The organism is Streptomyces cadmiisoli, assembly GCF_003261055.1.
Classification (GTDB): Bacteria; Actinomycetota; Actinomycetes; order Streptomycetales; family Streptomycetaceae; genus Streptomyces; species Streptomyces cadmiisoli.
Window position 1 is genome coordinate 6,073,741 of the sequence record NZ_CP030073.1, and the last position, 458,187, is coordinate 6,531,927.

Sequence of the window (458,187 nt, forward strand, 5' to 3'; positions counted from 1 at the left end):
CAGCTCCGCGAGGAGTTCCGCCTTCTTCGCGGAGAACTCGTCGTCGGTGACCAGCCCGGCCCGGTGCAGTTCGCCGAGATGCCGGATGCGCTCCGCGATGTCGGCCGGGTCGCGCCGCGGCGCGGCGGCCGGCACCGGCGCGGCGGCCGGCCCCGCGGCGCGCACCGCGGCCAGCACCGCCGCGGCGAACGGCAGCGACTCGTGCACCGGCCCGTACCCCAGTCCGAACACCACGGCCGCCGGGTCCTGGTCGGCCTGCGCGGGCTGGTCGTGCGCGTCCCGCCGCAGCAGCCGCAGATGTCCCTCGAAGACCTCCGGTGACCGCCACTCGACCCCGCTGAGGTCGGCGACGGCGAACTTCTGGTCGCCGGCCTTCCACTTCGCCGTCGAGGCGCCGGTCCAGAACCAGCGGAAGGCCACGGACGTCCCGTCGAAGGACGCCTTCGCGTCGTACGCCTTGAAGTGCAGCGGTGTCTCGGGCGCGGGCACGAGGTGGCGCTCGGCGGGGCCCGACTCGGTGAGCAGGGCGCGCAGTTCGTCGGCGTAGTACTCGGCCAGCGTCTCGCGTTCGGCCGGGAGCACCAGCCGGTAGGGGTCGCTGCTCTCCTTGAGCTGGCCCGCGCCCGCCTCGATCAGCGGATCCGCTCCCGGCCGCGGCTCGGCGCGCAGTACGACGGTGCCGCGCCGGCCGGGGGCGAGCGTGACTCCCTGCAGGGCCGCCAGCGGCACACGGCGCTCACCGAGCGCCTGGAACAGCTTGGGTGTTCGAATCCCCCGTTCGTAGCGGATGAGCACGGAGTCGGACTCGAACTCCCAGGCAGCATGAAATCCGGCCAGCACGTCACCCATGCGGCTCATCGTATGCGGCACGAGCTCTTTCGTCCCCTCCCTGCGCGGACCGCGGTTTCTTGCGTCTCTACGCGCGTCCGACGGCAGTGGTGTCGGACAAACCCGCCCGGCACGTGCCGGCTTTGTCGGCGCAGTGCACCGCGGAGTACGAGCCAACTCCGATCTCGGCGAAGTTGGCCAGGCTCTGCGTTCCCGGTTCGAAGTAGCCGGCGTGGCCGTGGGCGCCCCGGGTCGACAGCACCCGCGCGCCGAACGCCGTCGACACCGGGTCGGCGCCGTGGCCGAGGCCGCCGAACTCCAGGTTCGGCACGTCCTCGATCCAGTCGTCGGCGTCCCGCATCGCCCACACCCGGGCCGAGGTGCGCAGGTGCGCGGCCTTCGCCACCCGCATCCCGGGGCTTCCCGCCACCGCTATGTCGGCCACCCGGCCGGGCAGCCGCTGCGCGGCCACCCCGCACACCACGGAGCCGTAGCTGTGGCAGAACAGCGAGACCGGCGCCCGGCCCGGCAGCGCGCGCACCAGCTCGTTCAGCCGGACCGCGCCGTTCTCGGCCCGCATCACGGTGGCGGCGTCCATGCCGATACCGCTCGGCGCGGTGTAGTCGGCCCAGGCGATCACGGCCGTCCGCGTGGCCGGGCCGGCCGCGCGCTCGGCCGCGTACAGGGATTTCGCCATGCCGACCGGCGCGGCGTATCTGCGGTTGGTGCGCTGGAAGGTGAGCAGGTCGGTGTCGACGCCGGGGACGACGACGGAGATCCGCTCGGCCTTCGTGAGATTGCCGAACACCTCGGCGATCCGGCCCGAACCCTCGGGGTCGAAGGCGAGGATGTGCCGGCCGGGGCGCATCAGGGTGCCGAGGCGGTGCATACGACGGCCCGCCTCCTGCTGTCCGGTGACACTCAGTCGGCTGTCGTGCATGCGTTCGCGTTCGATGTCGCGGGCCTGGCCGAGCGCGATCCGGTTGGCCTGGTAACGCAGCCGTACGGGCGCGCCGTTCATGTTGCCGACCGCCAGCGGGTAGCGGTGCGCGAGGTGTTCGCGCTGCTGGTCGGTGAGCGAGGCGAAGAAGCGGGCCAGCCGGGCGGGGGCGGTGTCCGGGTCGGGCAGCCGGTGCCCGTCCAGACGTCCGTGCTGCCAGTCGGAGAGGGAGGCCTGGAGCGCCGATTCGGAACGGTGGCTGCGCAGCGCCGTCCAGCCGGTGGTCGCCAGCATCACGAACACGACGGCCAGCGCGAGCAGTGCGCGCCAGACGCTGAGCGAGGGGGAGGTGTCGAAGGAAGTCACTGGGAGGACACACTAGGAGAACGGGAGGGTCTCGCGTGAAACGAGTGACGCGGATCACGTTTGGGTAAAGAGGCTTGATCAGCGCTCCGGCCAGTTCCCCGCCAGCGCGGGTCCCACCTGGTCGAGGTAGGTCGCCATCAGCGCGCGCATCGCGTCCAGGCTGTGGTCCGGTCCGGCGCTCCATCGCCGCTCGGTGACCCGGATCACCCCGCCGAATATCGCCACGATCAGACGCGGGCGTGGATCGGTGTCGACGTCCAGGCCCTCGCGCTCGGCCAGCAGCCGCGCGATCTCCTCCTCCGTGTCCACCGAACGGCGCAGATGGGCCGCGAGCAGGACGGGCGTCGACTCGATCACCCGGTACATCCGCAGATACAGCTCGATCGGGATGACGTCCTCGATGGCCTCGTTCATCCGGTCCCAGTTGTCCAGCACGGCGCGCCGCATGGCCTCCATCGGCGGCTCGTGCGGCGGGCGGGCGGCGAGCGCCTCGGCGAAGTGCGCCACCGACAGCTTCTGGAGGGCGAGGGCGGCGTCCTCCTTGCCGGAGAAGTAGCGGAAGAAGGTGCGTTGCGAGACGTCGACGGCCGCGGCGATCTCGTCGACCGTCGTCCGGTCGTATCCCTGGGTGGTGAACAGCTCGACCGCGGCGCGCAGCAGCGCGTCCCGGGTCCGCTGCTTCTTCCGCTCGCGCAGTCCGGGCCGTGCCGTGTCCGCTGTGTCCCTCAAGGTCTCTCCTCCGAACTGTTTGGCCAGTTCAGGCTATATGGGAGTGACGTGACAGTTACCGACTTGTGAATTGGTTTGTCAACTGTCAGAGACTGACACTAGTCTCGAACACATGACTAGTCAGACCACCATCGACGCGACGGGGTCGGGGGACAAGGCACCGTCGGCCCCGTCGGATCGGGCGCCGGCCAAGGGCCTGCGCGGCCACCCCTGGTTCACCCTGATAACCGTCGCCGTGGGCGTCATGATGGTGGCCCTGGACGGCACCATCGTGGCCATCGCCAACCCGGCCATCGCCACGGACCTCAAGGCCAGCTGGGCCGAGGTGCAATGGATCACCAACGCCTACTTCCTCGCCCTCGCGGTCTCCCTGATCACCGCGGGCAAGCTCGGTGACCGCTTCGGGCACCGGCAGACCTTCCTCGTCGGCGTCGTCGGCTTCGCCGCCGCCTCCGGGGCCATCGGCCTGTCCGACAGCATCGCCGCGGTGATCACCTTCCGCGTGGGACAGGGCCTGTTCGGCGCCCTGCTGATGCCGGCCGCGCTCGGTCTGCTGCGCGCCACCTTCCCGGCCGAGAAGCTCAACATGGCGATCGGCATCTGGGGCATGGTCATCGGTGCCTCGACGGCGGGCGGCCCGATCCTCGGCGGTGTGCTGGTCGAGCACGTCAGCTGGCAGTCGGTCTTCTACATCAACGTGCCGGTCGGCGTCCTCGCCCTGGTCATGGGTCTGCTGATCCTCAACGACCACCGCGCGAAGAACGCGCCGCGCTCCTTCGACCTGCTCGGCATCGGCCTGCTGTCCGGCGCGATGTTCTGCCTGGTCTGGGCGCTCATCAAGGCTCCCGAGTGGGGCTGGGGCGCCGGCCGGACCTGGGCGTTCCTCACCGTGTCGGTGCTGGCCTTCACCGTCTGGGCCCTGTGGGAGAAGAAGGTGCGCGAGCCCCTGATCCCGCTCGGCCTGTTCCGCTCGGTGGCGCTGTCGGCGGGTGTGGTGCTGATGGTCCTGATGGCCATCGCGTTCATGGGTGGTCTGTTCTTCGTGACGTTCTACCTCCAGAACGTGCACGGGATGAAGCCCGTCGACGCCGGTCTGCACCTGCTGCCGCTGACCGGCATGATGATCGTCGGCTCCCCGCTCGCCGGCGCGATGATCACCAAGTTCGGCCCGCGCGTGCCGCTGGCGGGCGGTATGGCGGTCACCGCGATCGCCATGTTCGGCATGTCCACGCTGGAGACGGACACCGGCAGCGGCGTCATGTCGGTCTGGTTCGCCCTGCTCGGCCTCGGCCTCGCGCCGGTCATGGTCGGCGCCACCGAGGTCATCGTGGGCAACGCGCCGATGGAGCTGTCCGGCGTGGCCGGTGGCCTCCAGCAGGCCGCGATGCAGATCGGCGGCAGCCTCGGCACGGCCGTACTGGGCGCCGTCATGGCCTCCAAGGTCGACGGCGACCTCCCCGGGAACTGGGCCGACGCGGGCCTTCCGGGGCTGACCCCGGCCCAGGAGGCGCAGGCCGCGGAGGCCGTCCAGCAGGGCGTGCCCCCGATCGCGCCGGGCACCCCGGACGCCGTCGCCGCGAAGATCACGGACATCGCGCACCAGACGTTCATCTCCGGCATGAGCCTGGCGTGTCTGGTGGCCGCCGCGGTCGCCGCGGTGGCGGTCCTCGTCGCCTTCCTCACCAAGCGGGGCGAGAACGCCGACGCGGCCGCGGGCGCGGCCCACATCTGACGCAGGGACAACAGGGGCCTCCTCGGCCCCTGTTTCCCCCATCAGAGTGACATCGGCGAAGATTCCTCCCGCCCGGCAGGCACCCCGGTTCAGAGTGGCTGGGGCCCTCGGTACGGCATGTTCCCACGGCACGTTTCGTACGGCGGCGAGGGCGGACCGGGGCTGCGGCGCGCCGCTGGAGGGGGGTGGCGCGCGGCAGACCGGAGCCTTGGACGACACTCCCGGAGCCTTCGCGGACACCGCCCGCGGCACACCGGCGGCCCGCCGCTCAGTGCCGCTGCTCGTCCACCGGCTGCGGCAGGACCGGCACCGGCCGCGCCAGCGGCGGACGCGCCACTCCCGCGGCGGACAGCGCGGCGACCTCGGCCCGCAGGGCACGGACCTCCTCGGTCAGCGACGCGATCGCCTCGGTCTGCCGCCGTTCCTCCTCGTCGTCCATCTGGAACCGGGCGATGAACCACGCGGCGATGTTCGCGGTGACCACACCGAGCAGGGCGATCCCCGACAGCATCAGCCCCACCGCGAGCAGCCGCCCCACGCCCGTGGTCGGGGCGTGATCGCCGTACCCCACGGTCGTCATCGTGGTGAACGACCACCACACCGCGTCCCCCAGGGTGCGGATGTTCCCGTCCGGCGCCTCCCGTTCCACGGACAGCACGGCCAGGGATCCGAACATCAGCAGCCCGACGACGGTCCCGGCGACATAGGTCGTCAGCCGGACCTGCGAGGCCATCCGCGCCCGCCGTCCCACCAGCAGCAGCGTCGAGACCAGTCGCAGCAGCCGCAACGGCTGGATCAGCGGCAGGACCACCGCGCACAGGTCGAGCCAGTTCCGCCGGACGAACGTCCGGCGGTCGGGCGCCAGCGCCAGCCGGACCAGGTAGTCCACCGCGAACGCGCCCCACACCACCCACTCGGTGACCAGGCAGGCGAGCGTCACCGGCCGGCTCGCCGACGCGTCCACGATCGGCACGGCGAAGGCCACGGCGAACAGCACGGCCAGCGCCAGCAGTGGTCGTTGGGCGCGCCGTTCCCACCGGGCCTGCGCGGATTGCACCTTCATGCCCGCATCGTAAGGAACGTACCGGCCGGCCGGACGCGGCAGGGCGGCGGAGCCGTGCGGCCCCACCGCCCGGGAACCGGTTCGCCGGTGGCCTACGCGTCGCCGCCCGCGGGCCCCGGATCGGCCGCCGCGACCTCGAGCAGCTGGTAGCGGTCGATCGCCTGCTTGAGCACCGACCGGTCGACTTTGCCCTCCTTCGCGAGTTCGGCGAGGACCGCCAGCACGATCGACTGCGCGTCGATGTGGAAGAAGCGACGGGCCGCGCCGCGGGTGTCGGCGAAGCCGAAACCGTCCGCGCCCAGCGACTGGTACGTCCCCGGCACCCATCGTGCGATCTGGTCCGGGACCGACCGCATCCAGTCGGACACGGCCACGAACGGCCCTTCGGCGTCGGCCAGCTTCCGTGTCACGTACGGCACCCGCTGCTCCTCCTCGGGATGCAGCAGGTTGTGCTCCTCGCAGGCCACCGCCTCGCGCCGCAGCTCGTTCCAGGAGGTCGCGGACCAGACGTCGGCCTTCACGTTCCACTCGTCGGCGAGGATCCGCTGCGCCTGGAGCGCCCACGGCACCGCGACACCCGACGCCATGATCTGCGCCGGGACGGCCCCCGACGTTCCCTGGCTGTAGCGGTGGATGCCCTGGAGGATGCCCTCGACGTCGACGTTCGGCGGCTCGGCCGGGTGCTGGATCGGCTCGTTGTAGACGGTGAGGTAGTAGAAGACGTCCTCGCCGTGCGGATGCTCCGCGTCACCGCCGTACATCCGGCGCAGGCCGTCCTTGACGATGTGCGCGATCTCGAAGCCGAAGGCCGGGTCGTAGGCGACGCACCCCGGGTTCGTCGAGGCGAGCAGCTGGGAGTGGCCGTCCGCGTGCTGAAGACCCTCACCGGTCAACGTCGTGCGTCCGGCGGTCGCACCCAGGACGAATCCGCGCGCCAGCTGGTCGGCCATCTGCCAGAACTGGTCGCCGGTGCGCTGGAAACCGAACATCGAGTAGAAGACGTAGACCGGGATGAGCGGCTCGCCGTGTGTGGCGTAGGCCGAACCCGCCGCGATCAGCGACGCCGTGCATCCGGCCTCGGAGATGCCGTCGTGCAGCATCTGCCCGGTCGGCGACTCCTTGTAGGCGAGCAGCAGATCACGGTCCACGGACTCGTACTGCTGTCCCAGCGGGTTGTAGATCTTCGCGCTCGGGAAGAACGAATCCATGCCGAAGGTGCGGTACTCGTCCGGCGCGATCAGCACAAAACGCTTGCCGATCTCCTTGTCCCGCATGAGGTCCTTCAGGAGCCGGACAAAGGCCATGGTCGTCGCGATGGACTGCTGGCCGCTGCCCTTCTTCACGGTCGCGTACGCCTTGTCGTCCGGCAGGGCGAGCGGCCGGGACCGCACCACGCGCGTCGGGACGTACCCGCCGAGCCCCTTGCGCCGGTCGTGCATGTACTGGATCTCCTCCGAGTCGCGACCCGGGTGGTAGTACGGCGGCAGGCCGGACTCCAGCTCCCGGTCGGCGATCGGCAGGTGCAGGCGGTCCCGGAAGTGCTTGAGGTCGTCGACCGTCAGCTTCTTCATCTGGTGCGTGGCGTTGCGGCCCTCGAAGTTCGGGCCGAGCGTCCAGCCCTTGATCGTCTTGGCCAGGATGACCGTCGGCTGGCCCTTGTGCGCCTTGGCCGCCGAGAACGCCGCGAAGATCTTCCGGTGGTCGTGACCGCCCCGGCCGAGGTGCAGGATCTGGTCGTCGGTCATGTTCTCGACCATCGCCCGCAGCCGCTGGTCGTCACCGAAGAAGTGCTCGCGGATGTACGCGCCGGACTCGGTCGCGTACGTCTGGAACTGCCCGTCCGGCGTCGTGTTCATCCTGTTGACCAGCAGACCGTCCCGGTCCTGGGCGAGCAGTGGGTCCCAGGTCCGGTCCCAGATGAGCTTGATCACGTTCCAGCCGGCGCCGCGGAAGACCGATTCCAGCTCCTGGATCACCTTGCCGTTGCCGCGCACCGGCCCGTCCAGGCGCTGGAGGTTGCAGTTGACGACGAAGGTGAGGTTGTCCAGGCCCTCCCGCGCGGCGAGGCTCAGCTGGCCGAGCGACTCCGGCTCGTCCATCTCGCCGTCGCCGAGGAACGCCCACACGTGCGACCCGGAGGTGTCCGCGATGCCGCGCGCGTGCATGTACCGGTTCATCCGCGCCTGGTAGATCGCGCCGATCGGGCCGAGGCCCATCGACACGGTCGGGAACTCCCAGAACTCCGGCATCAGCCGGGGGTGCGGATAGCTGGACAGGCCGTACGGGGCCTTGGACTTCTCCTGCCGGAACCCGTCCAGGTGCCGCTCGCCGAGCCGGTCGAGGAGGAAGGCGCGGGCGTAGATGCCGGGGGAGGCGTGCCCCTGGAAGAAGACCTGGTCGCCGCCGTCGCCCTCGTCCTTGCCCCGGAAGAAGTGGTTGAAGCCGACGTCGTAGAGGGACGCCGACGAGGCGAATGTGGCGATGTGCCCTCCGACGCCGATCCCGGGCCGCTGGGCGCGTGAGACCATGACCGCGGCGTTCCAGCGTGTCGCGTTGAGGATCTTGCGCTCGATCTCCTCGTTGCCGGGGAAGAACGGCTCGTCCTTGGTGGCGATCGTGTTCACGTAGTCCGTGCTGCGCATTTCGGGCACGGCCACGCGCTTCTCGCGGGCCCGCTCGATCAGCCGGAGCATCAGGTAGCGGGCTCGTTCGCGGCCGCGCTCGTCGATGGCGGCGTCGAGCGAGTCCAGCCACTCCTGCGTCTCTTCGGGGTCGAAGTCAGGAACCTGACTCGGAAGGCCGCCAATGATGATCGGATTGCGATCGGATCCGGAAGCCACGCTGTTCCTTACCTGTCAGAGGGGATGAAGAGGGTTCGAGAGGGTTCGAGAGGGACCTGCAGAGTTCGAGAGGGATCCGGCGGGACCCGCCGGGGACCGGACGGATCGAGGAAGATCGGGAGGGGGTCGAGAGGTGATGAAGCGGGGATCACGAGAGGATCTGTCCGAGGGGCTGTGCGAAGGCCGGTTCTGCTGTGTGCCTGCACCGTTCCCCATCGTGTACCTCGGGACCGCAAACGTCATCTCTACTGTGAGGTAACCGAGACCTTCGGTCGCACTCCGGTGCAACTCCATTCGACACTGGTACCCATGGACGGTTCCCAAACGCGCAAACAGGGCAGAAAGGTGTGGTGTGTGTCACCTTCGATCTCGGCGGCATGCCTGGAGTTGCGGCGACACGGCCGGGATCGTCACCGTTTCGGCGGTCTGAACCGCCGGGTACTTGCGCGATCCGTCCCGCCCGTGTGGACTACGGCCAATGCTTCGCGCACGCGCGTGGCTGAGACATTCACCAATTCATGATCAGGAGGCAACCCGTGAGCGCGACCGCGGACCACGCGGAGGAGCGGACGAACCCTGCCGCCAGGCTGGGGTTCCAGCCCGGGCAGGTGGTCCAGGAGATCGGCTACGACGACGACGTCGACCAGGAGCTCCGCGAGGCCATCGAGGAAGCCATCGAGGGCGACCTGATGGACGAGGACTACGAGGACGTGGCCGACGCCGTCGTGCTGTGGTTCCGTGACGACGACGGCGACCTGACGGATGCGCTGGTGGATGCCACCACGTACATCGAGGAAGGCGGCGCGATCCTGCTCCTGACGCCGAAGACCGGCCGGACGGGATACGTGGAGCCGAGCGACATCTCGGAAGCCGCGACCACGGCCGGGCTGACGGCGTCCAAGAGCGTCAGCGTCGGCAAGGACTGGAGCGGCAGCCGGCTGGCGACCCCCAAGGCCGCCAAGTCCAAGCGCTGACCGCTCGCCGGTCACAGGACGGGCCGACCGCCGTCGGCCCGTCCGCCCCGGGTGGCCGCTGCGTAGGGTGAACTCGACCCGAACAGCCCCACCGGAGGGAAGCACCATGGCGATCCAGGTCGGCGACAAGGCGCCCGGCTTCGAGCTCAGGGACAACCACGGCCGGGACGTCAGGCTCTCGGACCTGCGTGGCGAGAAGAACGTCGTCCTGGTCTTCTACCCGTTCGCCTTCACCGGCGTGTGCACCGGCGAACTGTGCGAGATCCGCGACAACCTCCCCAGGTTCAGCGACCGCGACACCGAGGTGCTCGCCGTCTCCAACGACTCCATCCACACCCTGCGCGTGTTCGCCGAGCAGGAGGAGCTGGAGTACCCGCTGCTGTCGGACTTCTGGCCGCACGGCGCCGTCTCGCGCGCCTACGGCGTCTTCGACGAGGACAAGGGCTGCGCGGTGCGCGGCACCTTCGTCATCGACAAGGAGGGCGTCGTCCGCTGGACCGTCGTCAACGGCCTGCCGGACGCCCGTGACCTGAACGAGTACGTCACGGCTCTGGACGCCCTGTGATTGTTAGGTCCCAAGGCCTGCGACGAGCGGGAACCCGTCACTAGGATCGACTCGTTTGATCCGATACCGACGCACGACGGGGCACCCGCCCCTGGACACCAATGGAGGAGTCGTGGGAGTCAGCCTCAGCAAGGGCGGCAACGTTTCGCTGACCAAGGAGGCGCCGGGCCTGACCGCGGTCATCATCGGTCTGGGGTGGGACGTGCGTACCACGACCGGCACCGACTTCGACCTCGACGCGAGCGCGCTGCTGCTGAACAACTCGGGCAAGGTCGGCAGCGACCAGCACTTCATCTTCTTCAACAACCTCAAGAGCCCCGACGGCTCGGTGGAGCACACCGGTGACAACACCACCGGTGAGGGTGAGGGAGACGACGAGCAGATCAAGGTCGACCTCGCCGGCGTCCCCGCCGACATCGAGAAGATCGTCTTCCCGGTGTCGATCTACGACGCCGAGAACCGCCAGCAGTCCTTCGGTCAGGTCCGCAACGCGTTCATCCGCGTCGTGAACCAGGCCGGCGGCGCCGAGATCGCACGGTACGACCTCAGTGAGGACGCCTCGACCGAGACCGCCATGGTCTTCGGCGAGCTGTACCGGCACGGCGCGGAGTGGAAGTTCCGTGCCATCGGCCAGGGGTACGCCTCGGGCCTGCGCGGCATCGCGCAGGACTTCGGCGTGAACGTCTGAGCCCCGCCGTCCGATCGCTCCGCCGTCCGGCGCCGCACGTTTGCGTGCGGCGCCGGACGCGCAGGACAACCACATCAGTCAGCACCAGGGGAGGACAGCATCATGGGCGTCACGCTCGCCAAGGGGGGCAACGTCTCCCTGTCCAAGGCCGCGCCGAACCTCACACAGGTGATGGTCGGGCTCGGCTGGGACGCTCGTTCCACCACCGGAGCCCCGTTCGACCTCGACGCCAGTGCCCTGGTGTGCAGCAGCGGCCGGGTCCTGGGCGACGAGTGGTTCATCTTCTACAACCAGCTCAAGAGCCCGGACGGCTCGGTGGAGCACACCGGCGACAACCTCACCGGTGAGGGCGACGGCGACGACGAGTCGATCCTGCTCGACCTCTCCAAGGTGCCGGCCCACTGCGACAAGATCGTCTTCCCGGTCTCGATCCACATGGCCGACGAGCGCGGACAGACGTTCGGCCAGGTCAGCAACGCCTTCATCCGGGTCGCCAACCAGGCCGACGGCCAGGAACTCGCCCGCTACGACCTCAGTGAGGACGCCTCCACGGAGACCGCCATGATCTTCGGAGAGGTCTACCGCTACCAGGGAGAATGGAAGTTCCGGGCGGTAGGACAGGGGTACGCGTCAGGGCTGCGGGGCATCGCTCTAGACTTTGGGGTCAACGTTTCGTAAAGCCGGGTACGGCGCGGGGGAGACCCGTACACCCGTAAACAAGGGATTGGGTAGCCAGTGGTTCTGAAAACCTTCGGCTGGTCGTTCGCGGTCACCGCGCTCGGCCTGGTCGCGGCGGTCTTCTACGGGGGGTGGACCGCCTTCGGTGTAGTGGCGATCCTCTCCGTCCTCGAGATCTCGCTGTCCTTCGACAACGCAGTGGTCAACGCCGGAATCCTGAAGAAGATGAATGCCTTCTGGCAGCGGATCTTCCTCACGATCGGCATCCTGATCGCCGTCTTCGGCATGCGGCTGATCTTCCCCGTCGTCATCGTCGCGGTCAGCGCCCAGCTCGGTCCGATCGAAGCCGTGGACCTCGCGCTGACCGACAAGGACCGTTACCAGGAGCTCGTCACCGACGCGCACCCGGCGATCGCGGCCTTCGGTGGCATGTTCCTGCTGATGATCTTCCTCGACTTCATCTTCGAGGACAGGGAGATCAAGTGGCTGAGCTGGCTGGAGCGCCCGCTGGCCAAGCTCGGCAAGGTCGACATGCTCTCGGTCTGCATCGCGCTGATCGTCCTGCTGATCACCTCGATGACCTTCGCCACCCACGCCCACCTGCACGCCGGTCCGGCGAACAAGGCGGAGACGGTCCTTCTCTCAGGTGTCGCGGGACTGATCACATACATGATCGTCGGTGGTCTCTCCGGCTTCTTCGAGGACAAGCTCGAAGAGGAGGAGGAGCGCGAACACGAGCAGGAGGAAGCCGCCAAGCGCAGCGGCAAGCCCGTCATGCTGCTGGCCGGCAAGGCCGCGTTCTTCATGTTCCTCTACCTGGAGGTCCTGGACGCGTCCTTCTCCTTCGACGGTGTGATCGGCGCGTTCGCCATCACCAACGACATCGTGCTGATGGCCCTCGGCCTCGGTATCGGCGCCATGTACGTCCGGTCGCTCACCGTCTACCTGGTCCGCCAGGGCACCCTGGACGACTACGTCTACCTGGAGCACGGCGCGCACTACGCGATCGGCGCGCTCGCCGTGATCCTCCTCATCACCATCCAGTACGAGATCAGCGAGATCATCACGGGTCTGATCGGTGTCGTCCTGATCGGCTGGTCCTTCTGGTCCTCGGTGCGCCGCAACCGCGCGCTGGCGGCGGCCGAGGGAAAGGCCGGCTCGGACAAGACTGAGGTCTCGTCCGGGGTGTGACACCCCTGCGGGTGAGGAACGCTCTGAGCGGGGCGGTCATTGAGGACGGCTGGATGTCCTCGACGGCCGCCCCGTCGGTCTGTCAGCCGCAAGTGCGGCAAGCGAATGTGGGGGCGGAAATGGGCTTGTTCGACGGGCTCTGGCGCGGACGCACGGCCGACTTCGACTCGGGCAACGCGGCCACCAACGCGATCGAACTGACCAAGCGGCACAGCCAGGTGTCGCTCACCAAGCAGGGAGCGGCGACCGGGCATCTGCGCGTCAACCTGGCGTGGCGGATGCGCAGCTCCGACATCGGCGGGCCGCAGCGGGAGAGCCTGCTGCGGCACCCGTTCAAGGCCCTGAAGCCGCCGGAGGTCATGGGCCACAGCCAGAGCATGGTCAACGTCGACCTCGACCTGGGCTGCCTGTACGAGCTCCAGGACGGCACCAAGGGCGTCGTCCAGCCGCTCGGCGGCTACTTCGGCGACGTCAACGCCCCGCCGTACGTCAAGCTCAGCGGCGACGACCGGTTCGGCTCGGCGTCCGGCGAGACGATCTACATCAACCTCGACCAGCGCGAGGCCATCAAGCGCCTGCTGCTGTTCGTCTACATCTACGACCAGACCCCGGCCTTCGACCGCACCCACGCGATCGTGACGCTCTACCCGAGCAACGGACCCCGAATCGAGATCGGCCTCGACGAACGCCACCCGCAGGCCCGCTCCTGCGCCGTCGTGATGATCGAGAACGTCAAGAACGAGATATGGGTCCGCCGCGAGGTGAAGTTCGTCTACGGCTTCCAGGCGGAGCTGGACCGGCTCTACGGCTGGGGCCTGCAGTGGGGCCGCGGCCACAAGATGAAGTCCCAACGCTGAGGCGCCCAGGGGCCCGGCCGGCTGCGGAGCCCCCGGGGCCGGGCGTCACCGCCCGATGAACTGCGGCCCCTGCGGCGGCAGCCGGAAATCGGGATCCGGCGCGCCGGACGAGGTCGGCGCCGGCGGGGGATACCCGTACCCGGACTGCGCGGTCGCGGGCGGCGCCTGCGGATACCCGTAGGCGGGCTGGCTGCTGGGCTGCGGATAGCCGTACGCGGGCTGACTCGCCGCCGCGGGCTGCGTCTGCGGCAGGCGCACCGTCTGCGGCGGCGCCTGCGGTACGGGCATCGTCTGCGGCGGCGCCTGCGGATACCCGTACGAGGGCTGCCCGCTCTGCTGCGGCACCCCCGCGGCCGGCTGCTCCGGCGGCAGCGGACGCGACAGCTCCGGCGCGGACGGTGACGACTGCGCCGCGGCGGCCGCCGCGGTACCGTGCGCGGCTGCCTCCGACTCGTCGACCGAGATCCCGAAGTCCGTCGCGAGGCCCTTGAGCCCGTTCGAATACCCCTCCCCGAGCGCCCGGAACTTCCAGCCGTCGCCGCGCCGGTACAGCTCGCCGCAGATCAACGCGGTCTCCTCGCCGGTCTCCGGCTTCACGTCGAAATACGCGAGCGCCTCACCGTCGGGTGCGGCGGCGTCGTACAGCAGGATGCGCAGGGTCCGTACGCAGTCGAACGCCACGCCGTCCGCCGAAGCGACCAGAAGAATCTGGCTGACGTCGGACTCGACACCGGACAGATCTGTCTGGATCGTGTCGGTCAGGCCCTCGGTGCCGCGCTTTTTGCCGAGGCGCCAGACCTTTCCGGAGGGGTGCCGGGGCTGGTTGTAGAAGACAAAATCCTCGTCGGAGCGCACACGGCCGTCGGGGCCGAGGAGCAGCGCCGACGCGTCGATGTCCGGGACCCCCTGCCCGGGGGTCCAGCGCAGCACCGCACGTACCGTTGTGGCTTCGAGCGGGACGTTCGACCCCTTCAGCATCGCGTGCGTCATGCGGTCATCCTGCCCTCTCGGTCCTGCTCACGACAACGCGGGGGTCGACGGTGCTGATCGCCCCGCACATCCCGCGACATGACACTGCTTTTCCTGCGTTACCTGAAATTCATGCCCAGCGGGAACCCCTGACATGGACTCCTACGTACTATTACCGGCCACCTTTACCCGTCACATTGGCCACTCAGTCACCCCGGGGGAGCTTTATGCGACATTTCGGGCACATCGCCCCTGAGGTGCGGCAGCGCCTCTTCCATCAAGAGCCGTGCGAATTCACCGCCGGCTCCCCGGCCCGGCTGCTCTCCGCCGCGCTGGGTGCCACGCTGTACAGCCCGGCGACCAGACCCCGGCTCGCCGACGACGTCCTCAAGCAGACCGGACGCGGCGTGGCCTCGATGGTGCTGTGCCTGGAGGACTCCATCGACGACGCGGAGGTCGACGCGGGCGAGAAGAACCTCGTCCGCCAGTTCACCGACCTGGCCGCGCGCACCGACGGCGTCGAGCCCTCGCTGCTGTTCATCCGGGTCCGTACGCCCGAGCAGATCCCCGACCTGGTCCACCGCCTCGGCCCGGCCGCGCGTCTGCTGTCCGGATTCGTACTGCCGAAGTTCACCCAGGAACGCGGCATCCCCTTCCTGGAGGCCGTGGCCGCCGCCGAGGCGAGGAGCGGACACCGCCTCTTCGCGATGCCGGTCCTGGAATCCCCGGAGCTGCTGTACCGGGAGTCGCGGGTCGAGACCCTGGAGGGCATCTCCCGGGCCGTCGAGAAGTACCGCGACCGGGTGCTCGCCCTGCGCCTGGGCGTGACGGACTTCTGCTCCTCGTACGGGCTGCGCAGAGCGCCCGACATGACCGCCTACGACGTCCAGATCGTCGCCAACGTGATCGGCGACGTCGTCAACATGCTGGGACGCGCCGACGGCACCGGGTTCACGGTGACCGGCCCGGTGTGGGAGTACTTCCGGGTGCAGGAACGTATGTTCAAGCCCCAGCTGCGCCGCAGCCCCTTCCTCGAGGGGCAGGCCGAGGAACTGCGCGAGGCCCTGATCGAGCACGCCATGGACGGGCTGCTGCGGGAGATTACGCTTGACCAGGCCAACGGACTGCTCGGCAAGACCTGCATCCACCCCTCGCACGTGCTGCCCGTGCACGCACTGTCGGTGGTCAGCCACGAGGAGTACAGCGACGCGCAGGACATCCTGCGGCCGGAGCGGCTGGGCGGCGGCGTGCTGCGATCGGCATACACGAACAAAATGAACGAGGTGAAGCCGCACCGGGCCTGGGCCGAGCGGACCCTGCTGCGCGCCGAGGTGTTCGGCGTGGCCAACGAGGACATCGGATTCGTGGAACTGCTGGCCGCCGGAATCCCCGGCTGAGTGCCGTCCGGGAACGGCGCACCGCCACCGCCGCCGAACACAAGGAACCCATGGACAAGGCAGTGAACAACGGGGTCGACCGGGCCGACGGGACATGGTCCGGTACCTGGGTCGCCGAGCGGCTCGGGGTCGAGCTCACCGGCGACGACACGCTGACCGACCTGCTCGGACTCGCCCTGCGGCGCAACCCCAAGCGGGCGCATCTGCTCGTGTCGAACGTCCTCGGCAAGCACGTACCGCAGTCCCCGTCGGTCGTGTACGGCTCCGGCTTCGCCCTCGGGCGCAGGGTGCGGGAACTGCTCGGCGCCGACGCCGCGCACGTCGCGGTCGTCCTCGGCTACGCCGAGACCGCCACCGGGCTCGGCCACGCCGTCGCCGACGGCCTCGGCTCCGCGCCCTACCTGCACTCCACCCGGCGCCCCGTGCGCGGCGTCGTCCGGGCCGGCGGCTTCGAGGAGTCCCATTCGCACGCCACCTCGCATCTGCTGCTGCCCGAGGAGCCGGACCTGCTCGCCGGTGACGGGCCGCTGGTCCTGGTCGACGACGAGTTCTCCACCGGCAACACCGTCCTGAACACCCTGCGGGACCTGCACGAGCGCCACCCGCGCGACCGCTACGTCGTCGTCGCGCTGATCGACATGCGCTCGCCCGCCGACCAGGGCCGCCTCGCGGAGCTGGCCGACGAGCTGGGCGCCCGCGTGGACCTCGTCGCGACGGCCCGGGGGACCGTGCTGCTGCCCGACGACGTCCTGGAGAAGGGCCAGGCCCTGGTCGCCGAGCACCACCCGGCCGCACCCGCCGCCGCGGAGCGCATATCCCCGCAGCCCGACGGCGCCGGCGTCGCGTCCGCACCCGCCGGGGGCGACCCCGCCGCGCCACCGGAGACCTCCGGCCCCTCGGCCGGGTCCGCACCCGTCCGGGCCGGAGCCGTCGCCCGCGTCGACCTGCGGTGGCCCGCCGGTGTGCCCGACGGCGGCCGGCACGGCTTCACCACCACCCACCGCAGACGCCTGGAAGCGGCCCTCCCGGCCATGGGCGCCCGTCTCGCCGAAGCCCTTCCGTCCGGCGCCCGGCGCGTCCTGGTGCTCGGTTTCGAGGAGCTGATGTACGCGCCGCTCCGCCTCGCCCGAGAGCTGGAACAACTCGTACCGGCGGCCGAAACACGCTTCTCGACCACCACCCGCTCACCCGTCCTCGCGGTCGACGACCCCGGCTACGCCATCCGCACCCGCCTGGTCTTCCCGGCCCACGACGACCCGGCCGACGGCCCCGGCGAGCGGTACGCCTACAACGTCGCGGGCGCCGGCTTCGACGCCGTGGTCGCCGTCGTCGACTCGGCCGCCGACACCGCCCCGCTGCACGCGCCCGACGGGCTCCTCGCCCAGCTCGCCGCCCACATCCCGCACGTCCTGCTCGCCGTCGTACCGTCGTACGTCCCCGAAGCGGCGTACGCCTCCGAAAGGCCCTCCGTGCTGCCCGAGCCCCTCCGCGGCCCCGCCTTCTCCTCGTACGCGCCCGAAGAGGTCGGCTGGCTGCTCCAGGACCTGTCGGACGTGACCCTGGAGGCGCCGACGGAGGAGCGCGAGGAAGCCATCCAGAGCGGCGGCGCGCACTACGCGGAGTCCCTGCCGGTGGAGTACCAGCCCAGCGAGCAGTACCAGAACCTCTTCCACGCGGCACTGGAGACCTCCGCGACGCGCATCGCCCACGCCGTCGGCGTGGTCACCGAGACCGTCCTGGCCGAACGCTCCCCCCGCCCCGTCCTCGTCTCACTGGCCCGCGCGGGCACCCCGGTCGGAGTCCTGATGCGCCGCTGGGCCCAGCACCGGCACGGCCTCGACCTGGCCCACTACGCCGTGTCCATCGTGCGCGGCCGCGGCATCGACGCCAACGCGCTGCGCTGGCTGGCCGACCGGCACGACCCGCGCGACGTCGTCTTCGTCGACGGCTGGACGGGCAAGGGCGCCATCACCCGCGAACTGGCCGCCGCGCTGCGCGAGTTCGAGGAGGCGGAAGGCGTCACCGGCTTCGACCCGGAGATCGCCGTGCTCGCCGACCCCGGTTCCTGCGTCCGCACCTACGGCACCCGCGAGGACTACCTGATCCCCTCGGCCTGCCTCAACTCCACCGTGTCGGGCCTCATATCGCGCACCGTCCTGCGCGCCGACCTGGTCGGCCCGAACGACTACCACGGCGCCAAGTTCTACCGCGAACTCGCCGGCGCGGACGTCTCCACCGCCTTCCTCGACGCCGTCTCCGCCCGCTTCGACGACGTCCTCGACTCCGCGCAGGCCGCCGTCAAGGAACTGCTGGCCGCCGACCGCACCCCCACCTGGGAGGGCTGGGCCGCCGTCGAGCGGATCAGCGAGGAGTACGGCATCCACGACGTCAACCTCGTCAAACCCGGCGTCGGCGAGACCACCCGCGTCCTGCTGCGCCGCGTGCCGTGGAAGATCCTGGCCCGCGCCGGAGCGGGCGCCGACCTCGACCACGTCCGGCTGCTCGCCGAGCAGCGCGGCGTACCCGTCGAGGAGGTCACCGAACTGCCCTACACCTGCGTGGGGTTGATCCATCCCAAGTACACACGTGGCGCCACGGGCGCCGACGGAAAGGCGGTGGCGGTCTGATGCCGGTGCTGGTGGCCAGCGACCTGGACCGTACGCTCATCTACTCGTCCGCGGCACTGGCGCTGACCATGCCGGACGCCCGTGCGCCGCGGCTGCTGTGCGTCGAGGTGCACGAGAGCAGGCCGCTGTCGTACATGACCGAGACCTCGGCGGGACTGCTCACGGACCTCGCCGACTCCGCGGTCTTCGTGCCGACCACGACCCGCACCCGCAAGCAGTACCAGCGGATCAACCTCCCGGGCCCCATGCCGAAGTACGCGATCTGCGCGAACGGCGGCCACCTGCTGGTGGACGGTGTGTCCGACCCGGACTGGCACGCGCGCGTGACCGCCCGGCTGGCCGACGAGTGCGCCTCCCTCGCCGAGGTGCAGGAACACCTGCTGACCAGCGCGGACCCGGTCTGGGTGCGCAAGCAGCGGGTCGCCGACGACCTGTTCGCCTACCTCGTCGTCGAGCGGGAACTGCTGCCCGAGGACTGGGTGAAGGAACTCGGCGTATGGGCCGAGAACCGCGGCTGGACCGTGTCCTTGCAGGGCCGCAAGATCTACGCCGTGCCGAAGCCGCTCACCAAGAGCGCCGCAGTGCACGAGGTCGCCCGGCGCACCGGCGCCGACCTCGTCCTCGCGGCGGGCGACTCCCTCCTCGACGCCGACCTGCTGCTCGCCGCGGACCGGGGCTGGCGTCCGGGACACGGCGAGCTGGCCGACAGCGGCTGGGGCGCGCCGGAGATCACCGCTCTCCCCGAGCGGGGTGTGCTGGCCGGGGAGCGGATCCTGCGGGAGTTCCTCCGGGCGTCGCGCGAGCTGCCGTAGGGGCCGGAGCGGGCGCGCCGGGCGCGCGGCGCGGTGGGTCGGCGGGTGCCGGGGCGGGCGTACGGCGGGTGGCGCCGGCCGGTGCCGGGGCGGAACCGGTCTCCGTCGTGTCGCCGTCCCCGCGCCCGCGGCGCCTGGCTCCGCCGCCGGGACGCAGCAGCCGTACGACGACGAAGGCGAGGACCGCGAGCCCGGCGGCGGCGAGCACCACCTTCGAATAGGTCGAGACGAGAGCCGTGACCTCGGTCCACTTCTCGCCCAGCGCGTACCCGGCGAGCACGAACACGGTGTTCCAGATCGCGCTGCCCAGCGCGGTGAGCCCGAGGAACACGGGCAGGCGCATCCGCTCGACGCCCGCGGGCACGGAGATCAGGCTGCGGAAGATCGGGACCATGCGCCCGAAGAACACGGCCTTGGTGCCGTGCCGGACGAACCAGGCCTCCGTCCGCTCGATGTCCGCCACCTTCACCAGCGGCAGCCGGGCGGCTGTCGCGAGGGTGCGGTCGCGGCCGAGCAGCGCCCCGACGCCGTAGAGCGCGAGCGCGCCGATCACCGAGCCGGCCGTCGTCCACAGCAGCGCGGCGTACAGATTCATCTGTCCCGTGCTGGCGGCGAACCCCGCCAGCGGCAGGATCACCTCGCTGGGCAGGGGAGGGAAGAGGTTTTCCAGCGCGACCGCGAGGCCGGCGCCCGGCGCGCCCAGCGTCTCCATGAGATCGCTGATCCACTGGGGAGCGCCGGCAGCGGCGCCGTCCGCGGCGAGCGCCGGCGTCGGTGTCGTCATGGCCGTCTGCGCTGCGATGGCTGTCATGCGATCACGCTAGGGAACCGAAGCTGAAGAGAACCTGAGGAAGACGGGGCGCCGAGGGCGCCGGGGGACGGGGATCGGGCGGGTCGACGGGTGTGGGCCGACGGGTGGGCCCACGGCCGTCGACCCACGGTTGCGGGTCAACGGTTGCCGGCGGACCGCCGTAGGCACCCGGTCGGCGAGGACGCCGCCGGCCCGTCAGCCGCAGCAGCCCCCGCCGCAGCAGCCGCCTCCGCCCCCGCCGGCTCGCGGCGCCGCCGCCGGGGCGGCGGCGGAACCGCCCACCGCCACCGTCGACAGCAGCTTCACGGTGTCGTCGTGGCCCGTGGGGCAGGTCGCCGGGGCGGACGACTCGGCCATCGGGCGGCTCAGTTCGAACGTGTCGCCGCAGGTCCGGCAGCGGTACTCGTAGCGAGGCATGTACACAGGTTAACGGCCGCTCTCCGGTGGCCGTGGTGATTCGTCGCGTGCCAGGGCCTTCTGCCCGGCCGCAGGCCCGACCGGCTGCCGCGGCTCCTGTTCGACCAGGTCGGGGTGGCGGGCCCGCCAGTACGGGTTGTCGTGCGGTAGCGCCGAGCCCACCCTCCCGTACATCCCGAAGAACATCAGCACCACCCCGAAGATGAAGCTGAACAGCACGTTCTGGATGCGGAAGGCGAGGAAGTTGTACTCCGTGTCCAGGAGTCCCAGGTTCACGAAGCCACTGAGGATGAAGGCGATCCCGACCACCATGTTGAGGGTCGAGGCGAAGTTGCCGCCGATCACCATGCCCACGAAAAGCAGCAGCCCGATGCAGATCGACAGGACGCTGAGGGTGCCGTTGGTGTTCAGGCCGGCGACCTGGTCCCCGCGGGTGTCGAAGAAGCCGATCTTGTTGATCAGGCCGAGAATGCCGAACGCGACGAGTACGAGTCCCATCAGACCCGCGCCGAAGCGGTAGACCTGGTTCAGGTGGTGGTCGACCGGAAGGTGCTTGTCGAGTTGGATGCGCTGCCGCGTGCTCTCGTGCACTGCGTGTGTGGCCATGTCCGTCTCCCTCGGGCGTGAGCGGAGGCCGTGCTTCCCATTCTCCTCAATATCCGCCCGTCCGGCCCGCGCGGGCAACACGACCGGCAGCCGCGCGGGCCGGACGGCCGGCAGTCGCCCCGGCAACACGACCGGCAGTCGCCCGGGGCGATCGCCCAGGCGGGCGGCCCCGCGGTCGTCCCGTGTGGTCGCCCCGGCCGCTACTGGCCGGTGGCGCCCCCGCGCTCCTCGCGGATCTGCGACACAACCCGGGCCACCGCCCGCCGGACCGCCTCGGTCTCGGTGAGGAAATGCCAGTAGTCGGGGTGCCGGCCGTCCAGGGTCGCGATCGCCCGCTCCAGTCGCCCTACCGAGTCGTCCAGGGGACGGGCGTGGCGCGGGTCGGGGGTGTTCCGGCCGGCCATGGCCAGCCGCTGGGCGTCCCGGATCGCGAACCGGGTCCGCTCGATCTCCTGCTGCGGGTCCTTCTGCACGGCGTTCAGCCGCTGGAGCCGGTCGCCGGCGGCCGACACCGCCTCGTCGGTGGAGTTCAGCAGCGCCCGGACCGTCGACAGCAGCGCGGTCGCGTCCGGCCACCGCTGGGCGTCGCGCGCGGCCCGGGCCTCGGTGAGCTTCAGCTCCGCCTGCCGGACCGCCTCGGCGGCCTGCCGGGGCACGGGCTGGAGGTCCTGCCAGCAGGCCACGGCGAACCGCCGCCGCAGCTCGCTCAGCACCGGCTCCACCTGGCCGGCCCGTGTGGTCAGGGCCTGGGCACGCGTACGCAGGGAGACCAGCCGGTGATCGATCTCGGCGGCCCGCTCCGGCAGCCGTTCGGCCTCCGCGCGGATCGTCTCCGCCTCGCGGGCGACGCGCTCGGCCCGCTCCAGGGTCTGGGGGACGCCGTGCTGCCCGGCGCCCTGGTTCAACCTGGTCAGCTCCGGGGCGAGAGCGGCGAGACGCGCGGCGAGGTCGTCCGCCCGCAGGCCCGATCCCCGCGCGGTGTCAAGGGCGTTGGAGGCGGCCAGCAGCGACTGCCGTGCGCGCTCCACGGCGGGGGCCAGCCGGGCGAGCTGGGTCTCGGCCTTGCCGAGCAGCGGACCGAGGCCTTCCGCGAACCGGTCCAGATCCTTCTTGACGCGGCCGAGCTCGTCCTTGGCCTTGGTCAGTTCGGTGCGGGCGCGGACGGCGGCCGAGGCCTCCAGATCGTCACGGTCGAGGTCGTGGGCGTCGACCGCGTCGATGTAGTGGTGGCTGGCCTCGTCGATACGGCGGCCCAGCGCCTCGAAGTCCGTGGCGGCGCGGCGCGCGGCCGGCGAGTCGTCGACGGCGGCGATCGTCTCGATCGAGATCCGCAGGTCGCGCTGGGCGGTGTCGAGTTCGTAGAACGCGGCCGCCGCGGCGTCCTTGGCCGCCTGCGCCTCGGCGCGCTGGCTCTCGCCGCGCCCGCCGAACCAGCGCCGGGTGCCGCCGCCGGCGAACGCGGCCGGCAGCACCAGCGCGGCGACCAGCGGAAGAGTCATCAGGGCAACGGTGTCACGGAGCGCCGCGGCCACCCGGAAGGGGCCGCTGCGGGCGTGCGGCATCGACGGCGAGTCCGGCTGAGGTGGTGTCGCCGTCACATCCCTCTCCCGTGCTGTCATCCGCCCTGCCCGGTGTCATTCTCCCACCGGTTAAGGACGAACACACGGGCCCGTTAGTTCGCTGTTCGGATGGTGACTTTGCCGTCGCCGGTGCGGGCGGACACCACATGCGTGCTGGAGTCGTCCCGGGGCACGGACACGTCGACCGCCCCGTCGCCGGTCTGCGTCGTCACCCGGTACGTGGCGCGGGGCAGCGCCACGGTGACGGATCCGTCGCCGCTGCTGGAGTCCACCAGGTCGGGTACGACGCCCAGTTCGAGGCGGACCGATCCGTCGCCGGTGCGGGTGCGGACCTCGCGGGAGCGGACGTCGGCGCGCACCGAACCGTCGGCCGTGCGCAGCTCCACCGGCCCGGTCGCGTCGTCCACGTCGACGGAACCGTCGCCGGTGCGGACCTTCAGCGGCGCGGTGGTGCCCTCGACCCGGACCGAGCCGTCGCCGGTACGGATGTCCAGCGCGTCCTCGAAGCCGCGGGCCCGCACACCGCCGTCCCCGTTCTCCACCCTGACGTCGACGCCGCGCGGCACCTCGACCCGGTGCCGGGCGGAGCAGTCGGCGATGAAACCGGAGCATTTCAGCCGCAGGACGAGACGGTCGTCCGCCATGGACCAGGTCACCTCGGGATCGCCGCCCGCGACGACCGAGCCCTGGAACCACCGGGTGACCTCGATGCGGCCCTCCCGGTTCGTGTCCGCGGCGACGATCTCCAGTGCGGAGTCGTCGGAGTCGACGGTCAGGGTCGACCCCTCCAGGGCGAACGACCTCCGCTCGGGATCCTTGTCGTCCCCGGCGGACGCACCGCAGCCGGTCACCCCCGCGACGACGACCACCACGGCACCGGCGACGGCGGCCGCACGAACGGGAACGGATACGGTTCGGGCCATCACGATCTCCCCCTGAGACAGGCTTCGAGCGCCGCCCCCGGGCCGGGCCTGTCCTGGCCGGTGAGGCGACTCCTCGACGGTACGGACGGCGCCCCGGCCGCGGGATCCGGAGCGCTCCCGGATCCGCGGTGGGGTTAACCCCCGCCCCGAGTCCGGCCAGGGAATACGGGTTTGCAGGACAGTGCCTCGGGCAAGGTAGGCTGTCGACTCGTCCTGGGCGCGTAGCTCAGCGGTAGAGCGCCGCCCTTACAAGGCGGATGTCGGCGGTTCGAAACCGTCCGCGCCCACCAGTTTCAGGACACGTCGTAGGCCCAGGTCGGCGGGTGGGTACCCGGAGATCTGGGCCTCGGTCTTTCTCGGCCGTAGATCGTGGCACGGACGTCGCCGAGGTCGGTCGAGTCGAGGGCGTGCAGCCAGATCCGTCGGGAGTCGTTGCGGCGGAGGACGCCACCGCCGCGGGCGCCGACGGAGACGAGCCGGTTCGGTCGGGGCCGTGTCCGTGAACTCCGGAAGCTGTCTGCTGCCGGTACGGTGCCTCACTGTTCCCGGCTCGGCGTGTCCCTCGTCTAGGCGGACATCGGCGCTGTTTGAATCGTCATATGACTGAGCGTGACGATTTGGCGCTGTTCGGTAACCGATTCCTGACCGTGCCCGCTCCCTGCGAGAACTTCCCTGAGGAAGGCATGCCCGCGACGGACGCGATGAGGCTGCTGGCGGTGGATCTCGCCATGGAGGGGGACCCGCAGCGCAACCTCGCCACGTTTGTCACCACTTGGATGGAGCCGGAGGCGCAACGGATCATCGCCGAGAATCTCCACCGCAATTTCATCGACCATGCGGAGTACCCGATTTCCGCCGAGATCGAGCAGCGTTGCGTGCGCATGCTCGCCGACCTCTTCCACGCGCCGGGCAGGACGACCGGATGCCGGACCCAGGGCTCGTCCGAGGCGATCATGCTCGGGGCGCTGTCGCTGAAGTGGAAGTGGCGGAAGCGCCGCCAAGCGGCCGGTCTGTCGGTCGACCGACCCAACTTGGTCTTCGGCGGGGACGTCCACGTCGTGTGGGAGAAGTTCTGCCGCTACTTCGACGTCGAGCCGCGGATCGTGCCGCTCGCCGAGAACAAGTACACGATCGGTCCGGAGGACGTGGAGCCCCACCTCGACGGGAACACGATCGGCGTCGTCGCCGTCCTCGGCACCACGTTCACCGGCCACAAGGACGACATCGTCGGGATCGACAAGCTGCTGCGGGACGTGCGCAAAGAGCGGGACCTCGACATCCCGATCCACGTCGACGGAGCCAGCGGCGCGTTCGTGTGGCCGTTCCTCTACCCGGACTCGAAATGGGACTTCCGGCTCGAACAGGTCCGTTCGATCAACGTCTCGGGACACAAGTACGGCCTGGTCTACCCCGGTATCGGCTGGCTGGTCTTCCGCGAAGAGTCCGATCTGCCCGAGGAGCTCGTGTTCCACGAGAACTACTTGGGCAAGACCGACGCGACGTTCACGCTGAACTTCTCCACCGGCGCGTCGATGGTGCTCGCGCAGTACTACAACTTCGTCCGGCTCGGTCGTCAGGGATACACCTACGTCATGAAGATGCTGCAGCAGAACGCCCATGCCTTGGCGGACAACCTGCGCAGCACCGGCCGCTTCGAAGTGATCGGGAGCGACCTCGAGCAACTGCCGCTGGTCGCTTTCCGTCTCGCCGGCAAGCACGATTACGACGAGTCCGACGTCGCCTGGCAACTCTCCGCCGAGCGCGGCTGGATGGTGCCGGCGTACACGCTCCCGCCCGACGCGGAGCGGGTGAAGATCATGCGTGCCCTGGTCAAGGAGACCCTGAGCCGCGAGCAGATCGATCGCCTGAGCCAGGACATCGTCGACGCGTGTCGCACTTTGGACGACAAGGGTACGACCCATGCGGTCGAGCGGGCCCAGGTCAAGCGCGGCACCGGCTACTGACGTACCGCCGTCCCCGGTTGCCGTGCGACAGCAGCCGGAGTGACCTGTGTGCTTCTGCTCTTGACCGCGTCCGCCCTCACCAGGCGGTTGTCGGCGGTGCGAGACCGTCCGCGTCCAGCGGTCGCAGGACATGACGAAGGCTCAGGTCTCCGGGTGGCCACCCGGAGACCTGAGCCTGGATCTTTTTCGGCCGTTCAGGGCCGCCGGCCGCTCACGTGACGGAACGGCGGCGTGGAGACGGCCGTACCGCGACGGCCGTCCATGTCGCGGCCACCGCGTCGGTGCGCGTCACATGCGGGCGAGGATCTCCGCCTTCTTGGCCGCGAACTCCTCCTCCGAGAGGATGCCCGCGTCCCGCAGTTCCGCCAGCTGCCGCAACTGCTCGACCGGTGTGCTCGTCTGCGGCGCGGGGGCCGCGGCCGGAGCGGGGGAAGCAGCGGGAGGGGCGGCCTGGTCGGGGGCGGGGACCTTGCCGAGCACCAGGTCGGTGAGCAGTGACTTGATGCCGGGAGCCGCGTCGTGCGGCACCCGGAACTCGATCGTGTTGCCCGAGGCCACCACCACGACCTTGGTGAACATCAGGCCGTCCCGCTTGGTCACCACGCTGGAGATGCTCCTGACCGGGATCATCTCGGTGCCCGCGTCGGAGCTGCGCACCCCCGTGGCCAGGAGCGACGCGCCGCCGGTGAGCAGGCCCGCGGTGAGCTTCTTGGCGCTCATCCCGCGGGCCCGGGCCCACTCCACCCGGTCGTGATGGATGGCCACGTCGGCGTTCTTGCCCCCGATGTGGCTCTTGAAGGTCATCAGCGCGTTGCTGGACATGAGGTGCTCCTGACTTGAAATGCGGCGTGGTACGTGCCGCCCGCACCTAGACACACATCGAGAAGCGAAGGTTGTGTGAAGGTCGGGACAAGATCCACGGCCGCTCAGGAGCAGGTCAGGTCTCCTCGCTGTCGGGCTGCGGGGTTTCGTGGGCGTGCTTGAGGGTCGCGCGGGCGTCGACGTGGTGCGGCCCCGTGAGCTGCGACCAGTAGCGGTGGGTGCTGACGAAGATCGCGAGTTCGTGTTCGCGTCGGCGGAGCTTTTCGACCTCGGCCTGTTCGTCGGCGGTCCAGCCGGGGGAGGCGGGGCGTTCGATCTTGCGCCAGCCACCGGCGTCACTGAAGCCGTCCAGGGGCTCGACCGACCAGGGGAGCCGCTTCAGCAGGGCCGACAGCTCGGCCCGGACCTGATGCAGCTCCTCCTGACCGGCGCGCAGGTCGCTGGGAAAGTCATAGGTCGTAGCCACGGCCGCAATGGTACGCCTGTTCGATTTTGGGTGGCGAGTTTCTTCTGGGGGTTCATGCGAACGAGTGGTCGAGCGGGTCCCGGTACGCTCGGCGCATGGTGCAGAGCAAGGCCGAGAACGTGGACGCATACCTCGCCGAGGTGCAGGAGGACCGCAGGGCGGCGCTGAGCCGGCTGCGGGACCTGTGCCGTGCGGAGCTGTCCGGGTTCCGCGAGGTGATGGCGTACGGCATGCCCGCGTACGAGCGGGAGGGCGGCGCGGCGGAGATCGCGTTCGCGTCGCAGAAGCAGTACGTCTCCTTCTATCTGATGCGCGGCGACGTCCGCGACGCCTTCGAGGAGCGGCTCGCCGGACAGGACATGGGCAAGGGGTGCCTGCGTTTCCGGAAGGCCGAGCGGATCGACTTCGATCTGGTGCGCGATCTGCTGCGGGCGACGGCCGCCGAGCCCGGCACGGTCTGCTGAGGCCGGCCCGGGACGCCGGCCACCGGGCGGGCCCGCAGGTCACGGGGCGATGTCAGACCCTCGGTCTAACGTGGTCGGCATGGACAACGTGGCGGGTGAACAGGTGCGGCTGGTGCCCTGGGCGGAGGGTGATCTCTGGCTGCTGCGCAGGGTCAACAGCCCTGAGATGACGGAGCACTTGGGCGGCCCCGAGAGCGAGGAGCGCCTGGTCGCGCGGCACCGCCGGTACGTCGAGTTGTCGGCGGGCGGGATGTACCGGGTGGTGCTGGCGGACGGCGGCGAGACCGTGGGGTCGATCGGGTTCTGGGAGCGCGAGTGGCGGGGCGGACCGGTCTGGGAGACCGGCTGGGGAGTGCTGCCCGAGTTCCAGGGACGGGGGCTGGCCGTGCAGGCGGCCCGCGCGGTGGTGACCGCCGCACGGGCCGAGGGAGCGCACCGGTATCTCCACGCCTTCCCCAGAGTGGATCACCCCGCGTCGAACGCGGTGTGCCGGAGAGCCGGGTTCACCCTGATCGGCACGGAGGACTTCGAGTACCCGAAGGGGCACTGGAAGCCGTCCAACGACTGGCGGTACGACCTGGGCGTGGGGCTGAGAGCGGCCCGGCCGATCACGTCGGAGACGTGACGTAGCTCAGCTCGCGCACCAGCTTCGCCGCCACCGGGGTGGGTACGCCGTGCCGCTCGGCGGCGCGCAGCAACGCGCCGCCGATGGCGTCCAGTTCCAGAGGACGGCCCGCCTCCGCGTCACGCTGCATGGAGGACTTGGTGTGGGGCGGGAAGGCGTCGTAGCGGGCGAGCGCCTGGGCGGGGTCGGCCGGACCGCCACAGGCTCGGCTCACCGCGGCCGTCTCCCCCACGAGGGCCGCCAGCTCGTCGCGGTGCCGGGAGCGCACGTCGCCCAGGGGGAGGGCGTAGCGCGTGGTGAGCAGTGCGAAGGGGGCGAGGAAGGACATCTTCGCCCACAGGGCCGCCGCCTCGTCGTCCAGGACGCGGGTGGTGGGCCCGGCGGCCGAGATGGCCGCCGCCAGCGCGTCGAGACGCTCACGCGGCACGGGGTCGCCGGTGAGGTCGATCTCGGCGAAGGGACTGGCGTGTTCGATCTCGCCGGGGGCGACCCGGGTCGACTCGACCCGGATGACGGCCGGGGCCACCTGGTCGGGGCGGTAGCGGGAGCGCAGGAGGGAGGGGTGTTCGATGCCGTTCAGGAAGGGGACGAGCAGGGCGTCGCCCAGCGTGTGGGCGGGGACGCGGGAGAGCGCGGCATCGAGGGCCGTGTGCTTGACGGCGATCAGACAGACGTCGACGGGTTCGCGCAGCTCTTCGGCCGCTTCGACGTCGGCGGTGAAGTCGCCGAACAGAGTGCTGCGGACGTGGACACCGGTGGTGCGCAGGGTCTCGGCGGTGGTCTCGCCGGCCAGGCAGATCACCCGGTGGCCGGCCCGGGCGAGGAGGCCGGCGAGCAGGCCTCCCACCCCTCCGGGGCCCAGTACCGCCACGGTGAGTTCGTCGTGCGCCATGGTCCATGGCTCCTCTCGTCGGTCGGCCCCGGGAAGGTGGCCGCCTCAAGCGGATCATCGCAGGCGGGGGTCGGACGGCGATAGGGCGGAGCGGGGTTTCCACTTGACCGGTCCTCGGCGGTCCCGCCTCGGCCGCGCAGGCCCCCGCCCGTCCCGCCTCGGCCGCTCCGGCCCGTGGCCCCGGGCCGTCCGACGGCCGCACACCCCGACGAACCGCCCCGTGCCCCTGCCGAACACTCACTGAAGAAGGAGACTGGAGTCATGTGCCGCAGTATCAAGACGCTTCGTCCGCCGGTATTGCCCGAGGAGGCCACCGAGGCCGATATCCGGGCCGCCGCCTTGCAGTACGTGCGGAAGGTCTCCGGGTTCCGGGCACCCGCCGCGCACAACCAGGAGGTCTTCGACCGCGCCGTCGACGTGATCGCCGAGGCGACGGCCGAGCTGCTCGCGGGACTGGAGGTGCGGGGACGGGCCGCCCGGCAGGCGGGATAGCCACGCCGCTCCGGCGCAGGTCGGACGGCTTACTCCTGACTGCTTTCACCTGACGGTTTACGCCTGACGGTTTACGCCTGACGGCCGCGGGCCGACGATCGTCACCTGCCGCCCGGGGTTCTCACCTGCCGTGTCGCTTGCCGTCTGCCGTCTGTTGTCCGCCGCACCATGTCGCCGCACGATGTCTGTCGCAGGGTGTCTGCCGTTCGCCGCTCGTGGGCCTCACTGTCCGTGTCGCCCGGCGTGCGTTCCCCGACGGTCGTCGCTTGCCGTGGGTCAGCAGCCCCCGGTCGGCAGCGGGCAACCATCGGTCACCGCGCCTCCCGCGTGCCCGCTGAACCCCGTCGGCTGCGCCGGCTCGGCTAGGCCGGCTCCGCTTCCTGTTCGCGCCGCATCAGGTACGTCGCCGCCGCGCCGGCCCCGATCAGTGCCAGGACGGAAACCCCCGTGGCGAGCCAGGTCGCGCCCAGCCAGTGGGCGCCGAAGTAGCCGAGGGCGACGCTGTACGTGGCCCAGGCGAGGCCCGCCAGGGCGGACCAGGGGACGAAGTCGCGGGCGCGGCGGTGCGCGGCGCCCGCGGTGAGGGAGACGACCGAGCGTCCGGCGGGGGCGAACCGGGCGAGGACGACAAGGGCGCCGCCGCCCCGGGCCAGGGCCGCGCCAAGACGTTCCTGCGCGGTGATCAGGCGGGGTGACCGGGCGAGGGCACGGTCCAGACGGGGGCCGCCGCGCCAGGCCAGGCGGTACGCCACCAGGTCGCCGAGCACGGAGGCGGTGGTCGCGCACAGCGTGAGGGCCAGGATGTCGGGGACGCTGTCCGGGACCTGGCCGGTCGCCGCGCCGGAGCCGGCGGCCGCGGCCGTGGCGGCCATGATGACCAGCACACCGCTCGGCAGCACCGGAACGAACACGTCGAGGAGGACCGACGCGGCGACCATGGCGTAGATCCATGGACTGCCTGTCAGTGACCCCAGACTCTCCAGCACCGCGACTCCCCGTTGCTCCCCCGTGAGCACACAGAGTACGCCCGAGGTGTGACAGACGGTTCATGGGGGGCTCGTGTGTTCGGAAACGGACGTTCACCGCACCGCCATCGGTGTGTGAACGGGAGGAGAGGAAGGGACGGCGGGTCTAGTCGATGCCGGCGAGTTCGGCCTGCGGCTGCGGCTGAGGCCGCGGCCGCGGGTTCGCCCGGTCGGCCTCCTCCGCCGCCGTGCGCAGTGCCGCTCTCGCCACCGCGTCCGCGTCCGACAGGGTGACCGAATCGACGCCCGGCCTGGCGCCGGCGGCGGTCACCCAATGCACCCCTTCGGTCGGCACGCCGAAGGCGAACCGGCGCGGGTGGGGACGCCCCTGACGGTTGATCACGTGGTACGGGCGGGGTGTCACGTCCAGGCCGCCCGTCTCGTAGCCGCCGACGGTGTGCGGCCGGCACCGGCCCGTCTCCAGGAGCCGGGAGAGCAGGTCGTCGGCGGTGCGGCGCAGGTCGGGCTCCGGGAGGCGGGCCTCTATCAGGGTTCTCACGCGGATCGCCGAGCCGGGGACGTCGGGGGAGTGCGCGAGCCACGCGCCGTCCGCGCGGCGCACCTCCAGGCGCGGCCCGAGCACCTCCAGCACGCCCGCCGCCACGAGGGCGGCCAGTTCCTCGATGCGGCGCCGGGGCGGGCCGATGGAGAGGAAGGCGTTGAGCGGGGTGTACCAGCGGTCGAGGTGGTCGCGGCGGGAGGTGCCGGAGACTCCGCCGTGGTCGACGACCAGGCGGATCTCGTTGCGCAGATCGCGCAGCACGTCGAGGGCGGCCTTGAGCGGGCCGTCCACATTGCCCCGGGCGGCCTGCGCGGCGTCCTCGCGCAGATGGGCCAGGAGCCAGTCGCGCCACTGGCCGGGGTGGTCGAAGGAGCGGTCCGCGTACGGGCGGGAGATCCGCTCCCAGGACCAGCGGTCGGCGGCCGGGACGCCGAACTCGTCGAGCAGCCGCAGCTCTTCGGGGTCGCGGTGCGGCAGGGCGAGGTAGCGGTCGGTGAACTCGGGGCGGCGCAGCAGCGCGGTGTAGTAGACCGTCTCGACCTCCTTCGCCACCAGCGGCCATATCTCCGCGAGGAAGTCGGGCGCCTCACCGGAGTCCGCGCGTTTGCGGAAGCCCGCGATCGCCTCCGGGGTGAGGACGAGCGGGAGGTGGCGGCCGTACGGGCCCTTCGCGTTGTCGCCGCGTGCCTGGTGGGGGATGCCGCGCCGGGAGCCGGCGTACAGGCGGGGCTCGCGGCCGGAGGGGAGGTAGCGCAGTCCTTCGCCGGTGGTGACGAAGCGGCCGCCGCGGCCGGTGGTCAACAGGGCCATGTGGTCGAAGAAGTTGAGACCGAGACCGCGCAGCAGTACCGGTTCGCCGGCGGTGACGGCGGTCAGGTCGACGTCGGCCGGGTTGGCGGGCGGGATGTGGCGAAGCCCGTGGTGGTCGGCGTGGGCCGCGTGGTGGCGCAGGTCCGCGTCCGGTGCGGTCGGCAGGTGCCCCTGGGCGAGCACGACGGCCGCGAGGCCGGTCAGCGTACGGCCGTTGTCCAGGGCGAGCGCCTGCCGGCCGTCCGCGCCGTCGTCGAGGCGGACGGCGCGGGCCGTGTGGGTCTCGACGCGCACCCCGGGCGGGGCCTGCCGGACCACTTCGGCGAACACCCACTCCAGATAGCGGCCGTAGTGGGCGCGGGTCGGATACTCGTCGGGTCCGAGGGTGCCGTCCGCCCACTCGTGCAGGCTCGGGCCCGGCCGGATCGGGCCCGAGCAGTCCACGCTCTCGTCGGTGAACAGGGTCACCTGCGAGGCCACGGTGTTCATCAGCAGCTCGGCCGACTGCGCGGTGCGCCAGACGCGGCCGGGGCCGGGCGGCGCCGGGTCGATCACATGCACCGTCAGCAGGGTGCCGGGCGGCAGGAGTTCACGGGCGGAGGCGCAGAGGCGTTCCAGGACGCTCGTACCGCGCGGCCCGGCACCGACGAGGGCGACGGACACCGGCTCGGGTGCGGGCCCGGACGGGGACCCCGGTATGGCGGACTCCGGTGCGGATTCCGCGGTCGGTGCAGACAATGCGGTGACTCCCGTGCGTGTGGGGCGCAGAGCGGCGAACCGTCCGATGGGAAGCGGACGGTCCGCCTCATCATGCCGTCGGGAACCACAGAAGCCAACGCGCGCCCCAGACGTCCCAGTTGTGCCCGCCGCACGGCCCGGATGTGCCCCCACACTTCCCAGATGTGCTTCATGCGGTGGTCAGAACCGACTCCTCCACGGTCGTCAGCCGTGCGCCGCCCTGTCCGTCCGCCCGTGCCTGCTCCAGCCGCAGCCGCGACTCGCGCCCCTTCATCGTCAGCGTCATGAGCTGGTTGCCGAACCAGGGGCCGCCGGTGCGGCGCCAGTCGATCGCCGGGCGCGGGACGCGTCCGTGTCCGGCGACCCGGCGGCCGAGGAAGCGGGCGGCGTTGCTCCAGCCGAAGCGGAAGCCGAGGCGTATCGACCGGGGCACGGAGTTGTGGACGGGGGAGCAGGTGAGCTGGAGCACGCGCGCGTCGGGGCCGCCGGAGCCGGGCCAGGTCGGCTCGGCCACGTAGGCGTGGTGGACGTCGCCCGACAGGACGCACACCGTCGCCGGTGCCCCCTCGCCCGAACCGGCCTCGGCGATGAGCGCGGCCAGCGCGTCGAAGGAGTCCGGGAACGCCGCCCAGTGCTCCAGGTCGGCCGCCCGCCGCAGCTTCTCCCCGAACCGGGCCCAGCGCGCGCCCTTCTCGCCCCGGCACAGGGCCGCGTCCCACCCCTCCGCGTCGTGCACCAGATGCGGCAGCAGCCAGGGCAGGGAGGAGCCGATGAGGAGATGGTCGTAGCTGCCCGGCGCCTCCAGTGCCTGGGTGCGCAGCCACTGGGCCTCGCCCGCATCGAGCATCGAGCGGTTGCCCTCCTCCAGGACGCGGGCCATCCGGGTGTCGACCATCAGCAGGCGTACGCGGCCGAAGTCGCGCCGGTAGCTCCAGCGGACGGACGCGGGATCGGCGTCGGCCTCGGCGGCGAAGGCGCGCAGCACGTCGGTGGCGTCGGGTGTCTCGCGCACGGCCGCGTAGACCGGGTCGGCGGCCAGCTCGGTGGGCGACAGGTTGCCCAGATGCTGGTGCACCCAGTAGGAGGCCAGCCCGCTCAGCAGGCGCTCGCGCCACCAGGGGGTGTCCCGCATGTCGGCGAGCCAGGCGGCGGAGGTGTTCCAGTCGTCTATGACGTCGTGGTCGTCGAAGATCATGCAGCTGGGCACGGTGGACAGCAGCCAGCGCACCTCGGGGTCGAGCCAGGATTCGTAGTAGAGCCGGGTGTACTCCTCGTAGTCCGCCACGCCCTGTCCCGGCGGTTCGCTCAGGTCGCGGCGGGCGGACAGCCAGCGCTGGGTGGCCCCGGAGGTCTCGTCGGCGTACACCTGGTCGCCCAGGAGCAGCAGGACGTCGGGGCGTTCGGCCGCGGGGTCGGCGGCGAGGCGGGCGGCCAGGGTGTCCAGGGCGTCCGGTCCGGCCGGGTCGTCATCGGCGGCCGGGGGCGCGGCCCAGCGGCACGAGCCGAAGGCGACGCGGACGGGGTCCTGCGTGGTGCCCGTGCGGATCTCCGAGGGCGGGAACGGGGAGTCCTCCAGGGGCCACACGCGGGTGTCGCCGAGGTACACCTCGTACGCCGTGGCCGTGCCCGCGGTCAGGCCGGTCACCGGCACGAGCGCGTAGTGATGGCCCGCGATCTGGAAGGTGCGGGCCGTGCCGCGGGAGCCGTCGGCGCAGCGCACCTCGACGGTGCACGGACGGCCGGTCTCGACCCAGACGGTCGCGGACGAGCCGTCGGCGTATCTCAGCAGTGGTCCAAGGCGCAGTGCCGTCACGTGATCGCCCTCCTCCGTCGCCCCGTACGGTACGGAACGACGGAGGCCGGCGGGGAGGTTCCGCGCCAGAAAAGAGGGGCGGATCAGCAGGACGCCAGGTAGTTCGTCAGGGCGTTCTTCTCGGTGGAGTCGACGGAGAGGCCGTAGTAGTACTTCACCTGGACCCAGGCGCGGACGTAGGTGCAGCGGTAGGCGGTGCGGGACGGCATCCAGGTGGCCGGGTCCTGGTCGCCCTTGGCCTGGTTGACGTTGTCGGTGACCGCGAGGAGCTGCGGGCGGGTCAGGTCGTTGGCGAAGGACTGGCGGCGCGAGGTGGTCCAGCTGCCGGCGCCGGAGTCCCAGGCCTCGGCGAGCGGTACGAGGTGGTCGATGTCGACGTCGGCGGCGGCGCTCCAGGTGGCGCCGTCGTACGGGGAGTACCAGCTGCCGCTGGTGGCGGCGCAGGCGGAGTCGGTGACGACGTTGGAGCCGTCGCGCTTGAGGACGGTCTCGCGGGTGTTGCAGGAGCCGCTGACGGTGATCCAGTGCGGGAAGAGGTCGCGGTTGTAGCCGGTGCGGTTCTCGGTCGCCACGGTGAGCTGGGCGAGGTAGCTGCGGGCGGTGGCCGCGCTGACCGGGGTGGGGAGGGCGGCGGAGGCGGTGGGGGCGCTGAAGAGGGCCGCGGAGGCGATGAGGGCACTGAACGCCGCGGTGATGCCGAGCCGTCGACGCGCGTAGAACCTGGACATGCGAACTCCCTGGGAATGTGGGGGTGTTGGCGGGCGAGCGTGGGAATGCTCGCGGTGCCGTATTGCGAACGGGTGTGCGTTCGGTGAGAAGTTAGTGACGCGGGCATGACACGACAAGGTTCAAGGCGGAACTTTTCGCTCCAGAGGCGTCGCGTACCATGGGGAGCGCAGAAGGGGAGTAGCTCTTCGCCGGACCGTCGACATACTGCTCAGCTCGTCTGAGCCGGCGCCCGGAGGCAGGCCTCGTCCACGAGGCCCGCCAGCGAGACCTTCGGCAAGCAGTGCACGCCCGTGCCTCTCGGCACGGGTGCCGTGTGGGCTGCCGTGCCGAGGTCTTGTACGCAAGGTGCAGCGCTCTCGGTGGGGCAGCCCCGACCGATTGAGGAACCTTGATCAGCCTTTCCGTCACGGCGCTCGTCTTCGGCGTCGTCTTCCTCGCCGAACTGCCGGACAAGACCGCGCTCGCCGGCCTCGTGCTCGGCACCCGGTACCGCGCGTCGTACGTCTTCGCCGGCGTCGCCGCGGCGTTCACGCTGCACGTCGCGCTCGCCGTCGCGGCGGGCAGTGTGCTCACCCTGCTGCCGCAGCAGCTCGTGCACGCGCTGACGGGCGTGCTCTTCCTGGGCGGTGCCGCGATGCTGCTGCTGAAGGGGCACGGCGAGGAGGAGGACATCCGCAAGCCGGAGGACCAGTCCTTCTGGAAGGTCTCCGGCGCCGGATTCATGCTCATCCTGGTCGCCGAGTTCGGTGACCTGACGCAGATCATGACGGCGAACCTCGCCGCGCGCTACGACGACCCGCTCTCCGTCGGCCTGGGCGCGGTGCTGGCCCTGTGGGCGGTCGCCGGGCTGGGCATCGTCGGCGGGAAGGCGCTGATGAAGCGGGTGCCGCTGGGGCTGATCACCAGGATCGCGGCGCTGCTGATGGCCGGGCTCGGGGTGTGGAGCCTGTGGGAGGCCGTGACCGGCTGAGCTGAACGGCCGGTGAACGTTCCCGGGTGTGGTGGCGTAAGACGGGGATTGTTTTGTACCGTAGGGAAACAAAGTGGTTCCCGCCCGTTTCCCCTGACCGGCGGGCGGGGCCACCTTGTCCCTTCGGGGGCCGGCCCGCGTTGTCGGGTGCGCAGCCCCGGGGCGGGACCGCGGGCGGCCCGTCCGCCGGCCTTTCCGGCCCCCTGCCCCCTGCCCCCTCGGGGGGTGTCTTGTCCGTACGAGGGCCGTGCCGGCCCTCGGCCCGCTTCCTGGAGTTGCCGATGACGGCCACCACCGTGCTCACCGCCCGCGCCCTCCTGCTCGACATGGACGGCACCCTGGTCAATTCCGACGCCGTGGTGGAGCGCATCTGGCGGCGCTGGGCCGAGCGGCACGGGCTCGACGGGGACGAGGTCATGAAGGTCGTGCACGGGCGCCAGGGATACGCCTCCATGGCGGTGCTGCTGCCGAACCGGCCGATCGAGCAGAACCACGCCGACAACGCGCGGATGCTCGCGGAGGAGACCGCCGACATGGACGGCGTCGTGCCGGTGCCTGGGGCGGCGGAGTTCCTCGCGTCGCTGCGCGGGGTGCCGCACGCGTTGGTGACGTCCGCCGACGTCGCGCTGTCCACGGCGCGGATGGCGGCGGCGGGGCTCGATCTGCCGGACGTGCGGGTGACCGCGGAGTCGGTGGGCGCGAGCAAGCCCGATCCGGAAGGCTTCCTGAAGGGGGCCGCGGAGCTGGGAGTGGCGCCCGCGGACTGCCTGGTGTTCGAGGACTCCGGGGCGGGGATCGCGGCGGGGCGGGCCGCGGGGATGCGGGTGGTGGGAGTGGGGCCGCGGGCCGGGTTCCATCGGCCCGATGTGCAGGTCGCGGACCTGACGCGGGTGCGGGTCGAGGCGGCTGCCGGGGTGGTCCGGGTTCACGTGGGGTAGCGGTGGGGGCGGCTGCCGTCGGGGGGCGGCTGCACTGCCCCGCGTTTGCGGGGTGCCGCCCGTGGTCCGGTGGGGTGTGCTGTCCGGCGTTGCGGGGTGCCGCCCGCGGCCACCCGTCATCCGTGCCGCCCTCGCCCACCCGTGCCGTCCTCTGCGGCACGTATGCCCGCGGTGGGGCGGGTGAGGTGCGCTGCCCGATGTTGTGGGGTGTCGCCCGTGGTCGGGGCGGCTGCTCTGCCCCGCGTTTGCGGGGTGCCGCCCGTGGTCGGGTGGGGTGTGCTGTCCGGCGTTGCGGGGTGCCGCCCGCGCCCATCCGTACCGTCCGCGCCCACCCGTGCCGTCCTCTGCGGCACGTAGGCCCGCGGTGGGGCGGGCCCGTGCGTCTGTGGGCGGGGCGGTCGGCGGTTTACGGCTCTCTGGTCTCTGATTCCAGGCGTTGGCGGGTGGCCGCGTCGTAGACGCCGCGGTCGTCGGGGTCGATGCCGCGGGTCCACTGGTAGGTGCGTACGGCGTCTTCCACACGGTGGTTGTAGTGGCCGTGGGGCTCGTCGTTGTACAGGAACAGCTGGCGCAGGCGGAGCTGGAGTTCGACGACCTCGGGGCCGTCGTCGCCGCGGCGCAGGACGACGGCGTTGTCACCGCCCCCGTCGTCGGGAGCGTCCGCGGGGTCGCTGGCCTTGGCGGTGGTGGCCGTCCGGGTCGGGGTGGCCGACTCGGTGGGGGTGGCGGAGGCGGTCGACTCCGACGCGGACGGCGAGGGGGACGAGGACGCGCTGGTCGACGGTGACGCGGAGGCGGACGTCGGCGGTGCGGACGTCGCGGACGCGGACGGGACCCCGGTCGACTCGCCGGTGGACGCGTCCGGCACGGCCTCCCGTGCGTTGCGCGGTGCCGCGCCGTCCCGGGAGGGCGTCTCGTAGGAGAACAGCCCGGCGGCGGCGCCGGCGGCCGCCACCACGGCGAGCACCGCACCCGCCGCGCCGAGCACGGCCGTACGGCGACGGCCGCGCGAGCGCCCCCCGCCGCCGACGGCGGGGTCGGCGATCCGGCCGATCTCGGTGGTGGGCGCGGCCGGCGACGACGTCGTGTCGAACATGCGCAGGTCGGTCGCGTTGGGGGTGTTGTCCGAGGGCGTCAGCGGGGTGGGCAGCGCAGGAGGCGTCACCGCCTGCAGCTGCATCGTGGCGTCGGCGCCCGCGCCCGCGCCCGCGCCCGCATCGGCACCGGCACCCGCGCCCGTACCGGCGCCCGTGCCCGCACCGGCGCCCGTGCCCGTACCGGCACCCGTGCCCGCGCCCACCGCGCCCGCGTCCACCGCGTGCAGCTGCATCGTGGCGTCCGCGCTCGCGCTCCCGCCCGCGCCCGGCTCGGACGGCTGCGCCGGGTCCGGCCCGGCGGCCGGGTTCTCGGCCTCCAGGTCGACGTACGGCCGGATGCGCAGCGGGTCGAAGTCCTCGGCCGCCGCCTGTTCCGCCGTGCGCGCGTCGCGCAGCGCGTCGGACGCACGTCGGCCGCAGGCGCAGGCCGGTGTGTTGTCCACCGTTCTGGGCGCCCCGCACTCCGGGCACTGATGCCCCATCGGCTCCACCACGCGTCCGTCCCTCCCCTCGCGACCCCCGCGACCCCAGAGATTATGCAGATCTCGTGGAGGTCCTGTTGACGAAGCCCCCTCAGTCGGCGCGGACCCGCTGCGGAACGGCCGCTTCCAAAGGGACTCGACAGGCCATAACCGGGCATACCGCCCAGGATGGGGGATGTAAATGACGGCCTGGTCCAGCGCTCGGGAGGTCCCTATGGCGGCGGACGCGCGCGGCAGTACGACGGCGGCGCGGGGCGCCGACACCCGGGAAGGTGTGTCCGGCAATGTCCTCGTGTCGATCGGCGCACTGCTCCTCGGACTGCTGCTCGCCGCCCTGGACCAGACGATCGTCTCGACCGCGCTGCCGACCATCGTGAGCGACCTCGGCGGTCTGGAGCACCTGTCCTGGGTGGTCACCGCGTACCTGCTGGCGTCGACCGCGGCGACTCCGCTGTGGGGCAAACTCGGAGACCAGTACGGGCGCAAGCGGCTGTTCCAGATCGCGATCGTGATCTTCCTGGTGGGCTCCGCGCTGTGCGGGCTCGCGCAGGACATGTCGCAGCTCATCGCCTTCCGCGGCCTCCAGGGCCTGGGCGGCGGCGGACTGCTGGTGCTGTCGATGGCGATGGTCGGCGACCTCGTGCCGCCCCGTGACCGAGGGCGCTACCAGGGGCTGTTCGGCACGGTCTTCGGCAGCGCGAGCGTTCTCGGTCCGCTGCTCGGCGGGCTGTTCACCGAGCATCTGAGCTGGCGCTGGGTCTTCTACATCAACCTGCCGGTCGGTATCGCCGCGCTCGTCGTGATCGCCACCGTGCTGCACCTGCCGCGCACCTCCACCCGGCACGTCATCGACTACCTGGGCACCTTCCTGATCGCCGCCGTGGCCACCTGCCTCGTGCTGGTCGCCTCGCTCGGGGGCACCACCTGGGGCTGGGGGTCGCCGCAGATCATCGGGCTCATCGTGCTCGCGGTGGTGCTCGTCGTGGCGTTCGTGCTGGTCGAGCGGCGGGCCGCGGAACCCGTTCTGCCGCTGAAGCTGTTCAGGATCCGCACCTTCACCCTGTCCGCCGCGATCAGCTTCATCGTCGGTTTCGCGATGTTCGGCGCGCTGACCTATCTGCCGACCTTCCTCCAGGTGGTCCGGGGTGTGACGCCGACCTGGTCGGGCGTGCACATGCTGCCGATGGTGTTCGGCATGCTGCTGGCCTCCACCGGTTCCGGCCAGATCGTCAGCCGGACCGGCCGCTGGAAGGTCTTCCCGGTCGCCGGCACCGGTGTCACGACGATCGGCCTTCTCCTGCTCAGGGCCCTGCACGAGAACAGCTCCAACGTCGTGATCAGCGCCTCCCTCTTCGTCTTCGGACTGGGCCTCGGCATGGTCATGCAGGTGCTGGTGCTGATCGTGCAGAACGCCGTCTCGTACCAGGACCTGGGTGTCGCCACCTCCGGCGCGACGTTCTTCCGCTCCATCGGCGCCGCGTTCGGTGTCGCCGTCTTCGGCACGATCTTCGCGAGCCGCCTCACCGACGCGCTGACGGCCGCCTATCGCGACGTGCGGCTCCCGCCGGGCACCTCGGTGGACGCCCTGAAGGCCGACCCGCGCGGCATCTCCGAGCTGCCGGCCCAGTTGCGCCCGCCGGCCCTGCACGCGTACGCGACCTCCATCACGGACGTCTTCCTGTACGCCGCGCCCGTGGCCCTCGTCGGCTTCCTGCTCGCGTGGTTCCTGAAGGAGGACCGGCTGCGCGGCTCCGTCACGGCGCCCGACGTCACCGAGACCCTGGCCAGCAACCCGGTGCAGCGGTCGTCGTACGACGAGGTGTGCCGCGCGCTGTCGGTGCTCGGCACCCGTGAGGGCCGCCGCACGGTGTACGAGAGGATCACGGCCCGGGCCGGCTACGACCTGATGCCCGCGGCGAGCTGGCTGCTGCTGCGGATGAGGAAGTACGGCTCCGTGGAGCCGGCCGTGCTCGCCGAGCGGGGCGTGGTCCCGCTGGAGGCGGTCCTGGACGCGGCCCGGCAGGTCGAGGTGCGACGGCTCGGGGAGCGGGAGGGCCTGGACCTCTACCTGACCCCACAGGGCCGGGTGGTGGCCGACCGCCTCTCGAAGGCGCGTGAGGAGTCCCTGTCCGAACTGCTCGGCGACTGGTGGGGGCCGGACCGGCCGACCGATCTGATCCAACTGGTCGAGCAGTTGAATCACGAGCTGTGCGGCTCGGTGCGTGAGCAGCCGCACGCCGACCGTCCGCTCAGCGGCCCGGCCTGAGCCCCCTCGCGCCGAGCGCCCGCGACGCACCCGCACCCGCACCCCCAGCAGTCGCCCCCGCGCGCCTGGTGGGACCCCGGTTGTGCGTGAGTGGTGCCGTGGTTCCCGCCGCCTCCCCGGGTGCCAAGCAGGTGACGAGGCGTCAGGGTCCTGTATGCGCGGGCCGGTTGTGGACGGCCGGGGTCGGATGCCGTTTACGGCGGAGCGGGCGGGCAACCCGTTTCGGCGGGCCGGTCCCGCGGAGGGCCGGCCGGGTCGAGAACCCGGAAGGCACACATGTCCACTGGCTGGATCATTGCTCTGATCGTGATCGTGGTGGCGGTCGGCCTGGCGGCGGCCGCCCTGACCCTGCGCAGCCGGGGTGCGCCCGGCGGACGTGGCCTGCGGAGGCGCTTCGGACCCGAGTACGACCGGGCCGTGGCCCGGCACGACGGCGACAGCAGGGCCGCCGAGCGGGAGCTCGCCGAACGCGTCGAGCGGCACGGCGACTTGCCCGAACGCCCCCTCGAACCGGCGCGGCGCGAGGAGTTCGAGGCCCGCTGGACGGCCGCGCAGGAGCGCTTCGTCGACTCGCCGCAGGAGGCGATGGCCGAGGCGGACCGGCTGCTCGCCGAACTGGCCGCGGAGCGCGGCTTCCCGGACGGCGGGCGGTACGAGGAGCAGTTCGCCGCGCTGTCCGTGCACCACGCGGACCACGTGCACGGGTACCGGCGCGTCCACCGCATCGCCCACGTGCGGGTGAACGGCGCCTACGACGGGCGGGCGGAGGCCGCGCAGGACGGTCCCGTCGGCACCGAGGAGATGCGCGCGGCCATGGTCGAGGCGCGCGCCCTGTTCGAGGACCTGATGGGCTCGGGGCGCGGCGACGGCGAACGCCGCGCGGCGCGGGAGCGGGCCGGGAACCCGGCCGCTCCGGGCAGCGGCCACCGGCATCTGCCGTGGGCCTTCACCCGGCACGCCAAGGGGAGTTGAGACACATGACCGACGCGAAACGCCCCACGGGCGGCGACCCGGCCGACGAGCCCGGCCGCCCGGGACGGCGCGAGGACCTGACGGGCCGTGAGACCGCGCGGACCGAGGGCGCGGCGGACGGTCGGCGCGGCGCGGCGCCGGGAGGTACGGAGTCGGGGGCCGGTGGGAAATCGGTGACCGCCGCGGGCGGCGAGGCACGAGGGACCGCGCAGGCCCCTGAGAGCGCGGCCGCCCCGGTGGGCCGCGAGACCTCCGCCGCCCCGGTGAGCCCCAAGTCCTCCGGTGCCCCCGTGGCCCCGGAGAGCCCCCCGGCCTCGGCGGCGCCCGCGACCCCCGAGAGCCCGGCCCCCGCGGCCCCCGAGAGCCCCGCCGCCCCCGCGACCGCCGCAGGGCCTGGTGCCCGGTCGGCCCCGGCGCGTCCCGCCGCGTCCTCGGCCCGTACGGCGCCGCTCCTGCCGCACGACGAGACCGACAAGCTCGCGCAGCGGTTGCAGCACGCGGTCGCCGGATTCGTGGACGCCCCCCGGGCCGCCGTCGAGGAGGCCGACCAGGTGCTGGAGGAGATCGCCGGCCGCTTCACCGAAGCCGTGGCCCGACGGCGCCGCACCCTGCGCGGGTCCTGGCAGGCCGCGGAGGAGGGCGCGACCGCGACCACCGACACCGAACAGCTCCGGCTGGCGCTGCGGGACTACCGCGAACTCGCCGACCGGCTGCTGCGCCACTGACAGGCGCAGGGCGCTACCCGTCCGCCGTCCGGCTCTCCCGCCAACTGCGTACGACGTCCTCGACGTCGTACGGCTTCAGACCCAGCGGGGGGCCGGGCGGCGGCTTGTACATCATGTCGCGGATCTTGACGTTGATGTCTTCGACGATCTTGCGTACCACGCGTTCGGAGGGTGCCTGGGCCGCGGCCACGAGCGCGTCCTCCGCCTCCTTGCGCAGGGCGAGCGTGGGCGGCAGGACGGACACGCCCTCCAGAACCAGCTTCCGCTTGATCCACCACTGGTCGTCGTAGGCCGACTCGAGGTCCTTCGGCAGCGGCTTGCCCGCGCCCGGCAGGTGCGCGAAGTCGCCGCGTGCCTCGGCGTCGCGGATCTGCCTGTCCGTCCAGGACTCGAAGCTCACGCCTGGTGGCTTTCGCTCGGTCATGAGGCCATTGTGCCGGACGCCATGCCGCCGGGCGATTTATCATGCGGCGGCGGCGGGCCAACCAGTCCGCCGGGCAAGGGCGTTGAGCTCAGCGCAGAACGTGACAAAAGGAGCCGCACGTGCTCGAACTGACCATGGCCACCGTGTCCGGGGCGGAGGCGGGTGCCACGGCCGGCATGCTCATGGCCGACGCGCCCAGTGAGCCGGGTGCGGTGCTGCGAGTGGGCCGGGACAGGTCCGTGTGCCGGCTCGGGACGCCCGACGACTGGCTGTTCGTGTCGCGGGTCCACCTGGAGTTCCTGTGCGGGCCGGACGGGAACTGGCAGGTGACCTGGTTGCAGGGGTCGCAACCGGATCCGTCCTCCGAGGTCCGGCTGGTGGCGGGCGAGTACGCGCAGCCGCTCGTCTACGGCGGCACCCTGCCGCTGCCCCGGGGCGGCAACGGCGAGATAGTCATCCAGGACCGCACCGCACCGCGCAGTGTGAACGTGGGCTTCTACCACGAGGTGTGAGCGCCGGGGCGGGGCCGGGACGAGGTGCGTCGCTCACGCCAGGACGCGGGCCAGGGCGAAGCCGTCGTAGCCCTTGCTGCCCACGGTCTGGATCGCCGTGCCGGTGAGCCTCGGGTGGGAGGCGATCAGTTCGATGGCGGCGCGGGTGCCCTGGACGTCGGGCTCGGTGCTGCCGGTGTCGACGACGCGACCCCCGCGGACGACGTTGTCGACGACGATCAGGCTGCCGACCCGCGTCAGGCGCAGGGCCCACTCCACGTAGTGGGCGTTGTTGGCCTTGTCGGCGTCGATGAACACCAGGTCGAAGGGCGGCGGGTTCTCGTCGGCGAGCTTGGGCAGCGACTCCAGGGCCGGTCCGAGCCGCACCTCCACGACTCGCTCCAGGCCCGCGCGGGCGATGTTGCGGGCGGCGACCTCGGCGTGCTTGCCGCTGTACTCCAGTGAGATCAGCCTGCCGTCGGCGGGGAGCGCGCGGCCCAGCCAGATGGTGCTGTATCCGCCGAGGGTGCCGATCTCGAGGATCGTACGGGCGCCCTGGATCTGGGCCAGGAGCTGGAGCAGCTTGCCCTGCGGGGCAGTGACGTTGACCTGCGGCAGCTCGGCGGCGCGGCTGTCGCGCAGGGCGGCTTCGAGGGGCTCGTCGTCGGGGGAGAGCCGGGTGCGGAAGTAGTCGTCCACGGCGTCCCAGATCTGCGACTCGCTCATGCCGTCTGCCTCTCGTGTGCGGAGCCCGGTCCGGTCGAAGGCGTACGCGGCGCCTCTCAGCAGATGCGCTACCGAAGGTAGTCGCCGGTGGAGGGCTCGGCGAGGGCGGCACGCCGACGGGTGCGGGGCACGGGGCCGCGGGTCGCGCGGCGCGGCGTCCATGAACGCCGCCCGGCATCGGCCCGCACCACCCGTGCCCCGCGCCCCGCACCCACCGGAGCGGCGGTACGTCAGGCCGTCGCCGGCCGCGCCTTCGTGGCCGTCGACGTCGCCGGCTGCGGCTTCGTCGCCGCGGCCGTCGCCGCCTCCAGCTCCGCCGGTTCCAGCGACGGCGGCGAGCCGGGCAGCGGGCGGCCGGCGGACTCCGACATGAACCAGACCGCGACGCCGCCGATCACGGCCGCGGCCATCATGTAGTACGCGGGCATCATCAGGTTGCCGGTCGCGCCGATCAGGGCCGTGACCACCAGCGGGGTCGTGCCGCCGAAGAGGGAGACGGAGATGTTGAAGCCGATGGACAGGGAGCCGTAGCGGACCCGCGTCGGGAAGAGGGCGGGCAGGGCGGACGGCATGGCCGCGGTGAAGCAGACCAGGAGCAGGCCCAGGGCGCCCATGCCGAGCGCGACGGCGAGCAGGCTGCCCTCGCGGATCAGCAGCAGGGCGGGGACGGACAGGACCAGGAAGCCCACGCAGCCCGCCGCGATCACGGGACGGCGGCCGACGCGGTCGGTCAGGGCGCCGGTGAAGGGCTGGGCGATCATCATCAGCACCATGACGCCGAGGACGACCAGCAGGCCGTGCGTCTCGTCGTACCGCAGCTCACTGGTGAGGTAGCTCGGCATGTACGACAGCAGCATGTAGTCGGTGACGTTGAAGACCAGGACCAGGCCCATGCACAGCAGCAGCGCCCGCCACTGGCCGGTGACCATCTCGCGCAGCGGCACCTTCGGACGGTCCGACTCCGCCTTCGCGACCTCGGCGGCGAAGGCGGGGGTCTCCTCCAGGCGCATCCGCAGGTACAGGCCGATGATGCCCATCGGGCCCGCGATCAGGAACGGGATCCGCCAGCCCCAGGAGAGCAGGTCCTCGGTGGACAGCAGGGCGGTCATCAGGGTGACCAGGCCGGCGCCGCCGATGTAGCCGGCGAGCGTGCCGAACTCCAGCCAGCTGCCGAGGAAGCCGCGCCGCCGGTCGGGCGCGTACTCGGCGATGAAGGTGGAGGCACCCGCGTACTCGCCGCCGGTGGAGAAGCCCTGGACGAGGCGGGCGGCCAGCAGCAGGATCGGCGCGCCGACGCCGATCGCGGCGTACGAGGGGATGAGGCCGATCGCGAACGTGCCGATCGCCATCATGATCATCGTGAGGGCGAGGACCCGCTGGCGGCCGATGCGGTCGCCCAGCGGTCCGAAGACCAGGCCGCCCAGCGGGCGGACCAGGAAGGCCGCGGCGAACGCGCCGAAGGTGGAGAGCAGCTGCGCCGTCTGGTTGCTCGACGGGAAGAAGACCTGGCCCAGGGTGACCGCTATGTAGCTGTAGACACCGAAGTCGAACCACTCCATGGCGTTGCCGAGCGCGGCGGCCTTCACGGCGCGCTTGACGAGTGCCGGGTCGGTGACGGTGACGTCGGCGCCGGGGGAGCTGCTGGGGACGGGGGACGGGCGGGGGGCGGGAGCGGTGGCACTCGGCAAAACTCTGCTCGCCTGCCTTTCGACGGGGACGGGGACGGGCCCGTCCGGCGTCGGCGGCGGCAGGCCAAAAAGCGACCATAGGTGCACTTGTCCTGATTACGTGCAGTGGTCGGCTCGCCGCGCGCTGCACGCAAACGGGGTGTGTGCAGGGGTGTCGGCCGTCGCCGGGACGCGCGGCCGGGGCGCCGATTGTGATCCATCTCGCGTCCGGCGGAAGCAACCTGACCCCCCTCCCACTATCGTCTTCCGGACAAAAGGAGAGCAGACGCCAGGTGAAGAGGGGGTTGCCTGCGTCTCCTTCCGGGGGCGATGCGAGCCTCATAGGGTGCGCAGGGGACCCACTTGGGCGACAAGTGGGACAAATCGGGGCGGGAGGCCGACGCGGCGTGGCGAATGCGGAACACAGCGGGAGACCTGCGGGGGTCCTCGCGGCGGGGACGGTCGGCCCGGCGACGGCGCGGCTGCGCGCGGCCCGCCTCGGTCTGTGGCTGGCCGCCGCGATCCTGGCGATACGCCAGATCGCCGTGGTCCTCGGCACACCCAAGGGCGAGCGGCTGACCGATCTGGAGACCTGGGTCGGCCCGCACGGCGTCCTGCACGTGGAGGGCTCGCTGTACGAGTCCACGCGCTTCACCGGTACCCCCTTCAGCGGCCTCGTCCTCAAACCGCTGACCCGCTCCGCCGAGCAGGCGCTCGGCTGGGGCTGGACCTTCGGCACGCTGCTGCTCGTCGTCCTGCTCGGCCTGGTCGCCGCCCGCGCCCTGCCGAAGCCCGTCAGCCGCCGCACCTCGCTGATCGCCGCGCCCGTCGCGATCTGCCTGCTGATGCTGTCGCTGCCGGTGCGCAACGCCTTCTGGCTCGGCCAGACCAGCATCATCCCCGTCCTGCTCGTCCTGCTCGGCTGCCTCGCCGTCCGCGGCGAGCGGGCCGGCGGCCTCCTGATCGGTGTCGCCGCCGCCTTCCAGCCCACCGTGCTGCTGTTCGCGCCGCTGCTGTGGTTCACCGGCCGGCGCCGGGCCGCCGCCTGGCTCGGCGCGACCTTCGCCACCTGCACCGCGCTGGCCTGGGCGGCGATGCCCAGCGACTCCTATACCTACTGGGTGCACCACCTGGCCGGCGTCGGTCTCGGCGGCCGGGCCGACGACCTCGCCAACCAGTCCCTGCACGGCGCGCTGCTGCGCCTCGGCCTGTCCGGGCCGCTGGAGATCGTGCTGTTCCTCGCGGTGGGCTCCGCCGTGGCCGGCCTGGGCCTGCGCCGGGCCGTGCGCTACGCCCGTGACGGCCAGTTGCTGCTCGCCGTCGCCGTCACCGGCTGCGCGGCGGTCGTCGTGGCGCCCACCGCCTGGCAGCACCAGTTGCTGTGGGTGCTCCTCGCGGTCGTCGGCCGGGTCGGGCGACGCGCCTCCGACCGGCTGGTGTGGCCGGTGGCGGTGGTCCTGGTCATGACCCTGCCGGCGAAGATGATCCTGCCGAACATGACCTTCCTGCACCCGCTGCGGGACAACGTCGTACTGCTCGCGGCCATCGCCGCCGCCACCGCCGTGCCGTTCCTGTCGCGCACCTCGCCGTACTATCGCTCGCCCTTGCCCACGGAGTACGCGCCCGCGGTGCCTGCCCGCTGGAAGCACATCCCGCTGCTGCCGTTCCTGCGCCGGGTCCTGGGCCGCCCGAACCTGCTGCTGGAACTCCTTCTCATACGCGTCACCTACGCCGCCTACTCGCAGGTCCGGCTCGCGGCCACCGGCGGCACGATCTCCGGCGGACGGGAGCGGGCGGAGCGGCACGGCGAGCAGATCCTGTCGCTGGAACGGGCTCTGGGCATCGACATCGAGCGCGCCGTCAACCACGCCGTGGTGAAGATCGACTGGCTGCGCCAGTTCTTCGACTTCTACTACACGTCCTTCCACTTCGTGGTCCCGCTGACCGTCCTCGGCGTCCTGTGCTGGCGCCGCCCGGTCGACTACCGGTGGGCCCGTTCGACCCTGGGCCTGACCACGCTGCTCGCTCTCGTCGGCTTCTGGCTCTACCCCCTCGCCCCGCCCCGTCTGATGCCGGACCACGGCATCATCGACACCGTCCACGGCGTCCAGGACTTCTCCCAGCCGGACTACGGCACGCTGACCGCGCTCACCAACCAGTACGCGGCGATGCCGTCACTGCACTTCGGGTGGTCGCTGTGGTGCGGAGTGGTCATCGCGATCGTCGCGCCGAAGGCGTGGATGAAGGCGCTGGGGCTGCTGCACCCCTTCTTCACGCTGTCGGCGATCGTCGCGACCGGCAACCACTGGGTGCTGGACGCGGCCGGCGGCGCGCTCGTGGTGGGTGCCGGGTTCGGGCTGGCGTACGTGTTCCAGGGGCCGCGGGCGCGCGAGGCGAAACCGGTCGCCGCCGTCGACACGCAGCGGCAGCCCGACCCGGAGAAGACACCGAGCGGCTAGTGCCGTGGCGCCGGCCGCTGGGTGTACGGGGCCGGCCTTCGGGTGGACCTCAGGTGGCCCCGCACTCGAACCACACGGTCTTGCCGTTCAACGGCCCGCGGACCACGCCCCACTTGTCGACCAACGCGTCCAGCAGGACGAGCCCGCGCCCGCCCTCCGCCTCCGGCGACAACTCCGGCGGGGTCTGCGGAAGCCGGGGAGAGCCGTCCGCGACCTCCACCCGCACCCCCGCCGCCAGCCGCCGGACCAGTAACGTGCAGCGGCGGTCCGGCACGTGGCGGACGACGTTGGCGACCAGCTCGGTGACGGCCAGCTCCATGGCGTCCGTCAGCTCCGTCATGTCCCACTCGGCCAGCAGCGAGCGGACGATCCGGCGGATGTGCCGCGCCGAGTGCTCACTGACCGTGAGGCTCATGCGGTACTGGACGGGGTGGGGGGTGAGGAAGGCCGCGGCGATGTATTCGTTCACACCACGAGGCTGGCCTGCGGTCACTACGCTGGGCTACGAATCCGATACAACACGTCCAGCTGTGGGCGCAGTTGCGTGAGAGGGGACCCAGAGTGACCCACATCAACGCCCTCGACCCGGGCGCGTCGCCGCTCGACTACTACGGCTTCGAGTTGCGGCGCCTTCGTGAGGCGGCGGGCCTGACACAGCGGCAACTCGGCGAGATCGTCAACTACACCGGCTCACTGGTGGGCCAGATCGAGACGGCGCGAAAGGTTCCGACCCTGGAGTTCAGCGAACGGGTGGATGCGGCGCTGGGGACGGACGGATTGTTATCCCGGCTGGTTGAACTGGTGTTGCGTAACCAACTGCCGGCGTGGTTTCGACAGGTGGCCGAGTTGCAGGCGCGGGCTGTCGAGATCTATTCCTTCGAGACGCACATGGTGCACGGGCTCTTTCAGACCGCGGCCTACGCGCGTGCCGTACTTGGCGTGCTGGACCAGACACACCTTGACGACCGGACGGCCGTACGACTGGCGCGTCAGCGCATCTTCGACAAGGAGGAGGCTCCCGTCGTTTGGGCGGTTCTGAGTCAGGCCGCGCTGTATCAAGAGATCGGTGGCTCGGCCACCATGCGGGCGCAATTGGCGCACCTGCTGTCGTTCGAGGGAACCCCCCGGATCAACATCCAAGTGCTGCCGTTCTCGGCAGGAGCGCACACAGGGCTACAAGGCTCATTCGACCTCTACCGATTCGAGCGTGACCCAGCCATCGTTTACACCGAGGGCTACGGCGGCAGCGGGCATCCCACTGCCAACCGGGCCACCGTCAAAAAGTGCTCGCTCCGTTACGATCATCTTCAAGCCGCCGCGCTCTCCCTCAGGGATTCGGCGGAGTTGATCCGGCGAGTGATGGAGGAACGCTATGCGGAGCAACGCGATTCCGACGGGGATCCAGTGGCGTAAGTCCAGCTACAGCAGTGATCAGGGCGGTGATTGCGTTGAGTGCGCCCCACTCAGCGGCGATCTGGCCTGGCGCAAGTCCAGCTACAGCGGCGACGAAGGCGGCAACTGCGTAGAGATCGCCGAAGCTCCCTGCGCAGTCGCCGTCCGCGACTCCAAGACCCCCACCGGCCCGGTGATGTCCGTCGCCCCCGCCGCCTTCACCGCGTTCGTCTCCTGGGCCTCGGCTACAGCCGCTGGATGATCGTCCCGGTCGCCAGACCGCCCCCCGCGCACATCGTCACCAGCGCGAACTCCTTGTCCGTGCGCTCCAGTTCATGCAGGGCCGTGGTGATGAGCCGGGCGCCCGTCGCTCCGACCGGGTGCCCGAGGGCGATCGCACCGCCGTTGACGTTGACCTTGTCCAGGTCCTGCTCGAAGACCTGGGCCCAGCTCAGCACCACGGACGCGAACGCTTCGTTGATCTCGACCAGGTCGATGTCCTTCAGGGACATGCCCGCCTTGCCCAGCACCGTGCGCGTCGCGTCGATCGGCCCGTCGAGGTGGAAGTGCGGGTCGGCGCCGACCAGCGCCTGCGCCACGATCCGTGCGCGCGGCTTCAGTTTCAGCGCCCGTGCCATCCGCTTCGACGCCCACAGGACGGCTGCCGCGCCGTCCGAGATCTGCGAGGAGTTGCCCGCGGTGTGCACCGCGGTCGGCATGATCGGCTTCAGTCCGGCCAGTGCCTCGGGCGAGGTGTCGCGCAGCCCCTCGTCGCGGTCGACCAGGCGCCACATGCCCTGACCGGCGTGCTGCTCCTCCTCGGTGGTGGGGACCTGCACGGCGAACGTCTCGCGCTTGTACCGCTCCTCGGACCACGCGTTCGCGGCCCGCTGCTGGGAGAGGAGTCCCAGCGCGTCGACGTTCTCGCGGGTCAGGCCCCGGTGCCGGGCGATGCGCTCGGCGGCCTGGAACTGGTTGGGCAGGTCCACGTTCCACTCGTCGGGGAACGGTTTCCCGGGCCCGTGCTTGGATCCCGAGCCGAGCGGTACCCGCGACATCGACTCGACCCCGCACGAGATCCCCACGTCGATCACGCCTGCCGCGATCATGTTGGCGACCATGTGGGAGGCCTGCTGCGAGGAGCCGCACTGGCAGTCGACCGTGGTGGCCGCGGTCTCGTACGGCAGACCCATGGTCAGCCAGGCCGTGCGGGCGGGGTTCATGGACTGCTCGCCGGCGTGGGTGACGGTGCCGCCGACGATCTGCTCGACGCAGTCGGCGGGGATGCCGGTGCGGCCGAGGAGTTCGCGGTAGGTCTCGCCCAGGAGATAGGCGGGGTGCAGATTGGCGAGCGCGCCGCCGCGCTTGCCGATGGGGGTGCGTACGGCTTCGACGATGACGGGTTCGGCGGCCATGGGGGCGGTCCTCTCGTCCAGAACCAGTAACTAGTACGTGTTCTAGTTCTGTGTGCAGTCTGCTGACGTGACGCGCGTGGCCGCAAGGGTCCTGCACGCGATTCGGCAGCAATTCGAGGTGCCGTACCCCTTGCTACTTATAGAACCCGTTACTACCTTCTCGGCGATTCCGTGTTCTGATGCACCGTCAGATCGCCCTCGTCAGATGGCTGGAGCCGCCGATGCCCTGTCCAGCGCTTCCCGACGGGTTCGACTTCACCGACCCCGATCTGCTGCACCACCGTGTGCCCCTCCCGGAGTTCGCCGAGCTGCGCCGGGTCGAACCGGTCCGCTGGATCGCCCAGCCCGCGGGGCTCGCCGGCTTCCAGGACGAGGGCTACTGGGCCGTCACCCGGCACGCCGACGTCAAGTACGTCTCCACTCACCCCGAGCTGTTCTCCTCGACCCTCAACACCGCGATCATCCGCTTCAACGAGCACATCGAGCGCGACGCGATCGACGCCCAGCGGCTGATCCTGCTCAACATGGACCCGCCCGAGCACACCCGGGTCCGCCAGATCGTGCAGCGCGGGTTCACGCCGCGGGCCATCCGCGGGCTGGAGGAGCGGCTGCGGGCGCGGGCGCACGCGATCGTGGAGAACGCCCGCGGGCACTCCGACCCCTTCGACTTCGTCACCGAGGTCGCCTGTGAACTGCCCCTCCAGGCGATAGCGGAGCTGATCGGCATCCCGCAGGACGACCGGTCGAAGATCTTCGACTGGTCCAACAAGATGATCGCCTACGACGACCCGGAGTACGCCATCACCGAGGAGGTCGGCGCCGAGTCGGCCACCGAGCTGATCGCGTACGCCATGAACATGGCCGCCGACCGCAAGCAGTGCCCGGCCAAGGACATCGTGTCCACGCTGGTCGCGGCGGAGGACGAGGGAAACCTGGGCTCGGACGAGTTCGGCTTCTTCGTGCTGATGCTGTCCGTGGCGGGCAACGAGACCACCCGCAACGCCATCACCCACGGTATGCACGCCTTCCTCACGCACCCCGGGCAGTGGGAGCTGTACAAGAGGGAGCGGCCCTCGACGACGGCCGAGGAGATCGTGCGCTGGGCGACCCCCGTCGTCTCCTTCCAGCGCACGGCGACCCAGGACACCGAGCTGGGCGGCAAGCGGATCAGGAAGGGTGACCGGGTCGGCATCTTCTACGCCTCCGCCAACCACGACCCGGAGGTCTTCACCGACCCCGGCGCCTTCGACATCACCCGCGACCCGAACCCCCACCTCGGCTTCGGCGGCGGAGGCCCGCACTACTGCCTCGGCAAGTCCCTCGCCGTCCTGGAGATCGACCTCATCTTCAACGCCATCGCGGACGCCATGCCCGGACTGCGCCTGGCCGGTGATCCGCGCCGGCTGCGTTCCGCCTGGATCAACGGGGTGAAGGAGCTGCGGGTCAGTGTGAGCTGACCGGCCGGTGAGCGCCGATCGCCCGCGCCGTCGGTGTGCGCGGGCACGGCGAAGGCGGCGGCCCCGGGGATCGGGGGCCGCCGCCTTCGGTCTGCCGCTCTGCGGCCGGGCCGGGTCCGGCTCGGCGTGGTCCGGCTCAGCGAGGTCCGGCTCAGTACCAGCCGTTCGCCTGCCAGAAGCTCCAGGCGCCCGCGGGGCTGCCGTAGCGGGAGTTCATGTAGTCCAGACCCCACTTGATCTGGGTCTTGGCGTTGGTCTTCCAGTCCGCGCCGGCGGCGGCCATCTTCGAACCCGGCAGGGCCTGGACCAGGCCGTAGGCGCCGGAGGACGGGTTGGTGGCGTTGACGTCCCAGCCGCTCTCATGCTGAACGATCTTGCTGAACGCGTGGTACTGCGAGGCGTTCGGGATCATCTGCTTCGCGATCGCCTGGGCCTGGGTCGCGGAAGCCATGGGTGCGGCCTGGGCCGGGGCGGCGCTGAGCGCCATTCCGGCGGCAGCGGCGGCGACGGCGACACCCGTGAAGGCCTTCTTCGGGGAAGCGACACGACGGAGCAGGGAGGCGGACATGTGAAGCCTTTCGTCGGGGACGGGGCGGTCGCGGCAGACCGGGGACCACGTCGGACGCGGTGGGTATGCGTTGGCGCCGCGGCCCTGGTGGGCTCGTGGCGCCGTGCGACGTCATCCAGAGAAGCAGCCCGACCAGGGGTCCGCAATGACCCCTTTTACTAGTTGTGGTCGCATCCGCTCCAAAGGTCCTTGATGTGACCTGGATCTCAAAGCCCAGGTCAGAGGCCGCGACGACGCGAGCATGACAGCCGATCGGATCTACGATCCGACTTCGTAGGTGATGTGCGTCATGTGGGGTGCTTCACCGCTCGGGCCACGGTCCGCGCACAACCCCTCACGGTGCGGGAGCGTCGAATGTGACCGGCGTCTCGAACGCGGCCCTTCTGGTGGCCCGGCGCAGCGCCTTGAGGACCGCCGGACCGAGCAGCGCGGTCAGGAGGACCGTCACCAGGGCGCGCCCCAGGTCCCAGCCGAGCGAGGTGGCCAGGCAGTAGGCCACGAAACGGGCCAGGTTGGCGGGGACCCCGGCGTCCGGGTCGAAGGCGACGTTCGAGGCCAGGGCGCTCATGAAGGGCCAGCCCGCCAGATTCATGATCGTGCCGTAGGCGAAGGCGGCGAGGAAGCCGTAGACGGCCAGCATCAGCAGCTCGCCGCGACCGCGCAGCCGGTCCGGGCCCGGCAGCAGGCCCGCGCCCATCGTGAACCAGCCCATGGCCAGCATCTGGAACGGCATCCACGGCCCCACCCCGCCGGTGAGCAGCGCGGACGCGAACATCGTCACCGAGCCCAGGACGAACCCGAAGCCCGGTCCGAGGACCCGCCCGCTCAGCACCATCAGGAAGAACATCGGCTCGATGCCCGCCGTCCCGGCACCGATCGGCCGCAGCGCCGCGCCCGTGGCCGCCAGCACGCCCAGCATCGCCACGGCCTTGGGGCCGAGCCCCGACTCGGAGATCGTCGCCGTGACCACCGCGACCAGCAGCACCAGCAGGGCCGCGAACAGCCAGGGGGCGTCCTGCGCGTGGGCCGCGATCGTGGAGGTCGGCGGCGCCAGGAAGGGCCAGCAGAACGCGGCCAGGCCCACCGCGCCGACCAGTACGAGCGCGGCGACCGAGCGGGGGCCGAGCCGGACGGCCCGCGCCTGGCGCACCCGCGGCGTCCGGGGGGCGGGCGCGGTCCGGGGCGTGCCGGAGGACCGGGCGGTCATGCCAGTGCCTCCCGGACCTGGGCGACGGTGAGCCACCGCTGCGGGGCGAGGATCTTGGTGACCTGCGGTGCGAAAGAGGGGGAGGAGACCACCACGTCCGCCGTCGGACCGTCCGCGATCACCTCGCCCTCGGCGAGCAGCACCACCCGGTGCGCCAGCTCGGCGGCCAGCTCGACGTCGTGCGTGGCGAGCACGATCGCGTGCCCGTCGGCCGCCAGCTCGCGCAGCATCACCACCAGACGGGCCTTCGCCGCGTAGTCCAGACCGCGGGTCGGCTCGTCCAGCAGGAGCAGCGGGGGGCGGCCGGTCAGGACGACGGCGAGGGCCAGCGTGAGGCGCTGGCCCTCGGAGAGGTCGCGCGGGTGCGTGTCGTCGGTGATCCCGGGAAGGAGGCCGCTCACCAGGTCGCGGCAGGTGCCCGGTGCCGCGCCCGCGTCGGTGTCCGCCGCCGCGCACTCGGCGGCGACGGTGTCGGCGTAGAGCAGGTCCCGCGGTTCCTGCGGCACGAGGCCCACCCTGCGTACGAGATCGCGGGGCGCGGTGCGGTGCGGGACGGCGCCACCGACCCGGACCGTGCCGGCGGCCGGTTCGACCAGCCCGACCAGGGCCGACAGCAGCGTGGACTTGCCGGCGCCGTTGCGGCCCATCAGGGCGATCGTCTCGCCGGGGGAGACGGTGAGGTCGACCCGGCGCAGGGCCGGGACGCGGCCCCGGCGCACGGCCAGGGAGGCGACCTCGGCGAGGAAAGAGGAGGACGGGGTGGCCGGGGTGTCCCGGGTGCGCCTGCGCAGCAGGCCGCGGCGGGCCGGGGCCTTGCCGGGCGGCGGGGCGGTCGGCGTTGCCAGGGGTCCGGAGCCCTGCCGTTCGTCGCCGCCTGCCGGTGCCGGTGCCGGAGTCGGAGCCGTGCCGGGGCGTGGGCCGGCGGTCGCTTCGACGGGTTCGGAGCCCCGCCGTGGATCGCCGCCCGCCGGGGCCGGTCCCGTGCCGGGCGCTGGGGCCGTCGTCGTTTCGAGGGGTTCGCGGTTCCGCAGCCGGTCGCCGCCCGCCGGTGCCGGGCCCGGTCGCGGGCCGGGTACCACCGCGCGGGGTTCCCGGCCGTCCAGACGGGCGCGCAGTCCGGCGGCCCGGCGGCGGGCGTCGCGCACGGTCAGCGGCAGCGGCGACCAGCCAGCCACCCGGCCCAGGTCCACGACCGGCGGGTACACCGGCGACCCGGCCATCACGTCGGCGGGGGCGCCGAGCAGCGGGGCGGCGCCCGGGGCGGGCAGCAGTACCACCTGGTCGGCGTACTGGACGACCCGTTCCAGGCGGTGCTCGGCCATCAGCACCGTCGTCCCCAGGTCGTGCACGAGCCGCTGGAGAACGGCGAGGACCTCCTCGGCCGCGGCCGGGTCCAGCGCGGAGGTCGGCTCGTCGAGGACCAGCACGCTCGGATGCGGGGTGAGGACCGAGCCGATCGCGACGCGCTGCTGCTGGCCGCCGGAGAGAGTGGCGAGCGCGCGGTCGCGCAGATCGGCGAGGCCGAGCAGGTCCAGCGTCTCCTCGACCCGGCGGCGCATGACGTCCGGGGGAAGGCCCAGCGACTCCATGCCGTAGGCGAGTTCGTCCTCCACGGTGTCCGTCACGAAGTGGGACAGCGGGTCCTGGCCCACCGTGCCGACGACGTCGGCGAGCTCGCGCGGCTTGTGCGTACGGGTGTCCCGGCCCGCGACGGTGACCCGGCCGCGCAGCGTGCCGCCGGTGAAGTGCGGGACCAGCCCGCTCACCGCGCCGAGCAGGGTGGACTTGCCGACCCCCGACGGACCGACCAGGAGGACGAGTTCGCCCTCCGGGACCTCGAAGTCGACACCCCGCACGGACGGTTCGACCGCCCCGTCGTAGGTCACGGAGACGTCCTCGAAGCGGATCATGAGGGTTCCTCGGGTGCGGCGGGACGGTCGGGTGCGGGGGTGACGAACGCCGGGAGCAGGCCGAGCAGGACGGCCGCCGCCGGCCACAGCGGCAGAGTGGGGGCGACCAGCGGCACCACGCCCGGATGCAGCGCCGCCGGGTCCGCGGCGGCGGCCAGCGCGACCAGCGCGGCGACCGCGGCACCGGACCCGGCGACCAGAAAGGCGGGCAGGTCCCAGGTGTCGGGGCGGTAGCGGGTGCGCAGCGAGCGGCGCCCGCCCAGCCACAGCCCGCCGAGCGCCGCGCCGACCCCGGCCAGCAGCACCGGCAGTCCGTACGTGCCGCCCTGCGCGGTCAGCAGCCCGTACGTCCCCGCGCAGACGCCGAGCAGCCCGCACAGGGTGAGGGCCGCGGTCGTACGGCGGACGGCGGCGGGCACCCGGGCGGTACGGCCGTAGCCGCGGGCGTCCATCGCGGCGGCCAGGGCGACGGAGCGTTCCAGGGCGCCCTCCAGGACGGGCAGTCCGACCTGCGCGAGGCCGCGCACCCCGCGGTCGGGGCGCCCGCGCAGCCGGCGGGCGGCGCGCAGCCGCCGGACGTCGGCGATGAGGTGCGGCGCGAACGTCATGGCGACGACGACCGCGACACCGGTCTCGTACAGCGCGCCGGGCAGCGACTTGAGCAGGCGGGACGGGCTCGCCAGGGCGTTCGCGGCGCCCACGCAGATCAACAGGGTGGCCAGCTTCAGACCGTCGTAGAGCGCGAAGACCAGCGTCTCGGCGGTCACCCGGCCGCCCAGGCGGATGCCCTGCGCCCAGTCGGGGAGGGGGACTTCGGGCAGGGTGAGCAGGGTGTGCGTGCCCGGGATGGGTGAGCCCAGCGCGACGGCGAAGACGAGGCGGATCGCGAGGACGGCCAGGGCCAGTTTGAGGAACGCGCCGTAGGAGCGGGACCAGGGGGTGTTCGGCCGCCGGGCCGCCACCACGTAGGCGGAGACCGCGACGAGCAGGGTGAGCAGAAGGGGATTGGTGGTGCGGGTGGCCGCGGTGCCCAGGGCCAGGGACCACAGCCACCACGCGCCGGGGTGGACGGAGGCGCCGCGCCGGGGCCGGGGCGCGGGCGCGCCGGCGGCCCGGCCCCGCGGGGCGCCGACGCCCGCGCCGCGGGTGCCGCTACGCATCCCCGCGCCGGCGCATCTGCCACACCGCCGCCGCGCCGAGCACCGCCACCGCGGCGGCTCCCGCCAGCACGCCGACCGAAGGCCCCCCGCCGTCCGCGTCCCGCTCGCTCTTCGCGCCGGTCGCCCGCCCCTGCGCGGCAGCGGCCGGTTCGCTGCCCCCGTTGCCCGCCGCCACCTGTTCGCCGCAGCCGCGCCGCGGATAGCCCGCGATGGCGCACAGCAGGGCGGCGGAGTCGTAGCGCAGCGGCCGGGCCACGGCCGCCAGGGCCTCGGCGGTCGTCGCGTCGGGGGCGACGCGGGCGCAGGCCGTGCGCGCGGGCGGCGGGGTCTCGCCGGACGGGGCGTCCGCGGCCGTGCCGAAGTCGAGGACGAGGGCCACCCGCTTGTGGCCCTCGCGCGCGGGCGTCCCGGCGCACACGGTCTTGAAGTCGGCCGTGCCGCGGGGCTGCGCGGAATCCTGGGAGTCCTCGCTCACCGAGAAACGGAAACCCTGGACGTCGCCGTCGGCGGGCCGGGCGAGGGAGGGGCCCTGTGTGGCGTACGTCCACCGGTCGCCGTCGCGGTCCCAGAAGGACCAGTAGCGGTACCCGACCGCCTGGGCCTGGCCGGCGCCGCCGGCCAGGACGACCAGGCACGCGGTCAGGAGCAGCACGGCCCGCCGTATCACGGCCGCCGCCCCTTGTTGCGGCCGCTGATCAGGAAGCCGATGCCGATACCGGCGACGAGGCCGACACCGACGATCCACCACACGCCGGCACCGTCGTCCGAGTCGGCCTCGGTCTCGGACCCGGACGACTCGGCCTCGGGGGACGGGTCGGCCGCGCGCGGCGCCGGGCCGGTCGCGTTGAGGCGCTGGACCAGGTCGGTGCCGCCGAAGTCACGGGGGTCGGTGCCGGTGGCGTGGGCGGCGAAGACGAGTTGGGCGTAGGCGGACGGGCCGCCCTGCGCGGCCCATTCGGGGCCGTTCCGCTCCAGCCAGGCCAGCGGCTTCGCGGCCCGCTCGGCGCCGCCCTGCGCGGCGAGCGCGACGACGGCGTCGGCGGTGTTGCCGACGTCCGGCTGGTCCTCGGCGCCGGCGAGGGCGGACATGAGGTGACCGTCCTTCTTCACGGCCTGCGCGAGATAGGCGGCGCCGCCGGCGGCGGCCTGCTCCGGGGTGGGGTCGCCCTCGGCGCACGAGGCGTCGGCGGCCTTCTCCGCCGCCGGGGCGGCCAGGCCCTCGCCGAGGGCGCCGATCACCGCAGCCGCCGTCGCGTCGGCGTCGGCCGCCAGCGCGCCCTTCTTGTCCGGCTGGTAGGCGAAGGCGCCGCCGCCGTCCTCGTCGCAGGGGACGGACAGGGAGAGCAGCGCGTCGTAGGGGGACTTGCCGCCCTTGACGACGTCGCGCGGCTGCTCGCCGACGGCGGTGAGGGCGCCGACGACCAGGGAGGTGGAGTTGGCGTCGCTGGGTCCGCCCGCGGTGTAACCCCAGCCGCCGTCCGCCGCTTGAGCCGACTTCAGCCAGGTGACGGCCTTGCCGGTGACGGCCTCGTGCCCGCCGAGCGCGGCGAGGGCCTGCACCGCGGCGGCCGTCATGTTGGTGTCGACCGGGGTCTTGGCGTCACAGGCCCTGCCGGGGTCGGCGCGGAACGGGGCGAAGGCGCCGCTCGCGCACTGCTGGCCGGTGAGCCAGTCCACCGCCGCGGCGGCCGGTTCGACGCCCACCGTGTCCTGGGCGAGCAGGGCGAGCGACTGACGCCAGACACCGTCGTAGGTCGGGTCGGTGCCGCCGTACAGCCCGGCGGGCTTCGCCACGGACGGCGAGGCCGACGGGGACGGGTCGGCGGCGTGGGCGAACGGGGTCGCGGCGACACCGATCACGGCGGTGGCGGCCAGGACCGCTGCGCTGCGGCGGGCAATCATGATCGGCGGGTGCCTCTCTGAGCTGTCGGGTCCGTCTTCGGCGCGCGACAGCCGGGCAGCACGGGACACCCCCGGGCGGCTCGGCTCCGCATGCCTCGACGGTGCCGCGCACCGGCCGGTTGCCGGTGCGCTTGAGCCGGTTCACGTTCCGCGTGGGGCATTCCGGCTCGCCGGGACCCTCTCGGTCCGGCACACGGCTGCGGGTCAGCGCCGGATTTGCACCGGCTTCCCCCCGTACGGGTGTGATGACGACCCGGCCACTCTACCCGTCCGTAGGAAAGCGGCCGAGGGGCACCGGCCCGGCGGCCGGGCGCGCACGGGGGCGCGGGTTCTCGCGGTGCCGATGCCCGAGCCGCCGCCGGTCCCGGCTTTGGCCCGCGCCGCGTCAGACGCGCACGTACTCCACCGGCTCGGTCCCCGTCACCGCCTCCGCGCGGCCCTGCTTGACCAGGCGCCGCAGATGGGCCTCCGCCTCCGAGACGGCGATGTTCCGCGAACCGTACGGGATCCGGTCCCAGGGGCGGTTCCACTCCATGCGCTCGGCGAGCTGCCAGGGGGTGAGCGGGGTGGCCAGCAGGTCGAGCAGACCGGTCAGCCGCTCCTCGTGGTGGGCCAGCAACTCCCGTACCCGGGCCCCGGTGTCGGCGAACGCGTACTGGTGGGCCGGGAGCACCTCCGCGGGGGCGAGGCGGGCGACGCGCTCCAGGGAGTCGAGGTAGTCGCCGAGGGGGTCGGTGACCGTGGCGTCGTCCGGGTCCTCGTACAGGCCGATGTGCGGGGTGATCTCGGGCAGCAGGTGGTCGCCGGAGAACAGCCGGCCGCGGCCCGGCAGCCGCGCGGGGTGTTGTTCCTCCAGGTGCAGGCACACATGGCCCGGTGTGTGGCCGGGCGTCCAGATCGCGCGCAGCCGGCGGCCGGGCAGGTCGAGCAGTTCGCCGGGGACGATCTCGCGGTCGGGGAGGGCGGGGGACAGGCCGGGCAGCGTGCGCCGGCGGGCGGTGCGCAGCGGCGCGATGTGCTCCTCGGGGGCGCCGGCCGCGGTCAGCTTGGCGGTCATGTAGGAGTACCACCGGTCGGGTCCGGTCTCCCGGGTCCGCCGCACCACGGAGACGTCGGCCGCGTGCATCGCGATCCACGCACCGGACGCCTCGCGCACCCGGCCCGACAGGCCGTGGTGGTCGGGGTGGTGGTGGGTGACGACCACGCCGTGGATCCCGGCCGGCGAGGTGCCGCACGCGGCCAGTCCCGCGGCGAGGGTGTCCCAGGCCGCCGGGTCGTCCCAGCCGGTGTCGACCAGCACGGGGCCGCGGTCGGTGTCGAGGACGTACACCAGTGTGTGGCCGAGCGGGTTGTCCGGGATGGGGACCCGCAGCGACCGCACGCCCGCGCCGTGGTCCGTCACGTCCGTCATGGAACCCCCTGTCGCCGGCCTGCCGCCACTATAACTAGAACAGGTTTCGATGGGAGCCCGAGTCATCCGTTCCGTCGGGCGAGTGCTGTGCGGTCCGTGGACTCCGCAGGGGGGAGCTGGTATCCATCTTCGTAGCCCCCTATCTGATGGGGCGTCAGGAAAAGTCGCAGGGAACGGCCCTCGGGAGGCAGTCGGCCATGACCGAGCTCGTGGAACACGGACAGCTGTTCATCGGCGGGGAGTTGACCGACCCCCTGGGCAAGGACGTCATCGAGGTGGTCTCGCCGCACACCGAGGAGGTCATCGGCCGGGTGCCGCACGCCTCGCCGGCGGACGTCGACCGGGCGGTCGCGGCGGCCCGGCGGGCGTTCGACGACGGCCCCTGGCCCCGGCTCCCGCTCGCGGAACGGATCGCGATCGTCACCCGGATCAAGGACGGCATCGCCGCCCGGCACGACGAGATCGCACGGGTGATCTCCGCCGAGAACGGCTCGCCGTACTCCTGGAGCGTTCTCGCGCAGTCGCTCGCCGCGATGATGGTCTGGGACGCGGCGATCACGGTCGCCCGCGACTTCACCTACGAGGAGACCCGCGCCGGAATCCTCGGGCGGATCCGTGTGCGGCGCGAACCCGTCGGCGTCGTCGCGGCCGTCGTCCCGTGGAACGTCCCGCAGTTCGTCGCCGCAGCCAAGCTCGCGCCCGCGCTGCTCGCCGGCTGCACGGTGGTGCTCAAACCGGCCCCCGAGTCGCCGCTCGACGCCTACCTGCTCGGCGAGATCGCCCAGGAGGCCGGGCTGCCCGAGGGCGTGCTGTCGATCCTCCCGGCGGACCGCGAGGTGAGCGAACACCTCGTCGGGCACCCGGGCGTCGACAAGATCTCCTTCACCGGCTCGGTCGCCGCCGGCAAGCGGGTGATGGAGGTCGCCGCGCGCAACCTCAGCCGCGTGACGCTGGAACTGGGCGGCAAGTCGGCGGCGGTCGTTCTGCCGGACGCGGACGTCGCGACCGCTGTCGCGGGGATCGTCCCGGCGGCCTGGATGAACAACGGACAGGCCTGTGTGGCGCAGACCCGCATCCTGCTGCCCCGCTCGCGCTACGACGAGTTCGCCGACGCCTTCGCGGCCGCCGCGAGCGCCCTGGTGGTCGGCGACCCGATGGACCCGGCCACTCAGGTGGGCCCGCTGGTCGCCCAGCGGCAGCAGCGGCGCAGCCTCGACTACATCCGCATCGGCCAGGAGGAGGGCGCGAAGATCCTCACCGGCGGCGGCCGCCCGCCCGGCCTCGACCGCGGCTGGTACGTGGAGCCCACGCTGTTCGGCGACGTCGACAACTCGATGCGGATCGCGCGCGAGGAGATCTTCGGCCCGGTGATCTGCCTGCTCCCGTACGACGACGAGGCCGACGCGGTGCGGATCGCGAACGACTCCGACTACGGGCTGAGCGGCAGCGTGTGGACCGCGGACGTCGAACGCGGCATCGACGTCGCGTGCAGGGTCCGTACCGGGACCTACTCGGTCAACACCTTCAGCCTCGACATGCTCGGCCCCTTCGGCGGCTACAAGAACTCCGGACTGGGCCGCGAGTTCGGCCCCGAGGGCTACTCCGAGTACCTGGAGCACAAGATGATCCACCTGCCGGCCGGCTGGGAGGGGTAGGCATGGGCGACCGCTGGCAGGTCGAGGTCGACCGGTCCCTGTGCATCGGCTCCGCCCAGTGCCTCCACCACGCACCGGACGGCTTCCGTCTCGACGCGGGCCGCCAGTCCCATCCCGTCGATCCCGAGACGGACGCCAACGAGAAGATCCTCGCGGCGGCGGAGGGCTGCCCGGTGGAGGCGGTCACGATCAGCCTGCTGGGCAGCGGGGAGCCGGTGTTCCCGCCGGAGGAGTAGCGGCACGCTCCCCGGCGCGGGGAATCTCTCGATCCGGACAAAGAATCATCGATCGGGAGGTTCCATATCGGGCCGGGAGGATTACTCTGTTAATAGGCCTACGAGGCGAGTGAGGGAGTTCGACCGGAGTAGCCGACTTCTGCGAGAGACCCCGGTCTCCGCCGGGGCCGACGTCGACGGTCGGACTGAGAGGTCGGAAGGTCGTGGAAGTGCGACGACCGGAAGGCGACCCCTAGTCACCTGATCCGGGCAATGCCGGCGAAGGGAACCCGTCTCGTAGGTCGTTCACGTGTCCGTGGGGGACGTCAGGTCGATCAGCCGGCACACCGTCTCGATGTCGATCTTGACCTGGGCGATGGACGCGCGGCCCGACAGCCAGGTGATCAGCGCCGAGTGCCAGGTGTGCTCGATGACCCGCACGGCGGACAGCTGGGCCGGCGTCGGGTCGTCCAGTCCCATCGCGTCCAGGATGATCACCGTGGTCTGCCGGGAGACCTGGTCCACCTCCGGGCTCACGCTGCGGTCCGCGAAGGTCAGCGCCCGCACCATCGCGTCGGCCAGGTGGGGCTCGCGCTGAAGGGCGCGGAACGCGCGCATCAGGGTCTCCGCGACCCGCTCGGCCGCCGTCGCACCGGACGGCGGCTTCTTGCGCAGCGTGCCGTGCATGTGCTCCAACTGGTCCTGCATCGTGGCGACCAGCAGATGGACCTTGGAGGGGAAGTAGCGGTAGAGCGTGCCCAGCGCCACCTGGGAGGACTCCGCGACCTCCCGCATCTGCACCGCGTCGAAGCCGCCCCTGCTGGCCAGTTGCGCGCTCGCCCGCAGGATGCGGCGGCGGCGTGCCTCCTGCCGCTCCGTGAGGGGCGGGGTGCCGGGCGCGGCGGACCGCCCGCTGCTGACTTCCACCTTGGCTTGCGCTGGCATGGATCCCGTTTCCGTGACAATCCGTGAAGGCGTGCTACCCGTCAGCATGACAGGCCCGGCCGGATCGTGCGGCCGTGGCGTGAATCACCTGATCCACCCGTCACAGCGGCCCTACCTGCCGGTAGATTCAGAGCCTCTTGAACGATCAAGTCTGAAACTTGTTCTAGATTAGCGTCCCGGCGTAATCTCGCGGGACAGCGCAGGGAGAAGGGGGCCCAGAGTGACCGCTGAGGCCAGTCAGGCAGGGTCTCCCGAGGACCCGGCAGCCGACGGCGAGCGACCGCTCCGCATCGCGCTCCTCACGTACAAGGGAAACCCGTTCTGCGGCGGCCAGGGCGTCTACGTACGCCATCTGTCACGCGAACTCGCCCGCCTCGGCCACCGCATCGAGGTCATCGGCGCCCAGCCCTACCCCGTCCTCGACGAGGGCCACGGCCGACTGAGCCTGACCGAGCTGCCCAGCCTCGACCTGTACCGCCAGCCCGACCCCTTCCGCACCCCCGCGCGCGACGAGTACCGCGACTGGATCGACGCCGCCGAGGTCGCCACCATGTGGACCGGCGGCTTCCCCGAGCCGCTCACCTTCTCGCTGCGCGCCCGCCGCCATCTGCGCGCCCGGCGCGGCGACTTCGACGTCGTGCACGACAACCAGACCCTCGGCTACGGCCTGTTGGGCGACGTGGGCGCGCCCCTGGTCACCACCATCCACCACCCCATCACCGTCGACCGCCGGCTGGAGCTGGAGGCGGCCGAGAGCCGGCAGCGACGGCTGTCGGTGCGGCGCTGGTACGCCTTCACCCGTATGCAGAAGCGCGTCGCACGCCGGCTGCCGTCCGTCCTGACCGTCTCCGGCACCTCCCGCCAGGAGATCGTCGACGACCTCGGTGTGCGCGCCGACCGGGTCCACGTCGTCCACATCGGCGCCGACACCGACCTGTTCTCGCCGGATCCGTCGGTGGCGCGGATCCCGGGCCGGATCGTCACCACCTCCAGCGCCGACGTGCCGCTCAAGGGCCTGGTCTTCCTGGTCGAGGCGCTGGCGAAGGTGCGCACCGAGCAGCCCGAGGCCCATCTCGTCGTCGTCGGCAAGCGGCCCGAGGAGGGCCCGGTCGCCCAGGCGATGCGGCGCTACGGCCTCGAAGGCGCCGTCGAGTTCGTCAAGGGCATCTCCGACGCCGAACTCGTCGACCTGGTGCGCTCGGCCCAGGTGGCGTGCGTACCGTCGCTGTACGAGGGCTTCTCACTGCCCGCCGCTGAGGCGATGGCCACCGGGACGCCGCTGGTCGCCACGACCGGCGGCGCCATCCCCGAGGTCGCCGGACCGGACGGGGAGACGTGCCTGGCGGTGCCGCCCGGCGACGCGGGCGCGCTGGCCGCCGGCCTGAGCCGCCTGCTGGGCGACGCGGACCTGCGCGCGCGCCTCGGCGCGGCCGGACGCGAGCGGGTGCTGCGGCACTTCACCTGGGCGCGGGCCGCCGAGGGCACCGTGGCCCGCTACCGGGAGGCCGTCGCCGGCTCCGGCGCCCCTGTCCGCCCGGAACGGCCCGGCCCGGTCAGCGGCCGCGCCCCGGCTCGCCCGGAGGCTCCGGCCCGCACGGCGGCGGCTCAGGCGGAGGCCCGCCCGGACGCTTCGTCACCGGCCCGTGCCGGCAGTTCGGCTCCGGCCGGTACCGGGGCCACTGAAGCTCCGGTATCGCGTTCCGGGGCACCGGCACCCACCGGCTCCGCGCGCACCGCTCCCGGCCTTACCGCGCCCGCAGAAGTTGTTGACGTTGTATCCGACCGCGAAAGCAGGGCCACGTGCTGACCGTCGACTTCTCCCGGTTCCCGCTCGCCCCGGGCGACCGCGTCCTGGACCTCGGCTGCGGCGCGGGCCGGCACGCGTTCGAGTGCTACCGGCGCGGCGCCCGGGTCGTGGCGCTCGACCGGAACGGTGAGGAGATCCGCGAGGTCGCCCGGTGGTTCGCGGCGATGAAGGAGGCCGGGGAGGCCCCCGAGGGCGCCACCGCGACCGCGATGGAAGGCGACGCGCTCGCGCTGCCCTTCCCCGACGAGTCCTTCGACGTCGTCATCATCTCCGAGGTCATGGAGCACATCCCGGACGACAAGGGTGTGCTCGCCGAGATGGTCCGGGTGCTCAAGCCCGGCGGACGCATCGCGATCACCGTGCCCCGGCACGGCCCCGAGAAGATCTGCTGGGCCCTGTCCGACGCCTACCACGAGGTCGAGGGCGGCCACATCCGCATCTACAGGGCGGACGAACTGCTGGCGCGGATACGCGAGGCCGGCCTCAGGCCCTACGGCAGCCACCACGCGCACGCCCTGCACTCGCCGTACTGGTGGCTGAAGTGCGCGTTCGGCGTCGACAACGACAAGGCCCTGCCGGTGCGCGCGTACCACAAGCTGCTGGTCTGGGACATCATGAAGAAGCCGCTGGCCACCCGGATCGCCGAGCAGGCGCTGAACCCGCTGATCGGCAAGAGCTTCGTGGCGTACGCGACCAAGCCCCACCTGCCCCGGCTCGCCGAGTCCGGCGCGCCCGCGAACTCCCCCGAGGCGGCCGCCAAGTGACCACCCCGCGGACGGAACACCTCGTCCTGCCCGGGGTCCTCACCGCCGAGCAGGCCGCCGCGACCGTCGCCGGCATCCTCGCCGTGCAGCGCGAGGACGGGGCGATCCCCTGGTTCCGCGGGCACCACCTCGACCCGTGGGACCACGTCGAGGCCGCGATGGCGCTGGACGCTGCGGGCGAGCACGAGGCCGCCGAGCGGGCCTACCTGTGGCTGGCGGCCCACCAGAACGAGGACGGCTCCTGGTACGCGGCGTACGCCGACGGCGACCCGCAGGACGTCACCGACCGCGGCCGGGAGACCAACTTCGTCGCCTACGTCGCCGTGGGCGTCTGGCACCACTACCTCGCCACCGGCGACGACACGTTCCTGGACCGCATGTGGCCGGTCGTGTACGCGGCGGTCGAGTTCGTGCTCGTCCTGCAGCAGGCGGGCGGGCAGATCGGCTGGCGGCGCGACGACGACGGCACGCCCACCGCGGACGCGCTGCTGACCGGCAGCTCCTCCGTCCACCACGCGCTGCGCTGCGCGCTCGCCATCGCCGAACAGCGTGAGGAGCCGCAACCGGACTGGGAGTTGGCCGTCGGCACACTGCGGCACGCGATACGCCGGCACCCCGAGCGGTTCCTCGACAAGGACCGCTACTCCATGGACTGGTACTACCCGGTGCTCGGCGGCGCGCTCACGGGCGCGGAGGCCAAGTCCCGTGTGGAGGACGGCTGGGACCGCTTCGTCGTCCCCGGCCTCGGGGTGCGCTGCGTGGTGCCCAACCCGTGGGTGACCGGCGGTGAGTCGGCCGAACTCGCTCTGGCCCTGTGGGTGATGGGCGAGTCCGACCGTGCGCTGGACGTCCTCCAGTCGATCCAGCACCTGCGCGATCCGCGGACCGGCCTGTACTGGACGGGCTACGTCTTCGAGGACGACGCCGTCTGGCCGCGCGAGCTGACCACCTGGACGGCCGGCTCACTGCTGCTCGCCGTCGCGGCGCTCGGCGGACACGAGGCCACCTGCGCGGTGTTCGGCGGCGAGCAGCTGCCGCGGGGGCTCGACCCGGACTGCTGCGACTGACCGCCCCGGCGGGCGCTCAGGTCCTGCTGTGCAGCCGGCCCGCGACGGCGTGCCCCACGAACAGGTAGACCACCGCGGCCAGACCGTAGCCCGCGACGACGCGCGCCCACGCCTCGTCGAAGGTGAACAGGTCGTGCGACCAGCCCGCCAGCCAGCGCGCGACGTCGTGCACGAACTGCACGAAGTCGTTGCCGGGGTTGGCGTCCAGCAGGTACATCAGGATCCACAGGCCCAGGATGAGGGCCATGACGTCGGCGACGATCGCTATGACCGTGCCGGCCTGGTTTGCACCGTTGCGATTTCGAGGGGACATGCACTACGGATTGCCGCTCGCGCCCGCCTGAAACCCGGGCTCCCGCCGGCCGCGCCCCGCCATCGGGACCGGCGGGGTCTAGGAGTTCAGTTCCGCGAGCACCCGCAGCGTGTGCGGATCGGGGGTCAGGACCAGCAGGTCGGTCACCGGGCCCTCGCGCCACAACTCCAGCCGCCGGGCGATGCGTTCACGCGGGCCCACCAGTGAGATCTCGTCGGCGAACGCGTCCGGCACGGCCAGCACCGCCTCCTCGCGCCGCCCCGCGAGGAACAGCTCCTGGATCCGCCGCGCCTCCTCCTCGTACCCCATGCGCGCCATCAGATCGGCGTGGAAGTTGCGCTTGGCGTGTCCCATCCCGCCGATGTAGAAGCCGAGCATCGCCTTCACCGGCAGCAGCCCCTCGGTGACGTCCGCGCAGACCCGGGCCCGTGCCATCGGCGCGACCAGGAAGCCCTCGGGCGCGCCCGCCAGGGAGGGTTCGTACACCTCGGTCCGCAGCGGCGACCAGTACAGCGGCAGCCAGCCGTCGGCGATCCGCGCGGTTTGCGCGATGTTCTTCGGCCCCTCCGCCCCCAGCAGCACGGGCAGGTCGGGGCGGAGCGGATGCGTGATGGACTTCAGCGGCCTGCCCAGCCCGGTGCCGTCCGCACCCCGGTAGGGAAGCGGGTGGAAGCGCCCGTCGAGCTCCACCGGCGCGCCGCGCCGCAGCACCTGCCGCACCACGTCGACGTACTCCCGGGTCGCGGTGAGCGGCGAGGACGGGAACGGCCGTCCGTACCAGCCCTCCACCACCTGCGGCCCCGACAGCCCGAGCCCGAGCATCGTCCGGCCGCCGGAGAGGTGGTCGAGGGTGAGCGCGTGCATGGCGGTGGCGGTCGGCGAGCGGGCCGCCATCTGGGCCACCGCCGTGCCCAGCCTGATGGTCGACGTGTGGGCGGCGATCCAGGTGAGCGGGGTGAAGGCGTCCGAACCCCATGACTCAGCCGTCCACACGGAGTGGTACCCGAGCCGCTCGGCCTCCTGCGCCAGCGCCACCTGGTCGGCGGAGGGGCCGCGGCCCCAGTAGCCGAGGGCGAGTCCGAGCCGCATGCCGCCTCCCACTGTCTGACGTAGTGTCAGTTTCGGGCTGCGACTGTACGACAACGGCCCCCCGCCCGGAAGGGCGAGGGGCCGCGCGGACCGAGTGCGCGATCAGCCGCGCTGGATGCCGCTGGTGTCCTGCAGCACACCGCGGCGGCCGTCCTGCGTCTGCGCGACCAGCGCGGCACCGCGCTGCTCGACGGCCAGATACCAGGTGCCCGGCGCCAGTTCGGCGATCGGCGACGGGGAGCCGTCCTCCGCGAACAGCGGACGCGGCACCGGCACCGCGAACCAGAACGGGGAGAACTCCCCGGCCGGCGCCTGCGGTTGGGGCTGCTGCGGCTGACCACCGAACGGCTGGCCCGGCTGCTGCCCGCCGAAGGAGGGCGGCTGCTGCGCGCCCGGGTAGCCGTAACCACCCTGCGGCTGACCGCCGTAGGGCTGCGGCGCGGCGGGGCGCGGCGCGGGGACGAGGCCCGCCTTGAGGGCCGGGACCAGCGGGGTGGCGACAGCCGCGGCGGCCATGACGAGGGTGGCGATGAGCGCGAGGATCAGGCCCGTGCCCGCGCCGAGGCTGTCGGTGAAGCCGCCTTCGCCGTCGAAACCGCCCGCCGGGTCGAAGATGTTGCCCAGCGCGCTCCAGGCGGCGAAGACCGTGAAGGCCACGCCGAACTGGCCGAGGTCGAGACCGGCGACCTGGCGCGGCTGGGGCAGCGCCCGGGCCGCGACGACGAGCGCGGCGCCGATGATGCCCGCCAGCACGACAGAGAGCACGACCGGCCCGCTGCCCCACAGGCTGGGGATGTCGGCGCTGTCCGGAGCACCGTCGATCGAGTAGAGGTCGAGGAACGACGCGATGAACAGCAACACCGCTGCTCCGAGCACCACGCCGTCGCCTCTAGTGAGGGAGCGGATATTCACTTCAGGTCCTTCGTAGGTCGTCTCGTCGTCGGTAGAGGCGTCGCTGTCACCATGTCGCCGTAAGGCCCCGGTGTGAAGCGCGGGGGTGGCCCCTCATCGTAGGGACCCTACCGCCCGGACGATCTCGCTGTCCGCAGCGAACGACCCACCGATCACTACCCGCGCAGGAAACTCACGATTCCCTCAGAGATCCCTTGCGCCGCCTTCTGCCTCCAGGCGCCGCCGGCCAGCAGTGCCGCGTCCTTGCTATCGCGCATGTTGCCGCACTCGATGAACACCTTGGGAACCGTTGACAGATTGAGACCGCCGAGGTCCTTGCGTGTGACGAGACCGGTGCCGCCGCCCACGTAGTTGGAGGGCGCGCTGCCGGTGACGCGCAGGAAGTTGCCCGCGATGCGCTCGCCGAGGTCGCGGGACGGCCCGACGATCGGACGGGTGTCGGCGGCGCCCTGGTGGACGGCGGCGGGGAGGATCACGTGGTAGCCGCGGTTCCCGGCGGCGGAGCCGTCCGCGTGGATGGACACGACGGCGTCGGCCTTCGCGGTGTTGCCGATCCGAGCCCGCTCGTCGATGCAGGGCCCGAACGGCCGGTCGCCGTCGTGGGTCAGCTTCACCGTGGCGCCCTGCTGCTCCAGCAGCGTCCGCAGCCGGTGGGCGACGTCCAGGGTGAACTTGGCCTCCGTGTAACCGGCGTTGGTGGACGTGCCGGTCGTGTCGCACTCCTTCAGGCCCGTGCCGATGTCCACCTTGCGGTTGATGTCGGCCGTGTGCTGGAAGTTGCCCGCGTTGTGGCCGGGGTCGATCACGACCACCTTGCCCTTGAGCGGCGCGGGGGCGCCCGGGGCCGCGGACGTGCCGGGCTTGTCGGCGGACCGGGAAGCGGTCGGAGCGGCGGTCGAGGAGGCGCTCGGGGAACCGGCCGAAGGGGAGGGCGAGGACGGGTCCGCGCCCGTCGGGGCGGGGGCCGCCTGCCCGGCCGGTCCGCCCGAGCCCTCGGAGCCGCCCACCGCCTCGTACACCAGCCACCCCAGCAGGGCACCGGGCACGAGGGCCGCCGCGGCGACGGTCAGCGCCGCGCGACGGGAGCGGCGCGGACGGGACTGGAGGGCATCGAATTCGGGGCCTCGGTACGACACGCCTGCCACCCTAGCGGCCGCCCGCGCCGCGCCGCGGACACGCGCGGCCCGAAGGGCGCCGACGTGCGCCGGATGGCCGAAGGGCCGGTGCGAGCGAGGCTCAGATGCCGGGGCCGGTGCGCCGCAGCACCCGCAGCGAGCCGGTCGCCGAGACCTCCGTGAAGGCACCGGAGGCGAGTGCCCGCAGGTACACGCGGTAGGGGGCCTGACCGGTGAACTCGTCCAGCGGGTCGGGGAAGACGTCGTGGATGACCAGCAGCCCGCCGTCGGCCACGTGCGGGGCCCAGCCCTCGTAGTCGGCGTTCGCGTGCTCGTCGGTGTGGCCGCCGTCGACGAAGACCAGGCCGAGCGGACCGGCCCACACCTTCGCGATCTGCGGCGAGCGTCCGACCAGGGCCACCACGTGCTCCTCCAGACCCGCCCGGAACAGGGTGCGGCGGAAGGCGGGCAGCGTGTCCATCAGGCCGATCTGCGGGTCGACCGTGTCCGGGTCGTGGTAGTCCCAGCCCGGCTGCTGCTCCTCGCTGCCGCGGTGGTGGTCGACGGTGAGCGCGCTCACCCCGGCGGCGCGGGCCGCGTCGGCGAGCAGGACCGTGGAGCGGCCGCAGTAGGTGCCGACCTCCAGCAGCGGCAGCCCGAGCCGTCCGGCGTCGACGGCCGCCGTGTACAGCGCGAGCCCCTCGTCCACGGGCATGAACCCCTTCGCGATCTCGAACGCGGCCAGGATCTCCGGCTCGGGCGCCGCGGTCATGGGGGTCCTCTCGGTCGTACGGGTGGCTCGGCGGCCCATGCTGCCGTACCCCCCGCCGGCCGGGCGACGGGGGGTACGGCGGGGGAGGGCTCAGGCGGTGACCGGCTCGCCCGGCAGGGACAGGTCCCGGTCGACCGGGCGGTCGTCGCCGGAGTGGGACACCGAGGAGGCGAGGGGGTGGTGGCCCGGCGCCGTCGCGGCGAGGACGTAGGCGCCCTCGGCGGGGACGGCGAGCGCGTAGCTGCCGTCGGCGGCGGACACGGCCGTGCCCGCGTGGCGGCCCCGGCGGTCGATCAGGGTGACCCGGGCGCGGGCGACCGGGCTGCCGTCGGGGGCCAGGACCCGGCCGCGGAATCCGCGCAGCGCCGGCTCGGCGAGCTCCGGAACGCCGGCCTCGGATCCGGCGGCCGGCAGCGGCGCCGTCTGCTGCCGGGGCTGCCGGGGCAGGCACAGGGCCAGCGCCAGACCGATGGCGACGGCGGCCGTGGCGATCAGGAACGAGACGCGGAAGCCCTGCATCGTCGGGATCTCGACGCCGCCCACGGTGTCCGAGGTGTTCGCCAGCACCATGCCGATGACGGCGCTGGAGACCGAGGTGCCGATCGACCGCATCAGTGTGTTGAGGCCGTTCGCCGCGCCCGTCTCGGAGGCGGGAACGGCGCCGATGATCAGCGCGGGGAGGGAGGAGTAGGCCAGACCGATGCCGGCGCCCAGGACCACCGAGACGACCAGGGTCTGCCAGGCGGCGCTCAGCAGGAACTGCCCGGCGCCGTAGCCGATGCCGATCACCAGCAGGCCGAGGATCAGCGTGGTCTTCGGGCCGTACTTCGCCGAGAGGCGGGCGTAGACCGGGGCGGTGAACATCATCGTCAGGCCGAGCGGCGCGACCAGCAGGCCCGCGACGACCATCGACTGGCCGAGGCCGTAGCCGGTGGCGGAGGGCAGCTGGAGCAGCTGGGGCAGGACGAGCGAGACGACGAAGAACGAGACGCCGACCATGATCGAGGCGAGGTTGGTGAACAGGACCGCGGGCCGGGCCGTGGTCCGCAGGTCCACCAGCGGGGCCCGCAACCGCAGTTCCATCGCACCCCACAGCAGGAGGACGACGACCGAGGCGGCGAACAGACCGAGCGTGGTGCCGGAGGTCCAGCCCCAGTCGCTGCCCTTGGTGATCGGCAGCAGGAACAGGACGAGACCGGCGGACAGGCCGAGCGCGCCCGGCAGGTCGAAGGAGCCCTCGGCGCGCACCGGGGACTCGGGTACGAGCAGGAGCGTGGCGGCTATGGACAGCACGCCGAGGCCCGCCGCGCCGTAGAAGAGGGTGTGCCAGTCGGCGTACTGCGCGACCAGGGCCGCGGCGGGCAGCGCCAGTCCGCCGCCGACGCCGATCGAGGAGCTCATCAGCCCCATCGCCGAGCCGAGCCGCTCGCGCGGCAGGGTGTCGCGCATCAGACCGATGCCGAGGGGGATCGCGCCCATCGCGAAGCCCTGGAGCGCGCGCCCGGCGATCATCGGCAGCAGCTCGCTGGTCAGTGCGCTGACCAGGGCCCCGACCACCATCACGGCGAGGCTGGCGATCAGCATGCGCCGCTTGCCGTACAGGTCGCCGAGCCGGCCCATGATCGGGGTGGCCACGGCGCCGGAGAGCAGGGTCGAGGTGAGGACCCAGGTCGCGTTGCTGGGTTCCGTGTCCAGCAGCTGCGGCAGGTCCTTGATGACCGGGACGAGCAGGGTCTGCATCACCGCGACCACGATGCCCGCGAAGGCGAGGACGGGGACGACGCCCCCGCCTGCTCTCCGGGCGGGCTGGTCGGTCGACGTGAGCGTCATGGAATGAGGCCTCCAGGCCTGAAGTGCGGAAGGACCGTACGGAACGGAACGAGGGATACGTGCAGTCCGAACCCGTGCGCCCGGGCAACTATTCCGATGCTTCAGTCGACTAACGACTTCTTGACCTGGTCATGGATTTCTGGCGCACCGTCACCCGGGACGGGCTCGAAAGTTTCGGACACCTGAGACGGGCCGCCTCTGGGCGGCGGCCCATACTTTCACGGGGCGCCGGGCCGGTCTCCGGGCCCCTGCCGACGGGCAGCCCGAGGCCGCAATGCGGGCATCGCGGCGAAATGTTCGGATCGCGCCGACCGGGCCGTTCCCCGCCGCGTCGCCTACGTCGTGGGACCGAGGTGCCGTAAGGCCAAATCCCGATGGCGGTGGCGTCGCGTTGGTTGAGAGCATGACACGCATGCTCAGAGCCGCAGCGGACTCCCGCCTGACCCGTCGCAGCACTCCCTCGACCTGGCTGGTGGTGGCACTGGCCTGCGCCGGGCAGTTCCTCGTGGTGCTCGACGTGTCGGTCGTGAACGTCGCGCTGCCGTCGATGCGCGCCGACCTCCACATGAGCGGCTCGGGACTGCAGTGGGTGGTGAACGCCTACGCGATCGCCTTCGCCGGGTTCATGCTGCTCGGCGGGCGGGCCGGAGACCTCTACGGCCGCAAGCGGATGTTCCTGGTCGGGCTCGCCCTGTTCACCCTGGCCTCGCTGGCCGGCGGACTGGCCCGGGAGGGCTGGGAACTGCTCGCCGCCCGTGCCGCGCAGGGACTGGGCGCGGCCGTGCTGGCGCCCTCGACCCTGACGATCCTGACGGCCGCCGTCCCGGAGGGCGGCGCGCGGGCCCGGGCCATCGCGACCTGGACGGCGGTCGGTGCGGGCGGCGGCGCCGCGGGCGGGCTCGTCGGCGGACTGCTGGTCGACGGTCTGTCGTGGCGCTGGGTGCTGCTGATCAACGTGCCCATCGGCGCGGTCGTCCTGCTCGGCGCGCTGCGACTGCTGCCGGAGAGCCGGGCCGGCGACCGGCGCCGGCTGGACCTGCCGGGCGCGCTGCTGGTCACCTCGGGGCTCGGCGCGCTGGCGTACGGCATCTCGCAGACCGAGGCCGCGGGGTGGACGGCGGCGGTGACACTGGTGCCGCTGATCGCGGGACTCGTCCTGATCGGACTGTTCCTGTGGGTCGAGGCGCGGACGGCCGCCCCGCTGATGCCGCTCGCGCTGTTCGGCCGGCGGGCGGTGTCGTCGGCGAACGCGGCGATGTTCGTCTGCGGCTCCGCCATGTTCTGCATGTGGTACTTCATGACCCTGTACGCGCAGAACGTGCTCGGCTACAGCCCCCTGGAAGCCGGCCTCGCCCTGGTCCCCAGCTCGCTCGCGGTCGTCGGCGGCTCCAAGCTCGCACCGCGGCTGATGCGGATCGCGGGCGAGCGGAACGTGGCGGTGCTGGGTACCGCGGTGGCCGTGGCGGGCTTCGCCTGGCAGTCGACGATCACCTCCGACGGGGCGTACCTCACGGCGATCATGTTCCCGGGGATCCTGATGATGCTGGGCGCGGGACTCGCCGCCACACCGCTGGCCGCGCTGGCCACGTCGGGGGCGCCGGCGGGGGAGGCCGGGCTGGTCTCCGGGCTGATCAACACCTCGCGCACGATGGGCGGCTCGCTGGGGCTCGCGGTGATGTCCACGATCGCGGCGGCCCGCACCCGGGGCAGCGCGGATCCCGTGGCGCTGACCGAGGGGTACGCGCTGGCGTTTCGCGCGAGCGCGCTGGTGCTGGGCGCCGGGGCGGTGCTGATGGCGGTGTGGCTGCCGCGCAGGACGAAGACGCTGTGACCGCCTCGCGGCAGGGGAGGGAGGCCTTCGGTCTCCCGGCCGTGCGGCGAGGCCCCTCGGTCTTCCCCGGGTCGGCCGTCCCGCGGTGCGGTGAGCGTCCCCGCACCTCGAACTGACGCAGTGTCAGGAGCCTTCACAAGTGTGGTGGGCTCGGCTATACAGGGGGCGCCGGACTGGAACGCGTTCTAGAACGGCGCCGTGACGGCCTCGGTGCGGCCGACGGTGCGGACGGCCGTACCGAGGTCTCCCACAGACACACCGGCGATCAGGAGCCCCATGCCCATCGACGCAGTCAAGGCACTCGCCGCCGAACCCCGGTCCGGCCAGATCACCTGGACCCCCAAGGACGTCCTGCTCTACCACCTCGGCATCGGCGCCGGCGCCCCCGCGACCGACCCGGACGAGCTGCGCTACACCCTGGAGACGAACCTGCACGTCCTGCCGAGCTTCGCCACCGTCGCGGGCGCCGGCGCACCCGGCGTGATCAGCAGCCTGTCGATTCCCGGCGTCGAGGTCGAACTCTCCCGCGTGCTGCACGGCGGCCAGTCACTGGAGATCCACCGCCCCCTTCCCGTCCAGGGCACCGCCACCGCCACCGGCCGTATCGCCGCCGTCTACGACAAGGGCAAGGCCGCCGTCCTCGTCATGCGCACCGAGGTCGCCGACGCCGACGGCCCGCTGTGGACCAACGACTCCCAGATCTTCCTGCGGGGAGAGGGCGGCTGGGGCGGCGACCGCGGACCCTCGGCGCGCCTGGAGCCGCCGGCCGGCGGGCCGGACCGGACCGTCGAACGGCGCCTGCGCGACGACCAGGCCCTCCTGTACCGCCTGTCCGGCGACTGGAACCCGCTGCACGCCGATCCCGAGTTCGCCGAAGTCGCCGGGTACGAGCGGCCGATCCTGCACGGACTGTGCACCTACGGCACGACGCTCAAGGCGGTCGTGGACACCCTGCTCGGCGGGGACGTGACCCGGGTGCGCTCCTACACGACGCGGTTCGCCGGGGTCGTGTACCCCGGCGAGACCCTGCGCATCCGCATGTGGCGGCAGGAGGGGGCCGTCCGGGTCGCGGTGAGCGCGGTGGAGCGCGACGACGCGCCCGTGCTCGCCGACACCATCGTCCAGCACTCGTGAGGCAAGAGATTCCGAGGGGAGCCGCACCATGCGCGCAGCCGTACTGCACGAGATCGGCCAGGACAAGCTGGAGATCCTCGACGACGTCGAGGCGGCGGGCTTCGGCCCCGGCAAGGTGAGGATCCGGGTACGCGCCACGGGGCTGTGCCACTCGGACCTGTCCGCGATGAACGGGGTGCTGCCGCAGCCGGCGCCGTTCGTGCCCGGACACGAGGGCGCGGGCGAGATCATCGAGGTCGGCGAGGGCGTCACCGGACTGAAGGCCGGCGACCGGGTCGTGGTGTGCTGGCTGCCCGCCTGCGGCGCCTGTCCCGCCTGCCGCCGCGGCCAGAGCGAGCTGTGCCTGGCCGGGTTCATGAACGCCGGCACCCCCAACTACAAACGCCCCGGCCAGGACGTCTTCGGGTTCGCCGGCACCGGAACCTTCGCCGAGGAGGTCGTCGTCGACGCCGGCTGCGCCGTGCCGATCCCCGACGACGTGCCCTTCGACATCGCCGCCCTGATCGGCTGCGGCGTCACCACCGGGCTGGGCGCCGCCCTCAACACCGCCGACGTGGCGGCGGGTTCGTCCGTCGCCGTCCTCGGCTGCGGCGGCGTCGGCATCTCCGTGATCCAGGGCGCGCGGCTGCGCGGCGCCGCCGAGATCGTCGCCGTCGACCCGATAGCGGCCCGCCGCGACGCCGCCCTCGGCTTCGGCGCGACCCGCGCCGTCGCCCCCGACGAACTGCCCGACGCCAAACAGCAGCTCACCGGCGGCGAGGGCTTCGACTACGTCTTCGAGGTCGTCGGCCGGTCCGCCACCGCCCGCACCGCCTACGACAACACCCGCCGCGGCGGCACCCTGGTCGTCGTCGGGGCCGGCGCCATGGACGACTTCCTCCAGCTCAACATGTTCGAGCTGTTCTTCGACGAGAAGCGGATCCTGCCCTCGATGTACGGCGGCGGGGACGTCCTGCGCTCCTACGAGCGCACCATCGCCCTGTGGCGGGCCGGCCGGATCGACCTGGCCGGGCTGATCACCCACCGGGTGCCGCTCGCCGAGATCAACGAGGCCCTCGACCAGATGCGCACCGGCACCGCGCTGCGCACCTGCATCGAGATCTGACCCCCGCCCCCGCGCACCCGAGGACACGCATGTCACTGCCACTGGACGGACTGACCGCGATCGTCACCGGCGCCGGACGCGGGCTCGGCCGGGCCGAGGCGCTGGAACTCGCCCGGCTCGGCGCCGCCGTCGTCGTCAACGACTTCGGGCAGCCCGGCCGGGACGGCACGGGCGAGGCCGACGCCGGGCCCGCCGAGGAGACCGCCGCCGAGATCCGCGCCGCCGGCGGCACCGCCCTCGCCCACACCGGTGACGTCGCCGACCACGAACAGGCGCGGCGGCTGGTCGCGTCGGCCGTCGACACGTTCGGCAGGCTGGACATCCTGGTCAACAACGCGGGCATCCTGCGCGACCGCATGGTCTTCTCCATGACGGAGGACGAGTGGGACTCGGTGATCCGGGTGCACCTCAAGGGCCACTTCAACACCACCCGCTTCGCCGCCGCGCACTGGCGGGAGCGCGCCAAGGCGGCGGGCGGGCCGGTGTACGGGCGGATCGTGAACACCTCCTCGGAGGCGTTCCTCGCGGGCTCCGCCGGACAGCCCAACTACGCGGCGGCCAAGGGCGGCATCGTCGGCCTGACCACCTCCACCGCACACGCCCTCGCCAAGTACGGCGTCACGGCGAACACCATCTGCCCGCGCGCCCGCACGAGGATGACCGAGGACGTCTTCGCGGGCGTGGCGGGCCAGGACCGCACGGGGCTCGACCCGCTGGCCCCCGAGCACGTCGCGCCGCTGGTCGGCTATCTCGCCTCGCCGGCCGCCGCCCGGATCAACGGGCAACTGCTCGTCGTCCACGGCGGCATGGTCGCCGTCGTCGAACGGCCCCGGCTGGGCGCGAAGTTCGACAGCAAGCAGGACACCTTCACGTACGACGAACTCGACGCGCTGCTCACCGCGCACTACGCCGACCGCCCCCGCGGCGAGACCTTCGCGGCGGTGGAGGTGCTGGGGCTGCGCCGCGCAGAACCGGCCGGGAACGTATGACGGCCCCGTTCACCGACGCGGTGAACGGGGCCGTCGCCCCCGGATACTGAAATACCGTCAGGCAGCGGTCCGGGACTGCTGCTCGGCCGGCTTGCGATGCCGTCCGCGGGGAGCCGCCTCGGTGTCGTGCGTCGAGTCCGGACCCCGGTGCCGGCCGTGGCCGGCGGGCTCCTGGACGTCGGTGGGCAGCGGCTGGGACGTGCTGGCGTCGTTCATCGGTAGAAATTCACCCCGTCAACATGATCTTTCAAACAGCCGGGCGAGTTTAACCGGGACACCTCGGGTCGAATCCAGGCGCACACGCCGACCGGCACTACTTTGTTATTCATTCGCCATACGCCCGGCCAGCGGCGCCTGCTGCAACGGCACCGGACGCGACGCGGCGGGTTCCGGAGGATCCGGTTCCGACGGCTCCGCGCAGGCGTGAGCCGCGCCGTCCGGGACCGGATCCTCCGGGCTCGTGTCCCCCGTGCCGGGTGCCTCCCGGGGCACCGCCCACTGCGCCACCCCGCACGGCACCTCCTCCGTGGCGTACGGCAGCCGCAACACCCCGTCGGCCGTCCACAGCCCCGCGCCCGGCAACCACCCCTCGGGTGCCGGGAGATGACGCACCCGCCGGTCCGCGGGCCGCCACACCCCGATCCAACTGCCCTCCGGCCCGCCGATGCGCAGCCCCACCCCGCAGCTCTCCGGCGTCAGCACCTGACCGGGCTGGATGGCGAACGGCGAGATCGCGCAGGCGCCCGGCGCCCGCAGGCACTCGGGAAAGCGCACCGGCAGCGTGCTGCCCATCACTCCCCAGCCCAGCCGGCCGCCCTCCCCGGGACAGGGCGCGTCCGAGCTGATGAGCAGCAGACCGCTGTCCGGGTCGGCGAGCAGCAGCCGGTCGTCGCTGTCGGCGGCGATCTGCAGCAGCGGCGACACCTCACCGCCCAGGCCCAGGTCCACCACGACCGCCTTGGTCCGGCCGCCGGTCTCGCGGTCCAGGGCCAGCATCCGCCCCGTCCGGTCCAGCCACACCCCGCCGGAGCAGCGCCCGGGGATCTCGGCCAGCCGCTCCGGCCCGAAGGCGCCGCCCGCCACCAGCCACAGCGTCGTGGCGCGCGGGCCGACATCGAGGGCGTAGACCCGGTCGCCGCCGGGCGCGGGCGGCAGCAGCCGCAGCCGGGACTCCTCGCCCCCGCTCTCGACCGCGCCGAGCGGCAGTTCGCCGGTGCCAGGCCCGGTCGGGTACAGCAGCGAGAAGGCGTGCCGCCCGTCGGCGAAACGGCGGATCAGCACCCGCCCGTCGCTCAACGGCTGCACCTCGGTGCCGGGCTCCTCCGGCTGGTTGCCGGGCAGCGGCACCGCGTACGGCTCGGGTCCGTCCAGCGTCCAGCGCTCCGGGAACCACGAGTCGCCGCTGCGGGCGAGGCGTGCGGCGTACGAGCCGTCCCTCGTGATCACGCACCCCGCCGGATCGGACCAGTCGTCGTGCCGGTCCGCGGCGGGCTCGGTCGCACAGGCCGTCATCGTTCGGTCACCTCCGGCGACGAAGCTAGTTTTCGCACGCACAGACGTGGGACCCGCCGGAGACCGCTTCACACGTAAGGGTGGCCGGATCGCGGTTCACCTGAGGGAACGGGGACGACTGTGCTGTACGGGGCACCGGTGGCGGTATCGGTGCGGGCGCGCCGAACAGCCAGGTAGCCTGTTCCTCGTGCCCCGTCTGTCTGAAGTCGTCTTCGCGCTGGAGAACCTGTGGCCCGCCGAGCGGGCCGAGGCCTGGGACGCGGTCGGCACCGTCGTGGGCGACCCCTACCAGGAGGTCACCCGGGTCCTGTTCGCCGTCGACCCGGTGCGGGAGACCGTCGACGAGGCGGTGAAACTGGGCGCCGACCTGCTGGTCACCCACCACCCGCTCTACCTGCGCGGTACGACGACGGTCGCGGCGAGCCACTTCAAGGGCCGCCTCGTGCACACCCTCATCAAGAACGACATCGCGCTGCACGTCGCCCACACCAACGCCGACACCGCCGACCCCGGAGTCAGCGACGCCCTCGCCGGCGCCCTCGACCTGCGGATCCTCGGACCCCTGGTGCCGGACACGAGCGACCCCGACGGCCGCCGCGGCCTCGGGCGGATCTGCGAGCTCGACCACCCCGTCACCGCCCGCGAGTTCGCGGCCCGCGCCGCCGAACGCCTGCCCGCCACCACCCAGGGCATCCGGCTGGCCGGCGACCCCGAGGCGCTCGTCCGCCGGGTCGCCGTCAGCGGCGGCTCCGGCGACAGCCTCTTCGACCATCTGCTCCCGGCCGGTGTCGACGCGTTCCTCACCGCGGACCTGCGCCACCACCCGGCGTCCGAGTTCATCGCCGGCACCCACCGTCCCCTCGCGCTGCTCGACGCGGCACACTGGGCCACCGAATGGCCCTGGTGCCAGCTGGCCGCCGCCCAGCTCGACGAGATCTCCGACCGCCACGGCTGGGACCTGCGCGTCCACGTCTCCACGGCGGTCACCGACCCCTGGACCGCCCACGCGGCCTCACCCGATTCGACAGCAGGAGCCCCCAACTGAACGCCGCGCCCGCCGACCAGATCCGACTCCTCGACGTCCAGGGCCTAGACGTCCGCCTCCAGCAGTTGGCGCACCGGCGGAAGTCGCTGCCCGAGCACGCCGAGATCGAGTCGCTGACCCGGGACCTCACCCAGCTGCGCGACCTGCTCGTGGCCGCGCAGACCGAGGAGAGCGACTGCGCCCGCGAGCAGACCAAGGCCGAGCAGGACGTCGACCAGGTCCGCCAGCGTGCCGCCCGCGACCAGCAGCGCCTCGACTCCGGCGCCGTCACCTCCCCGAAGGACCTGGAGAACCTCCAGCGCGAGATCGCCTCCCTCGCCAAGCGGCAGGGCGACCTGGAGGACGTCGTCCTGGAGGTCATGGAGCGCCGGGAGTCCGCGCAGGAGCGGGTCTCCGAGCTGTCCGAGCGGGTCGGCTCCGTCCAGTCGAAGACCGACGACTCCACCGCCCGCCGGGACGCCGCCTTCGAGGAGATCGACGGCGAGACGGCTTCCGTGACCAAGGAGCGCGAGGTCGTCGCCGCTTCCGTCCCCGCGGACCTGCTCAAGCTCTACGACAAGCTGCGCGGGCAGCAGGGCGGCATCGGCGCGGCCAAGCTCTACCAGCGCACCTGCCAGGGTTGCCGCCAGGAGCTGGCGATCACCGAGCTCAGTGAGATCCGCAAGGCCGCCCCCGACACCGTGGTGCGCTGCGAGAACTGCCGCCGCATCCTGGTGCGCACGTCCGAGTCTGGCCTGTAAGGGGCGGACGGCGTGCGGGAGTTCATCGTCGAGGCGGACGGCGGATCCCGGGGCAACCCGGGCCCCGCGGGCTACGGCGCCGTGGTGCTCGACGGCCCCACCGGGCAGACGCTGGCGCGGACCGCTGAATACCTCGGCACCGCGACCAACAACGTCGCCGAGTACCGCGGCCTGGTGGCCGGCCTGCGCGCCGCCCACGCCCTCGACCCCGCCGCCGGGGTGCATGTGCGGATGGACTCCAAGCTCGTCGTCGAGCAGATGTCGGGCCGCTGGAAGATCAAGCACCCGGACCTGAAGCCGCTGGCGGCCGAGGCGGCCCGGATCTTCCCGCCCGGCCGCGTGACGTACGAGTGGATTCCGCGGGAGCGGAACAAGCAGGCGGACCGCCTCGCCAACGAGGCGATGGACGCCGGGGCCCGGGGCGAGCAGTGGACCCCCTCGGCGACCCCGCCGGCCGCCGCCCCCGAGCCGTCCGGCCCGCCCGGCGACGCCGCGGCGGGCGCGGCCCGCGTCCGCGCGGCCCTCGCGGACCGTGCCCCGGAGCAGGAACGCGGGGCGGGGTCCGCCGGTGCGGGCACGCGTGGTGCTGCGGGCACGTCCGGTGCTGCGGTCCGGTCCGCCGGTGCGGGTGCTGACGCCCGGCCGGCTGCCGAGAGCGCTGCCGCCTCGTCCGCCGGTGCCGGTGACGGTTCGGACGCTGTCGCCGGTTCCGGCGCTGTCGCCGCGGGCGCTTCGGACGCCGGCCGTGCGAAGGCCGAGGCCGATCTGCGTGCCGCGCGTACCGTCGCGACGCCCGGCGTCGGCTGGGGTGCCGCCGCTGATCTCGGCGCTCCCGCCACCTTCGTCCTGCTCCGGCACGGCGAGACCCCGCTGACCCCCCAGAAGCGCTTCTCGGGCAGCGGCGGCACCGACCCCTCCCTGTCCGACGCCGGCCGGGAGCAGGCCGCACGGGTCGCCGAGGCGCTGGCCGCACGCGGGACGATCCAGGCGATCGTGGCCTCACCCCTCGCCCGGACCCGTGAGACCGCCGGTGTCGTCGCCGCCCGCCTCGGTCTCGAGGTGAGCATCGAGGAAGGGCTGCGGGAGACCGACTTCGGGGCCTGGGAAGGGCTCACCTTCGCCGAGGCGCGCGAGCGCCACCCCGACGACCTGAACGCGTGGCTTGCCTCGCCGGAGGCCGAACCGACCGGCGGCGGCGAGAGTTTCGCGGCGACCGCCACCCGGATCGCCGCCACGCGGGACAAGCTGGTCGCGGCGTACGCGGGCCGTACGGTGCTGCTGGTCACGCACGTCACCCCGATCAAGACCTTCGTGCGACTGGCGCTGGGCGCCCCGCCCGAGTCCCTGTTCCGGATGGAACTGTCGGCCGCCTCCCTGTCGGCGGTGGCGTACTACGCCGACGGCAACGCCAGCGTCCGGCTCCTCAACGACACGTCCCATCTGCGCTGAGCCCGGCCGCCTCACGGGCCAGTTCCTCGATCCGGCCCCAGTCCCCGGCCGCCACCGCGTCCGGCGGCACCATCCAACTGCCTCCCACACAGCCGACGTTGGGCAGCGCCAGATACTCCGGTGCCGAACCGAGCCCGATCCCGCCGGTGGGGCAGAACCGCGCCTGCGGCAGCGGCCCGGCGAGCGACCTCAGATACGCCGTGCCGCCCGCGGCCTGCGCGGGGAAGAACTTCATCTCCCGCACCCCGCGCTCCAGCAGCGCCACCACCTCCGACGTGGTCGACACCCCCGGCAGGAACGGCAGCCCGCAGGCCCGCATCGCCTCCAGCAGCGCGTCGGTCCAGCCGGGACTCACCAGGAAGCGCGCGCCCGCGGCCACCGACTCCGTCACCTGGGCGGGCGTGATGACGGTTCCCGCCCCGACCACCGCGTCCGGCACCTGGTCGGCGATCGCCCGGATCGCCTCCGGCGCGGCCGGCGTCCGCAGGGTCACCTCGATCGCCGGCAGCCCCCCGGCGACCAGCGCACGGGCCAGCGGCACGGCGTCCGCGACGTCCTGGACGACGACCACGGGGACGACGGGGGCAAGGTCGAGAACAGAGTCGGTCATGACCGTCATGGTGCCCGCGGCATGCAGGGTGCGCAATGAGCGTTGCGCACCCTGCAACGGGCGATGGGAAGGGGAACCGCGGGAGGGAACCCGGCAAGGGGAACGGGGGAGGGGCGACGGGGGAGGGGCGACGGGGCAGGGGCGACGGGGGGCGACGGGGATGGGCCGGGTGGTCCGGCCCTCCGCTCAGTGGATCTCGTCGACCAGTACGTCCAGCGCCCACGCCGTGCCCGACCGCGCCGGCGCCTGGGCCTCCACCTCGTACCCCAGGTCCCGCAGGGCCTCGACCAGCTCGGCCGGGCCCTTCGGCGCCGCCCCGGACGACAGCAGGCTGCGGACGATCCGCCCCTTCGTCGCCTTGTTGAAGTGGCTGACCACCTTCCGGGTCGGCGCGTGCAGCACCCGTACGGTCGCCGTCCGCCCGGCGGTCTCGCCCTTCGGTTTCCACGCCGCCGCGTACGCGCTCGACCGCAGGTCCAGGACCAGCCCGCCGCCGGCCGCCTCGGCCATCGCGTCCGCCATCGGCGCCCGCCAGTGCGCGCCCAGCGCCCCGAGCGCCGGCAGCCGCACACCCATCGAGCAGCGGTAGGAGGGGATCCGGTCGGTGACGCGCACGGCGCCCCACAAGCCCGAGAAGACCAGCAGGGAGCGGGTGGCCCGCCGCTTCGCGGCCGGGTCGAGGGAGGCCAGGTCCAGGGCGTCGTACAGCACACCCGTGTAGATCTCCCCGGCGGGCCGCACCCCCGCGGTGCGCAGCTCGGTGTTCTTCGCGACCTCGCCGCGCAGCCCCTCGCTCAGCCCCAGCACCTCGCGGGCCTTGCCCTCGTCCCCGGCGCACAGCTCGACCAGTTCGGCGAGCACCGCCTCGCGGGCTCCGGTCAGCTCCGGAAGCGACAGCGACTCCAGCTTCAGCGGGGCACCCCGGCCGGAGGAGGCCTTCCCCTCCGAGGGCGGCAGCAGGACCAGCACGCGAACTCCTTCGATAGAACCCGTCGCCAGGGTACGGCGTGCCGCCCCGCCCACCGGGAGACCGGTCAGGCCCGCAGGCCCGTCCGATCCGCGAGCGGCGGCACGGGAGCGGGGCGCGCCCGCGTGACCGCCGCCACGAAGGCGTCCGCGTCGTCGGCGTGGACCCGGACGACACCCACCTCCCGGCGTCGGCCGAAGAAGCCGACATGGGTGATCGGTTCGGCCAGCTCCAGCGTGACCGTCGTGTGCCCGGTGACGATCACGTCGAGGACGCCGTCGGCCTTCTCGTGGGTGGTGCGCAGCTCACGCCGGACCGTCGCGATCCGCTCCAGCGGTATCCGCAGGTCCACATGGGCGGCGTAGCGGATCCGCAGCGCGCCGGGCTCCAGGACGTGCGGGCGGACCACGGAGGCCGCGTGCAGCCCCACGACGATCACCACGGTGTACACGTCGAGGACCAGCACCACCTGGTGCACGGCCGGCCACCGGTGCAGCAGCACGGACATCACCACCGTCTCGACGACGCACACGAACGCGAAGCCGAACATCACCGCACCCTGCCCGCGCGCGTAGCCGAAGGCGCGCCCACGGCCCGTCCCGTGGGTCCGCCGCGCGGCCCACAGCACCAGGCTCACGAACAGCCGCAGCTCGTGCCGCAGCAGCCGGAGTACCGTCCTCATCCCTGCTCCTCCCCCACGATCCGCATGGCCCGGCGGATCGCCTCCGCCTGGGCCGGGGCCAGGTCCGCGTAGACGGCGCGCAGGAAGCTGTGGCCGTGGTCGATCGGCTCCGTGGGGACCAGGTCACGGGGCATGCAGTCGGCCAGGGCCCGCGCCGCCTTTGCCACCCGCGGGTCGTCCGGGGCGGCGTCCGCGAGCCCGTCGAGCAGCGCGTACATCTCGTGCGCCCGCGCCACCGCCTCCGGGCTGTCCAGCGCCCCGCGCAGCGCGCCCAGCATCCGCTCGCGATCCTCGGGGGAGGCCGCGGTGTCCAGCAGCGTGAAGATCTCGCGGTCCTTGGCGGCCATGGGGGAGCTGGAGTCCTGCCCCATCCCGGCGAACAGCTCGGCCAGCTCGGGTGAGACGGGCCCCTCGGCGGGCAGCCCCTCCGCGTCGAGCAGTCCTCGCAGCCGGGCCCGCCGCTCCCGGATCGCGGCCTCCTGCCGGGCCAGGTCCGCGTCCAGTTCCTCCAGCACCTCGGCCAGGTCGCGGCCCGCGTCCTCCGCGAGTACGTCCCGGACCTCGGCGAGCCCGAGCCCCAGCTCCGTCAGCCGCCGGATCCGGGCCAGTACGACGGCATGGCGGAGCGTGTAGTCCCGGTACCCGTTGGCCCGTCGCTCCGGTTCGGGCAGCAGCCCCTGGTGGTGGTAGTGCCGCACGGCCCGTGTCGTGACACCGACGGCCGCGGCGAGTTCTCCGATCCGCATGACTTCAGTAGAGACGTTGACGTTGCGGCAGGGTCAAGCCGGGCGGGTTCGCGGCCCTGGCGCGCAGGGACGGAGAGTCCGAGATGACCGGGTCGCGCCGCGGGTGCGACCGCCCGCGGTATGCAATCGGGCCCGCCCGGTGTTGCACCCGCGGGGGTGGTGAAGGTGAGTGCACGGGAACAGGCCCGGTGGACGAGGGCACGGCTCGGCCGGTGCGGGCCGCCGCTCGACCTGCTGACCGCGCGGTTCGACCGCCATGTGTACGCGCCGCACGCGCACGAGGAGTTCACCGTCGGGGTCTGCGTCGGCGGTGCCGAGGTGATCGCCTACCGGGGCGGCCACATCCACGCCGGCCCCGGCACCCTCGTCGTCCTGGAGCCCGGCGAGATGCACACCGGCGGCCCGGCCGCCGCCGACGGCTACGCCTACCGCGCCCTGTACGCCGGGACCGCCCTCCTCACCGACGGCCTCCTCGGCTCCGCCCCGCCGCACTTTCGCGAACCGGTCCTCGACGACCCCGAGCTGGCCACCGCCCTGCGCCTGGCCCACACCGACCTCAGCTCCTGCCCCGACCCGCTGGAGACCGAGTCCCGGATCCCCTGGCTGCTGACGGCCCTGGCCCGCCGCCACTCCACGGCCCGCGCGGCCGACGACACCGTCCCCGGCGCCGGGCACATCGCGCACGCCGTACGCGACCGCCTGGCCGACGAACTCCTCGCACCGCCCTCCCTGGCCGACCTGGCCGCCGAACTGGGCCTGTCCCGGTACCAGCTCCTGCGGGCCTTCCGCACGACGATGGGGATACCGCCGTACGCCTGGCTGGCCCAGTACCGCGTGAACCGGGCCCGGACGCTGCTGCAGTCGGGGCTGCGTCCGGCCGAGGTCGCCGGGCTCGTCGGCTTCGCCGACCAGGCGCACCTCACCCGGTGGTTCCGGCGGGTGCTGGCGGTGACCCCGGCCGCGTACCGCAACAGCGTTCAAGACAGCAGCCGCTGACCCGGCCGACACTCCCCGCATGACTGCACGCGGCTGGCTCCTGTTCTCCCTGCTGGGAGTCGTCTGGGGCATTCCCTATCTGATGATCAAGGTGGCGGTGGACGAGGTGTCCCCGTCCATGGTCGTGTTCACCCGCTGCGCCCTGGGCGCGGCCCTGCTGCTCCCCTTCGCGCTACGGCAACCGGGCCTGGCGAGGACCGTCCGGACGCGCTGGAAGCCGATGCTGGCCTTCGCGTGCATCGAGATCATCGGCCCCTGGTGGACCCTCACCGACGCCGAGCGCCATCTCTCCAGCTCCACGGCGGGCCTGCTGATCGCGGGCGTCCCGATCGTCGGCGTCGCCCTGGCCCGGTTCTTCGGCGCCGCCGAACACCTCGGCGCCCGGCGCGTCACCGGCCTCGTCCTCGGCCTCACCGGCGTCACCGTCCTCGCCGCACCCCACCTGACCGGCGGCGACGCCCGCTCGCTGGGCGAGGTGATGCTGACCGTGCTGGGCTACGCGATCGCCCCCCTCATCGCCGCCCGCCACCTGAAGGACGTCCCCACCCTGCACCTGACCGCCCCGTGCCTGGCGCTGGCCGCCCTGGTCTACGCGCCCGCCGCCGCGGCCTCCTGGCCCGCCCGGACACCGTCCACCGAGGCCCTGATCGCCCTCGCAGCCCTCGGCGTCGTCTGCACCGCCGTCGCCTTCGTCGCCTTCATGGAACTGATCAAGGAAGCGGGTCCGACCCGGGCCACCGTCATCACGTACGTCAATCCGGCGGTCGCGGTGGCGGCCGGCGCGCTGTTCCTGGACGAGGCCCTGACCGCCTCGATCGCGGTCGCCTTCGCGCTGATCCTGGCGGGCTCGGTCCTGGCCACGGCCGCCGCCGGCCCGCGGCGCCCGTCCCGCCCGGTACCATGGTCGACACGGCAGACGAGCCGGGCGGACGGCCGCGTGGAGTCCCCTTGAGGGGGCTTCCCGAGGAACGTCCGGGCTCCACAGGGCAGGGTGATGGCTAACGGCCACCCGGGGTGACCCGCGGGACAGTGCCACAGAAAGCAGACCGCCCGGCGCTCAGGCGCTGGGTAAGGGTGAAACGGTGGTGTAAGAGACCACCAGTGCCCAGGGCGACCTGGGCAGCTAGGTAAACCCCACCCGGAGCAAGGTCAAGAGGGGACACCCCGGTGTCCCTGCGCGGACGTTCGAGGGCTGCCCGCCCGAGTCCGCGGGTAGACCGCACGAGGCCGGTGGCAACACCGGCCCTAGATGGATGGCCGTCGCCGGAGGGTTCGCAAGAACCCTCCGGAACAGAACCCGGCGTACAGCCCGACTCGTCTGCCGCTTATGGTTTCCGCAGGTCAGAGGCGTTTTTTCGTCACCAGGCGGGACATTGCGGGTTCCGTGCGCGTCCGTGTCGAGCCGGTTGTCCTCAACGAGCGCTCCTACCGGACGTGATCGGCTCACGTCCTTGCGTTGATCCGGCCGTCGAGTCGGCGCGGTGCGCGTACCGTCCGGAACGCAGCAAACGCCCACCATCGAACCGGGAGCACGACCGTGACCGCACTGCACGCGCAGCCGCAGCCCGGTGAGCCGCTCATCCCGTGGCCATGCCCGCCCTGCCCCCCACGCCCTGCGTGCCGCCGTCGAAGAGCTCACGGCGAGCCGCGTGCCGGCGTTCGTCCGTGATCTCGTCGACACGACGACGAACGCTCAGCGGGCCCACTTCCTTGCGCCGCTGCGGACCTTCGTCCACACATGGGGCGTGTTCGTCGCGATCCAGCGCCACCCCTCACGAGCCGCTCGCCTGCGTCGCCTGGAGGACGTGGTGAGTGGCGGGGTGGAGGATCCGACGGATGCCATCACCGAGATAGGGCAGATCTACGTAGAGCCCGAGGCGGGACTGTGACCGGCTGGAAGTGGGACTACAACCCGAGCGAGGAGTACTTGACCGCCGGGCTACCTGTCGGTGTTGTCGCAGAGGTGGAACGCATCGCCAGCGAACTCGCCGCGCTGGGCCGCGACGCCTAGACGGCAGGGAGCAGACCCGAGGACAAACCCGGCGGGCTGAGAAACTTCCCGATCTTCGGCGCACGCGGCTTCATCCAGTTCCTCGCCGTACCCCGACACGAGTGCGTCTACAACTGCAACATCGTCTGGAACGGGTGACGGTCGGTTGCGTCAGTTAGCCGAGTGGCCCACCACAGCCGGTCTTCCAGGGGGCCGTATCGCGTGGCACGCCGATCAGTGAGTAGAACTGAATGCTCGCCAACTGCACAGTTGCACCAGTGGCGTTCGGCAACTCAGAACGCTGGTGACTCACCTCCGCCCAGACGGTCTTGCCCGCGGGCGGGTAGGGCTCGGTGCCCCAGCGGTCGGCGAGAGTGGTGACGAGCAGGAGGCCGCGGCCCGACTCGGCTTCGTCCGGTCGGGCCGTCGCCACGGGCACCGGGAGATGGTCGCCACGTGCGTCGCTGACCGCTACGCGGAGGGTGTCGGCGGTGGTGTTGAAGGTGAGGGCGAGGCGGAAGTCGCGGCCTTGCACCCTGCCGTGCAGAGCGGCGTTGGCGGCGAGTTCGGCGACGATCTGCACGACGCGTTCGGTGATGGTCGGTGCCACCTCCCATGTACGGCACTGCTCCGCGGCGAGCAGCCGGGCGAGGCGGGCGCCTCGACGGGTTGAGGACAGCAACTGCGTGAACGTCCGCCGGACGACGGGAACCTGGGGCGTGGTTGCGCTCATGGAAACCACGGTGCCGGGCGCGCGAGGGCACAATCCATGACTTGAGTTCGTACAGTGCGTCATCGTACGGGTGCATTCCGTTGGATGTACGGGGATGCCGACCTCTCACGCTGAGCGCGTGTCAGTTCGGGATGTCGAGGGTCTCCTGACCAGGCCCAGGAGAGCGCCGAGACTTCCGTGGTGGTTTCGGCTCCTTGGTCGCGTGGGCAGGCACGGGCAGGATGCCCTTGCCGCGGAGGTCGTCGGTGGTGATGAGAGAGCCGCTGCTCACGGCGTCCAAGAGCCTGGCCTGGCGGGGTTCGAGGGCTACGAGGAGCCCGAGCGCGTTGATGAGGTCCAGCAGGTCAAGGGTCCACCGGGAAGGCCAGGTCGGAGGCAGGATGTCGTTCAACGGGGTCTGCCGTTCCACGTCCGGCTTCCGCTTGCGGAAGCCGAACCATTTGCGGATCACCTGCACCCCGCCGATCCGGTAGTCCCAGACTTCAGGCGCCACTGGACGTATGGAGCCGGAGCCCACTGAGAGGGTTCGCGTTGTCGCGTCGTAGGAGATGTCCTCCGGCAGCCTCTCGTCCTCTCCGATCGCGATGACGCATTCGGGTCGCTCTGCCGGGGGGAGCCTCGGGGTCGATCCAGGTGGACTGTCATGGTGGTGAGAGGCGAAGCGCTGGCCGTACGTGTGGATCCACACTGTGCGCCTGCCCACCTCCACCACCTCCGCCCACAACGCCGGGTCGCGCGTCAGAGGAATACGGGCACCGCGCTCGGCCAGGTTCGTGGCGAAACGGCGGGTGTAGCTGCTGTGGCCAGCTACACCCGCGATGTACGCGAAGAGGTCTTCGGCAGTGACCGTCACGCCGTGCGTCTTGGTGAGCAGTTGCAGCAGGCCGGGTGTCACGTTCGGTTCCGCCTGGTGAGGGTGGCGGTAGAGGGGGGCGACGCGGCCGCCTTCGGTGCCTTTGAAGTGGTGCATGTCGGGCAGGAGGGCGGTGAACCCCACCGCTGGGCCAGGGCGAGCCGACTCTGTGTGAAGCTCGGAGAGGTAGATCTGGCGCCGGTCGTTGTGGGCGAACCACAGGGCCGGTCGCGGAAAGTCGATCACTCGCCTGTCCGCGATGATGAACTGCCGATCGAAGGTCATCCGGCCGTAGGGAACGATGACTGGCACCGTCTCCTTCTCCGCAGCGAGGCTTTCTCTTTCCTGCTGGCCGGGCAGGGGCGGTTCCGGCTTCTCAGGGCGGCGGTCTCTGGTGGTCTTCAGGAGTGTTGCCTTATCCGCCGTCGGTGCCTGGACGAGCCTGCGCCAGCGCCGTTCGAGAACGTCCCGGCTGGGTGAGACGGGCCAACTGCGGTTGTTCTTGTTGCCGGAGCTCGTCCAGGGCAGCAGGGCGTCCACCGATGGCATGGCCGACCACTCGGAGTCGGACGTGACGTGAAAAGGCGCGGTCCACTGTGTGGGGCAGAGCTGCCAGGAGGTCCCGTTCCGGTGGCCCTCGACGCCGAGCCCTTCCAGCCAGTCGAACTTCTCCTCGCGCATACCCGCTGGCACGTCGAGCCGCCATATCCGCGCCGGGTTCGTCACGTTCGGGACGCCCCGGCGGACGAACACGGCGATACAGACCTCGCGCTTGACGCCCTGAAAGACACGGGTGCGCGTGTCGGAGTAAGGGCCTTCGGGCGAGAGACCGATGACCCAGCCCTCGTCGGCGGCCTCGCGCAGGTAGTGGCGCATGCCAGCCGCGCCCTCACTGTCCAGGTATCCGGAGTTGGTGATGAGGGCGACGACCCCACTGGGGGCCTTCGGTGTGCCCGAAGCCGTTACCTGATCGAAGACCTTCCAGGTGGACCACGCCCAGAAGTAGACATAGAGGTTGTCGAGAGCGTACCCGACGCGCCCGTTGTCCTCGGGATGGAAGCGGGCGAGGATCGGGCCCTGTTCGTTCGGGTTGCCATCGGTGACCCAGCGACCGACGCCTGCCTGTCTCGCACCCCGCAGGTAGGGCGGATTGCCGATCACCACCATGACCTTCTCGTCCGCCTTGATCTTGTTCGCCATACGGCGGTGGCGGGCGATCGCCTCGTACATCAGACCCAGGTGGTGCTCGACGGCGGGATCGTCGAGTGTGTCCGCCACGAGAAGCCTCGGCGGGCGACTCGTGACATCGGCATCATGGGACTGGAAGGCGTGCTGCACACGGAGTTCGGCCACCGCGTACGGCCCGGTCTGCTTCTCCAGGCCGACCAGGCGGCTGGAGAGTTCCCGGAGGAGTCCGGACTTGAGTGTCTTGCCGTACTTCAACGACAGGGTCTGGGCGACGTGGTCGATGATGTTGATGAGGAAGGTCCCGGTACCCATGGCCGGGTCGACCACGGTGACGTCCTGACTTCCGTACCCGTCCTCCTGGCCGAGCCGGTCACGCAGCACTTTGTCGGTGAACCCGACCATGAAGCGGACGACCTCGCCAGGTGTGTAGTACGTCCCCGTCCGCCGTCGCAGTTCCGGGTCGTAGGCGCTCAGAAAGCCCTCGTAGAGGTGGAGGTAGGCGTCTCCGGTCTCGTCCTTGAACATGTCGGGGTCGACGGCCGATATGACATCGATCAGCGTGTCGATGATTCCCCGCAGATCGTCGAGGGCGTCGTCCGTCAGTACCGCCAGAGCCTTGCCCATCAGGGAGTGCCGTTTGCCCAATCGGCTTGCGACATCGGGGAGGGAGAGCTTGTGCAGATCGATGCGCTCGAGGCGGGCCAGCAGGATTGCGAATGTCAGCGTTTGGCTGTAATGGTCCGCGAACTCCGCCGGACGGGCGTCGGGAAACAGCAGGTCCTTCCAGTTCCCGGCCAGGATCGAGAACGCCGCGTCAGCTTCCCCGTGTTCCTCGCGGATGAGCCGTTCGGTGACCTCGTCGCGCAGCAGGGCGCAGATTCCCGCGATGCGCCTGACCAGTTCGTCGATGCTGCCATGGGTGAGGGGCGCCGGCGTGAAGAAGTGCGTGAGGGCGCGCTCGAACCCGTCGTCCGCGACGAGGAGTTGCCGACCACCGGACTCCAGATCTCCGACGAGGAGTCCGGTGGGGCCGACTTGCACGCCGAAGCGGTAGACCGCCCACTCATATCCATCGGTGTACAGCACGTTGTGGAGGGCCTTGATCTTCTCCCACTGCTTCCGGTCATGGCTCTTCACAGCCCACTTCTCCGGATCGGCCCCCCTACCCGGCTGCTTCAGCTCGACGTGCCCTATGGTCCTGCCGCGGCAACTGATGGCGAAGTCAGGCCGAATCCTGAGTCTCTTGACCCGGCTCTGACCGTGGGCGATGAGCTTGAGGCGTTGCCGCCAGGCCATCCCGCGCAGCAGTTGCTCCACCGGCGCGGTGAGGCTGTCCTCTTTGCTGCTGACCGCCCCTGCGGGGCCTTGCAGCTTGGCCCTGACCTCCTCGCCGAACCTGGCGACGAGGTCCGCGACCGATCCCGTGGTGCCATTTTCCGCCCGGACGTCCCCTCGTGCCATCGGCCCCCCAAAGGCTGCAACCCATGCCGACGATCAGACCCATACAGAATGCCCATGACATCCCAAGCAGCAAACGCTGCTACATGTAGGTCGACTAACGGCATGTTTAGAAACACCCGTGTACGAAAGGGCGCTGGAGCGCGGTCCGTACGCTGTGTCAGCGTACGGACACGATCGGTGGACTGGACGCGATCTTGCCGTCACGCTGGGTAAGTCGACCGCGGGGAGCAGCGCGCGTACGTACCAGGAGGTGGCCGCGTATGACGAACGGTGTCGGTGAGAGTGACGGCGTCGACTACCTGACGGGCTGCGAAGTGCTGCGGGAGCCCGACCCCTCCGACAGCCTGCGGACTTTCGGCGCGGTCGTCCAGGCTCTGCGGGAGCATGCGGGCTTGAGCCGGGCGGAGTTCGGGGAATTGGTGCGGTTCTCCAAGCACACGGTGGAGTCCGTGGAGTTGGGGCGACGGATGCCGGACGAGTCGTTCGTGGAACGAGCGGAGGACGCCACGGGGAGCACGGGCGCGTTACGGAAAGCGGCGCGGCATCTGACGCGGGGGGAGGCGGGGCTGGCGGCCTGGTTCCGGCGGTGGGCTCGGCTGGAGAAGGTGGCGGTGAGTCTGTGTACCTATGAGTGCAGGCTGGTGCCGGGGTTGTTGCAGTCGGAGGGATATGCGCGGGCTGTGTTCGACGGCACCATTCCGCTGGTAACCGACGAGGGGTTGGAGAGCCTGCTCGACGTACGGATGAAGCGGCAGCGGATGCTCTACGACAAGACGACGGTGCCGTTCAGCTTCATTGTTGAGGAGCATGTGCTCCGGCGGCGGTTCGGAGACGCCGAGCAGATGCGGGAGCTGTACGACCATGTGTTGGAGCACGCCGCACTGCGGAACGTGACGCTTCAGATCGTGCCGTTTGAGGCGGGGTTGCATGCGTGTCTGGATGGGCCGTTGCAGCTCTTGGAAACGCCGGACGGGCGGCGGTTCGCGTACTCCGAAGGGCAGCAGAACGGTCGGCTGATCGCTGACGTGAAAGAAGTGAGCCTCCTCCAACAGCGCTATGACAAACTGCGCTCGCAGGCCCTGAACCCTGGAGAATCGCTGGGCTTGCTGGAGCGACTGCGAGGAGAGCTATGAGCACGACGGAACTCGCTTGGTTCAAGTCCAGCTACAGCGGGAGCCAAGGAGACAGCTGCATTGAGGTCGCCATCACCGAACAGGCCATCCACGTACGGGACTCCAAGGACGTGATGCGCCCGCACTTCGCTGTCGGGCGTGAGGAGTGGTCGTGGTTCGTGGGATTCGCGGCGGGGGCCTGAGCCGCCCCGTCCCGGCGGTCGCGTTCGCCGCCGGGACAACGGGTCTGTGGAGGTGGGGTCCGCCCACCTCGGCTATCTCGTCGAGCAGGCTGATCTCCTCGTCGGCTTCTTCCGGGACATCCGGGCCGTCCGGGTTGGTGTCTGGGAACGATCCGGCTGCCATCTCGTCAGCGAGATGCGGGTACTTCTCCAGGAGGAACCGCCGCCGGTACGCCATCTCGGCAGCGTCGACGATCCCCTCCAGAGTCGTCCAGTTGAGGGTGCCTCCCACGACGATCCCGAATGCGGGTACGGCCTTGCCGAGTCCCTTCTTGGTGAGGCGAAAGCCGAACGCCTTCGCGAACTGCTGGGAAGCGGCGTTCTTGGCAGTGGCCGAGCCAGCCGTCCCGATGTTGACGACGGACATCACGAAGAGCTTCTCGGCGGGCCCTTCGGGGTCGTATTCGTAGAACAGCGAGACCTGACGGACGGCGCGGGACGCAAGTCCGAGAACGACCGCGGTATCGGCGAGGAAAGCGCCCGCGATCGCACCTCCCGAAGATGCCGCCGCGGCACCGGCGGAGGCGGCGATGGCGAGCTGTCCTCCGGAGATGACCAGCCCCGCACCCGCTCCTGAGAGTGCTGCGGCGGCGGGGTAGTACACGCTCGCCGTCCGTCCACGGACGGCGTCGATCTGCTGAAGGTCGAGGCGGTGCAGGTCGAGCAGCGACGAGACTCATGTCCGCGCTTCTGATGGAGCGCCACCACGTGTTTGGAGGAGAGACCCGCTCTCGAGGCCCGCCCCACCGTCTGCCGTATGGACTGGGCGGCGGTGCCGCTCCAGTCCAGGAGGGAGTCGGCGGCCCTGCGCGCCCCGGCGCCGACCTTGTGGGCGCCCTTGGCGACGAATTCCTGTCCACGCGAAAGTGCCCACTTCGTCCGGGGGTGGTTCTCCAGTTGCTTCGCGGCACGCTTGCCGAGTTCCGAGACGCCGTTGGCTACTTGCTCACCGGCCTTGCTCATCGCCCGTGACAGGGGGCGGCCCCTTGAACTGCTGCACAGCACGCCATGCGTCGAGCTCGTAGTCCGGGGGCAGTTGATCGGGCTGCTGCGGGTCCTGCGGGTTGCTCATGGTCCGTGGGCTCCTGTCTCTGGGGCGAGTTGTCAGGTGGGGAGGCGGGGGCATTGGCTCAGGTGCGGGGTGAGGACGGAGGTGTGGTTCTCGCCGTCCACGAGCGGGCTTCCAGGGTGAGACCGGCGGCGGCCAAGCGGTCGTATTCGGCGCGGGGCAGTTCCTTTGTGCGGGTACGTGCTGGACCGCGGAAGGCGCATCGTAAATCGCGTGCGTGCGTTCGAGTGGCTGGAGTAGCGTCCTGCCTGTTCGAAGGGGGACCAAGTGGCGAAGTTGAATCAGATCATCGCTGTCGAAAAGGGTGTCAAGAGCAAGTCGCTCCAGGACATCACCGCGGCGCACCACAAGGTGCAGAAGCCCGCGTTGCTGGCCGGTATCTCGCGTTCGTACCAGCCGAAGGACGAGGAGGGCGAGCAGTTGCCGCCCGAGTCCACTCGGGTACAGGTGCAGGCCGAGGACGTGCTGCGGGAGATGTCCGCGTCGCTCACCCGGCTGTTCGACGTGACCGCCACCAAGGACTGGGCGAACTGCGCGGCCCGCGCGGACGTCACGGTCGACGGGCGTACCGTCGTCGCCGACGTTCCGGTGAGTTACCTGCTGTTCCTGGAGAAGCAGCTCACCGATCTGCACACCTTCGTCAAGAAGCTCCCGACGCTCGACGCCGCCGAGTCCTGGTCCCACGACCCGTCCACGGACTGGTGGAAGACGGACCCGGTCCGCACGATCCGTACGAAGAAGGTGCCCCGCAACCACGTCAAGGCGGAGGCGACCGAGAAGCACCCGGCGCAGGTCGAGGTGTACTACGAGGACGTGCCCATCGGGTACTGGACGACCGTGAAGTTCTCCGGCGCGCTTCCGGCGCGGCGGGTCAACGAGTTGGTGGAGCGGGTCGAGAAGCTCCAGCAGGCCGTGAAGTTCGCCCGCGAGGAGGCCAATGCCACCGAGGTCACCGACCAGCGGGTCGGCGACGCGGTGTTCGGCTACCTGTTCGGCTGAGGCCGGCCGCAGGTGGCATCCCCAGATCGCCCCCGCGTGCGAGCGCGGGGGTGCGCAACAGGCGCGGGCCGGGATGAGGACCGGTTCGCGTGATGAGCGCAAGCTGACACTGAAGTTCAGCCTGAAGAAGCGGTGACAGTGAAGGTTCGAGTCCTTCCCCCGGCACAGCACCACCACGGGCCGGGGTAGCCCAACACGGCAGAGGCAGCCGCGGTCAATCTCAGACTCTCGCTCCAGTCTCAGCATCGCCGCCGATCGCCGGATCGACCGGGGACGGACGAACGCCGTCGGATGCGAGTTCGACTCTCGCCTGCACCTCTTGCACGGTGCGGTAGTTCAAAGGAAGAACACGACGGCCTGATGACTGATCCGTCCTCTTAAACGCCGCCGGCGTGCGCAATTGGGTGGCATCCCCAGGGGCCCGGGAGCTGGATACGACTCCCGGGCTCCGTCACGTCCGGCCCGGCAACGCCGGGCGACATGGTGCTGTCGTCAGCACCAGCGGGTGCGCCGGGGCGGTTCAGGGGCCCGGCGTACGAGCGGCCGGCGCCCCGACCGAGCGCTCCCGTACCCGTCCCAGGTGCTCCGTGAACACCTCCCGCGCGTCCGGTGTCAGCGTGCGCAGCGCCACCAGTGCCGTGATGACCACGTCGCACAGCTCCGACTGGACGTCGTCCCACGTGTGGGTCGTGCCCTTGCGCGGGTTCTGGCCGGTCGCGCCGATCACCGCCTGGGCGACCTCGCCGACCTCCTCCGTCAGCTTCAGCATGCGCAGCAGCAGGCCTTCCCGGCCGCCGTGCGCACGGTTCGCGTCCAGCCACTGCCACAGGTCGTCGATGGCGGTCCACGGGTCGAGGGCCGGTACCGGGGTGGACGCCGGGGTCGGGGGCCGGTCCGTGGGCGTTACCCGGTGATCACTCGTCGCATCACTCATGACCCGCAGCCTGCCACGCGGTCACCGCGCGAAGTCGCCTCGCCCGCCCCGCGGTCACCCCGCGAGATCGGCCAGCTCACCCCGCGCTCACTTCTCGAACAGAGCCTCCTGCTCGCCCCCTGACGCCTGCCGCAGCCGCTTCGCGCGCAGGCAGACGGCCGCCGACGCACCCGCCGCCGCCGCGGCGAGTGCCGCCGGGACCATCCAGTCGCGGTTGAACCTGTGGCCGAGGGCGTGGTCCAGGGAGAGGCGGCCGGGGCCGGTGACGGCGATGCCGGCCGCGGTCAGGCCGAGGGCCAGGGGGTACTCCAGGCCGCCTTCCGTGTTGAAGAAGCCGTTCGGGGCGTGCACCGCCGCCGCGCCCGTCATCCCGGCCGCCGCCGCCGCGCCCGCCGCCGGTGTGGCCAGTCCCAGCGCCAGCAGGGTGCCGCCGCCGCACTCCGCGAGGCCCGACGCCAGCGCGCTCGCGTTGCCGGGCTTGTAGCCCACCGACTCCATGAACTGGCCGGTCCCGGCGATCCCGCCCCCGCCGAACCAGCCGAAGAGTTTCTGCGCGCCGTGCGCGGCCAGTACGCCGCCGATGCCCAGCCGGAGCAGCAGCAGGCCCAGATCACGTCGGTCGTAGCAGTTCACGTTGACTCCCGGGGCAGACGATGGCGGTGGCACGTTTCCAGCGGGTTCGCGGGTGGTTCGCGGGTGGTACGCGCTCGGTTCGGGCTGGTCTCCCGTCCCACCGTCGCATCTCCGCCACCCGCCCGGCCCTCCCGGGCGGCCGTTCGGGTGGCGGGCCCCGGCCCGCGGTGTGAGCCTGGCTGGCATGACGATTCAGACAGCCAAGCTGAGCAACCCGGCCGTTCGCGCCTTCGTCACCGCCGTGAACGCCCACGACCGGGAGGGCTTCATGACCCTCCTCGCGCCGGGCGCGACCATGTCCGACGACGGCGCCGACCGCGAGCTCGCCGAGTGGATCGACCGGGAGATCTTCTCCACCCACGGCCACATGGAGGTCGACAACGAGTCGAAGGACGGCCGCGCCCTCATCGCCCGCTACAGCAACGACACCTGGGGCGAGATGCGCACCCGGTGGAGCTTCGTCGTCGAGGACGACGGACGGATCTCCCGCTTCGAGACCGGGCAGGCGTGACCGGCACCGGCACCGGCACCGGCACCCACGCCCGTACGGCCGCGTAACCCTCACCCACGCCCGTACGGCCGCGTAACCCTCACCCACACCCGTGCGGGCTCGGCACCGTCCCCCACACCCGCACCGACACGGGCGCGCATTCCGACCCCGACGCGGCCCGCGCCCTGATTCCCGCCCCCACCCCCGCGCAACCCCTTGACCTGGAGTGTTCTCCAACCCCTAGCGTCACCGCCATGGAGACCACGGAAACCACCAGGACACTCGGGAACAGCGGCATGCGGATCATCGCCCTCGGCTTCGGCTGCTGGGCCGTCGGCGGTGAGTGGCAGGACGCCGACGGGCAACCGCTGGGCTGGGGCAAGGTCGACGACGAGGAGTCGGTACGGGCGATCCGGCGGGCGCTCGACCTCGGCGTCACGTTCTTCGACACCGCCGACACCTACGGCGCCGGTCACAGCGAACGCGTCCTCGGGCGGGCGCTCGGCAAACGCCGGGACGACGTGGTCGTCGCCACCAAGTGGGGCAATGTCTTCGACGAGGACACCCGTACGCTCACCGGCAGCGACGACTCCCCGGCGTACGCCCGGCGCGCCCTGACCGCCTCCCTGCGCCGTCTCGGCACCGACCACGTCGACCTCTACCAGCTCCACCTGTCCGACGCGGACCCCGTGCGGGCGGCCGAACTCCGCGACGCCTGCGAGGAGTTCGTGTCGGAGGGCCTGATCCGGGCGTACGCGTGGAGCACCGACGATCCCGAGCGGGCCGCCGTGTTCGCGGCGGGGGAGCACTGCGCCGCCGTGCAGCACCGCCTCAACGTGCTCCAGGACGCCCCCGAGATGCTCGCGTTGTGTGAGCGGGCGGGCCTGGCCGGCATCAACCGCAGCCCGCTGGCGATGGGGCTGCTGACGGGCAGGCGGCCCGCCGGCCGGCCCCTCGCCGCGGGAGACATCCGCAGCAACCCGCCCGCGTGGCTGCCCGGGTTCACCGCGGGTGCCGGAGCCGACCCGGAGTGGCTGGGCCGGGTCGACGCCCTGAAGGAGGTCCTGACCAGCGGCGGCCGTACCCTCGCGCAGGGTGCCCTCGCCTGGATCTGGGCACGCAGCCCGCGCACGGTTCCGATTCCGGGTTTCCGTACGGTGCGGCAGGCCGAGGAGAACGCGGGGGCGATGGACCGGGGTCCGCTGACCGCCGGGCAGTCCGCGGAGATCGACCGGATCCTCGGCCGCTGAGGGCCGCGGGCTCGTTGACCCCCAGGCCGGCTGTGCGGCAGCCGTTCCACGGTCCCGGTGCGCACCTCGCGGTCCCGCGCGAGGTCCACCCCCATCCGGTGCCGTGGAACAGCCGCCGCCTCCCCCCTCGGTTTGGCCTACGGAAGCTCAGCGCTCCAAGTGTGAAGTTCCTGTGGAGGAGAGTTGAGCATATGCCCTCTACCGGCGGCGATGGGGCGGACGGTCAAACTCCGTTTGTGTAGGTTGAGAGTTCACATGAAATCCGGGTGATCCTTCAGCCGCGCCCCACGTACGGCATGCTCGTCGCCAGCACCGTGGCGAACTGCACGTTCGCCTCCAGCGGCAGCTCCGCCATGTGCCGTACAGTGCGCGCCACATCGGCGACGTCCATCACCGGCTCCGGCGCCACCTCGCCGTTCGCCTGCAACGCGCCGGTCTGCATCGCCTGCGTCATGTCCGTCGCCGCGTTGCCGATGTCGATCTGCCCCACCGCGATGCGGTACGGCCGGCCGTCCAGCGACAGCGCCTTGGTCAGTCCGGTCAGCGCGTGCTTGGTGGCGGTGTACGCGGCCGAGCGCGGGCGCGGGGCGTGCGCCGAGATCGAGCCGTTGTTGATGATCCGGCCGCCCTGCGGATCCTGCGCCTTCATCTGCCGGTACGCCGCCTGCGCGCACAGGAACGCCCCGTGCAGATTGGTGTCGACCACGTGCCGCCAGGCCTCGAACGGCAGATCCTCCACCGGGACCCCGCCCGGGCCGAACGTCCCCGCGTTGTTGAACAGCAGGTCCACCCGACCGAACCGCTCCACGGTCGCCGCGAACAGCGCGGTCACCTCCTGCGGCCGGGACACGTCCGTGCGCACCGTCAGGGGGGCGGCCCCCTCGGGTGCGAGCGCCGCGGTCTCCTCCAGCCGGTGCGGGCGGCGGCCCGCCAGCGCGACCGACCAGCCCGCGCTCAGCAGTTCCAGGGCGACCGCGCGGCCGACTCCGGAGCCGGCGCCGGTCACCACCGCGATCTCCGCACCCGCCCGGCCGGGTGTCCTGGGCGCCGATGCCTCCGACGGTCCGGTCCGCCCGGTCTGCTCGGTCCGCTTGTCAGTTTGCTTGGCATTCATGGGTCGGCAGCGTAGGAGACGGTGCGCCATACGGATCTCATCCGACCGCCATTCGAGTGTTGTGTACGTGCCAATCGCGTGTCGTTCCCGGCCACTCCAATGCCACCTGAATCGAATCAACAGGTTCGTCAGGGGAGGACCGGATGAAACCCGTCGCACGACCGTCCCAGCACGCGCTCGAACTCCGCGCGGCCGCCCGGCACATCGGCCGCCGCCGCTTTCTGACCGTCACCGGCGCCGCCGCCGCGCTCGCGTTCGCGGTGAACCTGCCGGCCGCGGGAGTGGCCGGCGCCGCCGAACTCGACGCCGCGCGGATCACCGAGGACCCCTTCACCCTCGGTGTCGCCTCCGGCGACCCGCTGCCCGACTCCGTCCTGCTGTGGACCCGCCTCGCGCCCGCCCCGTACCAGCCCGACGGCGGCCTTCCGGCCGAACGCGTCACCGTGCACTGGGAACTGGCCCGCGACGAGCGCTTCCGCCGCACCGTCAGACGCGGGACCGCCACCGCGCACCCCGAGTTCCAGCACGCCGTGCATGTGGAGGCCGGCCACCTCGAACCCGGCCGGGCCTACTTCTACCGCTTCCGTGCGGGCCGCTGGATCAGCCCGACCGGCCGGACCCGCACCGCCCCCGCCCAGCACGAACGGGTCTCGTCGCTCACTCTGGCCGCGGTCTCCTGCCAGGCGTACCACGACGGCTACTTCACCGCGTACCGCCACCTCGCCGAGGAGGACGTCGACGTCGTCCTGCACCTCGGCGACTACCTGTACGAGTACGCCGTGAACGCGGTCGGCGGCCAGCGCAACTACACCGACCGCACGCTCCCGGACCTGTTCAACCGCGAGACCGTGACCCTGGAGGACTACCGGCTGCGGTACGCCCTCTACAAGACCGACCCCGACCTGCGCGCCGCCCACGCCGCGCACCCCTTCGTCGTCACCTGGGACGACCACGAGACCGAGAACAACTACGCGGACGACAAGCCCGAGAACGACGTCCCGCCGGAGGAGTTCCTGCTGCGCCGCGCCTCCGCCTACCGCGCCTACTTCGAGAACCAGCCGCTGCGCCGCCCGCAGCGCCCCGACGGCCCCGACATGCAGCTCTACCGCCGGCTGCACTGGGGCCGGCTCGCGCAGTTCGACGTCCTCGACACCCGCCAGTACCGCTCGGACCAGGCCTACGGCGACGGCTCCGACATCCCCGGCCCCGAGGTCGACGACCCGGCGCGCACCATGACCGGCGAGACGCAGGAGCGGTGGCTGCTCGACGGCTGGCGGCGGTCGAAGGCGCTGTGGAACGTCGTACCGCAGCAGGTCACCTTCTCCCAGCGGAAGTTCGACCTGACCGAACCCTCGCGGGTCTCCATGGACGCCTGGGACGGCTACCGCGCCTCGCGCCGCCGGGTGCTCGACGGCGCGCGGGCGGTCGGTGTTGACAACCTGATGGTGCTCACCGGGGACGTCCACGTCGGCTACGCCTTCGACATCAAGGACGACTTCGACGATCCGGCCTCGCGCACCGTCGGCACGGAGATCGTGGCCACGTCGATCTCCAGCGGCCGGGACGGCGCCGACAAGCCGGCCAACTGGGACACCTACACGACGGCCAACCCGCATCTGAAGTTCTACAACGGGCGGCGCGGATACGTGACCGTCGGGCTCGGGCGGGACCAGGCCCGCGCCGACTTCCGGACGGTGCCGTACGTGACCAGGCCCGGGGCCCCGGTCACGACGGCCGCGTCCTTCGTGACCGAGGCCGGCCGGCCGGGGCTCACGCAGGTGTGAGCAGCGGCTCGTCCCGCTCGCCGGGGTAGCGGACGCCGACGCGGTCACGGATCGTGTCGAGCGTCCGCATCACCGCGAGCGTGCCTTCCAGCGGGACGAGCGGCGACTCGGTCTCCCCGGCGCGCAGGGCGCGCATCACCTCACGGGCCTCGTGCTTGAGGCTGTTGTGCGGGTCGGCGGCCGGGTCGTGGCGGAACTCCTCGGGCTCGCGGCCGTCACGGCACAGCACGAAGCGGTCCGGGTTGAAGAAGCCGGCCGGGATGTCGATGCGGCCGAGCGAACCGGTGACCGAGGCGGTGACGGGCGTACCGCCGACGATGGAGCAGTGCACCGAGGCGAGCGCGCCGCTGTCCCAGGAGAGCAGCGCGCCCGTCTGGAGGTCGACCCCCTCGTCGGACAGCACCGATCTCGCCGCGATGTCCGACGGCTCACCCAGCAGCAGATGCGCGAAGGACACCGGGTACACGCCGAGGTCGAGCAGCGCGCCGCCGCCCTGCCGCGGATCGCGCAGCCGGTGCGCGGGCGGGAAGGGGCCCGACAGCCCGAAGTCCGCCTGGACGCTGCGCACCTCGCCGATCGCGCCGTCGTCCACCAGCGCCTTCATGCGGCGCACCAGCGGATTGCAGTACATCCACATGGCCTCCATCAGGAACCGCCCGTGCTCCCGGGCCAGCGCGACCAGTTCCTCCGCCTCGCGCAGGTTCAGCGTGAACGCCTTCTCGCACAGCACGTTCCGCCCGGCCGCCAGGCACAGGCCGGCCGCCGCCCGGTGGGCCGAGTGCGGGGTGGCGACGTAGACCACGTCGACGCCCTCGTCGCGCGCGAGGGACTCCCAGTCGCCGTACGCCCGGGGTATCCCGAACCGGTCCGCGAACGCCCGCGCCGAGGCCTCGGACCGCGAGGCCACGGCCACCACCTCCGCGTCCGGCAGGTCCACCAGATCCGCCGTGAACGACGCGGCGATGCCGCCCGTCGCCAGGATTCCCCATCGCACGCTGTCCGTCGTCATGCCGACCGTCCTCATTCCCGTCCGTGCCTGTCGTGCTCGTCGGGCCTGTTCGTTCTCGTTCGATGCCGCCAGGCTCCGTGTTCGAAATGAGAGCATAGGGAGCGAACTGTTCGAAGAGGGAGGGGCACATGCCCGAAGGCAGGGCATCGATACCGGATCTTTCACGGGCGGCCGCGCCGACGAAGCGGCCGCCCGTCCGCGCGCAGCGCCGCACCGGCCTGCTCGTGACCTTTCTGCTCGGTGGACTGACCGCCACGCCGCCGCTGGCGATGGACATGTACCTCCCCGCGCTGCCGAGGGTCGGCGAGTCGCTGCACGCGCCCGCCGCGACGGTGCAGCTCACCCTCACCGCCTGCCTGGCCGGCATGGCCGTCGGGCAGTTGGTGGTCGGCCCGATGAGCGACCGCTGGGGCCGCCGCCGGCCGCTGCTGGCCGGGCTCGTCGTGTACGTCGTCGCGACCGTGCTGTGCGCCCTGGCGCCCACCGCGGAGTCCCTGGTCGCCTTCCGGCTCGTCCAGGGCCTGGCCGGCGCGGGCGGGATCGTGATCGCCCGCGCGGTCGTGCGCGACCTGTACGACGGCGTGGCGATGGCCCGCTTTTTCTCCACCCTCATGCTGGTCTCGGGCGCCGCGCCGATCGTCGCGCCGCTGATCGGCGGGCAGATCCTGCGGGTGACGGACTGGCGCGGGGTGTTCGTGGTGCTCGCGGTCGTCGGTGTGCTGCTGACCGCCGTGGTCGGGGCGAGGCTCCCGGAGACCCTGGAGCCCGCCGACCGCCATCAGGGCGGCGTCGGCGAGGCCCTGCACGCGATGCGCCGCCTGCTCGCCGACCTGCCCTTCACCGGCTACATGCTGTCCGGCGGCTTCACCTTCGCCGCCCTGTTCGCCTACATCTCCGCCTCGCCGTTCGTCGTCCAGGAGATCTACGGCGCCTCCCCGCAGACCTTCAGCCTGCTGTTCGCCGTGAACTCCGTCGGACTGGTCGTCGCCGGCCAGATCAACGGCAAGGTGCTGGTCGGCCGGGTCAGCCTGGAGCGGGTCTTCGCCGCCGGACTGGGCATCGTCGTACTGGCCGCGGTGGCGCTGCTGCTGATGTCGCTGGACGTCTTCGGCGAGACGGGGCTCACCCCGATCGCCGTCGCGCTGTTCGTCCTGATGTCCGCCATGGGCTTCGCCCTGCCCAACGCCCAGTCCCTCGCGCTGCTGCGCGTCCGGCACTCCGCCGGCTCCGCGTCCGCCCTGCTCGGCGCGACCTCCTTCCTGGTCGGCGCCGTCGCCTCGCCGCTCGTCGGCATCGCCGGCGAGCACACCGCCGTCCCGATGGCCGTCGTCCAACTGGCGGCCGCCCTGGTGGCGGTGGGCTGCTTCGTGGGAATGTGCCGTCCCTGGAACACACGTACGGTGGCTGAGGGCGGGGGGACTCCCCGCTCGGGCGCATCCGAGAACTTGGGGGAAGAGAGCTGAGCGCGCCGAGACTGCGCCGTGGCACACCGGAACGGGCCGGACTCGACCCCGGCGGGCTCCAGCTGCTCGTCCGCGACGTCCAGGACCTCACGACCGGTCGGCAGCCGTGGGCGGCGGGCGCCGTCGTCGTCGCCGGGCGCGGGCCGGTGCTCGCGGTCGAGGCGGCGACGGGGTACGCGGTGCGCTACGCGGCCCACGCCCCCCTGGCCGACGCGGGTGTGGAGCTGCCGGCCGCGCGCCGGGTGCCGATGACCGTGGACACGCCCTTCGACCTCGCCTCGCTCACCAAGCTGTTCACCGCCGTCGCCGCGGTGCAGCAGATCGAGCGCGGCACGCTCGGCATCGACGCGCGGGTGGGCGCGTACCTGCCGGAGTTCCGGGCCGCCGACCGGCACGGCGTCACCGTACGGCAGCTGCTCACCCACACCTCGGGGCTGCGCCCCGAACTCCCGCTGTACGACTGCGCGGACGACGCGGAGCGGCTGGCGCTGCTGCGGGCCGAACCCCCGACGGCGGAACCCGGCGTGTACCGCTACTCCGACCTGAACATGCTGCTGGTCCAGTACGTCCTGGAACGCGTCACCGGCCGCGCCCTGGACGTCCTCGTCCGGGACGGGATCACCCGGCCGCTCGGGATGGCGGCGACCGGCTTCGGCCCGTGTCCGGGCGCGGCGGCGACGGAGGACCAGCGGCGGCCGTGGGCGAAGGCGGACCGGGGCATGCTGCGGGGGGTCGTCCACGACGAGAACGCGTGGGCCCTCGGCGGGGTGGCCGGTCACGCGGGTCTGTTCGGTACGGGGCGGGACCTGGCGGTGTTCTGCCGGACGCTGCTGGCGGGCGGCTCGTACGGGCCGGCGCGCATCCTGGGGCCGGACTTCGTGGAGCTGCTGCTGACGCCGCCCGGCCTCGGCTTCGTGCTCGACCAGCCGTGGTTCATGGGGGAGCTGGCGGGGCGGGGAGCGGCGGGGCACACCGGTTTCACGGGGACGTCGCTGGTGCTGGACCGGGCCACGGACACCTTCCTGGTGCTGCTGGCGAACACGGTGCACCCGCGCCGCCGGGCGCCGGACAGCCGGCCGCGGGCGGCGGCGGGCACCAGGGTGGCGCGGGCGGTGCGGGGGACCTGACGCCGCGAGGGACCGGACAATGCGGGGGACCTGACGGCACGGTCGGCGCGGCGGCACGGCGGCTGCGGCGACCTGAGAGAATCACCCGGTGAACGTCCCAGTACTCCCGGCCGAGAACCTCCGCGCCGCCCTCGCCGGGCTGCTCGACGGACTGCCGCCCAAGCAGGCCGCGCAGGCCGTGGAGCGGCTGATCGCCAACTACCGGGGCGCCACCCCGACCGACGCCCCGATCCTGCGGGACCGCGCGGACGTCGTCGCCTACGCCGCCTACCGGATGCCCGCCACCTTCGAGGCGGTCCGCTCGGCCCTGGCGGCGTTCGCCGCGGCCGTGCCCGACTGGGTGCCCGGCGGGCACGTGGACGTCGGGGGCGGCACGGGCGCCGGGAGCTGGGCCGTCACCGCGACCTGGGACGGGGTCCGGCCCGTGACGGTGCTGGACTGGGCCGAACCCGCGCTCGCGCTCGGGCGGGAGATCGCCGCCGCCAACCCCGCGCTGCGGGACGCCCGGTGGCAGCGCTCCCGCATCGGCTCGGCGCTCACCCTCGACGACACCGATCTCGTCACCGTGTCCTACGTCCTCAACGAGCTGTCCGAGCCCGACCGCGCCGCCCTCGTCGACGCCGCCGCCCGCGCCGCCGGCGCCGTCGTGATCGTCGAGGCCGGCACGCCCGACGGCTACGCGCGCGTGATCGACGCCCGCGACCGCCTGATCGGCGCCGGCTTCCACATCGCCGCGCCCTGCCCGCACAGCGCGGCCTGCCCCATCGTCCCCGGCACGGACTGGTGCCACTTCTCCGCCCGGGTCAGCCGCTCCTCCCTGCACCGGCAGGTCAAGGGAGGCTCACTGGCCTACGAGGACGAGAAGTTCAGCTACGTCGCCGCGACGCGGTTCCGGCCGGCGCCGGCTGCGTCCCGCATCGTCCGCAAGCCGCAGATCCGCAAGGGGCAGGTGCTGCTCGACCTGTGCGAGGCCGACGAGCTGCTGCGCCGGACGACCGTCACCAAACGCCACGGCGACCTGTACCGGGCGGCCCGCGACGCCGACTGGGGCGACGCCTGGCCACCGGCCGACTAGCCGCGCCCCTCGCCCTCCCGCTTCTCCTGCCCGTCCTGTCCTTCCTGCCCTTCCCGCGCCTCCGCACCTTCCTGCCGTCCGGCCTGTTTCTCCTGGAACCTGCGCAGCAGTTCGCGCTTGTGGGCCTGTGCGTCGCTGCCGCCGACGCGGCTGCCGTTCGGGCCGCCGCGCAGGGCCTCGCGGCCCAGGTTCCGGCGCGCTCCGCCGACGCCCAGCATGTTTCCGGCTCCGCTTCGGGTCATGCCCGCCTCCGTCGTCCTCGTCGTGATGTCCACACGGGTACGAGACGGTTCGTCTCGCAGTGGAGGTCCCCACCATCCGGCGAGACGCAGCGTCTTGTCAACCTGGTAAATTCGACCCATGTCCCAGAAGTCCGCACCGCGCCCCCCGAAGACCTCCCCCGACGCCACCCGCCGCAGCGAGAAGTCCCGCCGCGCCATCTACGCCGCCGCGCTCGAACTCGTCGGCGAGGTGGGCTACGCCAAGACCACCATCGAGGGCATCGCCGCCCGCGCCGGCGTCGGCAAGCAGACGATCTACCGCTGGTGGTCCGCCAAGGCCGACGTCCTGCTGGAGGCCTTCCTCGACCTGGGCGAGCAGGCGGCCGAACAGGCCGCCGGACCCGGCGCGGAGTACGGCATCCCGGACACCGGCGACCTCGCCGCCGACCTCAAGGCCGTCCTGCGCGCCACCGTCGACGAACTGCTCGACCCCCGCTTCGAGGTGCCCTCCCGGGCGCTGGCCGCCGAGGGCGTCGTCAACGAGGAACTCGGCCGGGAATTCGTCGCCAAGCTCCTCGACCCCTCCCTCCAGCTCTATGTGCGGCGGCTGCGCTCCGCGCAGGACGCGGGCCAGGTGCGCCCCGAGGTGGACCCGCGCATCGCCCTGGAACTCTTCGTCTCCCCGCTCGCCCAGCGCTGGCTCCAGCACACCGGCCCCATCTCGTACGCGTACACCGACACACTCGTCGACTACGCCCTGTACGGCCTCGCTCCCAGATGACGACCGGCCGGTCGGGATACGTCGAATTCCGGCAAAGCACCCGATGCCGGTTGATCGTCGTGTGGAGTACGTCTCGTCCCACCCACCCCGGTTGGGGACTGCGGCCCCCCAGGGCGCAGGATGGTGGGACCATGGAGCAGGCTGTCCGTTTCAACAGCGAGGCGAGGGGATAGATGAGCGCGGAGTTCGGCGGTCGTACCGGCCGGCAGGGCAAACTCTCCCAGTGGCTGCGAGGCCGCCGCCCGAAGGAGACCGCCGCCGGCGACGGCCGCGAGGCCCTGCTGCTCGCCACCGCCGCCGCGGGACTGCCCCTGGCGCCCGCCGCGCACCCGGCGCCCGGGTACCGATGTTCCTGTGACCGCGTCGGCTGTCCGACCCCCGCCCGGCACCCGGTGTCGTTCGCCTGGCAGACGCAGTCCACCACCGACCGCGCCCAGATCGAGCGCTGGGCCCGGCATCAGCCGCAGGCCAACTTCATCACCGCGACCGGCATGGTGCACGACGTCCTCGACGTACCCCTGGAGGCCGGCCGGGAGGCGCTGGAGCGGCTGCTCGCCTCGGGCGTCGAGGTCGGCCCGGTCGCCGAGAGCGACGACGGCCGCATGCTGTTCTTCACCCTCACCCGCGGCACCCCCGAGGACGAGGACGAATGGTGGCCGTGCGAGCTGGACTGCCACCCCGAGACGATGGACGAGCACCCGGGCCTGCGCTGGCACTGCCGCGGCTCCTACGTCCTCGTCCCCCCGGCCCGCCTCCCCGGCGACGACCAGACGGTGCACTGGCTGCGCGGCCCGGAGCATCCGCTGCCGGACCCGCTGAGCCTGCTGGAGGCCCTCACCGACGCCTGCGGCCGGTACGCGGGTGCCGAGGGCCACGTCGACTCGGCCTGGCCCCTGCGCCACTGAGGACGGCGGCGCGCTAGCCGCCCTTCGCCGCCGTCAGCCCCTGGATCCTGCCGAGCACCGTCACCCGCTGGTCCCCGGAGCCTGCCTTCGGGGCCAGCGCCACCTCGTTGGAGACGAACTCCAGCGTCAGCGACTGCTTGATCTCGCCGGTGGTCAGGGCGTCGACGTCCTTGCCGGGCGCCGGCACCGAGGTGCCCGCCGCGGCCGTCTGCTTCTCGAAGTGGCGGGTGGCGAAGAACACCAGCGCGCCGCCGTCCGCGGTGCGCAGGGCGACGGGCGCGAAGTCGCCCTGGGACAACGGCTCGTCGATGTACTGCCGAGCCAGACCCGGCTTGCTCTTGTTCTTCTCGCGCTGCTCGCGCCAGGTGCTGGTGTGCGAGCCCGCCGCGAACTTCGTCCCGCCCTGCTGGAGATACGTCGCGTAGTCCGTGCCCAAGTCGCCCGGCGCCACGGCGAGTCCGGTGGAGTTCGCCGGGACGGCCTCGGCCCAGCCGTCCGCGTCCTTCTTGAACTCCGGCACCTTGCCGGGCGCCACCAGCGTCAGATACGACACCTGCCACCGCTCGGTGAGCGAGTCACGCGTGAACACCATCAGCCAGCGCGCGGCGGAGCCCTTGTTGGCCCCGGCGTCGGCGAGGAACCAGCGGGGCCAGCCCGCCTTCTTCGGGATCGTGTACCGCACGTCGCTGAACTTCAGCGGGGAGTGGGCGGGGTTGCCGCCCGGGTTGCTCGCCCGGCCGGCCTTCAGCCGCGCCTCGTCGATCGCGCCCAGCGGGCCGGTGACGTGGTCGGCGTCGAGGGAACTGTCGTAGGCCTCGTCGGCCTTGTTGTACGCGGTGGTGAACTCGGCCAGCGCCGTCGCGGCCTCGTCCTTCGAGGTCGCCGGCAGCACCTTGCGCTCGCCGTGCACGACCACGCATCCGCTCGCCGTCACCGACACGGCGGTCAACGAAGCGGCCATGAGCACGCTCCGGTCCAGCCTGCGAAGCCTTCGAGGGCCGCGATACCTGCTCATCGGGTCCTTTCACCCTCCCCTTCCCGGAGGCGAACCCTACCGGGGCCGCGGAACGCGCGGGCGCCGGGACCGGCGACAGCCGCCACACCGTGACCTGGCCTTCACAGGTCCCGCCGGACGCGGGCCTCCTCGCGGGCCGCGTGGTGTTTGAATGCCCGAGTGACTGATTACGACGTGCTGCGCGTCTTCTGCGCGGCGAACGGCGGATACGGCAACGAACTGGGCGTGGTCCGCGACGGTTCGGTCGTGCCGGAGCGCGGCGAGCGGCAGGCGCTGGCCGCCAAACTCGGATTCAGCGAGACCGTGTTCGTCGACGACCCCGAGCGCGGTGTCATCGACATCTACACGCCCGGCGACCGGCTGCCCTTCGCCGGGCACCCCTGCGTCGGCGCGGCCTGGCTGCTGGACGTGCCCGAACTCGTCACGGCCGCGGGCCCGGTCGGCGCCCGGCAGGACGGGGAGTTCAGCTGGATCGAGGCGCGGGCGGAGTGGGCCGGGCAGCGCACCCTGCGCCAGTACCGCAGCGCCGCCGAGGTGGACGCGCTGCCCGTACCGCCGGCGGGCGAGTGGACGTACGCCTGGGCCTGGGAGGACGAGGCGGCCGGCCGGGTCAGGGCCCGCGGCTTCCCCGGCCGCGGCGAGGGTGTGGTCGAGGACGAGGCGACCGGCACGGCGGCCCTGCTGCTCACGGCACGCCTCGGCCGCGCCCTGAACATCGCCCAGGGCGCGGGCTCGCAGATCCTGACGGCGCCCCAGCCCCAGGGATGGGTGGAGATCGGCGGACGCGTGGTCCTGGAACGCTGACCCCCGGCGCCGCTCACGCCGACAGCCGGAACTCCTCGCCGAGCGCCCGGAACACGTCGGTGTTCAGCGCGAACGCCTTCTTGCACTCCGCCACGACCCGCTGCTTCTCCAGGTCGTCCGCGTCGATCGTGTCCAGCAGGTCGCGGTACCCGCGCTTGAAGGCGGCCGGGTTCGCGATCTCCTCGAAGACGTAGAAGCGGACGCCGTCGCCCTTCTTCGCGAAACCCCACGTCCGCTCGGCCCGGTCGCGGATGATCTGGCCGCCGGACAGGTCGCCGAGGTAGCGGGTGTAGTGGTGGGCGACATAGCCCGCCGGCCACGCGCGGGCGCACTCGGCGACCCGCTGCGCGTAGGCCCGGGTCGCCGGCAGCGGCTCCAGCGTGGACCGCCACCCCGCGCCCCGCAGATGCTCCAGGTCCCGCTCCAGCGCGCCGAGCCGGAACAGCTCCGGCCGGATGAACGGTCCCGCCACCGGGTCCGCCGTCAGCGCGCCGGCGCCGGCCTCCAGGGCCTCGTACACGAACCACAGTTGCTCGGTGTAGCGCGCGTACGCGTCCAGGCCGAGTCTGCCGCCCAGCAGATCGCTCATGAACGTCGAGGTCTCCGCCTCCACATGCTGCTCGTGGGACGCGGTGCGGATGAGTGTCGAGAACGACGGGAACGAGTCCATGAACCCAGATTCTGTATGGTTAGGCTTACCTAAGTCAACGGGTTTGCCGACTCCGTGTCGGTAAATGTGTACCCCGAATCCCCCCGGTACGCACACGGAGAGCGCACACGGCGAACGCGCGCGGAAAAGGCCCGCCCTCCGAGGAGAGCGGGCCTGGTGGCCGGGGTGGTCAGGTCAGGGCAGGGTGAGGATCTCCGCCCCGGTCTCCGTCACGACCAGGGTGTGCTCGAACTGCGCAGTGCGCCTGCGGTCCTTCGTCACGACCGTCCACCCGTCGTCCCACATGTCGTACTCGTGGGTCCCGAGCGTCAGCATCGGCTCGATGGTGAAGGTCATCCCGGGCTGCATCACCGTCGTGGCGTGCGGGCTGTCGTAGTGCGGGATGATCAGGCCCGAGTGGAACGACGAGTTGATGCCGTGACCGGTGAAGTCCCGCACCACGCCGTAGCCGAAGCGCTTCGCGTACGACTCGATGACCCGGCCGATGACATTGATCTGCCGGCCCGGCCTGACCGCCTTGATCGCGCGGTCGAGGGACTCCCGCGTCCGCTCGACCAGCAGCCGGCTCTCCTCGTCCACGTCACCGACCAGGTAGGTGGCGTTGTTGTCGCCGTGCACCCCGCCGATGTACGCCGTCACGTCGAGGTTGACGATGTCGCCGTCGCGCAGCACCGTGGAGTCCGGGATGCCGTGGCAGATCACCTCGTTGACCGAGGTGCACAGCGACTTGGGGAAACCGCGGTAGCCGAGCGTCGACGGATAGGCGCCGTGGTCGCACAGGTACTCGTGGGCCACCCGGTCCAGTTCGTCCGTCGTCACCCCCGGCGCGATGAGCTCGGCCGCCGCCGCCATCGCCCGCGCGGCGATCCGCCCGGCGGTCCGCATCGCCTCGACGGTCTGCGGGGTCTGCACCTCGGGACCGGTGTACGGCGTCGGCGCGGGCCTGCCGACGTACTCGGGCCTGCGGATGTTTCCGGGCACGGAACGGGTGGGAGAGAGCTTCCCTGGTACGAGCAGCGACTGGCCAGACATGTCAGCGAGTCTAACCAGCGGGCATACGAGACCATGTCCCTGGCGAAAGGAGCCGGTCATGGCCCTGTTCAAGAAGCGCACGGTCGGAAAGCCGGGCGAGTGGTACTACTGCCTGGAGCACAAGAAGGTCGAGGAGGGGCCGGACTGCCCCGCGAAGGACCGCTTCGGCCCCTACGCGAGCCGCGCGGAGGCCGAGAACGCGATGGAGCTGGCCCGCGAGCGCAACCTGGAGTGGGAGAACGACCCGCGCTGGCACGACGCCCGGGCCCGGGGCGGCGACGAGGACTGACGGGCCTCACACGGGTTCCGCCGCGGCTGCGCGCCGTTCGCGCAGCCGCACCGCGTGCTCGTCGGTCCGCGCGTCGTACGTCATCAGCTTCGGCAGGCACAGCGCCAGCAGCCCCACGCCCGCCGCGCACAGCAGCCCGCCCGACCACACCGACGTCCGCACTCCCGCCCAGGCCGCCATGCCGCCCGCGCGGACCTGCCCCAGCTGCGGGCCGACCGAGTACGACAGCAGTTCGATCCCGGCCAGCCGGCCGCGCAGCTCGTCGGGGATCGTCTGGTTCCACATCGCCGAGCGGAAGATGCCGCTGACCATGTCGCAGCAGCCGCCGAGCGCGAGGAACAGCAGGACCAGCCACACGTCGCCGACGATTCCGGCCGCTGCGACGGCCAGGCCCCATCCGACGGCGGCCACGGCGACCATCCGCCCGTGCCGGTGGACGCGGGAGGTCCAGCCGCTGGTGAGGCTGACCAGCAGGGCGCCCGCCGGGATCGCCGCGTACATCAGCCCCAGCGACCACTCGGCGTCCAGGTCGTCGGCGAGGAACGGCAGCACCGCCAGCGGCATCGCCAGGAACATCGCGGCCAGGTCGATGGCGTACGTGCCGAGCAGTTCCTTGCGGTTCCACGCGTAGCGGGCGCCCTCGGCGATCGACCGCAGCGAGGGTTTCGCCGCCTCGTGCGAGGCGGGGGAGGACGCCAGTCCGACGACCAGCGCCAGCGAGACCGCGAAGGTCGCGAGGTCCACCGCGTACGCCCAGCCGAGCCCCGCGTACGCCACCACCACACCCGCCAGCGCCGGGCCGGCGATCCCGCCGACCTGCCAGCGCAGGGCGTTCAGTGACGCGGCCGCCGGCAGGTGCTCGTGCGCCACGATCCGCGGCAGCAGCGAGTCCAGGGCGGGCCGCTGCACGGAGACGAGCGCGGAGCTCAGGGCCGCGATCACATACAGCGGCCAGACCGCCGGGTCCGGGAGCAGCGCGTTGACCAGGAGCGCCGCGCTCAGCAGCCCCATGCCGAGCTCCGTCCACACGATCAGCCGGCGTTTGTCCCAGGCGTCCGCGAGCGCCCCGCCGTACAGCCCGAACACGACCAGCGGCACCAGTTCCACGGCGCCGATCGCGCCCACCGCCGCGGCGGAACCGGTCAGCTCCTTCATCTGGACGGGCACGGCGACGAAGGTCAGGAAGCTGCCGAAGTTGGTGACCAGGCCCGACATCCACAGCCGCCGGAAGTCCCGGGAAGCCCGCCAGGGCGAGAGATCGGGCAGCAGGGCGCGCAGGCCGGAGGGAGGTGCGGGGACTGTTTTGCTCACGACGGGCCATGGTCGGCGGGGCCCCGGACCCGGGGCAACTGCTTTTCCGCGCGGCGCGTCCGCCCACCGGGTCCCGGTGCCGGGCGCGTCGGCTCACCAGCGGGCCGGTGGCGGCGCCGTCAGCTCGTCCGCCAGCCGGGACAGCCGGTCCCGCAGCCGCCTGCGGCCCCTCGGGGACGGCAGCGCGTTCTCCCCGGCCGCCGCGCTCACCAGGTGCTGCACGGTGTCCAGGTCCAGCTCGGACTCCTCGCGGACCGCCAGCGCCTCGTGCGCCATCGCGGCGAGGTCGCCGTCGGCCGGGCCGAGCGCCAGCACCGTCACCCCCGCCCGCCGCGCGTCGTGCACCCGCTCCAGCAGCGGCGCGTCCGGCCCCTCGGGCGAGACCACCAGCAGCGTCTCGCCCCGCCGGGCCGCCTCGACGCGCCCCAGCCCGACCGCCAGATGCGCCGGATCGGAGGGGTGCGGATCGTGCCGTACGAGAGTGGGGGACAGCTCCGGCGTGCCCGACCAGGCCGCCTCGTCCACCAGATGGGCGGCCAGATGCCACGGTTCGTAACCCGGCGTGCCCACCAGCAGCAGACCGCCGCCGTGCGACACCACCGCCTGGCGCAGCACCCCCGCGAACCGTCGGGTGGCCCCCAGCCACTCGGTCCCGGCTAGCACCTCGCGCAACAACGCGACCCGTACGGCGTCCATACGAACGCATCCTGCCGCAACGAACCACTCGTGACCCGGAGTTCACCGCGAATTCCCCCAAGATGGGCACACGGTCGCATTACCGCCGGTCGCCGGAGATCACCGGCGAACCGAAACCCGAGGAGTCGCCCATGCCCGCCGTCACCGTCCCCTTCCGCGCAGGCCACGAGGGCTACGCCAGTTACCGGATCCCCGCCGTCGTGCGCACGGCCGCCGGCACCCTGCTCGCGTTCTGCGAGGGCCGGGTGGACTCCGGGCGGGACTGGGGCCGCATCGACATCGTGCTGAAGCGCTCGACGGACGGAGGCCGCAGCTGGGGGCCGTTGCGGGTCGCCGCGAACAACGGCGGCGACCTGGCGGGCAATCCGGCTCCCGTCGTCCTGGACACCGGCCGGGTCCTCCTCGTCCAGGTGCGCTCCGCGGCGTCGGCCGCCGAGCACCTGATCGTGCGCGGCGAGGTGAGCGAGGCCGACGGCCGCCGGGTGTGGGTGCAGCACAGCGACGACGACGGCCTGACGTGGTCGGAGCCCAGGGAGATCACCGAACAGGTGAAGGAGCCGGGCTGGCGCTGGTACGCCACCACCCCGGGCCACGGCATCCAGCTGGGCACCGGCCGGGTCGTCGTCCCCGGCAACCACACCCTCCCGCCGGCCGGCACGGACGTCGGCGACGAGGCGAAGTACAACGGCGGCCACTGCCTGCTCAGCGACGACCGGGGGGAGAGCTGGTACCTCGGCTACCTCGACCAGAACACCGACGGCTACATCAACGCCAACGAGACCACCGCCGCCGAACTCCCCGACGGCAGCGTCTACTTCAACACCCGCAACGACTCCCCGTCGCCCGGCAACCGTGCCGACGCCCGCTCCGAGGACGGCGGCCGCACCCTGGTGGTGCCGTTCCGCCCGCAGGCCGGCCTCGCCGGACCCGTCTGCCAGGGCAGCCTGCTGCACCTGGGCGACCCCGACGTGCTGCTGTTCTCCGGTCCCGCCTTCCCCGCCGGACGCGCCCTGATGACCGTCCGCTCCTCCACGGACGACGGCGCCACGTGGCGCGACGCGCACACCGTCGACGGCCTGCCCGCCGCCTACTCCGACCTGGTCCGCGTCGACGACGGCACCGTCGGACTCCTCCACGAGACCGGGGACTTCGGCGCCTACGAGCGGATCGTCTTCCGGCGGCTGCCGGTGACGCGGCTCACCTGAGCCGACGGGGCGCCGGGGGCGGACGTAGGGTCGGCCCATGACCTCTACCGACAGTGCTGCAGACAAGCCCGCGAAGGCCCCCGCCAAGGACCCCTGGGACCTGCCCGACGTCTCCGGGCTGGTCGTCGGCGTGCTCGGCGGTACCGGGCCGCAGGGCAAGGGCCTCGCCTACCGGCTCGCCCGCGCCGGCCAGAAGGTGATCATCGGATCCCGGGCCGCCGAGCGGGCGCAGGCCGCCGCCGCGGAGCTGGGCCACGGCGTCGAGGGCGCCGACAACGCCGAGTGCGCCCGGCGCAGCGACCTCGTCATCGTGGCCGTGCCCTGGGAGGGGCACGGCAAGACGCTGGAGTCGCTGCGCGGCGAACTGGCGGGCAAGCTCGTCGTCGACTGCGTCAACCCGCTCGGCTTCGACAAGCAGGGCGCCTACGCGCTGAAGCCCGAGGAGGGCAGCGCCGCCCAGCAGGCCGCCGCCCTGCTGCCGGACTCGCGGGTCACCGCCGCCTTCCACCACCTGTCCGCGGTGCTGCTGGAGGACCCGGAGATCGACGAGATCGACACCGACGTCATGGTCCTCGGCGAGGAGCGCGCCGACGTGGAGATCGTGCAGGCGCTGGCCGGCCGCATCCCCGGAATGCGCGGCGTCTTCGCCGGCCGGCTGCGCAACGCCCACCAGGTGGAGGCGCTGGTCGCCAACCTGATCTCGGTGAACCGCCGCTACAAGGCGCACGCGGGACTGCGCGTCACGGACGTATGAGGCGATGGGGGACACTGGTGGCCAGTGACCCACGCCAGCAGTGTCCCCCGACAGGAGCCCACGACATGCCCCGCCTCGCCCTCTACTCCCTGGCCGTCTGTCTCCTCGCCGTGGTCGCGGCCGTGGTCTCCTTCGCGCAGGGCAGCTGGCTCGGCGTGGTCTGGGTGCTGATCGCGGGCCTGTCGTCCAACATGACCTGGTACTACCTCAAGCGCGGCAGGACGACCGGCGGGGGCGGTACGTCGGTCACGGGCTGACCGAGCAGTACTCGTTCGTACCGAGCCAGAACCGGTACAGGCGGTGGCCGCAGTACGTGTCGAGGTCGCCGATCCCGAGGCTCCTGAGCACCGCGTCGACCAGGTCGAAGAAGGCGCCGTTCAGCGCCGGGATCCACAGCAGCGCGAACACCAGCAGCAGCCCGAACGGCGCGAGCGGCTCGACCTGGCGCCGGATCCGGTACGACAGCCAGGGCTCGACCACGCCGTAGCCGTCCAGCCCCGGCACCGGCAGGAAGTTCAGGATCGCGGCCGTGACCTGGAGCAGCGCGAGGAAGGCCAGCGCGTACCGGAAGTCGCGCGGCACGCCGTCCAGCGCGTCCAGCCAGAACGGGGCCGTGCACACCGCCGCGAACAGCACGTTCGTCAGCGGGCCCGCGGCCGAGATCAGGCTGTGCCGCCACCGGCCCCGGATCCGCCCCCGCTCGATGAACACGGCACCGCCCGGCAGACCGATCCCGCCCATGATCACGAACAGCACGGGCAGGACGATGCTGAGCAGCGCGTGCGTGTACTTCAGCGGGTTGAGCGTGAGATAGCCCTTCGCACCGACCGAGATGTCGCCGCTGTGCAGGGCGGTGCGGGCGTGCGCGTACTCGTGCAGGCACAGGGAGACGATCCACGCGGCGGTCACGAAGAGGAAGACGGCCACGCCGGGCTGCCGCGTGAATCCGGTCCAGGCCGCCCATCCGGTGACCACGGTGACGGCCAGGATCCCCAGGAAGACGGGGCTGATCCGCCGGTCACCGGGGCGGATGGTGGCGGTGGTCATGGATCGGGCTCCCAACGTGTCGGCCGGCGCGGGCTCGACCGTACCGGTCGTGTGCGGGAAACGTCCCGGGCCCGGTGCGGGTTCCTGACCGACCGGGCCCCGGCGGCCGGGTCCGTGCGCGAGTGAACCCGGAGGCGGTGCCACTGCGTCCCCGGAGAGAATGGACCCCGTGCGCTACCGCATCCTCGGCACCACCCAGGCGCTCCGCCCCGACGGCACGGCCGTCGCGGTCGGCGGTGCGCGGTTGCGTGCCCTCCTGACCGTGCTGGCCCTGCGGGCCGGGCGGACCGTGCCCGCGACGCTGCTCGTGGACGAGGTGTGGGACGGCGATCCGCCCGCCGACGCCGCGGGCGCCCTCCAGGCCCTCGTCGGGCGGCTGCGCCGGGCGCTCGGCGCGGGCGCGGTCGCCTCCGCCGGGGGCGGCTACCGGCTGTCCGCCGCCCCCGACGACGTCGACCTGCACCGCTTCGAGCGGCTCGCCGACGAGGGCCGGCGCGCCCTCGCCGACCACGACCCCGCCAAGGCCGCCGTCCTCCTCGACGACGCCCTCGCCCTGTGGCACGGCCCCGCCCTCGCCGACCTCCCCGGGCGCGGCGTCGAGGCGGCCCGCTGCGAGGCCCGCCGGCTGGACGCGTGGCGCGCCCGGCTCGCCGCCGCCCTCGCCCTCGGCCGGGCCGAGCAGGTGCTGCCCGAGCTGACCGCCCTGTGCGACGGCCACCCGCTGGACGAACCCCTCCAGGCCCTGCGTCTGCGCGCCCTGCGCGACGCGGGCCGCACCGCTCAGGCACTGGCCGCCTACGAGGACGTACGACGGCTGCTCGCGGACCGGCTCGGCTCGGACCCCGGGCCGGAGCTGCGGGCCCTGCACGCCGAGCTGCTGGGGCAGCCGGGGAGCCCGCCCGCCGGGCCCGCCGCGCCCGACCGGCCGGACGAGCCGCGCCCGCCCGGCAACCTGCGGGCCCGGCTGACCTCCTTCGTCGGCCGTGACGCCGACATCGCCGCCATCCGCGGCGACCTCGCAGCCGCCCGGCTGGTCACGCTGCTCGGGCCCGGCGGCGCCGGGAAGACCCGGTTGTCGCAGGAGGCCGCTGAGACCGTGCGGGACGCGGCCCGCGACGGCGTGTGGCTGGCCGAGCTCGCGCCGGTGGACGACCCGGCCGCCGTGCCCGAGGCGGTGCTCACCGCGATCGGCGCCCGCGAGACGGTGCTGCACGGCGCCGGCGCCGAGGAGTTCCGGGCCGCCGTCGCCGACCGCCACGACGACCCCGTGGAACGGCTCGTCGAGCACTGCGCCCGCCGCCGCATGCTGATCGTCCTCGACAACTGCGAACACGTCGTCGGGGCGGCGGCCCGGCTCGTCGAGGAACTGCTGGCCCGCTGCCCCGACCTGACGGTGCTGGCCACCAGTAGGGAACCCCTCGCCGTGCCGGGGGAGGTGCTGCGCCCCGTCGAGCCGCTGCCCGAGCCCTACGCGCTGCGGCTGCTCGCCGACCGCGGCGCCGCCGCCCGCCCCGGCTTCAGCGTCGGCGACGACCCCGAGGCGTGCGCGGAGATCTGCCGCCGGCTCGACGGCCTGCCGCTCGGCATCGAACTCGCCGCGGCCCGGCTGCGGATGCTCACCCCCCGCCAGATCGCCGACCGGCTCGACGACCGCTTCCGGCTGCTGACCTCCGGCAGCCGGACCGTCCTGCCCCGCCAGCAGACCCTGCGGGCCGTCGTCGACTGGTCCTGGGACCTGCTCGACGAGGACGAGCGGGACGTGCTGCGCCGGCTGTCGGTGTTCGCCGGCGGCTGCGACCTGGCCGCCGCGGAAGCCGTGTGCGGGGCGGCCGCCCTCGACCGGCTCGGCTCACTCGTCGACAAGTCGCTGGTCGTGGCCGCCCCCTCGGACGAGGGCGGCGAGATGCGCTACCGCCTGCTGGAGACGGTCGCCGAGTACGCGGGCGAGCGGCTCGACGAGGCCGGGCAGCGGGGCCCGGCCGAGCGCGCCCATCTGACGTACTTCCGCGAACTCGCCCGCACCACCGACCCGTTGCTGCGCGGCGCGGACCAACTGGCCGCCGTCGGAAGGCTCCAGCGGGAGTACGAGAACCTGCGCACCGCCCTGCGCCACGCCGTCGCCGAGCGCGACGAGCAGGAGGCGCTGTGCCTGGCGCTGTCGCTGGCCTGGTACTGGCAGATGCGGGACCTGCGCATCGAGGCCCGCACCTGGTGCAGCGAGGTGATGGCGCTGGGCCCCGACCCGTTCACCGAGCCGGTGCGCCGGGCCGCCCCGGTGTGGCAGCGGTGCACGGACGCACCGCCCCCGATGACCGGGGAGGTCCTCGCGGAGGCCCGGCGCGGTGTCCACCTCGCCCATCTCGCCTGCATGGACACCGAGATGGACGCCTGGCAGAACCCCCGGGCGCAGCAGAAGCTGCGCATCATCACCGAGGTCTACGAGCCCGGCCTGCCGCAGACCTGCCGGGCCCCCGGGATGCTGTGGTTCTTCGCCGTGATGCTGACCGGCGGCATCGACCGGCTGCCCGCGATCCTCGACGCCAACGTCGACACCTGCCGCCGCACCCCGGGATACGACTGGGAGCTCGCCGCCAGCCTCCAGATGCGCGCCAACCTCCTCGCCAACCGGCCCGACTGGACGGGCGACGCCGTCGGGGACGCCGACGAGGCACTGCGCCTGTACCGGAGGCTCGGCGACGACTGGGGCACCGCCGAGGCGCTCTCCGCGCGCGGCGAGGGCCATGAGCGCGACGGCGAGTACCTGCGGGCCGCCGCCGACTACGAGGACGCCATGGAGCACGCCGGCCGGCTCGGTGCCCGCGCCCAGCTCGCGGTGCTCGGCGCCCGGCTGGGCAACGCGCTGCTGGAGGCGGGCCGCGGCGAGCAGGGCGAGCGCGAGCTGCGCAAGGTGCTCGACGGCAGCGACGGCGTGGGCAACGAGGGGATGCCGGCCGCGCGGCTGTTCCTCGCCGGGTGGCTGAGCCTCACCGACCGGGTCGCCGAGGCCCGTGAGCAGCTCCGGCTGCTCCGCGAGGAGTTCCACATCGCCCACTTCGTCGTCTTCGACGCCTTCATCCTGGGGCAGGAGGCCTGGCTGGACGTCGCCGACGGGCGGTACGGCGAGGCCCGGGGCAAGCTCCGGCGCGCACTGGAGCACGCCGAGGACCCGATGTCCCGGGCGATGGCGCCGGCCCTGCCGTCGGCGTATCTGACCCTGGCCGCGCTGGTCCTGGCGCGGGTCGACGACGGCCGTGAGGCCGCCGACGCGGCCCGCTGTCTGGGCGCGGCCGAGGCGTTGCGGCCTCCCGGGCACCTCGCCACCGCCCAGGAGCGCGAGATCCGGGCCCGCGCCACCGAGGCGGTGAACGGGCTGCTCGGCCCGCGTGAGCTGGCGGCGGCCCGCGCCGAGGGCGGCGGCCTCAGCGCGAAGGAGGCCGCCGCGCTGCTGTGACCGGCGCCCGCGTCAGCTCTTGGTGCGGAACTTGTGGATCGCGATCGGTGCCATCACCGCCGTGAGCGCCACCGACCAGCCGAGCGTCACCCACAGGTCGTGCGCGACGGGACCGCCCACCATCAGCCCGCGCGCCGCGTCCGCGAGGGAGGACAGCGGGTTGTAGTCGGTGAAGTTCTGCAGCCAGCCCGGCATCGACTGGGTCGGCGCGAAGATCGACGAGCCGAACTGGAGCGGCATCAGCACCAGGAAGCCCATCGCCTGCACGGACTGCGCGTTCTTCATCACCACACCCAGCGTGATGAACACCCACATCAGGGCGGAGCCGAACACCGCGGACAAGCCCACCGAGGCCAGCAGTCCGCCCCAGTCGGTGATGTCGAACCCGACGAGCACGCCCACCACCATCAGCACGGCGGTCGCGAACAGCATCCGCAGCAGTTCCACCGCGATCTTGGCGAAGAGCACCGAGCCGCGGCCGATGGGCAGCGACCGGAAGCGGTCCATGACCCCGGTGTTGAAGTCCTGGTTGAAACCGGTGCCGACCCCCATGGCCATGTTCATGCCCATCATGGCCATCAGGCCGGGCACGACGTACTGCACGTACGCCTCCTGCCCGCCGCCCAGGGCCTGGCCGATCGAGCCTCCGAAGACGTACACGAACAGCAGCGTGAAGATGATCGGGAACAGGATGGCGTCGAACATCGACTCCGGGTCCTGCCGGATCCACAGCAGGTTGCGGCGGACCAGCGCGGAGGTGTGGCGCACATGGGCGCGCAGCGGGATCCGGGCGTCGGCCACGGGTTCGGCGGTGATCGTGGCGGTGGTCATACGGCGACCTCCTCGCGGGTGTCGGCGGGCCGGGCGTCCTGCGGGGCACCGGCGCGGTGGCCGGTCAGGGACAGGAACACCTCGTCCAGGCTGGGCAGTTCGGTGGTGATCGAGGCGAGCGTGATGCCGCGGGCGGTGACGGCGCCGACGACGGCGGTCAGCTGCTCGTCGCTGAGGACCGGCACCAGCACCGTGCCGGTCTGGGCGTCCACGGTCGTCGTGGCGAGCCCGGTGATGCCCAGCTCGTCGAGCGCCCCCGCGAGCGGTCGCAGATGCGCCGGATCGGCCGGCCGGATCCGCAGGGCCCGCCCGCCGACCTTGGCCTTCAGTTCCTCGATCCCGCCGGTGGCGATGACCTGGCCGCGGTCGACGACGGTCAGCTCGGAGGCCAGCTGCTCGGCCTCCTCCATGTACTGCGTGGTCAGCAGCACGGTGACCCCGTCCCCGACCATGCGCTTGACCTCGTCCCACACCTCGTTGCGGGTGCGCGGGTCGAGACCGGTGGTGGGCTCGTCGAGGTAGAGAACGGCCGGGTGCCCGATCATCGACGCGGCCAGGTCGAGCCGCCGCCGCATACCGCCGGAGTACGTCCCCGCCGGCCGCTTGGCCGCCTCGGTGAGGGAGAACCGCTCGAGCAGCTCGTCGGCGCGGGCCCGCGCGTCCTTGCGCGACAGGTCGAGCAGCCGCCCGATCAGGTAGAGGTTCTCCCAGCCCGGGAGCTTCTCGTCGACGGAGGCGTACTGGCCGGTGAGCCCGATCACCCGGCGCAGCTGCCGCGGCTGCCGCACGACGTCGTAGCCGGCCACCGTCGCCTGTCCCGCGTCCGGGGCCAGCAGGGTGGACAGGATGCGGACGAGGGTCGTCTTGCCGGCCCCGTTCGGTCCGAGCACCCCCATCACGGTGCCCTCGCGCACGTCCAGATCGACGCCGTCCAGCGCCTTGGTCTCGCCGTAGTGCTTGACCAGCCCCCGGACGGTGACCGCCGCCCCGCCGGAGTTCTTGTCGATTCGTGTCATGGGGACGACGGTCCCAGCCCCCACCGACAAACGGCCGACATCCCGCCGACACCGCGCCGGCCGTCGCCCGACGGCTGCCCTCTTCCCCGGTCGCCGGGGCGGGGGAGGCGCGTGCGGAAAAGCGGACGGCCCGCCGACGGGGGAAGATCGGCGGGCCGTCCCTGGTGCGGAGTTGGCTCAGTGGACGGAGTGCTCCTCCTGCGGGAACGTCCCGCCGACGACGTCCTCCGCGAACGCCTTCGCCGCGTCACCCATGACCTCGCGCAGGTTCGCGTACTGCTTGACGAACTTCGGCATCCGCCCGCCGGTCAGGCCCAGCATGTCGGTCCACACCAGGACCTGGGCGTCCGTCTCGGGACCGGCGCCGATCCCGACCGTGGGGATGTGCAGCGTCCGGGTCACCTCGGCCGCCAGCTCGGCCGGCACCAGCTCCAGGACCACCGCGAACGCTCCGGCGTCCTGGACGGCCTTGGCGTCCCGCAGCAGCTGCGCGGCGGCCTCCTCGCCGCGCCCCTGGACGCGGTAGCCCATCGCGTTGACGGACTGCGGGGTCAGGCCGATGTGGGCCATCACGGGGATGCCGGACTCCACCAGCAGCTCGATCTGCCGGTGCGAGCGCTCGCCGCCCTCCAGCTTCACGGCGCCGACGCCCGCCTCCTTCACCAGCCGGGTCGCCGAGCGCAGCGCCTGCACCGGACCCTCCTGGTAGGAGCCGAACGGCAGGTCGCCGACGATCAGGGCCCGGCTCGTGCCCCGTACGACCGCGGCGGACAGCATGGTCATCTCGTCGAGGGTCACGGGCACGGTGGTCTCGTACCCGAGGTGGCAGTTGCCCGCGGAGTCGCCGACGAGCATGACCGGGATGCCGGCCTCGTCGAAGACGGACGCGGTCATCGCGTCGTACGCGGTGAGCATGGGCCACTTCTCGCCGCGCTCCTTGGCGGCGGCGATGTCTCGGACCGTGATGCGGCGCGTGCCCTTGCCCCCGTACAGCGCCTTGCTGCCGTCGGAGGGATTCGTGCGGGCAGCCGAAAGCTGCGTCATGGCAACGGCTCCTTACGTCATCTCGAGGCACCCTGACGGCGTCCCCGGACCAACCCCATGGTGGCACCTCGTGCCGGTGTCGGCTAGGGGGACCCCGGTCACGTAAGAGGCCGGTAAAAATTTACGATACGGCACCGTCTCGTATCGTATCGAGCCTAGGCTCGACGGCATGACCGCTCCCGCCGCCTCCGGGCCCCGTGTGACGGACGCCGTGCACCGGCGACGCTGGGTGATCCTCGGCGTCCTCATGCTGAGCCTGCTGATCGTCGTGCTCGACAACTCGATCCTGAACGTCGCCGTCAAGACGATCTCCACACCCGCCCCGACCGGCCTGGGCGCCACCCAGAGCGAGCTGGAGTGGGCGATCAACGCCTACACCCTGGTCTTCGCCGGACTGCTGTTCAGCGCGGGACTCCTCGGGGACCGGCTGGGCCGGAAGAAGGTGCTGCTCGGCGGGCTCGTGATGTTCGGCGCCGGCTCCGCCCTGGCCGCGTTCTCCGGGTCGCCGGGCGAACTCATCGTCTTCCGCGCGGTGATGGGCCTCGGCGCCGCCTTCGTGATGCCGGCCACGCTGGCCGTCCTCATGAACGTCTTCGAGCGCGACGAGCAGCCCAAGGCCATCGGCATCTGGGCCGGCGGAGTCGGTCTGGCCATCGCGATCGGCCCGATCACCGGCGGTGTGCTCCTCGACCACTTCTGGTGGGGCTCGGTGTTCCTGGTCAACGTGCCGATCGTGCTGCTCGCGGTCGGGCTGATGCTGTGGCTGGTACCGGACTCCCGCGATCCGCACCCCGGCCGCGTCGACCCCGTCGGCGTGGTGCTGTCCGTCGTCGGCCTCGTCCTGCTCGTCTACGGCATCATCCGCGGCGGCCAGCTCGCCGACTTCACGGACCCCGTCGTGCTCGCGGCGGCCGGCGCCGGACTCGCCGTCCTCGTCGCCTTCGTCCTGTTCGAGAAGCGCAGCGACCATCCGTCCATCGACGTCGGCTACTTCAGGAACAAGGTGTTCTCGGCCGCGATCTCCGTCATCGCGCTGGTCTTCTTCGCGCTGATGGGCGTGACCTTCTTCGCCGTCTTCTACACGCAGAGCGTGCGCGGCTATTCACCGTTCGAGACCGGGCTGCTGATGCTGCCGCTGGCCGCCGCGCAGATGATCTTCGCGCCGCGCGCCCGGCTGGTCGTCGACCGCTTCGGACACAAGGCCACCACCACCGGCGGCATGCTGGTCATCGCCGCGACACTCGCCGCCTTCGCCACGCTGGAGGCCGACACGCCGATCTGGATCCTGGAGGTCGTCTTCTTCCTCATGGGCACCGGCATGGCGCACATCATGACGCCGACCAGTGTGGTCATCATGCAGACCCTGCCCAGGGAGAAGGCCGGCTCCGCCTCCGCCCTCAGCAACACCTTCCGGCAGGTCGGCGGGGCCCTCGGCATCGCCGTCCTCGGCTCGGTCCTGTCGACCGCCTACCGCACCTCCGTCCAGGACGACTTGACCGTGCTGCCCGCCGCGGCGCGCCACTCCGCGGGCGAGTCCATAGAGGCCACCCTCGCCGCCGCCGCGCGGCTCGGCCCCGAGGGCAGGGCGCTGGTCACGCCCGCCAACGACGCGTTCCTGCACGCCATGCATGTCACGGCGCTGTCCGGGGCCGGCGTGGCCCTGGTCGGGGCGGTGGTGGTGGCGCTGTACCTGCCGGGGCGGACCGCGGCGCCGGCCGGTGAGGGCCGTGCCGCCGCGGCCCGGCCGTCGTTCTCCGGGGAGAATCTCTCGGGACAGCGAAGGAAGGAAGCACCGTGAGCCTCGCCGAAAGCCCCCGGCCGGCCGGCCCCGCGCGGGGCCGCCCCAGGAGCGAAGCCGTGGAACGGGCCATCGTCGAGGGCACGATGAAGCTCCTGGAGGACGGCGTCCCGCTCGCGGAACTCTCCATCGAGCGCATCGCCCGTACCGCCGGCGTCGGCAAGGCCGCCATCTACCGGCGCTGGCGCGGCAAGGAGGAACTCTTCGTCGACGTGGTCCGCACCGCGGAGCCCCCCGACCCCGAACTCCCCGGCACCAGCGTGCGCGACGACCTCGTCGTGCTCCTGGAGATCCTGCGCCGACGCGGACTGGCCAGCCGCTCCTCGGCGATCCTGCACAGCGTCCACGCCCAGATGAAGAGCAGCCCCCGTGTCTGGGCCGCCTATCACAGCGCCGTCATAGCGCCCCGCCACCGACTCGGACTGGAGATCCTGCGCCGCGGCCAGGCGAACGGTGAACTGCGCACCGACATCGACGTCGAGGTGATGCACGACATCATCGTCGGCCCCATGCTGGTCCGTTCACTGCTGCGCGCCGACGCCGATCTGCCCGAGGGCCTCTCGGAGCGGATCGTCGACACGGTGCTCGACGGCCTACGCCCCGTCAGTTCGCCGGGCGCGTAGCCCGAATGTGCGCGTTTCGTCACAGAGCACGACGCGAAGGCCCGAAACGGAACCCCCCGCGCCGAACTGTTCGTCCCAAGTGCCCGTACGGCCGTCGCGGGACGGCAGGATCGGAGCCGATCATCCCCTAGGGTCGTAGCAGTGGGGGACGACGGTGTGCACGGCAGGTAGCGAGGCGACGGTATGGCGCAGCAGGCATACGTGACGGAGACGGACAACGGCGGCTCGGAGCCCGAGCGCCCGGGATCTCGGCTTCGGCGCGTGGCCGGCCGGGTGGCCGCGGGCTGGCGCGGCGACCGGCGTATCTGGCGGCGCGGTCTGATCGTGGCCGCCGTCGCGCTGCTGCTGGCGCTGGTCATGGTGGGCCACGCGTACATCCCGAACAGCGTGGGCAACCTCGGCAGCCTGACCGAGACGTTCCTGCCGTGGATAGGCGTGTTCGTGCCGCTGCTGTTCCTGCTGGCCCTGGTGCGCCGGTCCGCCGTCGCGCTCATCGCCGTGCTGATCCCGGCGGTCGTGTGGTTCAACATCTTCGGCGGGCTGCTCAGCGACAAGGCGGGCGCGGCCGGCGGCCACGTCACCGTCGTCACGCACAACGTCAACGCCGACAACCCCGACGCCCCCGGCACCGCCCGGGACGTGGCCGCCTCCGGCGCCGACGTGGTGGCGCTGGAGGAGCTGACGGCCTCGGCCGTGCCGGTCTACGAGTCGGCGCTGGCGGCGGCGTACAAGTACCACTCGGTGCAGGGCACCGTCGGCCTGTGGAGCAAGTACCCGCTCCGCGACGTACGGCCGGTCGACATCAAGCTGGGCTGGATCCGGGCCATGCGCGCCACCGTGCGCACGCCCGAGGGGCCGCTCGCCGTCTACGTCGCCCACCTCCCCTCGGTCCGGGTCAAGCTGGAGGCGGGGTTCACCGCCCGCGAGCGCGACACCAGCGCCGACGCGCTCGGCGAGGCCATCGGCGACGAGCAGCTGCCCAGGACGGTCCTGCTCGGCGACCTGAACGGCACCATGAACGACCGCGCGCTCAAGGCCGTGACCGCCCAGATGCGCTCCACGCAGGGCGCGGCGGGCAGCGGGTTCGGCTTCAGCTGGCCGGCCTCGTTCCCGATGGCGCGGATCGACCAGATCTTGGTCAAGGGTGTGGAACCGGTCAGCTCCTGGACGCTGCCGGAGACGACCAGCGATCATCTGCCGGTGGCGGCGCGGGTGAAGATGGACCCGTCGTCCTGAGGGGTGGCGGCAGGGCCGTCGCAACCCGGGCTTAACCTGTCGGAATACTGAGCCTGGCAGACTTTGTTCCGAGGATGAACATAAAGTCCGCGGAACTTCGCTCTGAAAGGCCTTTCATGCCCTTGGCCCTGCTCGCCCTCGCCGTGGCCGCCTTCGGCATAGGTACCACCGAGTTCGTGATGATGGGGCTGCTGTCCGAGGTCGCGGACGACCTGCACGTCTCGATCCCCGCCGCCGGCCATCTGGTCTCCGCGTACGCGCTCGGCGTCGTCATCGGCGCCCCGCTGCTGGCCGCGGTCACCGCGCGCATGCCCCGCCGAACCGTCCTGATCGGACTGATGGTCCTGTTCGTGGTGGGCAACGCGCTGTCCGCGCTCGCCCCCGACCACCAGTGGCTGCTGGCCGCCCGCTTCCTGAGCGGACTGCCGCACGGCGCCTTCTTCGGCGTCGGCGCCGTCGTCGCCGCCACCATGGTGGCGCCGGAGCGCAAGGCACGCTCGGTGTCCCTGATGTTCCTCGGCCTCACGGTCGCCAACATCGTGGGCGTCCCGGCCGCCACCCTCACCGGCCAGCACTTCGGCTGGCGGGTGACCTTCCTCGGGGTCAGCGTGATCGGCGTGGCCGCCGTCGCCGCACTGGCCCTGCTGGTCCCGCACGACCACGGTCACGCCGCCGCCACCGGCCTGCGCGGGGAACTGGCCGCCCTGCGCTCGCTGCCCGTGTGGCTCGCCCTCGGCACCACCGTCGCCGGCTTCGGCGCGCTGTTCGCCGCGTACAGCTACATCACGCCGATGCTCACCGACTCCGCCGGGTACGCCGACACCAGCGTGACGCTGCTGCTGGCGCTGTTCGGCGTCGGCGCGACCGCCGGCAACCTGCTGGGCGGCCGCCTCGCCGACCGCTCCATGCGGGGCACCCTCTTCGGCGGCATGGCCTCGCTGGTGCTCGTCCTCGGGCTGTACCCGGTGCTCATGTCGGCCCAGTGGAGCGCCGCGCTCGCCGTGGTCCTGCTCGGCACGGCGGCCTTCGTCACCGGCTCGCCGCTGCTGCTGATGGTCCTGGAACGGGCCTCCGCCGCCCCGTCGCTGGCCTCCTCCGCCAACCAGGCCGCGTTCAACCTGGCCAACGCGGGCGGCGCCTGGGTCGGCGGGCTCGCCCTGGCCGCCGGCTTCGGCACCACGTCGCCGGCGACGGCCGGCGCGGGCCTCGCGCTCCTCGGCCTGGCGATGGCCGGCACCGCCTACGCGGTGGACCGGCGCCGCGCCGCCGCCCCGCGGACCGGGCGTGAGCGTCTGGTGGCCGGGCATGTGCCGCAGGCCTCCGAGACCGTGTCCGGCTGACGGCTCACCACTGACGGCCGCCGGGCAGGCAGCGCGCACCGCGCGAACGAAAGGGGCGCCAGGTGATCACCTGGCGCCCCTCACCGCTGTCAGGCCGTCTCCCGCCATCCGTTGGTGATCGGCAGCCGGCGGTCCTTGCCGAACCCCTTGGGGGAGATCTTCGTGCCCGGCGGGTACTGCCGGCGCTTGTACTCGGCGGTGTCCACCATGCGCAGGGTGCGGGTGACCAGCTCCCGGTCGAACCCGGCGGCGACGATCACGTCGGCGCCCTCGTCCCGGTCGACGTACCGTTCGAGGATCGCGTCCAGCACCGGGTAGTCCGGCAGGGAGTCGGTGTCCACCTGCCCCGGGCGCAGCTCGGCGCTCGGGGGCTTGGTCAGGGAGTTCTCCGGGATCGGCGGGGTCTCGCCCCGCTCCGCCGCCGCCCGGTTGCGCCACTCGGCGAGCCGGAACACCGACGTTTTGTACAGGTCCTTGATCGGCCCGTAGGCGCCCACCGAGTCGCCGTACAGCGTCGAGTAGCCGACCGCCAGCTCCGACTTGTTGCCCGGGGCCAGCACGATGTGGCCCTCCTGGTTGGAGACGGCCATCAGCATCGTGCCGCGCAGCCGGGACTGGAGGTTCTCCTCCGCCAGCCCGGTCAGACCCAGCGACCCCATGTACGCGTCGAACATCGGCTCGATCGGGACGGTGCGGAAGTTCAGCCCGGTCCGCCGGGCCAGCTCCGCCGCGTCGTCCTTGGAGTGGTCGGAGGAGTACTTCGACGGCATGGACACGCCGTACACGTTCCGCGCGCCGACGGCGTCGCAGGCGATCGCCGCGACCAGCGCCGAGTCGATCCCGCCGGACAGGCCGATCAGCACCGACTCGAAGCCGTTCTTCGCGACGTACGCCCGCAGACCCACCACCAGCGCCGAGTACACCTCCTCGGCGTCCTCCAGGCGCTCGGCGTATCCGCCGGTCCGCTCCGCCGGGTACGCCGGCAGGGGCTCCTCGGACAGCACCAGGCGGTCGATCCGCAGCCCGTCGTCCACCACGCCCGTCGGGGCGTCGGCGACGGCCGCGGGCAGGTCCAGGTCGAGCACCACGCAGCTCTCGGAGAACTGCGGCGCCCGCGCAACGACCTCCCCGTCCCGGTCGACGACGATCGAGTCGCCGTCGAAGACCAGCTCGTCCTGCCCGCCCATCATGGCGAGGTAGGCGGTGGTGCAGCCGGCCTCCTGGGCGCGCTTGCGCACCAGCTCCAGGCGGGTGTCGTCCTTGTCGCGCTCGTACGGCGAGGCGTTGACGGACAGCAGCAGCCCGGCCCGCGCCGACCGCGCCGCCGGCACCCGGCCGCCGTCCTGCCACAGGTCCTCGCAGATGGCCAGCGCCACGTCGACGCCGTGCACCCGCACGACCGGCATGGTGTCGCCGGGGACGAAATAGCGGAACTCGTCGAAGACGCCGTAGTTCGGCAGGTGGTGCTTGGCGAAGGTGAGCGCCACCTCGCCGTCGTACAGCACCGCCGCCGCGTTTTGCGGGGCGCCGGCCGGCTGGCCGTACCTGGGCTGGGCGGTCTCGCTGCGGTCGAGGTAGCCGACGATCACCGGGAGCCGGCCGAAGCCCTCCTCGGCGAGCCGCGCGGCCAGCGAGCGCAGGGCCGTCCGGGACGCCTCGACGAAGGAGGAGCGCAGGGCCAGGTCCTCGACGGGATACCCGGTCAGCACCATCTCCGGGAACGCCACGAGATGCGCTCCCTGCTCGGCGGAGTGCCGGGTCCGGCGGAGGATCGACTCGGCGTTCCCGGCGAGGTCGCCGACACGCGAGTCGATCTGGTTCAGGGCGAGGCGTAGTTGAGGCACGGAACCAGTGTAATCGTCAGAGCGACGCGATGGGGTCCCGAGGGGTGTGGGGCACCCCACGCGGAAGGGGCCGCGCACACGGGGCGGGGGTGTCCCGCGCCGCCCCGCGTCCGGGCCCGCCCCGCGCGGGTGCGCGGGGCGGGCGGGGGTCACCGCGGCGCGGCGCCCCGCTGCTTCAGCAGGTCCGCCATCAGGCCGATCTCCGACTGCTGCGCGTCGACCATCCCCTGGGCCAGCCGCTTCTCCACATCGACCCTGCACTGCTGCACACAGCTCTGGGCCATGTGGATGCCGCCCTTGTGATGGTCCGTCATCAGCTGGAGGAAGAAGACCTCGGCCTCCTCGCCGTCCAGCTTCGCGAGCTTGTCCATCTCGGTGTCGGTGGCCATCCCCGGCATCAGCGCGCCGTCCTCGCCGGCCGCCATGCCGCCCATGCCCATCCAGGCCATCGGCTCCGACGACACCTTCGGCAGCGCCCACAGGTCCAGCCAGCCCAGCATCATGCCGCGCTGGTTGGCCTGGGTCTGCGCGATGTCGTAGGCGAGCCGCCGCACGTCCTCGTCGTCGGTGCGGTCGCGCACGATGTACGACATCTCCACGGCCTGCTGATGGTGCACCGCCATGTCACGGGCGAAGCCCGCGTCGGCGGAGTCGGCCGCGGGCACGGCGGCGTCCGAGCGGCCGTCCTCGGCGACGGCGTACGTGATCCCGCCGATCGTGAGGAACACCGCCGCGGCCGCTCCCGCGATCCAGCCGGCCTGCGAGCGCCTCACTTCGACAGCCCGCCCGTGCAGGCTGCGCCCGGCTCGGGGGTCTGCTCACCCTGGACGTACTTCTCGAAGAACTTGTCGATGTTCGGGTCGTCCGCGCCGGTCACCGCCCGCTGATGGCCCCACGCCGTCAGCATGATCGGATCCTTCTGCTTCTCGTCCGGGCTCATCAGCGTGTACGGCGTCTTCTTCACCTTCGCCGCCAGCGCGTCCACGTCGGCCTTCTGCGCCTTGCTCGTGTACGTCACCCAGACCGCGCCGTGCTCCAGGGAGTGGACGGCGTTCACATCGGGGATCTCGTCGGTGTAGACGTTTCCGTTGCAGTTCATCCACGCCTGGTGGTGGTCGCCGCCGACCGGGGGCTCCACGGGGTAGGCGACGTTCTCGGCGACGTGGTTGCGGGAGAGCTCGCCCTTCCAGGTGCTCACCCCGTCCGCGCCCGCGACCAGCTTCCCGGGGTTCTTGGAGTCGCTCGCCGCGGCGCCCGAGTCGGACTGTGTCCGGACCAGGACGACACCACCGACGACGAGGCCGGCGACGACCACCGCACTGGCCGTGATGGTGAGGATGCGGTTGCGGCGCTCGCGAGATCGCTCGGCGCGCCGCATCTCCTCTATGCGCGCCTTGCGCGCCGCACTGTTCTGCTTCTTGGCGGAACCCATGGGGCTGGCCCTTCTGGGGGAACGGAGGACGGTCGGGTTCGCTGATCGTAAGGGGGGAGGTTCACGATCTCGAAGAGAGGGCACAGGAATGGCCCGATCGACGCGGGCCGGCGGACCGCCCGCGACGGGCCCCCGGCGGGTGCCGGAGCCGTCCGCGCCCCGGCGTCGGCCGGGCATTACGGATGTCGGTGCGAGCAGGCAAGATGGGCGGCAGAGCCGTACACCCGCCGTACGCGAGGCGTTCGGGCCGGGGTCGGCCGGGCGATCAAGGTCCGCAACGCGCTCGAAACGCTGTTGTGGTGGGATGCTCAGGTGCCCGACCGCTTTCCGTGCGCCGGAGACAGGCGGCCTGACCAGCAAGGATGGGGAAGCTGAAGATGGACAAGCAGCAGGAGTTCGTGCTCCGCACATTGGAGGAGCGCGACATCCGGTTCGTACGCCTGTGGTTCACGGACGTGCTGGGCTTCCTGAAGTCCGTCGCCGTGGCCCCGGCCGAGCTCGAGCAGGCCTTCGACGAGGGCATCGGCTTCGACGGCTCGGCCATCGAGGGCTTCGCCCGCGTCTACGAGTCCGACATGATCGCCAAGCCCGACCCCTCGACCTTCCAGGTCCTTCCCTGGCGCGCGGAGACGCCCGGTACCGCCCGCATGTTCTGCGACATCCTCATGCCGGACGGCTCCCCCTCCTTCGCCGACCCGCGCTACGTCCTCAAGCGCGCCCTGGCCCGCGCCTCCGACCTGGGCTTCACCTTCTACACCCACCCGGAGATCGAGTTCTTCCTGCTGAAGCACAAGCCGGTCGACGGCTCGGTGCCGACCCCGGCGGACAACTCCGGCTACTTCGATCACACCCCGACCAACGTCGGCATGGACTTCCGCCGCCAGGCGATCACCATGCTGGAGTCGATGGGCATCTCGGTCGAGTTCTCCCACCACGAGGGCGCCCCCGGCCAGCAGGAGATCGACCTGCGGTACGCCGACGCGCTGTCCACCGCGGACAACGTGATGACCTTCCGCCTGGTCATGAAGCAGGTCGCGCTGGAGCAGAACCTCCAGGCCACCTTCATGCCGAAGCCGTTCTCCGAGCACCCCGGTTCCGGCATGCACACCCACCTGTCGCTGTTCGAGGGCGACCGGAACGCCTTCTACGAGTCCGGCGCCGAGTACCAGCTGTCGAAGGTCGGCCGCTCCTTCATCGCCGGCCTGCTCCGGCACGCGGCCGAGATCTCCGCGGTCACCAACCAGTGGGTGAACTCCTACAAGCGCATCTGGGGCGGCTCCGCGCGCACCGCCGGCGCGGGCGGCGAGGCGCCGTCGTACATCTGCTGGGGCCACAACAACCGCTCGGCCCTGGTCCGCGTCCCGATGTACAAGCCGGGCAAGACCGGCTCCGCGCGGGTCGAGGTGCGCTCCATCGACTCCGGCGCGAACCCCTACCTGGCCTACGCGGTCCTGCTCGCCGCCGGTCTGAAGGGCATCGAGGAGGGCTACGAGCTTCCGCCGGGCGCGGAGGACGACGTCTGGGCGCTCTCCGAGGCGGAGCGGCGCGCGATGGGCATCGAACCGCTCCCGCAGAACCTCGGCGAGGCCCTCGGGCTGATGGAGCGCAGCGACCTGGTCGCCGAGACCCTCGGCGAGCACGTCTTCGACTTCTTCCTGCGCAACAAGAAGCAGGAGTGGGAGGAGTACCGGAGCGAGGTCACGGCCTTCGAGCTGCGCAAGAACCTGCCGGTGCTGTAGGCGCGGGTCAGCGGCCGTAGCGCCGCCGAACGGAGCTCCGGGCCGGCGGCAGGTGACCGCCGGCCCGGAGGCGTCTCACGGACCTGTCACCGGCCCCGGGCCGCCCGCGTCGAGGCCGGGGCGGCTCGGAAGCGGCGGCCCGTGACGCTCAGCAAGCGCCGGACGGCTAGTCGTCCCCGCCGCTCCGCCGCGAGCCGGAGCTCCGGCTCGCGCTGCGGGCCAATTCGCTGCCGAGCAGCGTCACCTTGGCGACACCGCGTGCCCAGCGCGGGGCGTCGCCCCGGGCCGCCCAGAAGACGCAGACACAGCCGCCGATGAGGAGCAGGAGGACGACCGACAGTATGCCGAGCATGAGCATGCTGGACCCCGTTTCGTGTGAAGGTGCGCGTCATCCTCTCAGGCGGGCCGCACCTCCAGAGGGCCCTGGTCATGAGAACGGGGGACACCTCGTGGCCGCGGACTCCCTGCCCGCGCCTGCGTCCTACTGCCCGCCGCCCGTCTGGTTCCGCAGGACCTGGTGCAGGGGCTCCGTGGCGCGGCGGCGGTACTCCTGGATCGACCAGCCGTTGCCGTCGGGGTCCTTGAAGTACATGAACGTGGCGCCGTCGTCGGGCGTGTACTGGACCGGCTCGGAGACGTCCAGGCCGCGTTCGACCAGTTCCGCGCGGGCCGCCTTGATGTCGGCGACGCACAGTTGGAGGCCCTGGTAGGAGCCGGGCTCCGGCCGGGTCTCGCCCTTCGTCATGTCCCAGATGCTGTCGCCGAGGGCGATCGAGCAGCCGGACCCCGGGGGTGTCAGCTGCACGATGCGCATGCCCGGCATGACCTCCTGGTCGATGTCGACGTGGAAGCCCACCCGGTCCCGGTAGAAGTCGCGGGCGCGGTCGATGTCGCTCACCGGCAGCGGGATCACTTCGAGCGTGAAGTCCATCGCTAGTCCTCCAAGGGGAATCGCCAGCGGGTCTGGCTGAACGGCTCCCCTTACCGAAGCCGAAAACGGTACGCGGCGCCACCGATTACACATAACCGGCTACACGCGTGCGTGACCTGTGCCGTGCCGGAAGCGGCCGTCCGCCACCTCGAAGCGCGGGAATCGCCGTACTCGGCCTCCCGCGCGGCGGCCGCCGCCCGCAGCCGGGCGTCGTCGGTGACGCGTACCGCCCCGCCCTCCACGACGAGGTCGCGCCCCGCCGCGTCGAGCAGCGCCTCGGCCTCGTCCCACGGGGGTCGCGGTGGCCGATGCGCCGCTGTGGCGGGCGTCGAGCCGGGCCGGTGGCTGACGGGTGATCACGGACCGCCCGCCGATGGTCCTCGGCGGTGGGACTCCGCGGGCACGCCGAACTCATCGGAGCCTGCGCGGGGGAGTCCGGTTAGGCTCGGCTCGTACCACGTTGATCCTGACGGGAGGGCGAGGATGACGCCGGGGCGCAGAAGCAGTACCTTCACGCGGCTGCTGCGGCACGGCTTCACCGATCCGGCCGCCGCCGAGCGACTGCTGTCCGCGATGGACCTCGGCGCCGTCCGCGACGACCCCGTACTGCTGGACGCACTGGGTGCCACCGCTGACCCGGACCTCGCGCTGGACGGCCTGGTCCGGTTGCTGGAGGCCCAGCCGACCCCCACCGACCGCCGCGAACTGCTCGACACGCTGACCGCGTCGAAGCCGCTGCGCGACCGCCTCCTCGGGGTGCTCGGCGCCTCCGCCGCCCTCGCCGAGCACCTCGCCCGGCACGCCGGCGACTGGCAGGCGCTCGTCACCTACGAACCGCGGGACCTGCACCCTGGCGTACAGGAGTTCGAGCGCGGTCTGGCCGAGGCGACCGACCCGGTCGCGCTCCGCGTCGCCTACCGCCGCTGCCTGCTGTCCATCGCCGCGCGCGACGTGTGCGGCACGATCGACCTCGCCCAGACGGCCGCCGAACTCGCCGACCTGGCCACCGCGACGCTGCGCGCGGCCCTCGCCCTGGCCGGCGCCGCCGCGCCCGAGGACGTGGCGCTGTGCCGCCTCGCCGTCGTCGCGATGGGCAAGTGCGGCGGCCACGAGCTGAACTACGTCTCCGACGTCGACGTCATCTTCGTCGGCGAGGCCGCCGAGGGCGCCGACGAGGACAAGGCACTGCGTGCCGCCACCCGGCTCGCCTCGCACATGATGCGGATCTGCTCCGAGACGACCGTCGAGGGCTCCATCTGGCCCGTCGACGCCAACCTGCGCCCCGAGGGCCGCAACGGCCCGCTGGTGCGCACGCTCAGCAGCCATCTCGCCTACTACCAGCGCTGGGCGAAGACCTGGGAGTTCCAGGCGCTGCTCAAGGCCCGCCCGGTCGCCGGGGACGCCGCGCTCGGCGCCGAGTACGCCGCCGCGGTCGCGCCGCTGGTGTGGCAGGCCGCCGAGCGGGAGAACTTCGTCACCGACGTGCAGAAGATGCGCCGCCGGGTGGTGGAGAACATCCCGGTCTCCGAGGTCGACCGCGAGCTGAAGCTCGGCCCCGGCGGCCTGAGGGACGTCGAATTCGCCGTGCAGCTGCTCCAGTTGGTGCACGGGCGGACCGATCCCTCCCTGCGCAGCGCCACCACGCTGGACGCCCTCCAGGCACTGGCCGCGGGCGGCTACGTGGGGCGGGCGGACGCCGCGCAACTGGAGGAGGCGTACCGGTTCCTGCGCTCCATGGAGCACCGCATCCAGCTCTACCGGCTGCGCCGCACCCATCTGGTCCCCGAGGACGAGGCCGACCAGCGGCGCCTCGGGCGTTCCCTCGGTCTGCGCGCGGACCCGGTCGCCGAGCTGAACCGCGAGTGGCGGCGGCACGCAGGGGTCGTACGCCGGCAGCACGAGAAGATCTTCTACCGGCCGCTGCTCGACGCGGTCGCCCAGCTCGCCCCGGGCGAGGTGCGGCTGAGCCCCGAGGCGGCCCGCCAGCGGCTCGTCGCGCTGGGCTACGCCGACCCCGCCGCGGCCCTGCGCCATCTGGAGGCCCTGGCCTCCGGCGTCTCCCGCAAGGCCGCCATCCAGCGCACCCTGCTGCCGGTGCTGCTCGGCTGGTTCGCCGACTCCGCCGACCCGGACGCCGGTCTGCTCAACTTCCGCAACGTGTCGGACGCGCTGGGCAAGACGCCCTGGTACCTGCGGCTGCTGCGGGACGAGGGCGCGGCGGCGCAGAACCTCGCCCGGGTGCTGTCCGCCGGGCGGCTCGCCCCCGACCTGCTGATGCGGGCCCCGGAAGCGGTGGCGCTGCTCGGCGACGGCGAGGGCGGCGGGCTCCAGCCGCGGTCCCGCGCGCATCTGGAGCAGGAGGTCATCGCGGCGGTCGGCCGCGCCGACAACGGCGAGCAGGCGGTCACGGCGGCCCGCGGCGTCCGGCGCCGGGAGCTGTTCCGTACCGCCGCCGCCGACATCGTCGGCTCCTACGGCACCGAGGCGCGGCCGGTCGAGGCCGACCAGGGCGCGGTGGTGGACCGGGTCGGCGGCGCGGTGTCCGACCTGACGGCGGCGACGCTGGCCGGCACGCTGCGCGCGGTGGTCAGGGAGGGCTGGGGGGACACCCTGCCGACCCGGTTCGCGGTGATCGGCATGGGCCGCTTCGGCGGGCACGAGCTGGGCTACGGCTCCGACGCGGACGTGCTGTTCGTGCACGAGCCGCGGGACGGGGTCGAGGAACGGGAGGCCGCCGACGCCGCGGGCCGGGTCGTCGCCGAGATGCGGCGCCTGCTCCAGATCCCGAGCGCGGATCCGCCGCTGCTGATCGACGCCGATCTGCGGCCGGAGGGCAAGTCGGGCCCGCTGGTGCGGACCCTGAAGTCGTACGAGGCGTACTACCGCCGCTGGTCCCTGGTGTGGGAGTCGCAGGCGCTGCTGAGGGCCGAACCGGTGGCCGGCGACGAGGACCTGGGGCGCCGGTTCATCGAGCTGGTCGACCCGCTGCGGTACCCGCGGGGCGGGCTCGTGGAGGAGGCCGTGCGGGAGATCCGGCGGCTGAAGGCGCGGATGGAGTCGGAGCGGCTGCCGCGCGGCGCCGACCCCAAGCTGCACACCAAGCTCGGGCCGGGCGGACTGTCCGACGTGGAGTGGACCGTGCAGCTGCTCCAGATGCGCCACGGGTCGCGGGAGGCCGGGCTGCGCACCACCCGTACCCGCGAGGGACTGGCCGCGGCGCACGCGGCCGGGCTGGTGTCCGCCGAGGACGCGGCGATCCTCGACGAGGCGTGGGTGCTGGCCACCCGGGTGCGCAACGCCGTGATGCTGGTGCGCGGACGTGCCGGGGACACCTTCCCCTCGGACGCCCGCGAACTGGCCGCCGTGGGACGTTACCTCGGGTACGGGCCGGGCCACGTGGGCGACATGCTGGACGCCTACCGCCGTACGGCGCGCCGCGCCCGGACCGTGGTGGAAGCGCTGTTCTACGACACGTGAGCCCCGGTGCGGGGGCCGGGCACCTCGCCCGTGCGGGACTTCTCCGGGGGGCCGCCGACCCCGCGGGGCAGCGCGTACGGCATCGATCCGTACCAGACCCGCGCCAGCCCGTAGCCGAAGGCCAGGCACAGGACACCGCCGACCGCGTCCAGCCAGAAGTGGTTGGCGGTGGCGACGATCACCACCAGGGTGGCCGTCGGGTACAGCAGGCCCAGCACCCGCACCCAGGGAACGGACGCCAGGGCGAAGATCGTCAGTCCGCACCACACGGACCAGCCGATGTGCATGGACGGCATGGCGGCGTACTGGTTCGACATGTTCTTCAGGTCGCCGGAGGCCATCGAGCCCCACGTCTGGTGGATCATGACCGTGTCGATGAAGTCGGCGCCGTTCATCAGCCGCGGCGGCGCCAGCGGGTACAGGTAGTACCCCACCAGGGCCACGCCCGTCGTCGCGAAGAGGACCGTGCGGGTCGCCGCGTAGCGCCCCGGATGGCTGCGGTACAGCCACACCAGCACACCCAGCGTCACCACGAAGTGCAGCGTCGCGTAGTAGTAGTTCATGCCGACGATGAGCCAAGTCACCGAGTTCACGGCATGGTTGACCGACAGTTCGACGGCGATGCCGAGATGCTGCTCGGCCTGCCAGATCCAGTCCGCGTTGCGCAGCGCCTCGGTGCGCTGCTCCGGGACCGCGTTGCGGATCAGCGAGTACGTCCAGTAACTCACCGCGATCAGCAGGATCTCGAACCACAGTCGCGGCCGGCGCGGCGCGCGCAGTCGGCTGAGCACCCCCCGGCGCTTGTCGTCCGCGACGGGCGGGGGAACGGCCTCCTCTTGGCCTTCCAGTGTCGTCACGGTCGTCTCACCCATGGGCACAGAGTTTGCCAGAAAAGCGTTCCGGCTCCGATCATCCCCTGGTCGGGTTGGGCACGCACGTTCTACGCCCGGGGTGGACATACGTCTCGTACCCGGGCACTACGGTGTTCGGCGGTTCTCCGCCTCAGGGACGATTCCGCTCGCCGGGCGCGGAAGCGGTCGAACCGCGTACCACCAGCTCCGGCATGAACACGAACTCGCTGTGCGGCGCGGGCGTCCCGCCGATCTCCTCCAGCAGGGTGCGCACGGCGGCCTGGCCCATGGCCGGGACCGGCTTGCGGACGGTCGTCAGCGGCGGGTCGGTGAAGGCGATCAGCGGGGAGTCGTCGAAGCCGACCACGGAGATGTCCTTGGGGACCTCCAGCCCGCGCTGCCGGGCCGCCCTTATCGCGCCCAGCGCCATCATGTCGCTGGCGCAGACCACCGCCGTGCAGTTCCGGTCGATGAGGGCCGTGGTGGCCGCCTGGCCGCCCTCCAGGGTGTACAGCGAGTGCTGCACCAGGTCGGACTCGACGGTCTGCGCGCTCAGGCCCAGCTGGTCCTGCATCGCGCGGACGAAGCCCTCGATCTTGCGCTGCACCGGGACGAAGCGCTTCGGGCCGAGCGCCAGCCCGATCCGGGTGTGGCCCAGCGAGACCAGGTGCGTGACGGCCAGGGTCATGGCGGCCCGGTCGTCGGGGGAGATGAACGGCGCCTGCACCTTGGGCGAGAAGCCGTCGACCAGCACGAACGGCACGCCCTGTGCGCGCAACTGCTCGTAACGCTGCATGTCGGCGGTGGTGTCCGCGTGCAGACCGGAGACGTAGATGATGCCGGCGACACCGCGGTCGACCAGCATCTCGGTCAGCTCGTCCTCGGTCGAGCCGCCGGGGGTCTGGGTGGCGAGGACCGGTGTGTAGCCCTGCCGGGTCAGCGCTTGGCCGATGACCTGGGCCAGCGCCGGGAATATCGGGTTCTCCAGCTCCGGCGTGATCAGGCCGACCAGGCCGGCACTGCGCTGTCGGAGCCGTACCGGTCGTTCGTAGCCGAGGACGTCCAGTGCGGCCAGCACGGACTGGCGGGTGGTGGCGGCGACGCCGGGCTTCCCGTTGAGGACGCGGCTGACGGTCGCTTCGCTCACCCCCGCCTGAGCAGCGATGTCGGCAAGCCGTGTGGTCACAGGGTGGGACTGTACCGGCCGTATGTCGCCTTGCACACCAATCGGACGCCGGGCGCGGGCGGTTGGCCGGCCCGTTGCGGGTTGCTGCGTCATCGCGTCCCCTCGTGAAACGTCTGGCAAGAGCTTGCAGAGTCTTGCACAACTACGTCCGTCCCCGCTCAGTAGCGGTAGGTAGCGGTCTCAGGATGGCGCATGAGAGGTCACGCACGGATAACTTCGGTGATCTCTTGCACTTTTTTTCTGCAAGGTCTTTCGCAACGCTTACAGCGCTGTTACGTTCACGTCGCCCGGCGGCCGCAACGGCGCAGTCGGCAAGTCACAGGGGCGGCGGACGGGACCGCCACCTGTAGCACACGGGCTTTCACCCTCAAGGAGAACTCATGCGGCGTGGCATAGCGGCCACCGCGCTGGTGGCGTCCCTCGCCCTCGCGGCGACGGCCTGCGGCGGAGACGGCGACAGCGGCGACAAGGCCGACGGTCCGGTCACCCTCACCTGGTGGGACACCTCCAACGCCACCAATGAGGCACCGACGTACCAGGCCTTGGTCAAGGAGTTCGAGGCCGCCAACAAGGACATCAAGGTCAAGTACGTCAACGTGCCCTTCGACCAGGCGCAGAACAAGTTCGACACGGCCGCCGGCTCCAAGGGCGCCCCGGACGTGCTGCGCTCCGAGGTCGGCTGGACCCCGGCGTTCGCGAAGAAGGGCTTCTTCCTGCCGCTGGACGGCACGGAGGCCCTGGCCGAGCAGGACAAGTTCCAGCCCAGCCTGATCGAGCAGGCCAAGTTCGAGGGCAAGACGTACGGCGTCCCGTTCACCACGGACACCCTCGCGCTGGTCTACAACAAGAACCTCTTCGAGAAGGCCGGCGTCGAGGCCCCGAAGACGTGGGACGACCTGAGGAAGGCCGCCGCCACCATCAAGGAGAAGACCGGCGTCGACGGGTACTGGGGCTCCACCCAGGCCTACTACGCCCAGTCGTTCCTCCACGGCGAGGGCACCGACACCGTCGACGCCGAGGCCAAGAAGCTCACCGTGACCTCGGCCGAGGCCAAGAAGGGCTACGAGACCTGGCTGAGCCTGTTCGAGGGCAAGGGCCTGCACAAGGCCGACACCACCGCCGACGCCTACGCCCACATCCAGGACGCGTTCGTCAACGGCGAGGTCGCCTCGATCATCCAGGGCCCCTGGGAGATCACCAACTTCTACAAGGGCTCCGCGTTCAAGGAGAAGGAGAACCTCGGGATCGCCACCGTCCCGGCCGGCTCCAGCGGCCAGGCGGGCGCCCCGACGGGCGGTCACAACCTCGCCGTCTACGCCGGTTCCGACGAGGCGCACCAGAAGGCCGCGCTGAAGTTCGTGAACTTCATGACCTCGGCGAAGGCCCAGGAGACCATCGCGCTGAAGAACTCCACGCTGCCGACCCGCGACGACGCCTACACCGCGCAGGTCAAGGCCGACCCGGGCATCGCCGGCTACCAGGGTGTGCTGCCCGCCGCCCAGCCGCGTCCCGCGCTGCCGGAGTACAGCTCGCTGTGGGGTCCGCTCGACGAGGAACTGCCCAAGATCGCCGGTGGCAAGGAGTCCCTGGACGAGGGGCTGAAGAGCGCCGAGACCGCGATGGCCAAGCTGGTGCCGGACTTCGGCAAGTGACCCCGACCGGCCGTCGGATCCTCCTGACCCGCGGGGGGGGGAAGGATCCGGCGGCCGTCGGCCTGTGCGTCGTAGGACAGGCCCCGCGGCGGGCCGTACCCCTTGAACCCCCAGAAGGTGTCGAACCATGACAGTCGCCATCGACCGCGCGACCGGCAAACGCCGCGGTGACCACGGGCCCCGGCCCGGACTGGGCCAGCGCCTGAAGCGCAGTTACCAGAAGTACTGGTACGCCTACGCGATGATCGCGCCCGTGGTCCTCGTGCTCGGTGTCCTCGTGCTGTACCCGCTCGCGTACGGCTTCTACCTGACCCTCACCGACGCCAACAGCCTCAACACGGCCCGCACCATCGGCGTCAACGAGATCGAGGCCACCTACAAGTTCATCGGCCTCGACAACTACGCCGACATCCTGTGGGGCGAGACCGCCTACGACCGGTTCTGGTCCCACTTCATCTGGACGATCGTGTGGACGGGCGCCTGTGTCGCCCTGCACTACACCATCGGCCTCGGCCTCGCCCTGCTGCTCAACCAGCAGCTGCGCGGCCGCACGGTGTACCGGCTGATCATGGTGCTGCCCTGGGCGGTGCCCACCTTCGTCACCGTCTTCGGCTGGCGCTTCATGCTCGCCGACGGCGGTGTCATCAACGCCGCCCTGGAGACGCTGCACCTGCCGACGCCGCTGTGGCTGGAGGACACCTTCTGGCAGCGGTTCGCCGCGATCATGGTCAACACCTGGTGCGGTGTGCCGTTCATGATGGTCTCGCTGCTCGGCGGCCTGCAGTCGATCGACACCACGCTGTACGAGGCGGCCGAGATGGACGGCGCGAACGCCTGGCAGCGGTTCCGCTACGTCACCCTGCCCGGCCTGCGCTCGGTCAGCTCCACCGTCGTCCTGCTCGGCGTGATCTGGACCTTCAACCAGTTCGCCGTGATCTTCCTGTTGTTCGGCAGCACTGCCCCGGATGCCCAGATTCTTGTCACCTGGGCGTATTACCTGGGCTTCGGACAGCAGCCGCGTGACTTCGCTCAGTCCGCCGCCTACGGCATCCTGCTGCTGGCCATCCTGATCGTCTTCACCTCCTTCTACCGCCGCTGGCTGAACCGCAATGACCAGCAGCTCGCGATCTGAGGCGGGAGCCCTCATGAGTACCCTCGACCTGGACACGTCGACCGCAGTCAGGGGTTCGTCGGGCCGTGCGGCGAAGACCCCGCCGCCCGCGGCGCGGGCGCGCGGCAAGCGCGGCCTCCTCGGAACGCTGGCCGCGCACGGCACCCTGACGGTCGCGAGCCTGATCGCGCTGTTCCCGATCGCCTGGCTGGTCTTCCTGTCCCTCGGGCCGGACAAGGACGACTATCTGCACCCCGAGCGCATCTGGTCGAAGATGACCTTCGACAACTACACGTTCGTGCTCCAGGAGACCAACTTCTTCGACTGGCTCCAGAGCTCGCTGATCGTCTCCCTGGGCACCACGGTCATCGGCGTGCTCATCGCCGCGACCACCGGCTACGCGGTCTCCCGCATGCGCTTCCCCGGCTACAAGAAGTTCATGTGGGTGCTGCTGGTCACCCAGATGTTCCCGGTGGCGGTCCTGATGGTGCCGATGTACCAGATCCTGTCGGAGCTCCAGCTCATCGACACCTACTTCGGCCTGATCCTGGTCTACTGCTCCACCGCCGTGCCGTACTGCGCCTGGCTGATGAAGGGCTACTTCGACACCATCCCGTTCGAGATCGACGAGGCCGGCCGGGTCGACGGACTGTCCCCCTTCGGCACCTTCGTGCGCCTGATCCTGCCGCTCGCCCGGCCGGGTCTCGCGGTGGCCGCGTTCTACAGCTTCATCACGGCCTTCGGCGAGGTCGCCTTCGCCACCACGTTCCTGCTGGACGACGAGAAGTACACCTTCGCCGTCGGTCTGCAGAGCTTCATCAGCGAGCACGACGCCCAGCGCAATCTGATGGCCGCGACCGCGGTGCTGATCGCGATACCCGTCTCCGCCTTCTTCTACCTCGTGCAGAAGAACCTCGTCACCGGCCTGACCTCAGGCGGCACGAAGGGCTGAGCCCACCCGACTCCCGCGCCCCGCCGCGCGGGTGGCGGCCGCGGTGTCCTCCCCCGAAGGGGAGACCCAAGACCCCGCCGGCACCGCGGCCGCCTCGTCACCCGCCACCCGTACCCCCCACGACACAGACTCCTCCCTCGCCGCCGGCACCGTTCGCGCGAGGGACCGCCTCGCCTCAAGGACGCCATGAGCCAGCACTCCACCGACCCGGCCGTAACCTCCGCCGTGGCCACCGTCGCCAAGCGCCGCGACTGGTGGCGCGACGCGGTCATCTACCAGGTCTATCCGCGCAGCTTCGCCGACGGCAACGGCGACGGCATGGGCGACCTGGCCGGCGTACGCTCCAGACTCCCCTACCTGCGCGACCTCGGCGTGGACGCCGTGTGGCTCAGCCCCTTCTACGCCTCGCCGCAGGCCGACGCCGGCTACGACGTCGCCGACTACCGCGCCGTCGACCCGATGTTCGGCAACCTGCTCGACGCCGACGCGCTGATCCGCGAGGCGCACGAGCTCGGCCTGCGCATCATCGTCGACCTCGTCCCGAACCACTCCTCCGACCAGCACGAGTGGTTCAAGCGGGCCCTGCGGGAGGGTCCCGGCTCCCCGCTGCGCGAGCGGTACCACTTCCGCCCCGGCAAGGGGGAGAACGGCGAACTGCCGCCAAACGACTGGGAGTCCATCTTCGGCGGCCCCGCCTGGACCCGCGTCGAGGACGGCGAGTGGTACCTGCACCTCTTCGCGCCCGAGCAGCCCGACTTCAACTGGGACCACCCGGCCGTGGGGGACGAGTTCCGCTCCATCCTGCGCTTCTGGCTCGACATCGGCGTGGACGGCTTCCGTATCGACGTCGCCCACGGTCTGGTCAAGGCCGAGGGCCTGCCGGACCTCGGCTCCCACGACCAGCTGAAGCTGCTGGGCAACGATGTCATGCCGTTCTTCGACCAGGACGGCGTGCACGCCATCTACCGCCAGTGGCGCACCGTCCTCGACGAGTACGCGGGCGAGCGCATCTTCGTGGCCGAGGCCTGGACCCCGACCGTCGAGCGCACCGCCAACTACGTCCGCCCGGACGAGCTGCACCAGGCGTTCAACTTCCAGTACCTGAGCACCGAGTGGGACGCCGAGGAACTGCGCGCCGTCATCGACCGCACGCTGTCGGCGATGGGTCCGGTCGGCGCCCCCGCCACCTGGGTGCTGTCGAACCACGACGTCACCCGGCACGCCACCCGCTTCGCCAACCCGCCGGGCCTCGGTACCCAGATCCGCACCGCGGGCGACCGGCAGCTCGGTCTGCGGCGGGCGCGGGCCGCGAGCCTGCTGATGCTGGCGCTGCCCGGCTCGGCGTACGTCTACCAGGGCGAGGAACTCGGCCTGCCGGACGTCGTCGACCTGCCGGACGACGTGCGCCAGGACCCCGCGTACTTCCGCGGCGAGGGCCAGGACGGCTTCCGAGACGGCTGCCGGGTGCCGATCCCCTGGACCCGCACGGGACCGTCGTACGGCTTCGGCGACGGCGGCAGCTGGCTGCCCCAGCCGTCCGGCTGGGCGGAGCTGAGCGTCGAGGCCCAGCAGGGCGAGCCGGATTCGACGCTGGAGCTGTACCGCGGCGCGCTCGCGGTGCGGCGCGCCCAGCCCGACCTCGGCGCGGGCGACTCGGTGGAGTGGCTGAAGGCGCCCGAGGGCGTCCTCGCCTTCCGGCGCGGGGAGTTCGTCTGCGTCACGAACACCACGGGCGAGTCGACGACGGCGCCGGCGTACGGCCGGATGCTGCTGGCCAGCGGTGAGGTGACCGAGGCGGACGGCGAGGTGAAGGTGCCCGCCGACACGACCGTGTGGTGGACGACCGCCTGAGGGCCGGCCGACGGCCGCCCGCGCACGGCGGCCTGACGGTCCCTCGCAAGTTTTTTCATTGAAGTTCGCACGGCCCGCTGCCCTTTCGGGTGGCGGGCCTTTAACATCTGCGTCACCGCAAGATGGCTGAAAGATTTCAGCAAGAGCCTTCAACGGAGAAGGAACCCCACATGGCACGCAGAACCCTCTCCGCGGCCGCCGCCCTCGCGACCGCCGCTCTTGTCATGAACCCAACCGCAGCCGAGGCCTCCCCGCCCGGCACCAAGGACGTCACGGCCGTCCTCTTCGAATGGAACTTCGCCTCGGTCGCCCGTGAGTGCACCAACAGCCTCGGCCCCGCCGGTTACGGATATGTGCAGGTCTCCCCGCCGGCCGAGCACATACAGGGCGGCCAGTGGTGGACGTCGTACCAGCCCGTGAGCTACCGGATCGCGGGCCGGCTGGGCGACCGCACGGCCTTCCGGAACATGGTGAACACCTGTCACGCGGCCGGTGTGAAGGTCGTCGTCGACACCGTCATCAACCACATGTCCGCGGGCAACGGCACCGGCACCGGCGGCTCGTCGTACACGAAGTACAACTACCCGGGCCTGTACTCGTCCTTCGACTTCGACGACTGCACCGCCCAGATCTCCAACTACCAGGACCGCTGGAACGTCCAGCACTGCGAACTCGTCGGCCTCGCCGACCTGGACACCGGCGAGGACTACGTCCGCGGCGCCATCGCCGGCTACATGAACGACCTGCTCTCGCTGGGCGTCGACGGCTTCCGGATCGACGCGGCCAAGCACATGCCGTCCGCCGACCTCGCCAACATCAAGTCCCGGCTGAGCAACCCGTCGGCCTACTGGAAGCAGGAGGTCATCCACGGCGCCGGCGAGGCCGTCCAGCCGACGGAGTACACCGGAAACGGCGACGTCCAGGAGTTCCGCTACGCCTACGACCTCAAGCGGGTCTTCAACAACGAGAACCTGGCCTACCTCAGAAACTACGGCGAGGGCTGGGGCTACATGAGCGGCGGGGTCGCGGGCGTCTTCGTCGACAACCACGACACCGAACGCAACGGCTCCACGCTCAGCTACAAGGACAACGCCAACTACACCCTCGCCAACGTCTTCATGCTGGCCTGGCCCTACGGCGCCCCGGACATCAACTCCGGCTACGAGTTCTCCGACCACGACGCCGGCCCGCCGAACGGCGGCCGGGTCGACGCCTGCTGGCAGAACGGCTGGAAGTGCCAGCACGCCTGGCCGGAGATCCAGCGCATGGTCGCCTTCCGCAACGCCACCCGGGGCGCGGCGGTCACCAACTGGTGGGACAACGGCGGCGACGCCATCGCCTTCGGCCGCGGCAACAAGGGCTTCGTGGCCATCAACCACGAGTCCGGCTCGCTGACCCGCACCTATCAGACCTCGCTGCCCGCGGGGACGTACTGCAACGTGCAGAACAACAGCACGGTCACCGTGAACGGCTCCGGCCAGCTCACGGCCACCCTCGGCGCCAACACCGCGCTCGCGGTGTACGCCGGCAAGTCCGGCTGCTGAACCGGCGCGGGGGAGGGGCCGGCCGGGGCAGGCCGGCCCCTCCCCCCGCCCGACGGGCGACGCCGGAGGGTTCATGAGGGGCCGTCATGCGGCCGCCGATGAAAGTACTTTCCGACAGTTGCAGAAGTCTTGCTGTAAGCCTTTCCCCGGCGATACCGTCACGCGGACGCCCGGCGGAGAGCCGTGCCGTGGCGCAGGGGTCGGACCCGATTGAGCCGCAATCGCAAGGAGTTCATGCTCGTGATACCGAGATGGCCGGCGCCCCGCAGGCGCCGAACCGCCCACGCCGGACGGATCGCGGCCGTCACCGTCGCCGCGCTGGCCGCCACCCTGCTCCAGCCGCCGGCCGCGCGGGCCGACAGCCCGCCGCCACCGCCCTCCGACGCGAGACTCGCCGCCGAGCCCGCCCGGCACGACCTCACCCGCGAGCAGTTCTACTTCGTCCTGCCGGACCGGTTCGCCAACGGCGACCGCGCCAACGACCGCGGCGGACTGACCGGTTCACGCCTGACCACCGGCTACGACCCCACCGACAAGGGCTTCTACCAGGGCGGCGACCTCAAGGGCCTGACCCGGAAGCTCGACTACATCAAGGGTCTCGGCACCACCGCCATCTGGCTGGCCCCGATCTTCAAGAACCAGCCCGTGCAGGGCGAGGGAGCGGACGCCTCGGCCGGCTACCACGGCTACTGGATCACCGACTTCACCCGGGTCGACCCGCACTTCGGCACCAACGCCGACCTGGAGACCCTCATCGACAAGGCCCACGCCAAGGGCATGAAGGTCTTTTTCGACGTCATCACCAACCACACCGCGGACGTCGTCGACCACCGGGAGAAGACCTACGACTACCTCTCCAAGGGCGCGTTCCCGTATCTGACCGCGGACGGCCGGCCGTTCGACGACGCCGACCACGCCGGCGGCGAGCGGGACTTCCCCGAGGTCGACGAGGACTCCTTCCCGCGCACGCCGGTCGTCCCGGCCGCCAAGCGGAACCTCAAGGTCCCGTCCTGGCTCAACGACCCGGCGATGTACCACAACCGCGGTGACTCCACCTGGGCCGGCGAGTCGACCACCTACGGCGACTTCTCCGGTCTCGACGACCTGTGGACCGAGCGTCCCGAGGTCGTCGAGGGCATGGAGAGGATCTACCAGCGGTGGGTGCGGGACTTCGGCATCGACGGCTTCCGGATCGACACCGTGAAGCACGTCGACATGGGGTTCTGGACCCAGTGGGCCACGGCGCTGGACGCCTACGCGGCCCAGCGGGGCCGCGACGACTTCTTCATGTTCGGCGAGGTGTTCTCGGCCGACACGTCCGTCACCGCCCCCTACGTCACCGAGGGCCGGCTCGACTCCACGCTCGACTTCCCGTTCCAGGACGCGGCCCGCGCGTACGCCTCCCAGGGCGGCAGCGCGAAGAAGCTGGCCTCCGTCTTCGCGGACGACTACAAGTACACGACCGACAAGGCCAACGCGTACGAGCAGGTCACCTTCCTCGGCAACCACGACATGGGCCGCATCGGCACCTTCCTCGAGCAGGACGACCCCGGTGCCGGCGACGCCGAACTGCTGAAGAAGGCCCGGCTGGCCAACGAGCTGATGTTCCTCAGCCGCGGCAACCCGGTGATCTACTACGGCGACGAGCAGGGCTTCACCGGCGCCGGAGGCGACAAGGACGCCCGGCAGACGATGTTCGCCTCCCGGGTCCCGGACTACCTCGACGACGACAAGCTCGGCACCGGCAGCACCCACGCCGACGACTCCTACGACCCGAGTGCGCCCCTCTACCGGCGGATCAGCGCCCTCGCCCAGCTCCGCAAGGCCCACCCCGCCCTCGCCGACGGCGTCCAGACCGAACGCCACGCGGCCGACGGCCCGGGCGTCTACGCGTTCTCCCGCACCGACACCGCGTCCGGCACCGAGTACGTGGTCGCCTTCAACAACGCCGGCGAGGCACGCACCGCCACCTTCCCGACCGGCTCGGCCGACCGGACCTTCCGCGCCCTGTACGGCACCGAGTCCGACGCGAGGTCCGGCGCCGACCGCAAGCTCACCGTCACCGTCCCGGCCGGCTCGGCGATCGTCCTCCGGGCGACCGGCAGGCCCGCCGCCCCCGCCACCGAGCCGTCCCTCACCCTGCGGGCGCCCGCCGCCGGCGCCACCGGCACCGTGGAACTGGCCGCCGACGTCGACGGCGGCGGCCAGAACCGCGTCGTCTTCGCCGCCCAGACCGGCACCGGCACATGGCGCACCCTCGGCTCCGCCGACCACGCCCCCTACCGGGTCACCCACACGATCGGCGAGGACGTACCGGCCGGCACCGCACTGCGCTACAAGGCCGTCGTCGTCGACTCCGCCGGCCGTACGGCGAGTGCCACCGCGCGGTCCACCACCGGCACTCCGCCCGTGGCGGAGCCCCCCACCGCGTCCTCCCGCGACTACGCCGTCGTCCACTACAAGCGCGCCGACGGCGACTACGACGACTGGGGGCTGTACGCCTGGGGCGACCTCGCCGACGGCGAGTCCACCACCTGGCCCGACAGCCACCCCTTCACCGGCCGCGACGCCTACGGCGCCTTCGCCTTCGTCAGGCTGAAGCCCGGCGCCTCCGAGGTCGGCTTCCTGGTCATCGACGAGGACGGCGACAAGGACGTCTCCGCCGACCGCACGATCGACGTCACGAAGACCGGCGAGATCTGGATCGAGCAGGGCAAGGAGGAGGTCCGCACCGAGCGGCCCGAGTACCCGCAGCCGGACACCGGGAAGGCCGTCCTGCACTACCAGCGCGCCGACGGGAACTACGACGGCTGGGGCATGCACGTCTGGAGCGGCGCGGCCGAGCCCACCGACTGGTCGAAACCGCTGATGCCGGTGAAGACTGATTCGTATGGCGCTGTCTTCGAGGTGCCGCTCACCGAGGGTGCCACCAGCCTCAGCTACATCATCCACAAGGGCGACGAGAAGGACCTCCCCGCCGACCAGGCCCTCGACCTCAAGGCCAACGGCCACGAGGTGTGGCTCTTGAGCGGCAAGGAGAAGTACCTGCTGCCGCAGCCGGCCGGCTCCGCCGCCGCACTGGACCTGACCACGTCCAAGGCGATCTGGATCGACCGCGACACCGTGGTCTGGAACGCGGCGGACACGGCCGCGTCCACCCAGCTGCTCGCCTCCCGGACCGGCTCCGTCAAGGCCGGGAACGGCACCCTCAGCGCCGGCCCCGACACCCGCTGGCTGCGCCTGTCCGAGTCCACCCTGACCGACGCCCAGAAGGCGAGGTTCCCGCATCTGAAGGACCACACCGCCTGGTCCGTCGACCCCCGCGACCGCGACCTGGTCCGCGACGCCCTGCGCGGCCAGCTCGTCGCCGCGCAGCGTGCCGCGAACGGGGCCGTGCCGGCCGCGACCGGCGTCCAGATCGCCGGCGTGCTCGACGACCTGTACGACGCGACGAAGGCGGACCTCGGCCCGACCTTCCGCAAGGGCCGCCCCACACTGACGGTCTGGGCGCCCACGGCGCAGAGCGTCGCCCTGGAGATCGACGGCTCGCACCGGCCGATGCGGCGCGACGACACCACCGGCGTCTGGTCCGTCACCGGCCCGGCGTCCTGGAAGAACAAGCCCTACCGCTACGTCGTGAAGGTCTGGGCGCCCGGCGTCCGCGAGGTCGTCACCAACAAGGTCACCGACCCGTACTCGCTCGCCCTGACCACCGACTCCGAGCGCAGCCTCGTCGTCGATCTCGCCGACACGTCCCTGGCACCGGGCGGCTGGACGTCGCTGCGCAAACCGAAGGCCGTGCCGCTGAAGGACGCGCAGATCCAGGAGCTGCACATCCGCGACTTCTCCGTCGAGGACAGCACGGCCGACCACCCGGGCACCTACCTCGCCTTCACCGACAAGGCGAGCGACGGCTCCCGGCACCTGCGCCGGCTGGCCGAGGCGGGCACCTCGTACGTGCACCTGCTGCCCGCCTTCGACATCGCCACCATCCCGGAACGCCGGGCCGACCAGGCCACCGTCGACTGCGACCTGGCGTCCCTGCCCGCCGACTCCGAACGGCAGCAGGAGTGCGTCGCCGAGGTGGCCGCAGGCGACGCCTACAACTGGGGCTACGACCCGTACCACTACACCGTCCCCGAGGGGTCCTACGCGACCGACCCGGACGGCACGGCCCGCACCGTCGAGTTCCGCAGGATGGTCAAGGCGCTCAACGAGGACGGCCTCAGGGTCGTCATGGACGTCGTCTACAACCACACCGCGGCCGGCGGGCAGGCCGAGACCTCCGTGCTCGACCGGATCGTCCCCGGCTACTACCAGCGGCTGCTCGCGGACGGCTCGATCGCGAACAGCACCTGCTGCGCCAACACGGCCCCCGAGAACGCCATGATGGGCAAACTCGTCGTCGACTCGGTGGTCACCTGGGCCAGGGAGTACAAGGTCGACGGCTTCCGCTTCGACCTGATGGGCCACCACCCGAAGGCCAACATCCTCGCCGTGCGCGAGGCGCTTGACGCGCTGACCCTCGAGAAGGACGGCGTCGACGGCAGGAGCATCATCCTCTACGGCGAGGGCTGGAACTTCGGCGAGATCGCCGACGACGCCCGTTTCGAACAGGCCACCCAGCGGAACATGGCCGGCACCGGCATCGCCACCTTCTCCGACCGGGCCCGGGACGCCGTGCGCGGCGGCGGCCCGTTCGACGAGGACCCCGGCGTCCAGGGCTTCGCCTCCGGCCTGTACAACGAGCCCAACTCGTCCCCCGAGAACGGCACCCCGGCCCAGCAGAAGGCCCGCCTCCTGCACTACCAGGACCTGATCAAGGTGGGCCTGAGCGGCAACCTCGCCGACTTCACCTTCACCGACACCGCGGGCCGGGAGGTCAAGGGCTCCGAGGTCGACTACAACGGCTCCCCGGCCGGCTACGCGGCCGCCCCCGGCGACGCCCTCGCCTACGCCGACGCCCACGACAACGAGACGCTCTTCGATGCCCTGGCCTACAAACTGCCCGCCTCGGTGAGCGCCGCCGACCGGGCCAGGATGCAGGTCCTGGCGATGGCCACCGCCACCCTCTCGCAGGGCCCGGCCCTCTCCCAGGCCGGCACCGACCTGCTGCGCTCCAAGTCCCTGGACCGCAACTCGTACGACAGCGGTGACTGGTTCAACGCCGTCCACTGGAACTGCGAGGACGGCAACGGCTTCGGACGCGGGCTGCCGATGGCCGCCGACAACGAGTCCAAGTGGCCCTACGCCGAGCCCCTGCTGAGCAGGATCCGGGTCGGCTGCGCGCAGATCGACGGTGCCTCCGCCGCCTACCGGGACCTGCTGCGGATCCGCACCACGGAGCGGGACTTCTCCCTCGGCACGGCCGAACAGGTGCAGTCCCGGCTCTCCTTCCCGCTGTCCGGGACGGACGAGACACCCGGTGTGATCACCATGCGCCTCGGTGACCTGGTCGTCGTCCTCAACGCCACGCCGCGGCGGCAGGAGCAGCGGGTCGGGGAGCTGGCCGGCGAGCGCTACCGGCTGCACCCGGTGCAGGCGGCCGGATCGGACGCGGTGGTCAAGGACGCGGCCTACGCGGCGGGGTCGGGCACGTTCTCCGTCCCCGGACGCACGGTCGCGGTGTTCTCCCGGGCCGGCTGACCGGCGGTGCGGTTAGGGTGCTCCTGTCCGGACCGGAACAGGAGCACCCATGCCGCAGATCACCGTCGACTACTCCGCGCAGCTGGCCGGCGCCTTCGACCGGCCCGCCTTCGCGCGGGCCCTGCACACCACGGTGGTCGAGGTCGCGGCCGCACGGCTCCCGGCGTGCAAGACGCAGTTCCGCCGGACCGAGGACACCGCGGTCGGCGACGACACCGAGGGGCACGCGGTCGTGCATGTGACCGTGGGGCTGCTGGCGGGCCGCACCGAGGAGACCAAGGCCCGCCTCACCGAGGCGGTGCTCGGGCTGCTGCGGCAGTACGTCGGACCCGCCGAGGGCCTGGCCCTGCACGTGTCGGCCGAGGTGCGCGAGCTCGACGCCTCGTACCGCAAGCACGAGGACTGAGACCGCACCACCCGGCGGCAGGCTCTAGGAGGCCAGCGCGATCAGCCGGGCCACGAGGTCGCCGAACGGCCCGCTGCCCGGCTCGTTCTTCAGGACACGACGCAGTACGGCGGTCATCTGCTCGTCGTGGGCGGCGCTGACGGCGGCGAGCGCGGCGAAGTCGTGCACGAGCTGTACCTCCAGCTCGGCGCGGGGGATGCGCCGGCCGTCCAGCCAGATCAGCGCCGTCGACTCGGCGAGCGAGATCCAGGAGCGGACCACCAGTTCCAGCCGCGCGGGCGGCTCCTCGACGCCGAGGTGCGCGATGATCTGGTCGTAGGCCGCCTGCCGTACGGAGTCGATGAGCGCGTTCGTGGTCGACGAGCCGACGGCCGGGCCGCCGCGCATCAACGCCGAGAAGCCCGGCCCGTGCTCGTCGACGAAGTCGAAGAACCGCCCCATCACCCGCAGCAGCCGGGCACCCAGCGGCCCTTCGGCCGGCTCCACGAACCGCCCCGCGAGATCGTCCGCGGCGCGCTGCAACGCGGCTTCGTACAGGCTGAGTTTGCCGGGGAAGTAGTGGTAGACCAGCGGGCGCGAGATGCCCGCGGCCGACGCTATCTCATCGATGGAGACGTCATCGGGGGAGCGGCGGCTGAACAGTTCGAGGGCGACGCCGATCAACTGCTGCCGCCGCTCCTCCACACCCATCCTGCGGCGAACCCCGGTAGACATACGAACACCTTACCGATCGGATCCGGCCTCCCAGGGACAGGACCGGCCAACGGTGTTCACCCGGGCGTCACGCGGATCCGGCACGAGCGTCGACGCCGGAGCCGGCCGGTGTCTTGGCGCGGAGTCCGGGCGTTCAGCGCAGCCCCGTGATCGACCGTCCGTCCGTCAGGGTCGCCCGCAGTTCGGCGCGCGCGCCCTTCTCGGCCCGCGCGGTCAGCAGGTTGCCCTCCGCGGTCCGCGCCACCTGGCCGGTCGTGCTGATCGACGCGGTGTCCCTGCTGCCCGCCGCGAGCAGGTACCAGGTACCGGCCTCCGACTTCCACAGCACCCCGGCCAGCACGTGCGGATCGCGCGCCCCGCACGCGGGGACGTTCTCCGCCTTCGCGGCGACCGCCCCGTACGTCCCGCCCGGCGTGTGGAACTGCGCCAGCGCCCGCTCGCCGCCGCCCCGCCAGGTCTCCGCGCGGGTGCACACCCAGGTCGCCGTGCCGCTCGCGTCGGGCAGCGGCTGCGCGGCGTACTGCCAGGCGTTCACCGACCGCACCCCCTGGCCGCGCACCGCGGACAGCGAGCAGGCGAACGGCGCCCAGGTGCGCAGCGACTCCGCGCCGGACGCGTCGTGCGCGGCGCCCGGCCGTCCGGTGGTGAGACGGGCCGGGACCAGCTCGCCGAGGTCCGACATCAGCCGCGTACCGGTGTCGTCGGCGATCTGGAGGATGTTCCACGAGGTGCAGGAGTCCGTCTGGACCACCGGGCTGGCCAGCGGTGAGGTGACCCCGTCGGTGAGGGTGAGCTCCATCGCGCCGGAGCTCGGCCTCATCAGGTCCCGCTCGGACACCTTCCGCACCCAGGGCGCCGTCAGATAGCGGACGTTGCCGTCGGTGCGGTCCAGGACCACCGCGTTCGCCTCCGCCGCGCCGGCGCCGTCCGCGCGGGCGAAGTCGAGGGCCGCGCCCGCCGTGCCGTCCTTCGGTTCGGCGTAGCGGGCGATGCGCAGACCGTCGTACAGGAGCACCACGCGCGCGTTGTCGACGTTCCCCGAGTACAGGAGCTGGGGTGGGCCGGCCGGGCCGCCGGACGGGGTGCCGGGGGTGACCGAGACCCGGACGGTCTCACCGGGGCGGGCCCAGACGGCGAGCGCGCGCCGCAGCAGCGCCCGGTCGGCGGTCAGGTCGCCGCGGGCGGGCCAGACGGAGAAGTCGGTACGGGCGGAGGACCGCCACAGCGCGGGCGAGACCTTGATCAGCCTGCTGGGGTCGAGGGCCGCCTGGGCCGCCGGGTTCTGCGCGTAGGGCGGGGCCGCGGCGCCGTCGGAGCCCCATCCGTCGCCGGGCAGCGCGAACAGCGCCCCGCACACCGCGAGCGCGGCGGTGGCGGCGAGCGCGGCCTTGGTGTGCTGGCGGCGGCGCATCAGGTCGGTCGGCCGGGCCTGGAGCGAGCAGGGGTCGAACTCGGGGGAGTCGAGCAGCGCGTACTGCTCGGCCACGGCGCCGGCCTCGTCGAGCGCGGCCTGCGGGTCGGCGACGTCGGCCGCCGCGAGCACGGCCTGCGCGTCGGTGTCGGCGAGCCGCTCCAGGCCGCGCAGGACGTAGGCGGCGCGGGCCGGGGCGGACAGCGCGGACAGCCGCTGGTCGAGGGCGAGTTCGTCGGCACCGCCGGAGCGCGGGAAGAGTTTCAGCCCCCACACCTGGGGGAGCAGCGGCGGCAGCTGGGAGCGCTTGGGCCAGGCCCGGCGGCGCAGCGGCAGCCCCGCCTCCAGCGCGGTGCGCAGGACGTGGAGGCGTACGAAGACGTATCCCGCCTCGCCGTCCTGGCCCGCGCCGGTGGACTGGGCCGGGATCACGGACGCCGCGGCCCTGCCGCGCGGCAGCGCCCGCTGGACCAGGGAGTGCGCGGTCAGGACCCTCCGCTTGCGGCCGAGGCCCGGCGGCAGCACCAGATAGGCGAGGCGGACGAGCCGCGGATAGTGCTCGACGAGCGCGGCCTCGGCCTGTTCGACATCGATCACCGGCCCGTTCGGGGCGGGCGGTGCGGGACTCTGGCGCTGGGCGACATCCTGTGACTGCACGTTCAGCAGAACGAGCGAATCAGCGGTTGGTCACCATCACCCGGAACGAGTCCGTCCAGTGGCCGGACCACGCCGGCGCGGTCCGCGCGGGCGCACCCGGGAGGCTCGCATTGAGCGCCGGGCCCGTGGCAGCCGTATCGAACTGAGGCACATGTGTGCCGGCTCCAAGACCGGACCGGAGGAACAGATGAGGCTGACCCGACCGATGCTCGCGCTGAGCGGCGCCGTTGCGGCGCTGGCGCTGGCGGGCTGCGGCTCCGACGGCGACCGGGCTGCGGTACCGGAGACGGCGACCGGGAGCCTGGAGCACCTGGCCGCCGAGGCGAAGTGCACACCGGACATGCAGACCGACGCCGACACGATCCGGCAGGCCATCTGCAAGCGGGGCGGGGAGAAGTACATCCTCGCCACGTTCTCCACCGACCGGGGCCAGCGCGAGTGGATCAACACGGCGAAGGACTACGGCGGCTACTACCTCGTCGGCCGCAAGTGGGTCGCCGTCGGCCACGAGGACGTGGTGTCCGGGCTGCGCGACCGGCTCGGCGGGACGCTGGAGGTCGGCACCGACCACTCCGGCGGCGGGGCGGGGCACTCCGGCGGTGCGGGGTCCGGTCACTCCGGCGGGGACGGGGCGGCCCATTCCGTGGGCCACGGCGGCTGACCGGCATCGTCCGCCGCGCCCCGCCGGGCGACCGGCGGGGCGACGGACGGAGAAAGCCGGCGGTGGGAGATCCCACCGCCGGCTTTCCTATCGGTCCCGCCGGTCTGCTACGAGCAGCGCTGGCCGCGGTTGATGCACTTGACGACCTTGTTCATCAGGCTGTCGGACATGACGTTGATGAAGTCGTTGTGGTCGGTGATCGGCTTGTGCAGCTGCTCGGGGAAGCCGTCCACGGCGTACGGGTTGCGGACCTGACCGTTCTGGACGGTCGGGGCCGGCACGTTGTACACCAGGCGGACCTGGAGCTGGGGAATCGCCTGGAAGCCGTTCGCGCAGCGGCCGTCGCGGCCGACGAAGGCCACATGGGAACGGTGGTTCGCGCTGTCGATGTTCTGGCCGTCCCAGCAGCTCTGGAAGTTGGACGTCCGGACCACCTGGCTGCCCCTGGGGCAGAGCACGTACTTGTCCGTCACCTGGCGGTTCTCGAACCCGGTGCAGCTGAACGAGGTGTTGGCGTTCGCGAGGCCGTTGGTGAAGGCCTTGGCGTCACCGGTGATGATGCGCAGGAACTTCGGCATCGCGACGACCTTGCTCGTCCGGTTGCCGACGAACTTGATCTCGGCCTTGGAGGCCTTCAGGATCTTGCCGACGTTGCCCTCCGCGCCGCCGCCGAGGTCGTTGGCGTCGAACTCCTGGGTGCCGTCCTGGAGACGCAGCACGGGCCAGTAGTAGGTCGACTTGTCGGCCTGGTTCCGGCACGTGGTGGCGGCGTTGGCCAGGTCCTCGTCGCTGGAGAAGGCGGTGTTGCCCTGGTTGCCGACGTAGTCGTGCGTGTGGTGCGCGCCGTTGTCGACGCCCGGGGCCACGATGATGTTGTCGGAGTTGAACAGGTTGTTCGCGTTCACTCCGCACTTGGTGACGAACGACCCGCGGGAACCGGACCTGCCGTTGGCGGCCAGACCGTTCTGGAGGTCGCGCGAGTTGGGCCTGACGTTCCTGATGTCGACGAAGTCGTCGGCGAACGGACCGGCGGCGCCGTTGCCGTTGTCACCGACCTGACCGCCGCCCTGCTCCTGACCGTCACCCTGGTCCTGGCCTTCCCCGGCGTCCTGACCGTCGCCCTGGTCCTGCCCGTCACCGGTGCCCTGGCCGCCGTCGCCCTGCTCCTGGCCGCCGTCCTGACCGTCGGTGGGCTGCGGCTGCTCGGCGGGTGTGCCGGTGCAGCCGGAGAGGTCGTCCAGGTTCTCCGGGGCGCTGCCGCCGGCCCGGTTGATCTCCAGCTGGATCCGGTCGATCAAGACCTTCCGGTTGTCCTTGAGCGGCTGGAGAATCGTGTTCTGGACGTAACCGGCGTCCTGGGCCTGCGCGTCCCGCGTGGTCGCGAGGCGCTGGTAGGCCTCGGTGATCTGCTGGTCCATCGAGGCCAGCTCGGCGTCGACCTCCCCCCGCGCCTGGTCGGGTACCTCGGACAGCTGCTGGCCGACGTCCGGGCAGTCGATGGTGGCGACCTGAGCGGCGGCCGCCCTCGTCCGGTCGCCCGAGCCGGTGTCCTCGTCCGCCGAGGCGTAGAAGTTTGCCCAGACCAGCCCGCCCCCACCGAGCGCTAGGGCCGCCGATGCGGCTATGGCCTTGGTGGCCAGCGGCGTACGGCGTTTGCGTGTGTTGCGTCCCATGGAACTCCTCTGACTTCCTTGCGGGGCAGCATCGAGGCGCCCGACAGGAGTGAAGCGGCTCCCTTCCATACGCGGCCCGTCCCAGGGGTGTTCAGACGGATCAGAAATTGATGAGAGACTCGCGAGACAATTGGGCCCCAACTACCCAACGAGTACCGGGAGTTGTGGAGAACTCACCAGCCGTGGCGAACCCCGGTGGTGGATTTCGTGGAGTTTCAGTGACCCTGGTCCAGATAAGCGAGAACCGCCAGGACGCGGCGGTTGTCGTCGTCCGACACCTCCAGGCCCAGTTTCGCGAAGATGTTGGAGGTGTGCTTGGCGATGGCCCGTTCCGTGACGACGAGCTGCGCGGCGATCGCCGTGTTGGACCGTCCCTGCGCCATCAGCTCCAGCACCTCGATCTCACGCGGGGTGAGCCGGCCGAGCGGGCGGTCGCCGGCCGCCCGGCGCGTCAGCAACTGCTGGATCACCTGCGGATCCATCGCCGTGCCGCCCGCCGCGACCCGCCGTACCGCGTCCACGAACTGGTCCGCGTCGAACACCCGGTCCTTCAGCAGATAGCCCACCGCGCCGCTGCCGTCGGCCAGCAACTCGCGCGCGTACAGCTGCTCCACGTGCTGCGACAGCACCAGCACCGGAAGCCCGGGCCGCTCACGGCGGGCCCGCAGCGCGCACTGGAGGCCCTCGTCGGTGTGCGTCGGCGGCAGCCGTACGTCCACCACCGCCACGTCCGGCTTCAGTTCGGCCAGCGCCCGGGTCAGCTCGGGGCCGCTCTCGACGGCCGCGGCGATCTCGAAGCCGTAGGCCTCCAGCAGCCGGACCAGTCCGTCGCGCAGCAGGAAGAGGTCTTCGGCTAGGACAACGCGCACGGAATCTCCAGGGTGACCATCGTGGGGCCGCCCGCGGGAGAGCTGACGGCGAGGACCCCGTCGAATGTACCCAGCCGGCGCTCCACCCCGGCCAGCCCCGAACCCGGCTCGACCGCGGCGCCGCCCCGGCCGTTGTCGGTCACCGTCACCCGCAGCACTCCGGCGCCCTCTGCCACGTGGTGCAGGTCGATCCAGATCCGGTCGGCGTCCGCGTGCTTGACGGCGTTGGCGAGCAACTCGCTGACGGCGAAGTACGCCGCCGACTCGACCGGCGCCTCGGCCCGGCCGTCCAGGTCCACGGTCACCTCCGTGGCGAGGGGCATACGCAGCGCCAGTGCCCGCACGGCGTCACCCAGCCCGCGTTCGGCGAGCACCGGCGGATGGATGCCGCGCACCAGGTCGCGCAGCTCCGCCAGGGCGTCGGCGGAGGAGCGGCGGGCCTGGGCGAGCAGTTCCCTGGCCTTCGCCGGGTCCTTGTCGAGCAGCATCTCGACGGTGCCGAGGTCCATGCCCATCGCGACCAGCCGCGCCTGCGCCCCGTCGTGCAGGTCCCGCTCGATCCGCCGCAGTTCGGCGGCCGAGGCGTCCACGGCGACCTGCCGGGTCTCGGTGAGGACCCGCACCCGCTCGGCCAGTTCGCCCTGCGGCGAGCCGAGGACGGCCCGGGCGAGCCGGAAGTGGCCGCGCAGCAGCGGGGGCGTGAGACGCGGCGCCGACGCCAGCAGCACCGCGCCCAGCGCGCCGGCGGCGAGCGCCGAGGCCTGTCCGGTCACGGGCACGAATCCGTACCAGTAGCCGTCCGGCAGGACCCGCCAGAGTCCGGCCGCGATCGTGAGGCCCTCCAGCGGGTAGAGCACCAGCACGGCCGGCAGCAGCGCCGTGAGGAAACCGGCCGTCATGTCCACCGGCAGCCAGCGCAGGTCCCGCCAGGTCGCCGGGTCGGCCAGCATCCCGAAGGTGCGCGCCCACGGACCGGCGTCCTTCGGCAGCGGCCGGTACGCGCGCGGGATCCGCACGCCGCCCCACCGCGCCGCGAGCAGCCGCCGCCGGTCGGCGAACGCCCGCACCCCGGTCAGTACCCACGGCGTGGTGACGATGCCGACGCCGACGGGTATCAGCGCCACGGACACCGCCGACAGCACGAAGCACAGCACCGCCCCCGGCAGTGACACCAGGGCCAGCGCCAGTCCGCGCGCCGCGGTCGTCGCGACCTCCCGTGCCGTCGTACGGCCGTTGCCGCTCTCCGTGTCCATGCTCATGGCGACAGTCTCGCGGAGCGACGAGGGGCGGTCACTGGGCCCGGCCCCCGGTCAGGGGGTGTCGCCGGGTACACCCCCGCCGGCCGCCAGGACCTTCGCCTCCACCGTCGGGTCGAGGCCGACCGGCGGGCGGTCCGGGCGCTGCGGGGCCACCCCGCCGAGGCCGCGCAGCCAGTCCCAGGTGTCGGCCACGGTCCGGGCGACCGGCCGGCAGCGCAGTCCCGTCGCCAGCGCCGCCGACACGTCCGCGCCGTGCAGGGCGTCGTACGCCTCGCTGCCCGGCGGCACCCACACCGGCAACCCGGTCCACGGCTCGATGCCCGCCGCCAGCACCGCCTCGGGGTCGGTCCAGCGCAGTTCGGCCGCCGCGCCGGTCACCCGTACGCAGGTCTCCAGCAGTTCGCCCGTCGTCGTCAGACCGCGAGGACCGATCACGGTGCGGGGCCCGGCCAGCTCCTGCCGCACCCCGTCCAGGATCCACTCGGCGAGATCGCGGACGTCGATGTACTGGAGGGGCAGGTCGCGGGGGCCGGGTGCCAGCACCGGACCCCCGCGGGCGATCCGGTTCAGCCACCAGGGCAGCCGGCCCACGTTCTCGTACGGTCCGAGCAGCAGCCCGGCCCGCACCAGCAGCGAGTCCTGGGCCCCGAAGGCCTCGATCGCCGCCAGTTCGCCGCCGCGCTTGTCGCGCGCGTAGTCCGTCCGGCCGGCGTCCGCCGCGGCCCCCGCGACCAGGGGCGCGTCCTCGGTGTAACCGGCGGGCGGGGCCCAGGCGTACACCGAGCAGCTCGACACGTACACGTACCGACCGGCGCGGCCCCGCAGCAGCCGCGCCGCGTCGAGCACCACCCGCGGCGCCGCCGACCAGGTGTCGACGACGGCGTCCCAGCCGGGTTCACCGGCCAGCGCGGCGAGCCCGTCGGGCGCGGTGCGGTCGCCGTGCAGCGACCGCACCCCGGGCGGTGGGGGATGCCGTCCCCGGTGCAGGACGGTCACGTCCCAGCCCCGTGCGAGCGCCGCCTCGACGACGGCCCGGCCCGCGAACTCCGTACCACCCAGCACCAGCAGTCTCATGCCGGTGACTCTGCCCGGCGCGGCGGCCGGAGGGAACCGCGCTCTGCCGACAGCAGACGCCGCGGCGCCCGCCCGGCCGCCGCCGGACCGTCAGCCCTGGGCCGGCGGCACGTACTTGTATCCGACGCGGCGGATCGTGAGGATCGCCCCGCGGTGCCGGGGGCCCAGTTTGCGGCGCAGCCGGGCGATGTGGACGTCCACGGTGCGGCCGTCGCCGACGTGGCCGTAGCCCCACACCGTGCCGACCAGGTGGTCGCGGGTGTGCACCCGGTGCGGATGCGCCACCAGGTGGGCGAGCAGCTCGAACTCCAGGTAGGTGAGGTCGAGCGCGCGCCCGGCGACGTGGGCGGTGCGGTGCACCGGGTCGACACGGATGAGCGGCTCGTGGCCGGCGGCGGCGTCGACCACCTGCGGGGCGGGGTGGCCGGGTACCGCCACCGGCCGGACGGGCGGCTGCCGGTCGGCCGGGACGAGGACCAGATAGCCCACCATCGGCGGGCGGCCCGGCAGGTCGGGCAGCGTGTGCTGCGGAGCGGGCAGCCAGGTCGCGTCCGGCGCGAGCAGCTCCGCGATGTCGGGCACCTCGTCCGGCTCGACGGCACGCAGCCGGTGCCGCGGACTGCCGGGGGCGGGTGCGGGGGACAGGGGACGGGAGAGGGAACCGGGGGTCGCCATGAGAGGTCAGCTCTTTCGCGCGAGAGGTCCGTCGGGGGACGTACGTCGTGTCGCGCCGGCGTGGGCCGTGGTGTACGGCGTCAGCGGGCCGGCGCGGTCGTCGCGCGGCAACACGCCCGGTCGAAGTCGTGGTGCTGACGGGAGGGCCAGAAGGGCTCCAGGTCATGGCGACCTGTCGCGGAGTACTTCTGGAAGCCGACCATGACCCCATTGAAGCAGACGCCGGTCCGCGACCGGACCTCCTCTCACACCTCGGACGCCGCCCGACCCGGCACGGCGGCGCACCGGACGCACGAGGGCGCCCACCGCAACGGTGGGCGCCCTCGTCGACAGCGGTCGGATCAGATCTGGCCGGCCTTCTCCAGGGCGGAGCAGCAGGTGTCCACCAGCAGGCGGGTCACCACGTACGGGTCGACGTTGGCGTTCGGGCGGCGGTCCTCGATGTAGCCCTTGCCGTCCTTCTCGACCTGCCACGGGATACGGACCGAGGCACCGCGGTCGGACACGCCGTAGGAGTACTTGTCCCACGGGGCGGTCTCGTGCAGGCCGGTCAGGCGGTCGTCGATGCCGGCGCCGTAGTTCTTGACGTGGTCGAGCGGCTTGGAGCCCTCGCCCAGCGCCTCGCAGGCGGTGACGATCGCGTCGTAGCCCTCGCGCATCGCCTTGGTGGAGAAGTTGGTGTGCGCGCCGGCGCCGTTCCAGTCGCCCTTGACCGGCTTGGGGTCGAGGGTGGCGGAGACACCGAAGTCCTCGGCGGTGCGGTAGAGCAGCCAGCGGGCCACCCACAGCTGGTCGGAGACCTCCAGCGGGGACAGCGGGCCGACCTGGAACTCCCACTGGCCGGGCATGACCTCGGCGTTGATGCCGGACAGGCCGAGGCCCGCCTTCAGGCAGTTCTCCAGGTGGGCCTCGACGACGTCGCGGCCGAAGATCTCGTCGGCGCCGACACCGCAGTAGTAGCCGCCCTGCGGGGCCGGGAAGCCGCCCTCGGGGAAACCGAGCGGGCGGGCGCCGTCGAAGAACGTGTACTCCTGCTCGATGCCGAAGATCGGCTCCTGCGCGGCGAACTTCTCGGCGACCTCGGCCAGCGCGGCACGCGTGTTGGAGGGGTGCGCGGTCATGTCCGTGTTGAGGACCTCGCACAGCACCAGGACGTCGTCGCCGCCGCGGATCGGGTCCGGGCACGAGAAGACCGGCTTCAGCACACAGTCCGAGGCGTGGCCCTCGGCCTGGTTCGTGGAGGACCCGTCGAAGCCCCAGATCGGCAGCTCGGCGCCCTTGTCCGAGTCCGCCAGGATCTTCGTCTTGGAACGAAGCTTGGCCGTCGGCGCGGTGCCGTCGATCCAGATGTACTCAGCCTTGAAGGTCACGGGCCACATCCTTCGGGGGTGGGTCTGGGTGCGCTTGCGGGTGCTGCGGCGCTGCGGCACCGGGACGCCGCACTGTCTGCCGGGCAGCTTGTCAACAGGCGATTTCCCGATCATTGCCCGAATGTGAACCCCGTGTTACCCGGTCGTTCCGTGGCGGACCCCACCGGGGTGAGGCCCTGCCGCTCCTTGGCGGGAGCGGCAGGGCCTCTGTGACACGTGACGACTGTTTCAGCGATCTCCTGGGCGGCGGGGCCTCACCCCACCTTCTCGATCAGCGCCCGGCGGATCAGGAACTTGCCGGGCTCGCGGACCTGTTCGAAGGCCGCGTTGTTGAGCAGCGCGCAGCTTCCGGAGACCGAGGTGACCTCCACCGTCGTGGACTTGTTGTTGTCCAGGTTGGTGACCTTCAGCTTCGTACCCGCGGGGAACTGGTTGCTCGACGCGGCCGGGGCGCCGCCCTCACCCGAGAGGGTGACGGTGGAGCCGTTGCAGACCTGCTGCCCGGCACCGGCACCGGCGCCCGGCGCCTCGGGCTCGGCCGGCTGTCCCGCCTGCCCGCCGCCGTTGCCGCCCGCCTGCTCACCGGCGCCCTGACCCGCGCCCTGGCCGTCACCGCCCGGCTGCGCGGCCTGGGAGCCCTGAGCCGACTCCCCCACCACACACCCGGACGCCTCCTGCTGGACCTTGATCTGCGCGATGACCGCCTCGCGGTTGGCGATCCGCGCCTGCGACTGCGCGTCGGGATTCGCCTTCTGGTCCGCGATGAACCGCTCGTTGTTCCCGAGGGCGGTGGCCAGGCCCTGACAGACGGTGGACTCCGCCGCCGTCTGCGCGGCGTTGGAGGTGCTCGCCATGACGAAGGCACCGCCTCCCGCCACCGTCGCCGCGCTGACCAGCAGCGCCAGCTTCTTCTTCGTGCTGAGAGTTCTCCTGCGCGACATGCGCGCCTCCTGGGAGGTAGGGGAGCGTACGCCGCTATGTACGGGATGCCGAACGAGGTTACTCAGCGGTCACGGGAGTCCGTTGAAGTAACCTGCGTCACACGGGAGTTGACGGACGGGCCGGGTCTTCGGAACACGACAGGCCCTAGGGCCTCGTCAGGCAACGTTTGACGGGGCGAACGTTGCCTGACGCGGCACTAGCGGCCCAGTGCCTCGCGTACGGCCTCGTCCGTTCGGGCGACCAGCGCCGTGCCGTCGTCCGCGGTGATGATGGGCCGCTGGATCAGCTTGGGGTGCGCCGAGAGCGCCGTGATCCACCGGTCGCGCGCGGCGGCCTCCCGCGGCCACTCCTTCAGCCCGAGCTCCTTGGCCGCCGCCTCCTGGGTGCGGGTGATGTCCCACGGTTCGAGGCCGAGCCGGGCGAGGACGTCGCGGATCTCGTCCTCGGTGGGTACGTCCTCCAGGTAGCGGCGGACGGTGTAGTCGGCGCCCTCCGCGTCGAGCAGGCCGATGGCGCTGCGGCACTTCGAGCAGGCGGGGTTGATCCAGATCTCCATGGGGATCACGGTACGCCGAGGTCCCCGAAAACCCGTTCTCAACGTGCGTCACAGCGACCCCGAAAGCCCTTGTGGCCAGGGCCTTTTGTCAGTGGGGGACGGTAGAATAGAAGCAGTGTTCGAGGGTGTCGCCGGGGTGTCCGGGCGGCGCCCGGATCGCGACAGGAGGATGCCTGTGCCCGCTGCCGCACTGAAGCCGAAGCCGTTGCCGACCCAGTCCACCGCCAAGCGCCCCGTCCTGCTCGACCTGCCCTACGCACCCGTCGAGAAGCGGCCGCTCCCGCCGGGGCGTCCGCGTGAGTGGTACATCTCGCACAACCGCCGGCTCAAGGCGATGCGCCTCGCGATCGCCCTGCTCGACACGGGCGTCTTCGGGCCCCACCAGGCTCGGAACGAGACGATCCGAAGCACCGCGGAACTCATAGGCGTCCACCCGCCGTCGGACACGACGTGCCACATGGTGCGGGCGCTGCTGCGGTACACGCGGTGAGCCGGGGCGCCGGGTACCGCACGGTCGCGGTACCCGGCGCCCGAACGCGCGCCCTCACCCCGCCAACTCCCGCTCCACCGGCGTCCTGAACCGCGGGGTGAACCTGGTCGTCCCGACCCACTGCCGAAGCCGTGCCGCCTCCGCCTCGATCGCGGCACCGGCCTCCCGGCCCACCCCCTCCTCGTCGAGCACCCGCCAGGCGATCTCGCCGTCGGGCCGCTGGGCCCAGCCGCCCACCACCCGGCCGTTCCACCAGACCGTCGGCCCCACGTTGCCGCTGCGGTCGAACAGGGCGGGGCGCTGGGCGGGGGAGAGGAACCAGTCACGCTGCTGCCAGCCCATCGCCGTCGGGTCGAGGCCGGGCAGCAGGGCCGCCCAGGGCTCGTCGGGCGTCTCCACCGGCCCGGTGTCGCCCTCGGCGACGAAGCCCGTGCCCTCGTCGAGCCGCACCTCCCGCGCCCCGATCGCGGCCAGCGCCCGGCGGACCTCCGTCACCCGCCAGCCCGTCCACCACTTCAGATCGGCCTCGGTCGCCGGGCCGCAGGCCGCGAGCCAGCGGCGAAGCAGATCCGCCTGGGCCCCGGCGGCGTCCAGCTCGGGATGCGCCGGCGCCAGGGCCCAGCGGGCCTGCGTGGACGTCCAGGAGCCGAGCGGCCGGCCGCGGACGACCTTCCCCTCCACGCCCAGCACCCGCAGCAAACGTGACGACACGGTGTGGACGCCCTCGTAGCTCTTTCCGGCCGCGTACACGAACTGCTCCCGCAGACGCGGCTCGTCCCGCGCCAGCTCGGCGGCCGTCGCCTCGCCGCGCCGGGCCAGCGCGGCGAGCGCCGACTCCTCGACCTCCTTCAGCCATGCCGCGTCCGGAGCGCCCGCCTTCGCCATGTCCTTGACCAGCGAGGCGCGTTCGCGGGCGGCGACCGCGAGACCGGTCGAGGCGCGCACGACGGCGGTCAGTTCCGTCGGGAACACGAACACCGTGTGGCGCATGCCGTGCATCCGCACCAGGGCCCGCTCCGTGTACAGTGCCCGCTCCGTCTCCGGCACCGTCCGCGACGCATCGGCGAGCCGCGCGCCCACCGCCAGATACACCGTCGCGGGATCCGTGCCGTGCAGCGCGACGAGCGCGTCGGCGACCTCCTCCGGGCGGGCGGCGCGCGCCGCCGGGGCCAGTCGGTGCCGCCGCGCCAGCCGCGCGCGCCGCTCAGCCGTGCCGATGTACGGCATCCGCTCGTCGGCCATGGTCCGCTCCCCGCCCCTCATTCGTGTCCTGAGCGCACTCGTCCCTGCGGACATCCTGCCGAATGCCACTGACAATCACCGTGGTGGCCGCTCGACCGGCGGCCCGGCGGGCAGTCCGCCGAGCCGTCGTGCCGTCGGCCCTCGAACCGTCAGCCGGCGTGGTGGATCCGGGGTCGGGAGAAAAAGCAGATGCGGCGCCCCATGGTCCCGGCGCTACCCTCGACACATCCCGTCCACCGCCCAGGGAGGCCCGTCATGGGCACCATCATCCTCTCCGGGACGGTCGTCCTGGTCGTCCTGGGTTTCGGTAACCACCTCTACTGGCTCGCCGCCGTCGCCGTGCTGTTCCTCTATGTGCGGTACGGGCGGGGAGCGTCCTCGACCCCGGCGTCGGGCGCCGCGGCTCCGCCGCCCGCGACGTACCGGGCGTACCGCGACCGCCGTGACACACAGGCCAAGTGGGAGCGCCGCTACCGTCGCGAGCGTCCCCTGGAGTCCCGCCGCCAGGCTCGCGAGAAGAGCAGACAAGGCAGATAAGACAGACAAGGCAGACAAGAGCGGGACCCGCGGTGACGGCGGCCCGGGATCACAGTCCCGGGGCGCCCCACACGGGGAACCAGCGCCGCAGGTCCTGCTCGATGCGCAGATCGTCGGCGAGGGCCGCCCGCACCTGGATCTCCAGCGGGTTGTCGCGCCGCTGCCCGGCACCGGGCAGCGGCGCGAACGGGTAGAAGGTGCCCCTCTTGTAGAGGTACACCAGTGCGAGCCGCTGCCCCGCTCCGTCCCGGAAGCCCGCCAGGGAGCACAGCAGCTGCGGGCCGAAACCGTTGACCTCCATCGAGCTGTTCACCGCGTGCAGATCGTTGACGAGCTGCGGCAGCTCGCCCGGGCCGCGGCGGGAGACCAGCCACGAGTAGCCGTAGTCGTCCCGCTCCAGCCGCACCGGCGGTCCGGTGCGGTCGGTGTCCGCGTCCAGCAGGGCCTGCACCTCGCGGTGCGTCTGCTCGAAGGCGTCGCCCTCGACCGTGGCGAAGCACACCGCCCCGTGCCCGGTGGGCACGAAGGAGGTCGTCACCTGGAGCGTGACGGCCGCCGAGGGCAGGGCGAACAACTGGTCGAGATCCGGCGCGACCGGTTTCGTACGACCGAGCAGGATGTCCAGCAGCCCCATCCTCAACTCACTTTCCCGGGTGCCGCGGCCTCACCCAGCTCCGCGGAGATCCGCCCCAGCTGCTCCAGCCGCCGCTCGAGAGTGGGGTGGGTGGAGAAGATCCGTCCCAGGCTGGGGCCGGAGCCCAGGGCCGGGGTGAAGTAGAAGGCGTTGAAGGCCTGGGCCGTCCGCAGGTCCTTCGTCGGGATCCTGGCGATGTCGCCGGAGACCTTGGTCAGCGCGGAGGCCAGTGCCGAGGGCCGGCCGGTGAGCAGGGCAGCGGCCCGGTCCGCCGCCAGTTCCCGGTACCGGGACAGGGCCCGGATCAGCAGGAAGCTGATCGCGTAGACCGCGGCCGAGACCGCCATCACGCAGGCCAGCACCATAGCGGCGTTCTGATCCCGGCGGGCCCCGCCGAACAGCCCCGAGTAAAGGGCGAACCGCACGACCAGGCCCGCGATCACGCCGAGGAACGACGCGACCGTGATCACCGCGACGTCCTTGTGCGCCACGTGCGACATCTCGTGCGCGAGGACGCCCTCCAGTTCCGCCGGCTCCAGCCGCCGCAGCAGACCGGTGGTCACGCAGATCACCGCGTGGTCGGCGTTCCGGCCGGTGGCGAAGGCGTTCGGCATGTCCATGTTGGATACGGCGACCACCGGCCTCGGCATGTCGGCGACCGCGCACAGCCGGTCCACCACGCCGTGCAGCTCGGGATACTCCTCCCGCTCCACGACCCGACCGTGCATCGCGTACAGGGCGACCCGGTCGGAGAACCAGTACTGCGCGCCCAGCAGCCCGGCCGCGACCACCACGACCAGGACCCAGGACTTCAACAACACGATCAGCGCGGCGACGAACGCCACGTACAACAATCCGAGCAGGAACAGCGTGACCGCCATCCTCGCGGTCAGGCGCCGGTCGCTCCGGAAGCGGCTGTGCATGTACATCACCTCGGACTACGCCGCACCAGGGCCTTCGGACCTGTCGGACAACGCCGCGCCGAGGCCCTTCACCCACTGCCCAGTGTGCACCCGCCGCACCCCATGAAGCGGTCGCGATCAGCCCCAGGACCTGCAAAGATTTCGCCGCCGCACGGCCCGCCGGGTCCCTCGTACGGCTCAAGATGCTGAGTGATCGATGGGCGGCTAGCCTTTACGTGAAGGCCGCAAGCGCGGACGGGCCTTCCGCCGACCAGATCCTCTCCACCAACGACTGCCCATTCGCCGTACGGACCGCTATCCCTCGCGGTCGGAGTGAAGGCGTCGACGGTCGAACCGTCATCCGCGTACCCAGGCGGCAACACCTACGACCACGCCGCAGCACTCATGCCGCGGTCGTGGCCATCCGTCCGGTTCGTGCTCGGGAAGGACCGCACGATGGGATGGAAGGAAGGTATCTCCATGAAAGCACCTCGCGCCAGGCGTCTCCTCGCGTCGTCCGCTGTGGCCCTGCTGCTGGCCGGCGGTGCCGCGATCGGCACGGCAGGTACTGCCTCCGCGGCGACCCCGTCCACCGCACCCACGAGCACACCCACGAACTGGGGCTGCGGCGGATGGTGGGACGACGACTGCGGCTTCGGCTTCAACCGGGGGTTCGACAACCGGTTCGGCTTCGGCGGCTTCAACGGGTTCAACGGCTTCGGCGGCTTCGGCGGCGGCGGTCCCGTGGTGATCGTTGTGGGCTGACCGCCGTGGCCCGGATCCGCAAGGACCCGAAGCGCACGGCCGAGGGCCGCCACCCGGAGTTCGGGTGGCGGCCCTCGGCACGCTCCGCACGGCGGGCGCGCGATGTGCGCGCCCGCCGCGGTGTGTGTCACACGTCGAAGAAGTGATGGTGCGGCGCAGCCACCTGGCAGTCCTGTCCGTGGACCCGGTCTGACCAGCAGGAACGCCGTCATTGTCTGTCGTTGTCGGTGGTTGCCGACCACCTTCGGACGGCCCAGAGACGGCCCGGCACGGCGGCCCAGTACACCGCCCGCGACTTGCGCAGGCTCCATGGCGAGTGCATGAGCACCGCTTTAGGAGTTCGATCAAGGGGGCGTCGCTGCCTGCTGGGGCCGATGACGCGACAGCACGGCAAGCTGCGGGAGACCATGGGCGTGCGCCGTCGTTGATGTCAGATGTGGATGTCAGGCAGGCCGAGGCGCGATGTTCACTGCTCGGTAGTCGTAGCCGTCCTGCTTGAAGCCGGGAGCTTCCCATGTGAGGTCGACCTGCTGTCCGCGCGACAGCGTGCGGAAGCCGGTCGTCTGGATGTCGGAGAAGTGGCCAAAGCAGCCGCCGGGAGTCTCGGGTGAGTCGAGCACGCCCCACCCCTCCTCGTCGCTCCACTCGCGGACAGTCGCAATCACCATGGGCGGAACCCTACGGGCTCTGTCGGCGCCGGCACATATCTGGAGCCTCAGCTTGGGAAGCTCGGGTTTTCTAACGGCCGTTGCTGCGCTGACCTGCGGCAGAGCGGTGCCGGGGCCCTGGACACTTGTGTAGTCAGTGCCCGCTGATCCCCGTGGTTCCCCGCAGGATCTGGCACGCGAATGGCACGACCCGTTCGCTCCGGAGAACCCTGGCGGAAGCTCGGTTTTGGGGTCTGAGCCTCAGCCGACGACAGTCAGCCACGACGGCGGGCGCGTGGCAGCGTGGCATTCAGCGATGACTTCTTCGTCCTAAAGCAACTTGGGTGAGGGTGGTGCGCAACTCCTCGACAACCTGGAGTGCGACACGTTGGACGCCCTTGTCTTGCAGCGCCTCAAGTGCCTGATGGACCACCACACATGACTGCCCCGCATGTGAGGCGCGGGTCCGGCCAACCGCCCGCTCGATCTTCGACAGGTGGGCTTTTCGTGAAACGGCAGCATCTACTGGTTGCATACGGGACACTACGACCAGCCACTACGCCGAGAGCTCCCCGGAGAAACCATGGATGCTAACCCCGCCGGCCAGGGAAACCGAATCTTCGTCAGCTACGCACACCTGGACGACGAACTCCTCAACCAGGCAGTAGAGCATTTCACGAGTGATCTGCGGAGCTTTTACTCTGCGAAGACGGGTAGTGCACTGGAAGTCTTCTTCGACCGCGAAAGTATCGGCTGGGGTTCTGATTGGCGACGCCGAATCGACTCTGAACTAAGAGGCGCCTCCATCTTCATGCCTATCATTACCATGCAATATTTTAACCGGCCGGCCTGCCGTGAAGAGCTAAATGCCTTTCATGGCAGTGCTTCGCTGCTAGGCGCCAAGTATCTCATCCTTCCCGTCGTAATCATGGGTGCCAGCGCAATCGTGGCAGACAGTCAGATGCCCGAGGTGCGCCTCATTGAAAGTATCCAGTTCGAAAACCTCGAAGAAGCATTCTTGGCGGGTCGCGGCACGAGGGAATGGAGGGAAGCAATCTCAAGGATCGCCGATAAGCTGGTGGCAATCATCTCTCAAGCGGAAGACAACCTTTCTGTTGCCGCATTGGCAGATGGAGCTGAAAAGTCAGAGGAGCTGGACGAAGAATTCGACTTGTTTCAGCACTTTGAACAACTGAACCGACTGGGAGAGGCTCTCGCGCCCGAACTGGAAGCAGCAACGCAAGATCTCACCACGTGGTGCACAGTGGTGCAGGGAGAGATGCAGAAGTTCGGCTCTGCCTCCCCAGCCGTTCTCCGGTCTCGACTCGTTGTGATGGCATCCGCAGTAGGCGAGCCATCTCTGAAGCTTCAGGAGAGTGCGACGGGGTTCGCCCAGTCCGTCACAGAGGCCGACGCGCTCTTGCGCGCCGTCGTTGGCCAGCTGGTTAGTGTCAATACATCACATGGTGCAGCGATGGCGGAAAAGATCATTGGGGATGTCACGCAAGGATCGACTGACCTTCAAGCTTTCCTGGAGGGCCTCGGTGAGATTCTGGAGATGCTGAGGACCATGGAAATTATGAGTGTTCCCCTCCGGAAGGCGATCAAGCCAGGCCGTATCGGCTTCACCAAACTTCAAGACTCCATCAGGACGATCGATGGATGGCGTGGACTTTCCATCCATTGAGAGAAATTACCCTTGCGCTCTACGCTGTTTGAATTTTTCGAACTGAGCGGAGTAGACGTAAAGGTAATCCATCAACGCTTCCGCGAGGGCTAGTGCATCTGCGGCATCGTCTTCAGTAACCATCTTCTCGCTGAAGTGGGCGCCTTCATTGCCTAGCAGTCGGAGAGCCTGGCTCCATTCCAAAAGGCGCCCATCGATTTTACCGCTCTCCTTAAGTTGTTCAAGACGTCTCATCAGTGGTCCTCGATTATCGATGCCCTGATCACTGCACACCCCCTCCAGTGCTCGACGTACCATCACTACGGTTGCTGTATATGCCTTTACAGAGAAGCATCTGTGTGCCTCCTCGTGCTGTTTTCTCAGAATTTCTGGAATTAGCCAACTAAGTGACCTTTGAGTGTTCGGCCAGACCGTAGCTGGATTACCGTCCCAGCCCTTGCCATAGTCTTCCTCTATGGCAAGAAGGCCATCGCCACATTTAAGGCATCTTGCAAGCTGGAGGAGTGTTGGAAAACCCTTGCTTGCAGTTCCTTCGACCAGCACTCCTTCCACTACAGCCATGACTACCTGGTCGCACGTTCCGCAGGTGGCAAGGATGTTGTTCCCGATGCGCTCGCGAGCTTCAGTCATAAGCGCATGCTAGGGAGTTGTGCGCACCTCTGGGGTCAGTTCCGACTAGCAGGTCGGTGAAACGGCTTTGGCAGGTGGCCTGCCTGGTCTGGGATCTAGCATGGTCAGGGGGCCGTACGCCGCCTGGCAACTCGGGCAGGCTTTGGGCCTGACCACAATGTGCACGAGTGCCCCCCAGCCTTGCTCGATGCGGGACCTGATCGGGGAGGTGGGTAAGGCTGCGGCGCAGACCGCCCCAGCCGCGATGTACCCCTTCTCTGGCACATGTGGCTGATTGCCCTGTGCGGCACGGGCGCCAGCCGGGCAGGAGCGGCGCCATTAGGAGCGCATGCCCGGCGGGGGCCGGGCCGCGCGCGGTGAGCGGAGCGGGCCGCCTTGATGGAGTAGAGAATGTCCTACCGCGCGGAGTACGACGGTCCCTGCGCTTATCGATCCGTACAGTGTGCGTGACTCCCCAACTGGACAGGGGCAGCACAAGGCTCACGTGATTCGGTCACTCCCGCTCTGCGGTGTCTGCCACCAGTCGGCTTGTGAACCCGGCGTCGCGCAGGCGCTCGTACGCTGCGGCCACGTCATCCGGAACGTGCTGCTCGATCATGAATCCCTGCTGCGGGTAGATCATGAGTCGCTGTTGCGCGCCCGCCAACATGTCGATTACCAGGCCTGCGTCTCCGATCGAGTCGACGTAGTCAGTCAGGGTCATGGGTGTGGACGCACTGACCCACTCGACTTCGGGCCACAGCTTTCGTGCGGTCGCGTAGGCCCGTCGTTCCTCGTACGGCTTGCTGACCAGCAGGACGGACGACACGGCGGCCTGGTGCTTGTCGAGCAGGGTGCGAGAGAAGCGGATGTTCTCTCCTGTGTTCCGAGCCCGCGGTTCAACGAGGATGGCATCGCCCGGCACACCCAGTTCCATCGCCCGCTCGCGATAGTGCTCAGCCTCGCCACGCGGCATACGGGCGCGTGTGGTGCGGCTGGTGGCGCCGGTGAAGACGATCAGCGGCATCATGCCCCGGTGGTAGAGATCAGCGGTTGTGTCCGCGACTCCGAGGTCATGACTGCCGAGTCCGATCGCGACAGAGCATGGGCGCAGTTCGTGCCCCATCTGCTGGAAGTCCCAGAGCCGTTGAGCGTCGGTCCATGCCTGTGCTGAGATCACTTGCTTTCGCCCTCCGCTTTCGCCGAGTCAGGGACCTTGAAGTCATACGTCCAGGCGAAGCGCGTCGCCGCGTGAACGCCGATCGCGAACTCCACTACGGTGCCGTCGGCCGTATAGGTCGTCCGGTGGAGCTCAACCACCCATTCCCCAGGGGCGAGCTGGAGGAGCTGGACTTCGTCCGCCGTGGGGATACGCGCGAACAGAGTCTCCTGCATGTGATCGATCTCGTATCCGGCGTCGTACAGAACACGGAAGCCGCCGCCCCGGCCGGCGGGCCCCGGCGTCGGGTCGACGATGCGCGTCCCTTCCACGTGCTCGGGACGGTAGTAGCTCGTCAGCGTGTGCGTCGGCTGTGAACCCTCCTTGACCACACGCGCACGGGCGTAGACCTCCGCACCTTCAGGCAGGCCGTGCGCCTGAGCGACAGCGGCCGGCGCCGTCACACGGCTGACGGTCTGAGTCTGTTCGTTTCGCTTGTAGGTGCGTCCGGACGCAACACGGTCCGCGATGAACGCCACTTCGTCGCCGTCCCGCCACTTGGCCTTGTCGTACCGCGCGATGCCGAGTCGCTTGAGCGGGGCCCGCTCGCGGACGACTGTGCCGTGCCCGCGCGACGACGTCACCAGCCCTTCAGCCTCCAACGCCTTGTAGGCCGCATGGACCGTGGACTTCGAGCCCTCGCCCGCTTCCACCAGGTCCCTGATCTGCGGCAACTGGGTACCAGGCGCGTATTTGCCGTTCCTGATCTGTTCCGCCAGTCGGTCCGCCAGCTCCCGCCACTTGGGCGCCATACAGCACTCCTCTCGACACCGACCAGTGAAGCACAGTCCCAGGACTGTTGACAGTCCTGGGACTGTGCGGCAAGGTCTTACCCAGCGGCCCGCAGTCCTAGGACAGCGAGTCCGGAGCGTCCCTATACGGCTGCTCCTATGCCGCCCGGAGGGCTCCGTGAAACGGGCTCGAAGGAAGCGCCGGTTCTTTGACAACTGAATGGGGATTACGCCGCCTCTCCTCGGCCAAGTAGGCGGCCACACGGGACCTCTCCCGTGTGAGGTACTGCGCGACCCAGCCTCCGCAGCACTGCTGCGGCCGGTTGCCTCCGCTGCTCGACTCGCACGAGCAGCGCTGAGGGGAGCCGGACGCCCGTTCATCGCTTCCGAACGGGCCGCTGATCCACCACATCGAGCGATCCGAGAGGACCTGCATGCGCAGGATCACGAATCCCAAGCACCCGAACGTCGACCAGGTCGGCACGGACGTCGAGTGGGAGGGCGAGCTGCACCGGATCACGGACGTGGGCGGTGGCTGCTTCAAGCTCGTCCGTCTCCGGGACGGCTACGGCCGGAACGTCGAGATTCACAAGGTCAACCGCCACCGCTAAGCGGCATCCTCCCCGCGCTCAGCGCGGACTCATCCATGACAGCAAGCGGCTCCCGGGGCGCATCCCGGGAGCCGCGGTCGGGCCGTTCAACCTTCGAGAGGAAACACGACCCAATGAGCCACATCGTCACTGTTCAGGAAGCTGTTACCGCGTTCGCCGACTTCATCGAGCCGACGGACGCCGAGCTGGACGCGATCGAGCAGGAGATGCCCGTCATCCTCGCCGACGTCGACCTGCTGGACGCGCAGATCATCACCCTCGACCGCGCCCCGACCGAGCTGGACACCCGCCGTCTCCGCCGGGCCCGCCGCCGGGCGCTCGCCGCTCGCGTCGAGCTGGCCAACCGCACGGCCGGTGCGACGCTGCCGGCGGGGGGTGCGGCATGAGCCCGCACAGCACCCCACGCCGCTGGCCGCTGCTGCTGGTCATGGCGGGCGTTGTGGTCGCGATGACCGCGACGACGGCCGCGTTCGTCACGCACGACCCGGAATGGCGCTATGTGCTGGCGGCCGGCGGCATCGTGCAGGTCCTCGGCTGGACGCTGCACGGCTCGCGTCGGTCGGGCGGTGACCGATGAACGCCAAGGCCGCCAAGACTGTTCTCCCCGCCGTCGCGATGACGGCGGTATCCATGGTGCTGACTCTGGCCGTGGTCCTGATATGGCTCGGCGCAGCGGTGCCGTGGCCGGTCGCCCTGGTTGTCGGTCTCGGGATCGACGGCGGATGGCTGGCAACCCTCGCCTACGAACGGCGCCTGGCCGCGCAGGGCGACCACAACCGGGCGGTCACCGCCGTCGGCTGGTCCTTCGGAGCTTTGGCAACCAGTGTTCTCGTAGCCCACGCCCTGACCGCGGAAGACTCCGCCGGCGCGTGGCTCGCGGTCGCGTGGCTGCCGATCGCCGCGAAAGCTCTGTGGCTGGTCCACGGCCTGTGGGAGCGCACCGCGCTCACCCCGGTCGCATTGGATGCGATCCGCGGGATTCAGCAGGAAGCACGCGACGAGGCGGCCGTGGCCCGCGCCCGGCTGCGGGCCGAAGCGTCGACGGAGGAGACGCGGCTGACGGCCGTGACGGAGGCCGGTGCACGCGTCGCGCGGGTGCAGGCGAAGACGGCAGAGACGCTGTCTCAGGCGTGGTCGACGCTGGAGACTGCGCGGCAGGGTGACGGCACGAACCGTGCTCTGACGTGCGTCACAGAGCGCGTCACACCCGCGTCACAGCCGATGTGGAAGCTGCCCGTATGGGGTCCCAGTGAGTCGGTCCCTGCCATCGAGGCGGTTCCCGCGCTGACCAACGCGGAGCTTGACGCCATCGTGGCCGACATCCTGCACACCGAGGGGTCGGCGATGCCGTACCGCGAGCTGTCCGCCCGCTTCCGGGCCCTGGGACACAGCGCCGGGGAGACCCGGCTGCGTGCCTCCTTCGGGCGCGTGGTCCGCAAGGAGCCTGCCGCATGAGCACCGTGGCCCTGACGCTGATTGCCGCCTTATGGGCGGCAGGGTGGGCCGTCCAAACGGTGTGGATGTCACGTCGTCTGCGGACCGCCCGCAGGGACCCGCTGACCGGTCTGTGGACGCGGGACGCCTTCACCCGCCAGGCCCGCCGCCTGCTGCGCAACCGGCATGCGGTCGTGGTCCTGGCGGACGTGGACCGCTTCAAGCAGGTCAACGACACCCACGGCCACGCGGCCGGCGATACGCTCCTGGCCGCCACCGCGGCCCGGCTCGCCCACGCGGTAGGCCGGTCCGGCGTGGCTGGCCGGTTGGGCGGAGACGAGTTCGCGGCCGTTCTGATCGACCGTGACGGCACGGCCGCAGACCAACTCGCCGTCCTGGGCCGCATCCTGGCCCGCCCCGTCGAAACCGCGCCCGACGTGCACACCAGCGTCTCTCTGGGGTGGGTACGCCGGGCCGACCACCCCGACGAGGGCCTGTCGGCACTGCTGCGGCGCGCAGACGAGGCCATGTACGCAGCCAAGCGGACACCCTCCAACGTCCGCCGCGCCGCCCTGGGCCGTCTGCTCGCCTCCGTCACCGGACGCAGGCCCGGCCGCCGTAACACGGCATGAGCACCCTCCCCGCCTACCGATGGCGCCTAGCCCCCGACGGACTGGCCACCCGCCGCCAACTACGGGCCCGCGGCCTGCGGCCCGGTGGCCAGGACGTCGCCGCACAGCTCGAACGCCCCCGCCGACGGCGGGGGCCGCTGGTCGCCTACCTCTACCGCATCGACCTGGCCCTGCCTGTACGGCCCATGACACCTGCCAAGTGGGAGGCGCTGGCGAAGGCCAACGCGGCCCGTCGCGCCTGCCCGGCCTGCCGGCGCGATGCCGGATACGTCATCCCCGCCTCGCTCGGCACCTGCGTGTCCTGCGCTGGCCCCGGGGCGTGATCACTACAGGCTGTCAAAGATTCGCGCGACGGCATCCCGGATCCGGTACCAGCGCCGGTGCTGCTTGCTGCAATACCGCCGCCTGCGCCACCAGCTGCGCGGCTGCGGCACCGGCGCACGACACCACTTGCACGGCCGCGTACGGACCGCGGATTCCCCACCCATGCCGCACACCGTAAACCGCCTACCCGGTCCCGCAGGGACCCAACAGGGAGTACCTGATGGGCAATTCCGACATCCGCCGTCTGGACCGAGAGATCCAGGCGACCACGAAGAAGCTCGAAGCGGTCCGGCGGGGCGAGTGGTGGCCGCTGAACGGCAGCGAGCGGCGTGCCATGGCCCGCGCCTTGGCGGGCGGCTCCTACCGCGCCGCACGTGGCCGCGGCACCGGCCGCGCTGAGCAACGGATGGACACCACCGCCTCGGCCGCAGAGACGCGGCTGAACGCGGAGTTGACCGCCCTGCACGGCGAGCGTCAGCGGCTCATCACCGAAGCCGCACGCACGAAGGCCGCGAAGAAGTCTTCCGGCTGGTGGTGACCAGCCACAACGCCGGGGTGACCGCCTCTTTCCACGGACACGGCCACCCCGGCTCTCACTCCCGAACTCCCGCCCCCGAAAAGGGGGCAGTCAGGAGCTTTCCCAGCATGGCTGAGAACGTCGTCCACCTCCACAAGCCCACCGACCCCCCGACCGCCGACACGGCACCCACCGTGCTGACCGTCGTCCCGGACGCCCCGCCGATGCCGCGTGTGCCGCTGTGGGTGCGTTCCGGGCGTACGGTGAAGACGGCCGTCACGCACGAGAACACCAAGTCGACCGTGCGCGCGGTAGCGCGGCACGGCCTGTACACGTTCAACGGGGGCCGGATCGTGGCCCGCCGCACGTGGGACGGCCGTACCGGTGCCCGGTACGAGCGGATGATCCGGGCGGCGGAAGCCGCGGGGAACCTGGAAGCGGCCGAAGAGTGGGAGGAGCGGTTGCAGCGCTTCCGCGCCGCCCGCCACCACCGCCGCATGGACCTCCTCCACTCGCCCGTCGACGCGGCCAAGGGCGCTCTGGTCGGGACCGGCATGGGCATAGGCGGCCTGGTCGCCCTCGGTGTGGTCATGGCCATCGCCAACGAGGACATCAGCGACGTCATCACCCCGATCAGCGCCGTCATCGAGTTCATCGCCCTGCTGATCCGGATCGTTCAGGTCGTGTGGGGACCGCTCATCTCGATCGGCCCGTTCCTTGCCCTGCTCGCGCTGTGGTCGGTCGGCCGCAAGCAGCAAGCCGCACCCCAGTGGGCACTCCCGGCGAACATCCGCACGGGTGAGGGTGAGCCGATCACCCCGTCCATCGTGGTCAAGGCCCTGCGCGACCTCGGAGTACCGGCGCTGCGCAACGCCATCAAGGAGATGGGTGACGCCGGCGCGTCCATGCTGGGACCGATCCGGATCGCCGGATGCGGTGTGGAAGTCGACGTGACCTTGCCTTCCGGGGTGGCCACCAACGAGGTGCAGGGCAGGCGCAGGAAGCTTGCCGAGAACCTGACCCGGCATGAGCACGAGGTGTTCATCACGATCCCGGAAGCCGCCCGGACGGTGCGGTTGTGGATCGCCGACTCCGGGGCGCTGGATGAGCCGATCGGCCCGTCGCCGCTGGTCACCGATGAGACGCTGACCGCGAACTACAAGACCGGTCGGGCCCCGTGGGGGCAGGATCTGCGCGGTGATGCCGCGGAGCTGAGCGTGTATCAGCGCCATTTGCTGGTCACGGGTCTGTCCAACCAGGGCAAGACCGCCGCCCTGCGCGCGCTCGCCCTGTGGCTGGCACTGGACCGCACCGTGCAGTTCTGGATCGCCGACCTGAAGGGCATCGGCGACTGGGCACCCTTCGACGGCATCGCGAAGGTCCTGATCGAGGGCCCCTCGGACAGTCACTGCGTTCAGGCCACCGAGATGGTTGAGGATGCGGTCGAGGAGATGAACCGGCGCATCGAGGCGATCCGTAAGGATCCGTCGATCGTGTTCCCGCCGCTGATCGTGCTGGTCGATGAGGCACAGAAGGCGTTCATGTGCCCGGCCAAGGGCGAGGACGGCCGCCCCTACGGCGGCTCCAAAGCCACCTCCCGCTACTTCATGGCCGTGCGTGAGATCCACAACCAGGGCCGTGCGGTCGACGTGCTGATGTGGCAGGGCACGCAGGACCCGACCGACCAGAACCTTCCCAAGCTGGTCCGAGAGGGCGCCCACACCCGTGCATCCCTCGTGGTCGGCACCGAATCGCAGGCTGAGATGGCGCTCGGGGCCAAGGCCGTCAACGCCGGCGCCGCCCCGCACCTGCTGCGCCAGGGCCTGGACAAGGGCACGCTCGTGGTCGCCTCCGACGGGATCGCCATCCCCGCCGGTCAGGCCTCCATCACCGTGCGCACCCACTTCATCGATGACGAGCCGGCCGCCGAGATCGCCGCCCGGGCCAAGGCCCTGCGCGACGGTGTGACGACCCTGCGTGTCATCGACCGGGACGAGGAACGAGACGCGCTCGCCGACGTGGCCGCCGTCATCGGCGACGCCGCGCGTCTGCGCACCGATGAGGTGCTGAAGCGGCTGCACGTGCTGGACACGGCCGTCTACCGCGAGTGGAACAACGGCCGCCTGAAGCGGCTGCTGGAGGAGCACGGCGAGGAGCCGAAGAAGTCCCACGGGGTCATGGTCGTACGCCGTGACGACGTGGCCCGCGCGCTCGCCAACCGTGATAACGAGGGTTCCGCTTCCGCTGCCGAGTAGCGGGGAGGAACGAACCTCCGGCCCGGGGAGGCGGGGAGAACTCCCCAACCCCCTCCCCGGGCCCGCATCCCCGCGCTGATCAGCACAAACATCGTTTCAGGGAGGCGGGGAGGCTGCCTGCTCAGACCCCTGAAACACCCCTCCACACGGCACCCCCAAGGGTGTGCCGCTGCCTCCCCCACCGCGCACCGGAAGGGATTCCGCATGTACCCCGACCACACCCACGGCGCACCCGTTCAGCGGGCCGTGGAAGTCCACCAACCCACCCCGTACCCGCCCACCGTCGCCATCCCGGCACCGTTCGTTGCGGTGCAGCCGGGCGCCGTTCCGGCGGTGGCGAGCGTCGTCCTTCCGGACGGCCGCGTCGTCACCGGCTACGCCATGAGCCCGGTGCAGCCCGAGCCGGTCGCCGCGAAACCGGCCGTCTCCCGCGCGGCGGTGAACGTCGCTCTCGGGGGCGTCGGTTTCCTCGCGGTGTGCGGCGGACTGCTGCTGCTCACCACGTTCATTGCTGCGCTCACCGCGCTGATCACCCAGCTCATCACGCTGGCCGCCGTCATCTTCGGCGGATGGATCGCCGTACAGATCTTCGGCGCCAACCGGCACGGCGGCGGGACCACGGTCAACATCCGCAGGGCTGTGATCAAGCGCAACCACTTCCACGGCTAGCTACGCCAAGGGCGGCCCCCGCTCACGCCAATGAATCCGGGGCCGCCCTTGCCAGCCAGAACCCATCAAGGAACTGGAGACACCCCAGGATGACGCAACCCACGCCCTACCCGCAGCACACGGCGCTGAGCCTCGCAGCCTCCGGCGTGCCCGTGCTGCCCCTGCGCCGGGGCAAGGTCCCGTTCGGCAACTGCAAGGCGTGCGCGGACAACGCGTGCGGCGGCCGGCCAAACATGAAGGCCCCGGGCCCGTGCCGCTGCCCGGCCCCCTGCCACGCCTGGGCCGCCGCCACCACCGTCCCTGCCGTCATCGTTTCGCCCTCGTGGGCGGTGGCGTGGCCGCGGGCGGTGTGCGTCGGCTACCACCCCGGCGGCGCTGACCTGACCGTGGTCGACCTGGACGACGCAGACGCCATCGCCTGGGCCCGTACCACCCTGCCCGTCACCCGGACCGTGCCGACAACGCGCGGCGAGCACTGGATCTACCGAGGCACCATGGCTTCCTCGAACGGGGTGCGTCCCGGCGTCGACATCAAGTCGACCATGTCCTACGCCCGCTACCTCGGGCCCGGCACCGGCACCATGACCGCCCTGCCGGACGCAGTGCGCGCGCTGGCCATGAGGGAGCCCTCCCCGATCAGGCCGGCGCCGCACGCGGTCGCCGTGCCCGCACGGTCTGCGAACGAGGAGTGCCGTCACCGCACGCCCGCCTACCTGGACCGCGGCATCGCCATGGCCGAACAACGCATCACCGAAGCCACCTGCGCGGTCCATACGACCGTGTACCGAACCTTCCTCGCCGTGCTGTCCACGCACGGCCGGTGCGGCTGCCTCACCGACACCCACGTTGCACGGTTGTTCACCGCCGCGCGAGCCAAGGGCGAAACCGCCCGGCATTGCACCGACGCGTGGACCAACGCCCGCACCCGGTTGGGACTGTGACCATGCCCGACGACGAAAAGAACCCCGCCCGCGAAGTCATCACCGACTACGCGCAAGCGCACTTCCGGTACTTCCGCACCGCCGACGGCACCGTGTACGCGCAGCGCAACGGCCACCCCGTAGCCCGCCCAATTCGCTCCCAGGGCACCACGGGCAGCCACCGCCAGGAACTCATGGTCGGTCTCTTCCGCGATGGGCACGGCGTATTCAACGGCACCGCGCTCAAGGAAGCCTTGGACTTGATCGAAGCACTCGCGCTGACCGAGGACGTGCAGCCCGTCCACATCCGCGTCGCCCCGGGATTCGACGGGGCGACGTGGCTGGACCTGGGACGGACTGACGGACGCTCGGTTCGTATCCACCCCACGGGCTGGGACATCGCCGTCCCCGACCCGCGCGAAGTGTGCTGGCGACGCACCCAACTCACTGGAGAACTGCCCCTGCCCGCCAAGGACACCGACGGCAAAGGCATCGATCTCCTGCTGAGGCTGACCAACTTCGCCAACGCCGCGACCGAATGCCTGGCCATCGCCTGGCTCATCGGCAGCCTCGGACCCTCGGTCCCCGTCCCGGCCCCGTTCCTCACCGGACCCCAGGGCGCCGGCAAGTCCTCCGCCGGTCGCATGCTCATCCGGATCATCGAGGGCATGAGCAGCGACCTGCGCCGCGCGCCGAAGGACGAGGAGAACCTGATCGCGGCAGTGGCCGCTGGGTGGGTCACCGCCCTGGACAACCTCTCCCACATGACCCCGGACCTGTCGGACGCGATGTGCTGCATCGTCACCGGCGCCGAGAACGTGAAACGCGCTCTCTTCACCGACGGGGACGTTTTCCGCGCTCGCTACCGTCGGCCCCTGCTTCTGACCGGTATCGACGTGGGAGTCATCCGCCCCGACCTCGCGGAGCGGCTCCTGCCCCTGCGTCTGGAACGCCCACGCGTCCGGCGCACCGAGGCGGAACTGTGGGCGGAGTACGCGGAGGTTCTGCCCGTTGTCCTCGGCTCGCTCCTGGACCTCACGGTCAAGGTGCGCGCGGTCGAGGCGGAGACCCCCACCGACCTGCGCATGGCGGACTTCGCGCACCTGTGTGCGCAGCTCGACGCGGCGACCGGCTTCGGAGCGCTCGCCGCGTACCGGGCCAGCCTGGACGACCTGAACGACGACGTGATCGAGGGCGACCTCCTGGCGCAGACCGTCCTCCGGCATGCCGCAGACATCGAGCCGGGCGCAGAGCAGCGGATGACTTCCACGGAGTGGCTGTACTGCCTCAGCTGCCTCTACACGGGCGAGGACTTCCGTCCCCTACCCAAGGGGTGGCCGACCACTGGCAAAGTCCTCTCCGACCGTCTGAAGCGTCTCCAGCCGACGCTGGCCGCCCGGGGCGTCCTCATCGACTCGGGCCGCACCAGGGAAGGCCGCTACATCGAAATGACCCGCTCCCAGGTCACGCCCCCGCACGAGCAACAGGTGTTCTGACCGGCACGACCCCCCACCACACAAGCAAGAGGAGCACCACCGGCCAGGCGTGCTCCTCTTGCTGTTCGGCGGCGGTGCCGCCTGCGCAGGACGCGCCGCGAAGCGGCTCGTTCTTCCCGCTCTGAGCCGCACTGCACCACCGCAGACCACCTCTCTTTTTCCTAAGTAGAGGAACGCTGCGTCACCGCGTCACCGGGCGCCCTGAAAGCAGCGGGTGACCTGCGCATACAGCCCGTGACGCAGACGTCGTCGGCTGCGTCACGCCGCGTCATCCGCGTCATCGGTGACGCACGGGCTGCGTCACCGACGACGCACGCCCCGTCCTCTGCGTCACCGCAAACCCACAGGTCAGGAGCCCTGAATGACGCAGGTGACGCGGTGACGCAGAAATTCGCACCTCGGACACACGCGGCCATGCCCTCTGCCTGGAGTTCCTATGGCAATGCCGACAACCCCCGGCCCCCTCGCCACTCTCCGAGGCGGCCTCCCCGACCGGTACCTCACCCCCAACGACATCGCCGACATGTTCGGCGTGCCGCTCGAAACCGTCTACCAGTGGCGCAGGAAGCGCACCGGGCCGCCCGGCTTCCGTATCGGTAAGCACGTCCGTTACGACCCGGTCGACGTTCGCGCCTACGTCGCTCAGCGCAAGGGCGTCTGCGGGGGCCCCGCCTAGTCAACCGCCCCACCCAGACAGCAGGGAGAGCCGCTGGAAGCGGCTCTCCCTGCTGCATGTCGAGAGGACCACCGCCGTATGGCCGGCCACATCCAAGACCGTTGGTACAAGACCGAGACGGCACCCAACGGAAGGACGACCAGGCAGAAGACCGAGCGATACGGGACGGGCTTGCGCTACCGGGCGCGCTACGTTGCGCCGGACGGGAGCGAACGCAGCAAGTCTTTCCCGGACAAGCAGAAGCGACTCGCGGAGGCGTGGCTGACGCAGATCGCGGCAGACATGACCCGTGGTCAGTACGTCGACCCGTCTTCCAGCAAAGTGACGTTCAAGGAGTTCGCTACTCAGTGGCTGGCATCCCAGACCACAGACCCTTCCACCATCGTGAACATGGAGCTGAGGTTCCGGCTGCACGCCTTTCCCTACATCGGTTCTCGCTCGATGAGCGCGTTTCAACCCGCTCATATCCGCACGTGGGCGCGGGCCCTTGCCGACTCCGGCATGGCAGCGTCGTACCAGCGGACGGTCTTCGCGAATGTCTCCGCGGTGTTCGGCGCCGCAGTGGACGACGGCATTCTGATTCGGAACCCATGCCGGGCAGGTTCCGTGCGGGCTCCCAAGCTGGATAGGCGGAAGCTCAAGCCGTGGACACGTGATCGGGTGGTCGCGGTCCGGGGCGGACTTCCGAGCCAGTACGCGACGATCGCCGATGTCGGGGCCGGATGCGGCTTGCGGCAAGGTGAGATCTTCGGGCTCGCTGTCGACGAAGTCGACTTCGTCGGGGGAGCCGTCCACGTTGTGCGACAGGTCAAGCTGATCGGCCCGCAGATGGTGTTCGCCCCGCCCAAGGGCGGCAAATTGCGTGACGTCCCCCTGCCCGATGTGGTGTCGGACGCACTGGCCACCCACATCACCCGTCGGCCCCCCATCAACGTCACGTTGCCGTGGAAAACCCCGGATGGACCGCCGGTCACGGCCAAGCTGCTGTTCTACTCGCGGGAGCGGAAGGCGCTGAACCGGAACTACTTCAACATGTATCTGTGGAAGCCCGCTCTCATCGCGGCCGGCGTCATCCCGGAACGGGGACCGGGGGAGCGGTTCGAGCCCTCGCGTGAGCACGGCATGCACGCCCTGCGGCACTACTACGCGTCGGTGCTGCTGGACTCGGGAGAGAACATCAAAGCCCTGGCCGAGTACCTCGGCCACTCAGACCCGGGATTCACGCTCCGGACGTACACGCACCTCATGCCAAACAGTCAGGACCGTGCCCGTAGGGCCATCGACGCCGCGTTCGGCGTAGTAAATACGGACGCCGGCCCCGGCGAGCCGACGCGCTGACCTGAGCGACAGCGGGGCCGCAGCTCTCGATCGCCGTTCGCCGTGGGGGCCCGAAATGGCCGTCGGCCGTGCCCTTCCAGCGAGGAAGAACACGGCCGACGGCCCACACACGGCCCAGGGGAGCGGAAACCCGCTCTGACCTGGGGCGATATCACACGTCGAAGTACAGCTCGAACTCGTGCGGGTGCGGACGCAGCTGGAGCGGCGCGATCTCGTTCGCACGCTTGTAGTCGATCCACGTCTCGATCAGGTCGGACGTGAAGACGTCGCCCTGGAGCAGGAACTCGTGGTCGCGCTCCAGCGAGTCGAGGACGGCCGGGAGCGAGGTCGGGACCTGCGGGACACCCGCGTGCTCCTCGGGAGCCAGCTCGTAGAGGTCCTTGTCGATCGGCTCGGCCGGCTCGATCTTGTTCTTGATGCCGTCCAGGCCCGCGAGGAGCAGCGCGGAGAACGCCAGGTACGGGTTGCCGGAGGAGTCGGGCGCGCGGAACTCGACGCGCTTGGCCTTCGGGTTCGAGCCGGTGATCGGGATACGCATGGCCGCGGAGCGGTTGCGCTGCGAGTAGACCAGGTTCACCGGGGCCTCGAAGCCGGGCACCAGGCGGTGGTACGAGTTCACCGTCGGGTTGGTGAAGGCCAGCAGCGACGGAGCGTGACGCAGGATGCCGCCGATGTAGTAGCGGGCGGTGTCCGACAGGCCGGCGTAGCCCTGCTCGTCGTAGAACAGCGGGTCGCCGTTGCTCCACAGGGACTGGTGGACGTGCATGCCCGAACCGTTGTCACCGAAGATCGGCTTCGGCATGAAGGTCGCGGTCTTGCCGTTGCGCCAGGCGACGTTCTTCACGATGTACTTGAAGAGCTGGAGGTCGTCGGCCGCGGCGAGCAGCGTGTTGAACTTGTAGTTGATCTCGGCCTGGCCGGCGGTGCCCACCTCGTGGTGCTGGCGCTCGACCTGGAGGCCGGACTTGGCCAGCTCCAGGGAGATCTCGGCACGCAGGTCGGCGAAGTGGTCGACCGGCGGGGTGGGGAAGTAGCCGCCCTTGTAGCGGACCTTGTAGCCGCGGTTGTCCTCCAGCGCGCCGGTGTTCCAGGCGCCCGCCTCGGAGTCGATGTGGTAGAACGACTCGTTCTCCGAGGTCTTGAAGCGCACGCTGTCGAAGACGTAGAACTCGGCCTCGGGGCCGAAGTACGCGGTGTCGGCGATACCGGTGGACGCGAGGTAGGCCTCGGCCTTCTTCGCCACGTTCCGCGGGTCGCGGGAGTACTGCTCGCCCGTGATCGGGTCGTGGATGAAGAAGTTGATGTTGACCGTTTTGTCGCGGCGGAACGGGTCGACGCGCGCGGTGGACAGGTCGGCGCGCAGCGCCATGTCGGACTCGTGGATGGCCTGGAAGCCGCGGATCGAGGAGCCGTCGAACGCGAGCTCGTCGGCCGGGTCGAAGGCCTCGGCGGGGATCGTGAAGTGCTGCATCACGCCCGGCAGGTCGCAGAAACGGACGTCGACGAACTTGACGTCCTCGTCCGCGATGAACTTCTTGGCCTCGTCGGCGTTCTGGAACATCCAGCTCCTCCTACTCCCGACCGTCCCGCCGGGGTGGTAGTTCCTTCGTGCGGCCAGTGCGGTGACACACGCTGGGACTCGACCCTAGGGACGCGTCATTTCTCGGGCGTGACCCATTTGTTTCGCAGAAGTTAACCGGCTCCGTTCCACGGTAACGCGGAACGACCCCGCCGTACCCGGGTCAAATACGGGCGCAGTACCGTGGTCGGGTGGACAAGAGGCAAGCAATCGGATCATGGCTCTCCGGCCCGCGCGCGGCCATGGAGGACGCCGGTGCCGACTTCGGCTACCGGGGTGAGCAGCTCGGCCTGCCCGAAGAGGGGCCCGGCTCCATCGCCCGGCCCGGCCGTCGGCTGGCGGCGCTGGCCGTCGACTGGGGTCTGTGCCTCTTGATCGCATACAGCTTGATCACGGACGGCTACGGGCAGGCCACCGGCAACTGGGCGCTGCTCATCTTCTTCGTGCTGGGTGTCCTGACCGTCGGGACGATCGGCTTCACGCCGGGCAAGCGGATCTTCGGCCTGCGGGTGGTCGTCCTCGCCACCGGCACCGTCCACCCCGGCCGCGCCCTGGCGCGCACGGTCCTGCTGTGCCTGGCCGTCCCGGCGCTGGTCTGGGACCGCGACGGCCGCGGGCTGCACGACCGGCTGGCCGGCACCGTCGAGGTGCGGATCTAGTGCCTGCCACGGCACTAGCGAGGTCCGGCGCAGGACCGGAGCAGGGAAGGCGCAGGACCGGAGCAGGAAAGGCGCAGGACCGGAGCAGGAAAGAGCGGCAGGCGCGACAGCATGAAGGGGCGCCCGGAGTGATCCGGGCGCCCCTTCTCGTCCAGCGGGTGGTCAGCGGGCCTTCGGCCCGCCCTTCGGCATCCGCATGCCCTTGGGCATCGGGCCCTTCGGCAGCGGCATGTTGCTCATCAGGTCGCCCATCGCGCGCAGCCGGTCGTTGGTGGCGGTGACCTGCGGGCCGGTGAGCACGCGCGGCAGCTTCGTCATCGTCGTGCGCAGCTTCTTCAGCTCGACGGTGCCCTCGCCGTTGCCCACGATCAGGTCGTGCACCGGCACGTCCGCGACGATCCGGTTCATCTTCTTCTTCTCGGCGGCCAGCAGAGTCTTCACCCGGTTCGGGTTGCCCTCGGCGACCAGCACGATGCCGGCCTTGCCGACGGCCCGGTGCACCACGTCCTGGCTGCGGTTCATCGCCACCGCGGGGGTCGTCGTCCAGCCCCGGCCGATGTTGTCGAGCACGGCCGCGGCTGCGCCGGGCTGGCCCTCCATCTGACCGAAGGCGGCCCGCTCGGCCCGGCGTCCGAAGACGATCGCCGTCGCGAGGAAGGCGAGCAGGAGACCCAGGATTCCGAGATAGATGGGGTGACCGATCAAGAAACCGATCGCGAGGAAGACACCGAAGGTGACGATTCCGACTGCCGCGAGTACAAGACCGATCTTCTTGTCGGCCCTGCGGGTCATCTTGTAGGTCAGGGCGATCTGCTTCAGTCGCCCGGGGTTCGCAGCGTCCGCTGCGGTTTCCTTCCTCGCCATGCCACGAAGTCTACGTGCCTCCCGACGCGCCTTCGACGGCAGGACTGTTTCAGGAACGACCGGCCCGGACCTGGTCCAGAACGCGCTGGGCCTCGACGCGGTCCTTGGCCCGGCGGCGGTCCTCCAGCACGGAGGTCCAGGCGTTGCGGCGGGCGGTGCGCTGGCCGCTGCTCATGAGCAGCGACTCGACGGCGCGCAGGGCGGTGGTGAAGGACGGAATGGCGGTGGCGCGAACTGGCGCGGCCTGCATGGTGGAGGTCCCTCCTCGGTACGGTTGCGCTGCCGGATGTACGTGGCGTGAGTCCAGGGTCACTGATTGGTGTTACCAGGGCGTGACTGACCGGTCAAACACCGATGAAGCCTTGACGGGCGGGCCCGGAACCTTGACGCGGCCCTGACGAGTGCCCTCATCTGCGAGGACGGTCAGGACCGCGTCATATCGGCCGCTACTCGCGAGTAGCAACTTGTGCTTGAATTCACACGCTTGTCGCAACGCCCTGGGCCCCGGCGGCCCGGCGCGGGCTCAGACCGCCTGGGCGGCGATGAACGCGCCGCGCTTCTCGACCGCCATCTGGTAGAGGCGGCCGGCACGGTACGAGGAGCGGACCAGCGGGCCGGACATGACACCGGAGAAGCCGATCTGCTCGGCCTCGTCCTTCAGCTCCACGAACTCGTGCGGCTTGACCCAGCGCTCGACCGGGTGGTGGCGCACGGACGGGCGCAGGTACTGGGTGATGGTGACCAGCTCGCACCCGGCCTCGTGCAGCTGCCGCAGCGCCTCGCTGACCTCCTCGCGGGTCTCGCCCATGCCGAGGATCAGGTTGGACTTGGTGACCAGGCCGTAGTCGCGGGCCGCCGTGATCACCTTCAGCGAGCGGTCGTAGCGGAAACCGGGGCGGATGCGGCGGAAGATCCGCGGCACGGTCTCGACGTTGTGCGCGAAGACCTCGGGGCGGGCGGAGAAGACCTCCTCGAGCTGCTCCGGGACGGCGTTGAAGTCCGGGGCCAGCAGCTCGACCTTGGTGCGGCCGGCCTCGCGGTCCGCGGTCTGCCGGTGGATCTGGCGCACGGTCTCGGCGTACAGCCAGGCTCCGCCGTCCTCCAGGTCGTCGCGGGCGACGCCGGTGATGGTGGCGTAGTTGAGGTCCATGGTGACCACGGACTCGCCGACGCGGCGGGGTTCGTCGCGGTCGAGCGCCTCGGGCTTGCCGGTGTCGATCTGGCAGAAGTCGCAGCGCCGGGTGCACTGGTCGCCGCCGATGAGGAACGTGGCCTCCCGGTCCTCCCAGCACTCGTAGATGTTGGGACAGCCGGCTTCCTGGCAGACCGTGTGCAGGCCCTCGCTCTTCACGAGGTTCTGCATCTTCGTGTACTCGGGGCCCATTTTCGCCCGGGTCTTGATCCACTCGGGCTTGCGCTCGATGGGGGTCTGGCTGTTGCGGACCTCCAGGCGCAGCATCTTGCGTCCGTCGGGTGCGACTGCGGACACGACCGGCTCCCTAGCGATTGATTCTTCGGCGACTTTAAGGGTACGCCCGTGGATTTGAATGCCCGGCGCCGGTGCTGACCCCGCTGGGGGCTGCCGCCCCCAGGCCACCCCCTTCGAGCCGCCGCCTGCCGTCGTAACGCCGGACGGGCTGGTTTTATGCCGTCGGCCTTCTCAGGCCGGCGTGCGCTCGATCTCCCGCGGCTTCAGGTCCGCGTTCTCCAGGACGTCCCTGAGGTGCCGCTCGACGACCGGCAGCACGTCCTCGATCGTGACCTCCCGGCCCAGTTCGGCCGTGAGCGAGGTGACACCGGCGTCGCGGATGCCGCACGGGATGATCCGGTCGAACCAGACGTTGTCGGGGTTCACGTTGAACGCGAAGCCGTGCATGGTGACGCCCTTGGCCACCCGGATCCCGATCGCCGCGATCTTGCGGTCCTCGCGCCGCTGGCCGGCGTTGGAGGGCGCGTACTCCGGGCCGTTGAGCCGGGGGTCGAACTCCTCGTCGTTCAAGCGAGGGTCGAAGTCCAGGGAGAGGCCGCCGAACGCCGGGCGCTGCTCCACCGGGTCGCCCAGCACCCAGACGCCGCTGCGGCCCTCGACCCGGGTGGTCTCCAGACCGAATTCCGCGCAGGAGCGGATCAGCGCCTCCTCCAGGCGCCGCACGTGCGCCACCACGTCCACCGGGCGGGGCAGCTTCTGGATCGGGTAGCCGACCAGCTGGCCCGGACCGTGCCAGGTGATCTTGCCGCCGCGGTCCACGTCGATGACCGGCGTGCCGTCGAGGGGGCGCTCGCTGTCCTCCGTGCGCCGGCCCGCGGTGTAGACCGGCGGGTGCTCCAGCAGGAGTACGGTGTCGGGGATCTCGTCGGCGAACCGCTCCGCGTGCACCCGGCGCTGTTCGTCCCACGCCTCCTGGTACTCGACGGCGTCCGCGCCGAATCCCCTACGGATGAACCGCAACTCACTCACGGCAAGCGCCTCCCTGGTGGTCGTAAGGCATGAAACGCGCCTACGCCACTGTACGACTGCCGTGCGCGCGTCAGCCCCGGGGGCAATCCTCACACGATCGGATGAATGAACGTGGAAGTGTGCGATCGGCTGCTCACTCTCCGCTACATTCACGCCGTTCACTAGGCCATAAGGGCTGCTCACCGGCAATCCGGGCATCGCGGTGGCTCAGGCCGCCACAGGCCCGAAGGCAGGAGATCGCACCGCAGATGACGGAACGACCCGCGCAGCGCACTCCCAACCGCCAGCTCGCCGCGCTCATCGCAGAAGCGGGGTTCTCCAACGCAGGTCTCGCCCGTCGCGTGGACCAGCTCGGCCTCGAACACGGGCTCGACCTGAGATACGACAAGACCTCCGTCACCCGCTGGCTGCGCGGCCAGCAGCCCAGAGGGGCGACACCGGCGCTCATCGCCGAGGTGTTCACCCGCAGGCTCGGCCGTAGGCTCACCGCCCAGGACCTCGGCCTCGACGCCTGCGCACCGGTCTACGCCGGTCTGGAGTTCGCGGCCGGCCCCGAGGAGGCCGTCGACATCGTCAGCGGCCTGTGGCGCAAGGACTCCGGCAGCCACGCCGAGCTGCGCAAGATCGCCTTCACCGCGGCCGGGCTCGTCGTGCCCAGCCGGGACTGGCTCATCGGGCGCCCCGACGAGAAGGTGGCCCGCGGCGAGCCGCTCGCCCGGGTGCCCGCGCAGGGCCGTCCGACGCCGCCCCGGTTCCCGGTGCCGTCCGAACCGGGCGGACCCGCGGGCCGGCCGCGCGGCCAGGGCGAACGCGGCCCTGGCCACCGCGTCACCGCCGGCGACATCGCCGCCCTCCGCTCGGTCGGCGAGCTGTTCCGGACCCTCGACAACGCCTACGGCGGCGGCCACGCCCGCCAGGCCCTCGTGCGCTACCTGGAGCACGAGTGCGAGCCGATGCTGCGTGGCACCTACGGCGAGCAGACCGGCCGCCGGCTGTTCGCCGCGGCCGCCGACCTCACCGGGCTGGCCGGCTGGACGTCGTACGACATCGCGGCGCACGGCCTCGCCCAGCGGTACTTCGTCCAGGCGCTGCGGCTCGCCCAGGCGGCCGGGGACCGGGCGTACGGCAGCTACGTCCTGGCGACGATGAGCCGGCAGGCCGTGTACCTCGGCCACGGGCGCGAGGCCGTGCAGCTGGCGCGGGTGGCCCAGCAGGGGGTGGGCAGCGCCGTCCCGCCGGTCGTGCTGGCCCTGCTGCACGCCGCGGAGGCGCGCGGGCACGGTGTGCTCGGCGAGGTCCGGGCGTGCACCGCGGCGCTCGTGCGGGCCGAGCGCACCCTGGAGTCGGCCCGGCCGGGCGACGAGGTGCCGCACTGGGCGCGGTTCTTCGACGAGGCGCAGCTCGCCGACGAGTTCGGGCACTGCCACCGCGACCTCCAGCAGTTCCGGGCCGCCGCCCAGCACGCCGAGCGTTCCCTGCAACTGCGCGCGCCCGGCTTCGCCCGCAGCCGCCTGTTCTGCCGGGTCGTCCTGGCCACCGCCCGGCTCGGCCTCGGCGAACTCGACCAGGCCTGCCAGCTCGCCGCCGAGGCGGCCGGCGCGGCGGCGGAGATGCGGTCGGTGCGGGCGGTGGAGTACGTCAAGGACTTCGAACGCAGGCTGGAGCCGTACAAGGACGCGGCGCCGGTACGGACTTACCGCGACAAGGTCGCTGCGCTGAACTGAGCCGGGGGCCGGGGGCGGGGGGCCGGTGGTTCGGGGCGGCGGTCCGGGGTTCCGGCGCGGCGGTCTGGAGGGGTGGTTCAGTCCGGCTGTCCGGGCTCCCGGGCGCGGCGGTCCGAAGTGGTGGCCTCGGGTACCGGGGGCAGCGGCCCGCGGCCGTCGTTCAGAGCGGTGGTCCGGGGTGCCGAGGCGTTGGCCGAGGCGGCTGTCCGGGGCGGTGGTCCGGGGCGGCCGCCCGGGGCCGTGCGGTCGGGTGCCGCCGGCTTTCTGGCGTACCGCTTTCTGGTGCACCGCCCCCGACCGCTCCGGGTGCACCGCCCCCGACCGCTCCGGGTGCACCGCCCCCGACCGCTCCGGGTGCACCGCCCCCGACCGCTCCGGGTGCACCGCCCCCGACCGCTCCGGGTGCACCGCCCCCGACCGCTCCGGGTGCACCGCCCCCGACCGCTCCGGGTGCACCGCCCCGGACTCGTTCACGCCGCCCGTGCCGTCGTCACGGGCTCCGCCGCGTGCATCGAGCCCTCCGCCCCCAGGTCCGCCAGGATCGCCGCCGACGCCCGGCGTCCGGAGTGCAGCGCGCCCTGGACGGAGCTGGTGTCCCGGTGGTCGCCGCACACGTACAGGCCCGCCATCAGGCGTACCGGGCGGCGCAGATCGTGCGGCGGCCGCATCGCGGGGACCGCCTCGGGGGTGTGGTGCACTGCGAGGGTCTCCCAACGGGACGTCGATGTGCCGTAGATCCGTGCCAGGTGCATGCGGACCGCCGTGTCGACGTCGGCCGGCGGTGTGCCCAGGACCGTCGAGGACACCAGCGCCCGGCCCGCGGGCGCCCGCGTCGGGTCCACCGCGCTGACCACCGCGGTGTGCGCCACCGGCCCGCCCCGGTCGGCGTCCAGGAGCAGCGACGCCCCGGTCCCCGGCGGCTCGTCGGTCGTGTGGTGCACCACCGTCACCGGGTGGAAGTCGGGCACCCGCAGTCCGGGCAGCAGTTCGGCGGCGGTGCGCGCGTCGGTGGCCACCAGCACGGCGCGGCAGCGGAACTCGCCGTGCTCGGCCGTGGTCACCGACGTCGTGGCGACCGAGGTGACCCGCACTCCGGTGCGCACCGTGCCCGGCGGGAGCCCCTGCGCGAGCAGCTCCGGCAGTGCCTCGGCCCCGCCCTCCGGGATGCCCGTGCGGCCCGCGGCGAAGGCCCGCAGGGCCAGGTCCGCGCACCGGCTGGAGGTGGTCAGGTCCGGGTCGCACAGCAGGGCGGCGAGCAGCGGGCGCACAAAGCCGTCGAGCGTACGGGCGGGCAGCCCGCGTGCCGCGAGCGCCTGCCGGGCGGGTGAGTCCGGGCGGGCCAGCAGTCGGTCGACGGGCATGCTCCCGATCCGGGCCAGCGCGGCCCCGAGCCGCGCCTGGTCGACGGCCGTCCCCAGGGGGGCGCCCGCCCGGCCCCTCGGCACGGCGGACGGGCGCGGCGCCGCCGACGGCAGCGCGCGGACGCCCCGGGCCGGCGGCACACGGGGGGCGCTCGCGAGGGCGCGCACCGCATGGAGTGCGCCCCTTGCGCTCCGTCCGCCCGCCGTGGCGCCCGCGCGCTGCCGCCGGCCGTCGCTGTGCAGCAGGACGCCCGGGGCGAACAGCCGCAGCGCGAGCGCGTCGAGCCCGGGGGCCAGGCGCAGTTCGGGATACGACGTGAACAGGAGCCGGCCGATCCGGTCGAGCCGGAATCCGTCGACCTTCTCGGTCGCCATGCGGCCGCCCGCACACGGGGCGGCCTCCAGGACGGTGGTCGTGACTCCTGCGCTGGTCAGTCGATGGGCCGCGGCGAGTCCGGCGACCCCGGCTCCCACGACGACGACGTCCGCCTGAAATGCGGGCTCAAGCACGTGCCCCTCCTCGAGGTTGCGCGGCCGGTGGAGACCTCATGCCCTCAACCGGCGCCGGGAATACCCGAGTTCGGATCGAGGGTAGGGCGGTGATCGGTCAGCGGCAGTCGCGCATCGGCAGGGCACGGTCGCACAGCGGTCGCATGCGGTCGCGGTGGGCTGTCACGCGGCGGCCCGGATCGCCTCCTCCACTTCCGGGAAGGCGAACGAGAACCCGGACTCCAACAGCCGCTTCGGCAGCACCCGCTGACTGCCGAGCACGTCCCCGGCCATCTCACCGAGCGCCACCCGCAGCACCGGCGCCGGCACCGCGAAGAGCGTCGGCCGGTGCAGCACCCGGCCCATCGCCGCGGTGATCTCACGGTTCGTCCGCGGCTGCGGGGCGGTCAGATTGAACGGCCCGGACAGGTCGTCACGGTCCAGGAGATGCCGGATCGCGGCGACCTCGTCGTGCAGCGCGATGAACGACCAGTACTGCCGCCCGTCCCCCAGCCGCCCGCCCAGCCCGGCCCGGAACAGCGGGAACAGCCGCCCCCAGGCACCGCCCCGGCCCGCCACCACCAGTCCCGTCCGGGTGAACACCGTGCGCACCCCTGCCGTGCGCGCGGGTTCCGCGGCCCCCTCCCACGCCACGCACATCTCCGGCAGGAATCCGCGTCCCGCGGGCGCGCTCTCGTCGACCGCCCGCTCACCGGTCTCCCCGTAGAAGCCGATCGCGCTGCCGTTGACGAACACCCGGGGCCGCTCCCGCTCCGGCAGCGCCGCCACGGCCTCGGCCAGCGCCGCCGTACCGCGCACCCGGCTGCGCCGGACCCGCTCCTTGTACTCCTGCGTCCACCGGCGGTCGCCCACCCCGGCGCCCGCCAGGTTCACCACGGCGTCGCATCCGCTCAGCCCGGCCGGATCGACGTCACCGCGTTCGGGGTCCCAGCGGACCTCGTACGCGTCCCGGGGCGCCCGGCGTACCAGCCGCACCACCTCGTGCCCGTCCGCGGCCAGGGACCGCACCAGGGCACCGCCGATCAGACCGGACGCCCCGGCCACCGCGATTCGGGAAAGTTCCATACCTCCCAGCATGGCGGTGCCGCGGCCCCGACGGCCCGACGGGGTGCTCCGGAACGGGTGTCGCGGGAGCCCGCGCGGCGCGGCATAGGCTGGCCGCCATGCCCGTTCCCGAGATGCACATACGTCACGCCCGGCCCGAGGACGAGGAGGCGCTGGCCCGTCTCGATCGCGCCACCTGGTCCGCGCTGCACGCCGTCGTGCCGCGCCCCGCGCCGCCGTACGCCCCCTTCTTCAACGACCGGTCCGGGCCGCTGGACCACCTCGTGGCGGAGATCGGGGGAGCGGTGGTCGGGTACGTCCGGCTGGCCCTGTCCACACCGCTGGAGTGCAACGCGCACGTCCGCCAGATCCAGGGCCTCGCCGTCGCCGAGGAGGCGCGCGGCGCCGGCGTCGCCCGTGCGCTGCTGCGGGCCGTGCAGGACGAGGCGCGGAGCAGGGGCGCACGCCGGATCACCCTGCGCGTCCTCGGGCACAACGCCCCCGCGCGCAAGCTGTACGAGTCCGAGGGGTTCGTCGTGGAGGGGATCCTGCCCGAGGAGTTCTTCCTCGACGGCGCCTACGTCGACGACGTCCTCATGGGCCGCTCGCTGTGACGGCTACGTGGTGACCATCTCGCCCGTGTCCACCGGCGCCGTCGCCCGCGCCGCGCGCTCGGCGTCGCCGGCCACCTCGTCGGCGGTCAGGACGTAGCCGGTCTCCGGGTCGGAGGTGGAGCGGGCGAAGACCACGCCGAACACCTTGCCGCCGGTGGTCAGCAGCGGGCCGCCGGAGTTGCCGGGGCGGACCGTGGAGCGGATCGAGTAGATCTCGCGGGTGACGCCGCCGTCGTTGTAGATGTTCTGGCCGGCCGCCCGCAGCCGGTTCGCCACGGTCGCGGCCTGCAGATCCAGACCGCCGTCCTGCGGATACCCGGCCACCACGGCCGCCTCGCCGCGGTCGGCGTCGTCGACGAACTCCAGCACCGGCGCCCGCAGACCGGGCACGTACAGCACCGCCACGTCCCGGTCGGAGTCGAACAGCACCACCCGCGCCGGGTACGCCCGGCCCACCCCGCCGACCCGCACGGTGGGCTCGTCGATGCCCGCCACCACGTGGGCGTTGGTCATCACGCGCTCCGCCGTGTACACGAACCCGCTGCCCTCGCGGCCCTGGTTGCCGGCGACGCCCTCCACCTTCACCGTGCTCCGCTCTGCGGCGTTCGTGGCGCGCGCCGTGACGTTGTCACCGGACGGCCGGGCCACCTCGGCGGTCGACTCGTTCTCGAACGGGTTGAAGACCTGCGGGAACCCGGCCTCGGTCAGCGCCGACGTGGCCCGGGAGAACCAGGCGGGCGTGGTCTCCGGCATCACCGCCTGCACCGAGCCGAGCAGCCGCGAGTCCCGGATCGCCGCGGTCAGCAGCGGCGACGAGGACGCCGCCAGGACGCTCGCGGCCACCCACGCCACGATCAGCACGGCGACCGAGTTGGCCGTGGCCCCGCCCACCCCGTCGGCCACCCTCAGCGGCCCGCGGTCCAGCTCCCGCCGCAGCCGGAGCGCCGGCCGCCCGGCCAGCTCGTGCCCCACGGCCGCCGGCACCAGCACCGTGAACACCGCGGTGACCGTCGCCGTCGTCGTCCCCGGGGTGACCAGATCCATCACCCACGGCAGGATCCACACACCGACGACCGCGCCGCCGACGAACCCGGCGAGCGAGACGCAGCCGGCCACCAGCCCGCGCCGGTAACCGGAACCGGCGTAGACGAGGATCACCAGCACCAGCATGATGTCGAGCAGGTCCACCTGGCCGCCTTTCTCCAGGACCCGCCGGTACGCGCCGCTGCGCGCCCGGCACGTATGGGTACGCGCCGGACGGGCCCAGTGATCAGCCACGCGCCCACGGACCGGGAGGACCGCCGCGGGTGCGTGCACCTCCGAGAACGTCGCGGAGCGGGACGACGGTTCCGCCAGGTGGCACAGCGCACATCGCGGGCGGACCGTATCGGACCCACAGTGGGTCCATGCGTGTCCTCCCCCGTCGACTCCCCAAGTGGCGAGGCCTACGACGCCGCGCCGCGCCCATACCCGAGGCTGTCGGGCCCGTGCTGGGCTGTATGCCCGGTCTCGCCGCGATCGTCGTCCTGGCGCTGTGCGCGCAGGGCGTGGAGCGCTCCGTCACGGCCTCCCGGTCGGCGGACCGTCCGCTCGCGGGCCGTGCCGCCGCCCTGCACACAGCACCCAGACCGCACGTCGTGCCGAGGCCGGTGTGGCTGATGAAGGGCACCCCGCCCCGCCGCCAGCCGCCGCCCCGCTACGACGACAAGGTCGTCGCCGTGTTCGTGCACCACACGGACTCGCCCAACGGCTACGACTGCGCGGACACGCCGGAGATCATCCGTCATCTCTACACGGGCCAGACCGGAGCCCGCGCCTGGGACGACATCGGCTACAACTTCCTCGTCGACCGCTGCGGAAAGATCTACGAGGGCCGCGCGGGCGGTGTGGACCGGGCGGTCACCGGCGCCCACACGCAGGGCTTCAACCACCGCACCGCCGGCATCGCGGCCATCGGAACCTTCACCGCCGGCGCCCGGGTGCCGCGCGCGATGACGGACTCGATCGCCGCCGTGGCCGCCTGGAAGCTGGGCCTGTCCAACACCGATCCGCGCAGCCGGGTCCGGCTGGTCTCCAGCCACAGCGGCAGCCGCTGGGCCGCCGGCACCGCCGCCGTCCTGCCCACGCTGGCCGGCCACACCGACGGCTTCATGACCAACTGCCCGGGCGCCGCGCTGAAGGCGCGCCTGCCGCAGATCAGGGAACTGGCCGCCCGGCTCCAGGGCCGGAGCTGACGCACCCGGCGGGGCCGCCGCCGTACCGCGACCGCTCCGGGGGCCGCGGCGGCCCCCGGAGCGGTCCAGGGCGGCCCCCGGGCCGTGCCGGGGAGCCGGATCCCGGACGGGGCCCCGGGGCGGGTCCGTCAGTCCTTGAAACGCTCCCACAGGCGCGGATACCGCTCGGCGAGCACCTGGTCGTTCTCGAAGTCGATCGGCGGGCCCTCCGGCTCCGCCGGGGCGGGCGCGATACCCAGGTCGGGGGCGACGGTGCCGGTGAGCTGCTCGTAGGCCTCGTCGGCCGCGTAGCCCAGCTCCTCGCCGTCGCCGTCGATCTCCTCGTCGAAGTCGCCGAGCAGGTCGGCGAGCGAGTCCGGATCGTGCAGGGCGCCCTCGAACACCTCCCGGCCCTGGCCGATCAGCCAGCACCGGAAGAAGTCGAACGCGTCGTCGCTGGCCCCGTCGAGCAGCACCCAGGCGGCGCCCCACAGGTCCCAGTGGTACGCACGGTTGTAGCGGGCCTCGAAATGACGGGCGAAGTCGAGCACCAGCTCCGGGTCCATCAGGACGAGCCGGTCCACCAGGAGGTCGGCCTGCTCCTCGGGGTCGCCGCCGGCGGCCTCGCGGGTGGCGTCCACGAGCTCCCAGAACTCCGTCTCGTCCATCACGGGTCAAGCATCGGGCCTCGGCGGACCGGGCGCACGCGGAGTGCGGCGGATCGTTACCCGGCGTAGAGCCGCGCCGACCGTGCGGCGTCGGCCGCGAACCGCTCCCGCAGCCCGTCCGGGGACAGCACCTCCACCTCCGCGCCCAGCGCCGTGAGCTGGGTGTGGGCGACCTCCTCGGACTCGACGGGGAGCGTCAGCGTCACCCAGCCCTCCGCGTCCGGCGTGCCCGCCTCCTGGAGCGCCTCACGGGCGGAGAGCGGGTCCACGGTGTGCGGCAGCCTGCGGACGCCCGTCGGGGACAGCCGCACCACGACCTCGGCCCGCAGGATCGACCGCGCGAACTGCTCGGCACGCTCCTCCCAGAAGGAGGGCAGATCGAAGTCCTCGTCACGGGTGAAGCGCTCCGCCGCGGCCTCGACAGCCGTGAACCGGTCGATCCGGTACACCCGGTGCGTCCCGTGCGGCGCCGCCCGCGCGCACAGGTACCAGACCCCCGCCTTGAGCACCAGGCCGTACGGCTCCAGCTCCCGCTCCACCTCGCCCTCGCCCCGGCGGTAGCGGGCGGTGATCCGCCGGTCGTCCCACACGGCGTCCGCCACCACCGGCAGCAGCCCTGGGGTCTCCGGCTCCTTGAACCAGTTCGGCGCGTCCAGATGGAACCGCTGCGCGGCCGTCCGGGAGGCGTCGCGCAGCGACGGCAGCAGCGCCGCCGACACCTTCAGCCGGGCCGCCGACGCGGCGTCCTCCAGCCCCATCTCGCGCAGCGCGCCCGGCACACCGGACAGGAACAGCGCCTCGGCCTCGCCGCGGTGCAGCCCCGTCAGCCGGGTGCGGTACCCGCCGATCAGCCGGTACCCGCCGGCCCGCCCCCGGTCGGCGTAGACCGGGACGCCCGCCTCCGACAACGCCTGCGCGTCCCGGGTGACGGTCCGCTCCGACACCTCCAGCTCGCGGGCGAGCTCGGCGGCGGTCATGGTGGGCCTGGACTGGAGCAGCAGCACCATTTTGATCAGACGGGCAGCACGCATGGGTTCATGATGCAGCGCGGCGGGGGACCGGCACCCGTCCGGTGCCGGTCCCCCGCCGCGTGCGGCCGTGCTACAGGCCGTAGCGCTCGCGCGCCTCCTTCACGGCCGTCGCCTTGACCTCGCCGCGGCGGGCCAGCTGGGCCAGCGCCGCGACCACGATCGACTGCGCGTCGACGCCGAAGTGGCGGCGGGCGGCGTCACGGGTGTCCGACAGACCGAAGCCGTCGGCGCCCAGCGAGGAGTAGTCCTGCTCGACCCACTGCGCGATCTGGTCCGGCACCTGGCGCATGTAGTCGGACACCGCGAGCACCGGCCCCTCGGCACCCTGGAGCGCCTGGCGGACGTACGGCACGCGCTCGTCGCCCCGCAGCAGCGCCGCGTCGGCCTCCAGCGCGTCCCGGCGCAGCTCGCTCCACGACGTCGCCGACCACACGTCGGCGGCGACGCCCCACTCGTCGGCCAGCAGCCGCTGCGCCTGAAGCGCCCAGTGGATCGCCGTACCGGAGCCCAGCAGCTGCATGCGCGGGGCGTTCGCGACCGGGGTCAGGCCCGCCGACTCGGCGGTGTTGAAGCGGTACAGACCCTTGACGATGCCCTCGTCGATACCGAGGCCGGCCGGCTTGGCGGGCTGCAGCAGCGGCTCGTTGTAGACCGTCAGGTAGTAGAAGACGTCCTGGTCCTCGCCCGGCTTGGCCTCGCCGTACATCCGGCGCAGACCCTCGCGCACGATGACCGAGATCTCGTAGGCGAAGGCGGGGTCGTAGGTCAGCGCGGCCGGGTTGGTCGCGGCGATGACCGGGGAGTGGCCGTCGGCGTGCTGGAGGCCCTCACCGGTCAGCGTGGTGCGGCCGGCCGTCGCGCCGACGAGGAAGCCGCGGCCGAGCTGGTCGCCGAGCTGCCACATCTGGTCGGCCGTGCGCTGCCAGCCGAACATCGAGTAGAAGATGTAGAAAGGGATCATCGGCTCGCCGTGCGTCGCGTACGCGGTGGACGCGGCGATGAAGTCGGCCATCGAACCGGCCTCGGTGATCCCCTCGTTGAGGATCTGGCCGTTCTTGGCTTCCTTGTAGTACATCAGCTGGTCGCGGTCGACCGGCTCGTACGTCTGGCCCTTGGGCGAGTAGATGCCGAGCGACGGGAACAGCGACTCCATGCCGAAGGTGCGCGCCTCGTCGGGGACGATCGGCACCCAGCGCCGGCCGGTCTCCTTGTCGCGGACCAGGTCCTTGACCAGGCGGACGAAGGCCATCGTGGTCGCCAGGTTCTGCGAGCCGGAGCCCTTGTCGAAGGCGGCGAAGGCCTTCTCGGCGGGCGCGGGCAGCGCGGCCACCGGGTGCACGCGGCGGGCCGGTGCCGGACCGCCGAGGGCGGCGCGGCGCTCCTGGAGGTAGCGCACCTCGGGGGAGTCGGCGCCCGGGTGGACGTAGGGGACCACGCCGTCGGCGAACAGGCTGTCGGGGACGGGCAGACCGAGCAGGTCGCGCATCGCCTTGAACTCGTCCACCGACAGCTTCTTCATCTGGTGGTTGGCGTTCTTCGACGCGAAGCCCGTACCGAGGGTGTGGCCCTTGACCGTCTGGGCCAGGATCACCGTCGGCGCGCCCTTGTGCTCCAGGGCGGCGCGGTAGGCGGCGTACACCTTGCGCGGCTCGTGACCGCCACGGGAGAAGTGGAAGCAGTCGAGGATCTTGTCGTCGCTCAGCAGCTTCGCCATCTCGGCCAGCGCCGGGTCGGCGCCGAAGAAGTCCTGGCGGATGTAGGCGGCGTCGCGGGTCTGGTACGTCTGGACCTGCGCGTCCGGTACCTGGCGCAGCCGGCGTACCAGCGCGCCGGTGGCGTCCAGCTGGAACAGCTCGTCCCAGGCGGAGCCCCACAGCGTCTTGACGACGTTCCAGCCGGCACCGCGGAACTGGGCCTCCAGCTCCTGCACGATCTTGAAGTTGGCGCGGACCGGGCCGTCGAGGCGCTGGAGGTTGCAGTTGATGACGAAGGTGAGGTTGTCCAGTTCCTCACGGGCGGCCAGCGCGAGCGCGGCCGTCGACTCCGGCTCGTCCATCTCGCCGTCGCCGAGGAAGGCCCAGACGTGCGAGGCGGAGACGTCCTTGACACCGCGGTTGGTCAGGTAGCGGTTGAAGCGCGCCTGGTAGATCGCGGAGAGCGGGCCGAGGCCCATCGACACCGTGGGGAACTCCCACAGCCAGGGCAGCCGGCGCGGGTGCGGGTACGACGGCAGGCCGTTGCCCGCGGCCTCGCGGCGGAAGTTGTCGAGGTGGTGCTCGTTCAGCCGGCCGTCGAGGAAGGCGCGGGCGTAGATGCCGGGGGCGGCGTGGCCCTGGATGTAGAGCTGGTCGCCCGAGCCGTCGCCCTCCTTGCCCTTGAAGAAGTGGTTGAAGCCGGTCTCGTAGAGCCAGGCGGCGGAGGCGAAGGTGGCGATGTGGCCGCCGACGCCGTACTTGCTGCCGCGGGTCACCATGGCGGCCGCGTTCCAGCGGTTCCAGGCGGTGATCCGCGCTTCCATCTCCTCGTCACCGGGCACGGACGGCTCGGCGGGGGTGGGGATGGAGTTGACGTAGTCGGTCTCCAGGAGCTTCGGCAGCGCGATGCCGTTGCCCTCGGCCCGTTCCAGCGTGCGGCGCATCAGGTAGGCCGCGCGGTGCGGCCCGGCCGCCTCGGCGACGGCGTCCAGCGAGGCCCGCCATTCGGCGGTCTCCTCCGGATCGCGGTCGGGGAGCTGGTCGAGCTCGCTCGGCTGGATGGCCTTGGGGTCGGTCATGTCGCCGCCTTCCTCAGTCGAAGGGGGTGCCCTCATCGGTAAGGGATCGGGGGTGCCCTTGGTCTTTGGCAGGACAGGGCGTGAGGCTCTGGTGGAAGCCCGTGGGGGACTCTAACTCCTTGATCGATGATCGATCAAAGGGTTGAGAAGCAAAACCTCTTGATCACGAGAAAGTCGGCACGCGGTGCCTTGCCCGCAGGCACGCGGTGCCGCGTGATCTCGGGGTTTGCGCAGGTGGGGTCGCATGTGAGTGTGGTGTCGCTCTCATGTTCCGGCCTGCCTCGCGGCGTCGTCTCCGGCCCTCTCCGGCCGTCCCGGCCCGCTGTGCGCCATGCCTCACGGCCGGGGCGCGCAGCCCAGCACGTGCGCCTTCACGATCTCCGCGATACGGGGGTCGCGGCGCCGGAACGCGGCCACCAGCTCCTCGTGCTCCTCGGCGTACGACTGCTGCACCGTCCCCAGCCAGCGGATCGACAGCGCCGTGAACACCTCGATGCCGAGCCCCTCCCAGGTGTGCAGCAGCACCGAGTTGTCGGCCGCCCGCACCAGCTCCCGGTGGAAGGCCACGGTGTGCCGCACCTGGCCCGTGCCGTCCGCCTTCCGGTCGGCCTCGTACAGCGCGGTGACGTGCGGCTCCAGCGCCGAGCAGTCCTCGGCGAGCTTCGTCGCGGCCAGCTCCGCGGCGATGGCCTCCAGGCCGGCCCGGACCGGGTAGCTCTCCTCCAGGTCGGCGGCCGTCAGGTTGCGCACCCGCACGCCCTTGTTCGGCGCCGACTCGATCAGCCGCAGCGACTCCAGTTCGCGCAGGGCCTCGCGCACCGGGGTCTGGCTGACCTCCAGTTCGGTGGCGATACGCCGCTCCACGATCCGCTCGCCCGGCTGCCAGCGTCCACTGATGATCCCCTCGAGGATGTGCTCGCGGATCTGTTCGCGCAGCGAGTGGACGACGGGCGCGGTCATGAGAGCTCCTTAGGAAGGGCCCGGCGGCCCCGGGGGCGTTCGACGTTTAGACAATACGGCCGCCGGCGCGTCCGGGAAGGGCGCTCGGGGGCGCTTTCGCGCAGGTGAGACGAGACTTACACGCCGTGGGCGGACGGGGGTGCCCAGCAGCTCGGTCCGGCCCGATCGTGCCCGGCCGCGGGTCCGTCGTGGCTGGTCGCGCGGTTCCCCGTGCCCCTGGAGTTGGTGGTCGCGCGGTTCCCGGCGCCGTCGGGGGCGCAACGGCGACGCCCCGCCCGGAGAGGATTCCGGGCGGGGCGCCGTACCGCGACAGGGGAGATCAGAGGCCGAGTTCGACCTCGAACTCGCCGGCCTCCAGGATCGCCTTGACCGCCGTCAGATAGCGGGCGGCGTCGGCGCCGTCCACGAGGCGGTGGTCGTAGGAGAGGGTCAGGTACGTCATGTCGCGGACGCCGATGACCGTGCCCTCCTCCGTCTCGATGACGGCCGGACGCTTGACCGTCGCACCGATGCCGAGGATCGCGACCTGGCCCGGCGGCACGATGATCGTGTCGAACAGCGCGCCGCGTGAACCGGTGTTGCTGATGGTGAAGGTCGCGCCCGCCAGCTCGTCCGGCGTGATCTTGTTGCCGCGGACCTTGGCCGCGAGGTCCGCCGTGGCCTTGGAGATACCGGCGATGTTGAGGTCACCGGCGTTCTTGATGACCGGGGTCATCAGGCCCTTCTCGGAGTCCACCGCGATACCGACGTTCTCGGTGTCGAAGTAGGTGATGGTCCCCTCGGCCTCGTTGATCCGGGCGTTGATGACCGGGTGGGCCTTCAGCGCCTGGGCGGCCGCCTTCACGAAGAACGGCATCGGGGAGAGCTTGACGCCCTCGCGCGCGGCGAACGAGTCCTTGGCCTGGGCGCGCAGGCGCATCAGACGGGTCACGTCGACCTCGACCACCGAGGACAGCTGGGCCTGCTCGTGCAGCGCCTTGACCATGTTGTCGCCGATGACCTTGCGGATCCGCGGCATCTTCACGGTCTGGCCGCGCAGCGGGGAGACCTCGAGGACCGGGGTCTTCCGCGCGGCGGCGGCGGCCGGGGCGGCCGGAGCCGGAGCGGCGGCCTTGGCGGCCTCGGCGGCGGCCAGGACGTCCTGCTTGCGGATACGGCCGCCGACGCCGGTGCCCTTGACGGTGGCCAGGTCGACGCCGTTCTCGGCGGCGAGCTTGCGCACCAGCGGGGTGACGTAGGCGCCCTCGTCGGTCGCCTGGGCGGCGGGCGCCGGAGCGGCCGGAGCCGCCGGGGCGACCGGAGCCGGAGCGGCCGGCGCGGGAGCCGGAGCCGGAGCCGCGGGCCGGGCCGGGGCGGCGGGAGCCGGAGCAGCGGCGGCCGGAGCCGGCGGGGCCACGGGGGCGGCCGGAGCCGGAGCCGGGGCGGCCGGGGCGGGCGCGGCGGCCGGAGCGGCACCCGGGGCGCCGATGACGGCCAGCTTGGCGCCGACCTCGGCGGTCTCGTCCTCGCCGACCGTGATCTCCAGCAGCACACCCGAGGTGGGCGCCGGGATCTCGGTGTCGACCTTGTCGGTGGAGACCTCGAGCAGCGGCTCGTCGGCCTCGACGCTGTCACCGACCGACTTCAGCCAGCGGGTGACGGTGCCCTCGGTGACGGACTCGCCGAGCGCGGGCAGGACCACGTCCGTGCCCGCGGCACCGCCGGCGGGGGCGGCGGCCGGAGCGGCGGCGGGGGCCGGGGCCGCGGGGGCCTCGGCGACGGGCGCCGGCGCGGGCTCGGCGGCCGGGGCGGGGGCCTCGGCGGCGGCCGGGGCCGGGGCGGCGGCCGGGGCGCCGGTGCCGTCGTCGATGATCGCCAGCTCGGCGCCGACCTCGACGGTCTCGTCCTCGGCGACCTTGATGGAGGACAGCACACCAGCGGCCGGAGCCGGGATCTCGGTGTCGACCTTGTCGGTGGAGACCTCGAGCAGCGGCTCGTCGGCCTCGACGCGCTCACCCTCGGCCTTCAGCCAGCGGGTGACAGTGCCCTCGGTGACGCTCTCGCCGAGCGCCGGAAGGGTTACGGAAACCGCCATGGTTTCGGTTGCTCCTTACGAATTGCGGAAGTCTGTGTCGTCGCGTTCGTCGACCGAGGGGTCAGTCGTGCGAGTGAAGCGGCTTGCCGGCCAGGGCCAGGTGGGCCTCGCCGAGCGCCTCGTTCTGGGTCGGGTGGGCGTGGATGAGCTGGGCGACCTCGGCCGGCAGCGCTTCCCAGTTGTAGATCAGCTGGGCTTCGCCGACCTGCTCACCCATGCGGTCGCCGACCATGTGGACGCCGACCACCGCACCGTCCTTGACCTGGACGAGCTTGATCTCGCCCGCGGTCTTCAGGATCTTGCTCTTGCCGTTGCCCGCCAGGTTGTACTTCAGAGCGACGACCTTGTCCGCACCGTAGATCTCCTTGGCCTTGGCCTCGGTGATGCCCACGGAGGCGACCTCGGGGTGGCAGTACGTCACCCGCGGCACGCCGTCGTAGTCGATCGGGACGGTCTTCAGACCGGCAAGCCGCTCCGCCACCAGGATGCCCTCGGCGAAGCCGACGTGCGCGAGCTGGAGCGTGGGGACCAGGTCGCCGACCGCGGAGACGGTCGGGACGTTGGTCCGCATGTACTCGTCGACGAGGACGTAGCCGCGGTCCATGGCGACCCCGGCCTCCTCGTAGCCCAGGCCCTGGGAGACCGGGCCGCGGCCGACGGCGACGAGGAGGACCTCGGCCTCGAACTCCTTGCCGTCGGCCAGGGTGACCTTCACGCCGTCGGCCGTGTACTCGGCCTTCTGGAAGAAGGTGCCCAGGTTGAACTTGATGCCGCGCTTGCGGAAGGCGCGCTCCAGGAGCTTCGAGGAGTTCTCGTCCTCGACCGGGACCAGGTGCTTGAGGCCCTCGATCACCGTGACGTCGGTGCCGAAGGACTTCCACGCGGACGCGAACTCGACGCCGATGACGCCGCCGCCCAGCACGATCGCCGACTTCGGCACGCGGTCCAGGACGAGGGCGTGGTCGGAGGAGATGATCCGGTTGCCGTCGATCTCCAGGCCCGGCAGGGACTTCGGCACGGAGCCGGTCGCCAGCAGCACGTGCCGGCCCTGGATGCGCTGTCCGTTGACGTCCACCGAGGTCGGGGAGGACAGCCGGCCCTCACCCTCGATGTAGGTCACGTTGCGGGAGGCGACGAGGCCCTGGAGCCCCTTGTACAGGCCCGAGATCACCTCGTCCTTGTACTTGTGGATCCCGGCCACGTCGATGCCCTCGAAGGTGGCCTTGACGCCGAACTGCTCGCTCTCGCGAGCCTGGTCGGCGATCTCGCCCGCGTGCAGCAGGGCCTTGGTGGGGATGCAACCCCGGTGCAGGCAGGTACCGCCGACCTTGTCCTTCTCGATCAGGGCGACGTCCAGGCCCAGCTGAGCCCCGCGCAGGGCCGCGGCGTAACCACCGCTGCCACCGCCGAGGATCACTAGGTCGAAAACGGTGCTGGCGTCGTTCGCCACGTCACGTCCTCCATGCATGTGCGCCACGCCGGTCTCCAGTGACCGGTCGGCGGCTGGTGTCCGGCCGCTTTTTGCCTTCGGCCCTTCGGTGGGGGCCCTGTCCTGCCGTGCCCCATCTTCGCACCTGTCACGCCCGGACGAGACGCGGGGCCGGGGTGTGATACGTCCCACCCCGGCCGGGACGGCCCGGGGGCGGGGAGTGCGCGCGACCGTGCGATCGCGCGTACTCCCCGCCCCCGTGACCCGACGGCGCGTTCGGAACCGGCGGGCGGACTCAGCCCAGGTCGCCCGTGGCCGTCAACTCGGCGAGCCGCACCAGCGTCCGCACGGCCGACCCCGTGCCGCCCTTCGGCGTGTAGCCGAACGGCCCCTGCTCGTTGAAGGCGGGCCCCGCGATGTCGAGGTGCGCCCAGGTGATCCCCTCGCCGACGAACTCGCGCAGGAACAGGCCGGCGACCAGGCCGCCGCCCATCCGCTCGCCCATGTTCGCGATGTCGGCGGTGGCGGAGTCCATGCCCTTGCGCAGGTGCTCCGGCAGCGGCATCGGCCACGCGGCCTCGCCGACCTCCGCCGCCGCCTCGTACACCGCGGTGCGGAAGACGTCGTCGTTGGCCATGACCCCGAAGGTGCGGCTGCCCAGCGCCATCATCATGGCGCCGGTCAGCGTCGCGACGTCCACGATCGCGTCCGGCTTCTCCTGGGACGCCGCCCACAGGGCGTCGGCCAGCACCAGCCGGCCCTCCGCGTCGGTGTTGAGCACCTCCACGGTCTTGCCGCTGTACATGCGCAGCACGTCGCCGGGCCGGGTCGCGGAGCCGGAGGGCATGTTCTCGGCCAGCGCCAGCCAGCCGGTGACGTTGACCTCCAGGCCGAGCCGGGCGGCGGCGACCACCGCGGCGAAGACCGCCGCGGCACCGCTCATGTCGCACTTCATCGTCTCGTTGTGGCCGGCCGGCTTCAGCGAGATGCCGCCGGAGTCGTAGGTGATGCCCTTGCCGACGAAGGCGAGGTTCTTCTTCGCCTTGGAGTGCGTGTACGACAGCTTCACCAGGCGGGGCGCGGCCGTGGAGCCGGAGCCGACGCCGAGGATGCCTCCGTAGCCGCCCTTGGCGAGCGCCTTCTCATCGAGCACCTGGACCTTGATGCCGTTCTCCTTGGCCGCGGCCTGGGCGATCGCGGCGAAGGACTCCGGGTTGAGGTCGTTGGGCGGCATGTTGATCAGGTCGCGGGCCCGGTTCAGCTCCTCGGACACCGCGGTGGCGCGCTCCGCGGCGGCCTTGTGCGCCTTGTCGCGGGGCTTGGCGCCGAGCAGGGCGGCCTCGGCGAGGGGGGCCTTGCTGTTCTTCCGGTCCTTGGCGGGGCCGTTGTCGGCCGTCCCCTTGTAGGTGGTGAAGGAGTACGCGCCGAGCAGCACGCCCTCGGCGATCGCGCCGACGGCGGCGGCGTCGGCCACCGGCAGGGCGAAGGCCGCCTTCTTCGAACCGGCCAGCGCGCGCGCCGCCGCGCCGGCCGCGCGGCGCAGGGCGTCCGCGTCGTACGCGTCCGCGTCGGCGTCCTTGTCGGGCCGCGCGCCCAGGCCCACCGCCACCACGAGCGGTGTCTTGAAGCCGGCCGGGGCGGGCAGCTTCGTCAGCTCTCCCTCGGCCCCGGAGGCACCGAGGGTTTCGAGGACGTCGGCCAGCCTGCCGTCGTAGGCCTTGTCCACGGCCTCCGCGCCCGGTGCGACGACCGGGCCCTTGTCGCCCTTGGAGACACCGATCACGATCGCGTCGGCCCGCAGGCCGGGCGCCGCGGCGGTGCTGAGAGTCAGAGCAGTCACGGTGGTGAAATCTCGCTTCCGATGTGAAGTTGCTGTGGTCGGACTGTGGGTCGTCCGGGCACGACAGCCGACCCCGGACGTCCCCGCGCACGGTGGTGGCCGGGGCGGCGGACGTCGACACGAGACTACGCCCGGCCGTCATTCGCGCATGCCTGCGGGCGTTCACCTGTCGGTGGCGTCGTCGCCACATCCCGATCCTCGCACTCCATGACCTGAGTCACACTCGTCGGGTTCCGGTGAGCCAGCCGCTCGCCGCTTTGCATGATTTCCACTGATCCTCCTCGGAATGACCACAAGGGGGATCTTCTGGGGGAGGGACCACACTCATGGCACCACGCGTGCGCAGATGGAGAGAGACGGCCGCCGTTCTGGCGGCCGCGGGACTGATCACGCTGGGAGTCTCCGCACCCGGCGCGTCCGCGGCACCGCAGCCGCGGATCGACCTGAGGGTGCTGGTGGTGGACGACGGCGACGGCCCCGTCGGCGCCATCGCCGCCCAACTGCGGAGCACCGGCATCCCGTACACCACCGTCCGGCTCGACGACCCGAACCGCCCGACCGTCAACGCCGCCTTCCTGAGCGACACGGTGGGCGGCACGCCCCGGGCCAGGTTCCAGGGCGTCGTGCTGCCCGACGAGGCCCCGTTCGGCGCGGGCTCGGCCGAGCAGACGGCGCTGGAGAACTACGAGCGGACGTACGGCATTCCGCAGGTCGACGCCTACACCTGGGCCCACCCGGGAGTCGGCCTGGACTACACCAGCGAGGGCGGCTGGGCCGGCACCCTGGACGGCAGCCCGGCGGCGGTGACCGACGCCGGACGGGCGGGCCCCTTCGGATACCTCGACGGGGCGTTCGCCTTCGAGGACAACTCGCCCTCCGTACAGGAGAGCTACGGCTACGCGGCCCGCCCGCGCGCCGGTTTCACCAGCTACGTGGACGTCGCCGTGCCCGGCGGGACCGGGCGCGGCAGCCTGGTCGGGGAGTACGCGCACGACGGCCGCCGCGAGCTCGTCGTGACCTTCGCCTACAACCAGCACCAGCAGCAGTTCCGGGTCCTCGCCCGCGGCATCGTGGAGTGGCTGACCCAGGGCGTCCACCTGGGCTTCGACCGCAACTACTTCGCCGTGCACGTCGACGACGTCTTCGCGCCCGACAGCCGCTGGGACACCGAACGCGACTGCACCCCGGGCGACTTCGACTGCGCGGACGGCGACGGCGCCGGCACCACGCCGATCCGGATGACCGCCGCCGACGCCCAGTACGCCGCCGGGTGGCAGCGGCAGCACGGCTTCACGCTCGACATGGTCTACAACGCCGGCTCGGGCGAGGAGTGGAAGGCGGAGCACGGCGGCACGGACGCGCTCACCACGCGGCTGCTCGCCGACCGGGCCCAGTACCGCTGGATCAACCACACCTACACGCACCCGTACCTGGGCTGCGTGCAGGACACCTCCACCGTGCCGTGGGCCTGTGCCCGCAACGCGGACGGCACGATCCGCTGGACGAGCCGCGCCGAGATCTCCGAGCAGATCCGCGACAACCACAACTGGGGTGTCGCCCGCGGCCTCCCGGTGGACCGCACCGAACTCGTCACCGGCGAGCACTCCGGCCTGCGGACCCTGCCCCAGCAGCCCGAGGACAACCCGAACCTCGCGCGCGCCCTCGCCGACAACGGCGTCGCCTGGGTCGCATCCGACAACTCCCGCGAGCCGCAGCAGCGCCCCGTCGGCTCCGCGTCGACCGTGCCCCGGCACCCGATGAACGTGTACTACAACGTCGGGACGGCCGAGGAGATGGCCGACGAGTACAACCACATCTACACCTCGCGGGCCGACGGCGGCAGCGGCGTCTGCGAGACCAACCCGGCCTCCACCTGCCTGGACGAACCGCTGGACCCGGCCACGGGCTACGCCTCCCACATCGTCCCGCAGGAGGCCCGCACCGCGCTCGGTCACGCCCTGAACAACGACCCGCGCCCGCACTACGCCCACCAGTCCAACCTCGCCGAGGACCGGCTGCTCTACCCGGTCATGGAGAAGGTGCTCGCCGACTACCGGGCCCTGTTCGCCGACAACACCCCGGTGGAGAACCTGAGCCAGAAGGCCATCGGCACCGAGCTCCAGCGCCGCGCCGCCTGGCAGACCGCCCTGGACCAGGGCCGGGTCACCGCCTACCGGACGGGCAGCACCGTCACCGTCACCGCCCCGAGCGGCGTACAGGTGCCGGTGAGCGTGCCGGAGGGCACCCGCAAGCAACTCCTGCTGGGCACCGCGGCGTTCGGAACGGCGTACGCGGGGGAGCGGTCGGCCTGGACCAAGCCCGAGCTGCTCCAGAGCGCCGTCACGCTGAGACTGCCGTGACGACGCCCGCGTAGCGCGGCGCACCGCGACACCGGACGCACCCCGGACTTCGACCGGCCGGGGTGCGTCCGGTCCGGGCCGCAGGGCCGACGAAGGACGTTCCGCAGGGGGGAAACCACGCATGAGGCGTACCGGCCGTCATGTCACCATGCTCACCGAAGGCACCTATCCGCATGTCCACGGCGGGGTCAGCACCTGGTGCGACCAACTCGTCCAGGGCATGCCGGAGGTCGGCTTCCAGGTCGTCTCGCTCACCGGCAGCGGCCGCGAGCCGGTCACCTGGGAGCTGCCGCCCAACGTCTACCGGCACACCCCGGTGCCCACCTGGGGCCCGCGGCCCGGCCACGCGCGGGCACCGTACGGCAGGGCACGGCGCCGGTTCACCGACTCCTACGAGCGGCTGCTGCTGTCCTTCCTGGACCCCGAGTCGCGCTGCGACTTCGGTACGGCCCTCTACGAACTGGCCGAACTGGCCCGCGCCGGGCGGCTGTCGGCGGCCCTGCGCACCGAGTCCGCGCTGCGGTCGCTGATGTGGATCTGGACGATGCCGCATCTGCCGACCGCCGCCGCCGGACCCACCGTCCACGACGCGCTGACCGCGACCGACCTGCTGGAGCACGCCCTGCGGCCGCTCGGCGTCCGGATCCCCGAGGACAGCGTGGCGCACGCCGTCAGCAGCGGCCTGGCGACGCTGCCCGCCCTCGCCGCGCGCCGCCTGGACGGGGTGCCGTTCCTCCTCACCGAGCACGGCATCTACCTGCGCGAGCGCTATCTCGGCTACCGGCGCGACGCCCAGCGCTGGCCGGTGAAGGCGTTCATGCTCGGCTTCTACCGCGAACTGAACTCGCTCGGCTACCGCGCCGCCGACCTGATCACCCCGTGCAACGAGTACAACCGGCGCTGGGAGGAGCGCGGCGGCGCCGACGCGCACCGGATCCGCACCGTGTACAACGGCGTCGACCCCGCCGCCTTCCCGCACGCCGGCCCCGAACCCGACACCCCCACCCTGACCTGGTGCGGCCGCGTCGACCCGATCAAGGACCTGGAGACCCTGATCCACGCCTACGCCGCCGTCCGCGCCGAGCTGCCGGAGACCAGGCTGCGCCTGTTCGGCCCGGTGCCGCCCGGCGGTGAGGCGTACCGGACCCGGCTGGAGAAGCTCGCCGCGGAGCTGGGCGTCACCGACGGCCTCAGCTTCGAGGGCCGGATCAGCGAGGTGTGGCGGGCCTACGCCGCCGGGCACGTGGTGATGCTGTCGTCCATCTCCGAGGGCTTCCCGTTCTCCATCATCGAGGCCATGTCCTGCGGCCGTACGACGGTGTCGACCGACGTCGGGGGAGTGCGCGAGGCGGTCGGCGACACGGGACTCGTGGTGCCCCCGCGCGAGCCGGAGATGATGGCCGCCGCGGCGCTGACCCTGCTCAAGGACGACACGCGGCGGCTGAGGCTGGGCGAGATGAGCCGCCAGCGGGTCATCGACCGCTTCACCCTGCGCCGCTCGGTGGACGCCTTCCGCACGATCTACCAGGAACTCGCGGGCCTGCCCGAGGTGTACGAGCCCACGGTCGAGACGGTCGCCGACTGGACCCTCGAACTGCGCGACCCCTGGTACGGGGCCGCCGCCTGGGGCTCCGCCCGCACCGGGCCCGAGAACGGCGCCGGCCGGTGAGCGGCAGCGTCTGGCTGCCTCCCGGCGCCCGCCCCGACTCCCTGCCCGCGATCCCCCGGCAGCGCACCCCGAGCTGGGCGCAGCCCGACCCGATCGACGAACTCGCCGTACGCCTCGACGACTTCATAGCCGCCGCCGTCCACCCCGACGAGATCGCCGCGCTGCTGGAGTCGGACGGCCTGTCGGACGACCGGATACGCGAGCGCTACGGAGTGAAGAACTCCTTCGCTCTCGCCGAGGAGCTGTACGAACGCGTCGACCGCCGCTATCCCGAACCCGAGGACCTCCCGCACGACCCCTGGCGGATCGGTCTGCTGGCCTGTCTGCTGCGCGGTGTCGTCTTCGTGCTGCCCGGCTTCGCCCACCTCCTCGGCGCGCCCCTCCTCGCCGGTCCGCGGGGCGACCTCGGCCTCCCGGCCGGCACCGTCCCCCTGCTGGCCGGCGCCCTCACCGGGTGGGCCTGGAACCAAGGGCTCGCGCACCGCGCGTACGCGTGGCTGGGCCTCGGCGACCGCTCGTCCGCCCGCCGCTGCCTGCTGCTGGGCGCCCCGGTCGGCGCGCTCCTCGGCGCCCTGGCCGCGCTCGCCGTCGCGGGCACCGCTCAGCCGGCCGCCGTCGCCTTCGCCGCCGGCCAGTCCTGCTACCTCGGCGCGTCCACCACGCTGCTCGTGCTGGGCCGCGAACGGGCGCTGCTCGCCGCCCTGCTGCCGATGGCGGCGGGCACGCTGCCGACCCTGGTCCGGGACGTGCCCGAGTCCGCCCGGGTGCTGCTGCTGCTCGGTTCGCTGGCGGCGGTGGTGGTCCTCGCCCTGGTCGAAGTGGCCCCCGCGGTACGCGATCTGGGCCGGGGCTGCTGGACGGCGGGGCTGACGGCGCTGCTGCCGTTCGGCGCGCCCGGCGGCCGGCCGCCGGCGCCGGTGGGCGGACCACGGCTCGCCGCGTCCCTGCCGTACGCGCTGTTCGGCCTGGCGAGCGGTGTCCTCGTGCTGTACGCGGCCCTCGGCGAGGTACTGGCCGGAGGAGAACTCAGCGCGATCGCCGCGCCCGCCGCCGTCGCCCTCACCCTGAGCATGGGCCCCGCCGAGTGGCTGCTGCACCGCTTCCGCAGCGACAGCCTCGCCGGACTGCGCTCCACCGGCAGCCCGCGCGCCTTCCGGCGGGCCACGGTCCGCACGCTCGCGGTGTGCCTCATCGGCTACCTGGCGGTCCTGCTCGCCCTCGCCCTGACCACGGCGGCCCTGTGGCCGCACACCCCGTCCCCGGACGGCTTCCGGCTGGCCGGGCTGCTGATGCTCGGCGTGGTCCTGTGGACGGGCCTGCTCCTCCAGTCGGTCGGCGCGGTCCTCGGCGGCGCGGCCATCTGCTGCGCCGCCGCGCTGGTCCAGACCCTGGCCCTCGTCACGCACACCGGTACCCCGCACATCGTGGGTCTCGTGGTGTACGGCGCGGCCGCCGCCGCCCAGGCCGTGCTGGTCTGCGGCCTGCTCGGAAGGGCCACGGCACACCGATGAGCTCCCTGCTGGTCCCCTACTACGAGCACCCCGCGCACCGGCCCGCCGAATGGGACGCGATCGTGGCCGCCGCGCCCCGGCTGTACGGCGTCGTCCTCAATCCGGCCAGCGGCCCCGGCGACCGGCCCGACCCGGCCTTCGCCTCGCTCGCCGCCCGGCTGCGGGCGGCGGACGTCCGGGTGCTCGGCTACACCGACACCGGCTACGGCCGCCGCGCCCACGCCGAGGTCGTCCGCGATCTGACCCGGCACAAAGAGTGGTACGGCGCGGACGGCGCCTTCCTCGACCAAGTCGCCTCCGGTCCGGCCGAGTTCGGCCACTACCAGCGGCTGGCGACGGCCGCCTGGGGCGCCGGCTGCGGCACGCTCGTCCTCAACCACGGCACGCACCCGCACCCCTGGTACGCCCGACTCGCCGATGTGCTGGTGACCTTCGAGGGCGACTGGGAGACGTACCGCGCGCTGCCTTCGCATCCGCCGCCCGGCGCCGGGGCCCGGCTGTGCCACCTGGTGTACGGCGTACCGGCCGGCGCGGACGCGGCGGCGCTGGCCCGGACGCGGGGTGCGGCCGTCCATTGCGCGGTCCCGGGGGTGGGGGATCATCCCTGGGGCACGTTGCCGCACACCCTGGAGCCGCCCCGATGAGACGTCCGGCGAAGTGGGCCGCCTCGCTCGCCGTCCCGCTGGCCCTGCTCGCGGGCTGCACGTCCGCCGCCCCCGAACGCGACCCCGCCGACGCGCGGGCGACCGGCAGGATCTGGCAGCCGCGCCCCGGCGCCGACTGGCAGTGGCAGCTCAGCGGCCGGGTCGACACCTCCGTCGACGTGCCCGTCTACGACATCGACGGCTTCGACCAGAGCGAGCGGACCGTCGCGGAACTGCACGACCGGGGCCGCAAGGTCATCTGCTACCTGTCCACCGGCGCGTGGGAGGACTGGCGCCCGGACGCCGGCGAGTTCCCGGAGCGGGTCCTCGGCAAGGGCAACGGCTGGGACGGCGAACGCTGGCTCGACATCCGGCGGACCGACGTCCTCGAACCCCTCATGGCGGCCCGGATCGACATGTGCGCCGACAAGGGCTTCGACGCCGTCGAACCCGACAACATGGACGGGTACCGCAACGACACCGGCTTCCCCCTCACGGCGGACGACCAGCTCCGCTACAACCGCCTGATCGCCGGACTCGCCCACGAACGGGGCATGTCGGTGGGCCTGAAGAACGACCTCGACCAGATTCCCCAACTGGTGGACGACTTCGACTTCGCCGTCAACGAGCAGTGCGCCCAGTACGACGAGTGCGGGTCGCTGACCCCGTTCATCGAGGCGGGCAAGGCGGTCTTCCACGTCGAGTACGAACTGCCGACCGGCGACTTCTGCCCCGAGTCCCGCCGTCTGCGGCTGAGTTCGCTGCTGAAGAAGTACGAGCTGGGGGTGTGGCGCAGGGCGTGCTGAGCCGGGCTCAGCCCAGTGCCGACACCACGAGCGCGGTCGTCGCCGCCGCCTCGGCGAGGCCGCCGAACACATCGCCGGTCACCCCGCCGAACCGGCGCACGCAGTGGCGCAGCAGCAGTTCGGCGACCACGGCCGACGCGGCCACCGCGAGGGCGGCGCGGGCGACGTCGTACGGCCCGAGGAGCGCCCCGCACAGTGCCGCGGCCGCGGTGACCGCGAGGGCGACCCCCAGCGCGCCGCGCACCGGGACCACCCCGGCGACGGCCGCCCCGAGGCCGTCCGGCCGGGCCGCCGGCACACCGCCGCGGGCGGCCAGTGTCAGCGCCAGCCGGGCGGCGGCCGCCGCGACGACGGCGGCCAGCGCGCCGCGCGCCCAGGAGGTGTCGTAGAGCTGCGCCAGGGCCGCGACTTGCGCGGCCAGGACGAGGACCAGGGTGATCACCCCGAACGGCCCGATGTCCGACTGCTTCATGATCCGCAGCGCGTCCTCGGCGGGTTTGCCGCTGCCCAGTCCGTCCGCGGTGTCGGCCAGTCCGTCCAGGTGCAGACCGCGGGTGAGGACGGCGGGCACCGCCACGCTCGCGACCGCGGCGAGCAGCGGGCCGGCGCCCAGCAGGAGCAGCAGCAGACCGGACCCCGCGGCGCAGACCCCGACGACCAGCCCGACGAGCGGCGCGCACAGCATCCCGCCCCGTGCCGCGCCCCGGTCCCAGCGGCTCACGGTGACGGGCAGGACGGTGAGCGTGCCGACGGCGAAGCGCAGGCCGTGCAGCGGAGGGATCTCGGACATCAGGGCAGCGTACGCGACCAGGTGTACGGCACCTCAGGGAGAATCTGGGCAAACTGGACGCATGGGATCCTGGCTGGAGCGCAACATCATCGAACCCGGCAAGCTCCCGCTGCTCCTCGCCCTCGCCGCGTTCGTCCTCACCTTCCTGATCACCCGGCTCATCACCCGGCTCATCCGGGCCGGCAAGGGCCCCTTCGGGAACGTCAGCGCGGGCGGGACGCACATCCACCACGTCGTCCCCGGCGTCGTCCTCACGGTCGTCGGCGGCTTCTGCGCGGTCGCCGGCGGGCAGCGCGGATTCGGATCGGCCCTCGCCGCGGTGGTCTTCGGGATCGGAGCGGGTCTGGTGCTGGACGAGTTCGCGCTGATCCTGCACCTGAGCGACGTCTACTGGACGGAGGAGGGCCGCAAGAGCGTCGAGGCGGTGGTGCTGACCGCGTCCCTGGTCGGCCTGTTCCTCCTCGGGTTCTCGCCCTTCGGCGTCGACGGCCTCGACGAGGACGACCTCCAGAGCCGCGGCACGGCGATCGCCACGATCGTCGGGAACTTCGCCGTCGCCCTCGTCGCCCTCGTCAAGGGCAAGATCCGGATCGCGATCTTCGGCGTGATCATCCCCTTCGTCGCCCTGTTCGGCGCGATCCGGCTGGCCCGCCCCGGCTCCCTCTGGGCCAGACGCCTCTACCGCCGCCGCCCGCGCGCCCGCGCCAGGGCCCGGCTGCGCGCCTACCGGCACGACCGCCGCTGGGCGGGTCCCACCCGGAAGTTCCAGAACTGGATCGGCGGCACGCCGGGCCCGGAACCGACCCGGGCCCTGGAACGCCACTGACCGCGGCGCCCCGCGGTGGATCATTCCGCCGGCGTCGGCTCGCTCCGGGGCTCCTCTGCCGTCTCGCCGTCCGGCTCCGCCGGTGCCGGCTCCGGGCGTTCGGGCAGTTCCGCCGCCAGCGCCGCGGCGGCCTGCACCAGCGGCAGCGCCAGCAGCGCCCCGGCGCCCTCGCCCACCGACACGCCGTGCTCCAGCAGCGGTTCCAGCGCCATCCGGTCGAGCGCCTTGGCCTGGCCCGGCTCGCCGCTGCGGTGTCCGGCCAGCCACCAGTCCGGCGCCCGGAACGCGATCCGCTGGCCCACCAGCGCGCACGCGGCGGCCACCACACCGTCCAGGATCACCGGCGTCTTGCGTACGGCGCACTGGAGCAGAAAGCCCGTCATCGCCGCGAGGTCGGCACCGCCCACCGTCGCCATCAGCCGCAACTGGTCCCCGAGCACCGGCCGGGCCCGCCGCAACGCGTCCCTGATCGCGGCGCACTTGCGCATCCACGCCAGGTCGTCGATGGCCAGTCCGCCCCGCCCGGTCACCACGGACGCGTCGGTTCCGCACAGCGCGGCGACCAGCACCCCGGCCGCCGTCGTGCCGCCCACGCTCACATCGCCGAGCACGATCAGATCCGTGCCGGAGTCGGCCTCCTCGTCGGCCACCGCGATGCCGGCCAGGAAGGCGGCCTCCGCCTCCTCCAGGGTGAGCGCGTCCTCGATGTCGATGCGTCCGCTGCCGCGCCGCACCCGGTGCCGTACGACGTCCTCCGGCAGCGTCGCCGGGTCGCAGTCCAGCGCCATGTCGACGACCCGCACCGGCACGCCGGACCGCCGGGCGAGCACCGACACCGGGCGGCCGCCCTCCAGCACCTCCCGCACCAGATCCGCGGCGCTGCCCGCGGGCCGTGCCGACACGCCCGCCTCCGCGACGCCGTGGTCGCCGGCGAACAGCACCACGCGCGGCCGTTCCACCGGCCGCACCGGTACCGCGCCCTGCGCCGCGGCCAGCCACTCACCCAGGTCGTCGAGGCGCCCGAGGGAACCGGGCGGCACGATCTGACGCTCCCGGCGCGCCTCGGCGTCGCGGCGCATCCCGCCGTCCGGACGCTCGATCAGATCGGTGAAGTCGTCGAGATTAAGCGAGCTCATTGGCCGAACAGTACCGGCCTCGACCGAACCCGACCGCGCCACATCGCCACCTCGATCACGCGACGTCGTTGCACCCGGGATGCCGATCCCATACGTTCCGGTTTGCAGCAGATTGCGTACGTCCCCGGCGGTGATCCCGCCGTACGCCCCACGCGCCCGGGAGCCGCCCATGTCCGCATCCCCCGTGCCCTCCGACCTGCCGTCGGCCGACCGGCGCCGGGCCGCCCGGCACGCCGAACAGGCCCTGGGCACCGACCGCTTCCACGAGCCCCGCCGCACGGACTGCCCCTGGTGCGGATCCGCACGCCTGCGTACCCGCCTGACCGCCCGCGACCTCCTCCAGCACAAGCCGGGCACCTTCACGCTCGACGTCTGCCGGGACTGCGGCCACACCTTCCAGAACCCCCGGCTGACCCGGGAGGGCCTGGCGTTCTACCTGCGTGACCTGGACGGGCACCGCCCGGACGGCGCCCGACAGCACCGCTCGGCGGCCCGCGCGATGCTGCCCCACCCGGAGCCGGAGAGCTGGCTGGACATCGGCACCGGCCGCGGCGAGTTCCCCGCGACGGCCGGCGAACTCTTCCCCTACACCTCCTTCGACGGCCTCGACCCCACCCCGCTCGTCCTGGGTGCCCAGGCCGACGGCCATGTCGAGGAGGCGTACCGCGGCCGGCTCACCGACCCGGAGCTGCGCACCGCACTGCGCGGCCGCTACGACGTGGTGAGCATGCTCCACCACCTGGAACACACCCCGGACCCGCGCGAGGAACTGCGTGCCGCCCTCGCCGCGCTCCGTCCGGGCGGCCGCCTCCTGGTCGAGACGGCCGACCCGACGTGCGCGTTCGCCGCCCTGCTCGGCGGATGGTGGGCCCGGCACGGCCAGCCCCGCCACCTCCATCTGCTGCCCCTGAGCAACGTCCGGGCGGAACTGGAGTCCCAGGGCTGCGCCGTCGACACCGCCGACCGCCACGGGGCGCACGTCCCGCACGACCTGTCGGCGGCCACCTCGCTGGCCCTGGGCCGGATCCTGCCGGACCCCGACGCGCCGGGGCGGAGGACGGCACCGGGCGCGCTGCGGCGGGGCGCCCGGACGGTGCTGACCGGGGCCGCCGCACCCGTGCGGCTCACGGCGACCGCCCTGGACCACGCCCTGGCCCCGCTGCTGTGCCGCGCCGGCTTCTCCAACACCTACCGGATCATCGCCCGCAAGGGCGCCGCACCGCCCGAGGAGTGATCCCCCGTCACCCGCGCAGGACCAGCGCCTGTCCCGCCACCAGCAGCAGCACATGCTCGCACTGCTCGGCGAAGGCCGCGTTGAGCCGCCCGAGTTCGTCCCGGTAGCGCCGCCCCGACGCCGTGGCCGGCACGATCCCCGACCCCACCTCGTTGGAGACGGCGACCACGACACGCCGGGTCCGCCGTACGGCGTCCGTCAGTTCGCGCACCCGCTCCCGCAGCGCCCGTTCACCGCCGCCGCCCCACTCCGCGTCGTCCCACGCGCCGACCGAGTCCATCGCGTCGGTCAGCCACAGCGACAGACAGTCGATCAGCAGCGGCGGTCCGTCCTCGGCCAGCAGCGGTACCACGTCGCAGGTCTCCAGCGTGCGCCAGGACCCCGGCCGGCGCTCCCGGTGCGCGGCCACCCGCTCGGCCCACTCGGTGTCACCGCCCCGGACGCCGCCGGTCGCGACGTACAGCACGTCGGGGAAGGACTCCAGCCGCCGTTCCGCCTCCACGGACTTCCCGGACCGCGCCCCGCCCAGCACCAGTGTCCGCCGCGGCACGTCCGGCACGTTCTCGTACGCCCCGACCGCCAGCGTCGCCCCGTCCGGCACCGCCCGCGCCCCGGCCGCCGCCAGCCGGCGCCGCAACTCGGCGCCGGGCGGCACGTCGTGGTCCAGGTGAACGGCCACCACGTCGGTCGTCGGTCCCACCGAGCCCACCGCCCGCAGCCGGGCCAGCCCGTCCGGGCGCCCCACCACGTCCACGAGCACCAGGTCGTACGGTTCCGCGGCGGCGGTCCCCTCCTCCAGCCCGGCGGGCGCGCATCCCGGCGGGAGGTACAGCAGCCGCTGGCCGTCCGGCCCCGTCACCGCGTAGCCCGTCCCCGGCGCGTCCATGGCCAGCGCCCACACCCGATGTCCCGTCAGCAGCGCCAACTCCCTTCCGTCCGGGACCCGGCCCGGCTGCGGCAGACCGGCCGGCACCTCGACCGCGGGCCCGTCGTGCGGGTGCGAGAGCAGCACCTGCCGTACACCGCTCAGCGAACGCCCCGCCCGTGCCGCCGCGAACGCGGCACCGGGCGTCAGGTCGAGCAGCAGCGCCCCGTCCACCAGGACGGAGGTGGCCGCCCGCGCCCGAGTGCCGAGGGCGGTCGCGCAGGCCGCGCAGGGACAGTCGGGGCGGGGGAGTCCCGCGGGGGCGCCGGTGCCGAGCAGAGTCACTTCCACGGACCTGATTTTCGCCTGTCCCCGCAGCTCTTGCGCGTCCGACTAGGCTCGGTGCGGGAGCCGGACCAAGATCCGGCCCGGCTCCGGACGTGCTGACACCCGGGAGGCGCACATGGTGGCGTGGACGTGGCGGTTCGAGAAGACCGACGGGACGGAGGTCCAGCCCGCCGTGCAGCCCGAGGAGTTCACCACGCAGGGCGACGCCGAGTCCTGGCTCGGGGAGCACTGGAAGGAGCTGCTGGCCGGCGGCGCGGACCAGGTGCGGCTGTTCGAGGACGCCACCGAGATCTACGGGCCGATGAGCCTGCACGCCGACGAGGCGTAAGGCACGCCGCGCACCGGCGAGGGGGCGGCCCGCGATGGGGCCGCCCCTCGCTCACTGCTCGCCCAGGGTGACGTTCACGGTCCGTTCGTCACCGTTCCGGGTGAACGTCACCGTGGTCCGGTCCCCCGGCCGGTCCCCAGCCAGCGCCTCCGACAGCGAGGTGATCGTGGTGATCTCCTCGTCGCCCAGCCCGGTGATGACGTCCCCGGGTTCGATGCCCGCCCGGTCGGCCGCGCCGCCGCTCGTCACCTCGACGACGGCGACCCCGACGGGCCGGTACTGCGCGTCCACCACGGTGCGCCCGGTGATGCCGAGCGCCGCCCGGCCCGAGTCGGTGACCCTGCCGTCCCGGATGATCTGATCGGCGACCGTCCGCACCATGGACGCCGGGATCGCGAACCCGATGCCCGGCGCGGCGCTGCCGCCCAGCTGCGGGTCGAGGGCGGCCAGCGTCGGAATACCGATGACCTGTCCGTCGAGGTTCGCCAGGGCCCCGCCGCTGTTGCCCGGGTTGATCGCGGCCGAGGTCTGCACCATGTTGGCGATCGTCGCGCCCGTACCGCCGTTGCCGCCGCTCTCGGTGACGGTCCGTCCGGTCGCCGACACGATCCCCTGCGTCACGCTCGACGACAGCCCGAGCGGCGAACCCATCGCCAGCACGATCTGCCCCACCGCGACCCTGGACGAGTCGGCGAAGGCCGCCGCTCTGAGCCCCTTCGGGACCCGGTCCAGCCGGATGACGGCCAGGTCCTGCTGCGGGTAGGAGAAGACGAGTTCGGCGGTCAGCACGTCCTCGCTGTTCGCGGTCGTCACGGAGAACGTCCTGTCCTGCGCGACCACGTGCGCGTTGGTGATGATGTGGCCCCGGCCGTCGTACACCACGCCCGAGCCGAGGTCGTTGCGGCCCTGGATCTGCACGACCGACGGCAGGACGTCCGCGATCACCTTCATGTAGTCGCGCTGCAGATCCTCGGCCGCCGGCACGGCGGCCTGCCGGGTCGTCCGCTCCGCGTCGGCGGACGAGGGGGAGCCGGTGCACCCGGCGACGAGCGCGAGGGCCCAGACGAGGGTGCCGACGATGCCCACCCGGCGTGCCGCACGGAAGAAGGGAGCGTCCATGCCCCGAGTCTCCCCGCGGGCGGTGCGTCCGGCCCGCGGTGCTGGCCCGAACGGGCAGCGGTCAGCCGCGCACTCCGCACAGGTGCAGCAGCGCCGCGACCGCCCGGTAGGGCTCCGTCCGTCCGGCCCGCTCCTCGGCCGCCAGCAGCGCCGTCGGGTCGTCCGGCGGCGGTTCCTCGTCCGCCGCGGTGTCCGTGAACACCTGCACGCCGTACCACGCGTGCAGCGGTGCCGCGATCCCCGCGAGGGTGGCGGTCAGCGCCTCGAGCCGGTCCGCCCGCCCGTCGAGCCCCAGCCGGTTCCGGTACGTCGTCGAGTCGAACGCGGCGAGCGTCGTCTGCCAGTCCCCGGACAGCCCCGGCCGCATGGCCAGCGCGTCCGCGTTGCGCACCAGCAGCGACAGCAGCCCGCCGGGGGCGAGCATCCGCGCCAGTCCCGCCAGCAGCGGATCGGGATCGTCGACGTACATGAGCACGCCATGACACAGGACGACGTCGAAGCTGCCGGGCAGGAAGTGCACTCCCGTGTCGCGCCCGTCCCCCTCGATCAGCCGGACCCGCTCCCGTATGCCCTCCGGTTCCGCGCACAGCGCCGCGCGCGCCGCGGACAGCATCGCGGTGTCCTTCTCTATGCCGGTCACCTGGTGCCCGGCACGGGCCAGCCGCAGCGCCTGCGTGCCCCGGCCCATGCCCACGTCCAGCACCCGCAGCCGCCGGCCCACCGGGAACCGCCCGGCTATCTGCTCATCGAGCTGCCGGGCCACCAGTTCCTGCCGTACGAGATCGCGTATCCCGTCGAACCCGGTCGGCCGGGCAGTCGCCCCGGCCCCGGTCAAGGAATCCGCGCTCAGGGCCGCTCTCCGCGCTTGACCTGCGGCTTCGGCAGCCGGAGTCGGCGCATCTGGAGGGAGCGCATCAGCGCGTAGGCGATCGCGCCGCGCTTGTTGTCGTCGGGGAAGCGCTCGTTCAGGCGCTTCTTCAGGCGGTAGCCGGTGACGAACGAGTCCAGGACGATCAGCACGATCACGACGAGCCACAGCAGCAGCGCGATGCTCTGGAGCGCGGGCACCCGGACCATGCTCAGCACCAGGATGACCACGGCCATCGGCAGGAAGAACTCCGCGATGTTGAACCGCGAGTCGACGAAGTCGCGGGCGAAGCGGCGGATCGGACCCTTGTCGCGGGCCGGGAGGTACCGCTCGTCGCCGCCGGCCAGCGCCTTGCGCTGCCGGTCCAGCGCGGCGCGCCGCTCCTCGCGCTGCCGCTTGGCGGCGTCCTTGCGCGTCATCGACGTGTTGGCGACGCTGCGGCGCTGGCTCTGGGCCTCGTTGCGCTTTGGTGTCGGCCGGCCCTTCGGGGCCTGCGGGTCACGGGTCTGCTTGGAGTCGGTCAGCTGCGCCTGGTCGGCGACGGCGGCCTTCTCGTCTTTGGCACGGCTACGGAACACAAAACCCAAGGGTACGGGGTGCGGCGGCATGGACCCCAGTCCCGCGGGGAACGATCCGGCAACACCGGTCGTCTGTACAGGGACAGAGGGGGACGAGGTGTACCTCTCCGGGACGGCCTCGGGCATCCCCGGGGACCACCTACTCCCTACGCCGGAGCACGAGCGCACGCAGTCGTCCTTGGGGATGAGCGCATCCGTCCCCGAACAGTGCGGTAATGGAGGCAGGGCCCGTACTGTGGGTTCTGTCGCAGAGCTGGAGCCGGAGTCCGTCAGAAGGGGGCGCGCGAAGCCCATGAGCGGTGTCATGAAGCGTATGGGGATGATCTTCCGCGCGAAGGCGAACAAGGCCCTTGACCGGGCCGAGGACCCGCGCGAGACCCTCGATTACTCGTACCAGAAGCAGCTGGAGCTGCTCCAGAAGGTCCGCCGTGGCGTCGCGGACGTGGCGACCTCGCGCAAGCGTCTGGAACTCCAGCTCAACCAGTTGCAGCAGCAGTCGTCCAAGCTGGAGGACCAGGGCCGCAAGGCGCTGGCGCTCGGCCGCGAGGACCTCGCCCGCGAGGCGCTGTCCCGCCGCGCCGCACTCCAGCAGCAGGTGACGGACCTCGAGACGCAGCACGCGACGCTCCAGGGCGAGGAGGAGAAGCTCACCCTCGCGGCTCAGCGACTTCAGGCCAAGGTCGACGCCTTCCGTACGAAGAAGGAGACGATCAAGGCGACGTACACCGCCGCGCAGGCGCAGACGCGCATCGGGGAGGCGTTCACCGGCATCTCCGAGGAGATGGGTGACGTCGGCCTGGCCATTCAGCGGGCGGAGGACAAGACGGCACAGCTCCAGGCGCGGGCCGGCGCCATCGACGAGCTGCTCGCCTCCGGCGCCCTGGACGACCCCACCGGCATGGCCAAGGACGACATCCAGGCCGAGCTGGACCGGCTCTCCGGTGGTACGGATGTAGAGCTGGAGCTGCAGCGCATGAAGGCGGAGCTGGCGGGCGGCAGCTCGTCCGGCCAGCAGGCGATCGAGGGCGGCACGGGCCAGTCCCAGACCCCCTCGCAGTCCCAGCAGCCGCAGGACACCCCGCGCTTCGACAAGCAGTAGGCCCACGCCGAGGAGGGCGACATGATCGTTCGGATCATGGGGGAGGGGCAGGTGAGGCTGGCCGACAGCCACCTCACCGAGCTGAACAAGCTGGACGACGAGCTCCTGGCCGAGATGGAGAACGGCGACGGCCCGGGCTTCCGCCGCACTCTCCAGGCCCTCCTGACCGAGGTCCGCGAACTGGGCGATCCGCTGCCGGACGATTCGCTGGAACCGTCGGACCTGATCCTTCCGTCCCCCGACGCCACGCTCGAAGAGGTACGCGAGCTGCTCAGCGACGACGGCCTGATCCCCGGCTGACACCGGGACGGGGATCAGGGGGCGGCAGCCCCGGACGAAGGCCGTGCACGCGCCGGTCCCGGACGAACCGTGCACTGCGTGCGTTCTCACCCGTCCGGCAGGGATACCGTTGGCCAGCGTGACCACCCTCGAACGTGCCCGCCGCCGGCTCACGGCGCACCCCATGGCGCTCGACGCCGCGCTGGCGGCCGGCGTGCTGATCTGCATGGTGGCCGGCTCGTTCGTGGATCCGCACCGCGACAAGGACATCAGCTGGGCCCTGCGCACCCCCGACACCTTCAGCCTCGTGCTGATCGTCCTCGGTGCCGCCGCGCTGGTCTTCCGCCGCCGCGCCCCGATGCGGGTGCTCGCCCTCACCGGCGGCCTGTCCGTCGTCGAGTGCGTCACGGGCGACCCCAGGGCCCCCGTCGCGATGGCGGCGGTGGTCGCCCTCTACACCGTCGCCGCCACCACCGACCGCCCCACCACCTGGCGGGTCGGCCTGCTCACCATGACCGTGCTGACCGGGACCGCCATGCTCGCCGGGCCCCTGCCCTGGTACGCCCAGGAGAACCTCGCCATCTTCGCCTGGACCGGTATGGCGGCGGCCGGCGGCGACGCCGTCCGCAGCCGCCGGGCCTTCGTCCAGGCCATCCGGGAGCGCGCCGAGAAGGCGGAACGCACCCGCGAGGAGGAGGCCCGCCGCCGGGTGGCCGAGGAGCGGCTGCGGATCGCCCGCGACCTGCACGACGTCGTCGCCCACCACATCGCCCTGGTCAATGTGCAGGCCGGGGTCGCGTCGCACGTCATGGACCGGCGCCCCGACCAGGCCAAGGAGGCCCTGGCCCACGTCCGGGAGGCCAGCCGCTCCGCGCTGAACGAACTGCGCGCCACCGTCGGACTGCTGCGCCAGTCCGACGACCCCGAGGCCCCCACCGAACCCGCGCCGGGGCTCGACCGCCTCGACGACCTCGTCGGCACCTTCCGCAGCGCCGGACTGCATGTCGAGCTCGCCCGCGCCGACCACGGCACCACCGTGCCCGCCGCCGTCGACCTGGCCGCCTACCGCGTCATCCAGGAAGCCCTGACCAATGTGCAGAAGCACGCCGGTGAGCGGGCCAGGGCCGAGGTCAGCGTGGTCCGCGTGGGCCCCAGCATCGAGATCACCGTGCTGGACGACGGCAGCGGCGATGAGGACGCGCCCGGCGCCGGCGGCGGCCATGGACTGCTCGGCATGCGCGAGCGCGTCAGCGCCCTGCGCGGCACCCTCACCACCGGCCCCCGCTTCGGCGGCGGCTTCCGGGTCCATGCGATCCTGCCGGTCAAGACCGGCACCGGCCCGGCGAAGGACCCCGTATGACGAGCGCGAAGGACCCCGTATGACGATCCGTGTCCTGCTCGCCGACGACCAGGCCCTGCTGCGCAGCGCGTTCCGCGTGCTCGTCGACTCCGAGCCCGACATGGAGGTGGTCGGCGAGGCGTCCGACGGCGCCGAGGCGGTCCGGCTGGCCCGGGAGCGGCAGGCGGACGTCGTCCTGATGGACATCCGGATGCCGGGCACGGACGGCCTCGCCGCAACCCGCATGATCAGCGCCGACCCCGCCCTCGCCCATGTCCGGATCGTCATCCTGACCACCTTCGAGGTCGACGACTACGTGGTGCAGTCGCTGCGCGCCGGCGCCTCCGGATTCCTCGGCAAGGGCTCCGAGCCCGACGAACTGCTCACCGCGATCCGGGTCGCCGCGGACGGTGAGGCGCTGCTCTCGCCGGTCGCCACCAAGGGCCTCATCGCCCGATTCCTCGCCCAGGGCGGCGACGGCGCCGACTCCGACGGCGACCCCGGCCGGGCCGGCCGGCTCGACGCGTTGACCGGACGGGAGCGCGAGGTCCTCGTCCAGGTCGCCGGCGGCCACTCCAACGACGAGATCGCCGAGCGGCTGGAGGTCAGCCCGCTCACCGTGAAGACGCACGTCAACCGGGCCATGGCCAAGCTCGGCGCGCGGGACCGGGCGCAGCTCGTGGTGATCGCGTACGAGTCGGGGCTGGTACGCCCGAGGGTGGACTGACCTCGTACCGCCCCTACTCCACCCGCAGTACGCGCCGGGTGAGGAACTGGACCTGGGGGCGACGGATCGGCCCTTCGCGATGGCTCAGGGTGGTGGAGTGGGCGCCCGCATGCGCCCGAACCTTCGCCCAGGCCACAGAAGAGAGACGCTGACCCATGTCCTGGCTGTCCAGATTCAGCCTCGCGCAACGGGCCCTGATAGGGCTGATGTCGATCGTCGCGCTCGCTTTCGGAGCGATCGCGATCCCACAGCTCAAGCAGCAACTGCTGCCCACCATCGAACTGCCCGTGGTGTCGGTGCTCGCGCCGTACCAGGGCGCGTCCCCCGACGTGGTCGAGAAGCAGGTCGTCGAGCCCATCGAGGCCAACCTCGAAGCGGTCGACGGCATCACCGGTGTCACCTCCACCGCGAGTGAGGGCAACGCCGTGATCATGGCGTCCTTCGACTACGGCAGCGGCACCGACCGGCTCGTCGCCGACGTCCAGCAGGCCGTCAACCGGGCCCGCGCCCAGCTCCCCGACGATGTGGACCCGCAGGTCATCGCGGGTTCGACGGACGACATCCCGACCGTCGTCCTCGCCGTCACCTCGGACACCGACCAGCAGGCCCTGGCGGACCGGATCGAGCGGACCCTCGTGCCCGACCTAGAGGCCGTCGACGGCGTCGCCCAGGTCAGCGTGGACGGCGTGCGCGACGTCCAGGTCGCCGTCACCCCCGACGACAAGGAACTCTCGCGGGCCGGGCTGACCACCGCCGCGCTCGCGCAGGCGCTCCAGGCTGGCGGCGTCACCGTGCCGGCCGGCTCGTTCGACGAGGACGGCGCCAACCGCACCGTCCAGGTCGGCGGTGGCTTCACCTCGCTCGAGCAGATCGAGGATCTGATGGTCGTCGGCGAGCCCGGCGGCAAGCCGGTGCGCCTCGGCGACGTCGCCACGGTGAAGGAGGAGGAGGCCAAGGCCGACTCCATCACCCGCACCGACGGCAGGCCGAGCCTCGCCGTGAGCGTGACCATGGACCGGGACGGCAGCGCGGTCGCCATCTCCGAGGCCGTCGAGGAGCAGCTCCCCGACCTGCGTGCGGACCTCGGCTCCGGCGCCACCCTCACCGTGGTCAGCGACCAGGGCCCGGCGGTCGCCAAGTCCATCGAGGGTCTGACGACCGAGGGCGCGCTGGGCCTGGTCTTCGCCGTCCTCGTCATCCTCGTCTTCCTGGCGTCGATCCGCTCCACCCTCGTCACCGCGGTGTCGATCCCGCTGTCGGTGGTCCTCGCGCTGATCGTGCTGTGGACCCGCGACCTGTCGCTGAACATGCTGACGCTGGGCGCGCTGACCATCGCCATCGGCCGGGTCGTCGACGACTCGATCGTGGTCCTGGAGAACATCAAGCGCCATCTCGGCTACGGCGAGGAGCGCCAGGAGGCGATCCACAAGGCGGTCCGCGAGGTCGCGGGCGCGGTCACCTCCTCGACGCTGACGACGGTCGCGGTCTTCCTGCCGATCGGTCTGGCCGGCGGCATGGTGGGCGAGCTGTTCGGCTCGTTCTCCCTGACGGTCACCGCGGCCCTGCTGGCCTCGCTGCTCGTCTCGCTGACGGTCGTGCCGGTGCTGTCGTACTGGTTCCTGCGCGCCCCGAAGGGCACGCCGGACGACGCCGACGAGGCGCGCCGCAGGGCGGAGGAGAAGGAGGCCCGGAGCCGGCTCCAGCGTCTGTACGTCCCGGTCCTGCGGTTCGCGACACGGCGCCGTCTGACCAGTGTGGCGATCGCCGTCGTCGTGCTCCTGGGCACGTTCGGCATGGCGCCCCTGCTGAAGACGAACTTCTTCGATCCGGGCGATCAGGAAGTGCTCTCCGTCAAGCAGGAGTTGAAGCCCGGTACGAGCCTGGCGGCCACCGACGAGCAGGCCCGCAAGGTCGAGAAGCTGCTCGGCGGGGTCGAGGGCGTCAAGGACTACCAGGTCACCATCGGCTCGTCCGGCTTCATGGCGGCGTTCGGCGGCGGCACGGACACCAACCAGGCCTCGTACACGGTCATGCTGGAGGACTCGGCGTCCGCCGCCGACGTCCAGGACCGAATAGAGAAGGGGCTGGCCGGGCTCTCCGGGATCGGTACGACCACGATCGCGGCCGGTGACGGCTTCGGCAGCCAGGACCTGAGCGTGGTCGTGAAGGCCGCGGACGCCGATGTGCTGCGCGAGGCCGCGGAGGAGGTCCGTGAGGCGGTCGCGTCCCTGGACGACGTCTCGGACGTCACCAGCGACCTGGCGCAGAGCGTGCCGCGCGTCTCGGTCAGGGCGAACGACGAGGCGGCCGCCGCCGGCTTCGACCAGCAGACCCTCGGCGCGGCCGTCGCCCAGGCCGTGCGCGGCACCCGGAGCGGCACGGCGGTCCTCGACGACACCGAGCGCGACATCGTCATCAAGTCCGCCCGGCCGGCCGAGACCCTGAGCGAGCTGAAGAAGCTCCGCCTCGGCCCGGTGCGGCTCGGGGACATCGCGGACGTCGAACTGGTCGACGGCCCGGTGTCGATGACCCGGATCGACGGCCAGCGGGCCGCCACCGTCACCGCCCGGCCGACCGGCGACAACACCGGCGCGGTGAGCGCGGACCTGACGGCCGAGCTGGACGCGCTGGACCTGCCCGAGGGCGCGACCGCCGAGATCGGCGGTGTCTCCTCGGACCAGGACGAGGCGTTCGCCTCGCTCGGCCTGGCCATGCTCGCGGCCATCGCGATCGTGTTCATGCTGCTGGTGGCGACCTTCCGCTCGCTGGTCCAGCCGCTGATCCTGCTGGTCTCCGTCCCCTTCGCGGCGACGGGCGCGATCGGCCTGCTGATCGTCACGGGCACCCCGATGGGCGTCCCCGCGCTGATCGGCATGCTGATGCTGATCGGCATCGTGGTGACCAACGCGATCGTGCTGATCGACCTGGTCAACCAGTACCGCAAGCAGGGGTACGGCGTCATCGAGGCCGTGATCGAGGGCGGTCGCCACCGATTGCGCCCGATCCTCATGACGGCCCTGGCGACGATCTTCGCCCTGCTCCCGATGGCGCTCGGCATCACCGGCGAGGGCGGCTTCATCGCGCAGCCGCTGGCGGTGGTCGTGATCGGCGGTCTGATCAGCTCGACCCTGCTGACCCTGCTGCTGGTCCCGACGCTGTACGCGATGCTGGAGCTGCGCAAGGAGCGCCGGGCGCGGAAGCGGGCGGCCAAGCGGGCGAAGAAGGCCGGTCCGCCGGCCCCGTCGGACACGCCGTCCGCCTCCGACGAACCGGAGCCCGCGGGCGTGTGACCCCATGACGGCGAAGGCCGGGTTCCGGACACAGTGCGTCCGGAACCCGGCCTTCGCCGTGTCCCCGCTGCGCCGACCGTCCCGCGGCCTGCGGGCTTTCGTATTCTGTGGCGGCGAACTGCACGACGGGGGAAGGGAATCGGGCGGTGGCACTGCACAGGGACGATCCGCGGTCGGTCGGCGGGTACAGACTGGTCGACCGGTTGGGCTCGGGAGGGATGGGGGTCGTCTACCGGGGGCGGTCGAGATCGGGGCGGGAGGTCGCGGTCAAGATCGTGCACGCCCAGTACGCCGAGGACGGCGTCTTCCGGGCCCGCTTCCGGCAGGAGATCGACGCCGTCCGCAAGGTGAGCGGCGCCTTCACCGCGCCGGTCGTGGACGCGGACCCCGAGGCGGCCCGGCCGTGGATGGCCACCCAGTACGTGCCCGGTCCCTCGCTTGCCGACCGGATGCGCGCCGTCGGCCCGCTGAAGGGCGCCGAACTGCGGCGGCTCGCGTTGGGACTGGTGGAGGCGCTGCGGGACATCCACGGGGTCGGTGTGGTGCACCGGGACCTGAAACCGGCCAACGTCCTGATCGCCGAGGACGGGCCCCGTGTCATCGACTTCGGCATCTCCCGCGCCGCGGACGGCCAGACGCTGACCGAGACCGGGCACATGATCGGCACCCCGCCGTTCATGTCCCCGGAGCAGCTCACCGACCCCCGGTCCGTCGGCCCCGCCTCGGACGTCTTCTCGCTCGCCGCGCTGCTGGTGTTCGCGCTGACCGGGCGCGGGCCGTTCGACGCCGAGAGCCCGTACCTGACGGCGTATCAAGTGATCAACGACGAGCCGGTGCTGGACGGGGTGGGCCCGCCGCCGCTGCGCTCGCTGCTCCTCGGCTGCCTGGCCAAGGAGCCCGACGCGCGGCCGGAACTGGACGAGCTGGCCCAGGAGTTGGCCGCCGTCCTGCCCGAGCCCGGCTCCGACGACTCGGCCACCGTCACCCTGCGCCGGGACGCCGTCCCCACCGAACCCGCCGCCCGGCCCCCGATCGTCCCGGACGTCGTGGACCTGCCGAGCGGCGACACCCCGCCCCGGCGCCCGAGGTGGCCCCGCGCGCTGCTGGTGGCGAGCTGCACGGCGGGCGCGGTCGCCCTGAGCCTGACCGCCTATCTCCTGCTCGGCCCGGGCGACCGGCGCGACGCGGGCGGCGGGGACACCCGGCGCTCCGCCGGCTCCTCGGCCGCGGCCCGCTGGCAGGAGCCGCCCGAGGACTGGCGGCCCTGGCGGACGACGCTGTTCGAGCCCGCGCCGCTGGGTGCCGCGGAGCCGCTTCCCCGCGACGGCTCCGAATCCGGCGACATGCACGTGTGCCGGCCGGCCGCCGGCGCGGTCTACTGCGCAGGCGACGGGGTGCTGCCGGTGCGCATCGACGGCCGGACGGGCAGGACCGTGTGGCGGATGCAGCCCCGCGCGGACGCGCGAAGCGCCGACAGCTACACGCCCATGGTCCTCGCCGTGCGCGAGAACGCCGTACTGGTCCGGGAGTCCCTCTACGACGACAGGGACGCCGGGGAGCGGTACCGGCTCCTCGCGCTCGACCCGGCGACCGGCGAGGAGTTGTGGGACCGGCCGACGACGACCGACCCGATGGGGTACAGCGTCTCCGGCGATCTGCTGATCACCTCGGACGCGGGCAACCGCACGCTGACCGCCCGGTCCCTGGCCACCGGCGACGACCGCTGGACGGTCCGGCTGCCCGCGAACCACTACTGCGGGTTCGAACCGCCCGACGACGGCATTCACGTCCGGTGCGCGCCGGCCAAGGACGGGGCCGACGTACGCTACCTCGCCATCGACCCGGCCGACGGCACGGTGCGCGGCGCCGAGGTCTCCGGGTCGACCCTGCTGCTCGGTGCCCTCGACGGGCGGCTGGTGTTCGCCGAATGGGACAGCACGGAGCTCGGATCGGGGGTCGAGGACGACAGGTACACCGGCATCGTGCTGATCGACCCGGCGACGGGCGCCCGGGAGCGCAAGAAGCCGGCCCGGGACTGGCGCGGCGATGTGTCCCTGGTCGACGGCACCCTGTTCTTCGCGACGTCGAGCGGCGAGGTGACCGCGGTGTCGCCGCGTACCGGCAAGGCGCTGTGGCGGACCCAGACCACCCTGGAGCATCCCGGCGGACCGGCCGTGGACCACAGGTCGAACACGCTGTACCTGGTGGGCGCGAGCGGCCGGGTGACAGCCCTGGACCGGGACCGGGGCACCCCGCTGTGGGAGTCGATGCCCCGGGCCGGGAGCGTGGCCGGCCTGGGCGGGGGCGACGCCGAGGTGCATGTGACCGGGGGTGTCCTGATCGTGGCAACCCCCGACGGCACGGTGTTCACCCTCGACCCCGGCAGCCCCGGCCGGAAGCCGGTCGAGGCGGGGTGAGCGGCGGGCGCCCTCCGGGCCGGAGGGCGCCGCGGTCCGCTACGGCAGCGCGAGCATCCGCTCCAGCGCCAGCTTCGCGAACGCCTCGGTCTCCTTGTCGACCTCGATGCGGTTGACGAGGTTGCCCTCGGCGAGCGACTCCAGGGCCCACACCAGGTGGGGCAGGTCGATGCGGTTCATGGTCGAGCAGAAGCACACCGTCCGGTCCAGGAAGACGACCTCCTTGCCCTCGGGCGCGAAACGGTTCGCCAGCCGGCGGACCAGGTTCAGCTCCGTGCCGATGGCCCACTTGGAGCCGGCCGGGGCGGCCTCCAGGGCCTTGATGATGTACTCCGTGGAGCCCACGTGGTCCGCGGCGGCCACGACCTCGTGCCGGCACTCGGGGTGCACCAGGACGTTGACGCCCGGGATGCGCTCCCGCACGTCGTTCACCGAGTCCAGGCTGAACCGCCCGTGCACCGAGCAGTGGCCCCGCCACAGGATCATCCGCGCGTCCCGCAGCTGCTGCGCGGTCAGCCCGCCGCCCGGCTTGTGCGGGTTGTAGACGACGCAGTCCTCCAGGCTCATGCCCATGTCGCGGACGGCGGTGTTGCGTCCGAGGTGCTGGTCGGGGAGGAACAGCACCTTCTCGCCCTGCTGGAAGGCCCACTCCAGGGCGCGCTCGGCGTTGGAGGAGGTGCAGATCGTGCCGCCGTGCTTGCCCGTGAAGGCCTTGATGTCGGCGGACGAGTTCATGTACGACACCGGCACGACCCGGTCGGCTATCCCGGCCTCGGTCAGCACGTCCCAGCACTCGGCGACCTGCTCGGCGGTGGCCATGTCGGCCATCGAGCAGCCGGCGGCCAGATCGGGCAGTACGACCTTCTGGTCGTCGCCGGTGAGGATGTCCGCGGACTCCGCCATGAAGTGCACACCGCAGAAGACGATGTACTCGGCCTCGGGGCGCGCGGCGGCGTCCCTGGCCAGCTTGAAGGAGTCACCCGTGACATCGGCGAACTGGATGACCTCGTCGCGCTGGTAGTGGTGGCCGAGCACGAAGACCTTGTCGCCCAGCTTCTCCTTGGCCGCGCGGGCGCGTTCGACCAGGTCCGGGTCGGACGGCGACGGCAGGTCGCCGGGACACTCGACGCCTCGCTCGCTCTTCGGGTCGGCCTCGCGGCCGAGCAGCAAAAGGGCGAGGGGCGTCGGCTGTACGTCGAGCTCCTGGGTCTGGGCGGTGGTCACGACACGCACCCTTTCTGTTCTGCGGCTCGCCGGCCCGGGGGACGGGTCGGCGGGACATACGGGACACCTTTTCGACTTCTCGTCGAAATGACGCTATCTATCATAACTGCTTCACGTCATATTGACGATGTCCATTGCGTCGATGTGACATGAATCCCGGCACCAGGACGTCGCTCGGCGTTGTCGCGTTGTCCACAGGGCGCTGTGCGCCTTGCCGGGCGTGTGCGAGCATGAGGACGAAGACACAAGGCAAGTGCTCGGCCCGGAATGAATCCGCGGCCTTGCCGGTTGCACTCGTCGGCAAGCAGTCTCCGTACAACCCGGGAGAGATGTAGATGTCCGTATCGGACGAGACCACCACCGTCACCGACGGCATCATCCTGACCGACGCCGCCGCGTCCAAGGTCAAGGCGCTGCTCGACCAGGAAGGCCGCGACGACCTGGCGCTGCGCGTCGCCGTCCAGCCCGGCGGCTGCTCCGGCCTGCGGTACCAGCTGTTCTTCGACGAGCGTGAGCTCGACGGCGACGTCAAGAAGGACTTCGGCGGGGTCAAGGTCGTCACCGACCGCATGAGCGCCCCGTACCTCGGCGGTGCCACCATCGACTTCGTGGACACGATCGAGAAGCAGGGCTTCACCATCGACAACCCGAACGCGACGGGTTCCTGCGCCTGCGGCGACTCCTTCAACTGAGCCGTGCGCTGAATCGGACATGTGTGAAGGCGGCCACCCCGGGCCCGGGGTGGCCGCCTTCACACATGTCCGGTACCTACTCCGGCAGCCGTGCCCCCGGCCCCTCCAGCGGCACGCCCCGGTTGTCGGCCCCGACCACCTTGCGGTCGCCGAGCGGCCGGTCGAGCTGCACGGTGCGGTGGTAGACCTTGGCGATCAAGATGCAGACCTTGTCCTTCCAGGCGGTCACGGTCACGGTCACCGTCACCCGGTCCGCGCTCTCCTCGGCCTTCGCCTCGTAGTCCGCGCACACCCCGCCGGTGAAGCTCACGGTCAGCTCCCGGCCCTGCGCGGTGTAGCCCTCCACCCGGACGTCCCGTGTGTCCGGCGCCGAGGTCGGACGGTCGCCCGGTCCGGTCGGGCGGGGGCTGGGCTGCCCGCTCGGCGCCGGGGAGGCGAGGTACTCGGGCTCGATCGCCGGGTACGTGACCGTGAATCCGTCCTTCGCGCCGGGCGCCCGCACCTCGAACAGCCAGGACGGCACCAGCATCTGCCGCGCCTGGACATAGTGCGAGGCCAGCCCGAACACCGCGTCCTCGACCTCGATCGGCTCGGTCGCGGGAACCGCGCGCGATGCGAGCGGCGCCCGCTCGCACGACACCGTCGGCTCGTCCTCCAGCGGGACGGGATCGGCGCAGCCGCCGATGCCGGGCCGCGGACCCGGCGCCTGCGCCGCGTTCATCAGCTTCAGCGCCTCGGCCGCGCTCACCACCGGATACGTGTCGCCCTTCTCCGGCGCCTTCAGCTGACCGCTGCCGGCCACCACTTCGCCGCCCGCGCCGACGGTGACCGCCGTCGACCAGCCGTACGTCGGCAGTCCGCCGACCTCCGGCGCGGCGTTCACCACCCGCTGGGCGCCCATGACCTGCCCGGCGTCCACCTTCGCGTCGTCCTGGCCGACCGCCTTCAGGACCGGGGCCGCCGCCTTCTTCGCCTCGCCCTCGCTCACCGGGTGGGCCTCGGTCCTCCCGGAGGCGGGCTTCTCGGCGCACACCGTGGTGCTTCGGCAGTTGTCGGTGCCGGGCACGTACCGGTTGAACGTCCACGTCCCCGGCGCCCGCTGGTTCACCTGGAGGCCGGGCCCCTGACCGTCCCCGCCCCCGAGCCGCCAGGCCTGCCCCTCGGCGACCGGCGTTCCCTCCAGCCCGAGCGCCCGCGCGAGCCGGACCACGTCCGCCTCGGTGACCTTCCCGGCGGGCCGGTGGACGGCCGCCGAGTCGGGGCCGTCCGGAAGCGTGCGGGTGGCCCGGTAGACGACGCCGTTCGGGTCGGGCTCACCGGGGGCGATGCCCTTCCCGCCGTCCTCGGAGTAGCCGTCCAGGGCCAGCGGCGGGGGAGTGCCGCCGGCCGCCGGCGCGCCGGACCCGGTTCCCGCGCCACCGCCGGCCGACGCCGCGAGATACGCCCCACCGCCCCCGACGAGCAGCACGGCGGCGGCGACGGAGGCGACCACCACGGGGGTGCGCCGCCGCCCGGACCCCGGAGCACCGTCGTGCGCCCCGTCCGCCGCGGGGGCACCCGCCGCTTCCCCGACGGACGCGGGGGTGCCGGCGGCCCGGACCGCGCCCGGCGTGCTCGCGGGTTCCGGCGTGAGTGCGGCCTCCGGCGCGTCCGGTGTGCTCGCGGGTTCCGGAGTGCCCGACGTGCCGGCGGTTTCCGGCGTGCGTCCGGCATCCGGCGCGTCCGGCGTTTCCGCTGTCTCAGCCGTTTCAGCCGCACCCGGCGTCTCCCCGGCCCCCGCCGTACCCGCAGCCTCCACCGCACCCGGCGTTTCCGCCGGCTCAGCAGCGCCGCGCGTTTCCCCGGCCCCAGCGGCCTCGGCCGCGTCCGGCGTCCCCGCCGCACCCGGCGTCTCCCCAGCCCCCGCGGCCCCAGCCGCCTCGCCGGTCCCCGCCGCTTCACCCGTGCGCGGTGTCTGCGTGGGCTGCGGCGTGCTCGTCGCACCCCCCGCCTCCGTGGCGTCCCGTCCGGCCCCGGTCGTCCCGGCGGCGCCGGTACCGCCCGCGACGTCGTCGTTCTCGGGTCGCTCGGTGTTCACCGCATCGCTCCTTCGCCCGCACAGCTGTCCCTGGTGACCCGGCCCTGTCAAGAACGGGCCACTGGTGGGTCGTATCCCATATCCCCTTTGCGGGGGACAGCGATGGGACGCGGCGGGGGAGCACACGGTTCCCCGGAGGGGTTCGCTCAGTCGCCGTAGTCCGACATCGCGTCCAGCAGCCGGGCCGACCTCGGCGGTACGGTCACACCGTGGATGAGCGACGGCGGGACCGGACGCGCGGCGACCCGGTCGGGGGCCGCCCAGTGCGGAGCCATCCGGGCGCAGTCGCCGCGCAGCGACGCCAGGTCGCCTTCCAGGTCGACCGGGGCGGGAGCAGGGACGTCGAGGTTCGTCATAGCGGCACCGTAGACACGCCTGGGCTTGCGAAGAAAGATCTACTATCGGGTAGTTTTACCCGCTTCCCCGCCGCCGACACCCAACCCGGGCACAACCGGCCACCCTGGGCCGTCAGGTTCAGCGGTACCCCGGGGATTGGGTAGCGTGAAACGTCAACCCCCTCCACTCGGGAGAATCCACGCCGTGCGCATCGCAGTCACCGGCTCCATCGCCACCGACCACCTCATGACGTTCCCCGGCCGTTTCGCCGATCAGCTCGTCGCGGACCAGCTGCACACGGTCTCGCTGTCGTTCCTGGTCGACCAGCTCGATGTGCGCCGGGGCGGAGTGGGCGCCAACATCGCCTTCGGCATGGGCCAGCTCGGCACCGGGCCGGTCCTGGTCGGTGCCGCGGGCGCCGACTTCGACGAGTACCGCGCCTGGCTCGACCGGCACGGCGTCGACACCGACTCCGTCCGCATCTCGGAGACGCTGCACACGGCCCGTTTCGTGTGCACCACCGACGCCGACCACAACCAGATCGGCTCCTTCTACACCGGCGCCATGAGCGAGGCCCGGCTCATCGAGCTGAAGACCGTCGCCGACCGGGTCGGCGGGCTCGACCTGGTGCTGATCGGCGCCGACGACCCCGAGGCGATGCTCCGGCACACCGAGGAGTGCCGCACCCGGTCCATCCCGTTCGCCGCCGACTTCTCCCAGCAGATCGCCCGGATGGACGGCGAGGAGATCCGGATCCTGCTGGACGGGGCGACGTACCTCTTCTCCAACGAGTACGAGAAGGGCCTCATCGAGTCCAAGACGGGCTGGAGCGACGAGGAGATCCTCGGCAGGGTCGGCCACCGCGTCACCACCCTCGGCGCGCGCGGTGTGCGCATCGAGCGGGACGGCCGGGACCCGATCGAGGTCGGCTGCCCCGAGGAGGAGCGCAAGGCCGACCCGACCGGCGTCGGCGACGCATTCCGCGCCGGCTTCCTCTCCGGTCTCGCCTGGGGCGTCACCCTGGAGCGCGCCGCGCAGGTCGGCTGCATGCTGGCCACGCTCGTGATCGAGACCGTCGGCACCCAGGAGTACGCCCTGCGCCGCGCCCACTTCATGGACCGCTTCACCAAGGCGTACGGCCACGACGCCGCCGCCGAGGTCAAGGCGCACCTGAGCTGACCGGTGCCGCCGCGGCTCCAGGGCCTGTCGTCACATCGCCGTCGTTGCCCGAAGGGCGGGGCAGGCGGGAATGTGACGGCAGGCCCTAGGCCGACCGGCGGACCAGATAGGCGACGCCCTGGTCCGCCGGTTCCTCACCCACGTACTCCTGCCCCCGCATCTCGCACCACGCCGGGATGTCCAGCCGGGCGGCCTCGTCGTCCGCGAGGACACGCACCGTGCCGCCCACCGGTACGTCCCCGATGACCTTCGCCAGTTCGATCACCGGGATGGGGCAGAGCTTGCCCCGGGCGTCCACGACGAGCTCGTCCTCCCGCACGACCGTGCTGGGCGTCGGCGCCCCGAGCTTGTCCCGGACCGCCGCGACCGCCCCGGGCAGCACCCGCAGGAACCGGTCGACGTCCTCCTCCACCGTCCCGAGCGGCAGCGACACCCGCACGTTGCCCTCGCTCAGCACCCCCATCGCCTTGAGCACATGGCTCGGCGTCAGCGTGCTGCTCGTACAGGACGATCCGGACGAGACGGAGAAACCGGCCCGGTCCAGCTCGTGCAGCAGCGTCTCTCCGTCGACATAGAGACAGGAGAAGGTGACGATTCCCGGCAGCCGTCGTTCCGGATCGCCGACCACCTCGACATCACCGACCCCTTCCGCGACCCGGGCCCGGATCCGGTCCGTCAGCTCCCGCAGCCGTACCGCCTCCTGCGCCGCCTCGGTCCGTACGGCCCGCAGCGAGGCCGCCGCCGCGACGATCGCGGGGATGTTCTCGAACCCGGCGGCCCGCCCCGACTCCCGCTCGTCCGCGGGCCCTTGCGGCGCGAACCGCACTCCCTTGCGCACCACCAGCAGCCCCACCCCCGACGGGCCGCCCCACTTGTGCGCGCTCGCCGTCAGCAGCGACCAGCCGCCCTCCACCGGCCCCCAGCCCAGCGACTGCGCCGCGTCCACCAGCAGCGGCACCCCGGCCTCCCGGCACACCGACGCCACCTCGGCCACCGGCTGCACGGTCCCGACCTCGTGGTTGGCCGACTGGAGGCACGCCAGCGCCGTACCGGGCCGCAGCGCCTCGGCGTACGCCCGCGCGCGCACCGCGCCCCGCCGGTCCACCGCCACCCGAGTGGCCGTACCGCCCTCCGCTTCGTGCACCTGAGCCGCATGGAGCACCGAGGAGTGTTCGACGGCTGACACGATCAGGTGACGCCCGGCGCGTCGCCGGCCGGCCAGCGCGCCCGCGATTCCCGTGTGCACGGCGCGTGTTCCGGACGAGGTGAACACCAGCTCGTCCGGCCGGCACCCCACCGCCTCGGCCGCCGCCTCCCGCGCGGCGTCCAGCAGCATCCGGGCCCGGCGCCCCTCCCGGTAGAGGCGCGCGGGATCGGCCCACCCCTCGTCGAGAGAGGCCTGCAAGGCCTGTCGGGCGACGGGGTGGAGGGGAGCGGAGGAAGCAGCGTCGAAGTAGGCCACAGGGCCACGCTAACTCTCACGGGGGAGTGAGGAACCGCGGTGACCGGCCAGGACGTCGCCGCACCCGCCGTACAAGACGCATCAAATGACGCATCAGAGGGCCGGAACTCCCCCCGGACGGCGGCCGACCGCCGGGTGACCGACCCCTTCGGCTGACCCGGCGGCGCGTTCGGGCACCCTCCCCGCGAACCCCCCGAGAGCGTCGGCTAGGGTTTGGTCCGCATAAACATCCAAACCCCTGCCCGACGCAGGGCCGCGACCGACCAGCGAGAAGGCCGCAGCCGACCGCGCGGGCGAGACTCTCGGGAAGGCGCTACGTGAGTCCCAACGGCTCCGACCGCTCGCCGCGGCGCCCGATGCGGCGGAAGCTGCTGCAGGCAATGACCGCGGGCCTGGTCCTGGCGACCGCCACCGGTTGCACATGGGAGGACTTCCCCCGCCTTGGTATGCCCACCCCCACCACGGAAGAGGCGCCGATCGTCCTCTCCCTCTGGCAGGGATCCTGGGCAGCCGCGCTCGCCGTCGGCGTGCTGGTGTGGGGCCTCATCCTGTGGAGCGCCATCTTCCACCGGCGCAGCCGCACCAAGGTGGAGGTTCCTCCGCAGACCCGGTACAACGTGCCCATCGAGGCGCTGTACACGGTGGTCCCGATCATCATCGTCTCGGTGCTGTTCTACTTCACGGCCCGCGACGAGACGAAGCTCCTCGACATGTCGAAGAAGCCGGACGTCACGGTCAACGTGGTGGGCTTCCAGTGGAGCTGGTGCTTCAACTACATCGAGAACGTCGAAGGTTCCACGGGCAACGCCAAGACCTCCAAGGAACTGACGGCCATTCCGGACCGGTACCGGAAGGACTTCCCCGCCGACGCGGGCGGTGTCTACGCCTGCGGTACGCCGGGTGAGCGCAACCCGCAGACGGGGAACCCCGGTCCGACCCTGTGGCTGCCCGAGGGCAAGACGGTCCGCTTCGTCCTCACCTCGCGTGACGTCATCCACTCCTTCTGGGTGGTGCCGTTCCTGTTCAAGCAGGACGTCATCCCGGGCCACACCAACGCCTTCCAGGTGACCCCGAACAAGCAGGGCACCTTCCTGGGCAAGTGCGCCGAACTGTGCGGCGTCGACCACTCCCGCATGCTGTTCAACGTGAAGGTCGTCTCGCCGGAGCGCTACGAGCAGCATCTGAAGGACCTCGCCAAGAAGGGGCAGACCGGTTACGTTCCCGCCGGCATCGCGCAGACGAGCCACGAGAAGAACCGGGAGACGAACCAACTGTGAGCATCCTCAACGAACCCCAGGGTGCCGCCGCCGTCGACTCGTACCAGAACGAGTTGCCGGTCCGGCGCAAGCAGCCCGGGAACGTCGTGGTGAAGTGGCTGACGACCACCGACCACAAGACGATCGGCACGCTGTATCTGGTCACCTCGTTCGCGTTCTTCTGCATCGGCGGTGTGATGGCGCTCTTCATGCGCGCCGAGCTCGCCCGGCCGGGTACGCAGATCCTGTCGAACGAGCAGTTCAACCAGGCGTTCACGATGCACGGCACGATCATGCTGCTGATGTTCGCGACGCCGCTGTTCGCGGGCTTCGCGAACTGGATCATGCCGCTCCAGATCGGCGCCCCCGACGTGGCGTTCCCGCGGCTGAACATGTTCGCCTACTGGCTCTACCTCTTCGGCTCGATGATCGCCGTGGGCGGCTTCCTCACCCCGAACGGTGCGGCGAGCTTCGGCTGGTTCGCGTACTCGCCGCTGTCCGACGCGGTGCGCTCGCCGGGTATCGGCTCCGACATGTGGATCATGGGTCTGGCCCTCTCCGGCTTCGGCACGATCCTCGGCTCGGTCAACTTCATCACCACGATCATCTGCATGCGCGCGCCCGGCATGACCATGTTCCGCATGCCGATCTTCACCTGGAACGTGCTGCTGACCGGTGTCCTGGTCCTGCTGGCCTTCCCGGTGCTGGCCGCGGCCCTGTTCGCGCTGGAGGCGGACCGCAAGTTCGGTGCGCACGTGTTCGACGCGGCCAACGGCGGAGCATTGCTCTGGCAACACCTCTTCTGGTTCTTCGGCCATCCAGAGGTGTACATCATCGCGCTGCCGTTCTTCGGCATCATCAGTGAGGTCATCCCGGTCTTCTCCCGCAAGCCGATGTTCGGCTACTCGGGTCTGATCGCGGCGACCATCGCCATCGCCGGCCTGTCGGTGACGGTGTGGGCGCACCACATGTACGTGACCGGCGGCGTGCTCCTGCCGTTCTTCTCCTTCATGACGTTCCTCATCGCCGTTCCGACCGGTGTGAAGTTCTTCAACTGGATCGGCACGATGTGGAAGGGCTCGCTGTCCTTCGAGACACCGATGCTCTGGGCGACCGGCTTCCTGATCACCTTCACCTTCGGTGGTCTGACCGGTGTCATCCTGGCCTCGCCGCCGATGGACTTCCACGTCTCCGACTCGTACTTCGTGGTGGCGCACTTCCACTACGTCGTCTTCGGCACCGTGGTCTTCGCAATGTTCTCCGGCTTCCACTTCTGGTGGCCGAAGTGGACCGGCAAGATGCTCGACGAGCGCCTGGGCAAGATGACCTTCTGGACGCTGTTCATCGGCTTCCACGGCACGTTCCTGGTCCAGCACTGGCTGGGCGCCGAGGGCATGCCGCGCCGTTACGCCGACTACCTGGCGGCCGACGGCTTCACCGCCCTGAACACGATCTCGACCATCAGCTCGTTCGTGCTCGGCCTGTCGGTCCTGCCGTTCTTCTACAACGTCTGGAAGACGGCCAAGTACGGCAAGCCGGTCGGCGTCGACGACCCGTGGGGCTACGGCCGCTCCCTGGAGTGGGCGACCTCCTGCCCGCCGCCGCGGCACAACTTCCTCACCCTGCCGCGGATCCGCAGCGAATCCCCGGCGTTCGACCTGCACCACCCCGACATCGCGGCCCTGGAACAGCTCGGTCACGGCGGTCAGGGTGCCAGCGCCCTCACGGGTAGCAAGGAGACCGGCAAGTGAAGATCCAGGGCAGGATGTTCATGTGGCTGAGCGTCTTCGTCCTCGTCATGGCGATCGTCTATGGCGTGTGGTCGAAGGAGCCGGCCGGTACCACGGCCCTCTTCCTGGCCTTCGGCCTGTGCATCATGATCGGCTTCTACCTGGGCTTCACCGCCCGGCGGGTCGACGCCGGTGCCCAGGACGACCTGGAGGCCGATGTCGCGGACGACGCCGGTGAGCTGGGCTTCTTCAGCCCGCACAGCTGGCAGCCGCTGGCCCTCGGTGTCGGTGGCGCGCTCGCCTTCCTCGGCATCGCGGTCGGCTGGTGGCTGGTGTACTTCTCCGCTCCGCTGCTGCTGCTCGGCCTGTGGGGCTGGGTCTTCGAGTACTACCGCGGTGAGAACCGCACCCAGTGAGCGGTGACGACCGCCGCGGGTGACCGACCCGCGCCGAGCACACCGGGAAGCCCGGACACTCCGTCAGGAGGGTCCGGGCTTCCGTCTGTCGGCCGACCGATTAGCTCGTTCGGTCTACTCACCGTGCCGACGTTGACGAACGTCCCTAGCGTGAGGCCATGAGCCCCACTCCGCGCACCCGTACAGTCGCCGGCTGCACGCTGGTCGTGCTCGCCCTCGGGGCGGGCGTCACCGCCTGCGGCAGCGACGGCAACCCGTTGTCCGCCGAGCCCTACGACGCGGCGGAGCAGATCGCCTTCAGCGGCCCCACCGACGTCGGGAAGAAGGCCGACCCGGACAAGCCCCTGGAGGTCACCGTCGACGCCTCCGAGGGCCGGATCACGGACGTGACGGCCGTCGACGGCTCAGGACGCCATGTCTCGGGCGAACTCTCCGCGGACGGCGGACGCTGGCACAGCACCTCGCCGCTGGCCTCCAACGCCCGTTACACGGTCCGCGTGAGCACCGAGGACGAGGACGGGGCACCCGGCCGAAAGGTCCTGTCCTTCGACACCAGCAAGCCGCTCACCAAGAAGCGGCTGAACGTCACCTTCGGGCCCGCGGCGGGCACGTACGGCGTCGGCCAGCCCGTCACCGCCGATCTGAGCGCTCCCATCAAGGACAAGGCGCAGCGCGCCGTCGTCGAACGGGCCCTGAAGGTGGAGAGCACGCCCGCGGTGGAGGGCGTCTGGCACTGGGTCGACGACAAGAAGCTCCACTACCGGCCCAAGGAGTTCTGGCCCGCGCACGCGACCATCCGGGTCCGCAGCAACCTCGAAGGCCTGAAGGTCGGCGACCGCCTGTGGGGCGGCACGGCGAAACCGCTGAGGATCACCACGGGAGACCGGGTCATCGCCATCGCGGACGCCGCCACCCACCACATGACGGTGTACAAGAACGACAAGGAGATCAACTCCATCCCGATCACCACGGGCAAGCCCGGATTCGAGACCCGCAACGGCGTCAAGGTCATCCTGGGCAAGGAGTACTTCGTACGCATGCGCGGAACGTCGGTCGGCATCGCCGAAGGCACGTCGGAGTCGTACGACCTGCCGGTCTACTACGCGACCCGGATCACCTGGAGCGGCGAGTACGTCCATGCCGCCCCGTGGTCCGTCGGCGACCAGGGCTCGGCCAACGTCAGCCACGGCTGCATCGGCATGAACACCAGCAACGCGGGCTGGTTCTACGAGCACGTCCGTGAGGGCGACGTCGTCAAGGTCGTCAACACGAACGGGCACACCATGGAGCCGTTCGGCAACGGCTACGGCGACTGGAACGTCGACTGGAAGAAGTGGCGGGCCGGCAGCGCCCTGATGGTGGGCAAGCCCGAGGCCCCGCGCCCGGAGGAGGCCTCACGGCTGCGCCCGACGGCCACCTGAGCGCCCCGCACGGGGCGCCGGGTCCCTTGTTCCTGTTCCGGGTGCGGCGCGCCGCGAGAGCGGTCGCCCTCACCCGGGACGGGCCGTCGTCGCGGGTGAGGGCCTAGGCGTTCAGCGACTTCCGCTCGCGCAGCAGGGAGGCCAGCGCCTCCGCGAACTCCACGGGATCCACCGGCAGCGTCACCGCGGCGTCCGCCCGGCTCCAGGTGGCCAGCCAGGCGTCCTGGGGCCGCCCGATCAGCACCAGCACCGGGGGGCAGTCGAAGATCTCGTCCTTGATCTGGCGGCACACCCCCATGCCGCCCATGGGCACGGCCTCGCCGTCCAGCACGCAGACGTCGATGCCTCCCTTGTCCAGTTCCTTCACGACGGCTGCCGGCGTCGCGCACTCGATGAACTCCACCACAGGGGCGTCCGGAGCGGGCCGGCGCCCGGTCGCGAGCCGCACCTGTTCGCGGGTGTTGGAGTCGTCGCTGTAGACCAGCACCGTGGCGGTCGGCTGCATGCTTCCTCCGAGACGTCTGCGTCGTACGGAAAGGCCCGATGAGGCGGATGCTACTCCCTTGAACACCTCGTCAACACCGCTTCGGGCACGGCGGCGATCGGCCATCCGGGCAGTACACACGGTGCGGACACTCCGAACGGCACCCCCCGGAGTGAGGGCGGGATAAGCGACCGACATAATGTCGGTCGTGGCGACAGCAACGACAGTAGATACCGGGCACGCGCACCCGTCGGTCAACCGACCGAACCTCACCAGCGTCGGAACCATCATCTGGCTGAGTTCCGAGCTGATGTTCTTCGCGGCCCTCTTCGCGATGTACTTCACCCTGCGGTCGGTGACCGGCCCCGAGTTCTGGAGTGAGCAGGCAAGCGCCTTGAACTTCCCGTTCTCGGCGACGAACACCACGATCCTGGTGCTCTCCTCCCTGACCTGCCAGCTGGGCGTGTTCGCCGCCGAGCGAGGTGACGTGAAGAAGCTCCGGATGTGGTTCATCGTCACCTTCGTGATGGGAGCCGTCTTCATCGGCGGTCAGGTCTACGAGTACACCGAGCTGGTCAAGCACGAGGGCCTCTCGCTCTCCTCCGACCCGTACGGTTCGGTCTTCTACCTGACCACCGGCTTCCACGGCCTCCACGTGACGGGTGGCCTCATCGCCTTCCTGCTCGTCCTCGGCCGTACCTACGCGGCTCGCAGGTTCACCCATGAGCAGGCGACCGCCGCCATCGTCGTGTCCTACTACTGGCACTTCGTCGATGTCGTCTGGATCGGCCTCTTCGCCACGATCTACATGATCAAGTAGCCGGGACCACTCCCGCGCACATTCCAGAAGCATCGACGCAGAAGATCCTGACACCGGGGTAATCCGTGAAAAAGCTCTCCGCACGACGACGCCATCCGCTGGCGGCGGTCGTCGTCCTACTCCTCGCGCTGGCGGCCACGGGGGGGCTGTACACCGCGTTCGCCCCCGCGGACAAGGCGCAGGCCGATGAGACGGCCCAGTCCCTCGCCATCGAAGAGGGCAAGAAGCTCTACGCCGTCGGCTGCGCCAGCTGCCACGGCACCGGAGGTCAGGGCACCACCGACGGTCCGAGCCTGGTCGGCGTGGGCGCGGCGGCGGTCGACTTCCAGGTCGGCACCGGCCGCATGCCGGCCGCGACCTCGCAGGGCGCCCAGGCCCCCAGCAAGAAGGTGATCTACAGCCAGGCGCAGATCGACCAGCTCGCGGCGTACATCGCCTCGCTCGGCGCCGGCCCGAACATCCCGACCGAGGAGCAGTACGGCACGGAGGGCGCGGACATCGGCAAGGGCGGTGAGCTCTTCCGTACCAACTGCGCGCAGTGCCACAACTTCACCGGCAAGGGTGGTGCGCTCACCAAGGGCAAGTACGCCCCGTCGCTCGAGGGCGTCGACCCGAAGCATCTCTACGAGGCCATGCAGACCGGCCCGCAGAACATGCCCTCCTTCCCCGACACGACGCTGTCCGAGCAGAACAAGAAGGACATCATCGCGTACCTGGAGGCCGTGAACGGCCCGAAGACGGAGAACCCGGGCGGCCTGGAGCTGGGCGGCCTCGGGCCGGTCACCGAGGGTCTGTTCGCGTGGGTCTTCGGTCTGGGTGCCGCCGTCGCGGTCGCCGTCTGGGTCGCCGCTCGGACCGCAAAGGCCAAGAAGTCATGAGTAGCCAAGACATTCCAGAAGAGAACCTGCCCGCTGCGCAGGACACGACGCACGGTGCGGTTCGCGTCGCGGACGAGAAGGACCCGTTCGCCGACCCGGGCCTGCCGCCCCACGAGCACCGGATCCAGGACATCGACGAGCGGGCCGCCAAGCGGTCCGAGCGCACGGTGGCCCTGCTGTTCACGGTGTCGATGCTGGCCACCGTCGCCTTCATCGCCGCGTACGTGGCCATCCCGATCGACAAGTCGATCTTCGTCTTCCCGATCGGCCACACCAGCGCGCTGAACCTCGCGCTGGGTCTGACGCTGGGCATCGCGCTGTTCTGCATCGGCGCGGGCGCGGTCCACTGGGCCCGCACCCTGATGTCCGACGTGGAGATCTCCGACGAGCGCCACCCGATCGAGGCCTCCCCGGAGCTGCGCGCGAAGGTCCACGCGGACTTCAAGCAGGGCGCCAAGGAGTCGGCGCTCGGCCGCCGCAAGCTGATCCGCAACACGATGTTCGGTGCGCTCACCCTGGTGCCGCTCTCCGGCGTCGTCCTGCTGCGCGACCTCGGTCCGCTGCCGGAGGACAAGCTCCGCCACACCCTGTGGGCCAAGGGCAAGCTGCTCGTCAACATGAACACCAACGAGCCGCTGCGTCCCTCGGACGTCGCCGTCGGTTCGCTGACCTTCGCCAAGCCCGAGGGCCTGGAGGAGCACGACCACGACTTCCAGACCGAGATCGCCAAGGCGGCGCTGATGATCGTGCGGCTCCAGCCCGCCGACATCAAGGACAAGCGCGAGCTCGAGTGGTCGCACGAGGGCATCGTGGCGTACTCGAAGATCTGCACCCACGTCGGTTGCCCGATCTCGCTGTACGAGCAGCAGACGCACCACGTGCTGTGCCCCTGCCACCAGTCCACCTTCGACCTCTCCGACGGTGCCCGGGTCATCTTCGGCCCCGCCGGCCACGCCCTGCCGCAGCTGCGCATCGGCGTGAACGACGAGGGTTACCTCGAGGCGCTCGGCGACTTCGAAGAGCCCGTCGGTCCTGCCTTCTGGGAGCGCGGATGAGCACTACGACGACCACGGACTCCCGCTCGCGGGGGAAGGCACCGGCCGGCGAGCGAGTCGCCGACTGGGCCGACGGCCGGCTGGGGATCTACACCCTGGCCAAGGCCAACATGCGCAAGATCTTCCCGGACCACTGGTCCTTCATGCTGGGCGAGGTCGCGCTCTACAGCTTCATCGTCATCATCCTCACGGGTGTGTACCTGACGCTGTTCTTCCACCCGTCGATGAACGAGGTGGAGTACCACGGCAGTTACGTCCCGCTCCAGGGCCAGCTCATGTCGGAGGCGTTCGCCTCGACGCTGGACATCAGCTTCGACGTCCGCGGTGGTCTGCTCATCCGGCAGATCCACCACTGGGCCGCGCTGATCTTCCTGGCCGCGATGTTCGTGCACATGATGCGCGTGTTCTTCACCGGCGCGTTCCGCAAGCCGCGTGAGGTCAACTGGCTGTTCGGCTTCCTGCTGTTCGTCCTCGGCATGTTCACCGGTTTCACCGGTTACTCGCTTCCGGACGACCTGCTCTCCGGCACCGGTGTCCGCTTCACGCAGGGTGCGATCCTGTCCACGCCGATCATCGGCACGTACATCTCGTTCTTCCTGTTCGGCGGCGAGTTCCCGGGCACCGACTTCGTGGCCCGCTTCTACTCGATCCACATCCTGCTGCTGCCCGGCATCATGCTGGGTCTGGTGGTCGCCCACCTGATCCTCATCGTGTACCACAAGCACACGCAGTACGCGGGCCCCGGCAAGTCCAACAAGAACGTCGTGGGCATGCCGTTCATGCCGGTCTACGTCGCCAAGGCCGGAGGCTTCTTCTTCCTGGTCTTCGGTGTCATCGCGACCATCGCGGCGATCGCGCAGATCAACCCGATCTGGGCCCTGGGCCCCTACCGTGCGGACCAGGTGTCCACCGGCGCCCAGCCGGACTGGTACATGGGCTTCGCCGAGGGTCTGGTCCGGTACTTCCCGGGCTGGGAGATCAACTTCTGGGGCCACACGCTGGTCCTGGGCGTGTTCATCCCGCTGGTGCTGTTCGGTCTCGTCCTGATGGTCTTCGCGGCCTATCCGTTCATCGAGGCCTGGATCACCGGCGACAAGCGCGAGCACCACATCCTGGACCGTCCGCGCAACGCCCCGACGCGTACCGCGTTCGGCGTCGCCTGGATCACGATGTACATGATCACGCTGGTGGGCGGCGGCAACGACCTCATCGCCACGCACTTCCACCTGTCGATCAACGCGGTCACCTGGTTCGTCCGGATCGGGTTCTTCGCCGGACCGGTCATCGCGTTCATCCTCACCAAGCGGATCTGCCTCGGCCTTCAGCGCCGGGACAAGGAGAAGGTGCTGCACGGCCGGGAGACCGGCACCATCAAGCGCCTGCCGCACGGTGAGTTCATCGAGGTGCACGAGCCGCTCTCGCAGGAGCAGCTGCACACGATCACGGCGCACGAGCAGTACCAGCCCATCGAGATCGGCGCCACGGTCGACGAGAACGGTGTCGAGCGCAAGGTGAAGGGTTCCGAGAAGCTGCGCGCCAAGCTCAGCCAGGCGTACTTCAACGAGGACTCCCAGATCCCCAAGCCCACCGTCGAGGAGTACAAGGAGATCACGAGCGGCCACGGCCACCACTGATCGCTGCGTTCGCCACGCCACGATCGAAGGGCCCCGTCCGGTGTTCGGACGGGGCCCTTCGCCGTGTCCGGCGGCTGGATAGGGTGGACCTGTCGGAGACCCGTGTCCCGGGAGGGACTGGACCAGGAGCGGCTTATGAGCGCTGTGACCCCCGCTGGAGGCAACACCGCGGCGGCCCGTTCCTGGCCCGCCCTGCTGAACGGTCTGCTGGACGGCCGTGACCTCGGCGCGGACGACACCGCCTGGGCCATGGACCTGATCATGCGCGGCGAGGCGACGGACGCGCAGATCGCCGGTTTCGCGGTGGCGCTGCGCGCCAAGGGCGAGACGGTCGAGGAGATCTCCGGTCTGGTCCGCACGATGTACGAGCACGCCAATGTGATCGAGGTGCCGGGCGACACGGTCGACATCGTCGGCACCGGCGGTGACGGCGCGAAGACCGTCAACATCTCCACGATGTCCGCGATCGTCATCGCCGGCACGGGCGCGAAGGTCGTCAAGCACGGCAACCGGGCCGCGTCCTCGGCGTCGGGCGCGTCGGACGTGCTGGAGAAGCTCGGCGTGAACCTGAACCTGACGCCGCGGCGGGTGGCAGAGGTCGCCGAGGAGGCCGGGATCACCTTCTGCTTCGCGGTGAAGTTCCACCCGGCGCTGCGTCATGTGGCGGCCGCGCGCGGCCAGTTGGGCATCCGAACCACCTTCAACTTCCTCGGACCGCTGACCAACCCGGCGAAGGTGAAGGCGCAGGCGGTGGGTGTCGCCGATCTCAGGATGGCGCCGATCGTGGCCGGGGTCTTCGCCGAGCGGGGCAACTCCTCCCTCGTGTTCCGCGGTGACGACGGCCTCGACGAGCTGACCACCGCGGCGACCTCCCGGATCTGGGTGGTGCGGGACGGCAAGGTGACCGAGGAGGTCCTCGACCCGAGGGACCTGGGGATCGAACTGGTGCCGGTGGAGGCGCTGCGCGGCGCGGACGCCTCGTACAACGCCGAGGTGGCCCGGCGGCTGCTGGACGGCGAGCGCGGGCCCGTGCGTGACGCGGTCGTACTGAACTCGGCGGCGGCGCTGGTGGCGCTGGAGCCGGGCGACGGGCCGCTGACGGAACGGATCCGGGCCGGGATGGAGCGGGCCGCCGAGTCCATCGACTCCGGCGCGGCCAAGCGCACCCTGGAGCGCTGGGTGGCGGTCAGCAACCTCTGAGACCCGCGGTGAGGCGAGGGCGCAGTCCGGATCGCGGACTGCGCCTTGCGCTTCGATGATCGTGTGGCAGGATCTGTGACAGGTCATGAGCGACAGTCATTCGGCCCCGGCCGACTGTCCGGCAACCCTCCGTCCGTGGCGGGGTGCCCCGGGTGAGGACCAGGTCGTGGACAGCAGGGTCCACGGCAAGCGCGGACCCCTCGCACGCTCCGCATGAGCGTGGGGCCAGGGGTCCTGGTCGTTCGAGGGAGCCTTCCGTGAGCAAGCGAATGCGCTAGGGCCGCAGAGCCCCGCCTCCGCAGCACCTTTCGCCTCATCTCACCTTTTCGCTTCTGGCGTTCGAGTACCCCGCGTTCGAGCCGTGCACGGTCGTGCCCTCGCGCGGTGGTCCGCGCCTGCCGTCACGGGAGTACGCCCATGTCTGTCTTCACCGCTGCCGCCGACCAGTCCGTTTGTACCCCGCTGCCCGTTCTGGGGCGGGATGTCACCGTCCCGCTCGTCACCGGCGGCGAGGTCACGTACGCCGCGCTCGACTACGCGGCCAGCGCGCCCGCGCTCCAGCGGGTCTGGGACGACGTGGCGGCCTACGCGCCGTACTACGGCAGTGTCCACCGCGGCGCCGGGTACCTCTCCCAGCTGTCGACGGACCTGTTCGAGAACGCCCGCGCGACGGTCGCCGAGTTCCTCGGCTGCCGCGCCGACGACCAGCTGGTCTTCACCCGCTCCACCACCGACTCGCTCAACCTGCTCGCCGCCGCGCTGCCGGCCGGCTGCCAGGTCTTCGTCTTCGAGACCGAGCACCACGCCTCGCTGCTGCCCTGGCGGGACGCCCGGGTGCGGTACCTGGACGCCCCGCGCACCCCGGGGCAGGCCGTCGAGACCCTGGAGCGCGCGCTGGCCGACCGTGATCCGGACGAGCCCGCCCTCGTCTGCGTGACCGGCGCCTCGAACGTCACCGGTGAGCTGTGGCCGGTCCGGGAACTCGCCGCGGCGGCCCACGCGCACGGCGCCCGGATCGTGCTGGACGCCGCCCAACTCGCCCCGCACCACCCGGTGTCGGTACAGGACCTCGACGTCGACTGGGTCGCCTTCTCCGGGCACAAGCTCTACGCCCCGTTCGGTTCCGGGGTGCTCGCCGGCCGCGCCGACTGGCTGCGCGCGGCCGAGCCGTACCTCGCCGGAGGCGGCGCCAGCCGCAAGGTGACCCGGCGGGCGGACGGGGGAGTGGACGTGGAGTGGCACGACAGCGCCGCCCGGCACGAGGCCGGTTCCCCCAACGTCATCGGCGCCCACGCCGTCGCCTCCGCCTGCAAGGCGCTCACCGAGGCCGGGTTCGACACCCTCGTGGCCCGGGAGCGGCAGCTGATCGACGCCGTGCGCGCGGGTCTCGCCGAGGTGCCCGAGGTCAGGGTGCTGTCCCTGTTCGGGGACGACGCGCCGCGGGTCGGGGTGATCTCCTTCGTGGTGGACGGCTGGAACAGCTCCCACTTCGCCGCCGCCCTGTCCGCGGAGTACGGCATCGGTGTCAGGGACGGCCTGTTCTGCGCCCACCCGCTGGTGCGCACCCTGCTGGGCAGCGACCCGCAGACCGCGGGAGAGTGCGGGGCGCCCGAGGCGGCGCCGGGGGAGAAGTCCCTCAACGCGATCCGGGTGAGCTTCGGCGCGGGGACGCCGGACGAGCACGTGGAGCGGTTCGTGAACGCGGTGAAGGAACTGGTCCGCGACGGCGCGAAGTGGCGCTACCGGACCGAGGACGGCCGCTGCGTCCCGGCTGTCTGAGGGCTGTCCGGCCCCGTACCGGCCGGGCCCGACGTGCCGGACGGGGCCCAGGGCCCGTCCGGCGGGCCGGGGTGCTCGGGGGCCGGGCCGCTCAGGAGTCCAGGCCGATGGCGAAGGCCGCTTCCAGGTCGTGCTGCGAGTACGTACGGAACGCGACGTGCGTGTCGGTCGCCTCCACCCCGGGGATCTTGCTGATCCGCCCGGGGATGACCTCCGCCAGATCCTCGTGCTGCGTGACCCGGACCATCGCGATCAGGTCGTAGGTGCCGGTGACGGAGAAGACCTCGCTGACGGTGTCGAGTGCCGCGATCCGCTCGGCGATCTCGGGGATCCGGTCCACGCTGGTCTTGATGAGGACGATCGCGGTGATCACGGCTGGCCTCTCCCTAGGAGTGCTGGGGCCTTCACTCTAGAGCGTCGCGCGAACGGGCGTGAGGCGGAGTCCCGGCGCCGGTCCGCCGGACCCGCGGGCGCCGTGCGCCGCCGCTCACGCCCTGTCGTCGCGCGGATCCGCCGTGATCGGCACGGCCGGTCCGGCCGTACCGCGAAACCGTGTGCACGCGTAGAGGAAGCCCAGCGCGAAGCCCACCAGATGCGCCAGGTACGCCACGCCGGGCCCGATGGACGCCTGGCCCGCCGCGAGCCACTGGAGAGCCGCCCAGAACGGCAGGACGACCCAGGCGGGGAAGCGCAGCGGCAGGAAGAGCAGGAACGGCAGCAGACTGGTCACCCGCGCTCCGGGGAAGAGGAACAGGAACGCGCCGAGGACCGCCGAGATCGCTCCCGAGGCGCCGACGAGCGGGTACCCGGAGCCGGCGCCGGCGGCCGCGTAGCCGATCAGTGCCAGGCAGCCGCAGCCGAGGTAGAAGAAGGTGAACTCGATCCGGCCCATCCTCTCCTCGGTCATCACGCCGAAGACGTAGAGGAACAGCATGTTGCCGAGCAGATGCAGCCAGCTGCCGTGCACGAAGAGCGCGGTCGCCGGGGTCAGGGCGGCCCGGGGGGAGTCCTCGAACAGTTCTGCGGGAATCACACCCCAGTGGCGGAAATACGCTCGCTGCGCGGCGAGCAGATCATCGCCGGTGCCGTACGTCGGACTGAGGCCCGAGGCCGGGCCGATCAGGAAGATTGCGCAGCACAGGGCGATCAGGCCGTACGTCACCGGCGCCGCCGGCCGCCGCCCCGCCCGGCGCGTGGAGGCGCTCCAGATGCTGATCATGAACACAGAGCATGACGTAACCGGACGCAACGGCACAGATCGCCTCGCCGCCGTGAACGGACCGGCGTCGAGTACGCGCCAGGCCGTAGGGTTACGAGCCACACGCACCAGGGAGACTGGCGCATCATCGAGACCAGAAGGAGCGAACAGGCACGATGACGGTTCCTCTGCCGACCGCCACCACGCGGTGGCGCTGCACCTTGTGCGGCAACCTCACCCGGTTCGACGTGACGCGCTCGTCGAAGGTCGTCGAGTACGTCCATCTCGACCTCGCCGGTGAGCCGAGCGTCGAGGAGCGCGAGGTGGTCAGTGAGACCATCGAGTCGGTGCGCTGCCGCTGGTGCAACGCCGTGGACCAGGTGGAACTCGTGGACAGGCCGGGCGCCGCCTCCTGATCGGGAGCGGCCCCGTACGGGCATAGGGGTGACGGATGGTGGAGACCGCAGGCGGGGGGCCGGGCGACGGCGCCGCTGAGGTGCTCGACCGACCCCTGCCCGAAAGCGTGCGCCGGCGGGTCGTGCAGATCGTCTCGGACGGCTTCGGCGGGCTGACCGTCGCCGAGCTGCCCGCGCAGCTGCGGCAGTACGCCCGGTTCGCGCCGAACCGCCGGGCAAAGTTCGCGGGCAACGCGATGGCCGCGGCGCTGGAGAGCGACCCGCTGTTCCGGCAGCGCATCGGTGAGAAGCTGCGGGAGGCCGAGCCGGACATCGCGGCGGCCCTCGACTCCGGGGCGCCGCCGGCGGCCGCGGACCCGCTGGACGTGGCGGCCGCGGCGTACGTGCTGCGTCCCACCGGTTGGGTCAAGCTGGTCACCGCCGCCGGCGAGGAGGCCCAGCGGGCCGACGCCGAGCGCGCCGACGAGGAGAGCCGGGCCGAACTGGAGCGGCTGCGCGCCGAACTCGCCGCCGCCCGTGACCACACCCGGGCCGAGACCGAGCGGCTGCGCGCCGAACTGGACGGCGCCCGGAAGGAAGCCGAATCGCTTCACCGCAAGCTGCGCGCGGCCCTCAGCGACGTCAAGCGCGGCGAGGCGGCACTGCGCAAGGTGCAGGTCGAGATCGAGGCGGTGCGCGCCGAGGGGCACGCCCAACTGTCCGCGGCCGACAGCGAGACGCGCCGGCTCAAAGCGAGGCTGGGGGAGGCGGAGGCCGCCCTGGAGGCCACGCGGAAGGCCGCGCGCGAGGGGCGCAGCGTCGAGGACATGCGGGTGCGGCTGCTGCTGGACACCGTGCTGGACGCGGCGCAGGGGCTCCGGCGCGAGCTGGCGCTGCCGCCGGTGTCGGTACGGCCCGCCGAGACCGTGGACGCGGTCGAACCCGGACGAATGACCCCGAAGGACATCGCCGCGCGGGCGTTGTCCGACAGCGATCCGGCGGTCCTCGACCAGTTGCTGGCGCTGCCGCAGGCCCATCTGGTCGTCGACGGCTACAACGTCACCAAGACCGGCTATCCCCAGATGCCGCTGGAGAAGCAGCGCCTGCGGCTGCTCGGCCAGCTCTCGCAGCTCGCCGCCCAGTCCGGCGCCGAGGTCACCTGCGTCTTCGACGGGGCGGAGCTGGCCGCGCCGGTGCTGCTCGCGCCGCCGCGCGGGGTGCGGGTGCTGTTCTCCAAGCCCGGCGTCACCGCGGACGAGTTGATCCGCCAGCTGGTCCGCGCCGAGCCGCCGGGCCGGCCGGTCATCGTCGTGTCGACCGACCGCGAGGTGGCCGACGGGGTGGCGCGGGCGGGGGCGCGTCCGGTGGCGTCCGCGGTGCTTCTGCGGCGATTCCAGCGGATTTGAGCCCTCGCGGCCTACGCCCCATGGGTCGCGTACGCACCAACCGCAACGTACGGACCGATTGCCCGAATTGGCCCGACCTTCACGCAACGTAGCGTCAATCCCACATCACGGCATGTGAGTTGTGTGTAAAGAATGCAGGGTGTGACGGGATTTTTCAGCTGAGGATTTGATCTGATCACAGCGAGGTCACTAGGGTCTGGGCTCGAACCTCCGATCGGGTGATCACTCACGTGAAGGAGATTGCCCCCGTGGCGTCCCACCGTCGACCCAAGCAGCCCAGTCGCACCCGTGTGACGGTGCTGACCACCGCAGCAGCCGCTGCCGTCGCTCTCAGCTCGCAGGCGGCCAACGCCGCGCCGAGCGAGAAGCCGAGCAAGGACGAGGTCAAGTCCAAGGTCGACAAGCTCTACGAAGAGGCCGAGCAGGCCACGGAGAAGTACAACGGGGCCAAGGAGAAGCAGGAGAAGCTCCAGAAGGAGATCTCCACGATCCAGGACAACGTCGCGCGCGGCCAGGAAGAGGTCAACGAGCTGCGTGACGGCCTCGGTTCGATGGCCAGCGCGCAGTACCGCTCCGGTGGCATCGACCCCTCCCTCCAGCTGTTCCTCTCGGCCGACCCGGAGGACTACCTGGACAAGGCCTCCACGCTCGACCAGTTGAGCAGCCAGCAGGTCGAGTCGCTGAAGAAGATCCAGGAGAAGCAGCGCGAGCTCGCGCAGCAGCGCTCCGAGGCGTCGAACAAGCTCAAGGACCTCGCCTCCACCCGGACCGAACTGGGCAAGAAGAAGAAGGAAGTCCAGGGCAAGCTCGGCGAGGCGCAGAGGCTGCTCAACTCGCTCACGGCCGCCGAGAAGGCCGCGCTGGCCGCCGAGGAGGAGCGGGCCAGCCGTTCCTCCGCGGACCGCGTGGACCTCGGCAACGCCGCCACCGGATCGGGCCGCGCCATGGCCGCCTTCCAGGCCGCGCAGAGCAAGATCGGCACCCCCTACGTCTACGGCGCCTCCGGCCCGTCCTCCTTCGACTGCTCGGGTCTGACGTCCTGGGCCTTCGCGCAGGCCGGCGTCAGCATCCCGCGTATCTCGCAGGCCCAGGCCAACGCCGGTACGCGCATCTACAGCCAGTCCGACCTCAAGGTCGGCGACCTGGTGATCTTCTACGGCGACCTGCACCACGTCGGCTTCTACGCCGGCAACGGCCAGGTGCTGCACGCGCCGCGCACCGGCACCGTGGTCCGCTACGAGTCGATCAACAACATGCCGTACCAGTTCGGCGTCCGGATCTGATCCGGACCCCTTCGAGACCGCGACTCCCTGCCGCCCGTTCGGGCGAATCGGAGTAGCCCCGAACGACCCCGCGCCCCGCCGTTGACCTGCGTCAGCGGCGGGGCGTCACGTTGTGTTGCCGCCGATGTCTTTGGCCGGCGCCCCGCGACGGGGCTACTGTCTGCCCCGTTTCCCCCCCGTCGCCGGGCCCGTTCCGCGCTGGGGGATTCTCCCTGTCCGCCAGTGGAAGGAGCGCGGCTTCCCGTGGGGTCTCATCGCCGTCCTGCACCGTCCGGGTTCGACCGGGGCGCCTGCGTGACGCGCCTCGCCGTCGGAGTACTGTCGGCCGCCGCCGCGGCGGCCGTCGGCGCGGTGCCGGCCCAGGCCGCGCCGCACGACGACACCCGTGCCGAGGTGGACCGCCTCTTCGCGGCGGCCGAGAAGGCAACCGAGGCCTACAACGAGGCCGACGAACGCAGCGACCGGCTGCGCGGGCAGGTGAGCCGGGCCCAGGACCGGATCGCCCAGCAGCAGGACCGCATCAACACCATGCGGGAGGCGCTCGGTTCGCTCGCCGGAGCCCAGTACCGCTCCGGCGGCCTCGACCCCTCGCTCGCGCTGCTGTTCTCCGACGATCCGGACGACTACCTCGACAAGGCGTCCGTCCTGGACCGGATCACCGCCCATCAGGCCGGGCAGCTCAGGCAGCTCCAGGAGGCCATGCGCGAACTCACCCAGGAGCGCGAGCAGGCGGCCGGGAAGCTCGGCGAACTCGAGCGGAGCCGCAAGGCCGTCGCCGCCCACAAGCGCTCCGTCGAGAAGAAGCTCGCCGCCGCACGGAACCTGCTCAACTCCCTGCCGGACGCCGAGCGCGCCGCCTACGACCGGGCCTCCCGCTCCGGCCGCGGCGACATGCCCGACCTCGGCAGCGACACCCCGGCCTCCGGGCGGGCGGCCGCCGCGGCCGCCGCCGCACGCTCCGCGCTCGGCAGGCCCTACGTGTGGGGCGCCAACGGGCCGGGAGGCTTCGACTGCTCGGGCCTGATGCAGTGGTCATACGGGCAGGCCGGGGTCGCCCTGCCCCGCACGTCGCAGGCCCAGCGGGCGGCGGGCCGGCAGGTCCCGCTCTCCCAGGCCCGGCCCGGCGACCTGGTCACCTACCGCAACGACGCCAGCCACGTCGCGATGTACATGGGCAACGGCCAGGTGATCCACGCCCCCTACCCCGGAGCGCCGGTGCGCTACGACCCGGTGGGGATGATGCCGGTCTCCGGGGTCACCAGGGTCTGACCCCGCACCGCCCGCACCCGTACGATCGGGAAGGTGGCTGGTCGAGGGCGTGTGCCGGGAAGCGGAGGGACAGCGCTCCGTCTGCTGCTCGTCCCGCTGCTCCTGTCCCTGCTCGTCTCGCTGGTCTCCTGCACCGGCCGGCCCGCGTCCGACGCGGTGCGGGCCGAGGCGCAGCGGCTGCTGGACCGGCGGGCGGCGGCGGTCCTCGCCCACGACGAGAGCGCCTACCGCCGCACGGGGACGGCCGCCGGCTTCGCCGATCTGCGCGCGGTGCCCCTGGCCGACTGGTCGTACCGGGTCACCGAGGTGCGCCGTGCCGGCGACACGGCCACCGCCGACGTGGAGCTTCGCTACCGCTTCGAAGGCCACGACCGGGCACCGGTCACGGCCGGCCGCACGATGGTCCTCGGCCGTACGCCGGACGACCGGTGGACCGTGGTCTCCGACCGGCCCGACCGCGAGTCCGCCCAGCAGCTGTGGGACCAGGGCGCGGTGACGGTGGTCCGGGGCGAGCGCAGCCTGGTGCTGGGCGTCGGCCAGTCCCGCCGGTCGCTGCAACGCTTCGCCGACCTCGGGGACCGCGCGGTGCCCGCCGTGTCGCGGGTCTGGGGCACAGGGTGGAGCCGGCGGGTCGTGCTGCTCGTGCCCCGATCGCTGGAGGGCATGGCGGGGCTGCTCGGGTCGCCCGCCTCCTCGTACCGCGGGATCGCCGCCGTGACGACCGGCGAGACCGGCGCGGTGCGGGCGCCCGCCGACCGGATCATCGTCAACCCCGACGCGTACGGCGTGCTCGGCCCCGTCGGCAGGCAGGTCGTCCTCACCCACGAGGCCACCCATGTCGCCACCCGCGCCCACACCAACGCGGCCACCCCGCTGTGGCTGTCCGAGGGCTACGCCGACTGGGTCGGCTACCGGGAGAGCGGGCGCACCCCCGCCCAGGCCGCTCCGGAGCTGGCCCACGCGGTGGCCTCCGGCGACGTCCCGGAGCACCTTCCGACCGACGCCGACTTCGGCTTCACCGGGGCGGCGACCTCGCTGGCCCGGGCCTACGAGGGCGGCTGGACGGCCTGCCGGATGATCGAGGACCGGTGGGGCGCGGAGCGGCTGGCCGAGTTCTACCGGGCGGTGGGAGCCCACCAGCGCCGGGCCGGGGCCGTCGAGGGGGCGATGAGGGACGTGCTGGGGACGACGCCGGAGGAGTTCACGGCATCGTGGCGGGAGCATCTGCGGACGGAGTTCGGCTGAGGCCGGTGCGGTCGTGCGCGCGGGGAGCCTTCCGCGGCACGGCGGGGCGGCGTCAGGGGGAGACGGGGTCCTCGGTGCGGGCCGGGCGGCCGGGCAGGGGCGTTCCCGCGCCGGCCCGCGGCACCGTCGAGCGCCACAGGGCGCGGGCCGCGGTGACCGAGGCCAGGACCAGCAGCCCGTTGCGGACGAACAGCAGCGTGACGCCGAGCGGGTCGCTCGCGACGACGTGCGAGAACCACACCGGGAACTCCAGCACCGTCACGAACGACGCCACCAGCACCAGCCGGGCCGGCAGCAGCATCGTGGTGCGCGAGAAGCAGAGGCACACCGCCGCCAGACCGACCAGCCACACCATGTACTGCGGGCTGATCACCCGGCTGGTGGTGGTGAACAGCAGGACCGCCACGAAGGCGGCCTCCGCGAGGGTGTGCGGCAGGAACCGCGAGGCCAGCAGCCGCCACAGCACGAGCCAGCCGAACGCCATCCCGGTGAGCGCCAGCGCCGCGGCGCTGACCACGTCGACGTACGGGCCGAGGAACTCCACCGACCCGTAGTTGAGCAGCACCTCCCCGTCCCAGCCGAACTGCCGGGCCACGTGGAACACCAGGCCGCCCAGCGACTCCACCTCGGTGCCCCGGTCGCGCTGGAAGGTCAGGAAGGCGAACGCCCCGGGCATGAGGAGGGGGAACAGCGCCGCCAGCACCCCGGCCGTCACCGCCGCCGCGGCCCACGCCCGGCGGCGCACGGCACCCACCAGCAGCAGCACCGGCCACACCTTGAGCATCGCCGCGAAGCCCGTCAGCGCCCCCATCAGCCGGGGGCGCCCGACGCCCGCGAGGAGCGCCGCCACGGCGACCGCGGTGACCATGACGTCGTAGCGCGCGTACACCGTGGGGCCGAGCAGGGGCACGCCCACCACCCAGGTCCACGCACCGCGCGACGACCGCCCCGGGCGCAGGCCCGCCCACAGCAGCAGGGCGAGGACGGCCAGGTCGGCCAGGAACGCGAGGACGAAGAAGGCCTGCGCGTAGTCCAGGAAGAACAGCAGCGCGGGGGACAGGATCGCCAGCGCGGCGGCCGGCGGGTACTGCCAGGTGACGTCGTCCAGCGGGAACGTGCCGGTGCGCAGCACCTCGTACCAGCCCCGGTAGATGCCGGAGACGTCGCTGGTGACGTCCGGGCCGGGGAAGACGAAGACCTTCAGGACGAACAGGAGGAGCACCAGCCGGGTCAGCGCCCAGACCAGCACGAGACCTGCCGAGGGCCGCGTCGTGCGCGTGCTGTCCACCGAAGCCCCTGTTCGTCCGCTGCCCGTCGTGTGAGGGGGCCATGATCTCCCGGCCCGCTGTGCGATGAGCGTGCAGCGCGGCCGTGCCGACCAGCGAGTCTACGTTGGGTAGGCTCCGGGGCGATGCGCAAGACCCTGATCGTGACGAACGACTTCCCGCCCAGGCCCGGCGGCATCCAGGCGTTCCTCCACAACATGGCACTCCGGCTCGACCCCGAGCGCCTCGTCGTCTACGCCTCCACCTGGAAGCGCGGCCGGGAGGGCGTCGAGGCGACGGCCGCCTTCGACGCCGAGCAGCCCTTCACCGTCGTACGCGACCGGACGACCATGCTGCTGCCGACGCCCGCGGCGACCCGCCGGGCCGTCGAGCTGCTGCGGACGCACGGCTGCACGTCCGTGTGGTTCGGGGCGGCGGCGCCGCTCGGGCTGATGGCACCGGCGCTGCGCCGGGCGGGCGCGGAGCGCCTGGTGGCGACCACCCACGGGCACGAGGCGGGCTGGGCCCAGCTCCCCGCCGCGCGGCAGCTGCTGGGCCGGATCGGCGAGTCCACCGACACCCTCACCTACCTCGGTGAGTACACCCGGTCACGGATCGCCACCGCGCTCTCCGCGGACGCCGCCGCCCGGATGCGGCAGCTGCCGCCCGGGGTCGACGAGAAGACCTTCCACCCCGACTCCGGCGGAGACCGGGTGCGCGCCCGGCTCGGCCTCACCGACCGGCCCGTGGTCGTGTGCGTCTCGCGGCTCGTGCCCCGCAAGGGCCAGGACACGCTGATCCTCGCGATGCCGCGGATCCTGGCCGAGCAGCCCGACGCGGTCCTGCTGATCGTCGGCGGCGGGCCCTACGAGAAGGAGCTGCGCCGGCTCGCCCGGGAGACCCGGGTGCAGGACTCGGTGGTCTTCACCGGGGCGGTGCCCTGGTCGGAGCTGCCCGCCCACTACGGCGCGGGTGACGTGTTCGCCATGCCGTGCCGCACCCGGCGCGGCGGCCTGGACGTCGAGGGCCTGGGCATCGTCTATCTGGAGGCGTCCGCCACGGGACTGCCCGTCGTCGCCGGGGACTCCGGCGGCGCGCCCGACGCCGTGCTCGACGGGGAGACCGGCTGGGTGGTGCGGGGCGGTTCCGTCGAGGACACCGCCGACCGGATCGCCGCGCTGCTCGCCGACCCCGAACTGCGCAGCCGGATGGGCGAGCGGGGCCGGCGGTGGGTCGAGGAGAAGTGGCGGTGGGATCTGCTCGCGGAGCGCCTCAAGGAGCTTCTGTAGCGGGGGAGCCACGACAGCGAAACGGCGCGGGTCCCCCTTCGGGGCCCGCGCCGTGACGTCACGTCACCTGCCGCGTCACTTCTGGTAGAGGGCCTCGATCTCGCCCGCGAAGTCCTTCGCGACCACGTTCCGCTTCAGCTTCAGCGACGGGGTCAGGTGCCCCGAGTCCTCGGTGAACTGCGAGCCCAGGATCCGGAACCTGCGCACCGACTCGGCCTGCGACACCGCCGCGTTGCCGTCGTCGACCGCGGACTGGATCGCGGCCACCAGGTCCGGGTCGTCCCGCAGCGAGGCGGCGGTGGAACCGGCCGGCTTGCCGTGGTCGGCGGCCCAGCGGCCCAGGAACTCCTCGTCGATGGTGACCAGGGCGCCCACGAACGGCCGCGCGTCGCCGACCACCATGCACTCCGCGACCAGGGCGTGTGCCCGGATGCGGTCCTCGAGCACGGCCGGGGCGACGTTCTTGCCGCCCGCGGTCACCAGGATCTCCTTCTTGCGGCCGGTGATCCTGAGGTAGCCGTCCTCGTCGAGGGTGCCGATGTCGCCGGTGTGGAACCAGCCGTCGGCGAGGGCCTCCTCGCTCGCGCCCGGGTTGTTCCAGTACTCCTTGAACAGGTGCTCGCCGTGCAGCAGCACCTCGCCGTCGTCCGCGATCCGCACCACCGAGCCCGGCAGCGGCTGGCCGACCGTGCCGATCTTCTGCCGGTCCCAGGGGTTGAAGGCGGTGGCGGCGCAGGACTCGGTGAGGCCGTAGCCCTCCAGGACCGTGAAGCCGATGCCGCGGAAGAAGTGGCCGAGGCGCTCGCCGAGCGGGGCTCCGCCGGAGATGGCGTACTCCCCGCGGCCGCCGAGCACGGCGCGCAGCTTGCTGTAGACGAGCCGGTCGAAGACCTTGTGCTTGATCTTCAGGCCGAGGGCCGGGCCCGACGGGGTGTCCAGCGCCTTGCTGTAGGCGATCGCGGTGTCCGCCGCCTTGTCGAAGATCTTGCCCTTGCCGTCCGCCTGCGCCTTGGCCCGCGCGGAGTTGTAGACCTTCTCGAAGACACGCGGCACACCGAGGATCAACGTCGGCCGGAACGCGGCCAGTTCGTCGGTGAGGTTCTTGACGTCCGGGACGCAGCCCAGCTTGATCGGCGCCATCATCGGCGCGACCTGCACCAGCCGGCCGAAGACGTGCGCGAGCGGCAGGAACAGCAGGACGCTGCACTCACCGGTGCGGAACAGCGGACGCAGCCGCTCCACGATGTTGCCGCATTCCGCGAAGAAGGCGCGGTGGGTCAGCACACAGCCCTTGGGGCGGCCGGTGGTGCCCGAGGTGTACACGATCGTCGCCGGGTCGTCGGCCTTCGCCAGGGAGCTGCGCTCCTCGACCGTCGCGTCGCTCACGTCCTTGCCGAGGCGGACGAGCTCCTCGACGCCGCCGCCCTCGATCTGCCAGACGTGCTTCAGGGCGGGCAGCCGGTCGCGCACCGACTCGACGGCGGCGGCGTGGCTGTCCAGTTCCGTGACGCAGACCGTCGCGCCCGAGTCGCCGAGGATCCACTGCACCTGCTCCGGCGAGCTGGTCTCGTACACCGGCACGGTCACCGCGCCCGCGCTCCAGATCGCGAAGTCCAGGAGGGTCCACTCGTAGCGGGTGCGGGACATCAGGCCCACCCGGTCGCCGGGCTGGACACCGGAGGCGATGAGCCCCTTGGCGGCGGCCCGGACCTCGTCGAGGAAGGCGGTGGCCGTCACGTCGTGCCAGGCGCCGCCCACCTTGCGGGCGATCACGGCGACGTCGGGATGCTGCGCGGCGTTCCTGCGGACGATGTCCGTCAGGTTGCCGTCCGAGGGGACCTCGTACAAAGCCGGAAGGCTGAACTCGCGCAAGACTGCTGCTCCTCATAGGGCGCCGGCGCCACGACGTTGTGTGCTGCGACGGTACGGTCCAAGGCTCGGGCAGGTGCCCAGGAGTTCCGGCGGGGTTCCGGGACGGTCACTGGCCGAAATCCTGAGCACGACTGGACTGCCCGGACGTTACCCGCCGGTATGGCGTCTACGACAGGGGGACCCGTCGAGATGTTCGCTGCGTCACACCGATTGTTGTTCCTGCGCGCACAGTAGTCGACGGTTTTCCTGACTGGCGAGTAATCGCAGGTCCGGCCGCCACTGTTCACGTATGTCACACAGGCCTACCCTTGATCACCATGGCACCCACACCAGCCGGCGACCGCAGGACGCGGGTCCACGTGGTCAGCGACGTGCACGGCAACGCCCGAGACCTGGCCCGGGCCGGGGACGGCGCGGACGCCCTCGTCTGCCTCGGGGACCTGGTCCTCTTCCTCGACTACGCCGACCACTCGCGCGGCATCTTCCCGGACCTGTTCGGAGCCGAGAACGCGGACCACCTCGTGGCCCTGCGCACCGCCCGCCGTTTCGAGGAGGCGCGTGAGTTCGGCGCCCGGCTGTGGGCCGGCGTCGGCGAGGACCGTGTCTCGGTGATCGAACGGGCGGTGCGCAAGCAGTACGCCGAGATGTTCGCCGCGTTCCCCACACCGACGTACGCCACCTACGGCAATGTCGACATGCCGCCGCTCTGGCGGGAGTACGCCGGACCCGGCACGACCGTGCTGGACGGGGAACGCGTGGAGATCGGGGGCTGGGTCTTCGGCTTCGTCGGCGGCGGGCTGCGCACCCCGATGCGCACGCCGTACGAGATCGGCGACGAGGAGTACGCCGCGAAGATCGAGGCGGTCGGCGAGGTCGATGTGCTCTGCACGCACATCCCGCCGGAGGTGCCGGAGCTGGTCTACGACACGGTGGCGCGGCGTTTCGAGCGGGGGAGCCGGGCGCTGCTGGACGCCATCCACCGCACCCGGCCGCGCTATTCACTCTTCGGCCACGTGCACCAGCCCCTGGTGCGGCGCATGCGGATCGGGGCGACGGAATGCGTGAACGTGGGGCACTTCGCGGGGACGGGGCGCCCCTGGGTACTGGAATGGTGATGCGGCCGCCGGTATGCGCAGGTAGGGGTGACGTCGGGCCGGTCGCCGCGCGGTAGCCTTCACGCTGCACACACGTGCGCACCACGACCTCTTGCCGGAACGCAATTCGGAGGAGCCACGGCGATGGCGGAACACACCAGCTCGAGCATCGAGATCAAGGCGTCCCCGGCCGACGTCATGGCGGTGATCGCCGACTTCGCCCGCTACCCGGACTGGACCGGTGAGGTGAAGGAGGCCGCCGTCCTCGGGGCCGACGAACAGGGCCGCGCGGAGCAGGTCCGCCTCGTCATGGACGCCGGCGCGATCAAGGACGACCAGGTCCTGGCGTACACCTGGACCGGTGAGCACGAGGTGTCCTGGACGCTGGTGAAGTCGCAGATGCTGCGCTCCCTCGACGGCTCCTATCTCCTCGAGCCGGCCGGCCAGGGAGCGACCGAGGTGACCTACCAGCTCACCGTCGACGTCAAGATCCCCATGCTCGGCATGATCAAGCGCAAGGCCGAGAAGGTCATCATCGACCGGGCCCTGGCCGGGCTGAAGAAGCGCGTGGAGACGGGGAAGTAGCACCCGCCGGCGCGCCCCACCGCGCCGGTCCCCGCGCGCCCGTCGGGCCGGGCCGCGCGCCCGCGCCCACGCCGGACCGCGCGCCCCGCCGCGCCGCAGCCGCCCCCGCCGGGCACCGGGCGCAGCCGGACGAGGCGGACCGTCCACGTCCGTTACGGTTCACCCTCATGCGCACCATCATGATCACGGGCCCCGGCGGCAGCGGCCGTACCACCGTCGCCGCGGCCACCGCGCTCGCCGCCGCCCGCCAGGGCATCCGCACCCTCCTGCTCGGCACCGACCCCACCGACACCCTCGGTGCGGTCCTCGGCGCGGCGACCGGCCCGGCCCCGGTGGAGATCGCACCGGACCTGACGGCCTGGCGCCCGGATCCCGCCGCCGGCTTCCGGGACGACCTCACCGCGCTCCAGGACCACGCCACCGCCGCCCTCGACCTGCTCGGCGCCCCCCGACTCGAACCCGAGGAACTCACCCCGCTGCCCGGTGCCGCGGAACTCGCCACCCTGCGCGCCCTGCGCGACGCCGCCCTCGCCGAGACCCACGACCTGCTCGTGGTGGACCTGCCGCCCGTCCCGCACGCCCTCGCCCTGCTCGCCCTTCCCGAGGAACTGCGCCGCTATCTGTGCCGGCTGCTCCCGTCCGAACGGCAGGCGGCCCGTGCCCTGCGCCCCGTCCTCGGGCGGCTCGCCGGGGTGCCGATGCCCGCGGACTGGCTGTACGAGACGGCCGGCCGCCTGGACCTCGACCTGGCCGCCGCGGCGGCGGTCGTCGCGGACCGGGACACCACCGTACGACTGGTCGCCGAACCCACCCCGGCGGGCTCCGACGCCGTCCACACCGCCGTACTGGGCCTCGCCCTGCGGGGCCTGCGCCCGGACGGGCTGATCGCCAACCGGGTGTTCCCGGACGGACACGAGGAGGGCTGGCTCGCCGGGCGGATCGCCCAGCAGCGCAAGGCCGTCGACGAGTGGGGCACCCCGTACGACGTCCACACCGTCCCCCATCTCGGCCACGACCCGCGCGGCGCCGACGACCTCGCCGCGCTGGGCGTGCCCGGCGTCGGCGCGGGGCCCGCCCGCGTCGAGTGGCCGGTCGGCGACCGGCTCGCCGAGGACGGCGTGCTCGTCTGGCACATCCCGCTGCCCGGAGCCGTGCGCGAGGAGCTCGACCTCGTCCGGCGCGGCGACGAACTCGTCGTCTCGGCCGGGCGGTTCCGGCGGATCGTGCCGCTGCCCTCCGCGTTGCGCCGCTGCACCGTCGAGGGGGCGGCCCTGCGCGAGAGCGAGCTGCGCATCCGGTTCGCCCCGGACCCCGGCCTGTGGCCGGCTGCACGGTGAACCCGGCGCCCTCGTTCGGGTAACGTCGTAGGGACGAACCGTAGTCAGGAGTCCGCCATGAGCGATGAGCGCCCCCCGTCCGACGCCGCCCGGGAGCAGGCGGCCGACGAGGTGCCGGCGGCCGGCGACGCTGACGCCTGGGCGACCGCCTGCGCCGAGGACCTGGAGGCGGAGAAGGCCCGCCGCCGCGGCCGGAACGCCCCCACCCCGGGCTCGGCCGCCGAGGAGCTGCGCCGGCTCGTCGACACCGTCGCGGACAAGCTGTCCGGCCTGCAGTCCCCACTGCTCGGCGCGGTCGCCGGACCCGCCGCCCAGCAGGTGGTGCACCAGGTCGTCCAGCAGGCGAAGGCAGCCGTCGAGCCCGTCATCGAACGCAACCCCGACGTCTTCGACCACCTCGCCGCGGCCGGCAGCGAACTGCTCGCCGCCTACCGCTCCGCGGTCCAGTCGCAGGAGCGCCGCTGGACCGGCCGCGCGGACGAAGCGGACGACACCGACGGGTCCGACGGCCGGGACGACCGGGGCGACGGCACCGGCCCCGGCCAGCGCATCGACCTGGACTGACGAACTCCCTCAGGTCCGTTGCCGCCCGCGTGTCGGGCGATGCCCGCGCGGGCATCGCCCCGGGCACTTCCGGGCCCGCTCACAGGGCGGACGACGGAATTCGACGGCAGGGCCTCGGGTACCGTTGGCCGTAGCGGGGCTCGACCGAAACTGAGGGATACATGGGACTCACCATCGGCGTCGACATCGGCGGCACGAAGATCGCGGCCGGCGTGGTCGACGAGGAAGGCAACATCCTCTCGACCTTCAAGGTGCCGACCCCGACCACACCCGAGGCCATCGTGGACGCCATCGCCTCGGCGGTGGAGGGCGCGCGTGCCGGGCACGAGATCGTCGGCGTGGGCATCGGCGCCGCCGGATACGTCAACCGGCAGCGCTCCACGGTCTACTTCGCGCCCAACATCGACTGGCGCCAGGAGCCGCTGAAGGACAAGGTCGAAGCCCGGGTGAACCTGCCGGTCGTCGTGGAGAACGACGCCAACGCGGCAGCCTGGGGGGAGTACAAGTTCGGTGCGGGCAAGGGCCATCGCAACGTCATCTGCATCACGCTCGGCACGGGCCTGGGCGGCGGCATCATCATCGGCAACAAGCTGCGCCGGGGCCACTTCGGCGTGGCCGCGGAGTTCGGCCACATCCGGATGGTGCCGGACGGCCTGCAGTGCGGCTGCGGCTCGCAGGGCTGCTGGGAGCAGTACGCCTCCGGCCGGGCGTTGGTGAGGTACGCCAAGCAGCGTGCCAACGCGACCCCGGAGAACGCCGAGATCCTGCTGGGCCTCGGCGACGGCACCCCCGACGGCATCGAGGGCAAGCACATCTCGATGGCCGCCCGCCAGGGCGACGCGGTCGCCGTCGACTCCTACCGCGAACTCGCCCGTTGGGCCGGCGCGGGTCTCGCCGACCTGGCCTCGCTGTTCGACCCGTCCGCCTTCATCGTCGGCGGCGGCCTGTCCGACGAGGGTGAACTGGTCCTCGACCCCATCCGCAAGTCCTACAAGCGCTGGCTGGTGGGCGGCAACTGGCGCCCGGTCGCCGATGTGATCGCCGCTCAGCTCGGCAACAAGGCCGGCCTCGTCGGCGCCGCGGACCTGGCCCGGGAGCCCGACCCGATCATGTGAGTCCGGCCCGACCGGCGAAAGTGCCCGCCGAGCCCCGCACGGGGACGGCGGGCCTCGTCGTATCTTGATCGCCATGGCGACGAGTCTGCTGCCCAACTCCGGTACCGGCACCGACGGTTCGGCCGTCCTCCGGGTGCTCAGCTACAACGTCCGCTCCCTGCGCGACGACACCGGCGCGCTCGCCCGGGTGATCCGCGCCTGCGAGCCCGACCTCGTCCTCGTGCAGGAGGCCCCGCGGTTCTTCCGCTGGCGCAAGAAACTCGCCCGGCTCGCGGCCGCGTCGGGACAGGTGGTCCTGTCGGGCGGCGGCACCGCGGCGGGGCCGGCCCTGCTGTGCTCCCTGCGCGCCACGGTCGAGCGCACCGAGGACGTCCTGCTGCCGCTCACCCCCGGGCAGCACCGGCGGGGCTTCGCGACCGCGGTGGTCCGCTTCGGGGACGTCCGGCTCGGGGTGCTGAGCTGCCATCTCTCGTTGCACGGGGACGAGCGGTACGAGCAGGGCGGGATGCTCCTCGACCGGCTCGCCGGGATGGGCGTCGAGCACGTCGTCGCCGGCGGCGACCTGAACGAGGGTCCCGGCGGGCCCACCTTCCGGCGCCTGGCCGAGGCGCTTCAGGACTGCCGGGCCGCCGCGCCGTGGGGCGGTGAGCACACCTTCCCGGCGGCCGGGGCAGACCGGCGCATCGACGCGGTCTTCGCGACCCGGGGTGTCGAGGTCCTCGGCTGCGGTGTGCCGCTGGGGCAGCCGGGCGTGACCGGGACGGATCTGAGGGCGGCCACGGACCATCTCCCGGTCCTCGCCGCCCTCAGGGTCCCGGCCGTGTGACGGGCCTCGGACCGTCGCGTCCCGGCCGTGTGACGGGCCTCGGACCGTCGCGCCGCGCCCGTGTGACGGGCCTCGGACCACCGCGTCCCGCCCGTGTGACGGGCCTCGGACCACCGCGTCCCGCCCGTGTGACGGGCCTCGGACCACCGCGTCCCGGCCGTGTGGCGGGCCTCAGACGACCGCGCCCCGCCCGGGATCGTCGTCGTCCTCGTCGTCCGTCCGCATCCGCATGACCAGGGTGGCGAAACCGCCCAGGAAACCGCCGATGCCGAGCGTGGTCAGCCACCAGGTCATGTCCCAGCCGAGCAGCACCGCGAGCAGAAGCAGCAGCGGTCCGCCGAGCACGCCCAGCCAGGCGAACTTGGCGGTCGCGTCCGCGGCCGGGAGCGGTGGCGGCTCGGGCGGCACGAAGTGGCCCTCGTCGTCCTCGCCGAGGTCGTCCTCGGACGGCTCCGCCACGGTGTAGTCGCGCGGGCCGCCGACACCGGGGGCGAAGACGACGGAGCTGCCGAGCGGCTTGGACGGCTCCTTCTCCGGCTCCGCTCCGGGCTCCTTCACGGCCTCCTCGCCGTCGCCGGTGTCGAGGTCGTTGGGGTCGGCCTCCAGCAGGGCCAGGTCCTCGACCGACTTGAACGGCTTGGCGCCCGGCGGGTCCGTCGGCTCGTCCCCGTATCCCGCGACGATCGCAGCCCAGGCGGCGGCCTCGTCGAAGGGCACCTGCTGCTCGCCGTGCTCGCGATCCTCCCGCTCCTCGCGGTCCTCGCGATCGGAGTCGTGCTCAGCCACCTGCGGCCGTCCCTTCCTTACCGACACTGGGTGCGAGCCGGCCGATGAACGCGAGGCTCTCCTCGAAGATCCGGTCCGCGTCGAAGTCCAACGTCGCAACATGGTGGCTCTGTTCCAGCAGCAGCTCCGTCACGTCCGTCGACGAGACCCGGCTGAGGACGCGCGCCGAGTCGGCCGGCGGCACCACGTGGTCCTGCGGGCTGTGCAGAAGCAGCAGCGGCTGGGTGACCTGCGGCAGCTCGCCGTCGACCAGCCGGAGGAAGACACGCAGGGAGTGCGCGGCGTGCAGCGGCACCCGGTCGTAGCCGATCTCCTCGACGCCGGGCTTGGCGATGTCGCTGGCGATGCCCTTCGTCGTCCTGACGAGATGCCGCGCCACCGGAAGGGCGTACGCCGACAGGCCGTGCACCTTGTTCGCCGGGTTGACGACCACGACGCCGCTGACCGCGTCGCCGTGCCGGGCCGCCAGCCGCAGGGCCAGGGCGCCGCCCATCGACAGACCGAAAACGAACACCTGTGCGCATCGCTCGCGCAGGGCGCGCAGCTCGCGGTCCACCTCGGCGTACCAGTCCTGCCAGCCGGTCAGCTGCATGTCCTCCCAGCGTGTGCCGTGCCCGGGCAGCAGCGGCAGGGCGACGGTCAGACCGTGCTCGGCGAGATGCTCCGCCCAGGGGCGCAGCGACTGGGGTGAACCGGTGAAACCGTGGCAGAGCAGGACGCCGACCTCCCCGCCCTCGTGGCGGTACGGCTCGGCTCCAGGAAGGACCGGCACCTTCGGTCTCCTGTTCGTCAGAAGGGCGTGGACGACAACGGGTGTGGCCACCGTACGCGACCGCACGGACACCGACCAGGGCCGTCGGACCCTTCGCCGGGCCGCCGGGTTAAGGTCTGATCTACAGACACAGGAGGCACTCGGTTGTTGTACGGCGCGATGAAGGTTTCCATCGGGGGTTCGCTGAAGCTCGTCTTCCGGCCCTGGGTGGAGGGCCGCGAGAACGTACCCGCCGAGGGCCCAGCGATCCTCGCGAGCAACCACCTCTCCTTCTCGGACTCCTTCTTCCTGCCCGCGGTGCTCGACCGGAAGGTCACCTTCATCGCGAAGGCCGAGTACTTCACCACACCCGGCGTCAAGGGCCGGATGACCGCCGCCTTCTTCAAGGGCGTCGGCCAGCTCCCGGTGGACCGCTCCGGCGGTCGCGGCGCGGGCGAGGCGGCGATCAAGAGCGGGATAGAGGTCGTCGAGCGCGGTGAGCTGTTCGGCATCTACCCGGAGGGCACCCGCTCGCCCGACGGCCGTCTCTACCGGGGCAAGCCCGGCGGCCTCGCGCGCGTGGCGCTCGCCACCGGCGCGCCGGTCATCCCGGTCGCCATGATCGACACCGAGAAGATCCAGCCCCCCGGCAAGGTCGTGCCGAAGGTGATGCGGCCCGGCATCCGCATCGGAAAGCCGCTGGACTTCAGCCGGTACCAGGGCATGGATCACGACCGATTCGTGCTCCGCGCCGTGACCGACGAGGTCATGTACGAAATCATGAAGCTCTCCGGCCAGGAGTACGTCGACATCTACGCGACCGCCGCCAAGCGGCAGCTCGCGGACGCGGCCAAGGCGGAGAAGGAAGCGGCCAAGTCGGCCAGGGCGGCGTTCGACCGGGCCGAGAAGGAACAGGCGGAGAAGGAAAAGGAACAGACCGACCGATAACAGGCCGGGTTCCGGGCGGCGCGGTCCGGGGCCGGGGGTGGGGGGACATGGCCCGGCGCGAGAGAGTCATGAGGATGTCGGTCGAGCAGCCGCTGTGGCGCGCGCTCGCCGCCTACCGCGTACTGACCATGCTGTACGCGATCGCCGTGTTCGCCACGTCCTACCGCGAGTTCGCCCGGCCCTGGGTGGCCGTCGCCTATTTCACGGTCCTGGTCGCCTGGACGCTCGCCACCCTGCCCAAGGTCGCGGGCGCCGCGAGCTGCACACGGCGCTTCCTGGCCGCGGACCTCACCGTCGCGATCGCCGGCATCCTGCTCACCGTGCTCGCCGACACCCCCGAGCGGATCGCCGACGGACGCCCCACCCTGCCGACGATCTGGACGGCCGGCGCCGTACTGGCCTTCGCCATCAAGGGCGGCTGGCGCTGGGCGGCCGTCGCCTCCACCCTCGTCGCCGCCGCCAATCTGATCGAACGCGGCAGCCCGGCCCGCGACACCGTGCACAACGTGATCCTCGTCTGGGTCGCGTCCATCGCCATCGGCTACGTCGTGGAGGTCGCCCGCGCCTCCGAGCGCACCCTCGCCCGCGCCCTGGAGATCGAGGCCGCCACCCGCGAGCGGGAGCGACTGGCCCGGGACATCCACGACGGCGTCCTGCAAGTGCTGGCGATGGTGCAGCGGCGCGGCGCGGTGATCGGCGGTGAGGCCGCCGAGCTGGGCCGGATGGCCGGCGAGCAGGAGGTGGCGCTGCGCACGCTGGTCTCGGGCGGGCTGGTCCCCGTCGCCCGGGTCCCGCGGGACGGGGCCGACGGCCTGACCGTAGGCACCGTCGACGGCGGAACGGGCGAGGACGGCGACGCCGACGAGGGGCGTCCCACCGACCTCCGCGCGCTGCTCGCCCGGTACGCCGGCGCCCGGACCAGCCTCGCCGAGCCCGGCGCCCCCGTCCTGCTCGCGCCGTCCGCCGCGCGGGAACTGGCCGCGGCCGTCGGAGCCGCCCTGGACAACGTCCGCCGGCACGCCGGTGAGCAGGCCCGCGCCTGGATCCTCGTGGAGGACGAGACCGACATGGTGATCGTCACCGTCCGGGACGACGGACCCGGCATCCCCGAGGGCCGGCTCGCCGAGGCCGAGGGGGAGGGGCGGCTCGGGGTGGCCCAGTCGATCCGGGGCCGGCTGCGCGATCTGGGCGGCAGCGCCGAGTTGATCTCGACTCCCGGACAGGGCACGGAAGTCGAGTTGAAGGTACCGAAGGCAGCGAGGGTCTCGCGGGGGAAGGCGGAGCACCGATGAGTGAAGCGCACGGGCCGATCAGGGTGATGGTGGTCGACGACCACCCCATGTGGCGGGACGCGGTCGCCCGGGACCTGGCCGAGTCGGGCTTCGAGGTGGTGGCCACCGCGGGCGACGGCGAGCAGGCGGTGCGCCGCGCCAAGGCCGCCGGGCCCGACGTGCTCGTCCTCGACCTGAACCTGCCCGTCAAACCGGGCGTCCAGGTCTGCAAGGAACTGGTCGCGCACAATCCGGCGCTGCGGGTCCTGGTGCTGTCCGCGAGCGGGGAGCACGCCGACGTGCTGGAGGCGGTGAAGTCCGGCGCGACCGGCTATCTGCTGAAGTCGGCGTCCACCGGCGAACTCCTGGACGCGGTGCGCCGTACGGCCGTCGGCGACCCGGTCTTCACACCCGGGCTGGCCGGTCTGGTCCTCGGCGAGTACCGGCGTCTGGCCTCCGACCCGGCGCCCGCCCCGGACGCCGACGAACCGAGGGCGCCGCGGCTGACCGAGCGCGAGACCGAGGTGCTGCGGCTGGTCGCCAAGGGCCTGAGCTACAAGCAGATCGCCGAACGGCTCGTCATCTCCCACCGCACCGTGCAGAACCATGTGCAGAACACCCTCGGCAAGCTCCAGCTGCACAACCGGGTGGAACTCGTGCGGTACGCGATCGAGCGCGGCCTCGACGAGGAGTGACCGCTCGGCCCGGCGGTGCACGCCGCGCGGGCGCCAACCTCTAGCCCATTCACCGGAATTGCCCGCACGGGGCATGCCGAAGTGACCTGAGTCACCATTAGCGTGCTCGTACGGCACACGGCCACCGCGGCGAAGGGACAATTCCATGCGGGTCGGAGTACTGACCGGAGGCGGCGACTGCCCCGGGCTCAACGCCGTCATCCGGGGCATCGTCCGCAAGGGCGTGCAGGAGTACGGCTACGACTTCGTCGGCTACCGGGACGGCTGGCGCGGTCCCCTCGACGGAGACGTCATGCGCCTCGACATTCCGGCCGTGCGCGGCATCCTGCCGCGCGGCGGCACCATCCTCGGCTCCTCGCGCACCAACCCGTTCCAGCACGACCAAGGCATCGCACGGATCAAGGAGAACCTGGCCAAGCAGGAGGTGGAGGCGCTCATCACGATCGGCGGCGAGGACACCCTGGGAGTCGCCGCGCGGCTGTCCGACGAGTACGGGGTGCCCTGCGTCGGGGTCCCGAAGACGATAGACAACGACCTGTCCGCCACCGACTACACCTTCGGCTTCGACACCGCGGTGGGTATCGCGACCGAGGCCATCGACCGGCTGCACACCACCGCCGAGTCCCATATGCGCGTCCTGGTGGTCGAGGTGATGGGCCGTCACACCGGCTGGATCGCCATCCACTCGGGTCTGGCCGGCGGGGCCAACGCCATCCTCATCCCCGAGCAGCGTTTCGACGTCGACCAGGTGTGCGCCTGGGTGACCTCCCGCTTCAAGGCGTCGTACGCCCCCATCGTGGTCGTCGCGGAGGGCGCCATGCCCAAGGACGGGGACATGGTGCTCAAGGACGGGTCGCTCGACTCCTTCGGCCATGTGCGGCTGTCCGGCGTCGGTGAGTGGCTGGCCAAGGAGATCGAGCGGCGGACCGGCAAGGAGGCCCGGACCACGGTCCTCGGGCACGTCCAGCGCGGCGGCACCCCCAGCGCGTTCGACCGCTGGCTCGCCACCCGCTTCGGACTGCACGCGATCGACTGCGTGCGCGACGGGGACTTCGGCACCATGGTCGCCCTGCGCGGCACCGACATCGTCCGCGTTCCGATCGCCGACGCCACGGTCCGGCTGAAGACGGTCGACCTGACGCTGTACGAGGAGGTCGGGGTGTTCTTCGGCTGACCCCGGTGACGCATGGGTATGGGTCATTTATTCGACCCATACCCGTGCAGAACAGGAGAAGCCGTGGACATCCTGGCCTTCGGTGTGCAAGCGGATGAAAAACCTCTGATCGAGGAGGCCTTCCGGGGCCGGTACGAGGTCCGCTGCCTGGACGTCTTCCTCAACGACGACACCGCCCCGATCGCCGCCGGCCACGAGATCGTCTCCACCAGCGTCAACGCCGACCTGGGCCCGTCCGTCCTGCGGACCCTGGCGGCGGGCGGCACCCGGATGATCGCCCAGCGCTCCACCGGCTTCAACAACATCGACCTCGCGGTCGCCGGCGAACTCGGCATGACGGTCGCCCGTGTGTCGTCCTATTCGCCCTACGCGGTCGCCGAGTTCGCCTGGGCCCTCGCCATGGCCGTCAACCGCCGTATCGTCCGGGCCTCCACCCGCACCCGCGACTTCGACTTCCGGCTCGACGGACTCATGGGCCGCGACATGCACGGCCGTACCGCGGGTGTCCTCGGCACCGGCAAGATCGGCGAGGCGTTCGCCCGGATCGCGCACGGCTTCGGCATGCGGCTGCTCGGCTGGGACGTCGCCGAGAACCTCGCCTGTATGCAGCTGGGCATGTCCTATGTGCCCAAGGAGCAGCTGCTCGTCGAGTCGGACCTGGTGAGCCTGCACGTCCCGCTGATGCCGGACACCCGGCACCTGATCGACGCGGACGCCCTGAAGGCGATGCGGGACGACGCGATCCTGGTGAACTCCAGCCGCGGCGGTCTGATCGACACCGCCGCGCTGGTCCACGAACTGCGCGCCGGACGCTTCGCGGGCGTGGGACTGGACGTGTACGAGGCGGAGGCCGGGCTGTTCTTCCTCGACAAGTCCCTGGAGGCCGTCGAGGACGACACCCTGGCCCGCCTCGTCACCTTCCCGAACGTGCTGGTCACCTCCCATCAGGCGTACTACACCGAGGACGCGGTGGGCCAGATCGTCGACGCCACCGCGAAGAACGTCCTGGACTACCTCGCCGGCCGCCGCTCGGAGAACGTGCTGGTGCCCCGCAGCTGACCGACCAGCTCCCGTACGACGGCGACGCCGTTCAGGGTCAGCACCGACTCCGGGTGGAACTGGACACCGGCGAACGCGCTCCCGGTCCCGCCCGCGGCCCGGCCGGTCCCGCGCAGCGCGTGCACCTCGTGGGCGGGGCCGCGGCTGACCTCGATGCCGCGTGCGGCCAGCGCGGCGGCCGTCCCGTCGTCGCACCACGCCACGAAGCTGTTGTAGAAGCCGACCGTCTCGGCCCGCCCGAACAGGTCGATCTCCGTCTGCGCGCCCTGGTACGGCACCTCCTTGCGGACGATCTCCAGCCCCAGTTCCGCCGCGATCAGCTCGTGCCCGAGGCACACGCCCAGCACGCCGTGCCGGTGCTCGCGCAGGACCGAGCCGGTCAGCTCCCGCAGGAACCGCATCTTGGGATCCGCCGGGTCGCCGGGGTCGCCGGGGCCGGGCCCGAGCACCACCGGGCCCTCGTGCGCGCGCACCGCCGCGCGCAGTCCCGGCTCGTCGTACCGCCGTACGGCGACCGTCAGGCCCGAGGAGCGCAGCAGGTGCGCGAGCATCGCCGTGAAGGTGTCCTCCGCGTCGACGACCAGGGCGTGTCCGGCCGGTTCCGCGGAGCGCTCCTGCATCCGCAGCCAGAACGGCGACAGCGACGCCCGCCGGCCGTCCAGCGCGGCCCGCACCCGGGGATCGTCGGCCAGCGCGGGCCGTGCAGGTTCCTCACGCGGCCGGGACGGCCCCACACCGAGGGCCGCCAGCACCCCGGCCGCCTTGGCGTGCGTCTCCGCGACCTCGCCGGCCGGGTCCGAGCCGCGTACCAGGGTGGCCCCCACCGGCACCCGCAGCCGGCCGTCCGCGTCGATGTCGGCGGTACGGATGAGGATGGGGGAGTCGAGGGTCTGCGCACCGCCGGAGTCCCGCCCGAGCAGGGCGAGCGCGCCCGCGTAATAGCCGCGGCCCCCGCTCTCGTGGCGTTCGATCACCCGGCACGCGTTCTGCACCGGCGAGCCGGTGACCGTCGCCGCGAACATCGTCTCCCTGAGCACCTCGCGCGCGTCCAGCGACGACCGGCCGCGCAGCTCGTACTCGGTGTGCGCGAGGTGGGCCATCTCCTTCAGCCGCGGGCCGACGACCACCCCGCCCATGTCGCCGACCGTGCACATCATCTTGAGCTCCTCGTCGACGACCATCGACAGCTCCTCGATCTCCTTGCCGTCGGCGAGGAAGCCGAGCAGATGCTCCGGCGTCGGCCCTTCGGCGGGGTAGCGGTAGGTCCCGCTGATCGGGTTCATCACGACCGTGCCGCCGGACATCCGCACATGCACCTCGGGACTGGCGCCGACCAGCGTCCGCTCACCGGTGTGCACGACGAACGTCCAGTACGCCCCCCGCTCGCCCTCCAGCAGCCGCCGGAACAGCGCCAGCGCGTCCGCCCGTCCGAACCCCGGGATCCGGCCCTCGTACGTGCGCCGGATCACGAAGTTGGCGCCCTCGCCCCGTCCGATCTCCTCGCGCAGCACCCGCCCGACGATGCGCGCGTACTCGGTGTCGGTCACGTCGAAGGCGCCGTCCTCGACGCGCACCTCGTGCCGGGGCAGGTTCCGCAGCACCTCGGCGAGCGGGTACTCGTGCCGCTCCTCGGGTGTGAGCAGCACCAGCGGCGTGCCGTCGTCGCGGACGTCGAAGCCGCGCTCGCGGATCTGCCGGAACGGGACGAGAGCGAGGCCCTCGTCGGGCAGATCGGCCAGGCGGTCGTACGTGCCGACCGGGCCGAGCAGCAGTTCCACGGTGTCGTGGTCCTGGCCCGGCGCGCGGCGGCGCAGCAGGGCGAAGGGGCGCGGGTCGGACAACAGGTCGAGCAGGTCCATGGGGCGGGTTCCTTCCGCTGTGTGCTCGGGGAGCTCTGGGGAGAGGAACGGCCGGACGTGAAAACGCCGAAGGCCGCCCCTCGGGCGGCCTTCGCGACGTCGTGGGTACGCGCAGTCAGTGGGCCGCCGGAGAAGCGGTCCACCACCAGTTCTGGTGCGAGTGCGCGAACATGTCGGGAACTGTACCCCATGTCCCCGCGGTGTCCGCGGAGCGAATTCGGCGTCTCATTTCCTGAGCAGTCGGGCGGACGCCCGGACATCACCCCGTAGTGTTGACGTCGTGACCGTGAACGCTAAGACCAGCGCGAGCGCTGGCAACACCTGGCGAAACCTGCCCGCGGCGCAGCAGCCCGAGTACCCCGACGCCGAGGCTCTGCGCGCAGTGATCGCGGAGCTCGAGTCGTATCCGCCGCTCGTCTTCGCGGGCGAGTGCGATCAGCTGCGCGCCCGGATGGCGGCTGTCGCCAAGGGAGAGGCGTTCCTCCTCCAGGGCGGCGACTGCGCCGAAGCCTTCGACGCCGTGTCCGCAGACCACATTCGCAACAAGTTGAAGACCCTCCTGCAGATGGGCGCGGTGCTGACGTACGCCGCTTCGGTGCCCGTCGTCAAGGTGGGCCGGATCGCCGGCCAGTACTCCAAGCCGCGTTCCAAGCCGACCGAGACCCGTGACGGGGTGACGCTGCCGACCTACCGGGGCGACTCCGTCAACGGCTTCGACTTCACCGAGGCCGCCCGCGTCCCGGACCCCGAGCGGCTGAAGCGGATGTACCACGCGTCCGCCTCGACGCTGAACCTGGTGCGCGCCTTCACCACCGGCGGCTACGCCGACCTGCGCCAGGTGCACGCCTGGAACCAGGACTTCGTGAAGTCGTCCCCGTCCGGCCAGCGCTACGAGCAGCTCGCCCGTGAGATCGACAACGCGCTGAACTTCATGCACGCCTGCGGGGCCGACCCGGAGGAGTTCAAGACCGTCGAGTTCTTCTCCTCGCACGAGGCGCTGCTGCTCGACTACGAGTCGGCCCTGACCCGCGTCGACTCGCGCACGGGACACCTGTACGACGTCTCCGCGCACATGGTGTGGGTCGGTGAGCGGACCCGGCAGATGGACCACGCGCACATCGAGTTCGCGTCGAAGATCCGCAACCCGATCGGCATCAAGCTGGGCCCGGCCACGACGGCCGAGGAGGCGCTGCACTACATCGAGCGCCTCGACCCCGAGCGGGAGCCGGGGCGGCTGACCTTCATCGTCCGGATGGGCGCCGACAAGATCCGCGACAGGCTCCCCGAGCTGGTCGAGAAGGTCACGGCGTCCGGCGCGGTGGTGGCCTGGGTGACCGACCCGATGCACGGCAACACCTTCGAGGCGGCCTCCGGTCACAAGACCCGGCGCTTCGACGACGTGCTCGACGAGGTCAAGGGCTTCTTCGAGGTCCACAAGTCGCTGGGCACGCACCCGGGCGGTATCCATGTGGAGCTGACCGGTGACGACGTCACCGAGTGTGTGGGCGGCGGCGACGAGATCTTCGTCGACGACCTGCACCAGCGCTACGAGACGGCCTGCGACCCCCGGCTGAACCGGAGCCAGTCGCTCGACCTGGCCTTCCTCGTCGCCGAGATGTACCGCGACCAGTGATGTACCGCGACCAGTAGCGGCTTCGCCCGTTATGGGCAGGTGTGGTGGGGCGTGGATCACATACGATCCGCGCCCCTCCCACTTTTACGGATCCTGCGCGGCGGGTAAGGTTAGGTTTGCCTCACCGATCAGCGGGCTCGTGGTCCCTCGGTACGGCACGACCATCGAAACGCCGCAGGAGGTGAACCGCGTGTACGTGTGCAGCTGCTTCGGCGTCACTGAGCAGCAGGTCAAGCAGCACGCGGAGAACGGTGCCTGCACCCCTCGCCAGATAGCCTCCGCCTGCAAGGCGGGCACGGACTGCGGCGGCTGTGTGCGCCGTATCCAGGCACTCCTCGGCCGTGGCAGCTGCCCGCGCCGGGAGCTCGCCGACCAGGGCAGGTCGCCGCTGGCCGACGTGGTGTCCTCCGCCGCCGCGCAGGTGACCGCCGAAGCCGCCTGACCCCGTGCCGCGGCCGGTGTCCGCCGCGATCGGCGGGCGTCAGTGGGTGGAGAAGCCGCCGAAGCCGCCTGTGCCCGGCACTAGTCCGGCTGGCTCTGCTCGATCAGCGTGGAGAGGTAGAGCGACTCGCCCAGCTTCTCGATCAGCTCCAGCTGTGTGTCCAGGTAGTCGATGTGGTGCTCCTCGTCGGCGAGGATCGCCTCGAAGACGTTGGCGGAGGTCGCGTCGCCCTTGGCGCGCATGACCTCCACACCGCGCCGCAGCCGGTCGATGGCCTCGACCTCGATCTGCCGGTCCGCCTGGAACATCTCGGTCACGGTCTGGCCCACCCGCACATGGAACAGCCGCTGGTAGTTGGGCAGACCGTCCAGCAGCAGGATGCGGTCGGTGAGGACCTCCGCGTGCCGCATCTCGTCGAAGGACTCGTCCCGGGTGTACTTGGCGAGCTTCGTCCACCCCCTGTGATCCTGCAACTTGGAGTGCAGGAAGTACTGGTTGATCGCGGTGAGCTCGGCGGTCAGCTGCTCGTTGAGCAGTTCGAGCACCTCGGGGTCGCCCTGCATGACGGGGCTCCTTCCACGTCGGGAGGCCGGAACGGGGGCCTGCGGGCGCATGATTGCACCGGGTGTCGAAGATCGTCCAGTAAGTGCGGACTTAGTAAGTAAGTCCATGCTTAGTGCTTGTTGCCCGATTCTGGACAGTCCTGGTCAAGTGCATCGCGTCAGGTCTGTCAGGATGGAGGCATGGGTCATCCGGTGGAGCGCGAATCTGGAGAAGCAGCACGGTACGAGCTTCCGCCGGGGCAGCGACTTCAGCGCGGCTGGCCGGTCACGCACTACGGCCCGGTACCCAAGTTCCGGCCCGAGCGCTGGGAGTTCAGGGTCTTCGGCGCCACCGGCGACGGCGAGAAGCGCTGCTGGAGCCACGACGAGTTCGCGGCCCTGCCGTACACCACCGTGGTGGCCGATCTGCACTGCGTCACGAAGTTCAGCATGCTCGGCGCGGAATGGGGCGGAATCCCCGCCCGGACGATTCTGGAGATCGCGCCGCCCGCCCCGAATGTCACCCATGTGATGGTGTGGGCGGAGTACGGCTTCAGCTCGAATCTGCGCCTGTCGGACTTCGCGTCCGAGCGCACGATTTTCGCCACGCACAAGGACGGCGAACTGCTGACGGCCGAGCACGGCTTCCCGCTCCGGCTGATCGTCCCGCACCTCTACGCCTGGAAGGGACCCAAATGGGTGCGCGGCGTGGAGTACATGACCGCCGACCGGCGCGGCTTCTGGGAGGAGCGCGGCTACCACAACGTCGGCGACCCCTGGAAGGAACAGCGCTACTCGTACCAGGAGGAGCCCGGGGAGGGCCCCGAGCTCTGACTCCGGTCCGTGCTCAGTGGTGGTACCGGTGCACCACCGCGTGCCCCTTGCCGCGGCCGATCATCCACTTGTTGACCGGTGCGGTGACCACGAAGGCGGCGGCCAGCGCGATGGCCAGGATCCACCAGAACCGCGCGTCCGCGAGCCCGGCGTCCATGGCGCCCGGCCACAGCATGATCACCCCGTTGTCGATCAGTTCCATCACGGCGATCGACAGGGTGTCGGCGGCGAGTGCCACCCGGACCGCGGCGCGCAGGCCGACCCCCGCCTTCAGGACGCCGCGCAGGGTGAACGCGTAGCCGAAGAAGAACGCCAGGGTGATCGCCAGCGCCAGGGTGGGCAGATCGCCCCAGCCGAGCGCGGTGCCGACGACCATGCCGAGCACCTCACCGATGGCGCATCCGGTCAGGCAGTGCAGGGTGGCCCGGACGGCCACGGGCCAGCCGCCGGCGGGGTGCGCCGGGGCCGTGTCGTGCGGGTGTGCGTGCTGGTGCCGGTCCGCCTCGTGCCGCATGCTGCCCCCAGGGGTCGACAGTGCTTCCGCGACCGTGATCGGTATACCCCCCAGGGGTATTCCCTCAACGAGGCCGGTCGTCCCGGAGCCTCTTCAGCCGCGCCACGTCCGCCGCGTGCCCCTCCTTGCCGCCCGGCGTCTCGATGATCAGCGGGACGCCCTCGGTGGCCGGATGGGTCATCAGCGCCCGGAACGGGTCCTCGCCGATGTGTCCGGCGCCGATGTTCTCGTGCCGGTCCTTGTGCGCGCCCACCACGTCCTTGGAGTCGTTGGCGTGGATCAGCTTCAGCCGGCCTTCGCCGACCGTGTCCACCAGCAGGTCGAGCGTCTGGTGCATACCGCTCGGCCCGGTCAGGTCGTGGCCCGCGGCGAAGACATGGCAGGTGTCCAGGCAGACCCCCAGCTTCGGGTGGGCGTCCAGCGCCTCGAAGTACGGGCCGAAGTCCCACGTGCGCGAACACAGCGAGGCGCCCTGGCCCGCCGTGGACTCCAGCAGGAGCCAGGGATCGTCGTCATGGGTCAGCTCGTCCAGCAGCGGCAGCAGGTGCTCCCGCACCTGCTTGAGCGCCACGGACCGGTCCCGCCCGCCGGTCGCGCTGCCGGTGTGCACCACCACGCCCAGCGCGCCGATCTCCCGTCCGCGGCGCAGCGAGTGCCGGAGCGACTCGACCGACCGCTCCACGGTGGCCTCGGTGTGCGAACCGAAGTTGATCAGGTACGGGGCGTGCACGTACACCGGCAGCGACTCCGCCTCGCACGCCGCCCGGAACGCCTCGTCCTGCCGCGGGTTCCCGGCGGGCGTGGCCCAGCCGCGCGGATTGGCGACGAAGACCTGCACGGTCTCGGCCTTCAGGTCGTGGGCGTACGTCAGGCCCACGGAGTGCAGGCCTCCGGCGACGGGCACATGACCGCCGACGGGATTGCGGGGGAGGGCGGGGGGTCGAGTCTTCACCCGTTCAGGGTGTCACGAGCCCGCACTCCTCCCGTCAGCGGATCTCGATGGTGATCGTCGACCCCTTCGGCGCCGTCTCGCCGCCCGCCACCGACTGGTCCCGGACCGTGTCGCCGAACAGTCCCAGCAGGCCGCGGTCCTCCTCGACGCGGAAACCGGCCTCCTGGAGTTCCCGCTGTGCCTCCTCGACGCTGTCGCCCACCACGTCCGGGACCTCCACCAGCTCCGGGCCCTTCGACACCGTCAGCGTCACCGTGTCGCCCTCGGCGACCTCGCTGTCGGCCGCCGGGCTCTGCCGGGCGACCTGGCCCGCGTCGAACTCGGAGTGGACCTCCTGCGGCGCGATCCGCACCTCGAGACCCTCCTCCTCCAGCTTCTCCCGGGCGTCGTCCAGGTCGCGGCCGGTGACGTCCGGCACGTCGACCGGGCTGCCCTTGCTGACGGTGAGCGCGACGGCCGTGCCCGCGCGCGCCGTGGTCCCCGGGCCCGGGTCCGAGGCGATCACGAGGCCCCGGGTCACCTCGTCGCTGAACTCCCGGGTGACCATACCCGGCTCCAGCCCGGCGTCCTCGAGCAGCTGCCGGGCCTCGTCGAGCCGCCGGCCCGCGAGATCGGGCACCTGCACCGTCCGCGGGCCGTCGGAGACGGTGAGCGTGACGGAGTCGTTGTGCCGGATGCGGCTGCCCGGCGCGGGGTCCGAACTGATCACCGTGCCGCGCTCGAAGGTGTCGCTGTGGGCACGCTCGACCCGCCCGACGTCCAGCCCCGCGTCCGTCAGCCGCTCCCTGGCCTGCGCCTCGCTCTGGGCCACCAGCGGCGGCACCTTGGTGAACTGGCCGGAGTTGATGTACCAGACGCCCGTGCCGACGCCGAGCACCAGCAGGACGGCGGCGACGATCGTGAACAGGGTGCGCCGCGGCGGGGCCGGGCGGCGCCGGGGTTCGGGCGGCGGCGACTGGAGCCGGCTGGTCCGGTCGAGCGGAGCCTCGTCCTCGTTGACGGGCAGCTGCCGCAGCGCGGTCAGCGCGCGCGGGATCACACTCGTGCGGTCCTCGGCGTTGTCGTGCTCCGCGGTGCGCGCCCGCGGCGGCACGGCGTCGAGCTGCTCCGCGGCGAGCGCCTCGCGCGCCTCGCGGGCCCGGGCGAGCAGCGCCACGGCGTCGTACGGGCGGAGGTCGGGGTTGCGCGCGGTCGCCACGGCGACCAGCTCGTCCAGCTCGTACGCCAGATGCGGCACGGCCGCCGAGGGCGGCGGCACGTCCTCGTGGATGTGCCGGTAGATCACCTGGGCGGGGGAGTCCCCGGAGTGCGGCTTGGCGCCGGTCAGCATCTCGTACAGCACCACACCGCACGCGTACACATCGACCCGGGGGTCGGCGCTGCCGCGTTCTATCTGCTCCGGCGCGAGATAGGAGACGGTGCCGAGGACCGAGCCGGTGGTGCTGGTCACCGTGTCCACGGCGCGCACCAGCCCGAAGTCGGCGACCTTGACCCGGCCGTCGTCCCCTATCAGGACGTTCTCCGGCTTCATGTCACGGTGCACGAATCCGGCGCGGTGCGCGGCGCCCAGGGCGGCGAGGACCGGCTCCAGGATGTCCAGCGCGGCCCGCGGCTGGAGTGCCCCCCGTTCGCGCAGCACATCGCGCAGGGTGCACCCGGAGACGTACTCCATGGCCAGATAGACGTACGCCCCGTCCGCGCCCTGGTCGAAGACCTGGACGACATTCGGGTGCGCCAGCCGGGCGACCGATTTGGCCTCGCGGATGAAGCGCTCGACGAACGAGACGTCCGCGGCGAGCGTCGGGTGCATCACCTTGAGCGCGAGGATGCGGTCCAGACGGGTGTCCACGGCCCGGTAGACCGTGGCCATCCCGCCGACCGCGATCCTCGCGTCGACGCGATAGCGGCCGTCGAGCAACTGCCCGACCAGAGGGTCGTGAAGGGTCGTGTCCACGCAGGCGAGTGTACGAGCCACCACCGACGGCCCAGCCGGTTCCCTTCGTTCCGGGAACGGAATGCAGCACACCTGTGACGGTCGCGGCCGACGGCCCGTCCGGCGCTCCTCCCGACCGTCTCACGCCCCGTCCGCCCCGCGCCCCGTCCGCCTCGCGCCGCCCCGCACGCACGCTCGCCCCCGCACGCAACGCTCGCCGCCCCGCGGGCGACGAGGCGGATCGCCGGAGCGGGCCTAGAACGCCGGGCGCTCGGGGTCCAGCTGCGCGAGGCCGTCGGTCGGCGAGGACGCCTCGGCGAAGTGGCGGCGCGGGATGCGCCCCGCCCGGCGGGCCAGCCGGCCCGCCTCGACGGCGTGCCGCATGGCCTCCGCCATCAGCACCGGCTCCTGCGCCCGGGTCACCGCCGAGGCGAGCATCACACCCGCGCACCCCAGCTCCATCGCCAGCGCCGCGTCCGACGCCGTACCGGCGCCCGCGTCCAGGATCACCGGTACGCGCGCGTGCTCCACGATCAGCTGGAAGTTGTGCGGATTGCGAATGCCGAGGCCCGACCCGATCGGCGACCCGAGCGGCATGATCGCGGCACAGCCCACGTCCTGGAGCCTGCGCGCCAGCACGGGATCGTCGTTGGTGTACGGCAGCACCGTGAACCCGTCGTCGACCAGGGTCTCCGCGGCGTCCAGCAGTTCGATCGGGTCCGGCAGCAGCGTCCGCTCGTCGGCGATGACCTCCAGCTTGACCAGGTCCGTCCCCAGCGCCTCCCGCGCCAGCCGGGCGGTGAGCACGGCCTCGCCCGCGGTGAAGCACCCCGCGGTGTTCGGCAGCACCCGGATCCCCAGCCGGTCCAGCACCGAGAGCACCGAACCGTGCACGTCGGGATCGATGCGGCGCATGGCCACCGTCGTCAGCTCCGTGCCGGAGGCCACCAGGGCCCGCTCCAGCACGTCGAGGCTGGGTGCCCCGCCGGTGCCCATGATCAGTCGGGACGTGAAGGTCGTACCACCCAGGACAAAGGGATCGTCGGCCATCGGTCAGCCTCCTTGGACGGCGGTGAGGACCTCGACACGGTCCCCCTCGGTGAGGGGCGTGGTCGGCCACTGAGTGCGCGGGACGACGGTTTCGTTGAGGGCGGCGGCCACTCCGGAGGGCGCCGCGGTGAGGGTCTTCACCAGGGTGTCGAGAGCCGTACCGGGTGCGACCCGGCGCGGCTCCCCGTTGACGGAGATGTTCATGCGGGCTGCTCCGTGAGTGCGGCGCCGAAGCGCTTCGGGGTGAAGGGGCGGGCCACGTCCGGGAGTTCACCGGTCGTCAGGACATGGGCCATGACGTCGCCGGTGACCGGGGTGAGCAGCACGCCGTTGCGGTAGTGGCCGGTGGCCAGCAGCAGTCCGTCCAGGCCGGTCGGCCCGAGCAGCGGCGCGTTGTCGGGCGAGGCGGGGCGCAGTCCGGCCCGGGTCTCCGTCAGCGGCAGCTCGGTGATGCCGGGCATCAGCTCGTGCGCGTCGCGCAGCAGCTCGTACACACCGCCGGCGGTGACCGTGGTGTCCCAGCCCAGTTCCTCGCTGGTGGCCCCGACGACCAGCTCGCCGTTCTCGCGCGGCACCAGGTAGACGTGGCTGCCGCGGACCATCGCGCGCACGGTGCGGTTCAGGAACGGCGCGAGGCGCGGCGGCACGGCCAGCCGCAGCACCTGCCCCTTGACCGGCCGCACGGGCGGCACGACGTCGTCCGGGACGCCCGCGAGCCGTCCGCTCAGGCTGCCCGCGGCCAGTACCGTCTGCCCGGCGGTCAGCTCGGTGCCCTCGCGTGTGACGACGCCCACGGCCCGGTCGCCGGTGACCACGAGCCGCTCGGCCCACTCCCGGTGGACGACCACGCCCGCCCGTTCGCAGGCGGCCACCAGCGCCCCGGCGAGCCGCCGCGGATCGATCTGGTGGTCGCCGTCCACCCGCAGCCCGCCGCGGACCCCCGGCGCGAGCATCGGTTCGAGGCGGCGGCAGTCCCGCCCGGTCAGCCACTGCGAGTCCAGTCCCGACCGCCGCTGCAGGGCGTGCAGTTCGCGCAGATGGGCGCGGTCGTCGGCGTCCAGCGCGACGGCGAGCGTGCCGCACCGGCGATGGCCGAGGTCGTGGCCGGTGAATTCGGTGAGCTCGGCCGCGAAGTCCGGGTAGCGGCGGGCCGAGGCCAGGTTGAGGCCGAGCAGGGTCTGCTCGCCGTAGTGCAGCTCGGTCACGGCGGCCAGCATTCCGGCGGCCACCTGGGCGGCACCGCCGCCGGGCTCGGGGTCCACGACGGCCGTGGCGAGTCCGCGTTGCGCGGCTCGCCAGGCCGTGACCAGACCGATGACTCCGCCCCCGATGACGAGGACGTCGGATGTGCGTGCGGATGACGACACGGGCGCTGCGCCCCTCCCTTCGCCGGCATGACCCGGATCAGGTTCGTACGGTCGGAGGCCGCCAGCCTCCCTCTCAGCCCGGTGCGTCCGGGCTCCCGCGAGTGCTTGTACTTTGGCCACCCTAGCTCTTGCCTCCGCCCCTCTGTAAGGGAGCCCGCGCCCGTGCCCCGCTCGCTCGACGGCCTCGTCCTGGCCCCCGTCGCCGACCAGGCCCCAGGTCAGGTGGGCACCCGCACCCGTTTCACGTACCACGAGCGGGAGGGTGAGATCTGGGCCGAGTACGAGGGCGGGGACGTGGTCCGCGGCCGTCTCGTGGGGACCCGGCAGGGGGATCTGCTCGATTTCCGGTACGTGCAGCTCAAGCAGGACGGGACCACCTCCGGCGGGCACTGCCGGTCGACGGTCGCCGAGCTGCCGGACGGCCGGCTGCGCCTGGTGGAGACCTGGGAGTGGGAGTCGCAGCCCGGCTCGGGGACCAGCGTTGTGGAGCAGGTCACCGAGCAAGCCCCCTGACTGACAAATTGTCAGTTGTCTATGGTGATCAGGTGAACGGACAGACGCAGGCAGGGACGCGGCGGGCGGTCGTGGTCGGAGCGGGCATGGCCGGGGTGCAGACCGCGGTCGCCCTGCGGGAACAGGGATTCTCCGGCACCGTCACACTGATCGGTGCCGAGCCCCATCAGCCCTACGACCGGCCCCCGCTGTCCAAGGCCGTACTGCTGGGCACGGCGGAGGGCTCCGCCTTCGACGTCGACTTCGAGGCCCTCGGCATCGACCTGCACCTCGGGCGCGAGGTCGGCGGGGTGCGCCCCGGCGACCACGAGCTGGACACGGCCGCCGGGCCCGTGCCGTACGACGTGCTGGTCCTGGCGACCGGCGCCGAACCGATGCGGCTGCCGGGTGCCGACGGGGTCCCCGGAGTGCATCTGCTGCGCACCCTGGACGACGCCGAACGGCTGCGGCCCGTGCTCGCCCGGCAGCACGACATCGTGGTGGTGGGCGCCGGCTGGATCGGCGCGGAGTTCGCCACGGCCGCGCGCGAGGCGGGCTGCGCCGTGACCGTCGTGGAAGCCGCGGACCGCCCCCTCGCTGGCGCGCTGCCCGCGGAGGTGGCCGCGCCGATGGCACGGTGGTACGCGGACGTCGGCGCCGTCCTGCGCACCCACGCGCGCGTGGAGCGCGTCGAGCCCGGCGCCGTCGTCCTCGACGACGGGGAGCGGCTGCCCGCCGGCGCGGTGGTGGTCGGCATCGGAGCCCGGCCCGCCACGGCCTGGCTCGCCGGCTCCGGGGTCACGCTCGGCGCGTACGGCGAGGTCGTCGCCGACGAGTACCTGCGCACCTCGGCGCCCGACGTCTACGCGGTCGGCGACTGCGCCTCCTTCCCCTCGGGGAGGTACGGCGAACGCCTCCTCGTGCACCACTGGGACAACGCCCTCCAGGGCCCCCGCACGGTCGCCGCGAACATCATCGGCGAGGCGACCGGGGAGGCCCCGGCGGTCTACGACCCGGTGCCGTACTTCTGGTCCGAGCAGTTCGGCCGCTTCGTCCAGTACGCCGGACACCACACCGCGGCCGACGCCGTCGTGTGGCGCGGCGATCCGTCCGGGCCCGCCTGGAGCGTGTGCTGGCTGCGCGAGGGCCGGCTGGTGGCCCTGCTGGCGGTGGGCCGCCCGAGGGACCTGGCCCAGGGGCGACGGCTCATCGAGGCCGGCGCGTCGATGGACCCGCGGCTGCTGGCGGACCCGGCCCGTCCGCTGAAGACGGCCGTGGCGTAGCGGCCGCCGCCCGCCCGGACGAGGTGCCCGGACGACCTGCCCGGGGCCGCCCGCACCGGTCCGTCCCGGTGGTCCGTCTCCCCTGGTCGGACCGGCCTGGCTTCCGACTGTCGGTGGAGGATGGCAGGCTTGTTCCCGTGACCGAGATTGACGCAAAGATCGATGCTCTCGTCCCCGCCTGGCTCACCCTCCCCGACATCGCCGAGATGCTCGACGTCGAGGTGACACGTGTGCGGCAGCTGGTCAAGGACGGCCAGCTCATCGCCGTACGCCGTGGTGAGAACCGCGCGCTGCACGTCCCCGCCGCCTTCATCGACGGGGACAAGGTCGTCAAGGGCCTGTCCGGGACCCTGACGCTGCTGAGGGACGACGGCTTCACGGACGAAGAGATGCTGGAGTGGCTTTTCACCGCCGACCCGACCCTGCCCGGCACCCCCGCGCAGGCGCTGAGCGAGAATCGCGGCACGGAGGTGAAGCGCCGCGCCCAGGCGCTCGCCGTCTGAACCGAGGACCGTCCGGCGTACGGGCCGCGGCGGACGCCGCCACGGCCACCTGCGACTGCGCCCGCCGAGGGCCCGTACGCCACCGACAACGGGGGGACACATGCCCGACACCGACACCGACACCGACACCGCCCGCGCCCGGCTCGCCGACGCCCGGGTGTACCTGTGCACGGACGCGCGCCGGCGCCAGGGCGACCTGCCGGAGTTCCTGGACGCGGTCCTGGCGGCCGGTGTGGACATCGTGCAGCTGCGGGACAAGGGCATGGAGGCGGCCGAGGAACTGGACCACCTGAAGGTCTTCGCCGAGGCGTGCGCCCGGCACGGCAGACTCCTCGCGGTCAACGACCGGGCGGACGTCGCCCACGCCGCCGGCTCGGACGTGCTGCACCTCGGCCAGGGCGACCTGCCGGTCCCTGCGGCGCGGGCGATCCTCGGCGAGGACGTCCTGGTCGGCCGGTCGACCCACGCGCCGGACGAGGCCGCCGCGGCAGCCGTCCAGGAGGGCGTGGACTACTTTTGCACCGGCCCCTGCTGGCCGACCCCCACCAAGCCGGGCCGCCACGCCCCCGGCCTTGACTTGGTGCGGCACACGGCGGGGCTGGGCACCGACCGCCCCTGGTTCGCCATCGGCGGCATCGACCTGGGCAATCTCGACCAGGTGCTGGAGGCGGGCGCCCGCCGGGTCGTCGTCGTCCGGGCGATCACCGAGGCGGACGACCCCGGCACCGCCGCCGCGGAATTCGCCAAGCGGCTGCGGCAGGCCTGACGTCCACCGGTGTCCAAGGATGTCCAAGGGATGGACAACAAGTCGACAAAACGGGCAAAATCCCGTGATCCGGTTGGGGGACCGCCGCCCCCTGGCTAACCTGCCGGTATGGCCCTCGGAACCGCATCGACCAGGACTGACCGCGCACGCACCGTGCGCGACATGCTCGCCGCCGGCAAGACGACGTACTCGTTCGAGTTCTACGCGCCGAAGACGCCCAAGGGTGAGCGCAGCCTGTGGAACGCCCTGCGCAGGGTCGAGGCGGTGGCCCCCGACTTCGTGTCCGTCACCTACGGGGCGGGCGGCTCCACACGCGCCAGCACGGTCAAGGAGACCGAGCAGATCGTCGCCGACACCACCCTGACCCCGGTCGCCCACCTCACCGCCGTGGACCACTCCATCAGCGAGTTGCGCAACGTCATCGGCCAGTTCGCCGACGCCGGAATCCGCAACATGCTCGCCCTGCGCGGCGACCCGCCCGGCGACCCCATGGGTGACTGGGTCCCGCATCCGAAGGGCGTGACCTACGCCGCCGAGCTCGTCCGCCTCATCAAGGAGTCGGGCGACTTCTGTGTCGGTGTCGCCGCCTTCCCCGAGATGCACCCCCGCTCCTGCGACCGGGACACCGATGTCGCGCACTTCGTGGACAAGTGCCGCGCCGGCGCCGACTACGCCATCACGCAGATGTTCTTCCAGCCGGAGTCCTATCTCCGGCTGCGCGACCGGGTCGCCGCGGCAGGCTGCGTGACCCCGGTCATCCCCGAGGTCATGCCGGTCACCAGCGTCCGTATGCTGGAGCGGCTGCCGCAGTTGAGCAATGCTCACCTGCCGTCCACCTTGAAAGAGCGGATCCTCACAGCGAAAGACAATCCGGCCGCTGTACGCTCCATGGGGATCGAGTTCGCCACGGAGTTCTGCGCTCGGCTGCTGGCCGAGGGAGTGCCCGGACTGCACTTCATCACGCTCAACAACTCCACGGCGACATTGGAGATCTACGAGAATCTGGGTCTGCACCACCCACCGCGGGCCTAGACCGGTCGCACGCTCATACGACACACTGCGTAACGGTCATTGGGAGAGGGGCGTACATGGGCTGGACGGTCCTCTACATCGCGTTCGGCGTCGTCGCACTGTGGCTGCTCGGCGAAGTGCTGCTGCAGTACAAGGCGCGGTTGCGCTGGCGCCTGCTGGCCTTCGTCGGATTCCTCGGCGTCGTCGTCGGCGTCCTGATGGCGTCCGTCATCGTCATCGGACTGGGCGCGGCCGCGTTCGCGGTCGGCCAGACCTACGTCACCCTGTCGTTCCGCCGCGGTTTCGCCGCCGGCTGGGCGGTCACCGGACGACCGGGGCTGGGCGGCAGCAAGCGCCGCCGCGGAGAGCCGGACCACGGCGACCCGACGCTGGAGGTCTCCGACCTGGAGGCGTCCGAGTTCCACGACGAGGACACCCCGTACGCCCGGCGCGACACCCGCGGCCAGGAGGACCACGAGCACGACGACGTCTTCACCCCGGCCCGCGCCGCCGCCCCGGAGACGGCGGCCGAGAGCACCGCGGTCTACGAGCCGCAGCCGATGCCGGACGACACCGGCTCGTACGGCGTCTACAGCGACCCCGCGTACGCCGCCGCGGCCCAGGCGCAGGACCAGTACGCGACCGCAGCCCAGGCCGCCGACCAGGGCTACTCCTACGACGGCTACTCCTACGGCCAGCAGCAGTACGGCTACGACACCACCGGCCAGCAGCAGTACGCCGCCTACTCCGACCCGTACATCGGCACCCAGACCTACCAGGGCGGCGCCTCGTACGACACGGGTTACGACCAGCAGCAGTACGGCCAGCAGGCCTACGGCCAGGACCAGTACGCCACCGGGACCTACGGCGGCGAGACCCCGGCCGGCGGTGTCTGGGTGCCGCAGCAGCGCACCACCGACGACCCCTACGGCGGGGAACTGCCGCCCGAGCAGCAGTACCCGTACCAGGGCGACGGGCAGGCGCAGCAGGGCAACGGATACGACGAGCGCTACCGCTTCTGATCCCCGCGCGGCCCGGTGCCCCGCGGGTGATCACTGCGAGCCGCGGAACTCCGGTCCCTCCACGATCAGTCCGGCGACCAGCGCCCCCGACATCCCGGCGTGCGGGAGCCCGCCGCCGGGATGGGACCAGCCGCCGACGGTGAACAGGCCGGGCAGAGCCGTCGAGTTCGACGGGTGCAGCATCCGGCCCTCGGCCGCCGCGAGCGACGGTGCCGGGACCGCCCCGCCCTCCGCACCCGTCGCCTCGGCCAGGTCCGCCGGGGTGCGCACCACGTGCCACAGCAGACGGTCCCGCAGATCGGGTACGACACGCTCCGCGACGCCGATCATGTCCTCGGCGTGCCGGGCGAAACTCTCCGTCGTGCTCCGGCTCTCCTCGGCGGGCACCGTCGCCGTGAGGGTGACCGCCTCGTGCCCGGTGTCCGGGACCAGGCCGGGGTCGCCGGGCCGCAGAACCGTGACCGTGGGTGACGCGGCCGGGCCCGGGGCCGGGCCGAACACGGACTCCAACTCGCCGTCGCGGTCCGCGGTGTGGACCACCGTCCGGTGCGCCGAATCCCCGGGCCGCGCTCCGCGCAGCGCCAGCAGCACCGTCAGACGGCTCGCCGGCCCGCGCGCGGCCTGGACCTCACCGGCGCCACGGATCGCCGTACCGGCGACGAGCCGGTTCAGGACCGCCGGTGCCACTCCGGCCACCACGAAGTCCGCCTCGGCCACCATGCCGTCCGCGAACTCCACGCCCGCCGCCCGGCCGTCCTTCTCCAGCAGCCGTGTCACCTCGGCGCCGAGAACGAACTCGACGCGGCGGGCCAGGCAGCGCTCGTGGACGGCCCGGGCGAGTTCCCGGACGCCTCCGCGCACGTACCAGGTGCCGAAGGCGTGCTCCAGGTACGGCAGGACCGAGGCCGCGGCCGGTGCGACGCGCGGGTCCAGACCGTGTGCCAGGGCGTGGCCCTCCAGCAGGGCGGCCAGCCGGGGATCGCGCAGCTCCCAGGCGGCCACCTCGGCCAGCGTCGCGGCCCGGCGAGTGCGCAGCAGCCGCTTGTGCGGGACCGCGGGGTAGGGCTCGCGGTCGGCCAGCACCTGCCAGTTGGGCCACAGGGGCTCCTCCAGGAGGGGCCGGCGGGTGCGGTCCCACGCCTCGCGGGCGCGCACCAGGAAGTCGCCCCAGCGTCCGCCGGCGCCCGCTCCCAGTGCCTCGTCCAGAGCGGCGACCACTCCCGCGCGCGAGGCGTTCGGCAGTGACACCTGTGTGCCGTCCGCGAAGACGTGCCGGGACGACGGGTCGACCTGGACGAGGTCGACGCAGTCCTCCAGCGGCTCCTTGCCGGTCTTGAGGAACAGGTCCCGGTACACCGCGGGCAGCGACAGCAGTCCGGGGCCGGTGTCGAAGGAGAAGCCGTCCCGCTCCAGCCGCCGCACCGACCCGCCGTACGTCTGCGTCCGCTCGTACACCGTCACCCGGTGGCCCGCGACGGCCAGCCGGGCGGCAGCCGCCATCGCGCCCATCCCGGCGCCGATCACCGCAATCCGTGCCATGCCCGCGACTTTATCGGCCGCCACCGACAGCGCGCCGACGGGGCTGTGACCAGCGCGGACGCCCTACCCGTCAGGTGGGCCCGCGCGGGCTGCCAGCCGGCGTTCCAGCCGCCGTTCCTCCCGGCGCTGGGCGCGGCGGCGCAGGAAGCGGCGGATGCGGGAGACGAGGAAGTACAGCGCGACCAGCCCGGCGACCAGCAGCACGCCGGCGACGACGGCGGCGGCCTCCGGGTGGAACATCGCGAACGTGACGATCCCGCCGACCCCGAGATCCTCCGCCAGGCTGAGGATCACGTTGCTGAACGGCTCCGGCGAGGAGTTCACCGCCATCCGTGTCCCGGCCTTGACCGCATGGCTGGCCAGCGCGGTCGAACCGCCGATCGCGCCCGCCGTCAGATCGGACAGGGAACCGCTCTGCCCGGCGAGCAGCGCCCCCACCCACGCCCCGGCGGCCGGCCGGATCACCGTGTGCACCGAGTCCCACACCGAGTCGACGTACGGGATCTTGTCGGCCACCGTCTCGCACAGGAACAGCACACCCGCGGGGATCAGGACCTCGGGCCGTTGCAGCGTCTCGGGTACCTCGTCGCTCACGCCCGTCGCGCCGAAGAAGCCGAGCAGCAGCACCACCGCGTACGCGTTGACACCGCTGGCCCAGCCGCTGGTGAACACCAGGGGGAGTACGGACACGGACGCGATCGTAACCAGCCGGGGCCGAGACGTCCTGGGGGCGCGTGCGTATGACTGAGTACGCGTACTCAGGTGACGAGATGAGTACGCGCGCGGATGGGTGCCGACCTGCGGGAACGAGAGAGTGGAGGCACGGAGAGGGGCACGGCGCCGGCACCGGCGACACGGGGCGCCGGAACGGCCCGGCCCTCGATCCGCTCCTTCCGCCGGCCGCGGTCGGCGGGAGCGAGACACGGGGGGAACCCGGGGGAGGACCCAACGGGGGGAGTACGGGGGTACGGGGTACGGGGGAGCACGAGGAAGCGCCGGTCCGGCGTGGCCCGCGGGGGACGCGGCCACTGCGGGCCGGCGCTTTCGTGCATTGCTCGGGTGCCTGCGCCGCTTCGGTCCGTACCGCCGCGGTCGGTTCACCGCGGCGGTGCGCGCACCGCTACGGCCTGCCGCTCACCCGTCCCTGGAGCAGCCGCGACAGTGCCGCGTGCACATCGTCCAGGGACCGTTCCGGCTGGAAGGCCTGCCAGTCCAGCGCGGCCACCAGAACCATCCCGACCAGCGCCGCCGCGGTCAGCGGGACGTCGATCTCGTCGGTGAACTCGCCGTCGTCGATGCCCTCGCGCAGCACTGCCTCGACGACCGCCACCGCTTCCCGCCGGACCACCATCAAGGTGGACTGCCAGGCCCGGTTGGTGCGCCACAACTCGGCGACGTACAGCTGGGTGAATGCCGGATAGCGGTCGATGAAAACGAGTCCCGCCCGGATCATCGCGTCCAGGGCGTCCACCTTGCTGCCGCCGTCGCGCGCGGTGCGCTCCGCCGCCTCGCGCAGTGAGGCGGTGAGGAGCCCCACGCCGTGCCTCAGCAGTTCCTCGAAGAGGACCGACTTGCTGGCGAAGTTGTAGTACACCGTGCCCTTGGCGACCCCGGCGCGCTCGGCGATCTCGTCCACCGTGGTGGCGGAGAAGCCCTGCTCGGCGATGAGGGTGACGGCCGCCTCGTAGAGCTTCTGCCGGGTGGCTTCCCGGCGCGTACCGGCGCCCGACGTGGTGCTGCTGCGTTCCATGGCCCCGATTGTCACAGGAACCGTCGCGGGACAGAGCGCGGGACGGTCACTCACAGGCTCAGCTCCGGGTGCAGCCGGTCCAGTGTCCACACCTGCCGGCGCCGGGCGGACAGGGCCGTCAGGGCGAGGGCGCCCGCGGTGTACGCCGCCAGCACCACGCACGCGTGCCACACGGGTTCCAGGCCGCCGCCGCTGATGAGCCTCCTGAGGGCCTCGACGACATGGCTCATCGGCAGGAACGGGTGGAGCGCGTTGAAGAAGGCCGGACTGGTCTGCACGGGGTAGGTGCCGCCCGCGGAGGTCAGCTGGAGCATCAGCAGGGCGAGGACCAGGATGCGGCCGGCGGCTCCGAAGTGCGCGTTCAGCCATTGGATGAGCGCGGCGAAGCAGCCCGTGACCAGGAACAGGAAACCGACGGTGCCGGCCGCCCGCGCCATCTCCAGCCCGACCGCCCAGTGCAGCACCGACATCAGCGCGACCGTCTGGAGCACGCCGATCGCGAGCACCGGCAGCCAGCCCGCCAGCGCGATCCGCCAGGCCGAGGCACCGGCGGCCAGGGCGCGCCGGTTGAGCGGCGCGATCAGCATGTACGCCACCATGGCGCCCACCCACAGGGACAGCGGGATGAAGTACGGGGCGAATCCGGTGCCGTAGTTGGGCGCCCGGTGCAGCGACTCGGACGCGAGCCGGACCGGGTCCGCCATCACCTCGGTCCGCTCGTCGCGCTGCCGTTCGTCGTAGTCGGGGATCTGCTTCGCGCCGTCGTGCAGCCCGCTCGCGAGCCTGCCCGAGCCGTCGACGAGCTTGAACATGCCGCCGCTGAGGTCGTCCGCGCCCGTCCTGAGGTCGCCGACGCCCTGGTCGAGGTCCACCGCGCCGGTCCGGGCCGTGCCGAGCCCGGTGTGCAGCGCCTTGGCACCCGCGGCGACCTTCCCGGCTCCCTCGTTCAGCTTGTTGATCCTGGTGACGGCGTCGTCGAGGTCCTCCGACAGGTGCGGGGCACGGTCGGCGAGCGCGCGGGCCTGCTTCTCCAGGGTGGCGAGATGGCCGTCCAGCTTCTCCAGGTCGCCCTCGTGCTCGGTGATCAGCGTGCTGACGTCGTCCGCGAGCGTCGCCACGTCGGCCGCGGCGTCCTTCGCCTTCTCCAGGTCGTAGCAGGCCGCATCGGGCGGGACGGCGGTTCCGCAGCGCCGCTCGTGGACGTCGCGCAGGGTGTCCGCGGCCGTGCGGGCCTCCTCGGCGGCCGCCGGCGCCCGCTTCACCAGCGTGCCGAGGTTGTCGCCGATCGCGCCGGCGGTGTCGGCGACCGCCCTGGCCGTGTCACCGATGGTCTGCTCGTTGTCCTCCAGGAACGGCCCGACCTCGTCCGCGACGCCGTCGACCTTGTCGGCGAGTGCCTGCGTCCCCTCCGCGACCTGCTGCGAACCGTCCTCCAGGTCGCCGGCCCCCGTGTCGAGCTTCTTCAGGCCCTTGACCAGCTTGCCGCTGCCGCCCTCGGCGTCCTTCAGACCGTCGGCGAGGTCCTTCGAGCCCTTCTCCGCCGTGCCGATACCGCTCTTGAGCTTGTCCGCCCCGCTCGCGGCCTTCACCGTCTCGCCGTGGATGCCGGAGAACGAGATGAAGATCCGGTCCAGGAACGTCCGCGACGCCTTGGTGGACGCCGCCGTGCGCACCTCGCTGAACACCGTCCGGGAGATCTGCCCGACGATGTAGTTGTTGGCGTCGTTCGTACGGACCCGGAGGGCCCCCGCCTGCGGGGAGTCGCCCGAACCGGAGGCGATACGGCGGCTGAAGTCGTCCGGCATGGTCAGCGACAGGTAGTACGTGCCCTCCTCCACGCCCGCGCGTGCCTCGGCGGCGCTCACCTCGTGCCAGTCGAAGACCTCGCTGTCACGCAGTCCCGCCACGATGTCGTCGCCCGCGTGGATCTCCTTGCCTCCGGCGGTCGCTCCCGTGTCGTCGTTCACCAGTGCCACGGGGAGGCGGTCCAGGCGGCTGTACGGATCCCAGAAGGACCACAGGTACAACGCACCGTAGAGCAGCGGCAGCAGGAGAAGTGCCACCAGGGCCGCGCGGGGGAGCCTACCGCGCCCGAAGCGCCGCAGCTCAAGAGCGGCCAGTCTCGGCGAGCGCATCCGCCGCCTCCTTCGCCTCGTCGTTCACGTGCGTGTGGTGGGCGGCCCCGCCGTTCATGTCCGAGTCGTTCGCGTCCGCGTCGTTCACGTCTCCGTCGTGCGCGTCCGCGTCGTTCACGTCCCCGTCGTGCGCGGCCGTGGAGCCCTCGGCGGGGGCGCGGTCGTGCACGGCCCGGTGGCCGGTGTCGCCGGCGTGCGCGGTCTCGTCGGCCGGGGCGTCCGTGTTCCCGTGGTGCGCGGTCTCGTCGGCCGGGTCGTCGGTGTTGTCGCGGGGCGCCGTCCCGACGGCCCGCTCGTCGGCGTCGGCCCCCGCGCTGCCGCCACGAGGCACCGTGGACACCACCACGGCGTCCTCGGGAGCCTCGCCGCACACCGCCAGCACCGTCGTCCCGGAGTCGGCGAGGGACCTCAACAGCGCCCAGACCTCCGCCCGTTCGGCCATCGAGAGCTTGAGGTCCGCGTCGTCGACGCCGAGCAGCCGCGGCCGTCCGACCAGGGCCAGGGCGACCGACAGACGCAGGGCCTCGAGGCGTTCCAGGTCCCGTACGGCGGTGCGCGGGCCCTTCGGCAGGGTCTCGGTGTCCAGGCCGGCGGCGGCCAGGGCGTCGTCGATCCGCCGCCGAGCCTCACGCGCGCGTTCCGACCGCGGCCGCAGCAGTGCGCGCAGGGAGTCACCGAAGCGGCGCTGGAGCAGGGCCCGTTCGCGCAGATGCTCCGCGACGGTCAGGGCGGGGTCGAGATCGGTGACGCCGGGAACGTGCGCGAGGCCGCTGATCCGGCGCAGGGCGGCCGACTGCCTCGGCAGCCGGACGTCGCCGACGACCGCCGTCCCCTCGGTCGCCTTCATCCGCCCCGTCAGCGCGAGCAGCAGGCTCGTGCGGCCCGAACCCGACGGCCCCGCGACCGCCACCAGCGAGCCGGGCTCCGCGGCGAACGAAACACCGCGGAAGGCCCAGCCGCGTGGACCCTTCAGTCCGAAGTGGCGGGCGCCGACGGCGACTCCCCCCAGGCTGCCCCGCACAACGCCCGCCACGACTCCCCCGTCTTTTGAACTGACTGGTCAGTGCAAAAACTAACCCGAACTTTCGATCGAAGCAAAAGCCCAGGTCAGATCGGATTGTCAGTGCCATACCTCACGATGGGCACATACGGCACCTCGTGTCAGGGCGTGCCGTCACACTGACGACAGGAGGTTCGTCATGGCCAACTCGTCCGCAGCCGCCGCGCGTCGGCGCCGCGCCACCGGCCCTGCCCCCTCACTGAACGGCCCGGCGGGCGACGTGCACCCCGTGCTCCGCCGGGCCACGGCGCCACCCGCCGCCCTCGACCTGCTCGCCCAGGCCCGCACCGGCCTCGACGAGGCGGCAGTCCTCGACACTCCGAACGAGCGCTACGCGACCGCCCATCTCGCCGCCCTGCGCACCGCCGCGGCCGTCCTCGCCGCACGCGGACGCCCCGAGCACAACCCGCGACGCCGGGCCAGGATCCGCAGCGCCTGGGAAGTGCTGCCGGAGATCGCACCCGAACTCACCGAGTGGAGCGCCCTGTTCGCCTCGGGCGCCCGCCGCCGCGCCCTGGCCGAGGCCGGCATCCAGGGCGCGGCCGGCCGCCGGGACGCCGACGACCTCATACGTGACGTGGCGATGTTCATCCGCATCGTCGAACGGATGCTGGTGCTCCAGCCGGTCCTCCCGCAGCCCCGTCCGGACCCGGACGCGGGAGAGGGCCGCGCTCCCGGCGCGGACCGCGACTTCCCGGACGCCGGCTGACCGGCCCACCACCGTCCCGCCGCTGGTGGGCGGCCGGGGGCGGGCGGCGGACGGCCGGGAGCGGCGGCACCACCGGAGGGACCGGGCGGGCCCGTGAAGGCAATAGGGTGGAGGGCGCCTGAAGCCTTCCCGCCCGCACCCGCGGGGTCCGGGAAGGCAGCCCGTTCGCTCCGCCCCGAGGCGGTGCCGCGCCGAGGAGTCAACTGCCGTGTCGGACCCGATGCGCCCCCGATCCTCTCTCCGAACCGCCGTGGTGTGGGACGTCCTCCGGGACGCCCTGGACCGCCGGGTCAAGGCCACGGGCCGGGAGTCGCTGGACGTCCTCGACACCGGAGGCGGCAGCGGCAACTTCGCCGTGCCCGTCGCCCGCCTCGGCCACCGCGTCACCGTCGTCGACCCCAGCCCGAACGCGCTGTTCGCGCTGGAGCGCCGCGCCGCCGAGGCCGGCGTCGCCGACCGGGTGCGGGGCGTGCAGGGCGACGCCCGGGGCCTGTTCGACGTGGTCGAGCGCGGCGGCTACGACGCGGTGCTGTGCCACGGCGTCCTGGAGTACGTCGACGACCCGGCCGAGGGCCTCGGCAACGCGGTGGCCGCCCTGCGCCCCGAAGGCGTGCTCAGCCTGCTCGCGGCCGGGCTCGGGGGTGCCGTGCTCGCACGCGCCCTCGCCGGTCACTTCACGGAGGCCAGGCAGGCGCTGGACGACCCGCACGGGCGCTGGGGCACCGGCGACCCGATGCCGCGCCGCTTCACCGCCGAACAGCTGACCGAACTGGTCGCGGCCGCCGGCCTCGAGGTCGGCGCCGTGCACGGTGTACGGGTGTTCGCCGATCTCGTACCGGGCGTGCTGGTGGACACCGAACCCGGAGCGATGGACGCCCTGCTGAAGCTGGAAGCCGCGGCGGCCGAGCTCCCGGCGTTCCACGCGGTGGCCACGCAGCTTCATGTGCTCGGTGAGACACGAAGGGCCGCCGAGGCGTGAGCCGCACGCCGGGGCGCGTCGCTGATCAGCGCATTGGTTGCAGATGGAGTACGCCACAGGCCCCCCGATCGAGCGCTTCCCGCCGTATGATCGAGGGAGACCACCCGGCATGACGGGTCGGCCCTCGGGGAATGGAAGCCTCAACGGGCCGATCCGTGCATGGCGGATTCCGGTTGGCCAAATGGCGCAGAGGGGCGGGTTTCACGGGGGCGATTCCCTGCCTATCCTGAAGGGACCCCCCGGGTCGCCCCGGCGACTGCACGATGAGGAGGACTCCGTGCCGCTCTCAGAGCACGAGCAGCGCATGCTCGAGCAGATGGAGCGAGCGCTGTACGCCGAAGATCCCAAGTTCGCGACAGCGCTTGAGGGAAGCGGGCTGCGTACGTACACCCGGCGACGGGTCTACCAGGCGGTCGCGGGCTTCCTCGTAGGTATCGCGCTCCTCATGGCCGGAATGGTCGCCAAACAGGTCTGGCTCAGCGTGGTGGGATTCCTCGTCATGCTGGGCTGCGCGGTACTCGCCGTGACCGGCTGGCGCAAGGCCCCCAGGCCGGGCGAGCAGCCCGCCGGCGGTGGCCAGCAGGCCGGTCGTCAGGGACGTCAGCGGCGCTCGATGATGGAGCGCATCGAGGAGCGCTGGCAACGGCGCCGTGACGAGCAACAGGGCCATTGATCCCCGCCCTCGACTCCCAGTGACACACATGAGGGGTTGCCGCCCACGGGGCGGCAACCCCTCAGGCATGCCCGGGCTCACCGGCACGGCGGGGTTCGCCACGTGATGTGAAGCAGGACACCGGCGCCGGGTCGGCTCGGGTACACGAGCCGACCCGGCGCCGGTGCACGGAGGTGTGCACCGGCGCCCAGCGACCGCCGCCCGTCGGTGACCGGCGGCCGGGCGCTGCCTCAGCCGCTCTGCTGGCCCGACGGGCGACGGATCAACGCGGCCCAGCGGGTGGCCAGACGGGCTCTGAAGGCCGTCCAGCGGTCGTTGAGGTCCCAGACCGCGCGGACGGCCGAACGGGGCGCGACGACCGCCCGCACCCGTGTGCGCCGGCTGACCCTGGACCGCAGAGCCGCCCGCAGTGTGCGCACGTTGTCGGCGAGACCCGTCTGAGCGCGCGGCCGCGGCGCGAACAGCACCTGCTCCACGGCACCCGCCACCCGATGCACCGACGCGGCCGCCTGCTCGTCCAGATGCCCGAGCCGCACGATCCGCGCGGCGGCCTTCCGCGGCGTCAGCGCGTCGTCCGGCAGGATGCCGTAGTCCCAGGCGGTGTCCGTCAGCTCGCGCCACACCGCCAGCACATACGCGGCGGCGACCTCGGCGGCGTGCCGGTCGGACGGCTCCACCAGCAGATGGGAGGCCGCGGCCCGCGCCTCGTCACCGTCGCCCTCACCGGGCGGTTCCGCGGTGCCCCCGGCCAGGGCGGCGGCACCGGTGTGCCGGGCCGACGCCAGCCGCACGGTCCGCCGTCTCAGCCGCCACAGCATGGGCACCAGCGGCACGACGACCACCGCGAGCCCGAGCAGCACCCAGCCCGCGAGCTGGTACCAGGGCGGGCCACCGTCGTCCGTGGCCCCCGGGTCCAGCGGCAGCGCCGCGCCGCACACCTCCAGCCGCTTGTCCTCCGCGGAGCAGCTCTCGCTGCTCGACGGTTCCGCCGAGGGCGACGGGTCGTTCGTGGCGGAGGCCTCCGGCAGGTCGGGGACGTTGCTGTCCGGGACCTCCGGCTGGGTGTAGGTGGGCGTCGTGCCCCGGTTGGGCGTCGGCTCGAAACGGGTCCAGCCGATGCCCTCGAAGTACAGCTCGGGCCACGCGTGTGCGTCCCGCAGGCCCACCGAGACCGTGCCGTCCGCCTGGGGCGTACCGGGCGCGAACCCCACCGCGACGCGAGCCGGTATGCCCAGCGTGCGGGCCATCGACGCCATCGCGAACGAGAAGTGCACGCAGAAGCCGCGCTTGTCCCGCAGGAACCGGGCGATCCCGTCGGAGCCGCCGCCGACCGCCACCTCGGTGTCGTACTGGAACCCGCCGGTCACGGCGAAGTGCTCCTGGAGCCTGACCGCCTGCTCGTAGGGGTTCTTCGCGCCGGCCGTGATCTCCCGGGCCGTCCTCGGCACCACCGGCGGCAGGGAGTCCGGCACCTTGGTGAACTCGCGCGTCAGGGCGGCCGGCGGCTCCGGTGCCGTGGCGAGCTGCTCGGCCGTGGGCCGCACGTCGAGGCTGGTCACCTCGTACGTCGCGCCCCGGGTGTTCTGGCCGTGGTCGCCGACGAGGGTCATTCCGACCGGCTCGTACCGCCAGTTGCCGTCGACCCGTACGTCGCTCGGCGGGTAGGGCATCGGCAGCCAGTCCTGCGCGTACCAGTCCGCCGCCGCGATACGGGTGCGGACCTCCGTGCGCCGGACGTCCGCGCCGAGGCCCGCCGGGGTGGGGAACTCGTCCGGCACCGCGACGATGTTCCGGCGGGACGGCTTCCACGTGGTGCCGTCGAAGTCGTCCAGTGAGACGATCCGCAGGTACATGTTGGACAGGTCGTTGGTGCTGGTGCGCACGGTCATGACCGTGCGGTCCTCCTCGACGTTCAGACTGTCCCGGAGCGACACCAGCGGGTTCACCGCGGAGATCGTGCCGCCGCCCCCGCCGCCCGCACCCGCGCCCGACCCGGCGGCGTCCAGCAGCCCGCCGTCCATCGAGGGCAGGGCCAGCGGCACCACCAGGGCCGTGCCCAGCGCGACCACGCCGATCCGCCGCCCGGTGCGCGCCGGGGCGACCGGGCCGCCGGGCTCCCCGCCCGGGGTGCGCGGCGCCGCGCCGAACACCCGGCCCCACTGCGAGAGCCGGTCCCGCCCTTCGGCGAGCAGCAGCATCAGATAGCCGACCGCGGCGATCAGGAACCACGCCCAGCCCCCGCCGCCGTCGGCCAGCCCGGCCGCGACCGAGTACAGCGCGAGCAGCGGCAGTCCGGCCGGGGCGGCGCTGCGGAAGGTCACCGCGATGACGTCCACCGCCAGGCCGATCACCAGGACGCCGCCGACGAGCATCAGCTTGATGCCGTCGGACAGCGGCGCCGGGATGGCGTACCGACTCACGTCGTCCGTGCCCTGCTGGAGCAGGTCGGCGAAGTGCTTCAGCGCGTCCGGGCCGGGGATCAGCCCGGCGAACGCGTACTCCCGGGCGAAGACCAGGGTCAGCAGCACGAGCGTGACCAGGGCCTGCACGGCGACGGTCAGCGGGCGGGCCAGCGGCACCCGCCGGGCCGCGGCGCCCACGCCGCTCTGGATCATCAGCAGAAAGGCCGCCTGGAAGAGCCACATGGGGTCGTCGACCAGCGGCAGCAGGGCGCACGCGGCCATCAGCGTCGCCGCCGTGGCGCACAGCGCCATACGTGCCTGCCCGCTCATGACCGGCCCTCCCCGCTCGTGTCGCCCGCCGTCACGACACCCGAGCGGTCCCGGTCGGCCTGGCGCCACAGGTCCTGGAGCGCGGCTCCCCGCGGCACGGGCACGATCGTCCAGCCCGCCTCGCGCAGCATCCGCAGCCGCTCCTCGCTCCCGTCCGCCGCGCCGGGCACGTCGGTGGCCTCCCGGCCCCAGGCGCTGCCGTCCAGGACGAAGGCGACCGCGCCTCCGATGCGCTGGCGCATCTTCGCGACCACCGTGGCCTGCTCCTCGTCCAGGTCGCCGAAGAAGGCCACCAGCAGTCCCTCGTTGCCGCCGCGCAGCACGTCGTAGGCGCGGGACAGGCCCGTGCCGTCGGAGTGGTCGATCACCGCGAGGGTGTCCATCATCAGCCCGGCCGCGTCCGACGACTGGTGGCTGGTGCCGGCGAACCCCTCGGCGCCCTCGCCGGGCACCGAACTGCCGGTGTCCGTCAACAGCCTGACGGAGAAGCCTCGTTCGAGCATGTGCACCAGCACGGAGGCGGTGCCGCCCACCGCCCACTCGAAGGCGGAGTCCGGTCCCGCGCCGTGGAAGGCGACGCCCCGGGTGTCGAGCAGCACGGTGCAGCGGGCGCGCTGCGGCTGCTCCTCGCGGCGCACCATCAGCTCGCCGTACCGTGCGGTGGAGCGCCAGTGCACCCGGCGCAGGTCGTCGCCGTGGCGGTAGCCGCGCGGGATCACGTCGTCCTCGCCGGCCAGGGCGAGCGAGCGCTGCCGCCCTTCGCCGTACCCCTTGGCCTCCCCGCTGAACCGCACCGGCGGCAGCGGCTCCACCCGCGGGATCACCGTCAGCGTGTCGTACGTCGAGAAGGACCGGGTCAGCTCGCACATCCCGAAAGGGTCGGTCAGACGCAGCTGCAGCGGACCGAGGGGATAGCGGCCGCGCAGATCGGAACGGACCCGGTACGACACCTCGCGCCGGCCGCCGGGCTCCACCCGGTCGAGCACGAAGCGCGGGCGCGGACCGAGCACGTACGGCACGCGGTCCTGAAGCATCAGCAGGCCCGTGGGCAGCCGGGAGACGTTGTCCATCCGCAGATGGACGCGGGCCTCGGCACCGGCGGGCACCCGCGCGGGGGAGAGCCGCCGGCTGCCCGCGACCCGGTAGCGGGTGCGGTAGAGCACCGTCGCGCAGATCAGGGGCAGGACCGCCAGCAGCAGGCCCACCCGGAGCAGATCGCTCTGCCCGAGGACGTAGGCGCAGCCGGCGGCGGCGACACCGGCGGCCAGGAACGAGCGGCCCCGGGTGGTGAGCCCGGCCAGGGCCGTGCGCACCCCGCCCTTGTCGTCCTGGTCCGCCCCGGTCTGCCGCGGCCCCGCCGCGGTGGCCATCACAGCCTCCGCGGCGGTTGCTGGCCGTAGGACGCGCCGGGCCCCATACCGAAGCCGTTCTGCCGGGGGGTCGCCGGGATCGGGGTGTGCTGGATGATCTCCTGCACGACCTGCTCCGCGGTGCGGCGGTTGAGCTGGGCCTGCGCGGTGGGCAGCAGCCGGTGCGCGAGGACGGCGACGGCGAGGGCCTGCACGTCGTCCGGCAGGGCGTACTCCCGGCCGCTGAGGGCTGCGGACGCCTTCGCCGCGCGCAGCAGATGGAGCGTCGCGCGCGGCGAGGCGCCGAGTCTCAGATCGGGGTGGTTGCGCGTGGCGGCGACCAGGTCCACGGCGTAGCGCCGGACCGTGTCGGCGACGTGGACGCCGCGCACCGCCTCGATCAGTTTCACCACCTCGTGCGCGTGCGCCACCGGCTGGAGGTCGTCCAGCGGGTTCACCCCGCCGTGCACGTCGAGCATCTGGAGCTCGGCCTCCGCGCTCGGGTAGCCGATGGAGACCCGGGCCATGAAGCGGTCGCGCTGCGCCTCCGGCAGCGGGTAGGTGCCCTCCATCTCGACCGGGTTCTGCGTGGCCACCACCATGAAGGGGCTGGGCAGCTCGTAGGTCTGCCCGTCGATGGTGACCTGGCGCTCCTCCATCGACTCCAGCAGCGCGGACTGGGTCTTGGGCGAGGCGCGGTTGATCTCGTCGCCGATCACGATCTGGGCGAAGATCGCGCCGGGCTTGAACTCGAAGTCACGGCGCTGCTGGTCCCAGATGGACACACCGGTGATGTCCGAGGGCAGCAGGTCGGGCGTGAACTGGATACGCCGCACGGAACAGTCGATGGACCGCGCCAGCGCCTTGGCGAGCATCGTCTTGCCCACCCCTGGGACGTCCTCGATCAGAAGATGTCCCTCGGCGAGCAGAACGGTCAGCGAAAGCCGTACGACCTCGGGCTTGCCCTCGATCACTTCCTCCACCGAACTGCGGACCCGATCCACGGTGGCAGTCAGATCAGTGAGGCTCGCTCGATCGTCATAGGTCGTCACCCGGCCCTCCTCGGCCCGTTCTCTCTCAACGGGCCGACGCTCTGTGACGCGTAAACCGGCCCACCCCGAATCACGGACACCACGCGGGAAAAGTTCCGCGCGACGCCACAACCCGCATTCTTGCTGCCGTTACCGATTCGTGTCACTCGCCTGTGGACAACTGGCCGCGATATGTCGGTTCTTACGACAGTTCGTCCTGTCGGAGCCCGGGGTTCCCGCGTGACGGGAACCCCGGGCGGATGTCACCCGGGGTCCACCTCGCGCAGCAGACCGGTCCGTACGTCGAAGACGAAGCCTCGCACGTCGTCGGTGTGCAGCAGGAACGGTGAGGTGCGCACGCGCTGCATCGACTGCCGCACGTCCTGGTCGACGTCGCGGAAGGCCTCCACCGCCCACGCGGGGCGCTGGCCGACCTCCAGTTCGAGCTCGGTGCGGAAGTCCTCGGTGAGGCTCTCCAGACCGCAGCCGGTGTGGTGGATGAGGACCACGCTGCGGGTGCCGAGCTTGCGCTGGCTGATGGTGAGCGAGCGGATCGCGTCGTCGGTGACGACACCGCCCGCGTTGCGGATGGTGTGGCAGTCGCCGAGCTCGAGGCCGAGCGCGGCGTGCAGATCGAGTCGGGCGTCCATGCAGGCCACCACGGCCACGCGCAGGACGGGGCGGGCGTCCATTCCAGGGTCGGCGAAGGCCGCGGCGTAGCGCTCGTTGGCTTCGACGAGGCGGTCGGTGACGGTGCCGACGCGGGCTATGGCGTCCTCGGAGCCGGCGGGAACCGATGCAGAAGTCGTCATGGTGATGACGGTACTGGTCACGGGCGGTCATGGCCCGCTGTGAGACGGGACAAAGAACGTCATCCCATCGTGTTGTGACCCAACGCACAGGTGTCCGCGGACTGCGCCCGTTCGTGTGGTTCCCCCGGTCCGCCGCCGAGTGCCGTCGAGCGCCGCGACGCGCATGCCGGTTGATTGACCGCGCGACAGGGTGGACTAAAGTGACGCGAAAGCGGGAGGCGCGGCTCTCCCCGCTGACCGAATTCCCGAGGACCCCGGCTTCGCCGCCGGAGATCCTCCCGCGTGCGCGGCGCGTACGTACGGCTCGGCCTCCACCCGCTCCCGGCCGGCTGACGCTTCCGGCGCCGGCAGGCCTCCCCTTCACTGGGGGTCCCCCAGTGAAGCCGGGGGAGGGCGGGGACCCGGCGGTGCGTACCGCCCGCCGGACCTGAGAGGGCCACTTGAGCCAGAGTCGACACGTCCCGGTGATGCTCCAGCGGTGCCTGGACCTGTTGGCCCCCGCTCTCCAGGCCCCGGGAGCGGTGGTCGTCGACTGCACGCTCGGCCTCGGCGGGCACAGCGAGGCACTGCTCTCCCGCTTCCCCGAGGCCCGCCTGGTCGCCCTCGACCGGGACAAGGAGGCGCTGCGCCTGTCCGGCGAGCGGCTCGCGCCGTACGGCGAGCGCGCCACCCTGGTGCACGCGGTCTACGACGAACTGCCCGAGGTGCTCGACCGGCTGGACGTCGCGCGCGTGCAGGGCGTCCTGTTCGATCTCGGGGTCTCCTCGATGCAGCTCGACGAGGCCGACCGCGGCTTCGCCTACGCCCAGGACGCGCCGCTCGACATGCGCATGGACCAGACGACGGGCATCAGCGCCGCCGAGGTCCTCAACACCTATCCGGCCGGCGAGCTGGTGCGGATCCTGCGCGCCTACGGCGAGGAGAAGCAGGCCAGACGGATCGTCTCCGCCGTCGTGCGCGAGCGGGAGAAGGAGCCGTTCACCAGCAGCGGGCGGCTCGTGGAGGTCATCCGGGACGCGCTGCCGCAGGCGGCCAAGCGGACCGGCGGCAACCCGGCCAAGCGCACCTTCCAGGCGCTGCGCATCGAGGTCAACGGGGAGCTCGCGGTGCTGGAGCGCGCGGTCCCCGCCGCGGTGAAGGCGCTCGACGTCGGCGGACGGATCGCGGTCCTGTCCTACCACTCGCTGGAGGACCGGCTGGTCAAACAGGTGTTCGCGGCCGGTGCCGCCACCACCGCGCCGCCCGGACTGCCGGTCGTGCCCGAGCAGTACCAGCCCCGGCTCAAGCTGCTCACCCGTGGTGCCGAACTCCCCACCGAGGAGGAGGTCGCCGAGAACCGCAGGGCGGCCCCGGCACGACTGCGCGCGGCACAGCGCATCAGGGAGGACGTGGAGTGAGGCAGCCGCAGGGGCGGGCGTTCGGGTCCGTTGACCGGACCCGGGGGAGGACGAGTGAGTAGGAAACCCGAACTGAGAGGGAGGGCCGCCCGCCTCGCGCAGCTGCTTCCCACCGGCCGGGCACAGGCCGCCAGGACACCGTTCGTCCTGCTGGTCGTGCTGTTGCTGGGCGGCGGGCTCATCGCACTGCTGGTGCTGAACTCGGCGCTGAGCGAGGGGTCCTTCCAACTCGACGACCTGCACAAAGAGACCAAGAGCCTCACCGACGAGCAGCAGGCGCTCCAGCGCGACATCGACGCCTACTCCGCCCCCGAGGCCCTGCAGCGCCGCGCCGGCGAGTTGGGCATGGTGCCCGGCGGAGACCCCGTGTTCCTCGCCCCGGACGGCACCTTCAAGGGAGTGCCGTCGTCCGCGACTCCCGCCGCCGCGCGTGAGCCCCTGGTCATCGCCCCCGAGGCGATGACCACCGCGTTCCCCCGGTCGGCCGCCAGCCCGACGGCGTTCGGTTCCGTCCCGGGACCCCCGAGCCGCACGGCCGCGTCCCCCGAGGTGTCCGCGACCGCCCCCCGGCCGTCCCGGCCCGCCCCCACTGCGACCACGACTCCCGGCAGGTGACGGAAGTGAGCGACAGGGAACCGCCGCGCCGCCGCGTACCGAGGCCCGCCCGGCCCGACCGCTCCGGCGGCCGCCGGCCGCCCGGCCCCGGCAGCGGCCCGGTCCGCCGCGCGGCCCCGCCGCCGCGCGTCATCCGGCTGGGCAGCCCGCGTCCCCGGCTGCGGATGGTCGGCCTCGCGCTGACCCTGGTGATGCTCGTCTTCGTCGTCCGGCTGCTCCAGGTGCAGGCCGTCGACGCGAGCGCCTACGCCGCCAAGGCCGAGCAGAACCGGTACGTCGTGCACACCCTCACCGCGCAGCGCGGCGAGATCACCGACCGCACCGGCGTGGCCCTGGCGACCAGCGTGGACGCCTACGACATCACGGCCGACCCCACCCTGTTCACCCGGGAGCAGCTGAGGATCGACGACGGGCCGGAGCAGGCGGCGGCCCTCCTCGCGCCGATTCTCGGGCAGGACCAGGAGGAGATCACCCGCAAGCTCCGGCCGAAGGACAAGGACCTGCGCTACGTCAGGCTGGCCGGGCGGCAGACCCCGCAGGTCTGGAAGCAGATCAAGGACCTGAGGTCCGCGCTGGCCGGCCGGGCCCAGACCGACAAGGGCACCGCCAACGTCCTCGCCGGCGTCCTGGCCGAGCCCAGCAGCAAGCGCGTGTACCCGAACGGCGACCTGGCGGCCGGGCTGCTGGGCTTCGTCAACGCCGAGGGCAAGGGCGGCGGCGGCATCGAGCAGCAGCTGGACGAACAGCTCGCCGGTGAGGACGGCAAGATCCGCTACGCCCAGTCCGGCGGCCACCAGGTGCCGACCGTCGGCTCCACCGAGACCCCCGCGGTGCCCGGCGTCGACGTCGAGCTGACCATCGACCGCGACATCCAGTGGGCGGCGCAGAACGCCATCACCGAGCAGGTGGAGGAGTCCCGGGCGGACCGCGGCTACGTGATCGTCCAGGACACCCGGACCGGCGAGATCCTCGCCATGGCCAACTCGCCCGGCTTCGACCCCAACGACCTGTCCACCGCCGACGCCACCGCGATGGGCAACGCCGCCCTCCAGGACGCCTTCGAGCCGGGCTCCACCGCCAAGGTCATGTCGATGGCCGCCGTACTGGAGGAGAACGTCGCCACGCCCGGCACGCATGTCGTCGTGCCCAACCGGCTGCACCGCGGCGACCGTCTCTTCCGGGACGACATCGACCACGCCACCTGGTACCTCACGCTGAACGGCGTGCTCGCCAAGTCCAGCAACATCGGCACCATCCTCGCCACCGGCCAGCTCGGCAAGGACCAGGCGCGGGCCAACCGGGTCCTGCACGAGTACCTGCGCAAGTTCGGCATCGGCAGCTACACCGGGCTCGGCTTCCCCGGCGAGACCAAGGGCATCCTCGCCGCGCCGAACACCTGGTCGACCTCGCAGCAGTACACGATTCCTTTCGGCCAGGGTGTCTCCATCAACGCGATGCAGGCGGCGTCCGTCTATTCGACGATCGCCAACGGCGGCGTCCGTGTCGAACCCAGCCTCGTCCGCGGCCGGCAGGGGCCCGACGGGCAGTTCACGCCCGCCCCGGAGCCCGAGAAGACAAGGGTCGTGAGCGAGAAGACCGCCAAGACCCTCGCCCGGATGCTGGAGTCGGTGGTGGACGACGAGGAGGGCACGGGCACCAAGGCGCGTATCCCCGGCTACCGCGTCGCGGGGAAGACGGGCACCGCCAACCGAGTGGATCCGGCCACCGGCAAGTACCGCGGCTACACCTCGTCCTTCGCCGGATTCGCCCCCGCCGACAAGCCCCGCGTCACCGTGTACTGCGCCATCCAGAACGCCACCGAGGGCAGCTACTTCGGCGGCCAGATCTGCGGTCCCGTCTACAAGAAGGTGATGGAGTTCGCCCTGAAGACCCTCCAGGTCCCGCCGACCGGGACGCCGCCGGCGAAACTCCCGGTCACCTTCAAACCCTGATCAGCACCGAGCACCCAGGAACCACCCGTGACAACGATCACCCCCGATCCCGGGGACCAGAGCGCCTCCGGCCCCTCACTTCGCTCCCCGGCGGGTGCGCCCGGTACGCTCACCGCCGTGCCACACGCTGATCAGTCCCAAACCACCCAGAAGGACGTTCCTGTGACATATCCGGGGCCGCCCCGACCGGAACGGGTCTCCGCCACACCCCTCGCGGAACTCGCCGATCAGCTGGGTCTCACCGCGCCGGAGGGCGCCGCCGAGGTCACGGGCATCACCCATGACTCGCGCGCCGTCCGCCCCGGCGACCTGTACGCCGCCCTTCCCGGCGCCCGCGCCCACGGCGCCGACTTCGTCACGCAGGCCGTCGGCCTCGGCGCCACCGCGGTGCTGACCGACCCGGCCGGCACCGAGCGCGCCGCCGCGACGGGCCTGCCGGTGCTCACCGTCGACGACCCCCGCGCGCGGATGGGCGCGCTGGCGGCCACGATCTACGGACACCCCGGCCGCGGACTGCTCCAGATCGGCATCACCGGCACCTCCGGCAAGACCACGACCGCCTACCTCGTCGAGGGCGGCCTGCGGACGGGCCGTCCGGCCGGTCTGATCGGCACCGTCGAGACCCGGATCGGCGACGAGCGGATCAAGTCCGAGCGCACCACGCCCGAAGCGACCGACCTCCAGGCGCTGTTCGCAGTGATGCGCGAACGCGGTGTCGAGGCCGTCGCGATGGAGGTCTCCAGCCACGCGCTGGTCCTCGGCCGGGTCGACGGCTGCGTCTTCGACGTCGCCGTCTTCACCAACCTCAGCCCGGAGCACATGGAGTTCCACTCCGACATGGAGGACTACTTCCGGGCCAAGGCACAGCTGTTCACACCGGAACGCAGCCGTCTCGGCGTGGTCAACATCGACGACGAGTACGGCCGCAGGCTGGCCCGGGAGGCCACCGTCCCGGTCGTCACCTACTCGGCCGAGGGCCACCCCGACGCCGACTGGCGCGCCGAGGACGTCACGGTCGGCCCGCTGGACTCGCCGTTCACCGTCGTCGGCCCGAACGGCGAGCGGATCGGCGCCAGGTCGCCGCTGCCCGGTCCGTTCAACGTGGCGAACACCCTCGCCGCGATCGTGGCCCTCGCCGCCGCGGGCCTCGACCCGCAGACCGCCGCCGACGGCGTCGCCGCCGTACCGGGCGTACCGGGCCGTCTGGAGCGGGTGGACGCCGGCCAGCCGTACCTCGCGGTCGTCGACTACGCCCACAAGACCGACGCCGTCGAGTCGGTGCTCAAGGCGCTGCGCAAGGTCACCAAGGGCCGGCTGCACATCGTGCTCGGCTGCGGCGGCGACCGGGACCGCTCCAAGCGCTCCCCGATGGGCGCCGCGGCCGCCCGGCTCGCCGACATCGCCGTACTGACCTCCGACAACCCCCGCTCCGAGGACCCCCTGGCGATCCTCGCGACCATGCTGGAAGGCGCCGCGTCGGTGCCGGCGCACGAACGCGGCGAGGTGCTCCTCTTCGAGGACCGGGCCGCGGCGATCGCCGCCGCCGTGCACCGCGCACGGCCCGGGGACACCGTGCTGGTCGCGGGCAAGGGCCACGAGCAGGGCCAGGACATCGCCGGGGTGGTCCGTCCCTTCGACGACCGCCAGGTGCTTCGCGAAGCTATCCAGAAGACCCAGGGATGAACTTGTGATCGCCCTCTCTCTCGCCGAGATCGCAGAAGTCGTCGGCGGGCAGACGCACGACATACCGGATCCGTCGGTGCGGGTGACCGGACCGGTCGTCCGGGACTCCCGCGAGGTGGAACCGGGCAGCCTGTTCGTCGCCTTCGCCGGCGAGCGCGTCGACGGCCACGACTTCGCACCGGCCGTCGTGGCGGCGGGCGCGGCGGCCGTGCTGGCCACGCGCCCCGTCGGGGTGCCCGCGATCGTCGTGGACGACGTCCAGACCGCCCTCGGCGCCCTCGCCCGCCATGTCGTGGGCCGGCTCGGCGCCACCCTGGTGGCGCTCACCGGCTCCGCGGGCAAGACCAGTACCAAGGACCTGATCGCCCAGGTGCTCCAGCGCAAGGCGCCGACCGTGTGGACGCCGGGCTCGTTGAACAACGAGATCGGGCTGCCGCTGACCGCGCTGAGCGCGGCCGAGGACACCCGGTTCCTCGTCCTGGAGATGGGCGCGCGGGGCATCGGCCACATCCGCTACCTCACCGACCTGACGCCCCCGCGGATCGGCCTGGTGCTCAACGTCGGCACCGCGCACATCGGCGAGTTCGGCGGCCGGGAGCAGATCGCTCAGGCCAAGGGCGAGTTGGTCGAGGCGCTGCCCGAGGACGGCGCCGCGATCCTGAACGCCGACGACCCCCTCGTACGCGCCATGTCGTCGCGTACGAAGGCGAAGGTGATCCTCTTCGGAGAGACCGACGAAGCGGACGTACGCGCCGAGAACGTGCGTCTGACGGACGCCGGGCGCCCCGCATTCACCCTTCACACACCCTCCGGGTGCAGTGACGTGACCATGCGCCTGTACGGTGAGCACCACGTGTCGAACGCGCTCGCCGCGGCCGCCGTCGCCCATGAGCTGGGCATGTCCGCGGAAGAGATCGCCATCGCCCTCTCCGAGGCAGGCTCCCTCTCACGCTGGCGCATGGAGGTCACCGAGCGCCCGGACGGCGTGACGGTCGTCAACGACGCCTACAACGCGAACCCCGAGTCCATGCGGGCCGCCCTGCGAGCCCTCGTGGCCATGGGGGAGGCCACACGGCCACAAGGGGGTCGCACGTGGGCGGTGCTCGGCAAGATGGCCGAGCTCGGGGACGAGGCGCTCGCCGAGCACGACGCGGTCGGGCGGCTCGCCGTCCGACTCAACGTCAGCAAGCTCGTCGCGGTCGGGGGCAGGGAAGCCGCCTGGCTGCAACTGGGCGCATATAACGAGGGTTCGTGGGGTGAGGAGTCGGTGCACGTGTCCGACGCACAGGCGGCGGTCGACCTGTTGCGCAGCGAATTGCGCCCGGGGGACGTCGTGCTCGTGAAGGCGTCCCGGTCGGTCGGGCTCGAATGTGTCGCCCAGGCACTGCTGGAGTCCGGTGCCGAGGGTGAGGTTGCCGCCCGATGATGAAGCAGATCCTGTTCGCGGGAGTCATTGGCCTGTTCCTGACGCTGATCGGCACCCCACTGCTGATCAAGCTGCTGGCCCGCAAGGGCTACGGCCAGTACATCCGCGACGACGGCCCCCGCGAGCACGCCAGCAAGCGCGGTACGCCGACGATGGGCGGTATCGCCTTCATCCTGGCGACGATCGCCGCGTACTTCCTGGCCAAGGTGATCACCGGCTACCTGGACCCGGAGGCCGACGCGGCCCCGACGTACTCGGGCCTGCTGGTGCTCGGCCTGATGGCCGGCATGGGTCTCGTCGGGTTCCTGGACGACTACATCAAGATCGTCAAGCGGCGCTCGCTCGGTCTGCGGGCCAAGGCGAAGATGGCCGGCCAGCTGATCGTCGGCATCGCCTTCGCCGTGCTGTCGCTCCAGTTCGCGGACAAGCGCGGCAACACCCCGGCCTCCACCAAGCTGTCGTTCATCACCGACTTCGGCTGGACGATCGGCCCGGTGCTGTTCGTGGTCTGGGCGCTGTTCATGATCCTGGCGATGTCGAACGGCGTGAACCTCACGGACGGTCTCGACGGCCTGGCCACCGGTGCCTCCGTGCTCGTCTTCGGCGCGTACACCTTCATCGGCGTCTGGCAGTTCCAGGAGTCCTGCGCCAACGCGCTGGCCCTGACCAACCCCAACGCCTGCTACGAGGTACGAGATCCACTCGACCTCGCGGTGGTCGCCTCGGCGCTGATGGGCTCCTGCCTCGGCTTCCTGTGGTGGAACACCTCGCCGGCCAAGATCTTCATGGGTGACACGGGTTCGCTCGCGCTCGGCGGTGTGCTCGCGGGTCTGGCGATCTGCTCCCGCACCGAGCTGCTGCTCGCCATCCTCGGCGGCCTGTTCGTCCTGATCACCATGTCCGTGGTGATCCAGGTCGGCTCCTTCCGCCTGACCGGCAAACGTGTCTTCCGGATGGCGCCACTCCAGCACCACTTCGAACTCAAGGGCTGGTCAGAAGTGCTCGTCGTGGTCCGGTTCTGGATCATTCAGGGCATCTGTGTAATTGTCGGACTGGGCCTCTTCTATGCGGGATGGGCAGCGGAAAAGTGACCGACTGGCAGGGTAAGCGTGTCACCGTCGCCGGGCTCGGCGTCTCGGGTGTCCCGGCGGCGAAGGTCCTGCACGGCCTCGGCGCGCACGTCACCGTCGTCAACGACGGCGACGACGAGCGGGCCCGGGCCCAGGCCGCCGAGCTGGAGGCGTTCGGCGTCACCGTGCGCCTCGGCGACGGCGCGACCCTGCCCGAGGGCACCGAGCTGATCGTCACCGCGCCCGGCTGGAAGCCGGACAAGCCGTTGTTCACGGCGGCCCACGAGGCGGGTGTCCCCGTCTGGGGCGACGTCGAACTGGCCTGGCGGCTGCGCGGCCCCGACGCGGCGCCCTGGCTCGCGGTGACCGGCACCAACGGCAAGACCACCACCGTCCAGATGCTCGCCTCCATCCTGACGGCGGCCGGTCTGCGCACCGCCGCCGTCGGCAACATCGGCGTCTCGCTGCTGGACGCGGTCCTCGGTGACGAGAAGTACGACGTGCTGGCCGTGGAGCTGTCCAGCTACCAGCTCCACTGGGCGCCGTCCCTGCGCGCCCACTCCGCCGCCGTCCTGAACCTGGCGCCGGACCACCTCGACTGGCACGGCTCCATGGAGGCGTACGCCGCCGACAAGGGCCGGATCTACGAGGGCAATCAGGTCGCCTGCGTCTACAACGCCGCCGACAAGGCCACCGAGGACCTGGTCCGCGAGGCCGACGTCGAGGAGGGCTGCCGGGCCATCGGCTTCACCCTGGGCACCCCGGCCCCGTCCCAACTCGGCGTCGTGGACGGCATCCTGGTCGACCGGGCCTTCGTCGAGAACCGGCACCAGAACGCCCAGGAACTGGCCGAGGTCTCCGACGTGAACCCGCCGGCCCCGCACAACGTCGCCAACGCCCTTGCCGCGGCGGCCCTGGCACGCGCCTTCGGCGTGCCCGCCACGGCCGTACGGGACGGGCTGCGCGCCTTCACCCCGGACGCGCACCGCATCGCGCACGTCGCCGACGTGGACGGAGTCGCCTACGTCGACGACTCCAAGGCCACCAACACCCACGCGGCGGAAGCCTCGTTGGCGGCGTACGAGTCGATCGTGTGGATCGCCGGCGGACTGGCGAAGGGCGCCACCTTCGACGAACTCGTCGCCAAGTCGGCGAAGCGGCTGCGGGCGGCCGTCCTGATCGGTGCCGATCGTGCGCTGATCCGAGACGCCCTGGCGCGACACGCCCCGGAAGTACCCGTCGTCGACCTCGACCGGACCGACACTGGGGCGATGCTCGCGGCGGTCCGGGAGGCACGGCGGCTCGCCGTCGCCGGGGACACGGTGCTCCTGGCACCGGCCTGTGCCTCCATGGACATGTTCGCCAACTACAACAGGCGCGGAGAGGCGTTCGCGGAGGCGGTTCGCGAACTCGACGCCTGACCCGGCCCGCCGGGCGACCTTGGGAGGACGCGTGGAGCCGTCCAGGCCGACCTACAGCGGAGGCGCCGATGCCCGGTAGCCGTACCGGGGGCCCGCCCGTCCAGCGGGCCACCCGGCGCCCCGCCGCACCCCGGCCGCCGCGCGAGAACTCCGTCGTGGGCCTCTACGCGCGGGCGCGAAAGGCCTGGGACCGGCCGCTGACCGCGTACTACCTGATCCTCGGCGGCAGCATGCTGATCACCGTGCTCGGTCTGGTGATGGTCTACTCGGCCTCCCAGATCACCGCGCTGCAGATGTCGCTGCCCGGGTCGTACTTCTTCCGCAAGCAGATGCTCGCCGCCGTGATCGGGGCGACGCTGCTGCTGGCCGCCTCGCGGATGCCGGTCAAGCTGCACCGGGCGCTGGCCTACCCGATCCTCGCCGGTGCCGTCTTCCTGATGGCCCTGGTGCAGGTGCCGGGGATAGGAGTGGCGGTCAACGGCAACCAGAACTGGATCTCCCTCGGCGGCTCCTTCCAGGTCCAGCCGAGCGAGTTCGGCAAGCTGGCGCTGGTGCTCTGGGGCGCCGACCTGCTCGCCCGCAAGCAGGACCGGCGGCTGCTGGCCCAGTGGAAGCACATGCTGGTGCCGCTGGTGCCGGTCGCCTTTCTGCTGCTGGGGCTGATCATGCTCGGCGGGGACATGGGCACGGCGATCATCCTCACGGCGATCCTGTTCGGGCTGCTGTGGCTGGCCGGCGCCCCCACCCGGCTGTTCGTCAGCGTGCTGTCGGTCGCCGCGGGGCTCGGGGTGATCCTCATCCAGGCCAGCTCCAACCGGCTGGAACGGTTCCGCTGCATCGGCGCCACCGAGATGGGTCCCGACGGATCGTGCTGGCAGGCGGTGCACGGCATCTACGCCCTGGCCTCCGGCGGACTCTTCGGTTCCGGGCTGGGTGCGAGTGTGGAGAAATGGGGTCAACTGCCGGAAGCGCACACCGACTTCATCTTCGCCGTCACCGGTGAGGAACTGGGCCTCGCGGGGACGCTGTCGGTGCTCGCCCTCTTCGCCGCTCTAGGCTATGCGGGTATCCGCGTGGCCGGACGCACGGAGGATCCCTTCGTCAGGTATGCCGCGGGAGGCGTGACCACCTGGATCACGGCCCAGGCCGTGATCAACATCGGTGCGGTGCTCGGCCTGCTGCCGATCGCCGGCGTCCCGCTCCCGCTGTTCTCCTACGGGGGATCCGCCCTGCTGCCGACCATGTTCGCCATCGGGTTGCTGATCGCCTTCGCGCGCGACGAGCCCGCTGCGCGGGCGGCGCTTGCGATGCGGCAACCCCGCTTTGGTAGAAAGCGGGGGGCTGGGGGCTCTGCGTCGAACCGGAGCCCCCGGAGATGGAACACGATGCGACGGCGCGCCTCGGCGGCGCGCACGTCCGGAGAGCGGTGAATTTCGGTGCATGTCGTACTCGCTGGTGGGGGGACCGCCGGCCACATCGAGCCGGCGCTCGCCCTCGCGGACGCCCTGCGCAGGCAGGACCCCTCGGTGGGGATCACAGCCCTGGGCACGGAGCGCGGCCTGGAGACGCGGCTCGTTCCGGAGCGCGGCTACGAGCTGGCGCTGATCCCCGCCGTCCCGCTGCCGCGCAGGCCCACGCCCGAGCTGATCACCGTCCCGGGCCGGCTGCGCGGCACGATCAAGGCCGCCGAGCAGGTGCTGGAGCGCACCAGGGCCGACGCCGTGGTGGGCTTCGGCGGCTACGTCGCCCTGCCCGGGTACCTGGCGGCCAAGCGGCTCGGCGTGCCGATCGTGATCCACGAGGCGAACGCCCGCCCCGGCCTGGCCAACAAGATCGGCTCCCGGTACGCCGCCCAGGTCGCCGTCTCCACCCCGGACAGCAAGCTGCGCGGTGCCCGCTACATCGGCATTCCGCTGCGCCGCTCCATCGCCACCCTCGACCGGGCCGCCGTGCGCCCCGAGGCCCGCGCGGCCTTCGGGCTCGACCCGAACCTGCCGACCCTGCTGGTCTCCGGCGGTTCGCAGGGCGCCCGGCGCCTCAACGAGGTGGTCCAGCAGGTCGCTCCGTGGCTCCAGCAGGCCGGGATCCAGATCCTGCACGCGGTCGGCCCGAAGAACGAACTGCCGCAGGTGCACCAGATGCCGGGGATGCCCCCGTACATCCCGGTAAGTTACCTGGACCGGATGGACCTCGCGTACGCCGCGGCCGACATGATGCTCTGCCGCGCGGGCGCGATGACCGTCGCCGAACTCTCCGCCGTCGGGCTCCCGGCCGTCTACGTTCCGCTGCCCATCGGCAACGGCGAACAGCGGCTGAACGCCCAGCCGGTGGTCAAGGCCGGCGGCGGGCTGCTGGTCGACGACGCGGAACTCACCCCGGAGTGGGTGCAGCAGAACGTCGTGCCCGTGCTCGCCGACCCGCACCGGCTGTACGAGATGTCCCGCGCCGCCGGTGAGTTCGGCCGCCGGGACGCCGACGAGATCCTGGTCGGCATGGTGTACGAGGCGATCGCCGCCCACCGTGCACACCACTAGGGACGTATGACGGAAGGCAGGGAGCGTGGCCGGACCGACCACCGCCGAGCGCGGTGCACGCCAGCAGGAACCGTCCGGCCCGCCTCCCGCACGGCGGCTGAGGTCGGCCCGGCTTCGTACGATCATCATTCTCGTGACCGCGCTCGTGCTCCTCGGCGCGGGCGCCGGCTGGCTGTTGTACGGCTCGAAAGCGCTGCGCGTGGAGCGCGTGACCGTGTCCGGGACCCGGGTTCTGACGCCCGCTCAGGTACGCGAGGCCGCCGACGTCCCGGTCGGATCGCCGTTGATTTCCGTCGACACCGACAGGATTGAGGCACGACTGCGTCAGGAATTGCCCCGAATTGACGCAGTTGACGTCGTCCGTTCCTGGCCCCGTGGAATCGGCCTGAAAGTGACCGAGCGTACCCCCGTTCTGCTCGTGGAAAAGGGCGGGAAGTTCGTGGAAGTCGACGACGAAGGTGTCCGGTTCGCCACGGTTTCCCGGGCTCCGAAAGGCGTTCCCCTCCTGGAATTGACGGTCTCCCGATCGGGTTCCGCCGCGGCCAGTCACCGGCGCTTCGGCGAGGACCGGCTGGTGCGGGAGGCGGTGGCGGTCGCCCGTTCCCTTCCGGCCGCGGTGGCCCGCGACACCCGGGTGGTCAAGGTCCGTTCCTACGACGACATCTCGCTGGAGTTGCGCGGTGGCCGGACCGTCGCCTGGGGAAGCAGCGAGAAGGGCCGCGCCAAGGGGCGTACGCTCGCCGCTCTCATGAAAGCCGCGCCCGCCGCCCGGCACTTCGACGTCAGCGTCCCCACCGCCCCGGCGTCATCGGCGAGTTGACGCACATCAGCGCAGGCCAGCACCCTGGTTGGGCAGCGCTACGGCTGATCACATAGGGTGAAAAGAAAAACGGGAGGTTCGGCGTGTTCGTTGAACGCGCGCCACTTGTCGACTTAGTGTCCTGTTCAGAAGACTTCAGGGAACAGACACACTGGTAACCCTAAACTTCAACGTTAGGGTTCGGGTCGGCGAAACGGACCGTCCCAATCGGCATCAGTCGTCGGATCGCGGCAGCGCCGCGAGGCGGCGACACGTAACTCGAGGCGAGAGGCCTTCGACGTGGCAGCACCGCAGAACTACCTCGCAGTCATCAAAGTCATCGGTGTCGGCGGCGGTGGTGTCAATGCCATCAACCGGATGATCGAGGTCGGTCTCAAGGGCGTCGAGTTCATCGCCATCAACACCGACGCGCAAGCTCTGTTGATGAGCGACGCCGACGTCAAGCTCGACGTCGGCCGCGAACTCACCCGCGGACTCGGCGCCGGCGCCAACCCGGCCGTCGGCCGCAAGGCCGCCGAGGACCACCGCGAGGAGATCGAGGAGGTCCTCAAGGGGGCCGACATGGTCTTCGTGACGGCCGGCGAAGGCGGCGGCACCGGTACCGGCGGCGCGCCCGTCGTGGCCAACATCGCCCGCTCGCTGGGCGCCCTCACCATCGGCGTGGTCACGCGCCCGTTCACCTTCGAGGGACGGCGCCGCGCCAACCAGGCCGAGGACGGCATCGCCGAGCTCCGCGAAGAGGTCGACACCCTCATCGTCATCCCGAACGACCGGCTGCTGTCCATCTCGGACCGCCAGGTCTCCGTGCTCGACGCCTTCAAGTCGGCGGACCAGGTCCTGCTCTCCGGTGTCCAGGGCATCACGGACCTCATCACCACGCCCGGCCTGATCAACCTCGACTTCGCCGACGTGAAGTCGGTCATGTCCGAGGCCGGTTCCGCCCTGATGGGCATCGGCTCCGCCCGCGGCGACGACCGCGCCGTGGCCGCGGCCGAGATGGCGATCTCCTCGCCGCTGCTGGAGGCGTCCATCGACGGCGCCCGCGGCGTCCTGCTCTCCATCTCCGGCGGCTCCGACCTCGGTCTCTTCGAGATCAACGAGGCCGCACAGCTGGTCAGCGAGGCCGCCCACCCCGAGGCCAACATCATCTTCGGCGCGGTCATCGACGACGCCCTCGGCGACGAGGTCCGGGTCACCGTGATCGCCGCCGGCTTCGACGGCGGCCAGCCGCCCGCCCGCCGGGACAACGTCCTCGGCGCGTCCTCCGCCAAGCGCGAGGAGCCCACTCCGGTACGGCAGCCCGAGAGCCGCCCGTCCTTCGGATCCCTCGGCAGCGTCAAGCCGAAGGAGGAGCCGGAGCCCGCCCCGGAGCCGGTCAGCGAGATCCAGGCCCCGCCGCCGGTCCCGCCGTCGCGGACCTACGCGGACAGCGCGGCCGAGGAGCTGGACGTACCGGACTTCCTGAAGTGATAGGACAGCGCGACACCGTGAGCGGCGCGCACTTCGCCTTCACCGACAGGTGGGGCGGGGTGAGCGCCGTTCCGTACGAGGAGCTCAACCTCGGCGGCGCGGTCGGCGACGACCCAGGGGCCGTGCACGCCAACCGCGAGCTGGCGGCGAAGTCCCTGGGCCTCGACCACACCCGGGTGGTGTGGATGAACCAGGTGCACGGGACGGACGTGGCCGTGGTCGACGGGCCCTGGGGCGCCTCGACCGACATTCCCGCGGTGGACGCGGTCGTCACCGCGCGTCGCGGACTCGCCTTGGCGGTCCTCACCGCCGACTGCGTGCCGGTGCTGCTGGCCGACCCGGTCGCCGGGGTGGCCGCCGCCGCCCACGCGGGCCGGCCCGGCATGATCGCCGGGGTCGTCCCCGCCGCGCTGCGCGCGATGATGGAACTGGGTGCCGAGCCGCAGCGGATCGTCGCCCGCACCGGACCCGCCGTCTGCGGCCGGTGCTACGAGGTGCCCGAGCCGATGCGCGCCGAGGTGGCCGCCGTGGAACCGGCGGCACACGCCGTCACGAGCTGGGGAACGCCCGCGGTCGACGTGGCCGCGGGAGTGCACGCCCAGCTCGAACGGCTCGGGGTGCGCGACCGGGAGCGGTCGGCGGTGTGCACGCTCGAGTCGGGCGACCACTTCTCGTACCGCCGCGACCGCACCACCGGTCGGCTCGCGGGCTATGTCTGGCTGGACTGATGGGGCATGACGGATCGTAAAGACGAACTCGCCGGAAACCTGGCGAAAGTGGAGGAGCGCATCGCCGCGGCCTGCGCGGCGGCCGGGAGGGCGCGCGAGGAGGTGACCCTCGTCGTGGTCACCAAGACCCATCCGGCGAACGATGTGCGAATCCTGTCGGAACTCGGTGTGCGGCACGTGGCCGAGAACCGTGACCAGGACGCGGCCCCGAAAGCCGCGGAATGCTCGGATCTGCCCCTTACTTGGCATTTTGTCGGCCAATTGCAGACCAACAAGGTCCGTTCCGTGGTCGGTTATGCGGACTTCGTGCAGTCCGTCGATCGCGCCAAGCTCGTCACGGCCCTGTCCAAAGAGGCCGTGCGTGCCGGGCGCGAGGTGGGCTGTCTGCTCCAGGTCGCGCTCGACGCGGGTGCGAGCGGGAGAGGGGAGCGCGGCGGAGTGGCGCCGGGCGGCGTCGAGGAGTTGGCGGACCTCGTGGCGCGGGCACCCGGACTCAGGCTCGACGGACTCATGACCGTCGCGCCGCTTTCCGGTACGTACGCGGGACGTGAACTGGCGGCCTTCGAGCGGTTGATGGATTTGTCGACTGACCTGCGCCGAGCCCATCCGGCTGCGAACATGGTCTCGGCAGGGATGAGTGCGGACCTCGAACAGGCCGTGGCGGCCGGAGCGACACATGTGCGCGTCGGCACTGCGGTACTCGGAGTCCGCCCCAGGCTCGGGTAACGTCGCCAAGAAGTCGGACCACAGCAGAAAATATGGTCAATGCCGTCGAAGGGCGAGCATAACGACCTCGTGGATCGCGGGCACTTGGCAGTCGTCAGCCGATCCACCACAGAGCGGAGGACTAGGAGCATGGCCGGCGCGATGCGCAAGATGGCGGTCTACCTCGGCCTCGTGGAGGACGATGGGTACGACGGCCGGGGATTCGACCCCGACGACGATTTCGAACCCGAACTGGACCCGGAGCTCGAGCGGGACCACAGGAGGCACGAACCGTCACACCAGTCCCATGGTGCACATTCACCCCAAAGGGACGAACCGGTGCGAATGGTGCAGCCCCCCACACCCCGCGAGTCGGTGGCTCATTCCGCTTCGCTACCCGCGGAATCCGGACGTCCGGCGCGCATCGCGCCCGTGGCATCCATCACACAAGAACGCGCAAGCCTGGAGAAGAACGCACCGGTGATCATGCCCAAGGTCGTGTCGGAACGAGAGCCGTACCGGATCACCACACTTCACCCGCGGACCTACAACGAAGCCCGTACCATCGGGGAACACTTCCGTGAGGGCACCCCGGTGATCATGAATCTGACTGAGATGGACGACACAGACGCGAAGCGACTTGTCGACTTTGCGGCCGGTTTGGTGTTTGGTCTTCACGGCAGCATCGAGCGGGTGACGCAGAAGGTGTTCCTGTTGTCTCCTGCTAACGTCGATGTCACGGCGGAGGACAAGGCCCGCATCGCAGAGGGCGGGTTCTTCAACCAGAGCTGAGACGCACGACCGGAAACAGCAGTACACAGAACACAGAGCAGTACCCAGCAGCACGGTTCAGGGGAGAGGGAAGCAAGGGTCATGAGCGTGGTCCTGGATGTCGTCTACATCGCGCTGATGTGCTTCCTCATCGTGCTGATCTTCCGGTTGGTCATGGACTACGTCTTCCAGTTCGCCCGCTCATGGCAACCCGGCAAGGCGATGGTGGTCGTTCTGGAGGCCACCTACACTGTCACTGATCCACCGCTCAAGCTTCTGCGGCGGTTCATTCCGCCGCTGCGTCTCGGGGGCGTGGCGCTCGACCTGTCCTTCTTCGTACTGATGATCATCGTCTACATCCTGATCTCGATCGTGAGTCGGCTGTGAGCGATGTGAACTACGGTCTTGCCGAATGCCGACGACTACGTTGAGGTGAAGAGATGCCGTTGACCCCCGAGGATGTGCGGAACAAGCAGTTCACGACCGTCCGCCTCCGAGAAGGCTATGACGAGGACGAGGTCGATGCCTTCCTCGATGAGGTCGAAGCCGAACTGACCCGCTTGCTCCGCGAGAACGAGGACCTGCGCGCCAAGCTGGCCGCCGCCACCCGTGCTGCTGCCCAGAACCAGCAGAACATGCGCAAGCCCCCGGAGCCTCAGGACCAGCAGCAGGGCGGCATGCCTCCGCAGGGTATGCCCCAGCAGGGAATGCCTCCGCAGGGTATGCCCCAGCAGGGAATGCCCCAGCAGGGCGGGATGCCTCCGCAGGGTATGCCCCAGCAGGGCATGCGCGGTCCCGGGGCTCCCGTCCCCGCCGGGATATCGGGCCCGCCGCAGCAGCAGATGGGTGGCCCCATGGGTGGTCCGCCCCAGCTGCCGAGCGGTGCTCCGCAGCTGCCCGCCGGTCCCGGTGGGCAGGGTCCGCAGGGTCCTGGCCCGATGGGTCAGGGTCCGATGGGCCAGGGACCGATGCAGGGCCAGATGGGCCCGGGTCCCATGGGCGGTCCGATGGGCGGCCCCGGCATGCCCGGACAGGGCGGCCCCGGCGGCGACAGTGCCGCCCGTGTGCTCTCGCTGGCCCAGCAGACCGCCGACCAGGCGATCGCCGAGGCCCGGTCCGAGGCCAACAAGATCGTCGGCGAGGCTCGTTCGCGTGCCGAGGGTCTTGAGCGTGACGCGCGCGCGAAGGCGGACGCGCTGGAGCGGGACGCGCAGGAGAAGCACCGTGTCGCGATGGGCTCCCTGGAGTCCGCCCGCGCCACGCTGGAGCGCAAGGTCGAGGACCTGCGCGGCTTCGAACGCGAGTACCGCACGCGGCTGAAGTCCTACCTGGAGTCCCAGCTGCGCCAGCTGGAGACGCAGGCGGACGACTCGCTCGCCCCGCCGCGCACGCCCGCGGCCGCCTCGCTTCCGCCGTCCCCGGCGCCCTCCATGGCTCCGGCCGGCGCGGGTGCCCCGTCGTACGGCGGAAACCAGACCATGGGTGGTCCGGCTCCGGCCGCGCCCTCCTACGGTGGCGGTCAGCCGCAGATGTCCCCCGCGATGACCCAGCCGATGGCTCCGGTCCGGCCGCAGGGCCCGTCCCCGATGGGTCAGGCGCCGAGCCCGATGCGTGGCTTCCTCATCGACGAGGACGACAACTGACGGTTCGTGGTGCGTAGTACGGCGTAGCAGTCGGCAGCATTCAGGGCGGGGCCCCGGGATCTCATCCCGGGGCCCCGCCCTTTTGCTACGCGCGTTCGCCTGGGCTGATCCGCGTGTTCGGGTGTGGGGGCAGCTGTCCGTACGGACACAACGCCGAAGGCCCGGTGCCGCCGGGAATCCTCGGCGGCACCGGGCCTTCGGGGGTGCCGTTACGCCTTGCGCAGGCGGAACGTCAGCGTCAGCGGCTCGTCCGTGAACGGGGCGCCGTAGGTGTCGTCCGCCTCGCCCTGGGCGAAGTCCGTGGCGAGGACCTCGTCGGCGATCAGGTCGCTGTGCCCGGCCAGGGCGGCGATGACCGCCGGGTCCGTGGCCGTCCAGCGCAGGGCGATCCGGTCGGCGACGTCGAGGCCGCTGTTCTTGCGGGCCTCCTGGATCAGGCGGATCGCGTCCCGGGCCAGGCCCGCCCGGCGCAGGTCCTCGGTGATCTCCAGGTCCAGGGCGACCGTCGCGCCGGCGTCGGACGCGACCGACCAGCCCTCGCGCGGGGTCTCGGTGATGATGACCTCGTCGGGGGCCAGCGTGATGGTCTCGCCGTCGACCTCCACCGACGCCGTGCCCTCGCGCAGCGCCAGGGACAGGGCGGCCGCGTCGGCGCCGGCGACGGCCTTGGCGACGTCCTGGACGCGCTTGCCGAAGCGCTTGCCGAGGGCGCGGAAGTTGGCCTTCGCGGTCGTGTCGACCAGGGAGCCGCCCACCTCGGAGAGGGAGGCCAGGGACTCGACGTTCAGTTCCTCGGTGATCTGCGTGTGCAGTTCACGGTCGAGCGCGTCGAAGCCCGTGGCCGCGATCAGCGCGCGCCGGAGCGGCTGACGGGTCTTGACGCCCGACTCCGCGCGGGTGGCACGGCCGAGCTCGACCAGCCGGCGCACCAGCACCATGTGCTTCGACAGCTCCGGGTCGACCGCGGTGAGGTCCGCCTCGGGCCAGGACGCCAGGTGCACCGACTCCGGGGCGCCCGGGGTGACCGGCACGATCAGGTCCTGCCAGACCCGCTCCGTGATGAACGGGGTCAGCGGGGCCATCAGCTTGGTGACCGTCTCCACGACCTCGTGCAGGGTGCGCAGGGCGGCCTTGTCACCCTGCCAGAAGCGGCGCCGGGAGCGGCGGACGTACCAGTTCGACAGGTCGTCGACGAACGCCGACAGCAGCTTGCCGGCGCGCTGGGTGTCGTACGCCTCCAGGGACTGGGTCACCTGGTCGGTCAGCGCGTGCAGCTCGGACAGCAGCCAGCGGTCCAGCAGCGGGCGGTCGGCCGGGGCCGGGTCGGCCGCGGAGGGGGCCCAGCCGCTCGTGCGGGCGTACAGGGCCTGGAAGGCCACCGTGTTCCAGTAGGTGAGCAGCGTCTTGCGCACGACCTCCTGGATGGTGCCGTGGCCCACCCGGCGGGCCGCCCACGGGGAGCCGCCGGCCGCCATGAACCAGCGGACCGCGTCCGCGCCGTGCTGATCCATCAGCGGGATGGGCTGGAGGATGTTGCCCAGGTGCTTGGACATCTTCCGGCCGTCCTCGGCGAGGATGTGGCCGAGGCAGACGACGTTCTCGTACGACGACTTGTCGAAGACCAGCGTGCCGACCGCCATCAGCGTGTAGAACCAGCCGCGGGTCTGGTCGATGGCCTCGCTGATGAACTGCGCCGGGTACCGGGACTCGAACAGTTCCTTGTTCTTGTACGGGTAGCCCCACTGCGCGAACGGCATCGAACCCGAGTCGTACCAGGCGTCGATGACCTCCGGCACGCGCGTGGCCGTCTTCGCGCACTGCGGGCAGTCGAAGGTGACCTCGTCGATGTACGGCCGGTGCGGGTCGAGGCCGGACTGGTCGGTGCCGGTGAGCTCGGTCAGCTCGGCGCGGGAGCCGACGACGGTGAGGTGGTCGTCCTCGCAGCGCCAGATCGGCAGCGGCGTGCCCCAGTAGCGGTTGCGGGACAGCGCCCAGTCGATGTTGTTGTTGAGCCAGTCGCCGTACCGGCCGTGCTTGACCGTGTCCGGGTACCAGTTGGTCCGCTCGTTCTCCTCCAGGAGACGGTCCTTGATCGCCGTCGTGCGGATGTACCAGGACGGCTGCGCGTAGTAGAGGAGCGCGGTGTGGCAGCGCCAGCAGTGCGGGTAGCTGTGCTCGTACGGCAGGTGCTTGAACAGCAGGCCGCGCTCGCCGAGGTCCTCGGTGAGCTTCTCGTCGGCCTTCTTGAAGAAGACGCCGCCGACCAGGGGGAGGTTCTCCTCGAAGGTGCCGTCCGGGCGGACCGGGTTCACCACCGGCAGGCCGTAGGCGCGGCACACCTTGAGGTCGTCCTCACCGAAGGCGGGGGACTGGTGGACCAGACCGGTGCCGTCCTCCGTGGTGACGTACTCGGCGTTGACGACGAAGTGGGCTTCCGTGCCCTCGGGGAACTCGACCAGCTCGAACGGGCGCCGGTAGGTCCAGCGCTCCATCTCGGCGCCGGTGAAGGACCGGCCGGTGGTCCGCCAGCCCTCGCCGAGCGCCTTCTCGACGAGCGGCTCGGCGACGACGAGCTTCTCCTCGCCGTCGGTCGCGACGACGTAGGTGACCTCGGGGTGGGCGGCGACCGCGGTGTTGGAGACCAGCGTCCAGGGGGTCGTCGTCCACACCAGGAGGGTGGCCTCGCCGGCGAGCGGGCCGGAGGTGAGCGGGAAGCGGACGTAGACCGAGGGGTCGACGACGGTCTCGTAGCCCTGGGCCAGCTCGTGGTCGGACAGGCCCGTGCCGCAGCGCGGGCACCAGGGCGCGACGCGGTGGTCCTGGACCAGCAGGCCCTTTTTGAAGATCTCCTTCAGGGACCACCAGACGGACTCGATGTACTCCGGCTCCATCGTCACGTACGCCTCGTCGAGGTCGACCCAGTAGCCCATGCGGGTCGTCAGCTCGGAGAAGGCGTCGGTGTGGCGGAGCACGGACTCCCGGCACCTGGCGTTGAACTCGGCGATGCCGTACGCCTCGATGTCCTTCTTGCCGCTGAAGCCGAGCTCCTTCTCGACCGCGAGCTCCACGGGCAGGCCGTGGCAGTCCCAGCCGGCCTTGCGGGCCACGTGGTAGCCGCGCATGGTGCGGAAGCGGGGGAAGACGTCCTTGAAGACGCGCGCCTCGATGTGGTGGGCGCCCGGCATGCCGTTCGCGGTGGGCGGGCCCTCGTAGAACACCCACTCGGGGCGGCCCTCGGAGTGCTCCAGGCTCTTGGTGAAGATCTTCTGCTCGCGCCAGAAGTCGAGCACGGCGTGCTCGAGGGCGGGCAGGTCGACCTGGGCGGGCACCTGGCGGTACGTCGGCGTTGTCATCAGCGGGCTTCCTCCGGCGGACTTGCTGCCTTCCGTCCGGAGGGACGAGAGCCTCCTGCGCCGCCTTCGGCGCGCTCCCGCGGTACCACCCTCCTTGGCCCCTCGGTGGCGCGCACCGGTGAGCCCCCTCATTGGGGTCGCGATACCGGTTCTACGGCCCCGGCCGTGCTGCTGGGGCTTTCCTCCGGCGGCTCCGGGGTGATCTTCACGTCGCGCTCGCCCCCGGGCTTCCACCGTCCCCGGGTCGCTCTGGGCTGCCTACGCCGCTACTCGTCCCCATCCACGCTTTTCGCTTCGCCCAGTGTACGGCGCCGCGCGGACGGTGGCCGACCGGATTTCCGGGGCGCCGGAGCCCCGGAACGAGCGCCGTGTCCCCGGGCCCGTGGGGACACGCGAACGAGCCCCCGGTGAGATGACCCGAATGGTCAGATGAGCGGCTTTTGATCCAGGGATGTCCGACTCGGCGGATTACCCGGCGGGGAGCTGGGCACAACGCTTGCATGCCGGCCGGGTGGCGGCCGCCAGGCGGCGAATCGGGTGGAGTGCCCCGTTGCCGTGGGGCTCAAGTCGATTTATCGTCCCAGCACGATTCGTGTGCAAGGTCACAATATGTGAAGGGGCGGCGGCAATGATGGCGAAGAAGACCGCCGTACAGCAGTCGGCGTCCGGAAAGTCCGGCGGAAAGTCCGTGAGTGCGGCGGGTTCCGCGGGTTCCGCGGGTGCGTTCGGTGGCGCCGCCGCGGCGGCGGGCTCCGGTGGCGCGGCGGCGGGCTCCGGTGGCGCGGCCAAGGACGTCGGCGGCAAGAAGAGCACGCAGCGGACACCGGCGACCGGGCGGCGGACGTCGGCGGACGCCGCCGGAACGGGTCGGAGCACTGCCGCCGGGGCGAAGGGGGCCGGGAAGGCGACGGACGCCGGGAAGGCCAGCGGGGCCGGGAAGGCGACGGACGCCGGGAAGGCCAGCGGCGCTGAGAAGGCGAGCGGCGCTGAGAAGGCGAGCGGCAGGGCGGTGGCCGGGGTGGCCGGGACAAAGGCTTCAACCGGCCGGAAGGCGGCGCCCGGGAAGGCCGCGCCGACCGGCGAGAAGTCGGCGCCCGGGAAGGTGGCTGCCGGGGACAAGGCCGGCGGGGACAAGGCTGCAGGCGGTACGGCTGTGAAGAAGACGCCCGCCAAGAAGGCGCCGGCCAGAAAGACGCAGGTCAAGAAGGCCCCGGCTGGGACCGAGGGGGCCGTGGGCAAGGCGACGGTCACCGGGGAGGGCACCGGTGCGGAAACACGCGCAGGGAAGGCCGCTGCCAAGGCTGCTGCCAAAGGCCCGACGGGTACGAAGGCCACGGTCGGGACCGCGGACGGGACGAAGGCCGCTGCCAAGTCCCCTGCGGGATCGAAGACGAAGGCCGATAGGGCGGCAGGCAAGAAGACCACGGTCGAGGCCCCGGCCCGAGCGGAGGCCGCTGCCCGGGCATCGGCGGACAGGAAGGCCACCACCAAGGCCTCTGCGGACGGGAAGACCACCGCCGAAGCTCCAGCCGACATGAAGGCCACCGCGAAAGCCCCGGCGGACAAGAAGTCCACCGCCAAGGTGCCGGCGGACAGGCGGACGAGCGCCAAGCCCTCGGCGGGCAAGAAGTCCGCGGTCAAGGCCCCGCCCGGAGCGGAGACCGCTGCCGAGGCGTCGGCGGGTAAGAAGGCGACCGGCAAGGTTCCCGCGGACAGGAAGACCACCGCCAAAGCCCCGGCGGACAAGAAGGAAGCCGTCAAGGCCCCCGCAGACGGGAAGGCCAGCGCCGAGCTTCCGGCAGGCAAGAAGGCCAAGGCGTCGGCTGCTGACACCTCCGGTGCGGAGGCGGGCTCCGAGGCGGCGGTCGCCGCCGGGAGCGCGGCCGGAGCGGAAGCCGCGGGTGGGGAGCCGTCCGCGGAGAAGGCCGCGGCGAGCGCCCGGCGGCGGGCCGCGCGGAAGGCGACCCGGGCGAAGGCGACGGTCAGGAACTCCCGGACGGTGGAGGCCGGGGAGCCGCCGGGCCGGAAAGAGGCCGCGGGCGGCAAGCGAGCGGTCAAGAAGAGCACGGCCAAAAAGGTGGGCGCGGCGCAGGCCGCGGAGCAGACGGGAGCCACGACGGTGGTTGCGAAGAAGACTCCTGGCCGGGCCACGGCGGCGAAGACCGCCGTCCCCAAGGCCCGTATCGCCGCGGCGGAGCCCGGCGACCTCGCGGTGCGCCCCGGCGAGGACCCCTGGACGCCGGAAGAGGTCGACGAGGCCCGCGCGGAGCTGACGTCCGAGGCGGAGCGCCTGCGTACCGAGATCGCCTCCTCGGAGGCGTCCGTGGTCGGCCTGATGCGGGACTCCGGGGACGGCGCCGGGGACGACCAGGTGGACACCGGCACCAAGAACATCACGCGCGAGCACGAGCTGGCGCTCGCCGCCAACGCGCGTGAAATGCTCACCCAGACCGAGCGAGCGCTGCAACGCCTGGACACGGGGACGTACGGACTGTGCGAGAACTGCGGCAACCCCATCGGCAAGGCCAGGATGCAGGCGTTTCCCCGGGCGACGCTCTGCGTCGAGTGCAAGCAGAAGCAGGAACGCCGGTAGTGAACCGGCACCGGCCGACCCCGTCGTAGGCCTCCTGAGCACGTGCGGTGCGGGGCGCGTGCCGTACCCTCGTGCTCAGTCAGGCACCCAAGGTTGAGGGACTCACGTGGCAGAGGCGGAGCGCATCATCGGTACGCCGGACATCCCGGACGTGGCGCGGACCGGACAGGAACGGCCCGAGCGCGAGCGGCCCGACGACGCGACACCGGGCGAGCGGTCCGACTCCGAGGCGGCACCCACCCCGTCCGACGGCTCCGGCGCGGACGAGCAGCAGGCGCCGTCCCGCGGCAAGCGGCGGATCGCCGTACTGTTCGCGGTCGCCGCGTTCGCCTACGCCCTGGACCTGACCAGCAAGCTCATCGTGGTGGCGAAGCTGGAGCACCACGACGCGATCGAGGTCTTCGGCGAGTGGCTGCGGTTCGACGCGATCCGCAACCCCGGTGCGGCCTTCGGCTTCGGCCAGGCGTTCACGATCATCTTCACGCTGATCGCGGTGGCCGTGATCGTGGTGATCGCCCGGCTCGCCCGCAAGCTGTACAGCCTGCCCTGGGCGATCGCCCTCGGCCTGCTGCTCGGCGGCGCGCTCGGCAACCTGACCGACCGGATCTTCCGCTCGCCCGGCGTCTTCGAGGGCGCGGTCGTCGACTTCATCGCGCCCAAGCACTTCGCGGTCTTCAACCTCGCCGACTCGGCGATCGTCTGCGGCGGCATCCTGATCGTGCTGCTGTCCTTCAAGGGACTGGACCCCGACGGGACCGTCCACAAGGACTGACCGGACCGTCCGCGAGGACGCCCCCGGCCGCTCGCCGGGGACCGGGGCCGCGGGCTGGCGTACGGCGTTGTCGGACCCGTCCGGCATACTCGACGGGTGAGCACGATTCCCGAGATCCGTACCCTGCCCGTGCCGGACGGTCTGGAGGGCGAGCGCGTCGACGCCGCCATCTCCCGCATGTTCGGCTTTTCCCGTACCAAGGCCGCGGAGCTCGCCGCGGCGGGCAAGGTGCTGGTCGACGGCACGGCGGTCGGCAAGTCCGAGCGCGTGAGCGGCGGGGCCTGGCTGGAGGTCGAGATGCCGCAGGAGGCCGCGCCGGTGCAGGTGGTGGCCGAGCCGGTCGAGGGCATGGAGATCGTGCACGACGACGACGACGTGGTCGTGATCGTCAAGCCGGTCGGAGTCGCGGCCCACCCGAGTCCGGGCTGGTCCGGGCCGACGGTCATCGGCGGACTCGCGGCGGCCGGGTACCGGATCTCGACGTCCGGCGCCGCCGAGCGCCAGGGCATCGTGCACCGTCTCGACGTCGGCACCTCGGGCCTGATGGTGGTCGCCAAGTCCGAGTACGCGTACACGTCGCTGAAGCGCCAGTTCAAGGAGCGCACGGTCGACAAGCGCTACCACACCCTGGTCCAGGGCCACCCCGACCCGACCAGCGGCACCATCGACGCGCCCATCGGCCGCCACCCCAACCACGACTACAAGTGGGCGGTCACGGCCGACGGCAAGCCGTCCGTCACGCACTACGACCTGATCGAGGCGTTCCGCGCGGCCTCCCTGCTCGACGTGAAGCTGGAGACCGGCCGCACCCACCAGATCCGCGTGCACATGGCCGCCCATCGCCACCCCTGCGTCGGCGACCTCACCTACGGCGCGGACCCCACGCTCGCCAAGCGGCTGCGGCTGACCCGGCAGTGGCTGCACGCCGTGCGCCTCGGCTTCGAGCACCCCGGGGACGGCCAGTGGGCGGAGTTCGCCTGCGACTACCCGGAGGACCTCCAGAAGGCCCTGGACCTGGTGCGCGAGGAGACCTACGGATGAGCGCCGCGGAGCTGACCTTCACGGTGCGCGTGGCCGAGGAGCCCGCCGACCGCGAGGCCTGCTTCGCGGTGCGCAAGGAGGTCTTCGTCGCCGAGCAGGGCGTCCCGCAGGACGTGGAGTACGACGCCTACGACGCGACCGCGCTGCACGTCCTGGCCCTGCGTGAGGACGGGCTGCCGCTCGGCACCGGGCGGCTGCTGTACGGCCCGGGCGCCGCGGCCAAGACCGGCGGTGATCCGGCGGTGGGGTCGCTGGGGCGGCTCGCGGTGACCAAGGAGGCCCGGGGGCTCGGAGTCGGCGTGGCGCTGGTGCGGGCCATCGAGGACGCGGCCCGCGCGCGCGGCCTGGCGGCCGTGGACCTGCACGCGCAGACGCACGCCCTCGGCTTCTACGAGCGCCTGGGGTACGAGGCGTACGGGCCGGAGTTCCCGGACGCCGGCATTCCGCACCGGTCGATGCGGCGCGCCCTGTAGCCGACGGCGCCGAACGGGCTGACGGGAAGGGCGCCGTGGCAGGCTGGAGATCCGCCGTGTGATCGACTCGCCACCGGAGCGCTGACCGTGGATCAGTTGGCCCTGCTGTTCGTGCTGTTGCTCGGGGCCGTGGTGAGTGTCCCGGTCGGGGACCGGCTGGGACTGCCCGCGCCGGTGCTGATGACCCTGCTGGGCATCGTGCTGGCGCTGCTCGAATTCGTGCCGAACGTCGACGTCCCGCCCGACCTGATCCTGCCGCTGCTGCTTCCGCCGCTGCTCTACGCCGCCGTCCGGCGCACCTCCTGGCGGCAGTTCGCGGCCAACAAACGCCCGATCTTCCTGCTGGCCGTGGCGCTGGTGTGCGTGACCACCGCATGTGTCGCCGCGGTCGCCCACTCGATCGTGCCGGGACTGCCGATCGCGGCGGCCGTGGCCCTCGGCGCCCTGGTGGCGCCGCCCGATCCGGTCGCGGCGACCGCCGTCGCCGGGCAGTTGGGGCTGCCCCGCCGGCTGGTGTCGATCCTGGAGGGCGAGGGGCTGTTCAACGACGTGACGGCCATCGTGCTTTACCACGTGGCGATCACCGCGGTGGTGACCGGGACCTTTTCGCCCTGGGAGGCCGGGCTCGACTTCGTGCTGTCGGCCGTGGTCGCGCTGGTGATCGGCCTGACGCTGGGCTGGGGGGCCAACAAGCTGCTGGACGTGCTCGGCGACGAGACCCTCCAGATCGGGCTCACCCTGCTGGTGCCCTACGCGTCCTACGTGCTGGCCGAGGAACTCCACGGGTCGGGGGTGCTCGCCGTGCTCGTCACCGCGCTGTTCCTCGCCGAGTACTCCGGCGATCCCGACGACGTCCTGATGCGGCTGGCCGGGCACACCTTCTGGAACATCGTCGACACCCTGGTCACCGGTGTCGCGTTCGGGCTGATCGGGCTGGAGCTGCACAACGCGATCGGGACGGCGTCCGGGCGGTGGGGCGAACTGCTCGGCTGGGCGGCGGCGGTCGCCGCGGTGGTCGTCGTGCTGCGGCTGGCGTACCTGCTGCCGGCGAGCTGGCTCACCCAGCGGCTGCACGCCCGGCGGGACTACGACGAGGAGATCCCGACGAGTTGGCGGGAGACCGTCGTGATGTGGTGGTCGGGGATGCGCGGGGTCGCCTCCGTGGCCCTGGCACTGGCCATTCCGCTGCGGACCGAGGACGGTGCGCCCTTTCCCGACCGGGACGAGATCGTGTTCATCGCGTTCGGCGTGATCATGGCGACGCTGGTGTTGCAGGGGCTGACTCTGCCGTGGCTGGTGAAGCGGCTCGGCGTGCGGGCCGACACCGAGGTCGAGGAGGAGTTCGAGCGGGCGCTGGCGGTGCGCGCGGCGAAGGCGGCGAAGCGGAGGCTGCGGGAGATCGAGGAGGTCGAGGACCTGCCGGAGGAGGTGTCCGAGCGGATGCTGCGGCGGGCCGTCGACATCGGCGTCCGGATCAGTCCGCGGCTGGCGGAGGACGAGCGGCGCGAGGGGCACGAGCAACGCACGCGCCGGCTGAAGAGGCTGCGGCGGATCGAACGGGACATGCTGAGCGCGGCGCGGCACGAGGTCCTGGCCGCGCGCCGGGAGCCGGGGGCGGATCCGGAGGTGGTGGACCGGGTGCTGCGCCACCTCGACGTGCGCAGTCTGCGGTGACCGCAGGCCCGTTCACCGCCCGCCTCCCGGGGGACGGGCGGTGAACGCCGGCGTCGGCCGCGTCAGCCGCGCTCCGGCCGCGGGGTCTCCACCGCCCGGCGCTGGGCACCGTCGGGGTGCCGCCGGTGCCCGTTCGAGCCGGGTGCGAGGACCGCGTCCGCGGTGTTGACCCGGGGCAGGGCGTACGGGTGGTGGCGGACCAGCCAGCCGATCATCTGCTCGCGGACCGTGACCCGCACCGTCCAGACGTCGTCCGCGTCCTTCGCGGTCACCACGGCCCGTACCTCGATGGTGTTGGGGGTGGAGTCGGTGACGTCCAGACCGTACTTGCGGCCGTCCCAGGCGGGGCACTCGCGCAGGATGTCGCGCAGCTTCTCGCGCATCGCCTCCAGCGGGGCGGAGTGGTCGAGGTGCCAGAGGACGACGCCGGTCATCTGCGGGGTGCCGCGCGACCAGTTCTCGAAGGGCTTGGACGTGAAGTACGAGACCGGCATGGTGATCCGGCGCTCGTCCCAGGTCCGCACCGTGAGATACGTCAGGGTGATCTCCTCCACCGTGCCCCACTCGCCGTCGACCACGACCGTGTCGCCGAGGCGCACCATGTCGCCGAACGCGATCTGGAATCCGGCGAACATGTTGCTCAGCGTGGACTGCGCCGCCACACCGGCGACGATGCCGAGGATGCCCGCCGAGGCCAGTAGCGAGGCGCCCGCCGCCCGCATCGCCGGGAACGTCAGCAGCATCGCGGCGATGGCGACCACGCCCACGACGGCCGCCACCACCCGCATGATGAGCGACACCTGGGTGCGCACCCGGCGGACCCGCGCCGGATCGCGCTGGGCGCGTGAGCTGGCGTAGCGCGAGTACGACGTCTCCACGACGGCCGCCGCGATCCGCACCACCAGCCACGCCGCCGATCCGATCAGGACCAGCGTCAGGGCGCGGCCGATGCCCACCCGGTGCTCCTGGAGCAGTCGCGCCGAGTCGTACGAGGCTCTCAGCAGCGCCGCGCAGATCACCAGCTGGTAGGGGATGCGGCCGCGGCGCAGCAGACCCCACAGCTGGGTCTCCTCGTGCCGTGCGTCGGCCTTGCGCAACAGCAGATCGGTGGCCCAGCCGATGAGCAGCGTGAGCACCACCGAGCCGCCTACGACGATGAGCGGTCGGAGTATGTTCTCCATGCCTTCGAACGTAACCGGCCCCGGGCGGCCCTGAACATGTGAATTCCGCGGCTTCCCGGGTAATGACCGGCCCTGCGCCGTCGTACCCGGCTGGCACCATGGCCCCATGAACATCGTGCTGTTTCACTCGGCCTTCGGCCTCAGGCCAGCGGTGCGCGCCGCGGCGGACCGGCTGCGCTCGGCCGGTCACGAGGTGTGGACGCCGGACCTCTTCGCCGGGCGGACGTTCGAGACGGTCGAGGAGGGCATGGCCTTCCACGACGGGATCGGCAAGGACGAACTGCTGAAGCGGGCCGTCCTGGCCGCGGCGCCCTATTCCGAACGGGGGCTGGTGTACGCCGGGTTCTCACTGGGCGCCTCCGTCGCGCAGACCCTCGCGCTCGGCGACGACAAGGCACGCGGTCTGCTGCTCCTGCACGGCACCTCGGACCTCGCGCCGAACGCCGAGGCCGACGACCTCCCCGTCCAGCTGCACGTGGCCGAGCCGGACCCGTTCGAGACGGACGACTGGCTGAGCGCCTGGTATCTCCAGATGCGCAGAGCCGGGGCGGACGTGGAGATCCACCGGTACGCCGGGGCGGGTCATCTGTACACGGACCCCGATCTGCCGGACTACGACGCGGAGGCGGCCGAGGCCACCTGGCGGGTGGCGCTCGGCTTCCTCGACAGCCTGTAAGCGGCGGTTATACGGGGTCGTAGGTCCGCTCGACCTTCTGCGTACCGCTGCGGGTGCGGTACGACCGGCTCCAGGACGATGTCGCGTCCGCCCGCGTCCGGTCGGACAGGACGTAGTAGTCCATCTGGGCGCGGTCGGTGGTGATGTCCAGGACGCCGTAGCCGTGGCGGTCGGTGTCGACCCAGTGGACGTGCCGGTTGGCCGCGCGGATGAGCGGAGCGGCGACGGCGGAGACGGTGCCCTGGGGGACGTTCACCAGGTCGTCGAGGTTGTCCGAGGTCACCGACGTGACGACGAACTCCGTGGCGGCCGAGGCGGACAGCGGGTACGTCCCGGCGTTCACCGGCACGTCGTTGGCCCACGCCATGTGGATGTCGCCGGTGAGGAAGACGGTGTTGCGGATCGCGTTCGAGCGCAGGTGGGCGAGGAGTTCGCGCCGGTCGTCGGTGTAGCCGTCCCACTGGTCGGTGTTGAGGGCGAGACCCTCCCGGGGCAGGCCGAGCAGCTCGGCGAGCGGCTTCAGCAGTTCCGCGGAGAGCGAGCCGATGGCGAACGGCGAGATCATCACCGAGTTGCCGACCAGCCGCCAGGTGGTGTCGGACCGCACCAGCCCGGTCTTCAGCCAGTCGAGCTGGGCGCGTCCGGTGAGCGTGCGGTCCGGGTCGTCGACGTCGCCGTCGCCGAGCGCGGCCTACTGCGAGCGGAACGAGCGCAGGTCCAGCAGGGAGAGATCGGCGAGCTTGCCGAAGCGCAGCCGGCGGTAGGTGGTGCCGGCGACGGCCGGCCGGACCGGCATCCACTCGAAGTAGGCCTGCTTGGCGGCGCTCTGGCGTGCGGCCCAGGGGCCCTCGGCGCCCTCGGTGTGGTTCTCGGCGCCGCCCGACCATGCGTCGTTGGCTATCTCGTGGTCGTCCCAGATGGCGACGACCGGCGCGGCGGCGTGCAGCGCCTGGAGGTCCGGGTCCGTCTTGTACCGGCCGTGCCGGACGCGGTAGTCGGCGAGGGTGACGATCTCGTGGGCGGGGGCGTGCGGTCGGACCACGCGGCCGCGGGTGCCGTACTCCCCGGTGCCGTACTCGTAGATGTAGTCGCCCAGGTGCAGCCAGGCGTCCAGGTCGCCGCGGGTCGCGAGGTGGCGGTACGCGGCGAAGTGGCCGGCCTCCCAGTTGGCGCAGGAGACCACGCCGAACCGCAGGCCCGGCACGGCCGCGTCGGCGGCGGGGGCGGTGCGCGTGCGGGCCGCGGGGGAGTCGGTGCCGCCCGAGGAGAAGCGGAACCAGTAGTCGGTGGCGGGCGCCAGACCGCGGATGTCCGCCTTGACGGTGTGGTCGCCGGCCGCCGTCGCCGTGGTGGAGCCCTCGGCGACGACCTGGGTGAAGGCGCTGTCCCGGGCCACCACCCAGCTCACCCGGACGTCGGGGCCGAGCCCGGAGCCGGGTACGGCGTCCGCCGCGGGCGTCACGCGGGTCCACAGCAGGATGCCGTCCGGGAGCGGGTCGCCGGAGGCGACACCGTGCAGGAAGGCGGGGGCCTCGGAGGCCGCGCGGGCGGGCAGGGCGCCGGCCAGCGGAGCGGCCAGGACGGCGCCGGCGGCGGCCGCCTTGACGACCGAACGGCGGCGCGGTGCGGGCGAGTTGGCGCTGTCGGGGGATCTGTGTCGTCTGGTCACGAGCGATCAGGTTACTGATCGGTACACGCCAGAGCGGGCGAACCGTGGAAAGTTCGCCCGCTCTTTCGCGCGTCGTCGACCCGCGCTCCCCGTGAGGTCGCGTGCCGGGGCCGGACCGGCACGGGCGGCCGTCAGCCCTTGAGGGCCCCGTCGACCGCCGTGTTGAAGTCGGCCACCGTCATCGGCGGGTTGCCGCCGGAGGTGGTCAGCATCTTGCCGTCCATGACGAAGCTCGGGGTGCCGCTCACCCCGTCCTTGTTGGTGTCGAAGGTCTTCGACATCGCCAGTGCCCAGGCGTCGTAGGTGCCGTTCTCCACCGCCTTCTGGAACTTCGCGTTGCCCTTCAGGGCCGGGACGGAGTCCGCGATGTCGATGAGGTAGTCGTCGCCCTTGAACTTGTCCTCGGACTCCTGGGGGTGCCACTTCGCCGAGTACAGGGCGGTCTTGTAGTCGAGGAAGGCCTCCGGGCTGACGTTCAGCGCGGCGCCCAGGGCGCTCATCGCGCTCTTGGAGCCCTCGCCGTTGCTGCCGATCTCGCCCTTGTCCAGGGAGTCGCCGTCGAGGAAGGTGCCGCCCACGAACTGGATCTTGTACTTGCCCGCCTCGACGTCCTTCTCGACGGTCGAGCCGACCGTCTGCTCGAACGAGGCGCAGACCGGGCAGCGCGGGTCCTCGTAGACCTTGAGGGTCTTCGGCGCGCTGTCCTTGCCGATGACGACGGTGGTGCCGTCGGTGCCCGTGGTGTTCGCCGGGGCGACGACCTTGTCGTCCTTCAGCGCCTCCCAGTGGCTGGGCTTGTTCGCCTGGACGACGGCGTAGCCTATGCCGCCCGCCGCGGCGAGGACGCCGACCACGGTGGCCGCGACGGTGATCTGCCGCTTGGTCCTGGCGCGCTTGGCCTCGCGCTCGCGCTCCTGACGCAGCCGCTCCCGGGCCGCCGACTTCGACGACTGGCTGTTCCGCTTGCTCATGGTGGTGATCTCCCTGTGGAGCCGCGCACGCTCGTACGCGGTGTGAGTGTGTGGGTGGGCCGTGCTCGGACGCCGGCACCGGGGCGAAGGAAGGCTTCGCTCAGGCGACGGCGGCGCGGCACGGCGGTCCACGCCGTCCCAGGGAGTGGGTGAGGAGGAGGTCGCGGGCGGCGGCGGTGCGCCGGGCGGGCCGGGGCGGCCGGGGGGCCGCGGCGGTCGGCCGCACCGTGACGGCGGCCACCGCGAGCAGCAGCGGCCGGAAGGTGGTCGCGGCCGTGGCGCCCAGCAGCTGGGCCAGCGCCCGCTCACCGCGGCTCAGCCAGGCGGCGGCCAGCAGCCCGACCCCGACGTGCGCGCCGAGCAGCAGCCAGGCGGTCTCCGGGTGGGCGTGCGCGAGCAGGCCGGCGACCCGGTCCGTGCCGGTGCCGCCGGCGATACGCGCCAGCGGGGTGCCCACCTCGCCGCCGCACAGCACGTCCAGGCCGACCGAGCGCAGCGGGCCCGCGACCGGGCCGCCCGCCCGGCCGTAGCAGGCGTGCTGGCCCGCGGTGAACACCGTGTCGGCGGCCAGTTCCAGGGGGATCAGCAGGGCGGCGATCCGTCCGAAACCGCGCTCACGGCCGGCCAGCGCGTAGGAGATGACGAACACGGCGGCGGCGATGGCCGCCACCGTGCCCATCGGAAGCGGGGCCTGGGACAGCAGCACGTGCGCGGCGGTGCTGAGGGTCACGACCACGGCCGTGAACAGCGCCGCACGCACGGCTCTGAGCTGGGTCCCGGATATGTCCATAGCGGGGAGAGTGTGTCACGGAGGCCCGTAAGGGACTCCTAAAGGGAGCCTGTGGGGCGGGTCACGGGGCCGTCCTCGGCCAGGGGCCGGGGCGCGTTCACAGCCCGGGGATCCTGCCGTTGCGGAACAGGTCGACGAAGATCTGGTGGTCGGCACGCGCGCGTGCGCCGTAGCTGTGGGCGAAGTCGACCAGCAGCGGCGCCAGGCCCTCCTCGTCGGAGGCGATGGCGGCGTCGATGGCCCGCTCCGTGGAGAACGGCACCAGCTCCGAGTGGCCGCTGTCGTCGTCGGCCGCGGCGTGCATCGTGGCAGTGGCCCGGCCCAGGTCGGCGACGACCGCCGCGATCTCCTCCAGGTCGTCGATGTCGCCCCAGTCGAGGTCGACGGCGTACGGCGAGACCTCGGCGACCAGCTGGCCCGCGCCGTCCAGCTCGGTCCAGCCGAGCCACGGGTCGGCGTGCGCCTGGAGGGCGCGCTGGGAGATGACCGTGCGGTGGCCCTCGTGCTGGAAGTAGTCCCGGATCGCCGGGTCGGTGATGTGCCGGGAGACGGCCGGCGTCTGGGCCTGCTTGACGTAGATCACCACGTCGTTCTCGAGGGCGTCGCTGTTGCCCTCCAGCAGGATGTTGTACGAGGGCAGACCGGCCGAGCCGATGCCGATCCCGCGGCGGCCGACCACGTCCTTGACCCGGTAGGAGTCGGGCCGGGCCAGGGAGGCCTCCGGCAGCGTCTCCAGATAGCCGTCGAAGGCGGCCAGCACCTTGTAGCGCGTGGCGGCGTCGAGCTCGATGGAGCCGCCACCGGGGGCGAAGCGGCGCTCGAAGTCCCGGATCTCGGTCATCGAGTCCAGCAGTCCGAAGCGGGTCAGCGAGCGGGCGTCGCGCAGCGCGTCGAGCAGCGGGCCCTCGGCGGTGTCCAGCGTGAAGGGCGGCACCTCGTCGCTCTTGGCGCCGGTGGCCAGGGAGTGGATGCGCTCGCGGTAGGCGGCGGCGTAGACCCGCACCAGCTCGGTGATCTGGTCGTCGCTGAGCGCCTTGGCGTAGCCGATGAGGGCGATCGAGGCGGAGAAGCGCTTGAGGTCCCAGGTGAAGGGGCCGACGTAGGCCTCGTCGAAGTCGTTGACGTTGAAGATCAGGCGGCCGGTGGCGTCCATGTAGGTGCCGAAGTTCTCCGCGTGCAGGTCGCCGTGGATCCACACGCGCGAGGTGCGCTCGTCCAGGTACGGGCCGCCCCGCTTCTCCGCGTCCAGGTCGTGGTAGAAGAGACCCGCCGTGCCCCGGTAGAAGGCGAAGGCCGAGGCGGCCATCTTCCGGAACTTCACCCGGAACGCGGCCGGGTCGGCGGCGAGCAGCTCGCCGAAGGCGGTGTCGAAGACGGCGAGGATCTCCTCGCCGCGTTGCTCGTCGTTGAGCTGCGGGAACGACATCGCTGAGTGCCTCCTGGTGCGGGGGTGGTGCGTGACCTGTGGGACGGATGGTCCATACCCGAGGGGCGGAGCGTCCGTCACCTTGCAACGTTCGACGGTACGCGGGAGTGCCCGCGGATTGTCAGTGCCGAGGCATAGACTTCGACGCTGTCCCCCGGACTGTCCGCAGCCTGTCGGAACCCCGTCGACGTCTGTTCGCCTTGGAGGCCGCAACCGTGTCAAAGCCGCCGTTCACGCACCTGCACGTCCACACCCAGTACTCGCTGCTGGACGGTGCCGCGCGGCTGAAGGACATGTTCAACGCGTGCAACGAGATGGGCATGACCCACATCGCCATGTCCGACCACGGCAACCTGCACGGGGCGTACGACTTCTTCCACACCGCGAAGAAGGCCGGCGTCACGCCGATCATCGGCATCGAGGCGTACGTCGCCCCGGAGTCCCGGCGCAACAAGCGCAAGATCCAGTGGGGCCAGCCGCACCAGAAGCGGGACGACGTCTCCGGTTCGGGTGGTTACACCCACAAGACGATGTGGGCCGTGAACCGGACCGGCCTGCACAACCTCTTCCGCCTCTCCTCCGACGCGTACGCCGAGGGCTGGCTCCAGAAGTGGCCCCGGATGGACAAGGAGACCATCTCGCAGTGGTCCGAGGGCATCGTCGCCTCCACCGGCTGCCCCTCCGGCGAGGTGCAGACACGGCTGCGCCTCGGCCACTTCGACGAGGCCCTGAAGGCCGCCGCCGACTACCAGGACATCTTCGGCAAGGACCGCTACTTCCTGGAGCTGATGGACCACGGCATCGAGATCGAGCGCCGGGTCCGCGACGGATTGCTGGAGATCGGCAAGAAGCTCGGCATCCCGCCGCTGGTCACCAACGACTCGCACTACACGTACGCGCACGAGGCGGGCGCGCACGACGCCCTGCTGTGCATCCAGACCGGCAAGAACCTCTCCGACCCGGACCGCTTCAAGTTCGACGGCACCGGCTACTACCTGAAGTCGACGGACGAGATGTACGCCATCGACTCCTCGGACGCCTGGCAGGAGGGCTGCGCCAACACCCTCCTGATCGCCGAGATGGTGGACACCACCGGCATGTTCGAGGCCAAGAACCTCATGCCCCGTTTCGACATCCCCGAGGGCTACTCCGAGGTCACCTGGTTCAAGGAGGAGGTCCGCCGCGGCATGGAGCGCCGCTTCTCCGGCGACATCCCCGAGGACCGCCAGAAGCAGGCCGACTACGAGATGGACGTCATCATCTCGATGGGCTTCCCCGGCTACTTCCTCGTCGTCGCCGACTTCATCATGTGGGCGAAGAAGAACGGCATCGCGGTCGGCCCCGGCCGAGGCTCCGCGGCCGGCTCGATCGTGGCGTACGCCATGGGCATCACCGACCTCGACCCCATCCCGCACGGCCTGATCTTCGAGCGGTTCCTCAACCCCGAGCGCGTCTCGATGCCCGACGTCGACATCGACTTCGACGAGCGCAGGCGCGCCGAGGTGATCCGCTACGTGACCGAGAAGTACGGCGCCGACAAGGTCGCCCAGATCGGCACCTACGGCACCATCAAGGCCAAGAACGCGATCAAGGACTCCGCGCGCGTCCTGGGCTACCCGTACGCGATGGGCGACCGCCTCACCAAGGCCATGCCGCCGGACGTCCTCGGCAAGGGCATCCCGCTCTCCGGCATCACCGACCCGCAGCACCCGCGCTACTCGGAGGCGGGCGAGATCCGGGGGATGTACGAGAACGAGCCCGACGTCAAGAAGGTGATCGACACCGCCAAGGGCGTCGAGGGCCTGGTCCGGCAGATGGGTGTGCACGCGGCCGGCGTGATCATGTCCAGCGAGACCATCACGGACCACGTCCCCGTCTGGGTCCGGCACAGCGACGGTGTGACCATCACGCAGTGGGACTACCCGAGCTGCGAGTCGCTCGGCCTGCTGAAGATGGACTTCCTCGGGCTGCGCAACCTGACGATCATGGACGACGCCGTCAAGATGGTGAAGTCCAACAAGGGCATCGACATCGACCTGCTGTCGCTGCCGCTGGACGACCCGACGACCTTCGATCTGCTCCAGCGCGGCGACACCCTCGGCGTGTTCCAGTTCGACGGCGGCCCGATGCGCTCCCTGCTCCGGCTGATGAAGCCGGACAACTTCGAGGACATCTCCGCCGTGTCGGCCCTGTACCGGCCGGGCCCGATGGGCATGAACTCGCACACGAACTACGCCCTGCGCAAGAACGGCCAGCAGGAGATCACGCCGATCCACCCGGACCTGGAGGCTCCCCTCAAGGAGGTCCTGGACGTCACCTACGGCCTGATCGTCTACCAGGAGCAGGTGCAGAAGGCCGCCCAGATCATCGCGGGCTACTCGCTCGGCGAGGCCGACATCCTCCGCCGCGTGATGGGCAAGAAGAAGCCCGAGGAACTGGAGAAGAACTTCGTCATCTTCCAGGGCGGCGCCCGCAAGAACGGCTACAGCGACGCGGCGATCCAGGCCCTGTGGGACGTGCTGGTCCCGTTCGCCGGCTACGCGTTCAACAAGGCCCACTCGGCCGCGTACGGCCTGGTCTCGTACTGGACCGCGTACCTCAAGGCGAACCACCCGGCCGAGTACATGGCCGCGCTGCTGACCTCCGTCAAGGACGACAAGGACAAGTCGGCGATCTATCTCAACGAGTGCCGCCGCATGGGCATCCGCGTGCTCCCCCCGAACGTCAACGAGTCCGAGGCGAACTTCGCCGCGCAGGGCGACGACGTGATCCTGTTCGGCCTGTCCGCGGTGCGCAACGTCGGCACCAACGTGGTCGAGTCGATCATCAAGTGCCGCAAGTCCAAGGGGAAGTACGTCTCGTTCCCGGACTATCTCGACAAGGTCGAGGCGGTCGTCTGCAACAAGCGGACCACGGAGTCGCTGATCAAGGCCGGCGCCTTCGACTCGATGGGCCACACCCGCAAGGGCCTCACCGCACAGTACGAACCGATGATCGACAACGTGGTCGCGGTCAAGCGCAAGGAGGCCGAGGGGCAGTTCGACCTCTTCGGCGGCATGGGCGAGGAGGAGAGCAGCGAGCCCGGCTTCGGGCTCGACGTCACCTTCGGCGAGGACGAGTGGGACAAGACGTATCTGCTCGCCCAGGAGCGCGAGATGCTCGGCCTGTACGTCTCCGACCATCCGCTTTTCGGACTGGAGCACGTGCTGTCCGACAAGGCGGACGCGGGCATCGCGCAGCTCACCGGCGGTGAGCACGCGGACGGCGCGGTCGTCACCATCGGCGGCATCATCTCGGGCCTGCAGCGCAAGATGACCAAGCAGGGCAACGCGTGGGCGATCGCCACCGTGGAGGACCTCGCGGGCTCCATCGAGTGCATGTTCTTCCCGGCCACCTACCAGCTGGTGTCGACCCAACTCGTCGAGGACGCGGTGGTGTTCGTCAAGGGACGGCTGGACAAGCGCGAGGACGTGCCGCGCCTGGTCGCGATGGAGCTGATGGTCCCCGACCTGTCCAACGCGGGCACCAACGCGCCGGTGGTCCTCACCATCCCGGCCACCAGGGTCACTCCGCCCATGGTCAGCCGCCTCGGCGAGATCCTCAGCCACCACAAGGGCGACAGCGAGGTCCGGATCAAGCTCCAGGGTCCGACGAGGACGACCGTCCTGCGCCTCGACCGGCACCGGGTCAAGCCGGATCCGGCGCTGTTCGGCGACCTGAAGGTGCTTCTCGGCCCGTCCTGCCTGGCCGGCTGAGGCGGGCGGGAGTCGTGTGCGAGGGGCGCATCCGATCATCGTGATGCGCCCCTCGTCATGTGCCTGGGCCGCAACAGCCCGTCATGCAGATGTCAGTTGTGGCCGAAGCGCTTCTGCCGGCCCTTGCGTGCCATGTCGCCGGGGGTCGCCTGCGGGCCGCTCTGGTCGGCCTGCGGCTCCATCGAGGAGCGCTCCGTCCGCGACTGCTCACGCTCGGACTGCGGCTGCTTTCGGTCACGATTCTTGTTCTTGGCCATGGTGATGCCTCCTGTGGGGGATCTAGGGGCCAGGGCCGCGACCAGATTCACATAGGCCGATAACGATCGCATTTCGGATAATTACCGTGTGTGACAGGGGTTGTCGCCGAACGGATCCCCGAAACGCCACGCCGAAGATCGAGTTCGGGCCGTTAACGCACGCACGGTCGGGCAGACTCGAAGCAAGCCCGAAGCAAACCTCCCGGGAAGAGGGTGAGTCGTGTGGACCGCTGCATCGTCCTGGTGGACGCCGGGTATCTGCTGGGGGCCGCCGCGAGTCTCCTCGCGGGAGAGCCCTCCAGGTCCCGTATCACCGTCGACCACGCCGCCCTCATCCACGGCCTGCGAGAACGCGCGGAAGCGGACACGGAGCGGCCTCTGCTGCGCATCTACTGGTTCGACGGCGCCCCCGACCGCGTCCCGCAGCCCGAGCACCGCAGGCTGCGCGTGATGCCCAGGGTCACCGTCCGGCTCGGCGCGCTCACCCGCAGTGACGGCCGCTGGAACCAGAAGGGCGTCGACGCCGCGATGCACGCCGAGCTGACCGAACTGGCGCGCAACCGCGCCTGCTCGGACGTCGTGCTGGTCACCGGCGACGGCGATCTGCTGCCGGGCATGATGGCGGCCAAGGAGCACGGGGTCGCCGTGCACCTGTGGGCCGTGCAGGCCGCCGACGGCGACTACAACCAGTCCGAGGACCTGGTCGCCGAGGCCGACGAGCGGCGGGTGCTCGACCGGGTGTGGATCACCAAGGCGGTACGCGCCAAGGAGACGGGCGGGATCTGCGCGCCACCGCCCGCGCCGCGCCCCGAGATCGCCGCGATCCTGTCCGCGCCGCTGCCCGAGGCCTCGCTCGGCACGGCGGCCGAGCGGCCCGCCGAGGAGCCGCCGCCGCACGCCGCGCCGGCCGCCGCGCGCAATGGCGTCGAGGAGCGGGTGCCGACGGCCAAGGGCGTCCCGACGCCGAAGGACCTCGCCGCACTGCGCGCCCCCGGCAGCCAGCCCGCCCCGCATCCCGCCTCCGCGACCCTGCGCTGGTCCTCCGACAAGGGCTGGGTGGACCGGCCCGGCGTGGCCGCCGAGCCGCCCGAGGTCGCCTCGATGCCGACGCTGGCGCAGCTCACCACGGCCGAGCAGCGCTGGGCCGACCGGGAGGAGGACATCACCACGGTCGGCGGCGACCCCTACGAGGTCGGTCAGGTGTTCGCCCGCCGCTGGATGTCCCGGCTCGGGGACCAGGGCCACTTCCAGAAGCTGTCCGGGATGTATCCGCGCATTCCGCACCGGATCGACGGCGAGCTGCTGAGGTACGCCGCCCGGTTCGGTCTGCTCGCGCACAAGGACGACCAGATCGACGAGCACGACCGGTACGCGATCCGGGCCGGCTTCTGGCGCGAGGTCGACGTGCGGACGGCCGCGGAGCACGCGCAGGCGGGGGAGTAGCGCCCACTACGGCCGGGTGTGGCCGGAATGGGGTGTTCCGGTGGATCTGGGCGCCGAGGCCGCCCCGGGCGCGGGTCGGGCCCGCGGACCCCGTAGTCTCGTCCCTTGTGAGTACGCGCGCGGCACAGGGCTTCCGGGACAGTGGTGAGGTCGTGTGCGCGGTGCGCGGGCTGACCAAGACCTACCCCGCGGTCCGGGCCCGGCGCGGCACCCCGGCCACCCCGGAGGTGCGGGCCACCGACGACGTGGGCCTGGACGTGCGGCGGGGCGAGATCTTCGGGCTGCTCGGACCGAACGGAGCCGGCAAGTCCACCCTCGTGCGGCAGCTCACCGGGCTGATGCGGCCCGATCGCGGCAGCGTCGAGATCCTCGGGCACGACATCGTCCGCCACCCGGAGCGGGCCTCGCGGCTGCTCGCCTTCCTCGGGCAGGAGTCCACCGCCCTCGACGAGCTGACCGTCTCGCTCGCGGCCGAGACCACCGGACGCCTGCGCGGGCTGGACGCCCGCACGGCGCGCGCCGAGCGGGACTCCGTCCTGGACGAGCTGGGGCTGACCGAACTCGCCGGACGGCCGCTGAAGAAGCTGTCCGGCGGGCAGCGGCGGCTGGCCTGTGTCGCCGCCGCACTGGTGGGGGAGCGGCCGCTGCTCGTCCTCGACGAGCCGACCGCGGCCATGGACCCGATGGCCCGGCGGGCGGTGTGGTCCGCCGTCGACCGGCGGCGCGCCGAACGCGGCACGACCGTGGTGCTGGTCACCCACAACGTCATCGAGGCCGAGACCGTGCTCGACCGGGTCGCCGTCCTGGACCAGGGACGGGTGATCGCCTGCGACTCGCCCGCCGGGCTCAAGGAACAGGTCGCCGGCGAGGTGCGGGTGGAGCTGGTGTGGCGGGAGCGGGCGCCGCTGGACGTGCCCGAGGTGGCCGCGCTGCGGGACCGGGCCGTGGAGTCCGGACGCCGCTGGACGCTGCGGCTGGCCCCCGAGGAGGCCCGTGCGGTCGTCTCCACGGTCACCGGCGGGGCAGCCTTCGCCGCCCTGGACGACTTCACCCTGGCCACGCCGAGCCTGGAGGACGTGTACATGGCGCTGGGCGGCGCCACCGGGCAGGGACTGGTGAAGGCGTGAGCGAGCAGGCCGCCGGTGCGTCGGTCTTGAGCGGAGGGGCCGCCGTATCCGTACGGAACAGTACGACCGCCGAAGTGAACCCCGAACGAGGGAGCAGCGCGACGTGAGTGCCGTACCCGCAGAGGTTCTGCCGGGCAGTGCCCTGGCCGTGGACGGTCCGGCCGGGGGTGCGGCCGAGCTCGCGCCGCCGGCTCGGCTGTGGCCGTCGCTCGCGGCCGTGTACCGGGCCCAGCTGTCCCGGGCGCGGGTGGCGCGGATTCCGCTGCTGTTCGTGGCGACCTTCCAGTCCGTCGGCATCATGATCATGATGCGCGGGGTGGTGGACGGCGGGACCGAGGCGCACTCGGTGGTGGCCGGCTCGTCGATCGTGGTCGTCGCCTTCGTCGCGCTGAACCTCCTCGCGCAGTACTTCGGCCAGCTCCGTGCCACGGGCGGGCTCGACCACTACGCCACGCTGCCCGTGCCGCCCGCCGCGGTGGTGCTCGGGGCGGCGGGCGCGTACGCCTCGTTCACCGTGCCGGGGACGCTGGTGACGGCGGTCTTCGGCTGTGTGCTGTTCGGGCTGCCGCTGACCAACCTGTGGGTTCTGCTCATCGTCATCCCGCTCGCCGGCGCCGCCCTCGCCGGCGTCGGCGCGGCCTGCGGGCTGCTCGCGTCCCGCCAGGAACTGGCGACACTGCTCGGGCAGTTGGGCATGTCGGCGGCGCTGCTGCTGGGCGTGCTGCCGCCGGAGCGGATGCCGGAGATCGTACGGCTGCTGCGTGATCTGCTGCCCTCGACGTACGGGGTGGAGGCCTACGCGCGGACCTTCTCCGGCAGCCCCGACTGGGCCGTCGTCGCCGCCGACCTGGCCGTCTGCGCGGGGGTCGGAGTGATCTCGCTGGGGGTCGCCACCTGGGCCTACCGCCGGGCCGCCGTCCGATGACGCGTCGCCCGGACGGGCCTGGCACGATGTCAGGGTGACAGCACCGTTGACACCGCCCCCGCCGCCGCACGAACAGTCCGCGCACAGCGCGTGGCCGCCTCCTCCCGGCGGGTCCGGACACCTGGTCGGCACGCCCGATCAGGTGTCTCACGGAACCGAGGATCAGGACGGTCCCGGGATGAAGACCGAGGTGCGCGAGGCCGCCGTGATCACGGTGGTCGTGGCGCTCTGCGGTGTGCTGCTCGGGGTCCTGTGGTGCTGGCTCGCCCCGCGGGTGCCGGTGGTCGGCGAGGTGGTCGAGGACACCTGGGTCGTCTACCTCAAGGACAGCGAGGGTGAGCAGTCGGTCGGTGTCGACGGCACGTTCACACTGCTTGCGGCGGCGTTCGGGGTCGTGAGCGCGTTCGTGGTCTTCCTGCTGCGGCGGCGCGGGGGCGTGCCGCTGGTGGTGGCGCTGGGGCTCGGGGGTCTGCTCGGATCCCTGCTCGCCTGGCGGGTGGGCGTCTGGCTCGGCCCCGCGCAGGACGTGGTGGCGCACGCCCGGGAGGTGGGCAAGGGCGTGACCTTCTCGGCGCCGCTGCGGCTGAGCGCGAAGGGTGCCCTGCTCACCTGGTCCCTGGTGGGACTGCTGGTGCACCTGGGACTGACGGCGTTGTTCGGCCCCCGGGATCCGGAGCCGCTGGGACACGGGCCGTACGGGGAGGCCCGCCCCTAGGTTCCCGGGTGACCGACGTCGGAAACGGGTCGGAGCGGTCGTGCGGTGCTGTCAGGCCGGGCGCCGGCCGTGGTTCGCCCGGCGTTTGCGGATCCGCCACTTGCGCTTGCGCGTCTTCTTCGACATGCCTTCCCTGCTTAACCGAGGAAGGCCCCGCCGTCGAGAGGTCACGCACGCCCGATCGGCGCCAGGGCGGCCCCGGTCAGCTCGGCCAGGTCGTGCGGCGACAGCTCGACCTCCAGACCCCGGCGGCCGGCCGAGACGCAGATCGTGGAGTGCGCAGCGGCGGACGCGTCCAGCACCGTCGGGAGCTTCTTGCGCTGGCCCAGCGGGGAGATGCCGCCCCGTACGTATCCCGTGGTGCGCTCCGCGAGGGACGGGTCGGCCATCGTGGCCCGCTTGCCGCCCACCGCCGCCGCCAGGGCCTTCAGGTCCAGCGAACCGGCCACCGGGACCACGGCCACCGTCAGCCTGCCGTCGACGTCCGCCACCAGGGTCTTGAAGACGCGCTCCGGCGACACCCCCATGGCCTCGGCCGCCTCCTCGCCGTACGACGGATGGCCGGGGTCGTGATCGTAGGCGTGGATCGTGTGGTCCACGCCCGCGGCCGTCAGCGCCACCGTCGCGGGCGTGCCGCCGGACTGCTGCTGCTTCTTCGACTTCTTCGCCATCCCGGTCTGTCCCAAGGGTCGTGCGTCGGCCGACGAACCCCGGGCGAGGCGCGTCCGGTGCGTTCGTCAGTTGAGGCTCGTCGGGCCGCGCGTCAGTTCCGACGCGGGCAGTGACGGCAGGTTACGGATGATGGCCGTCTCGGAGCGAAGGAGTTTCAGTTCGTCGCGCAGCCGGGACGCGGTGTCCGGCGCCTGGAGCAGCCGCTGCTTGGTCGGGACGTCGAGCATCATCGCCGCCGCCACCAGGTAGGACACCACGGACGGCTCGTCCGGCAGGTCCCCGCCGGTGGTCAGGGACCGCTCCCGCGCTCCCGCCAGCCGCTTCTGGTACTGGCGGAACTGACGCAGCACGCCCTCCGCCAGCGCGCCCGCCTCGTCGCCCGGCTCCTCCGGCAGCTCCTCCAGCTCGGCCGTCAGATACGGGCCCGAGGCGTCCACCGACCCCAGCCGTACCCGGGTGGTGCCGGTGGCCAGCACCTCGAACGTGCCGTCGGCCCGCTCCCGGATCGTCGCCGCGTCGGCCACGCAGCCGACGGCGTGGAAGGCGTTCGCCGGGTCGGTGCCGAAGCCGGCCGAGGGACCCCGCTCGGGCACGGCCGTCGGGTCGGGCATGCCCGGCGCGCTCGGTGCCACCTCGTGGCCGTCGCGGATCGCCACGACCGCGAAGCGGCGCGGTTCGTCCTCGGGGGTCTTCGCGAGCGTGCGCATCATGGCGCGATAACGCTCCTCGAAGACGTTCAACGGGAGGACGAGTCCCGGGAACAACACCGAGTTCAGGGGGAAGAGCGGCAGCCGGACGGTGGTCACGTCGCAAGAGCCTAATGGGCGCCGCGCCACCCGTGTCCGCCCGCCCGCCCGGCCGCCCGCCGGGGCGGTCAGCCGCGCCGCAGCAGCCGGGTCGCCCCCGCCGCCACCGTGGTCGCCAGAATCCAGCCCAGAAGGATGAGTGCCGCGGCCAGCCACTGCCTGCGGCCGTGCAGTTGCCACAGGCCGACCTGGCCCAGATCGACGACCGGCAGCAGCAGATCCAGCGCGAACAGGGCCGGGTTCCAGGGCGGCTCCCCGATGTTCCCGCCGGTCTGCGGCCGCCCGGCGCGGGCGAAGGCGATCGAGCCCGCCGCCCACAGCACCGCCATCCACACCGCGGCACGCCCCGGCCGGTACCCGTAGGCCACCGTCCAGTCCTGGGCGTACCCCCAGAGCTTGGCGGCCGGCGGCAGGGTCTCGCGGCGGCGGCGCTGCTTGGCGAGCAGCACCTCGCGGGCGTCCTCGTCCTCACCGCCGGCCCGCAGGACGGCGGCCAGGCGCTCGTACGGCTCGGGGTGGTACTCGGCGGTGGCCGCGGCGACCCAGGCGAGGCGCTCGGTCAGCGGGAACGGGCCCTGCGGCACCAGGTTCTCGTAGGCGAAGCCGGGCATGTGCAGATTGCCGGGGCCGGGCCAGCTGCCCGCCCGGTCGACCAGATTGACGATCCGCGCGCCCGACAGCACCACCTTGCCGCGCTGCGGACGCTCCCCCAGGAAGCGCAGCTCCGGCACCTGGACGCGGCGCAGCGACAGCTCCTGCTCGTCGGTGAAGGCGAAGCGGGCGCGTTCGAAGTCGACCGCGTCGCCGAACCGGCCGTCGTCCAGCCGCACCCCGCCCTGGCACTCGAACCGCTGGATCCGGGTGCCGCGCGCCGGCGTCGTGCCGCTGAGCTGGGTGCCGCCGACCGCCGCCGGGCTGAGGTACAGGGTGCGCTCGACGGTCAGCTGGGGCGCGTTCAGGGCGAGGCGCGTGTACGGGTTGCGCAGCCGGGCGCCGCGCAGGCTGAGCGAGACGCCGACCTGCGCGCTGCGCAGACTCACCTCGCCGAACGACTCCAGCATCTCGGCCTGGAGGTCCTGGCCGACCGTCATGCCGTCCGCGGCGATGGAGCGGCCGGTGCGGTCGCGGTACACGACGGCCTGGTTGAGCAGCAGGTCCGTGCCGATGTGCGCGTCGGTCAGCCGGATCCCGTTGTGGAAGCGGCAGCGCGGCAGATGCAGATCGCCCTCGGTGTGCACCCGGGCCGCCTCCAGCCGGGGCACCGAGCAGTTCACCAGCCGTACGGTCGTGAACCGGGCCTCCGGCAGGAGGACCTCCCGCTCGAAGCGGCAGCCCTGCAACTCGACGTACGGCGCGACCGAGCCGCCCGCGAGGTCCAGGCTGCCGCTGACGTGCACTCCGATCAGCTTCAGCGCGGCCACCCGGCCCGCGAGGGCGGGCGGCCCGTCCAGGAGCAGCCAGCACACGATGCGCGCCCGCACGGTCCGGGCGGGCCCCCAGGGGTGCCCGCCGTGCGGGTCGTCGACGGCGCCGTCCCCGCTGCGCAGGTCGTACACGCTGCCGTTGCGGAAGGCCTGCCACATGCCTGCCTCGGCGGCGGTCAGATCGTCCGGCAGGTCCCCGTCCCGGATGCCGGCCCCCTCGGTCACGGTGGTCCCTTCCTCCTCTGCTACCAGTGAGTTCGTACAACCGTTCATGCCCGCTGAGTGATGGTTCGAACGCGGAAAGTGAAGGCGATCTTCCGTGACGTGTATCAGTCACTGATACGCGCGAACGGCGTCCCATCCGGGTCTGCGAGAATTGAGCACGTGATCTCCCGAATCGATCTGCGCGGCGACGCCCTCCCGGAGGGAACCGCCCTGCGCGACCTGCTGCCCCGAGCCGACTTCGACGTCTCGGCCGCCCTGGAGAAGGTGCGTCCGATCTGCGAGGCCGTGCATCATCGGGGCGACGCGGCGCTGATCGACTTCGCCGAGCGGTTCGACGGCGTGCGGCTGGAATCCGTCCGGGTCCCGGCCGGGGCGATCAGTCAGGCGCTGGAGCAGCTCGATCCGGCGGTCCGCGCGGCCCTGGAGGAGTCCATCCGGCGTGCCCGGCTCGTCCACCGCGCACAGCGCCGCCCCGCGCACACCACCCAGGTCGTGCCCGGCGGCTCGGTCACCGAGAAGTGGGTGCCGGTCGACCGGGTCGGCCTCTACGCGCCCGGCGGACGGTCCGTCTACCCGTCCTCCGTGATCATGAACGCCGTGCCCGCCCAGGAGGCCGGCGTGCCGTCGATCGCGCTCGCCTCCCCGCCGCAGGCGGAGTTCGGTGGTCTGCCGCACCCGACGATCCTCGCCGCGTGCGCGCTGCTCGGCGTCGACGAGGTGTACGCGGCCGGCGGCGCCACCGCGGTCGCGATGTTCGCGTACGGCACCGAGTCGTGCCCGCCCGCCAACATGGTCACCGGCCCCGGCAACATCTGGGTCGCCGCCGCCAAGCGCTACTTCACCGGCCGGATCGGCATCGACACGGAGGCCGGTCCGACCGAGATCGCCGTCCTGGCCGACGACACCGCCGACCCCGTGCACGTCGCCTCCGACCTGATCAGCCAGGCCGAGCACGACCCGCTGGCCGCCGCCGTCCTGGTCACCGACTCCGTCGACCTGGCGGACGCGGTCGACAAGGAGCTGGAACCGCAGGTCGCGGCCACCCGGCACGTGGAGGACCGGATCCGCCCGGCGCTCGGCGGCAAGCAGTCGGCGATCGTGCTGGTCGACGGGATCGACGAGGGACTGCGGGTGGTCGACGCCTACGGCGCCGAACACCTGGAGATCCAGACCGCCGACGCGGCGGCCGTCGCGGACCGGGTCCGCAACGCGGGCGCGATCTTCGTGGGCCCCTGGGCCCCCGTCTCCCTCGGCGACTACGCGGCCGGCTCCAACCACGTCCTGCCCACCGGTGGCTGCGCCTGCCACTCCTCCGGCCTGTCCGTCCAGTCCTTCCTGCGCGGCATCCACGTCGTCGACTACACGAAGGACGCGCTGGCCGAGGTCGCGCACCACGTGGTGACCCTGGCCGAGGCGGAGGACCTGCCCGCGCACGGCGCCGCGATCAAGGCCCGGTTCGGTTGGAAGGTGCCCGGCAAGTGACCATCGGTATCGACGACCTCCCCGTCCGGGACGAGCTGCGCGGCCAGTCCCCGTACGGCGCGCCCCAGCTCGACGTGCCCGTGCGGCTGAACACCAACGAGAACCCCTACCCGCTGCCCGAGCCGCTGGTCGACCGGATCGCCGAGCGGGTGCGTGACGCCGCCCGGCACCTCAACCGCTACCCGGACCGGGACGCGGTGGAGCTGCGCACCCGACTCGCCGAGTACCTGACGAAGACGTCCGGCCACCGGGTCGGCCGGGCCGACGTCTGGGCGGCCAACGGCTCCAACGAGGTCATCCAGCAACTGCTCCAGACCTTCGGCGGACCGGGCCGCACCGCGATCGGCTTCGAGCCGTCGTACTCGATGCACGCGCTGATCGCCCGCGGCACGGGCACCGGCTGGATCGCCGGCCCCCGGGCCGACGACTTCTCCATCGACCTGGCGGCGGCCGAGAAGGCCATCGCCGAGAACCGGCCCGACGTGGTCTTCGTGACCACCCCCAACAACCCCACGGGCAACGCGGTCCCGGCCTCGACGATCATCGCGCTGTACGAGGCCGCGCAGGCGGCGAAGCCGTCGATCATGGTGGTCGACGAGGCCTACGTCGAGTTCAGCCACGGCGCCTCGCTGCTGCCGCTGCTGGACGGGCGCCCGAACCTGGTCGTCTCCCGCACGATGTCGAAGGCCTTCGGCGCGGCGGGCCTGCGCCTCGGCTATCTCGCCGCGAACCCGGCCGTGGTGGACGCCGTGCAGCTGGTCCGGCTGCCGTACCACCTGTCGGCCGTCACCCAGGCGACCGCCCTGGCCGCCCTGGAGCACACCGACACCCTTCTCGGCTACGTCGAGCAGTTGAAGGCCGAGCGGGACCGGCTGGTCGACGCACTGCGCGCGCTCGGCTACGAGGTGACCGACTCCGACGCCAACTTCGTGCAGTTCGGACGCTTCCCCGACGCGCACGAGGCCTGGCGGAAGATCCTCGACCGGGGCGTCCTGGTCCGGGACAACGGCGTACCGGGGTGGCTGCGGGTCACCGCCGGGACGCCCGAAGAGAACGACGCGTTCCTCGACGCGGTCCGTGAACTGAAGAAGGAGCAGAACGCATGAACCGCGTGGGACGCGTGGAGCGCACGACCAAGGAGACGACCGTCCTGGTCGAGATCGATCTCGACGGCACCGGCAGGACCGAGATCTCGACCGGGGTCGGCTTCTACGACCACATGCTCGACCAGCTCGGCCGGCACGGTCTGTTCGACCTCACCGTGAAGACCGAGGGCGATCTGCACATCGACTCCCACCACACCATCGAGGACACCGCGCTCGCGCTCGGCGCCGCCTTCAAGCAGGCCCTCGGCGACAAGGTGGGCATCTACCGCTTCGGCAACTGCACCGTCCCGCTGGACGAGTCCCTCGCCCAGGTCACCGTCGACCTCTCCGGCCGCCCGTACCTCGTGCACACCGAGCCCGAGAAGATGGCGCCGATGATCGGCGAGTACGACACGACGATGACCCGGCACATCCTGGAGTCCTTCGTCGCCCAGGCGCAGATCGCCCTGCACGTGCACGTGCCGTACGGCCGCAACGCGCACCACATCGTCGAGTGCCAGTTCAAGGCCCTCGCCCGCGCCCTGCGCTACGCCTCGGAGCGTGACCCGCGCGCGGCCGGCATCCTCCCCTCCACGAAGGGCGCGCTGTGAACGGGACGTCCACCCTGCTGATCTTCGTCGGTCTCTTCCTGGCCGGCGGCATCTTCTCCTTCGCCAGGCAGAAGATGCCCAAGGGCCTGATCGTGCTGCTCTCCATCGGCGCCGCGATGTGTCTGTTCGCGGGTGTCCTGCGGCTGGAGGTGTGGAATTGAGCAGCCCCCGGAAGGTGGTCGTCTTCGACTACGGCTTCGGCAACGTCCGCTCCGCCGAGCGTGCCCTCGCCCGTGTCGGGGCCGACGTCGAGATAACCCGCGACTTCGACCGGGCCATGAACGCGGACGGCCTGCTGGTGCCGGGTGTCGGCGCCTTCGCCGCCTGCATGCAGGGCCTCAAGGAGGCCCGCGGCGACTGGATCGTGGACCGGCGGCTGGCCGGCGGGCGCCCCGTGATGGGCATCTGCGTCGGCATGCAGATCCTCTTCGCGCGCGGCATCGAGCACGGTGTGGAGACCGAGGGCCTGGACGAGTGGCCGGGCGCGGTCGAGCCGCTCCGGGCGGACATCGTCCCCCACATGGGCTGGAACACCGTCGAGGCCCCGGCCGACTCCGAGCTGTTCGCCGGCCTGGACGCGGACGCGCGCTTCTACTTCGTGCACTCCTACGCCGTCCACGACTGGACGCTGGAGACCCACAACCCCGCGCTCACCGCCCCCAGGGTGACCTGGTCCACCCACGGCAAGCCGTTCGTGGCCGCCGTGGAGAACGGCGCCCTGTGGGCCACGCAGTTCCACCCCGAGAAGTCCGGCGACGCCGGCGCGCAGCTGCTCACCAACTGGATCGGAACCCTGTAGAGACATGGCCAAGCTCGAACTCCTCCCCGCCGTCGACGTCCGCGACGGCCAGGCCGTCCGCCTCGTGCACGGTGAGTCCGGCACGGAGACCTCCTACGGCTCCCCCCTGGAGGCCGCTCTCGCCTGGCAGCGGGCGGGCGCCGAGTGGCTGCACCTGGTCGACCTGGACGCCGCCTTCGGCACCGGCGACAACCGCGAGCTGATCGCCGAGGTCACCGGGGCGATGGACATCAAGGTGGAGCTGTCCGGCGGCATCAGGGACGACGCCTCCCTGGCGGCCGCCCTCGCCACCGGCTGCACCCGGGTGAACCTCGGCACGGCCGCCCTGGAGAGCCCCGCGTGGGTCGCCGGGATCATCGCCGAGCACGGCGACCGGATCGCGGTCGGACTCGACGTGCGCGGCACGACCCTGCGCGGCCGCGGCTGGACCCGGGACGGCGGCGACCTCTACGAGACGCTGGAGCGGCTCGACCGGGAGGGCTGCGCGCGGTACGTGGTCACGGACATCGCCAAGGACGGCACCCTCCAGGGCCCCAACCTGGAGCTGCTGAAGAACGTGTGTGCCGCCACCGACCGGCCGGTCGTGGCGTCCGGCGGCGTGTCGTCGCTGGACGACCTGCGGGCGATCGCCGAGCTGGTACCTGTCGGTGTCGAGGGCGCCATCGTCGGCAAGGCGCTCTACGCGAAGGCGTTCACGCTGGAAGAGGCCCTGGAGGCTGTGTCGTCATGACGTCCGAAGCCGTACGGCGCGTGCAGAGCGAGAGCCCCTGGGAGGAAACCTTCGGTTTCGCACGCGCCGTCGCGGCGGGCGACCGCGTGCTGGTGGGCGGTTCGACGTCCTTCAAGGGCACCGTCCTGTACGGCGAGGGCGACCCGTACGAGCAGGCCAAGGTGGCCCTCACCGGCGCGGTCGAGGCGATCGGCGAGTTCGGGCTCGGCATCGAGTCCGTGGTCCGCACCCGCCTGTATCTGTCCCATCCGCGGGACGTGGACGAGGTGGGCCGGGCCCACAAGGAACTCTTCGACGCGGTGCGTCCGGTGTCGACCCTGCTGGTCGTGGAGGGTTTCGTGGACCCGCGCATCCTGGTCGAAGTGGAATTGGAAGCCTTCAGAGGCTAGTGGCATTCGTGAGGAGCCGAGCGGTATGACCCTGGCGGTCCGAGTCATCCCCTGCCTGGACGTGGACAACGGCCGGGTCGTCAAGGGCGTCAACTTCCAGAACCTGCGCGACGCGGGCGACCCCGTCGAGATGGCGAAGGTGTACGACGCGGAGGGCGCCGACGAACTGACCTTCCTCGACATCACCGCGTCCTCCGGCAACCGGGAGACGACCTACGACGTGGTGCGCCGCACCGCCGAGCAGGTCTTCATCCCCCTGACGGTCGGCGGCGGCGTCCGCACGGCCGAGGACGTGGACCGGCTGCTGCGGGCCGGCGCCGACAAGGTGGGTGTGAACACCGCCGCGATCGCCCGGCCCGACCTGATCCGGGAGATCGCCGAGCGGTTCGGCCGGCAGGTCCTGGTGCTGTCGGTGGACGCCCGCCGCACCGAGTCCGGCGGTTTCGAGGTCACCACGCACGGCGGTCGCCGGGGCACCGGTATCGACGCCGTGGAGTGGGCGCACCGGGCGGCCGAGCTGGGCGCCGGGGAGATCCTGCTGAACTCGATGGACGCGGACGGCACCAAGGACGGCTACGACCTGGAGATGATCGCGGCGGTGCGCAAGCACGTCACCGTGCCGGTGATCGCCTCCGGCGGCGCCGGCAAGCTCGCAGACTTCCCGCCCGCGATCGAGGCGGGCGCGGACGCCGTCCTGGCCGCCTCCGTCTTCCACTTCGGCGATCTGCGGATCGGCGAGGTGAAGCAGACGCTGCGAGCGGCCGGCCGCCCCGTCCGGTGACCCGCCGCCCGGCCTGAACCCCCGGCACCAACGCCTTCGACGCGGGTCCTTTCGACACGGGTCTCCTCGGCCGATGCCCTCCACGGCGTGCCGCCACCCCGCGCTGCGACGGCCACCGGCGGGCTGCCGGCCGTCGCACCGCGGAAACCGGCCCAAGGGGCCGTGATCCGGCCCGCTCCCGGTACAGAGAACAAGACAAGAGAGGTCGTGTCCGTGACGGTCGCGCCCACCGCCACGCCCCCGGCCGTCGCGCGGCCCGCACACCGTGATCCCCAGGTGCTGCGCTGGCTCGGGGCGTACACCTCCTCGATGATCGGCGACAGCGTCTACTACGTCGCCCTGTCCTGGGCCGCCGTCCAGGCCGGGTCCCCTGCGCAGGCCGGACTGGTGATGTCCGCCAGCGCGCTGCCGCGCGCCCTGCTGATGCTGGGCGGGGGAGTGCTGGCCGACCGGCTGGGGCCGCGCAGGGTCGTCGTGGGCAGCGACACCGTGCGCTGCGCGGCCGTGCTCGCGGTCGCCGCGCTGCTGTACGCGACCGGACCCGAACTGTGGCTTCTCGCGGTGCTCGCGCTGGTCTTCGGCGCGGTGGACGCCGTGTTCATACCCGCGGTGGGCGCGCTGCCCGCGCGGATCACGGGCAAGGACCAGCTCGCCCGGGTCCAGGGGCTGCGCGGTCTGGCGATCCGCTGCGCGAGCGTGGTCGGCGCCCCGCTCGGCGGCCTGGGCGTGGCGGCCGGCGGTGCGGCGGCGGCGTTCGCGCTGGCCGGAGTGCTGATCGCGGTGTCGGTGCCGCTCCTGGTCTCCGTCCGGGTCCGGGACCGGATCCCCGACGACGGGGAGGACACCGAGGACTCCGCGAGCCGGACCGCGTGGGGCGACCTGCGCGACGGGCTGGCCTACGTCCGCCGCCACCGCGTCCTCGGCCCGCTGATGCTGGCCATCGCGCTCGGCGACCTCGGCTTCGTCGGCCCCCTCAACGTGGGCCTGACCCTGCTCGCCGACCAGCGCGGCTGGGGCGCCTCCGGGATGGGCTGGGTGCTGGCCGGATTCGGTGTCGGCGCCGGCGTCGCCTCCCTGCTGCTGGCCGCGCGGGGCCGGGTGCCGCACGCGGGTCTGGTCGCCGGGTGGGCCGTCCTCGCGGGCTCCGTCGCCATCGGCGCCCTCGCCCACGTCCCCCATCTCGCCGCCGCTGTCGGCGTCGCCCTGCTCGTCGGACTGCTGGCGGGGCTGAGCGGCGCCCTGTGCGGGGCGCTGCTGCAGACCCGGTCGGACCCCGCGTACCTCGGCCGGGTCACCGCCGTGGCCAGTCTGGTCAGCCTCGGTTTCGCCCCGCTCAGCATGCCGGTGACCGCGGCGGCCGTCGGGGCGTGGGGGACCGGGCCGGTGTTCGTCGTCAGCGCCGCGATCTGCGGGCTCGGCGGGGTCGTCGTCCTGTGCGCCCGGGACCTGCGCCGCGCCGAGCTGCCCGGCTGACCACGCCCTCAGATGCCCAGTTGCCTGAACTCCTGGAGCTTGGCCACGGCGTCCTCGTCGCCGTCCACGGCCACCTTGGCGGCGTTCTGGCGGCCGTAGGAGAACAGCAGGAGCTCCGACGGCTCGCCGGTCACCGTGACGACCGGCGTACCGCGCTGGACGACGGCCGTCTGGCCGTCCGGCCGGCGCAGCACCAGGCCGGTGGGGATGCCGCGGCCCATCAGACGGGCCTGGCGTTCCAGCCGGGACCACAGGGCGTCCTGGAAGACCGGGTCGAGTTCGCGCGTCGACCAGTCGGGCTGCGCGCGGCGGACGTCCTCGGTGTGGACGTAGAACTCGACCGTGTTCGACATCTCGTCGATCTGCTTGAGCTGGAAGGGGGAAAAGCGCGGCGGACCGGTGCGGATGAGCTGGATCAGCTCCTCGTACGGCTTGGCCGCGAACTCCTCCATCACCTTCTCCAGGCGTGGCGCGAGCTGCTTGATCAGAAGACCCCCGGCGGCGTCCGGGCGCCGTTCGCGCACCACCACGTGCGCGGCCAGATCACGGGTCCGCCAGCCCTCGCACAAGGTGGGTGCGTCCGGACCGGCGGTCTCCAAGAGGTCGGCGAGAAGGAGCCGTTCACGCTTGGCAAAGGTCGACATGGAGTCAGCCTACGACCGGGCAGGAGGTCCGGACAGTGGACGCCCGCCCGGAGTTGCCGGCGCCGCGCGGCACAATGGCAACCATGACCAGCACGCCTCCACCGAGCAGCCTCGACCCCGCGATCGCCGCGCGTCTCAAGCGCAGCGCCGACGGGCTCGTGCCCGCCATCGCCCAGCAGTACGACACGGGGGAGGTGCTGATGCTCGGCTGGATGGACGACGAGGCACTGCACCGCACGCTCACCACGGGCCGCTGCACCTACTGGTCGCGCAGCCGCGGGGAGTACTGGGTCAAGGGGGACACCTCCGGCCACGTCCAGTGGGTGAAGTCGGTCGCCCTCGACTGCGACGCCGACACCGTGCTGGTCCAGGTCGACCAGGTCGGCGCCGCCTGCCACACCGGGGCGCGCACCTGCTTCGACGCCGATGTGCTGGCGCTGTCGCAGGAAGCGGAAGACGGCATACCGGCGCGGGATCAGTAGGGTCGGCCGCCATGGACCTCGAGACCTTCCGCAAGCTGGCCACGGACCGCCGCGTCATCCCCGTCACCCGCAAGCTCCTCGCCGACGGCGACACCCCGGTCGGGCTGTACCGCAAGCTCGCCGCCGAGCGCCCCGGCACCTTCCTGCTGGAGTCCGCGGAGAACGGCCGCTCCTGGTCCCGCTACTCGTTCATCGGGGTGCGCTCGTCCGCCACTCTCACCGCGCGCGACGGCAGGACCCACTGGCTCGGCACGCCACCGGTCGGCGTCCCGGTCGAGGGCGACCCGCTCGCCGCCCTGCGCGCCACCATCGAGGCCCTGCACACCCCGCACCAGGACGGCATGCCGCCGTTCACCGGCGGCATGGTCGGCTACCTCGGCTACGACATCGTGCGCCGTCTGGAGAAGATCGGCCCCGGCGAGCGGGACGACCTGCGGCTGCCCGAGCTGACCATGCTCCTGACCAGCGATCTCGCGGTGATGGACCACTGGGAGGGCTCCGTCCTGCTGATCGCCAACGCGATCAACCACAACGACCTCGACACCGGTGTCGACGAGGCCCACGCCGACGCGACGGCCCGGCTCGACGCGATGGAGGCCGACCTCACGCGCGCGGTGGCCCAGCCGCCGGCCGTGCTGCCCCCCTCGGAGCTGCCGGAGTACAGCGCGCTGTGGGGCGGCCCCGACTTCCAGGAGGCGGTCGAGGACATCAAGGAGCGCATCCGGGCCGGCGAGGCCTTCCAGGTCGTGCCCTCGCAGCGGTTCGAGACGCCGTGCAGGGCGAGCGCGCTGGACGTGTACCGGGTGCTCCGGGCCACCAACCCCTCGCCGTACATGTACCTGCTGCGCTTCGACGGCTTCGACGTGGTCGGCTCGTCGCCCGAGGCGCTGGTGAAGGTCGAGGACGGGCGGGCCATGGTCCACCCCATCGCCGGCACCCGGCACCGCGGTGCCACCCCGCAGGAGGACCAGGCCCTCGCCGACGAGCTGCTCGCCGACCCCAAGGAGCGCGCCGAGCACCTGATGCTCGTCGACCTCGGGCGCAACGACCTCGGTCGGGTCTGCGAGCCCGGCTCGGTCGAGGTCGTCGACTTCATGTCCATCGAGCGGTACTCGCACGTCATGCACATCGTCTCGACCGTCACCGGCCGGGTCGCCGCGGGCCGCACCGCGTTCGACGTGCTCACCGCCTGCTTCCCGGCCGGCACGCTGTCCGGCGCGCCCAAGCCGCGCGCGATGCAGATCATCGACGAACTCGAACCGTCCCGCCGCGGCCTGTACGGCGGCTGCGTCGGCTACCTCGACTTCGCCGGCGACTCCGACACCGCCATCGCCATCCGCACGGCCCTGCTGCGCGACGGCACGGCCTACGTCCAGGCGGGGGCCGGCATCGTCGCCGACTCCGACCCGGTCGCCGAGGACGACGAGTGCCGCAACAAGGCGGCCGCGGTACTGCGCGCGGTGCACACGGCCAACCGCCTGGGCCGGTGAACGGGCCGGAACTCGACGCCTCGGCGCGGTGGGGCGCTTCTCACGTGAACCCCGGGTGACGGTTCGCCCGGGGTTCAGGCGATAGTGGAGTACGTGACTGCTGCACCTCACCCCCGTTCCGAAGCCGTGGGATCCGCGCGGGCCGACCGCCGGAGCCTCGCCGTGGCGCTGCTCTGCGGCGCGCTCGGCGCGACCGTCGCGTTGCTGGCCACCCGGCAGCAGTGGTCGCAAGGCACCACCATGGTGGCCGGCGGCCCGTTCCCGCTGACCGCCGACGGCAGCGACGTCACGGGTGTGCCCGCGGCGCTCGCCATAGTGGGACTCGCCTCGCTCGTGGCCGTCTTCGCCGTCCGCCGCGCCGGCCGCGTCGCCGTGTCCGTGCTGCTCACGCTGTGCGGCGCCGGCACGATCGCCGCCGCCCTGTTCGGCGCCTCCGACCGCTCCGCGCTGGACGAGCAGGCCGCGCGGGCCTCCGGCGACACCTCGGCCACCGTGGACGCCCTGACCCACACCGCGTGGCCGTACGCCGCGGCCGTGGGCGGCGTCCTGATCCTGCTCGCCGGGCTGCTCGCCCTGCGCTACGGCCGGCTGTGGCCCGCGATGTCCGGCCGCTACGAGCGGGGCGGCACCCGTCCGCGCCGCGCCGCCGCCGTGGACCCGGACCGGCCCGAGGACCTGTGGAAGGCACTCGACCGCGGTGAGGACCCCACGGGCACCGGACCCGCGTAGCGGGCGGGACCGCGCACCGACCCCGCTCCGTCACCGTGCCGCTGCGGGCGCGCCCCTGATGTGGCGAAACAGACGTGCCGGGGCGGTGCCCCACGCGCACGGTACGGTCCGGCGTACGGGACAATGGACGACAGACACATGGCTCACACACCACACGGCAACGAGGAGCAAGCAATGGCGGGCAGCAGCCACGGTCACGGTCACACCCCGGCCGCCTGGACCGGTTCCATCATCGTCTTCATCGGTTTCTGCGTCTCGGGCGCGTACATGGTGATGGACAACCCGGTCGGCTTCTGGCTCGGCATGGTGCTTCTGCCCGTGGGCGGTGTGGTCGGCTGGATCATGCGCGGGATGGGACTCGGCCAGCCGAAGTCGAACTCGCAGCCGCTGCGGATGATGCAGAGCGTCACCACGGCCAAGGCCGTGTCGCCGAAGGCCACGCGCGAGCCGGTGGCCGCCGAGAGCTGAGTCCGTACGGCCTCCCGCGCGACCTCGTCCAAGGGGCGGTCCGGCATGACGCCGGGCCGCCCCTTGCGTGTGTCCGCGGCACGGCCGGGGGACAATGCGGGGCGTGAACGCCGACAGCCGCCGGGTCCCGCCGTCCGCCGTCCGCAGCGCGCCGGCCCGACTGGCCGGGCCCGGGGCGGTCCTCGTGGCCGTGGCCGGCGCCTTCGCGTACGTGGGCGCGGTCGACCCCAATGAGCCCGGCCACTACCCCGTCTGTCCGCTGCTGCGCCTCACGGGCGTGTACTGCCCCGGCTGCGGCGGACTGCGCAGCGCGCACGCTTTTGTGCACGGCGACCTCGCCGCGGCGCTCCACGCGAACGCCCCGGCCGTGGCCGGATATCTCGTCTTCGCCGTGCTCTGGGGCGTCTGGGCGTTCCGGGCGGCACGGGGCCGTCCGCTGCGGATCGCTCCCCGGCCGTTGCACCTGTGGACTGCGGGAGCGTTGCTGCTCGCCTTCACGATTGTCCGGAACCTGCCCTTCGGTGGCTGGCTTCACCCTTGATCAACTACCAAACGTCCAGGTAGTGGGACCGGCGTCAACCGGATGCGAGGACTACGCCTTCCTCCGGATACCATCGCAGTGACCGCCGGTTTCGCCTTCGGTAACGCCTCCGGCCCCGGCTGACGAGGCAGCCCTGGGCAGAGACCCAAACGCTTTAACAGTCAACCGTCTGGAAGGGGGCCGCTCGCGTGAGTGTGCTCGACGAGATCATCGACGGAGTGCGGGCCGACCTCGCGGAGCGGCAGGCGCGCGTGAGCCTCGACGAGCTCAAGGAGCGCGCGGCGAAGGCCCCCGCGGCCAAGGACGGCCTGGCGGCCCTGCGCGGCGACGGCGTCAAGGTCATCTGCGAGGTCAAGCGTTCCAGCCCGTCCAAGGGTGCGCTGGCGGCGATCGCCGACCCGGCCGGCCTCGCGGCCGACTACGAGGCGGGCGGCGCCGCCGTCATCTCCGTCCTCACCGAACAGCGCCGCTTCGGCGGCTCCCTGGCGGACCTGGAGGCGGTTCGCTCCCGCGTGGACATCCCCATCCTGCGCAAGGACTTCATCGTCACCTCGTACCAGCTCTGGGAGGCCCGTGCCTACGGCGCCGACCTCGCGCTGCTGATCGTCGCCGCGCTCGACCAGGCCGCGCTGGAGTCCCTCATCGAGCGGGCGGAGTCCATCGGGCTCACGCCGCTCGTCGAGGTGCACGACGAGGACGAGGTCGACCGCGCGGTGGACGCCGGCGCCAAGCTCATCGGGGTCAACGCGCGCAACCTCAAGACGCTGGAGGTCGACCGCGGCACCTTCGAGCGGGTCGCGCCGGAGATCCCGGAGGGCGTCATCAAGATCGCCGAGTCCGGCATCCGGGGCCCGCACGACCTCATCGCGTACGCCAACGCCGGGGCCGACGCGGTCCTGGTCGGCGAGTCCCTCGTCACCGGCCGCGACCCGAGGACGGCCGTCTCCGACCTGGTGGCGGCGGGCGCGCACCCGGCGCTGCGCCAGGGGCGCGGCTGACTCCCGCTAGGCTTGTGCCGATGACCGTCCCGACCACCCTGGCGACCAGGGACCCGTACGCGCGCCTGGCCCGCGGCTGCCGGCCTCGCGGCTGCCGTGCGCCCGCGCGCCGGGTCCACGGACGCCGGGTGCGGTACGTGATCGGCGACGAACCGGGACAGGTCAACGGCCGGCGATGGCAGCGCCCCCTCGGGGGGCGCGGGGAAACGCGCGGCTAGTCCACAGCGGTCCGCTGCCGCGGAACCGTCCCCGCCCCCACGGCGAACAGTGTCGATCCACACACTCACCGTGAGGTTTCCGCATGCCCAGCGAGTTCTTCCTTCCTGATCCCATCGGTCAGGTGCCCAGCGCCGAGGGCTACTTCGGCGCGTTCGGCGGCAAGTTCATCCCGGAGGCGCTCGTCGCCGCCGTGGACGAGGTCGCCGTCGAGTTCGACAAGGCGAAGTCCGACCCCGAGTTCGCGCGCGAGCTCGACGAACTGCTCGTCGACTACACCGGGCGCCCCAGTGCCCTGACCGAGGTGCCCCGGTTCGCCGAGCACGCCGGCGGCGCCCGCGTCTTCCTCAAGCGGGAGGACCTCAACCACACCGGCTCCCACAAGATCAACAATGTGCTCGGGCAGGCCCTGCTGACCAGGCGCATGGGCAAGACCCGGGTCATCGCCGAGACCGGCGCCGGCCAGCACGGCGTGGCCACGGCCACGGCCTGCGCGCTGTTCGGCCTGGAGTGCACGATCTACATGGGCGAGATCGACACCCGGCGACAGGCCCTCAACGTGGCCCGGATGCGCATGCTCGGCGCCGAGGTCATCGCCGTGAAGTCCGGCAGCCGGACGCTGAAGGACGCCATCAACGAGGCCTTCCGCGACTGGGTCGCCAACGTCGACCACACCCACTACCTGTTCGGCACCGTCGCCGGACCGCACCCCTTCCCCGCCATGGTCCGCGACTTCCACCGCGTCATCGGCGTGGAGACACGACGCCAGCTGCTGGAGCGGGCCGGCCGGCTCCCGGACGCCGCCATCGCCTGCGTCGGCGGCGGCTCCAACGCCATCGGCCTCTTCCACGCCTTCATCCCCGACGCGGACGTCCGCCTCATCGGCTGCGAGCCCGCCGGGCACGGCGTCGAGTCCGGCGAGCACGCGGCGACGCTGACCGCCGGCGAGCCCGGCATCCTGCACGGTTCGCGCTCCTACGTCCTCCAGGACGACGAGGGCCAGATCACCGAGCCGTACTCGATCTCGGCCGGTCTGGACTACCCCGGCATCGGACCCGAGCACTCCTACCTCAAGGACACCGGCCGCGCCGAGTACCGGGCGGTCACCGACGACGCGGCCATGCAGGCGCTGCGCCTGCTGTCGCGCACCGAGGGGATCATCCCGGCCATCGAGAGCGCGCACGCGCTCGCCGGCGCCCTGGAGGTCGGCCGGGAGCTGGGCACGGACGGGCTGATCGTGGTCAACCTGTCCGGCCGCGGGGACAAGGACATGGACACCGCCGCCCGCTACTTCGGCCTGTACGACACCGACGCCGAGGTCGCCGCCGACGCGGACACCGAGACCGCCGAGATCGAGGGGGACGCCAAGTGAGCGGCAACATCCAGCTGTTGAACGACACCCTCGCCGCGGCGAGGGCCGAGGGCCGCGCCGCCCTCATCGCCTACCTTCCGGCCGGCTTCCCGACCGTGACCGGCGGCATCGAGGCGATCAAGGCCGTCCTCGACGGCGGCGCCGACGTCATGGAGGTCGGGCTGCCGCACAGCGACCCGGTCCTCGACGGCCCGGTCATCCAGACCGCCGACGACATCGCGCTGCGCGGCGGCGTCCGGATCGCCGACGTGATGCGGACGGTCCGCGAGGCCCACGAGGCCACCGGCAAGCCGGTCCTCGTCATGACGTACTGGAACCCCGTGGACCGCTACGGCGTCGAGCGCTTCACCGCCGAGCTGGCCGCGGCCGGCGGCGCCGGCTGCATCCTGCCCGACCTGCCCGTGCAGGAGTCGGCGCTGTGGCGCGAGCACGCCGAGAAGCACGGCCTCGCGACGGTGTTCGTCGTCGCGCCCAGCAGCAAGGACAAGCGGCTCGCCGAGATCACCGAGGTCGGCAGCGGCTTCGTGTACGCCGCGTCCCTGATGGGCGTCACCGGCACTCGCGCGTCGGTCGGTGCGCAGGCCGAGGACCTGGTGGAGCGCACCCGCGCCGCCACCGACCTGCCGGTCTGCGTCGGTCTCGGTGTCTCCGACGCCGCCCAGGCCGCCGAGGTGGCCGGCTTCGCCGACGGCGTGATCGTCGGCTCCGCCTTCGTCAAGCGGATGCTGGACGCCCCCGACCACCCGGCGGGTGTCGAGGCCGTGCGCGCGCTCGCGGGCGAGCTGGCCGCGGGCGTGCGCGGACAGGCGTAGCGCGGGCACGCACAGCGGAATATTCGGTCACTCGAACGAGTGGACCTGGGACCGGGGAGGCGCGGTGTGCCTCCCCGGTTCGTTCTGCGGGGTGTGAGCGAGAAGAACCGTGACGGAAAGCGCACCGCCCGGGAGCGGCTGGCGGTCGAGCGCGAGAAGCAGAAGTCCGCGGACAAGCGCAGGCGGGCGCTGGTGGTGGGCGCGGCCGTCGTCTGCGTCCTGGGCCTGGCGGCGGTGATCGGCGTCGTCGCCGCGAACGCCGGCAAGGACGAGGGCGACGAGAGCGCGGGCCCGGTCGTGGCCCCCTCGGGGGCGAACGGCGAGGACAACCTCGTCATCCCGGTCGGCAAGGACGACGCCAGGTCCACGCTCACGATCTGGGAGGACTTCCGCTGCCCGGCCTGCAAGTCCTTCGAGACGACGTACCGCCCGGTGATCCACGAGCTGACGAAGGGCGGTCAGCTCAGGGCGGAGTACCGCCTTGCCACGATCATCGACGGCAACCTCGGCGGCACCGGCTCCCGCAACGCGGCGAACGCCGCAGCCTGCGCCCAGGACGTCGGCAAGTTCACCGAATACCACGACGTGCTGTACGACAACCAGCCGCCGGAGACCGACGACGCCTTCGCGGACAACGCCCGGCTGATCGAGCTGGCCGGCAAGGTCGACGGCCTGGACACGCCGGCCTTCCGCAAGTGCGTCGAGGACGGCACGCACAACAGCTGGGTCGCCAAGTCCGCCGAGGCCTTCACCAAGGGCGGTTTCTCGGGCACGCCGACCGTTCTGCTCAACGGCACCAACATCTTCCAGGACCAGAAGATGACCCCCGAGAAGCTCAAGCAGCAGGTGCAGGAGGCCGCGCAGGGCTGAGGCCCCGGCCTCAGCCTGTTATGGACCCGTAGCCGGGCCGCCCGCCGTCGGGCGCGTCCGGCACGGTAGCGTCGTTCTTGCCATGGAACTTGCCTACATTCCCAGCCCGTCGCGCGGGGTGCTGTACCTCGGCCCCGTTCCGCTGCGCGGCTACGCGTTCTGCATCATCATCGGTGTCTTCGTGGCCGTCTGGCTCGGCAACAAGCGCTGGATCGCCCGCGGGGGCCGGTCCGGGACGGTCGCCGACATCGCGGTCTGGGCGGTGCCGTTCGGACTGGTCGGCGGCCGGCTCTACCACGTGATCACGGACTACCAGCTGTACTTCAGCGAGGGCCGTGACTGGGTGGACGCCTTCAAGATCTGGGAGGGCGGCCTCGGCATCTGGGGCGCCATCGCGTTCGGCGCCGTGGGCGCGTGGATCGGCTGCCGCCGCCGCGGCATCCCGCTGCCCGCCTACGCCGACGCCGTCGCCCCCGGTATCGCGCTGGCCCAGGCGATCGGCCGCTGGGGCAACTGGTTCAACCAGGAGCTGTACGGCCGGGCGACCGACCTGCCGTGGGCGGTGCACATCACGTCCACGGTCGACGGCCGGGTGCCGGGCTATTACCACCCGACGTTCCTGTACGAGTCCCTGTGGTGCATCGGTGTCGCGCTGCTGGTGATCTGGGCGGACCGCCGCTTCAAGCTCGGCCACGGCCGCGCCTTCGCGCTGTACGTCGCCTCGTACTGCGCCGGCCGGTTCTGGATCGAGTACATGCGCGTCGACGACGCCCACCACATCCTGGGCCTGCGGCTGAACAACTGGACCGCGCTGGTCGTCTTCCTGCTCGCCGTGCTCTACATCGTGCTGTCGGCGAAGAAGCGGCCGGGCCGGGAGGCCGTGGTGGAGCCCGCCGCGGTCGACGGGGACTCCGGTGACGGCGACAGGACCGGCGCCACCGACGACTCCGCCGCCACCGGCGACGCCGCCGACACGAAGACCGGCGACGACGCGGACGGGAAGGCCGAGGCGGACGGCGAGTCCGACGCCGACGTGAAGGCCGACGCCGGGGCGAAGTCCGGCGGCGCGGGCGACACGAAGGCCGAGGACGGGGCCGGGTCCGCGAAGAAGTCCTGACCGCCGCAGCGCGCACAGTACCGACGAGGGCGCCCGGAGCGATCCGGGCGCCCTCGTCGTGTGTCGTGGCGGGTGCGGGACTCAGTGCCTGCGGGTCAGGGACAGCGTCCGCTGCGCCGCCGCCACCACGGCCGCGTCGATGAAGGTGCCGTCGGGCAGGGCCTGGGCACCGGGCGACTCGGTCGCTGCCTTGATGATCGTCTCGGCCTGTTCGACCTCCCGCGCCGTGGGCAGATAGGCCCGCTCGATGACCGGGAGCTGCCGGGGGTGGATGGCGGCGCGCCCCACGAAGCCCAGCGCCCGGCCGTGGGCACAGCTCGCCGCCAGGCCGTCGAGGTCGCGGGTGTCCGGGTGGACGGACTGCGGCGGCGGGGGCAGGTCCGCCGCGCGGGCGGCGACGACGACCCGGGAGCGGGACCAGTCGAGGCCGCTGTCGTCGCGGACCCCCAGGTCGGCCCGGAGATCCGCCTCGCCCAGCGCGATGCCGCGCAGGGACGGGTGGGCGCGGGCGATCTCGAAGGCGTGCTCGATGGCCGGTGCCGTCTCCAGCAGGGCGAACAGCTCCGGTACGCGCTCGGCCGTGGACTCGGCCACGTGCACGATCTGCCGGGGCGAGGTCACCTTGGGCAGCCGCAGTCCCGAGACACCCGGCAGGGCGGCGACGGCCGTCAGGTCGGCCGCCCCGCAGGGGGTGCCCACCGTGTTGACGCGGACATGGACGGGGACCGGCTGGGGCTCGGTGAGCAGTTCGGCCGTGGCCGCGCGCGCGTAGTCCTTGCGGTCCGGCGCGACGGCGTCCTCCAGGTCGATCACCACGACGTCGGCACCGCAGGCGAGGGCCTTGTGGACCACGTGCGGACGGTCGCCGGGCGCGTAGAGCCAGGTCAGCGGGATCACAGTGCGCCCTCCGCGCGCAGCGCCGTCAACCGGTCGGGGGTCAGGCCCAGTTCGGTGAGCACCTCGTCCGTGTCGGCGCCGTGCGGGCGGCCCGCCCAGCGGATCGCACCGGGGGTGGCGGAGAGCCGGAAGAGCACGTTCTGCATGCGCAGCGGCCCGAGTTCGGGGTCGTCGACGGTGGTGACCGTGTCGAGGGCCGCGTACTGGGGGTCGGTCATCACGTCCCGTACGTCCTGCACCGGGGCCACCGCGGCCTCCGCCTTCTCGAACGCCGCCAGGACCTCGTCGCGGCCCCGGAGGGCGATCCAGTCGCCCACCGCCTTGTCGAGGACGTCGGCGTGGCGGGCCCGGTCGGCGCCGGTGGCGAACCACGGTTCGTCGATCAGATCCGGCCGGCCGACCAGGCACATCACGCGTTCCGCGATCGACTGCGCCGAGGTCGAGACCGCGACCCAGGTGCCGTCGGCGGTGCGGTACGTGTTGCGCGGGGCGTTGTTCTGGGAGCGGTTGCCGGTCCGCGGCTGGATGTGGCCCAGCTGGTCGTACCAGGTCGGCTGGGGCCCGAGCACCGTCAGGATCGGTTCGATGATCGCCATGTCGACGACCTGGCCCGTGCCGTCGCGGTCCCGGGCGGCGAGCGCGGTCAGCACCGCGTACGCCGTCGCCAGCCCGGCGATCGAGTCGGCCAGACCGAAGGGCGGCAGGGTCGGGGGCGCGTCCGGCTCGCCGGTGATCGCGGCGAAGCCGCTCATCGCCTCGGCGAGGGTGCCGAAGCCGGGGCGGTGCGCGTACGGGCCGAACTGGCCGAATGCCGTGACGCGGGCCAGCACCAGCCGGGGGTTGGCGGCCGACAGCTCCGGCCAGCCCAGGTCCCATTTCTCCAGGGTGCCGGGGCGGAAGTTCTCGATCACGACGTCCGCCGTGGCGGCGAGAGCGAGCAGCGTGGCGCGTCCGCCGGGCTTGGAGAGGTCGAGGGTGATGGCGCGCTTGTTGCGGCCGAGGATCTTCCACCACAGTCCGACGCCGTCCTTGGACGGACCGTGGCCGCGGGAGGGGTCGGGCCGGGTGGGGTGCTCGACCTTGATGACCTCCGCGCCGAAGTCGCCGAGCAGGGTGGCGGCGAGGGGGCCGGCGAACAGGGTGGCCAGGTCGAGCACGCGCCGGCCGGTCAGGGGTGGGGTGCTCATGTCGTGCACAGTGCCTCGATCTCGGAGCGGTAGGGCATGGAAGCGGAGGCGCCGGCCCGCTGGACGGACAGGGCCGCTGCGGCGGCGGCCCAGGTGAGCGCCTCCCGCATCGGACGGTGCTCGCCGAGGGCCACCGCGAGCGCGCCGACGAAGGTGTCGCCGGCGCCGGTGGAGTCCACGGCGGTGACCCGCGGCGCGGTCAGGGTCTGCGGCTCGGTGTTCCGGGCGACGTGCAGACAGCCCGCCGAACCGAGGGTGACGACCACCTCGGGGACCTGGGCGAGCAGGGCGCCGGCCGCCTCGCGCGGGTCGGTCAGGCCGGTGAGGTCGGCGGCCTCGTGCTCGTTGGGCACCAACAGGTCGACGGCGGCGAGCAGTTCGGGCGGCAGCGGCCGGGCGGGCGCGGGGGTGAGGACCGTACGGATGCCGTGTGCGCGAGCGGCCCGGGCGCCGGCGACGACGGCGGTCAGCGGGATCTCCAGCTGAAGGAGCAGTACGTCGGCGGAGGCGATCACGGCGTCGTCGGCGGGGGCGAGGCGGTCGACGGTGCCGTTGGCGCCGGGGACGACCACGATCGCGTTGCCGCCGCCGTCGTCCACCACGATGTGCGCGGTGCCGGAGGGGCCGGCGACGGTGCGCAGCCGGCCGGTGTCGACGCCGGAGTCCTGGAGGGCGGAGCGCAGCTTGGTGCCGAAGGCGTCGTCACCGACCGCGCCGATCATCGAGACGGTCGCGCCGGCCCGGGCGGCGGCGATCGCCTGGTTGGCGCCCTTGCCGCCGGGGACCGTGCGGAACTCCCGTCCGGTCACCGTCTCTCCGCGCCGCGGGGCCTGTTCGACGTAGGCGACGAGGTCCATGTTCGTGCTGCCGAGCACGGCGATGTGGGTCATGGGCGGCCGGCCTCCAGGTGGGTGAGGTGGGCCAGGGCGTCGAAGCCGGTGCCGTCGAAGTCTCCGACGGAGGTGGCCAGGCGGTTCTTCAGCGGGGCGGTCCAGCGCTCGGGCAGAGCGGTGGGTGAGCCGGCCAGCAGGGCGGCGACGCCGCCGGCGGTGGCGCCGTTGGAGTCGGTGTCCCAGCCGCCGGACACCGCACGGCAGACGGAGCCGGTGAAGTCGCCGTCCGCGTGGGTGAGTGCGGCGGCGATCAGAGCGGTGTTGGGGACGGCGTGCACCCAGTGCAGTGCGCGGTGGCGGGTGTGGAGTTCGTCCACGACCGTGTCGAAGTCCTCGTGGGACCGGGCCAGTCGGACGGCGTCCCGGACGGCCAGGGCCAGGCGTGAGCGCGGCGGGACGACGGTGAGGCCGGTGCGCAGGCAGGCGTGGACGTCGGCGGTGCCGCCGGCCGCGGTCGCGATGACCGCGGCGGTGAACATCGCCGCGTAGACGCCGTTCGCGGTGTGGGTGAGGGCGGCGTCGCGGTGGGCCTGTCCGGCGGCGGAGGCGGGGTCGCCCGGGTTGGTCCAGCCGTGGACGTCGGCGCGGATCAGCGCGCCGATCCATTCGCGGAAGGGGTTGCGGTGGCGGGCGGTGTGCGGGGGTTCGATGCCGCAGAGGAGGTTGCGGTACGCGACGCGTTCGGCGGTGAAGGTGCGGCCGGCGGGGAGTTCGGCCAGCCACAGGCCCGCCACGTCGGCGGTGGTGAAGGCCCTGCCGCGGCGCTGCAGCAGCAGGAGGTTGAGCAGGGGGTAGTTGAGGTCGTCGTCCTCGGGCATGCCGTCGATGTTCTCGGCGAGGGAGGTGGGGGCCGAGCGGCGGTTCCAGGGGTGGGCTTCGAGCAGGGACGGGGGGACTCCGCGTGCGGTGAAGTAGGTGTGGAGGGGCCAGTTGCCGGCCGACCGGGCGAGTCGGCGGATGGCGTCCAGCGGGAGCTTCTCGACGGGTTTGCCCAGCAGGCAGCCGACGGCCCGGCCCAGCCAGGCGGCGTGCAGCCGGGACTCCTGGCGGGCCGGGGGGCGGGGTGCCGTGGCGGCGGGCCAGTCCGGGCACAGCGCCCTGATCCGCTCCAGGCAGGTCGGTTCGTGCTCCGCCGACCGGCTCGGCAGGTCGGCCAGTTCGTCCAGCAGGTCCTCGGCCAGCTGCCGCAGGTAGCGGGTGGCGGGTCCGGCGGACGCGCCCGCCCGCTCCGGTGCCTCCCGGCCGCCCGCGGCCCGCCACCGTCTCGCGATCGCCGTGGGCTCCCGGCCGTCCTCGTGGGCCTGGCGGATCTCGTGGCCGATCAGGTCCTCCGGCTGGACCCAGGTCAGTCGGAGCATCCGGTGCCTCCCAGCGCGGCGAACAACCGCTCGTGGGTGCGGCGCCGGTCCTGATCCCGCCGGAAGATCTCCCCGGTGACCGCGGTGAGGGTGTCGGCGGGCTCGTGCAGATCGAGCCGGCTCGCCTCCGCCACGGTCTTCGACCACTCCGCCGGGACCGGTGAGCCCAGGGCGCCGGCCAGGGCGCCCGCCATCGTGGCGATGGAGTCGCAGTCGCGGCCGTAGTTGACCGAGCCCAGCACCGCGTGCCGGTAGTCGCCGCGGGCCACGACCACCATGCCCAGGGCGATGGGGAGTTCCTCGATGGAGTGGAGGCGGGAGGGGCGGCGGGCGCCCAGCGACGGCGCCCGGTAGTCGGGGCCCACCGTGTCGTAGGGGGCGACCGCTTCCCGCAGCGGCGTCAGGGCCGACTCGAAGTCCGTGTACCCGCGCGCGACGTCGCAGACCCGCTCGATCGCGGCCCGCGTGCCGTCCTTCGCCAGCTCCAGGGCGGCGGCCACCACCGAGTCCGGTGTCGCCCCGGGCGTGCACGCCGCCGCCACCGCCGCCGCGAAGACGCCCGCCGCCTCGCGGCCGTACGACGACTGGTGGGCGCCCGCGATGTCGAGCGCCTCGGTGTACGCGCCCGCCGGGTTGGCCGCGTTCACCAGTCCGACCGGGGCCGTGTACATGGCGGCACCGCAGTTGACGATGTTGCCGACGCCGGCCTCGCGTGGATCGACGTGGCCGTAGTGGAGCCGGGCCACCAGCCATTTCTCCGCCAGGAAGATCCGCTGGAGGGGCAGTGCCTCCGCCTCCAGTTCGGGGATCCAGCGCGGGGTCGTCATCAGGTCGGGGACCAGGTGGTCGGCGATCGCGTAGGCGTCGAGGTGGTCGCGGACCCGGGCGTAGACCCGGACCAGCGCGTGCGTCATCAAGGTGTCGTCGGTGACGTGGCCGTCGCCCTTGTGGTACGGCGCGATGGGACGGGCGGTCCGCCAGTCGTCGCCGTTCCAGGGACCGACGACGCCGTGGACGCGGCCGCCGTGGCGTTCGACGATCCGGTCGGGGGAATAGCCCTCGACCGGCCCGCCGAGGGCGTCGCCGACGGCCGCGCCGACCAGGGCGCCGGTGATCCGTTCATGCAGGGTGGCTGCCGCTTTTTGTTGTCCCATGGGCGTCATGCCCCGAATCATCCTCCTGGTGGGGCCGGTTGCGCGGCTTCCAGGAGTCCGGCGAGTTCCACCAGGTCGGTGCCGGTGAGGCGGGGCAGGACGCACCCGGACAGGGTGCGGCAGGTGTCGCGCCAGGCGGCCGGGATCGCCGCGCCGCCGCCGAGCGCGCCGGTCAGGGCGCCCGCGAGCGCGGGCGCCGAGTCCGCGACCCGGGACAGACAGGCCGCGGCGGGCACCGCCTCGCCGATCCGGCCGTTCGAGGCGAGCGTGAGGGCGAGGGCGACCGGGACCGTCTCGGCGGCGGCGATGCCGTAGCTGTAGACGTGGTCGACGATCTGGTGCTCCAGCAGGGGGACCAGGGCGAACGCGCTGTCGGTGTCGGACGCCAGCCGCAGCGCGTGCCGTGTGTTGCGGCCGATCTCCGTGTTCTCGGGCAGCTCGGCGAGCGCGGCCGTCACACACGCGCCCGGCTCGGCGCCGGCCAGCGCGAGCGCCACCGCGGCGGCCGTCGCGCGGGCGCCGTGCACTCCGTCGCCGTCCTGCGTGTAGCGGGCGTCGAACTCGGCGAGGGAGGCGGCGAGGGCGGGGTCGCCGCGGTGCGCGACGGCCAGGACGGCGGCCCGGACGCAGGCCGCGTCGTCGAAGTAGTGCGGGTTGTCGTGGCCGGTGGCGGGCGGGCGCAGGCCGGCGGCGAGGTTGCCGAGTCCGGCCCGGACCGAGATACGGGCGCGCAGCGGCAGTACGGCGGACTCCACCTCGGGCGCGCGTTCGGCCGCGGCGGCCACTTCGCTGGCGACGGCGCTCCAGGTCAGGTCGATGGCGGCGCGTATGCGGCGTTCCCTGCTGAGATCGCCGAGCGTGCTGTCGTCACCGGCCCGCAGCACCGCCTCGGCGGCGAAGACGGCCCACTCGGCGTCGTCGGAGGGGCCGAGGCGCAGGGGTTCCGGGGGCTGGTTGAGGGCGATCGGCACCGGCAGGGTGGTGGTCGCGTTGTGCTCGGCGAAGGTGTCCAGTTCGCGGGTCAGGCGCCGGGTCCACTCGGGCATCCGGGCCGCCCGGTGCCGGGCGGCCGGCCAGCCGGCGGCGTCGCCCGCGGCCAGCCCCAGCAGCAGGCCCTCGATCCGGCCGCTCACGCCTGCACCTCGTCCTCGGGGGCGGTGAGGACGTAGGCCGCCGGGTCGGCGGGCGGGCGGGCGTCGCCGCGCGGGAGATCGGCGGGTACGGGTTCGAGGCGCGCCGCGGGGCCGCCGTGCGGTGCCCGGTCGCCGTCGCGCACCGGGTCCTCCCGAGCGGTCAGCAGATCGGCGACCTCCAGCACGTGGTGCCCCGCCATCGCGGGCAGGCAGCTGCCCCGGGCCGGTCCGACGGCCGCCGCCCACTCGGCCGGGATGGCGCCCACGCCCCGTGTCGCACCGGCCAGCGCGCCGGCGACCGCGGCCGTGGTGTCGGCGTCGCGGCCCATGTTGACGGCGGTGAGGACGGCGGCCCGGAAGTCGCCGTCGGCGGCCGCGTACGCGCCGAACGCCAGGGCGACCGCCTCGGGCGCCAGGTCCGTCCAGGGGTAGCCGCCGATGACCACCGCGGAGCGCACCGCGCGTTCGCCCCGGTGGGCGACGGCGACGGCCCTGCGCAGCGAGCGGGCGGTCCAGGAGTCGTCCGGGACGACCGCCAGCGCCGAGGCGACGACCGCCACGGTCGGGGCTCCCGCCATGGCCGCGGCGACTCCGGCCGCGACCGCCTGGCCGCCGTAGATGCCCTCCCCTTCGTGGCTGACCGCCCCGTCGACCGCGACCAGCCGGGCCGCCTCGGTGGGGCGGCCCGCCGCGAACACGCCGAACGGCGCCGCGCGCATGGCGAGCCCGTCGCTCCAGGCGTGGCGGTGCTGTGCGGAGATGGGCGCGGCCAGGCCGCGGCGCAGGTTCTCCAGGGTGCCGCGTTCGCTGAATCCGGCGCCGCGGAAGGGGCCCTCGGCGCGGTCGGCGATCAGGGCGTGCCAGGCGGCCTCGACATGCGCGGCGGTGAGGGCGCTGCCGTGCCGGGCCAGCAGCAGACCGGAGAAGATCGCGTACTCGGTGTCGTCCGTGCCCGCGGGGTCGTCGACCACGAATCCGGTGATACGGCCCCAGCGGGCCCGGATCTCGGAGGGTTTCAGGTTCTCGGCGGGTGCCCCGAGGGCGTCGCCGACGGCCAGGCCGAGCAGGGCGCCGCGGGCACGCTCGCGCAGGTCCGGGGCGTCTTCGGGGGCCGGGACCGAGGGAACGCAGGCGACCGATGTCATCGAGGTCTCCTCTCGGGGTTCTCCCTCAGGGCGCCCGCGGGCCTCGGCGGAGGCACCTCTCAGGGCGCGGAACCCTCAGCGGAACTGTCCCCGGTGCGGTCGGCCGCACAGCCTCAGGTGCCTCAGCATCACCCGGACGACATTTGAGCATGATCGCCAACGGATGAGCAAAAAAGGGTAAAGCCGCAGGTTAGCCCAGCCTTTCCTTGCTGGCGTCATGGAAATGCGAGGCATAGCCTGGGTGTTGTCGAAGAGTAGAACACGTCCAAATTGACTACCTGGGGGACCGGTATGGCCATCATCGAGACCGAGGCGACGCTGCACGAGGCGCACCGCGACAACCACACGCACCGTGACGTCAACGGCGGCTGGCTGCGCCCCGCCGTCTTCGGGGCGATGGACGGCCTGGTCTCCAACCTCGCGCTGATGAGCGGCGTCGCCGGCGGAGCGGCCGGCCAGCAGACCGTCGTCCTGGCCGGTCTCGCCGGACTCGCCGCAGGCGCCTTCTCGATGGCCGCCGGTGAATACACCTCCGTGGCCTCGCAGCGCGAGCTCGTCGAGGCCGAACTGGACGTCGAGCGCCGCGAGCTGCGCAAGCACCCGAAGGACGAGGAGGCCGAGCTCGCCCGGCTCTACGAGACGCGGGGCGTGGAGCCGGCCCTGGCCCGGGAGGTCGCCCGACAGCTCTCGAAGGACCCCGAGCAGGCCCTGGAGATACACGCCCGCGAGGAGCTGGGCATCGACCCCGGCGACCTGCCGTCGCCGCTGGTGGCCGCGGTGTCGTCGTTCGGGTCGTTCGCGCTGGGCGCCCTGCTGCCCGTGCTTCCCTATCTGCTGGGCGCGACCGTGCTGTGGCCCGCCGTGCTGCTGGCGCTGCTCGGCCTCTTCGGCTGCGGTGCCGTGGTGGCCAGGGTGACGGCCCGGAGCTGGTGGTACAGCGGTCTGCGGCAACTCGCGCTGGGCGGCGCGGCGGCCGGTGTGACGTACGCCCTGGGCAGCTTCTTCGGGACGGCCGTAGGATAGTTGACCCGGGACTTATGCGATGGGCCGCATAAGTAGCCGTTACCCGCTGGTTTCGAACGCTTGACGGCGGGGCATGAGCCGTAAGCGCTGTGGGCAATGAGGCCTGCCGTGCTGCCGCGGGGCGACGATGCCGCCGCTCCCTCCCCCGGTCCGCCGGACAAGGATCTGTCCGCTTCGGTCCCCATACCTCCCCGCCTTTGGTGCGGTGTTCGCCGCTACCCTCGGCGTCCGCATACTGGAACGGAGTATCCAGTTCCCGAGAGCCGCCCCATCATGTAACCTGCACGAAATTTTGATCTGATCGCAGATCCAGCAGAGGGCCAACGTCGTCCCTCGGCACCTTCCCCCAGAGCTCAGCGGCCTGGGAGGACCCACCGCCACATGACGACGACGGGAGAGCCGATGCGTTCGCCGCGCCAGCCGTCCCAGCAGTCCGCGAATGGCCAGAACTGGTCGTTCATGGATGCTCGCCCTGCTGCTCAGGGTATGTACGACCCCCGCAACGAGCGTGACGCCTGTGGCGTCGGCTTCGTGGCCACCCTCACCGGCGAGGCGAGCCATGCGCTGGTCGAGCAGGCGCTCACGGTTCTGCGCAACCTCGAGCACCGCGGGGCCACAGGCTCCGAGCCGGACTCCGGAGACGGCGCCGGCATCCTGTCCCAGGTGCCCCACGCCTTCTTCCGCGAGGTGGCCGAATTCCAGCTGCCCGAGGCAGGCGCCTACGCCGTAGGCATCGCCTTCCTGCCGGAGGACGGGACGACCGAGTCCGTCTCACGGATCGAGACGATCGCCGCCGAGGAAGGCCTCAGCGTTCTCGGCTGGCGCGACGTCCCCGTCGCCCCCGAACTGCTCGGCGCCGCCGCCCGCTCCACGATGCCCGCCTTCCGGCAGATCTTCGTGGCCGACGGCTCCGCGACCCCCGTGACCGGACTCGCCCTGGACCGCAAGGCCTTCGTGCTGCGCAAGCGCGCCGAGCGCGAGGCCGGCGTCTACTTCCCGTCGCTGTCGGCGCGGACCATCGTCTACAAGGGCATGCTGACCACCGGCCAGCTGGAGCCCTTCTTCCCGGACCTGTCCGACCGCCGGTTCGCCTCCGCGATCGCGCTCGTGCACTCCCGGTTCTCCACCAACACGTTCCCGTCGTGGCCCCTGGCCCACCCGTACCGCTTCGTCGCCCACAACGGCGAGATCAACACGGTCAAGGGCAACCGCAACTGGATGGTGGCCCGCGAGTCCCAGCTCAAGTCCGAGCTGTTCGGCTCCCCGGAGAAGCTGGAGCGGGTCTTCCCGATCTGCACCCCCGACGCCTCCGACTCCGCGTCCTTCGACGAGGTGCTGGAACTGGTGCACCTGGGCGGCCGCTCGCTTCCGCACGCGGTGCTGATGATGATCCCGGAGGCGTGGGAGAACCACGACTCCATGGACCCGGCCCGGCGCGCCTTCTACCAGTACCACTCCACGATGATGGAGCCCTGGGACGGCCCGGCCTGCGTCACCTTCACCGACGGCACCCAGGTCGGCGCGGTCCTCGACCGCAACGGACTGCGCCCCGGCCGCTACTGGGTCACCGACGAGGGCCTGGTCGTCCTCGGTTCCGAGGTCGGCGTCCTGGACATCGACCCCGCGAAGGTCGTCCGCAAGGGCCGTCTCCAGCCCGGCAGGATGTTCCTCGTCGACACCGCCGAGCACCGGATCATCGAGGACGACGAGATCAAGGCCGGGCTCGCGGCGCAGATGCCGTACGAGGAGTGGCTGGAGGCCGGCGAGATCGAGCTGTCCGACCTGCCCGAGCGTGAGCACATCGTGCACACGCACGCCTCGGTCACCCGCCGCCAGCAGACCTTCGGCTACACCGAGGAGGAGCTGCGCGTCCTCCTCGCGCCGATGGCCAAGTCCGGCGCCGAGCCGATCGGCTCGATGGGCACCGACTCGCCGATCGCCGCCCTCTCGGAGCGCCCGCGGCTGCTGTTCGACTACTTCACCCAGCTGTTCGCGCAGGTCACCAACCCGCCGCTGGACGCGATCCGCGAGGAGCTGGTGACGTCCCTGCGCTCGTCCCTCGGCCCGCAGGGCAACCTGCTGGAGCCGACGGCCGCGTCCTGTCGCAGCGTCGTCCTGCCCTTCCCGGTGATCGACAACGACGAGCTGGCCAAGCTCATCCACATCAACGCCGACGGCGACATGCCCGGCATGAAGGCCGCGACCCTCTCCGGCCTCTACCGGGTCGGCGGCGGCGGTGACACGCTCGCCGCGCGCATCGAGGAGATCTGCGCCGAGACCGACGCCGCCATCGAGAACGGCGCCCGGCTGATCGTCCTGTCCGACCGGCACTCCGACGCCGAGCACGCTCCGATCCCGTCGCTGCTGCTCACCGCGGCCGTCCACCACCACCTCATCCGCACCAAGCAGCGCACCCAGGTGGGCCTGCTGGTCGAGGCCGGCGACGTCCGCGAGGTCCACCACATCGCCCTGCTCATCGGCTACGGCGCCGCCGCGGTCAACCCCTACCTGGCGATGGAGTCGGTCGAGGACCTGGTCCGCGCGGGCACCTTCCTGCCCGGCGTGGAGCCCGAGCAGGCCATCCGCAACCTGATCTACGCCCTCGGCAAGGGCGTCCTGAAGGTGATGTCCAAGATGGGCATCTCGACGGTCGCGTCCTACCGCGGCGCCCAGGTCTTCGAGGCCGTCGGCCTCGACGAGGGCTTCGTGGAGAAGTACTTCAACGGCACCGCCACCAAGATCGGCGGCGTCGGCATCGACGTCGTCGCCCAGGAGGTCGCCGCCCGGCACGCCAAGGCCTACCCGGCCTCCGGCATCGCCCCGGCGCACCGCGCCCTGGACATCGGCGGCGAGTACCAGTGGCGCCGCGAGGGCGAGCCGCACCTGTTCGACCCGGAGACGGTCTTCCGCCTCCAGCACTCCACGCGCAGCGGCCGCTACGACATCTTCAAGAAGTACACCGAGCGTGTGAACGAGCAGTCCGAGCGGCTGATGACGCTGCGCGGCATGTTCGGCTTCACCTCCGACCGCCCGCCGATCCCGATCGACGAGGTCGAGCCGGTCTCCGAGATCGTCAAGCGGTTCTCCACCGGCGCCATGTCGTACGGCTCCATCTCCAAGGAGGCGCACGAGACCCTCGCCATCGCCATGAACCAGCTGGGCGGCAAGTCCAACACCGGTGAGGGCGGCGAGGACCCGGAGCGCCTGTACGACCCGGCGCGCCGTTCGTCGATCAAGCAGGTCGCCTCCGGCCGGTTCGGTGTGACCAGCGAGTACCTCGTCAACGCCGACGACATCCAGATCAAGATGGCCCAGGGCGCCAAGCCCGGCGAGGGCGGTCAGCTGCCCGGCCACAAGGTGTACCCGTGGGTGGCCAAGACCCGGCACTCGACGCCGGGCGTGGGGCTCATCTCCCCGCCGCCGCACCACGACATCTACTCCATCGAGGATCTGGCCCAGCTGATCCACGACCTGAAGAACGCCAACCCGCAGGCGCGGATCCACGTGAAGCTGGTCTCCGAGGTCGGCGTCGGCACGGTCGCCGCGGGTGTGTCCAAGGCGCACGCCGACGTGGTGCTCATCTCCGGTCACGACGGCGGCACGGGCGCCTCCCCGCTGACGTCGCTCAAGCACGCCGGCGGCCCCTGGGAGCTGGGTCTCGCCGAGACCCAGCAGACACTGCTGCTGAACGGCCTGCGCGACCGGATCGTCGTCCAGACCGACGGTCAGCTGAAGACCGGCCGCGACGTCGTGATCGCGGCGCTGCTCGGCGCCGAGGAGTTCGGTTTCGCGACCGCGCCGCTCGTCGTGTCCGGCTGCGTCATGATGCGCGTCTGCCACCTGGACACCTGCCCGGTCGGCATCGCCACGCAGAACCCGACGCTGCGCAGCCGCTTCACCGGCAAGGCCGAGTTCGTCGTGAACTACTTCCGGTTCATCGCCGAGGAGGTCCGCGAGATCCTGGCGGAGCTGGGCTTCCGCTCCATCGAGGAGGCCGTCGGCCGCGCCGAGACGCTGGACGTCACCCGGGCCGTCGACCACTGGAAGGCACAGGGCCTGGACCTGGCGCCGCTGTTCCACGTGCCCGAACTGCCCGAGGGCGCCGTGCGCCACCAGGTGGTCGAGCAGGACCACGGTCTGGAGAAGGCGCTCGACAACGAGCTGATCAAGCTCGCCGCCGACGCCCTGGCCGCGGACAGCGCCACCGACGCCCAGCCGGTGCGCGCCCAGGTCGCCATCCGCAACATCAACCGCACGGTCGGCACGATGCTCGGCCACGAGGTGACGAAGAAGTTCGGCGGAGCAGGCCTGCCCGACGACACCATCGACGTCACCTTCACCGGCTCCGCCGGCCAGTCCTTCGGCGCCTTCGTGCCGCGCGGTGTCACGCTGCGCCTGGAGGGCGACGCCAACGACTACGTCGGCAAGGGCCTGTCCGGCGGCCGGATCGTGGTCCGCCCGGACCGGGGCGCCGACCACCTCGCCGAGTTCAGCGTCATCGCGGGCAACACCCTCGCCTACGGCGCGACCGGCGGCGAGATGTTCCTGCGCGGCAAGGTCGGCGAGCGCTTCTGCGTCCGCAACTCCGGCGCGCTGGTGGTCTCCGAGGGCGTGGGCGACCACGGCTGCGAGTACATGACGGGCGGCCACGCGGTCGTCCTCGGTGAGACGGGACGCAACTTCGCGGCCGGTATGTCCGGCGGAGTCGCGTACGTCGTCGACCTGAACCGCGACAACGTCAACGTCGGCAACCTCGACGCGATCGAGCCCCTGTCGGACGACGACCGGCAGTGGCTGCACGACGCGGTGCGCCGGCACGCCGAGGAGACCGGTTCGACGGTCGCCGAGAAGCTCCTCGCGGAGTGGGCCGTGTCCGTGGAGCGCTTCAGCAAGATCATCCCCAGCACGTACAAGGCAGTGCTCGCCGCCAAGGACGCCGCCGAGCGAGACGGTCTCTCCGAGTCCGAGATCACCGAGAAGATGATGGAGGCGGCGGTCAATGGCTGACCCGAAGGGCTTTTTGAACCACGGCCGTGAGGTCGCCACGTCCCGTCCCGTCGAGGAGCGCGTCAAGGACTGGAACGAGGTCTACGTCCCCGGCTCGCTGCTGCCGATCATCAGCAAGCAGGCCGGCCGGTGCATGGACTGCGGCATCCCGTTCTGCCACAACGGCTGTCCGCTCGGGAACCTGATCCCCGAGTGGAACGACTACGCGTACCGCGAGGACTGGGCCGCCGCCTCCGAGCGCCTGCACGCCACGAACAACTTCCCGGAGTTCACCGGCCGTCTGTGCCCGGCCCCGTGCGAGTCCGCGTGCGTCCTCGGCATCAACCAGCCCGCCGTCACGATCAAGAACGTCGAAGTGGCGATCATCGACAAGGCGTGGGAGACCGGTGACGTCGCCCCGCAGGCGCCCGAGCGCCTGTCCGGCAAGACGGTCGCGGTCATCGGCTCGGGCCCGGCGGGCCTGGCGGCCGCCCAGCAGCTGACGCGGGCGGGTCACACCGTCGCCGTCTACGAGCGGGCGGACCGTGTCGGAGGCCTCCTGCGCTACGGCATCCCCGAGTTCAAGATGGAGAAGCGGCACATCAACCGGCGTATCGAGCAGATGCGCGCGGAGGGCACCCGCTTTCGCACCGGCATCGAGATCGGCCGTGACCTGAAGGCGACCGACCTGCGCAAGCGGTACGACGCGGTGGTCATCGCCGCCGGCGCCACCACCGCCCGCGACCTCCCGGTCCCCGGCCGCGAACTCACCGGCATCCACCAGGCGATGGAGTACCTGCCGCTGGCCAACAAGGTGCAGGAGGGCGACTACGTCACCGCGCCGATCTCGGCCGAGGGCAAGCACGTCGTCGTCATCGGCGGCGGCGACACGGGCGCCGACTGCGTGGGCACCGCCCACCGCCAGGGCGCGGCCTCCGTGACGCAGCTGGAGATCATGCCCCGCCCGGGCGACGAGCGGAACACGGCCGTGCAGCCGTGGCCGACCTTCCCGATGCTGTACAAGGTGACCTCGGCGCACGAGGAGGGCGGCGAGCGGGTCTACTCCGTCTCGACGACCCACTTCGAGGGCGACGAGGAGGGCAACGTCCAGTGGCTGCACCTCACCGAGGTGGAGTTCGTGGACGGCCGCCCGACGCCGCAGCCGGGCAGCGAGCGCAAGATCCCCGCCCAGCTGGTCACCCTCGCGATGGGCTTCACCGGCCCCGACCGGGAGAACGGCCTGGTCGACCAGTTCGGCCTGGACCTGGACGAGCGCGGCAACGTCGCCCGCGACGCCGACTTCCAGACCAATGTGCCGGGCGTGTTCGTGGCCGGTGACGCCGGCCGCGGCCAGTCCCTGATCGTGTGGGCGATCGCGGAGGGCCGCTCGGCCGCCCGCGGCGTCGACCGCTTCCTGACCGGTGCCAGCGACCTGCCGGCCCCGATCCGCCCGACGGACCGCTCTCTGACGGTCTGATCCGGCACCGAACGTCCCGTACAACGGCGTACGGAACGCGGACGGCGCCCGCCCCAGTCCCCGACCGGACGCTGGGCGGGCGCCGTCGCATGTCTCAGGCGAGGGCCGCGGCCTTCCAGACCGCCAGGGCCACGAGCAGCGCCAGCAGCCCGGCGCAGGCGCCCGCCTGCACCCAGGACCGCCGTGCGCGGGGGGCGTAGGCGTACGCCGCGGTCACCGCGAGGCCCGCCAGCAGCCCGCCGAGGTGCCCCTGCCAGGACGTCAGGCCCGCCGAGATCAGCAGCCACAGCAGCAGGCCCGCCATGAAGCGGTTGACCTGGTTCAGGTGGGCGCCCAGCCGGCGGGAGACGACGTAGTACGCGGCGCCGAGGCCGAACAGCGCGCCGGACGCGCCGACGGTGAGGGAGTCGGGGGCGAGCAGCAGGACGAGGACCGAACCGCCGAGCGCGGACAGCAGGTAGAGGGCGGCGAAGCGGAGCGGGCCGAGCTGCGCCTCCATCTGCCGGCCGAGGTTCCACAGCACGGCCATGTTCATCACGATGTGCAGGATCCCGAAGGTGCCCTCGGTGGGCGGCAGATGGAGGAAGGCGCCGGTCAGCAGGCGGTACCACTCCCCGCCGACGACGCCCTCGGCCGAGAAGCCGGGCGGGTGCACCGCCTGCCACACGTAGTGCCCGCCGTCCGGCCCGGCGAGGCCGGCGCCCAGCATCCCGAACCGGTCCACGATCTCCGGCCGCACCAACTCGGCCACATAGGCGAGGACGTTGAGCGCGAGCAGGGCGTACGTCACCGCGGGCACGGTGGTGATCCGGCCGCCGAACGCGGTCCGCGCCTGCCGTACCGAGCGGGCACCCTCCCTCACGCACTCCGGGCAGTGGTGGCCGACGGCCGCCTCCCGCATGCAGTCGGGGCATATGTACCGGTCGCAGCGGGTGCAGCGGACATGGCACTCGACCTTGGTGTGGCGGTAGCAGGTGGTGACGGTGGACTCTGGTTCCACGGCCGGCTCCTCGAAGGGCATGGGACGGACGGTGAGCCGGCGGGGCGGCGGCGAACAAAATAGCGAACGCCGCTGTACGGCGGCGGAGGCGGGGCGGACCGGCGTGCGGATCGCGGCCGGACAGGGGCGCCCGCGCGAGGCCGGCCGCCACCGGACCGGCCCGGAGCCATGGCGTCGGGCGTTCGGCAACTCCGGTTCCCTCCAGGCCGGTTCGGGCCCGCGGGCGCGGCTCGCACCGTTGGCTTCGGCGGCCCGCCGTGTCAGGCTGTGGTCGATCCGACGGGGAGGCGACGCGGCGTATGGACGAGGGCGCACGACCGGGACGAACGGCGGTGCGGGGGGAGGCGCCCGCGGGCCGGGGCGAGCGGATCGCCGACTGGGCCGACGGTCGGCTCGGTGTGTACGCGCTGGCCAAGGCCAATCTGCGCAAGGTGTTCCCCGACCACTGGTCGTTCATGCTGGGCGAGGTCTGCCTCTACAGCTTCCTCGTGCTCATCCTCACCGGCGTCTACCTCACGCTGTTCTTCGAGCCGAGCGCCGCCGAGGTGGTCTACCACGGCTCGTACACGCCCCTCAACGGCGTCGTGATGACACGGGCGTTCGAGTCCACGCTGGAGATCAGTTTCGATGTGCGCGGCGGTCTGCTGATCCGGCAGATCCACCACTGGGCCGCGCTGGTCTTCGTCGCCGGCATGCTCGTGCACATGATGCGGGTGTTCTTCACCGGCGCCTACCGCAAACCGCGCGAGATCAACTGGGTGTTCGGCTGGACCCTGCTGATGCTCGGCATCATCACCGGTCTCACCGGCTACTCCCTCCCCGACGACCTGCTCTCCGGCACCGGCATCCGCTTCGCGCAGGGCGCGATCCTGTCGGTCCCGGTGGTGGGCACGTATCTGTCGTTCTTCCTGTTCGGCGGGGAGTTCCCGGGGCACGACATCATCTCTCGGCTGTTCCCGATCCATGTGCTGCTGTTGCCCGGCATCATGCTCGGGCTGGTCGTGGCCCATCTGATCCTGGTCTTCTACCACAAGCACACCCAGTACCCGGGGCCCGGCCGCGACGAGAAGTCCGTCGTCGGAATGCCCTTCATGCCGGTCTACATGGCCAAGGCGGGCGGCTTCTTCTTCCTCGTCTTCGGCGTGCTGGTGATCCTCGGCGGCGTCGGGCAGATCAACCCCGTGTGGGCGTTCGGCCCCTACCGTCCCGACCTGGTCACCACCGGCGCCCAGCCCGACTGGTACCTGGGCTTCTCCGAGGGCCTGATCCGGGTGATGCCGGGCTGGGAGATCAACGCCTTCGGGCACACACTGGCCCTCGGCGTCTTCATCCCGTTCTCGCTGTTCCCGCTGATCCTGGCCGCCATCGGCGTCTACCCCTTCGTCGAGGCCTGGATCACCGGTGACAGACGCGAGCACCACATACTCGACCGGCCGCGCAACGCCCCCGTCCGCACGGGGCTCGGCGTCGCCTGGCTCACCCTGTACGCCGTGTGCCTGATCGGCGGCGGCAACGACATCGTCGCCACGCATCTGCATCTGTCGATCAACGCCATCACGTGGTTCGCCCGGATCGGGTTCTTCGTCGCGCCGGTGCTCGCCTTCATCCTCACCAAGCGGATCTGCCTGGGCCTTCAGCGCCGGGACCGCGAGAAGGTCCTGCACGGCCGGGAGACCGGCACCATCAAACGGCTGCCGCACGGCGAGTACATCGAGGTGCACGAGCCCCTCGCGCAGGACCAGCGGTTCACCCTCACCCAGCACGAGCAGCCGGCGCCGTACGAGATCGGCCGGCGCGTCGACGCCAACGGCGTACGGCGCCGGGTCACCGTCTCGCAGCGGCTGCGCGCCCGGCTGTCGCGGGCCATGTTCGGGCCGGACAGCCGTGTTCCGAAGCCGACCCCGCAGGAGTACCGGGAGATCACCCGCGGGGACGGGCACGGGCATCGATGACGGCCGTCCGGCAGTCGTCGGGGCTTCCCCACACGCCCCGCAGGGCGCGGGCCCGGGTCAGCCACAGCGACAGGTCGTACTCCGCGGTGTAGCCGATCGCGCCGTGCAGTTGAAGGGCCGTACGAGCGGTCGCGTACGCCGCCTCGCAGGCGGTCAGCTTGGCGGCGGCCACGTCGTCCGGACGCATCGTCAGCGCCGCGCCGAGGACGAGCGGCCGGGCGAACTCCAGCGCGATCCGCGCGTCGGCCAGCCGGTGCTTGACCGCCTGGAACGAGCCGACGGGCACACCGAACTGGGTGCGCCGTCCCACGTGGGCGACCGTCCGGTCCAGGAGCGCCAGCCCCACTCCCAGGGCCTGCGCGGCGGTGGCGAGACGAGCCCAGGTCAGGGCGAGTCCGGCCGGCGGATCGGGGGAGAGGAGCTCGCCGCCGGGGAGCAGCCGGGTGAGCCGGCGCGACGGGTCCAGCGAGGGCCGGGCCGGGCCGTGACCGGGGGACAGACGCAGGCCGTCGGAGGCGAGGCCGAGGCGGATCTCCGCCGCGTCGCCGTCCAGTGCGAACGCCCCCTCCGGCGCCACCGTCGCCATCGTCCGTCCCGCCGCCAGCGACGGCAGGAAACGGGCGGCGAGGCCGTCGGACCCGGACAGCAGCACGGCCGCCGCGACCGTCTCCGCCAGCGGGCCCGGCACCGCGTGGCGCCCCAGCTCCACGAAGGCGAGCGCCAGTTCCACCGGACGCGGCCCGACCCCGTCGTACGCCTCCGGCACGGCGAGCGCGAAGACGCCCGCCTCGGCGAGGCGGGACCACAGCGCGCGCCCCGCCGTGTGCTCGCCGCGGCCCCAGGCGCGGACGACGGACGGCGTGTCGGCGGAGCCCAGCATCGCGTCCAGGGAGGCGGCGAAGGCCCGCTGCTCGGCGTCCGGCAGGAAGCGCATCAGCGGCGTCCCTTCGGCAGTCCCAGCAGGTGCTCGGCGACGAGATCGCGCTGGATCTCGTTCGTGCCGGCGTAGATCGGGCCGGCGAGGGAGAAGACGTACGGCTCGGCCCACTCCGTGTCGGCGCACTCGCCCTCCGCGCCGAGCAGGTCGAGCGCGGTCTCGTGCAGCGCGATGTCGTACTCGGACCAGAAGACCTTGTTCAGACTGGACTCCGCGCTGAGCGGCTCGCCGGCGAGGAAGCGCGCCGCCGCCGCGTAGGTGAACAACTGGTAGGCGCGGGCACCGACCAGGGCGTCCGCCACCCGGTCGCGCGCGGACCGCGGTTCGCCCCGCTCCCGCCACAGCCGGTGCAGCCGGTCCGCGGCGGCCAGGAACCGGCCCGGGGAGCGCAGCGTCAGACCCCGCTCGTTGGCGGCCGTCGACATCGCGATCCGCCAGCCCCGGCCCGGCTCGCCGATCACGTCCTCGTCCGGGACGAAGACGCCGTCCAGGAACAGCTCGGCGAAGGCAGGCTTGCCGTCCAGCCGGCCGATGGGGCGGACCGTGACACCGGGGGCGCGCAGGTCGAACATCACGTACGTCAGCCCCTGGTGACGCTTCGGGGTGCCGGACTCGCTGCGGAACAGACCGAAGGCGCGGTCGGCGAAGGCCGCGCGGGAGGACCAGGTCTTCTGGCCGGACAGCAGCCAGCCGCCGTCCGTGCGCACGGCGCGCGAGGTGAGGGCGGCCAGGTCCGAGCCCGCCTCCGGCTCCGACCAGGCCTGCGCCCAGACCACCTCGCCGCTCGCCATCGGCGGCAGCACGCGCGCCCGCTGCTCCGCGCTGCCGTGCTCGAAGAGCGTCGGGGCCAGCAGACCGATGCCGTTCTGCGCGACGCGGCCCGGGGCGCCCGCCGCGTAGTACTCCTCCTCGAAGATCAGCCACTTGACGAGGTCGACGCCCCGGCCGCCGTACTCCTCGGGCCAGGAGACCACCGACCAGCGGTCCGCGTGCAGCCGGGCCTCCCAGGCCCGGTGCTCGGCGAAGCCCTTCTCCGTCTCCAGCGACGCGGGCGGCTCGGCGGGCACGTTGGCCCGCAGCCACCGCCTGGCCTGCGCGCGGAAGTCCTGCTGCTCGGCCGACTCGTCCAGGTCCACGGTCGCCCGCTCCCTTCCCTAACAAGTGTTTGGTAGGTTAGCGTGGCGGCATGACAGACGTCGAGACTCCGTCGTACGTCCCCGGGCACCGACTGCTCGCCGGGCGCACCGCCGTCGTCACGGCGGCGGCGGGAGCGGGGATCGGCGGCGCGACCGCCCGCCGGTTCCTGGAGGAGGGCGCGCGCGTGCTGATCAGCGACGCCCATGTGCGGCGGCTGAAGGAGTGCGAGGCCGCGCTGGCGCGCGAGTTCCCGGGCGCGGTGGCCGCGGCCCCCTGTGACGTCACCGACGAGGCCCAGGTGCGCGCGCTGTTCGAGACGGCCGTGCGCGAGCACGGGCGGCTGGACATCGTCGTGAACAACGCCGGACTGGGCGGCACCGCCGAACTGGTCGACATGAGCGACGAGCAGTGGACACGCGTACTGGACGTGACGCTCAACGGCACCTTCCGATGCACCCGGGCCGCCCTGCGCGCCATGCGGACCACGGGCGGCGGGGTGATCGTCAACAACGCGTCCGTCGTCGGCTGGCGCGCCCAGCCGGGGCAGGCGCACTACGCGGCGGCGAAGGCGGGCGTGATGGCGCTGACCAGATGCGCGGCACTGGAGGCCGCCGCCCACGGAGTGCGGGTCAACGCCGTCGCCCCGACCCTCGCCATGCATCCGCACCTGGTGAAGGTGACCACCCCCGAACTGCTCGCCGAGCTCACCGCCCGCGAGGCCTTCGGGCGGTACGCCGAACCCTGGGAGGTGGCCAACGTGATCGTGTTCCTGGCCTCCGGCTACTCCTCGTATCTGACCGGAGAGGTCGTCTCCGTCAGTGCGCAGCATCCCTAGGCGCGGGCGCGGACCACAATGGGCCACGTGCCGACCAAGAAGAACCCCCAGGCGACCGGGGCCGCACCCGCCCGTCGCCGCGAACTCCTGCGCACCGCCGCCGGGGTCTTCGCCGAACAGGGCTACAACGCCACGACCGTACGCACCATCGCCGACCAGGCGGGCATGCTCGCGGGCAGTCTCTACTACCACTTCGACTCCAAGGAGTCGATGCTGGAGGAGATCCTGCGCACCTTCCTGGACGAGCTGTGGGAGGGCTACGACACCGTCCTCGCGGCCCGGCTCGGGCCCCGCGAGACGCTTCAGGCCCTGGTCACCGAGTCGTTCAAGGAGATCGACCGGTACCGCGACGCCGTGGCGATCTACCAGAAGGAGTCCAAGCAGCTGCTCGCGCAGGAGCGGTTCGCGTTCCTCGCCGAGTCACAGCGCAGATTCGAGACCGCGTGGCTGTCCACGCTGGAGCGCGGGGTCGCGGAGCGGGTCTTCCGCGCCGACCTCGACGTCCGGCTCACCTACCGGTTCGTCCGGGACACGGTGTGGGTCGCCGCGTCCTGGTACCGGCCCGGCGGGCAGCACAGCCCGGAGGAGATCGCCCGCCAGTACCTGTCGATGGTGCTGGACGGGATCGCCGTACGTGAATAGCCCTTTTCCGTGAGGGAGTTGCCATGGCCGAGGCCTACATCGTCGAAGCGGTCCGCACGCCCGTGGGGCGGCGCGGGGGAGGACTGAGCGCGGTCCATCCGGCCGATCTCGGCGCGCACGCGCTCAAGGCGCTGATCCAGCGGTCCGGGGTCGACCCGGCGGCGGTCGAGGACGTCGTTCTCGGCTGCCTGGACACCGTCGGACCCCAGGCCGGGGACATCGCACGGACCTGCTGGCTGGCCGCCGGGCTGCCCGAGGAGGTGCCGGGGGTGACGGTGGACCGGCAGTGCGGATCCTCCCAGCAGGCCGTGCACTTCGCCGCGCAGGGCGTGCTGTCCGGTACGCAGGACCTGGTGGTCGCCGGCGGCGTGCAGAACATGTCGCAGATCCCGATCGCCTACGCGACCCGGCAGGCCGCCCAGCCGCTGGGCTTCACCGAGGGTCCCTTCGCCGGCAGCGAGGGATGGCGGGCGCGGTACGGGAACCGGGCCGTCAACCAGTTCGCCGGCGCCGAGATGATCGCCGCGAAGTGGGGGATCGGCCGGTCCGAACAGGAGGAGTTCGCGCTCTCCTCGCACCGGAAGGCGGTGCGGGCGATCGACGAGGGCCGGTTCACCCGGGAGACCGTGCCGTACGGGGACATGGCCGTCGACGAGGGCCCCCGGCGGGACACCTCGCTGGAGAGGATGGCCGCGCTGAAGCCGGTCATCGACGGCGGCACCGTCACGGCCGCCTGCTCCTCGCAGGTCTCCGACGGCGCCGCGGCGATGCTGCTGGCCTCGGAGCGGGCGGTGCGCGAGCACGGGCTGACCCCGCGCGCCCGCGTCCACCACCTCTCGGTCCGCGGCGAGGACCCGATCCGTATGCTCACCGCGCCCATACCGGCCACCGCCCATGCCCTGAAGAAGACCGGCCTGACCATCGACGCCATCGACCTCGTCGAGATCAACGAGGCCTTCGCGCCGGTCGTCCTGGCCTGGCTCAAGGAGACGGGCGCCGACCCGGCGAAGGTCAACGTCAACGGCGGCGCCATCGCCCTCGGACATCCCCTGGGCGCCACCGGCGTCAAGCTGATGACGACCCTGCTGCACGAACTGGAGCGCACCGGGGGACGGTTCGGCCTGCAGACGATGTGCGAGGGCGGGGGACAGGCCAACGTGACGATCATCGAGCGGCTGTGAGGGGCGGGGGCGCACCCGGGCACGGGTAGACGGCGCGGCGGCGTGGTGCGGTGTGGTGGCGGGGCGTGGTGCGGCGGCGCGGTGTGGTGGCGGGGTGTGGTGGCGGGGCGTGGTGCGGCGGCGCGGTGTGGTGGCGTGGTGCGGCCGCGTGGCCGGGAGGGGACAAGGCCCCCGGCCACCGCGGCCCGAACCCGGGCCCCTGTCGCCGGGGTGAAGTGCCGCGGCCCCTCCCCGGAGCCGCTATCCGCGGTCGCGGGCCGGCAGCGTGCCGAGGATCGCCTCCGCCTGGGCCATCACCCCCGTCACCAGCTCCGCGCACGACGGCAGGTCGTCGATGACCCCGGCGACCTGCCCGGACGCCATGACGCCGACGTCGGTCCGGCCGTCCACCATCGACGCCTTGAGCAGCATCGGTGTGTTCGCGGCGAGCAGGACCTGGCTCCACGTCAGATCCTTGCCGTGCCGCAGCGCCCGTCCGTCCGCGATCATCCGGTGCCAGGTCAGCCCGGACAGCTTCCGGAAGCCGGCCGCTCTGCGCACGGCGCGGAGCAGCGCCGCCGCGCGGCCGGACCGCTCCAGCTCGTCGACCAGCTCCGTACGCAGCATGCGGTGCGGCAGGCCGTCCACCGCGCGGGTGACCGTGACGTCCCTGACCGTCGCCGCCAGGTACCGCGCCTTGACCGCGTCCGGCACCGGCGAGTCCGACGTCAGCAGGAACCGGGTGCCCATGGCGACACCCGCCGCCCCGTACGCCAGCGCCGCGACCAGGCCCCGGCCGTCGAAGAAGCCGCCCGCCGCCACGACCGGTATGTCCACGGCGTCCACGACCTGCGGCAGCAGGACCGTGGTGGCCACCTCGCCGGTGTGCCCGCCCCCCTCACCGCCCTGCACGATCACCGCGTCGGCGCCCCACGCCGCGACCTTCTCGGCATGGCGCCGCGCGCCGACGGACGGCATCACCACCGTGCCCGCCTCCTTGAGCGCGTCGATCAGCTCCCGGGAGGGGGCGAGGGCGAAGGAGGCGACCCGGACACCCTCGTCGATCATGATCCGTACCCGGTCGGCCGCGTCCCCCGCGTCGGCGCGCAGGTTGACCCCGAACGGCGCCGTGGTGCGGGAGCGCACCTCGCGGATCGCCGCGCGCAGCTGATCGGGCGTCATCGTCGCCGACGCCAGGATGCCCAGCGCGCCCGCGTTCGCCGCCGCCGAGACCAGGCGCGGCCCGGCCACCCAGCCCATGCCGGTCTGCACGACGGGGTGCCGTACGCCGACCAGCCGGGTGAGTGCCGTCTCCATCAGCTCCGCACCTCCCGGTCCCGGACGTTCGCCGGGTCGATCACCTCGCGGATCAGGCGCAGCTCCTCCGGGGTGGGTGTGCGGGTCGGCGGCACCTCGGGCGGGACGGTCAGCTCGAAGCCCGTCGCCTCCCGCACCTGGTCGGCCGTCACCCCCGGGTGCAGCGTGACCACCCGCATCGAGTGGTCCGGCGTGGCGAAGTCGAAGACGCCGAGATCCGACACGACCCGGGCCAGCCGGTGGAAGCGGGCCGTGGCCGGGTGCTCGGCGGCCCGGTCGTACCCGACCCCGCACACCATGTCGACGCGCTCGACGAACACCCGCCGCGAGTGCCGCGGGATCCAGTAACTCGTCGGGTTGTTCAGGGTGTTGACCGGCGCCCCGCGCACCCCGAGCAGTTGCCGCGCCGGTCTCGCCCAGTCACCGATGCAGGAGATGTTCTGGTTGCCCTGGCGGTCGAGCTGGCTCGCGCCCATCATCACGTGCCGTCGGCCGCCGGTGACCCAGGTCAGATGCCGGCGGTAGGGCAGCCAGCCCTCCGGGGTGCCGTCGGCGTCCACCAGCGTCGCCTCGCCGTCGGTCAGCAGCAGGTCGGGGGCGAAGGTGCGGCGGGCGAGCCGGGCACCGATGGAGGGGATCGGCCCCATCGGACTCGCCAGGATCTCGCCCGCGCCGCGCCAGACCTCCGCGCAGGCGATCACGCAGTACTCGGCGCGGGTGGGCGAAGCCGTGGACGCGGTCATGGCCGCTCCCCGTGCCAGGCGCGGACGGCGGATCGGTACGCCTGCTCGTCACCGGCGAGGAAACGGTCGGCGAACTCCGCCCAGGGCGTGCTCGCGTAGTGCTGCTGGAAGGCCTCGTCCCTCGGGTGGTCGGGTGCGCAGGAGGTGAAGTGGGCGCCGTTGGGGGCTTCGACGACGGCGGCCACCGTGTGGCGCGCCACGAGCAGCGTCTGCGGCGCGGCGTCCTTCGTCAGCTCGGCCGTGTCCACGATCCGCTCGCAGGAGACGATCGCCCGGTCGGCCGCCTCGCAGAACAGGTCGTCGAAGTACGGGTCGGGGCCCAGGTACTGCCCGTTGCCCCGGCGGTCGGCGCGGTTGACGTGGACGAGGGCCGCGTCCATGCGCAGGGCGGGCACGGCCACGAACGTCTCGCCGTCCTCGTACGGGGAGGTCACCGTGCGCAGCGCGGGGTTGACCCGCATGACGTCCGAGCCGATGCCGGCCCGCACCGGCAGGAACGGCATCCGGTTCGCCGCGGCGTGCAGCCCCCACAGGAACATCGCCTCGTCGATCTCCATGAGCTCGAAGGCCCCGCGCTCGCGGGCCGCGCGGTAGTGCGGTTCGAGCGGGATCGAGTCGAGCGTCACGAAGGCGGTGACCAGCCGGCGGATCCGGCCCGCCGCGGCGAGCATGCCGACGTCCGGGCCGCCGTAGGAGACCACCGTGAGATCCGTGATGCCGGTCCGCAGCAGTGCTCTGACCAGCGCCATCGGTTTGCGCCGCGATCCCCAGCCGCCGATGCCGAGGGTCATGCCGCTCGCCAGCCGGGAGACCGCCTCGTCGGCGGTCGTCGTCTTGTCGCTCACTCGGGTCCGTCCTTTCCGAAGCCGCCGCGGACCCGGTCGGCCACGCCGCTGAGGCTCGCCTCGAAGGTGAAGCCCTGCTCGAACCGGTAGCTGCGGCGCACGTCGACGGGGTCGATGCCGTTGATGGCGGCCTTGGCCAGGCGCAGCAGCCGGCCGTCCTTGGCGGCGATCTCGCGGGCCAACTCCAGTGCCGCCCCGTGGAGTTCCTCGCGGGGCACCACCCGCCACACCGAGCCGTGCGCGTGCAGCTCGGCCGCGGTCGCCGTGCGCGAGGTGTAGTACAGGGTGCGCATCAGGTGCTGGGGGACCAGACGGGCCAGGTGGGTGGCCGCGCCGAGGGCGCCCCGGTCCAGCTCGGGCAGACCGAAGGTGGCGTCCTCGCTCGCCACGATCGCGTCCGCGTTCCCCACCAGGCCGATGCCGCCCCCGAGACAGAAGCCCTGCACCGCCGCCACGACGGGGGTCTCGCACTCGTACACCGCGGCGAAGGCCTCCGCGCAGCCGGAGTTGGCGCCCAGCAGGGCGCTGTCGCCGCGCGCCTGTATCTCCTTGATGTCCACGCCGGCGTTGAAGCCCCGCCCCCGCGCCGCCAGCACGACACAGCGCACCTCGGGGTCCCGGCCGGCCGCGCGCACGGCGCCGGCCAGGGCGTACCACCCGGCGACCGGCAGTGCGTTCACTGGCGGGAAGTCGACCGTGACGACGGAAATCCCCTTTTCCGGGGACGAGGTGGAGACACCCATGGGCGCATCAGCTACCTTTCCACCAAACATTTGTTAGGTGCGAGGCTTCGAAGCTAGCAGTCGTCGTTCGACGGTGGGAGCCCCTGTGGACGAAGCACTCCTTGTGGAGAACACCGATGACGCCGCGCACGCCGATGACGCCGCGCACGCCGATGACGCCGCGCGCGCCGATGACGCCGCGCGCGCCGAAGCCGCCGACCACGCCGCGGACGTCCGGCGTCCGCCTCTGTCCGGCCGGACCGTCGTCGTCACCGGTGGCACCCGAGGGGTCGGCGCCGGCATCGCGCGGGCCTTCGTCGAGGCGGGCGCCGACGTCGTCGTCTGCGCGCGCAGACCGGCAGAGAACCCGGTCGAGGGCTGCCGGTTCGTGCCCCTCGACCTGCGCGACCGGCCGGCCGTCGCGGAGTTCTTCGCCGCGCTGCCCCGGCTCGACGTCCTCGTCAACAACGCGGGCGGCACACCCCACCGGCTGCTCACCGACGTGGACGCCGAGCGGCACGCGCGCGTGGTCGAGCTGAACCTCCTCGTCCCGCTCACCGCGACGCTCGCCGCCCACGAGCACCTCGCCCGCGCCCGGGGATCCGTGGTGATGATCGGCAGCGTCAGCGGCGGCCGCCCGTCCCCGGGGTCGGCCGCGTACGGCGCCGCCAAGGCGGGACTGGAGAGCCTCGCCCGCTCGATGGCCGTCGAGTGGGCGCCGGACGTGCGGGTCAACACGCTGGTGGTCGGGATGGTGCGCACGGAGTCGTCCCACCTCCACTACGGGGGTGCGGAGGGGATCGCCGCGGTGTCGCGGACGGTGCCGCTGGGGCGGCTCGCCGAACCGTCCGACGTCGGGTCGGCCGCGGTCTTCCTCGCCTCCGACGCCGCCCGCTACGTCAGCGGGGCGAGTCTGCTCGTGCACGGCGGAGGGGAGCGGCCCGCGTTCCTGGACGCGGCGACCGCCCGGAAGGAGGACTGAGATGAGCGGATTCTGCGAGGGACGGGTCGTCGTCGTCACCGGAGCGGGGCGGGGGCTCGGCCGGGCCCACGCGCTCGCCTTCGCCGCCGAGGGCGCGCGGGTCGTGGTCAACGACCTCGGTGTCGCCCTGGACGGGGCGCGGGATGCCGAAAGCCCCGCCACGCGCGTGGTCGCGGAGATCCGGGCGGCAGGCGGCGAGGCCGTCGCGCACGCCGGGGACATCGCCACCGGCGAGGGCGCGGCGTCCCTGATCCGGGTGGCGCTGGAGACGTACGGCCGGCTCGACACCCTCGTCAACAACGCCGGATTCCTGCGCGACCGGATGCTGGTCAACCTCGACGAGGACGACTGGGACGCCGTCGTGCGCGTCCACCTCAAGGGCCACTTCCTGCCGCTGAAGCACGCGGCCGCGCACTGGCGGGCCGAGACCCGGGCAGGGCGGACCCCGGTCGCCCGGGTCGTCCACACGAGCAGCGGCGCCGGACTGCTCGGCTCCGTGGGACAGGGCAACTACAGTGCCGCCAAGGCCGGGATCGTGGCGCTGACGCTGGTCGCGGCGGCGGAGCTGGGGCGGTACGGAGTGCAGGTCAACGCCATCGCGCCGGCCGCGCGCACCCGTATGACGGAGCGCACCTTCGCGACGGCCATGGCGGCACCCGACGACGGATTCGACGCCATGGCCCCGCGGAACGTCTCGCCCCTGGTCGTCTGGCTCGGTTCGGCCGCCGGCGAGGGGGTCACCGGACAGGTCTTCGAGGTCGAGGGCGGCCGGATCGCGGTGATGGAGGGGTGGCGGCCCGGTCCCTCGGTGGACAAGTCGGCACGCTGGGCGCCGGCCGAACTGGACGCGGTGGTCGGCGAACTGCTCGCCGGGGCCCGGCCTCCGGGGCCGGTGTACGGCAGCCGGGGACACTGATCACGAGCCTGCGCCGAAACAGCCGCACAGCCCTGACGGCCCCACCGCGCTCCACGCCCCGCAGGCACCCCGACCCCTACGTGTCGCACTCCAGCACCGTCCGGCACAGCGCGCACCGGGCCCGCATCCGACCGCGCACCGGCACCCTGATCCGCTGGTGGCATGTCGGACAGGGGAACGACACCCGCAGCGGCCCGTGCGCGTCCGGTGAGAAGTCGTACGGCGTGCTCGGCGCCGCCACCGGGGCGGGGCCGTCCTGGGCGTGCCTGCGGTCCCGGGCGTAGCGGCGGCGGCCCGCCCAGCCGGCGCCCGTCAGCGGCGGCTGCTGCTCGTCCCGCCGCGCCAGGTCCCGGCCGGACACGAACGCCGTGTACGCCTGCGGGCTGGTGAACCACGTCGACGGGTCCTCGCCGAACACCAGGGCCCGTTTGGCCAGGACGTACCCGAACTCCTCCGGTGTCAGATAGCCGAGCTTCTGGCTGGACGCCGCGTCCTCCCGGTAGGCGTCCAGCAGCAGCCAGCCCGCGCCCAGGTACGTCGTCGCCGTGTCCGTGAGGATCTCGTTGTCCCGCGTGCCGGGGAAGGACAGGCCCAGGCGGTGCAGGTACACGTGCATCACCTCGTGCGCCAGCGCCGCGCCGATGTCCCGGCGGTGGGTGCGGAAGCGGTCGTTCAGTTCCACGAAGTACTCGGGGCCCGCGGCGAGTTCGACGTTCGCCGCGTGCTTCATCTCCCGGAAGCTGACGATCAGACGGGCGTCCGGCAGCCGGTAGTGCCGCACCAGTTCGCGGGCCACCCGCTGCGCGCCGAGATACAGGTCGTCGGTGTCGCAGAACGCCACGTCGGCGGGCGCCACGCTGATCTCGAACGTCCGGACGGTGTCGTAGGACAGCCGCTTGTACAGGGCCGTGATCGCCGCCCGCACCGTCTCCAGGTGCGGGTAGCCGTGCTCGACCGGTCCGTCGTTCGCCACGCCCTCACCCCCGAGACGCCTTGAACCCGACTCCACTCTACGAGGGGGAGAGCGGATTTTCGCCGGGCGGGTTCCGCGGCCGGGGCGTGACCTCTGCCCTTGTCATGAACGCCGCCCGATCTTCATACTGCGAGCCGCCCAATCCGTCACGAAGGGAAGTACGTTGACGCAAAAAGCGACGAGAAGAAACGGTGCGACCCTGGCGAAACGAGCCGCGGCGGCCGGAGCCGTCGCCCTCGCGGTCGCCAGCCTCCAGCCGGTCTCCGCGCACGCCGCCGACACGCGGGTCATCGGCGGAAAGCCCGCCGCACAGAACGAGTTCCCCTTCATGGTCCACCTCTCCATGGGCTGCGGCGGGGCGCTCTACAAGAAGGACGTGGTCCTGACCGCCGCCCACTGCATGGACGGCTCCGGCAACAACACCCGCATCACCGTCACCGCCGGTGTCGCCGACCTCGGCTCCTCCGCCGCGATCAAGGTCAAGTCGACCAAGGTCAAGGTCGCGCCGGGCTACGACGGCACGGGCAAGGACTGGGCGCTGATCAAGCTGGCCAAGCCCATCGACAGGCCCACGCTGAAGATCGCCACCACCAACCGCTACGACCGCGGCATGTTCACCATCGCCGGCTGGGGCGACACGAAGGAGGGCGCGGGCACCGGAACGACCAAGCTCCAGAAGGCCTCCGTGCCGTTCGTCAGCGACCGCACCTGCAAGTGGCACTACGGCAACCGGCTGGTGGCGAAGGAGGAACTGTGCGCCGGCTACCAGAGCGGCGGCATCGACACCTGCCAGGGTGACTCCGGCGGCCCCATGTTCCGCAAGGACGACGCCGGCAAGTGGATCCAGGTCGGCATCGTCAGCTGGGGCGACGGCTGCGCGCGCACCGGCGTGCCCGGCGTCTACACCCAGGTCAGCCACTTCGCGAGCGACATAGCCCGGGCGGCGTCCGCACTGTAGTGCGGTTGTCGCGAACGGGAGCGGCACACCGGACGCCGTACCGCGGCGGTCCGGGAACCGCACGCCGGCGGCCCGTCCGACGGGCGGCCGTCCGGGTGCCGTGAGGCACCGAGTCGGGGGGACGACGGTCGTCCGTTTCGGGCGGCCGTTTCCGGCCGAACCGCGTGTAGCCGCCCGGCCGGGCAGGCGCGACGCCGCGCGTCCGCCCCCGGCGGTCGAGCGGGTTTGTCGCGCCGGAGCGGCCGACGCGCGGGATGTCCCGGTCGTCGTCCACCGGCCGCGCTGGCAGAATCCACGCCGTGACCAGCGAACAGCGCCCCGCCGCCGCGCTGACGGTCGGCGGCAGGGACGAGGCCCTCGAGGACCGGCTCGAAGCGGAACTCACCGCCTTCAACGCCGCGGCGACCCGCACCGAGCGCCCCGAGGACATCTCCGTGCGCGTCACCGACACCACCGGTGACCTGGTCGGCGGACTGACCGGATGGATCTGGGGCACCCTCGCCGGCGTCGAACTGCTGTGGGTGCGTGCGGACCAGCGGCACGCCGGCTGGGGGAGCAGGCTGATGACGGCCGCCGAGGACGAGGCCGTGCGCCGCGGCTGCACGGACCTGATCGTCTCCTCGTACACCTTCCAGGCCCCGGACTTCTACGTCGGGCTCGGCTTCCGCGAGACCGGGCGGGTCCCCGGCGTCCCCGGCGGACACGAGGACGTCTACCTGCACAAGACCATCGGATCCTGAACCGGCCGCGCACACCGCCCCGCCCGGGCGCGCATCCGCCGCACCGTAGGGTGGGCGCCCATGACCACCAGCAACACCGCCAGCGGTGACGTCGACCCGGCCGTGGGCGAGGAGCTCGCCCGGCTGCGCGACAGCATCGACAACATCGACGCCGCCGTCGTCCACATGCTCGCCGAGCGCTTCAAGGCCACCCAGCAGGTCGGACACCTCAAGGCCGAGCACCGGCTGCCGCCCGCCGACCCGGCCCGCGAGGCACGGCAGATCGCCCGGCTGCGCTCTCTCGCCGAGAGCGCCAAACTCGACCCCGCTTTCGCCGAGAAGTTCCTCAACTTCATCATCGCCGAGGTCATCCGGCACCACGAGAGCATCGCCGAGGACACCGGGAACAGCACACCGCCCGCGGCCGATCGACCTCCACTGGACGGCACGCGGGAGTGACAGCGGCGCCCGCACCGGGCATGCTGCGCTGTGCACTCCTTGTCAGCCGCCGAGCACTCCCCGTCAGCGGCTCGGGCACGGTCTGGTCGTCCACGCGGGAGGGAGGTCGGGCATGCCGCCGGACGCCAAGATCCTCATCGTCGACGACCACGAGGACACCCTCTACGCCCTGGAGAGCGCGCTGGCCCCGCTCGGATACCGGCTGGGCCGCGCCACCGGCGGCGACGAGGCCCTCAAACACGTGCTCCGCGGCCAGGTCGGCCTCCTGCTGCTCGATGTGCACATGCCCGGCGTCGGCGGTCTGGAGGTGGTGCGCTATCTGCGCCGCCTGGAGCAGACCCAGCACATCCCGGTCGTCCTGCTCACCGGCTTCGGCCCCGACCACGAACTGACCTCCGCCGCCTTCGCGCTCGGCGTCGCCGACCTCGTCCTCAAACCCGTCGACCCCTGGGCGCTGCGCACCAAGGTCCGCTACCTCTACGACGCCCACCAGCGCCATCTGGCGCTGGAGCGGGAGGTGCGCGAACTGCGCGCCCTGATCGGGTCCCGCCCGGAGCCGCCCCGCGACCGCACGGCCCCGAACCGGCCCGGCGGCAGCGCGGCCCCGGACCCGCCCCGTCCCGGCGCCCGGGTCCCCGGCCAGCGCGAGGCCCCCGCCGCCACGCCCGCGCAGGACGCGACGTAGCACTGTGCCCTACGGCCCCCGCCGCCACCGTGCGGCCGGACACGTACGCCGGGCCCGTCGGGCCGCTCCCGTCCGCGTCGCGGCGCCCCCGGCGCACGTGCGGCGCACCGGAGCCGGGCCCGGTGCGCCGGGTCATGGCCGCCTCCCCTGTCCCGCCGCCAGGGGTATCGGGCAGCATGGCCCTCATGTCCGTACTCATGCGCGACGAAGCGCAGACCCGTGCCAAGCTCCTCGACGTCCGCCGGTACACGATCGACCTCGATCTGACGACCGGGGACGAGACCTTCGGCTCCCTCACCGTGATCAGGTTCACCGTCCTCGCGGACCACGACGTCACGGACACCTTCGTCGAGCTCAAGCCCGCCGAGTTGCGCTCGGTCACCCTCGACGGACAGCCCCTGGACCCGGAGACCCTGGACGGGAACCGGCTGCCGCTGCGGAACCTCGGCGCCGGCGAGCACGAACTGCGCGTCGACGCCGTCATGCGCTACTCGCACACCGGCGAGGGCATGCACCGCTTCACCGACCCCACCGACGGCGAGACCTACGTCTACACCCAGCTGTTCATGGATGACGTCCAGCGGGTGTTCGCCGCCTTCGACCAGCCCGACCTCAAGGCCGTCTTCGAACTGTCGGTCAGGGCCCCCGAGGGCTGGACCGTCCTCGCCAACGGCGTCACCGAGCACCTCGGCGAGGGCCGCTGGAAGGCCGCGCCCACCCCGCTGATCTCGACCTACCTCGTCGCCGTCGCCGCCGGTCCCTGGCACTCCGTGCGCACCGAGCACCGCGGCCTGCCCTTCGGCATCCACTGCCGCCGCTCCCTCGCCCCCCACCTGGACGCGGACGCCGACGAGATCCTGGAGATCACCCGGCAGTGCTACGACCGGTACCACGAGAAGTTCGAGGAGCCGTACCCCTTCGACTCCTACGACCAGGCGTTCGTCCCCGAGTTCAACGCGGGCGCCATGGAGAACCCCGGCCTGGTCACCTTCCGCGACGAGTTCGTCTACCGCTCCGCCGTCACCGACACCGAACGGCAGACCCGCGCGATGGTCATCGCGCACGAGATGGCCCACATGTGGTTCGGCGACCTGGTCACCCTCAAGTGGTGGGACGACATCTGGCTGAACGAGTCCTTCGCCGAGTACATGGGCTACCAGACCCTCACCGAGGCGACCCGCTTCACGGACACCTGGACCGACTTCGGCGTCGTCCGCAAGGGCTGGGGCTACGACGCCGACCAGCGCCCCTCCACCCACCCCGTCGCCCCCGAAGCCGTCGACGACACCGCCGCCGCCCTGCTCAACTTCGACGGCATCTCCTACGCCAAGGGCGCCTCCGCCCTGCGCCAACTCGTCGCCTGGCTCGGCGAGAAGGACTTCCTGGCCGGCATCAACACCCACTTCACCCGGCACCGCTTCGGCAACGCCACCCTCGCCGACTTCATCGACTCCCTGGCCGGCGCCACCGACCGCGACGTCCACGCCTGGGCCGACGCCTGGCTGCGCACCACCGGCGTCGACACCCTCACCCCGCGCATCACCAACGGCGACCACGGCACCTGCGCCCTCACCGTCGAGCACACCGGCAGCCGCCCGCACCGCATCGCCGTCGGCCTCTACGACCAGGACGTCACCGACGAGGGCCGCCTCACCCTGCGCCGGCGCCTGGACCTCGACGTCCCGCAGACCGACAGCCACCCCATCGGCAAGCGCCCCGCGCTGCTGGTGCTCAACGACGGCGACCTCACCTACGCGAAGGTCCGCTTCGACCCGGAGTCCTTCCGCACCGTCCGCGCCGCGCTGTCCGGCCTGCCCGAACCCCTCACCCGCGCGGTCGTGTGGAACGCGCTGCGCGACGCGGTCCGCGACGGCGAACTCCCGCCCGCGACCCATCTGGAGATCGCCCGCGCCCACCTGCCGCGCGAGACGGACCTCGCCCTCGTCCAGGGAGTCCTCGGCTTCGCCATCACCCAGGTCGCCGACCGCTACCTCGCCCCCGACGAGCGCCCCGCAGCCCTGGCCACCCTCTCCGCCCTCTGCCGCGACCTGCTGCGCCGCACCGAGGACGGCGACAACCCGGGCCTGCGGCTGCTCGCCGTGCGCCACTACATCGACGTCGCCGCCCACCCCGACACCATCGCGGCCTGGCTCGCCGAGGGGACCGTCCCCGGCGGGCCCGAACTCGACCCCGAGCTGCGCTGGCGGGTCCTCGGCCGGCTCGCCGTCCTCGGCGCCGTCGACGAGGCCGCCGTCGCCGCCGAACTGCGGCGCGACCCCAGCGCCACCGGCCAGGAGGGCGCCGCCCGCTGCCGTGCCGCACTGCCCGACCCGGAGGCCAAGCGCGCCGCCTGGGAAGCGATGTTCACCACCGACGACCTGTCGAACTACCTGTTCACCGCCACCGCCCGCGGCTTCTGGCAGCCCGAACAGGCCGATCTCGTCCGGAAGTACGTACCGCGCTACTTCGAGGACGCGGTGGCCGTGGCCGCCCGCCGCGGCCCCGCCATCGCCGAGGCCGCGGGCCGCTGGGCCTTCCCCGTGCACGCCGTCGACACCGAGACCCTGCGCACGGGCGAGGAGTGCCTGCGCGACGGCGGCCCGATCCCGGCCCTGCGCCGCAAACTGGTCGACCAACTGGACGATCTGGCACGGGCCCTGCGGGTGCGGCAGGCGTAACGGCCGCCGCCCCCACGGCACGGGTGGCGGACCCGGCTCCGCCACCCGACGCCACCCCCGTACCCCCTTTCGGGTGCTGCTCCCCGGACCTTTCCGACGCCCGGGCCCGTTCGCGTACAAGCTGGAAGCATGCGCACGCCGCCCCTCGCCTCAGGCCCCGAAGGCCCCGGCGCGCTGGGGCCGTTGCTGGACACCGTCCTAGACGCCCTCCAGCAGGGCGCACGGGCACGCGGCGGACCGCTGCCCGCGGGCGGACCCGACGCCGTCACCGAACGGATCCGGGAGGCCCTCGGCGACGTCCTGCCCGACAAGGGCGACCGGCACGCCCTGCACGTCCTCGTCCGCGCCTTCGCACAGGGCGCCGCCGACCCCGCGGACCCCCGGTGCGCCGCCCACCTGCACTGCCCGCCCCTCGCCGTCGCCACCGCCGCCGACCTCGCCGCGAACGTCCTCAACCCCTCCCTCGACTCCTGGGACCAGGCCCCGGCCGCCACCGCGCTGGAGACCCTGGTGACCGGCGCCCTCGCCCGCGAGGCCGGCGCCGCCGACGCCCTCGTCACCACCGGCGGCACCGAGTCCAACCAGCTCGCCCTGCTGCTGGCCCGCGAGACCCGCGGCGCCGGCCTACGGCTCGTCCACGCCGAGAACGCCCACCACTCCCTCGGCCGCGCCGCCTGGCTGCTGGGCCTGCCCGACCCCGTCGTACTGCCCGCCCCCGCCGGCACCCTCGACCCCGCCGCCCTCGACGAGGCCCTCACCGACCTGCCCGGCCCCCTCCTCGTCGCCGCCACCGCCGGCACCACCGACGCCGGACTGATTGACCCGCTGCCCGAGATCGCCGACCGCTGCCGCGCCCACGGCGCCCGACTGCACATCGACGCCGCCTACGGCGGCGGACTCCTGTTCAGCACCCGCCACCGCGCCGCACTCGCCGGCCTCGAAGCCGCCGACACCGTCACCCTCGACCTGCACAAACTCGGCTGGCAGCCGATCGCCGCCGGCCTGCTCACCGTCCGGGACGCCCACGACCTCACCGTCCTGCACCAGCGCGCCGACTACCTCAACGCCGCCGACGACACCGAAGCCGGACTGCCCGACCTGCTCGGCCGCTCCCTGCGCACCACCCGCCGCGCGGACATCCTCAAGATCGCCGTCACGCTCAGGACGCTCGGCCGCGACGGACTCGCCGCCCTCGTCGACCAGGTCTGCGCGACCGCCCGCGAGTTCGCCCGCCTCGTCGACACCCACCCCGCCTTCGAACTCCACGACCGGCCCACCATCAGCACCGTCCTGTTCCGCCCCGCCGACGCCACCGACGACACCGTGGCCGCCGTGCGCCGCCGGCTCCTCACCGACGGCCACGCCGTCCTCGGCCGGGCCCGGCTGGACGGACGGCTCTGGCTCAAGGCCACCCTCCTCAACCCCCGCACCAGGCCCGAAGACCTGGCCGCCCTCCTCGAACTGGTGGAAGGAAACACCCCCCGATGACCCGCCCCGCCATCCCCCACACCCCGCACGACGAGACCCAGGCCCCCCGCGACCTGGTCGGCATCGGCATCGGCCCCTTCAACCTCTCCCTCGCCGCCCTCGCGCACCCCCTCGCCGAACTCGACGCCGTCTTCTACGAACAGCGCCCCACCTTCGACTGGCACCCCGGACTGCTCATCGACGGCGCCACCATCCAGGTGCCGTTCCTCGCCGACCTCGTCACCCTCGCCGACCCCGCCAGCCCCTGGTCCTTCCTCAACTACCTCAAGACCCGGGACCGCCTCTTCCCGTTCTACTTCGCCCAGCAGTTCCACATCCAGCGCGCCGAGTACGACGCCTACTGCCGCTGGGTCGCCGAGAACCTCCCCGGACTCCACTTCCGCCACCAGGTCGACGCCGTCCGCTGGAACCCCGAACGCGACGTCTTCGAAGTCGACTTCACCCGCCTCGACGCCGACGGAGAAGCCGAGTCCCTCGGCCGGACACACACCAGGAACGTCGTCCTCGGCATCGGCACCGAACCCCACGTCCCCGACCCCCTGCGCCCCCTCGTCGACGCACCCGGCGTACCCGTGCTCCACGCCGCCGACTACCTCGCCCACCGCGACACCCTGCTCGCCGCCGAACACGTCACCGTCATCGGCTCAGGACAGTCCGGCGCCGAGATCTTCCTCGACCTGCTGCGCCACCGCCCGCACGGCCGCGAGCAACTGCACTGGCTCGGCCGCACCGAGTCCTTCGCGCCGATGGAGTACTCCAAACTCGGCCTGGAGCACTTCACCCCCGACTACACGCGCTACTTCCACGCGCTCGCCGAACCCGTCCGCGACACACTGGTCACCGCGCAGTGGCAGCTCCACAAGGGCATCGACGCCGGCACCATCGCCGCCGTCCACGACGAGCTCTACCGCCGCACCCTGCACGGCGGCTGGCCCGACGCGGTCCTCACCCCCGGCGTCCGCGTCCGCACCGCCGGCCGCATCGCCACCTCCAAGATCGAACTCCACGTGGAACACACCCAGCAGGGCACCCGCTCCCGGCTCACCACCGACGCCGTCGTCCTCGCCACCGGCTACCGTGAACGCCCCCTCACCCGCCTCCTCGCCGGCCTCGACCCCTACCTGCGCCGCGACAGCCACGACCGGCCCCGCCTCGACGAGGAGTTCCGCCTCCTCCTCGACCCCTCCGTCACCGGCTCGATCCACGTCCAGAACACCGAACTGCACACCCACGGCGTCGGCACCCCCGACCTCGGCCTCGCCGCCTGGCGCAGCGCCACCATCCTCAACGCGCTGACCGGCAAGCAGCCCTACCCCCTGCCGCACCGCACCGCGTTCACCACCTTCGGCCTGGAACAGCACCCGTCCCAGCTCCCGTCCGCACGCCGGCCGAGGACGCTCACCCCCCTGGCGGACGGGATCTGAGCCGCACCGCACGGCACCCCGGTGCTCTACTCCCGCGGCACTAGAACACCGGGGTCCCGTCGCGGGTCAGCCGCCAGCCCACCGAGGCGAAGTCCTTCGGGTCCAGCACACCCTTCGCCGTCACCCACTCCGTGATCCGGGTGCGGATCTCCGTCGACTCCGACCACAGCTCCTGCGCGGACGCCACGTGCGGGAAGGCACCGCCGCCGTTGGCCCGGTAGTTGTTCACCGCGAACACGAACCGCCCGGCATCGTCCAGCGGAGCGCCGCCGTAGGCCAGGTTCACGATCCGCGAACCCGCCGGCCGGGCGATGTCGATCTCGTACGACACACCCGACACATAGTCGTAGTTGTAGTCCGGACGGCCCCCCGCGTTGGTCAGCGCGTCCACGTCGACCACCGCGTCCGGCGCCGTCCGCACGAAGTACTCCGCCGAGTACTCCAGATACGCCCGCAGCTGCGCACCCGTCAGCACCTTGGCGACCAGCGTGTTGTCGTACACGTACAGACTCGACAGGTCCCGGACGGTCACCTCGCCCGCGGGGATCTGCGAGGTGCGGGAGAACGGCGACGCCTGCGCGATCACCGGCAGCGACGCGTGCTCCGTGCCCGCCAGCGCCGCCCTGACCACGTCCTCCTGCACCTTCGTGATCAGATCGATGATCGGCGCGTCCGTGCAGCGGGCCTCGACGGTCGTCAGGGTCTGCGTCGCGGTACCGACGACCTGGTTGACGTACTCCACGACCTTCCGGTGCTCGTCCGACAGCAGCCCGGTGATCCTCGGATCGTCCTCGACCGTGCTGGAGTCGCGCAGCGACGCCCGCACCGACTCGACCCGCCACCCGCCCCGCTCCAGCACCAGCTCGAAGTCGAACAGCGTCAGCCGCTCGGCGTAGCACAGCGGCTCCGAAAGGACCACCGTCCGGCCGGTCCGCTCGTTGGTGACCAGCAGCTCCTCGATCTCCACGTGCGCGTGGCCGACCAGGATCGCGTCGATCCCCGGCACCCGCTGCGCGACCAGCGCCGCCGCGTTCTCGACGTACGGCAGCTGGTCACCGTACGACGACGTGCCGGACGAGCCGCTGTGCGCGGAGACCACCACCACGTCCGCACCCATCGACCGCAGCTTCGGCACCCACTTCGCCGCCTGCTCCTCGAGCCCCGGGAAAGCCAGCCTGCCCTGCACGTACGCCTTGTCCCAGATCGCGATTCCCGGGTTCGTCAGCCCCAGCACCGCCACCTTCACCGGCGGCCCGCCCGGCACCCGGAAGGTCTTCATGAAGTACGGCGGGAAAGCCGGCCGCAGCGTCCGCGCGTCGACCGCGTTCGCGCCGAGCAGCGGGAAGTCGCACTGCTCCTCGAACCTGCGCAGTGTCTCGATGCCGTAGTTGAACTCGTGGTTGCCGAGCGCCACCGCGTCGTAGCCGATCGCGTTCATCGCCTGCGCCATCGGGTGCACGGGACCGCCCTCGGCGGTGATCGGGTCGACCTTGGCGTAGTAGTACGTCAGCGGGGTGCCCTGGATCGTGTCGCCCGCGTCCAGCAGCAGCGTGTTGCGGCGGCCCTTCTCCCGGCGCACCTGGTCGACCAGCGTGGAGATCCGGGCCAGCCCCTGCGCGTTGCCCTGGGCGTCGGAGTACTCCGCGTCCTTGAAGTAGTCCCAGTTGAAGACGCGTCCGTGCAGGTCGGTGGTGCCCATCACGGTGAGCGCGTACCGCTTCGCCGGCCTCGGCCGGCGGCTTCCCCCGACAGCCTGCGCCGCCGGGGCCGCCGCCCCGGCGACCGCCACCCCCGCTCCGGTCACGGCGGACTCCTTCAGGAACTTGCGGCGGTTCAGCGGCATGTCGTGATCTCCTCCGGCGACGCATCGATGACGCGCGTAGACAGCGTGCGTAGATTCTGACCCGGACATGACCACACGCAACAGTCCCGCCGCATTTCGATCCGATGACCCGAACCGCCCACCGAACGGGCCACGGCACACCCCCCGCTGACACAGTGGAACGCATGACCTCACCCACCGCCGACGAACCCCGCCCGCCCGCCGCCCCCCACGGCACCCCCGACGCCCCCCGCCTCGCCGTCCGCGGCGAAGCCCACCTCGAGGTCGACCCCGAGATCGCCCGCATCGGCATCGTCGTCACCGCCCGCGGCCGCGACCGGCGCTCCACCCTCGACGACCTCACCCAGCGCAACACCACCGCCCTCGACCTCGTCAAGTCCTACGGCGAAGCCGTCGAACACATCGAGACCGGCGCCTTCTCCATCACCCCCGAACTCACCGGACACGGCCGCGGCGAACGCGTCCGCAGCTACCACGGCCGCGTCCACATCACCGCCGAGCTGACCGACTTCACCGCCCTCGGCGAACTCACCACCCGACTCGCCGACCTCGACCTCACCCGCGTCGACGGCCCCTGGTGGACCCTGCGCCCCGACTCACCCGCCCACCGGCAGGCACGCCGGCAAGCCGTCCACGACGCCGTACAGCGCGCCCGCGAGTACGCCGAAGCCCTCGGCACCACCCTCGCCGCCCTCGTCGAACTCGCCGACCTCGGAGCCGAAGGCCCCCAGCCCTTCCCCGCCGCCCAGACCGGCCGGATGCGCTCCATGGCCTACGCCGCCACCGCCGAGGACACCACCGCCGCACCCCTCGACCTGGAACCCCAGCGACAACATGTGTACGCCCAGGTCAACGCCCGATTCACGATGGTGCCGCCCCGGCTGTGACCGCCATTTCGAATATCCGCCCCGGGGCGAAATCACCGCCGAAAATGCGCGAGGGCGCCGAAATGCTCATCGGAGCGCCCCACCGCACAATTCAACACTTGTCAACACCCCTTCACGCAAAGGTTGTTGAGTAGTCACGCCCGACCAATTCTCTACCCACCGGTAAGGCCTAGGCTCGAATCATGCGCCGAGCAAAGATCGTCTGTACTCTGGGCCCCGCCACCGACTCGTACGACCAGATCAAAGCCCTGGTCGAAGCCGGAATGGACGTCGCCCGATTCAACCTCAGCCACGGCACCTACGCCGAGCACGAGGAGCGCTACCAGCACGTCCGCAAAGCCGCCGACGAAACAGGCCGAAGCGTCGGTGTCCTCGCCGACCTTCAAGGCCCGAAGATCCGCCTCGGCAGATTCACCGAAGGCCCCGTACTCCTTGAACGCGGCGACACCTTCACCATCACCGTCGAAGACGGCGCCGAAGGCGACCGCCACTCCTGCGGAACCACCTACGAAGGCCTCGCCGCCGACGTCACCCCCGGCGAACGCATCCTCGTCGACGACGGCAAAGTCTGCCTGCAAGTCACCGACGTCGACGGACCCCGCGTCCACACCAAGGTCGTAGAAGGCGGCATCGTCTCCGACCACAAGGGCCTCAACCTGCCCGGCGTCGCCGTCTCCGTCCCCGCGCTGTCCGTCAAGGACCAGTCCGACCTGCGCTGGGCCCTGCGTACCGGATTCGACGTCATCGCCCTGTCCTTCGTCCGCAGCGGCCGCGACATCAGGGACGTCCACCGCATCATGGCCGAGGAGGGCCGCCGCCTCCCGGTCATCGCCAAGGTCGAGAAGCCCCAGGCCGTCGACGCCATCGACGACATCGTCGCCGCCTTCGACGGCATCATGGTGGCCCGCGGCGACCTCGGCGTCGAAATGCCCCTGGAGCAGGTCCCCATCGTCCAGAAGCGCGCGATCAAGCTCGCCCGGCGCAACGCCAAACCGGTCATCGTCGCCACCCAGATGCTCGACTCGATGATCGACAACTCCCGCCCCACCCGCGCCGAGGCCAGCGACGTCGCCAACGCCGTCATCGACGGCACCGACGCCGTGATGCTCTCCGGCGAGACGAGCGTCGGCAAACACCCCGTCGAGACCGTCCGGACCATGGCCAAGATCGTCGAGGCGGCCGAGGAGGACATCCTGGCCAAGGGCCTCCCGCCGCTCACCGAACGCAACAAGCCCCGCACCCAGGGCGGCGCCGTCGCCCGCGCCGCCGCCGAGATGGGCGACTTCCTCGGCGCGAAGTTCCTGGTCGCCTTCACCCAGTCCGGCGACACGGCCCGCCGCCTGTCCCGCTACCGCTCGCCCATCCCCCTCCTCGCCTTCACCTCGGAGCAGGGGACACGCTCGCAACTGAGCCTGACCTGGGGAGCGGAGACCTTCCTCGGTCCCTACGTGGACTCCACCGACGCGATGGTCCACCAGGTGGACGACCTCCTGACCAAGTACGGCCGCTGCCAGAGGGGCGACACCGTGGTCATCACCGCGGGCTCACCCCCCGGAGTGCCCGGCACCACGAACATGGTCCGCGTCCACCACATCGGCGAGAGCACGACGTAGCCGACGGTCTCGATCGGGGTCCTTCGGCGGCGAGGGGACCGTTCAGTGCTTGGAACCCACATGGGCATCCATCAGGCCGACCGAGGCCCTGCGGGCCACCGAGGCATTGAACGGCTCACCGCCGCGCCGCAGAATGCTCCATTCGACACCGACCCGGTCGAGCGCCTGGGTGAAAAGCCGCCGGATGTCGTCCGACTTGTTGGTGAAGAAGTACCGCGGATACTCGTACCGTTTGCGCTCACCGCCGACCGGACGCGTCGTCCAATTGATGACCCGGCATCCGTCCGAATGCACGAGACCACGGATGAACTCCCACGGGAACGCATCGACGATCTCCCGCTGCCAGGGTTCGAGGACAATGGCCCGCTCGTGCTTCTTGCCGGGGCCGTGCTGGGGGAAAAGCGCCGGCCAGTGGCGCCAGTAGCTGGTCACGGTCACACAGCCCTGTTTGGGCACGGTGTGCACACGCACCCCGGGGCGCACCCGCAGAATGGCGTCCCGGCATTCCTGGATGAGGCCGGGCCAGGCGTCCGCGCAGAAGACGCGGAGGTAGTGGCCGCCTCGCGGGTGAGGACTGACGCACCCGTCGCCCAGATAGAGGCCCAGAAGGTAGGCGTACGCCTGTTGGTCGGCCGGCGGGCCCGGCGCCGGCTGGGTCATGCGGGGCAAGGGCTCCATCCGGTCCTGCCAGGAACGGATGGCCGCACGCGAGATGCCCGTCTCGCGGCTCACCGAATTGAGACTGCGGCCCTGGCCGACGAGTGCGAGTGCCCGCGCGCGTGTGCCGATGTCGTACATGTGGTCACTGTGCGAAGGGGATGGCCGCGACACGCGGTAGCGAGCAGATATTCACCAGAACGTGGAGATCCGCTTCAGGGAGTGACCTTGGAAAACAAGGAAAAGTGCCCCGGGTCGGACTCGAACCGACACTGTACGGGTTTTGAATCCGTTGCCTGCTGCCAATTGGGCTACCGGGGCTCGCAGAATCAAAGGTTTCCCTTGACCCTCCGCGCGTCCACCTTACCGCAGCTAGGTAGGCTCTTGGGAGCAGCACCCCTGCCTGACCAAGGAGCCCCCGTGACCGCCCCCGAGTCGCCCCAGCCCGTAGACGCGCCCGACGACGACAAGTCGCACGTGCCTCCGCTGACGACCCGTGTCGTCATCGCCGAGGACGAGGCCCTGATCCGGCTCGACCTCAAAGAGATGCTGGAGGAGGAGGGCTACACGGTCGTCGGCGAGGCCGGTGACGGTGAGCAGGCCGTGGAGCTCGCCCGCGAGCACAAGCCCGACCTCGTGATCCTCGATGTGAAGATGCCCAAGCTGGACGGTATCTCCGCGGCGGAGAAGATCACCGAGGAGTCGATCGCGCCGGTGCTGATGCTGACCGCCTTCTCGCAGCGTGACCTCGTCGAGCGGGCCCGGGACGCGGGTGCGATGGCGTATCTGGTGAAGCCGTTCAGCAAGAGCGACGTCGTTCCGGCGATCGAGATGGCGGTGTCGCGGTACACCCAGCTGAAGGAGTTGGAGAAGGAGGTCGCGGACCTCAGCCAGCGGCTGGAGACGCGCAAGCTGGTCGACCGGGCGAAGTCGATTCTGCAGACGGAGTACGGGCTGACGGAGCCGGCCGCGTTCCGGTGGATCCAGAAGACCTCCATGGACCGGCGGATGTCCATGCAGCAGGTGGCCGAGGCGGTCATCGAGGACGCCGCCGAGAAGAAGGCGGGCAAGGCCGCGGACAAGGGCTGAGTGCTCGCGGTGACATGACGAGGCCCGCGTCCCCCGGTGGGGGCGCGGGCCTTGTCGTGCCGGCTGTGGGCTCAGTCCTCGCCCAGGTAGGCCTTGCGGACGGATTCGTCGTGCAGCAGGTCCTGTCCGGTGCCGGACAGGACGATGTTGCCGACCTCCATCACATGGCCGTGATCGGCGAGGGAGAGGGCCGCCTGGGCGTTCTGCTCGACGAGCAGAATCGTTGTGCCCTGGGACTTCAGCTCGGCGATGGTCGACATGATCTTCTGCATCATGATCGGGGACAGTCCCATGGACGGCTCGTCCAGCATGAGCAGCTTCGGCTGGGACATCAGGGCGCGGCCCATGGCCAGCATCTGCTGTTCGCCGCCGGAGAGGGTGCCCGCGGCCTGCTTCCTGCGTTCCCCGAGGATGGGGAAGAGGTCGTAGGCGCGCTGGATGTCCTTCTCGATGGCGGGTTTGTCGTCCCGGAGGAAGGCGCCGAGGCGCAGGTTGTCCTCGATGGTCATGCGGGGGAAGATGTGCCGGCCTTCGGGGGAGTGGGCGAGTCCGAGGGCGACGATGTCGTGGGCGGGGATCTTCTTCAGCGATTTGCCGTTGAACTTGATCTGGCCGCCGGTGGGCTTGAGGAGCCCCGACAGGGTGCGCAGGGTGGTGGTCTTGCCGGCGCCGTTGGTGCCGATGAGGGTGACGACTTCGCCGGCGTCGACCTTGAAGGAGATGCCCTTGACGGCTTCGATCTTGCCGTAGGAGACCCGCAGGTCGTCGACTTCGAGCAGTGCGGTCATCGGTCGTTCTCCTTGCCGGGCGCGGTGTCCGTCGTGTTTGCCTCGGCGGCCTCGACTTCGGCGACTTCCTCCGCCCCGGGGGCGTTCTCGAAGGGTTCGCCGAGGTAGGCGGCGATGACCCGCTCGTCGCCCTGGACGGTGGCGCTGTCGCCCTCGACGAGCTTCTCGCCCTGGACGAGGACGGCGACGCGGTCACAGAGGTTGAAGATGAACCGCATGTCGTGCTCGATGACGAGGACGGCGATGCCCTTGTCGCGGATGGCGAAGACCAGTTCCTCGGTGGCGCGGGTCTCCTGGGGGTTCATGCCGGCGGTGGGCTCGTCGAGGAGGAGCAGGCCGGGCTCGCTGGCGAGGGCGCGGGCGATCTCCAGTTTGCGCTGTTCGCCGTAGGGGAGGTTGCGGGCCAGGTGGTCGGCCTTCTCGGCGAGGCCGACGAACTCCAGGAGTTCCATGGCGCGTTCCCGGGAGGCGGCTTCGGCCTTGTGGAAGCCGGGGCCGCGCAGGAGGGCGGACCAGAGGCCTTCCTTGGTGCGGGTGTGGCGGCCGACGAGGACGTTCTCCAGGACGGTCATGTTGGCGAACAGCCGGATGTTCTGGAAGGTGCGGGCGATGCCGGCCGCGGTGACCTTGAAGGACTTGGGCGGCAGGACCTGGCCCTTGTAGCGGACCTCGCCCTCGGTGGGGATGTAGAGGCCGGTCAGGCAGTTGAAGAAGGTGGTCTTGCCGGCGCCGTTGGGGCCGATGAGGCCGACGATCTCGCCGGTGTTGACCTGGAGGTCGACGTTGCGTACGGCGGTGAGGCCGCCGAAGCGCATGGTGACGCCGCGGGCGTCGAGGACGGTCTCGCCGGGGGCGGTGGCGCCGGGTGCGGCGTCCTTGGTGGTGGTGTCGGTAGTCATGGGTCAGGCCCCTGCCTTGCTGAGGACTGTGGGTGCTTCCGTCTCTTCGTGGAATTCGAGCTGGCGGCGCCGGTTGGGGATGAGGCCTTCCGGGCGGAAGCGCATCAGCAGGACGAGCGCGAGGCCGAAGGCGAAGAGCTGGTAGTCGCCGAGGAACTGGAGCTTGGCGGGGATGAGGTAGAGCAGTGCGGCGCCGACGAGGGGGCCGCTGATGGTGCCCATGCCGCCGAGGACGACGGCGGCGAGGAGGAACGCCGAGTTGGGCGGGACCACGTGGGCGAACTGGTACTGCTCGGGTGTCACGGTGTAGGTGACGTGTGCCTGGACGGTGCCGGCGAGGCCGGCGAGTGCGGCGCCGAGGGCGAAGGCGATGAGCTTGACGCGGAAGCCGTTGATGCCCATGGCGAGGGCGGCGGTCTCGTCCTCGCGGATGGCGATCCAGGCCCGGCCGATGCGGGAGTCGCTGCTGCGTCGGAAGACGACCACGACGATCAGCGTGATGAGCAGCATCAGCAGGAAGTAGTTGGCGAAGCGGGCGATGGTGAACCCGCCGATGGTGTGTTCCTGGCCGAAGTCGAAGCCGAGGATGTTGAGGTTGGGGATCGACGAGATGCCGTTGGAGCCGTTGGTGATGTCGGGTCCTGAGGTGCCGTCCATGTTGAGGACGGTGATGCGGAAGATCTCACCGAAGCCGAGGGTGACGATGGCGAGGTAGTCGCCGCGCAGCCGCAGGGTGGGGGCGCCGATGATGACGCCGAAGATCATGGCGACGGCGGCGCCGAGCAGGGCGGAGGCCCAGAACGGGAGTTGGATGTCGAAGGGTGAGGAGGGGGAGCCGGAGACCATGGCCGCGGTGTAGGCGCCGACGCCGAGGAAGGCGACGTATCCGAGGTCGAGGAGGCCGGCGAGGCCGACGACGATGTTCAGGCCGAGGGCGACGGTGGCGAAGATCAGGATGTAGACGCCGATCGTCGCGTACTGGTCGTCGCTCTGGGTGAAGGGGAAGGCGGCGGCGGCGACGAACGCGCCGATCATGGTGACGTTGCGGTGCTTGCCGGTGAGGGCCGAGACGCGGCCCACGAGGCCGGCCTTGGCGGCGGCGGTGAAGCCGAAGCCGGCGGTGATCAGGAAGCCGATGAAGAGTTCGTCGTACTCGGTGCCGATGCCGTAGGTGAAGACGATGAGGCCGACGGCGAGTGCGGCGACGATGACGAGGATCTCGGCGTACGGGGGGAGTTTGCGGGCGGGGGCCGACGTGCCGGTGGCGAGGCCGGCCTTGATGACGGCGCCGGCGCCGCGCAGTTGCTGGCGGAGGCGTTCCTGGGCGGTGTCGTCGGGGTCGATGTGTTCGGGGGCCGGCCACTGGAAGGGCAGGGCGAACGCGCCGAGTGCGGCGGCGAGTGTGGCGAGGGCCGCGATCCAGCCGCCGGGTTCGAGGTTGACGAGTCCGCCGAGCTGGGCGCTGATCGCGAGGATCGTGTACCAGGCGGTGGCGAAGGCGCCGAAGGCGGAGAGCCGGAGGGCGCTGTCGGCGCCGGCGGGGGTGAGCCAGCCCAGGCCCTTGACGCCGTAGGAGGCGAGGCCGAACAGGGTGGTGAGGAGGCCGCCGATGAGGACGAGGACCTGGAGGCCGCCGGGGTAGCCGTAGACGGTGAGGTCGCCGGGGAATTCGGAGGTCCAGGTCCAGGCGAGGAACGTGGAGGCGATGGTGAGGACGCCGCCGCCGGTGGCGAGGGCGCGGCCGATGTGCGGGGGGATCCCGATGAGTCCGGCGTGCTTGCCGGTGTCGACCGTGTGCGGGGTCTCGGGTGCAGTGGTCTGTGTGGTCATCGGTGGATCACGCCCTGTCCGCGACGCGCTCGCCGAGCAGGCCCTGTGGCCTGAAGAGGAGCACGAGGATGAGGAGTACGAACGCCCAGACGTTGGCCCAGGACTGGCTGCCGAACTGCTCCATGCCGGGGATCTCGGAGATGTAGGCGGTGGAGAGGGCTTCGGCGACGCCGAGGACGACACCGCCGAGCATGGCGCCGTAGATGTTGCCGATGCCGCCGAGGACGGCCGCGGTGAAGGCCTTGAGGCCGAGGATGAAGCCCATGCGGAACTGGACTTCGCCGTACTTCAGGCCGTAGGCGACGGCGCCGATGGCGGCGAAGGTCGCGCCGAGGGCGAACGCGACCACGATGATGCGGTCGGTGTTGATGCCCATGAGCTTGGCGGTGTCCGGGTCCTGCGCGGTGGCCTGCATGCCGCGGCCGGTGCGGGTCTTCATCACGAAGTACGCGAGGATCGCCATGCTGATCGGGGCGGCGACGAGCAGGAAGACGTCACCGGTCTGGATGGTGACGCTGCCGATCTCGAACGGGCCGCCGTGGATCTGCGGGAAGGTGATCGCGGAGCGGGCGTCCGGGTACCAGGCCCAGACGGCCTGCTGCAGGGCGAGCGAGAGCCCGATCGCGGTGATGAGGGGCGCAAGGCGTGGCGCGGTGCGCAGGGGGCGGTAGGCGAACCGTTCCGCTCCCACGGCGACAAGGACGGCGACGATGATGCCTCCGATGAGCATCAGCGGGAGCGCCACCCATATGTTCGTGCCGTCGGGCAGCACGTACAGGTAGATGGTGAGGGCGCCGAAGCCACCCACCATGAAGATCTCGCCGTGGGCGAAGTTGATGAGCTGGACGATGCCATAGACCATCGTGTAGCCGATGGCGACCAGCCCGTACATAGATCCTAGTAGCAGGCCGTTGACCAGCTGCTGCGGCAGTTCGTTCACCGCATGTCCTCCGAGACGTGTCGATGATTCGACGGAAGTGACCGGATGCGAGTCCGCGCGGGGCGCCAGTGGTGCGGCGCCCCGCGCGGCTCTGGGGATGGGTGCGGGGTGAGGGTCAGCCCGTGTACGTGCCGGACTTGGCGGCGTTCCAGGCGCCGTTCTCGACGGAGTAGACGGTGAGCTGCTTGTTCGTCGCGTCACCGAACTCGTCGAAGGAGACCTTGCCGGTCACACCGTCGAAGGAGACACCCTGCATGGCCTCGGTGACCTTGGCGCGGGCGTCGTCGGGGAGCTTGCCGTCGTTGCCCTCGACGACCGACTTCACGGCCTCGATGATCGCCCAGGCCGAGTCGTACGAGTAGCCGCCGTACGCCTCGTAGGCCTCCTTGTAGCCCGCGGCCTCGTAGTTGGCGACGAACTCCTTGGCGGAGGGGAGGTCCTCGACGGGCGCGCCGACGGAGGTGGCGAGGTCGCCGGTACCGCTGGCGCCGGCCAGCTTGATGAAGTCGGCGCTGTAGATGCCGTCACCGCCGACCAGCGGGATCTTGGCGCCGGCGGCCTTGATCTGCTTGCTGAGCGGGCCGGCCTGCGGGTACTCGCCGCCGTAGTAGACGACGTCCGCGCCGGAGCTCTTGACCTTGGTGGCGACCGCGGAGAAGTCCTTGGTCTCGGGGTCGATGTGCTCGGTGCCGACGATCTCGCCGCCGAGCTTCTCGAACTCCGCGGAGAAGGTGGCGGCCAGGCCCGCGCCGTAGGTCTTCTTGTCGTCGATGACGAAGACCTTCTTCTTCTTGGCGTCGTTGTAGACGTACTGCGCGGCGAACGGGCCCTGGATGGCGTCCGTGGTCGCGGTGCGGAAGTACGACTTGTACGTGCGGGCCTTCGACGTCTGCCAGTCCGGGCCCTGGGTGAGGGCCGGGTTGGTGTTGGCCGGGGAGACCTCGACGAGCTTCGCGTCGTCGAAGACCTTCTGCATCGACTCGGCGACGGAGGAGTTCAACGGGCCGACGACGCCGAGGACTTCCTTGTCGGCGACGAACTTGGTCGCGTTCTGCTGGCCCGCGGAGGGCTGGGCCTGGTCGTCGAGGGCCTCGATCTTGAAGGTGACGCCCTCGACGTACTTCTCCTTGTTGGCCGTCTTGGCGGCCAGGTCGACGGAGTTCTTGATACCGAGACCCAGCGCGGACAGGTCGCCGGTCAGCGGGGCGTCGACGCCGATGGTGACGGTGATGCCACCGCCGCCGTTGGACGAGCCACCGTCCTCGTCGCGCGAGCCGCAGGCGGTGAGGGTAAGTGCTCCCGCCGCCAGCGCGGCGGTTATGGCGATGAGTGAACGTTGACGCACGATCAGTCCTTTCCCTGGCGCGGCTCTTCCCCACGGAAGACGCCGAGTCGAGCGCTTGGGCCGAATGCGGCGCCCAATGACGTCGATTCCGACGGCGCGGTGACTGGCCGTGACTCTAAGCGCGCGTGGGGAACGTGGAGGAGAGTCTGACGAAGGCTGTGACGCTCTTGTTATGACACGACGTAATGCAGAGCGGTACTGAGCGGGTGGAAGCGCGGAATTCCGGCCGATTCGCGCAGTCCGCATGGTGAGACGCGCAGGACTGTCCATGTGTTATCAGTAGTGTTTTAGCGTTTTGGTGATGTCGCGAACTCGTTGCCGCAGGCTACTTGGAGCGCGTGCGAGAGGTCGCGCGCGTAGCGCTCGCCGAGGATGAAACTGTGGGCTTCCATTGCGCGCGTATTACGTAGAGTTACATCCAGGAAAGGGAGTCCGACATTCCGCGGCACTTTTCCGCAATCAGTCACTTTCATGGTGATTACGATCTCGCGGGTACCGAAAGGCGCGCGCGGAATCGAGGCCAGGGAAAGACCGGCGTACGGCTGATCTATCCGCTCCACGGTCACCGGTGGGCCGGACCGCGCGACGAGCTCCACCGCGAACGCGAAACCGCCGTCGAGGCCCGGTTTCTCCTCGGTGTGCAGGTATGTCACGCCGACCACCTGGGACGGGTGCGCCGCGAGAACGGGGGGCTCCGGTCCGGGCCGAGTGGCGTAGAGACGGCCGCCGACCGCGGCCAGCGTCGCGACGGTGGCGGCGGCCACGAGGGCACGGCGGTGCCGGTCGCAGAAGCGGACGACGCGCCCGCGCGGGGGCCGGACGGCGAGCGGTGCCTCCCACGCGCGCGTGCCCTCACCCGGCTCGACGGGACCGATGCCGCTCAACTCCACGGCCCTGCCGTCGGACCGCCGTCGCGGTACCGCTCGGCGCACCGGTCGCCCGCCCGACGGTCGATCAACTCCCTTGCCGCCGCGTCCCCTTCGTGGTCCTTCTCGGCGCGGGCGGCGTCCACCACGTCCATCAGGATCTCGTACTGCCCGTTGGACAGGCCCATCGACTGGTAGTCACCGTAGGTGTCCTCGTCGAGCACTTCGCGGGACCAGTGCGCGACGATTTGCGCGCACAACTCCTCGGGCGGGGTGGCGGACGGTGACGGTGGCTCCGCCGGTGGCGCGGCGGAGGTGCGCGTCTCGTCCCGCGCGCCGTCGGCTCCGGCACAGCCGCCGAGCGGCGCGCCGGCCAGGAGCGCCGACACGAGCGCCACCGCGGTCGCGTGACGCCCTCCCCTTGTCATGCCTCGACGCTAAGGCGCGGGAAGCTCCGGGGCAACGGGCGGGCGGGTGACGGGAGTTCGGGGGAGTCCGGGAGAGTTCGAGGGGTGGAGTGGGTGCGGGGTGGGAGGGGAGTGTCGGGCGCTGGCGCTGGCGCTGGCGCTGGCTGCGGCTGCGGGTGTGGGTGGGAGTGGGGGTGTGCGGGCGCCGGCGGGGGTGGGGGTGTGTGCGGGTGTGGACCTGTGTGACCCGGGCGCGCCGACGCGGGCGGCACGGCGCGGTCGGCCCGGCGAGGGGGGCACGGCGCGGTCGGCCCGGCGAGGGGGGCACGGCGCGGTCGGCCCGGCGAGGGGGGCACGGCGCGGTCGGCCCGGCGAGGGGGGCACGGCGCGGTCGGCCCGGCGAGGGGGGCTCGCCGGGCGCGGGCGGGTGGTGAGGCGGGGTCAGCCGGTCGCGCCCACGTGCGCCCCGTCGCCCGGGTTCACGTCGCGCAGCAGGCAGGTCAGCCGGGCCGTGCACACCCGGCGGCCCTCCTCGTCGCTGATCACGATCTCGTACGTCGCCGTGGAGCGACCGCGGTGCACGGGCGTGGCCACACCCGTCACCAGGCCGGAACGAACACCCCGGTGATGCGTGCAGTTCAGGTCGACACCCACGGCGATCTTGCTGATGCCGCCGTGCAGCATGGAGCCGACCGAGCCGAGGGTCTCGGCGAGCACGGCCGAGGCACCGCCGTGCAGCAGTCCGTACGGCTGGGTGTTGCCCTCCACCGGCATCGTGCCGACGACGCGCTCGGCCGACGCCTCCAGGATCTGCACGCCCATGCGGGTGCCCAGGTGCCCGGCGGAGAACAGGGCGGGCAGGTCGACCCCCAGCGCCGCGTACTCGTCGATGACCTCTTGCGGGAACTTCACGCTGTGCTGCTCACCCATGGGGCCCGGCTCCGATTCGCTCTCGTCGTGTACAAGTGACTGAGCAAACGCTCAGTCGGTCGTCGATTGTTCCAGACGGACGACCACGGACTTGCTGGCCGGTGTGTTGCTGGTGTCCGCGGTGGCGTCCAGCGGGACGAGCACGTTGGTCTCGGGGTAGTAGGCGGCGGCGCATCCGCGCGCCGTCGGATAGAGCACGATCCGGAAACCGGGCGCCCGCCGCTCCACGCCGTCTTTCCACTCGCCGACCAGGTCCACGTATGACCCGTCCGCGACGTTCAGCTCGCGTGCGTCCTCCGGGTTCACGAGGACGATCCGGCGGCCGTTCCTGATGCCCCGGTAGCGGTCGTCCAGGCCGTAGATCGTGGTGTTGTACTGGTCGTGGGAGCGCAGCGTCTGGAGCAGCAGCCGGCCCTCGGGCAGCTTCGGGTACTCCACCGGCGCGGCGGTGAAGTTGGCCTTGCCGGTCGCGGTGGGGAAGCGGCGCTCGTCGCGCGGGGCGTGCGGCAGGGTGAAGCCGCCGGGGCGAGCCACCCGCGCGTTGAAGTCCTCGAAACCGGGGACGACCCGCGCGATGCGGTCACGGATCGTGGCGTAGTCCTTCTCGAACTCCTCCCACGGCACCTTGCTGCTCTCGCCCAGCACCCGGCGGGCCAGTCGGCAGACGATCGCCGGCTCGGACAGCAGGCGCGAGCTCGCGGGCTCCAGGCGGCCGCGGGAGGCGTGCACCATGCCCATGGAGTCCTCCACGGTCACGAACTGCTCGCCGCTGCCCTGGAGATCACGCTCGGTGCGCCCGAGCGTGGGCAGGATCAGCGCACGCGCGCCCGTGACGGCGTGACTGCGGTTGAGCTTCGTCGAGACGTGCACGGTCAGGCGGGCACGGCGCATCGCCGCCTCGGTGACCTCGGTGTCGGGGGAGGCGGCCACGAAGTTGCCGCCCATCGCGAAGAAGACCTTCGCCTCGCCGTCGCGCAGGGCCCGGATCGCCCGGACCACGTCAAAGCCGTGCTCGCGCGGCGGAGCGAAGCCGAACTCCTTCTCCAGGGCGTCCAGGAAGGCGGGCGCCGGGCGTTCGAAGATGCCCATCGTGCGGTCGCCCTGCACGTTCGAGTGGCCGCGCACCGGGCACACGCCCGCGCCGGGCCGGCCGATGTTGCCGCGCAGGAGCAGGAAGTTGACCACCTCACGGATGGTGGGCACCGCGTGCTTGTGCTGGGTCAGGCCCATCGCCCAGCAGACGATGGTGCGCCGGGAGGCGAGGACCATGTCCAGCGCCTCCGCTATCTCCTCACGCGTCAGGCCGGTCGCGGCGAGCGTCTCCTCCCAGTCGGCGGCGCGCGCGGTCGCGGCGAACTCCTCGTACCCGTGCGTGTGCTCGCGCACGAAGTCCTCGTCGACCGCGCCCGCGGTCTCCACGATCAGCTTGTTCAGCAGGCGGAAGAGAGCCTGGTCGCCGCCGATGCGGATCTGGAGGAACAGATCCGTGAGCGCCGCCCCGGTCGCCAGGCCCTTGGGGGTCTGCGGGTTCTTGAAGCGCTCCAGACCGGCCTCGGGCAGCGGATTGACGCTGATGATCTTCGCGCCGCCGGCCTTGGCCTGCTCCAGGGCGGAGAGCATGCGGGGGTGGTTCGTGCCCGGGTTCTGACCGGCGACGATGATCAGGTCGGCCTGGTGGAGGTCCTCCAGCAGGACACTGCCCTTGCCGATGCCGATCGTCTCGGAGAGCGCCGAACCGGACGACTCGTGGCACATGTTCGAGCAGTCGGGCAGGTTGTTCGTGCCCAGCTCGCGCGCGAACAGCTGGTAGAGGAACGCGGCCTCGTTGCTCGTGCGCCCCGAGGTGTAGAAGACGGACTCGTCGGGGGAGCCGAGCCCGGCGAGCTCCTCGGCGATGATGTCGAAGGCGCGCTCCCAGGAGACCGGTTCGTAGTGCTCGCCGCCCTCGGGCAGGTACATGGGGTGGGTCAGCCGCCCCTGCTGACCGAGCCAGTAGCCACTGCGCCGCGCGAGGTCCGCCACCGGGTGCGCGGCGAAGAACTCCGGTGTCACCCGGCGCAGTGTGGCCTCCTCGGCGACCGCCTTCGCGCCGTTCTCACAGAACTCCGCCATGTGCCGGTGCTCCGGCTCCGGCCAGGCGCAGCCGGGGCAGTCGAAGCCGTCCTTCTGGTTGACCCGCAGCAGCGTCAACGCCGTGCGCTTCACACCCATCTGCTGCTGGGCGATGCGCAGGGTGTGCCCGATGGCCGGCAGCCCGGCCGCCGAGCGCTGCGGTTCGGCGACCTGCGGTGCGTCCTGAACCGGGTCGGCCTTCGGCGGCTTCGTGGCCATCGCCCACTCCCCTTCGAGTGCGTGTGTGAGATACGTCTCCGATACTCGCACGCGCCACCGACACCGTTGCCGGGCGGGCCCGCGGCGGCCGCGAACGCATCCCGTGCCGTGGACTGCCGTGGACTGCCGTGGACTGCCGGGGTGGCAGGGGCAGTTGGGGGCTGGCTTGATGAGGGTGTGGTTATTTGTGGGCAGTTGGGATGTTTGCGGCGAGTTTGGGCGTAGTCGTGGTCGGGTGCGGATGCAGGCGGATGGGTGCGGCCGTGGACGGGCGCAGCCGAGGCGGTCGGGTGTGGCCGTGAGTCGGGGCGGCCGTAGGGGGGCGGGTGTGGCAGTGGGCCGGTGATGGGCTTGAGGGCGGCGGGGGCCTGGGGGCGGCGGGCGTCGGGGCTGATGGCGGGGTGGCGGGATGGCGGGGTGGCGCGCGGCGGAGGCCGGGGCTGCCGGCGTGGTGGCTCTGTGGTAGCCGGGTCTGCCGGCGGGGTGGCGCCGGCAGCGGCCGCCGTGCCGCTGTACCCGCAGGCCGACGAAGGCCGGGGCGCCCGTGCCATGGGGTGGATCGGGGACGGAGCCCGAGGGGCCGCCGCGCCGCGGTCGCCGCCGACTCGGGTCGGCCGTCCGCTGCGGCGGGCGGCGGGCGGGGCCGAGTGTCAGTGGCACGTGGCAGGATCGGGGGCGTGGCAGAGACAGCATCGAAGAAGACCGACAGCACCGCCGGCGGCAGCCGTCCGCGCCTGATGCTCATGGACGGGCACTCGCTCGCCTACCGAGCGTTCTTCGCGCTGCCCGCGGAGAACTTCACGACGGCGACTGGCCAGCCGACGAACGCGATCTACGGCTTCGCGTCGATGCTGGCCAACACGCTCCGTGACGAGGAACCCACGCACTTCGCGGTGGCCTTCGACGTCTCCCGCAAGACCTGGCGCTCCGAGGAGTTCACGGAGTACAAGGCGAACCGCTCCAAGACCCCGGACGAGTTCAAGGGCCAGGTGGAGCTGATCGGCGAGCTGCTCGACGCGATGCACGCCGAGCGCTTCGCCGTCGAGGGGTTCGAGGCCGACGACATCATCGCCACGCTCGCCACCCAGGCCGAGGCCGAGGGCTACGAGGTGCTGATCGTCACCGGCGACCGCGACTCCTTCCAGCTGGTCTCCGAGAACACGACCGTCCTGTACCCGACGAAGGGCGTCTCGGAGCTGACCCGGTTCACCCCCGAGAAGGTATTCGAGAAGTACGGGTTGACGCCCGCGCAGTACCCGGACTTCGCGGCCCTGCGCGGCGACCCGTCGGACAACCTGCCCGGCATTCCCGGCGTCGGCGAGAAGACGGCCGCGAAGTGGATCAACCAGTTCGGTTCCTTCGCCGAGCTCGTGGACCGTGTCGAGGAGGTCAAGGGCAAGGCCGGCCAGAACCTCCGCGACCACCTGGAGGCGGTGAAGCTGAACCGCCGGCTGACCGAGCTGGAGCGGCAGGTCGAGCTGCCCAGGGCCGTCACCGACCTGGCCCGCGAGCCGTACGACCGCAAGGCGGTCTCCCTGGTGCTCGACACCCTGGAGATCAGGAACCCGTCGCTGCGCGAGCGGCTGTTCGGTGTGGACCCGGGCGCCGAGGAGGCCGAGGCCACCCCGGTCGTTGTCGACGGCGTGGAACTCGACGGCACGGTGCTCGGCACCGGCGAGCTGGCCCCGTGGCTCACGGAGCACGGCGCGGGCCCCGTCGGTGTCGCCACGGTCGACACCTGGGCGCTCGGCACCGGCTCGGTGGCCGAGGTCGCTCTCGCGACGCCCTCGGGACCGGCCGCCTGGTTCGATCCGTCCGAGCTGGACGAGGCCGATGAGACCGCCTTCGCCGCGTGGCTGGCCGACGCCGCCCGGCCCAAGGTCTTCCACAACGCCAAGGGCGCCATGCGGGTGTTCGCCGAGCACGGCTGGACCGTCGAGGGCGTCACGATGGACACCGCGCTGGCCGCCTATCTGGTCAAGCCGGGCCGCCGCTCGTTCGACCTGGAGGCGCTCTCCCTGGAGTACCTGCACCGGGAGCTGACCCCCGCCGCCACCGCCGACGGACAGCTGGCGTTCGGCGCGGACGACGGAGCCGAGGCCGAGGCGCTGATGATCCAGGCCCGTTCGGTCGTCGACCTGGGCGAGGCCTTCGAGGGCCGGCTGCGCGACGTCGGCGCCGCGGACCTGCTGCGCGACGTGGAGCTGCCCACCTCGGCCCTGCTGGCCCGGATGGAGCGGCACGGCATCGCCTCCGACCGCGCCCACCTGGAAGCCATGGAGCAGATGTTCGCCGGTGCCGTGCAGCAGGCGGTCAAGGAGGCCCACGCGGCGGCCGGGCACGAGTTCAACCTGGGCTCGCCCAAGCAGCTGCAGGAGGTCCTCTTCGGCGAGCTGGCCCTGCCGAAGACCAAGAAGACGAAGACGGGCTACACCACCGACGCGGACGCCCTGGCGTGGCTCGCCGGCCAGACCGACAACGAACTGCCCGTGATCATGCTCCGCCACCGTGAGCAGGCGAAGCTGCGCGTCACCGTCGAGGGCCTGATCAAGACCATCGCGACGGACGGCCGGATCCACACGACCTTCAACCAGACCGTCGCCGCGACCGGCCGCCTGTCCTCCACGGACCCCAACCTGCAGAACATCCCGGTCCGCACCGACGAGGGCCGGGCGATCCGCCGCGGCTTCGTGGTCGGCGAGGGCTTCGAATCGCTCATGACGGCGGACTACAGCCAGATCGAGCTGCGGGTGATGGCCCATCTGTCCGAGGACGAGGGCCTGATCGAGGCGTTCACCTCCGGTGAGGACCTGCACACCACGGCCGCCGCGCAGGTGTTCTCCGTCGAGCCGACGGCGGTGGACGCGGAGATGCGCCGCAAGATCAAGGCGATGTCGTACGGCCTGGCGTACGGGCTGTCGGCCTTCGGCCTCTCGCAGCAGCTGAACATCGAGGCGGGCGAGGCCCGCGCCCTGATGGACGCCTATTTCGAGCGTTTCGGCGGCGTCCGGGACTACCTGCGCCGAGCCGTGGACGAGGCGAGGGCCACCGGCTACACCGAGACCCTCTTCGGCCGCCGCCGCTATCTGCCCGACCTCAACAGCGACAACCGTCAGCGCCGCGAGACGGCCGAACGCATGGCCCTCAACGCGCCCATCCAGGGCACGGCGGCGGACATCGTCAAGATCGCCATGCTCAAGGTGGACGAGGCCCTGCGGGCCGCGGACCTCAGGTCCCGGATGCTCCTCCAGGTGCACGACGAAATCGTCCTGGAGATCGCCCCCGGCGAGCGGGCGGCGACCGAGGAGATCGTCCGCCGCGAGATGGCCGGCGCCGTGCACCTGAGGGCACCGCTGGACGTCTCGGTGGGCGTGGGCTCCGACTGGGAGTCGGCAGCGCACTAGGACCGAGCCCTGGTGGACGGGGCGATCCCCGTCCACGTCGGGCCGACCGGTACGTGGGAGTCCTCGGCGACGGCAGCGCGCCGGGGGCTCCTGGCTGTGGAGGGGTCGGGGGCCGGAACCGGGCCGGTGGCCCGTGGCGGCCGTACCAGGTACGCCGCGCCTCACTCCGGCCGGTGACCGTCACTCGCGTGGCCCCCGCGGAAAAGCCCCCGGCCCCCACCGCCCGTCAAGATGCCGCCATGGGTATACGCATGCTCAACCGCCGGAGGTCCGACCCTCCGGCCCCGACGCACGCCGTCGGCGCAAGCACCGCCCGCATCCCCACCGGCCCCGTGACGGCCGTGCGTCACACCGTCGCGGACGCGCGCCGCCGTCTCGCCGAACGGGAGTTCCGGAAACCCGTCGCCAGGCGCCCTCGCGACACCGCCGTCTGGCGCCTGGGGGCCGATCTGGCCCGCAATTCCCTGGCTTTCTGCCGCTCGCTGCTGCCCAAGCCTGCGCGCCCCGCGCACACCCTGACCGTCTTCGTCGCGACGCTCCCCGAGAGACCGGCCGTCAAGCCGCCGGACGGCTCCGGTCCCACTCCCTGCCGGCTCCCGAACCGCTAGTGCCGCGGGCCGACGCGCCGTACGGCCGCCCGCCCCGAGACGCGCGGCGGCGCACATCGGCCTCGTACGTCCGCGCAGGTCACCTCACATGCACCACGGCGTCGCCCCACCCCGGACCCGTGTCGCTCACCCGACACGCACCCCCGCGTACCGCCCCACACCCGCCCGCTCACCACGCCCCTCACCCGCGAACGGGGACCGACAGAACGGGGACCGACAACCCCACTCACAGCCGTCGGAACCCAGCAGTCACCGCTGCTTCCCGGCGACCGGCTCCGGTGGGTGGGCGGCGGGTTCGGGCCGGCGTCGGAGCGTGAGGGCCACGGCGTAGAGCAGTACGCCCACGACCAGGCCGGCGCCGGCGCCGAAGCACACGGTCGGGATCAGTTCCCAGGGCTTGGCCGAGGACCCCCAGTACGCCCACCACCGCGTCGCCCGGTGCACCGCGGCGGCCAGCGCACAGCCGCCGATCACGGCGGCGGCCCAGCACCGGTCCCGGCGGGACAGGACGGGTACGCCCACCGGCTCGACGGCGGGGGTGTGGCGCAGCGCGTGCACGAGGAACAGGGTGATCACCACGGCGGCCACGGCGGAACCGCCGTATTGCAGGTACCAGTACAGCGGTGACCCCGCCACCTCCTGCCCCAGGACGGGAAACAGCCGCATGCCCCACCGGTCGAGATGTGTGAACGCGTCCCACACGACATGGGTGAGGGAGCCGAGCGCCGCGGACACGTACCAGCGCGCCGCGAAAACCGGCCGTACGCGCGCGCGTGCCGCCCCGCAGCGCACGAGCGTGGCCACCCGCGGCTGCCACCCCCGCGGCAGCAGCGCCACCAGCGGCGCGCGGACCAGCAGCCACAGCCCCACCAGCGCCCAGGCGACCAGCACGTCGACGGTGAACACGCCCGCGAAGGAGTGCGTCACCTCACCGAACTCCATCGCACCGGACAGGACACTTGCCGCGTAGTAGGTCATGTCGGGTGCGAAAGAACCCGCTATGAGGGCGGACGGCACCAGTGCCCCCCGGCCGGTGCCGTCGGTGCGTACGGCGGGCAGCACGGCTGCCGCATGACTCAAGGTGAACGGCAACGGCACTCCCCATGGCGGATGTCGGGGTCAAGTATGGGTGACCCGGGACACTGCCCGAGGGCCAACGGCGCGTGTCCAAGCGGTGAAAATCGGGCGCGAACCGGTGCCCGCGCGAAGCAAGTTGTCGTAGGGTCGCCTGGGCTGACGTGTTGGGGGAACGCGTCGTACCGCCCGGCGGGCAACGCCGGGTGGGGCAACACGATCGGTACGCCGCGAACAGGACATCGCGGACTCGGCAGACAGTGGCGGGCGCCCGGACGCCCATGGGAGGGGTTCACCAGATGGCGGCGCAATTCGGCAGGAGGCTGCGCAAGGGGGCGATGAACACCACCGTGGCCGCGGTGGCGGTCGCGGCGCTGGCCGCGTCCCAGGGGCCCGGACTGGTGACCGACGACTCCGGCAGACAGTCCACCACCGGTACGCAGCCGTCGGCCGACGGGCCCGCCGAGGACAGTGCGACCGGCAACTCGCCGTACTACACGGACCTGCCGCCGCTGGAGAGCCCCACTCCCTCGACCAGCGCCGACCCTGCGGGTGCTACGGACGTCTCCGGCGACTCCGCCGCGGGCATACCCGCGACCGTCCTCGACGCCTACAAGCAGGCCGCGGCCGAACTGCGCTCCGCCAAGCCCGGCTGCAACCTGCCCTGGCAACTGCTCGCCGCGATCGGCAAGGTCGAGTCGGGTCAGGCGCGCGGCGGCAAGGTCGACGCGAACGGCACCACGATCGGCCGGATCCTCGGCCCCCAGCTCAACGGCAACGGCTTCGCGAACATCAGCGACACCGACAACGGCGCCTACGACGGCGACGCCAGGTACGACCGCGCCGTGGGCCCCATGCAGTTCATCCCGTCGACCTGGGCCTGGGCGGGCCGGGACGGCAACGGCGACGGCCGCAAGGACCCCAACAACGTCTACGACGCCGCGCTCGCGGCCGGCCACTACCTGTGCCGGTTCGGCTGGGACCTGTCCGACCGGAACGACCTCGACCGCGCGATCCTCAGCTACAACAACTCGACGGAGTACCTGAACACGGTCCTGTCGTGGCTGGACTACTACCGCAAGGGTACGCACGAGGTCCCGGACGGCACCGGCGACCTGCCCGACAACCGCAGCGACAACCGCGACGACCCGCCCGGCGGTACGAGCCCGTCCACGCCGCCCGCGCAGGTTCCGGGAGGCGGCACCAAGCCCCCGGAGCCCGAGGAGCCGGGCAGCGGCGGCCCCACCACCCCGCCCCCGAAGCCGCCGACCCCGCCGCAGACCCCCACCGACACGGTGGACCACCTGGAGCACGCGGGCAGCGCCGAACTCACCGCGATGGCGGGGGAGGCGTTCGGCGAGCGGATCAGCGCCCGCGCCGAGACCGAGGCCGGCAAGGGCGTCGGCAAGGTGCGGATCCGGTTCACGATCGTCGGCGTCACGGACACCACCTTCAACGGCGGCGAGAAGGTCGCCGTGATCGTCACCGGCACCTCCGGCGTGGCCGTCGCGCCGGCGCTGCAAGCAGGTGACGCGACGGGTGACTTCACGGTCCGGGCCACCGTCGTGGGCCGTACGATCCCCGGCGTCGCCTACTCCGCGTCCGTGACCCCCCGCGCCGCCGACAGCCTCGCCCGCACCGGCGACGCCGCGCTCACCTGCCCCGCCGGCGGTGAGTTCGAGAACCAGGTCCAGGTGAAGGCGACGTACAAGGGCGCCGTCGCGGACGGGGTGGCGGCCACCGCGACACTGATCAAGTCGGCGGACGACCCGACGGCGAACGACAAGGGCCCGTACTTCAAGGACGCGGACGGCAAGGCCGTACGCACCCTGACGGATCTGAAGACCGACGCCGACGGTCTGCTGACGCTGCCGAAGCTCTACGCGGACGACACCGCCGGCACCTACCTGCTGCGCCTGACCACCACCGGCGGCGCGGTGCTGACCGTCGAACTGACGGTGACGGAGCCGGCCTCGCCGAGCCCGTCGCCGGACACGCCGGCCTCGCCGTCCCCCTCGGCGTAGCCGCACGGACACCAGGGCGCCCCTCCGCTTCGGCGGCGGGGCGCCCTCGTCATGTGCGCGACGTGTTCTCATCTCGCGCGCGCGTTGCTACGGTGCCGGACCTGACGATGTATCAGGTCTCGTCCGCTTCGACGCCCCGGGAGGCCGTATGCGCGCCCTGATCGCCGCCGCGACCGGTCTCGTCCTGGCGTTCGCCCTGGTCCTGACGATCACGGCACTCGGATCGCCGTCGGGCGGGACCTCCCCGAAGCCGCTGCTCACCACGGTGCCCGCGCACCCGTAACCACCCGGGAGGGAGGCCGAGATGCGTCGCAAGGCCGGCCTGATCCTGCTCGCCCTCGCCGTGTTCTTCGCGGCGCTGTCCCCACTGCTGCGCTGGTACGCCTTCCCGCGCCTCGCCAAGATCCCGCCGAACCAGTACCAGGAGATGGTGCTGGAGGCCAGGGACGCCACCCTGCTCGACTACGGCACCATGACCGCCCGCAAGGTCGACAAGGTGACCATCGTGCAGACCCTCAAGGGCAACGTGGAGGCCTCCGAGCGGATCGAGCGGACAGCGGGCCGCGACGTCGTCGTCTGGGACGGCCTGTCCTACATCGAGGGGCCCGACGGCAAGATGGTGTCGAAAGTCCCGGAACGGTACATCTTCGACGCCCACACCCAGGAACCCGTGCACGCCACCGGCGAGATGGTCGACGGCGACCCCGTGCGCCGCGAGGGCATCGAGTTCAAATGGCCCTTCCTGACCGAGAAGCGGGCCTACCAGTACTTCGACGCGCAGGCCCGTGTCACCGCGCCCATCCACTACAAGGGCACCCAGGACTTCCGCGGCGTCGAGGTGTACTACTTCGAGCAGACCATCCCCTGGACGCAGGTCGAGTTCCCCAAGACCCTGCCCGTCGAGGGCATCACCCCGGAGTCCGTCGCCGAGACCGGCACCACACGCTGGTACACCACGGTCCGCAAGTTCTGGGTCGAACCGCTCACCGGCGCACCCGTCTACGGCGAGGAGATCCACAAGGAGGAGCTGCGCGGCGGCACCCTGCTCGGCGGCCGCGACAAGGTCACCGCGTTCTCCGGCCACGTGAAAATGCGTGAGGACTACATCAAGGACACCGTCGACCTGGTGAAGTCGAACCGCACCGTCGTCCTGCTGATGACCTCGTACCTGCCGTGGGGCTTCCTGTTCCTCGCCGGCCTGCTCCTGTCCCTCTCCCTCTACCTGGAGGCGCGCGGCCGCCGCCCCGGCGACCCCGCCCCCGACACGGCCTTAGAACCCGAGCCGGTCACCGCCTGAGCCGCGCGTTGGTGTGCCGCGTCGGCTCGGCCGACGCGGGATCCTCGGGCCAAGGATGCTTCGGATACCGGCCGCGCAGCTCCCCCCGGACCCCCTTGTAGCCGTCCCGCCAGAACGACGCCAGATCGGCGGTGACCGCCGCCGGACGCCCGGCGGGGGACAGCAGATGCACGAGCAGCGGCACCCCGGCGACACGGGGCGACTCCTCCAGCCCGAACATCTCCTGCAACTTCACGGCCAGTACGGGCCGCTCCGGATCCGCGTAGTCGATCCGGATCGCGGACCCGCTCGGCACGGTGATCCGCTCCGGCGCCAGCGCGTCCAGCCGCGCCGCGTCCCCGGAGGCCCACGGAAGCAGCCGGGCGAGCGCGGTCCCGGCGTCGATCCGCGCGAGATCGGCGCGCCGTCGGGCCCGGCCGAGCTCCGGCTCCAGCCATTCGTCCACGCGCGCGTGCAGCGCCTCGTCGGCGACGTCCGGCCACGGCTCGCCCAGGTGCAGACGCAGAAAGGCCAGCCGCTGCCGCAGCACGTCCGCGTCCCGCGACCACCGCAGCAGTCCGAAGCCCTCCCGCCGCAGCCCTTCGAGCAGCGCCTCGCGCACCGGTCCGGCGCCGGCCTCCCTGAGCGGGCGCACCGCCAGCTCCACGGCCCCGAGCCGCTCCACCCGCCGCGCGACGACGTCCCCGTCCGCCCAGTGGACCTCCCGGCCCTCGAAGCGCAGGGCCCCCGCCGCCAGCCGGGCCACCCCCTCGTCGACCTCGGCGGCGAGCCGTACGCGCGCGTGCCCCTTGCCCACGGGGCGGTCGGCGACCGCGACGGCCAGCCACGCGGCGCCGCGCAGCGCGGATCCGTCCCCGAGCTCGGCCCGTGTCCCGGAGACCATGAGGTAGGTGCCCGCGTCGGCCCGCGCCACCCGCTCGGGGAAGGCGAGTGCGGCGACCAGCCCGGCCGCCCGGTCCGTACCGAGGAAGGAACCTGCTCCGTCCGCCGCGCCCGGTCGTCCGGGGTGTGCGGCTGCACCGCTCGGGGTCGCTGCTCCGGCCGTCCGCCCGGAGCGTGCGGCCGCGCCGCTGGGGGAGGCTGGGCCGTTGGCCGCGCTCGCCGCCCCGGGGTGCGTTGCCGTACCACCGGGGGAGGTTTCTCCGGCCGCCGCACCCGGTCGGCCGACGTGCGCCGCGCCGGAGGTGATGCCACCGGGCGCCGCGTCGGCGTCGCCCCGCAGCCGCGTGCGCAGCCGCCGGACCTCCGCCTGCCAGCGCCGCGCGGCGGCGTCGTTGCCGCGCCGGGCCGTGCGCAGGGCGGCGGCGAGGTCGTCCCCGTACTCCCGCGGCGCCTCCTCGCTCAGCAGGGCGACGACCTCCGCGGCCAGCTCGGTGCCGACGACGGGCGCCGCGTCGAGCAGCGCCCGGCCCAACCGGGGGTGCACGCCCAGCCGGGCCAGCCGTACCCCGCGCTCCGTGGCCCGCCCAGTGGCGTCGACCGCCCCCACCGCCGCCAGCACGGTCCGCGCGGCGGCCATCGCCCCGGCCGGCGGGGGATCCAGCAGCGCCAGTCCGGAAGCGTCGGGATCGCCCCAGCACGCCGCCTGGAGCGCGAACGCCGTCAGGTCGGCCAGCTGGATCTCCGGCGCCGGAAAACGCGGCAGGCGGGTGTCCTCGGCCTCCGTCCAGCACCGGTACACCACGCCCGGCGCCTCGCGTCCGGCGCGTCCCGACCGCTGCCGTCCCGACGCCTGCGACGCCCGTGTCGTCGTCAACGCGCTCAGCCCGCGCGCGTGATCCACCCGCGGCTCCCGAGCGAGTCCCGAGTCGACGACCACCCGCACCCCGGGCACCGTCAGCGAGGACTCCGCCACCGCTGTCGAGAGCACCACCCGGCGCCGCGTCCCGGGCGACAGCACCGCGTCCTGCACGGCCGCCGGAGCCCGCCCGTGCACCTGGAGCACCTCGACGTCCCCCAGCCCGTCCAGCTGCCCGGCGACCCGGGCGATCTCCCCGACACCCGGCAGGAAACACAGCACGTCCCCGGACCGCTCGGCCAGCGCGCGCCGCACCACCGACGCCACGTGCGTCAGCAGCGCGGGATCGACCCGCATGCCGTGCGGCGGCCGCACGGGACGCCCGGGCGGCGCCCACACCACCTCCACCGGATGCGCGACGCCCTCCGCCGCCACGACCGGCGCCCCGCCCAGCAGCCGGGCCCACCCGTCGGCGTCGGTCGTCGCCGACGCGGCCACCAGCCGCAGCTCGGGCCGCAGTGCCTCCCGTACGTCCCACAGGAACGCCGCCACCGTGTCCGCGTCCAGATGGCGCTCGTGCACCTCGTCGAGCACGACCACGTCGACGCCGCTCAGCTCCTGGTCCCGCTGGAGCCGCTGGAGCAGCACACCGGTCGTGACCACCTCCACGCGCGTGTGCCGCCCGACGACACGTTCGCCGCGGACCGTGTAGCCGACGCTCGCGCCGACCTTCTCGCCCAGCAGCCACGCCATCCGCCGCGCCGCCGCCCGCGCCGCGATCCGCCGCGGCTCGGCGACCACCACCCGGCGTGCCGGACCGCCGCCGAGCAGGCCCGCGAGCGTCGGCGGCACCAGCGTCGTCTTACCGGTGCCGGGTGGTGCGACGAGCACGGCGGCGCCGTGCCCCTCCAGGGCTTCGCGCAGGGCGGGCAGGGCGGTGCGGACGGGCAGCGCGTCCAGGGCGTCGTGGCGGATCACGCCCCCAGTGTCGTACGCCCCCGGAAGGCCCCCGCACGCGCGCGTGTGTGTAAGGACCGGTCACGTCGGTACGCGGGACCGCTCCGGCATGCCCCGACGCGCGCATGGGTCAGGGTCTCCGTTTCCTGCGCTGTCCCGCCCGGCGCGGAACGCTCCGACCGAGCGCCCGCACCACGAAGCCCTCGTACGTGCGCGAAAGCCCCCGCACGTGCGTGTGCGTCAGTCCCGCTCGCAGACGAAGATCGCCGTCCCGGGGATCAGAGCGCCGCGCAGCGGTGACCATCCGCCCCACTCCGAGGTGTTCCAGGCCGGCCACTCCGGCTCCACCAGGTCCACCAGACGGAAGCCGGACGCCGCGATGTCGCGGACACGGTCTCCGAGGGTCCTGTGGTGCTCGACGTACACCGCACGGCCGGTCTCGTCCTGCTCGACGTAGGGCGTGCGGTCGAAGTAGGACGCCGACACCGTGAGCCCCTCCGGGCCGGGCTCGTCCGGGAACGCCCAGCGGATCGGGTGCGTCACCGAGAACACGAACCGCCCGCCCGGCCGCAGCACCCTGCGCACCTCCCGCAGCACCAGCCGCGGATCCGCCACGAACGGCAGCGCCCCGTACGCGGAGCACGCCAGGTCGAAGGAGCCGTCCGCGAAGGGGAGCGCGGCGGCGTCGGCGCAGACGAGTGGAAACGATCCGCCGATCCGCAGCGCGTGCTGGAGCTGGCGGTGCGAGAGGTCCAGGGCCACCGGACGGGCGCCCTGGGCGGCCAGCCAGCGCGCGCACTGCGCCGCGCCGGCGCCGATCTCCAGCACGGCCCTGCCCTTGAGCTCCGCCGGCGGGCCCAGCAGCTCCGCCTCCACCTCGTCGAGGCCCTCCGGCCCCCAGACGAAGCGGTCGTCGCCGAGGAACGTGCCGTGCTCGATCTGGTACTCGTCCGCGTTCCGGTCCCACCAGCCACGGTTGGCCCGGGCGCTCTCCGCGGCGTCGGCCCGGCGTCGGGTGGCTTCCGGCTCGAACGCTTCCGGCTCTTGGATGATCGGCTCCCTCGTATTAATCTCGGCCTCCTTCCGGCCCGTCCCGGCTGTGTCACCGGAGGGGCGCGCCGAGGAGCGCGTGGCCTGAAGCGACATGTTTTGTGTCGGGTATGCGACGATCCGCCCCGGGTGTGCGGCTTCGCGCATTGACCCTGCCCGGCTGCCCCCGTATGCTACAAGTTGCGCTGCGGGCCTGCGCACCTCAGACGTAGCAGGCTGCGCTCGCATCTGTTGTATGTCCCCTCGGTTCTCGAGGCGCCACCACCAGTGACTGGTGGGGCGTTTCCTTGGCTGTCCGGCTTCTGCAGAGCGAAACGGGCTCCCGGCGTAAGCAGTACCTACGACTTCAATGTCCGTACCGGAGCCCTTTCCCACATGACGAGCAGCACCGAGACCACCGCCACCACCCCGCAGGTAGCGGTCAACGACATCGGTAACGAGGAAGCCTTCCTCGCCGCGATCGACGAGACGATCAAGTACTTCAACGACGGCGACATCGTCGACGGCGTCATCGTGAAGGTCGACCGGGACGAGGTCCTGCTCGACATCGGTTACAAGACCGAAGGCGTTATCCCGAGCCGCGAGCTCTCCATCAAGCACGACGTCGACCCCAACGAGGTCGTCGCCGTCGGTGACGAGATCGAGGCCCTTGTTCTCCAGAAGGAGGACAAGGAAGGCCGCCTGATCCTCTCGAAGAAGCGCGCCCAGTACGAGCGTGCCTGGGGCACCATCGAGAAGATCAAGGAAGAGGACGGGATCGTCACCGGTACCGTCATCGAGGTCGTCAAGGGTGGTCTCATCCTCGACATCGGCCTCCGCGGCTTCCTCCCGGCCTCCCTGGTCGAGATGCGCCGTGTTCGCGACCTCCAGCCCTACGTGGGCAAGGAGCTCGAGGCCAAGATCATCGAGCTGGACAAGAACCGCAACAACGTGGTCCTGTCCCGCCGTGCCTGGCTGGAGCAGACCCAGTCCGAGGTCCGCCAGACGTTCCTCACGACCCTCCAGAAGGGTCAGGTCCGTTCCGGTGTGGTCTCCTCGATCGTCAACTTCGGTGCCTTCGTGGACCTGGGTGGCGTCGACGGACTGGTCCACGTCTCCGAGCTCTCCTGGAAGCACATCGACCACCCCTCCGAGGTTGTCGAGGTCGGCCAGGAGGTCACGGTCGAGGTCCTCGACGTCGACATGGACCGCGAGCGTGTCTCCCTGTCGCTGAAGGCGACCCAGGAAGACCCGTGGCAGCAGTTCGCCCGCACCCACCAGATCGGCCAGGTCGTGCCCGGCAAGGTCACGAAGCTGGTTCCGTTCGGTGCGTTCGTCCGCGTGGACGAGGGCATCGAGGGTCTGGTCCACATCTCCGAGCTGGCCGAGCGCCACGTGGAGATCCCGGAGCAGGTCGTCCAGGTCAACGACGAGATCTTCGTCAAGGTCATCGACATCGACCTCGAGCGCCGTCGCATCAGCCTCTCGCTGAAGCAGGCCAACGAGGCCTTCGGTGCCGACCCGGCCTCGGTCGAGTTCGACCCGACCCTGTACGGCATGGCCGCGTCCTACGACGACCAGGGCAACTACATCTACCCCGAGGGCTTCGACCCCGAGACCAACGACTGGCTCGAGGGCTACGAGACCCAGCGCGAGGCGTGGGAGCACCAGTACGCCGAGGCGCAGACCCGCTTCGAGCAGCACCAGCAGCAGGTCATCAAGTCCCGCGAGGCCGACGCCGCTGCCGCGGCCGAGGGCGGCGAGGCTGCGGCTCCGGCCGCGACCGGCGGCTCGTACTCCTCCGAGGGTCCGGACAACTCCGGCGCGCTGGCCTCGGACGAGGCGCTCGCCGCGCTGCGCGAGAAGCTGGCCGGCGGCCAGAGCTGATCTCCCGCTAGGGAGCAGCTCCAGCCGTTGAGGCTGGGCCTTTGACCGAGGGTCCGCATCCTTCCCGGATGCGGGCCCTCGGTGCGTTGTGCGCGTACGGCGAGTGCGGCGGACATCGGAGTGGAATGCGTACGTACGGCCACGTCCGGGAAGATCCGCCGACCCTCGCCTGTGCAGCGACGGCGCGGACCGCCCCTGGCCTCTCTGCCCCGACTTTTCCGGCGCCGGCTCCTCCCAGCGCCAGCTCCGCCCGGCCCTGGCTCCTCCCGGCCCCGGCCCCTCCCGGCACCTCCCTCTTCCGATGCCGAACCCCGGCACAAGCGGCAGATCCCCTCAACCCGCCCTTCACGCGCGCGTACTGACGTGCCGTGACACCTCGGCGCCGGCACCCGGCCCGGCCGTGACAGATGCCTGATCATGGTCCGGTGCGGGAATGCCCTTGCTCTGCCCTGTGTTGTTCAGCAGGAACAGGAGAAGGAGCGGTCACTGTGCTTGATCCACAGGGTTTGTACACGTGGGAGCCGAAGGGCCTGGCCGTCGTCGACATGGCGCTCGCCCAGGAGTCGGCCGGTCTTGTCATGCTCTACCACTTCGACGGATACATCGACGCGGGCGAGACCGGCGACCAGATCGTCGACCGGCTCCTCGACTCGCTGCCCCACCAGGTCGTCGCCCGGTTCGACCACGACCGACTGGTGGACTACCGCGCCCGCCGTCCGCTGCTGACCTTCCGGCGTGACCACTTCGCGTCCTACGACGAGCCCACGCTGGCCGTGCACATGGTCCAGGACGCCACCGGAGCGCCCTTCCTGCTGCTCTCCGGCCCGGAGCCGGACGTGGAGTGGGAGCGCTTCGCCGCAGCGGTGGAGCAGATCGTGGAGCGCCTCGGCGTGCGCCTCGCGGTGAACTTCAACGGCATCCCCATGGGCGTTCCGCACACCCGGCCCGTGGGCCTGACCCCGCACGGCAACCGCACCGACCTCGTGCCCGGCCACGACAGCCCGTTCGACGACGCACAGGTGCCCGGCAGCGCCGAGGCGCTGGTGGAGTACCGCCTGATGAAGGCCGGCCACGACGTCCTCGGCGTCGCCGCGCACGTCCCGCACTACATCGCCCGATCCCCCTACCCGGACGCCGCGCTGACGGCTCTGGAGGCCATCACATCGGCCACCGGACTGGTCCTGCCCGGCATCGCGCACGCCCTGCGCACGGAGGCCCACCGTACGCAGACCGAGATCGACCGGCAGATCCAGGAGGGCGACGAGGAGCTCACCGCTCTGGTCCAAGGCCTGGAGCACCAGTACGACGCGGTGGCGGGTGCCGAGACCCGCGGCAACATGCTCGCCGAACCGGTCGAGATCCCGTCGGCGGACGAGATCGGGCAGGAGTTCGAGCGGTTCCTGGCGGAGCGCGAAGGGGACAACTGAGCAGCCCTACGACACCTGACGAGGCCTGACGACCCCCGTGGCAGCGGGGGCCGCTGGGTGCCGCACCGAGCAGGCCCTAAGCTTCGGCTCATGCTGAAGGTGGGCCTGACCGGCGGGATCGGCGCCGGCAAGAGCGAGGTGTCCCGGCTGCTCGTGGAGTGCGGGGCCGTGCTGATCGACGCGGACCGCCTCGCCCGTGAGGTGGTGGCGCCGGGCACACCCGGCCTGGCCGCGGTCGTCGAGGCGTTCGGGCCCGAGGTGCTCGCCGAGGACGGAAGCCTGGACCGGCCGAGGCTCGGCTCCGTCGTGTTCTCGGACCCGGAGAAACTCGCCGTCCTCAACGCGATCGTGCACCCCCTGGTCGGCGCCCGCTCCCGGGAACTGGAGGCGGCGGCCGCCGAGGGCGCCGTCGTCGTCCACGACGTCCCGCTGCTCACCGAGAACGGACTCGCGCCGCTGTACGACGTCGTGGTCGTCGTGGACGCCACCCCCGAGACCCAGCTCGACCGTCTCGTACGGCTGCGGGGCATGACCGAGGAGGACGCACGCGCGCGTATGGCGGCCCAGGCCGCACGCGCGCAGCGCCTGGAGATCGCGGACATCGTGATCGACAACGACGTGCCGCTGGCGGAGCTCCGGGGGCGTGTGAAGGACGTATGGGCCGATCTCGTCCAGCGGGCGCAGGCGCCCCAGCAACCGCCTCAGGAATAGCGGCCCCACGACGGGGCGTTGAACCCGGTCAGTGAGGGAAGGACTCAGGGGTGCCCGAGACCAGCGGTTCGAACGGACGTACACCGGAGACGGACGTCATCGACTTCCGCGCCGCCGAGCAGTTGCTCGCCGCGCGCGACCCGCGGGGTGCGGTGAAGCTGCTCGACGGAGTCATCGCCGCGCATCCGGAGAACACCGCGGCGCGGCTGCTGCGCGCGCGGGCGTTCTTCGCCGCCGCCCAACTGCGGCCCGCGGAATTGGAGTTCACCATCGTCCTGGAGCGCGAGCCGGACAATGCCTTCGCCCACTTCGCGCTCGCCCGCACCTACGAACGCCAGGGACGGCCCGAGCAGGCCATGCGGCACTTCCGTCTGGCCGCCGCGCTGGACCCCAATCCGCAGTATCTGAGAGCGGCCCGCTTCGACAGCTGACAGCCGCCCGGCGCGGCGGTCGGGCCGGCGGTGCTACCGGACGCGGTGGTCCGGTGGCTGGTACGGCGGGACGTCCGGGCCGGGCTGGTAGTGCGGGCCCTGGCGGATGTGCCTGAGGATCACGGCCAGGTCGATGGTGATCACCAGCCAGAGCACCCCGCACGCGATCGCCCACCCGGGCCGGCCCACCAGGGCGAAGGCGGCAGTGCCGAAGATCGCCCAGACCAGCCCCCACACACTCAGCCAGAAGCGCATGCGCAGCGCACTGCGCGCGGTCGCCGGCTCACTGCCCGTACGCATCGGATCATCACTCCTACTTGAAACCTACTCTTCGCCCCGGGCGCTCGCTCTCGGCTCCCGCTTCGCGGTCCACGCAGGAAGGACCCGGCGCTTCCTCGCGGGCCCCCGGGTGCGACATGGCCGCAGCCCGTGGTCCTGTCCAGGGTGGCTGCCACTCGAACGGGTGAACCGGGCGCGGGTGGGAACGGCTGTGCGGGCGCGGCCCGTTGGACGGGCATGGAGCCGAAGATGCGAGAAGGACATCAGGGGACGGGTCCGGGGGCGATCACCCCGGACGGCTGCGCGGTCGAGCTCTACTCGCGGCTGCCCGTCAGGACCGAGCCGGACATCATCGCGGGGGCCGTCCCGGCCGGCGCGCACATCCTGGAGCTGGGCTGCGGGGTGGGCCGGATGACACACCCGCTGCTGGAACGCGGCTGTGCGATCACGGCGGTGGACGAGTCGCCCGAGATGCTCGAACGAGTCCGCGGGGCCCGCACGATATGCAGCCCGATCGAGACGCTCGACCTGGGCGAGAGGTTCGACGCGGTCCTGCTCGCGTCGTTCCTCGTGCACGCCGGAGACGTGGAAGTGCGGCGCGGCCTGCTGCGGACCTGCGTGCGTCACCTGGCCGACGACGGCTGCGTACTGATCCAGCGCGAGGGCGAGGAGTACCACACCGACGTACCGCGCGAACGGGTCGACCCGACCGGCTTCACCGTGCGGATCGTCTCGTCGCAGCCGGTCGGGGACGGCACGAACACGGTCCGCGCGGAGTACGAGTTCCCGGACGCGACATGGACTCAGACGTTCCGCGCCCGGCCCCTGACGAAGGAGGAGTTCGAGGACGCACTGGCGGAGGCGGGCCTGAGGGTGGACGAGTATCTGACGGACGATCGGATATGGGTGAGGGCGGTCGCGGCCGGCTGACCGCCGGGGCCGGGTCGCGGGTGCACGGCGCATGAGGAGGGGCGAACAGGCAGCGAATTCTCGCCGTTTCGCGATGAGTTCCCGTGCGGGGGCGGGTCTGTCCGGGTGACAGCATCACGGACCACGCCACCCAGGAGAACCCGATGCCCGACCCCACCGCTCCCTTCACTCCCGTCACTTCCGCCACGTCCGCTGCCTCCGCCGTCACCCGCGGGACGTCTGTCGCGGAGTCCGAGACCGCGCGGGGGCGTCGGGCTCGTGCCGCGCTGCGTGCCCTCCAGGTGGTCCTCGCCCTCTTCTTCGCGTTCGCCAGCGCGTTCCCCAAGCTGATCGGGCACTCGTCGGCCGCCGAGATCTTCCAGGAGATGGGCTGGGGCAGTGCCGGGATGTACGCGGTCGGGGCGCTCGAACTGGCGGGAGCGGCTGGGCTGGTGCTGCCGCTGGTGCAGTCCGCCGCGGCGATCGGGCTGAGCGGCCTGATGGTGGGGGCGTTCGTCGTCCAGCTCACCGTCTTCGACGGCGAGCAAGCGGCGACACCCGTGATCCTGCTCGTGCCGCTCACCTTGATCGCGTGGGCACGGCGACGCCAGAACAAGCAGTTGCTGCGCGTCGTGCGTCGACGGGGATGAGGGGTGGGGTCGGCAGATCTGAGCCGGTGAGCGCCGGAGAGCGCGTCGCCGTCCGGGTCAGCGCCCGTCAGGATGCCCGCTCGCGCCGCCCGAAGGACGGAGGCTACCCAGGGCCCGGAGGCGCTCCAGGTCGCGGCGGTCCCGCTTGGTCGGCCGGCCGGCGCCCCGGTCGCGGATCCCGGCGGGCGCGACGGCCTCGCGGGGCGGCGGAGGCGGGCTGTTGTCGATGTAGCACTGGACGGCCACGGGGGCGCCGACGCGCTTGCGGATCAGGCGTTTGACGACGACTACCCGCTCCCGGCCCTCCTGCCGCAGGCGTACCTCGTCACCGACGCGGACGGAGTGCGCCGGCTTGACCCGTTCGCCGTTCACGCGCACGTGGCCGCCCTTGCAGGCCGTGGCGCCCTGCGACCGGGTCTTGACCAGCCGTACCGACCAGATCCAGCTGTCGATGCGGACGGTCTCGCCGTTCGCGGGCCCGGCCGCCTCCGCGGCGGCCACGGCCGCGGCGACCTTCGGGTCGACGGCCGGAGCGGCATCGTCGTTCGGGGGGACCGTCGCATGCTCGGCCCCGGAAGCCGCACCGGTGTCCTCCCGGGCGTCGGGCGCGGTGGCGGGCGGTTCCTCGGCGGCGCCCGCGGGGGCCGGGACGGTGGCGCCCCTGCCGTTCCGTCCCGTCCGGCTCTCGCCGCCGCTGTTCGTACCCGTTCGCTCCGCAGCCATGTCTCGACCTTAATCCCCCCGGTCGGCCGTAGCCGCCTGCTTTTGTGGCCGGGGCCGAGCACCTACGTCTGGACCAATGTCGTGCCATCCACCATGATGACGCCGCCATGACAACCCAGCCTCCCGGATGGTGACCGTGCGTCGATCAGTCGTCCCAGTCCTGTCGGCCGCCGCGCTGCTCATGGCCCCGAGCCCGGTGGCGGCACAGGAGCCCGCGCCCGCGTCGGCGTCCGCGTCAGCCACCGGATCCCCTGCCTCCGGAATCACCGGATCCAGGGGAACCATCGGAACTACCGGAACTACCGGAATCGCCGGAACGGCTGAAGCCGCCCGAGCCGTCAACAGCGGGACGGGAGGCGGGATCGCAAGCGGGACCGCATTGGGGGCCGGGGCCGTCGGAGCGACACGGACCGCCGCCGGCACCGCGGCGGCCGCGGAATGGACGCCCCCGCTCAGCACCAGGGGCCGTTGGATCGTCGATGCCGACGGAGACCGATTCAAGCTGCGGTCCGGGAACTGGCACGGGGCCAGCGGTACCTGGAACGGCTCGGGCAGCACGGACGACGACGCCAACCACCACGCCGGTGAGAACTCCGGCCGGATACCGCTCGGCCTGGACCGCGCGCCCATGGCCGAGATCATCGCCGGTTTCCAGGAGATCGGGATCAACAGCATCCGGCTGCCCTTCTCCAACGAGATGATCCACGACGGCCGCCCCGTCACGGACGACAGCGTCGCGGCGAACCCCTCCCTCAGGGGAATGACCCCGCTCCAGGTCTACGACGTCGCGGTCCGTGAACTCACCGCGGCCGGACTCGCCGTGATCCTCAACAACCACACCAACACCACCCGTTGGTGCTGCGGAGTCGACGGGAACGAACGCTGGAACGCCTCGCAGTCCACTGAGACCTGGGAGAACGACTGGCTGTTCATGGCCCGCCGCTACAAGGACAACCAGCGGGTCGTCGGCGCCGACCTCTACAACGAGGTACGGCGCAACGTCTGGGACGACCCCAACTGGGGGTTGGGCGACAACCACGACTGGTTCACGGTCTCGCAGCGCGTGGGCGACCGCATCCTGACCGAGGCCGACCCGGACCTCCTGATCGTCGTCGAGGGGATCAACTGGACCGGCATCCCCGTCGACGGCTTCGCACACGAGCGCCCCACCCTGGAGCCCGCCCGGCACCTCTCGCACACGCTCGTCGACTCCGGCAAGCTCGTCTACTCCGCCCACTTCTACGACTACACCGGCCCCAACCACAGCGGAGCGACCGGCACAGGTGAGACCAGCGACCCCCGCTACCGCGACTTCAGCCCCGGCGAACTCATCGACGTACTCAACCGCCAGGCGTTCTTCGTCACGGCGGAGCAGGACCGGCACTTCACCGCGCCCGTGTGGATCAGCGAGTTCGGCGTCGGGGGCCGTGACGAGACCGGCGCCAAGCAACGGGCCTGGTTCGAGAACTTCGTCGACCAGTTGATCCGTACCGACGCCGACTTCGCGTACTGGCCGCTCGTCGGCTGGCACGAGGACCGCAGGGGCAACGGCTGGGCCCTGTTGCACTGGGACGCGGCGGGCCACCGCATGGGTGTGTACGACGGTGACGACTGGCGCGCCGCCGCCTGGACGCGTCTCATGGCGGCGCCCGCACGCACCGGTCATGTGGAGCCGGTAACGGAGTGGTCGATGCTGAGCCCCGACCACGGTGACGTCGTCCAGTCGCGGCGGATGCGTGCCCTGCCCGACTGGAACCCGGGCGCCCGCAAGGCCGTCTGCCCCGACGGCCAGCGGATCGTCGGTCTCGCGCACACGGGCAACCGCGCCCTGTGCTCGGACGTGTCCGCCGGCGCGCTGTGGGACGCGGCCCGCGGGCACGAGGTGGTCGTGGACGAGCGACACGTCCGACCGAGCCAGGACTGGGCCTCCGGGTACACCAAGCTCCAGTGCGCGGACGGGCAGTTCCTGATCGGGTACAGCGTCCGCGGCTCGGCGGTCTCGGCCGCCCTGTGCGCGACCGCCCGGGCCGGTGAACTCGGCACGAGCGGCCGTACGGTCTGGTTCGACCGGGGCGACAACCGGGGTGAGGCTCCGAAGGGCGGGGACTTCGCGCACGGTCATTACAAGGGGCAGTGCGCGGACGACGAGTACGCGGCCGGGATCGCGTACACGGGGCGGTTCGGCTCGTCGCGGACCCCGGACGCGTTGTACTGCCGCAAACTGAGCTGACCTCGCCGCGGTGGCCGCCCCGGATCTACGGTGGAGCCATGGACGGCGCCGGACTCACCGCCCTCGACCAGCGGATCGCGGGCTGCCGGGCCTGCCCGCGGCTGGTCGACTGGCGTGAGGAGGTGGCCCGCACCAAGCGGGCCGCCTTCGCCGACTGGACGTACTGGGGGCGGCCCGTACCGGGCTTCGGCCCGCCGGACGCCCGCCTGCTGATCATCGGCCTCGCCCCGGCCGCCCACGGCGGCAACCGGACGGGCCGGATGTTCACCGGCGACCGGTCGGGCGATGTGCTGTACGAGGCGTTGTACGACGTGGGCCTCGCCTCGCAGCCCACTTCGGTCGCCGCCGGTGACGGCCTCGCGCTGTACGGCGTCCGGGTCACCGCGCCCGTCCACTGCGCCCCACCGGCGAACAAGCCCACCCCGCAGGAACGGGACACCTGCCGGCCCTGGCTCGTCGAGGAACTGCGGTTGCTGCGCCCCACCCTGCGGACGGCGGTGGTGCTGGGCGCCTTCGGCTGGCAGGCGGCGCTGCCCGCGTTCGCGGCGGCGGGCTGGACCGTGCCGAAGCCCCGGCCGGTCTTCGCCCACGGCGCGCGGGTGACCCTCGACGGCCCCGCAGCCGTGGACGGACCGGTCGGACGCACCGGGGGTGGAGGCGACGGCCGCGGGGGAGGCTACGGTGGCGCTGACGGCCGCGGTGGGGGTGAGGGTACCGGTGGGAGCGACGTCTCACGCGGAGCCCGAGACCCGGGCGCAGCTGACGACCTTCGCGGAGCTGATGACCTCGGCGGAGGCGACGCCTCGCTCGGAGGCGAAGGCTCCCGCAGACGCGAAGGCCCTGGACGAGCCCCAGGCCCCGGCGGAGCCGACGACTCCGGCGGAGCCGACGACCCCCGCGGAATCGCGTGCTCGGCCCGGTTCGGTGGGCCCGGGCGGATCGAGCTGTTCGGCTGCTTCCACGTCAGTCAGCGCAACACGTTCACCGGTCGGCTCACCCCCGCGATGCTGCGCGACGTGCTGCGCGCGGCGGCGCTGGCGGCGGGCCTGGCGCCGAGAGATTGACCGGACGGGGCCGGCACAGCAGCCCCGCGGCGCCCCACCGCACCCAGGTGAGTGCACGCCGAGTCCTGATCCACGGCCGGACAAAACGCTACGCCCGCGGCCGGGGCGCGCATTACGCTTCCGGCGACTTCCGAGCCCCGTCCCCCTGTTGGAGCCGCAGCCGTGCCGTCCCTCAGCGACCAAAAATTCCTCGCCCGCACCACCGACCGGCTCGCCGCCCTGCCCACCGTCCGGGCCGTCGCGCTCGGCGGTTCGCGGGCCGAGGGAACCCATCGCCCCGACAGCGACTGGGACATGGCCGTCTACTACCGCGGCGACTTCGACCCGGCCGACTTGCGCGCCGTGGGCTGGGAGGGCGAGGTCTCGGAGGTCGGCGGATGGGGCGGCGGCGTCTTCAACGGGGGCGCCTGGCTGACGATCGACGGACGGCGGGTCGATGTGCACTACCGCGATCTCGACGTGGTGGAGCACGAGCTGGCGCGGGCGGAGCAGGGCCGGTTCCGGGTGGAGCCGCTGATGTTCCACCTCGCCGGGATCCCGACCTATCTGTTGGTCGCGGAGCTGGCGATCAACCGGGTGCTGAGGGGTGATGTGCCGCGGCCGGCGGCGTACCCGGAGAAGCTGCGGGCGACGGCGTGCGAGCGGTGGTACGGCACCGCCTGCGCCACGCTCGCCTACGCCAAGGCCCATCACGCTCCCGCCGCGCGCCGCACCGAACTCGCCGGTGCGCTCGCCGTCGCCGCCGTGCACACCGGTCACGCGGTGCTGGCGGCCCGCGGGGAGTGGGTGACGAACGAGAAGCGGCTCCTCGAACGCGCCGGGCTGCGGGCCGTCGACGACGTCGTCACATCCCTGGGAGGCGACCGGGACCACATGATCCGGGCGGTCGCCGTGGCGGAGGCACTGTTCGAGCGGTCCGTGGCGGCGGCGTCGGCGCCCCGGGGATGACGCCGTCCCGTCCTTCGCCGTTCGGCTCGGTCACCCGAGCACACCGTCGTACGTTGGCGGGATGACACCTTCTCCCGCCGACCTCGTCATCACGGGGTGCACCGTCCTCGTGCACGACGGAGGGGACGACCACCCGGAGCGGATCGGCTTCCGCGAGGACGCCGCGATCGTCGTGCGGTCCGGCGTCGTCGAGTCCGTCATCGACGCCGACGAGGCGGCCGGCCTGCCCGCGGTCGAACGTCTCGACGCCCGCGGCCAGGTCGCGATGCCCGGACTGATCAACTGCCACACCCACGCCCCGATGGTCGCGCTGCGCGGCGCCGCGGAGGACCTGCCCACCGAGGAGTGGTTCAACGATGTCGTCTGGCCGGTCGAGTCCAACCTCACGGAACGGGACGTGGAGCTGGGGGCCCGGCTCGCCTGCGCCGAGATGATCCGGGCCGGCGTCACCTGCTTCGCGGACCACTACTTCGCGATGGACGCGGTCGCCGCCGTCGTCGAGGAGTGCGGCATCCGCGCCCATCTGGGCGAGGCCTACTTCTCCTCCCAGGGCCCAGGGGGGCGCGAGAAGAGCCTGGAGTTCGCGCTGCGGCACCGGGGCGCCGCCGGCGGCCGGATCACCACCGCCCTCGCCCCGCACGCCCCGTACACCGTGACCGACGCCGACCTCGCCGCCACCGCCGAACTCGCCCGCGCGCACGATCTGCCCGTGCACATCCACGCAGCCGAGAACCGCGACCAGACCGACACCAGCCTCGCCCGGTACGGCGTCACCCCCGTCGAGGTCCTGCACCGCACCGGACTCCTCGGGGAGACCGACCTGCTCCTCGCCCACGGCACCGGCATCCACGACCGCGACCTGCCCCTGCTGGAACGCGCGAACACCCGCACCGCCGTCGCCACCGCGCCACGCGGCTACCTGAAGTTCGGCTGGCCCACCACCACGCCCGTGCGCGCCCTGCGCTCCATCGGCATCCCGGTCGGACTCGCCACCGACGGCGCCGCCTCCAACAACTCCCTCGACGTGTGGGAGTCGATGGCGCTCACCGCGCTGATCCAGAAGTCCACCGAGGGCGACCCCCGCTGGCTGACGGCCCGGCAGGCACTGCACCACGCCACCGTGCAGAGCGCCCGTGCCGTCGGCCTCGGGGACACCGTGGGCCGTATCGCGCCGGGGCTGCGGGCAGACATCGTCCTGGTCGGGCTCGATGGTCCGCACACCCAGCCCGTCCACGACCTCGCGGCCACCCTGGTGCACAGCGCCCGTTCCAGCGACGTCCGTACCACCGTCGTCGACGGGCGGATCCTGATGCGGGACCGGGAACTGCTGACGCTCGACGTCGCCCCGGTCGTGGGGGAGTTGACGCGGCGCACGCCGGCCCTGCTGGACCGCGGTCACGGCCGGAGGATCCAGGAGTACGACACCTGAGCCGGACCGCACCGGAGAAGTACGCCGGAAAAATCTTCCGGAACCGCGATGAGTTCCGCCCCGCCGGACGGTCACCACTTCGAACGGGACCGTTGTACAGGAGGGACCATGTCGCTTCCGGAGATCGCTTCGCGCGAGGAGTGGCGCAAGGCGCGGGAGGAACTGCTGGTCAAGGAGAAGGCGGCGACACGCGCGCGTGACGCGCTCAATGCCGAGCGGCGTCGGCTGCCGATGGTCGAGATCGACACCGAGTACGTGTTCGAGGGGGGTGACGGCAAGGCCACCCTGCTCGACCTCTTCGAAGGCCGCGACCAGCTCGTCGTGTACCACTTCATGTTCGCGCCCGAGTGGGAGAGCGGCTGCCGCAGCTGCTCGGCCTTCCTCGACCAGGTCGGGCACCTCGCGCACCTGCACGCGCGCGGGACCACGTTCGCGGCCGTGTCCAGGGCGCCGTATCCGAGGATCCTGCCGTTCAAGGCGCGGATGGGGTGGACGCTGCCCTGGTACTCGTCCTTCGGGAACGACTTCAACCAGGACTTCGAGGTCACCCTGGACAGTGCGGGGGAGCTCGTCGAACGGCCGGGCGTGAGCTGCTTCCTGCGGGACCGGGACCGGGTCTTCCACACCTACTCGGCGTACGAACGCGGGCTGGACGGACTCGGCTCGACCGGCAGTTTCCTCGATCTGACGGCCCTGGGCCGGCAGGAGGAGTGGGAGGAGCCGAAGGGACGGGCCTCGGCCTTCGGGGCGCCCGCGGGCTCCGAGCGGATCCGGTACCACGACGAGTACGAGGAGTGAAACGGTCCGTAACGGAGAAGCCGGATTCCGTGCGACGCTCCTCACATTTCGGTGTGAACGTGTGTCAACTACGTCTCAGTCCCGTCACTTCGCGAAGCCGTTCTCCTCTGGAAGGCGTTAACTCCAACAAGTACGACGCTTTCTGGAGGTGCGAGGTGGTGAACGTGCGAAGGGTGCTCGAACGCTTTCCCGCAGGCGGGCCGCGAGGATCGTGGCCGGCGGAGGAGTTCGCGCAGGCACGTCGGCTGGAGGGCCTGCCCGCCGAGGTCGTCATGGACCTCGCCACGGACACGTTCCTGGTGATCGTCCGGGGCGGCGACGTCATGGAGTGAGCCGCTCCGGTCCGCCGTCCGCGCGGCGCCCGCCCGCGGTGCCGTACGGCCCCGGGCAGGTCCGGCGGCTCAGGCGCTGACCACCCGCGACCACGTGGGCGTCGTACCCATGATCCGGCACAGCGCCAGGTAGAGCGGGATCGGCGGGGTGTACGGGAACGTGCCGTCAGGGCGGTGGATCAGGCGCGGGGTGTGCGGGACCAGCGCCCCGGTGGCGTAGCGCGCGGGGGACGGCCACTCCAGGGCGTAGTCGGAGTCGGACGGGACCAGCCACCACCAGTGCGCCTCGTCTGCGTAGACGCACCCCACGCGGGGCAGCCGGGGCAGAACGAGCGGGCCGAAGCGGGCGGGAACCGCCACCGCGTCGCAGCCCAGCGGGGCCGTCATGCCGTCCGGCACGGACAGCCGTCGCGGCGGGTCCGCGGGGCGCAGCCCGCGTCCCAGACGGACCAAGGTGTCCAGACTGAGGATCGGTCCACCTCCGGTCGCGGCGCTCACACCCATTCGGCCCCCGTCTCGTGCTGCGATGCCTCAGGTACCACCGGGTACGCGCGCTGGTGCGCCTCGTCCTCGTCGTCCGAACCGCCGGACGGACCCGGCTTGGGGCGGGCGCCCCAGCCGAGATCGTCGTGCGGCGCCTCGGACCGGCGCGGCAGCTCGGCCCAGACCAGCAGGCCCGGACCGTGCTCGTGCGCGCCCCAGGAGTGCGCGAGGGCGTCGACGAGGAGCAATCCCCTCCCGTGCTCCTCCTCGGGCCTGGGCGGGGACGGGTGGGGAGCACCCGGAGCGCACCCCTCGTCACGTACCGCAATCCGCACCACTTCGTCGCCGTCGTGCAGCTCGCAGACGACGACGTCGCTCGCGGTGTGCATGATCGCGTTCGTGACCAGCTCCGACACCACCAGGGCGGCCGTGTCGCAGGTGTCCTCGCACACCGACCAGCCGGTCAGCCGGGAACGCGTCAGACGTCTGGCCTGAGCGGGGGAACCCGGACGAGCGGCCAGTTCGAAGCGGAACCGGCGCCCGGCAGCCACCCCCAGGGGGTCGGCTCCCGAAGCGGCGCCGAGGCCGAAACGGCCCACGGCGGCGTTTGTTCCTAAGGGCGCGGACGGAATCACGCTTGCCACTATCTCCCCGCCGTGAACACTTGGCAAGTGTCACTCTGAAAATTGCAGAGTGCTGTATGACGCGGTGAAGGGTCGTGGCACACTGCTCGCAACAGCATGTGAAGCGGCGCCAGTTGGGATCGCCGGAGGTCACCCCCGGTCTTCGAATGGATCTTCGAATGGCGCCGCTGGGCTGTGCAGATGCGGGCCGTGCGGTCGTCGCGGGCCGCGGCAGGTTTCGTCAGAGTCCAGAGTTCAGAGTTCCGTGTGTGGAGGTGCAGCGTGAGCGAACCGCGGTCCGCGCCGACCGTCGGTCAGGTCGTCCTCGGCCGCCGCTTGCAGGACCTGCGGGAACGCGCCGGCCTCAAGCGGGAGGAGGCGGCCCGCGTCCTGCGCGTCGCCCCCGCGACCGTCCGCCGTATGGAGACGGCCGAGGTCTCGCTCAAGATCCCGTACCTCCAGCTGCTCCTGAAGGCCTACGGTGTGCCCGACGACGAGGCCGAGGCCTTCGTGCAGCTCGCCGAGGACGCCAACAAGCCCGGCTGGTGGCAGCGGTTCCACGACATCCTGCCCGGCTGGTTCTCCATGTACGTCAGCCTGGAGGGGGCCGCCGCCCTCATCCGCAGCTACGAACCGCACTTCGTGCCCGGCCTCCTCCAGACCGAGGAGTACGCGCGCGGGGTGCTGCGATCGGGCGCCGTCGGACAGACCCGGCCCGAGGACATCGAGCGTCACGTCGACCTGCGCATGCAGCGCCAGGCACTCCTCACCCGCCAGGACGCACCCCGGCTGTGGGTCGTGATGGACGAGACGGTGCTGCTCCGCCCCGTCGGCGGCCCGGAGGTGATGCGGGCCCAGATCGGCAGACTGCTCGACGCCACGAAGCTGCCCAACGTGACGCTCCAGGTCGTCCCGTTCGCGACGGGACCGCATCCCGGCACGTACGGGCCCTTCGTGCTGTTCCGATTCGCCATGCCCGAACTTCCGGACATGGTCTACAGCGAGTACCTGACCGGCGCCGTCTACCTCGACGCGCGCGCCGAGGTGGCGACCCATCTCGAGGTCATGGACCGCATGGCGGCGCAGGCCGCCACGGCACATCGCACGAAGGAGATCCTCCGGGATCTCCGCAAGGAGTTGTGAATGGATCGCAGGATGTCCCACCCCGGGCCGCGGAACCGCAGCGAGCGGATCTACAACGGCATGCCCGCCCGGGAACTGGGCAGCGAGGGCTGGCACAAGCCGTGGAGCGGCGGCAACGGGGGCAACTGTCTGGAAGCCATGAAACTGGCCGACGGCCGTATCGCGGTCCGGCAGTCCACCGACCCCGACGGACCGGCACTGATCTACACCTCCGACGAGATGACCGCGTTCATCGAGGGCGCCAAGGCGGGTGAGGCGGACTTCCTGCTGTCCTGAACCAGCAGACCGATTCTTTGCTCATGGCTCAACTTCCTTATCTTGGTTCCGAATTGATCACCAACCGTGCTCGACGCCTACGGAGTGCCTCATGACCGGGCAGGACCCCACCGGACCCATCGGGATCGACACCAGCAAGCCGCATCCCGCGCGCATGTACGACTGGTACCTCGGCGGCAAGGACAACTACCCGGTCGACGAGGAGATGGGCAAGCAGATGCTGGCCCTCGACCCTCGTGTGCCGGTGATGGCACGGGTCAACCGCGCCTTCATGCACCGCGCCACGCGCTGGCTGGCCAAGAACGGCGTACGGCAGTTCCTGGACATCGGCACCGGCATACCGACCGAGCCCAACCTGCACCAGATCGCCCAGGGCGTCGCGCCCGACTCGCGCGTCGTCTACTGCGACAACGACCCCATCGTGCTGGCCCACGCGGCGGCCCTGCTGCGCAGCACTCCCGAGGGCGTGACCGAGTACCTCCAGGCCGACGTACGGGATCCGGCCACCATCATCGACGGGGCCGGGAAGATCCTGGACCTGAGCCGGCCGGTGGCGCTCTCCCTCGTCGCTCTGCTGCACTTCGTCTCCGACGAGGACGGCGCACACGAACTCGTCCGCAGCCTGCTGTCCGAACTGCCCTCCGGCAGCTACCTGATGATGACCCACGCCACCTCCGACTTCACCCCGGAGGACTCCGCGGCGGCGACCGAGAAGCTGAAGGCAGCGGGCATCACCCTCGCGCTGCGCTCCCGCGACGAGTTCGCCGGCTTCTTCGACGGGCTGGAACTGGTGGACCCAGGGGTCTCCGTGGTCGACGAGTGGCGTCCGGAACTGGGGGAGCCGGTGCCGGGGCAGGAGAACGGGATCATCCCCGGGTACGGGGCGGTGGGCCGGAAGCCGTAGGGGCGGCGGGCGCTCGGCTGCGGGGCGAGGCGGGACGGGCCGGGGCTGGGGCGCCTTTCGGCTGTAGGGAAGGGCGCCCGGTGCTCGGGCCGGGGTGGGGCGTCCTTCGGTTGCGGGCGGGGCCGCCAGGGGTTCGAGGTGGGCGCCGCTCGGTGACCGCGTGCCGCCGCCCGGCCTCGTTCACAGCGGCGGCAGCACCCCGCACAGGGCATCCAGGGCCGCCCCGTACGCGTGGTCCGACGGTGTCGCATAGCCGACCACGAGCCCGTCCGGGGCCGGCATGTCCGTCGTCGGGTGCCGGAACGCGGCGAGCCCGTCGAGCGCGAGGCCGCGCGACCCGGCCGCCCGCACCGTGGCCCGTTCGGTGCCGGGCGGCAGGCGCAGTACCGCGTGCAGCCCGGCGGCGACACCGGTCACCTCGACATGCGGCGCCTGCTCGGCGAGCGCGGCGACCAGACGGTCCCGGCGGCTCCGGTACCGCTGCCGCATCCGCCGCACATGACGGTCGTACGCCCCCTCGGCGATGAAGTCGGCGAGCGCCAGCTGGTCCAGGACGCTCGCCCACGCCTCGCGCTCGCCCTTCGCGGCCAGCACACCGTCGACGTACCGCTCCGGAAGCGCCATCCAGCCCAGCCGCAGCGCGGGTGACATGCTCTTGCTGACCGAACCGATGTGGATCACCCGCTCCGGGTCGAGGCCCTGGAGCGCGCCGACGGGTTTGCGGTCGTAGCGGAACTCCCCGTCGTAGTCGTCCTCCAGGACCACCCCGCCACGCCCGCGTGCCCAGTCGACGGCGGCGGCACGACGCGCCGGATGCAGCGGACCGCCCGTCGGGAACTGGTGGGCCGGCGTCAGCAGCACGGCCCGCTCACGCGCAAGCCGGCCGACACGGGCACCGTCCGCGTCCAGGGGCAGCGGGACCGTCCGCGCCCCGGCCGCCGCCAGCAACTCCCGGTGGAAACCGAGCCCGTACGCCTCCACGGCCAGCGGCCCGCGCAGCACCCCGCCGCCGAACAGCAGCCGCAGAGCGTGCGCGAAACCGGAGCAGATCACGATCCGGCCCGGCTCGGTCCGCACTCCGCGCGCGCGTGCCAGATACTCCGAGAGCGCCTCCCGCAGCTCCGGGCGGCCCGCTGGATCCCCGGGGCCGAACACCTCGTGAGGCGCCTGCTGGATCGCCCGCCGATACGAGGCGAGCCAGGTCGTACGCGGAAACGCCGACGCGTCCGGCGTGCCCTGCCGAAGGTCGTGCCGTGGTCCACGCGCGCGTACCGCCGCTTCTCGTGTGACACGGGCGGGGGCCCGGAGGGGCTCGGCGCGCTCGGCGACCCGGGTTCCCGCACCCTGGCGGGCCGTGAGCCAGCCCTCCGCGACCAGCTCGGCGTAGGCGTCGGCCACCGTGTTGCGGGCGACTCCCAGATCGGCGGCCAGTGAACGGTACGGGGGCAGCCGGGTGCCGGGAGCCAGTCGGCCGCCGCGCACGGCCTCCCGCAGCGCACGAGTCAGCGCGGCCCGCCGCCCGCCCGGCCCGGACAGGTCGAGATGCAGGTCGGCGCCGATCCGCTCCGCGGAATTGACCCACGAATCCGCCATGGAAATGCACCCTACAGCCAGTCTTTGCGGCTCATAGGTTGAGTGGCATGACGACGAACACGACCGCAACCGCCCCCGCCCCGACCGCGCTCGACGCGAGCCGCCTCGACCTCGCCAAGTCCGCCCCGAAGGTCTTCCGCGCCCTCATCGGCTTCGACGCCGCCGCCCGCGAGGGGCTCGACCCCGCGCTCGTCGAACTCGTCCAGATCCGCGCCTCGCATCTCAACCACTGCGCCTACTGCCTTCACATGCACACCAACGACGCCCGCAAGGCCGGTGAGAGCGAGGACCGGCTGCACATGGTCGCCGTGTGGCGCGAGGCGCGGCACTTCTTCACCGAGCGGGAGCAGGCCGCCCTCGCCCTCACCGAGGCCGTGACCCTGGTGGCGGACGGCGGCGTCCCCGACGACGTCCACGCCCGCGCCGCCGCCCACTTCGACGAGCGCGAACGGGCGCACCTGCTGGCCCTGATCCTCACGATCAACACCTGGAACCGGGTGGCCCTGGCGACGGGCAAGGTGGCGGGGACGGACGAGCGCGGCAACTGAGGCCGGCCGCGGACGGTTCGGCGCGGATCCGGTTCGCCGGGGGCCGTCCGCCGGGTCGGGGGCTTCAGACCCGCATGGGCCGGTCGTACGGCCCGATCGGTGCCGGCAGTGTCGCGCTCCCCGTGAGATGGCGGTCCACGGCCGCCGCCACCGCCCGCCCCTCCGCGATCGCCCACACGATCAGCGACTGCCCGCGCGCGGCGTCCCCGGCGGCGAACACCCCGGGGACATTGGTGGCGAACCCTGCGTCCCGCGCGATCGTGCCGCGCCGCTCCAGCCTCAGCCCCAACTGGTCGATGAGCCCGTCCTGCCGGTCGGGCCCGGAGAAACCCAGCGCCAGCAGCACCATGTCCGCGGGCAGCTCACGGCCCGTGTCCGGGAGAGGGCGTCGCCCCGCGTCCACCTCGACGAGGTGCAACGACCTCACGTGCCCGCCGGCGTCGCCGGTGAAGCGGAGCGTCGACGCCGCGAACAACCGCGCGTCGGCGTGCGCGGCCGGCGCGGTCCGCAGATCGCCGGCCTCCTCGTGCGCGGCCGACATCCGGTAGATCTTCGGATACGTCGGCCAGGGCTCGGCGTCCTCGTCGCGTTCCTCGCCGGGCTGGGTGTAGATGTCCAGCTGCGTCACGGACGCGGCGCGCTGCCGTACGGCGGTGCCGAGGCAGTCCGCCCCGGTGTCGCCGCCCCCGACGATCACGACATGCCTCCCGGCCGCGGACAGCGGGGAGACCTCCAGATCACCCTCGCAGACCCGGTTCGCCAGCGGCAGGTAC

Annotated in this window: 412 protein-coding genes, 2 tRNA genes, 1 other RNA gene, 6 pseudogenes and 3 riboswitches (2 of these 424 cut by a window edge); of the genes and pseudogenes, 237 read left to right on the forward strand and 184 right to left on the reverse strand. The window is 71.9% G+C overall.

Translation table 11 applies throughout. The features are described 5' to 3' along the window. The 3 genes from DN051_RS26515 to DN051_RS26525 all read right to left on the reverse strand — a co-directional run. Positions 1-849 carry the 5' portion of a DUF4429 domain-containing protein gene (locus tag DN051_RS26515; protein WP_053758594.1) on the reverse strand. The gene continues 3 nt to the left of window position 1, outside the view, so 849 of the gene's 852 nt are visible here — the first part of the coding sequence; the start codon lies at positions 847-849; its stop codon lies beyond the left edge, outside the window. Between the two features lie 67 nt (positions 850-916). Then, positions 917-2,134, reverse strand: coding sequence for an alpha/beta hydrolase (locus DN051_RS26520; RefSeq protein ID WP_112439633.1), 1,218 nt, complete (start codon positions 2,132-2,134; stop codon positions 917-919). A gap of 78 nt (positions 2,135-2,212) precedes the next feature. Continuing rightward, entirely contained in the window at positions 2,213-2,863 is a 651-nt protein-coding gene (locus tag DN051_RS26525; RefSeq protein ID WP_053758592.1) for a TetR family transcriptional regulator, read from the reverse strand. 112 nt (positions 2,864-2,975) lie between these two features. Here DN051_RS26525 and DN051_RS26530 point away from each other — a divergent pair, with 112 nt between their 5' ends. Next, positions 2,976-4,595 carry an MFS transporter gene (locus DN051_RS26530; protein WP_112439634.1) on the forward strand — a complete coding sequence of 540 codons (1,620 nt, stop codon included), beginning with the start codon at positions 2,976-2,978 and terminating at the stop codon, positions 4,593-4,595. A gap of 268 nt (positions 4,596-4,863) precedes the next feature. Here DN051_RS26530 and DN051_RS26535 read toward each other — a convergent pair whose 3' ends face one another. After that, positions 4,864-5,658 carry a potassium channel family protein gene (locus DN051_RS26535; RefSeq protein ID WP_053758590.1) on the reverse strand — a complete coding sequence of 265 codons (795 nt, stop codon included), beginning with the start codon at positions 5,656-5,658 and terminating at the stop codon, positions 4,864-4,866. A 92-nt stretch (positions 5,659-5,750) separates the two neighbouring features. After that, positions 5,751-8,498, reverse strand: a complete 2,748-nt coding sequence (gene aceE, locus DN051_RS26540; RefSeq protein WP_112439635.1) for a pyruvate dehydrogenase (acetyl-transferring), homodimeric type — start codon at positions 8,496-8,498, stop codon at positions 5,751-5,753. A gap of 536 nt (positions 8,499-9,034) precedes the next feature. Here aceE (DN051_RS26540) and DN051_RS26545 point away from each other — a divergent pair. From DN051_RS26545 to DN051_RS26570, 6 genes are all read left to right on the forward strand, one after another. Then, the gene (locus DN051_RS26545) at positions 9,035-9,472 is read left to right on the forward strand and encodes a DUF3052 domain-containing protein (RefSeq protein WP_053758588.1); all 438 of its coding nucleotides are present in this window, start codon (positions 9,035-9,037) and stop codon (positions 9,470-9,472) included. 106 nt (positions 9,473-9,578) lie between these two features. Further along, the gene (locus DN051_RS26550; RefSeq protein WP_112439636.1) at positions 9,579-10,037 is read left to right on the forward strand and encodes a peroxiredoxin; all 459 of its coding nucleotides are present in this window, start codon (positions 9,579-9,581) and stop codon (positions 10,035-10,037) included. A 112-nt stretch (positions 10,038-10,149) separates the two neighbouring features. After that, a complete protein-coding gene (locus DN051_RS26555) occupies positions 10,150-10,725 on the forward strand; it encodes a calcium homeostasis/redox stress adaptation protein (RefSeq protein WP_053758586.1) in 576 nt (191 codons plus the stop codon). Between the two features lie 102 nt (positions 10,726-10,827). Next, positions 10,828-11,403, forward strand: a complete 576-nt coding sequence (locus tag DN051_RS26560) for a TerD family protein (protein ID WP_053758585.1) — start codon at positions 10,828-10,830, stop codon at positions 11,401-11,403. Positions 11,404-11,460: 57 nt separating this feature from the next. After that, positions 11,461-12,594: a DUF475 domain-containing protein gene (locus DN051_RS26565; RefSeq protein ID WP_053758584.1), complete on the forward strand. Its 1,134-nt coding sequence runs from the start codon at positions 11,461-11,463 to the stop codon at positions 12,592-12,594. Between the two features lie 119 nt (positions 12,595-12,713). Then, positions 12,714-13,451 carry a TerD family protein gene (locus DN051_RS26570; RefSeq protein WP_053758583.1) on the forward strand — a complete coding sequence of 246 codons (738 nt, stop codon included), beginning with the start codon at positions 12,714-12,716 and terminating at the stop codon, positions 13,449-13,451. Between the two features lie 45 nt (positions 13,452-13,496). On the opposite strand, the gene DN051_RS26575 is transcribed toward DN051_RS26570, so the two are convergent. Further along, the gene (locus DN051_RS26575) at positions 13,497-14,441 is read right to left on the reverse strand and encodes a TerD family protein (RefSeq protein WP_053758582.1); all 945 of its coding nucleotides are present in this window, start codon (positions 14,439-14,441) and stop codon (positions 13,497-13,499) included. Positions 14,442-14,647: 206 nt separating this feature from the next. On the opposite strand from DN051_RS26575, the gene DN051_RS26580 reads away from it, so the two are divergent. From DN051_RS26580 to DN051_RS26590, 3 genes are read left to right on the forward strand one after another with little or no spacing between them, the layout of a single operon-like run. Next, complete coding sequence (locus tag DN051_RS26580) at positions 14,648-15,817, forward strand: HpcH/HpaI aldolase/citrate lyase family protein (protein ID WP_112439637.1); 1,170 nt, start codon at positions 14,648-14,650, stop codon at positions 15,815-15,817. Positions 15,818-15,867: 50 nt separating this feature from the next. Then, the gene (locus DN051_RS26585; protein ID WP_112439638.1) at positions 15,868-18,444 is read left to right on the forward strand and encodes a phosphoribosyltransferase; all 2,577 of its coding nucleotides are present in this window, start codon (positions 15,868-15,870) and stop codon (positions 18,442-18,444) included. Beyond that, complete coding sequence (locus DN051_RS26590; protein ID WP_053758579.1) at positions 18,444-19,256, forward strand: HAD family hydrolase; 813 nt, start codon at positions 18,444-18,446, stop codon at positions 19,254-19,256. Before DN051_RS26585 ends, DN051_RS26590 begins: the two co-directional genes overlap by 1 nt. Here the strand turns inward: DN051_RS26590 and DN051_RS26595 are convergent. The 5 genes from DN051_RS26595 to DN051_RS26615 all read right to left on the reverse strand — a co-directional run bounded on the left by DN051_RS26595 (position 19,174) and on the right by DN051_RS26615 (position 23,593). Next, complete coding sequence (locus DN051_RS26595; protein ID WP_079000775.1) at positions 19,174-20,067, reverse strand: DedA family protein; 894 nt, start codon at positions 20,065-20,067, stop codon at positions 19,174-19,176. The two genes, DN051_RS26590 and DN051_RS26595, sit on opposite strands and share 83 nt — an antisense overlap. 195 nt (positions 20,068-20,262) lie before the next feature. Next, on the reverse strand, positions 20,263-20,484 hold the full coding sequence (locus DN051_RS26600; protein WP_053758630.1) for an FmdB family zinc ribbon protein: 222 nt from the start codon (positions 20,482-20,484) through the stop codon (positions 20,263-20,265). Positions 20,485-20,493: 9 nt separating this feature from the next. After that, positions 20,494-21,090 carry a DUF4383 domain-containing protein gene (locus DN051_RS26605; RefSeq protein ID WP_053758578.1) on the reverse strand — a complete coding sequence of 199 codons (597 nt, stop codon included), beginning with the start codon at positions 21,088-21,090 and terminating at the stop codon, positions 20,494-20,496. Positions 21,091-21,290: 200 nt separating this feature from the next. Continuing rightward, the gene (locus tag DN051_RS26610; protein ID WP_112439639.1) at positions 21,291-22,688 is read right to left on the reverse strand and encodes a coiled-coil domain-containing protein; all 1,398 of its coding nucleotides are present in this window, start codon (positions 22,686-22,688) and stop codon (positions 21,291-21,293) included. Positions 22,689-22,762: 74 nt separating this feature from the next. After that, positions 22,763-23,593: a DUF4097 family beta strand repeat-containing protein gene (locus DN051_RS26615; RefSeq protein WP_112439640.1), complete on the reverse strand. Its 831-nt coding sequence runs from the start codon at positions 23,591-23,593 to the stop codon at positions 22,763-22,765. 215 nt (positions 23,594-23,808) lie between these two features. Here DN051_RS26615 and DN051_RS26620 point away from each other — a divergent pair. Beyond that, a tRNA-Val gene (locus tag DN051_RS26620) sits at positions 23,809-23,883 on the forward strand. A 309-nt stretch (positions 23,884-24,192) separates the two neighbouring features. After that, positions 24,193-25,557: a glutamate decarboxylase gene (gene gad / locus DN051_RS26625; protein ID WP_053758575.1), complete on the forward strand. Its 1,365-nt coding sequence runs from the start codon at positions 24,193-24,195 to the stop codon at positions 25,555-25,557. Positions 25,558-25,845: 288 nt separating this feature from the next. On the opposite strand, the gene DN051_RS26630 is transcribed toward gad, so the two are convergent. Together DN051_RS26630 and DN051_RS26635 are read right to left on the reverse strand one after the other, a co-directional pair. Continuing rightward, on the reverse strand, positions 25,846-26,379 hold the full coding sequence (locus DN051_RS26630; RefSeq protein WP_053758574.1) for an SHOCT domain-containing protein: 534 nt from the start codon (positions 26,377-26,379) through the stop codon (positions 25,846-25,848). Between the two features lie 115 nt (positions 26,380-26,494). After that, complete coding sequence (locus DN051_RS26635) at positions 26,495-26,845, reverse strand: hypothetical protein (protein WP_112439641.1); 351 nt, start codon at positions 26,843-26,845, stop codon at positions 26,495-26,497. A 95-nt stretch (positions 26,846-26,940) separates the two neighbouring features. Between DN051_RS26635 and DN051_RS26640 the strand changes: the two genes are divergently transcribed. After that, the gene (locus tag DN051_RS26640) at positions 26,941-27,309 is read left to right on the forward strand and encodes an iron chaperone (RefSeq protein ID WP_053758572.1); all 369 of its coding nucleotides are present in this window, start codon (positions 26,941-26,943) and stop codon (positions 27,307-27,309) included. A gap of 79 nt (positions 27,310-27,388) precedes the next feature. Beyond that, complete coding sequence (locus DN051_RS26645) at positions 27,389-27,934, forward strand: GNAT family N-acetyltransferase (protein ID WP_053758571.1); 546 nt, start codon at positions 27,389-27,391, stop codon at positions 27,932-27,934. On the opposite strand, the gene DN051_RS26650 is transcribed toward DN051_RS26645, so the two are convergent. Continuing rightward, positions 27,918-28,826, reverse strand: a complete 909-nt coding sequence (locus DN051_RS26650; RefSeq protein ID WP_053758570.1) for a ketopantoate reductase family protein — start codon at positions 28,824-28,826, stop codon at positions 27,918-27,920. The two genes, DN051_RS26645 and DN051_RS26650, sit on opposite strands and share 17 nt — an antisense overlap. Positions 28,827-29,087: 261 nt before the next feature. On the opposite strand from DN051_RS26650, the gene DN051_RS26655 reads away from it, so the two are divergent. Continuing rightward, the gene (locus tag DN051_RS26655; protein WP_053758569.1) at positions 29,088-29,318 is read left to right on the forward strand and encodes a DUF2277 domain-containing protein; all 231 of its coding nucleotides are present in this window, start codon (positions 29,088-29,090) and stop codon (positions 29,316-29,318) included. A gap of 362 nt (positions 29,319-29,680) precedes the next feature. On the opposite strand, the gene DN051_RS26660 is transcribed toward DN051_RS26655, so the two are convergent. The 4 genes from DN051_RS26660 to DN051_RS26675 form a co-directional block, all read right to left on the reverse strand. Then, complete coding sequence (locus DN051_RS26660) at positions 29,681-30,304, reverse strand: DedA family protein (RefSeq protein WP_053758568.1); 624 nt, start codon at positions 30,302-30,304, stop codon at positions 29,681-29,683. A gap of 145 nt (positions 30,305-30,449) precedes the next feature. Beyond that, positions 30,450-32,354, reverse strand: a complete 1,905-nt coding sequence (locus tag DN051_RS26665) for an FAD/NAD(P)-binding protein (RefSeq protein ID WP_112442455.1) — start codon at positions 32,352-32,354, stop codon at positions 30,450-30,452. Between the two features lie 208 nt (positions 32,355-32,562). Further along, positions 32,563-34,206: an alkaline phosphatase D family protein gene (locus tag DN051_RS26670; protein WP_053758566.1), complete on the reverse strand. Its 1,644-nt coding sequence runs from the start codon at positions 34,204-34,206 to the stop codon at positions 32,563-32,565. 83 nt (positions 34,207-34,289) lie between these two features. Beyond that, a complete protein-coding gene (locus DN051_RS26675) occupies positions 34,290-34,934 on the reverse strand; it encodes an HNH endonuclease family protein (protein WP_053758565.1) in 645 nt (214 codons plus the stop codon). A gap of 389 nt (positions 34,935-35,323) precedes the next feature. Here DN051_RS26675 and DN051_RS26680 point away from each other — a divergent pair, with 389 nt between their 5' ends. After that, a complete protein-coding gene (locus tag DN051_RS26680) occupies positions 35,324-35,905 on the forward strand; it encodes a TMEM165/GDT1 family protein (RefSeq protein WP_053758564.1) in 582 nt (193 codons plus the stop codon). 281 nt (positions 35,906-36,186) lie between these two features. Further along, positions 36,187-36,843 carry an HAD-IA family hydrolase gene (locus tag DN051_RS26685; RefSeq protein ID WP_053758563.1) on the forward strand — a complete coding sequence of 219 codons (657 nt, stop codon included), beginning with the start codon at positions 36,187-36,189 and terminating at the stop codon, positions 36,841-36,843. Positions 36,844-37,249: 406 nt separating this feature from the next. Here DN051_RS26685 and DN051_RS26690 read toward each other — a convergent pair whose 3' ends face one another. After that, complete coding sequence (locus tag DN051_RS26690) at positions 37,250-38,434, reverse strand: peptidoglycan-binding domain-containing protein (RefSeq protein ID WP_246040664.1); 1,185 nt, start codon at positions 38,432-38,434, stop codon at positions 37,250-37,252. A 202-nt stretch (positions 38,435-38,636) separates the two neighbouring features. Here DN051_RS26690 and DN051_RS26695 point away from each other — a divergent pair, with 202 nt between their 5' ends. The 3 genes from DN051_RS26695 to DN051_RS46620 all read left to right on the forward strand — a co-directional run bounded on the left by DN051_RS26695 (position 38,637) and on the right by DN051_RS46620 (position 42,385). Continuing rightward, positions 38,637-40,688 carry an MDR family MFS transporter gene (locus tag DN051_RS26695; RefSeq protein WP_112439642.1) on the forward strand — a complete coding sequence of 684 codons (2,052 nt, stop codon included), beginning with the start codon at positions 38,637-38,639 and terminating at the stop codon, positions 40,686-40,688. 276 nt (positions 40,689-40,964) lie between these two features. Continuing rightward, positions 40,965-41,660, forward strand: coding sequence for a hypothetical protein (locus DN051_RS26700; RefSeq protein ID WP_112439643.1), 696 nt, complete (start codon positions 40,965-40,967; stop codon positions 41,658-41,660). 5 nt (positions 41,661-41,665) lie between these two features. Continuing rightward, positions 41,666-42,385 carry a hypothetical protein gene (locus DN051_RS46620; RefSeq protein WP_246040665.1) on the forward strand — a complete coding sequence of 240 codons (720 nt, stop codon included), beginning with the start codon at positions 41,666-41,668 and terminating at the stop codon, positions 42,383-42,385. A gap of 13 nt (positions 42,386-42,398) precedes the next feature. Here DN051_RS46620 and DN051_RS26710 read toward each other — a convergent pair whose 3' ends face one another. Beyond that, positions 42,399-42,809, reverse strand: a complete 411-nt coding sequence (locus DN051_RS26710; RefSeq protein ID WP_053758560.1) for a DnaJ family domain-containing protein — start codon at positions 42,807-42,809, stop codon at positions 42,399-42,401. Between the two features lie 119 nt (positions 42,810-42,928). Between DN051_RS26710 and DN051_RS26715 the strand changes: the two genes are divergently transcribed. After that, positions 42,929-43,321 carry a hypothetical protein gene (locus DN051_RS26715; protein WP_053758559.1) on the forward strand — a complete coding sequence of 131 codons (393 nt, stop codon included), beginning with the start codon at positions 42,929-42,931 and terminating at the stop codon, positions 43,319-43,321. A 33-nt stretch (positions 43,322-43,354) separates the two neighbouring features. On the opposite strand, the gene DN051_RS26720 is transcribed toward DN051_RS26715, so the two are convergent. Further along, positions 43,355-44,026, reverse strand: a complete 672-nt coding sequence (locus tag DN051_RS26720; RefSeq protein WP_053758558.1) for an O-methyltransferase — start codon at positions 44,024-44,026, stop codon at positions 43,355-43,357. A 230-nt stretch (positions 44,027-44,256) separates the two neighbouring features. Next, positions 44,257-45,714: a glycine betaine/L-proline transporter ProP gene (gene proP / locus DN051_RS26725; protein ID WP_246040666.1), complete on the reverse strand. Its 1,458-nt coding sequence runs from the start codon at positions 45,712-45,714 to the stop codon at positions 44,257-44,259. A 386-nt stretch (positions 45,715-46,100) separates the two neighbouring features. Here proP and DN051_RS26730 point away from each other — a divergent pair, with 386 nt between their 5' ends. After that, a complete protein-coding gene (locus tag DN051_RS26730) occupies positions 46,101-48,152 on the forward strand; it encodes a bifunctional glycosyltransferase 87/phosphatase PAP2 family protein (RefSeq protein ID WP_053758557.1) in 2,052 nt (683 codons plus the stop codon). Positions 48,153-48,201: 49 nt separating this feature from the next. Here DN051_RS26730 and DN051_RS26735 read toward each other — a convergent pair whose 3' ends face one another. Then, entirely contained in the window at positions 48,202-48,621 is a 420-nt protein-coding gene (locus DN051_RS26735) for an ATP-binding protein (protein WP_425471678.1), read from the reverse strand. Between the two features lie 92 nt (positions 48,622-48,713). Between DN051_RS26735 and DN051_RS26740 the strand changes: the two genes are divergently transcribed. Both DN051_RS26740 and DN051_RS26745 read left to right on the forward strand, forming a co-directional pair. Beyond that, entirely contained in the window at positions 48,714-49,565 is an 852-nt protein-coding gene (locus DN051_RS26740; RefSeq protein ID WP_053758556.1) for a helix-turn-helix domain-containing protein, read from the forward strand. Continuing rightward, positions 49,525-49,806, forward strand: coding sequence for a DUF397 domain-containing protein (locus DN051_RS26745; RefSeq protein WP_079000771.1), 282 nt, complete (start codon positions 49,525-49,527; stop codon positions 49,804-49,806). Before DN051_RS26740 ends, DN051_RS26745 begins: the two co-directional genes overlap by 41 nt. On the opposite strand, the gene DN051_RS26750 is transcribed toward DN051_RS26745, so the two are convergent. Continuing rightward, positions 49,790-50,959 carry a steroid 3-ketoacyl-CoA thiolase gene (locus DN051_RS26750; RefSeq protein WP_053758555.1) on the reverse strand — a complete coding sequence of 390 codons (1,170 nt, stop codon included), beginning with the start codon at positions 50,957-50,959 and terminating at the stop codon, positions 49,790-49,792. The two genes, DN051_RS26745 and DN051_RS26750, sit on opposite strands and share 17 nt — an antisense overlap. 221 nt (positions 50,960-51,180) lie before the next feature. Here DN051_RS26750 and DN051_RS26755 point away from each other — a divergent pair, with 221 nt between their 5' ends. Continuing rightward, a complete protein-coding gene (locus tag DN051_RS26755; protein ID WP_053758627.1) occupies positions 51,181-52,416 on the forward strand; it encodes a cytochrome P450 in 1,236 nt (411 codons plus the stop codon). Between the two features lie 151 nt (positions 52,417-52,567). Here DN051_RS26755 and DN051_RS26760 read toward each other — a convergent pair whose 3' ends face one another. From DN051_RS26760 to DN051_RS26790, 7 genes are all read right to left on the reverse strand, one after another. Continuing rightward, positions 52,568-52,984 carry an aggregation-promoting factor C-terminal-like domain-containing protein gene (locus DN051_RS26760; RefSeq protein WP_112439644.1) on the reverse strand — a complete coding sequence of 139 codons (417 nt, stop codon included), beginning with the start codon at positions 52,982-52,984 and terminating at the stop codon, positions 52,568-52,570. A gap of 334 nt (positions 52,985-53,318) precedes the next feature. Beyond that, the gene (locus DN051_RS26765) at positions 53,319-54,191 is read right to left on the reverse strand and encodes an ECF transporter S component (protein WP_053758553.1); all 873 of its coding nucleotides are present in this window, start codon (positions 54,189-54,191) and stop codon (positions 53,319-53,321) included. After that, complete coding sequence (locus tag DN051_RS26770) at positions 54,188-56,101, reverse strand: ABC transporter ATP-binding protein (RefSeq protein WP_112439645.1); 1,914 nt, start codon at positions 56,099-56,101, stop codon at positions 54,188-54,190. Before DN051_RS26770 ends, DN051_RS26765 begins: the two co-directional genes overlap by 4 nt. Then, positions 56,098-57,261, reverse strand: a complete 1,164-nt coding sequence (locus tag DN051_RS26775) for a CbiQ family ECF transporter T component (protein ID WP_053758551.1) — start codon at positions 57,259-57,261, stop codon at positions 56,098-56,100. Before DN051_RS26775 ends, DN051_RS26770 begins: the two co-directional genes overlap by 4 nt. Beyond that, positions 57,254-57,928: an SCO2322 family protein gene (locus DN051_RS26780; RefSeq protein WP_053758550.1), complete on the reverse strand. Its 675-nt coding sequence runs from the start codon at positions 57,926-57,928 to the stop codon at positions 57,254-57,256. The genes DN051_RS26775 and DN051_RS26780 overlap by 8 nt, the downstream gene beginning before the upstream one ends. Then, positions 57,925-59,163, reverse strand: coding sequence for an SCO2321 family membrane protein (locus DN051_RS26785; RefSeq protein WP_112439646.1), 1,239 nt, complete (start codon positions 59,161-59,163; stop codon positions 57,925-57,927). The genes DN051_RS26780 and DN051_RS26785 overlap by 4 nt, the downstream gene beginning before the upstream one ends. A 135-nt stretch (positions 59,164-59,298) precedes the next feature. Continuing rightward, positions 59,299-59,442: riboswitch (cobalamin riboswitch) on the reverse strand. 106 nt (positions 59,443-59,548) lie between these two features. Then, positions 59,549-60,574 carry a Strvi_7410 family MBL fold metallo-hydrolase gene (locus DN051_RS26790; protein WP_053758548.1) on the reverse strand — a complete coding sequence of 342 codons (1,026 nt, stop codon included), beginning with the start codon at positions 60,572-60,574 and terminating at the stop codon, positions 59,549-59,551. Positions 60,575-60,771: 197 nt separating this feature from the next. Between DN051_RS26790 and DN051_RS26795 the strand changes: the two genes are divergently transcribed. Continuing rightward, on the forward strand, positions 60,772-62,229 hold the full coding sequence (locus DN051_RS26795; protein WP_053758547.1) for an aldehyde dehydrogenase: 1,458 nt from the start codon (positions 60,772-60,774) through the stop codon (positions 62,227-62,229). 2 nt (positions 62,230-62,231) lie between these two features. Next, positions 62,232-62,465: a ferredoxin gene (locus tag DN051_RS26800; RefSeq protein ID WP_053758546.1), complete on the forward strand. Its 234-nt coding sequence runs from the start codon at positions 62,232-62,234 to the stop codon at positions 62,463-62,465. 285 nt (positions 62,466-62,750) lie between these two features. Here the strand turns inward: DN051_RS26800 and DN051_RS26805 are convergent, their stop codons facing one another. Then, the gene (locus DN051_RS26805) at positions 62,751-63,389 is read right to left on the reverse strand and encodes a TetR family transcriptional regulator (RefSeq protein WP_053758545.1); all 639 of its coding nucleotides are present in this window, start codon (positions 63,387-63,389) and stop codon (positions 62,751-62,753) included. Between the two features lie 220 nt (positions 63,390-63,609). Here DN051_RS26805 and DN051_RS26810 point away from each other — a divergent pair, with 220 nt between their 5' ends. The 3 genes from DN051_RS26810 to DN051_RS26820 are packed head-to-tail and all read left to right on the forward strand — an operon-like array spanning position 63,610 to position 67,027. Beyond that, the gene (locus DN051_RS26810) at positions 63,610-65,196 is read left to right on the forward strand and encodes a glycosyltransferase family 4 protein (RefSeq protein WP_053758544.1); all 1,587 of its coding nucleotides are present in this window, start codon (positions 63,610-63,612) and stop codon (positions 65,194-65,196) included. Further along, a complete protein-coding gene (locus DN051_RS26815; RefSeq protein ID WP_053758543.1) occupies positions 65,190-65,960 on the forward strand; it encodes a class I SAM-dependent methyltransferase in 771 nt (256 codons plus the stop codon). The genes DN051_RS26810 and DN051_RS26815 overlap by 7 nt, the downstream gene beginning before the upstream one ends. After that, entirely contained in the window at positions 65,957-67,027 is a 1,071-nt protein-coding gene (locus DN051_RS26820; RefSeq protein ID WP_053758542.1) for a prenyltransferase/squalene oxidase repeat-containing protein, read from the forward strand. Before DN051_RS26815 ends, DN051_RS26820 begins: the two co-directional genes overlap by 4 nt. Before the next feature lie 16 nt (positions 67,028-67,043). Here the strand turns inward: DN051_RS26820 and DN051_RS26825 are convergent, their stop codons facing one another. From DN051_RS26825 to DN051_RS26850, 6 genes are all read right to left on the reverse strand, one after another. After that, positions 67,044-67,340: a hypothetical protein gene (locus tag DN051_RS26825; RefSeq protein WP_053758541.1), complete on the reverse strand. Its 297-nt coding sequence runs from the start codon at positions 67,338-67,340 to the stop codon at positions 67,044-67,046. Between the two features lie 78 nt (positions 67,341-67,418). Beyond that, positions 67,419-68,429 (reverse strand): LLM class F420-dependent oxidoreductase, encoded by a 1,011-nt coding sequence (locus DN051_RS26830; protein ID WP_053758540.1) that lies wholly within the window; start codon positions 68,427-68,429, stop codon positions 67,419-67,421. Between the two features lie 102 nt (positions 68,430-68,531). Further along, positions 68,532-69,341, reverse strand: coding sequence for a DUF5336 domain-containing protein (locus tag DN051_RS26835; RefSeq protein ID WP_053758539.1), 810 nt, complete (start codon positions 69,339-69,341; stop codon positions 68,532-68,534). A 155-nt stretch (positions 69,342-69,496) separates the two neighbouring features. Continuing rightward, the gene (locus tag DN051_RS26840) at positions 69,497-70,477 is read right to left on the reverse strand and encodes an N-acetylmuramoyl-L-alanine amidase (RefSeq protein ID WP_112439647.1); all 981 of its coding nucleotides are present in this window, start codon (positions 70,475-70,477) and stop codon (positions 69,497-69,499) included. Between the two features lie 100 nt (positions 70,478-70,577). Continuing rightward, a complete protein-coding gene (locus DN051_RS26845) occupies positions 70,578-71,228 on the reverse strand; it encodes a class I SAM-dependent methyltransferase (protein WP_112439648.1) in 651 nt (216 codons plus the stop codon). Between the two features lie 90 nt (positions 71,229-71,318). After that, on the reverse strand, positions 71,319-73,058 hold the full coding sequence (locus DN051_RS26850) for an MFS transporter (RefSeq protein ID WP_053758536.1): 1,740 nt from the start codon (positions 73,056-73,058) through the stop codon (positions 71,319-71,321). 412 nt (positions 73,059-73,470) lie between these two features. On the opposite strand from DN051_RS26850, the gene DN051_RS26855 reads away from it, so the two are divergent. The 4 genes from DN051_RS26855 to DN051_RS26870 all read left to right on the forward strand — a co-directional run bounded on the left by DN051_RS26855 (position 73,471) and on the right by DN051_RS26870 (position 78,117). Continuing rightward, positions 73,471-74,889, forward strand: coding sequence for a DHA2 family efflux MFS transporter permease subunit (locus DN051_RS26855; RefSeq protein ID WP_053758626.1), 1,419 nt, complete (start codon positions 73,471-73,473; stop codon positions 74,887-74,889). Between the two features lie 276 nt (positions 74,890-75,165). After that, on the forward strand, positions 75,166-76,023 hold the full coding sequence (locus tag DN051_RS26860; protein WP_112439649.1) for a MaoC/PaaZ C-terminal domain-containing protein: 858 nt from the start codon (positions 75,166-75,168) through the stop codon (positions 76,021-76,023). A gap of 28 nt (positions 76,024-76,051) precedes the next feature. Then, on the forward strand, positions 76,052-77,128 hold the full coding sequence (locus DN051_RS26865) for a Zn-dependent alcohol dehydrogenase (protein WP_112439650.1): 1,077 nt from the start codon (positions 76,052-76,054) through the stop codon (positions 77,126-77,128). A gap of 29 nt (positions 77,129-77,157) precedes the next feature. Then, positions 77,158-78,117, forward strand: coding sequence for a 3-oxoacyl-ACP reductase (locus DN051_RS26870; protein WP_112439651.1), 960 nt, complete (start codon positions 77,158-77,160; stop codon positions 78,115-78,117). A 57-nt stretch (positions 78,118-78,174) separates the two neighbouring features. Here the strand turns inward: DN051_RS26870 and DN051_RS45900 are convergent, their stop codons facing one another. Both DN051_RS45900 and DN051_RS26875 read right to left on the reverse strand, forming a co-directional pair. Further along, complete coding sequence (locus tag DN051_RS45900; protein WP_199314685.1) at positions 78,175-78,333, reverse strand: hypothetical protein; 159 nt, start codon at positions 78,331-78,333, stop codon at positions 78,175-78,177. Positions 78,334-78,438: 105 nt separating this feature from the next. Further along, positions 78,439-79,629 carry a hypothetical protein gene (locus DN051_RS26875; RefSeq protein ID WP_112439652.1) on the reverse strand — a complete coding sequence of 397 codons (1,191 nt, stop codon included), beginning with the start codon at positions 79,627-79,629 and terminating at the stop codon, positions 78,439-78,441. Between the two features lie 187 nt (positions 79,630-79,816). Between DN051_RS26875 and DN051_RS26880 the strand changes: the two genes are divergently transcribed. From DN051_RS26880 to DN051_RS26890, 3 genes are read left to right on the forward strand one after another with little or no spacing between them, the layout of a single operon-like run. Beyond that, on the forward strand, positions 79,817-80,674 hold the full coding sequence (locus tag DN051_RS26880) for a Nif3-like dinuclear metal center hexameric protein (RefSeq protein ID WP_053758531.1): 858 nt from the start codon (positions 79,817-79,819) through the stop codon (positions 80,672-80,674). Continuing rightward, positions 80,671-81,414, forward strand: coding sequence for a zinc ribbon domain-containing protein (locus tag DN051_RS26885; RefSeq protein ID WP_053758625.1), 744 nt, complete (start codon positions 80,671-80,673; stop codon positions 81,412-81,414). Before DN051_RS26880 ends, DN051_RS26885 begins: the two co-directional genes overlap by 4 nt. 12 nt (positions 81,415-81,426) lie before the next feature. Next, positions 81,427-82,863, forward strand: a complete 1,437-nt coding sequence (locus DN051_RS26890; RefSeq protein WP_112439653.1) for a bifunctional RNase H/acid phosphatase — start codon at positions 81,427-81,429, stop codon at positions 82,861-82,863. Here DN051_RS26890 and eda read toward each other — a convergent pair. The 4 genes from eda to DN051_RS26910 all read right to left on the reverse strand — a co-directional run bounded on the left by eda (position 82,838) and on the right by DN051_RS26910 (position 85,868). Next, positions 82,838-83,473 (reverse strand): bifunctional 4-hydroxy-2-oxoglutarate aldolase/2-dehydro-3-deoxy-phosphogluconate aldolase, encoded by a 636-nt coding sequence (gene eda, locus DN051_RS26895; RefSeq protein WP_112442461.1) that lies wholly within the window; start codon positions 83,471-83,473, stop codon positions 82,838-82,840. The two genes, DN051_RS26890 and eda, sit on opposite strands and share 26 nt — an antisense overlap. A gap of 186 nt (positions 83,474-83,659) precedes the next feature. Continuing rightward, complete coding sequence (gene yaaA / locus DN051_RS26900) at positions 83,660-84,442, reverse strand: peroxide stress protein YaaA (RefSeq protein WP_053758529.1); 783 nt, start codon at positions 84,440-84,442, stop codon at positions 83,660-83,662. 65 nt (positions 84,443-84,507) lie between these two features. Next, on the reverse strand, positions 84,508-85,122 hold the full coding sequence (locus DN051_RS26905; protein WP_112439654.1) for a hypothetical protein: 615 nt from the start codon (positions 85,120-85,122) through the stop codon (positions 84,508-84,510). Then, complete coding sequence (locus tag DN051_RS26910; RefSeq protein ID WP_053758527.1) at positions 85,119-85,868, reverse strand: MerR family transcriptional regulator; 750 nt, start codon at positions 85,866-85,868, stop codon at positions 85,119-85,121. Before DN051_RS26910 ends, DN051_RS26905 begins: the two co-directional genes overlap by 4 nt. 120 nt (positions 85,869-85,988) lie before the next feature. On the opposite strand from DN051_RS26910, the gene DN051_RS26915 reads away from it, so the two are divergent. The 5 genes and pseudogenes from DN051_RS26915 to DN051_RS47305 all read left to right on the forward strand — a co-directional run bounded on the left by DN051_RS26915 (position 85,989) and on the right by DN051_RS47305 (position 88,875). Beyond that, complete coding sequence (locus DN051_RS26915; RefSeq protein WP_053758526.1) at positions 85,989-86,864, forward strand: helix-turn-helix domain-containing protein; 876 nt, start codon at positions 85,989-85,991, stop codon at positions 86,862-86,864. Between the two features lie 82 nt (positions 86,865-86,946). Further along, positions 86,947-87,663: pseudogene (locus DN051_RS47825) on the forward strand (DMT family transporter); the annotation flags it as partial. 118 nt (positions 87,664-87,781) lie between these two features. Next, an RNA gene (gene rnpB / locus DN051_RS26930) (RNase P RNA component class A) lies at positions 87,782-88,185 on the forward strand. Positions 88,186-88,513: 328 nt separating this feature from the next. Further along, positions 88,514-88,753: a hypothetical protein gene (locus DN051_RS26935; protein WP_246040667.1), complete on the forward strand. Its 240-nt coding sequence runs from the start codon at positions 88,514-88,516 to the stop codon at positions 88,751-88,753. Further along, positions 88,750-88,875 carry a hypothetical protein gene (locus DN051_RS47305; RefSeq protein WP_281289030.1) on the forward strand — a complete coding sequence of 42 codons (126 nt, stop codon included), beginning with the start codon at positions 88,750-88,752 and terminating at the stop codon, positions 88,873-88,875. Before DN051_RS26935 ends, DN051_RS47305 begins: the two co-directional genes overlap by 4 nt. Before the next feature lie 154 nt (positions 88,876-89,029). Here the strand turns inward: DN051_RS47305 and DN051_RS26945 are convergent, their stop codons facing one another. Continuing rightward, complete coding sequence (locus DN051_RS26945; RefSeq protein ID WP_112439655.1) at positions 89,030-89,587, reverse strand: ATP-binding protein; 558 nt, start codon at positions 89,585-89,587, stop codon at positions 89,030-89,032. A 121-nt stretch (positions 89,588-89,708) separates the two neighbouring features. Then, on the reverse strand, positions 89,709-93,089 hold the full coding sequence (locus tag DN051_RS26950; RefSeq protein WP_112439656.1) for a type ISP restriction/modification enzyme: 3,381 nt from the start codon (positions 93,087-93,089) through the stop codon (positions 89,709-89,711). Between the two features lie 260 nt (positions 93,090-93,349). On the opposite strand from DN051_RS26950, the gene DN051_RS26955 reads away from it, so the two are divergent. Both DN051_RS26955 and DN051_RS46635 read left to right on the forward strand, forming a co-directional pair. Continuing rightward, complete coding sequence (locus DN051_RS26955; protein WP_112439657.1) at positions 93,350-94,222, forward strand: helix-turn-helix domain-containing protein; 873 nt, start codon at positions 93,350-93,352, stop codon at positions 94,220-94,222. Continuing rightward, complete coding sequence (locus DN051_RS46635; protein WP_112439658.1) at positions 94,219-94,404, forward strand: DUF397 domain-containing protein; 186 nt, start codon at positions 94,219-94,221, stop codon at positions 94,402-94,404. The genes DN051_RS26955 and DN051_RS46635 overlap by 4 nt, the downstream gene beginning before the upstream one ends. A gap of 253 nt (positions 94,405-94,657) precedes the next feature. Here DN051_RS46635 and DN051_RS46640 read toward each other — a convergent pair. Continuing rightward, a pseudogene (locus DN051_RS46640) lies at positions 94,658-94,810 on the reverse strand (EcsC family protein); the annotation flags it as partial. A gap of 579 nt (positions 94,811-95,389) precedes the next feature. Then, positions 95,390-95,515 carry a hypothetical protein gene (locus DN051_RS47310; protein ID WP_281289031.1) on the reverse strand — a complete coding sequence of 42 codons (126 nt, stop codon included), beginning with the start codon at positions 95,513-95,515 and terminating at the stop codon, positions 95,390-95,392. A 264-nt stretch (positions 95,516-95,779) separates the two neighbouring features. Between DN051_RS47310 and DN051_RS26970 the strand changes: the two genes are divergently transcribed. Further along, the gene (locus tag DN051_RS26970) at positions 95,780-96,511 is read left to right on the forward strand and encodes a DUF7873 family protein (protein ID WP_053763874.1); all 732 of its coding nucleotides are present in this window, start codon (positions 95,780-95,782) and stop codon (positions 96,509-96,511) included. A gap of 520 nt (positions 96,512-97,031) precedes the next feature. Here DN051_RS26970 and DN051_RS26975 read toward each other — a convergent pair. Together DN051_RS26975 and DN051_RS26980 are read right to left on the reverse strand one after the other, a co-directional pair. Next, on the reverse strand, positions 97,032-97,445 hold the full coding sequence (locus tag DN051_RS26975; protein ID WP_199314687.1) for a MazG-like family protein: 414 nt from the start codon (positions 97,443-97,445) through the stop codon (positions 97,032-97,034). An 87-nt stretch (positions 97,446-97,532) separates the two neighbouring features. Continuing rightward, on the reverse strand, positions 97,533-98,078 hold the full coding sequence (locus DN051_RS26980) for a DoxX family protein (RefSeq protein WP_112439659.1): 546 nt from the start codon (positions 98,076-98,078) through the stop codon (positions 97,533-97,535). A 184-nt stretch (positions 98,079-98,262) separates the two neighbouring features. On the opposite strand from DN051_RS26980, the gene DN051_RS26985 reads away from it, so the two are divergent. Continuing rightward, the gene (locus tag DN051_RS26985; protein WP_053763877.1) at positions 98,263-98,589 is read left to right on the forward strand and encodes a hypothetical protein; all 327 of its coding nucleotides are present in this window, start codon (positions 98,263-98,265) and stop codon (positions 98,587-98,589) included. 233 nt (positions 98,590-98,822) lie between these two features. Further along, the gene (locus tag DN051_RS26990) at positions 98,823-99,818 is read left to right on the forward strand and encodes an aldo/keto reductase (protein ID WP_112439660.1); all 996 of its coding nucleotides are present in this window, start codon (positions 98,823-98,825) and stop codon (positions 99,816-99,818) included. Between the two features lie 274 nt (positions 99,819-100,092). Here DN051_RS26990 and DN051_RS26995 read toward each other — a convergent pair whose 3' ends face one another. Continuing rightward, positions 100,093-100,932: an SDR family oxidoreductase gene (locus tag DN051_RS26995; protein WP_112439661.1), complete on the reverse strand. Its 840-nt coding sequence runs from the start codon at positions 100,930-100,932 to the stop codon at positions 100,093-100,095. Positions 100,933-101,075: 143 nt separating this feature from the next. On the opposite strand from DN051_RS26995, the gene DN051_RS27000 reads away from it, so the two are divergent. Next, complete coding sequence (locus tag DN051_RS27000; RefSeq protein ID WP_053763880.1) at positions 101,076-102,716, forward strand: alkaline phosphatase D family protein; 1,641 nt, start codon at positions 101,076-101,078, stop codon at positions 102,714-102,716. On the opposite strand, the gene DN051_RS27005 is transcribed toward DN051_RS27000, so the two are convergent. Further along, positions 102,703-103,725 (reverse strand): Gfo/Idh/MocA family protein, encoded by a 1,023-nt coding sequence (locus tag DN051_RS27005; protein ID WP_053763881.1) that lies wholly within the window; start codon positions 103,723-103,725, stop codon positions 102,703-102,705. The two genes, DN051_RS27000 and DN051_RS27005, sit on opposite strands and share 14 nt — an antisense overlap. Positions 103,726-103,853: 128 nt before the next feature. Here DN051_RS27005 and DN051_RS27010 point away from each other — a divergent pair, with 128 nt between their 5' ends. The 3 genes from DN051_RS27010 to DN051_RS27020 all read left to right on the forward strand — a co-directional run bounded on the left by DN051_RS27010 (position 103,854) and on the right by DN051_RS27020 (position 107,390). Continuing rightward, on the forward strand, positions 103,854-105,188 hold the full coding sequence (locus DN051_RS27010) for a multidrug effflux MFS transporter (RefSeq protein ID WP_079002126.1): 1,335 nt from the start codon (positions 103,854-103,856) through the stop codon (positions 105,186-105,188). Continuing rightward, positions 105,161-106,315 (forward strand): serine hydrolase domain-containing protein, encoded by a 1,155-nt coding sequence (locus tag DN051_RS27015; protein WP_079002129.1) that lies wholly within the window; start codon positions 105,161-105,163, stop codon positions 106,313-106,315. Before DN051_RS27010 ends, DN051_RS27015 begins: the two co-directional genes overlap by 28 nt. 88 nt (positions 106,316-106,403) lie before the next feature. Then, positions 106,404-107,390, forward strand: coding sequence for a small ribosomal subunit Rsm22 family protein (locus tag DN051_RS27020; RefSeq protein ID WP_112439662.1), 987 nt, complete (start codon positions 106,404-106,406; stop codon positions 107,388-107,390). Here DN051_RS27020 and DN051_RS27025 read toward each other — a convergent pair. Further along, entirely contained in the window at positions 107,387-107,632 is a 246-nt protein-coding gene (locus DN051_RS27025) for a DUF6243 family protein (RefSeq protein ID WP_199314689.1), read from the reverse strand. The two genes, DN051_RS27020 and DN051_RS27025, sit on opposite strands and share 4 nt — an antisense overlap. A gap of 118 nt (positions 107,633-107,750) precedes the next feature. Here DN051_RS27025 and DN051_RS27030 point away from each other — a divergent pair, with 118 nt between their 5' ends. Together DN051_RS27030 and DN051_RS27035 are read left to right on the forward strand one after the other, a co-directional pair. Then, positions 107,751-108,392: a TetR/AcrR family transcriptional regulator gene (locus tag DN051_RS27030; RefSeq protein WP_053763885.1), complete on the forward strand. Its 642-nt coding sequence runs from the start codon at positions 107,751-107,753 to the stop codon at positions 108,390-108,392. A 173-nt stretch (positions 108,393-108,565) separates the two neighbouring features. Continuing rightward, positions 108,566-109,297, forward strand: coding sequence for a bifunctional DNA primase/polymerase (locus tag DN051_RS27035; RefSeq protein ID WP_053763886.1), 732 nt, complete (start codon positions 108,566-108,568; stop codon positions 109,295-109,297). A gap of 13 nt (positions 109,298-109,310) precedes the next feature. Here DN051_RS27035 and DN051_RS27040 read toward each other — a convergent pair whose 3' ends face one another. Both DN051_RS27040 and DN051_RS46645 read right to left on the reverse strand, forming a co-directional pair. Continuing rightward, positions 109,311-110,312, reverse strand: a complete 1,002-nt coding sequence (locus DN051_RS27040) for an SCO2278 family lipoprotein (protein WP_112439663.1) — start codon at positions 110,310-110,312, stop codon at positions 109,311-109,313. Next, positions 110,275-110,409 (reverse strand): annotated as a pseudogene (locus DN051_RS46645) (iron transporter); the annotation flags it as partial. The pseudogene DN051_RS46645 and the gene DN051_RS27040, both read right to left, overlap by 38 nt. A gap of 62 nt (positions 110,410-110,471) precedes the next feature. On the opposite strand from DN051_RS46645, the gene DN051_RS27050 reads away from it, so the two are divergent. Further along, complete coding sequence (locus tag DN051_RS27050; RefSeq protein ID WP_112439664.1) at positions 110,472-111,116, forward strand: PhzF family phenazine biosynthesis protein; 645 nt, start codon at positions 110,472-110,474, stop codon at positions 111,114-111,116. A gap of 13 nt (positions 111,117-111,129) precedes the next feature. Here DN051_RS27050 and DN051_RS27055 read toward each other — a convergent pair whose 3' ends face one another. Further along, the gene (locus DN051_RS27055; protein WP_112439665.1) at positions 111,130-111,786 is read right to left on the reverse strand and encodes a biliverdin-producing heme oxygenase; all 657 of its coding nucleotides are present in this window, start codon (positions 111,784-111,786) and stop codon (positions 111,130-111,132) included. 174 nt (positions 111,787-111,960) lie between these two features. Next, positions 111,961-112,818 carry a type I methionyl aminopeptidase gene (map, locus tag DN051_RS27060; RefSeq protein WP_053763890.1) on the reverse strand — a complete coding sequence of 286 codons (858 nt, stop codon included), beginning with the start codon at positions 112,816-112,818 and terminating at the stop codon, positions 111,961-111,963. Positions 112,819-112,876: 58 nt separating this feature from the next. On the opposite strand from map, the gene DN051_RS27065 reads away from it, so the two are divergent. Beyond that, positions 112,877-113,107, forward strand: coding sequence for a hypothetical protein (locus DN051_RS27065; protein ID WP_053763891.1), 231 nt, complete (start codon positions 112,877-112,879; stop codon positions 113,105-113,107). Positions 113,108-113,113: 6 nt separating this feature from the next. Here DN051_RS27065 and DN051_RS27070 read toward each other — a convergent pair whose 3' ends face one another. Continuing rightward, entirely contained in the window at positions 113,114-114,418 is a 1,305-nt protein-coding gene (locus tag DN051_RS27070; protein ID WP_112439666.1) for an MFS transporter, read from the reverse strand. Between the two features lie 93 nt (positions 114,419-114,511). Then, positions 114,512-115,114, reverse strand: coding sequence for a hypothetical protein (locus tag DN051_RS27075; RefSeq protein ID WP_053763892.1), 603 nt, complete (start codon positions 115,112-115,114; stop codon positions 114,512-114,514). 131 nt (positions 115,115-115,245) lie between these two features. Between DN051_RS27075 and DN051_RS27080 the strand changes: the two genes are divergently transcribed. From DN051_RS27080 to DN051_RS27090, 3 genes are all read left to right on the forward strand, one after another. After that, on the forward strand, positions 115,246-116,319 hold the full coding sequence (locus tag DN051_RS27080; RefSeq protein ID WP_053763999.1) for a sialidase family protein: 1,074 nt from the start codon (positions 115,246-115,248) through the stop codon (positions 116,317-116,319). Between the two features lie 37 nt (positions 116,320-116,356). Then, positions 116,357-117,073 (forward strand): NADPH-dependent F420 reductase, encoded by a 717-nt coding sequence (gene npdG / locus DN051_RS27085; RefSeq protein ID WP_053763893.1) that lies wholly within the window; start codon positions 116,357-116,359, stop codon positions 117,071-117,073. 65 nt (positions 117,074-117,138) lie between these two features. Further along, entirely contained in the window at positions 117,139-117,330 is a 192-nt protein-coding gene (locus DN051_RS27090; protein ID WP_053763894.1) for a hypothetical protein, read from the forward strand. Here DN051_RS27090 and DN051_RS27095 read toward each other — a convergent pair. After that, on the reverse strand, positions 117,320-118,120 hold the full coding sequence (locus DN051_RS27095; RefSeq protein WP_112439667.1) for a site-2 protease family protein: 801 nt from the start codon (positions 118,118-118,120) through the stop codon (positions 117,320-117,322). The two genes, DN051_RS27090 and DN051_RS27095, sit on opposite strands and share 11 nt — an antisense overlap. 160 nt (positions 118,121-118,280) lie before the next feature. On the opposite strand from DN051_RS27095, the gene DN051_RS27100 reads away from it, so the two are divergent. Next, entirely contained in the window at positions 118,281-121,571 is a 3,291-nt protein-coding gene (locus DN051_RS27100; RefSeq protein ID WP_112439668.1) for an AfsR/SARP family transcriptional regulator, read from the forward strand. 12 nt (positions 121,572-121,583) lie between these two features. Here DN051_RS27100 and DN051_RS27105 read toward each other — a convergent pair whose 3' ends face one another. The 3 genes from DN051_RS27105 to panB all read right to left on the reverse strand — a co-directional run bounded on the left by DN051_RS27105 (position 121,584) and on the right by panB (position 124,462). After that, positions 121,584-122,402, reverse strand: coding sequence for an ABC transporter permease (locus DN051_RS27105; protein ID WP_112439669.1), 819 nt, complete (start codon positions 122,400-122,402; stop codon positions 121,584-121,586). Then, positions 122,399-123,418, reverse strand: coding sequence for an ATP-binding cassette domain-containing protein (locus DN051_RS27110; RefSeq protein WP_053763898.1), 1,020 nt, complete (start codon positions 123,416-123,418; stop codon positions 122,399-122,401). Before DN051_RS27110 ends, DN051_RS27105 begins: the two co-directional genes overlap by 4 nt. 177 nt (positions 123,419-123,595) lie before the next feature. Next, positions 123,596-124,462, reverse strand: a complete 867-nt coding sequence (gene panB, locus DN051_RS27115; protein WP_053763899.1) for a 3-methyl-2-oxobutanoate hydroxymethyltransferase — start codon at positions 124,460-124,462, stop codon at positions 123,596-123,598. A gap of 169 nt (positions 124,463-124,631) precedes the next feature. Between panB and DN051_RS27120 the strand changes: the two genes are divergently transcribed. The 4 genes from DN051_RS27120 (at position 124,632) to DN051_RS27135 (ending at position 129,459) form a co-directional block, all read left to right on the forward strand. Beyond that, positions 124,632-126,260: an MFS transporter gene (locus DN051_RS27120; protein WP_112439670.1), complete on the forward strand. Its 1,629-nt coding sequence runs from the start codon at positions 124,632-124,634 to the stop codon at positions 126,258-126,260. Then, complete coding sequence (locus tag DN051_RS27125; RefSeq protein ID WP_079002131.1) at positions 126,257-126,883, forward strand: TetR/AcrR family transcriptional regulator; 627 nt, start codon at positions 126,257-126,259, stop codon at positions 126,881-126,883. The genes DN051_RS27120 and DN051_RS27125 overlap by 4 nt, the downstream gene beginning before the upstream one ends. 183 nt (positions 126,884-127,066) lie before the next feature. Then, on the forward strand, positions 127,067-128,119 hold the full coding sequence (locus tag DN051_RS27130; protein WP_053763902.1) for an endonuclease/exonuclease/phosphatase family protein: 1,053 nt from the start codon (positions 127,067-127,069) through the stop codon (positions 128,117-128,119). A gap of 116 nt (positions 128,120-128,235) precedes the next feature. Then, entirely contained in the window at positions 128,236-129,459 is a 1,224-nt protein-coding gene (locus DN051_RS27135) for an MFS transporter (RefSeq protein WP_112439671.1), read from the forward strand. A gap of 89 nt (positions 129,460-129,548) precedes the next feature. Here the strand turns inward: DN051_RS27135 and DN051_RS27140 are convergent, their stop codons facing one another. The 3 genes from DN051_RS27140 to DN051_RS27150 all read right to left on the reverse strand — a co-directional run bounded on the left by DN051_RS27140 (position 129,549) and on the right by DN051_RS27150 (position 132,735). Then, positions 129,549-131,303 carry an NAD+ synthase gene (locus DN051_RS27140; RefSeq protein ID WP_053763904.1) on the reverse strand — a complete coding sequence of 585 codons (1,755 nt, stop codon included), beginning with the start codon at positions 131,301-131,303 and terminating at the stop codon, positions 129,549-129,551. Between the two features lie 149 nt (positions 131,304-131,452). Next, positions 131,453-132,076 (reverse strand): DUF305 domain-containing protein, encoded by a 624-nt coding sequence (locus DN051_RS27145; RefSeq protein WP_053763905.1) that lies wholly within the window; start codon positions 132,074-132,076, stop codon positions 131,453-131,455. Further along, on the reverse strand, positions 132,073-132,735 hold the full coding sequence (locus DN051_RS27150) for a thioredoxin-like domain-containing protein (RefSeq protein WP_112439672.1): 663 nt from the start codon (positions 132,733-132,735) through the stop codon (positions 132,073-132,075). The genes DN051_RS27145 and DN051_RS27150 overlap by 4 nt, the downstream gene beginning before the upstream one ends. A 377-nt stretch (positions 132,736-133,112) precedes the next feature. On the opposite strand from DN051_RS27150, the gene DN051_RS27155 reads away from it, so the two are divergent. Continuing rightward, complete coding sequence (locus DN051_RS27155) at positions 133,113-134,474, forward strand: glutamine synthetase family protein (protein WP_053764000.1); 1,362 nt, start codon at positions 133,113-133,115, stop codon at positions 134,472-134,474. Between the two features lie 166 nt (positions 134,475-134,640). On the opposite strand, the gene DN051_RS27160 is transcribed toward DN051_RS27155, so the two are convergent. Together DN051_RS27160 and DN051_RS27165 are read right to left on the reverse strand one after the other, a co-directional pair. Then, complete coding sequence (locus tag DN051_RS27160) at positions 134,641-134,826, reverse strand: hypothetical protein (protein ID WP_053764001.1); 186 nt, start codon at positions 134,824-134,826, stop codon at positions 134,641-134,643. A 129-nt stretch (positions 134,827-134,955) separates the two neighbouring features. Then, positions 134,956-135,405: a VOC family protein gene (locus tag DN051_RS27165; RefSeq protein WP_053763907.1), complete on the reverse strand. Its 450-nt coding sequence runs from the start codon at positions 135,403-135,405 to the stop codon at positions 134,956-134,958. Between the two features lie 483 nt (positions 135,406-135,888). Between DN051_RS27165 and DN051_RS27175 the strand changes: the two genes are divergently transcribed. After that, on the forward strand, positions 135,889-138,882 hold the full coding sequence (locus DN051_RS27175) for a bifunctional [glutamine synthetase] adenylyltransferase/[glutamine synthetase]-adenylyl-L-tyrosine phosphorylase (protein ID WP_053763908.1): 2,994 nt from the start codon (positions 135,889-135,891) through the stop codon (positions 138,880-138,882). Here the strand turns inward: DN051_RS27175 and DN051_RS27180 are convergent. Beyond that, the gene (locus tag DN051_RS27180; protein WP_112439673.1) at positions 138,870-139,754 is read right to left on the reverse strand and encodes a phosphatase PAP2 family protein; all 885 of its coding nucleotides are present in this window, start codon (positions 139,752-139,754) and stop codon (positions 138,870-138,872) included. The genes DN051_RS27175 and DN051_RS27180 overlap by 13 nt on opposite strands. Positions 139,755-139,884: 130 nt before the next feature. After that, entirely contained in the window at positions 139,885-140,919 is a 1,035-nt protein-coding gene (locus DN051_RS27185; RefSeq protein ID WP_053763910.1) for a LacI family DNA-binding transcriptional regulator, read from the reverse strand. 380 nt (positions 140,920-141,299) lie between these two features. Here DN051_RS27185 and DN051_RS27190 point away from each other — a divergent pair, with 380 nt between their 5' ends. The 7 genes from DN051_RS27190 to DN051_RS27220 all read left to right on the forward strand — a co-directional run bounded on the left by DN051_RS27190 (position 141,300) and on the right by DN051_RS27220 (position 154,081). Further along, a complete protein-coding gene (locus DN051_RS27190) occupies positions 141,300-142,571 on the forward strand; it encodes an extracellular solute-binding protein (RefSeq protein ID WP_053763911.1) in 1,272 nt (423 codons plus the stop codon). A gap of 127 nt (positions 142,572-142,698) precedes the next feature. Then, positions 142,699-143,703, forward strand: a complete 1,005-nt coding sequence (locus DN051_RS27195) for a carbohydrate ABC transporter permease (RefSeq protein WP_053763912.1) — start codon at positions 142,699-142,701, stop codon at positions 143,701-143,703. A gap of 13 nt (positions 143,704-143,716) precedes the next feature. Beyond that, a complete protein-coding gene (locus DN051_RS27200; RefSeq protein WP_112439674.1) occupies positions 143,717-144,634 on the forward strand; it encodes a sugar ABC transporter permease in 918 nt (305 codons plus the stop codon). Positions 144,635-144,820: 186 nt separating this feature from the next. Further along, positions 144,821-146,485, forward strand: coding sequence for a glycoside hydrolase family 13 protein (locus tag DN051_RS27205; RefSeq protein WP_053763914.1), 1,665 nt, complete (start codon positions 144,821-144,823; stop codon positions 146,483-146,485). A 170-nt stretch (positions 146,486-146,655) separates the two neighbouring features. Next, a complete protein-coding gene (locus DN051_RS27210) occupies positions 146,656-148,029 on the forward strand; it encodes an alpha-amylase (RefSeq protein ID WP_112439675.1) in 1,374 nt (457 codons plus the stop codon). Between the two features lie 240 nt (positions 148,030-148,269). Then, the gene (gene pulA / locus DN051_RS27215) at positions 148,270-153,675 is read left to right on the forward strand and encodes a pullulanase-type alpha-1,6-glucosidase (RefSeq protein WP_162625142.1); all 5,406 of its coding nucleotides are present in this window, start codon (positions 148,270-148,272) and stop codon (positions 153,673-153,675) included. A 49-nt stretch (positions 153,676-153,724) separates the two neighbouring features. Next, complete coding sequence (locus tag DN051_RS27220) at positions 153,725-154,081, forward strand: 5-carboxymethyl-2-hydroxymuconate Delta-isomerase (protein WP_053763916.1); 357 nt, start codon at positions 153,725-153,727, stop codon at positions 154,079-154,081. Positions 154,082-154,105: 24 nt separating this feature from the next. Here DN051_RS27220 and DN051_RS27225 read toward each other — a convergent pair whose 3' ends face one another. Together DN051_RS27225 and DN051_RS27230 are read right to left on the reverse strand one after the other, a co-directional pair. Beyond that, the gene (locus tag DN051_RS27225; RefSeq protein ID WP_079002137.1) at positions 154,106-154,795 is read right to left on the reverse strand and encodes a TetR/AcrR family transcriptional regulator; all 690 of its coding nucleotides are present in this window, start codon (positions 154,793-154,795) and stop codon (positions 154,106-154,108) included. A 133-nt stretch (positions 154,796-154,928) separates the two neighbouring features. Further along, positions 154,929-156,863 (reverse strand): hypothetical protein, encoded by a 1,935-nt coding sequence (locus tag DN051_RS27230; RefSeq protein WP_112439677.1) that lies wholly within the window; start codon positions 156,861-156,863, stop codon positions 154,929-154,931. A gap of 187 nt (positions 156,864-157,050) precedes the next feature. On the opposite strand from DN051_RS27230, the gene DN051_RS27235 reads away from it, so the two are divergent. Further along, positions 157,051-157,524 carry a hypothetical protein gene (locus tag DN051_RS27235; protein WP_112442465.1) on the forward strand — a complete coding sequence of 158 codons (474 nt, stop codon included), beginning with the start codon at positions 157,051-157,053 and terminating at the stop codon, positions 157,522-157,524. A gap of 107 nt (positions 157,525-157,631) precedes the next feature. Here DN051_RS27235 and DN051_RS27240 read toward each other — a convergent pair whose 3' ends face one another. From DN051_RS27240 to DN051_RS27280, 8 genes are all read right to left on the reverse strand, one after another. Next, positions 157,632-159,197: a DUF1996 domain-containing protein gene (locus tag DN051_RS27240; protein ID WP_053763919.1), complete on the reverse strand. Its 1,566-nt coding sequence runs from the start codon at positions 159,195-159,197 to the stop codon at positions 157,632-157,634. A 215-nt stretch (positions 159,198-159,412) separates the two neighbouring features. Further along, a complete protein-coding gene (locus DN051_RS27245; RefSeq protein ID WP_053763920.1) occupies positions 159,413-160,066 on the reverse strand; it encodes a response regulator transcription factor in 654 nt (217 codons plus the stop codon). Beyond that, positions 160,051-161,325, reverse strand: coding sequence for a sensor histidine kinase (locus tag DN051_RS27250; protein ID WP_112439678.1), 1,275 nt, complete (start codon positions 161,323-161,325; stop codon positions 160,051-160,053). Before DN051_RS27250 ends, DN051_RS27245 begins: the two co-directional genes overlap by 16 nt. 51 nt (positions 161,326-161,376) lie before the next feature. Further along, positions 161,377-162,399 carry an SDR family oxidoreductase gene (locus DN051_RS27255; protein ID WP_112439679.1) on the reverse strand — a complete coding sequence of 341 codons (1,023 nt, stop codon included), beginning with the start codon at positions 162,397-162,399 and terminating at the stop codon, positions 161,377-161,379. Between the two features lie 90 nt (positions 162,400-162,489). Further along, positions 162,490-163,074, reverse strand: a complete 585-nt coding sequence (locus DN051_RS27260) for a winged helix-turn-helix domain-containing protein (RefSeq protein WP_112439680.1) — start codon at positions 163,072-163,074, stop codon at positions 162,490-162,492. Between the two features lie 341 nt (positions 163,075-163,415). Beyond that, complete coding sequence (glnII, locus tag DN051_RS27270; RefSeq protein ID WP_053763924.1) at positions 163,416-164,444, reverse strand: glutamine synthetase; 1,029 nt, start codon at positions 164,442-164,444, stop codon at positions 163,416-163,418. Between the two features lie 254 nt (positions 164,445-164,698). Then, positions 164,699-165,385, reverse strand: coding sequence for an RlpA-like double-psi beta-barrel domain-containing protein (locus DN051_RS27275; RefSeq protein WP_112439681.1), 687 nt, complete (start codon positions 165,383-165,385; stop codon positions 164,699-164,701). A gap of 197 nt (positions 165,386-165,582) precedes the next feature. Continuing rightward, complete coding sequence (locus DN051_RS27280; RefSeq protein WP_053763926.1) at positions 165,583-165,942, reverse strand: arsenate reductase family protein; 360 nt, start codon at positions 165,940-165,942, stop codon at positions 165,583-165,585. 175 nt (positions 165,943-166,117) lie between these two features. On the opposite strand from DN051_RS27280, the gene DN051_RS27285 reads away from it, so the two are divergent. Then, positions 166,118-166,432 (forward strand): hypothetical protein, encoded by a 315-nt coding sequence (locus DN051_RS27285; RefSeq protein ID WP_053763927.1) that lies wholly within the window; start codon positions 166,118-166,120, stop codon positions 166,430-166,432. 54 nt (positions 166,433-166,486) lie between these two features. Here the strand turns inward: DN051_RS27285 and DN051_RS27290 are convergent, their stop codons facing one another. Then, positions 166,487-167,674: a winged helix DNA-binding domain-containing protein gene (locus DN051_RS27290; protein ID WP_112439682.1), complete on the reverse strand. Its 1,188-nt coding sequence runs from the start codon at positions 167,672-167,674 to the stop codon at positions 166,487-166,489. 255 nt (positions 167,675-167,929) lie between these two features. On the opposite strand from DN051_RS27290, the gene DN051_RS27295 reads away from it, so the two are divergent. Next, complete coding sequence (locus DN051_RS27295) at positions 167,930-168,211, forward strand: hypothetical protein (RefSeq protein ID WP_112439683.1); 282 nt, start codon at positions 167,930-167,932, stop codon at positions 168,209-168,211. Between the two features lie 49 nt (positions 168,212-168,260). Here the strand turns inward: DN051_RS27295 and pspAB are convergent, their stop codons facing one another. Next, the gene (gene pspAB / locus DN051_RS27300; protein ID WP_053763930.1) at positions 168,261-168,845 is read right to left on the reverse strand and encodes a PspA-associated protein PspAB; all 585 of its coding nucleotides are present in this window, start codon (positions 168,843-168,845) and stop codon (positions 168,261-168,263) included. 2 nt (positions 168,846-168,847) lie between these two features. After that, complete coding sequence (gene htpX, locus DN051_RS27305) at positions 168,848-169,768, reverse strand: zinc metalloprotease HtpX (RefSeq protein ID WP_053763931.1); 921 nt, start codon at positions 169,766-169,768, stop codon at positions 168,848-168,850. Positions 169,769-170,227: 459 nt separating this feature from the next. Between htpX and DN051_RS27310 the strand changes: the two genes are divergently transcribed. Next, positions 170,228-170,512, forward strand: a complete 285-nt coding sequence (locus tag DN051_RS27310; RefSeq protein WP_053764004.1) for a hypothetical protein — start codon at positions 170,228-170,230, stop codon at positions 170,510-170,512. 443 nt (positions 170,513-170,955) lie between these two features. Here DN051_RS27310 and DN051_RS27315 read toward each other — a convergent pair whose 3' ends face one another. After that, entirely contained in the window at positions 170,956-171,180 is a 225-nt protein-coding gene (locus tag DN051_RS27315) for a cold shock domain-containing protein (RefSeq protein ID WP_112439684.1), read from the reverse strand. Between the two features lie 562 nt (positions 171,181-171,742). On the opposite strand from DN051_RS27315, the gene DN051_RS27320 reads away from it, so the two are divergent. Then, positions 171,743-172,846 (forward strand): TIR domain-containing protein, encoded by a 1,104-nt coding sequence (locus tag DN051_RS27320; RefSeq protein ID WP_112439685.1) that lies wholly within the window; start codon positions 171,743-171,745, stop codon positions 172,844-172,846. A 6-nt stretch (positions 172,847-172,852) separates the two neighbouring features. On the opposite strand, the gene DN051_RS27325 is transcribed toward DN051_RS27320, so the two are convergent. From DN051_RS27325 to DN051_RS27335, 3 genes are all read right to left on the reverse strand, one after another. After that, complete coding sequence (locus DN051_RS27325) at positions 172,853-173,476, reverse strand: DUF4145 domain-containing protein (protein ID WP_112439686.1); 624 nt, start codon at positions 173,474-173,476, stop codon at positions 172,853-172,855. A gap of 493 nt (positions 173,477-173,969) precedes the next feature. Next, positions 173,970-174,635: a YdcF family protein gene (locus DN051_RS27330; protein WP_112439687.1), complete on the reverse strand. Its 666-nt coding sequence runs from the start codon at positions 174,633-174,635 to the stop codon at positions 173,970-173,972. Then, positions 174,632-175,426 (reverse strand): GntR family transcriptional regulator, encoded by a 795-nt coding sequence (locus tag DN051_RS27335; RefSeq protein ID WP_112439688.1) that lies wholly within the window; start codon positions 175,424-175,426, stop codon positions 174,632-174,634. The genes DN051_RS27330 and DN051_RS27335 overlap by 4 nt, the downstream gene beginning before the upstream one ends. A gap of 413 nt (positions 175,427-175,839) precedes the next feature. On the opposite strand from DN051_RS27335, the gene DN051_RS45905 reads away from it, so the two are divergent. The 13 genes from DN051_RS45905 (at position 175,840) to DN051_RS27395 (ending at position 186,277) form a co-directional block, all read left to right on the forward strand. Further along, positions 175,840-176,016: a single stranded DNA-binding domain-containing protein gene (locus DN051_RS45905; protein WP_199314691.1), complete on the forward strand. Its 177-nt coding sequence runs from the start codon at positions 175,840-175,842 to the stop codon at positions 176,014-176,016. Positions 176,017-176,129: 113 nt separating this feature from the next. After that, on the forward strand, positions 176,130-176,402 hold the full coding sequence (locus DN051_RS27340; protein ID WP_112439689.1) for a DUF6284 family protein: 273 nt from the start codon (positions 176,130-176,132) through the stop codon (positions 176,400-176,402). Then, positions 176,399-176,593 carry a hypothetical protein gene (locus DN051_RS27345; protein WP_112439690.1) on the forward strand — a complete coding sequence of 65 codons (195 nt, stop codon included), beginning with the start codon at positions 176,399-176,401 and terminating at the stop codon, positions 176,591-176,593. Before DN051_RS27340 ends, DN051_RS27345 begins: the two co-directional genes overlap by 4 nt. Further along, the gene (locus tag DN051_RS27350) at positions 176,590-177,471 is read left to right on the forward strand and encodes a protein spdB (protein WP_112439691.1); all 882 of its coding nucleotides are present in this window, start codon (positions 176,590-176,592) and stop codon (positions 177,469-177,471) included. Before DN051_RS27345 ends, DN051_RS27350 begins: the two co-directional genes overlap by 4 nt. Further along, positions 177,468-178,082 (forward strand): GGDEF domain-containing protein, encoded by a 615-nt coding sequence (locus DN051_RS27355; protein WP_112439692.1) that lies wholly within the window; start codon positions 177,468-177,470, stop codon positions 178,080-178,082. The genes DN051_RS27350 and DN051_RS27355 overlap by 4 nt, the downstream gene beginning before the upstream one ends. Next, the gene (locus DN051_RS27360; protein WP_112439693.1) at positions 178,079-178,405 is read left to right on the forward strand and encodes an RRQRL motif-containing zinc-binding protein; all 327 of its coding nucleotides are present in this window, start codon (positions 178,079-178,081) and stop codon (positions 178,403-178,405) included. The genes DN051_RS27355 and DN051_RS27360 overlap by 4 nt, the downstream gene beginning before the upstream one ends. A 221-nt stretch (positions 178,406-178,626) precedes the next feature. Then, the gene (locus tag DN051_RS27365) at positions 178,627-178,944 is read left to right on the forward strand and encodes a hypothetical protein (RefSeq protein ID WP_112439694.1); all 318 of its coding nucleotides are present in this window, start codon (positions 178,627-178,629) and stop codon (positions 178,942-178,944) included. A 107-nt stretch (positions 178,945-179,051) separates the two neighbouring features. Further along, the gene (locus DN051_RS27370) at positions 179,052-181,178 is read left to right on the forward strand and encodes an FtsK/SpoIIIE domain-containing protein (RefSeq protein WP_112439695.1); all 2,127 of its coding nucleotides are present in this window, start codon (positions 179,052-179,054) and stop codon (positions 181,176-181,178) included. A 204-nt stretch (positions 181,179-181,382) separates the two neighbouring features. Further along, complete coding sequence (locus tag DN051_RS27375) at positions 181,383-181,847, forward strand: hypothetical protein (protein WP_112439696.1); 465 nt, start codon at positions 181,383-181,385, stop codon at positions 181,845-181,847. An 89-nt stretch (positions 181,848-181,936) separates the two neighbouring features. Further along, complete coding sequence (locus DN051_RS27380) at positions 181,937-182,788, forward strand: bifunctional DNA primase/polymerase (protein ID WP_112439697.1); 852 nt, start codon at positions 181,937-181,939, stop codon at positions 182,786-182,788. A gap of 2 nt (positions 182,789-182,790) precedes the next feature. After that, complete coding sequence (locus DN051_RS27385) at positions 182,791-184,263, forward strand: ATP-binding protein (RefSeq protein ID WP_112439698.1); 1,473 nt, start codon at positions 182,791-182,793, stop codon at positions 184,261-184,263. A 436-nt stretch (positions 184,264-184,699) separates the two neighbouring features. Continuing rightward, complete coding sequence (locus DN051_RS27390) at positions 184,700-184,939, forward strand: helix-turn-helix domain-containing protein (RefSeq protein WP_112439699.1); 240 nt, start codon at positions 184,700-184,702, stop codon at positions 184,937-184,939. Positions 184,940-185,017: 78 nt separating this feature from the next. Further along, the gene (locus tag DN051_RS27395; RefSeq protein WP_112439700.1) at positions 185,018-186,277 is read left to right on the forward strand and encodes a tyrosine-type recombinase/integrase; all 1,260 of its coding nucleotides are present in this window, start codon (positions 185,018-185,020) and stop codon (positions 186,275-186,277) included. A 151-nt stretch (positions 186,278-186,428) separates the two neighbouring features. On the opposite strand, the gene glnA is transcribed toward DN051_RS27395, so the two are convergent. Beyond that, the gene (gene glnA, locus DN051_RS27400) at positions 186,429-187,838 is read right to left on the reverse strand and encodes a type I glutamate--ammonia ligase (protein ID WP_053763932.1); all 1,410 of its coding nucleotides are present in this window, start codon (positions 187,836-187,838) and stop codon (positions 186,429-186,431) included. 209 nt (positions 187,839-188,047) lie between these two features. Between glnA and DN051_RS27405 the strand changes: the two genes are divergently transcribed. Continuing rightward, entirely contained in the window at positions 188,048-188,515 is a 468-nt protein-coding gene (locus tag DN051_RS27405) for an RDD family protein (protein WP_053763933.1), read from the forward strand. Between the two features lie 162 nt (positions 188,516-188,677). Here the strand turns inward: DN051_RS27405 and DN051_RS27410 are convergent, their stop codons facing one another. From DN051_RS27410 to lipB, 4 genes are all read right to left on the reverse strand, one after another. Beyond that, positions 188,678-189,379 carry a DUF4191 domain-containing protein gene (locus DN051_RS27410; RefSeq protein WP_053763934.1) on the reverse strand — a complete coding sequence of 234 codons (702 nt, stop codon included), beginning with the start codon at positions 189,377-189,379 and terminating at the stop codon, positions 188,678-188,680. 49 nt (positions 189,380-189,428) lie between these two features. Continuing rightward, positions 189,429-189,629, reverse strand: a complete 201-nt coding sequence (locus DN051_RS27415) for an SCO2195 family GlnR-regulated protein (RefSeq protein WP_053763935.1) — start codon at positions 189,627-189,629, stop codon at positions 189,429-189,431. 273 nt (positions 189,630-189,902) lie between these two features. Beyond that, complete coding sequence (gene lipA, locus DN051_RS27420) at positions 189,903-190,868, reverse strand: lipoyl synthase (protein WP_053763936.1); 966 nt, start codon at positions 190,866-190,868, stop codon at positions 189,903-189,905. Between the two features lie 171 nt (positions 190,869-191,039). Beyond that, positions 191,040-191,837 carry a lipoyl(octanoyl) transferase LipB gene (gene lipB / locus DN051_RS27425; RefSeq protein ID WP_053763937.1) on the reverse strand — a complete coding sequence of 266 codons (798 nt, stop codon included), beginning with the start codon at positions 191,835-191,837 and terminating at the stop codon, positions 191,040-191,042. 248 nt (positions 191,838-192,085) lie between these two features. On the opposite strand from lipB, the gene DN051_RS27430 reads away from it, so the two are divergent. Beyond that, positions 192,086-193,561 (forward strand): NsdA family TPR-like regulatory protein, encoded by a 1,476-nt coding sequence (locus tag DN051_RS27430; protein WP_053763938.1) that lies wholly within the window; start codon positions 192,086-192,088, stop codon positions 193,559-193,561. A 470-nt stretch (positions 193,562-194,031) separates the two neighbouring features. Here the strand turns inward: DN051_RS27430 and DN051_RS27435 are convergent, their stop codons facing one another. Together DN051_RS27435 and DN051_RS27440 are read right to left on the reverse strand one after the other, a co-directional pair. Beyond that, entirely contained in the window at positions 194,032-195,432 is a 1,401-nt protein-coding gene (locus DN051_RS27435; protein WP_112439701.1) for an NAD(P)/FAD-dependent oxidoreductase, read from the reverse strand. Positions 195,433-195,594: 162 nt separating this feature from the next. Beyond that, positions 195,595-196,497, reverse strand: a complete 903-nt coding sequence (locus tag DN051_RS27440) for a TIGR01777 family oxidoreductase (RefSeq protein ID WP_053764005.1) — start codon at positions 196,495-196,497, stop codon at positions 195,595-195,597. 98 nt (positions 196,498-196,595) lie between these two features. Here DN051_RS27440 and DN051_RS27445 point away from each other — a divergent pair, with 98 nt between their 5' ends. Beyond that, the gene (locus DN051_RS27445) at positions 196,596-197,090 is read left to right on the forward strand and encodes a GNAT family N-acetyltransferase (protein ID WP_199314693.1); all 495 of its coding nucleotides are present in this window, start codon (positions 196,596-196,598) and stop codon (positions 197,088-197,090) included. A gap of 3 nt (positions 197,091-197,093) precedes the next feature. Here the strand turns inward: DN051_RS27445 and DN051_RS27450 are convergent, their stop codons facing one another. Continuing rightward, positions 197,094-198,278, reverse strand: coding sequence for a MarP family serine protease (locus DN051_RS27450; protein ID WP_112439702.1), 1,185 nt, complete (start codon positions 198,276-198,278; stop codon positions 197,094-197,096). 218 nt (positions 198,279-198,496) lie between these two features. On the opposite strand from DN051_RS27450, the gene DN051_RS27455 reads away from it, so the two are divergent. Beyond that, complete coding sequence (locus DN051_RS27455; protein ID WP_079002141.1) at positions 198,497-199,324, forward strand: peptidoglycan recognition protein family protein; 828 nt, start codon at positions 198,497-198,499, stop codon at positions 199,322-199,324. Positions 199,325-199,452: 128 nt separating this feature from the next. Here DN051_RS27455 and DN051_RS27460 read toward each other — a convergent pair whose 3' ends face one another. The 7 genes from DN051_RS27460 to DN051_RS27490 form a co-directional block, all read right to left on the reverse strand. Next, entirely contained in the window at positions 199,453-199,971 is a 519-nt protein-coding gene (locus DN051_RS27460; protein WP_053763943.1) for a DUF4240 domain-containing protein, read from the reverse strand. 56 nt (positions 199,972-200,027) lie between these two features. Then, a complete protein-coding gene (locus DN051_RS27465; protein WP_053763944.1) occupies positions 200,028-201,002 on the reverse strand; it encodes a helix-turn-helix transcriptional regulator in 975 nt (324 codons plus the stop codon). A gap of 70 nt (positions 201,003-201,072) precedes the next feature. Further along, a complete protein-coding gene (gene aceE, locus DN051_RS27470) occupies positions 201,073-203,775 on the reverse strand; it encodes a pyruvate dehydrogenase (acetyl-transferring), homodimeric type (RefSeq protein ID WP_112439703.1) in 2,703 nt (900 codons plus the stop codon). Between the two features lie 336 nt (positions 203,776-204,111). Beyond that, complete coding sequence (locus DN051_RS27475; RefSeq protein ID WP_053763946.1) at positions 204,112-204,735, reverse strand: GntR family transcriptional regulator; 624 nt, start codon at positions 204,733-204,735, stop codon at positions 204,112-204,114. Positions 204,736-205,054: 319 nt separating this feature from the next. Beyond that, positions 205,055-206,809: a 2-oxoglutarate dehydrogenase, E2 component, dihydrolipoamide succinyltransferase gene (gene sucB / locus DN051_RS27480; protein WP_112439704.1), complete on the reverse strand. Its 1,755-nt coding sequence runs from the start codon at positions 206,807-206,809 to the stop codon at positions 205,055-205,057. A 61-nt stretch (positions 206,810-206,870) separates the two neighbouring features. Continuing rightward, complete coding sequence (gene lpdA / locus DN051_RS27485; protein WP_162624985.1) at positions 206,871-208,259, reverse strand: dihydrolipoyl dehydrogenase; 1,389 nt, start codon at positions 208,257-208,259, stop codon at positions 206,871-206,873. Between the two features lie 274 nt (positions 208,260-208,533). Further along, positions 208,534-210,078, reverse strand: a complete 1,545-nt coding sequence (locus DN051_RS27490) for a leucyl aminopeptidase (protein ID WP_112439705.1) — start codon at positions 210,076-210,078, stop codon at positions 208,534-208,536. A gap of 326 nt (positions 210,079-210,404) precedes the next feature. On the opposite strand from DN051_RS27490, the gene DN051_RS27495 reads away from it, so the two are divergent. The 5 genes from DN051_RS27495 to DN051_RS27515 all read left to right on the forward strand — a co-directional run bounded on the left by DN051_RS27495 (position 210,405) and on the right by DN051_RS27515 (position 217,068). Then, entirely contained in the window at positions 210,405-212,438 is a 2,034-nt protein-coding gene (locus tag DN051_RS27495) for a hypothetical protein (RefSeq protein ID WP_053763949.1), read from the forward strand. Positions 212,439-212,559: 121 nt separating this feature from the next. Beyond that, positions 212,560-214,107, forward strand: coding sequence for a GT4 family glycosyltransferase PelF (gene pelF, locus DN051_RS27500; RefSeq protein ID WP_053763950.1), 1,548 nt, complete (start codon positions 212,560-212,562; stop codon positions 214,105-214,107). Beyond that, on the forward strand, positions 214,104-215,618 hold the full coding sequence (locus tag DN051_RS27505) for a hypothetical protein (protein ID WP_112439706.1): 1,515 nt from the start codon (positions 214,104-214,106) through the stop codon (positions 215,616-215,618). The genes pelF and DN051_RS27505 overlap by 4 nt, the downstream gene beginning before the upstream one ends. Then, positions 215,615-216,262: a spherulation-specific family 4 protein gene (locus DN051_RS27510; protein WP_112439707.1), complete on the forward strand. Its 648-nt coding sequence runs from the start codon at positions 215,615-215,617 to the stop codon at positions 216,260-216,262. The genes DN051_RS27505 and DN051_RS27510 overlap by 4 nt, the downstream gene beginning before the upstream one ends. Beyond that, positions 216,259-217,068 carry an endo alpha-1,4 polygalactosaminidase gene (locus DN051_RS27515; protein ID WP_112439708.1) on the forward strand — a complete coding sequence of 270 codons (810 nt, stop codon included), beginning with the start codon at positions 216,259-216,261 and terminating at the stop codon, positions 217,066-217,068. Before DN051_RS27510 ends, DN051_RS27515 begins: the two co-directional genes overlap by 4 nt. 7 nt (positions 217,069-217,075) lie before the next feature. On the opposite strand, the gene DN051_RS27520 is transcribed toward DN051_RS27515, so the two are convergent. Further along, on the reverse strand, positions 217,076-217,858 hold the full coding sequence (locus tag DN051_RS27520; protein ID WP_112439709.1) for an adenosylcobinamide-GDP ribazoletransferase: 783 nt from the start codon (positions 217,856-217,858) through the stop codon (positions 217,076-217,078). Between the two features lie 61 nt (positions 217,859-217,919). On the opposite strand from DN051_RS27520, the gene DN051_RS27525 reads away from it, so the two are divergent. Then, a complete protein-coding gene (locus tag DN051_RS27525; protein WP_112439710.1) occupies positions 217,920-218,684 on the forward strand; it encodes a hypothetical protein in 765 nt (254 codons plus the stop codon). 20 nt (positions 218,685-218,704) lie between these two features. Here the strand turns inward: DN051_RS27525 and cobT are convergent, their stop codons facing one another. Further along, on the reverse strand, positions 218,705-219,820 hold the full coding sequence (gene cobT / locus DN051_RS27530; RefSeq protein WP_112439711.1) for a nicotinate-nucleotide--dimethylbenzimidazole phosphoribosyltransferase: 1,116 nt from the start codon (positions 219,818-219,820) through the stop codon (positions 218,705-218,707). A 169-nt stretch (positions 219,821-219,989) separates the two neighbouring features. Between cobT and DN051_RS27535 the strand changes: the two genes are divergently transcribed. Then, positions 219,990-221,054, forward strand: a complete 1,065-nt coding sequence (locus DN051_RS27535) for a class I SAM-dependent methyltransferase (RefSeq protein WP_079002145.1) — start codon at positions 219,990-219,992, stop codon at positions 221,052-221,054. A gap of 7 nt (positions 221,055-221,061) precedes the next feature. On the opposite strand, the gene DN051_RS27540 is transcribed toward DN051_RS27535, so the two are convergent. After that, complete coding sequence (locus DN051_RS27540) at positions 221,062-222,270, reverse strand: bifunctional adenosylcobinamide kinase/adenosylcobinamide-phosphate guanylyltransferase (protein WP_053763957.1); 1,209 nt, start codon at positions 222,268-222,270, stop codon at positions 221,062-221,064. Positions 222,271-222,382: 112 nt separating this feature from the next. On the opposite strand from DN051_RS27540, the gene DN051_RS27545 reads away from it, so the two are divergent. Further along, positions 222,383-222,595, forward strand: a complete 213-nt coding sequence (locus DN051_RS27545) for a hypothetical protein (protein WP_053763958.1) — start codon at positions 222,383-222,385, stop codon at positions 222,593-222,595. Positions 222,596-222,646: 51 nt separating this feature from the next. Here the strand turns inward: DN051_RS27545 and DN051_RS27550 are convergent, their stop codons facing one another. The 3 genes from DN051_RS27550 to DN051_RS27560 all read right to left on the reverse strand — a co-directional run bounded on the left by DN051_RS27550 (position 222,647) and on the right by DN051_RS27560 (position 225,190). Continuing rightward, on the reverse strand, positions 222,647-223,714 hold the full coding sequence (locus tag DN051_RS27550; RefSeq protein WP_053763959.1) for a S1C family serine protease: 1,068 nt from the start codon (positions 223,712-223,714) through the stop codon (positions 222,647-222,649). A gap of 61 nt (positions 223,715-223,775) precedes the next feature. Next, positions 223,776-224,477, reverse strand: coding sequence for a class I SAM-dependent methyltransferase (locus DN051_RS27555; protein ID WP_053764007.1), 702 nt, complete (start codon positions 224,475-224,477; stop codon positions 223,776-223,778). A gap of 83 nt (positions 224,478-224,560) precedes the next feature. Next, positions 224,561-225,190, reverse strand: coding sequence for a DUF3043 domain-containing protein (locus DN051_RS27560; RefSeq protein WP_234389126.1), 630 nt, complete (start codon positions 225,188-225,190; stop codon positions 224,561-224,563). A 262-nt stretch (positions 225,191-225,452) separates the two neighbouring features. Here DN051_RS27560 and DN051_RS27565 point away from each other — a divergent pair, with 262 nt between their 5' ends. From DN051_RS27565 to DN051_RS27590, 6 genes are all read left to right on the forward strand, one after another. Then, positions 225,453-226,259 carry a PspA/IM30 family protein gene (locus tag DN051_RS27565; protein ID WP_053763961.1) on the forward strand — a complete coding sequence of 269 codons (807 nt, stop codon included), beginning with the start codon at positions 225,453-225,455 and terminating at the stop codon, positions 226,257-226,259. Positions 226,260-226,280: 21 nt separating this feature from the next. Further along, positions 226,281-226,559 carry a PspA-associated protein PspAA gene (gene pspAA / locus DN051_RS27570; RefSeq protein WP_053763962.1) on the forward strand — a complete coding sequence of 93 codons (279 nt, stop codon included), beginning with the start codon at positions 226,281-226,283 and terminating at the stop codon, positions 226,557-226,559. Between the two features lie 118 nt (positions 226,560-226,677). Beyond that, entirely contained in the window at positions 226,678-227,898 is a 1,221-nt protein-coding gene (locus DN051_RS27575; protein ID WP_053764008.1) for a sensor histidine kinase, read from the forward strand. Positions 227,899-227,917: 19 nt separating this feature from the next. After that, positions 227,918-228,604, forward strand: coding sequence for a response regulator transcription factor (locus tag DN051_RS27580; protein ID WP_053763963.1), 687 nt, complete (start codon positions 227,918-227,920; stop codon positions 228,602-228,604). 155 nt (positions 228,605-228,759) lie between these two features. Further along, positions 228,760-231,894, forward strand: coding sequence for an efflux RND transporter permease subunit (locus DN051_RS27585; protein WP_112439712.1), 3,135 nt, complete (start codon positions 228,760-228,762; stop codon positions 231,892-231,894). 146 nt (positions 231,895-232,040) lie between these two features. After that, positions 232,041-234,311 carry a protein kinase domain-containing protein gene (locus tag DN051_RS27590; RefSeq protein ID WP_112439713.1) on the forward strand — a complete coding sequence of 757 codons (2,271 nt, stop codon included), beginning with the start codon at positions 232,041-232,043 and terminating at the stop codon, positions 234,309-234,311. A 39-nt stretch (positions 234,312-234,350) separates the two neighbouring features. On the opposite strand, the gene nadA is transcribed toward DN051_RS27590, so the two are convergent. Beyond that, positions 234,351-235,535 carry a quinolinate synthase NadA gene (nadA, locus tag DN051_RS27595; RefSeq protein ID WP_053763966.1) on the reverse strand — a complete coding sequence of 395 codons (1,185 nt, stop codon included), beginning with the start codon at positions 235,533-235,535 and terminating at the stop codon, positions 234,351-234,353. Between the two features lie 335 nt (positions 235,536-235,870). Between nadA and DN051_RS27600 the strand changes: the two genes are divergently transcribed. Further along, entirely contained in the window at positions 235,871-236,227 is a 357-nt protein-coding gene (locus tag DN051_RS27600; protein ID WP_053763967.1) for a HesB/IscA family protein, read from the forward strand. A gap of 76 nt (positions 236,228-236,303) precedes the next feature. On the opposite strand, the gene DN051_RS27605 is transcribed toward DN051_RS27600, so the two are convergent. Both DN051_RS27605 and DN051_RS27610 read right to left on the reverse strand, forming a co-directional pair. Beyond that, on the reverse strand, positions 236,304-238,304 hold the full coding sequence (locus tag DN051_RS27605; RefSeq protein WP_342781471.1) for a hypothetical protein: 2,001 nt from the start codon (positions 238,302-238,304) through the stop codon (positions 236,304-236,306). A gap of 146 nt (positions 238,305-238,450) precedes the next feature. Beyond that, positions 238,451-238,660: a hypothetical protein gene (locus DN051_RS27610; RefSeq protein ID WP_053763969.1), complete on the reverse strand. Its 210-nt coding sequence runs from the start codon at positions 238,658-238,660 to the stop codon at positions 238,451-238,453. 184 nt (positions 238,661-238,844) lie between these two features. Between DN051_RS27610 and DN051_RS27615 the strand changes: the two genes are divergently transcribed. Continuing rightward, the gene (locus DN051_RS27615) at positions 238,845-239,819 is read left to right on the forward strand and encodes a carbohydrate kinase family protein (RefSeq protein WP_053763970.1); all 975 of its coding nucleotides are present in this window, start codon (positions 238,845-238,847) and stop codon (positions 239,817-239,819) included. Positions 239,820-239,904: 85 nt separating this feature from the next. Here DN051_RS27615 and DN051_RS27620 read toward each other — a convergent pair whose 3' ends face one another. Next, positions 239,905-241,281 (reverse strand): cysteine desulfurase/sulfurtransferase TusA family protein, encoded by a 1,377-nt coding sequence (locus tag DN051_RS27620; RefSeq protein ID WP_112439714.1) that lies wholly within the window; start codon positions 241,279-241,281, stop codon positions 239,905-239,907. A 317-nt stretch (positions 241,282-241,598) separates the two neighbouring features. Here DN051_RS27620 and ctaC point away from each other — a divergent pair, with 317 nt between their 5' ends. The 4 genes from ctaC to DN051_RS27640 all read left to right on the forward strand — a co-directional run bounded on the left by ctaC (position 241,599) and on the right by DN051_RS27640 (position 246,104). Then, positions 241,599-242,558: an aa3-type cytochrome oxidase subunit II gene (gene ctaC, locus DN051_RS27625; RefSeq protein WP_053763972.1), complete on the forward strand. Its 960-nt coding sequence runs from the start codon at positions 241,599-241,601 to the stop codon at positions 242,556-242,558. Next, complete coding sequence (gene ctaD / locus DN051_RS27630) at positions 242,555-244,288, forward strand: aa3-type cytochrome oxidase subunit I (protein ID WP_053763973.1); 1,734 nt, start codon at positions 242,555-242,557, stop codon at positions 244,286-244,288. Before ctaC ends, ctaD begins: the two co-directional genes overlap by 4 nt. Next, positions 244,285-244,683, forward strand: coding sequence for a cytochrome c oxidase subunit 4 (locus tag DN051_RS27635; protein WP_053763974.1), 399 nt, complete (start codon positions 244,285-244,287; stop codon positions 244,681-244,683). Before ctaD ends, DN051_RS27635 begins: the two co-directional genes overlap by 4 nt. Before the next feature lie 158 nt (positions 244,684-244,841). Beyond that, positions 244,842-246,104 (forward strand): L,D-transpeptidase, encoded by a 1,263-nt coding sequence (locus tag DN051_RS27640; RefSeq protein ID WP_053763975.1) that lies wholly within the window; start codon positions 244,842-244,844, stop codon positions 246,102-246,104. 103 nt (positions 246,105-246,207) lie between these two features. Here DN051_RS27640 and DN051_RS27645 read toward each other — a convergent pair whose 3' ends face one another. Further along, a complete protein-coding gene (locus DN051_RS27645; protein WP_053763976.1) occupies positions 246,208-246,609 on the reverse strand; it encodes a response regulator in 402 nt (133 codons plus the stop codon). A gap of 178 nt (positions 246,610-246,787) precedes the next feature. Between DN051_RS27645 and ctaE the strand changes: the two genes are divergently transcribed. The 6 genes from ctaE to DN051_RS27675 all read left to right on the forward strand — a co-directional run bounded on the left by ctaE (position 246,788) and on the right by DN051_RS27675 (position 253,954). Continuing rightward, positions 246,788-247,408 (forward strand): aa3-type cytochrome oxidase subunit III, encoded by a 621-nt coding sequence (ctaE, locus tag DN051_RS27650; RefSeq protein ID WP_053763977.1) that lies wholly within the window; start codon positions 246,788-246,790, stop codon positions 247,406-247,408. 65 nt (positions 247,409-247,473) lie between these two features. Beyond that, a complete protein-coding gene (gene qcrC, locus DN051_RS27655; protein ID WP_053763978.1) occupies positions 247,474-248,286 on the forward strand; it encodes a cytochrome bc1 complex diheme cytochrome c subunit in 813 nt (270 codons plus the stop codon). Beyond that, entirely contained in the window at positions 248,283-249,341 is a 1,059-nt protein-coding gene (gene qcrA, locus DN051_RS27660) for a cytochrome bc1 complex Rieske iron-sulfur subunit (protein WP_053763979.1), read from the forward strand. Before qcrC ends, qcrA begins: the two co-directional genes overlap by 4 nt. Further along, positions 249,338-250,975, forward strand: coding sequence for a cytochrome bc1 complex cytochrome b subunit (gene qcrB, locus DN051_RS27665; RefSeq protein WP_053763980.1), 1,638 nt, complete (start codon positions 249,338-249,340; stop codon positions 250,973-250,975). Before qcrA ends, qcrB (DN051_RS27665) begins: the two co-directional genes overlap by 4 nt. Before the next feature lie 135 nt (positions 250,976-251,110). After that, the gene (gene trpD / locus DN051_RS27670) at positions 251,111-252,175 is read left to right on the forward strand and encodes an anthranilate phosphoribosyltransferase (RefSeq protein ID WP_053763981.1); all 1,065 of its coding nucleotides are present in this window, start codon (positions 251,111-251,113) and stop codon (positions 252,173-252,175) included. An 81-nt stretch (positions 252,176-252,256) separates the two neighbouring features. Further along, positions 252,257-252,373, forward strand: a riboswitch (SAM riboswitch). A gap of 219 nt (positions 252,374-252,592) precedes the next feature. Beyond that, positions 252,593-253,954: an aminotransferase class V-fold PLP-dependent enzyme gene (locus DN051_RS27675; protein ID WP_053763982.1), complete on the forward strand. Its 1,362-nt coding sequence runs from the start codon at positions 252,593-252,595 to the stop codon at positions 253,952-253,954. A gap of 91 nt (positions 253,955-254,045) precedes the next feature. Here DN051_RS27675 and DN051_RS27680 read toward each other — a convergent pair whose 3' ends face one another. After that, entirely contained in the window at positions 254,046-254,327 is a 282-nt protein-coding gene (locus DN051_RS27680) for an Lrp/AsnC family transcriptional regulator (RefSeq protein WP_053763983.1), read from the reverse strand. Between the two features lie 114 nt (positions 254,328-254,441). Beyond that, on the reverse strand, positions 254,442-255,173 hold the full coding sequence (locus tag DN051_RS27685) for a rhomboid family intramembrane serine protease (protein WP_053764009.1): 732 nt from the start codon (positions 255,171-255,173) through the stop codon (positions 254,442-254,444). Between the two features lie 155 nt (positions 255,174-255,328). Between DN051_RS27685 and DN051_RS27690 the strand changes: the two genes are divergently transcribed. From DN051_RS27690 to DN051_RS27710, 5 genes are all read left to right on the forward strand, one after another. Beyond that, the gene (locus DN051_RS27690; protein WP_053763984.1) at positions 255,329-255,568 is read left to right on the forward strand and encodes a hypothetical protein; all 240 of its coding nucleotides are present in this window, start codon (positions 255,329-255,331) and stop codon (positions 255,566-255,568) included. 35 nt (positions 255,569-255,603) lie between these two features. After that, complete coding sequence (locus DN051_RS27695; RefSeq protein ID WP_053763985.1) at positions 255,604-256,953, forward strand: NYN domain-containing protein; 1,350 nt, start codon at positions 255,604-255,606, stop codon at positions 256,951-256,953. Positions 256,954-257,201: 248 nt separating this feature from the next. Then, positions 257,202-258,236: a C40 family peptidase gene (locus tag DN051_RS27700; protein ID WP_053763986.1), complete on the forward strand. Its 1,035-nt coding sequence runs from the start codon at positions 257,202-257,204 to the stop codon at positions 258,234-258,236. 243 nt (positions 258,237-258,479) lie between these two features. Continuing rightward, positions 258,480-259,505, forward strand: coding sequence for a C40 family peptidase (locus tag DN051_RS27705; protein ID WP_053763987.1), 1,026 nt, complete (start codon positions 258,480-258,482; stop codon positions 259,503-259,505). 33 nt (positions 259,506-259,538) lie between these two features. Beyond that, complete coding sequence (locus DN051_RS27710) at positions 259,539-260,750, forward strand: hypothetical protein (RefSeq protein WP_425471679.1); 1,212 nt, start codon at positions 259,539-259,541, stop codon at positions 260,748-260,750. A 52-nt stretch (positions 260,751-260,802) separates the two neighbouring features. Here DN051_RS27710 and DN051_RS27715 read toward each other — a convergent pair whose 3' ends face one another. Further along, positions 260,803-262,038: a glycosyltransferase 87 family protein gene (locus DN051_RS27715; protein ID WP_053763989.1), complete on the reverse strand. Its 1,236-nt coding sequence runs from the start codon at positions 262,036-262,038 to the stop codon at positions 260,803-260,805. A 123-nt stretch (positions 262,039-262,161) separates the two neighbouring features. On the opposite strand from DN051_RS27715, the gene DN051_RS27720 reads away from it, so the two are divergent. After that, positions 262,162-263,304, forward strand: coding sequence for a glycosyltransferase family 4 protein (locus DN051_RS27720; protein WP_053763990.1), 1,143 nt, complete (start codon positions 262,162-262,164; stop codon positions 263,302-263,304). Positions 263,305-263,379: 75 nt separating this feature from the next. On the opposite strand, the gene DN051_RS27725 is transcribed toward DN051_RS27720, so the two are convergent. After that, positions 263,380-265,176: an AMP-dependent synthetase/ligase gene (locus tag DN051_RS27725; protein WP_112439715.1), complete on the reverse strand. Its 1,797-nt coding sequence runs from the start codon at positions 265,174-265,176 to the stop codon at positions 263,380-263,382. A 317-nt stretch (positions 265,177-265,493) separates the two neighbouring features. Between DN051_RS27725 and DN051_RS27730 the strand changes: the two genes are divergently transcribed. The 6 genes from DN051_RS27730 to DN051_RS27755 all read left to right on the forward strand — a co-directional run bounded on the left by DN051_RS27730 (position 265,494) and on the right by DN051_RS27755 (position 270,697). After that, complete coding sequence (locus tag DN051_RS27730; RefSeq protein WP_112439716.1) at positions 265,494-266,291, forward strand: metallophosphoesterase family protein; 798 nt, start codon at positions 265,494-265,496, stop codon at positions 266,289-266,291. Between the two features lie 123 nt (positions 266,292-266,414). Beyond that, positions 266,415-266,855 carry an SRPBCC family protein gene (locus tag DN051_RS27735; protein ID WP_053763993.1) on the forward strand — a complete coding sequence of 147 codons (441 nt, stop codon included), beginning with the start codon at positions 266,415-266,417 and terminating at the stop codon, positions 266,853-266,855. Positions 266,856-267,022: 167 nt separating this feature from the next. Beyond that, a complete protein-coding gene (locus tag DN051_RS27740) occupies positions 267,023-268,192 on the forward strand; it encodes an ArsA family ATPase (RefSeq protein WP_112439717.1) in 1,170 nt (389 codons plus the stop codon). 57 nt (positions 268,193-268,249) lie between these two features. Beyond that, entirely contained in the window at positions 268,250-268,756 is a 507-nt protein-coding gene (locus tag DN051_RS27745) for a DUF5304 domain-containing protein (protein WP_053763995.1), read from the forward strand. Positions 268,757-268,917: 161 nt separating this feature from the next. Further along, complete coding sequence (locus tag DN051_RS27750) at positions 268,918-269,871, forward strand: ROK family glucokinase (RefSeq protein WP_053763996.1); 954 nt, start codon at positions 268,918-268,920, stop codon at positions 269,869-269,871. Between the two features lie 73 nt (positions 269,872-269,944). Then, positions 269,945-270,697, forward strand: coding sequence for an endonuclease/exonuclease/phosphatase family protein (locus tag DN051_RS27755; protein WP_053763997.1), 753 nt, complete (start codon positions 269,945-269,947; stop codon positions 270,695-270,697). Between the two features lie 171 nt (positions 270,698-270,868). Here the strand turns inward: DN051_RS27755 and DN051_RS27760 are convergent, their stop codons facing one another. After that, positions 270,869-271,483 carry a hypothetical protein gene (locus DN051_RS27760; RefSeq protein ID WP_053764010.1) on the reverse strand — a complete coding sequence of 205 codons (615 nt, stop codon included), beginning with the start codon at positions 271,481-271,483 and terminating at the stop codon, positions 270,869-270,871. Then, positions 271,476-272,255: an alpha/beta hydrolase gene (locus DN051_RS27765; RefSeq protein ID WP_053764011.1), complete on the reverse strand. Its 780-nt coding sequence runs from the start codon at positions 272,253-272,255 to the stop codon at positions 271,476-271,478. Before DN051_RS27765 ends, DN051_RS27760 begins: the two co-directional genes overlap by 8 nt. 159 nt (positions 272,256-272,414) lie before the next feature. On the opposite strand from DN051_RS27765, the gene DN051_RS27770 reads away from it, so the two are divergent. The 5 genes from DN051_RS27770 to DN051_RS27790 all read left to right on the forward strand — a co-directional run bounded on the left by DN051_RS27770 (position 272,415) and on the right by DN051_RS27790 (position 277,381). Further along, on the forward strand, positions 272,415-273,182 hold the full coding sequence (locus DN051_RS27770; protein ID WP_053764012.1) for a lysophospholipid acyltransferase family protein: 768 nt from the start codon (positions 272,415-272,417) through the stop codon (positions 273,180-273,182). Between the two features lie 47 nt (positions 273,183-273,229). After that, positions 273,230-274,474, forward strand: coding sequence for a MacS family sensor histidine kinase (gene macS / locus DN051_RS27775; RefSeq protein ID WP_112439718.1), 1,245 nt, complete (start codon positions 273,230-273,232; stop codon positions 274,472-274,474). Beyond that, positions 274,471-275,148 (forward strand): response regulator, encoded by a 678-nt coding sequence (locus tag DN051_RS27780; protein ID WP_053764014.1) that lies wholly within the window; start codon positions 274,471-274,473, stop codon positions 275,146-275,148. The genes macS and DN051_RS27780 overlap by 4 nt, the downstream gene beginning before the upstream one ends. Positions 275,149-275,293: 145 nt before the next feature. After that, positions 275,294-276,322 carry a 6-phosphofructokinase gene (locus tag DN051_RS27785; protein WP_053764015.1) on the forward strand — a complete coding sequence of 343 codons (1,029 nt, stop codon included), beginning with the start codon at positions 275,294-275,296 and terminating at the stop codon, positions 276,320-276,322. A gap of 63 nt (positions 276,323-276,385) precedes the next feature. Continuing rightward, a complete protein-coding gene (locus DN051_RS27790) occupies positions 276,386-277,381 on the forward strand; it encodes a 2-hydroxyacid dehydrogenase (RefSeq protein WP_053764016.1) in 996 nt (331 codons plus the stop codon). Here DN051_RS27790 and DN051_RS27795 read toward each other — a convergent pair. Continuing rightward, complete coding sequence (locus DN051_RS27795) at positions 277,333-279,240, reverse strand: anthranilate synthase family protein (RefSeq protein ID WP_112439719.1); 1,908 nt, start codon at positions 279,238-279,240, stop codon at positions 277,333-277,335. The genes DN051_RS27790 and DN051_RS27795 overlap by 49 nt on opposite strands. Positions 279,241-279,355: 115 nt before the next feature. After that, positions 279,356-279,469, reverse strand: a complete 114-nt coding sequence (locus DN051_RS47830; protein WP_107094173.1) for a trp operon leader peptide — start codon at positions 279,467-279,469, stop codon at positions 279,356-279,358. Positions 279,470-279,520: 51 nt separating this feature from the next. On the opposite strand from DN051_RS47830, the gene DN051_RS27805 reads away from it, so the two are divergent. After that, positions 279,521-280,873, forward strand: a complete 1,353-nt coding sequence (locus tag DN051_RS27805; RefSeq protein WP_112439720.1) for a class II 3-deoxy-7-phosphoheptulonate synthase — start codon at positions 279,521-279,523, stop codon at positions 280,871-280,873. A gap of 181 nt (positions 280,874-281,054) precedes the next feature. Continuing rightward, the gene (locus DN051_RS27810) at positions 281,055-281,315 is read left to right on the forward strand and encodes a (2Fe-2S)-binding protein (protein WP_053764113.1); all 261 of its coding nucleotides are present in this window, start codon (positions 281,055-281,057) and stop codon (positions 281,313-281,315) included. Between the two features lie 80 nt (positions 281,316-281,395). Here DN051_RS27810 and bfr read toward each other — a convergent pair whose 3' ends face one another. Further along, positions 281,396-281,878, reverse strand: a complete 483-nt coding sequence (bfr, locus tag DN051_RS27815) for a bacterioferritin (RefSeq protein ID WP_053764019.1) — start codon at positions 281,876-281,878, stop codon at positions 281,396-281,398. 180 nt (positions 281,879-282,058) lie between these two features. Here bfr and DN051_RS27820 point away from each other — a divergent pair, with 180 nt between their 5' ends. After that, positions 282,059-282,691 carry a sulfite oxidase-like oxidoreductase gene (locus DN051_RS27820; protein WP_053764020.1) on the forward strand — a complete coding sequence of 211 codons (633 nt, stop codon included), beginning with the start codon at positions 282,059-282,061 and terminating at the stop codon, positions 282,689-282,691. A 13-nt stretch (positions 282,692-282,704) separates the two neighbouring features. Here DN051_RS27820 and DN051_RS27825 read toward each other — a convergent pair whose 3' ends face one another. The 6 genes from DN051_RS27825 to thiO form a co-directional block, all read right to left on the reverse strand. After that, a complete protein-coding gene (locus DN051_RS27825) occupies positions 282,705-283,205 on the reverse strand; it encodes a DUF4396 domain-containing protein (RefSeq protein ID WP_053764021.1) in 501 nt (166 codons plus the stop codon). 64 nt (positions 283,206-283,269) lie between these two features. Continuing rightward, the gene (locus DN051_RS27830) at positions 283,270-284,157 is read right to left on the reverse strand and encodes a deoxyribonuclease IV (RefSeq protein ID WP_053764022.1); all 888 of its coding nucleotides are present in this window, start codon (positions 284,155-284,157) and stop codon (positions 283,270-283,272) included. A 34-nt stretch (positions 284,158-284,191) separates the two neighbouring features. Then, entirely contained in the window at positions 284,192-286,111 is a 1,920-nt protein-coding gene (gene pknB, locus DN051_RS27835) for a Stk1 family PASTA domain-containing Ser/Thr kinase (protein ID WP_112442473.1), read from the reverse strand. 234 nt (positions 286,112-286,345) lie between these two features. Then, complete coding sequence (locus DN051_RS27840) at positions 286,346-287,140, reverse strand: thiazole synthase (RefSeq protein WP_053764024.1); 795 nt, start codon at positions 287,138-287,140, stop codon at positions 286,346-286,348. A gap of 3 nt (positions 287,141-287,143) precedes the next feature. Next, positions 287,144-287,344: a sulfur carrier protein ThiS gene (thiS, locus tag DN051_RS27845; protein ID WP_112439721.1), complete on the reverse strand. Its 201-nt coding sequence runs from the start codon at positions 287,342-287,344 to the stop codon at positions 287,144-287,146. After that, a complete protein-coding gene (gene thiO / locus DN051_RS27850) occupies positions 287,341-288,507 on the reverse strand; it encodes a glycine oxidase ThiO (protein ID WP_112439722.1) in 1,167 nt (388 codons plus the stop codon). Before thiO ends, thiS begins: the two co-directional genes overlap by 4 nt. Beyond that, a riboswitch (TPP riboswitch) is annotated at positions 288,504-288,616 on the reverse strand. Its footprint overlaps the gene before it by 4 nt. 53 nt (positions 288,617-288,669) lie before the next feature. On the opposite strand from thiO, the gene DN051_RS27855 reads away from it, so the two are divergent. The 6 genes from DN051_RS27855 to DN051_RS27880 all read left to right on the forward strand — a co-directional run bounded on the left by DN051_RS27855 (position 288,670) and on the right by DN051_RS27880 (position 293,584). Next, complete coding sequence (locus DN051_RS27855; protein ID WP_053764027.1) at positions 288,670-289,020, forward strand: avidin-fold protein; 351 nt, start codon at positions 288,670-288,672, stop codon at positions 289,018-289,020. Between the two features lie 86 nt (positions 289,021-289,106). After that, complete coding sequence (locus tag DN051_RS27860; protein ID WP_053764114.1) at positions 289,107-290,282, forward strand: NAD(P)/FAD-dependent oxidoreductase; 1,176 nt, start codon at positions 289,107-289,109, stop codon at positions 290,280-290,282. A 137-nt stretch (positions 290,283-290,419) separates the two neighbouring features. Next, the gene (locus tag DN051_RS27865) at positions 290,420-290,785 is read left to right on the forward strand and encodes an Rv2175c family DNA-binding protein (protein ID WP_053764028.1); all 366 of its coding nucleotides are present in this window, start codon (positions 290,420-290,422) and stop codon (positions 290,783-290,785) included. Between the two features lie 100 nt (positions 290,786-290,885). Beyond that, a complete protein-coding gene (gene thiE, locus DN051_RS27870) occupies positions 290,886-291,551 on the forward strand; it encodes a thiamine phosphate synthase (protein ID WP_112439723.1) in 666 nt (221 codons plus the stop codon). Positions 291,552-291,659: 108 nt separating this feature from the next. Next, complete coding sequence (gene metF, locus DN051_RS27875; RefSeq protein WP_112439724.1) at positions 291,660-292,583, forward strand: methylenetetrahydrofolate reductase [NAD(P)H]; 924 nt, start codon at positions 291,660-291,662, stop codon at positions 292,581-292,583. A 56-nt stretch (positions 292,584-292,639) separates the two neighbouring features. Next, on the forward strand, positions 292,640-293,584 hold the full coding sequence (locus tag DN051_RS27880) for an SCO2102 family sporulation regulator (RefSeq protein ID WP_053764031.1): 945 nt from the start codon (positions 292,640-292,642) through the stop codon (positions 293,582-293,584). Between the two features lie 30 nt (positions 293,585-293,614). Here DN051_RS27880 and DN051_RS27885 read toward each other — a convergent pair whose 3' ends face one another. The 5 genes from DN051_RS27885 to DN051_RS27905 form a co-directional block, all read right to left on the reverse strand. Continuing rightward, complete coding sequence (locus tag DN051_RS27885; protein WP_112439725.1) at positions 293,615-295,123, reverse strand: phytoene desaturase family protein; 1,509 nt, start codon at positions 295,121-295,123, stop codon at positions 293,615-293,617. A gap of 63 nt (positions 295,124-295,186) precedes the next feature. Next, a complete protein-coding gene (locus tag DN051_RS27890) occupies positions 295,187-295,813 on the reverse strand; it encodes a DUF4126 domain-containing protein (RefSeq protein ID WP_053764033.1) in 627 nt (208 codons plus the stop codon). A 430-nt stretch (positions 295,814-296,243) separates the two neighbouring features. Next, the gene (locus DN051_RS27895) at positions 296,244-296,873 is read right to left on the reverse strand and encodes a TetR/AcrR family transcriptional regulator (RefSeq protein ID WP_112439726.1); all 630 of its coding nucleotides are present in this window, start codon (positions 296,871-296,873) and stop codon (positions 296,244-296,246) included. A gap of 50 nt (positions 296,874-296,923) precedes the next feature. Then, a complete protein-coding gene (locus tag DN051_RS27900; RefSeq protein WP_112439727.1) occupies positions 296,924-299,008 on the reverse strand; it encodes a YhgE/Pip domain-containing protein in 2,085 nt (694 codons plus the stop codon). Continuing rightward, complete coding sequence (locus tag DN051_RS27905; RefSeq protein ID WP_246040668.1) at positions 298,980-300,041, reverse strand: ATP-binding cassette domain-containing protein; 1,062 nt, start codon at positions 300,039-300,041, stop codon at positions 298,980-298,982. Before DN051_RS27905 ends, DN051_RS27900 begins: the two co-directional genes overlap by 29 nt. A gap of 166 nt (positions 300,042-300,207) precedes the next feature. On the opposite strand from DN051_RS27905, the gene DN051_RS27910 reads away from it, so the two are divergent. From DN051_RS27910 to DN051_RS27920, 3 genes are all read left to right on the forward strand, one after another. Continuing rightward, positions 300,208-300,777: an SAV_6107 family HEPN domain-containing protein gene (locus DN051_RS27910; RefSeq protein WP_053764035.1), complete on the forward strand. Its 570-nt coding sequence runs from the start codon at positions 300,208-300,210 to the stop codon at positions 300,775-300,777. 208 nt (positions 300,778-300,985) lie between these two features. Beyond that, positions 300,986-301,756 (forward strand): methyltransferase, encoded by a 771-nt coding sequence (locus tag DN051_RS27915; RefSeq protein WP_162624986.1) that lies wholly within the window; start codon positions 300,986-300,988, stop codon positions 301,754-301,756. Positions 301,757-302,033: 277 nt separating this feature from the next. After that, on the forward strand, positions 302,034-302,429 hold the full coding sequence (locus DN051_RS27920; protein ID WP_053764115.1) for a DUF3040 domain-containing protein: 396 nt from the start codon (positions 302,034-302,036) through the stop codon (positions 302,427-302,429). Positions 302,430-302,659: 230 nt separating this feature from the next. On the opposite strand, the gene DN051_RS27925 is transcribed toward DN051_RS27920, so the two are convergent. The 4 genes from DN051_RS27925 to DN051_RS27940 all read right to left on the reverse strand — a co-directional run bounded on the left by DN051_RS27925 (position 302,660) and on the right by DN051_RS27940 (position 308,353). Continuing rightward, positions 302,660-305,161 carry a transglutaminase TgpA family protein gene (locus DN051_RS27925; RefSeq protein WP_112439728.1) on the reverse strand — a complete coding sequence of 834 codons (2,502 nt, stop codon included), beginning with the start codon at positions 305,159-305,161 and terminating at the stop codon, positions 302,660-302,662. Then, positions 305,158-306,531, reverse strand: a complete 1,374-nt coding sequence (locus tag DN051_RS27930; RefSeq protein ID WP_053764038.1) for a DUF58 domain-containing protein — start codon at positions 306,529-306,531, stop codon at positions 305,158-305,160. Before DN051_RS27930 ends, DN051_RS27925 begins: the two co-directional genes overlap by 4 nt. Continuing rightward, positions 306,531-307,562: an AAA family ATPase gene (locus DN051_RS27935; protein WP_053764039.1), complete on the reverse strand. Its 1,032-nt coding sequence runs from the start codon at positions 307,560-307,562 to the stop codon at positions 306,531-306,533. Before DN051_RS27935 ends, DN051_RS27930 begins: the two co-directional genes overlap by 1 nt. Before the next feature lie 242 nt (positions 307,563-307,804). Further along, entirely contained in the window at positions 307,805-308,353 is a 549-nt protein-coding gene (locus tag DN051_RS27940; protein ID WP_053764116.1) for a beta-class carbonic anhydrase, read from the reverse strand. 440 nt (positions 308,354-308,793) lie between these two features. Here DN051_RS27940 and rsmH point away from each other — a divergent pair, with 440 nt between their 5' ends. The 16 genes from rsmH to DN051_RS28020 all read left to right on the forward strand — a co-directional run bounded on the left by rsmH (position 308,794) and on the right by DN051_RS28020 (position 326,588). Then, entirely contained in the window at positions 308,794-309,750 is a 957-nt protein-coding gene (gene rsmH, locus DN051_RS27945; protein WP_112439729.1) for a 16S rRNA (cytosine(1402)-N(4))-methyltransferase RsmH, read from the forward strand. 54 nt (positions 309,751-309,804) lie between these two features. Continuing rightward, positions 309,805-310,365 carry a cell division protein FtsL gene (gene ftsL / locus DN051_RS27950; RefSeq protein ID WP_053764041.1) on the forward strand — a complete coding sequence of 187 codons (561 nt, stop codon included), beginning with the start codon at positions 309,805-309,807 and terminating at the stop codon, positions 310,363-310,365. A 5-nt stretch (positions 310,366-310,370) separates the two neighbouring features. Beyond that, positions 310,371-312,317 carry a peptidoglycan D,D-transpeptidase FtsI family protein gene (locus tag DN051_RS27955; RefSeq protein ID WP_420709272.1) on the forward strand — a complete coding sequence of 649 codons (1,947 nt, stop codon included), beginning with the start codon at positions 310,371-310,373 and terminating at the stop codon, positions 312,315-312,317. Between the two features lie 162 nt (positions 312,318-312,479). Further along, positions 312,480-314,000, forward strand: coding sequence for a UDP-N-acetylmuramoyl-L-alanyl-D-glutamate--2,6-diaminopimelate ligase (locus tag DN051_RS27960; protein ID WP_053764043.1), 1,521 nt, complete (start codon positions 312,480-312,482; stop codon positions 313,998-314,000). Positions 314,001-314,004: 4 nt separating this feature from the next. Beyond that, positions 314,005-315,426, forward strand: a complete 1,422-nt coding sequence (locus DN051_RS27965) for a UDP-N-acetylmuramoyl-tripeptide--D-alanyl-D-alanine ligase (protein WP_112439730.1) — start codon at positions 314,005-314,007, stop codon at positions 315,424-315,426. Beyond that, positions 315,426-316,517 carry a phospho-N-acetylmuramoyl-pentapeptide-transferase gene (gene mraY, locus DN051_RS27970; RefSeq protein WP_053764045.1) on the forward strand — a complete coding sequence of 364 codons (1,092 nt, stop codon included), beginning with the start codon at positions 315,426-315,428 and terminating at the stop codon, positions 316,515-316,517. Before DN051_RS27965 ends, mraY begins: the two co-directional genes overlap by 1 nt. Beyond that, the gene (murD, locus tag DN051_RS27975) at positions 316,499-317,917 is read left to right on the forward strand and encodes a UDP-N-acetylmuramoyl-L-alanine--D-glutamate ligase (RefSeq protein WP_053764046.1); all 1,419 of its coding nucleotides are present in this window, start codon (positions 316,499-316,501) and stop codon (positions 317,915-317,917) included. The genes mraY and murD overlap by 19 nt, the downstream gene beginning before the upstream one ends. A gap of 68 nt (positions 317,918-317,985) precedes the next feature. Then, positions 317,986-319,347: a putative lipid II flippase FtsW gene (gene ftsW / locus DN051_RS27980; protein WP_053764047.1), complete on the forward strand. Its 1,362-nt coding sequence runs from the start codon at positions 317,986-317,988 to the stop codon at positions 319,345-319,347. Between the two features lie 6 nt (positions 319,348-319,353). Next, entirely contained in the window at positions 319,354-320,451 is a 1,098-nt protein-coding gene (gene murG / locus DN051_RS27985; RefSeq protein ID WP_053764048.1) for an undecaprenyldiphospho-muramoylpentapeptide beta-N-acetylglucosaminyltransferase, read from the forward strand. Between the two features lie 25 nt (positions 320,452-320,476). Then, positions 320,477-321,271: a cell division protein FtsQ/DivIB gene (locus DN051_RS27990; RefSeq protein WP_053764049.1), complete on the forward strand. Its 795-nt coding sequence runs from the start codon at positions 320,477-320,479 to the stop codon at positions 321,269-321,271. Between the two features lie 279 nt (positions 321,272-321,550). Beyond that, on the forward strand, positions 321,551-322,741 hold the full coding sequence (ftsZ, locus tag DN051_RS27995; protein ID WP_053764050.1) for a cell division protein FtsZ: 1,191 nt from the start codon (positions 321,551-321,553) through the stop codon (positions 322,739-322,741). Beyond that, complete coding sequence (pgeF, locus tag DN051_RS28000) at positions 322,738-323,469, forward strand: peptidoglycan editing factor PgeF (RefSeq protein WP_053764051.1); 732 nt, start codon at positions 322,738-322,740, stop codon at positions 323,467-323,469. Before ftsZ ends, pgeF begins: the two co-directional genes overlap by 4 nt. Positions 323,470-323,475: 6 nt before the next feature. Next, positions 323,476-324,195 (forward strand): YggS family pyridoxal phosphate-dependent enzyme, encoded by a 720-nt coding sequence (locus DN051_RS28005; RefSeq protein ID WP_053764052.1) that lies wholly within the window; start codon positions 323,476-323,478, stop codon positions 324,193-324,195. Between the two features lie 129 nt (positions 324,196-324,324). Next, positions 324,325-324,966 carry a cell division protein SepF gene (locus DN051_RS28010; RefSeq protein WP_053764053.1) on the forward strand — a complete coding sequence of 214 codons (642 nt, stop codon included), beginning with the start codon at positions 324,325-324,327 and terminating at the stop codon, positions 324,964-324,966. 81 nt (positions 324,967-325,047) lie between these two features. Continuing rightward, positions 325,048-325,332 carry a YggT family protein gene (locus DN051_RS28015; RefSeq protein WP_007448661.1) on the forward strand — a complete coding sequence of 95 codons (285 nt, stop codon included), beginning with the start codon at positions 325,048-325,050 and terminating at the stop codon, positions 325,330-325,332. A 53-nt stretch (positions 325,333-325,385) separates the two neighbouring features. Then, on the forward strand, positions 325,386-326,588 hold the full coding sequence (locus DN051_RS28020) for a DivIVA domain-containing protein (protein WP_053764054.1): 1,203 nt from the start codon (positions 325,386-325,388) through the stop codon (positions 326,586-326,588). Between the two features lie 209 nt (positions 326,589-326,797). Here the strand turns inward: DN051_RS28020 and ileS are convergent, their stop codons facing one another. Next, entirely contained in the window at positions 326,798-329,941 is a 3,144-nt protein-coding gene (ileS, locus tag DN051_RS28025) for an isoleucine--tRNA ligase (RefSeq protein WP_112439731.1), read from the reverse strand. A gap of 628 nt (positions 329,942-330,569) precedes the next feature. Between ileS and DN051_RS47565 the strand changes: the two genes are divergently transcribed. The 5 genes from DN051_RS47565 (at position 330,570) to DN051_RS28055 (ending at position 336,494) form a co-directional block, all read left to right on the forward strand. Next, positions 330,570-332,534 carry a TraR/DksA C4-type zinc finger protein gene (locus tag DN051_RS47565; protein WP_342781472.1) on the forward strand — a complete coding sequence of 655 codons (1,965 nt, stop codon included), beginning with the start codon at positions 330,570-330,572 and terminating at the stop codon, positions 332,532-332,534. 106 nt (positions 332,535-332,640) lie between these two features. Beyond that, positions 332,641-333,306 carry a signal peptidase II gene (gene lspA / locus DN051_RS28040; RefSeq protein ID WP_053764056.1) on the forward strand — a complete coding sequence of 222 codons (666 nt, stop codon included), beginning with the start codon at positions 332,641-332,643 and terminating at the stop codon, positions 333,304-333,306. A 96-nt stretch (positions 333,307-333,402) separates the two neighbouring features. Then, positions 333,403-334,347, forward strand: coding sequence for an RluA family pseudouridine synthase (locus tag DN051_RS28045; RefSeq protein ID WP_053764057.1), 945 nt, complete (start codon positions 333,403-333,405; stop codon positions 334,345-334,347). Continuing rightward, positions 334,344-334,820 (forward strand): GNAT family N-acetyltransferase, encoded by a 477-nt coding sequence (locus DN051_RS28050; RefSeq protein WP_053764058.1) that lies wholly within the window; start codon positions 334,344-334,346, stop codon positions 334,818-334,820. Before DN051_RS28045 ends, DN051_RS28050 begins: the two co-directional genes overlap by 4 nt. A gap of 87 nt (positions 334,821-334,907) precedes the next feature. Continuing rightward, positions 334,908-336,494, forward strand: coding sequence for a Na+/H+ antiporter (locus DN051_RS28055; protein WP_053764059.1), 1,587 nt, complete (start codon positions 334,908-334,910; stop codon positions 336,492-336,494). A gap of 62 nt (positions 336,495-336,556) precedes the next feature. On the opposite strand, the gene DN051_RS28060 is transcribed toward DN051_RS28055, so the two are convergent. Beyond that, positions 336,557-337,675 carry a mechanosensitive ion channel family protein gene (locus DN051_RS28060; protein ID WP_053764060.1) on the reverse strand — a complete coding sequence of 373 codons (1,119 nt, stop codon included), beginning with the start codon at positions 337,673-337,675 and terminating at the stop codon, positions 336,557-336,559. A gap of 106 nt (positions 337,676-337,781) precedes the next feature. On the opposite strand from DN051_RS28060, the gene DN051_RS28065 reads away from it, so the two are divergent. Further along, positions 337,782-338,351: a dienelactone hydrolase family protein gene (locus DN051_RS28065; protein WP_112439732.1), complete on the forward strand. Its 570-nt coding sequence runs from the start codon at positions 337,782-337,784 to the stop codon at positions 338,349-338,351. 7 nt (positions 338,352-338,358) lie between these two features. On the opposite strand, the pseudogene DN051_RS28070 reads toward DN051_RS28065, so the two are convergent. From DN051_RS28070 to DN051_RS28085, 4 genes and pseudogenes are all read right to left on the reverse strand, one after another. Then, positions 338,359-340,020 (reverse strand): annotated as a pseudogene (locus DN051_RS28070) (alkaline phosphatase D family protein). A gap of 131 nt (positions 340,021-340,151) precedes the next feature. After that, a complete protein-coding gene (locus tag DN051_RS28075) occupies positions 340,152-340,991 on the reverse strand; it encodes a thioredoxin domain-containing protein (protein ID WP_112439733.1) in 840 nt (279 codons plus the stop codon). 100 nt (positions 340,992-341,091) lie between these two features. Next, a complete protein-coding gene (locus DN051_RS28080) occupies positions 341,092-341,781 on the reverse strand; it encodes a hypothetical protein (RefSeq protein ID WP_053764064.1) in 690 nt (229 codons plus the stop codon). Between the two features lie 97 nt (positions 341,782-341,878). Beyond that, positions 341,879-343,207: a DUF2252 domain-containing protein gene (locus DN051_RS28085; protein WP_053764065.1), complete on the reverse strand. Its 1,329-nt coding sequence runs from the start codon at positions 343,205-343,207 to the stop codon at positions 341,879-341,881. A 215-nt stretch (positions 343,208-343,422) separates the two neighbouring features. Between DN051_RS28085 and dnaE the strand changes: the two genes are divergently transcribed. Beyond that, positions 343,423-346,962 (forward strand): DNA polymerase III subunit alpha, encoded by a 3,540-nt coding sequence (gene dnaE, locus DN051_RS28090; RefSeq protein ID WP_112439734.1) that lies wholly within the window; start codon positions 343,423-343,425, stop codon positions 346,960-346,962. Positions 346,963-347,054: 92 nt separating this feature from the next. Here the strand turns inward: dnaE and DN051_RS45910 are convergent, their stop codons facing one another. Further along, positions 347,055-347,219 carry a hypothetical protein gene (locus tag DN051_RS45910; RefSeq protein ID WP_199314697.1) on the reverse strand — a complete coding sequence of 55 codons (165 nt, stop codon included), beginning with the start codon at positions 347,217-347,219 and terminating at the stop codon, positions 347,055-347,057. A gap of 222 nt (positions 347,220-347,441) precedes the next feature. On the opposite strand from DN051_RS45910, the gene DN051_RS28095 reads away from it, so the two are divergent. From DN051_RS28095 to DN051_RS28110, 4 genes are all read left to right on the forward strand, one after another. Beyond that, positions 347,442-348,662, forward strand: coding sequence for an NYN domain-containing protein (locus DN051_RS28095; protein ID WP_053764067.1), 1,221 nt, complete (start codon positions 347,442-347,444; stop codon positions 348,660-348,662). Positions 348,663-348,814: 152 nt separating this feature from the next. After that, on the forward strand, positions 348,815-349,789 hold the full coding sequence (locus tag DN051_RS28100; protein ID WP_053764068.1) for an ABC transporter ATP-binding protein: 975 nt from the start codon (positions 348,815-348,817) through the stop codon (positions 349,787-349,789). 103 nt (positions 349,790-349,892) lie between these two features. Further along, positions 349,893-350,714, forward strand: a complete 822-nt coding sequence (locus DN051_RS28105) for an ABC transporter permease (RefSeq protein ID WP_053764069.1) — start codon at positions 349,893-349,895, stop codon at positions 350,712-350,714. A 34-nt stretch (positions 350,715-350,748) separates the two neighbouring features. Continuing rightward, complete coding sequence (locus DN051_RS28110; protein ID WP_112439735.1) at positions 350,749-351,429, forward strand: DUF2567 domain-containing protein; 681 nt, start codon at positions 350,749-350,751, stop codon at positions 351,427-351,429. 167 nt (positions 351,430-351,596) lie between these two features. Here DN051_RS28110 and ybaK read toward each other — a convergent pair whose 3' ends face one another. The 3 genes from ybaK to DN051_RS28125 all read right to left on the reverse strand — a co-directional run bounded on the left by ybaK (position 351,597) and on the right by DN051_RS28125 (position 354,556). Next, complete coding sequence (gene ybaK / locus DN051_RS28115) at positions 351,597-352,100, reverse strand: Cys-tRNA(Pro) deacylase (protein WP_053764071.1); 504 nt, start codon at positions 352,098-352,100, stop codon at positions 351,597-351,599. Between the two features lie 66 nt (positions 352,101-352,166). Then, entirely contained in the window at positions 352,167-352,907 is a 741-nt protein-coding gene (locus tag DN051_RS28120) for an LON peptidase substrate-binding domain-containing protein (protein WP_053764072.1), read from the reverse strand. A gap of 68 nt (positions 352,908-352,975) precedes the next feature. Next, positions 352,976-354,556, reverse strand: coding sequence for an oxidoreductase (locus DN051_RS28125; RefSeq protein ID WP_112439736.1), 1,581 nt, complete (start codon positions 354,554-354,556; stop codon positions 352,976-352,978). Between the two features lie 159 nt (positions 354,557-354,715). Between DN051_RS28125 and hisD the strand changes: the two genes are divergently transcribed. The 9 genes from hisD to DN051_RS28165 all read left to right on the forward strand — a co-directional run bounded on the left by hisD (position 354,716) and on the right by DN051_RS28165 (position 361,906). After that, complete coding sequence (hisD, locus tag DN051_RS28130; protein ID WP_112439737.1) at positions 354,716-356,038, forward strand: histidinol dehydrogenase; 1,323 nt, start codon at positions 354,716-354,718, stop codon at positions 356,036-356,038. Then, positions 356,035-357,144 (forward strand): histidinol-phosphate transaminase, encoded by a 1,110-nt coding sequence (locus DN051_RS28135; RefSeq protein ID WP_112439738.1) that lies wholly within the window; start codon positions 356,035-356,037, stop codon positions 357,142-357,144. The genes hisD and DN051_RS28135 overlap by 4 nt, the downstream gene beginning before the upstream one ends. Next, positions 357,141-357,734 carry an imidazoleglycerol-phosphate dehydratase HisB gene (gene hisB, locus DN051_RS28140; protein WP_053764076.1) on the forward strand — a complete coding sequence of 198 codons (594 nt, stop codon included), beginning with the start codon at positions 357,141-357,143 and terminating at the stop codon, positions 357,732-357,734. Before DN051_RS28135 ends, hisB begins: the two co-directional genes overlap by 4 nt. Next, positions 357,731-357,895 carry a hypothetical protein gene (locus DN051_RS45915; protein WP_053764077.1) on the forward strand — a complete coding sequence of 55 codons (165 nt, stop codon included), beginning with the start codon at positions 357,731-357,733 and terminating at the stop codon, positions 357,893-357,895. Before hisB ends, DN051_RS45915 begins: the two co-directional genes overlap by 4 nt. Beyond that, the gene (hisH, locus tag DN051_RS28145; protein ID WP_112439739.1) at positions 357,892-358,533 is read left to right on the forward strand and encodes an imidazole glycerol phosphate synthase subunit HisH; all 642 of its coding nucleotides are present in this window, start codon (positions 357,892-357,894) and stop codon (positions 358,531-358,533) included. The genes DN051_RS45915 and hisH overlap by 4 nt, the downstream gene beginning before the upstream one ends. Positions 358,534-358,537: 4 nt before the next feature. After that, positions 358,538-359,263, forward strand: coding sequence for a bifunctional 1-(5-phosphoribosyl)-5-((5-phosphoribosylamino)methylideneamino)imidazole-4-carboxamide isomerase/phosphoribosylanthranilate isomerase PriA (gene priA / locus DN051_RS28150; protein ID WP_053764079.1), 726 nt, complete (start codon positions 358,538-358,540; stop codon positions 359,261-359,263). Next, positions 359,260-359,652 carry a RidA family protein gene (locus DN051_RS28155; RefSeq protein WP_053764080.1) on the forward strand — a complete coding sequence of 131 codons (393 nt, stop codon included), beginning with the start codon at positions 359,260-359,262 and terminating at the stop codon, positions 359,650-359,652. Before priA ends, DN051_RS28155 begins: the two co-directional genes overlap by 4 nt. Before the next feature lie 25 nt (positions 359,653-359,677). Further along, positions 359,678-360,433, forward strand: a complete 756-nt coding sequence (hisF, locus tag DN051_RS28160; RefSeq protein WP_112439740.1) for an imidazole glycerol phosphate synthase subunit HisF — start codon at positions 359,678-359,680, stop codon at positions 360,431-360,433. 213 nt (positions 360,434-360,646) lie between these two features. Beyond that, positions 360,647-361,906, forward strand: coding sequence for an MFS transporter (locus tag DN051_RS28165; protein ID WP_053764118.1), 1,260 nt, complete (start codon positions 360,647-360,649; stop codon positions 361,904-361,906). 8 nt (positions 361,907-361,914) lie between these two features. On the opposite strand, the gene DN051_RS28170 is transcribed toward DN051_RS28165, so the two are convergent. Then, positions 361,915-362,550 carry a TIGR03085 family metal-binding protein gene (locus DN051_RS28170; RefSeq protein ID WP_053764082.1) on the reverse strand — a complete coding sequence of 212 codons (636 nt, stop codon included), beginning with the start codon at positions 362,548-362,550 and terminating at the stop codon, positions 361,915-361,917. An 83-nt stretch (positions 362,551-362,633) separates the two neighbouring features. Here DN051_RS28170 and hisI point away from each other — a divergent pair, with 83 nt between their 5' ends. From hisI to lgt, 11 genes are all read left to right on the forward strand, one after another. Beyond that, a complete protein-coding gene (hisI, locus tag DN051_RS28175; protein ID WP_112439741.1) occupies positions 362,634-363,032 on the forward strand; it encodes a phosphoribosyl-AMP cyclohydrolase in 399 nt (132 codons plus the stop codon). An 11-nt stretch (positions 363,033-363,043) separates the two neighbouring features. Next, complete coding sequence (locus DN051_RS28180; protein ID WP_053764083.1) at positions 363,044-364,522, forward strand: anthranilate synthase component I; 1,479 nt, start codon at positions 363,044-363,046, stop codon at positions 364,520-364,522. A gap of 84 nt (positions 364,523-364,606) precedes the next feature. Beyond that, on the forward strand, positions 364,607-365,251 hold the full coding sequence (locus tag DN051_RS28185) for a TIGR02234 family membrane protein (protein WP_112439742.1): 645 nt from the start codon (positions 364,607-364,609) through the stop codon (positions 365,249-365,251). Positions 365,252-365,425: 174 nt separating this feature from the next. After that, positions 365,426-365,719: an HGxxPAAW family protein gene (locus tag DN051_RS28190; protein WP_053764085.1), complete on the forward strand. Its 294-nt coding sequence runs from the start codon at positions 365,426-365,428 to the stop codon at positions 365,717-365,719. Positions 365,720-365,813: 94 nt separating this feature from the next. After that, positions 365,814-366,260, forward strand: a complete 447-nt coding sequence (locus tag DN051_RS28195; RefSeq protein ID WP_112439743.1) for a DUF2752 domain-containing protein — start codon at positions 365,814-365,816, stop codon at positions 366,258-366,260. A 188-nt stretch (positions 366,261-366,448) separates the two neighbouring features. After that, positions 366,449-367,258: an indole-3-glycerol phosphate synthase TrpC gene (gene trpC / locus DN051_RS28200; protein WP_053764087.1), complete on the forward strand. Its 810-nt coding sequence runs from the start codon at positions 366,449-366,451 to the stop codon at positions 367,256-367,258. A gap of 20 nt (positions 367,259-367,278) precedes the next feature. Beyond that, positions 367,279-367,476, forward strand: coding sequence for a tryptophan biosynthesis modulator TrpM (gene trpM, locus DN051_RS28205; protein ID WP_079002165.1), 198 nt, complete (start codon positions 367,279-367,281; stop codon positions 367,474-367,476). An 83-nt stretch (positions 367,477-367,559) separates the two neighbouring features. Continuing rightward, complete coding sequence (gene trpB, locus DN051_RS28210) at positions 367,560-368,846, forward strand: tryptophan synthase subunit beta (protein WP_112439744.1); 1,287 nt, start codon at positions 367,560-367,562, stop codon at positions 368,844-368,846. Then, the gene (gene trpA / locus DN051_RS28215) at positions 368,843-369,658 is read left to right on the forward strand and encodes a tryptophan synthase subunit alpha (RefSeq protein WP_053764089.1); all 816 of its coding nucleotides are present in this window, start codon (positions 368,843-368,845) and stop codon (positions 369,656-369,658) included. The genes trpB and trpA overlap by 4 nt, the downstream gene beginning before the upstream one ends. A gap of 93 nt (positions 369,659-369,751) precedes the next feature. Continuing rightward, a complete protein-coding gene (locus tag DN051_RS28220; protein WP_053764120.1) occupies positions 369,752-370,528 on the forward strand; it encodes a DsbA family protein in 777 nt (258 codons plus the stop codon). An 82-nt stretch (positions 370,529-370,610) separates the two neighbouring features. Continuing rightward, a complete protein-coding gene (gene lgt, locus DN051_RS28225) occupies positions 370,611-371,645 on the forward strand; it encodes a prolipoprotein diacylglyceryl transferase (protein ID WP_112439745.1) in 1,035 nt (344 codons plus the stop codon). An 81-nt stretch (positions 371,646-371,726) separates the two neighbouring features. On the opposite strand, the gene DN051_RS28230 is transcribed toward lgt, so the two are convergent. Genes DN051_RS28230 through DN051_RS28260 form a run of 7 tightly spaced genes read right to left on the reverse strand, consistent with a single transcriptional unit; the run spans position 371,727 to position 379,412 of the window. Further along, on the reverse strand, positions 371,727-372,542 hold the full coding sequence (locus DN051_RS28230) for an HpcH/HpaI aldolase/citrate lyase family protein (RefSeq protein ID WP_112439746.1): 816 nt from the start codon (positions 372,540-372,542) through the stop codon (positions 371,727-371,729). Continuing rightward, on the reverse strand, positions 372,539-373,729 hold the full coding sequence (locus DN051_RS28235) for a CaiB/BaiF CoA transferase family protein (protein WP_112442479.1): 1,191 nt from the start codon (positions 373,727-373,729) through the stop codon (positions 372,539-372,541). The genes DN051_RS28230 and DN051_RS28235 overlap by 4 nt, the downstream gene beginning before the upstream one ends. Beyond that, positions 373,726-374,619 (reverse strand): ribokinase, encoded by an 894-nt coding sequence (rbsK, locus tag DN051_RS28240; protein ID WP_112439747.1) that lies wholly within the window; start codon positions 374,617-374,619, stop codon positions 373,726-373,728. Before rbsK ends, DN051_RS28235 begins: the two co-directional genes overlap by 4 nt. Further along, positions 374,616-375,980: an ADP-ribosylglycohydrolase family protein gene (locus DN051_RS28245; RefSeq protein WP_112439748.1), complete on the reverse strand. Its 1,365-nt coding sequence runs from the start codon at positions 375,978-375,980 to the stop codon at positions 374,616-374,618. The genes rbsK and DN051_RS28245 overlap by 4 nt, the downstream gene beginning before the upstream one ends. Beyond that, on the reverse strand, positions 375,968-377,143 hold the full coding sequence (locus DN051_RS28250) for an ADP-ribosylglycohydrolase family protein (RefSeq protein ID WP_053764094.1): 1,176 nt from the start codon (positions 377,141-377,143) through the stop codon (positions 375,968-375,970). Before DN051_RS28250 ends, DN051_RS28245 begins: the two co-directional genes overlap by 13 nt. An 8-nt stretch (positions 377,144-377,151) precedes the next feature. After that, positions 377,152-378,267 carry an ADP-ribosylglycohydrolase family protein gene (locus DN051_RS28255; RefSeq protein ID WP_053764095.1) on the reverse strand — a complete coding sequence of 372 codons (1,116 nt, stop codon included), beginning with the start codon at positions 378,265-378,267 and terminating at the stop codon, positions 377,152-377,154. Then, positions 378,264-379,412: an ADP-ribosylglycohydrolase family protein gene (locus DN051_RS28260; protein ID WP_342781473.1), complete on the reverse strand. Its 1,149-nt coding sequence runs from the start codon at positions 379,410-379,412 to the stop codon at positions 378,264-378,266. Before DN051_RS28260 ends, DN051_RS28255 begins: the two co-directional genes overlap by 4 nt. A gap of 291 nt (positions 379,413-379,703) precedes the next feature. Between DN051_RS28260 and DN051_RS28265 the strand changes: the two genes are divergently transcribed. From DN051_RS28265 to DN051_RS28275, 3 genes are all read left to right on the forward strand, one after another. Further along, positions 379,704-380,435, forward strand: coding sequence for a VIT1/CCC1 transporter family protein (locus DN051_RS28265; protein WP_053764096.1), 732 nt, complete (start codon positions 379,704-379,706; stop codon positions 380,433-380,435). A 402-nt stretch (positions 380,436-380,837) separates the two neighbouring features. After that, positions 380,838-385,442: a glutamate synthase large subunit gene (gltB, locus tag DN051_RS28270; RefSeq protein WP_112442480.1), complete on the forward strand. Its 4,605-nt coding sequence runs from the start codon at positions 380,838-380,840 to the stop codon at positions 385,440-385,442. Beyond that, complete coding sequence (locus DN051_RS28275; RefSeq protein WP_112439749.1) at positions 385,435-386,898, forward strand: glutamate synthase subunit beta; 1,464 nt, start codon at positions 385,435-385,437, stop codon at positions 386,896-386,898. The genes gltB and DN051_RS28275 overlap by 8 nt, the downstream gene beginning before the upstream one ends. A gap of 94 nt (positions 386,899-386,992) precedes the next feature. Here the strand turns inward: DN051_RS28275 and DN051_RS28280 are convergent, their stop codons facing one another. Then, complete coding sequence (locus tag DN051_RS28280; protein WP_199314699.1) at positions 386,993-387,898, reverse strand: rhomboid family intramembrane serine protease; 906 nt, start codon at positions 387,896-387,898, stop codon at positions 386,993-386,995. 299 nt (positions 387,899-388,197) lie between these two features. Here DN051_RS28280 and qcrB (DN051_RS28285) point away from each other — a divergent pair, with 299 nt between their 5' ends. Continuing rightward, a complete protein-coding gene (gene qcrB, locus DN051_RS28285) occupies positions 388,198-389,850 on the forward strand; it encodes a cytochrome bc1 complex cytochrome b subunit (protein ID WP_053764100.1) in 1,653 nt (550 codons plus the stop codon). On the opposite strand, the gene DN051_RS28290 is transcribed toward qcrB (DN051_RS28285), so the two are convergent. Beyond that, a complete protein-coding gene (locus tag DN051_RS28290; protein WP_053764101.1) occupies positions 389,819-390,784 on the reverse strand; it encodes an acyl-CoA dehydrogenase family protein in 966 nt (321 codons plus the stop codon). The genes qcrB (DN051_RS28285) and DN051_RS28290 overlap by 32 nt on opposite strands. Next, complete coding sequence (locus DN051_RS28295) at positions 390,784-391,923, reverse strand: acyl-CoA dehydrogenase family protein (protein WP_112439751.1); 1,140 nt, start codon at positions 391,921-391,923, stop codon at positions 390,784-390,786. The genes DN051_RS28290 and DN051_RS28295 overlap by 1 nt, the downstream gene beginning before the upstream one ends. Before the next feature lie 50 nt (positions 391,924-391,973). Between DN051_RS28295 and DN051_RS28300 the strand changes: the two genes are divergently transcribed. Genes DN051_RS28300 through DN051_RS28310 form a run of 3 tightly spaced genes read left to right on the forward strand, consistent with a single transcriptional unit; the run spans position 391,974 to position 394,582 of the window. After that, positions 391,974-392,759 (forward strand): SDR family oxidoreductase, encoded by a 786-nt coding sequence (locus DN051_RS28300; protein WP_053764103.1) that lies wholly within the window; start codon positions 391,974-391,976, stop codon positions 392,757-392,759. A 27-nt stretch (positions 392,760-392,786) separates the two neighbouring features. Continuing rightward, positions 392,787-393,401, forward strand: coding sequence for a TetR/AcrR family transcriptional regulator (locus DN051_RS28305; protein ID WP_053764122.1), 615 nt, complete (start codon positions 392,787-392,789; stop codon positions 393,399-393,401). A gap of 23 nt (positions 393,402-393,424) precedes the next feature. Continuing rightward, entirely contained in the window at positions 393,425-394,582 is a 1,158-nt protein-coding gene (locus DN051_RS28310; protein ID WP_053764104.1) for an acetyl-CoA C-acetyltransferase, read from the forward strand. Between the two features lie 240 nt (positions 394,583-394,822). Here the strand turns inward: DN051_RS28310 and DN051_RS28315 are convergent, their stop codons facing one another. The 4 genes from DN051_RS28315 to DN051_RS28330 are packed head-to-tail and all read right to left on the reverse strand — an operon-like array spanning position 394,823 to position 398,209. Then, positions 394,823-395,878: an NAD(P)H-dependent flavin oxidoreductase gene (locus DN051_RS28315; RefSeq protein WP_112439752.1), complete on the reverse strand. Its 1,056-nt coding sequence runs from the start codon at positions 395,876-395,878 to the stop codon at positions 394,823-394,825. Further along, on the reverse strand, positions 395,878-396,621 hold the full coding sequence (locus DN051_RS28320) for a CoA-transferase subunit beta (protein ID WP_112439753.1): 744 nt from the start codon (positions 396,619-396,621) through the stop codon (positions 395,878-395,880). The genes DN051_RS28315 and DN051_RS28320 overlap by 1 nt, the downstream gene beginning before the upstream one ends. Next, complete coding sequence (locus DN051_RS28325; RefSeq protein ID WP_112439754.1) at positions 396,618-397,466, reverse strand: CoA transferase subunit A; 849 nt, start codon at positions 397,464-397,466, stop codon at positions 396,618-396,620. Before DN051_RS28325 ends, DN051_RS28320 begins: the two co-directional genes overlap by 4 nt. Further along, on the reverse strand, positions 397,463-398,209 hold the full coding sequence (locus tag DN051_RS28330; protein ID WP_112439755.1) for an enoyl-CoA hydratase family protein: 747 nt from the start codon (positions 398,207-398,209) through the stop codon (positions 397,463-397,465). Before DN051_RS28330 ends, DN051_RS28325 begins: the two co-directional genes overlap by 4 nt. A gap of 226 nt (positions 398,210-398,435) precedes the next feature. On the opposite strand from DN051_RS28330, the gene DN051_RS28340 reads away from it, so the two are divergent. Then, positions 398,436-399,170: an SDR family oxidoreductase gene (locus DN051_RS28340; protein ID WP_112442482.1), complete on the forward strand. Its 735-nt coding sequence runs from the start codon at positions 398,436-398,438 to the stop codon at positions 399,168-399,170. Position 399,171: 1 nt separating this feature from the next. Continuing rightward, complete coding sequence (locus DN051_RS28345) at positions 399,172-400,086, forward strand: SDR family oxidoreductase (RefSeq protein ID WP_112439756.1); 915 nt, start codon at positions 399,172-399,174, stop codon at positions 400,084-400,086. A gap of 76 nt (positions 400,087-400,162) precedes the next feature. On the opposite strand, the gene DN051_RS28350 is transcribed toward DN051_RS28345, so the two are convergent. Then, positions 400,163-401,059 carry a hypothetical protein gene (locus DN051_RS28350; RefSeq protein ID WP_053764110.1) on the reverse strand — a complete coding sequence of 299 codons (897 nt, stop codon included), beginning with the start codon at positions 401,057-401,059 and terminating at the stop codon, positions 400,163-400,165. A 163-nt stretch (positions 401,060-401,222) separates the two neighbouring features. Between DN051_RS28350 and DN051_RS28355 the strand changes: the two genes are divergently transcribed. From DN051_RS28355 to DN051_RS28385, 7 genes are all read left to right on the forward strand, one after another. Then, entirely contained in the window at positions 401,223-402,017 is a 795-nt protein-coding gene (locus DN051_RS28355) for a S1 family peptidase (protein ID WP_079002173.1), read from the forward strand. Between the two features lie 299 nt (positions 402,018-402,316). Continuing rightward, positions 402,317-402,757: a GNAT family N-acetyltransferase gene (locus DN051_RS28360; RefSeq protein WP_053764125.1), complete on the forward strand. Its 441-nt coding sequence runs from the start codon at positions 402,317-402,319 to the stop codon at positions 402,755-402,757. 60 nt (positions 402,758-402,817) lie between these two features. Beyond that, positions 402,818-403,195, forward strand: a complete 378-nt coding sequence (locus DN051_RS28365; RefSeq protein ID WP_112439757.1) for a chorismate mutase — start codon at positions 402,818-402,820, stop codon at positions 403,193-403,195. A 112-nt stretch (positions 403,196-403,307) separates the two neighbouring features. Then, positions 403,308-403,880, forward strand: a complete 573-nt coding sequence (locus DN051_RS28370; protein WP_112439758.1) for a response regulator — start codon at positions 403,308-403,310, stop codon at positions 403,878-403,880. 185 nt (positions 403,881-404,065) lie between these two features. Next, positions 404,066-406,558 carry an aminopeptidase N gene (gene pepN / locus DN051_RS28375; RefSeq protein ID WP_053764126.1) on the forward strand — a complete coding sequence of 831 codons (2,493 nt, stop codon included), beginning with the start codon at positions 404,066-404,068 and terminating at the stop codon, positions 406,556-406,558. A gap of 129 nt (positions 406,559-406,687) precedes the next feature. Beyond that, positions 406,688-408,046, forward strand: a complete 1,359-nt coding sequence (locus DN051_RS28380) for a pyridoxal phosphate-dependent decarboxylase family protein (RefSeq protein ID WP_112439759.1) — start codon at positions 406,688-406,690, stop codon at positions 408,044-408,046. Next, positions 408,043-409,470 carry a lysine N(6)-hydroxylase/L-ornithine N(5)-oxygenase family protein gene (locus DN051_RS28385; protein ID WP_112439760.1) on the forward strand — a complete coding sequence of 476 codons (1,428 nt, stop codon included), beginning with the start codon at positions 408,043-408,045 and terminating at the stop codon, positions 409,468-409,470. Before DN051_RS28380 ends, DN051_RS28385 begins: the two co-directional genes overlap by 4 nt. Positions 409,471-409,510: 40 nt before the next feature. Here DN051_RS28385 and DN051_RS28390 read toward each other — a convergent pair whose 3' ends face one another. After that, positions 409,511-411,313 (reverse strand): bifunctional metallophosphatase/5'-nucleotidase, encoded by a 1,803-nt coding sequence (locus DN051_RS28390; RefSeq protein WP_053758019.1) that lies wholly within the window; start codon positions 411,311-411,313, stop codon positions 409,511-409,513. Positions 411,314-411,477: 164 nt separating this feature from the next. Between DN051_RS28390 and DN051_RS28395 the strand changes: the two genes are divergently transcribed. Both DN051_RS28395 and pyk read left to right on the forward strand, forming a co-directional pair. After that, entirely contained in the window at positions 411,478-412,200 is a 723-nt protein-coding gene (locus tag DN051_RS28395; RefSeq protein WP_112439761.1) for an SIMPL domain-containing protein, read from the forward strand. A 182-nt stretch (positions 412,201-412,382) separates the two neighbouring features. Beyond that, a complete protein-coding gene (pyk, locus tag DN051_RS28400; protein WP_112439762.1) occupies positions 412,383-413,813 on the forward strand; it encodes a pyruvate kinase in 1,431 nt (476 codons plus the stop codon). 42 nt (positions 413,814-413,855) lie between these two features. Here the strand turns inward: pyk and DN051_RS28405 are convergent, their stop codons facing one another. Further along, complete coding sequence (locus DN051_RS28405) at positions 413,856-414,611, reverse strand: helix-turn-helix domain-containing protein (RefSeq protein ID WP_112439763.1); 756 nt, start codon at positions 414,609-414,611, stop codon at positions 413,856-413,858. Between the two features lie 105 nt (positions 414,612-414,716). Next, a tRNA-Leu gene (locus tag DN051_RS28410) sits at positions 414,717-414,791 on the reverse strand. Positions 414,792-414,890: 99 nt separating this feature from the next. Between DN051_RS28410 and DN051_RS28415 the strand changes: the two genes are divergently transcribed. Then, positions 414,891-415,559, forward strand: coding sequence for an ANTAR domain-containing response regulator (locus tag DN051_RS28415; protein ID WP_053756713.1), 669 nt, complete (start codon positions 414,891-414,893; stop codon positions 415,557-415,559). 71 nt (positions 415,560-415,630) lie between these two features. Here the strand turns inward: DN051_RS28415 and DN051_RS28420 are convergent, their stop codons facing one another. The 9 genes from DN051_RS28420 to DN051_RS28460 form a co-directional block, all read right to left on the reverse strand. Beyond that, a complete protein-coding gene (locus tag DN051_RS28420) occupies positions 415,631-416,347 on the reverse strand; it encodes an ABC transporter ATP-binding protein (protein ID WP_053756712.1) in 717 nt (238 codons plus the stop codon). Beyond that, the gene (locus tag DN051_RS28425; RefSeq protein ID WP_053756711.1) at positions 416,344-417,246 is read right to left on the reverse strand and encodes an ABC transporter ATP-binding protein; all 903 of its coding nucleotides are present in this window, start codon (positions 417,244-417,246) and stop codon (positions 416,344-416,346) included. Before DN051_RS28425 ends, DN051_RS28420 begins: the two co-directional genes overlap by 4 nt. Before the next feature lie 3 nt (positions 417,247-417,249). Further along, positions 417,250-419,076, reverse strand: coding sequence for a branched-chain amino acid ABC transporter permease (locus DN051_RS28430; RefSeq protein WP_112439764.1), 1,827 nt, complete (start codon positions 419,074-419,076; stop codon positions 417,250-417,252). A 7-nt stretch (positions 419,077-419,083) separates the two neighbouring features. Next, on the reverse strand, positions 419,084-420,016 hold the full coding sequence (locus tag DN051_RS28435; RefSeq protein ID WP_053756709.1) for a branched-chain amino acid ABC transporter permease: 933 nt from the start codon (positions 420,014-420,016) through the stop codon (positions 419,084-419,086). Between the two features lie 115 nt (positions 420,017-420,131). Then, positions 420,132-421,361, reverse strand: coding sequence for a branched-chain amino acid ABC transporter substrate-binding protein (locus DN051_RS28440; protein ID WP_053756708.1), 1,230 nt, complete (start codon positions 421,359-421,361; stop codon positions 420,132-420,134). A 287-nt stretch (positions 421,362-421,648) separates the two neighbouring features. Beyond that, positions 421,649-422,125: a Tat pathway signal sequence domain protein gene (locus DN051_RS28445; RefSeq protein WP_342781474.1), complete on the reverse strand. Its 477-nt coding sequence runs from the start codon at positions 422,123-422,125 to the stop codon at positions 421,649-421,651. 116 nt (positions 422,126-422,241) lie between these two features. Then, positions 422,242-422,655, reverse strand: a complete 414-nt coding sequence (locus tag DN051_RS28450; protein WP_246040670.1) for a hypothetical protein — start codon at positions 422,653-422,655, stop codon at positions 422,242-422,244. A gap of 420 nt (positions 422,656-423,075) precedes the next feature. Continuing rightward, entirely contained in the window at positions 423,076-423,564 is a 489-nt protein-coding gene (locus tag DN051_RS28455) for a hotdog fold thioesterase (RefSeq protein WP_053756706.1), read from the reverse strand. A gap of 51 nt (positions 423,565-423,615) precedes the next feature. Further along, positions 423,616-425,895, reverse strand: a complete 2,280-nt coding sequence (locus tag DN051_RS28460; RefSeq protein ID WP_112439765.1) for an FdhF/YdeP family oxidoreductase — start codon at positions 425,893-425,895, stop codon at positions 423,616-423,618. 677 nt (positions 425,896-426,572) lie between these two features. Here DN051_RS28460 and polA point away from each other — a divergent pair. Both polA and DN051_RS28470 read left to right on the forward strand, forming a co-directional pair. After that, on the forward strand, positions 426,573-429,299 hold the full coding sequence (gene polA, locus DN051_RS28465; RefSeq protein ID WP_112439766.1) for a DNA polymerase I: 2,727 nt from the start codon (positions 426,573-426,575) through the stop codon (positions 429,297-429,299). Between the two features lie 239 nt (positions 429,300-429,538). Further along, the gene (locus tag DN051_RS28470; protein ID WP_112439767.1) at positions 429,539-429,907 is read left to right on the forward strand and encodes a hypothetical protein; all 369 of its coding nucleotides are present in this window, start codon (positions 429,539-429,541) and stop codon (positions 429,905-429,907) included. A gap of 249 nt (positions 429,908-430,156) precedes the next feature. Here the strand turns inward: DN051_RS28470 and DN051_RS28475 are convergent, their stop codons facing one another. Beyond that, the gene (locus DN051_RS28475) at positions 430,157-430,999 is read right to left on the reverse strand and encodes a DUF4184 family protein (RefSeq protein ID WP_112439768.1); all 843 of its coding nucleotides are present in this window, start codon (positions 430,997-430,999) and stop codon (positions 430,157-430,159) included. Positions 431,000-431,280: 281 nt separating this feature from the next. Here DN051_RS28475 and DN051_RS28480 point away from each other — a divergent pair, with 281 nt between their 5' ends. The 3 genes from DN051_RS28480 to pgfA all read left to right on the forward strand — a co-directional run bounded on the left by DN051_RS28480 (position 431,281) and on the right by pgfA (position 434,302). After that, a complete protein-coding gene (locus DN051_RS28480) occupies positions 431,281-433,005 on the forward strand; it encodes a lytic transglycosylase domain-containing protein (protein ID WP_112439769.1) in 1,725 nt (574 codons plus the stop codon). A gap of 148 nt (positions 433,006-433,153) precedes the next feature. After that, positions 433,154-433,288: an SPW_0924 family protein gene (locus DN051_RS28485; RefSeq protein ID WP_112439770.1), complete on the forward strand. Its 135-nt coding sequence runs from the start codon at positions 433,154-433,156 to the stop codon at positions 433,286-433,288. A 21-nt stretch (positions 433,289-433,309) separates the two neighbouring features. After that, on the forward strand, positions 433,310-434,302 hold the full coding sequence (gene pgfA, locus DN051_RS28490; protein ID WP_112439771.1) for a cell envelope lipid trafficking protein PgfA: 993 nt from the start codon (positions 433,310-433,312) through the stop codon (positions 434,300-434,302). Here pgfA and DN051_RS28495 read toward each other — a convergent pair. Together DN051_RS28495 and DN051_RS28500 are read right to left on the reverse strand one after the other, a co-directional pair. Beyond that, positions 434,292-437,018, reverse strand: coding sequence for an ATP-dependent helicase C-terminal domain-containing protein (locus tag DN051_RS28495; protein WP_112439772.1), 2,727 nt, complete (start codon positions 437,016-437,018; stop codon positions 434,292-434,294). The genes pgfA and DN051_RS28495 overlap by 11 nt on opposite strands. 219 nt (positions 437,019-437,237) lie before the next feature. Further along, positions 437,238-438,143: a class I SAM-dependent methyltransferase gene (locus tag DN051_RS28500; protein WP_234389069.1), complete on the reverse strand. Its 906-nt coding sequence runs from the start codon at positions 438,141-438,143 to the stop codon at positions 437,238-437,240. A 279-nt stretch (positions 438,144-438,422) separates the two neighbouring features. Between DN051_RS28500 and rpsA the strand changes: the two genes are divergently transcribed. The 4 genes from rpsA (at position 438,423) to DN051_RS28520 (ending at position 442,482) form a co-directional block, all read left to right on the forward strand. Beyond that, a complete protein-coding gene (gene rpsA, locus DN051_RS28505) occupies positions 438,423-439,913 on the forward strand; it encodes a 30S ribosomal protein S1 (protein WP_053763224.1) in 1,491 nt (496 codons plus the stop codon). Positions 439,914-440,401: 488 nt separating this feature from the next. Continuing rightward, complete coding sequence (locus tag DN051_RS28510; protein WP_053763223.1) at positions 440,402-441,340, forward strand: PAC2 family protein; 939 nt, start codon at positions 440,402-440,404, stop codon at positions 441,338-441,340. Positions 441,341-441,430: 90 nt separating this feature from the next. Continuing rightward, complete coding sequence (gene coaE / locus DN051_RS28515; RefSeq protein WP_112439773.1) at positions 441,431-442,051, forward strand: dephospho-CoA kinase; 621 nt, start codon at positions 441,431-441,433, stop codon at positions 442,049-442,051. A 50-nt stretch (positions 442,052-442,101) separates the two neighbouring features. Then, positions 442,102-442,482, forward strand: coding sequence for a tetratricopeptide repeat protein (locus tag DN051_RS28520; protein ID WP_053763221.1), 381 nt, complete (start codon positions 442,102-442,104; stop codon positions 442,480-442,482). A gap of 33 nt (positions 442,483-442,515) precedes the next feature. Here DN051_RS28520 and DN051_RS28525 read toward each other — a convergent pair whose 3' ends face one another. After that, entirely contained in the window at positions 442,516-442,782 is a 267-nt protein-coding gene (locus DN051_RS28525; RefSeq protein ID WP_053763220.1) for a DUF6343 family protein, read from the reverse strand. 228 nt (positions 442,783-443,010) lie between these two features. Between DN051_RS28525 and DN051_RS28530 the strand changes: the two genes are divergently transcribed. Together DN051_RS28530 and DN051_RS28535 are read left to right on the forward strand one after the other, a co-directional pair. Beyond that, positions 443,011-443,691 carry a class I SAM-dependent methyltransferase gene (locus tag DN051_RS28530; protein ID WP_112442486.1) on the forward strand — a complete coding sequence of 227 codons (681 nt, stop codon included), beginning with the start codon at positions 443,011-443,013 and terminating at the stop codon, positions 443,689-443,691. Between the two features lie 143 nt (positions 443,692-443,834). After that, positions 443,835-444,320: a DoxX family protein gene (locus DN051_RS28535; RefSeq protein ID WP_112442488.1), complete on the forward strand. Its 486-nt coding sequence runs from the start codon at positions 443,835-443,837 to the stop codon at positions 444,318-444,320. 57 nt (positions 444,321-444,377) lie between these two features. Here the strand turns inward: DN051_RS28535 and DN051_RS28540 are convergent, their stop codons facing one another. Continuing rightward, a complete protein-coding gene (locus DN051_RS28540) occupies positions 444,378-445,043 on the reverse strand; it encodes an RNA-binding S4 domain-containing protein (RefSeq protein WP_112439774.1) in 666 nt (221 codons plus the stop codon). Between the two features lie 379 nt (positions 445,044-445,422). Here DN051_RS28540 and DN051_RS28545 point away from each other — a divergent pair, with 379 nt between their 5' ends. From DN051_RS28545 to DN051_RS45920, 7 genes and pseudogenes are all read left to right on the forward strand, one after another. Continuing rightward, on the forward strand, positions 445,423-447,273 hold the full coding sequence (locus DN051_RS28545; RefSeq protein WP_246040671.1) for a glycoside hydrolase family 5 protein: 1,851 nt from the start codon (positions 445,423-445,425) through the stop codon (positions 447,271-447,273). 38 nt (positions 447,274-447,311) lie between these two features. Beyond that, positions 447,312-447,908 (forward strand): annotated as a pseudogene (locus DN051_RS28550) (uracil-DNA glycosylase); the annotation flags it as partial. A gap of 303 nt (positions 447,909-448,211) precedes the next feature. Beyond that, a pseudogene (locus tag DN051_RS28555) lies at positions 448,212-448,337 on the forward strand (uracil-DNA glycosylase); the annotation flags it as partial. Between the two features lie 162 nt (positions 448,338-448,499). Further along, positions 448,500-449,285 carry a nucleotidyltransferase domain-containing protein gene (locus DN051_RS28560; RefSeq protein WP_112439775.1) on the forward strand — a complete coding sequence of 262 codons (786 nt, stop codon included), beginning with the start codon at positions 448,500-448,502 and terminating at the stop codon, positions 449,283-449,285. A 61-nt stretch (positions 449,286-449,346) separates the two neighbouring features. Next, positions 449,347-450,714, forward strand: a complete 1,368-nt coding sequence (locus DN051_RS28565) for an amidohydrolase (RefSeq protein ID WP_112439776.1) — start codon at positions 449,347-449,349, stop codon at positions 450,712-450,714. A 108-nt stretch (positions 450,715-450,822) separates the two neighbouring features. Continuing rightward, positions 450,823-451,512, forward strand: coding sequence for a DUF899 domain-containing protein (locus DN051_RS28570; protein WP_053763214.1), 690 nt, complete (start codon positions 450,823-450,825; stop codon positions 451,510-451,512). A gap of 158 nt (positions 451,513-451,670) precedes the next feature. Further along, positions 451,671-451,844, forward strand: coding sequence for a hypothetical protein (locus tag DN051_RS45920; protein ID WP_199314701.1), 174 nt, complete (start codon positions 451,671-451,673; stop codon positions 451,842-451,844). Between the two features lie 69 nt (positions 451,845-451,913). Here DN051_RS45920 and DN051_RS28575 read toward each other — a convergent pair whose 3' ends face one another. Beyond that, positions 451,914-452,348, reverse strand: a complete 435-nt coding sequence (locus tag DN051_RS28575; RefSeq protein ID WP_053763213.1) for a hypothetical protein — start codon at positions 452,346-452,348, stop codon at positions 451,914-451,916. Beyond that, on the reverse strand, positions 452,339-452,971 hold the full coding sequence (locus tag DN051_RS28580; protein ID WP_053763212.1) for an ATP-binding protein: 633 nt from the start codon (positions 452,969-452,971) through the stop codon (positions 452,339-452,341). Before DN051_RS28580 ends, DN051_RS28575 begins: the two co-directional genes overlap by 10 nt. A 261-nt stretch (positions 452,972-453,232) precedes the next feature. On the opposite strand from DN051_RS28580, the gene DN051_RS28585 reads away from it, so the two are divergent. From DN051_RS28585 to DN051_RS28595, 3 genes are all read left to right on the forward strand, one after another. Continuing rightward, a complete protein-coding gene (locus DN051_RS28585; protein WP_053763211.1) occupies positions 453,233-454,093 on the forward strand; it encodes a helix-turn-helix domain-containing protein in 861 nt (286 codons plus the stop codon). After that, positions 454,094-454,369: a DUF397 domain-containing protein gene (locus tag DN051_RS28590; protein WP_053763210.1), complete on the forward strand. Its 276-nt coding sequence runs from the start codon at positions 454,094-454,096 to the stop codon at positions 454,367-454,369. A 91-nt stretch (positions 454,370-454,460) separates the two neighbouring features. Continuing rightward, the gene (locus DN051_RS28595) at positions 454,461-455,273 is read left to right on the forward strand and encodes an SAM-dependent methyltransferase (protein WP_053763209.1); all 813 of its coding nucleotides are present in this window, start codon (positions 454,461-454,463) and stop codon (positions 455,271-455,273) included. Between the two features lie 180 nt (positions 455,274-455,453). Here the strand turns inward: DN051_RS28595 and pdxR are convergent, their stop codons facing one another. After that, positions 455,454-456,866, reverse strand: coding sequence for a MocR-like pyridoxine biosynthesis transcription factor PdxR (gene pdxR / locus DN051_RS28600; protein WP_112439777.1), 1,413 nt, complete (start codon positions 456,864-456,866; stop codon positions 455,454-455,456). A 47-nt stretch (positions 456,867-456,913) separates the two neighbouring features. Here pdxR and DN051_RS28605 point away from each other — a divergent pair, with 47 nt between their 5' ends. Further along, positions 456,914-457,414 carry a carboxymuconolactone decarboxylase family protein gene (locus DN051_RS28605; protein ID WP_053763207.1) on the forward strand — a complete coding sequence of 167 codons (501 nt, stop codon included), beginning with the start codon at positions 456,914-456,916 and terminating at the stop codon, positions 457,412-457,414. 64 nt (positions 457,415-457,478) lie between these two features. On the opposite strand, the gene DN051_RS28610 is transcribed toward DN051_RS28605, so the two are convergent. Beyond that, on the reverse strand, positions 457,479-458,187 hold the final stretch of the coding sequence (locus DN051_RS28610) for a glutamate synthase subunit beta (RefSeq protein ID WP_053763206.1). The gene runs 779 nt beyond the window's last position; the window shows 709 of its 1,488 coding nt (coding positions 780-1,488); its start codon lies off the right edge, out of view; it ends in the stop codon at positions 457,479-457,481.

Excerpts from the sequence above, each read along its gene's own strand:
- DN051_RS26530 (WP_112439634.1), top strand. The coding sequence starts at position 2,976 with ATGACTAGTCAGACCACCATCGACGCGACGGGGTCGGGGGACAAGGCA.
- DN051_RS26535 (WP_053758590.1), bottom strand. The coding sequence starts at position 5,658 with ATGAAGGTGCAATCCGCGCAGGCCCGGTGGGAACGGCGCGCCCAACGA.
- DN051_RS26550 (WP_112439636.1), top strand. The coding sequence starts at position 9,579 with ATGGCGATCCAGGTCGGCGACAAGGCGCCCGGCTTCGAGCTCAGGGAC.
- DN051_RS26560 (WP_053758585.1), top strand. The coding sequence starts at position 10,828 with ATGGGCGTCACGCTCGCCAAGGGGGGCAACGTCTCCCTGTCCAAGGCC.
- DN051_RS26570 (WP_053758583.1), top strand. The coding sequence starts at position 12,714 with ATGGGCTTGTTCGACGGGCTCTGGCGCGGACGCACGGCCGACTTCGAC.
- DN051_RS26575 (WP_053758582.1), bottom strand. The coding sequence starts at position 14,441 with ATGACGCACGCGATGCTGAAGGGGTCGAACGTCCCGCTCGAAGCCACA.
- DN051_RS26580 (WP_112439637.1), top strand. The coding sequence starts at position 14,648 with ATGCGACATTTCGGGCACATCGCCCCTGAGGTGCGGCAGCGCCTCTTC.
- DN051_RS26585 (WP_112439638.1), top strand. The coding sequence starts at position 15,868 with ATGGACAAGGCAGTGAACAACGGGGTCGACCGGGCCGACGGGACATGG.
- DN051_RS26590 (WP_053758579.1), top strand. The coding sequence starts at position 18,444 with ATGCCGGTGCTGGTGGCCAGCGACCTGGACCGTACGCTCATCTACTCG.
- DN051_RS26595 (WP_079000775.1), bottom strand. The coding sequence starts at position 20,067 with ATGACAGCCATCGCAGCGCAGACGGCCATGACGACACCGACGCCGGCG.
- DN051_RS26600 (WP_053758630.1), bottom strand. The coding sequence starts at position 20,484 with ATGCCTCGCTACGAGTACCGCTGCCGGACCTGCGGCGACACGTTCGAA.
- DN051_RS26605 (WP_053758578.1), bottom strand. The coding sequence starts at position 21,090 with ATGGCCACACACGCAGTGCACGAGAGCACGCGGCAGCGCATCCAACTC.
- DN051_RS26615 (WP_112439640.1), bottom strand. The coding sequence starts at position 23,593 with ATGGCCCGAACCGTATCCGTTCCCGTTCGTGCGGCCGCCGTCGCCGGT.
- gad (WP_053758575.1), top strand. The coding sequence starts at position 24,193 with ATGACTGAGCGTGACGATTTGGCGCTGTTCGGTAACCGATTCCTGACC.
- DN051_RS26630 (WP_053758574.1), bottom strand. The coding sequence starts at position 26,379 with ATGTCCAGCAACGCGCTGATGACCTTCAAGAGCCACATCGGGGGCAAG.
- DN051_RS26640 (WP_053758572.1), top strand. The coding sequence starts at position 26,941 with ATGGTGCAGAGCAAGGCCGAGAACGTGGACGCATACCTCGCCGAGGTG.
- DN051_RS26645 (WP_053758571.1), top strand. The coding sequence starts at position 27,389 with ATGGACAACGTGGCGGGTGAACAGGTGCGGCTGGTGCCCTGGGCGGAG.
- DN051_RS26650 (WP_053758570.1), bottom strand. The coding sequence starts at position 28,826 with ATGGCGCACGACGAACTCACCGTGGCGGTACTGGGCCCCGGAGGGGTG.
- DN051_RS26655 (WP_053758569.1), top strand. The coding sequence starts at position 29,088 with ATGTGCCGCAGTATCAAGACGCTTCGTCCGCCGGTATTGCCCGAGGAG.
- DN051_RS26675 (WP_053758565.1), bottom strand. The coding sequence starts at position 34,934 with ATGTCCAGGTTCTACGCGCGTCGACGGCTCGGCATCACCGCGGCGTTC.
- DN051_RS26685 (WP_053758563.1), top strand. The coding sequence starts at position 36,187 with ATGACGGCCACCACCGTGCTCACCGCCCGCGCCCTCCTGCTCGACATG.
- DN051_RS26695 (WP_112439642.1), top strand. The coding sequence starts at position 38,637 with ATGGCGGCGGACGCGCGCGGCAGTACGACGGCGGCGCGGGGCGCCGAC.
- DN051_RS26700 (WP_112439643.1), top strand. The coding sequence starts at position 40,965 with ATGTCCACTGGCTGGATCATTGCTCTGATCGTGATCGTGGTGGCGGTC.
- DN051_RS46620 (WP_246040665.1), top strand. The coding sequence starts at position 41,666 with ATGACCGACGCGAAACGCCCCACGGGCGGCGACCCGGCCGACGAGCCC.
- DN051_RS26710 (WP_053758560.1), bottom strand. The coding sequence starts at position 42,809 with ATGACCGAGCGAAAGCCACCAGGCGTGAGCTTCGAGTCCTGGACGGAC.
- DN051_RS26720 (WP_053758558.1), bottom strand. The coding sequence starts at position 44,026 with ATGAGCGAGTCGCAGATCTGGGACGCCGTGGACGACTACTTCCGCACC.
- DN051_RS26745 (WP_079000771.1), top strand. The coding sequence starts at position 49,525 with ATGCGGAGCAACGCGATTCCGACGGGGATCCAGTGGCGTAAGTCCAGC.
- DN051_RS26750 (WP_053758555.1), bottom strand. The coding sequence starts at position 50,959 with ATGGCCGCCGAACCCGTCATCGTCGAAGCCGTACGCACCCCCATCGGC.
- DN051_RS26755 (WP_053758627.1), top strand. The coding sequence starts at position 51,181 with ATGCCCTGTCCAGCGCTTCCCGACGGGTTCGACTTCACCGACCCCGAT.
- DN051_RS26760 (WP_112439644.1), bottom strand. The coding sequence starts at position 52,984 with ATGTCCGCCTCCCTGCTCCGTCGTGTCGCTTCCCCGAAGAAGGCCTTC.
- DN051_RS26765 (WP_053758553.1), bottom strand. The coding sequence starts at position 54,191 with ATGACCGCCCGGTCCTCCGGCACGCCCCGGACCGCGCCCGCCCCCCGG.
- DN051_RS26770 (WP_112439645.1), bottom strand. The coding sequence starts at position 56,101 with ATGATCCGCTTCGAGGACGTCTCCGTGACCTACGACGGGGCGGTCGAA.
- DN051_RS26775 (WP_053758551.1), bottom strand. The coding sequence starts at position 57,261 with ATGCGTAGCGGCACCCGCGGCGCGGGCGTCGGCGCCCCGCGGGGCCGG.
- DN051_RS26785 (WP_112439646.1), bottom strand. The coding sequence starts at position 59,163 with ATGATTGCCCGCCGCAGCGCAGCGGTCCTGGCCGCCACCGCCGTGATC.
- DN051_RS26790 (WP_053758548.1), bottom strand. The coding sequence starts at position 60,574 with ATGACGGACGTGACGGACCACGGCGCGGGCGTGCGGTCGCTGCGGGTC.
- DN051_RS26795 (WP_053758547.1), top strand. The coding sequence starts at position 60,772 with ATGACCGAGCTCGTGGAACACGGACAGCTGTTCATCGGCGGGGAGTTG.
- DN051_RS26800 (WP_053758546.1), top strand. The coding sequence starts at position 62,232 with ATGGGCGACCGCTGGCAGGTCGAGGTCGACCGGTCCCTGTGCATCGGC.
- DN051_RS26805 (WP_053758545.1), bottom strand. The coding sequence starts at position 63,389 with ATGCCAGCGCAAGCCAAGGTGGAAGTCAGCAGCGGGCGGTCCGCCGCG.
- DN051_RS26825 (WP_053758541.1), bottom strand. The coding sequence starts at position 67,340 with ATGTCCCCTCGAAATCGCAACGGTGCAAACCAGGCCGGCACGGTCATA.
- DN051_RS26830 (WP_053758540.1), bottom strand. The coding sequence starts at position 68,429 with ATGCGGCTCGGACTCGCCCTCGGCTACTGGGGCCGCGGCCCCTCCGCC.
- DN051_RS26845 (WP_112439648.1), bottom strand. The coding sequence starts at position 71,228 with ATGACCGCGGCGCCCGAGCCGGAGATCCTGGCCGCGTTCGAGATCGCG.
- DN051_RS26850 (WP_053758536.1), bottom strand. The coding sequence starts at position 73,058 with ATGACGCTCACGTCGACCGACCAGCCCGCCCGGAGAGCAGGCGGGGGC.
- DN051_RS26855 (WP_053758626.1), top strand. The coding sequence starts at position 73,471 with ATGCTCAGAGCCGCAGCGGACTCCCGCCTGACCCGTCGCAGCACTCCC.
- DN051_RS26860 (WP_112439649.1), top strand. The coding sequence starts at position 75,166 with ATGCCCATCGACGCAGTCAAGGCACTCGCCGCCGAACCCCGGTCCGGC.
- DN051_RS26865 (WP_112439650.1), top strand. The coding sequence starts at position 76,052 with ATGCGCGCAGCCGTACTGCACGAGATCGGCCAGGACAAGCTGGAGATC.
- DN051_RS26870 (WP_112439651.1), top strand. The coding sequence starts at position 77,158 with ATGTCACTGCCACTGGACGGACTGACCGCGATCGTCACCGGCGCCGGA.
- DN051_RS45900 (WP_199314685.1), bottom strand. The coding sequence starts at position 78,333 with ATGAACGACGCCAGCACGTCCCAGCCGCTGCCCACCGACGTCCAGGAG.
- DN051_RS26875 (WP_112439652.1), bottom strand. The coding sequence starts at position 79,629 with ATGACGGCCTGTGCGACCGAGCCCGCCGCGGACCGGCACGACGACTGG.
- eda (WP_112442461.1), bottom strand. The coding sequence starts at position 83,473 with ATGACCGACTCTGTTCTCGACCTTGCCCCCGTCGTCCCCGTGGTCGTC.
- DN051_RS26905 (WP_112439654.1), bottom strand. The coding sequence starts at position 85,122 with ATGAGGACGGTACTCCGGCTGCTGCGGCACGAGCTGCGGCTGTTCGTG.
- DN051_RS26910 (WP_053758527.1), bottom strand. The coding sequence starts at position 85,868 with ATGCGGATCGGAGAACTCGCCGCGGCCGTCGGTGTCACGACACGGGCC.
- DN051_RS26915 (WP_053758526.1), top strand. The coding sequence starts at position 85,989 with ATGCAATCGGGCCCGCCCGGTGTTGCACCCGCGGGGGTGGTGAAGGTG.
- DN051_RS26945 (WP_112439655.1), bottom strand. The coding sequence starts at position 89,587 with ATGAGCGCAACCACGCCCCAGGTTCCCGTCGTCCGGCGGACGTTCACG.
- DN051_RS26950 (WP_112439656.1), bottom strand. The coding sequence starts at position 93,089 with ATGGCACGAGGGGACGTCCGGGCGGAAAATGGCACCACGGGATCGGTC.
- DN051_RS26955 (WP_112439657.1), top strand. The coding sequence starts at position 93,350 with ATGACGAACGGTGTCGGTGAGAGTGACGGCGTCGACTACCTGACGGGC.
- DN051_RS46635 (WP_112439658.1), top strand. The coding sequence starts at position 94,219 with ATGAGCACGACGGAACTCGCTTGGTTCAAGTCCAGCTACAGCGGGAGC.
- DN051_RS47310 (WP_281289031.1), bottom strand. The coding sequence starts at position 95,515 with ATGAGCAACCCGCAGGACCCGCAGCAGCCCGATCAACTGCCCCCGGAC.
- DN051_RS26975 (WP_199314687.1), bottom strand. The coding sequence starts at position 97,445 with ATGAGTGATGCGACGAGTGATCACCGGGTAACGCCCACGGACCGGCCC.
- DN051_RS26985 (WP_053763877.1), top strand. The coding sequence starts at position 98,263 with ATGACGATTCAGACAGCCAAGCTGAGCAACCCGGCCGTTCGCGCCTTC.
- DN051_RS26990 (WP_112439660.1), top strand. The coding sequence starts at position 98,823 with ATGGAGACCACGGAAACCACCAGGACACTCGGGAACAGCGGCATGCGG.
- DN051_RS26995 (WP_112439661.1), bottom strand. The coding sequence starts at position 100,932 with ATGAATGCCAAGCAAACTGACAAGCGGACCGAGCAGACCGGGCGGACC.
- DN051_RS27000 (WP_053763880.1), top strand. The coding sequence starts at position 101,076 with ATGAAACCCGTCGCACGACCGTCCCAGCACGCGCTCGAACTCCGCGCG.
- DN051_RS27005 (WP_053763881.1), bottom strand. The coding sequence starts at position 103,725 with ATGACGACGGACAGCGTGCGATGGGGAATCCTGGCGACGGGCGGCATC.
- DN051_RS27010 (WP_079002126.1), top strand. The coding sequence starts at position 103,854 with ATGCCCGAAGGCAGGGCATCGATACCGGATCTTTCACGGGCGGCCGCG.
- DN051_RS27025 (WP_199314689.1), bottom strand. The coding sequence starts at position 107,632 with ATGACCCGAAGCGGAGCCGGAAACATGCTGGGCGTCGGCGGAGCGCGC.
- DN051_RS27030 (WP_053763885.1), top strand. The coding sequence starts at position 107,751 with ATGTCCCAGAAGTCCGCACCGCGCCCCCCGAAGACCTCCCCCGACGCC.
- DN051_RS27035 (WP_053763886.1), top strand. The coding sequence starts at position 108,566 with ATGAGCGCGGAGTTCGGCGGTCGTACCGGCCGGCAGGGCAAACTCTCC.
- DN051_RS27040 (WP_112439663.1), bottom strand. The coding sequence starts at position 110,312 with ATGAGCAGGTATCGCGGCCCTCGAAGGCTTCGCAGGCTGGACCGGAGC.
- DN051_RS27055 (WP_112439665.1), bottom strand. The coding sequence starts at position 111,786 with ATGGACTCGTTCCCGTCGTTCTCGACACTCATCCGCACCGCGTCCCAC.
- map (WP_053763890.1), bottom strand. The coding sequence starts at position 112,818 with ATGTCTGGCCAGTCGCTGCTCGTACCAGGGAAGCTCTCTCCCACCCGT.
- DN051_RS27065 (WP_053763891.1), top strand. The coding sequence starts at position 112,877 with ATGGCCCTGTTCAAGAAGCGCACGGTCGGAAAGCCGGGCGAGTGGTAC.
- DN051_RS27075 (WP_053763892.1), bottom strand. The coding sequence starts at position 115,114 with ATGGACGCCGTACGGGTCGCGTTGTTGCGCGAGGTGCTAGCCGGGACC.
- DN051_RS27080 (WP_053763999.1), top strand. The coding sequence starts at position 115,246 with ATGCCCGCCGTCACCGTCCCCTTCCGCGCAGGCCACGAGGGCTACGCC.
- npdG (WP_053763893.1), top strand. The coding sequence starts at position 116,357 with ATGACCTCTACCGACAGTGCTGCAGACAAGCCCGCGAAGGCCCCCGCC.
- DN051_RS27090 (WP_053763894.1), top strand. The coding sequence starts at position 117,139 with ATGCCCCGCCTCGCCCTCTACTCCCTGGCCGTCTGTCTCCTCGCCGTG.
- DN051_RS27095 (WP_112439667.1), bottom strand. The coding sequence starts at position 118,120 with ATGACCACCGCCACCATCCGCCCCGGTGACCGGCGGATCAGCCCCGTC.
- DN051_RS27100 (WP_112439668.1), top strand. The coding sequence starts at position 118,281 with ATGGACCCCGTGCGCTACCGCATCCTCGGCACCACCCAGGCGCTCCGC.
- DN051_RS27105 (WP_112439669.1), bottom strand. The coding sequence starts at position 122,402 with ATGACCACCGCCACGATCACCGCCGAACCCGTGGCCGACGCCCGGATC.
- DN051_RS27110 (WP_053763898.1), bottom strand. The coding sequence starts at position 123,418 with ATGACACGAATCGACAAGAACTCCGGCGGGGCGGCGGTCACCGTCCGG.
- panB (WP_053763899.1), bottom strand. The coding sequence starts at position 124,462 with ATGACGCAGCTTTCGGCTGCCCGCACGAATCCCTCCGACGGCAGCAAG.
- DN051_RS27120 (WP_112439670.1), top strand. The coding sequence starts at position 124,632 with ATGACCGCTCCCGCCGCCTCCGGGCCCCGTGTGACGGACGCCGTGCAC.
- DN051_RS27130 (WP_053763902.1), top strand. The coding sequence starts at position 127,067 with ATGGCGCAGCAGGCATACGTGACGGAGACGGACAACGGCGGCTCGGAG.
- DN051_RS27135 (WP_112439671.1), top strand. The coding sequence starts at position 128,236 with ATGCCCTTGGCCCTGCTCGCCCTCGCCGTGGCCGCCTTCGGCATAGGT.
- DN051_RS27150 (WP_112439672.1), bottom strand. The coding sequence starts at position 132,735 with ATGGGTTCCGCCAAGAAGCAGAACAGTGCGGCGCGCAAGGCGCGCATA.
- DN051_RS27155 (WP_053764000.1), top strand. The coding sequence starts at position 133,113 with ATGGACAAGCAGCAGGAGTTCGTGCTCCGCACATTGGAGGAGCGCGAC.
- DN051_RS27160 (WP_053764001.1), bottom strand. The coding sequence starts at position 134,826 with ATGCTCGGCATACTGTCGGTCGTCCTCCTGCTCCTCATCGGCGGCTGT.
- DN051_RS27165 (WP_053763907.1), bottom strand. The coding sequence starts at position 135,405 with ATGGACTTCACGCTCGAAGTGATCCCGCTGCCGGTGAGCGACATCGAC.
- DN051_RS27175 (WP_053763908.1), top strand. The coding sequence starts at position 135,889 with ATGACGCCGGGGCGCAGAAGCAGTACCTTCACGCGGCTGCTGCGGCAC.
- DN051_RS27180 (WP_112439673.1), bottom strand. The coding sequence starts at position 139,754 with ATGGGTGAGACGACCGTGACGACACTGGAAGGCCAAGAGGAGGCCGTT.
- DN051_RS27190 (WP_053763911.1), top strand. The coding sequence starts at position 141,300 with ATGCGGCGTGGCATAGCGGCCACCGCGCTGGTGGCGTCCCTCGCCCTC.
- DN051_RS27195 (WP_053763912.1), top strand. The coding sequence starts at position 142,699 with ATGACAGTCGCCATCGACCGCGCGACCGGCAAACGCCGCGGTGACCAC.
- DN051_RS27200 (WP_112439674.1), top strand. The coding sequence starts at position 143,717 with ATGAGTACCCTCGACCTGGACACGTCGACCGCAGTCAGGGGTTCGTCG.
- DN051_RS27205 (WP_053763914.1), top strand. The coding sequence starts at position 144,821 with ATGAGCCAGCACTCCACCGACCCGGCCGTAACCTCCGCCGTGGCCACC.
- DN051_RS27210 (WP_112439675.1), top strand. The coding sequence starts at position 146,656 with ATGGCACGCAGAACCCTCTCCGCGGCCGCCGCCCTCGCGACCGCCGCT.
- DN051_RS27220 (WP_053763916.1), top strand. The coding sequence starts at position 153,725 with ATGCCGCAGATCACCGTCGACTACTCCGCGCAGCTGGCCGGCGCCTTC.
- DN051_RS27225 (WP_079002137.1), bottom strand. The coding sequence starts at position 154,795 with ATGTCTACCGGGGTTCGCCGCAGGATGGGTGTGGAGGAGCGGCGGCAG.
- DN051_RS27235 (WP_112442465.1), top strand. The coding sequence starts at position 157,051 with ATGAGGCTGACCCGACCGATGCTCGCGCTGAGCGGCGCCGTTGCGGCG.
- DN051_RS27240 (WP_053763919.1), bottom strand. The coding sequence starts at position 159,197 with ATGGGACGCAACACACGCAAACGCCGTACGCCGCTGGCCACCAAGGCC.
- DN051_RS27250 (WP_112439678.1), bottom strand. The coding sequence starts at position 161,325 with ATGAGCATGGACACGGAGAGCGGCAACGGCCGTACGACGGCACGGGAG.
- DN051_RS27255 (WP_112439679.1), bottom strand. The coding sequence starts at position 162,399 with ATGAGACTGCTGGTGCTGGGTGGTACGGAGTTCGCGGGCCGGGCCGTC.
- DN051_RS27260 (WP_112439680.1), bottom strand. The coding sequence starts at position 163,074 with ATGGCGACCCCCGGTTCCCTCTCCCGTCCCCTGTCCCCCGCACCCGCC.
- DN051_RS27275 (WP_112439681.1), bottom strand. The coding sequence starts at position 165,385 with ATGTCGCGCAGGAGAACTCTCAGCACGAAGAAGAAGCTGGCGCTGCTG.
- DN051_RS27280 (WP_053763926.1), bottom strand. The coding sequence starts at position 165,942 with ATGGAGATCTGGATCAACCCCGCCTGCTCGAAGTGCCGCAGCGCCATC.
- DN051_RS27290 (WP_112439682.1), bottom strand. The coding sequence starts at position 167,674 with ATGGCCGACGAGCGGATGCCGTACATCGGCACGGCTGAGCGGCGCGCG.
- DN051_RS27295 (WP_112439683.1), top strand. The coding sequence starts at position 167,930 with ATGGGCACCATCATCCTCTCCGGGACGGTCGTCCTGGTCGTCCTGGGT.
- pspAB (WP_053763930.1), bottom strand. The coding sequence starts at position 168,845 with ATGGGGCTGCTGGACATCCTGCTCGGTCGTACGAAACCGGTCGCGCCG.
- htpX (WP_053763931.1), bottom strand. The coding sequence starts at position 169,768 with ATGCACAGCCGCTTCCGGAGCGACCGGCGCCTGACCGCGAGGATGGCG.
- DN051_RS27310 (WP_053764004.1), top strand. The coding sequence starts at position 170,228 with ATGAAAGCACCTCGCGCCAGGCGTCTCCTCGCGTCGTCCGCTGTGGCC.
- DN051_RS27315 (WP_112439684.1), bottom strand. The coding sequence starts at position 171,180 with ATGGTGATTGCGACTGTCCGCGAGTGGAGCGACGAGGAGGGGTGGGGC.
- DN051_RS27320 (WP_112439685.1), top strand. The coding sequence starts at position 171,743 with ATGGATGCTAACCCCGCCGGCCAGGGAAACCGAATCTTCGTCAGCTAC.
- DN051_RS27325 (WP_112439686.1), bottom strand. The coding sequence starts at position 173,476 with ATGACTGAAGCTCGCGAGCGCATCGGGAACAACATCCTTGCCACCTGC.
- DN051_RS27335 (WP_112439688.1), bottom strand. The coding sequence starts at position 175,426 with ATGGCGCCCAAGTGGCGGGAGCTGGCGGACCGACTGGCGGAACAGATC.
- DN051_RS45905 (WP_199314691.1), top strand. The coding sequence starts at position 175,840 with ATGCGCAGGATCACGAATCCCAAGCACCCGAACGTCGACCAGGTCGGC.
- DN051_RS27340 (WP_112439689.1), top strand. The coding sequence starts at position 176,130 with ATGAGCCACATCGTCACTGTTCAGGAAGCTGTTACCGCGTTCGCCGAC.
- DN051_RS27345 (WP_112439690.1), top strand. The coding sequence starts at position 176,399 with ATGAGCCCGCACAGCACCCCACGCCGCTGGCCGCTGCTGCTGGTCATG.
- DN051_RS27350 (WP_112439691.1), top strand. The coding sequence starts at position 176,590 with ATGAACGCCAAGGCCGCCAAGACTGTTCTCCCCGCCGTCGCGATGACG.
- DN051_RS27355 (WP_112439692.1), top strand. The coding sequence starts at position 177,468 with ATGAGCACCGTGGCCCTGACGCTGATTGCCGCCTTATGGGCGGCAGGG.
- DN051_RS27360 (WP_112439693.1), top strand. The coding sequence starts at position 178,079 with ATGAGCACCCTCCCCGCCTACCGATGGCGCCTAGCCCCCGACGGACTG.
- DN051_RS27365 (WP_112439694.1), top strand. The coding sequence starts at position 178,627 with ATGGGCAATTCCGACATCCGCCGTCTGGACCGAGAGATCCAGGCGACC.
- DN051_RS27370 (WP_112439695.1), top strand. The coding sequence starts at position 179,052 with ATGGCTGAGAACGTCGTCCACCTCCACAAGCCCACCGACCCCCCGACC.
- DN051_RS27375 (WP_112439696.1), top strand. The coding sequence starts at position 181,383 with ATGTACCCCGACCACACCCACGGCGCACCCGTTCAGCGGGCCGTGGAA.
- DN051_RS27380 (WP_112439697.1), top strand. The coding sequence starts at position 181,937 with ATGACGCAACCCACGCCCTACCCGCAGCACACGGCGCTGAGCCTCGCA.
- DN051_RS27385 (WP_112439698.1), top strand. The coding sequence starts at position 182,791 with ATGCCCGACGACGAAAAGAACCCCGCCCGCGAAGTCATCACCGACTAC.
- DN051_RS27390 (WP_112439699.1), top strand. The coding sequence starts at position 184,700 with ATGGCAATGCCGACAACCCCCGGCCCCCTCGCCACTCTCCGAGGCGGC.
- DN051_RS27395 (WP_112439700.1), top strand. The coding sequence starts at position 185,018 with ATGGCCGGCCACATCCAAGACCGTTGGTACAAGACCGAGACGGCACCC.
- glnA (WP_053763932.1), bottom strand. The coding sequence starts at position 187,838 with ATGTTCCAGAACGCCGACGAGGCCAAGAAGTTCATCGCGGACGAGGAC.
- DN051_RS27410 (WP_053763934.1), bottom strand. The coding sequence starts at position 189,379 with ATGGCGAGGAAGGAAACCGCAGCGGACGCTGCGAACCCCGGGCGACTG.
- DN051_RS27415 (WP_053763935.1), bottom strand. The coding sequence starts at position 189,629 with ATGCAGGCCGCGCCAGTTCGCGCCACCGCCATTCCGTCCTTCACCACC.
- DN051_RS27430 (WP_053763938.1), top strand. The coding sequence starts at position 192,086 with ATGACGGAACGACCCGCGCAGCGCACTCCCAACCGCCAGCTCGCCGCG.
- DN051_RS27440 (WP_053764005.1), bottom strand. The coding sequence starts at position 196,497 with ATGGAACTTTCCCGAATCGCGGTGGCCGGGGCGTCCGGTCTGATCGGC.
- DN051_RS27445 (WP_199314693.1), top strand. The coding sequence starts at position 196,596 with ATGCCCGTTCCCGAGATGCACATACGTCACGCCCGGCCCGAGGACGAG.
- DN051_RS27455 (WP_079002141.1), top strand. The coding sequence starts at position 198,497 with ATGCGTGTCCTCCCCCGTCGACTCCCCAAGTGGCGAGGCCTACGACGC.
- DN051_RS27460 (WP_053763943.1), bottom strand. The coding sequence starts at position 199,971 with ATGGACGAGACGGAGTTCTGGGAGCTCGTGGACGCCACCCGCGAGGCC.
- DN051_RS27465 (WP_053763944.1), bottom strand. The coding sequence starts at position 201,002 with ATGCGTGCTGCCCGTCTGATCAAAATGGTGCTGCTGCTCCAGTCCAGG.
- aceE (WP_112439703.1), bottom strand. The coding sequence starts at position 203,775 with ATGACCGACCCCAAGGCCATCCAGCCGAGCGAGCTCGACCAGCTCCCC.
- DN051_RS27475 (WP_053763946.1), bottom strand. The coding sequence starts at position 204,735 with ATGACCGCGCCCGTCGTCCACTCGCTGCGCGAACAGATCCGCGAGCAC.
- sucB (WP_112439704.1), bottom strand. The coding sequence starts at position 206,809 with ATGGCGGTTTCCGTAACCCTTCCGGCGCTCGGCGAGAGCGTCACCGAG.
- DN051_RS27495 (WP_053763949.1), top strand. The coding sequence starts at position 210,405 with ATGGCACCACGCGTGCGCAGATGGAGAGAGACGGCCGCCGTTCTGGCG.
- pelF (WP_053763950.1), top strand. The coding sequence starts at position 212,560 with ATGAGGCGTACCGGCCGTCATGTCACCATGCTCACCGAAGGCACCTAT.
- DN051_RS27510 (WP_112439707.1), top strand. The coding sequence starts at position 215,615 with ATGAGCTCCCTGCTGGTCCCCTACTACGAGCACCCCGCGCACCGGCCC.
- DN051_RS27515 (WP_112439708.1), top strand. The coding sequence starts at position 216,259 with ATGAGACGTCCGGCGAAGTGGGCCGCCTCGCTCGCCGTCCCGCTGGCC.
- DN051_RS27520 (WP_112439709.1), bottom strand. The coding sequence starts at position 217,858 with ATGTCCGAGATCCCTCCGCTGCACGGCCTGCGCTTCGCCGTCGGCACG.
- DN051_RS27525 (WP_112439710.1), top strand. The coding sequence starts at position 217,920 with ATGGGATCCTGGCTGGAGCGCAACATCATCGAACCCGGCAAGCTCCCG.
- cobT (WP_112439711.1), bottom strand. The coding sequence starts at position 219,820 with ATGAGCTCGCTTAATCTCGACGACTTCACCGATCTGATCGAGCGTCCG.
- DN051_RS27535 (WP_079002145.1), top strand. The coding sequence starts at position 219,990 with ATGTCCGCATCCCCCGTGCCCTCCGACCTGCCGTCGGCCGACCGGCGC.
- DN051_RS27545 (WP_053763958.1), top strand. The coding sequence starts at position 222,383 with ATGGTGGCGTGGACGTGGCGGTTCGAGAAGACCGACGGGACGGAGGTC.
- DN051_RS27550 (WP_053763959.1), bottom strand. The coding sequence starts at position 223,714 with ATGGACGCTCCCTTCTTCCGTGCGGCACGCCGGGTGGGCATCGTCGGC.
- DN051_RS27560 (WP_234389126.1), bottom strand. The coding sequence starts at position 225,190 with ATGCCGCCGCACCCCGTACCCTTGGGTTTTGTGTTCCGTAGCCGTGCC.
- DN051_RS27565 (WP_053763961.1), top strand. The coding sequence starts at position 225,453 with ATGAGCGGTGTCATGAAGCGTATGGGGATGATCTTCCGCGCGAAGGCG.
- pspAA (WP_053763962.1), top strand. The coding sequence starts at position 226,281 with ATGATCGTTCGGATCATGGGGGAGGGGCAGGTGAGGCTGGCCGACAGC.
- DN051_RS27580 (WP_053763963.1), top strand. The coding sequence starts at position 227,918 with ATGACGATCCGTGTCCTGCTCGCCGACGACCAGGCCCTGCTGCGCAGC.
- DN051_RS27585 (WP_112439712.1), top strand. The coding sequence starts at position 228,760 with ATGTCCTGGCTGTCCAGATTCAGCCTCGCGCAACGGGCCCTGATAGGG.
- DN051_RS27600 (WP_053763967.1), top strand. The coding sequence starts at position 235,871 with ATGTCCGTATCGGACGAGACCACCACCGTCACCGACGGCATCATCCTG.
- DN051_RS27610 (WP_053763969.1), bottom strand. The coding sequence starts at position 238,660 with ATGACGAACCTCGACGTCCCTGCTCCCGCCCCGGTCGACCTGGAAGGC.
- DN051_RS27640 (WP_053763975.1), top strand. The coding sequence starts at position 244,842 with ATGAGCCCCACTCCGCGCACCCGTACAGTCGCCGGCTGCACGCTGGTC.
- DN051_RS27645 (WP_053763976.1), bottom strand. The coding sequence starts at position 246,609 with ATGCAGCCGACCGCCACGGTGCTGGTCTACAGCGACGACTCCAACACC.
- ctaE (WP_053763977.1), top strand. The coding sequence starts at position 246,788 with ATGTCGGTCGTGGCGACAGCAACGACAGTAGATACCGGGCACGCGCAC.
- qcrA (WP_053763979.1), top strand. The coding sequence starts at position 248,283 with ATGAGTAGCCAAGACATTCCAGAAGAGAACCTGCCCGCTGCGCAGGAC.
- qcrB (WP_053763980.1), top strand. The coding sequence starts at position 249,338 with ATGAGCACTACGACGACCACGGACTCCCGCTCGCGGGGGAAGGCACCG.
- trpD (WP_053763981.1), top strand. The coding sequence starts at position 251,111 with ATGAGCGCTGTGACCCCCGCTGGAGGCAACACCGCGGCGGCCCGTTCC.
- DN051_RS27675 (WP_053763982.1), top strand. The coding sequence starts at position 252,593 with ATGTCTGTCTTCACCGCTGCCGCCGACCAGTCCGTTTGTACCCCGCTG.
- DN051_RS27685 (WP_053764009.1), bottom strand. The coding sequence starts at position 255,173 with ATGATCAGCATCTGGAGCGCCTCCACGCGCCGGGCGGGGCGGCGGCCG.
- DN051_RS27690 (WP_053763984.1), top strand. The coding sequence starts at position 255,329 with ATGACGGTTCCTCTGCCGACCGCCACCACGCGGTGGCGCTGCACCTTG.
- DN051_RS27695 (WP_053763985.1), top strand. The coding sequence starts at position 255,604 with ATGGTGGAGACCGCAGGCGGGGGGCCGGGCGACGGCGCCGCTGAGGTG.
- DN051_RS27720 (WP_053763990.1), top strand. The coding sequence starts at position 262,162 with ATGCGCAAGACCCTGATCGTGACGAACGACTTCCCGCCCAGGCCCGGC.
- DN051_RS27730 (WP_112439716.1), top strand. The coding sequence starts at position 265,494 with ATGGCACCCACACCAGCCGGCGACCGCAGGACGCGGGTCCACGTGGTC.
- DN051_RS27735 (WP_053763993.1), top strand. The coding sequence starts at position 266,415 with ATGGCGGAACACACCAGCTCGAGCATCGAGATCAAGGCGTCCCCGGCC.
- DN051_RS27740 (WP_112439717.1), top strand. The coding sequence starts at position 267,023 with ATGCGCACCATCATGATCACGGGCCCCGGCGGCAGCGGCCGTACCACC.
- DN051_RS27745 (WP_053763995.1), top strand. The coding sequence starts at position 268,250 with ATGAGCGATGAGCGCCCCCCGTCCGACGCCGCCCGGGAGCAGGCGGCC.
- DN051_RS27750 (WP_053763996.1), top strand. The coding sequence starts at position 268,918 with ATGGGACTCACCATCGGCGTCGACATCGGCGGCACGAAGATCGCGGCC.
- DN051_RS27755 (WP_053763997.1), top strand. The coding sequence starts at position 269,945 with ATGGCGACGAGTCTGCTGCCCAACTCCGGTACCGGCACCGACGGTTCG.
- DN051_RS27770 (WP_053764012.1), top strand. The coding sequence starts at position 272,415 with ATGAAGGTTTCCATCGGGGGTTCGCTGAAGCTCGTCTTCCGGCCCTGG.
- macS (WP_112439718.1), top strand. The coding sequence starts at position 273,230 with ATGGCCCGGCGCGAGAGAGTCATGAGGATGTCGGTCGAGCAGCCGCTG.
- DN051_RS27780 (WP_053764014.1), top strand. The coding sequence starts at position 274,471 with ATGAGTGAAGCGCACGGGCCGATCAGGGTGATGGTGGTCGACGACCAC.
- DN051_RS27785 (WP_053764015.1), top strand. The coding sequence starts at position 275,294 with ATGCGGGTCGGAGTACTGACCGGAGGCGGCGACTGCCCCGGGCTCAAC.
- DN051_RS27795 (WP_112439719.1), bottom strand. The coding sequence starts at position 279,240 with ATGGACCTGCTCGACCTGTTGTCCGACCCGCGCCCCTTCGCCCTGCTG.
- DN051_RS47830 (WP_107094173.1), bottom strand. The coding sequence starts at position 279,469 with ATGAGACGCCGAATTCGCTCCGCGGACACCGCGGGGACATGGGGTACA.
- bfr (WP_053764019.1), bottom strand. The coding sequence starts at position 281,878 with ATGCAGGGCGACCCCGAGGTGCTCGAACTGCTCAACGAGCAGCTGACC.
- DN051_RS27820 (WP_053764020.1), top strand. The coding sequence starts at position 282,059 with ATGGGTCATCCGGTGGAGCGCGAATCTGGAGAAGCAGCACGGTACGAG.
- DN051_RS27825 (WP_053764021.1), bottom strand. The coding sequence starts at position 283,205 with ATGCGGCACGAGGCGGACCGGCACCAGCACGCACACCCGCACGACACG.
- DN051_RS27840 (WP_053764024.1), bottom strand. The coding sequence starts at position 287,140 with ATGGCCGACGATCCCTTTGTCCTGGGTGGTACGACCTTCACGTCCCGA.
- thiS (WP_112439721.1), bottom strand. The coding sequence starts at position 287,344 with ATGAACATCTCCGTCAACGGGGAGCCGCGCCGGGTCGCACCCGGTACG.
- DN051_RS27860 (WP_053764114.1), top strand. The coding sequence starts at position 289,107 with ATGGCCGGGGTGCAGACCGCGGTCGCCCTGCGGGAACAGGGATTCTCC.
- thiE (WP_112439723.1), top strand. The coding sequence starts at position 290,886 with ATGCCCGACACCGACACCGACACCGACACCGCCCGCGCCCGGCTCGCC.
- metF (WP_112439724.1), top strand. The coding sequence starts at position 291,660 with ATGGCCCTCGGAACCGCATCGACCAGGACTGACCGCGCACGCACCGTG.
- DN051_RS27880 (WP_053764031.1), top strand. The coding sequence starts at position 292,640 with ATGGGCTGGACGGTCCTCTACATCGCGTTCGGCGTCGTCGCACTGTGG.
- DN051_RS27885 (WP_112439725.1), bottom strand. The coding sequence starts at position 295,123 with ATGGCACGGATTGCGGTGATCGGCGCCGGGATGGGCGCGATGGCGGCT.
- DN051_RS27895 (WP_112439726.1), bottom strand. The coding sequence starts at position 296,873 with ATGGAACGCAGCAGCACCACGTCGGGCGCCGGTACGCGCCGGGAAGCC.
- DN051_RS27900 (WP_112439727.1), bottom strand. The coding sequence starts at position 299,008 with ATGCGCTCGCCGAGACTGGCCGCTCTTGAGCTGCGGCGCTTCGGGCGC.
- DN051_RS27910 (WP_053764035.1), top strand. The coding sequence starts at position 300,208 with ATGGCCAACTCGTCCGCAGCCGCCGCGCGTCGGCGCCGCGCCACCGGC.
- DN051_RS27925 (WP_112439728.1), bottom strand. The coding sequence starts at position 305,161 with ATGAGCGGGCAGGCACGTATGGCGCTGTGCGCCACGGCGGCGACGCTG.
- DN051_RS27930 (WP_053764038.1), bottom strand. The coding sequence starts at position 306,531 with ATGGCCACCGCGGCGGGGCCGCGGCAGACCGGGGCGGACCAGGACGAC.
- DN051_RS27940 (WP_053764116.1), bottom strand. The coding sequence starts at position 308,353 with ATGACGACTTCTGCATCGGTTCCCGCCGGCTCCGAGGACGCCATAGCC.
- mraY (WP_053764045.1), top strand. The coding sequence starts at position 315,426 with ATGAAGCAGATCCTGTTCGCGGGAGTCATTGGCCTGTTCCTGACGCTG.
- murD (WP_053764046.1), top strand. The coding sequence starts at position 316,499 with ATGGGCAGCGGAAAAGTGACCGACTGGCAGGGTAAGCGTGTCACCGTC.
- ftsW (WP_053764047.1), top strand. The coding sequence starts at position 317,986 with ATGCCCGGTAGCCGTACCGGGGGCCCGCCCGTCCAGCGGGCCACCCGG.
- DN051_RS28005 (WP_053764052.1), top strand. The coding sequence starts at position 323,476 with ATGACGGATCGTAAAGACGAACTCGCCGGAAACCTGGCGAAAGTGGAG.
- DN051_RS28010 (WP_053764053.1), top strand. The coding sequence starts at position 324,325 with ATGGCCGGCGCGATGCGCAAGATGGCGGTCTACCTCGGCCTCGTGGAG.
- DN051_RS28015 (WP_007448661.1), top strand. The coding sequence starts at position 325,048 with ATGAGCGTGGTCCTGGATGTCGTCTACATCGCGCTGATGTGCTTCCTC.
- DN051_RS28020 (WP_053764054.1), top strand. The coding sequence starts at position 325,386 with ATGCCGTTGACCCCCGAGGATGTGCGGAACAAGCAGTTCACGACCGTC.
- ileS (WP_112439731.1), bottom strand. The coding sequence starts at position 329,941 with ATGACAACGCCGACGTACCGCCAGGTGCCCGCCCAGGTCGACCTGCCC.
- DN051_RS47565 (WP_342781472.1), top strand. The coding sequence starts at position 330,570 with ATGATGGCGAAGAAGACCGCCGTACAGCAGTCGGCGTCCGGAAAGTCC.
- DN051_RS28050 (WP_053764058.1), top strand. The coding sequence starts at position 334,344 with ATGAGCGCCGCGGAGCTGACCTTCACGGTGCGCGTGGCCGAGGAGCCC.
- DN051_RS28060 (WP_053764060.1), bottom strand. The coding sequence starts at position 337,675 with ATGGAGAACATACTCCGACCGCTCATCGTCGTAGGCGGCTCGGTGGTG.
- DN051_RS28065 (WP_112439732.1), top strand. The coding sequence starts at position 337,782 with ATGAACATCGTGCTGTTTCACTCGGCCTTCGGCCTCAGGCCAGCGGTG.
- DN051_RS28075 (WP_112439733.1), bottom strand. The coding sequence starts at position 340,991 with ATGAGCAAGCGGAACAGCCAGTCGTCGAAGTCGGCGGCCCGGGAGCGG.
- DN051_RS28080 (WP_053764064.1), bottom strand. The coding sequence starts at position 341,781 with ATGGACATATCCGGGACCCAGCTCAGAGCCGTGCGTGCGGCGCTGTTC.
- DN051_RS28085 (WP_053764065.1), bottom strand. The coding sequence starts at position 343,207 with ATGTCGTTCCCGCAGCTCAACGACGAGCAACGCGGCGAGGAGATCCTC.
- DN051_RS45910 (WP_199314697.1), bottom strand. The coding sequence starts at position 347,219 with ATGGCCAAGAACAAGAATCGTGACCGAAAGCAGCCGCAGTCCGAGCGT.
- ybaK (WP_053764071.1), bottom strand. The coding sequence starts at position 352,100 with ATGGCGAAGAAGTCGAAGAAGCAGCAGCAGTCCGGCGGCACGCCCGCG.
- hisB (WP_053764076.1), top strand. The coding sequence starts at position 357,141 with ATGAACCGCGTGGGACGCGTGGAGCGCACGACCAAGGAGACGACCGTC.
- priA (WP_053764079.1), top strand. The coding sequence starts at position 358,538 with ATGGCCAAGCTCGAACTCCTCCCCGCCGTCGACGTCCGCGACGGCCAG.
- DN051_RS28155 (WP_053764080.1), top strand. The coding sequence starts at position 359,260 with ATGACGTCCGAAGCCGTACGGCGCGTGCAGAGCGAGAGCCCCTGGGAG.
- hisF (WP_112439740.1), top strand. The coding sequence starts at position 359,678 with ATGACCCTGGCGGTCCGAGTCATCCCCTGCCTGGACGTGGACAACGGC.
- DN051_RS28170 (WP_053764082.1), bottom strand. The coding sequence starts at position 362,550 with ATGTCGACCTTTGCCAAGCGTGAACGGCTCCTTCTCGCCGACCTCTTG.
- hisI (WP_112439741.1), top strand. The coding sequence starts at position 362,634 with ATGACCAGCACGCCTCCACCGAGCAGCCTCGACCCCGCGATCGCCGCG.
- DN051_RS28180 (WP_053764083.1), top strand. The coding sequence starts at position 363,044 with ATGGACCTCGAGACCTTCCGCAAGCTGGCCACGGACCGCCGCGTCATC.
- DN051_RS28190 (WP_053764085.1), top strand. The coding sequence starts at position 365,426 with ATGGCGGGCAGCAGCCACGGTCACGGTCACACCCCGGCCGCCTGGACC.
- DN051_RS28195 (WP_112439743.1), top strand. The coding sequence starts at position 365,814 with ATGCGGGGCGTGAACGCCGACAGCCGCCGGGTCCCGCCGTCCGCCGTC.
- trpM (WP_079002165.1), top strand. The coding sequence starts at position 367,279 with ATGACCGTCCCGACCACCCTGGCGACCAGGGACCCGTACGCGCGCCTG.
- trpB (WP_112439744.1), top strand. The coding sequence starts at position 367,560 with ATGCCCAGCGAGTTCTTCCTTCCTGATCCCATCGGTCAGGTGCCCAGC.
- lgt (WP_112439745.1), top strand. The coding sequence starts at position 370,611 with ATGGAACTTGCCTACATTCCCAGCCCGTCGCGCGGGGTGCTGTACCTC.
- DN051_RS28235 (WP_112442479.1), bottom strand. The coding sequence starts at position 373,729 with ATGAGCACCCCACCCCTGACCGGCCGGCGCGTGCTCGACCTGGCCACC.
- rbsK (WP_112439747.1), bottom strand. The coding sequence starts at position 374,619 with ATGACCCACATCGCCGTGCTCGGCAGCACGAACATGGACCTCGTCGCC.
- DN051_RS28245 (WP_112439748.1), bottom strand. The coding sequence starts at position 375,980 with ATGCTCCGACTGACCTGGGTCCAGCCGGAGGACCTGATCGGCCACGAG.
- DN051_RS28250 (WP_053764094.1), bottom strand. The coding sequence starts at position 377,143 with ATGACGCCCATGGGACAACAAAAAGCGGCAGCCACCCTGCATGAACGG.
- DN051_RS28260 (WP_342781473.1), bottom strand. The coding sequence starts at position 379,412 with ATGACATCGGTCGCCTGCGTTCCCTCGGTCCCGGCCCCCGAAGACGCC.
- DN051_RS28265 (WP_053764096.1), top strand. The coding sequence starts at position 379,704 with ATGGCCATCATCGAGACCGAGGCGACGCTGCACGAGGCGCACCGCGAC.
- gltB (WP_112442480.1), top strand. The coding sequence starts at position 380,838 with ATGCGTTCGCCGCGCCAGCCGTCCCAGCAGTCCGCGAATGGCCAGAAC.
- DN051_RS28275 (WP_112439749.1), top strand. The coding sequence starts at position 385,435 with ATGGCTGACCCGAAGGGCTTTTTGAACCACGGCCGTGAGGTCGCCACG.
- qcrB (WP_053764100.1), top strand. The coding sequence starts at position 388,198 with ATGGACGAGGGCGCACGACCGGGACGAACGGCGGTGCGGGGGGAGGCG.
- DN051_RS28290 (WP_053764101.1), bottom strand. The coding sequence starts at position 390,784 with ATGCGCTTCCTGCCGGACGCCGAGCAGCGGGCCTTCGCCGCCTCCCTG.
- DN051_RS28300 (WP_053764103.1), top strand. The coding sequence starts at position 391,974 with ATGACAGACGTCGAGACTCCGTCGTACGTCCCCGGGCACCGACTGCTC.
- DN051_RS28310 (WP_053764104.1), top strand. The coding sequence starts at position 393,425 with ATGGCCGAGGCCTACATCGTCGAAGCGGTCCGCACGCCCGTGGGGCGG.
- DN051_RS28315 (WP_112439752.1), bottom strand. The coding sequence starts at position 395,878 with ATGGAGACGGCACTCACCCGGCTGGTCGGCGTACGGCACCCCGTCGTG.
- DN051_RS28320 (WP_112439753.1), bottom strand. The coding sequence starts at position 396,621 with ATGACCGCGTCCACGGCTTCGCCCACCCGCGCCGAGTACTGCGTGATC.
- DN051_RS28330 (WP_112439755.1), bottom strand. The coding sequence starts at position 398,209 with ATGGGTGTCTCCACCTCGTCCCCGGAAAAGGGGATTTCCGTCGTCACG.
- DN051_RS28345 (WP_112439756.1), top strand. The coding sequence starts at position 399,172 with ATGAGCGGATTCTGCGAGGGACGGGTCGTCGTCGTCACCGGAGCGGGG.
- DN051_RS28365 (WP_112439757.1), top strand. The coding sequence starts at position 402,818 with ATGACCACCAGCAACACCGCCAGCGGTGACGTCGACCCGGCCGTGGGC.
- DN051_RS28370 (WP_112439758.1), top strand. The coding sequence starts at position 403,308 with ATGCCGCCGGACGCCAAGATCCTCATCGTCGACGACCACGAGGACACC.
- pepN (WP_053764126.1), top strand. The coding sequence starts at position 404,066 with ATGTCCGTACTCATGCGCGACGAAGCGCAGACCCGTGCCAAGCTCCTC.
- DN051_RS28380 (WP_112439759.1), top strand. The coding sequence starts at position 406,688 with ATGCGCACGCCGCCCCTCGCCTCAGGCCCCGAAGGCCCCGGCGCGCTG.
- DN051_RS28385 (WP_112439760.1), top strand. The coding sequence starts at position 408,043 with ATGACCCGCCCCGCCATCCCCCACACCCCGCACGACGAGACCCAGGCC.
- DN051_RS28390 (WP_053758019.1), bottom strand. The coding sequence starts at position 411,313 with ATGCCGCTGAACCGCCGCAAGTTCCTGAAGGAGTCCGCCGTGACCGGA.
- DN051_RS28395 (WP_112439761.1), top strand. The coding sequence starts at position 411,478 with ATGACCTCACCCACCGCCGACGAACCCCGCCCGCCCGCCGCCCCCCAC.
- pyk (WP_112439762.1), top strand. The coding sequence starts at position 412,383 with ATGCGCCGAGCAAAGATCGTCTGTACTCTGGGCCCCGCCACCGACTCG.
- DN051_RS28405 (WP_112439763.1), bottom strand. The coding sequence starts at position 414,611 with ATGTACGACATCGGCACACGCGCGCGGGCACTCGCACTCGTCGGCCAG.
- DN051_RS28420 (WP_053756712.1), bottom strand. The coding sequence starts at position 416,347 with ATGACCGCACTGCTCGAAGTCGACGACCTGCGGGTCTCCTACGGCAAG.
- DN051_RS28425 (WP_053756711.1), bottom strand. The coding sequence starts at position 417,246 with ATGACTACCGACACCACCACCAAGGACGCCGCACCCGGCGCCACCGCC.
- DN051_RS28430 (WP_112439764.1), bottom strand. The coding sequence starts at position 419,076 with ATGACCACACAGACCACTGCACCCGAGACCCCGCACACGGTCGACACC.
- DN051_RS28450 (WP_246040670.1), bottom strand. The coding sequence starts at position 422,655 with ATGACAAGGGGAGGGCGTCACGCGACCGCGGTGGCGCTCGTGTCGGCG.
- DN051_RS28455 (WP_053756706.1), bottom strand. The coding sequence starts at position 423,564 with ATGGGTGAGCAGCACAGCGTGAAGTTCCCGCAAGAGGTCATCGACGAG.
- DN051_RS28460 (WP_112439765.1), bottom strand. The coding sequence starts at position 425,895 with ATGGCCACGAAGCCGCCGAAGGCCGACCCGGTTCAGGACGCACCGCAG.
- DN051_RS28470 (WP_112439767.1), top strand. The coding sequence starts at position 429,539 with ATGGGTATACGCATGCTCAACCGCCGGAGGTCCGACCCTCCGGCCCCG.
- DN051_RS28480 (WP_112439769.1), top strand. The coding sequence starts at position 431,281 with ATGGCGGCGCAATTCGGCAGGAGGCTGCGCAAGGGGGCGATGAACACC.
- DN051_RS28485 (WP_112439770.1), top strand. The coding sequence starts at position 433,154 with ATGCGCGCCCTGATCGCCGCCGCGACCGGTCTCGTCCTGGCGTTCGCC.
- pgfA (WP_112439771.1), top strand. The coding sequence starts at position 433,310 with ATGCGTCGCAAGGCCGGCCTGATCCTGCTCGCCCTCGCCGTGTTCTTC.
- DN051_RS28500 (WP_234389069.1), bottom strand. The coding sequence starts at position 438,143 with ATGTCGCTTCAGGCCACGCGCTCCTCGGCGCGCCCCTCCGGTGACACA.
- rpsA (WP_053763224.1), top strand. The coding sequence starts at position 438,423 with ATGACGAGCAGCACCGAGACCACCGCCACCACCCCGCAGGTAGCGGTC.
- coaE (WP_112439773.1), top strand. The coding sequence starts at position 441,431 with ATGCTGAAGGTGGGCCTGACCGGCGGGATCGGCGCCGGCAAGAGCGAG.
- DN051_RS28525 (WP_053763220.1), bottom strand. The coding sequence starts at position 442,782 with ATGCGTACGGGCAGTGAGCCGGCGACCGCGCGCAGTGCGCTGCGCATG.
- DN051_RS28530 (WP_112442486.1), top strand. The coding sequence starts at position 443,011 with ATGCGAGAAGGACATCAGGGGACGGGTCCGGGGGCGATCACCCCGGAC.
- DN051_RS28535 (WP_112442488.1), top strand. The coding sequence starts at position 443,835 with ATGCCCGACCCCACCGCTCCCTTCACTCCCGTCACTTCCGCCACGTCC.
- DN051_RS28540 (WP_112439774.1), bottom strand. The coding sequence starts at position 445,043 with ATGGCTGCGGAGCGAACGGGTACGAACAGCGGCGGCGAGAGCCGGACG.
- DN051_RS28565 (WP_112439776.1), top strand. The coding sequence starts at position 449,347 with ATGACACCTTCTCCCGCCGACCTCGTCATCACGGGGTGCACCGTCCTC.
- DN051_RS28570 (WP_053763214.1), top strand. The coding sequence starts at position 450,823 with ATGTCGCTTCCGGAGATCGCTTCGCGCGAGGAGTGGCGCAAGGCGCGG.
- DN051_RS28575 (WP_053763213.1), bottom strand. The coding sequence starts at position 452,348 with ATGGGTGTGAGCGCCGCGACCGGAGGTGGACCGATCCTCAGTCTGGAC.
- DN051_RS28590 (WP_053763210.1), top strand. The coding sequence starts at position 454,094 with ATGGATCGCAGGATGTCCCACCCCGGGCCGCGGAACCGCAGCGAGCGG.
- DN051_RS28595 (WP_053763209.1), top strand. The coding sequence starts at position 454,461 with ATGACCGGGCAGGACCCCACCGGACCCATCGGGATCGACACCAGCAAG.
- pdxR (WP_112439777.1), bottom strand. The coding sequence starts at position 456,866 with ATGGCGGATTCGTGGGTCAATTCCGCGGAGCGGATCGGCGCCGACCTG.
- DN051_RS28605 (WP_053763207.1), top strand. The coding sequence starts at position 456,914 with ATGACGACGAACACGACCGCAACCGCCCCCGCCCCGACCGCGCTCGAC.